This window comes from Enterobacter sp. MGH119 (assembly GCF_001037675.1).
GTDB classification, from domain to species: Bacteria; Pseudomonadota; Gammaproteobacteria; order Enterobacterales; family Enterobacteriaceae; genus Enterobacter; species Enterobacter hormaechei_C.
Window position 1 is genome coordinate 596512 of the sequence record NZ_KQ089929.1, and the last position, 461373, is coordinate 1057884.

At 54.7% G+C, this 461373-nt stretch carries 437 protein-coding genes, 3 tRNA genes, 2 other RNA genes, 11 pseudogenes and 1 other annotated feature (1 of these 454 only partly in view); of the genes and pseudogenes, 279 read left to right on the top strand and 174 right to left on the bottom strand.

Translation table 11 applies throughout. From position 1 onward, the window contains the following. The first annotated feature begins 9 nt into the window (after window positions 1-9). The 9 genes from SK53_RS02720 (at window position 10) to SK53_RS02770 (ending at window position 6001) form a co-directional block, all read left to right on the top strand. A complete protein-coding gene (locus SK53_RS02720) occupies window positions 10-588 on the top strand; it encodes a DUF1133 family protein (protein WP_048208460.1) in 579 nt (192 codons plus the stop codon). 609 nt (window positions 589-1197) lie between these two features. Further along, window positions 1198-2067: an SDH family Clp fold serine proteinase gene (locus tag SK53_RS02730; protein WP_241237777.1), complete on the top strand. Its 870-nt coding sequence runs from the start codon at window positions 1198-1200 to the stop codon at window positions 2065-2067. Window positions 2068-2314: 247 nt separating this feature from the next. Next, complete coding sequence (locus tag SK53_RS02735; protein ID WP_048208463.1) at window positions 2315-2662, top strand: hypothetical protein; 348 nt, start codon at window positions 2315-2317, stop codon at window positions 2660-2662. 331 nt (window positions 2663-2993) lie between these two features. After that, a tRNA-Arg gene (locus SK53_RS02740) sits at window positions 2994-3070 on the top strand. Between the two features lie 470 nt (window positions 3071-3540). Further along, window positions 3541-3930 carry a phage holin family protein gene (locus SK53_RS02745; RefSeq protein ID WP_017384387.1) on the top strand — a complete coding sequence of 130 codons (390 nt, stop codon included), beginning with the start codon at window positions 3541-3543 and terminating at the stop codon, window positions 3928-3930. Then, the gene (locus SK53_RS02750) at window positions 3920-4198 is read left to right on the top strand and encodes a phage holin family protein (protein ID WP_032634686.1); all 279 of its coding nucleotides are present in this window, start codon (window positions 3920-3922) and stop codon (window positions 4196-4198) included. The genes SK53_RS02745 and SK53_RS02750 overlap by 11 nt, the downstream gene beginning before the upstream one ends. Beyond that, window positions 4198-4827 (top strand): glycoside hydrolase family 19 protein, encoded by a 630-nt coding sequence (locus SK53_RS02755; RefSeq protein WP_048208465.1) that lies wholly within the window; start codon window positions 4198-4200, stop codon window positions 4825-4827. The genes SK53_RS02750 and SK53_RS02755 overlap by 1 nt, the downstream gene beginning before the upstream one ends. A 7-nt stretch (window positions 4828-4834) precedes the next feature. After that, entirely contained in the window at window positions 4835-5104 is a 270-nt protein-coding gene (locus SK53_RS02760) for a hypothetical protein (RefSeq protein ID WP_032661738.1), read from the top strand. A gap of 705 nt (window positions 5105-5809) precedes the next feature. Further along, a complete protein-coding gene (locus SK53_RS02770) occupies window positions 5810-6001 on the top strand; it encodes a hypothetical protein (protein ID WP_080339797.1) in 192 nt (63 codons plus the stop codon). 510 nt (window positions 6002-6511) lie between these two features. Here the strand turns inward: SK53_RS02770 and SK53_RS02775 are convergent. Continuing rightward, window positions 6512-7009: a hypothetical protein gene (locus tag SK53_RS02775; RefSeq protein ID WP_044703832.1), complete on the bottom strand. Its 498-nt coding sequence runs from the start codon at window positions 7007-7009 to the stop codon at window positions 6512-6514. A 34-nt stretch (window positions 7010-7043) separates the two neighbouring features. Further along, the gene (locus SK53_RS23475; RefSeq protein WP_052699622.1) at window positions 7044-7805 is read right to left on the bottom strand and encodes a hypothetical protein; all 762 of its coding nucleotides are present in this window, start codon (window positions 7803-7805) and stop codon (window positions 7044-7046) included. 72 nt (window positions 7806-7877) lie between these two features. Between SK53_RS23475 and SK53_RS02790 the strand changes: the two genes are divergently transcribed. From SK53_RS02790 to SK53_RS02895, 22 genes are all read left to right on the top strand, one after another. Further along, complete coding sequence (locus SK53_RS02790; protein ID WP_023299857.1) at window positions 7878-8381, top strand: DUF1441 family protein; 504 nt, start codon at window positions 7878-7880, stop codon at window positions 8379-8381. A gap of 3 nt (window positions 8382-8384) precedes the next feature. Then, complete coding sequence (locus SK53_RS02795; protein WP_048208468.1) at window positions 8385-10505, top strand: phage terminase large subunit family protein; 2121 nt, start codon at window positions 8385-8387, stop codon at window positions 10503-10505. After that, window positions 10502-10717 (top strand): hypothetical protein, encoded by a 216-nt coding sequence (locus SK53_RS02800; RefSeq protein ID WP_048208470.1) that lies wholly within the window; start codon window positions 10502-10504, stop codon window positions 10715-10717. Before SK53_RS02795 ends, SK53_RS02800 begins: the two co-directional genes overlap by 4 nt. An 8-nt stretch (window positions 10718-10725) precedes the next feature. After that, a complete protein-coding gene (locus SK53_RS02805) occupies window positions 10726-12246 on the top strand; it encodes a phage portal protein (RefSeq protein ID WP_048208472.1) in 1521 nt (506 codons plus the stop codon). Further along, window positions 12194-14296 (top strand): ClpP-like prohead protease/major capsid protein fusion protein, encoded by a 2103-nt coding sequence (locus SK53_RS02810; protein ID WP_369794020.1) that lies wholly within the window; start codon window positions 12194-12196, stop codon window positions 14294-14296. Before SK53_RS02805 ends, SK53_RS02810 begins: the two co-directional genes overlap by 53 nt. A 68-nt stretch (window positions 14297-14364) precedes the next feature. After that, the gene (locus SK53_RS02815) at window positions 14365-14700 is read left to right on the top strand and encodes a DUF2190 family protein (protein WP_045348835.1); all 336 of its coding nucleotides are present in this window, start codon (window positions 14365-14367) and stop codon (window positions 14698-14700) included. Continuing rightward, complete coding sequence (locus SK53_RS02820; RefSeq protein WP_048208474.1) at window positions 14700-15056, top strand: head-tail joining protein; 357 nt, start codon at window positions 14700-14702, stop codon at window positions 15054-15056. Before SK53_RS02815 ends, SK53_RS02820 begins: the two co-directional genes overlap by 1 nt. Before the next feature lies 1 nt (window position 15057). Then, entirely contained in the window at window positions 15058-15720 is a 663-nt protein-coding gene (locus tag SK53_RS02825; RefSeq protein ID WP_047353905.1) for a hypothetical protein, read from the top strand. A gap of 8 nt (window positions 15721-15728) precedes the next feature. After that, entirely contained in the window at window positions 15729-16283 is a 555-nt protein-coding gene (locus tag SK53_RS02830) for a hypothetical protein (RefSeq protein WP_047353906.1), read from the top strand. Then, a complete protein-coding gene (locus SK53_RS02835; protein ID WP_032619493.1) occupies window positions 16276-16899 on the top strand; it encodes a phage baseplate assembly protein V in 624 nt (207 codons plus the stop codon). Before SK53_RS02830 ends, SK53_RS02835 begins: the two co-directional genes overlap by 8 nt. A gap of 38 nt (window positions 16900-16937) precedes the next feature. Further along, window positions 16938-18407, top strand: a complete 1470-nt coding sequence (locus tag SK53_RS02840; protein ID WP_048208475.1) for a phage tail sheath family protein — start codon at window positions 16938-16940, stop codon at window positions 18405-18407. Next, the gene (locus tag SK53_RS02845; protein ID WP_023299868.1) at window positions 18404-18910 is read left to right on the top strand and encodes a phage major tail tube protein; all 507 of its coding nucleotides are present in this window, start codon (window positions 18404-18406) and stop codon (window positions 18908-18910) included. The genes SK53_RS02840 and SK53_RS02845 overlap by 4 nt, the downstream gene beginning before the upstream one ends. Before the next feature lie 51 nt (window positions 18911-18961). Then, window positions 18962-19249 (top strand): phage tail assembly protein, encoded by a 288-nt coding sequence (locus SK53_RS02850; RefSeq protein WP_023299869.1) that lies wholly within the window; start codon window positions 18962-18964, stop codon window positions 19247-19249. 114 nt (window positions 19250-19363) lie between these two features. Next, window positions 19364-21454, top strand: coding sequence for an AAA family ATPase (locus tag SK53_RS02855; RefSeq protein WP_048208477.1), 2091 nt, complete (start codon window positions 19364-19366; stop codon window positions 21452-21454). Window positions 21455-21459: 5 nt separating this feature from the next. Further along, a complete protein-coding gene (locus tag SK53_RS02860; protein ID WP_369794028.1) occupies window positions 21460-21921 on the top strand; it encodes a phage tail protein in 462 nt (153 codons plus the stop codon). Next, a complete protein-coding gene (locus tag SK53_RS02865) occupies window positions 21902-22111 on the top strand; it encodes a tail protein X (RefSeq protein WP_048208479.1) in 210 nt (69 codons plus the stop codon). Before SK53_RS02860 ends, SK53_RS02865 begins: the two co-directional genes overlap by 20 nt. Window positions 22112-22113: 2 nt before the next feature. Beyond that, window positions 22114-23232, top strand: a complete 1119-nt coding sequence (locus SK53_RS02870) for a contractile injection system protein, VgrG/Pvc8 family (RefSeq protein WP_048208480.1) — start codon at window positions 22114-22116, stop codon at window positions 23230-23232. A 36-nt stretch (window positions 23233-23268) separates the two neighbouring features. Further along, window positions 23269-23622, top strand: coding sequence for a GPW/gp25 family protein (locus SK53_RS02875; RefSeq protein ID WP_048208482.1), 354 nt, complete (start codon window positions 23269-23271; stop codon window positions 23620-23622). Continuing rightward, window positions 23606-24520, top strand: coding sequence for a baseplate assembly protein (locus tag SK53_RS02880; RefSeq protein WP_048208484.1), 915 nt, complete (start codon window positions 23606-23608; stop codon window positions 24518-24520). The genes SK53_RS02875 and SK53_RS02880 overlap by 17 nt, the downstream gene beginning before the upstream one ends. Next, entirely contained in the window at window positions 24513-25064 is a 552-nt protein-coding gene (locus tag SK53_RS02885) for a phage tail protein I (protein WP_048208486.1), read from the top strand. Before SK53_RS02880 ends, SK53_RS02885 begins: the two co-directional genes overlap by 8 nt. A gap of 2 nt (window positions 25065-25066) precedes the next feature. After that, the gene (locus tag SK53_RS23860; protein ID WP_053070160.1) at window positions 25067-27628 is read left to right on the top strand and encodes a phage tail-collar fiber domain-containing protein; all 2562 of its coding nucleotides are present in this window, start codon (window positions 25067-25069) and stop codon (window positions 27626-27628) included. Between the two features lies 1 nt (window position 27629). After that, window positions 27630-28052, top strand: a complete 423-nt coding sequence (locus SK53_RS02895) for a tail fiber assembly protein (RefSeq protein WP_032634116.1) — start codon at window positions 27630-27632, stop codon at window positions 28050-28052. A 3-nt stretch (window positions 28053-28055) separates the two neighbouring features. On the opposite strand, the gene SK53_RS02900 is transcribed toward SK53_RS02895, so the two are convergent. The 4 genes from SK53_RS02900 to SK53_RS24015 form a co-directional block, all read right to left on the bottom strand. Then, window positions 28056-28622, bottom strand: a complete 567-nt coding sequence (locus SK53_RS02900) for a serine acetyltransferase (RefSeq protein ID WP_045345254.1) — start codon at window positions 28620-28622, stop codon at window positions 28056-28058. An 81-nt stretch (window positions 28623-28703) separates the two neighbouring features. After that, window positions 28704-29114 carry a type II toxin-antitoxin system HicB family antitoxin gene (locus SK53_RS02905; protein ID WP_048208489.1) on the bottom strand — a complete coding sequence of 137 codons (411 nt, stop codon included), beginning with the start codon at window positions 29112-29114 and terminating at the stop codon, window positions 28704-28706. A gap of 21 nt (window positions 29115-29135) precedes the next feature. Beyond that, on the bottom strand, window positions 29136-29315 hold the full coding sequence (locus SK53_RS02910) for a type II toxin-antitoxin system HicA family toxin (protein ID WP_012906750.1): 180 nt from the start codon (window positions 29313-29315) through the stop codon (window positions 29136-29138). Between the two features lie 240 nt (window positions 29316-29555). After that, a complete protein-coding gene (locus SK53_RS24015) occupies window positions 29556-29663 on the bottom strand; it encodes a YnaM/YnfT family protein (RefSeq protein WP_350360576.1) in 108 nt (35 codons plus the stop codon). An 826-nt stretch (window positions 29664-30489) separates the two neighbouring features. On the opposite strand from SK53_RS24015, the gene SK53_RS02915 reads away from it, so the two are divergent. Next, the gene (locus SK53_RS02915; protein WP_003859653.1) at window positions 30490-30813 is read left to right on the top strand and encodes a hypothetical protein; all 324 of its coding nucleotides are present in this window, start codon (window positions 30490-30492) and stop codon (window positions 30811-30813) included. Between the two features lie 29 nt (window positions 30814-30842). After that, entirely contained in the window at window positions 30843-31769 is a 927-nt protein-coding gene (locus tag SK53_RS02920; RefSeq protein ID WP_022651459.1) for a LysR substrate-binding domain-containing protein, read from the top strand. Window positions 31770-31774: 5 nt separating this feature from the next. Here SK53_RS02920 and SK53_RS02925 read toward each other — a convergent pair whose 3' ends face one another. The 6 genes from SK53_RS02925 to SK53_RS02950 form a co-directional block, all read right to left on the bottom strand. Further along, window positions 31775-32245 carry a hypothetical protein gene (locus SK53_RS02925; protein WP_023314369.1) on the bottom strand — a complete coding sequence of 157 codons (471 nt, stop codon included), beginning with the start codon at window positions 32243-32245 and terminating at the stop codon, window positions 31775-31777. Between the two features lie 163 nt (window positions 32246-32408). Beyond that, a complete protein-coding gene (locus tag SK53_RS02930) occupies window positions 32409-33125 on the bottom strand; it encodes an ABC transporter ATP-binding protein (protein ID WP_017384431.1) in 717 nt (238 codons plus the stop codon). Continuing rightward, the gene (locus SK53_RS02935; protein WP_003859662.1) at window positions 33122-33997 is read right to left on the bottom strand and encodes an ATP-binding cassette domain-containing protein; all 876 of its coding nucleotides are present in this window, start codon (window positions 33995-33997) and stop codon (window positions 33122-33124) included. Before SK53_RS02935 ends, SK53_RS02930 begins: the two co-directional genes overlap by 4 nt. Then, entirely contained in the window at window positions 33994-35268 is a 1275-nt protein-coding gene (gene livM / locus SK53_RS02940; RefSeq protein ID WP_003859664.1) for a high-affinity branched-chain amino acid ABC transporter permease LivM, read from the bottom strand. Before livM ends, SK53_RS02935 begins: the two co-directional genes overlap by 4 nt. A gap of 11 nt (window positions 35269-35279) precedes the next feature. Continuing rightward, window positions 35280-36194, bottom strand: a complete 915-nt coding sequence (locus SK53_RS02945; protein WP_003859667.1) for an ABC transporter permease subunit — start codon at window positions 36192-36194, stop codon at window positions 35280-35282. Window positions 36195-36262: 68 nt separating this feature from the next. Beyond that, complete coding sequence (locus SK53_RS02950; protein ID WP_003859669.1) at window positions 36263-37384, bottom strand: branched-chain amino acid ABC transporter substrate-binding protein; 1122 nt, start codon at window positions 37382-37384, stop codon at window positions 36263-36265. Window positions 37385-37795: 411 nt separating this feature from the next. Here SK53_RS02950 and SK53_RS02955 point away from each other — a divergent pair, with 411 nt between their 5' ends. Next, entirely contained in the window at window positions 37796-38464 is a 669-nt protein-coding gene (locus SK53_RS02955; protein WP_003859671.1) for a YecA/YgfB family protein, read from the top strand. 316 nt (window positions 38465-38780) lie between these two features. Here SK53_RS02955 and tyrP read toward each other — a convergent pair whose 3' ends face one another. Continuing rightward, window positions 38781-39992, bottom strand: a complete 1212-nt coding sequence (gene tyrP / locus SK53_RS02960) for a tyrosine transporter TyrP (RefSeq protein WP_032645646.1) — start codon at window positions 39990-39992, stop codon at window positions 38781-38783. Between the two features lie 191 nt (window positions 39993-40183). On the opposite strand from tyrP, the gene SK53_RS02965 reads away from it, so the two are divergent. Continuing rightward, window positions 40184-40420 carry a YecH family metal-binding protein gene (locus SK53_RS02965; RefSeq protein ID WP_003859673.1) on the top strand — a complete coding sequence of 79 codons (237 nt, stop codon included), beginning with the start codon at window positions 40184-40186 and terminating at the stop codon, window positions 40418-40420. Between the two features lie 36 nt (window positions 40421-40456). On the opposite strand, the gene ftnA is transcribed toward SK53_RS02965, so the two are convergent. Next, complete coding sequence (gene ftnA, locus SK53_RS02970; RefSeq protein WP_003859676.1) at window positions 40457-40954, bottom strand: non-heme ferritin; 498 nt, start codon at window positions 40952-40954, stop codon at window positions 40457-40459. 200 nt (window positions 40955-41154) lie between these two features. Then, window positions 41155-41493 carry a YecR family lipoprotein gene (gene yecR, locus SK53_RS02975; protein WP_003859678.1) on the bottom strand — a complete coding sequence of 113 codons (339 nt, stop codon included), beginning with the start codon at window positions 41491-41493 and terminating at the stop codon, window positions 41155-41157. 245 nt (window positions 41494-41738) lie between these two features. Between yecR and SK53_RS02980 the strand changes: the two genes are divergently transcribed. Further along, entirely contained in the window at window positions 41739-42377 is a 639-nt protein-coding gene (locus SK53_RS02980; protein ID WP_003859680.1) for an RpiB/LacA/LacB family sugar-phosphate isomerase, read from the top strand. Window positions 42378-42420: 43 nt separating this feature from the next. On the opposite strand, the gene SK53_RS02985 is transcribed toward SK53_RS02980, so the two are convergent. Continuing rightward, complete coding sequence (locus SK53_RS02985; protein WP_032609552.1) at window positions 42421-43839, bottom strand: MFS transporter; 1419 nt, start codon at window positions 43837-43839, stop codon at window positions 42421-42423. Between the two features lie 214 nt (window positions 43840-44053). On the opposite strand from SK53_RS02985, the gene azuC reads away from it, so the two are divergent. Beyond that, the gene (azuC, locus tag SK53_RS23485; protein ID WP_003859682.1) at window positions 44054-44137 is read left to right on the top strand and encodes a stress response protein AzuC; all 84 of its coding nucleotides are present in this window, start codon (window positions 44054-44056) and stop codon (window positions 44135-44137) included. Window positions 44138-44243: 106 nt separating this feature from the next. Then, window positions 44244-44495: a DUF2766 family protein gene (locus SK53_RS02990; protein WP_003859683.1), complete on the top strand. Its 252-nt coding sequence runs from the start codon at window positions 44244-44246 to the stop codon at window positions 44493-44495. Between the two features lie 80 nt (window positions 44496-44575). Here SK53_RS02990 and SK53_RS02995 read toward each other — a convergent pair whose 3' ends face one another. Further along, a complete protein-coding gene (locus SK53_RS02995; protein ID WP_003859684.1) occupies window positions 44576-45919 on the bottom strand; it encodes an anaerobic C4-dicarboxylate transporter in 1344 nt (447 codons plus the stop codon). 141 nt (window positions 45920-46060) lie between these two features. Then, window positions 46061-46564, bottom strand: coding sequence for a non-heme ferritin-like protein (locus SK53_RS03000; protein ID WP_032609548.1), 504 nt, complete (start codon window positions 46562-46564; stop codon window positions 46061-46063). A 502-nt stretch (window positions 46565-47066) separates the two neighbouring features. On the opposite strand from SK53_RS03000, the gene SK53_RS03005 reads away from it, so the two are divergent. The 6 genes from SK53_RS03005 (at window position 47067) to otsA (ending at window position 53867) form a co-directional block, all read left to right on the top strand. Continuing rightward, the gene (locus tag SK53_RS03005; protein WP_045329949.1) at window positions 47067-47624 is read left to right on the top strand and encodes a DJ-1/PfpI family protein; all 558 of its coding nucleotides are present in this window, start codon (window positions 47067-47069) and stop codon (window positions 47622-47624) included. A 316-nt stretch (window positions 47625-47940) separates the two neighbouring features. Continuing rightward, a complete protein-coding gene (araF, locus tag SK53_RS03010) occupies window positions 47941-48930 on the top strand; it encodes an arabinose ABC transporter substrate-binding protein AraF (protein WP_017384422.1) in 990 nt (329 codons plus the stop codon). Between the two features lie 71 nt (window positions 48931-49001). Further along, entirely contained in the window at window positions 49002-50516 is a 1515-nt protein-coding gene (gene araG, locus SK53_RS03015) for an L-arabinose ABC transporter ATP-binding protein AraG (protein WP_032609545.1), read from the top strand. A gap of 14 nt (window positions 50517-50530) precedes the next feature. Beyond that, on the top strand, window positions 50531-51511 hold the full coding sequence (gene araH / locus SK53_RS03020; protein ID WP_003859689.1) for an arabinose ABC transporter permease AraH: 981 nt from the start codon (window positions 50531-50533) through the stop codon (window positions 51509-51511). Between the two features lie 153 nt (window positions 51512-51664). Further along, window positions 51665-52468, top strand: coding sequence for a trehalose-phosphatase (otsB, locus tag SK53_RS03025; protein WP_023314361.1), 804 nt, complete (start codon window positions 51665-51667; stop codon window positions 52466-52468). Further along, window positions 52443-53867: an alpha,alpha-trehalose-phosphate synthase gene (gene otsA, locus SK53_RS03030; protein WP_048208492.1), complete on the top strand. Its 1425-nt coding sequence runs from the start codon at window positions 52443-52445 to the stop codon at window positions 53865-53867. The genes otsB and otsA overlap by 26 nt, the downstream gene beginning before the upstream one ends. 15 nt (window positions 53868-53882) lie before the next feature. Here the strand turns inward: otsA and uspC are convergent, their stop codons facing one another. After that, window positions 53883-54311, bottom strand: a complete 429-nt coding sequence (uspC, locus tag SK53_RS03035; RefSeq protein WP_048208494.1) for a universal stress protein UspC — start codon at window positions 54309-54311, stop codon at window positions 53883-53885. A 796-nt stretch (window positions 54312-55107) separates the two neighbouring features. On the opposite strand from uspC, the gene flhD reads away from it, so the two are divergent. The 6 genes from flhD (at window position 55108) to cheW (ending at window position 60513) form a co-directional block, all read left to right on the top strand. Beyond that, window positions 55108-55458 carry a flagellar transcriptional regulator FlhD gene (gene flhD / locus SK53_RS03040; protein WP_003859693.1) on the top strand — a complete coding sequence of 117 codons (351 nt, stop codon included), beginning with the start codon at window positions 55108-55110 and terminating at the stop codon, window positions 55456-55458. 2 nt (window positions 55459-55460) lie between these two features. Then, window positions 55461-56039: a flagellar transcriptional regulator FlhC gene (gene flhC, locus SK53_RS03045; protein ID WP_003859695.1), complete on the top strand. Its 579-nt coding sequence runs from the start codon at window positions 55461-55463 to the stop codon at window positions 56037-56039. A 123-nt stretch (window positions 56040-56162) separates the two neighbouring features. Continuing rightward, window positions 56163-57050, top strand: coding sequence for a flagellar motor stator protein MotA (gene motA / locus SK53_RS03050; protein WP_003859696.1), 888 nt, complete (start codon window positions 56163-56165; stop codon window positions 57048-57050). Beyond that, window positions 57047-57976: a flagellar motor protein MotB gene (motB, locus tag SK53_RS03055; RefSeq protein WP_032609542.1), complete on the top strand. Its 930-nt coding sequence runs from the start codon at window positions 57047-57049 to the stop codon at window positions 57974-57976. Before motA ends, motB begins: the two co-directional genes overlap by 4 nt. A gap of 4 nt (window positions 57977-57980) precedes the next feature. Beyond that, window positions 57981-59990, top strand: a complete 2010-nt coding sequence (cheA, locus tag SK53_RS03060; RefSeq protein WP_048208496.1) for a chemotaxis protein CheA — start codon at window positions 57981-57983, stop codon at window positions 59988-59990. A gap of 19 nt (window positions 59991-60009) precedes the next feature. Continuing rightward, window positions 60010-60513, top strand: coding sequence for a chemotaxis protein CheW (cheW, locus tag SK53_RS03065; RefSeq protein ID WP_003859699.1), 504 nt, complete (start codon window positions 60010-60012; stop codon window positions 60511-60513). Window positions 60514-60558: 45 nt separating this feature from the next. On the opposite strand, the gene SK53_RS03070 is transcribed toward cheW, so the two are convergent. Beyond that, on the bottom strand, window positions 60559-61818 hold the full coding sequence (locus SK53_RS03070) for a dicarboxylate/amino acid:cation symporter (protein ID WP_003859700.1): 1260 nt from the start codon (window positions 61816-61818) through the stop codon (window positions 60559-60561). Window positions 61819-62243: 425 nt separating this feature from the next. On the opposite strand from SK53_RS03070, the gene SK53_RS03075 reads away from it, so the two are divergent. The 16 genes from SK53_RS03075 to SK53_RS03150 all read left to right on the top strand — a co-directional run bounded on the left by SK53_RS03075 (window position 62244) and on the right by SK53_RS03150 (window position 80613). Then, on the top strand, window positions 62244-62816 hold the full coding sequence (locus SK53_RS03075) for a Csu type fimbrial protein (protein ID WP_048208498.1): 573 nt from the start codon (window positions 62244-62246) through the stop codon (window positions 62814-62816). 7 nt (window positions 62817-62823) lie between these two features. Further along, the gene (locus SK53_RS03080; protein ID WP_032609535.1) at window positions 62824-63372 is read left to right on the top strand and encodes a Csu type fimbrial protein; all 549 of its coding nucleotides are present in this window, start codon (window positions 62824-62826) and stop codon (window positions 63370-63372) included. A 16-nt stretch (window positions 63373-63388) separates the two neighbouring features. After that, the gene (locus tag SK53_RS03085) at window positions 63389-64150 is read left to right on the top strand and encodes a fimbrial biogenesis chaperone (protein WP_022651454.1); all 762 of its coding nucleotides are present in this window, start codon (window positions 63389-63391) and stop codon (window positions 64148-64150) included. Next, window positions 64126-66510 carry a fimbria/pilus outer membrane usher protein gene (locus tag SK53_RS03090; protein ID WP_022651453.1) on the top strand — a complete coding sequence of 795 codons (2385 nt, stop codon included), beginning with the start codon at window positions 64126-64128 and terminating at the stop codon, window positions 66508-66510. The genes SK53_RS03085 and SK53_RS03090 overlap by 25 nt, the downstream gene beginning before the upstream one ends. Further along, window positions 66507-67469, top strand: a complete 963-nt coding sequence (locus tag SK53_RS03095; protein ID WP_022651452.1) for a Csu type fimbrial protein — start codon at window positions 66507-66509, stop codon at window positions 67467-67469. Before SK53_RS03090 ends, SK53_RS03095 begins: the two co-directional genes overlap by 4 nt. Window positions 67470-67554: 85 nt before the next feature. Next, on the top strand, window positions 67555-69222 hold the full coding sequence (gene tar / locus SK53_RS03100; protein ID WP_023314355.1) for a methyl-accepting chemotaxis protein II: 1668 nt from the start codon (window positions 67555-67557) through the stop codon (window positions 69220-69222). Window positions 69223-69266: 44 nt separating this feature from the next. Then, window positions 69267-70868, top strand: a complete 1602-nt coding sequence (gene tap / locus SK53_RS03105) for a methyl-accepting chemotaxis protein IV (protein ID WP_022651450.1) — start codon at window positions 69267-69269, stop codon at window positions 70866-70868. Window positions 70869-70887: 19 nt separating this feature from the next. Beyond that, complete coding sequence (gene cheR / locus SK53_RS03110) at window positions 70888-71754, top strand: protein-glutamate O-methyltransferase CheR (RefSeq protein ID WP_048208499.1); 867 nt, start codon at window positions 70888-70890, stop codon at window positions 71752-71754. After that, window positions 71751-72800 carry a protein-glutamate methylesterase/protein-glutamine glutaminase gene (locus SK53_RS03115; RefSeq protein WP_048208500.1) on the top strand — a complete coding sequence of 350 codons (1050 nt, stop codon included), beginning with the start codon at window positions 71751-71753 and terminating at the stop codon, window positions 72798-72800. The genes cheR and SK53_RS03115 overlap by 4 nt, the downstream gene beginning before the upstream one ends. 17 nt (window positions 72801-72817) lie before the next feature. Then, on the top strand, window positions 72818-73207 hold the full coding sequence (gene cheY / locus SK53_RS03120; RefSeq protein ID WP_000763862.1) for a chemotaxis response regulator CheY: 390 nt from the start codon (window positions 72818-72820) through the stop codon (window positions 73205-73207). A 10-nt stretch (window positions 73208-73217) separates the two neighbouring features. Continuing rightward, entirely contained in the window at window positions 73218-73862 is a 645-nt protein-coding gene (gene cheZ, locus SK53_RS03125) for a protein phosphatase CheZ (RefSeq protein WP_003859718.1), read from the top strand. A gap of 150 nt (window positions 73863-74012) precedes the next feature. After that, window positions 74013-75161, top strand: a complete 1149-nt coding sequence (gene flhB, locus SK53_RS03130) for a flagellar biosynthesis protein FlhB (protein WP_003859720.1) — start codon at window positions 74013-74015, stop codon at window positions 75159-75161. Continuing rightward, complete coding sequence (gene flhA, locus SK53_RS03135) at window positions 75154-77232, top strand: flagellar biosynthesis protein FlhA (protein WP_003859723.1); 2079 nt, start codon at window positions 75154-75156, stop codon at window positions 77230-77232. Before flhB ends, flhA begins: the two co-directional genes overlap by 8 nt. Next, entirely contained in the window at window positions 77232-77624 is a 393-nt protein-coding gene (locus SK53_RS03140) for a flagellar protein FlhE (RefSeq protein ID WP_003859725.1), read from the top strand. Before flhA ends, SK53_RS03140 begins: the two co-directional genes overlap by 1 nt. A 261-nt stretch (window positions 77625-77885) precedes the next feature. Further along, window positions 77886-79469 carry an MFS transporter gene (locus SK53_RS03145; RefSeq protein WP_048208501.1) on the top strand — a complete coding sequence of 528 codons (1584 nt, stop codon included), beginning with the start codon at window positions 77886-77888 and terminating at the stop codon, window positions 79467-79469. A 4-nt stretch (window positions 79470-79473) separates the two neighbouring features. Continuing rightward, window positions 79474-80613, top strand: coding sequence for a beta-galactosidase BglB (locus SK53_RS03150; RefSeq protein ID WP_048209383.1), 1140 nt, complete (start codon window positions 79474-79476; stop codon window positions 80611-80613). Between the two features lie 34 nt (window positions 80614-80647). Here the strand turns inward: SK53_RS03150 and argS are convergent, their stop codons facing one another. Continuing rightward, on the bottom strand, window positions 80648-82381 hold the full coding sequence (gene argS, locus SK53_RS03155; protein ID WP_032609527.1) for an arginine--tRNA ligase: 1734 nt from the start codon (window positions 82379-82381) through the stop codon (window positions 80648-80650). A gap of 238 nt (window positions 82382-82619) precedes the next feature. Here argS and SK53_RS03160 point away from each other — a divergent pair, with 238 nt between their 5' ends. Together SK53_RS03160 and cutC are read left to right on the top strand one after the other, a co-directional pair. Beyond that, complete coding sequence (locus tag SK53_RS03160; protein ID WP_045896070.1) at window positions 82620-83180, top strand: VOC family protein; 561 nt, start codon at window positions 82620-82622, stop codon at window positions 83178-83180. A gap of 78 nt (window positions 83181-83258) precedes the next feature. Further along, window positions 83259-84002, top strand: a complete 744-nt coding sequence (gene cutC, locus SK53_RS03165) for a copper homeostasis protein CutC (protein ID WP_047653733.1) — start codon at window positions 83259-83261, stop codon at window positions 84000-84002. 260 nt (window positions 84003-84262) lie between these two features. Here the strand turns inward: cutC and cmoB are convergent, their stop codons facing one another. The 5 genes from cmoB to SK53_RS03190 are packed head-to-tail and all read right to left on the bottom strand — an operon-like array spanning window position 84263 to window position 87843. Beyond that, a complete protein-coding gene (gene cmoB / locus SK53_RS03170) occupies window positions 84263-85234 on the bottom strand; it encodes a tRNA 5-methoxyuridine(34)/uridine 5-oxyacetic acid(34) synthase CmoB (protein ID WP_022651447.1) in 972 nt (323 codons plus the stop codon). After that, window positions 85231-85974, bottom strand: a complete 744-nt coding sequence (gene cmoA, locus SK53_RS03175) for a carboxy-S-adenosyl-L-methionine synthase CmoA (protein ID WP_048208502.1) — start codon at window positions 85972-85974, stop codon at window positions 85231-85233. The genes cmoB and cmoA overlap by 4 nt, the downstream gene beginning before the upstream one ends. 40 nt (window positions 85975-86014) lie before the next feature. Beyond that, the gene (locus tag SK53_RS03180) at window positions 86015-86410 is read right to left on the bottom strand and encodes an MAPEG family protein (protein WP_003859737.1); all 396 of its coding nucleotides are present in this window, start codon (window positions 86408-86410) and stop codon (window positions 86015-86017) included. A gap of 51 nt (window positions 86411-86461) precedes the next feature. Next, the gene (locus tag SK53_RS03185; protein WP_048208503.1) at window positions 86462-87280 is read right to left on the bottom strand and encodes a DUF72 domain-containing protein; all 819 of its coding nucleotides are present in this window, start codon (window positions 87278-87280) and stop codon (window positions 86462-86464) included. After that, the gene (locus SK53_RS03190; RefSeq protein WP_003859741.1) at window positions 87277-87843 is read right to left on the bottom strand and encodes a hydrolase; all 567 of its coding nucleotides are present in this window, start codon (window positions 87841-87843) and stop codon (window positions 87277-87279) included. The genes SK53_RS03185 and SK53_RS03190 overlap by 4 nt, the downstream gene beginning before the upstream one ends. 262 nt (window positions 87844-88105) lie before the next feature. Here SK53_RS03190 and aspS point away from each other — a divergent pair, with 262 nt between their 5' ends. The 6 genes from aspS (at window position 88106) to ruvB (ending at window position 93361) form a co-directional block, all read left to right on the top strand. After that, a complete protein-coding gene (gene aspS / locus SK53_RS03195; RefSeq protein ID WP_003859743.1) occupies window positions 88106-89878 on the top strand; it encodes an aspartate--tRNA ligase in 1773 nt (590 codons plus the stop codon). A gap of 1 nt (window position 89879) precedes the next feature. Continuing rightward, the gene (nudB, locus tag SK53_RS03200; protein ID WP_003859745.1) at window positions 89880-90323 is read left to right on the top strand and encodes a dihydroneopterin triphosphate diphosphatase; all 444 of its coding nucleotides are present in this window, start codon (window positions 89880-89882) and stop codon (window positions 90321-90323) included. 27 nt (window positions 90324-90350) lie between these two features. Continuing rightward, window positions 90351-91091 (top strand): YebC/PmpR family DNA-binding transcriptional regulator, encoded by a 741-nt coding sequence (locus tag SK53_RS03205; RefSeq protein ID WP_003859747.1) that lies wholly within the window; start codon window positions 90351-90353, stop codon window positions 91089-91091. Between the two features lie 34 nt (window positions 91092-91125). Further along, window positions 91126-91647: a crossover junction endodeoxyribonuclease RuvC gene (ruvC, locus tag SK53_RS03210; RefSeq protein ID WP_003859749.1), complete on the top strand. Its 522-nt coding sequence runs from the start codon at window positions 91126-91128 to the stop codon at window positions 91645-91647. An 80-nt stretch (window positions 91648-91727) separates the two neighbouring features. Further along, window positions 91728-92342, top strand: a complete 615-nt coding sequence (gene ruvA / locus SK53_RS03215) for a Holliday junction branch migration protein RuvA (RefSeq protein WP_003859751.1) — start codon at window positions 91728-91730, stop codon at window positions 92340-92342. A gap of 8 nt (window positions 92343-92350) precedes the next feature. Beyond that, window positions 92351-93361, top strand: coding sequence for a Holliday junction branch migration DNA helicase RuvB (gene ruvB, locus SK53_RS03220; protein ID WP_003859753.1), 1011 nt, complete (start codon window positions 92351-92353; stop codon window positions 93359-93361). Between the two features lie 52 nt (window positions 93362-93413). Here the strand turns inward: ruvB and znuB are convergent, their stop codons facing one another. Then, entirely contained in the window at window positions 93414-94199 is a 786-nt protein-coding gene (gene znuB / locus SK53_RS03225; protein WP_003859755.1) for a zinc ABC transporter permease subunit ZnuB, read from the bottom strand. After that, window positions 94196-94951 carry a zinc ABC transporter ATP-binding protein ZnuC gene (gene znuC, locus SK53_RS03230; protein ID WP_048208504.1) on the bottom strand — a complete coding sequence of 252 codons (756 nt, stop codon included), beginning with the start codon at window positions 94949-94951 and terminating at the stop codon, window positions 94196-94198. Before znuC ends, znuB begins: the two co-directional genes overlap by 4 nt. A 77-nt stretch (window positions 94952-95028) precedes the next feature. On the opposite strand from znuC, the gene znuA reads away from it, so the two are divergent. From znuA to lpxM, 3 genes are all read left to right on the top strand, one after another. Further along, the gene (gene znuA / locus SK53_RS03235; RefSeq protein WP_032610246.1) at window positions 95029-95973 is read left to right on the top strand and encodes a zinc ABC transporter substrate-binding protein ZnuA; all 945 of its coding nucleotides are present in this window, start codon (window positions 95029-95031) and stop codon (window positions 95971-95973) included. Window positions 95974-95988: 15 nt separating this feature from the next. Next, entirely contained in the window at window positions 95989-97308 is a 1320-nt protein-coding gene (gene mepM, locus SK53_RS03240; protein ID WP_003859762.1) for a murein DD-endopeptidase MepM, read from the top strand. A gap of 117 nt (window positions 97309-97425) precedes the next feature. After that, window positions 97426-98397 (top strand): lauroyl-Kdo(2)-lipid IV(A) myristoyltransferase, encoded by a 972-nt coding sequence (gene lpxM, locus SK53_RS03245; RefSeq protein WP_022651444.1) that lies wholly within the window; start codon window positions 97426-97428, stop codon window positions 98395-98397. Window positions 98398-98440: 43 nt separating this feature from the next. Here lpxM and pyk read toward each other — a convergent pair whose 3' ends face one another. Together pyk and SK53_RS03255 are read right to left on the bottom strand one after the other, a co-directional pair. Further along, window positions 98441-99883: a pyruvate kinase gene (gene pyk / locus SK53_RS03250; RefSeq protein ID WP_003859767.1), complete on the bottom strand. Its 1443-nt coding sequence runs from the start codon at window positions 99881-99883 to the stop codon at window positions 98441-98443. Window positions 99884-99997: 114 nt separating this feature from the next. Then, a complete protein-coding gene (locus SK53_RS03255; RefSeq protein WP_003859769.1) occupies window positions 99998-100867 on the bottom strand; it encodes a MurR/RpiR family transcriptional regulator in 870 nt (289 codons plus the stop codon). Window positions 100868-101223: 356 nt separating this feature from the next. Here SK53_RS03255 and zwf point away from each other — a divergent pair, with 356 nt between their 5' ends. From zwf to SK53_RS03305, 11 genes are all read left to right on the top strand, one after another. Beyond that, the gene (gene zwf / locus SK53_RS03260) at window positions 101224-102699 is read left to right on the top strand and encodes a glucose-6-phosphate dehydrogenase (RefSeq protein ID WP_003859771.1); all 1476 of its coding nucleotides are present in this window, start codon (window positions 101224-101226) and stop codon (window positions 102697-102699) included. Between the two features lie 233 nt (window positions 102700-102932). Beyond that, window positions 102933-104744, top strand: a complete 1812-nt coding sequence (gene edd / locus SK53_RS03265) for a phosphogluconate dehydratase (protein WP_032659039.1) — start codon at window positions 102933-102935, stop codon at window positions 104742-104744. A 39-nt stretch (window positions 104745-104783) separates the two neighbouring features. Next, window positions 104784-105425, top strand: a complete 642-nt coding sequence (kdgA, locus tag SK53_RS03270; RefSeq protein WP_003859774.1) for a bifunctional 4-hydroxy-2-oxoglutarate aldolase/2-dehydro-3-deoxy-phosphogluconate aldolase — start codon at window positions 104784-104786, stop codon at window positions 105423-105425. A 333-nt stretch (window positions 105426-105758) separates the two neighbouring features. Further along, window positions 105759-108272, top strand: a complete 2514-nt coding sequence (locus SK53_RS03275) for a DUF2345 domain-containing protein (RefSeq protein ID WP_048208505.1) — start codon at window positions 105759-105761, stop codon at window positions 108270-108272. Continuing rightward, a complete protein-coding gene (locus SK53_RS03280; RefSeq protein WP_045329869.1) occupies window positions 108269-110383 on the top strand; it encodes a T6SS effector phospholipase Tle3 domain-containing protein in 2115 nt (704 codons plus the stop codon). The genes SK53_RS03275 and SK53_RS03280 overlap by 4 nt, the downstream gene beginning before the upstream one ends. Window positions 110384-110392: 9 nt before the next feature. Continuing rightward, entirely contained in the window at window positions 110393-111100 is a 708-nt protein-coding gene (locus SK53_RS03285; protein WP_045329866.1) for a T6SS immunity protein Tli3 family protein, read from the top strand. A gap of 3 nt (window positions 111101-111103) precedes the next feature. Then, complete coding sequence (locus tag SK53_RS03290) at window positions 111104-111811, top strand: T6SS immunity protein Tli3 family protein (protein ID WP_048208506.1); 708 nt, start codon at window positions 111104-111106, stop codon at window positions 111809-111811. 3 nt (window positions 111812-111814) lie between these two features. Further along, the gene (locus SK53_RS03295; protein WP_047653736.1) at window positions 111815-112522 is read left to right on the top strand and encodes a T6SS immunity protein Tli3 family protein; all 708 of its coding nucleotides are present in this window, start codon (window positions 111815-111817) and stop codon (window positions 112520-112522) included. A gap of 3 nt (window positions 112523-112525) precedes the next feature. Then, window positions 112526-113233 carry a T6SS immunity protein Tli3 family protein gene (locus tag SK53_RS03300; RefSeq protein WP_032659013.1) on the top strand — a complete coding sequence of 236 codons (708 nt, stop codon included), beginning with the start codon at window positions 112526-112528 and terminating at the stop codon, window positions 113231-113233. 87 nt (window positions 113234-113320) lie between these two features. Further along, a complete protein-coding gene (locus tag SK53_RS22450) occupies window positions 113321-113503 on the top strand; it encodes a PAAR domain-containing protein (protein ID WP_369705944.1) in 183 nt (60 codons plus the stop codon). Then, window positions 113503-114897, top strand: coding sequence for a hypothetical protein (locus tag SK53_RS03305; RefSeq protein WP_045329856.1), 1395 nt, complete (start codon window positions 113503-113505; stop codon window positions 114895-114897). The genes SK53_RS22450 and SK53_RS03305 overlap by 1 nt, the downstream gene beginning before the upstream one ends. Window positions 114898-114958: 61 nt before the next feature. Here the strand turns inward: SK53_RS03305 and purT are convergent, their stop codons facing one another. After that, a complete protein-coding gene (purT, locus tag SK53_RS03310) occupies window positions 114959-116137 on the bottom strand; it encodes a formate-dependent phosphoribosylglycinamide formyltransferase (protein ID WP_023324868.1) in 1179 nt (392 codons plus the stop codon). A gap of 171 nt (window positions 116138-116308) precedes the next feature. Between purT and SK53_RS03315 the strand changes: the two genes are divergently transcribed. Together SK53_RS03315 and ptrB are read left to right on the top strand one after the other, a co-directional pair. Then, window positions 116309-116959 carry a tellurite resistance TerB family protein gene (locus tag SK53_RS03315; RefSeq protein WP_032609515.1) on the top strand — a complete coding sequence of 217 codons (651 nt, stop codon included), beginning with the start codon at window positions 116309-116311 and terminating at the stop codon, window positions 116957-116959. Between the two features lie 75 nt (window positions 116960-117034). Continuing rightward, on the top strand, window positions 117035-119110 hold the full coding sequence (gene ptrB, locus SK53_RS03320; protein WP_045343596.1) for an oligopeptidase B: 2076 nt from the start codon (window positions 117035-117037) through the stop codon (window positions 119108-119110). On the opposite strand, the gene exoX is transcribed toward ptrB, so the two are convergent. The 3 genes from exoX to SK53_RS03335 form a co-directional block, all read right to left on the bottom strand. Continuing rightward, window positions 119092-119754 (bottom strand): exodeoxyribonuclease X, encoded by a 663-nt coding sequence (gene exoX / locus SK53_RS03325; protein ID WP_015570288.1) that lies wholly within the window; start codon window positions 119752-119754, stop codon window positions 119092-119094. The genes ptrB and exoX overlap by 19 nt on opposite strands. Before the next feature lie 24 nt (window positions 119755-119778). Beyond that, entirely contained in the window at window positions 119779-120429 is a 651-nt protein-coding gene (locus SK53_RS03330; RefSeq protein ID WP_003859783.1) for a carbon-nitrogen hydrolase family protein, read from the bottom strand. Window positions 120430-120540: 111 nt separating this feature from the next. Continuing rightward, window positions 120541-120771: a DNA polymerase III subunit theta gene (locus tag SK53_RS03335; RefSeq protein ID WP_003859784.1), complete on the bottom strand. Its 231-nt coding sequence runs from the start codon at window positions 120769-120771 to the stop codon at window positions 120541-120543. A gap of 137 nt (window positions 120772-120908) precedes the next feature. On the opposite strand from SK53_RS03335, the gene yobA reads away from it, so the two are divergent. Genes yobA through SK53_RS03350 form a run of 3 tightly spaced genes read left to right on the top strand, consistent with a single transcriptional unit; the run spans window position 120909 to window position 122506 of the window. After that, the gene (yobA, locus tag SK53_RS03340; protein WP_045329847.1) at window positions 120909-121280 is read left to right on the top strand and encodes a CopC domain-containing protein YobA; all 372 of its coding nucleotides are present in this window, start codon (window positions 120909-120911) and stop codon (window positions 121278-121280) included. Window position 121281: 1 nt separating this feature from the next. Then, the gene (gene copD, locus SK53_RS03345) at window positions 121282-122151 is read left to right on the top strand and encodes a copper homeostasis membrane protein CopD (protein ID WP_048208508.1); all 870 of its coding nucleotides are present in this window, start codon (window positions 121282-121284) and stop codon (window positions 122149-122151) included. A 16-nt stretch (window positions 122152-122167) separates the two neighbouring features. Further along, window positions 122168-122506 (top strand): YebY family protein, encoded by a 339-nt coding sequence (locus tag SK53_RS03350; protein WP_045343594.1) that lies wholly within the window; start codon window positions 122168-122170, stop codon window positions 122504-122506. 125 nt (window positions 122507-122631) lie between these two features. Here SK53_RS03350 and SK53_RS03355 read toward each other — a convergent pair whose 3' ends face one another. Together SK53_RS03355 and SK53_RS03360 are read right to left on the bottom strand one after the other, a co-directional pair. After that, entirely contained in the window at window positions 122632-122829 is a 198-nt protein-coding gene (locus tag SK53_RS03355; protein ID WP_032609507.1) for a hypothetical protein, read from the bottom strand. A 45-nt stretch (window positions 122830-122874) separates the two neighbouring features. Beyond that, entirely contained in the window at window positions 122875-123855 is a 981-nt protein-coding gene (locus SK53_RS03360; RefSeq protein WP_045337549.1) for a VirK/YbjX family protein, read from the bottom strand. A 167-nt stretch (window positions 123856-124022) separates the two neighbouring features. On the opposite strand from SK53_RS03360, the gene pphA reads away from it, so the two are divergent. Continuing rightward, complete coding sequence (pphA, locus tag SK53_RS03365) at window positions 124023-124667, top strand: protein-serine/threonine phosphatase (RefSeq protein ID WP_045337547.1); 645 nt, start codon at window positions 124023-124025, stop codon at window positions 124665-124667. A 34-nt stretch (window positions 124668-124701) separates the two neighbouring features. Here pphA and SK53_RS03370 read toward each other — a convergent pair whose 3' ends face one another. From SK53_RS03370 to yebS, 4 genes are all read right to left on the bottom strand, one after another. Continuing rightward, window positions 124702-124941, bottom strand: coding sequence for a YebV family protein (locus SK53_RS03370; protein WP_003859885.1), 240 nt, complete (start codon window positions 124939-124941; stop codon window positions 124702-124704). A gap of 106 nt (window positions 124942-125047) precedes the next feature. Then, window positions 125048-126511 (bottom strand): 16S rRNA (cytosine(1407)-C(5))-methyltransferase RsmF, encoded by a 1464-nt coding sequence (rsmF, locus tag SK53_RS03375; protein WP_032609505.1) that lies wholly within the window; start codon window positions 126509-126511, stop codon window positions 125048-125050. 56 nt (window positions 126512-126567) lie between these two features. Continuing rightward, window positions 126568-129201, bottom strand: coding sequence for a PqiB family protein (locus tag SK53_RS03380; RefSeq protein ID WP_003859888.1), 2634 nt, complete (start codon window positions 129199-129201; stop codon window positions 126568-126570). Beyond that, on the bottom strand, window positions 129170-130453 hold the full coding sequence (gene yebS / locus SK53_RS03385) for a membrane integrity lipid transport subunit YebS (RefSeq protein WP_003859890.1): 1284 nt from the start codon (window positions 130451-130453) through the stop codon (window positions 129170-129172). Before yebS ends, SK53_RS03380 begins: the two co-directional genes overlap by 32 nt. Window positions 130454-130585: 132 nt before the next feature. Here yebS and SK53_RS03390 point away from each other — a divergent pair, with 132 nt between their 5' ends. The 4 genes from SK53_RS03390 (at window position 130586) to htpX (ending at window position 135009) form a co-directional block, all read left to right on the top strand. Further along, window positions 130586-131083, top strand: coding sequence for a GAF domain-containing protein (locus tag SK53_RS03390; RefSeq protein WP_006811006.1), 498 nt, complete (start codon window positions 130586-130588; stop codon window positions 131081-131083). Between the two features lie 96 nt (window positions 131084-131179). After that, window positions 131180-131866 (top strand): RNA chaperone ProQ, encoded by a 687-nt coding sequence (proQ, locus tag SK53_RS03395; protein ID WP_003859895.1) that lies wholly within the window; start codon window positions 131180-131182, stop codon window positions 131864-131866. A 19-nt stretch (window positions 131867-131885) separates the two neighbouring features. Next, the gene (gene prc / locus SK53_RS03400) at window positions 131886-133934 is read left to right on the top strand and encodes a carboxy terminal-processing peptidase (protein WP_048208511.1); all 2049 of its coding nucleotides are present in this window, start codon (window positions 131886-131888) and stop codon (window positions 133932-133934) included. A gap of 193 nt (window positions 133935-134127) precedes the next feature. Continuing rightward, complete coding sequence (htpX, locus tag SK53_RS03405; RefSeq protein WP_003859899.1) at window positions 134128-135009, top strand: protease HtpX; 882 nt, start codon at window positions 134128-134130, stop codon at window positions 135007-135009. Window positions 135010-135060: 51 nt separating this feature from the next. Here the strand turns inward: htpX and SK53_RS03410 are convergent, their stop codons facing one another. Next, window positions 135061-136434, bottom strand: a complete 1374-nt coding sequence (locus tag SK53_RS03410) for an MFS transporter (protein WP_023314330.1) — start codon at window positions 136432-136434, stop codon at window positions 135061-135063. 178 nt (window positions 136435-136612) lie between these two features. Between SK53_RS03410 and kdgR the strand changes: the two genes are divergently transcribed. Further along, on the top strand, window positions 136613-137404 hold the full coding sequence (kdgR, locus tag SK53_RS03415; RefSeq protein WP_003859903.1) for a DNA-binding transcriptional regulator KdgR: 792 nt from the start codon (window positions 136613-136615) through the stop codon (window positions 137402-137404). Window positions 137405-137467: 63 nt separating this feature from the next. On the opposite strand, the gene SK53_RS03420 is transcribed toward kdgR, so the two are convergent. Next, window positions 137468-137707: a YobH family protein gene (locus tag SK53_RS03420; protein WP_003859905.1), complete on the bottom strand. Its 240-nt coding sequence runs from the start codon at window positions 137705-137707 to the stop codon at window positions 137468-137470. A 33-nt stretch (window positions 137708-137740) separates the two neighbouring features. On the opposite strand from SK53_RS03420, the pseudogene SK53_RS03425 reads away from it, so the two are divergent. Next, a pseudogene (locus SK53_RS03425) lies at window positions 137741-138592 on the top strand (penicillin-binding transpeptidase domain-containing protein); the annotation flags it as partial. Between the two features lie 39 nt (window positions 138593-138631). After that, window positions 138632-139447 carry a 23S rRNA (guanine(745)-N(1))-methyltransferase gene (gene rlmA / locus SK53_RS03430; RefSeq protein ID WP_045329821.1) on the top strand — a complete coding sequence of 272 codons (816 nt, stop codon included), beginning with the start codon at window positions 138632-138634 and terminating at the stop codon, window positions 139445-139447. Here rlmA and mntP read toward each other — a convergent pair. The 5 genes from mntP to manX form a co-directional block, all read right to left on the bottom strand. After that, window positions 139444-140010 carry a manganese efflux pump MntP gene (mntP, locus tag SK53_RS03435; RefSeq protein ID WP_003859911.1) on the bottom strand — a complete coding sequence of 189 codons (567 nt, stop codon included), beginning with the start codon at window positions 140008-140010 and terminating at the stop codon, window positions 139444-139446. The genes rlmA and mntP overlap by 4 nt on opposite strands. Before the next feature lie 401 nt (window positions 140011-140411). Then, on the bottom strand, window positions 140412-140870 hold the full coding sequence (locus SK53_RS03440; RefSeq protein WP_003859912.1) for a DUF986 family protein: 459 nt from the start codon (window positions 140868-140870) through the stop codon (window positions 140412-140414). 54 nt (window positions 140871-140924) lie between these two features. Then, the gene (locus tag SK53_RS03445) at window positions 140925-141776 is read right to left on the bottom strand and encodes a PTS mannose transporter subunit IID (RefSeq protein WP_006810994.1); all 852 of its coding nucleotides are present in this window, start codon (window positions 141774-141776) and stop codon (window positions 140925-140927) included. Window positions 141777-141788: 12 nt separating this feature from the next. Next, window positions 141789-142589: a PTS mannose transporter subunit IIC gene (gene manY, locus SK53_RS03450; RefSeq protein ID WP_048208513.1), complete on the bottom strand. Its 801-nt coding sequence runs from the start codon at window positions 142587-142589 to the stop codon at window positions 141789-141791. A 47-nt stretch (window positions 142590-142636) separates the two neighbouring features. After that, window positions 142637-143599, bottom strand: a complete 963-nt coding sequence (gene manX, locus SK53_RS03455; protein WP_048208514.1) for a PTS mannose transporter subunit IIAB — start codon at window positions 143597-143599, stop codon at window positions 142637-142639. 463 nt (window positions 143600-144062) lie between these two features. Between manX and yoaE the strand changes: the two genes are divergently transcribed. After that, window positions 144063-145622, top strand: coding sequence for a CNNM family cation transport protein YoaE (gene yoaE / locus SK53_RS03460; protein ID WP_003859916.1), 1560 nt, complete (start codon window positions 144063-144065; stop codon window positions 145620-145622). A 6-nt stretch (window positions 145623-145628) separates the two neighbouring features. Here the strand turns inward: yoaE and SK53_RS03465 are convergent, their stop codons facing one another. The 4 genes from SK53_RS03465 to pabB all read right to left on the bottom strand — a co-directional run bounded on the left by SK53_RS03465 (window position 145629) and on the right by pabB (window position 150815). Then, entirely contained in the window at window positions 145629-147227 is a 1599-nt protein-coding gene (locus SK53_RS03465) for an EAL domain-containing protein (RefSeq protein WP_022651433.1), read from the bottom strand. Window positions 147228-147356: 129 nt separating this feature from the next. Then, window positions 147357-148721: an L-serine ammonia-lyase gene (gene sdaA / locus SK53_RS03470; protein WP_003859920.1), complete on the bottom strand. Its 1365-nt coding sequence runs from the start codon at window positions 148719-148721 to the stop codon at window positions 147357-147359. 184 nt (window positions 148722-148905) lie between these two features. Beyond that, a complete protein-coding gene (locus tag SK53_RS03475; RefSeq protein ID WP_003859921.1) occupies window positions 148906-149484 on the bottom strand; it encodes a CoA pyrophosphatase in 579 nt (192 codons plus the stop codon). Beyond that, entirely contained in the window at window positions 149481-150815 is a 1335-nt protein-coding gene (pabB, locus tag SK53_RS03480; RefSeq protein WP_048208521.1) for an aminodeoxychorismate synthase component 1, read from the bottom strand. Before pabB ends, SK53_RS03475 begins: the two co-directional genes overlap by 4 nt. 61 nt (window positions 150816-150876) lie before the next feature. Between pabB and SK53_RS03485 the strand changes: the two genes are divergently transcribed. Continuing rightward, entirely contained in the window at window positions 150877-151059 is a 183-nt protein-coding gene (locus SK53_RS03485) for a YoaH family protein (protein ID WP_003859925.1), read from the top strand. A gap of 5 nt (window positions 151060-151064) precedes the next feature. Here SK53_RS03485 and SK53_RS03490 read toward each other — a convergent pair whose 3' ends face one another. Continuing rightward, the gene (locus SK53_RS03490) at window positions 151065-151409 is read right to left on the bottom strand and encodes a RidA family protein (RefSeq protein ID WP_003859927.1); all 345 of its coding nucleotides are present in this window, start codon (window positions 151407-151409) and stop codon (window positions 151065-151067) included. Window positions 151410-151542: 133 nt separating this feature from the next. Between SK53_RS03490 and SK53_RS03495 the strand changes: the two genes are divergently transcribed. The 5 genes from SK53_RS03495 to rnd all read left to right on the top strand — a co-directional run bounded on the left by SK53_RS03495 (window position 151543) and on the right by rnd (window position 157922). After that, window positions 151543-153453: an ATP-dependent DNA helicase gene (locus tag SK53_RS03495; RefSeq protein WP_003859928.1), complete on the top strand. Its 1911-nt coding sequence runs from the start codon at window positions 151543-151545 to the stop codon at window positions 153451-153453. A 66-nt stretch (window positions 153454-153519) separates the two neighbouring features. Next, window positions 153520-154215, top strand: a complete 696-nt coding sequence (tsaB, locus tag SK53_RS03500; protein ID WP_045332149.1) for a tRNA (adenosine(37)-N6)-threonylcarbamoyltransferase complex dimerization subunit type 1 TsaB — start codon at window positions 153520-153522, stop codon at window positions 154213-154215. Between the two features lie 37 nt (window positions 154216-154252). After that, complete coding sequence (locus SK53_RS03505) at window positions 154253-154834, top strand: Slp family lipoprotein (protein ID WP_003859931.1); 582 nt, start codon at window positions 154253-154255, stop codon at window positions 154832-154834. Between the two features lie 203 nt (window positions 154835-155037). Further along, window positions 155038-156723, top strand: coding sequence for a long-chain-fatty-acid--CoA ligase FadD (gene fadD / locus SK53_RS03510; RefSeq protein ID WP_003859933.1), 1686 nt, complete (start codon window positions 155038-155040; stop codon window positions 156721-156723). A gap of 83 nt (window positions 156724-156806) precedes the next feature. Then, window positions 156807-157922: a ribonuclease D gene (gene rnd / locus SK53_RS03515; RefSeq protein WP_122959317.1), complete on the top strand. Its 1116-nt coding sequence runs from the start codon at window positions 156807-156809 to the stop codon at window positions 157920-157922. Window positions 157923-158008: 86 nt separating this feature from the next. Here the strand turns inward: rnd and minE are convergent, their stop codons facing one another. The 3 genes from minE to minC are packed head-to-tail and all read right to left on the bottom strand — an operon-like array spanning window position 158009 to window position 159821. Next, the gene (gene minE, locus SK53_RS03520) at window positions 158009-158275 is read right to left on the bottom strand and encodes a cell division topological specificity factor MinE (protein WP_003859937.1); all 267 of its coding nucleotides are present in this window, start codon (window positions 158273-158275) and stop codon (window positions 158009-158011) included. Between the two features lie 3 nt (window positions 158276-158278). Continuing rightward, window positions 158279-159091, bottom strand: a complete 813-nt coding sequence (minD, locus tag SK53_RS03525; RefSeq protein ID WP_003859938.1) for a septum site-determining protein MinD — start codon at window positions 159089-159091, stop codon at window positions 158279-158281. A 22-nt stretch (window positions 159092-159113) separates the two neighbouring features. Then, entirely contained in the window at window positions 159114-159821 is a 708-nt protein-coding gene (minC, locus tag SK53_RS03530) for a septum site-determining protein MinC (RefSeq protein ID WP_017384318.1), read from the bottom strand. Window positions 159822-159944: 123 nt separating this feature from the next. On the opposite strand from minC, the gene SK53_RS03535 reads away from it, so the two are divergent. From SK53_RS03535 to SK53_RS03545, 3 genes are all read left to right on the top strand, one after another. Further along, on the top strand, window positions 159945-160220 hold the full coding sequence (locus SK53_RS03535; protein ID WP_006810982.1) for a YcgL domain-containing protein: 276 nt from the start codon (window positions 159945-159947) through the stop codon (window positions 160218-160220). 47 nt (window positions 160221-160267) lie between these two features. Next, window positions 160268-160927, top strand: a complete 660-nt coding sequence (locus SK53_RS03540) for a fumarylacetoacetate hydrolase family protein (RefSeq protein WP_003859945.1) — start codon at window positions 160268-160270, stop codon at window positions 160925-160927. Window positions 160928-161020: 93 nt separating this feature from the next. Next, window positions 161021-161461 carry a YcgN family cysteine cluster protein gene (locus SK53_RS03545; RefSeq protein WP_015570314.1) on the top strand — a complete coding sequence of 147 codons (441 nt, stop codon included), beginning with the start codon at window positions 161021-161023 and terminating at the stop codon, window positions 161459-161461. A 99-nt stretch (window positions 161462-161560) separates the two neighbouring features. Here SK53_RS03545 and dsbB read toward each other — a convergent pair whose 3' ends face one another. Continuing rightward, window positions 161561-162091: a disulfide bond formation protein DsbB gene (gene dsbB, locus SK53_RS03550; RefSeq protein WP_017693268.1), complete on the bottom strand. Its 531-nt coding sequence runs from the start codon at window positions 162089-162091 to the stop codon at window positions 161561-161563. A gap of 46 nt (window positions 162092-162137) precedes the next feature. Continuing rightward, the gene (gene nhaB, locus SK53_RS03555) at window positions 162138-163676 is read right to left on the bottom strand and encodes a Na(+)/H(+) antiporter NhaB (RefSeq protein WP_023314322.1); all 1539 of its coding nucleotides are present in this window, start codon (window positions 163674-163676) and stop codon (window positions 162138-162140) included. A gap of 201 nt (window positions 163677-163877) precedes the next feature. On the opposite strand from nhaB, the gene fadR reads away from it, so the two are divergent. Continuing rightward, a complete protein-coding gene (gene fadR, locus SK53_RS03560) occupies window positions 163878-164597 on the top strand; it encodes a fatty acid metabolism transcriptional regulator FadR (RefSeq protein WP_003859951.1) in 720 nt (239 codons plus the stop codon). A gap of 114 nt (window positions 164598-164711) precedes the next feature. Here the strand turns inward: fadR and SK53_RS03565 are convergent, their stop codons facing one another. Next, entirely contained in the window at window positions 164712-166244 is a 1533-nt protein-coding gene (locus SK53_RS03565; protein ID WP_022651425.1) for a SpoVR family protein, read from the bottom strand. Between the two features lie 321 nt (window positions 166245-166565). Here SK53_RS03565 and SK53_RS03575 point away from each other — a divergent pair, with 321 nt between their 5' ends. The 3 genes and pseudogenes from SK53_RS03575 to SK53_RS23865 form a co-directional block, all read left to right on the top strand. Next, a complete protein-coding gene (locus SK53_RS03575; protein WP_022651424.1) occupies window positions 166566-167864 on the top strand; it encodes a D-amino acid dehydrogenase in 1299 nt (432 codons plus the stop codon). A gap of 9 nt (window positions 167865-167873) precedes the next feature. Then, on the top strand, window positions 167874-168944 hold the full coding sequence (gene dadX / locus SK53_RS03580; protein WP_003859954.1) for a catabolic alanine racemase DadX: 1071 nt from the start codon (window positions 167874-167876) through the stop codon (window positions 168942-168944). A gap of 105 nt (window positions 168945-169049) precedes the next feature. Then, window positions 169050-169154: pseudogene (locus SK53_RS23865) on the top strand (hypothetical protein); the annotation flags it as partial. Here the strand turns inward: SK53_RS23865 and SK53_RS03585 are convergent. After that, window positions 169107-170774, bottom strand: a pseudogene (locus SK53_RS03585) (potassium/proton antiporter); the annotation flags it as partial. The pseudogenes SK53_RS23865 and SK53_RS03585 overlap by 48 nt on opposite strands. A gap of 97 nt (window positions 170775-170871) precedes the next feature. Next, window positions 170872-171786 carry a muramoyltetrapeptide carboxypeptidase gene (ldcA, locus tag SK53_RS03590; protein ID WP_023324854.1) on the bottom strand — a complete coding sequence of 305 codons (915 nt, stop codon included), beginning with the start codon at window positions 171784-171786 and terminating at the stop codon, window positions 170872-170874. A 107-nt stretch (window positions 171787-171893) separates the two neighbouring features. Between ldcA and emtA the strand changes: the two genes are divergently transcribed. After that, window positions 171894-172505 carry a membrane-bound lytic murein transglycosylase EmtA gene (gene emtA, locus SK53_RS03595; protein ID WP_017384310.1) on the top strand — a complete coding sequence of 204 codons (612 nt, stop codon included), beginning with the start codon at window positions 171894-171896 and terminating at the stop codon, window positions 172503-172505. Between the two features lie 37 nt (window positions 172506-172542). On the opposite strand, the gene SK53_RS03600 is transcribed toward emtA, so the two are convergent. Continuing rightward, the gene (locus SK53_RS03600; protein WP_022651421.1) at window positions 172543-173274 is read right to left on the bottom strand and encodes a flagellar brake protein YcgR; all 732 of its coding nucleotides are present in this window, start codon (window positions 173272-173274) and stop codon (window positions 172543-172545) included. A 160-nt stretch (window positions 173275-173434) separates the two neighbouring features. Here SK53_RS03600 and SK53_RS03605 point away from each other — a divergent pair, with 160 nt between their 5' ends. Beyond that, window positions 173435-175537 carry a TonB-dependent siderophore receptor gene (locus SK53_RS03605; RefSeq protein ID WP_048208525.1) on the top strand — a complete coding sequence of 701 codons (2103 nt, stop codon included), beginning with the start codon at window positions 173435-173437 and terminating at the stop codon, window positions 175535-175537. Between the two features lie 85 nt (window positions 175538-175622). On the opposite strand, the gene SK53_RS03610 is transcribed toward SK53_RS03605, so the two are convergent. From SK53_RS03610 to SK53_RS03620, 3 genes are all read right to left on the bottom strand, one after another. Beyond that, window positions 175623-177305 carry an alpha,alpha-trehalase gene (locus tag SK53_RS03610; RefSeq protein ID WP_022651419.1) on the bottom strand — a complete coding sequence of 561 codons (1683 nt, stop codon included), beginning with the start codon at window positions 177303-177305 and terminating at the stop codon, window positions 175623-175625. 213 nt (window positions 177306-177518) lie between these two features. After that, entirely contained in the window at window positions 177519-178529 is a 1011-nt protein-coding gene (gap, locus tag SK53_RS03615; RefSeq protein ID WP_032609486.1) for a type I glyceraldehyde-3-phosphate dehydrogenase, read from the bottom strand. A gap of 78 nt (window positions 178530-178607) precedes the next feature. Then, a complete protein-coding gene (locus SK53_RS03620) occupies window positions 178608-179588 on the bottom strand; it encodes a GlxA family transcriptional regulator (protein ID WP_048208528.1) in 981 nt (326 codons plus the stop codon). 847 nt (window positions 179589-180435) lie between these two features. Between SK53_RS03620 and SK53_RS03625 the strand changes: the two genes are divergently transcribed. From SK53_RS03625 to comJ (SK53_RS03825), 41 genes are all read left to right on the top strand, one after another. Beyond that, window positions 180436-180930, top strand: a complete 495-nt coding sequence (locus SK53_RS03625) for a hypothetical protein (RefSeq protein WP_006810964.1) — start codon at window positions 180436-180438, stop codon at window positions 180928-180930. A 23-nt stretch (window positions 180931-180953) separates the two neighbouring features. Continuing rightward, the gene (tssJ, locus tag SK53_RS03630) at window positions 180954-181457 is read left to right on the top strand and encodes a type VI secretion system lipoprotein TssJ (protein ID WP_015570327.1); all 504 of its coding nucleotides are present in this window, start codon (window positions 180954-180956) and stop codon (window positions 181455-181457) included. A gap of 28 nt (window positions 181458-181485) precedes the next feature. Then, window positions 181486-182829 (top strand): type VI secretion system baseplate subunit TssK, encoded by a 1344-nt coding sequence (tssK, locus tag SK53_RS03635; protein ID WP_022651416.1) that lies wholly within the window; start codon window positions 181486-181488, stop codon window positions 182827-182829. A gap of 17 nt (window positions 182830-182846) precedes the next feature. Further along, on the top strand, window positions 182847-184085 hold the full coding sequence (locus tag SK53_RS03640; protein WP_003859963.1) for a DotU family type VI secretion system protein: 1239 nt from the start codon (window positions 182847-182849) through the stop codon (window positions 184083-184085). Between the two features lie 2 nt (window positions 184086-184087). Continuing rightward, entirely contained in the window at window positions 184088-187708 is a 3621-nt protein-coding gene (gene tssM / locus SK53_RS03645) for a type VI secretion system membrane subunit TssM (protein ID WP_048208531.1), read from the top strand. A 16-nt stretch (window positions 187709-187724) separates the two neighbouring features. Beyond that, window positions 187725-188441, top strand: coding sequence for a type VI secretion system-associated protein TagF (gene tagF / locus SK53_RS03650; protein ID WP_006810959.1), 717 nt, complete (start codon window positions 187725-187727; stop codon window positions 188439-188441). 11 nt (window positions 188442-188452) lie between these two features. Then, window positions 188453-189469, top strand: a complete 1017-nt coding sequence (tssA, locus tag SK53_RS03655) for a type VI secretion system protein TssA (protein WP_015570331.1) — start codon at window positions 188453-188455, stop codon at window positions 189467-189469. 75 nt (window positions 189470-189544) lie between these two features. Next, window positions 189545-190069: a type VI secretion system contractile sheath small subunit gene (tssB, locus tag SK53_RS03660; RefSeq protein WP_008502644.1), complete on the top strand. Its 525-nt coding sequence runs from the start codon at window positions 189545-189547 to the stop codon at window positions 190067-190069. A 3-nt stretch (window positions 190070-190072) separates the two neighbouring features. Further along, entirely contained in the window at window positions 190073-191572 is a 1500-nt protein-coding gene (gene tssC / locus SK53_RS03665) for a type VI secretion system contractile sheath large subunit (RefSeq protein ID WP_006810956.1), read from the top strand. Window positions 191573-191946: 374 nt separating this feature from the next. Continuing rightward, entirely contained in the window at window positions 191947-192429 is a 483-nt protein-coding gene (locus SK53_RS03670) for an Hcp family type VI secretion system effector (RefSeq protein ID WP_014884229.1), read from the top strand. A 58-nt stretch (window positions 192430-192487) separates the two neighbouring features. After that, window positions 192488-192970 carry a type VI secretion system amidase effector protein Tae4 gene (locus SK53_RS03675; protein WP_006810953.1) on the top strand — a complete coding sequence of 161 codons (483 nt, stop codon included), beginning with the start codon at window positions 192488-192490 and terminating at the stop codon, window positions 192968-192970. Next, a complete protein-coding gene (locus SK53_RS03680; RefSeq protein ID WP_032658941.1) occupies window positions 192967-193320 on the top strand; it encodes a T6SS amidase immunity protein Tai4 family protein in 354 nt (117 codons plus the stop codon). Before SK53_RS03675 ends, SK53_RS03680 begins: the two co-directional genes overlap by 4 nt. A 42-nt stretch (window positions 193321-193362) precedes the next feature. After that, the gene (locus tag SK53_RS03685; protein WP_006810951.1) at window positions 193363-194352 is read left to right on the top strand and encodes a hypothetical protein; all 990 of its coding nucleotides are present in this window, start codon (window positions 193363-193365) and stop codon (window positions 194350-194352) included. Between the two features lies 1 nt (window position 194353). Next, window positions 194354-194752 (top strand): hypothetical protein, encoded by a 399-nt coding sequence (locus tag SK53_RS03690; protein ID WP_045332127.1) that lies wholly within the window; start codon window positions 194354-194356, stop codon window positions 194750-194752. A gap of 112 nt (window positions 194753-194864) precedes the next feature. Continuing rightward, entirely contained in the window at window positions 194865-196640 is a 1776-nt protein-coding gene (gene tagH / locus SK53_RS03695; RefSeq protein WP_048208534.1) for a type VI secretion system-associated FHA domain protein TagH, read from the top strand. Continuing rightward, entirely contained in the window at window positions 196637-197434 is a 798-nt protein-coding gene (locus SK53_RS03700; RefSeq protein WP_048208536.1) for a PP2C family protein-serine/threonine phosphatase, read from the top strand. Before tagH ends, SK53_RS03700 begins: the two co-directional genes overlap by 4 nt. A gap of 16 nt (window positions 197435-197450) precedes the next feature. Further along, window positions 197451-198437, top strand: a complete 987-nt coding sequence (locus tag SK53_RS03705) for a hypothetical protein (protein ID WP_048208538.1) — start codon at window positions 197451-197453, stop codon at window positions 198435-198437. Window positions 198438-198446: 9 nt separating this feature from the next. Next, complete coding sequence (locus SK53_RS03710; protein ID WP_048208540.1) at window positions 198447-199259, top strand: type VI secretion system accessory protein TagJ; 813 nt, start codon at window positions 198447-198449, stop codon at window positions 199257-199259. Then, a complete protein-coding gene (gene tssE, locus SK53_RS03715; RefSeq protein ID WP_003859970.1) occupies window positions 199252-199815 on the top strand; it encodes a type VI secretion system baseplate subunit TssE in 564 nt (187 codons plus the stop codon). Before SK53_RS03710 ends, tssE (SK53_RS03715) begins: the two co-directional genes overlap by 8 nt. Window positions 199816-199817: 2 nt before the next feature. Beyond that, window positions 199818-201689 (top strand): type VI secretion system baseplate subunit TssF, encoded by a 1872-nt coding sequence (gene tssF, locus SK53_RS03720; protein ID WP_040117760.1) that lies wholly within the window; start codon window positions 199818-199820, stop codon window positions 201687-201689. Continuing rightward, window positions 201686-202729, top strand: coding sequence for a type VI secretion system baseplate subunit TssG (gene tssG / locus SK53_RS03725; RefSeq protein WP_048208542.1), 1044 nt, complete (start codon window positions 201686-201688; stop codon window positions 202727-202729). Before tssF ends, tssG begins: the two co-directional genes overlap by 4 nt. A gap of 38 nt (window positions 202730-202767) precedes the next feature. Continuing rightward, window positions 202768-205383: a type VI secretion system ATPase TssH gene (gene tssH / locus SK53_RS03730; RefSeq protein ID WP_048208544.1), complete on the top strand. Its 2616-nt coding sequence runs from the start codon at window positions 202768-202770 to the stop codon at window positions 205381-205383. 24 nt (window positions 205384-205407) lie between these two features. Further along, window positions 205408-206841, top strand: coding sequence for a serine/threonine protein kinase (locus SK53_RS03735; protein ID WP_022651404.1), 1434 nt, complete (start codon window positions 205408-205410; stop codon window positions 206839-206841). A 25-nt stretch (window positions 206842-206866) separates the two neighbouring features. After that, the gene (locus tag SK53_RS03740) at window positions 206867-208333 is read left to right on the top strand and encodes a hypothetical protein (protein WP_003859977.1); all 1467 of its coding nucleotides are present in this window, start codon (window positions 206867-206869) and stop codon (window positions 208331-208333) included. A gap of 11 nt (window positions 208334-208344) precedes the next feature. After that, a complete protein-coding gene (locus tag SK53_RS03745; RefSeq protein ID WP_048209387.1) occupies window positions 208345-209091 on the top strand; it encodes an ankyrin repeat domain-containing protein in 747 nt (248 codons plus the stop codon). 52 nt (window positions 209092-209143) lie between these two features. Then, window positions 209144-209560, top strand: a complete 417-nt coding sequence (locus SK53_RS03750; RefSeq protein ID WP_226882826.1) for a hypothetical protein — start codon at window positions 209144-209146, stop codon at window positions 209558-209560. An 83-nt stretch (window positions 209561-209643) separates the two neighbouring features. Further along, a complete protein-coding gene (locus tag SK53_RS03755) occupies window positions 209644-211602 on the top strand; it encodes a type VI secretion system Vgr family protein (RefSeq protein ID WP_048208546.1) in 1959 nt (652 codons plus the stop codon). A 21-nt stretch (window positions 211603-211623) separates the two neighbouring features. Then, window positions 211624-212694 (top strand): PAAR domain-containing protein, encoded by a 1071-nt coding sequence (locus SK53_RS03760; RefSeq protein ID WP_045337768.1) that lies wholly within the window; start codon window positions 211624-211626, stop codon window positions 212692-212694. 24 nt (window positions 212695-212718) lie between these two features. Then, a complete protein-coding gene (locus SK53_RS03765) occupies window positions 212719-213165 on the top strand; it encodes a hypothetical protein (protein WP_023314298.1) in 447 nt (148 codons plus the stop codon). A 14-nt stretch (window positions 213166-213179) separates the two neighbouring features. Further along, complete coding sequence (locus SK53_RS03770; protein WP_023314297.1) at window positions 213180-214253, top strand: hypothetical protein; 1074 nt, start codon at window positions 213180-213182, stop codon at window positions 214251-214253. A 482-nt stretch (window positions 214254-214735) separates the two neighbouring features. Then, the gene (locus SK53_RS23870) at window positions 214736-214819 is read left to right on the top strand and encodes a hypothetical protein (protein WP_230246519.1); all 84 of its coding nucleotides are present in this window, start codon (window positions 214736-214738) and stop codon (window positions 214817-214819) included. Between the two features lie 209 nt (window positions 214820-215028). Further along, a complete protein-coding gene (tri1, locus tag SK53_RS03780; protein WP_048208549.1) occupies window positions 215029-216099 on the top strand; it encodes an ADP-ribosylarginine hydrolase Tri1 in 1071 nt (356 codons plus the stop codon). Between the two features lie 80 nt (window positions 216100-216179). Next, complete coding sequence (locus SK53_RS03785; RefSeq protein ID WP_022651396.1) at window positions 216180-216560, top strand: immunity protein Tsi6 family protein; 381 nt, start codon at window positions 216180-216182, stop codon at window positions 216558-216560. Window positions 216561-216598: 38 nt separating this feature from the next. After that, window positions 216599-217699, top strand: a complete 1101-nt coding sequence (gene tri1, locus SK53_RS03790) for an ADP-ribosylarginine hydrolase Tri1 (protein WP_032634185.1) — start codon at window positions 216599-216601, stop codon at window positions 217697-217699. Window positions 217700-217858: 159 nt separating this feature from the next. Next, the gene (locus SK53_RS23295; protein ID WP_048208550.1) at window positions 217859-220441 is read left to right on the top strand and encodes a type VI secretion system Vgr family protein; all 2583 of its coding nucleotides are present in this window, start codon (window positions 217859-217861) and stop codon (window positions 220439-220441) included. A 1-nt stretch (window position 220442) separates the two neighbouring features. Next, window positions 220443-220949, top strand: coding sequence for a hypothetical protein (locus SK53_RS03800; protein ID WP_223831766.1), 507 nt, complete (start codon window positions 220443-220445; stop codon window positions 220947-220949). Window positions 220950-221157: 208 nt separating this feature from the next. Next, window positions 221158-221598: a DcrB-related protein gene (locus SK53_RS03805; RefSeq protein ID WP_023314292.1), complete on the top strand. Its 441-nt coding sequence runs from the start codon at window positions 221158-221160 to the stop codon at window positions 221596-221598. 3 nt (window positions 221599-221601) lie between these two features. After that, entirely contained in the window at window positions 221602-225969 is a 4368-nt protein-coding gene (locus SK53_RS03810) for an RHS repeat-associated core domain-containing protein (protein ID WP_242637250.1), read from the top strand. Between the two features lies 1 nt (window position 225970). Further along, window positions 225971-226447, top strand: a complete 477-nt coding sequence (locus SK53_RS03815; protein ID WP_032609451.1) for a hypothetical protein — start codon at window positions 225971-225973, stop codon at window positions 226445-226447. 71 nt (window positions 226448-226518) lie between these two features. Next, window positions 226519-227070, top strand: coding sequence for a hypothetical protein (locus SK53_RS23300; RefSeq protein WP_223307895.1), 552 nt, complete (start codon window positions 226519-226521; stop codon window positions 227068-227070). A gap of 164 nt (window positions 227071-227234) precedes the next feature. Then, the gene (comJ, locus tag SK53_RS03825) at window positions 227235-227717 is read left to right on the top strand and encodes a competence protein ComJ (protein ID WP_048208553.1); all 483 of its coding nucleotides are present in this window, start codon (window positions 227235-227237) and stop codon (window positions 227715-227717) included. 32 nt (window positions 227718-227749) lie between these two features. Here comJ (SK53_RS03825) and SK53_RS03830 read toward each other — a convergent pair. After that, window positions 227750-228157, bottom strand: a pseudogene (locus SK53_RS03830) (DUF933 domain-containing protein); the annotation flags it as partial. Between SK53_RS03830 and SK53_RS24020 the strand changes: the two are divergent. The 3 genes and pseudogenes from SK53_RS24020 to SK53_RS03840 all read left to right on the top strand — a co-directional run. Then, window positions 228144-228302 (top strand): annotated as a pseudogene (locus SK53_RS24020) (RHS repeat protein); the annotation flags it as partial. The pseudogenes SK53_RS03830 and SK53_RS24020 sit on opposite strands and share 14 nt — an antisense overlap. 153 nt (window positions 228303-228455) lie before the next feature. Next, the gene (locus SK53_RS03835; RefSeq protein ID WP_045898815.1) at window positions 228456-229244 is read left to right on the top strand and encodes a macro domain-containing protein; all 789 of its coding nucleotides are present in this window, start codon (window positions 228456-228458) and stop codon (window positions 229242-229244) included. Window positions 229245-229873: 629 nt separating this feature from the next. Continuing rightward, window positions 229874-230392 (top strand): hypothetical protein, encoded by a 519-nt coding sequence (locus tag SK53_RS03840; protein ID WP_023324823.1) that lies wholly within the window; start codon window positions 229874-229876, stop codon window positions 230390-230392. 519 nt (window positions 230393-230911) lie between these two features. On the opposite strand, the pseudogene SK53_RS03845 reads toward SK53_RS03840, so the two are convergent. Further along, window positions 230912-231309, bottom strand: a pseudogene (locus tag SK53_RS03845) (DUF933 domain-containing protein); the annotation flags it as partial. On the opposite strand from SK53_RS03845, the pseudogene SK53_RS03850 reads away from it, so the two are divergent. The 8 genes and pseudogenes from SK53_RS03850 to SK53_RS23875 all read left to right on the top strand — a co-directional run. Then, window positions 231305-232489 (top strand): annotated as a pseudogene (locus SK53_RS03850) (RHS repeat domain-containing protein); the annotation flags it as partial. The pseudogenes SK53_RS03845 and SK53_RS03850 sit on opposite strands and share 5 nt — an antisense overlap. Before the next feature lie 5 nt (window positions 232490-232494). Then, complete coding sequence (locus SK53_RS03855) at window positions 232495-232701, top strand: hypothetical protein (protein ID WP_022648388.1); 207 nt, start codon at window positions 232495-232497, stop codon at window positions 232699-232701. A 444-nt stretch (window positions 232702-233145) separates the two neighbouring features. Next, the gene (comJ, locus tag SK53_RS03865) at window positions 233146-233433 is read left to right on the top strand and encodes a competence protein ComJ (protein WP_023314282.1); all 288 of its coding nucleotides are present in this window, start codon (window positions 233146-233148) and stop codon (window positions 233431-233433) included. After that, a complete protein-coding gene (locus SK53_RS03870; protein WP_023314281.1) occupies window positions 233430-233912 on the top strand; it encodes a hypothetical protein in 483 nt (160 codons plus the stop codon). Before comJ (SK53_RS03865) ends, SK53_RS03870 begins: the two co-directional genes overlap by 4 nt. A 96-nt stretch (window positions 233913-234008) precedes the next feature. Continuing rightward, window positions 234009-234416 (top strand): hypothetical protein, encoded by a 408-nt coding sequence (locus tag SK53_RS03875; RefSeq protein ID WP_223307894.1) that lies wholly within the window; start codon window positions 234009-234011, stop codon window positions 234414-234416. Between the two features lie 79 nt (window positions 234417-234495). Further along, window positions 234496-234876 (top strand): hypothetical protein, encoded by a 381-nt coding sequence (locus SK53_RS03880; protein WP_022651375.1) that lies wholly within the window; start codon window positions 234496-234498, stop codon window positions 234874-234876. A 16-nt stretch (window positions 234877-234892) separates the two neighbouring features. Further along, window positions 234893-235258 (top strand): hypothetical protein, encoded by a 366-nt coding sequence (locus tag SK53_RS03885; protein WP_003856647.1) that lies wholly within the window; start codon window positions 234893-234895, stop codon window positions 235256-235258. 100 nt (window positions 235259-235358) lie between these two features. Then, window positions 235359-235649: pseudogene (locus SK53_RS23875) on the top strand (YciI family protein). A gap of 49 nt (window positions 235650-235698) precedes the next feature. Here the strand turns inward: SK53_RS23875 and ychF are convergent. Both ychF and pth read right to left on the bottom strand, forming a co-directional pair. Beyond that, window positions 235699-236793 (bottom strand): redox-regulated ATPase YchF, encoded by a 1095-nt coding sequence (gene ychF / locus SK53_RS03895; RefSeq protein ID WP_003856650.1) that lies wholly within the window; start codon window positions 236791-236793, stop codon window positions 235699-235701. A gap of 126 nt (window positions 236794-236919) precedes the next feature. After that, entirely contained in the window at window positions 236920-237504 is a 585-nt protein-coding gene (gene pth / locus SK53_RS03900; protein ID WP_006810922.1) for an aminoacyl-tRNA hydrolase, read from the bottom strand. Window positions 237505-237778: 274 nt separating this feature from the next. Between pth and ychH the strand changes: the two genes are divergently transcribed. Both ychH and SK53_RS03910 read left to right on the top strand, forming a co-directional pair. Next, window positions 237779-238054, top strand: a complete 276-nt coding sequence (gene ychH, locus SK53_RS03905; protein WP_003856655.1) for a stress-induced protein YchH — start codon at window positions 237779-237781, stop codon at window positions 238052-238054. A gap of 120 nt (window positions 238055-238174) precedes the next feature. After that, window positions 238175-239233 carry a MerR family transcriptional regulator gene (locus SK53_RS03910; RefSeq protein ID WP_022651374.1) on the top strand — a complete coding sequence of 353 codons (1059 nt, stop codon included), beginning with the start codon at window positions 238175-238177 and terminating at the stop codon, window positions 239231-239233. On the opposite strand, the gene dauA is transcribed toward SK53_RS03910, so the two are convergent. The 4 genes from dauA to lolB form a co-directional block, all read right to left on the bottom strand. Next, window positions 239219-240898 carry a C4-dicarboxylic acid transporter DauA gene (gene dauA / locus SK53_RS03915; RefSeq protein WP_032658872.1) on the bottom strand — a complete coding sequence of 560 codons (1680 nt, stop codon included), beginning with the start codon at window positions 240896-240898 and terminating at the stop codon, window positions 239219-239221. The two genes, SK53_RS03910 and dauA, sit on opposite strands and share 15 nt — an antisense overlap. A gap of 124 nt (window positions 240899-241022) precedes the next feature. Continuing rightward, window positions 241023-241970, bottom strand: coding sequence for a ribose-phosphate diphosphokinase (gene prs, locus SK53_RS03920; protein WP_003856663.1), 948 nt, complete (start codon window positions 241968-241970; stop codon window positions 241023-241025). Between the two features lie 125 nt (window positions 241971-242095). Further along, window positions 242096-242965 (bottom strand): 4-(cytidine 5'-diphospho)-2-C-methyl-D-erythritol kinase, encoded by an 870-nt coding sequence (gene ispE / locus SK53_RS03925; RefSeq protein ID WP_048208558.1) that lies wholly within the window; start codon window positions 242963-242965, stop codon window positions 242096-242098. After that, window positions 242962-243573 carry a lipoprotein insertase outer membrane protein LolB gene (gene lolB, locus SK53_RS03930; protein ID WP_003856665.1) on the bottom strand — a complete coding sequence of 204 codons (612 nt, stop codon included), beginning with the start codon at window positions 243571-243573 and terminating at the stop codon, window positions 242962-242964. Before lolB ends, ispE begins: the two co-directional genes overlap by 4 nt. A gap of 201 nt (window positions 243574-243774) precedes the next feature. Between lolB and hemA the strand changes: the two genes are divergently transcribed. From hemA to kdsA, 6 genes are read left to right on the top strand one after another with little or no spacing between them, the layout of a single operon-like run. After that, the gene (gene hemA / locus SK53_RS03935; RefSeq protein WP_048208560.1) at window positions 243775-245031 is read left to right on the top strand and encodes a glutamyl-tRNA reductase; all 1257 of its coding nucleotides are present in this window, start codon (window positions 243775-243777) and stop codon (window positions 245029-245031) included. A gap of 41 nt (window positions 245032-245072) precedes the next feature. After that, on the top strand, window positions 245073-246155 hold the full coding sequence (prfA, locus tag SK53_RS03940; protein WP_048208562.1) for a peptide chain release factor 1: 1083 nt from the start codon (window positions 245073-245075) through the stop codon (window positions 246153-246155). Then, entirely contained in the window at window positions 246155-246985 is an 831-nt protein-coding gene (gene prmC / locus SK53_RS03945; RefSeq protein ID WP_045895425.1) for a peptide chain release factor N(5)-glutamine methyltransferase, read from the top strand. Before prfA ends, prmC begins: the two co-directional genes overlap by 1 nt. Next, complete coding sequence (gene sirB2, locus SK53_RS03950) at window positions 246982-247374, top strand: invasion regulator SirB2 (protein ID WP_003856669.1); 393 nt, start codon at window positions 246982-246984, stop codon at window positions 247372-247374. Before prmC ends, sirB2 begins: the two co-directional genes overlap by 4 nt. 3 nt (window positions 247375-247377) lie before the next feature. Further along, complete coding sequence (gene sirB1 / locus SK53_RS03955; RefSeq protein WP_003856670.1) at window positions 247378-248187, top strand: invasion regulator SirB1; 810 nt, start codon at window positions 247378-247380, stop codon at window positions 248185-248187. A 36-nt stretch (window positions 248188-248223) separates the two neighbouring features. Next, window positions 248224-249078, top strand: a complete 855-nt coding sequence (kdsA, locus tag SK53_RS03960) for a 3-deoxy-8-phosphooctulonate synthase (protein ID WP_003856671.1) — start codon at window positions 248224-248226, stop codon at window positions 249076-249078. A 106-nt stretch (window positions 249079-249184) separates the two neighbouring features. On the opposite strand, the gene chaA is transcribed toward kdsA, so the two are convergent. Beyond that, on the bottom strand, window positions 249185-250285 hold the full coding sequence (chaA, locus tag SK53_RS03965; protein WP_003856672.1) for a sodium-potassium/proton antiporter ChaA: 1101 nt from the start codon (window positions 250283-250285) through the stop codon (window positions 249185-249187). A 268-nt stretch (window positions 250286-250553) separates the two neighbouring features. Here chaA and chaB point away from each other — a divergent pair, with 268 nt between their 5' ends. Together chaB and SK53_RS03975 are read left to right on the top strand one after the other, a co-directional pair. Next, complete coding sequence (chaB, locus tag SK53_RS03970; RefSeq protein ID WP_003856674.1) at window positions 250554-250784, top strand: putative cation transport regulator ChaB; 231 nt, start codon at window positions 250554-250556, stop codon at window positions 250782-250784. Window positions 250785-250960: 176 nt separating this feature from the next. Continuing rightward, entirely contained in the window at window positions 250961-251656 is a 696-nt protein-coding gene (locus tag SK53_RS03975) for a gamma-glutamylcyclotransferase (protein WP_017384255.1), read from the top strand. 30 nt (window positions 251657-251686) lie between these two features. On the opposite strand, the gene SK53_RS03980 is transcribed toward SK53_RS03975, so the two are convergent. The 3 genes from SK53_RS03980 to SK53_RS03990 all read right to left on the bottom strand — a co-directional run bounded on the left by SK53_RS03980 (window position 251687) and on the right by SK53_RS03990 (window position 254365). Beyond that, entirely contained in the window at window positions 251687-251926 is a 240-nt protein-coding gene (locus tag SK53_RS03980; protein WP_003856678.1) for a hypothetical protein, read from the bottom strand. A 194-nt stretch (window positions 251927-252120) separates the two neighbouring features. Further along, the gene (locus SK53_RS03985; RefSeq protein ID WP_045351013.1) at window positions 252121-253905 is read right to left on the bottom strand and encodes a methyl-accepting chemotaxis protein; all 1785 of its coding nucleotides are present in this window, start codon (window positions 253903-253905) and stop codon (window positions 252121-252123) included. A 106-nt stretch (window positions 253906-254011) separates the two neighbouring features. After that, window positions 254012-254365 carry a DsrE/DsrF/TusD sulfur relay family protein gene (locus tag SK53_RS03990; protein ID WP_015570354.1) on the bottom strand — a complete coding sequence of 118 codons (354 nt, stop codon included), beginning with the start codon at window positions 254363-254365 and terminating at the stop codon, window positions 254012-254014. A 73-nt stretch (window positions 254366-254438) separates the two neighbouring features. Here SK53_RS03990 and nasR point away from each other — a divergent pair, with 73 nt between their 5' ends. From nasR to SK53_RS04025, 7 genes are all read left to right on the top strand, one after another. Then, a complete protein-coding gene (gene nasR, locus SK53_RS03995; RefSeq protein ID WP_003856683.1) occupies window positions 254439-255611 on the top strand; it encodes a nitrate regulatory protein NasR in 1173 nt (390 codons plus the stop codon). Between the two features lie 227 nt (window positions 255612-255838). Then, entirely contained in the window at window positions 255839-257086 is a 1248-nt protein-coding gene (locus SK53_RS04000; protein WP_048208564.1) for a CmpA/NrtA family ABC transporter substrate-binding protein, read from the top strand. Window positions 257087-257088: 2 nt separating this feature from the next. Further along, the gene (ntrB, locus tag SK53_RS04005) at window positions 257089-257967 is read left to right on the top strand and encodes a nitrate ABC transporter permease (RefSeq protein WP_048208566.1); all 879 of its coding nucleotides are present in this window, start codon (window positions 257089-257091) and stop codon (window positions 257965-257967) included. A 9-nt stretch (window positions 257968-257976) separates the two neighbouring features. Then, window positions 257977-258765 (top strand): ABC transporter ATP-binding protein, encoded by a 789-nt coding sequence (locus SK53_RS04010; protein WP_045336446.1) that lies wholly within the window; start codon window positions 257977-257979, stop codon window positions 258763-258765. Window positions 258766-258777: 12 nt separating this feature from the next. Continuing rightward, window positions 258778-262764 carry a nitrite reductase large subunit NirB gene (nirB, locus tag SK53_RS04015; protein ID WP_075262509.1) on the top strand — a complete coding sequence of 1329 codons (3987 nt, stop codon included), beginning with the start codon at window positions 258778-258780 and terminating at the stop codon, window positions 262762-262764. Next, window positions 262761-265238: a nitrate reductase gene (locus tag SK53_RS04020; RefSeq protein WP_048208568.1), complete on the top strand. Its 2478-nt coding sequence runs from the start codon at window positions 262761-262763 to the stop codon at window positions 265236-265238. Before nirB ends, SK53_RS04020 begins: the two co-directional genes overlap by 4 nt. A gap of 174 nt (window positions 265239-265412) precedes the next feature. Continuing rightward, the gene (locus tag SK53_RS04025) at window positions 265413-266831 is read left to right on the top strand and encodes a YchO/YchP family invasin (RefSeq protein WP_048208570.1); all 1419 of its coding nucleotides are present in this window, start codon (window positions 265413-265415) and stop codon (window positions 266829-266831) included. Window position 266832: 1 nt separating this feature from the next. On the opposite strand, the gene narL is transcribed toward SK53_RS04025, so the two are convergent. Continuing rightward, the gene (narL, locus tag SK53_RS04030) at window positions 266833-267483 is read right to left on the bottom strand and encodes a two-component system response regulator NarL (RefSeq protein ID WP_003856701.1); all 651 of its coding nucleotides are present in this window, start codon (window positions 267481-267483) and stop codon (window positions 266833-266835) included. Continuing rightward, a complete protein-coding gene (narX, locus tag SK53_RS04035) occupies window positions 267476-269272 on the bottom strand; it encodes a nitrate/nitrite two-component system sensor histidine kinase NarX (protein WP_048208572.1) in 1797 nt (598 codons plus the stop codon). The genes narL and narX overlap by 8 nt, the downstream gene beginning before the upstream one ends. A gap of 309 nt (window positions 269273-269581) precedes the next feature. Between narX and SK53_RS04040 the strand changes: the two genes are divergently transcribed. From SK53_RS04040 to narI, 5 genes are all read left to right on the top strand, one after another. Continuing rightward, entirely contained in the window at window positions 269582-270979 is a 1398-nt protein-coding gene (locus SK53_RS04040; RefSeq protein WP_003856705.1) for a NarK family nitrate/nitrite MFS transporter, read from the top strand. Window positions 270980-271360: 381 nt separating this feature from the next. Further along, window positions 271361-275104: a nitrate reductase subunit alpha gene (locus tag SK53_RS04045; protein ID WP_003856706.1), complete on the top strand. Its 3744-nt coding sequence runs from the start codon at window positions 271361-271363 to the stop codon at window positions 275102-275104. After that, the gene (narH, locus tag SK53_RS04050) at window positions 275101-276636 is read left to right on the top strand and encodes a nitrate reductase subunit beta (RefSeq protein ID WP_017384243.1); all 1536 of its coding nucleotides are present in this window, start codon (window positions 275101-275103) and stop codon (window positions 276634-276636) included. The genes SK53_RS04045 and narH overlap by 4 nt, the downstream gene beginning before the upstream one ends. Beyond that, the gene (gene narJ, locus SK53_RS04055) at window positions 276633-277343 is read left to right on the top strand and encodes a nitrate reductase molybdenum cofactor assembly chaperone (protein WP_022651366.1); all 711 of its coding nucleotides are present in this window, start codon (window positions 276633-276635) and stop codon (window positions 277341-277343) included. Before narH ends, narJ begins: the two co-directional genes overlap by 4 nt. Next, entirely contained in the window at window positions 277343-278020 is a 678-nt protein-coding gene (narI, locus tag SK53_RS04060) for a respiratory nitrate reductase subunit gamma (RefSeq protein ID WP_003856712.1), read from the top strand. The genes narJ and narI overlap by 1 nt, the downstream gene beginning before the upstream one ends. Window positions 278021-278231: 211 nt before the next feature. Here narI and SK53_RS22485 read toward each other — a convergent pair. From SK53_RS22485 to SK53_RS04080, 6 genes are all read right to left on the bottom strand, one after another. Continuing rightward, window positions 278232-278362, bottom strand: a non-coding RNA gene (locus SK53_RS22485) — RtT sRNA. A 45-nt stretch (window positions 278363-278407) separates the two neighbouring features. Then, a non-coding RNA gene (locus SK53_RS22490) (RtT sRNA) lies at window positions 278408-278538 on the bottom strand. Window positions 278539-278583: 45 nt separating this feature from the next. Next, a tRNA-Tyr gene (locus SK53_RS04065) sits at window positions 278584-278668 on the bottom strand. Between the two features lie 34 nt (window positions 278669-278702). Beyond that, window positions 278703-278787: transfer RNA gene (locus SK53_RS04070), tRNA-Tyr, on the bottom strand. A gap of 157 nt (window positions 278788-278944) precedes the next feature. Then, the gene (gene purU, locus SK53_RS04075; protein ID WP_003856715.1) at window positions 278945-279787 is read right to left on the bottom strand and encodes a formyltetrahydrofolate deformylase; all 843 of its coding nucleotides are present in this window, start codon (window positions 279785-279787) and stop codon (window positions 278945-278947) included. 41 nt (window positions 279788-279828) lie between these two features. Further along, complete coding sequence (locus SK53_RS04080; RefSeq protein WP_045333133.1) at window positions 279829-280293, bottom strand: YchJ family protein; 465 nt, start codon at window positions 280291-280293, stop codon at window positions 279829-279831. Window positions 280294-280406: 113 nt separating this feature from the next. Here SK53_RS04080 and rssA point away from each other — a divergent pair, with 113 nt between their 5' ends. The 3 genes from rssA (at window position 280407) to galU (ending at window position 283517) form a co-directional block, all read left to right on the top strand. Continuing rightward, the gene (gene rssA / locus SK53_RS04085; protein WP_045333132.1) at window positions 280407-281309 is read left to right on the top strand and encodes a patatin-like phospholipase RssA; all 903 of its coding nucleotides are present in this window, start codon (window positions 280407-280409) and stop codon (window positions 281307-281309) included. Window positions 281310-281398: 89 nt separating this feature from the next. After that, window positions 281399-282412 carry a two-component system response regulator RssB gene (gene rssB, locus SK53_RS04090; RefSeq protein ID WP_003856721.1) on the top strand — a complete coding sequence of 338 codons (1014 nt, stop codon included), beginning with the start codon at window positions 281399-281401 and terminating at the stop codon, window positions 282410-282412. Between the two features lie 199 nt (window positions 282413-282611). Next, window positions 282612-283517 (top strand): UTP--glucose-1-phosphate uridylyltransferase GalU, encoded by a 906-nt coding sequence (galU, locus tag SK53_RS04095; protein WP_003856723.1) that lies wholly within the window; start codon window positions 282612-282614, stop codon window positions 283515-283517. 202 nt (window positions 283518-283719) lie between these two features. On the opposite strand, the gene hns is transcribed toward galU, so the two are convergent. Continuing rightward, window positions 283720-284133, bottom strand: a complete 414-nt coding sequence (gene hns, locus SK53_RS04100; RefSeq protein ID WP_003856724.1) for a histone-like nucleoid-structuring protein H-NS — start codon at window positions 284131-284133, stop codon at window positions 283720-283722. Between the two features lie 550 nt (window positions 284134-284683). Between hns and tdk the strand changes: the two genes are divergently transcribed. Next, window positions 284684-285298 (top strand): thymidine kinase, encoded by a 615-nt coding sequence (gene tdk / locus SK53_RS04105; RefSeq protein ID WP_032634550.1) that lies wholly within the window; start codon window positions 284684-284686, stop codon window positions 285296-285298. Window positions 285299-285367: 69 nt separating this feature from the next. On the opposite strand, the gene adhE is transcribed toward tdk, so the two are convergent. Further along, window positions 285368-288049, bottom strand: a complete 2682-nt coding sequence (gene adhE, locus SK53_RS04110; protein ID WP_022651362.1) for a bifunctional acetaldehyde-CoA/alcohol dehydrogenase — start codon at window positions 288047-288049, stop codon at window positions 285368-285370. 480 nt (window positions 288050-288529) lie between these two features. On the opposite strand from adhE, the gene SK53_RS04115 reads away from it, so the two are divergent. The 7 genes and pseudogenes from SK53_RS04115 to SK53_RS04150 all read left to right on the top strand — a co-directional run bounded on the left by SK53_RS04115 (window position 288530) and on the right by SK53_RS04150 (window position 296411). Further along, window positions 288530-289177, top strand: coding sequence for a YchE family NAAT transporter (locus tag SK53_RS04115; RefSeq protein WP_017384236.1), 648 nt, complete (start codon window positions 288530-288532; stop codon window positions 289175-289177). 770 nt (window positions 289178-289947) lie between these two features. Further along, window positions 289948-291579, top strand: a complete 1632-nt coding sequence (gene oppA, locus SK53_RS04125) for an oligopeptide ABC transporter substrate-binding protein OppA (RefSeq protein ID WP_003856736.1) — start codon at window positions 289948-289950, stop codon at window positions 291577-291579. 82 nt (window positions 291580-291661) lie between these two features. Then, entirely contained in the window at window positions 291662-292582 is a 921-nt protein-coding gene (oppB, locus tag SK53_RS04130; protein ID WP_003856738.1) for an oligopeptide ABC transporter permease OppB, read from the top strand. Window positions 292583-292594: 12 nt separating this feature from the next. Then, the gene (oppC, locus tag SK53_RS04135) at window positions 292595-293503 is read left to right on the top strand and encodes an oligopeptide ABC transporter permease OppC (protein WP_003856740.1); all 909 of its coding nucleotides are present in this window, start codon (window positions 292595-292597) and stop codon (window positions 293501-293503) included. Window positions 293504-293514: 11 nt separating this feature from the next. Further along, complete coding sequence (locus SK53_RS04140; RefSeq protein ID WP_003856742.1) at window positions 293515-294528, top strand: ABC transporter ATP-binding protein; 1014 nt, start codon at window positions 293515-293517, stop codon at window positions 294526-294528. Further along, window positions 294525-295529, top strand: coding sequence for a murein tripeptide/oligopeptide ABC transporter ATP-binding protein OppF (oppF, locus tag SK53_RS04145; protein ID WP_003856743.1), 1005 nt, complete (start codon window positions 294525-294527; stop codon window positions 295527-295529). Before SK53_RS04140 ends, oppF begins: the two co-directional genes overlap by 4 nt. Window positions 295530-295543: 14 nt before the next feature. Next, window positions 295544-296411: pseudogene (locus tag SK53_RS04150) on the top strand (ion transporter). Between the two features lie 31 nt (window positions 296412-296442). Here SK53_RS04150 and SK53_RS04155 read toward each other — a convergent pair. Both SK53_RS04155 and cls read right to left on the bottom strand, forming a co-directional pair. Further along, entirely contained in the window at window positions 296443-296772 is a 330-nt protein-coding gene (locus tag SK53_RS04155; RefSeq protein ID WP_003856748.1) for an HI1450 family dsDNA-mimic protein, read from the bottom strand. 33 nt (window positions 296773-296805) lie between these two features. Beyond that, entirely contained in the window at window positions 296806-298266 is a 1461-nt protein-coding gene (gene cls / locus SK53_RS04160; RefSeq protein ID WP_003856750.1) for a cardiolipin synthase, read from the bottom strand. A 143-nt stretch (window positions 298267-298409) separates the two neighbouring features. Here cls and SK53_RS23495 point away from each other — a divergent pair, with 143 nt between their 5' ends. The 4 genes from SK53_RS23495 (at window position 298410) to leuE (ending at window position 299955) form a co-directional block, all read left to right on the top strand. Further along, window positions 298410-298583 (top strand): YciY family protein, encoded by a 174-nt coding sequence (locus SK53_RS23495; protein WP_017384232.1) that lies wholly within the window; start codon window positions 298410-298412, stop codon window positions 298581-298583. A gap of 118 nt (window positions 298584-298701) precedes the next feature. After that, window positions 298702-298830, top strand: a complete 129-nt coding sequence (locus tag SK53_RS24025) for a KPN_01571 family protein (protein WP_210911827.1) — start codon at window positions 298702-298704, stop codon at window positions 298828-298830. 11 nt (window positions 298831-298841) lie between these two features. Next, on the top strand, window positions 298842-299252 hold the full coding sequence (locus SK53_RS04165) for an Exc2 family lipoprotein (protein ID WP_003856751.1): 411 nt from the start codon (window positions 298842-298844) through the stop codon (window positions 299250-299252). 67 nt (window positions 299253-299319) lie between these two features. Beyond that, a complete protein-coding gene (leuE, locus tag SK53_RS04170; protein ID WP_006810877.1) occupies window positions 299320-299955 on the top strand; it encodes a leucine efflux protein LeuE in 636 nt (211 codons plus the stop codon). A gap of 33 nt (window positions 299956-299988) precedes the next feature. Here leuE and SK53_RS04175 read toward each other — a convergent pair whose 3' ends face one another. After that, window positions 299989-300285 carry a YciI family protein gene (locus tag SK53_RS04175; RefSeq protein WP_003856755.1) on the bottom strand — a complete coding sequence of 99 codons (297 nt, stop codon included), beginning with the start codon at window positions 300283-300285 and terminating at the stop codon, window positions 299989-299991. Window positions 300286-300506: 221 nt separating this feature from the next. Between SK53_RS04175 and tonB the strand changes: the two genes are divergently transcribed. Next, window positions 300507-301235, top strand: coding sequence for a TonB system transport protein TonB (tonB, locus tag SK53_RS04180; protein ID WP_048208576.1), 729 nt, complete (start codon window positions 300507-300509; stop codon window positions 301233-301235). A 38-nt stretch (window positions 301236-301273) separates the two neighbouring features. On the opposite strand, the gene yciA is transcribed toward tonB, so the two are convergent. The 5 genes from yciA to SK53_RS04205 all read right to left on the bottom strand — a co-directional run bounded on the left by yciA (window position 301274) and on the right by SK53_RS04205 (window position 305861). After that, window positions 301274-301669 (bottom strand): acyl-CoA thioester hydrolase YciA, encoded by a 396-nt coding sequence (gene yciA / locus SK53_RS04185; RefSeq protein WP_003856759.1) that lies wholly within the window; start codon window positions 301667-301669, stop codon window positions 301274-301276. Window positions 301670-301767: 98 nt separating this feature from the next. Continuing rightward, complete coding sequence (locus tag SK53_RS04190; RefSeq protein WP_048208578.1) at window positions 301768-303954, bottom strand: TonB-dependent siderophore receptor; 2187 nt, start codon at window positions 303952-303954, stop codon at window positions 301768-301770. A 180-nt stretch (window positions 303955-304134) separates the two neighbouring features. Then, a complete protein-coding gene (locus SK53_RS04195; protein ID WP_003856762.1) occupies window positions 304135-304674 on the bottom strand; it encodes a septation protein A in 540 nt (179 codons plus the stop codon). A gap of 13 nt (window positions 304675-304687) precedes the next feature. Next, on the bottom strand, window positions 304688-305431 hold the full coding sequence (locus SK53_RS04200) for a YciC family protein (RefSeq protein ID WP_003856765.1): 744 nt from the start codon (window positions 305429-305431) through the stop codon (window positions 304688-304690). Between the two features lie 25 nt (window positions 305432-305456). Beyond that, on the bottom strand, window positions 305457-305861 hold the full coding sequence (locus SK53_RS04205) for a YkgJ family cysteine cluster protein (protein ID WP_003856766.1): 405 nt from the start codon (window positions 305859-305861) through the stop codon (window positions 305457-305459). A gap of 282 nt (window positions 305862-306143) precedes the next feature. Here SK53_RS04205 and ompW point away from each other — a divergent pair, with 282 nt between their 5' ends. Further along, complete coding sequence (gene ompW / locus SK53_RS04210; RefSeq protein ID WP_003856769.1) at window positions 306144-306776, top strand: outer membrane protein OmpW; 633 nt, start codon at window positions 306144-306146, stop codon at window positions 306774-306776. Window positions 306777-307062: 286 nt separating this feature from the next. Here the strand turns inward: ompW and yedF are convergent, their stop codons facing one another. From yedF to trpL, 8 genes are all read right to left on the bottom strand, one after another. Further along, window positions 307063-307296, bottom strand: coding sequence for a sulfurtransferase-like selenium metabolism protein YedF (gene yedF, locus SK53_RS04215; RefSeq protein WP_003856774.1), 234 nt, complete (start codon window positions 307294-307296; stop codon window positions 307063-307065). After that, entirely contained in the window at window positions 307293-308504 is a 1212-nt protein-coding gene (yedE, locus tag SK53_RS04220) for a selenium metabolism membrane protein YedE/FdhT (protein WP_045346342.1), read from the bottom strand. The genes yedF and yedE overlap by 4 nt, the downstream gene beginning before the upstream one ends. A gap of 174 nt (window positions 308505-308678) precedes the next feature. Next, window positions 308679-309488, bottom strand: a complete 810-nt coding sequence (trpA, locus tag SK53_RS04225) for a tryptophan synthase subunit alpha (RefSeq protein WP_032609356.1) — start codon at window positions 309486-309488, stop codon at window positions 308679-308681. Continuing rightward, entirely contained in the window at window positions 309488-310681 is a 1194-nt protein-coding gene (gene trpB / locus SK53_RS04230) for a tryptophan synthase subunit beta (RefSeq protein ID WP_003856780.1), read from the bottom strand. Before trpB ends, trpA begins: the two co-directional genes overlap by 1 nt. A gap of 10 nt (window positions 310682-310691) precedes the next feature. Further along, window positions 310692-312050, bottom strand: coding sequence for a bifunctional indole-3-glycerol-phosphate synthase TrpC/phosphoribosylanthranilate isomerase TrpF (trpCF, locus tag SK53_RS04235; protein WP_003856781.1), 1359 nt, complete (start codon window positions 312048-312050; stop codon window positions 310692-310694). Between the two features lie 3 nt (window positions 312051-312053). Next, window positions 312054-313649 carry a bifunctional anthranilate synthase glutamate amidotransferase component TrpG/anthranilate phosphoribosyltransferase TrpD gene (gene trpD / locus SK53_RS04240; protein WP_003856782.1) on the bottom strand — a complete coding sequence of 532 codons (1596 nt, stop codon included), beginning with the start codon at window positions 313647-313649 and terminating at the stop codon, window positions 312054-312056. Beyond that, window positions 313649-315211, bottom strand: a complete 1563-nt coding sequence (locus tag SK53_RS23305; RefSeq protein WP_048208580.1) for an anthranilate synthase component 1 — start codon at window positions 315209-315211, stop codon at window positions 313649-313651. Before SK53_RS23305 ends, trpD begins: the two co-directional genes overlap by 1 nt. 23 nt (window positions 315212-315234) lie before the next feature. Further along, window positions 315235-315329, bottom strand: a sequence feature (Trp leader region). Then, the gene (trpL, locus tag SK53_RS23500) at window positions 315306-315350 is read right to left on the bottom strand and encodes a trp operon leader peptide (protein WP_071524153.1); all 45 of its coding nucleotides are present in this window, start codon (window positions 315348-315350) and stop codon (window positions 315306-315308) included. Its footprint overlaps the feature before it by 24 nt. A 127-nt stretch (window positions 315351-315477) precedes the next feature. On the opposite strand from trpL, the gene rnm reads away from it, so the two are divergent. The 3 genes from rnm (at window position 315478) to rluB (ending at window position 317961) form a co-directional block, all read left to right on the top strand. Beyond that, complete coding sequence (gene rnm / locus SK53_RS04250; RefSeq protein WP_023314252.1) at window positions 315478-316371, top strand: RNase RNM; 894 nt, start codon at window positions 315478-315480, stop codon at window positions 316369-316371. Continuing rightward, window positions 316368-316988: an L-threonylcarbamoyladenylate synthase gene (locus SK53_RS04255; RefSeq protein WP_003856793.1), complete on the top strand. Its 621-nt coding sequence runs from the start codon at window positions 316368-316370 to the stop codon at window positions 316986-316988. The genes rnm and SK53_RS04255 overlap by 4 nt, the downstream gene beginning before the upstream one ends. 97 nt (window positions 316989-317085) lie before the next feature. Further along, complete coding sequence (gene rluB, locus SK53_RS04260) at window positions 317086-317961, top strand: 23S rRNA pseudouridine(2605) synthase RluB (RefSeq protein WP_003856794.1); 876 nt, start codon at window positions 317086-317088, stop codon at window positions 317959-317961. 36 nt (window positions 317962-317997) lie between these two features. Here rluB and cobO read toward each other — a convergent pair whose 3' ends face one another. Both cobO and SK53_RS04270 read right to left on the bottom strand, forming a co-directional pair. Continuing rightward, a complete protein-coding gene (gene cobO / locus SK53_RS04265) occupies window positions 317998-318588 on the bottom strand; it encodes a cob(I)yrinic acid a,c-diamide adenosyltransferase (RefSeq protein ID WP_023314251.1) in 591 nt (196 codons plus the stop codon). Continuing rightward, window positions 318585-319346, bottom strand: coding sequence for a YciK family oxidoreductase (locus SK53_RS04270; RefSeq protein ID WP_017384219.1), 762 nt, complete (start codon window positions 319344-319346; stop codon window positions 318585-318587). The genes cobO and SK53_RS04270 overlap by 4 nt, the downstream gene beginning before the upstream one ends. Window positions 319347-319598: 252 nt before the next feature. On the opposite strand from SK53_RS04270, the gene sohB reads away from it, so the two are divergent. After that, window positions 319599-320645 carry a protease SohB gene (gene sohB / locus SK53_RS04275; RefSeq protein WP_022651351.1) on the top strand — a complete coding sequence of 349 codons (1047 nt, stop codon included), beginning with the start codon at window positions 319599-319601 and terminating at the stop codon, window positions 320643-320645. 36 nt (window positions 320646-320681) lie between these two features. Here the strand turns inward: sohB and SK53_RS04280 are convergent, their stop codons facing one another. Continuing rightward, a complete protein-coding gene (locus SK53_RS04280) occupies window positions 320682-320933 on the bottom strand; it encodes a YciN family protein (RefSeq protein ID WP_003856804.1) in 252 nt (83 codons plus the stop codon). A 398-nt stretch (window positions 320934-321331) separates the two neighbouring features. Here SK53_RS04280 and topA point away from each other — a divergent pair, with 398 nt between their 5' ends. The 6 genes from topA (at window position 321332) to acnA (ending at window position 328817) form a co-directional block, all read left to right on the top strand. Beyond that, window positions 321332-323929, top strand: coding sequence for a type I DNA topoisomerase (topA, locus tag SK53_RS04285; protein WP_003856806.1), 2598 nt, complete (start codon window positions 321332-321334; stop codon window positions 323927-323929). A 186-nt stretch (window positions 323930-324115) separates the two neighbouring features. After that, entirely contained in the window at window positions 324116-325090 is a 975-nt protein-coding gene (gene cysB, locus SK53_RS04290) for an HTH-type transcriptional regulator CysB (RefSeq protein WP_006810844.1), read from the top strand. A 336-nt stretch (window positions 325091-325426) separates the two neighbouring features. Next, window positions 325427-325567, top strand: a complete 141-nt coding sequence (locus SK53_RS04295; protein WP_213083754.1) for a YmiA family putative membrane protein — start codon at window positions 325427-325429, stop codon at window positions 325565-325567. Window positions 325568-325575: 8 nt separating this feature from the next. Then, window positions 325576-325740, top strand: a complete 165-nt coding sequence (locus SK53_RS23730) for a hypothetical protein (protein ID WP_162183706.1) — start codon at window positions 325576-325578, stop codon at window positions 325738-325740. A gap of 137 nt (window positions 325741-325877) precedes the next feature. Then, window positions 325878-325976, top strand: coding sequence for a small membrane protein YmiC (gene ymiC, locus SK53_RS23880; RefSeq protein WP_032103392.1), 99 nt, complete (start codon window positions 325878-325880; stop codon window positions 325974-325976). A gap of 165 nt (window positions 325977-326141) precedes the next feature. After that, window positions 326142-328817 carry an aconitate hydratase AcnA gene (acnA, locus tag SK53_RS04310; RefSeq protein WP_045894816.1) on the top strand — a complete coding sequence of 892 codons (2676 nt, stop codon included), beginning with the start codon at window positions 326142-326144 and terminating at the stop codon, window positions 328815-328817. A 36-nt stretch (window positions 328818-328853) separates the two neighbouring features. On the opposite strand, the gene ribA is transcribed toward acnA, so the two are convergent. Beyond that, on the bottom strand, window positions 328854-329444 hold the full coding sequence (gene ribA, locus SK53_RS04315; protein WP_003856813.1) for a GTP cyclohydrolase II: 591 nt from the start codon (window positions 329442-329444) through the stop codon (window positions 328854-328856). 197 nt (window positions 329445-329641) lie between these two features. Between ribA and pgpB the strand changes: the two genes are divergently transcribed. The 5 genes from pgpB (at window position 329642) to yciH (ending at window position 333290) form a co-directional block, all read left to right on the top strand. Continuing rightward, on the top strand, window positions 329642-330409 hold the full coding sequence (gene pgpB / locus SK53_RS04320) for a phosphatidylglycerophosphatase B (protein WP_003856815.1): 768 nt from the start codon (window positions 329642-329644) through the stop codon (window positions 330407-330409). A 148-nt stretch (window positions 330410-330557) separates the two neighbouring features. Then, the gene (locus SK53_RS04325) at window positions 330558-330866 is read left to right on the top strand and encodes a LapA family protein (RefSeq protein WP_003856817.1); all 309 of its coding nucleotides are present in this window, start codon (window positions 330558-330560) and stop codon (window positions 330864-330866) included. Between the two features lie 6 nt (window positions 330867-330872). Beyond that, a complete protein-coding gene (gene lapB, locus SK53_RS04330; RefSeq protein ID WP_003856819.1) occupies window positions 330873-332042 on the top strand; it encodes a lipopolysaccharide assembly protein LapB in 1170 nt (389 codons plus the stop codon). A gap of 184 nt (window positions 332043-332226) precedes the next feature. Next, complete coding sequence (pyrF, locus tag SK53_RS04335) at window positions 332227-332964, top strand: orotidine-5'-phosphate decarboxylase (protein ID WP_003856820.1); 738 nt, start codon at window positions 332227-332229, stop codon at window positions 332962-332964. Then, window positions 332964-333290: a stress response translation initiation inhibitor YciH gene (gene yciH, locus SK53_RS04340; protein WP_003856822.1), complete on the top strand. Its 327-nt coding sequence runs from the start codon at window positions 332964-332966 to the stop codon at window positions 333288-333290. The genes pyrF and yciH overlap by 1 nt, the downstream gene beginning before the upstream one ends. 104 nt (window positions 333291-333394) lie before the next feature. Here yciH and osmB read toward each other — a convergent pair whose 3' ends face one another. The 3 genes from osmB to SK53_RS04355 form a co-directional block, all read right to left on the bottom strand. Then, window positions 333395-333613, bottom strand: a complete 219-nt coding sequence (gene osmB, locus SK53_RS04345; protein WP_003856823.1) for an osmotically-inducible lipoprotein OsmB — start codon at window positions 333611-333613, stop codon at window positions 333395-333397. A gap of 262 nt (window positions 333614-333875) precedes the next feature. Beyond that, window positions 333876-334628: a DNA-binding transcriptional regulator YciT gene (locus tag SK53_RS04350; protein WP_048208582.1), complete on the bottom strand. Its 753-nt coding sequence runs from the start codon at window positions 334626-334628 to the stop codon at window positions 333876-333878. A gap of 37 nt (window positions 334629-334665) precedes the next feature. Then, the gene (locus SK53_RS04355) at window positions 334666-334848 is read right to left on the bottom strand and encodes a YciZ family protein (protein WP_003856825.1); all 183 of its coding nucleotides are present in this window, start codon (window positions 334846-334848) and stop codon (window positions 334666-334668) included. A 191-nt stretch (window positions 334849-335039) separates the two neighbouring features. Here SK53_RS04355 and SK53_RS04360 point away from each other — a divergent pair, with 191 nt between their 5' ends. Continuing rightward, window positions 335040-335909 (top strand): crotonase/enoyl-CoA hydratase family protein, encoded by an 870-nt coding sequence (locus SK53_RS04360; protein ID WP_003856826.1) that lies wholly within the window; start codon window positions 335040-335042, stop codon window positions 335907-335909. On the opposite strand, the gene pdeR is transcribed toward SK53_RS04360, so the two are convergent. From pdeR to fabI, 4 genes are all read right to left on the bottom strand, one after another. After that, on the bottom strand, window positions 335906-337897 hold the full coding sequence (pdeR, locus tag SK53_RS04365) for a cyclic di-GMP phosphodiesterase (protein ID WP_003856827.1): 1992 nt from the start codon (window positions 337895-337897) through the stop codon (window positions 335906-335908). The genes SK53_RS04360 and pdeR overlap by 4 nt on opposite strands. Before the next feature lie 204 nt (window positions 337898-338101). After that, window positions 338102-340036, bottom strand: a complete 1935-nt coding sequence (locus SK53_RS04370) for an exoribonuclease II (RefSeq protein WP_022651348.1) — start codon at window positions 340034-340036, stop codon at window positions 338102-338104. A gap of 88 nt (window positions 340037-340124) precedes the next feature. After that, window positions 340125-341111 carry a CMD domain-containing protein gene (locus SK53_RS04375; protein WP_048208584.1) on the bottom strand — a complete coding sequence of 329 codons (987 nt, stop codon included), beginning with the start codon at window positions 341109-341111 and terminating at the stop codon, window positions 340125-340127. Window positions 341112-341263: 152 nt separating this feature from the next. Then, a complete protein-coding gene (gene fabI, locus SK53_RS04380; protein ID WP_003856831.1) occupies window positions 341264-342052 on the bottom strand; it encodes an enoyl-ACP reductase FabI in 789 nt (262 codons plus the stop codon). Window positions 342053-342445: 393 nt separating this feature from the next. On the opposite strand from fabI, the gene SK53_RS04385 reads away from it, so the two are divergent. Continuing rightward, a complete protein-coding gene (locus SK53_RS04385; protein ID WP_032658628.1) occupies window positions 342446-343786 on the top strand; it encodes a sensor domain-containing diguanylate cyclase in 1341 nt (446 codons plus the stop codon). An 8-nt stretch (window positions 343787-343794) separates the two neighbouring features. Here SK53_RS04385 and SK53_RS04390 read toward each other — a convergent pair whose 3' ends face one another. Both SK53_RS04390 and SK53_RS04395 read right to left on the bottom strand, forming a co-directional pair. Continuing rightward, on the bottom strand, window positions 343795-344616 hold the full coding sequence (locus SK53_RS04390) for a helix-turn-helix transcriptional regulator (protein ID WP_048208585.1): 822 nt from the start codon (window positions 344614-344616) through the stop codon (window positions 343795-343797). A 47-nt stretch (window positions 344617-344663) separates the two neighbouring features. After that, window positions 344664-345065 carry a RidA family protein gene (locus SK53_RS04395; protein WP_048208586.1) on the bottom strand — a complete coding sequence of 134 codons (402 nt, stop codon included), beginning with the start codon at window positions 345063-345065 and terminating at the stop codon, window positions 344664-344666. A 132-nt stretch (window positions 345066-345197) separates the two neighbouring features. On the opposite strand from SK53_RS04395, the gene SK53_RS04400 reads away from it, so the two are divergent. Next, window positions 345198-345788 (top strand): TetR/AcrR family transcriptional regulator, encoded by a 591-nt coding sequence (locus SK53_RS04400; protein WP_003856836.1) that lies wholly within the window; start codon window positions 345198-345200, stop codon window positions 345786-345788. Here SK53_RS04400 and sapF read toward each other — a convergent pair. The 6 genes from sapF to pspF form a co-directional block, all read right to left on the bottom strand. Continuing rightward, window positions 345785-346591 carry a putrescine export ABC transporter ATP-binding protein SapF gene (sapF, locus tag SK53_RS04405; RefSeq protein WP_003856838.1) on the bottom strand — a complete coding sequence of 269 codons (807 nt, stop codon included), beginning with the start codon at window positions 346589-346591 and terminating at the stop codon, window positions 345785-345787. The genes SK53_RS04400 and sapF overlap by 4 nt on opposite strands. 1 nt (window position 346592) lies before the next feature. Then, window positions 346593-347585, bottom strand: a complete 993-nt coding sequence (gene sapD, locus SK53_RS04410; RefSeq protein WP_003856840.1) for a putrescine export ABC transporter ATP-binding protein SapD — start codon at window positions 347583-347585, stop codon at window positions 346593-346595. Next, window positions 347585-348475: a putrescine export ABC transporter permease SapC gene (gene sapC / locus SK53_RS04415; protein WP_003856843.1), complete on the bottom strand. Its 891-nt coding sequence runs from the start codon at window positions 348473-348475 to the stop codon at window positions 347585-347587. Before sapC ends, sapD begins: the two co-directional genes overlap by 1 nt. Further along, window positions 348462-349427: a putrescine export ABC transporter permease SapB gene (gene sapB, locus SK53_RS04420; RefSeq protein ID WP_003856845.1), complete on the bottom strand. Its 966-nt coding sequence runs from the start codon at window positions 349425-349427 to the stop codon at window positions 348462-348464. Before sapB ends, sapC begins: the two co-directional genes overlap by 14 nt. Continuing rightward, window positions 349424-351064 carry an ABC transporter substrate-binding protein SapA gene (gene sapA / locus SK53_RS04425; protein ID WP_003856847.1) on the bottom strand — a complete coding sequence of 547 codons (1641 nt, stop codon included), beginning with the start codon at window positions 351062-351064 and terminating at the stop codon, window positions 349424-349426. The genes sapB and sapA overlap by 4 nt, the downstream gene beginning before the upstream one ends. 88 nt (window positions 351065-351152) lie before the next feature. After that, on the bottom strand, window positions 351153-352145 hold the full coding sequence (pspF, locus tag SK53_RS04430) for a phage shock protein operon transcriptional activator (protein WP_165469291.1): 993 nt from the start codon (window positions 352143-352145) through the stop codon (window positions 351153-351155). 151 nt (window positions 352146-352296) lie between these two features. Here pspF and pspA point away from each other — a divergent pair, with 151 nt between their 5' ends. From pspA to SK53_RS04505, 15 genes are all read left to right on the top strand, one after another. Beyond that, a complete protein-coding gene (gene pspA, locus SK53_RS04435; RefSeq protein WP_022651342.1) occupies window positions 352297-352965 on the top strand; it encodes a phage shock protein PspA in 669 nt (222 codons plus the stop codon). 49 nt (window positions 352966-353014) lie between these two features. Next, entirely contained in the window at window positions 353015-353239 is a 225-nt protein-coding gene (pspB, locus tag SK53_RS04440; protein WP_003856853.1) for an envelope stress response membrane protein PspB, read from the top strand. Continuing rightward, entirely contained in the window at window positions 353239-353598 is a 360-nt protein-coding gene (gene pspC, locus SK53_RS04445; RefSeq protein ID WP_003856855.1) for an envelope stress response membrane protein PspC, read from the top strand. Before pspB ends, pspC begins: the two co-directional genes overlap by 1 nt. Window positions 353599-353610: 12 nt before the next feature. Next, the gene (pspD, locus tag SK53_RS04450; RefSeq protein ID WP_003856857.1) at window positions 353611-353835 is read left to right on the top strand and encodes a phage shock protein PspD; all 225 of its coding nucleotides are present in this window, start codon (window positions 353611-353613) and stop codon (window positions 353833-353835) included. 195 nt (window positions 353836-354030) lie between these two features. Then, window positions 354031-355728 (top strand): sugar phosphorylase, encoded by a 1698-nt coding sequence (locus SK53_RS04455; protein WP_048208591.1) that lies wholly within the window; start codon window positions 354031-354033, stop codon window positions 355726-355728. Window positions 355729-355741: 13 nt separating this feature from the next. Then, the gene (locus SK53_RS04460; RefSeq protein WP_048208593.1) at window positions 355742-357034 is read left to right on the top strand and encodes an ABC transporter substrate-binding protein; all 1293 of its coding nucleotides are present in this window, start codon (window positions 355742-355744) and stop codon (window positions 357032-357034) included. A gap of 21 nt (window positions 357035-357055) precedes the next feature. Next, the gene (locus SK53_RS04465; protein ID WP_048208595.1) at window positions 357056-357937 is read left to right on the top strand and encodes a carbohydrate ABC transporter permease; all 882 of its coding nucleotides are present in this window, start codon (window positions 357056-357058) and stop codon (window positions 357935-357937) included. Beyond that, window positions 357924-358766, top strand: coding sequence for a carbohydrate ABC transporter permease (locus SK53_RS04470; protein WP_048208597.1), 843 nt, complete (start codon window positions 357924-357926; stop codon window positions 358764-358766). The genes SK53_RS04465 and SK53_RS04470 overlap by 14 nt, the downstream gene beginning before the upstream one ends. Window positions 358767-358794: 28 nt before the next feature. Beyond that, window positions 358795-359847, top strand: a complete 1053-nt coding sequence (locus SK53_RS04475; protein ID WP_048208599.1) for a zinc-dependent alcohol dehydrogenase — start codon at window positions 358795-358797, stop codon at window positions 359845-359847. A gap of 16 nt (window positions 359848-359863) precedes the next feature. Continuing rightward, entirely contained in the window at window positions 359864-360652 is a 789-nt protein-coding gene (locus SK53_RS04480; protein ID WP_003856868.1) for a sugar phosphate isomerase/epimerase family protein, read from the top strand. An 11-nt stretch (window positions 360653-360663) separates the two neighbouring features. Continuing rightward, entirely contained in the window at window positions 360664-361722 is a 1059-nt protein-coding gene (locus SK53_RS04485; protein WP_086598565.1) for a Gfo/Idh/MocA family protein, read from the top strand. Beyond that, window positions 361716-363995, top strand: coding sequence for a glycoside hydrolase family 65 protein (locus tag SK53_RS04490; RefSeq protein WP_048208601.1), 2280 nt, complete (start codon window positions 361716-361718; stop codon window positions 363993-363995). Before SK53_RS04485 ends, SK53_RS04490 begins: the two co-directional genes overlap by 7 nt. Continuing rightward, complete coding sequence (pgmB, locus tag SK53_RS04495) at window positions 363985-364650, top strand: beta-phosphoglucomutase (RefSeq protein ID WP_048208603.1); 666 nt, start codon at window positions 363985-363987, stop codon at window positions 364648-364650. Before SK53_RS04490 ends, pgmB begins: the two co-directional genes overlap by 11 nt. 13 nt (window positions 364651-364663) lie before the next feature. Next, the gene (locus tag SK53_RS04500) at window positions 364664-365746 is read left to right on the top strand and encodes an ABC transporter ATP-binding protein (protein ID WP_048208605.1); all 1083 of its coding nucleotides are present in this window, start codon (window positions 364664-364666) and stop codon (window positions 365744-365746) included. 65 nt (window positions 365747-365811) lie between these two features. Next, complete coding sequence (locus tag SK53_RS04505) at window positions 365812-366726, top strand: OmpG family monomeric porin (protein WP_023314240.1); 915 nt, start codon at window positions 365812-365814, stop codon at window positions 366724-366726. Between the two features lie 33 nt (window positions 366727-366759). Here SK53_RS04505 and SK53_RS04510 read toward each other — a convergent pair whose 3' ends face one another. Next, on the bottom strand, window positions 366760-367770 hold the full coding sequence (locus tag SK53_RS04510; RefSeq protein WP_048208607.1) for a LacI family DNA-binding transcriptional regulator: 1011 nt from the start codon (window positions 367768-367770) through the stop codon (window positions 366760-366762). A gap of 155 nt (window positions 367771-367925) precedes the next feature. Between SK53_RS04510 and SK53_RS04515 the strand changes: the two genes are divergently transcribed. From SK53_RS04515 to tyrR, 3 genes are all read left to right on the top strand, one after another. Further along, window positions 367926-369323 (top strand): YcjX family GTP-binding protein, encoded by a 1398-nt coding sequence (locus SK53_RS04515; protein WP_045336517.1) that lies wholly within the window; start codon window positions 367926-367928, stop codon window positions 369321-369323. Beyond that, complete coding sequence (locus tag SK53_RS04520) at window positions 369320-370372, top strand: YcjF family protein (protein WP_032609317.1); 1053 nt, start codon at window positions 369320-369322, stop codon at window positions 370370-370372. Before SK53_RS04515 ends, SK53_RS04520 begins: the two co-directional genes overlap by 4 nt. A gap of 111 nt (window positions 370373-370483) precedes the next feature. Then, complete coding sequence (tyrR, locus tag SK53_RS04525; protein ID WP_048208610.1) at window positions 370484-372025, top strand: transcriptional regulator TyrR; 1542 nt, start codon at window positions 370484-370486, stop codon at window positions 372023-372025. A gap of 34 nt (window positions 372026-372059) precedes the next feature. On the opposite strand, the gene tpx is transcribed toward tyrR, so the two are convergent. Next, window positions 372060-372566 carry a thiol peroxidase gene (gene tpx / locus SK53_RS04530; RefSeq protein WP_003856889.1) on the bottom strand — a complete coding sequence of 169 codons (507 nt, stop codon included), beginning with the start codon at window positions 372564-372566 and terminating at the stop codon, window positions 372060-372062. Between the two features lie 106 nt (window positions 372567-372672). On the opposite strand from tpx, the gene ycjG reads away from it, so the two are divergent. Next, entirely contained in the window at window positions 372673-373638 is a 966-nt protein-coding gene (gene ycjG, locus SK53_RS04535; RefSeq protein WP_048208612.1) for an L-Ala-D/L-Glu epimerase, read from the top strand. On the opposite strand, the gene mpaA is transcribed toward ycjG, so the two are convergent. Further along, window positions 373629-374342, bottom strand: coding sequence for a murein tripeptide amidase MpaA (mpaA, locus tag SK53_RS04540; RefSeq protein WP_022651338.1), 714 nt, complete (start codon window positions 374340-374342; stop codon window positions 373629-373631). The genes ycjG and mpaA overlap by 10 nt on opposite strands. A 183-nt stretch (window positions 374343-374525) precedes the next feature. On the opposite strand from mpaA, the gene SK53_RS04545 reads away from it, so the two are divergent. The 10 genes and pseudogenes from SK53_RS04545 to dbpA all read left to right on the top strand — a co-directional run bounded on the left by SK53_RS04545 (window position 374526) and on the right by dbpA (window position 385335). Continuing rightward, a complete protein-coding gene (locus tag SK53_RS04545; protein ID WP_048208614.1) occupies window positions 374526-376142 on the top strand; it encodes a peptide ABC transporter substrate-binding protein in 1617 nt (538 codons plus the stop codon). 614 nt (window positions 376143-376756) lie between these two features. Then, on the top strand, window positions 376757-377248 hold the full coding sequence (gene tssB, locus SK53_RS04550) for a type VI secretion system contractile sheath small subunit (RefSeq protein WP_003856899.1): 492 nt from the start codon (window positions 376757-376759) through the stop codon (window positions 377246-377248). Window positions 377249-377282: 34 nt separating this feature from the next. Next, a pseudogene (gene tssC, locus SK53_RS04555) lies at window positions 377283-378638 on the top strand (type VI secretion system contractile sheath large subunit); the annotation flags it as partial. A gap of 5 nt (window positions 378639-378643) precedes the next feature. Continuing rightward, window positions 378644-379099, top strand: coding sequence for a type VI secretion system baseplate subunit TssE (tssE, locus tag SK53_RS04560; protein WP_048208617.1), 456 nt, complete (start codon window positions 378644-378646; stop codon window positions 379097-379099). A gap of 23 nt (window positions 379100-379122) precedes the next feature. After that, window positions 379123-380439 carry a VasL domain-containing protein gene (locus SK53_RS04565; RefSeq protein WP_048208619.1) on the top strand — a complete coding sequence of 439 codons (1317 nt, stop codon included), beginning with the start codon at window positions 379123-379125 and terminating at the stop codon, window positions 380437-380439. Between the two features lie 28 nt (window positions 380440-380467). Then, window positions 380468-380956, top strand: coding sequence for a hypothetical protein (locus SK53_RS04570; protein ID WP_048208621.1), 489 nt, complete (start codon window positions 380468-380470; stop codon window positions 380954-380956). A 316-nt stretch (window positions 380957-381272) separates the two neighbouring features. Then, window positions 381273-382403 (top strand): methyl-accepting chemotaxis protein, encoded by a 1131-nt coding sequence (locus SK53_RS04575; protein WP_022651306.1) that lies wholly within the window; start codon window positions 381273-381275, stop codon window positions 382401-382403. A gap of 90 nt (window positions 382404-382493) precedes the next feature. Then, window positions 382494-383477 carry a zinc transporter ZntB gene (gene zntB / locus SK53_RS04580; RefSeq protein WP_023314230.1) on the top strand — a complete coding sequence of 328 codons (984 nt, stop codon included), beginning with the start codon at window positions 382494-382496 and terminating at the stop codon, window positions 383475-383477. 280 nt (window positions 383478-383757) lie between these two features. After that, window positions 383758-383904, top strand: coding sequence for a proline-rich small protein YnaL (locus SK53_RS23505; protein WP_275427718.1), 147 nt, complete (start codon window positions 383758-383760; stop codon window positions 383902-383904). A gap of 57 nt (window positions 383905-383961) precedes the next feature. After that, window positions 383962-385335, top strand: coding sequence for an ATP-dependent RNA helicase DbpA (gene dbpA, locus SK53_RS04585; RefSeq protein ID WP_048208623.1), 1374 nt, complete (start codon window positions 383962-383964; stop codon window positions 385333-385335). Window positions 385336-385378: 43 nt separating this feature from the next. On the opposite strand, the pseudogene SK53_RS04590 reads toward dbpA, so the two are convergent. The 4 genes and pseudogenes from SK53_RS04590 to SK53_RS04610 form a co-directional block, all read right to left on the bottom strand. Next, window positions 385379-385591: pseudogene (locus SK53_RS04590) on the bottom strand (tRNA 2-thiocytidine(32) synthetase TtcA); the annotation flags it as partial. A 255-nt stretch (window positions 385592-385846) separates the two neighbouring features. Then, window positions 385847-386104, bottom strand: coding sequence for a hypothetical protein (locus tag SK53_RS23510; RefSeq protein ID WP_154816365.1), 258 nt, complete (start codon window positions 386102-386104; stop codon window positions 385847-385849). Between the two features lie 594 nt (window positions 386105-386698). Beyond that, window positions 386699-387991, bottom strand: a complete 1293-nt coding sequence (locus tag SK53_RS04605) for a glycoside hydrolase family 28 protein (RefSeq protein WP_048208628.1) — start codon at window positions 387989-387991, stop codon at window positions 386699-386701. 104 nt (window positions 387992-388095) lie between these two features. Then, window positions 388096-388854, bottom strand: a complete 759-nt coding sequence (locus tag SK53_RS04610; protein ID WP_048208630.1) for a DeoR/GlpR family DNA-binding transcription regulator — start codon at window positions 388852-388854, stop codon at window positions 388096-388098. 86 nt (window positions 388855-388940) lie between these two features. On the opposite strand from SK53_RS04610, the gene SK53_RS04615 reads away from it, so the two are divergent. Then, window positions 388941-389525, top strand: a complete 585-nt coding sequence (locus SK53_RS04615) for an NUDIX hydrolase (RefSeq protein ID WP_023324657.1) — start codon at window positions 388941-388943, stop codon at window positions 389523-389525. 84 nt (window positions 389526-389609) lie between these two features. Next, complete coding sequence (gene tam, locus SK53_RS04620; RefSeq protein WP_023314159.1) at window positions 389610-390368, top strand: trans-aconitate 2-methyltransferase; 759 nt, start codon at window positions 389610-389612, stop codon at window positions 390366-390368. A gap of 6 nt (window positions 390369-390374) precedes the next feature. Here tam and SK53_RS04625 read toward each other — a convergent pair whose 3' ends face one another. The 5 genes from SK53_RS04625 to SK53_RS04645 form a co-directional block, all read right to left on the bottom strand. Further along, the gene (locus SK53_RS04625) at window positions 390375-391565 is read right to left on the bottom strand and encodes a cytochrome c biogenesis protein/redoxin (protein WP_048208632.1); all 1191 of its coding nucleotides are present in this window, start codon (window positions 391563-391565) and stop codon (window positions 390375-390377) included. Between the two features lie 135 nt (window positions 391566-391700). Beyond that, on the bottom strand, window positions 391701-392996 hold the full coding sequence (locus tag SK53_RS04630) for an ATP-binding protein (protein ID WP_023324654.1): 1296 nt from the start codon (window positions 392994-392996) through the stop codon (window positions 391701-391703). Then, on the bottom strand, window positions 392993-393733 hold the full coding sequence (locus SK53_RS04635) for a response regulator (protein ID WP_022651194.1): 741 nt from the start codon (window positions 393731-393733) through the stop codon (window positions 392993-392995). The genes SK53_RS04630 and SK53_RS04635 overlap by 4 nt, the downstream gene beginning before the upstream one ends. Before the next feature lie 44 nt (window positions 393734-393777). Beyond that, window positions 393778-394773: an alpha/beta fold hydrolase gene (locus SK53_RS04640; RefSeq protein WP_045333041.1), complete on the bottom strand. Its 996-nt coding sequence runs from the start codon at window positions 394771-394773 to the stop codon at window positions 393778-393780. A gap of 145 nt (window positions 394774-394918) precedes the next feature. After that, window positions 394919-395359 (bottom strand): GNAT family N-acetyltransferase, encoded by a 441-nt coding sequence (locus tag SK53_RS04645; RefSeq protein WP_003857152.1) that lies wholly within the window; start codon window positions 395357-395359, stop codon window positions 394919-394921. A gap of 303 nt (window positions 395360-395662) precedes the next feature. On the opposite strand from SK53_RS04645, the gene SK53_RS04650 reads away from it, so the two are divergent. After that, entirely contained in the window at window positions 395663-396211 is a 549-nt protein-coding gene (locus SK53_RS04650) for a GNAT family N-acetyltransferase (RefSeq protein ID WP_023314155.1), read from the top strand. Here SK53_RS04650 and SK53_RS04655 read toward each other — a convergent pair. The 8 genes from SK53_RS04655 to sad form a co-directional block, all read right to left on the bottom strand. Then, the gene (locus SK53_RS04655) at window positions 396199-397113 is read right to left on the bottom strand and encodes a bestrophin family protein (RefSeq protein ID WP_003857155.1); all 915 of its coding nucleotides are present in this window, start codon (window positions 397111-397113) and stop codon (window positions 396199-396201) included. The genes SK53_RS04650 and SK53_RS04655 overlap by 13 nt on opposite strands. A 201-nt stretch (window positions 397114-397314) precedes the next feature. Next, window positions 397315-398766: a tagaturonate reductase gene (locus tag SK53_RS04660; protein WP_048208636.1), complete on the bottom strand. Its 1452-nt coding sequence runs from the start codon at window positions 398764-398766 to the stop codon at window positions 397315-397317. 116 nt (window positions 398767-398882) lie between these two features. After that, window positions 398883-399410, bottom strand: coding sequence for a GNAT family N-acetyltransferase (locus tag SK53_RS04665; RefSeq protein ID WP_048208638.1), 528 nt, complete (start codon window positions 399408-399410; stop codon window positions 398883-398885). A gap of 82 nt (window positions 399411-399492) precedes the next feature. Continuing rightward, window positions 399493-400458: a sensor domain-containing diguanylate cyclase gene (locus SK53_RS04670; RefSeq protein ID WP_048208639.1), complete on the bottom strand. Its 966-nt coding sequence runs from the start codon at window positions 400456-400458 to the stop codon at window positions 399493-399495. A gap of 58 nt (window positions 400459-400516) precedes the next feature. Continuing rightward, window positions 400517-400879 (bottom strand): DUF4186 domain-containing protein, encoded by a 363-nt coding sequence (locus SK53_RS04675; protein ID WP_003857163.1) that lies wholly within the window; start codon window positions 400877-400879, stop codon window positions 400517-400519. Then, a complete protein-coding gene (glsB, locus tag SK53_RS04680; RefSeq protein ID WP_048208642.1) occupies window positions 400879-401805 on the bottom strand; it encodes a glutaminase B in 927 nt (308 codons plus the stop codon). The genes SK53_RS04675 and glsB overlap by 1 nt, the downstream gene beginning before the upstream one ends. A gap of 62 nt (window positions 401806-401867) precedes the next feature. Further along, entirely contained in the window at window positions 401868-403457 is a 1590-nt protein-coding gene (locus SK53_RS04685) for a methyl-accepting chemotaxis protein (protein WP_048208644.1), read from the bottom strand. A 126-nt stretch (window positions 403458-403583) separates the two neighbouring features. Beyond that, window positions 403584-404966: a succinate-semialdehyde dehydrogenase gene (gene sad, locus SK53_RS04690; RefSeq protein WP_048208646.1), complete on the bottom strand. Its 1383-nt coding sequence runs from the start codon at window positions 404964-404966 to the stop codon at window positions 403584-403586. Between the two features lie 99 nt (window positions 404967-405065). Here sad and SK53_RS04695 point away from each other — a divergent pair, with 99 nt between their 5' ends. After that, window positions 405066-405944, top strand: coding sequence for a putrescine utilization regulator PtrR (locus SK53_RS04695; protein ID WP_017382364.1), 879 nt, complete (start codon window positions 405066-405068; stop codon window positions 405942-405944). On the opposite strand, the gene SK53_RS04700 is transcribed toward SK53_RS04695, so the two are convergent. Beyond that, window positions 405941-406753 (bottom strand): PhzF family phenazine biosynthesis protein, encoded by an 813-nt coding sequence (locus tag SK53_RS04700; protein ID WP_032628241.1) that lies wholly within the window; start codon window positions 406751-406753, stop codon window positions 405941-405943. The two genes, SK53_RS04695 and SK53_RS04700, sit on opposite strands and share 4 nt — an antisense overlap. A gap of 22 nt (window positions 406754-406775) precedes the next feature. Further along, window positions 406776-407564, bottom strand: coding sequence for a PhzF family phenazine biosynthesis protein (locus SK53_RS04705; protein ID WP_048208649.1), 789 nt, complete (start codon window positions 407562-407564; stop codon window positions 406776-406778). A 176-nt stretch (window positions 407565-407740) separates the two neighbouring features. On the opposite strand from SK53_RS04705, the gene SK53_RS04710 reads away from it, so the two are divergent. After that, window positions 407741-408937, top strand: coding sequence for a sugar transporter (locus SK53_RS04710; protein ID WP_003857178.1), 1197 nt, complete (start codon window positions 407741-407743; stop codon window positions 408935-408937). Window positions 408938-408980: 43 nt separating this feature from the next. On the opposite strand, the gene SK53_RS04715 is transcribed toward SK53_RS04710, so the two are convergent. Further along, the gene (locus tag SK53_RS04715) at window positions 408981-409646 is read right to left on the bottom strand and encodes a MarC family NAAT transporter (protein WP_003857180.1); all 666 of its coding nucleotides are present in this window, start codon (window positions 409644-409646) and stop codon (window positions 408981-408983) included. A gap of 256 nt (window positions 409647-409902) precedes the next feature. On the opposite strand from SK53_RS04715, the gene marR reads away from it, so the two are divergent. The 3 genes from marR to marB are packed head-to-tail and all read left to right on the top strand — an operon-like array spanning window position 409903 to window position 410986. Next, on the top strand, window positions 409903-410337 hold the full coding sequence (marR, locus tag SK53_RS04720; protein ID WP_003857182.1) for a multiple antibiotic resistance transcriptional regulator MarR: 435 nt from the start codon (window positions 409903-409905) through the stop codon (window positions 410335-410337). A gap of 20 nt (window positions 410338-410357) precedes the next feature. Further along, on the top strand, window positions 410358-410738 hold the full coding sequence (gene marA, locus SK53_RS04725) for an MDR efflux pump AcrAB transcriptional activator MarA (RefSeq protein ID WP_001303241.1): 381 nt from the start codon (window positions 410358-410360) through the stop codon (window positions 410736-410738). A gap of 32 nt (window positions 410739-410770) precedes the next feature. Continuing rightward, on the top strand, window positions 410771-410986 hold the full coding sequence (gene marB / locus SK53_RS04730) for a multiple antibiotic resistance protein MarB (RefSeq protein ID WP_048208651.1): 216 nt from the start codon (window positions 410771-410773) through the stop codon (window positions 410984-410986). A gap of 38 nt (window positions 410987-411024) precedes the next feature. On the opposite strand, the gene eamA is transcribed toward marB, so the two are convergent. Continuing rightward, window positions 411025-411924: an O-acetylserine/cysteine exporter gene (eamA, locus tag SK53_RS04735; RefSeq protein WP_032658384.1), complete on the bottom strand. Its 900-nt coding sequence runs from the start codon at window positions 411922-411924 to the stop codon at window positions 411025-411027. A gap of 192 nt (window positions 411925-412116) precedes the next feature. Between eamA and ydeE the strand changes: the two genes are divergently transcribed. Beyond that, window positions 412117-413334 carry an efflux MFS transporter YdeE gene (gene ydeE, locus SK53_RS04740; RefSeq protein ID WP_048208654.1) on the top strand — a complete coding sequence of 406 codons (1218 nt, stop codon included), beginning with the start codon at window positions 412117-412119 and terminating at the stop codon, window positions 413332-413334. 46 nt (window positions 413335-413380) lie between these two features. Here ydeE and zinT read toward each other — a convergent pair whose 3' ends face one another. The 8 genes from zinT to SK53_RS04780 form a co-directional block, all read right to left on the bottom strand. Further along, the gene (gene zinT / locus SK53_RS04745; protein ID WP_048208656.1) at window positions 413381-414019 is read right to left on the bottom strand and encodes a metal-binding protein ZinT; all 639 of its coding nucleotides are present in this window, start codon (window positions 414017-414019) and stop codon (window positions 413381-413383) included. Window positions 414020-414071: 52 nt separating this feature from the next. Further along, a complete protein-coding gene (gene urtE, locus SK53_RS04750) occupies window positions 414072-414770 on the bottom strand; it encodes an urea ABC transporter ATP-binding subunit UrtE (RefSeq protein WP_023324642.1) in 699 nt (232 codons plus the stop codon). Between the two features lie 9 nt (window positions 414771-414779). Next, a complete protein-coding gene (urtD, locus tag SK53_RS04755) occupies window positions 414780-415577 on the bottom strand; it encodes an urea ABC transporter ATP-binding protein UrtD (protein WP_015570541.1) in 798 nt (265 codons plus the stop codon). After that, entirely contained in the window at window positions 415577-416650 is a 1074-nt protein-coding gene (urtC, locus tag SK53_RS04760) for an urea ABC transporter permease subunit UrtC (protein ID WP_023314142.1), read from the bottom strand. The genes urtD and urtC overlap by 1 nt, the downstream gene beginning before the upstream one ends. Then, complete coding sequence (gene urtB / locus SK53_RS04765; protein ID WP_048208658.1) at window positions 416650-418224, bottom strand: urea ABC transporter permease subunit UrtB; 1575 nt, start codon at window positions 418222-418224, stop codon at window positions 416650-416652. The genes urtC and urtB overlap by 1 nt, the downstream gene beginning before the upstream one ends. Before the next feature lie 22 nt (window positions 418225-418246). Then, on the bottom strand, window positions 418247-419518 hold the full coding sequence (urtA, locus tag SK53_RS04770; protein ID WP_032609178.1) for an urea ABC transporter substrate-binding protein: 1272 nt from the start codon (window positions 419516-419518) through the stop codon (window positions 418247-418249). Between the two features lie 200 nt (window positions 419519-419718). Next, window positions 419719-420822, bottom strand: a complete 1104-nt coding sequence (locus tag SK53_RS04775; protein WP_023314139.1) for a cobalamin-independent methionine synthase II family protein — start codon at window positions 420820-420822, stop codon at window positions 419719-419721. A 156-nt stretch (window positions 420823-420978) separates the two neighbouring features. Continuing rightward, window positions 420979-421389: a rhodanese-like domain-containing protein gene (locus SK53_RS04780; protein WP_003857206.1), complete on the bottom strand. Its 411-nt coding sequence runs from the start codon at window positions 421387-421389 to the stop codon at window positions 420979-420981. A 73-nt stretch (window positions 421390-421462) separates the two neighbouring features. Here SK53_RS04780 and ftrA point away from each other — a divergent pair, with 73 nt between their 5' ends. Then, a complete protein-coding gene (ftrA, locus tag SK53_RS04785; RefSeq protein WP_022651184.1) occupies window positions 421463-422461 on the top strand; it encodes a transcriptional regulator FtrA in 999 nt (332 codons plus the stop codon). 148 nt (window positions 422462-422609) lie between these two features. Here the strand turns inward: ftrA and SK53_RS04790 are convergent, their stop codons facing one another. Then, complete coding sequence (locus SK53_RS04790; RefSeq protein WP_003857209.1) at window positions 422610-422972, bottom strand: hypothetical protein; 363 nt, start codon at window positions 422970-422972, stop codon at window positions 422610-422612. Between the two features lie 243 nt (window positions 422973-423215). Here SK53_RS04790 and SK53_RS04795 point away from each other — a divergent pair, with 243 nt between their 5' ends. Beyond that, window positions 423216-423449, top strand: a complete 234-nt coding sequence (locus tag SK53_RS04795) for a DUF2554 family protein (protein WP_015570548.1) — start codon at window positions 423216-423218, stop codon at window positions 423447-423449. Here SK53_RS04795 and SK53_RS04800 read toward each other — a convergent pair. Then, on the bottom strand, window positions 423446-425410 hold the full coding sequence (locus SK53_RS04800; protein WP_048208662.1) for a peptidase U32 family protein: 1965 nt from the start codon (window positions 425408-425410) through the stop codon (window positions 423446-423448). The two genes, SK53_RS04795 and SK53_RS04800, sit on opposite strands and share 4 nt — an antisense overlap. A gap of 80 nt (window positions 425411-425490) precedes the next feature. Beyond that, window positions 425491-426018, bottom strand: coding sequence for a helix-turn-helix domain-containing protein (locus tag SK53_RS04805; RefSeq protein ID WP_048208663.1), 528 nt, complete (start codon window positions 426016-426018; stop codon window positions 425491-425493). 92 nt (window positions 426019-426110) lie between these two features. Here SK53_RS04805 and SK53_RS04810 point away from each other — a divergent pair, with 92 nt between their 5' ends. Next, complete coding sequence (locus SK53_RS04810; protein WP_048208665.1) at window positions 426111-427277, top strand: benzoate/H(+) symporter BenE family transporter; 1167 nt, start codon at window positions 426111-426113, stop codon at window positions 427275-427277. Here the strand turns inward: SK53_RS04810 and SK53_RS04815 are convergent. Next, window positions 427257-428129: a helix-turn-helix domain-containing protein gene (locus tag SK53_RS04815; protein WP_048208667.1), complete on the bottom strand. Its 873-nt coding sequence runs from the start codon at window positions 428127-428129 to the stop codon at window positions 427257-427259. The genes SK53_RS04810 and SK53_RS04815 overlap by 21 nt on opposite strands. Window positions 428130-428303: 174 nt before the next feature. Here SK53_RS04815 and SK53_RS04820 point away from each other — a divergent pair, with 174 nt between their 5' ends. Next, window positions 428304-429200, top strand: a complete 897-nt coding sequence (locus SK53_RS04820; RefSeq protein WP_003857219.1) for a DMT family transporter — start codon at window positions 428304-428306, stop codon at window positions 429198-429200. Window positions 429201-429234: 34 nt separating this feature from the next. Here the strand turns inward: SK53_RS04820 and SK53_RS04825 are convergent, their stop codons facing one another. Further along, window positions 429235-429909 carry a DUF3313 domain-containing protein gene (locus tag SK53_RS04825; protein WP_048208669.1) on the bottom strand — a complete coding sequence of 225 codons (675 nt, stop codon included), beginning with the start codon at window positions 429907-429909 and terminating at the stop codon, window positions 429235-429237. A gap of 133 nt (window positions 429910-430042) precedes the next feature. After that, a complete protein-coding gene (locus SK53_RS04830; RefSeq protein ID WP_003857222.1) occupies window positions 430043-431638 on the bottom strand; it encodes an ABC transporter substrate-binding protein in 1596 nt (531 codons plus the stop codon). A gap of 111 nt (window positions 431639-431749) precedes the next feature. Between SK53_RS04830 and pepT the strand changes: the two genes are divergently transcribed. After that, complete coding sequence (gene pepT / locus SK53_RS04835; RefSeq protein ID WP_048208673.1) at window positions 431750-432979, top strand: peptidase T; 1230 nt, start codon at window positions 431750-431752, stop codon at window positions 432977-432979. On the opposite strand, the gene tehB is transcribed toward pepT, so the two are convergent. Together tehB and tehA are read right to left on the bottom strand one after the other, a co-directional pair. Then, complete coding sequence (gene tehB, locus SK53_RS04840) at window positions 432976-433569, bottom strand: tellurite resistance methyltransferase TehB (RefSeq protein ID WP_032609167.1); 594 nt, start codon at window positions 433567-433569, stop codon at window positions 432976-432978. The genes pepT and tehB overlap by 4 nt on opposite strands. Beyond that, window positions 433569-434564 (bottom strand): dicarboxylate transporter/tellurite-resistance protein TehA, encoded by a 996-nt coding sequence (tehA, locus tag SK53_RS04845; RefSeq protein WP_048208675.1) that lies wholly within the window; start codon window positions 434562-434564, stop codon window positions 433569-433571. The genes tehB and tehA overlap by 1 nt, the downstream gene beginning before the upstream one ends. 121 nt (window positions 434565-434685) lie before the next feature. Between tehA and ydcK the strand changes: the two genes are divergently transcribed. Further along, window positions 434686-435666, top strand: a complete 981-nt coding sequence (gene ydcK, locus SK53_RS04850) for a YdcK family protein (RefSeq protein WP_047654545.1) — start codon at window positions 434686-434688, stop codon at window positions 435664-435666. Here the strand turns inward: ydcK and rimL are convergent. From rimL to SK53_RS04870, 4 genes are all read right to left on the bottom strand, one after another. Then, complete coding sequence (gene rimL / locus SK53_RS04855) at window positions 435661-436200, bottom strand: 50S ribosomal protein L7/L12-serine acetyltransferase (RefSeq protein WP_045346283.1); 540 nt, start codon at window positions 436198-436200, stop codon at window positions 435661-435663. The genes ydcK and rimL overlap by 6 nt on opposite strands. Window positions 436201-436305: 105 nt before the next feature. Next, on the bottom strand, window positions 436306-437961 hold the full coding sequence (locus SK53_RS04860) for a glucan biosynthesis protein D (protein ID WP_032645623.1): 1656 nt from the start codon (window positions 437959-437961) through the stop codon (window positions 436306-436308). 230 nt (window positions 437962-438191) lie between these two features. After that, complete coding sequence (locus SK53_RS04865) at window positions 438192-438965, bottom strand: ABC transporter substrate-binding protein (RefSeq protein ID WP_023314127.1); 774 nt, start codon at window positions 438963-438965, stop codon at window positions 438192-438194. Window positions 438966-438975: 10 nt separating this feature from the next. Then, complete coding sequence (locus tag SK53_RS04870; protein ID WP_023314126.1) at window positions 438976-440145, bottom strand: pyridoxal phosphate-dependent aminotransferase; 1170 nt, start codon at window positions 440143-440145, stop codon at window positions 438976-438978. Window positions 440146-440258: 113 nt separating this feature from the next. Here SK53_RS04870 and SK53_RS04875 point away from each other — a divergent pair, with 113 nt between their 5' ends. Continuing rightward, on the top strand, window positions 440259-441101 hold the full coding sequence (locus SK53_RS04875; protein ID WP_048208678.1) for a LysR family transcriptional regulator: 843 nt from the start codon (window positions 440259-440261) through the stop codon (window positions 441099-441101). Here SK53_RS04875 and SK53_RS04880 read toward each other — a convergent pair. Together SK53_RS04880 and SK53_RS04885 are read right to left on the bottom strand one after the other, a co-directional pair. Then, entirely contained in the window at window positions 441088-442593 is a 1506-nt protein-coding gene (locus tag SK53_RS04880) for a carboxylesterase/lipase family protein (protein WP_048208680.1), read from the bottom strand. The genes SK53_RS04875 and SK53_RS04880 overlap by 14 nt on opposite strands. Before the next feature lie 42 nt (window positions 442594-442635). After that, the gene (locus tag SK53_RS04885) at window positions 442636-443979 is read right to left on the bottom strand and encodes a 2-oxoadipate dioxygenase/decarboxylase HglS (RefSeq protein ID WP_003857245.1); all 1344 of its coding nucleotides are present in this window, start codon (window positions 443977-443979) and stop codon (window positions 442636-442638) included. Window positions 443980-444206: 227 nt separating this feature from the next. Here SK53_RS04885 and SK53_RS04890 point away from each other — a divergent pair, with 227 nt between their 5' ends. Further along, window positions 444207-445130 carry a LysR substrate-binding domain-containing protein gene (locus SK53_RS04890; RefSeq protein ID WP_003857247.1) on the top strand — a complete coding sequence of 308 codons (924 nt, stop codon included), beginning with the start codon at window positions 444207-444209 and terminating at the stop codon, window positions 445128-445130. A 41-nt stretch (window positions 445131-445171) separates the two neighbouring features. Here SK53_RS04890 and SK53_RS04895 read toward each other — a convergent pair whose 3' ends face one another. The 3 genes from SK53_RS04895 to SK53_RS04905 form a co-directional block, all read right to left on the bottom strand. Continuing rightward, window positions 445172-446863, bottom strand: coding sequence for a methyl-accepting chemotaxis protein (locus tag SK53_RS04895; RefSeq protein WP_023324628.1), 1692 nt, complete (start codon window positions 446861-446863; stop codon window positions 445172-445174). 159 nt (window positions 446864-447022) lie between these two features. Continuing rightward, entirely contained in the window at window positions 447023-448141 is a 1119-nt protein-coding gene (locus SK53_RS04900) for an S-(hydroxymethyl)glutathione dehydrogenase/class III alcohol dehydrogenase (RefSeq protein ID WP_003857251.1), read from the bottom strand. Between the two features lie 32 nt (window positions 448142-448173). Beyond that, entirely contained in the window at window positions 448174-448449 is a 276-nt protein-coding gene (locus tag SK53_RS04905) for a metal/formaldehyde-sensitive transcriptional repressor (RefSeq protein ID WP_003857256.1), read from the bottom strand. A gap of 340 nt (window positions 448450-448789) precedes the next feature. On the opposite strand from SK53_RS04905, the gene SK53_RS04910 reads away from it, so the two are divergent. The 6 genes from SK53_RS04910 (at window position 448790) to SK53_RS04940 (ending at window position 452031) form a co-directional block, all read left to right on the top strand. Next, a complete protein-coding gene (locus SK53_RS04910) occupies window positions 448790-449332 on the top strand; it encodes a hypothetical protein (RefSeq protein WP_156174850.1) in 543 nt (180 codons plus the stop codon). A gap of 487 nt (window positions 449333-449819) precedes the next feature. Further along, window positions 449820-450425: a hypothetical protein gene (locus SK53_RS04920; RefSeq protein ID WP_048208683.1), complete on the top strand. Its 606-nt coding sequence runs from the start codon at window positions 449820-449822 to the stop codon at window positions 450423-450425. A gap of 184 nt (window positions 450426-450609) precedes the next feature. After that, entirely contained in the window at window positions 450610-450882 is a 273-nt protein-coding gene (locus tag SK53_RS04925; RefSeq protein ID WP_003857263.1) for an ElaB/YgaM/YqjD family protein, read from the top strand. Window positions 450883-451071: 189 nt separating this feature from the next. After that, window positions 451072-451311, top strand: coding sequence for a regulatory protein YcgZ (ycgZ, locus tag SK53_RS04930; protein WP_003857265.1), 240 nt, complete (start codon window positions 451072-451074; stop codon window positions 451309-451311). A 118-nt stretch (window positions 451312-451429) separates the two neighbouring features. After that, window positions 451430-451729 (top strand): hypothetical protein, encoded by a 300-nt coding sequence (locus tag SK53_RS04935; protein ID WP_023296588.1) that lies wholly within the window; start codon window positions 451430-451432, stop codon window positions 451727-451729. Between the two features lie 23 nt (window positions 451730-451752). Next, a complete protein-coding gene (locus tag SK53_RS04940; RefSeq protein WP_044596271.1) occupies window positions 451753-452031 on the top strand; it encodes a biofilm development regulator YmgB/AriR family protein in 279 nt (92 codons plus the stop codon). Window positions 452032-452114: 83 nt separating this feature from the next. On the opposite strand, the gene SK53_RS04945 is transcribed toward SK53_RS04940, so the two are convergent. Beyond that, complete coding sequence (locus tag SK53_RS04945; RefSeq protein ID WP_032609154.1) at window positions 452115-453572, bottom strand: EAL domain-containing protein; 1458 nt, start codon at window positions 453570-453572, stop codon at window positions 452115-452117. A 285-nt stretch (window positions 453573-453857) separates the two neighbouring features. Between SK53_RS04945 and SK53_RS04950 the strand changes: the two genes are divergently transcribed. Next, window positions 453858-454742, top strand: a complete 885-nt coding sequence (locus tag SK53_RS04950; RefSeq protein WP_032634546.1) for a hypothetical protein — start codon at window positions 453858-453860, stop codon at window positions 454740-454742. Between the two features lie 33 nt (window positions 454743-454775). Here SK53_RS04950 and SK53_RS04955 read toward each other — a convergent pair whose 3' ends face one another. The 3 genes from SK53_RS04955 to SK53_RS04965 all read right to left on the bottom strand — a co-directional run. Further along, window positions 454776-455951, bottom strand: coding sequence for an HlyD family type I secretion periplasmic adaptor subunit (locus tag SK53_RS04955; protein WP_022651165.1), 1176 nt, complete (start codon window positions 455949-455951; stop codon window positions 454776-454778). Beyond that, the gene (locus tag SK53_RS04960; protein WP_048208686.1) at window positions 455948-458113 is read right to left on the bottom strand and encodes a type I secretion system permease/ATPase; all 2166 of its coding nucleotides are present in this window, start codon (window positions 458111-458113) and stop codon (window positions 455948-455950) included. The genes SK53_RS04955 and SK53_RS04960 overlap by 4 nt, the downstream gene beginning before the upstream one ends. A 70-nt stretch (window positions 458114-458183) precedes the next feature. Further along, on the bottom strand, window positions 458184-461373 hold the 3' end of the coding sequence (locus SK53_RS04965) for an Ig-like domain-containing protein (RefSeq protein ID WP_048208687.1). Its footprint extends 14864 nt past the window's final position; the window shows 3190 of its 18054 coding nt (coding positions 14865-18054); its start codon lies off the right edge, out of view — the gene reads right to left on this strand; it ends in the stop codon at window positions 458184-458186.

Below are 461373 nucleotides of genomic sequence, written 5' to 3' on the forward strand. Positions count from 1 at the left end.
GAGACGCAAATGATCAATCCTTCAGAAGTAGGCAAATCCGGCGAGTTGGTTCGCCTTCGCACTCTCGAAAGTATCTGGGTACAGGGAAAGCTCCGCATGTGGGGCCGCTGGTCTTATATCGGTGGTGGCTCGGGCGGAAACATGTTTAACCAGCTTCTGGCATCCGGGAAAATAACCAAATCCGCCATCAACGATGCGCTGCGCCGCATGAAGAAATCCGGCATCACCAAACCCGAGCTGGAAGCGTACCTGCGAGAAATTGTCGACAGTAAAAACAAAACTGGCCTGGCGTTCTGCTCGGACGAAGAGGGGCTTAAGATTGACGGCGTTATTGCGGCAGTGCTGATGAACGAAGAATACCGTGGGCTGTATAGTGTGATTGTTGATCGTCATCGTCTTCGTAAGAGCAAACTTCAGATGGCTAACGAGCTTAATGCAAAACACCCCGACTGGACCCTTATCACATGCCGCCGTCGCATTGATACATGGGTTAGTCTTGCAGAATCGATCCTTTACGCACCACTTTGTGATGCGTTCGGCACAAATGGCGACAGATTTAAGTTGCAGAGTGAGCAAGAAAGTGCTTAAATTGTGTTAGGCTCGGGACAGTAAAGCGTACTGAGCATCAAAAAATTAGAAACCCGCCCTTGAGCGGGTTTTTTGATTGAATTTTTCGTATAGATTTAACTTCTTCATGTTGTGTGAATCAGGTTTTGAGGTTCCTCATAAAAGTTGTGAGATATCTCAAAAGGACCTCATTTGTGAGGTTTTAGTGCCTTTTATGCTTGTCAAATCTGCATCTAACTCGCTATAGTCTGTTTAAATCTTTACCAAAAAGTTTCCTTTTAAAGCCTCACATTGAGGCTTTTCGTGTATTAGAAGACTGGTAGCTACTACATCTTGTATCTCTAAACGCTGATAGGGGCTAGATGTAGACATAACGAGGGATACATCATGGGCGCGACTGAATTTTACAAAACAATGGGCATAACACCCGAAGAGTTACACAAGGGCGAATCTGTAGAGCATTATGCTATGCGTGTATTTGCTCAACAAAACGATCAATCTGTGAGGACTGGAGTCCTGTATTCATATAGTACGGTGAGCGCTTTGGAGCAGACTAATCCGCAATCTCACCAACTGTATACTTACTGATAGCTTGATAACATGCCAAATTGGATAGACGTGTTGGGTGAGATGGGTACTATCGCTCAGCGTACACCAGCGGATGAGGTTCGCCATAAGTACTTACGTGAGTTATCACAGCATACAGGCCGAAATGTAATATCTTATTACTCAGGCTTCCTTCAGAAAGGTGGGCCTGGGTATCAACACCTGATTCAAATGTCGGATGATGATAAGAATGGCCTTATGTCAGCTATCAATGGGCTGGATACAAAGCTAGGGCTGGATATCTTGCTCCACACCCCTGGTGGAGATATTGCAGCCCTTGAATCGATTGGTCATTATCTTCGTTCAAAATTTGGAACGAATATTAGGGCTATTGTACCTATGATTTCGATGAGCTGCGGAACGATGTTGGCCTGTTGTGCAGAGCAAATCGTATTGGGTAAGCAATCGAATTTAGGACCTATTGATCCTCAGTTTAATGGTCTGTCATCACATGCAATTATTGAAGAATATGAAAGGGCTAAAGCAGAGATACTTGCTAACCCGGCAGCGCTTCAATGGTGGCAGTTTACCTTGCAAAAAGTTCACCCCACGCTAATTGGCGAGTGTGAAAAAGCCATCGTTTGGGCAAACGAAATCGTTCAGAAATGGCTCTGCACTGGGATGTTTGCTGGTCAGGATGATGCTGAAGAAAAAGCTAAACGAATTTGTGATGAGTTGAATAACCATCACACCACTTATGCGCATGCGAGACATATTCATCTTGATAAAGCCAAGAGTATCGGTTTGAATATCGTTGAGCTTGAGGGTGATCAGACATTGCAGGATTTGGTTCTCACTATTCATCACTGCTATATGCATTCTTTTGGCACTAGCCCAGCAGCAAAAATCATCGAAAACCATAATGGTAGTACGATGATGTGGAACATCTGTTAACCACGCTTCCAAAATTCTTCAAGGCCACCTTCGGGTGGCCTTTTTTATATCCCCTCGTTCTGAGAGGACTCACGGCAATAAGAGGGGGCTAAATGTCCGATCCTGTTTCTGGTACTACGGCAGCGGCTTGTGGTTGGTAGAAGCTAACGCTCTGGTTGTACAAGTGAAGCAATGATACCTGTCACTTGATACCTTGGCCTAATATCCTTATGTTGTAGGTTTGCCAGCACAGCATAAGGACACAAGCATGACGGATGCCTATGAGAGAAGGCGAACTCAGACCTTCACAGTTCAAGAAATAGATGACTTCGATACGGATTTTGCACACCATTTGGAGCAAAGTGAACTCGCAGAAAGGTTAGGAACAGAGCTGAAGGTGATACATGTTGATTGGGACGAATCCCGACACATCAAAGATCTGCCTCCTGGTGTAGAGCCCGAATTTTATGATACTTATGTCGTATATGCGGATAAGTTGAATCCCTTCGCTGTCATCTTCACTCAGGATGATGACTACTCAGATTATTACAGGCTACGCCGCCCCGAATCACTTGAAGATTTGAATGAGGACATATCTTACTGGGCTAATAATTAGGCCCGAGAAGTAAAAAAGTGTTCTGTTAGATAATTATAATTCACCCAAGGCTGCCTGAAGGCGGCCTTTTTTGTTTCAACCCGCGCCACGCTCGGCGCAATTCAACCACAGAGCCTTTCAGGGGTGAGCCATAGGGAACGGTCAGTGTGACTGTCTCTGTGGGCTGATCATTCCTGATGGCCTTTGACAGAGTGAATTTTTTCATCGGTACTGTAGTTAATCTGGCATTCGATAATGCTCTCGATACATAAAACACTGGGTGGGGATACACCTACATCGCAGAGAAAACTGCATGACCCATGACCAGCTGCTCATTGCTGGTCTTTTTTTTCCGCCATTAGCTCAACTGGAAAGAGCACGGAGCTTCTACCTCTGTGGTTCGGGGTTCGAATCCTCGATGGCGGACCAGTGTCCAATTCGTTAAGCGAGGAAGTTTCTCAACTCTGATTTATGCGCTATTTTTTTATTGTGGTGAATCCCCCTATGCGGAGGGGCGTTCCAGCAGTTACCTGAAAAGGAAACCTCTCAGACGCGGGAATGTTTGCTGGAGTAATTCTCACCGGGAGGCACCCGGCACCACGATAACAATAATATCGAATTGATAATTCCTTGAGAGCCTGCTTTAAACAGCAGGTTTTTTTTGCTCGTTTCCCGAAGTTACGGCTACGCTAAAGAAGAAGGGGATATATCCGCTGGCAGATGGTTCTCCTGAACAATCAGTGAATCGGCCTCGATACCCGGACGTCACTACCTGTCTTTCGGATGATCTCCTTTCTACCTTCTTGTGATAATCATCACTTTAGCCTGCTCTCGCGAGCGGGCTTTTTTTATTCCCCTCAAATTTCCTGAGAGGGATCACAGCAATAAGAGGGGGCTTAATGTCCGATCCATTAACCGGCACCGGCGCTGTTCTCGGCGGCGGCCTGCTGGGTTCAGTCCTGTACGGCGTCTTTACTCATACAGATTTTGGTGTGGTGTTCGGGGCGTTTGGTGGTGCGGTGTTCTACGTCGCGACAGCCACAAACCTGTCCCGCGCCCGACTGGCAGCATATTTCCTGACGTCGTTTATCGTTGGGGTGCTCGGGGCAGGACTTATTGGCTCACTGCTAAATGCAGCTTCGCACTATGAAAAACCGCTGGATGCACTGGGCGCAGTGATTCTGTCTGCCCTGTGTATAAAAATCCTCACTTATCTTAACAACCAGGATTTGAACAACGTGTTCAAGTTTTTCTCGCGGCTACGCGGGGGAGGGGGAAATGGCAATTGACCCGTCAGCAGTCTTTAATGCGTTTATTTGTGCGGCCATCGTCATCGTGCTGATGTTTTACCAGCGACATGGCGCCCGGCATCGGCCCATCATTTCTATTTTGGCGTATATAACCGTGCTGGTTTACGCCGCGATCCCCTTGCAGTTCATCTTCGGCCTTTATCGTGATTCCAGCTGGCTGGTGGTGGTAGCAAACATTCTTATCTTCGCCGCCGTCCTGAAGGTTCGTGGAAATATGGCGCGGCTGGTTGATCGTCTGAGGCACTAATGAACCAAACACAATTTCAGAAGGCGGCTGGTATCAGCGCCGGGTTAGCAGCGCGTTGGTTTCCGCATATCGACGCCGCTATGAAGGAATACGGCATCACCGCACCGCTTGATCAGGCCATGTTTATTGCCCAGATGGGGCATGAAAGCACCAGATTTACCCGTGTGGTGGAAAATCTTAATTATGCTGCTGAAAACTTAGTGCCGACGTTCGGCAGCCACCGCATCACTCCACAGCAGTCCGCCGCCCTTGGCAGAACGGCAGCTCACCCGGCTAACCAGAAAGCGATCGCTAATCTGGTATACGGTGGTGAGTGGGGAAAAGAACACCTTGGCAATCAGGTTGCCGGTGATGGCTGGAAATATCGCGGTCGTGGGCTGAAACAGGTTACCGGCCTGAGCAACTACCGCAGTTGTGGCCATGCTCTAAAACTTGACCTTGTCACCCATCCAGAACTGCTTGAAAAAGATGAATATGCTGCGCGTTCTGCTGCATGGTTCTATGCGACCCGCGGCTGCCTGCTTCATTCCGGCGACGTGGAGCGCGTGACACTGTTAATCAATGGCGGCCGTAACGGGCTGGATAAACGCCGCGCGCTGTTTAACCTGGCGAAATCAGTTCTGGTGTGAGGTGAATGTGGGTATCGAGACAATAATCGGGCTGTTCGCGTTGGTGATTTCAGCGATAGCTGGAGCTTTTGGCCTGGGCCATATTCGCGGCACCAGCAAAGCGGAAGCAAAAGCTGACCAGCAGCGCAACGAAGATAACGCAGCGGCAATGGTCGCAGCAGCCGAACGCAGGGTAGAAACAACGAAAGAGGCCAGCAATGTACAGCAGACTGTTAACCATATGCATGGCGACGATGTTGATCGCGAGCTGCGGGACTACTGGACCCGTAAGGGTTGATTTAGTCGATACTGCGTGCGATTGGGTTAAACCGATTTACGGTACAGCGCACGATTGGGATGTTCTGGATAAGCAGACAAAGCGCGACATCCTGGCGCACAACAAAGCGTGGCAGGCGAACTGCCAAGGAAAAAACACCCTTCCGAACTGAAATCCAACAGTTCGGAAGGGTGGCTAAAGTAGCCATCATTACAAGGAGACTTTGAATGTAGTTCATTGCTCAACAAACAGAGTCAAATATTAAAATTAATATTCAGCTTTGTGAGATTTGGATTTTAACTTATAGAACGGTCTCAATTATTGCCTTAGACCTGATGCTGACTGAAAACCACTACAAAGCCTGGCTGCTGGTGGGCTTGATAGGGTCTTTCTCCATATATCTTAGATATTTCCTTGGTGGGCTCAGATAATTCTTATTACAGTTCCGGCATCTTTTAATTTTGTGTAAGTAAAACCCACCGCTCCGTAAAATGATACGCAAAGGAATATCAAAGCAAAGAGCATTACGTAGAAACTGACGTCACCCTTAACAGAAAACTGATAAATTGCAAAAAAGCATAGTAAGACGAATGCTGACAGGGAGGATAGTGCAATAAAAGAATAAAGAAAAATCATGAGCAGGTCGTCCTGACGTTAACTTATGTCAAACCATTGTATCTACAGCCTGGCTGATTACCAACCTACTTCAATGCAACGCGCTTCTTAATGGTTACATACGCATCGTTCATCGTGAGCAGCGTGAAACGTGGAAGCGTCCCGGTGGTGGTTAAAACCGCCTGTGACTGGGTAAAACCAATCTACCTGACTGATCACGACATCGACGTTCTGGATCGGCAGACGAAGAAAAACATCTTGACGTATAATAAAGCGTGGCAGGCGAACTACCATACAACATAGAACCTCATCCATGAGGCTCTGACACAGTATCTTCTCTGGATTTTAACCGTAATAAAGTCTCACAACGCCGCACTCGATCGGCATTCATGTGTTACAGTTTGACCGTGGTGAATCCCCCTCAGCGGCGGGGCTAATTAACCTGACGACTCTTCTTCATGAGGGCATCGTGAATTTCTGAAGCAAGCGGGTCATGGTTGGTTAACCTAAAGGCTCACCGGGAGGCACCCGGCACCACAACCTGTCAGAACCAAAGCTTACCAGCTGGTGGGCTTGAGTTGAGTTCGAGCATTAAAAAAAGCCCCTGTTACGGGGCAATTATGAGTTGAATCTTTTGTTATGTTTTTGTGCTTCTTGCTCTAAGGCTGTTGGACCTTAACATCTTGCTCAAAAAATGCAAACAAAATGCATATTTAAATGTAACGACAAAAATCTTCCTCACATTGAGTCGTTACCATTACAGACGGATAAGTCAATCGTCCCTCACATAAAGGGAGGGCTTCAGAACGAAATTTAATCACAGCCTTGCCGTTGCCGGTCAAGTGTATTGAGCGCCTTCATGTAAGCGCCATAAGCTCCCTTAAAGGATTGCCCAGCTTGCTTAATTGCCGACTCTTGTAATTCTTGATTATCACCAGCGCTGTCTGCCAGATAAAAGGCCTTAAGAACGTTAGCCGCAACCATACCCAGCTCAGGAGGTGCGTAAGTCATTACTTCTGTTGCGCTTTGAACTACAGGCAACATATCCTTTCTCAGGTCGCTTCTCGTCATCGGGTTGGTTAATGCAGGTGAAAATCCAAACGAAGTTACTGAAACCATAAACTGGTTATATTTTTCTCTCAGGAGCGACTCTTGTTTATCTACCCGAATAACGCACGCTGTTTTAGAGGCATTGTGAGTTTGTAAATAGTTTCCGTACAATCCTAAAAGCGCAGTAATGCTTACACCAAGTAAGGTACAGATTACGGGAAAAATGACATTGAACTGGTTTACTCGTGGACTACGGCTCATGATCAACGCTCCTCAGTTAACAATTCAATTTTCTTTAATTAGTAAGTCCATATTTGCTGGCCATGATTTTTACGCCCAGCGCCAGAACGTGGTTGGTAATCATTTTCAGAGTCTCTTTACTTCCGGATTTAACCGCTTTTATTAATTCGTTTCCGGCTGGCGATGTGAGGCTGTCCGGCATGAGTTTCAGGCATTCAAGGCCCTTAGGGGTCAGAATGACGTCCATAAAATATTCACCATGAAAACCACCAGAAGAAAGAAAGCCTGCATTGATGAGCCATGTGATTGTCGCTTTAACAAACTCTGCCTCTGCCGTTAGCTCAGCTCCTGTAAATCCATCAGGATCAAGTGCGGAGTCACCTTCAATGTAGTTTGCTAAACCCAAGGTTTTTGTAAGAGGAAACGTATTGTACAAATCAGCAAATACCTGACCTGCAATCTCGTCAAACCTGTCAATGTTGGACATGATTATGAATAACTCCCTGTACGAAAGAGAAGAAGAGAAAGCAGCTCTGATAAAAGAACTGCAAGTTGCTATTACATCACAACTTACCGGAGAAATGGACTGGGTGAGAACAAGAGCTTTTTGGGCTGCACGATTACCAATGATACCTGCGGAGGTATTGGCTGAATCGCTAACCGCCGCGATCAGCACAGGGGCGGCAATTCTGGCATCAAAGAACAGGTGAAAATGAATCTCATCTGTGAAAGGTACTCCTGGCGGTTTGGAGCACCGAGGGGGCGAGGACACGCGGGAAACGGCTAGTTTTTTGCATTTTATGGGTTTCATCATCATCTGTTTAACCTCTTGATATTTCAGTCCTGATCATTAGCAGGATGTCGAAATGACTATTTTTTGTTCACCATCATGGATAACGAACTCAAAAATTTCCGGCTGAATATCACGCAGCTGGCAGCCATTACCGATCTGCACCGCCAGACGGTCGCGAGCAAGCTTGCAAATGTTCAGCCGGCACCGGGCAGCAATCCAAAACTTAAGCTTTATGCCATCACCGATATCCTCAGGGAGTTGCTGACGAGTACCACACCGTCGGAGCTGGTGGACGTCGACAAAATGCTTCCCCCCGATCGTAAAGCCTGGTTTCAGTCGGAGCGTGAAAGGCTCAAGTTTCAGCAGGAAACAGGGGAGCTGATCCCGGCGTCAGAAGTCACCAGAGAATTTTCCTCCATGGCAAAAGCAATGGTTCAGGTGCTGGAGACGTTACCCGACATCCTTGAACGAGACTGCGCCATGACCCCTTCCGCAGTTGTCAGGGTGCAGCAGGTTATTGACGATCTGCGTGACCAGATAGCCCTCAAAGTTGAGCAGGCCGACTCACCAGAACAGGAGGAAATGCCAGAAGAGGAGTAAATCATGCGACAGGCCACGGCAGCGGAAGTCAGGCGTAACGCTTCCGCCATTCTCAAAGCCCCGCGCCGTATGCCTGTGGCTGAGGCGGTTCAAAAATTTATGCGCGTACCTATGGGGGCCGGTAACTCGGTACCGTGGGATCCTGCTGTCGCTCCCTATGTGATAGAGCCGATGAACTGCCTCGCGATGCGTGAATACGATGCAGTGGTGTTTGTTGGACCGGCACGTACGGGGAAAACGATCGGCCTGGTGGATGGCTGGGTTGTATACAACATTGTCTGTGACCCGTCCGATATGCTCGTCGTTCAGATGACCGAAGAGAAAGCGCGTGAGCACTCTAAAAAACGTCTGGCGAGAACGTTTCGTGTCAGTCCTGAAGTGGCGAAACGCCTGAGCCCGTTGCGAAACGACAACAACGTGCATGATCGTACTTTTCTGGCGGGCAACTATCTCAAGATTGGCTGGCCTTCCATCAACATCATGTCCTCGTCAGATTTCAAATGTGTAGCGCTCACCGATTATGACCGCTTCCCTGAGGACATCGATGGCGAGGGTGACGGTTTTACCCTGGCTTCCAAGCGTACCACCACCTTTATGTCCGCCGGGATGACTCTGGTGGAGTGTTCGCCAGGCCGGGACATTCGCGACAGCAAATGGCGCCGAAAATCTCCCCATGAAGCACCACCAACTACAGGCGCGCTTTCGTTGTACAACCGTGGAGATCGCCGTCGCTGGTACTGGCCGTGCCCGCATTGTGGTGAATATTTTCAGCCTGCGATGGAGGCGATGACCGGATACCGTGATGAACCTGATCCGGTAAAAGCCAGTGAGTCGGCTCATCTGCTTTGTCCGCATTGCAGCACCATTATCACCGCAGATAAAAAGCGCGAGCTTAACGGGGTGGGTGTCTGGTTGCGTGAAGGTCAGAGTATTGACCGGGACGGCAAGATTTCCGGTGAGCCGCGACGCTCGCGCATAGCGTCGTTCTGGATGGAGGGGCCCGCAGCCGCGTACCAGACCTGGGCGCAGCTGGTGTACAAACTGCTTACGGCTGAGCAGGAGTATGAGGCTACCGGCAGCGAAGAAACCCTCAAGGCTGTTATCAACACCGACTGGGGGCTGCCATACCTGCCGCGCTCGGCCAGCGAACAGCGACGCGCCGATGTGCTGATGCAGCGTGCGGAGGATTACGGTAAACGCCTGGTTCCGCCGAAGGTGCGTTTCCTGCTGGCAGCCGTCGACGTTCAGGGCGGGAAAAAGCGCCGTTTCGTCGTGCAGATAATTGGTTATGGCGAAAACGGTGAACGCTGGCTGGTGGATCGCTACAACATCCGCCAGTCCCTGCGCTGCAATGAACATGGCGAGGCGGAGCCAGTCCACCCCGGCGCGTATCCGGAGGACTGGCAGCTGCTAGTCTCCGATGTGCTGGAAAAAACTTACGTACTTCAGTCCGATCCGACGCGGCGTATGCCGGTGCTGGCTATGGCCGTCGACAGCGGCGGTGAGGAAGGGGTGACAGATAATGCCTATAAATTCTGGCGCCAGTGTCGCCGGGATGGTCTGGGTAAACGTGTCTATCTGATCAAGGGCGACAGCACAAAACGCCAGAAAATTATTACCAAAACTCACCCGAATAATACCGAACGCAGTGACCGTCGCGCTGATGCGCGTGGCGAGGTGCCGGTGTATCTGCTGCAAACCGACCTGCTCAAGGATCAGCTCAGCAATAACCTTGATCGTGAGACTCCCGGAGCAGGCTATATCCATTTTCCCGACTGGCTGGGGGAGTGGTTCTACGAGGAACTGACCTACGAAGAGCGCGGCGTGGATGGCAAATGGCGTAAGCCAGGCAAGGGCGCCAACGAAGCCTTTGACCTGTTCTGCTATGCTCACGCCGTCGCGGTTCTGCGCGGCTACGAAAAAATTCGCGACTGGGAAAAACCTCCTGCATGGGCTGAGCCGCAGGATCTCAACCCAAATATTCATGAAGGGGAGCGCCCCAGGGAGATAACCGTGAAAAAAAACAAAACCGTTCAGCCACAAGTCAAGGCTGAACCTGAGAAAGAAAACACGCTTTCCGGCAGCTGGCTGGGTTCTTCCGGTAGGGGAGGAGGCTGGCTGTGAAGAAAGACGACATCTGGAGAACGCTGGTGATGGTGCGCCAGGCCTACCAGGACTCGCTGGACGGCAAGAGTATTTCTTTCACCGGCGTTAACGGTCGCGCCATCACTAACCACGATCCGAAAGCGCTCCGCGATGAGCTTGAATACTGGGAGCGTCGCTGGCGCGCGGTCTACAGCCGTGGTGGTTCGTACAAACTAGCTAACTTTCTGTAAGGCGTTCTATGGGCATTCTTGAAAGAACACTGAGGGCAATTTCCCCCGGGTGGGCCGCGGCACGCGAGCGGGATCGACTCCGGCTTAATGCGTATGAAGCGGCAAATCCGTCACGGTTGCACAAGGCGAAAAAGCAAAGCCAGTCGGCGGACACCTCTGTGTTTGCAGCAGGTCAGTCCCTGCGGGAACAGGCCCGGTGGCTTGATGAAAACCATGATCTGGTGATCGGCCTGTTCGACAAAATGGAAGACCGGGTGATTGGTGCCCACGGGATCCATGTTGAGCCTCAGCCCCTCGATCTGGAGGGGAATCTTCATTCCGATTTCGCCGGGAAACTTTCGGCGCTCTGGGCTGAATGGTCCGTGCGTCCTGAGGTGACTGGCATGTTCACCCGCCCGGAAGCCGAACGCCTGCTGCTGCGTTCAGCACTGCGTGACGGGGAAGTGTTCACTCAACTGGTCAGGGGGAATGTGCCGGGTCTGCAACATTCCACCTCCGTACCGTTCTCGCTGGAAATGCTGGAGGCGGATTTTGTTCCGTTCAACCTTAACAGCATCGCCGGCCAGCAGGTTCGCCAGGGCATCATCGTTAACAACTGGGGACGTCCCGTCGGCTACCGCGTTTACAAGTACCACCCGGCAAATATGACGCGGTTCAGCGCTGAACTTAAAACCGTCTCAGCTGAAAACATGCTTCACCTTGCGCAGCGCAAGCGTCTGCACCAGCTGCGCGGTATCAGCCTGATCCACGGAGTCATTACCCGTCTTTCTGACATCAAGGATTATGAAGAGAGTGAACGCGTTGCCGCCCGTATTGCCGCTGCGCTGGGGTTCTATATCAAGCGCGGAGATGCGCAGTCTCTTGGTGAAGACGGGGAGTTTTCACCTCCCGGCGGCCAGCGTCATTACGATATCGCCCCGGGCATGATTTACGACGACCTGCGCCCGGGTGAAGACCTGGGCATGGTGGAATCAAATCGCCCGAATGTTCACCTCTATGAATTCCGAAACGGACAGATGCGGGCCGTGGCCGCAGGCACGCGCGGCAGCTATTCCAGCATTGCCCGGGACTATAACGGCACCTACAGCTCCCAGCGTCAGGAGCTGGTGGAGAGCTTCGAAGGGTACAACGTCCTGCAACAGTGGTTTGTCGGCCAGCACAGCCGGCCCGTTTACCGCGCATGGCTGGCGATGGCGTTGCTGAGCGGCGTTGAAGTGCCGCCGGATGTGGATCCGAATTCTCTCTATAACGCGCTTTATCTTGGCCCGGTGATGCCTTGGATTGATCCGGGTAAAGAGGCTAATGCCTGGAAAGCCATTGTTCGTGGCGGTGCTGGTACCGAAGCGGAATGGGCACGGGCGCGGGGTAAAAACCCGCAGGAGGTTAAACGCCAGCGACTGCGTGAAACCGAGTTTAACCGTCAACACGGGCTGGTGTTTGATTCCGACGCCGCCAACGACAAAGGAGCGATGCCAGATGCAACGGCAAAACCAAAAGACGATCGGCGCGAGCCGGACGATGATGATTAACCCCCGCGCCAGCCTGGCGGGTGTCGATGCGGCAAACGGTCAGTGCTGGTACGAAATCCGCGCGCTGTCTGCCGGGCGCGTCGAAATTTTCCTCTATGACGTGATCGGCGGCTGGGGCATCACAGCCCAGCAGTTCGTCGCGGACTGTAAAGAAGCCGGGGTGTTTGACGCCAGCGCGGTGGATTTACATATCCACAGCCCCGGCGGCGATGTCATGCAGGGATTTGCCATCTACAACACCCTGTCGCGGCTGAAAGCGAAAGTGGATATCTGGGTGGACGGGGTGGCGGCCAGCATGGCCTCGATGATTGTCTGCCTGCCCGGCGCCACGGTGCACATGCCGGAAAACGCCTGGATCATGGTCCACAAACCGTGGGGCGGGATCGCCGGGGATTCTGATGACATGCGCGATTATGCCGCGTGGCTTGATCGTAACGAAGCCCTGATGCTCAGCGCCTATATGAATAAAACCGGACTGGGGCAGGAGGAACTGGAAGCGATGCTGAAAGCGGAGACCTGGCTTAACGGGGCCGAGGCAGTGGAGAAAGGTTTCGCTGACACGCTTGAACCTGAACTACAGGCTGCGGCCTGTGTGAATGAAAATAAACTGAAGGATTACCAGAACATGCCAGAACAGATTAAATCTCTTTTTGCGCCGCGCGCCGAAGCTCCGGTGAATCAGCCACAGCAGCCCGCGCCGGTACAGACGAACCTGAACCCGCCAGCGCCACAACAGCCCGCGCAGCAGATGACTAATATCGATATCACTGCGCTGGCCCAGCAGCTGCAACAGCAGATGCAGACGGCAAACGCTGAACGCGTGAACACGGTTTCCGCTGTTTTTGAGGCGTTCCCGACCTTCGCAACACTGAAGGCGGAATGTCTGGCCGACTTCTCCTGCACGGCGGAAAAAGCCCGAGACAGACTCCTCCAGGCGCTGGCGGCAGGAACTACGCCGAGTGCCGGTCCGGGTGCTATTCATCTTTATGCCGGAAACGGCAATCTGGTCGGTGACTCCATCCGTGCTGCGGTAATGAGCCGCGCGGGCTATGCGCAGGCTGAAAAAGATAACGCCTACAACGGTTATACCCTGCGTGAACTGGCGCGAGCTTCCCTTGTGGATCGCGGGATCGGTATTTCAGGTGCAGGGACAGCACAGGCGATGGTCGGCCTTGCGTTTACCCACAGCAGCAGCGATTTCGGCAATATCCTGATGGATGTGGCGCACAAGGCGGCACTGATGGGCTGGGACGAGGCCACTGAATCATTCGAACAGTGGACCCGTAAAGGCACCCTGACTGATTTCAAAACCGCGCACCGCGTCGGTCTGGAATCACTTGCATCGCTTCGCAAGGTCCGTGCCGGGGCGGAATATAAATATGTCACCATCAAAGATCGCGGCGAGCCGATTGCGCTTGCGACCTACGGCGAACTTTTCAGCATTGACCGCCAGACCATCATCAATGATGACCTGGACATGCTGACCCGTATCCCGCAGGCAATGGGCCTTGCCGCGCGTGCCACCGTGGGCGATCTGGTGTGGGCAGTTCTGACCAGCAACCCAAAAATGTCCGACGGCAAGCCGCTGTTCCACGCCGATCATGGCAACCTGGTCTCCGCCGATCTGAGTATCGAAGGCCTGGATACGGCGCGTAAGGCGATGCTGCTGCAAAAATCAGGCGACCGCCGTCTGAATATTCGCCCGGCCTACATGCTGACGCCAGTGGCCATCGAGTCCCGCGCTAACCAGCTGATCAAATCTGCAAGCGTACCGGGCGCGGACGCGAACAGCGGTATCGTTAACCCGATCCAGAACTTTGTGACGGTGTCCTCTGAAGCTCGCCTCGATGACAGCAGCCCGACGGATTACTACCTGACCGCCGCACAGGGGCGCGACACCATTGAGGTGGCGTATCTGGACGGTATTGATACGCCATACCTTGAGCAGCAGCAGGGCTTCACCGTTGACGGTGCCGCGTTCAAGGTACGCATCGATGCCGGGGTGGCACCGCTTGACTGGCGCGGCATGGTTAAAGTCACCAAAAAATAACGACCGTCATCTGACGGTTTTTTATTACGGGGCGGCGCGTGCTGCTCCTTTTTTGTCTGGAGAGAAAAATGGCGAAAAATTATCAGCAGGATGGCAAAACCCTTGATTTTCAGAATACCGGTGCGACCGATATTCATTCGGGTGACGCCGTGCTTTCAGGTGCGCTGGTGGGCGTTGCTCACGACGACATTCCGGCAGGGTTGTGGGGGGTGCTGCATACCACGGGGGTGTTCGTCCTGCCAAAGGCAGCGGAAGCGGTTACTGTCGGCCAGAAGCTCTATCTGGCAGACGGTAAACTGACTGCGGAAGCGGGTGAGGCAGCGGCTCCGAATCCTCTGGCGGGCACGGCCTGGGCTGAGGCGGCGGCGGATGCGGATTCTGTTCCGGTCCGGCTTGGTTACTGATGAACCGCTTTCGGCAACGCCTGTTAAACGCGGATGCCCGGATATCCCGGGCATTTGCCGAAGAGGTGCCTGCTGTCCTGTCTGTCGGCGCTGAGTTGCGTCCTGTTACTGTGATTTTCGAGACGCCTGATGTCCCGGTTGACGTGCCCGGCGGGGGGCAAATTCAGGATCGCTCTCCGGCCTTCAGCGCGATGACCGCTGATATCGTGGGGCTTGAGAAGCACCACGGCGTGGAGATCAACGGCACGGCTTATCGTGTGACGCACATTGGCGCTGATGAAGAAGGCCGCACCCGCGTCACGCTGGCGTATGGCGCACCGGGTAAGGTGCAGCCGGACATCAATAAGTGGAGCTGATATGGCGCGTGAGTCCAGACTGCGGCGGGATTTGCCCGTCGATATCGATGTGGATGCCATCTGGCGGATAGCGGAGCACATCGGTGCCACCCATAAACAGTTTCGGGCAGCGTATTCCCGTGCGCTGAAACGTACCGCCGCCACCTTGCGTAAAAAAGCGATGGCTGACCTGAAAGACGGGCTGGCGCCGCGCAGCCTGGATCTGGTGCGCCGGCGTCTGCTTTCCTTTCGTCTTGATCGCGCTTCTCAGTCACAGCTGGATAATTTTCGTCTCTGGTTTGGTCTCAATGCCATCAAGGTAAAAGACCTGAAAGGCAGGATTAACGGGCGGGTCAGGCCTCACCATACCCGACGGGATAAATCCACCGGGCGGTATATAAAGGCACGGCGCCAGGCAGTAAACGCCGGATTCACCCCAAAGGGCAGCCTGCTATCCCCGCGCACATTTGAAAACGGGGAAGTGGCGCGCTCCCGCCGTGAAAACCGCCGGACGGTGGTTATTCGCGATCCGGATACCCGTCGTACCCGCGAAGCGGAAGTCGATATTTATGAGCCGATGCTGAACTACATCGAAGATAACGCCTTTGCGGAGGCGATGGAGATTTTTATGCATCACTTTGAAACCGATCTGCGCGGGCGTGTGAAAGCCCGTATTTCTGTCTGAGGTTGACTATGGCCGAGCCATTACTGCTGGGGCAGTATCACGATGCTGTCACCGGCGCGCTGAGAAAAATTGCGTGGGTGCGTGACGCCGATGCCTACCCTGAAAAAAATGTCCCCCGTTTTACAGGGCTGACCACCCCGGCGGTCTATTTCTCCATAAACGGCTGGGAGCAGGGCGGCGGCAACGAGGGGCAGCTTAAAGTGAATCTGTCCTGCGATTTGTTCGTTGTGGTGGACGCGGCAGGCGCTGGCGTCAGCCGACCCGAAATTTTCCTGCGCACGGCGGCGGCGGATATCACGCAGTGGATTGACGGCCAGCAGTTCGGCCTGACCAGTCTTGAGCCAGCCGTCTTTATCGATGCGTCACGCGATGAGTTTGATCCGCGCATGGATGATTACCTGGTCTGGCGGATCTCCTTCACACAGTCAGCCGCCTTTGGTGCGGATCCGTTTGCACAGCTGAATGCCCCGCTGAAAGCGGCCTGGCTGGGCAAGGCACCGGATATCGGCCAGGCACATGTGGACGATTATCAGCTGATTTACGAGGCGAAACCCGATGAGTGATATCGAGGGCGATTTACAGCGCCGCCTGGCGAATATTGTGCGGCGCGGGGTTATTCATTCCGTTAAGCATGATGGTATACCGAAGTGCCGGGTGGATCTGGGCGACATCACCACTACCTGGCTGCCGCTCTGCCAGGGCTTTTCCGGGGCAAACCGGGCTGACTCCAATCCGTATGCGGTCGGGGATGCGGTCACGGTGCTGTCGGAGGCGGGTGAGCTGAATAATGGCCGGGTGTTTCCCGGCTGGAATACCGGCGGTCTGCCGGTACCGGAGGGCAGCGACAGCGAACATATCACCCGCTACGGTGACGGTACCGAGATCCGGTATGACCGCGCCGCGCATGCCCTGACCATCACGCTGGCGGAGGGCGGGACCTACAAAATTATCGGAAAGGGAACGCTTGATGGTCCGGTGGAAATCACCGACACCCTCACAGTTCAGGGCGTTACGCAAATCAATTCCGACACGAATGTGAAGGGAAACATCGGTGCAACACAGGAAATTTCGGACGGTACCGGGAAAATGAGCGGGATCCGCGAAACCTACAACGGCCATGACCATAAAGAAAATGGTGATGGCGGCGGAACCACGAATCCCCCCAATCAAAAAATGTGACCTGCCGCGGCAGGTTTTTTTATGCCTGGAGAAAATAAATGGCGAATTTACATGGTGTGGAAACGATCGAACTGACATCCGGTACGGTCGCGGTCACGACGATCCAGACGGCCATTATCGGCCTGGTGGGTACTGCGCCTGATGCCTCTGCCGGAACGCCGGCGAGTGCCAGCACAGGAACCCCGATTCTGGATAATGTTGTGGATTTTTCCGCGACAGTTGCTGGCAGGTCAGGAAATGTGGTGGTGGTTGAGGCTGTAGCCGGCATCCCGAATGAAGAAAATCCCGCAGCGATTGAGACTTCTGCTGCCTGGAATGCGGAGGCATTAACGCTGACTATCACGCTTGGCTGCGATGAAACGGGCAAGCTGACGGCAACCCCTTCAGCAGTGGCCACTGCCGTGGGCGCGGTGGATGATGTGGCTGTCACCGCAACGGGAAGCGGGAGTGGCGTGGTCACACCGTTCCGGTTGCAGCTGGCAGGCGGCGAAGATGAACCTTTCCCGCTGAATACCCCTGTGGCGATTGTCGGTACCTCGATGCTTTCCCGGCTCGGTGAAAAAGGCACGCTGAAGCAGGCCCTGATGGAAATCAATGATCAGCGAAATGCCCTGACGGTGCTGGTGCGCGTGGCTGAAGTTAACGATACAGCTAAACAGCGTGCGGCGGTGCTGACCGGGATCGGCGCGCTGTCATCTGCTCGCTCCGTGACAACTTACCAGCCCCGTATCGTCATCGCGCCGGGGTTCAGTGAGGATGATGCCGTGGGTAAGGCTCTGGAAACCGTTGCCGGCAAGCTGCGGGCGGTGGCGTATGTTGACTGCGAATCCGGTGCGTCACTACAGGAAGTGGTCCAGCGCAGACAGTCCTATGGTACCCGCACCGAACTGCTGCGCCCGCGCGTACAGGTCAGCAATGCCGACGGCCAGCTGGTCTATCGTCCTTACTCTGCGTTTGCGGCGGGGTTGCGTGCCCGAATCGACTTTGAGAAGGGCTGGTGGTGGAGTAAATCCAACCAGGACATCAATAACATCCTCGGAGTGGAACAGATCGACGAGTTTATACTCGGCGATGAAAACTGCGACGCAAACCTGCTCAACATGCAGAACGTCTCTACCATCATCCGCCGGGCAGGGTTTAAGCACTGGGGCAACCGTCTGTGCGGTACCGATCCACAGTGGCGCTTCGAATCGGTTCGCCGAACCGCAGACGTCATCGAGGACAGTATTCAGGAAACGATGCTGGAATACGTTGACCGTCCGCTGGACCGGGAGAATGCCGACGACATTATCGGCACCATCAACGCCTATATGCGCCAGCTGGTCGGCCTCGGAGCCATTTTCGGTGGTCGCGCCTGGCTGGATGAAGAACTTAACACCGCTGAGAGCATGGCGGCGGGCGTGCTGTACATCAACTATGACTTTGGTCCGAAATCGCCGACTGAGCTTATCAGCCTGCGCGTCCGGGTGAATAACAACTATGCGCTTGAGGAGATGCTGGCAGCATGAGCGAAAAAAACACATTACGCGTCTGGACCTTCTTCCGGCAGGGGATCCGCATACAGGGGGCGCATGAATTTACTCCGCCGGCATTGTCCATTGTCAAAACGGATTTGCGTACCGGCGCACAGGATGCGCCGTCCCCCGTTGATGACGGTATGGAAGCACTCACCTGTCAGCTGAAGTTTTACGGTGTGGACGTGGATATGCTGACCGCCTTCGGTTTTGTCAGCGGCAGCCGTCCGCGCTTTACGGCCTATCAGGGCTATCTGGCTAACGGTACCGCGCTGGGTACCATCGAGGAGATCGAAGGCTTTGTGCAGACAGTCACTCCCGACGCGCGTGGCAAGGACAGCCTGTCCGAAAATGCCGTCACGGTGGAAATCGCCGTGAGCTATTACCGTCAGACCAAAGACGGTCGCGAGCTCTTTGAGATAGATACTGAGCGCTTCTCGCGCCGGGTGAATGGCGTGGATGTTCTGTCGGGTCTGGCGGCAAAAGTACGGCTTTAACTTCAAACAATCTTACAACGGCCTGCGGGCCGTTTTTTTATGGAGATCAACATGTCTTTTCCTGGTGAAACACGCGTTATCAAACTGTATTCCCCTGTTTCCTTTGAGAACGGTGGCCTGCTCGAACAGGTGACGCTGCGCGAGCCGCTGGTCCGTGACCGCATTGCCTTTTCCAAAGACCGCGGCAGTGAAGAAGAAAAAGAGGCGCGCATGATTGCGCTGCTGTGCAACCTCAGCGAACAGGATATCTGGCAACTGACTGCGGCAGATTATGCCCAGCTGCTGGACGCGTTTAATGTTTTTATGCTCCCGCCCGAGAAGCGACCGAAAGAGGGCTGATGCGGGCGATACGTTTTCTGGGACGGCGCCTGCATTTTCCCATGACGGAATACCTGGATATGCCGTTCAGTGTGTTTTCGGATTTTCTCACCGACGAAGTGGAGGCGGTAAATCGTGGCCGGATTAAGCCAGAACCTTAAGGCCGTCATTACCTTTGGCGGCAGTATCGACAGCTCCTGGAGCCGTTCAGCGAACAGCCTGCAAAAAAGCCTGAAGGACGTCGGAAAGCAGTCAGAAAAACTGACGAAAGACCAGGCCAGGCTGGCGGCTGAGATTAAGCGCGCGAAGCTGGCCGGGCAAAATCTTGGCGATCTTAAACGGCGTTACAGCGACGTCTCCCGTGAAATCCGCAAGACGGAGGCCGAACAGCAGAAGCTGAATCAGCAGATGCAGAAGACGCAACGGCTGGCCGCCTTCAAGGGGGCAGGGAAAGGGCTGTTTCGCCGTGGGCTCGGTATGGCCGGACAGCTGGGCGGGATGGTGGCTCCCGGGCTGGCGATTGGCGGCGGTGGCGTGGTGGCTTCCGCCCTGGGTACCCTGATTGCACCGGCGGCCACCAATGCAGAAACGGCCCGACGGGCCGGCGTGGCGAAAAGCTATGGCGTCGATATCCCGACGTTTGATGCCTGGGACACGCTCGCGAAGCAGTACGACATGAACGGGGAGAACATCGGCGACCTGTTCGAGGAGTATCTTCACAAGGCAGGAGAGTACAAGCAGAACGGCAAGCAGGGTTCCCTTCAGGATGCGTTTGAAACGCTGGGATTTAAGGCGAGGGATTTTGCCGGCCTCAGCGATATGGCGCAGTTCGAAAAAATCGTCGAGCGTGCGCTCAGCATGCAGGACGAGTCGAAAGCGTCGTTTGCACTGGATTCGCTGTTTGGCGGCGAGGCCAGCAAACTGCTGATGCTGCTGAAGCAGTCCGGCAAAAGCTACCGTGACCTGATGGACGAGCAGCGGCGCTATAACCTCGTCACGAAAGAGGGGGCTGAAGGGGCGATGGAGGGCAACCGCGCCATCACCAGCCTGCGCACGGTCTTCTCCTCTGCTGTAGCGGAAATCTCAGGGCAGCTGGGAAACGAGCTGGCACCGGATATCCGCCGGCTGACGGATGATATGGCGGAGTGGTTTAAGGGGGGCGGGATCAAACGCATTGTCAGTTTCCTGCGTAATGATCTTTACCCCGGCGTGCTGACGTTCGGCCAGGGCATTGTGTTCGTCGGAAAAGTGGCCTACGCGCTGGCGAAAAAATTGTCCTGGCTTTTACCGGATGAGAGAAGCGATCAGCGGGACGTACTCAAATCGCTGGCGATGACCGGCTCGGTTGATATTGCGCGCATGACGGCGCAGCGCAACGGTCAGGGCGAATGGTTTGAGCAGCAACTGAAGGAAAAGCCGGACCTGCCTGATGATGTGAAAAAATCGTACCGGGACACCCGGGGATTTTTCCGCGACGACGATGACACCTTTAACAGTACGCTCGATAAATACGTGGCGCCGGAAAGCAACGGCGCGCCGTTCTCCTGGGATTCAGCACTGAACCAGAACCAGGAGACGGCTGTGCAACCGGGACATGAAACATCCGACAGCACTGCCGGCGCCTGGAATAATTACAGACTGCCTTCCTTTCCCTCGTTTGAAAAAAGTAGCGTCTGGCCCGCAGCGGAAAAACCGAAGGGATCCGCAGACAACATCTCCGCGGATAAGCCGGTGGTCAATGTCGACGTTTATCCTTCCCTTAACTGGACAGCAGCAGAGGAAAGATCTGATGGGAATTCAAAATACCCGGCACAGCGTATCCCGGATGTGAATGTTGATGTCGATTCGTTACCGGGGACTGACAAAGCGCAGGATTTATTCAGGGGTAACGAACGTTACAGGGATAAAAGCGCAGACGTCCTGCACTTACCGCCTGAGATTAACTCCCGACAGCCTCCTGATCCTGTTTCAGACAGACCGGCAGAACTGTCAGGTGAAGTGGAAAGTAGTTACTGGGAAACTTTACTTCAGAAGCTGGATTTTGCGGACAAAGCGCCACCTCCCCGACAACTGACCGACAACCGTCGTTTCGAATTTCATTATGAGATACATGGCACACCTGGTCAGGATGAAAAGGCGATCGGGGATGAAGTTGTCGCGGTGACTAAAACCAGTCCGGTATTTAACGGTGACAGCAGCATGCTGGACGGAGGACAAATCTGGTGAGTGAAATTATTCCTGTCTTTGAAGACTACGGGCAGTTTCAGTCCAGCGCTGTTCGGGGGGCTCAGGCCGCCCGGGTGATGATGATGCTGGGCGATTTTGCCTTTTCGATCGACACCACGGCATACAACCAGCTGACCCGCGAGGCCAGCTGGCGATGGAGCGAACAGGAGCGGATCGGGAAGCAGGATTTATTGCAGTATACCGGCAAGCCCGGGCGAACCGTCCGGCTTGAAGGGGAATCGCATGCTTTCTTTCGCAAGGGGGTGGATGCTGTTAACGATCTCTTCGACCTGGCAGACCAGAATCAGCCTCAGCAGCTGGTCAGCGGTGAAGGAGATGTCCTGGGCTGGTGGGTGGTGATCGACTTCTCAGATACGACCAGCCGATTCCTGCCGGGCGGCGGCCACCGAAACAAAAACTGGACGATGACGCTGAAACATTATGCCGATGACATATCAAACCCGTGACGGTGATGTGCTGGATGCGATCTGCTCGACGCATTACGGCACAGAGAACCTTTCTTATATTGTGACGCAGGTTCTTGAAGCGAATCCTGGACTGGCTGACCGTGGGGCCGTTTATCCTTCAGGTCTGTTTATCACTTTACCGGATCTGGCTCCGCCGGTTCAGGCTTCTGCTTACAGCCTGTGGGATTAAAAATGGCAGATCAGATTGTTAAACCGGAATATGCTCCCGCTTTCAGCGTCAGCGCTGAAGGAAAAGATATTACCCGTGCGCTGCAACAATGCCTGGCAGAGCTGACGCTGACTGATTACGGAGGTGCCACGGCAAAAGCAGATGAGCTGAAAATCACCCTGCTCTCGGAAACGCTCCCCCTTCCGACAAAAGGCGCTCGTCTTCGCGTGGCGCTGGGTTTTAATGATCATCTGGTGGATAAGGGCTGGTTCGTGGTTTCCGGCGTGGCCAGCAGCGGCCCGCCACGTCGTATCGAAATTTATGCCACCGCTGCGCCAATGAACGCGCAAAAACAACCGGGTGATGTGATCAGCCAGAAAACACGCAGCTGGGATAACCTGCGACTGGCGGATTTGGTTAAAACGGTAGCGAAAGAAAACGGACTGGTACCAAAAGTGGCCGCAGAGCTGGCCGACATTCATATCGACCACGTTGACCAGGTGGCAGAATCGGACGCCAATCTGCTGACGCGCCTGGCCCGAACATGGAATGCTGTCAGTAAACCGTCGGGCGGATACTGGCTCTTTCTGCGTCAGGGAGCCACGGCAAATGCGTCCGGCGAACAGACCGCAGCTCTGATTATCACACCAGAAGAGGTGTCAAACTGGTCTTACAGCGAAGGAGAGCGGGGCAGTTCGACAGGGAAGGCCACCGCCAGCAGTGGTAAGTCTTCAGGCAAAATCGGCGTACGTTATTACGATGAGGCTGACGGGAAGACCAAAACCACCACGGTTGATCATGATGGTCCCTCAATGGCTAACCCGTATACCCAGCCTGTAAAAGCTACTGCCGATCAGCAGGCCAAAGCGAAAAAAACGCAGGCCCGCCGCAATGAACAAAAAATGACAGTAACGGGGCCCTGCCGACCCAGACACGTTCCTCTTACGGCAGAGTCTGGCGTATCCACGTCCGGCTTTGGCGAACGGGAAGATCGCGCCTGGGTGGTTGAGTCGCTGGTGTTTTCCCTGACACCTGCGGGTTTCAGTTTCACATACAACCTGGTGGTTGATATTCGCAAGCCTGCGAAATCCCTAAAAAAATCCGGCAGCAAGGATAAGACCGGCACGGATTACTTCGGATAACTCTCAGCCATCCGACAAACAGATACGGAAAATACTATGAACGGTGTAAACAGCCGGACCGGGAAACGCCTGTCCGGTAGCGATCATCTGCGCCAGTCCGTCAGCGATATTCTCTCCACGCCCGTCGGCAGCCGTGTACTGATCCGTGATTATGGCAGTGACCTGTTTTCGCTGGTTGATAACCCTCGTGATGACCTGACCAGGCTTCGCATTATCGCCGCGACCGCCTCGGCGCTGGCACGCTGGGAACCCCGGCTTAAGGTCACGCGCGTTGTCGTTTCTTTCCCTGCTGACGAAACGGGGTGTGTGGTGGATATCGAAGGGATTAACAAACAGAACAATCTTCCTGTCAGCACCGGAGGCATACCGATTTATGGCAAGCAGCTATGACGTAATTAACCTGTCCGCCCTGGCGGTGCCGGATGCTATCGTGGTACCGGATGCCGCTGACATTTTTACCCGCTGGCTGGCGCGCCTGCGCGAACTGGATCCGGAATTTGATGCGCTGGTGGAATCTGACCCGGCGTATAAACAGGGTGAAATCAACGCCTACCAGCTCACCCTGGCGTTCCAGCGGGTTAACGACGCAGTACGCGCAGTTTTCCTTGCCAGTGCCAGAGGGGCCGATCTCGACCAGCTGGGCGCGGCCTTTAACGTTTCCCGTCTGGTGATTAATCCCGGCGATCCGGATGCGGTTCCCCCTGTCGACCCTGTTTATGAAGACGACGACGCTTTCCGGGAACGTATACAGCTTTCGTGGGCGCAGCTGAATACGGCCGGCGCGCGTAACGCTTATCGCTTTCATGCCAAATCTGCGGATAACGATGTGCTGGATGCGGACGCCTACGGGCCTGAAACCCATAACCGGCCCGGCGAGGTAGATGTGTACGTGCTCTCGCGCACAGGGAACGGTCAGGCAGGACTCATTCTTATTGAAACTGTCATGAACACACTGAGCGCGGATGAAGTCAGGCCGCTCACCGATTTTGTCAGTGTGAAGAGTGCCAGTATCGCCAGCTATACCGTTAAGGCTGAACTCGAAATACCAGACGGTCCGGATGCACAGACGGTACTGGAAAACGCGATAAGTACGCTGACGAGCTACACACAGCTTTCCCATCGTATTAATGCCATCGTTCCGCTTTCCGCGATTTACTCAGCACTTCAGCAGCCCGGCGTATCCAGAGTTAAGTTGCTCAGCCCGACGGCTGATCTGGAAGCGGCAGCAGGACAGGCCCCGTGGTGCAGCGCGATAAACGTCACCCGTAAAGGAGGAGTGAGTGGATAAATTTCGATCTCTGCTTCCACCTTCAGCTATTCACCCGGAACGGGCGCAGGAACAGGCAAGCACTGAGCTGATCACGGCGCTGGATACTGACATGGTACGTAAGGTGAAAAATCCTGATACCTGTCCCGCACATTTGCTGCCATGGCTGGCCTGGGAATTCGCGGTGGATTCATGGGAGGAGGCTTGGACCGAGCAAGAAAAAAGGCAGGTGATCAGGGATGCCGCTTATGTCCATCAGCACCGGGGCACCGCCGGGGCGGTCAGGCGGTCGCTGAGCGCCGTCAGCCTCCCGACCACCGTGATTGAGTGGTGGGAGGATACACCGCGCAAGGATCCCTACACCTTCCGCGTGGAGGTTTACAGCTTACAGGCTGTTGACGAAGCACTTTACCAGCGCATACGGCGCCAGGTCGATAAAGCCAAAAACCTCCGCAGCCTGTTGACCACTATCGATGTGATCGCCGATCTGGGTGCGAAGGGAACTTATTATGCCGGCGGTGCTGTTACCGCCTGGATTGACGTTGTTATTGAGGCCGGAGAATAACCATGGCTGAGAAGTATTACAGCATTCTGACAAACCGGGGCAAGGAGCTGGAGACGCAATCCTCTGCAACCGGGAAGCCCGTCATCATCAAAGATTTTGTTGTGGGGGACGGGAACGGGCAGGCCGTTAAACCGGATCCTGCGCAGACGAAGCTGGTGCGTGAGGTATATCGCAGCGCAATTTCTGCACTACAGGTTTCTCCGGATCAGGCGAACCAGTTTTTTGCTCAGCTGGTACTTCCGGTTGCCGTTGGTGGATTTGTAGTCAGGGAAGTTGGCCTGCTGACAGATGCAGGCGAACTGTATTCTGTTGCGAACTGTGCTGCCATTGAAAAGCCTGAAAACGGTGTCAGCGTTAATCTGCAATTCCGTCTTGCGGTATCTGATGCGGCAAACGTAGAGCTCAAAGTAGCGACCGGAGATGGTCTGTTCCTGCGCATTGATAAAAACCTTTCTGAAATAGCGGCGAGAGGGGAGGCTGCACAAAAAGGGGCTCGCGAAGCCATAGGCGTTTATGATGCGACAACCTCACGTAAAGGACTTGTGCAGCTCAGTAGCGAAACCGACAGCTCGTCAGAGACGCTGGCTGCGACACCGAAAGCTGTCAGAGAAGCCGCTAAGGAGATCAAGGACGCGCTGGGAACGTCCGCATCTAAAGACGTCGTCACATCAAAAACAGATGCAACTGCTGGCCGCGTGCCGGTTGTAGGCTGGATGGGATTAGGTGGATATGGTTCGGACATTCTGCTTTCTGCTGCTGATGCCAGAAAACCTCTGCGGAATGGCTTCTACGGCGTGCAGTCGGAGCCGACATATGGAAATGCTGCCCTGATTAGTTTTGCCTATGACTCAGGCTCTCAGGTGCACCTTATTGCAAAACAAGGCGGCCAGGCGCCGTTAATCGGGCTGGCAGGCTCTACGCCACAAGGCGTTTTTGGTGACTGGGGAAAAATTTACACAGAGTTTCAGAAGCCCACCGCAATTGAAGTCGGTGCTGTTCCATATCGAGGGACGCTTGGTAATGTCGATTTGAATACAGTCAGAGGTACGCAGTACGGGCGGTTTAATCAGGCTTTAACTGCCAATGCTACTACTGCGAGGAATTACCCCATTACTGAAGCCGGCGAACTGGATGTTCACCAGACCAGTGCAAATGGAGCGGAGGCCTGCGTACAGGAATATCGTACTTTCAGTTCTCGTCGTGTTTTCCTTCGATCTTATAACCCGGCAGATAACACGTGGACAGAATGGTGTGAGTTCTATACAACAGCCAAAAAACCAACCGCGACGGAGGTTGGAGCTCTGCCTATTACTGGTGGGACCGTCACGGGTAATGTGATTGCGAATGGGTATTTGCGTTCAGGTAATACTCGCAAGCTTGAAGTCAGTTCTTCAAATACATCCACTCTTGATGGGATAATTAATCTTTGGGGTAATGCTGACCGACCGACAGTATTAGAATTTAAAGATGCGACGGGATACCACTTTTATTCGCAACGTAATGTAAATGGTTCCATATCATTTAATTTTAATGGTGCCGCAGAAGTCCGGGGGGCAATTTCTGCTCATGGTGAAATTGTTTCAAGAGCTGCGAATGGCCTGCGTATCGCCTACGGTAATTTTGGCGCATTCTGGCGAAATGATGGCACAACGCTTTATTTGATGTTAACAAACTCTGGCGATTCGCTGGGTAATTACAACTCACTTCGCCCGCTGTATGTGAATCTAACCACGGGCGCCCTTCAGTCAGGAACGCCGCTATCGGTTTACAACACAATCACTGCAAGCGAACAAATTACCGCAGGCAAAGAAATGGTGGCAGGTTATTCCGGTCCCTACGCCTGGGCTGAACAGTACAAATCGAAAGCGCCATTTTTTAACTCGTATTCGACTACCAACCCGAGTGAGTATCATCCGGTTATTAAACAGCAGTCAACCGTTACTGGTAAGAACTCCTGGGCATTTTCAATGGGGACGTTAGTTAGCGGAGATGTTCTTTCGTGGCACCTGCATATGAAGGGAAGTGGCTCGCAGGATATTAATTTCAAATGGGACACTAACGGCAACTTTAACGCGCCGGGCCAGGTGAATCCGGGAAGTTATGCCAATTTTGATAACCGTTATTACACCAAAACACAATCAGATGCGGGGTACATGCCAAAAACAGGCGCGTACACCAAAGCTGAAAGTGACGGGCGTTTTCAGCCTAAAGGCAGCTACACCCCTGCGGGGCAGGCTTACACGAAGGCGGAAAGCGATGCACGGTACAACCTCAAAAATACCGCAACCAAATCAGCCAATGCCATGACGCATAAAGATGCTTCAACAGGTGTTATGGAAGTAGTTATGAGTAATATAAACGTTCCAAGCAAAACAAATGTTAACGTGACATTTCCAGCGGCTTTTCCAAATGCATGTGTAGGAGTTGTAATTACATATAATGGGGCAGGGCATGGGTCTGGCGATGATTCGGTAATTTATGTTCCGTCTTATTCACGTACAGGATGCACATTATATGCTCATAACGCCGATGGTAAATTTATGCTAATTGCTAAAGGATATTGAAATGAGGATTTATTTTAGCCCTAGCGAAATTGGTTTTTATCATGAATCAGATAAACAAGCTTATTTACTAGCAGGTACGTGGCCGAATGATTTACTTGAAATTTCGGAGAAGTGGTTCCTGTATCTATTGGAAGGTCAACAGAAAGGTAAGGTAATCACTGTAAATGATTACGATCAGCCTGTCCTTGTAGACCCGCCAACCGCCACTAAAGAGCAGCTCCTTGCCGAGGCTGATGCTCAGAAAGAAGCGCTCATGAACTCAGCCACTGCCGTAATTGAGCCATTGAAAGATGCCGTTGAGTTGGGCATGTCAACAGATGAAGAGGAAGATTTACTGTTGGCATGGCAGCAATATAGGGTGCTGTTGATGCGGGTTGATACATCGCATGCACCAGATATCGAGTGGCCTGTATTGCCAGCATGATAATCAGGAATGCTTAAATTTTAATATTAACTTCTTCTCATTGTAGGCAACAGTGTTGTCCGGAATGTCTTTATTAACAAAAGTCATAGCGCCTATCGTGACATTGCTGCCTATAGTGAGATTGTTACCGATAATCGAGGTCCCAACTCCCAGATCAACGTTATCACCTATTGTTATCCTTGGGCTGGAGTTTTCATTCTTTACCCCCCCACCAATGCCAATGGTACAGTTATGTCTTATTTTGAAATTTCGTCCGATAATTACACATCCGTTTATAACAACTGATGTGAAGTGAGTTATATGAAGACCAGGTGCAATTGTAGCTGGCAGCTGTATCTCAGTGTTGTACTTTTGGACAAGTTTTCTATTAATTCTTCTGGCCAATTGTTTTTTCCATTTGGCATCGGAACTATAAAGATAAGAAGCAACTCGCCACCAAAAATTAAAGCGTCTCTCAGGGCACTTTAATGCTTTATGAAAAACGCGCGTCCATGAGAATTTCTTGTCGCTTTTCATTACTTCAGCTTGTAAGCACTCACGTAAATGGCGTTTTGATAGTTGATTACTCATTTTGAAATTCTCATTTTCACTTTTTCTGACTGGATCCGCGAATACATAGAGGGCACTTTCGCTAAAAGCCTCTTTCGAGGCTTATCGTTTTTCTCGTCCAATTACTTTATCTGCCGCGACGCGCGATAAGAAGCCAGACCGACTGCCGTATTCTGGATGCGCGGCCACAAACTGATCGATACGACGGATCAGTAATGAGGGAAGCGTCACATTGATTTTTTCCGCTTTTCCCATCAGGCGAGTTATATCCACGTCAACCAGGGCCCATACCGCACCGGTGTATTCCGGATCAGATAGCCAGTTTTCGACGGTCGTTGCTTCCGGAACGTTCTCGCCATCTTCAACCAGTAATTCGATGTGTGCCTCGATCGCTTCACGTACGCTTTCGATCGCGTCCTGATAATCATCACCACCAGAGAAGCAGCCAGGAATATCAGGTACGCGAACGCCGAAGGATGAATCGCCTTTATCAATAGCAACAGGGTACAACATGTAAACCTCCAGTAGGGGGGCTTAGAGCCCCGCCTGTTTTTTGATGCTTTTCAGTGTTGGTAACGGTATGTCTTTCTGTGGATGCTTTACCGTTACCAGCCCCTTTTTCGTTGGGTGTTTGAACTGGTGATGACTGCCTTTAACTCTCACCAGATACCACCCATCGGCTTCTATCATTGCTATTGCATTCCTGCTATCCATCCTCCGGCTCTCTGTGTTGTCTTGATGGGGTTATAATAACCCCTCGCTAATCGAGTGTCAATGATTTTGGGGTTATTGGGGTTATTAAATGCAAACGGCAGAAGAGAAGTGTAAGCAGCAATTGAGGATGAAGAGATTTTACTTAGATATGTGGTGCGTAGAATGCACTGGCGATCTTGCTGTCTGCATCCTTGATAAGAATTTCTCTGTCCTAAAAGACAGTTTTGATAGATAAAAAGATTAAAAGTTATCAGGATTATTCGATGTACTAATGCCGACTTTGATGAGACTCAATATCATCAACCCAAGAACTACTGCCACGGTAGAAGTGATTATGAATGCTGTCATGATGACCCTTTAATTGGTGAGCATGTTTATTAGACTCTGCGGATTCATAAACGTTCAGATTGCCCTGCAATATAGGTAGAGTTTTATCATGCGTCACTGAAGAATAACCAATCATAAGCGGCTGGTTTTTTTGTGTGGTTTTGGTCGGAACGAAAGAATTTTTAACCTCCGCCTTCAACACTCCATTGTCGGTGAGCGGACCAAAAAAGTTTCGCCATTATGATTTTTTGTTACCCGTAAGCAGTTGATTCATTTGATCATAAAATTATGAATTAATGGTGAAAATTAAACGTATGTATCTGATTACTATAGATAACACGCGTGATTTAAAATCCCTCGGCGTTCGCGCTGTGTGGGTTCAAGTCCCACTCCGGCTACCATGGGAAAAGCAGAATAATCAAAGCAATAAGCAGTGTCGTGAAACCACCGAAAGGTGGTTTTTTTGTGCCTGCAATTCCCCCTTCCTGACAACAAATCTTATTTTTCGTGCCTGACCCATGCACAACCATAATTTTTCGATCATTATGCGTCGAGGGCGTTTCCTTATCGCGTAAATTCTTATATCTCCGTTTCATCGATTGCCCTGCGGCAGCTTCGCAGATAACTTCATTTGGATTTTCCTTAGAAAAAGTGGAAGAGCTTGCAAATGGGCTGGGCAAGGGTATCAACAAATGATCAAAACATTGTTCTCCGGCGACAAGCTCTCGAACGTACAGGATATGAACTACGGTTGACAAGAGGCATCTAAAACCGCAATGGCGCTGGATTTGACCACTGGGAGCATTACGGGATGGCAGATGTACCAGATAGCTAAAGAGAATTGATTATGTCACAAGAATTAGAATTTTCGCTTCATCCACCCGTTTGGCCTGCCATCGTCTATTTTGTTGTATCTGTTGCAATTTTTTTCTTGCTTTATCTCGGGAAACTAAAAGTTAACAGGCTGCATAAATACCCGCTATTTATCGCATATATGGTGTTTGTAATCGCTGTTGCAGCCGTTCAGATAAACATCTTTGCTAATGGCTACGAGTTTGTCCGCAGCTTTTTGCATATCGATTTTGACCCCTATCGATATGACTCGGTATATTGGGGATCATTGTTTTTCTCCATAATTTACTTGCTGGCGTTGCCCCGGAACAAGTTTTAGCATAATGAAATTTTCATTTAAGGGACGTTATGTCTTTACCGCCATTGTATGCACTGCGTGCGTTTGAAGTTGCTGCGCGGTTGAACTCCTTCAGTAAAGCCGCTGAAACGCTCAATATTACGCCGGGTGCGGTCAGCAGACATGTTCGTACCCTTGAACTGTGGTTCGACTGCGAGCTTTTCAAAAGGCAAGGTCCTCGCGTGGAGGTCACTGAAGCCGGGCGAGTGCTTGCCGGACAGCTGAACGAGAGCTTCACGAGCATTGAATGGGCCTGCCGGGCATTTCGCAGTGAAAACCACCTGCTGCGGTTAAAAGCACCCAGCACCCTGACCATGAGATGGCTTCTCGACGTGCTGCGATCTTTTCGCAACAACCATGCAAAACCACAGGTTGAGATTGCCAGCGTCTGGATGGACATTGATACCGTTGATTTCAATCTTGAGCCCTACGACTGCGCCATCCTTCTTGGTAATGGCCGTTTTGGTGACACAACGGAAAGTCAGCTGCTTTTTCATGAATGGCTTATCCCGGTTTGTACTCCATCACTTATCGAACCGGCCCGGCAACGGCTTCCGCAATGTGATTTGATCCATCCTTCACCCGACAGACGTGACTGGCGGCGCTGGCTGCGAAGAACAGGATTGTTCCCGGGGCTCGATATGAGCAGCGGTATGGTGTTCGATACCCTTGAACAGGGAAGTATTGCCGCGATGAACGGGCACGGCATCGCTATCGCCGACCTGCATCTCACGCTTGATGCCCTGAAAAGCGGCCTGCTGGGCCTGCCGTTCAGGGAAGCTATTGCGACAGGGGATGGCTACTACCTCGTCTGGCCAAAAAATTCACTCAAAAGAGAGAGCATTCAGCATCTTCTGGCCTGGCTGCAAAACCATACCCCGGTCGTTCCGGCGCTGGATATCGATTATCTGGAATACGATGACAGTCGGGTTTATTAATACCGTTATGAATAAGATATGTTTGCCATCTTTTTATAACGTTCTGGCAAAGCGCTGTTCAGGCTGAGTACCTTATCCAGAATATAAAATGCTGGCGTGTTTTTCTGTTGCTCAGCGTCAATGATTGCCGCGCGTAATAGCGTGGCGGCAGACGAAATTCTGTGAAAATATTCTTCAGTCTCGGGCGTCTGTAATTCACCCGACGTGGCGTAACGCACGTCCGGCCAGCCGGAGAAGTCGAGCAGCGGAAGGGGCTTTCCTGCTTCAGGATGACAGGCTGAAATCAGCGCAGCCGCTTGCTTAGGGTCGCGATGGGCAACGGATAGCATGTATACGCGCTGCGCAAACGGTGACAGAGCCTCAGAGTGATGTTTCGTCGCCATAAGCATGGCCATAAAATCCTGTAAATCATCGGCTGAATCGGTGTCAGGTGGTAATACAGTTTTCAATAACTGATATAACGCATCAAGTGTCATATTTGCCCCGGATCCTCTTATCATTATTATTCAGTTTGCGGCTGAACGTTTTATCGACCCGCGCAAAGGCGGGTCGTGAAGATGATATTTGAATGCGGTCGCATCAGAAAAACGATTAATAATGGCAATCACTGTGAGTTTTTCTCACTATAGCCTTTTCGTTTCACACTCCACCCAGGTACGCCTTCCTCACCTCCGGATCCTTCAGCAACGCCTCGCCGCTGCCGCTTAACCGAATCTGGCCGTTAACCATCACATAGCCGCGGTCGGACAACTTCAGCGCGTGGTGCGCATTCTGCTCGACCAGAAAAATCGTCATTCCGTTACGGGCCAGTTCGCGCAGCGTCTGGAAGATCTGTTTAACCACGATTGGCGCGAGGCCGAGGCTGGGTTCATCCAGCAGCAGAAGTTTAGGACGGCTCATCAGCGCGCGGGCGATAGCCAGCATTTGCTGTTCACCGCCTGAAAGCGTCATCGCCCGCTGGTTACGTCGCTCTTTGAGGCGAGGGAAGAGGTCGAACATGCTTTGCATATCTTCCGCTGCATGCTGATTGCCGACGGGGATTGTCCCCATCAGCAGGTTCTCTTCTACAGACATATCCGGGAAAATGCGTCGTCCCTCAGGTGCCTGCGCGATGCCGCCGGTGGCAACATAGTGGGTAGATTTGTGGCTGATATCCTCGCCGCAGAAGAGGATCTGCCCGTTGCGGATCCGGGGCTGACCAAAGACAGACATCAGTAATGTTGACTTCCCCGCGCCGTTAGCGCCAATTAGGGCCACGGTTTCCCCTTTGTTAACCTCAAGCGAAACCTGCTTCAACGCCTGGATCACCCCGTAGAAAACATCCACATCCTGAAACTGAAGCATCGGTTCGCTCACAGATTTACCTCGCTTTCGTCGGTGCCCAGATACGCGGCAATCACTTTTTCATTGTGCTGAATCTCAGCCGGTTTACCTCTGGCAATTACATCGCCGTGATCGAGCACAATGATGTCATCTGAAATGCCCATCACCATCCCCATATCATGCTCGATCAGCAAAACCGTGATGTCATGGTGGTCGCGCAGGAACCGGATGATCTCACTCAGCTTGTGCGTCTCCACCGGGTTCAGGCCGGCAGCAGGTTCATCGAGACAAATCATCTCCGGGCCGGTACACATGGCGCGGGCGATTTCGAGGCGTCGTTGCTGACCATAGGACATTTCCCCGGCCAGACGGTTCGCGCAATCCACCAGATCCACCACCTCCAGCCAGTAAAACGCCCGGTCCAGCGCATCGTTTTCTGCCCGACGATACGCAGGGGTATTCAGCACACCCGCCAGCAGATTGCGGTTGACGCGCATGTGCTGTGCCACCAGCAGGTTTTCCACAACAGACATCTCGCGGAACAGGCGGATGTTCTGAAACGTGCGCGCAAGACCCGCGCGGTTCACCAGATGCGTGCCGCCAAACATTTTATAGAACAGGCGTTGACCAAGCTGCGCCGGGTTGAGCCAGTCGCCCGGCTGGAATTTCTGGCCGAGCACCTGAATGACATTGGTGGTTTTATTTCGTGCATTGAACAGAATGTTGCCGCCGGAGGCCCGGTAGAAACCGGTCAGGCAGTTAAAGACGGTCGTTTTTCCTGCGCCGTTAGGCCCAATGAGTGCGGTAATGGAGCCGCGCTGCACCTCAAGATTGACGTCGTTTAAGGCCTTGATCCCGCCGAAGTGCATCATCAGATGTTCTACACGTAAAATCGTTGCGTTCATGGCGCCACTCCTTTACGCACGGTAAATCCGCTGCGGTTGATGCGGATCAGACCGCGAGGACGCCAGATCATCATCACCACCATCAGCATGCCAAACAGCAGCACCCGGTATTCCGCAAAGCTGCGCAGCAGTTCCGGCGTGACGGTCAGCACAAAGGCGGCCAGTACGACGCCGACGGTGGAGCCCATCCCGCCCAGGACCACAATGGCGAGGATCAGGGCCGATTCAAAAAAGGTGAAAGAGGTCGGGTTAACAAACCCCTGGTAGGTGGCAAAAAACACCCCGGCGATACCTGCCGTCGATGCGCCCAGGGTGAAGGCCGAGAGTTTGACCAGAACGTGATTCAGCCCCATGGAACGGCAGGCAATCTCATCCTCACGGAGCGCTTCCCACGCCCGTCCAATGGGCATTCGGGTCAGCCGGTGTTTAATGTAGAGCACCAGCATGACTACCAGGAAAAGTACCGCATAGATGAAAATAAACTTCATGTTGGGGTTATAGGTCAGGCCGAAGAACTCGTGGAAGGGGACGCCGCCTTCTTTGGCGCGTCGGCCAAACTCAAGGCCAAAAAAGGTTGGGGCAGGGGCTGAAACGCCGTTTGGCCCGCCGGTGAAGGTGAGCCAGTTGTTCAGCACCAGGCGGATGATCTCGCCAAACCCGAGCGTGACGATGGCGAGATAATCCCCGTGCATGCGCAACACCGGAAAGCCAAGCAGGGCGCCTGCGCCCGCGGCCATTAGCGCCGCCAGCGGCAGCATGCTCCAGAACCCAAGCCCCAGATACTGATACCCGAGCGCCAGCCCGTAAGCGCCGATGGCATAGAAGGCGACATAACCCAGATCCAGCAGCCCTGCCAGGCCAACAACAATGTTCAGCCCAAGACCGAGCAGGACGTAGATCAGTCCGAGAATGGCAACCGTCAGAAGGTATTTCGTTGCTACAAACGGGAAGCAGATCGCCAGCGTGACAATCAGCGGAATGATCCAGCGCATGCGGCTTTTATACGCCGGCGGCCGGACATACACGCCCGCATTGTCGGATTCAAACCGCGTCTGTAAACGTCTTCCGGCCGCCGTAGCTGAAAAGGCGCTCAGCAAAAAACGTCCCACCATCACCGTGCCAACAATCCACGCCAGCCGCTGGCCGTCAAAGGTAAAGCTGTAACCATCCAGTATCACACCCGCAATCGGGCCGAAAATAATCAGGGCGATCATTCCAGAAAAAATTGCGTCCAGAATGCAGCGCTTCAGGGAAAAACCGTCAGAGGTCATCGCGTTGTTCCTTACACTTTAGCCACGACAGGGCGGCCCAGCAGCCCCTGAGGACGGAAGATCAGAATTAAGACCAGCAATCCAAACGAGAACACGTCTTTATAATCCGAGTTCACCATCCCGGAGAATTGCGCTTCTGCGACGCCCAGAATCAGCCCGCCAAGCATCGCACCGGGCAAAGAGCCGATGCCGCCCAGCACCGCCGCCGTAAAGGCCTTGATGCCGATAACAAACCCGACGTAAAAATCAAAGGTGCCGTAATTCATGGTGATCAGCACGCCCGCCAGCCCGGCCATGGCTGCGCCGATAACAAACACCAGCGAAATTATTCTGTCAGTGTTGATACCCAGGATGGAGGCCATCTTACGATCCTGCTGTACCGCACGGCACATGCGTCCTAAGCGGGTACGGTTGATAATCCAGGTCAGCACCAGCATGCCCGCGAACGAGGCGATGAGGATAAAGACTTTGGTATAGGTTATCTGGACAAACCCTTCGCCAAGGTGAAAACGCAGCACGCCATCAAGCATGGTGGGCACGCCCTGCTGGCGCGGGCCCTGGCTGAGCTGGACGTAGTTTTGCAGTATCAACGACATCCCGATGGCCGAAATCAGCGGCGCCAGACGCGTCGAGTTGCGTAGCGGCTTATAGGCGATGCGCTCAATCGTCCAGCCATAAACGCCAGTGACCACGATGGTGAAAACCAGCGTTCCCAGGATCAGCAGCGGAAAGGAGTGGAGTCCAAAAAACGCCAGCAGGGCCAGGCCAATGGCCGAGAGATAGGCGGAGATCATATACACTTCGCCGTGAGCGAAATTGATCATACCGATGATGCCGTACACCATGGTGTAGCCGATGGCGATAAGACCGTAGACCGACCCCAGCGTTAAGCCATTAATTAATTGTTGCAGAAAGAATGTACTCATGGTCGCGCACCTGAATAAAGGGTTACGCCGACAGTCAGACCTGCCGGCGCTGAGCAGATTCCGTCCCGTTATGGCACTTCTTTATATTTGCCTTTGTCATCCCACTGGTAGACCACGTAGTCAGAGACTTTGAGGTCACCTTTGCTGTCCCAGGCTTTTTTACCCATCACCGTGTCGACAGGGTTGGCCTTCAGCCACTCGCTGGCTTTTGCGGAATCCGTCCCTTTCGTGGCCTTGAATGCCGCCGCGATAGCCTGCACAGACGCGTAGGCGTAGAGGGTGTACCCTTCAGGTTCAAATTTACCGGTGCGGAATTTCTCGATGACGGCTTTTCCGTCCGGGATCAGGCGCGGATCTTTACCGAAGGTCATGTAAATACCGTTGGTGTACTGTGCCCCACCGGCGGCGGTGACCATCTCTTCATTGACGATACAGTCTCCCGAGAAGAACTTCGCCTGCACGCCCTGTTCACGCATCTGGCGAACCAGCGGGCCCGCTTCCGGGTGACAGCCCCCGAAGAACACCACGTCCGGTTTTTGTGCGCCGATTTTGGTCACCAGCGCGTTAAAGTCTTTCTCCCCGCGGGACAACCCTTCGTACATCACCTCCTTAACGCCGCGTTTCGCCAGCGCCGCTTTAGTGGCATCCGCCAGCCCCTGACCGTAGGTGTCTTTATCGTGGATGATGACCACCCGTTTGGCTTTCAGCTTATCAAGAATAAAATCGCTGGCGACCTGGCCCTGCTGGTCGTCACGTCCGCACATGCGAAATATGTCGCTCATGCCACGTTCGGTAATCAGTGGGTTCGTTGAGCCGGGAGTGATGGAGAGGATCCCGGCATCGCTATAGACCTCGGAGGCGGGCATGGTCGACGAAGAGCAGAAGTGGCCGACGACCGCTTTCACCTTATCCTGATCGACTAAGCGGTTGGCAACGGCGACGGCCTGTTTGGGCTCGCAGGCGTCGTCGCCCTGAACCAGTTTGATTTTCTCACCGTTGATCCCGCCGGCGGCGTTAATGTCTTCCGCCGCCTGCGTAGCGCCATGCCAGTATTGATCGCCGTAGGTTGCGTTCGGGCCTGTGAACGGCCCGGCCACGCCGATGACGATATCGGCTTGCGCGGAAAAGGCCGTCACCAGACAACCGGCCAGCACCAGGGAGAGGGGAGTTTTGGTAAATTTCAGCGACATTATTATGTTCCTTAGCAAAGAGGTTTTTGCACCAGGTATAAACCCGAACGCCTGATGGCATCGTAAATCCAAAAACAAGAGCGAGAACAAAATGCACTTTAGAAGCAATCTCATGCTTAATACGGCGAGGATCCCACGCACCGCGAAGCGCGCAGAACATTAAGCAAAAAGGTTGCCAGAATGGTTAATCCCTTGACCGGGTCACAACACGTTGAGTATAGAGCGCCGTTTTATGCGCCTTTGCGGGATAATATGAATTTACAGCGGAGATCACATCTCCTTAACAACAAAGCCCATAAGTTGTGCAACGGTCACGATTTGCACGTTTTTGCAGCAATAAAGACCTAAACTTCAGATAGGCACGCGCGGCGATATATGTCAGGATCGTTTTTTTTATCAGGAGTATCAGCAATGGCTGAAGGCCCATTAAATGAAAGCGAGATGGCGTGGCTGGAAGAGACATTAATCTCTTACGGTCACGACGATGCATCCGTGATTGACGTGTCCGAACTGGACGGCATGCTTACCGCAGTACTTTCCGGTCCCGTTGTGGTGGAGCCCGACACCTGGCTGGTGGCGGTCTGGGGTGGTGAGAAATATATTCCTCGCTGGAAAAACGATCGTGAGATGAACCGTTTTATCGATCTCTGCTTTAAGCACATGAACGATATTGCCGAGCGTTTGAGCGAATACCCGGATCAGTTTGAACCGCTGTTTGGCTATAACGACGTTGACGGTCAGAGCTATACCGTGGTGGAAGAGTGGTGCTATGGCTACATGCGCGGCGTGGCGCTGACGGACTGGTCATCCCTGCCGGAAGCGCTGGAAGCGGACCTGGCGGTGATTGCCCTGCACGGGACGGAAGAGAACAGCGAGAAGCTGGATGCGCTGACCGAAGAGGAGTATATGGCCAGCATCGAGAGCATTCAGCCTGCGGCGCTGCGCTTGTATAACTACTGGGTGGCTAACCCGCAGCAGCCGGAAGCGAAAAAGCCGATCGTGAACGGGTCGAAGGTGGGGCGTAACGACCCGTGCCCGTGCGGGAGTGGGAAGAAGTTTAAAAGCTGCTGCCTGCATTAAATCATTAATTACTGTGGCCTGAATGGGGCACGGGTGTTGAGTCCCCGCTAAAATCGGCGAACCGGAGACCAGATGACAAGGGCTGGACGCCATGGATGGCGGCCAGAGGCGAATCGAGACAGGATGTCGAGTTGAGCCGACCGCAGGCAGATGGTCGGGAGGTGAGCGCAGTGCGAAGCACCAATTTTCCGCGGGGCCGCGGGGATTGATAAGGGGGCCGCGGCGGCCCCCTTATCCCGTTCACATGCTGTGAAAAAATTATATTCTGTTGATCTTAAGGTGAACGGAACAGTACCTCAGGACCTGTATAAATAAGTTATCCCACTTCCGGCAGCATCCCCGCTGCAATCAAAATCTGCACCAGAATAATCGCCACGCCGCACCCAAACACCACGCACAGCATTGGCGTACCGCCCGCCACGCGATACCCCTGCTGCGGATGTTGCTGGCGGCTCTTCCACGCCAGCAGGGAAGGCAGCAGCAGGGCCAGTACCGATAACGCCACGCCGGCATACCCCAGCGCCATCACAAACCCGCGCGGGTAAAAGAGCGAGAAGGCCAGCGGCGGCAGGAAGGTCATCGCCCCCGTCTGTAAGCGTCCCGCAACGGTATTGCGCCGCTGGAACAGATCCGCCATATAGTCAAACAGGCCAAGCGCCACGCCGAGGAAGGAGGTTGCCAGCGCCAGGTCTGCAAACAGATGTACCGCCAGCTCCACGTGTGAAGAGGCCACCACGTTACGCAGGGCAACCAGGAATCCATTCAGACCAGAATGCTCTGCCATCAGGCCGATAAAAGTATTGGAATCAATACTGCCCAGCGTTACCAGCTGCCAGAACAGGTAAGCAATCAACGGAATGGCGCTGCCGATAACAAAGACGCGGCGTAGCTTGCGAATATCACCGTTCATATAGCTCACGATGCTCGGTACGCTGCCGTGAAAACCGAAGGAGGTGAAAATAACCGGGATGGCCGAAAGCGCCAGACCTTTCTCCAGCGGGAGGGAGAGCAGGTTAATCTTGTGAACATGCGGTGCCAGCAGCACCAGCATCACAACAAGGAAAAGAATTTTGGCGCTGAACAAAAAACGGTTAAACAGATCGACCAGCGATGTGCCCGCGCAAACCACGCCGCCACCGATCAGCGTAAAGACAATGGCGCCTGTTTCCGGTGAAAGCGACGCACCGAAGCCGTCATTGATACTTGACGCAATCAGCTCCCCGGCGCCGCTGATGTAAGCGGCAGTCAGGGCGTACATCAGGAACATCATGCTGAAACCGGTGATCCACTGCCCGTAGCGTCCAAGATAGCGTGCAGCCAGGGAGCCTAAGCCAGTATCGGCAGGGACATGCTGATAAACCTCCAGCAATAATAGCGCGGTGTAACACATCAGGGCCCACAGACCGCCCAGCAGCACTACGGTAATCCCAAACCCGACGCCAGCGGCAGCCAACGGCATGGCCAACATTCCTGCGCCAATTGTCGTTCCGGCGACGATAAAAATACTTCCCAGAGTTCTGTTCTTCACGCTTTCCTCTACAACGCTTCCATACCGCGACTCATTCTGCGGCGCAGAGTAAGGGAAAAGCCCGGTCTCGTCAAATCACCGTTACATAGGGTGTAAAAATTAATTTACAAAAAGAAAAGGGTAACCTGAGCCAGCGCAAAGCGTGCCGTGGAGGGAGCGTTTAGTCTGCTTTTTATTTACGAGAGGTAACCATGTCAATTCACGGACACGACGTGCTGAATATGATGATTGAGTCAGGTGAGCGGTATACGGAGGAGAGTCTGGTTGAGGCGATACATGCCCGCTTTGGCGAAGCGGCGCGTTTCCATACCTGTTCAGCTTCGGAGATGACGGCCGCGGAGCTGGTGGCGTTTCTGGCGGCGCGCGGAAAATTCATTCCGGCAGCAGACGGATTTTCCACTCACGAAAGTAAAATTTGCCGTCATTAAATAAAACGGTGCTGAAAACTCAGCACCGCTTTTCTGTTAATTCTGCGTGTCGAGCGTCGACAGCTCTTTATCAATGAAGTACAGACCTTCCCCGGATTTACCTGCCAGAGATAATTTATCCAGCACGGATTTAAACAGCTTCTCTTCTTCGTGCTGTTCAGCCACATACCACTGAAGGAAATTAAAGGTTGGATAATCCTGGCTGGTCATGGCGGCATGAGCCAGTTCATTAATTTTCTGGGTGATCAGCTGTTCGTGCTCATAGGTGGCGCGGAACAGTTCATCAAGAGAGCCGTATTCGGCAAAAGGGGATGCCACGTTATCAATACGCGGCAGGCTGCCGGTGTCCGTCAGGTAATCAAACAGACGCTGCATGTGCGTCATCTCTTCCTGGGCATGACGACGCAGGAAGGCGGCCGCTCCTTCAAAGCTGTGATAGCTGCACCAGGCGCTCATCTGCTGATAAAGCAGGGAAGAAAAAAGCTCAAGATTCATTTGCGCATTGAGCTTGTCGATCATTTCAGTTTTTAACATGGTGCAGCTCCGGTTTATTAATTCTGGTTCACGATGAGCGACACTATAATTTGTTATTTAATTATTTGCAAAAAGTAAAATAAATATTTCTTTATTAAAAATACGAATGGGAATAAAACGCATTGCCGATATTTATATTTATTAATGAGAATTGTTTTAGTTCTTATTAAATAAACTGCCAGCATGACTGGCAGTAGCGGTTAATACCACGGATTCTGGCTGGAAGAGGTAACAGCATATCCCTGACATTTATACTGAATGGTCACACTTTCGTTCAGACAGAGTGAACCGCTGATCAGGGTGCAGGTTTTAATTGGCTGCCCGTAGGCTGACGCAGTGGCGTACCCCATATGTTGACAGGCTTTGGTTGCCGTACCGTTATTAACATACTCATCAGACCAGGCGTTTTGCAGCATGGCCTGGCCATAGTCGAGGCGCACAATTCCGTTTGGGGCATCCGTACTGCTGATTTCTGCCTGACGGTTGATACTGCACCCAGCGAGCAACAGGATCGTTCCGGCTATGATTATACGTTTCATGGTTCACTCTGCGTGACGGGAAATACGCCATTGTAACCAACGCGATGTGACGCAATGGCCGGAATAGCCGGAGGATCTGCCCTCTCACTGTGCAACGAGCCGGGCCACCGCGCGAAATTGTGAGCGCATCTTTGTTTTTTAAAACAAGTTTTCACTTAATTTGAAAGTGTGTTTGTTTGATAGTAAGGTTAAGTGGAAAAAGTATCCACAGCGGGATCGCCCGCCATGCATTCAGGAGAGACAAGATGAAAATTGCACTGATGATGGAAAACAGCCAGGCCGCTAAAAATCCCATCATCCTTAATGAGCTGAAAGCCGTTGCTGATGAGAAAGGTTTCCCGGTCTATAACGTCGGTATGAGTGATGAGAACGATCATCATCTCACCTATATTCACCTGGGCATCATGGCGAGCATTCTGCTTAACGCTAAAGCTGTCGATTTTGTTGTCACCGGCTGCGGTACCGGGCAGGGCGCGTTGATGTCCCTGAACATCCATCCGGGTGTGATTTGCGGTTACTGCATCGATCCTGCGGATGCCTTCCTGTTTGCGCAAATCAACAACGGTAACGCGCTTTCTCTGCCTTTTGCGAAGGGCTTCGGCTGGGGGGCAGAACTGAACGTACGCTTTATCTTTGAGAAAGCGTTTACCGGACGCAATGGCGAAGGTTATCCACCAGAGCGTAAAGAGCCGCAGGTGCGTAACGCCGGGATCCTGAACCAGGTGAAAGCGGCGGTGGTGAAAGAAAACTATCTGGATACCCTGCGAGCAATCGATCCTGAGCTGGTTAAAACCGCCGTCTCAGGCCAGCGCTTCCAGCAGTGCTTCTTCGAGAACTGCCAGGACAAAGAGATCGAAGCCTTCGTGCGCGGTATTGTTGGCTGATTCCGTTTTGCCGGGCGGTGCGTTGCCTGCCCGGCAGATAGCGTTACTTTTTCGATGAGACCGCGCTGCCTGCATCTTTGGTCAGACGCAGCGTGTCAACCATTCCCACCAGGCAGATTAGTGCGATCGCCACAAATGCCAGCCGGAAGCTCATTCCCGGCATGCCGGCAATCCCCATCGCCTCACTGACTTTTTCCCCGATACGAATACCAATCGCCCCGAGCGTGATCCCAAGCCCCACGGCAAGCTGCGTTGCGGTTGAAAACAGAGTATTGGCATAGCTCATCTGCACCGATGGCACATCCGCAAAAGCCAGCGTACTGATGGCTGTAAACTGAATCGAACGGAAAACGCCGCCCAGATAGAGGATCAGCATGACGAGCCACGCGGGCGTCTGCGGCGTCAGAAACGCGCAGGCCAGCAACGCCAGGACATTCAACGCACCGTTAATCAGCAACAGCCGCTTAAACCCCAGGCTGCGGATAAGCGGCGTCGTCGCCGGTTTAATGGTGAGATTGCCAACGAAAACCGCCAGCACCAGCAGGCCCGAATGGAACGCGTCCATGCCAAAGCCGACCTGGAACATCAGCGGTAACAGGAACGGAACCGCGCTGATGGAGGCGCGAAACAGCGATCCGCCGTACAGGGTGACGCGAAACGTCGGCACCTGCATCGCATCGAGTCTGATCATCGGCCAGGTTGCCCGCTTAAAGTGACGCAGTGCCAGACTTAACGCGACGATACCGACGATAAACAGCGTGGCGGTTAATCCTGTCCGCAGTGGCTCTGCGCCCATCAACTCCATCGCATAAACCAGGCTCACCATGGCAAGGGTGGTGACAACAAAACCCGGTAAATCAAACGGTCGGCGCGTATCTTCATGCAGGTCTGGAATGATGCGCAGTGCCAGCAAAATGGCGATTATCCCCAGCGGCACGTTAATAAAGAAGATCCAGCGCCAGTCGGCATAGCTGGTAATGAACCCACCCAGCGGCGGGCCGATGATCGGCGCGACCAGCGCAGGCCACGTCAGGGTGGCGATTGCCGTGATGAGCTGATGTTTTGGCGTGGTGCGTAGCACGGCCAGGCGACCCACGGGCACCATCAGCGCGCCACCCATGCCCTGAAGGACGCGCATCGCGACGAACTGATCGAGCGTGGTGGACAGGCCGCAAAATACCGAGGCCAGCGTGAAGATTGCCAGCGCGAGGGCAAACACTTTTCGCGCGCCGAAGCGGTCGGCGATCCAGCCGCTGGCGGGGATCAGCACGGCCAGGGTGATCAGGTAGGCGCTGATGCCGATATTCAGATCCACGGCCTGTACACCGAAGCTTTTTGCCATGTCCGGCAGCGCGGTGGCAATCACCGTCCCGTCCAGAAACTCCATAAAGAAAGCACCGGCCACCAGCAGCGCCGCAGGCGATAATCCACGGCTCTCTTTGCCGGATACGTTTTCACTCATTCTCTTCCTGCCCGCTCAAAAAATTTTATAAACATTTACTGGAATTTATAAGACTGTAACGTGCAGATTTATCATGGCTTTTTTTAACAAACCAGCAGCACTGAGGGTTTAATAACCGTGATGCAGGTCACAAAATGGTTGATTTTTGTGATGGTGGTCATATTATAAGCGTATTGACAATAACACCTGCATAACACGTTACTGGAGCAACATAATGAAACTGCGCAAAATCCTGAAAAGCATGTGGGCAAACTACTGCACAACGTTTAAAGACGTCCCACCGGGTGCGATGTTCTGATAAAAAAACCTGCTTCGGCAGGTTTTTTTATGTCTGCGGACGACGAGAGGGAGATGGAAGGGCGTCTGTTTTGCTACTATGGCGGCCTTTGAATAAGGAGAACCCCATGTCACAAAACCTGAGCGCCGATCAGGAACTGGTATCTGACGTCGTCGCCTGCCAGCTGGTTATCAAACAAATCCTTGATGTGATTGACGTTATCGCGCCGGTTGAGGTACGCGAAAAGATGTCGACCCAACTGAAAAACATCGATTTCACCAACCATCCTGCTGCGGCGGACCCGGTTACGCTCCGCGCGATCCAGAAAGCGATTGCGCTGATTGAACTCCGCTTCACACCGCAGGGTGAGTCACACTAAAATAAACCGATGTTTTAAAATTAGAAACCCTTTTCTGCTTTTACGTCGAAGGGCGACAAAGCCTGTCGCCCGCAGAAGGATCAGAAGAACGTCTGCACCAGCAGATAGCTCACCACGCAGGCACAGCTGACGCCAATCAGCCCCGGCAGAATAAAGCTGTGGTTGATGATGAATTTACCGATGCGGGTGGTACCGGAGCGATCGAATCCGATACAGGCCAGATCGCTCGGATAGGTCGGCAGCACAAAGTAGCCGTAGGATGCCGGGAAGAAGGCCACCAGCATTTTCGGATCGATGCCCAGCATCAACCCCATCGGGGCGACCGCGGTCAAGGCCGCAGCCTGGCTGTTGACCAGTTTTGATACCAGGAACAGCACGATGGCATACGTCCAGGGATGACTCTTCACCACCCCCTCCAGCGCCATTTTCAACTCGTCGAGATGCGCCTGAAAAAAGGTATCGCTCATCCACGCCACACCAAACACCGAGAAAATCGCGACCATCCCCGCCTTAAATACCGCCCCGTTTGAAATGGCCGACGCATTCACCTTGCAGGTCATCAGCATGATGGCCCCGGCGATCAGCATCATCATTTGAATGACAAGGTTCATCGACAGGGCTGTCATTTTCCCTTTGATCTCAAACGCCGGACGCAGCTCGGGCAGCGCACCCAGCAGGACCACAACGGCAATCCCGGCGAAGAAGATCCACGTTGACCAGTAGGCCTGTTTCGGGAAACGCTGATCCATCAACGTCTCCGTTCCTCCATAGATAAACTCCCGCTGTTTCGGATCTTTCAGCTTTTCCTGAAATTCAGTATCGTCTGCGAGGTTTTTCCCCCGGCGCAGGCTCCACAGTGCCGCAATGGCGACGCCAGACAGTGAGGCCGGTACGGAAACGGCGAGGATTTCGAGGATCCCCCACGCGTGACCGATGCCGTGCTGCGCACCCAGAATCGAGACCAGCGAAACGACGGCCACGGAAACGGGGGAGGCGGTGATCGCCATCTGAGAGGCCACCGAGGCCACCGCCATCGGCCGTTCCGGGCGAATGCCTTTTTTCAGGGCGATATCCGCGATAATGGGAAACATGGTATAGACGACGTGACCGGTCCCGCAGAGGAAGGTCAACATCCAGGTGGTAAACGGTGCGAGAAGGGTGATGTGCTGGGGGTGTTTACGCAGCAGGCGCTCTGCAAACTGCATCATTACATTCAGGCCACCGGCGGTCTGTAGCGTGGCCGCACAGCCGATGACGGCGAGGATTGTGAGCATCACGTCAACCGGTGGTTTACCGGGTTGCAGACCAAAGACAAAACTTAAAATAAACAGGCCGATACCGCTTATCAGCCCCAGGCCCATCCCGCCGAAGCGGGTGCCTATCAGCAGGCAGAGGATAATGACAATAAACTCAATGGTGATCATGATGCTCCCTCGTCAATGAATGTAATTAAACAAATCATTACACGATGTGTGGTTATTCATTGGGAGCAAGATCTGATTTGTTAAATGTCAGCAAAAGCAGGGAGTTGGTACCCACCCCCTGACGGGAGCGGGTGAAGGGACTTAGTGGTGTTGCACGGTAGCTATGTCGAGAAGATGGCGGTCCGTCTGCTCCAGACAAATCCCCGCACGTTTCGCGTTGCGGATTTCATCTGCGAGCGTCTTTAGCAGCATGCCATCCTGCTGCTGCTCTCTGTCCATATCGCGTAAAAACGTGAGGGTAATGATGTCCCGTTGCGCTTTGGCTTCATCAGCCAGTTTGCTCAGCTTCGCACAGCGTTGCTCATACTCTTCGAGCGTTTTCTGGAACAGTTCTTCCAGAGAAGTGTAATTATCTTCAATCGTTTCAAGCTCTTTGACGGTAGGGTTTGCCCCGACAGCTTTCAAAAAGTTAAAGACACGCATCATGTGCGTGACGTTACTTTGCGCCTGAGTACGAAAGAAGGTGGCAGTGCCGTTGAGGCTTTTTCTGGAACACCACGCGCTCAAATGCAGATGCAGATTTGAAGCATAAAACTCCAGGTTCATCTGGGCATTCAGTTTTTGCATCATCGTTTGGGTAGTCATTCTCATATCCTTATTGACTGTGGGACTTGATGTCCGCTACTTAACCTGACCCGGCAGGTATTGACGATTGAATGGCAGAAATAGATTTCTGCAAGGTAAAAACTCGAAAATTCACTTCCTGTGTTCGATTTAAATAAGCATACGCTTCTCTTCGACTTAAGAAAACTCTTAATTGGGCTGTGTTTACCATAGATTACAAATTTAAATATAGCCCAGAATAGAAAGAAGGTTACGAGATTGGTAATTATATAACATGTTGATTTAAAAGGGTGTAAAATTAATTTTGCTCATTTTTATCGTTTCAGTAAACGTTCTTTGGCGGGAAATTCTGTAAAAGTGATAAATCAGAAATAATATTTGCAAATATATCCTGTCGTATCAAATTTGAGCTAAATCAATTTTCACTCAATATACGGTTCTGTGATCGCGGCGCAAGATTGTGATCTGATAACGCGAGAAAATGAAACGATGTTTTACATTGTTTCATTATTTGAGGTTTATGATGGCTAACGTTGCGGTGCTGCTGGCACCTGGTTTTGAAGAAGCAGAAGCGATTATCACTATTGATATTCTGCGGCGTTTACAGATTGAGGTGGAGACGCTGGCCTGCGCGGAGTCCCGTGCGGTAGTGAGTTACCATAATATCCCCATGGTGGCTGACAGTACGTTAACGGAGCGCATTAATAGGCTGTATGACGCGGTCGTGTTGCCCGGTGGGCCGCAGGGGAGCGTCAATCTTGCTGCTAACCAGGAGGTGATCCGCTTTGTTTCCGCCCATGACGAGCACGGCAAACTTATCTGCCCGATCTGCTCTGCGGCCGCGCGGGTGCTGGGCGGTAACGGGCTACTGAAGGGGCGCCGCTACGTCTGTTCCGGCGATCTGTGGCAGAGCGTTGATGATGGAGTATATGTAGATGCGCCGGTCGTGGAGGATAATAACCTCATCAGCGGCAAGGGGCTGGGGCACGCTTTTGACTTTGCGCTGACGCTCTCTGCTCGTTTGTTGGGTGACGACACCCCCGTGCGCGATCATGCTGAACACATCTATTACCGCTGGTAAATTTTCTGCCGGACGCTAAGGCGTCCGGGTTACAGGGATTTCTTAGCTGACCTTATGGATAATCCTGCTTAACTCCTTTCCATTTGTAGGACAATTACGTCCTTTTTTATGTCATTTTCCGCTGAATTTATGTACGCAATTACTGTAATTCTGCGGTGTGATGTCGCTCTCTTATGGATGATTAATTTCCCGCTAAAACTATCTCCAGCAATAACGCTTATAACAAGGTAAGCGCTAATGCCTTGTTTTAAGTCCGATTAAATAAGTTGTTCGCCATTATTCCCTACAGATAAGAATGCTTAAGCTGGAGTTTACCATGCACAAATTTACTAAAGCGCTGGCGGCCATCGGCCTGGCTGCCGTTATGTCACAATCCGCTATCGCTGAAAATTTAAAGCTCGGTTTTCTGGTTAAACAGCCTGAAGAACCGTGGTTCCAGACCGAATGGAAATTTGCTGATAAAGCCGGAAAAGATTTGGGATTTGAGGTAATTAAAATCGCCGTACCTGACGGTGAGAAAACGCTGAACGCCATTGATAGCCTGGCGGCCAGCGGTGCGAAAGGTTTCGTTATCTGTACGCCGGATCCAAAACTGGGGTCAGCGATTGCCGCGAAAGCGCGCGGTTACGACATGAAAGTGATTGCGGTGGACGATCAGTTCGTGAACGCCAAAGGTAAACCGATGGATACCGTTCCGCTGGTAATGATGGCGGCCACTAAAATCGGTGAGCGTCAGGGCCAGGAGCTCTATAAAGAGATGCAAAAACGCGGCTGGGATGTCAAAGAGACCGCCGTGATGGCCATTACCGCTGACGAGCTGGACACCGCCCGTCGTCGTACCACCGGGTCCATGGACGCCCTGAAAGCGGCTGGCTTCCCGGAAAAACAGATCTACAAAGTCCCGACCAAATCCAACGATATTCCGGGCGCCTTTGATGCGGCGAACTCCATGCTCGTCCAGCATCCGGAAGTGAAGCACTGGCTGGTGGTGGGGATGAACGACAACACCGTACTGGGCGGCGTGCGTGCAACGGAAGGCCAGGGCTTTAAAGCACCGGACGTGATCGGGATCGGCATTAACGGCGTTGACGCCGTGAGCGAACTGTCTAAAGCGCAGGCGACCGGCTTCTATGGCTCACTGCTGCCAAGCCCGGATGTCCACGGCTATAAATCCAGCGAAATGCTCTACAACTGGGTGACCAAAGGGGTTGAACCGCCGAAATTCACTGAAGTGACCGATGTGGTGCTGATCACCCGCGATAACTTCAAAGAGGAGCTGGCGAAAAAAGGACTGGGCGGTAAGTAATACGCTGTGATTGCGCCCCTCCCTCACCGTGAGGGGCCAGACGTACACACTACAGGAATCACGGAGTCGTTATGCAACAGTCTGATCCGTATCTCTCCTTCCGCGGCATCGGTAAAACGTTCCCCGGTGTAAACGCGCTGACCGATATCAGCTTCGACTGCTATGCCGGCCAGGTTCACGCCCTGATGGGGGAGAATGGCGCGGGAAAATCCACGCTGCTAAAAATTCTCAGCGGCAACTACACGCCCACCACCGGCACGCTGGCTATTCGCGGCGAAGAGGTGGCCTTTGCCGACACCACGGCAGCGTTAATTGCGGGCGTCGCCATCATCTATCAGGAGCTGCATCTCATTCCTGAAATGACCGTGGCGGAGAACATCTATCTGGGCCAGCTTCCGCATAAAAGCGGCGTGGTCAACCGCTCGCTGCTCAATTATGAAGCGGGCTTGCAGCTCAAGCACCTTGGGCTGGATGTCGATCCGCAAACGCCCCTTAAGTATCTCTCCATCGGCCAGTGGCAGATGGTGGAAATTGCCAAAGCGCTGGCGCGTAACGCCAAAATTATCGCCTTCGATGAGCCAACCAGCTCGCTCTCGGCGCGTGAAATAGAAAATCTCTTTCGCGTGATCCGCGAGCTGCGCAAAGAAGGCCGCATCATTCTGTACGTTTCTCACCGTATGGAAGAGATTTTTGCCTTAAGCGATGCCATCACCGTGTTTAAAGATGGACGCTACGTGCGCACCTTCACCGATATGCAGCAGGTTAATCACGATCAGCTGGTGCAGGCGATGGTCGGACGCGATCTGGGGGACATTTACCACTGGAAACCGCGCGAGTATGGCCCGGAGCGTCTGCGTCTGGATAACGTCAAAGCCCCAGGCGTGCGCACGCCCATTTCACTCTCGGTGCGCAGCGGCGAAATCGTCGGGCTGTTTGGCCTTGTGGGGGCAGGGCGCAGCGAGCTGATGAAAGGGCTGTTTGGCGGGACGCGCATAACCCAGGGCCAGGTTTTCGTCGACGGGAAAAAGGTCGATATTCAGAAGCCTGCGCAGGCGATTAACGCGGGGATTATGCTCTGCCCGGAGGATCGAAAGGCAGAGGGCATTATTCCGGTGCACTCGGTGCGCGACAACATCAACATCTCTGCCCGGCGCAAGTTTATCCGCGCGGGATGTCTGATTAACGACGGCTGGGAGGCGAGCAACGCGGATCACCATATCCGTTCGCTGAACATTAAAACCCCCGGCGCTGAACAGCTGATCATGAACCTGTCCGGCGGTAACCAGCAAAAAGCCATTCTGGGGCGCTGGCTATCGGAAGATATGAAGGTCATTTTGCTGGATGAACCAACGCGCGGTATTGACGTGGGGGCGAAACACGAAATCTATAACGTCATCTATGAACTGGCAAAACGTGGTGTGGCGGTCCTGTTCGCCTCCAGCGATCTGCCCGAGGTGCTGGGCGTCGCCGACCGCATTGTAGTGATGCGTGAAGGCGAAATTGCCGGTGAATTGCTGCATGAACAGGCGAATGAACAACAGGCGTTGAGTCTCGCCATGCCTAAAGTTAGCCAGGCTGTCGCCTGAGTAAGGAGTCAATGATGTCCTCTGTTACTACATCCGGAGCGCCGAAGTCGGCTTTCAGTTTTGGCCGCATCTGGGACCAGTACGGCATGCTGGTGGTCTTTGCTGCCCTCTTCGTCGCCTGCGCGATTTTTGTGCCGAACTTCGCCACGTTCATCAATATGAAGGGGCTGGGGCTGGCTATCTCCATGTCCGGCATGGTGGCCTGCGGAATGCTGTTCTGCCTGGCCTCCGGTGATTTTGACCTGTCGGTCGCCTCGGTGATTGCCTGTGCAGGCGTCACCACTGCCGTGGTGATCAACATGACCGAAAGCCTGTGGATCGGCGTGCTGGCCGGGCTGCTGCTCGGCGTGTTGAGCGGCCTGGTGAACGGGTTTGTCATTGCGCGCCTGAAGATTAACGCCCTGATTACGACGCTGGCGACCATGCAAATCGTGCGCGGTCTGGCCTATATCATCTCCGACGGCAAAGCGGTCGGGATCGAAGACGAGCGTTTCTTCACGCTGGGCTATGCCAACTGGCTGGGGCTGCCTGCGCCAATCTGGCTGACGGTAGGCTGTTTGATCCTGTTCGGTTTCCTGCTCAACCGCACCACCTTTGGCCGAAACACCCTGGCGATTGGCGGCAATGAAGAGGCGGCGCGTCTGGCGGGTGTCCCGGTCGTACGGACCAAGATCATTATCTTCGTGCTTTCCGGGCTGGTATCGGCGGCGGCGGGGATTATTCTGGCGTCGCGCATGACCAGCGGCCAGCCTATGACCTCCATTGGTTATGAGCTGATCGTCATCTCAGCCTGCGTTTTGGGGGGCGTTTCCCTCAAGGGCGGCATCGGAAAAATCTCATATGTGGTGGCGGGGATCCTGATTCTGGGGACCGTAGAGAACGCCATGAACCTGCTCAATATTTCTCCGTTCTCTCAGTACGTCGTACGCGGCCTGATCCTGCTGGCAGCGGTGATCTTCGACCGTTACAAGCAAAAAGCGAAGCGTACCGTCTGATTTATTTTTAGCCACTAACCTGCTCAACTATTAACCATAGTTGACCCCCTGACCGGCCCGCCAGTTTTGTTGACGGGCCGGTTGCTAAATGGCGAGCACCGTCACACTGTCTATACTTACATGGCTGTTTTGTTCACTGTAAGGAGGATTAGGGTGGCTGACTTGTTAACCGCACCGCCTGTACTGCCCGGAAAATTTGCTTTCTTTTTTGACCTCGACGGGACGCTCGCCGGGATTGAACCGCATCCGGATGACGTTGTTGTACCGGACACGGTGTTAGAGAATTTGCAGCAGCTCTCCCGACAGAACGAGGGGGCACTGGCATTGATTTCAGGGCGCTCAATGGCCGAGCTGGACGTGCTCGCCAGTCCTTATCACTTTCCGCTGGCCGGTGTGCACGGAGCGGAGCGCCGCGATATCCATGATCAACTGCATATAGTTTCACTCCCCGACACGCTGATTCAGGCGCTGCATGCGCAACTCTCTTCGGCTCTGGAAATGCTTCCCGGTACGGAACTGGAAGCCAAAGGCATGGCTTTTGCGCTGCACTACCGTCAGGCGCCCCATCATGAGGCGGCGATATTTTCGATAGCAAGAAGCGTGGCCGAAGCCCATCCGGAGCTGGCGTTACAGCCGGGTAAATGTGTGGTCGAGATTAAACCGGCAGGAATTAACAAAGGCGCTGCCATTGCAGCGTTTATGGCGGAAGCGCCGTTCAAAGGGCGTACGCCAGTCTTTTTTGGGGATGACCTGACCGACGAGGCCGGGTTCAGGGTGGTAAACCAGGCCCAGGGCATGTCTGTCAAGGTTGGATCTGGTGAAACCATTGCCGGATGGCGGCTGGAAAATGTCGCCAGCGTCTGGCAGTGGATATCTGACGTCGCTAACCAGCAACAACAACAAATAGCGCAAAACAACGGGAGAAATCATTATGGGTCGCTTAGTCGTCGTCTCTAATCGCATCGCACCGCCGGATGATAAAAAAGCCAGTGCCGGTGGCCTGGCGGTCGGGGTATTAGGTGCCCTCAAAGCCGCGGGTGGTCTCTGGTTTGGCTGGAGCGGGGAAATCAGTAATGAAGAGAAACCGCTAAAAAAGGTGTCACGGGGCAATATCACGTGGGCCTCCTTCGCCCTTAGCGAGAAGGACTATGATGAATATTATTCCGAGTTCTCAAACGCCGTGCTGTGGCCAGCGTTTCACTATCGTCTGGATCTGGTGAAATTCCAGCGTGAATCCTATGAAGGCTACATGCGCGTCAACGCGCTGCTGGCAGATAAACTACTGCCGCTGATCGAAGAAGACGATATCTTATGGATCCACGATTATCATCTGCTGCCCTTCGCCAGGGAGTTGCGGAAACGGGGTGTGAATAACCGAATCGGTTTCTTCCTGCATATTCCGTTCCCGACCCCGGAGATCTTTACGGCGCTGCCGCAGCACGAGGAGATCCTGGAGGCGCTGTCAGATTACGACCTGCTCGGTTTCCAGACGGAAAATGACAGGCTGGCCTTCCTCGACAGCGTGTCGGGCAAAACCCGGCTGGTCACTCACGGCGGTAAATCTCATACTGCGTGGGGACGAAATTTCCATACCGAAGTCTACCCAATCGGTATTGAGCCAGACGAAATTGCCGAGCAGGCCTACGGTCCGCTGCCGCCGAAGCTTGCCCAGCTCAAGGACGAACTCAAGCACGTTAAGAATATCTTTTCGGTTGAACGACTGGATTATTCCAAAGGGTTGCCGGAGCGATTCCTCGCCTATGAAACCCTGCTGGATAAATTCCCGCAGCATCATGGCAAGATCCGCTACACCCAGATAGCGCCGACCTCGCGCGGTGAGGTTCAGGCCTACCAGGATATTCGTCACCAGCTTGAGACCGAAGCAGGGCGCATCAACGGGCGCTATGGCCAGCTCGGCTGGACTCCACTTTTCTATCTGAATCAGCATTTTGAGCGTAAAATCCTGATGAAAGTGTTCCGCTATGCGGACGTCGGGCTGGTCACGCCGCTGCGCGACGGGATGAATCTGGTGGCAAAAGAGTATGTAGCAGCACAAGATCCTGCTGACCCGGGCGTGCTGGTGCTGTCCCAATTTGCCGGTGCGGCAAACGAGTTAACCTCAGCGCTGATTGTGAACCCTTACGATCGCGATGACGTGGCAAATGCCCTGAATCGCGCGTTAACCATGCCGCTTGCGGAACGCATTTCACGTCATTCGGAAATGATGGAGACCATCGTCAAGAATGATATCAACCGCTGGCAGGCGCGTTTTATTGACGATTTACGCGCGATCCAGCCGCAAAGTCAGGAAGGTGATCTGCAAAAAAAGATCGCGACCTTCCCTAAACTCGCCTGATTTCCTTCGGGGGCATTAATTGCCCCCGAGAGGCACCAGCAGGACATCCACCTGGCTTGACGAAACGATGGATTTTGCCGAGCATGCCGCCCGGGAAAAAAAGCTCTGGTTATGATTTCCGCAAATGATCAAATCAATATTCTGTTTGCGACAAATGTCGAGAATATGTTCACTTAATTCCCCGGTGGCAATCACCGTCTGATGGACAGGATAGTTTGCCCGCTCAACCAGCTCGCGCAGAAATTGCTGCGTTTCTTCCTGAAGAACCTCACGAATATCTTCCAGCATAGGCGCTGCCAGTTGGTTATACATTTCGGGTTCAGCTGCCAGGGTGATCAGACTTATGCGGGCGTTGTTCGGGCGGGCAATGGAAACGGCACGGGCGACGAGTTGATGACTTTCTGGGGAAACCGCAACAGAAACAAGAAGATGGGAGTAACTCATCACACACTCCTTTTATGTCAGAATGACACGTTTCTCAAGCTTTACCGCGAATCTGCCGCTTCTGCAAGAGCTACATGCGACAATAGTGTGAACCTTATCATAATTATTCATTAATTATTCTTATAAGAAGAATAACGAAATGGGAGCGCAAAATGAAAGTAATTAACAACTTAACGTAAATCACACATTTAGCCTTCCGTGCTGTTAAATCGCGTTAACCGATCGTCAACGCAAGCGTGATGCTGACCCATGGAAGCTCCTGTCTCGAATTGAAAGCTTAACCTGCTGTTTTTACTTAATTAAATCTGGCTGTTCCCTGACGTTCGCGCCCGTTCAGACGCGGAAGGGCAGCGCTTCTCCGACATAGCAATTTTCATACCCGATCCACTCATCCCTCTGCATGAGTATTCGTTCCATAAGAATATAACCAAGCTTCGGTTGCTCAATAAACAGTCAAATTACAAGTCGCGCTGATGGATTTATGGGTTACATTCGCGTAAATTATGTGACGAAGATCACATTTTTTTTAAATTCCAGGGGGGGCTGCATTGTATGTGTCAAAACTGACGAGTAGAGTTTGCGTCGAATTAGGAAAAATCTTAGTTATTTGTAAGAAAAGATAAAATGTGTAACCGACATTTTGGCCATGTTAACCGGTCACGCGCTTTACGACGTACAAACCTAAATTCAACTATGCATTTGGCCTTTTCTTTTTATACCGGGTGATTTCCCGGCGACATCACGGGGTGCGGTCTTTCCGCATAAAAATAATAGTTGGTTATTCGGGATGGGAAAAATGCATACATCCGAGTTGCTAAAACATATTTATGACATCAATTTGTCGTATTTATTGCTCGCGCAGCGTTTGATTAGTCAGGACAAACCGTCAGCGATGTTTCGTCTGGGTGTTAACGAAGAGATGGCAACCATGCTGGGTGGATTAACCCTCCCGCAAATGGTCAAGCTGGCTGAAACCAATCAACTTGTCTGCCAGTTCCGTTTTGATAACCCGCAGACCATTACGCGTCTGACTCAGGAATCTCGCGTGGACGATCTGCAACAAATCCACACCGGTATTCTTCTCTCCACCCGTCTGCTCAACGAAATCAGCCAGCCTGATGACGTAGCCCGGAAGAAAAGGGCTTAACAATGAGCGAAAAAAGCATTGTTCAGGAAGCCCGTGATATCCAGCTGGCAATGGAACTCATCACGCTGGGCGCGCGTTTACAAATGCTGGAAAGCGAGACGCAGTTGAGCCGTGGTCGTCTGATCAAGCTGTACAAAGAACTGCGTGGTAGCCCGCCGCCAAAAGGCATGCTGCCGTTTTCCACTGACTGGTTCATGACCTGGGAGCAGAACATTCATGCTTCCATGTTCTGTAATGCCTGGCAGTACCTGCTTAAAACGGGGTTATGCAGCGGCGTTGATGCCGTGATCAAAGCCTACAAACTTTACCTTGAGCAATGCCCGCAGCAGGAAGAGGGACCTCTGCTGGCGCTGACCCGCGCCTGGACGCTGGTGCGTTTTGTTGAAAGCGGCATGCTTGAATTGTCGCGCTGCAACTGCTGTGACGGCAATTTTATTACCCACGCGCATCAGCCTGCGGGCAGCTTCGCCTGTAGTTTGTGCCAGCCTCCATCCCGAGCCGTAAAAAGACGTAAACTTTCCCGGGATGCTGCCGATATTATTCCACAACTGCTGGATGAACAGATCGAACACGCTGTTTAACCCGAACCTGTGGGCAAGATTCCAGCAGCGGTAAGCGATTACCGCTGCTTTTTTTTACCCTGCGTTCAGGTCTCGCGCTCGAAATGAACGTCCTGCCATAGTCACTAGCGGAAGGATGATGTCGTGCTTATCTTATTAGGTTACCTGGTAGTTCTCGGTACAGTTTTCGGCGGTTACATGATGACCGGCGGGCACCTTGGAGCACTCTATCAACCGGCTGAACTTGTCATCATCGGCGGTGCAGGGGTAGGGGCTTTTATCGTTGGTAACAACGGTAAATCGATCAAGGGCACGCTGAAGGCGATTCCGCTGCTGTTTCGTCGCTCGAAATACACCAAAAGCATGTATATGGATCTGCTGGCGCTGCTCTATCGCCTGATGGCGAAGTCACGTCAGCAGGGGATGTTCTCGCTGGAGCGGGACATCGAAAATCCGAAAGAGAGCGAAATTTTCGCCAGCTACCCGCGTATTCTGGCCGACGCGATGATGCTCGATTTTATCGTCGATTACCTGCGCCTGATCATCAGCGGCAACATGAACACCTTCGAAATTGAAGCCCTGATGGACGAAGAGATTGAAACCCATGAGAGCGAATCCGAAGTGCCGGCCAACAGCCTGGCGCTGGTGGGCGACTCGCTTCCGGCGTTCGGCATCGTGGCGGCGGTAATGGGCGTGGTACATGCTCTGGCCTCGGCGGATCGCCCGGCGGCTGAGCTGGGCGCGCTGATTGCCCACGCGATGGTGGGGACGTTCCTCGGTATTTTACTGGCCTACGGCTTTATCTCCCCGCTGGCGAGCGTGCTGCGCCAGAAGAGCGCCGAAACCACCAAAATGATGCAGTGCGTGAAAATTACGCTGCTCTCAAACCTCAACGGTTATGCCCCGCCGATCGCCGTCGAATTTGGTCGTAAGACGCTCTACTCCAGCGAACGTCCGTCGTTTATCGAACTGGAAGAGCACGTGCGCGCGGTGAAAAACCCCAACCAACAGACGACAACTGAGGACGCATGAAAAACCAGTCCCATCCGATCGTCATCGTAAAAAAGCGCAAGCATAAGGGGCACGGGCACGGTTCTCACGGCTCCTGGAAGATCGCGTACGCCGACTTTATGACCGCCATGATGGCGTTCTTCCTGGTGATGTGGCTGATCTCCATCTCCAGCCCGAAAGAGCTTATCCAGATTGCGGAATATTTCAGGACGCCGCTGGCGACGGCGGTCACCGGCGGGCCGCGCATTTCGAATAGCGACAGCCCGATCCCCGGCGGCGGTGACGATTACACCCAGCAGCAGGGCGAAGTGAAAAAACAGCCTAACATCGACGAGCTGAAAAAACGGATGGAGCAGGCGCGCCTGAAAAAACTGCGCGGTGACCTGGATCAGCTGATTGAAGCGGACCCCAAGCTGCGCGCGCTGCGTCCGCATCTGAAAATTGACCTGGTACAGGAAGGGCTGCGTATTCAGATCATCGACAGCCAGAACCGGCCGATGTTTAAAACCGGCAGCGCCGAAGTCGAGCCCTACATGCGCGATATTCTGCGTGCGATTGCACCGGTGCTGAACGGTATTCCTAACCGCATTAGCCTGTCCGGACACACGGATGATTTCCCGTACGCCACGGGAGAGAAAGGATACAGCAACTGGGAGCTTTCTGCCGATCGCGCCAACGCCTCGCGTCGCGAGCTGGTGGCGGGTGGGCTTGATGATGGCAAGGTCCTGCGCGTGGTCGGCATGGCTGCAACCATGCGCCTTACCGACCGCGGACCGGATGACGCCATCAACCGTCGTATCAGTCTTTTAGTGCTGAACCAGCAGGCGGAGCAGGCCATCCTGCATGAAAACGCCGAAAGTCAGAATGAGTCACTGGACGATTTAAAACAGCCTGGGGCCGTCCCTTCGGCTGCCGTTCCAACATCGCCACCAGCCAATTCGAGGTGATAGCGTGAGCATGGATATTACCGATTTTTACCAGACATTTTTTGATGAAGCCGACGAATTGTTGGCCGATATGGAGCAACATTTGCTGGATCTGGTGCCCGAGGCGCCGGACTCAGAACAGCTCAATGCCATCTTCCGTGCGGCGCATTCCATTAAAGGCGGAGCCGGAACGTTTGGATTTACCATTTTGCAGGAAACCACCCATTTAATGGAAAACCTGCTGGATGAAGCACGACGCGGTGAGATGCAGCTCAATACCGACATTATCAACCTGTTTTTGGAAACGAAAGATATTATGCAGGAACAGCTCGACGCCTATAAAAGTTCGGCAGAGCCTGATGCCGCCAGCTTTGAATACATCTGCAACGCGCTGCGTCAGTTAGCGCTGGAAGCCAAAGGTGAGGCGTCTGCGCCCGCTGTCCCTGCGGCAAAACTGAGCGTTGTTGACGCCGTGGCCGAACCCGCTACGGCGCCTGACGCGCCCGCAGGAAAACTGCGCGTGGTGCTGTCACGTCTGAAGGAGAACGAGGTCAACCTGCTGGAAGAGGAGCTGGGGAACCTGGCGACGCTCAGCAACGTGGTGAAGGGCAAAGACAGCCTGGCCGCGACGCTTGACGGCGGGATCGGTCAGGATGACATCGTGGCAGTGCTCTGCTTCGTCATTGAAGCGGATCAGATTGCGTTTGAAACCGAGGCGGGGGCCGTTGAAGCGCCAGCTCCGGCAGAGAATACCCCTGCGGTAGTTGCCGCTGCCCCGGCACTGAAAGCCGTGCCAAAAGAGACGGCTGCCCCGGCCCGCGGTGAAAAACCGGCGGCGCGTTCCAGCGAGTCCACGAGCATTCGCGTGGCGGTGGAGAAAGTGGATCAGCTAATCAACCTGGTGGGTGAACTGGTGATCACCCAGTCGATGCTGGCCCAGCGTTCCAACGAGCTGGACCCGGTGACTCACGGCGATCTCATCACCAGCATGGGCCAGTTACAACGTAACGCCCGCGATTTGCAGGAATCGGTGATGTCCATCCGCATGATGCCGATGGAATATGTCTTCAGCCGCTTCCCGCGCCTGGTGCGCGACCTGGCCGGCAAGCTCAACAAACAGATCGAACTCACGCTGATGGGCAGCTCCACCGAGCTGGACAAGAGCCTGATCGAACGCATTATCGACCCGTTAACGCACCTGGTGCGTAACAGCCTCGACCACGGCATCGAGCTGCCGGAAAATCGCGTGGCAGCCGGAAAATCGCCCGTGGGCAACCTGATCCTGTCAGCGGAACATCAGGGCGGCAACATCTGCATCGAAGTGACCGATGACGGCGCGGGCCTGAACCGCGAGCGCATTCTGGCGAAGGCGATCTCGCAGGGAATGGCGGTCAACGAAAACATGACGGACGAAGAAGTGGGCATGCTGATTTTTGCCCCGGGCTTCTCAACCGCAGAGCAGGTCACCGACGTTTCCGGCCGTGGCGTGGGCATGGACGTGGTGAAACGTAACATTCAGGAGATGGGCGGTCACGTTGAGATCCAGTCTAAGCAGGGTGCAGGCACCACGATTCGTATCCTGCTGCCGCTGACGCTGGCCATTCTTGACGGCATGTCCGTTAAAGTGGCGGACGAAGTCTTTATTCTGCCGCTGAACGCGGTGATGGAGTCCCTCCAGCCGCGTGAAGAAGATCTGCATCCGCTGGCGGGCGGGGAGCGCGTGCTCGAAGTACGCGGCGAGTATCTGCCGCTGGTGGAACTGTGGAAAGTGTTCGAAGTGGACGGGGCAAAAACCGAGGCCACGCAGGGTATCGTTGTGATCCTGCAAAGCGCCGGACGCCGCTACGCGCTGCTGGTTGATCAGCTGATTGGTCAGCATCAGGTGGTGGTTAAGAACCTGGAAAGTAACTACCGCAAAGTGCCGGGGATCTCTGCTGCCACCATCCTGGGTGATGGTAGCGTCGCGCTGATCGTCGATGTATCGGCACTTCAGGGATTAAATCGTGAACAACGTGTGGCGAACACAGCCGCCTGATTAAGTAAAAGGTAATAACATGACCGGTATGAGTAACGTAACGAAACTGGCGGGCGAGCCATCGGGGCAGGAATTCCTGGTTTTCACTTTAGGTGATGAAGAGTACGGTATCGACATCCTGAAAGTGCAGGAAATTCGTGGTTACGACCAGGTAACGCGCATTGCGAACACGCCAGCGTTTATCAAGGGTGTGACCAACCTGCGCGGTGTGATTGTGCCTATCGTGGACCTGCGCGTGAAGTTCAGCCAGGGCGATGTGGAGTACAACGATAACACGGTGGTGATCGTCCTGAATCTGGGGCAGCGCGTGGTGGGGATCGTGGTGGATGGCGTGTCTGATGTACTGTCGCTGACCGCAGATCAAATCCGTCCTGCGCCGGAGTTTGCGGTCACGCTGTCGACGGAATACCTGACGGGGTTGGGTGCGCTCGGCGAGCGTATGCTAATTCTGGTGAATATTGAGAAGCTGCTGAACAGTGAAGAGATGGCGCTGCTGGATATTGCGGCGAATCATGTAGCATAAAATGAAGCCGGGTAAGCGTCAGCGCCACCCGGCTCTTTTGTATCCTTACGCCTCCTGCTCCACCAGCTCTGCCTCCGCTTCCCGCGCCCCTTCATTCTGCGACAGCATCGCCGTCGCAATCCCGTTCCCCAGCACGTTAATGGCGGACCGTCCCATATCCAGGAAATGATCAATCCCCATCAGCAGCAGGATCCCGGCCACCGGAATGTTAAAGCTCGGAATGGTTGCCGCCAGCACCACCAGCGACGAGCGCGGTACACCCGCAATGCCTTTCGAGGCCAGCATCAGCGTTAACATCAGCACCGTCACCTCGGTGAAACTCAGGTGAATGTTGTACGCCTGGGCGATAAACATTGAGGCGAACGAGCAGTAAACCATGGAGCCGACCAGGTTAAACGAGTAGCCGATCGGCAGGACGAAAGAGGCGATATTCCGTGAACAGCCGAAGCGCGCTAACTGCTCCAGCGTTTTCGGGTATGCCGCTTCAGAGCTGCTGGTGGTAAACGCGACCAGCACCGGATCTTTCAGCATCGCCACCAGACGAAAAATCTCTTTTTTCAGCACCATGTAACCTACCGCCAGCAATACCAGACAGGTCAGAAGGATCGCCACATAGTAACCGCCAATAAACGAGGCATAGTTCAGCAAAATGCCCAGCCCCTGGGTGGCAATGACGGACGAAATTGCGGCAAAAATGGCCAGCGGCGCAACGTACATCACGTAGCCCGTCACCTTCAGCATAATGTGGGAGACCACATCCAGCGCCGCGACCAGCGGGGCGTTGAATTTTTGGCCCAGTGACGCGCCGCCAATGCCGAAGAACATCGAGAAGACCACAATTTGCAGGATCTCATTGTTCGCCATCGCGCCGGCAATGCTGGTTGGAATGGTGTGTGACAGGAAGGCTTTCAGCGACATCCCACTAACGGCCAGGCCGGTATCAACTGTCTCTGTGGGTATGCTCAGGTTCAGACCGCTGCCGGGTTGTTCAAGGGTAACAATAAACAGCCCCACCAGAATGGAAAGCACGGATGAGCTGATAAACCACACCATCGCTTTACCCCCGACGCGCCCAATCGTCGACGTTTCACCCAGCTTCATAATGCCCACCGTCAGGGTGCTGAACACCAGCGGGGCAATCACCATCTTAATCAGCCGCAGGAAAATATCGGTCAGTAGCGTAATGTTCTCCGACCAGGCCTGTATCGCGTCGGACGAAGCATACTCATGGATCGCCGCACCTGAAAGAATACCCGCCAGCATGAAAATCACGATGAAGAGCGTGAGTTTGTTTGCACTTGCCACAAAAAATCCTCTATGCGCTAAAAGAGTTTCCTGCGTCGATGCATACAAAATTTTTATTTAAGCGCAGGAAAATATTCGAGGCATAAATTGAAGTAAAGCTGCGTGAGTTACAACTTGTTTTTAATTTTTATGAAATTCGTTGTTTTTATCATAACGATATATTGTGATGCAGATCACATTACACGCGATATATCCTCAGATTAAGCAAGAATAATGCCCGTTTTATTTTGCTAACTCTTTGTAATGTTTGTTAATAGTCTGTTAATTGGGGGCGGGTGTCTCACCTTCGTTGAAAGTGGTTGAAGCGTGAACCATAAACTAAATTCTCAGTAACCGCGCCGGGGAATGTTTAAGCGGGGCTAACATACTGAACAGTATGAATAAAATATGGCAAGCGGACCATTATTTCTTCTGGAGGGTGGTAAATGAAAAGAAAACTTCTTTTTATCTGCGCGGGTACACTGCTGACGGCGGCGACTGTCGGTCAGGCGCTGGCAGTCACCAGTAGCGGTACTATCGGGGCGACGCTGACGTTGACGAACGGTTGTTTGATCAACGGCTCGCCAACGCAAAACGGCATTAACTTCGGGACACTCGATTTCGGGACCCATCCTGCGACATTCTCCACCCTGACAACCCAGTTAACCGGGGCCAGCGGCGGAAATACCTTTACCATTCAATGTACCACTGCCAGTTACACGGTGGCGATCACCGGCAACACCAACGCGACCGCACCCGGAACCGTTGTCGGCACCCCCGGCACACCCGCCCGATATCTGGTGAACACCGCCAATGCGGCACAGGGCGTGGCATACAGCCTCTATAGCGACAGCGGGTACAACAACGTGATTGCTAAAAACGCCGCGTTGCCCGTAGCTTCCACAGCGGGCGGGGTGAACAGCTATACCCTCTACGGGCGCATAACGGGCGGCGGCAATAGCGTAACGGTTGTACCGGGAACCTATACCGACACGATTAACGTCAGCGTCACCTACTGATTCAGCCATGAAGGCATTGTGTTTATGTCTGCGCGAAAGCGCAGAGGGCGTCGTGCACCCTTTTTTGGCCCTGATCGTCGGGCTGATGATGATCTGCGACGCCAGGGCGGTGACATCCCAGTCCTTCAGGGTGAGCGCGACGGTAGTACCAGGATGCTCGGTGAGTACCGGCACGGGCGGGCGCTTTGGGACGCTGGATTTTGGAACCCGCAATGGCGTGGACAACACGCCGGTCAGCACCAGCTTTGTCGCCGACGGCGCGTTGTCCATCGCCTGCACACCGGGTGTGGCGCTAAGTATGAGCATTAACGGCGGTCAGAATTATAGCTCTGTGAGGCGGATGACGCGTTCAGGCGGGACAGAGGTGGTCGGTTACCGGCTCTACAGCAGCAGCTCACTGGCCGCGAACAGTGAAATTGGCGTTAACCAGGCCATACCGATTACCTATACCAACAGCAATAACATCGCGTTGCCTCTTTTTGGCGTCGCGCTCCTGACGGGGTTTAGCCTGCCGGGAACATATTCAGATCAACTCACCGTGACCTTGTCATGGTAGGAAAGGGAGAACATCGATGAAGCCATTTTTCAGGCGATCAGGCCTGGTGGGTCTGTTGGGGGCAACGGCTCTGGCAGCGGGCCAGGCGCAGGCAGCGGCAACCATTCTTTTGTGGCCCATCGATCCGTGGCTTTCGGCAGAGGCCAGAGCAACTGAATTGTGGATCCAGAATCAGGGCAACAGCGCCACGACAATGCAGATACGCATTGTGCGCTGGAAACAGGAGGGCGGATATGAGCGTTACACCGCCCAGCAGGATGTGGTCGCCAGCCCGCCGATCGTGACTATCGCTAAAGGCAGTAAACAGCTTATTCGCCTGATCAAGCAGGGGACGATCCCGTCGGGGGTTGAGCAGGCCTACCGCATTATTGTGGATGAAATTCCCCAGCCGGATGCCAAAGCGGAACCGTCCATGGGCCTCAAACTGCAAATGCGCTATTCGATTCCTTTATTTGTTTATGGGCAGGGGATCCCCACCCTCAACGAAGGGGCACACCACGCGCTGGCGAATACCCAACAGCTGAGCTGGCGGGTCGTTCAGGAGGGGGGGAAACCCGCGCTTCAGGTCCGTAATCAGGGGGATGTTCACGTCCGGCTCAGCCAGGTTGCGGTTGAGCAGGGCGGGCAAAAACGCACGGTTGCCGAGGGGCTGCTGGGTTATGTGCTGCCAGGCAGCACCCGAAGCTGGCCGCTTCCGGCAGGGATTTATCAGCCGAACCGGATGAGCGCGCAAATTAATGCCAGGGATACGCAATGGCAATCGACGCCCGTCAACTGAAACCGGCGATGATGATCCTGCTTTGCGTCAGTACCAGCGCCTTTGCCGAAACCGGCGACGACAGTTTACCGCCGCCGCCGGATGCACGGACGATGAACGGCGAAGCAGTATTCCAGCTCGCCCTGGTGCTGAACCACTATGACACGGGTCTGGTGGTGCCGGTGACGCAGCGCGAGGGTGCCTGGTTTATTTCGGGCGCGGATTTGCTCCGCGCCGGGCTGCCGCCCGCGCATGTGCCTGCCGGAGAGGTGAATCTCTCGACGCTTACGTCGGTACGCGCAGAGTACGACAGCACGGCCCAGCGTCTGTTGCTGACGGTCCCCCGGGACTGGGTCGCCGCGCGGATCACGCCGTTCAGCGAACAGAACACGCATAGCAAGCCGCACTATGGCCGCGGCGCGTTGCTCAATTACGACGTTTATACCAACCATTCCGAGCACACGGGCGGCCAGGCGTCGGTCTGGCACGAGTTCCGCTATTTCAATGAGGATTATTCGTTTTCATCGACGGGTTACGCCCGGCAGAATTTCACCGGTAACAGCGGGCAGCAGGAAGGGTACGTGCGCTACGACTCAACGTTTCTGATCACCAACGAGGAAGATGCCACCACCTGGACCGTCGGGGACGTCATCAGCGATGCGCTGAGCTGGAGCACCAGCGTGCGCATGGGCGGGATCAGCTACGGGCGCGACTTCTCCCTGCGTCCTGATCTGGTGACCTGGCCGCTGCCGGCGTTTTCCGGCGAGGCGGCTGTCCCGACCTCGGTCGATCTCTTTATTAATGGCTACCGTTCCGGCTCCACCCGCCTTCAGCCGGGGCCGTTTACCCTCACCAATCTGCCGTATATCAACGGTGCCGGGGATGCGGTGCTGGTTACCACTGATGCGCTGGGTCGTCAGGTGAGTACCACGCTGCCGTTTTATGTCAGCAGCGATCTGCTTAAGCAGGGGTTAAGCGACGGCGCCGTGACGCTGGGCAGCCTGCGGCGTAACTACGGTATTGAGAATTTTGACTATGGCCCGGCGGCGGGCAGCGGATCGTATCGCTACGGGGTGACCGACTGGCTGACGCTGGAGGGGCATGCGGAAGGGGCGGAGTCGCTGGCGCTCGGCGGAGCGGGCACGGTGCTGAAGCTCGGGCGTTTTGGCGTGGTAAATACCTCGTGGACCCAAAGCCGCATGCGCGGCGATAGCGGCGGCCAGATAAACTGGGGCTATCAGTACAACACCAGCGAGTTTAGCGTAGCGACCCAGCATACCCGGCGCGACCGTGGCTTCGGCAACCTCGCCCTGTACGATCAGCCCACCGTTTATGATGAAAATGATAACCCCGTTGCCAGCCTGAGCCGCAATACCGACCAGTATTCCTTAACCTTTAACCTCGGCGGTTACGGCAATATCGGCGCGGCGTGGATCGGGGTTGAAAGTTTTGACAGCAAAAAAACTGAGCTGCTCAACCTCTCCTGGAGCCGTAATTTGTGGGGCTCAAGCAGTATTTATCTGGCTGCCAGCCGTGACCAGCAGCGGGGCGACTGGACGGTTGCGCTGTCGTTGCAGGTTCCCCTCGGCGAACGTGACAGCGCCGCCGTCACCTTTGAAAACACTCCTGACGCAGGCAGTACTCAACGCATTAACTACAACCACTCGATGCCTTCAGACGGCGGCTTTAGCTGGAACATGGCCTGGGCCAACCAGTCGCGGTCGAGTAACTATCAGCAGGCCACGCTCGGCTGGCGGAATAACAACGTGGAGCTACAGGGCGGCGGCTACGGTGAGAAGGGCATGATGACCTGGTGGGGCGAGGCGATGGGTTCTGTCGTGTTGATGGACGGTGAGCTATTTGCGGCGAACAAAATCAACGATGCGTTTGTGGTGATCAGCACCGACGGACATCCGGACGTACCCGTCAGCTACGAAAACCAGCCGGTTGGTAAAACCAATAACAAAGGTTATCTGCTGGTGAGTGGCGTTTCCGCCTATTACCCGGCAAGCTACCGCATTGATACCCTGAACTTACCTGCGGATACCCGGCTGAAAGAGACCGAGCGTCGGGTGGCGATTCGTCGGCATAACGGTTATCTGGTGGATTTCCCGATGGAGCAGGAGCGGGTTGCCAGCGTCATTCTGCACGATGCGCAGGGCAATGCGATCCCGGTGGGAAGCCAGGTCAGACGCGCATCCCGCAGCAGCGCGGTTGTCGGCTATGACGGCCTCGCCTGGCTGGAAAACCTCAACGATGTGAATCCGCTTGAGGTCATCACCCCGGAGGGTAAACGCTGTACGGCAACGCTGACCGTTGGCGCAAACCCTGAGCATAAGCTGCAAACCTACGGTCCGCTGACCTGTCGGGAGGCGCCGTGAGACGCCTGTTAATCGCGCTTCTGCTGCTGTGCTCCGGCGGCAGCTGGGCGGCCTGTACCGTCAGTACGGTGAATGCCTCGTTTGGCAGCGTCACCTCGTTCGCACTCAGCGGCACCGGGGAAGTGGAAACGACGGGCACGCTGGTGGTGACCTGCGATACCGTTCTCAACCTGTTAACCAACGACTCGGTGACGCTGAATTACACTTCGGCATCCGTCTTTGCGAATAGCCGGGCGACCATGAAGCGTACGGACAACGCGGCTATTACCGATGTCATTCCTACGCGCCTGTGCGGGGCGTCCGGCTGCGGCGGAAACAGTGAAATACAAATCAGCAAAGCCTATACCTGGAGCGGAAACACGCTGCTCGGGCTGCTGGGTTCAAGGCGCTACAACATTCCCCTTTATTTCCGGACCGTAATGGGGCAGAACGTCACCGCCGGGCCGTATCAGGTGTTGTTAACGTTCAGCATTAACTACAACGTGTGCGCCGTTGGCGCGGTCGGAGCGTGCCTGACCCCGCAAACCGGCACGGCAACCACCTCGATCCTCCTCAACATGACCGTCACCAACGATTGCAGCACCATGACCACGCCGGACGTGAATTTTAACAGCGCGCCGCTGGTGCAAAATTTTCCCACCGTTTCACAGTCGGTTGCCGTCACCTGTACCAAAGGCAGCACCTACACCATAGGCATTAATAATGGGGCAAATGCCCTGAACAACGTGCGTCGTATGGTCAGCGGCAGCAACTTCATGAGTTACGACATCTACAAAGAGGCGACCAGCAACCGCTGGGGTAGCAGCGGCAGCGAGCGCTGGGCCAGCGCCAGCTCATCGCAGGTCAGTACGGACGGGCTTTTACGTACCTACAACTACACCGCCAAAGTTCTGACCAGCCAGGCCACGCCGCCTGCCGGAACCTACACCGACACGCTGATTGTCGACGTCGCATTCTGACTCCCGCGCTTTTCCCTTTCGCAAATGTAAAGTTCCTGTGGCCTGTGCCGATAACACCGTTAATAAATCTATGAGAAGGTGTTGTATGTTGAACCGTATCCGCGTTGTCACAATGCTTATGATGGTGCTGGTCATTTTCGCACTTCTTCAGCTTACTTCTGGCGGCCTCTTTTTCTCGTCGTTAAAACAGAACCAGGACAGCTTCGCGGCCTCGAACGATTTGCGAATGCAGCAAAGCGAACTGACCACGACCTGGGATCTGATGTTGCAGACGCGTATCAACCTGAGCCGCTCGTCTGCCCGCATGATGATGGACCCAAATAACCAGCAGAGCAGCGCAAAAACGGAACTGCTGAAGAATGCGCGCGCCACGCTGGCAGACGCGGCGAAACATTACGACGCCTTCAAAAAAATCGCCCCTCAGCCGGCAATGGCGCAGGCGAGCGCGAACATAGATGAAAAATATCAGGCCTACTTCGCCGGCCTCACGGAGCTGGTGCAGTTCCTGGAGAAGGGCAATATGGACGCCTATTTCGCGCAGCCGACCCAGGGAATGCAGAACGCCCTCGGCGCGGCGCTCGGCGAGTACGCTAAAGCCAGCGGCGAGCTTTATCACTCCGCGTTCACGCAAAGCCAGAACGACTACCGTTTCGCTAAATGGCAGATGGCGGTTCTCGCCCTCGCGCTGGTCATCGTACTGGTGGCCGTGTGGTACGGCATTCGTCATATCCTTCTTAACCCGCTTGGCCGCGTCATTGCCCATATCCGTGATATTGGCCGGGGCGATCTCACGAAAACGCTGACTGTTTCTGGGCGCAATGAGATCACCGAGCTGGCAACCAGCGTCGACCATATGCAGCGTTCGCTGATTGATACCGTCGCCAACGTGCGCGAGGGGGCGGATGCCATCTATACCGGCACGAGTGAAATCGCGATGGGCAACAACGATCTTTCGTCCCGTACCGAACAGCAGGCGTCCGCTCTGGAAGAGACGGCGGCCAGCATGGAGCAGCTCACCGCGACCGTGAAGCAGAATGCCGACAACGCCCGTCAGGCGTCGCAGCTTGCAGAAAGCGCGTCCGATACCGCCCAGCGCGGGGGTCGGGTGGTCGACGGCGTGGTGAAAACCATGCATGACATTGCCGACAGCTCGAAGAAAATCGCCGACATCATCAGCGTTATCGACGGCATCGCCTTCCAGACCAACATCCTGGCGCTGAACGCGGCCGTTGAAGCGGCGCGTGCGGGCGAGCAGGGCCGCGGGTTTGCCGTAGTCGCCGGCGAAGTGCGTAACCTCGCCAGCCGCAGCGCCAATGCGGCGAAAGAGATCAAAGCTCTGATTGAAGACTCTGTTTCACGCGTGGATACCGGCTCGGTGCTGGTGGAAAGTGCGGGTGAAACCATGAATGACATCGTGAATGCCGTGACGCGCGTGACGGACATCATGGGTGAAATCGCCTCTGCATCGGATGAGCAGAGTCGTGGTATTGACCAGGTCGCCCTGGCGGTATCGGAAATGGATCGTGTGACGCAGCAAAACGCCGCCCTGGTGCAGGAGTCCGCTGCCGCGGCCGCTGCGCTGGAGGACCAGGCGAGCCGCCTGAAAATGGCCGTCTCGGCGTTCCGTCTTACTTCAAAAACAACAAATACGGTCAGCTCGCGGTCGGTGTACGGCGAAGCAGCCCCGGCGCCCGTGACAGCACGTACGCGCGCAGCGGTGACCGGACAAGATGAAAACTGGGAAACATTTTGACTGACAATTAAACCGCGGCTGCTTGCCGCTTGATGGGAGCGTGGATGTTAAATCGTATTCGTATCTCGACCACACTGTTTTTGATTCTGATCCTGTGTGGGGTTTTGCAGGTTGGCAGTAACGGGTTGTCTTTCTGGGCGTTTCGCGATGGCTATCAGAATTTGCAGGAAGTTGAGACGAGTAATCAGCAGCGCTCCGCACTGGCACAAACGCGTGCCGTGCTGTTGCAGGCAAGCACTGCGCTGAACAAAGCAGGGACGTTAACCGCGCTGAGCTATCCGCCGGAGGATATTAAGGCGCTGATGGTTGTGGCCCGCAGCAGCCTGAAGCAGGCCGACGCGCAGTTTAAGGCTTTTACGGCGCAGGAGGCGGTCAGTGAGAAAGAGAAAGCGCTCAAAGTCGCCATGAAAAAGACCTTTGATGTGTGGTACGGCGATCTCGACCATCAGGCGACGTGGCTGGAGAACAACCAGCTTTCTGACTTCCTGACCGCGCCGGTGCAGGCGTCTCAGGCGGCGTTTGACGACAGCTTTAACGCATGGCAGCAGGATATTAACCAGTTTGTGGCGCGTGCCGGTGCGGACAGCCGTACCAGTTACCGCATGTCAGGGGTGATATTCCTGACTATGGTAATCCTGGCGGCCCTGCTGACCGGCGGCTCGCTGTGGTGGTCGCGCAAAATGATCGTCCAGCCGCTGGCCATCGTCAGCAGTCACTTCGACAGTATTGCGAAGGGCGACCTGGCGCGTCCGGTGGCCGTGTATGGCAGGAATGAAATATCAGCGATTTTCGCCAGCCTGAAGGCGATGCAAAGTTCGCTGCGGGAAACGGTAAGCAACGTTCGCCAGGGCAGTTACGCCATGCATACCGGGATCTCCGAGATTGCGGCAGGCAATAACGACCTCTCTTCCCGCACTGAACAGCAGGCGGCATCGCTGGCGCAGACGGCGGCCAGCATGGAGCAGCTGACCGCGACGGTAAGCCAGAACGCCGATAACGCGCGTCAGGCGTCCGACTTGTCAAAACAGGCAGCGATGACGGCGAAACGTGGGGGCGATCAGGCTTCTCACGTTGCCAGCACGATGCAGGAGATTGCCGCCAGCTCGCAGAAAATTGGCGACATTATCAGCGTTATCGACGGTATCGCGTTCCAGACCAATATTCTGGCGCTGAACGCGGCGGTGGAAGCGGCGCGTGCCGGCGAGCAGGGGCGCGGGTTCGCGGTGGTTGCCGGTGAAGTCCGAAACCTCGCCAGCCGCAGCGCCAATGCGGCGAAAGAGATCAAAGGGCTGATAGAAGAGTCGGTCTCCCGCGTTCAGCAGGGCTCCGCGCTGGTGGATACCGCCGCGCAGACCATGCACGAGATAGTCACCTCCGTGACGCGGGTTAACGACATTATGGGCGAGATTGCCTCGGCGTCTGATGAACAACGCCGTGGTATTGAGCAGGTGGCGCAGGCCGTTACACAGATGGATCAGGTTACACAGCAGAACGCCTCACTGGTGGAAGAGGCGGCGGCTGCGACCGATCAGCTGGCAAACCAGGCGGATCACCTTACCGGGTTAGTCGCCGTATTTAATGTGAAAGAGCACGTTGAAGCAGTAACAGAAGTCGGACGGTCACAGGCCGTGCCCGTTGTATCCTGAATGTGATTGAGAAGGCGCTATGACATCACCCATGCCCTCAGGGCAAACGTCATTATTGTTGCAGATGACACAGCGCCTCGCGCTGTCCGACGCGCATTTTCGTCGGATATGTCAGTTAATCTACCAGCGTGCGGGGATCGTGCTTGCGGACCATAAGCGAGACATGGTCTACAACCGGCTGGTGCGGCGCTTGCGCACGCTGGGGCTGGACGATTTTGGCCGCTATCTGAGCATGCTCGAAGCGAACCAGAACAGCGCCGAATGGCAGGCATTTATCAACTCATTAACCACCAACCTGACCGCGTTTTTCCGCGAGGCGCATCACTTCCCGGTGCTGGCGGAACACGCCCGTCGCCGTAGCGGAGAGTATCGCGTCTGGAGCGCGGCGGCCTCTACCGGGGAAGAGCCGTACTCGCTGGCCATCACCCTGGCGGACACCCTGGGCATGGCGCCGGGTCGCTGGAAAGTGTACGCCAGCGACATCGACACGGAAGTGCTGGAAAAAGCCCGTAACGGCGTTTATCGCCAGGATGAGCTGAAAACGCTGTCTCCCCAGCAGCTACAGAGTTACTTCATGCGCGGTACCGGCCCGCATGAAGGACTGGTGCGCGTACGCCAGGAGCTGGCGAACTGCGTGGAATTTGCCCCCGTTAATTTACTGGATAAGCAGTACAACGTGCCGGGGCCATTCGACGCCATTTTTTGCCGTAACGTGATGATCTATTTTGATAAAACGACGCAACAGGACATTTTGCGTCGCTTTGTTCCGTTGCTCAAGCCTGACGGTTTACTGTTTGCCGGGCACTCGGAAAACTTCAGCAACCTCGTGCGTGAGTTTAGCCTGCGTGGGCAAACGGTATATGCGCTGAGTAAGGAAAAAGCATGAGTAAAATCAGGGTATTGTCTGTCGATGATTCGGCGCTGATGCGTCAGATCATGACCGAAATCATCAATAGCCACAGCGATATGGAGATGGTGGCGACAGCGCCCGATCCGCTGGTCGCGCGGGATTTAATCAAAAAATATAACCCCGACGTGCTGACGCTGGATGTTGAAATGCCGCGCATGGATGGCATCGATTTCCTGGAAAAATTAATGCGCCTGCGCCCGATGCCGGTGGTGATGGTGTCATCTCTGACCGGTAAGGGTTCAGAAATCACCCTGCGCGCGCTGGAGCTGGGGGCGGTGGATTTTGTCACCAAGCCGCAGCTCGGCATTCGCGAGGGGATGCTGGCGTACAGCGAGATGATCGCCGAGAAGATCCGCACCGCGTCCCGGGCGAAGCTTGCCGCGCATAAACCGACGGCAGCCCCGGCAACCCTGAAGGCGGGGCCGTTACTCAGCTCGGAAAAGTTGCTGGTGATTGGCGCGTCAACCGGAGGAACAGAGGCAATTCGCCATGTACTCCAGCCATTGCCGCTCTCAAGCCCGGGTATTCTGATTACGCAACATATGCCGCCGGGCTTTACCCGCTCGTTCGCGGAGCGCCTGAATAAGCTGTGCCAGATCAGCGTGAAAGAGGCGGAAGAGGGCGAGCGCGTGCTGCCGGGTCACGCCTATATCGCCCCGGGTGACAAGCACATGGAGCTGGCGCGCAGCGGGGCGAACTATCAAATCAAAATTCATGACGGGCCGCCGGTTAACCGGCACCGTCCGTCGGTGGATGTGCTGTTTCATTCGGTGGCGAAACATGCGGGGCGCAACGCCGTTGGGGTGATCCTGACGGGGATGGGTAACGACGGCGCCGCCGGAATGCTTGCGATGCACCAGGCTGGCGCCTGGACGATTGCGCAGAATGAAGCAAGTTGTGTGGTGTTCGGCATGCCGCGCGAGGCCATCAATATGGGTGGCGTAAGCGAAGTGGTCGATCTTAGCCAGGTAAGCCAGCAGATGCTGGCGAAAATCAGTGCCGGACAGGCAATACGTATTTGACTCAGGAGTATTATTTTATGGCGGATAAAGAGCTTAAGTTTTTGGTTGTGGATGACTTTTCCACCATGCGTCGCATTGTGCGCAACCTGCTGAAAGAGCTGGGCTTCAACAATGTTGAAGAAGCAGAAGACGGGGTGGATGCGCTGAACAAGCTCCAGGCTGGCGGGTTTGGTTTTGTGATTTCCGACTGGAACATGCCGAACATGGACGGTCTCGAACTGCTGAAAACCATCCGCGCGGATGCAGGTATGGCCTCTCTGCCGGTACTGATGGTAACCGCAGAAGCGAAGAAAGAGAACATTATTGCCGCTGCACAGGCGGGCGCAAGCGGCTACGTGGTGAAGCCATTCACCGCGGCGACTCTGGAAGAGAAGCTCGGGAAGATCTTCGAGAAACTCGGCATGTGAGGTGATGGATATGTTGCAACCTGCTATGAAACCCGTTGAAGAACATTCGCCGAGCGACATTATTGCCCGCATTGGTAGCCTGACCCGCATGCTGCGCGACAGCCTGCGTGAGCTGGGGCTGGACCAGGCGATCGCCGAAGCGGCGGAAGCCATCCCTGACGCGCGCGACCGTCTGGACTACGTCGTGCAGATGACCGCGCAGGCGGCCGAGCGTGCGCTGAACAGCGTTGAAGCCTCGCAGCCGCACCAGGATGCCATGGAGAAGGGTGCGAAAGCGCTGAGCAAACGCTGGGATGAGTGGTTTGAGAACCCTATTGAGCTGGCGGATGCCCGCGAACTGGTAACGGATACCCGTCAGTACCTGGGTGACGTGCCGGGCCACACCAGCTTCACTAACGCCCAGCTGCTGGACATCATGATGGCGCAGGATTTCCAGGACCTTACCGGCCAGGTGATCAAGCGCATGATGGATGTGATTCAGGAGATTGAACGTCAGCTGCTGATGGTGCTGCTGGAGAACATTCCGGAACCGGCTGCCCGTCCGAAACGCGAGAACGAAAGCCTGCTCAATGGTCCACAGCTTGACACCAGCAAAGCGGGCGTGGTGGCAAGCCAGGATCAGGTGGACGATCTGCTGGATAGCCTTGGTTTCTGATTGCCCGTTCTGCCTCAGGTCGTTAACGCGGCCTGAGGCAGCTCAGAACAAAAACAGCGAAAAGAGCCCGAATAAACGGGCTTTTCCCGCCATTGGATTTTCTCTGCGCTGGCATGATACCCGTGAATTAATGGGCTGCGAGCAGGCACAGTGGCAGAAGAGAACGACGACAAAACAGAAGCCCCCACACCCCACCGACTTGAAAAAGCCCGTGAGGATGGGCAGATCCCCCGATCCCGGGAGCTGACATCCCTGCTGATCCTGGTGGTGGGCGTCTGCATAATCTGGTGGGGCGGGGAGATGCTCGCCCGCAGACTGGCGGGAATGCTCTCTGCTGGCTTACGTTTTGATCACAGCATGGTCAATGACCCCAATCTGATCCTCATTCAAATCATCAACCTTGTGAAAAGCGCGATGATCGCCTTGCTGCCGCTGATCGCGGGCGTGGTCATCGTGGCCCTTGTTTCGCCGGTCATGCTCGGTGGCCTGGTGTTCAGCGGTAAATCGCTGCAACCGAAATTCTCCAAGCTCAACCCGCTACCCGGTATTGCGAAAATGTTCTCCGCGCAAACCGGGGCTGAGCTTCTTAAAGCGATCCTGAAATCGCTTCTTATGGGCAGTACAGCCGGGTTTTTTCTGTGGCACCACTGGCCGGAGATGATGCGCCTGATCAGCGAGTCCCCGATGACGGCGATGAAAAATGCCCTGAACCTGGTCGGGTTATGCTCGCTGCTGGTGGTACTCAGCATTATTCCGATGGTGGCGTTCGACGTTATCTTCCAGATCTATTCCCATATCAAAAAGCTGCGAATGTCGCGTCAGGACATCCGCGATGAATATAAACAGATGGAAGGCGACCCCCACGTGAAGGGCCGTATCCGGCAGATGCAGCGTGCCGCCGCGCGTCGGCGCATGATGGAAGATGTGCCGAAAGCCGACGTCATCGTCACCAACCCGACCCACTACTCCGTGGCGCTTCAGTACGACGAAAACAAAATGAGCGCGCCGAAAGTGGTGGCGAAAGGGGCCGGGCTGATTGCGCTGCGCATTCGTGAAATCGCGACGGAAAACCGCGTACCGATCCTGGAAGCACCGCCGCTGGCCCGTGCGCTGTATCGCCACGCGGAAATTGGACAACAGATCCCGGGCCAGCTCTACGCCGCTGTCGCAGAGGTGCTGGCCTGGGTGTGGCAACTGAAACGCTGGCGTTTAGCGGGCGGTCAACGACCTGTAAAACCTGAGAACCTTCCGGTGCCTGAAGCACTGGATTTTTTGAACGAGAAGGACACTGATGGCTAATCTGGTGGCAATGTTGCGCCTGCCCGGCAACCTGAAATCGACGCAATGGCAGATCCTTGCCGGACCGATTCTGATCCTGCTAATTCTGTCGATGATGGTGCTGCCGTTACCGGCATTTATTCTCGACCTGCTTTTCACCTTCAACATTGCGTTGTCCATCATGGTGTTGCTGGTGGCGATGTTCACCCAGCGCACGCTGGAGTTCGCCGCGTTTCCAACGATCCTGCTGTTCACCACGCTGCTGCGTCTGGCGCTGAACGTTGCCTCCACGCGTATCATCCTGATGGAAGGGCACACCGGCGCGGCGGCGGCGGGCAAGGTGGTCGAAGCCTTCGGTCACTTCCTGGTGGGCGGCAACTTCGCCATCGGTATCGTGGTGTTCGTCATTCTGGTGATTATCAACTTCATGGTTATCACTAAAGGGGCGGGGCGTATCGCAGAAGTGGGCGCGCGCTTCGTGCTCGACGGTATGCCGGGTAAGCAGATGGCCATCGACGCCGACCTGAATGCCGGGCTGATCGCGGAAGATGAAGCAAAAAAACGCCGTGCCGAAGTGACCCAGGAGGCAGATTTCTACGGCTCCATGGACGGTGCGAGTAAGTTTGTGCGCGGTGACGCCATCGCGGGCATTCTGATCATGGTGATTAACGTCGTCGGCGGCCTGCTCGTCGGCGTGCTGCAACACGGCATGGACATGGGCCACGCAGCGGAAAGCTATACGCTGCTGACCATTGGTGATGGTCTGGTGGCGCAGATCCCGGCGCTGGTGATCTCCACCGCGGCGGGTGTGATTGTGACCCGCGTCAGCACCGATCAGGATGTAGGCGAGCAGATGGTGGGGCAGTTGTTCAGCAACCCGCGCGTTATGCTGCTCTCCGCGGCGGTACTGGGCCTGCTCGGTATGGTGCCTGGCATGCCAAACCTGGTATTCCTGCTGTTTACTGCCGCGCTGCTGGGCCTTGCCTGGTGGATGCGTGGCCGTGAAACGCAGCCTAAGGCAGAGCCAGCGCCGGTCAAAATGCCTGAGAACACCCAGGCGGTGGAGGCCACCTGGAACGACGTTCAGCTCGAAGATTCGCTGGGGATGGAAGTGGGGTACCGCCTGATCCCGATGGTGGATTTCCAGCAGGATGGTGAACTGCTTGGCCGTATCCGCAGCATTCGTAAAAAATTCGCCCAGGATATGGGCTTCCTGCCGCCGGTGGTCCACATCCGGGACAACATGGATCTCCCGCCCGCGCGCTATCGCATCCTGATGAAAGGGGTAGAAATCGGCAGCGGTGATGCGTACCCCGGCCGCTGGCTGGCAATTAACCCGGGCACGGCCGCAGGCACGTTGCCGGGTGAGCAGACGACCGACCCGGCCTTTGGTCTGGCGGCAATCTGGATTGAGAGCGCTCTGAAAGAGCAGGCGCAGATCCAGGGTTACACGGTTGTTGAGGCCAGTACCGTGGTGGCGACGCACCTCAACCATCTGATTGGCCAGTTCTCTGCGGAACTGTTTGGTCGTCAGGAGGCGCAGCAGCTGCTCGACCGCGTAACGCAGGAGATGCCGAAACTGACCGAAGATTTAGTGCCGGGCGTGCTGACCTTAACCACCCTGCATAAAGTGCTGCAAAACCTGCTCGACGAGAAGGTGCCCATTCGCGATATGCGTACCATCCTTGAGACGCTGGCCGAACATGCGCCGCTGCAAAGCGATCCGCACGAACTGACGGCGGTGGTACGCGTGGCGCTCGGACGCGCCATTACCCAGCAATGGTTCCCGGGAACCGGCGAAGTGCAGGTCATTGGCCTGGATACGCCGCTGGAACGGCTGCTGCTTCAGGCGTTGCAGGGCGGTGGCGGGCTGGAGCCGGGTCTGGCGGACAGATTACTGGCGCAAACCCAGGAGGCACTGGCGCGTCAGGAGATGTTGGGCGCGCCGCCGGTGCTGCTGGTGAATCATGCGCTGCGTCCGCTGCTGTCGCGCTTCCTGCGCCGGAGCCTGAACCAGCTGGTGGTGCTGTCGAATATGGAGCTGTCCGATAACCGCAATATTCGCATGACGGCGACCATAGGAGGGAAATAATGCGGAAGTGGCTGTGGATCTTACTTTTCCCGCTGGCGGCGCAGGCCGCAGGCGAGGGGGCATGGCAGGCCAGCAGTATAGGCTTAACGCTCAACCATCGCGGGGAGTCGATCTCCTCCCGTCCGTTGTCCGCCTCTGAGCCCGTGTCCGGGCAGATGACGCTGGTGGCCTGGAATTACACCCTGACGGGACCCACACCAGCCGGGTTGCGGGTGCGTCTGTGCTCGCTGACCCGCTGCGCGGAAATCGAGGGACAAAGTGGCACCACCCAGGCCTTCAACGGGGTGTCTGCTCAGGAGCCTTTACGCTTTATCTGGGAAGTGCCAGGCGGTGGACGTCTGATCCCGGCGCTGAAAGTTCAGCGCAACGAGGTGCTCGTCAACTACCGCTAACTGCCTGCCTTTTCACCAGTCTTCAGGCATTTCTGAAGGCTGGCTCGCAAAATTGACCTTCCCTTTTGATACAAAAGAAACGCTGTTTTATAAATCAGTGACACGCGTATTGACACTCTTTGCATTTTTGCCATTCACCCCTTTGTGATGGCAGAAACAGAAAGGTATCAACAGGTCGATACTTTTACTGTAGCCGTGTAAAAACTCCCGGACGAGGTTTGCTTACAGGGAGTCTCCCAAAACTGATTAGGGTTGACGGCAATGAAAACACGTAAAATTGGACTCGCGAATTATCTTGCTTACGGGTCAGGGGACTTCCTCGGGGCGGGAACCACCGCCCTGACGGCCGCCTGGCTTTTGTATTTTTATACCACCTTCTGTGGACTCACACCGATTGAAGCAACCTTTATCTTCGCCGCCGCAAGGGTGCTGGATGCGATTGTCAGCCCGTTAATGGGCTTTTTAACCGATAACTTTGGCACCACCTGGCTGGGCAAGCGTTTTGGCCGTCGTAAGTTCTTCATCCTGCTCGGTATTCCCTGCGTTTTCAGCTACTCGCTGATGTGGGTAGGGGACATGAGTTTCTGGTACTACCTGCTGACCTATCTGATCTTTGATATCGTCTACACCATGATCCTGGTGCCATACGAAACGCTGGTGCCGGAGATGACGGACGATTTCAAACAGAAAACCAAATTCTCCGGGGCGCGTATCTCTATGGCGCAGATGTCCGCTATTCTGGCTTCCTTCCTCCCGGGGATCCTGCTCACGCATTTCGGCAAAGACAACGCGATCTCCTTCTTCTATGCAAGCCTGGTCTTCTCCGTACTCTGCGCATTGATGCTTACGTTCGTCTGGTTCTTTACCTGGGAGCGCTCGCGGGAAGAGTGGTCTGAAGCGGCCCTGCGTGCCGAAGAAGAGAAGAAAAAGCTGACCCTGGGGCAGAGCCTGAATCGCCTTTTTGTTGAATTAAGTTCGACGCTGCGTATCAAGATTTTCCGCCAGCATCTGGGGATGTACCTTGGCGGCTACATCGCACAGGACGTCTTTAATGCCGTGTTTACCTATTACGTGGTATTTGTGCTGATGCAGGAGGCGTCAATGGCGTCCAACCTGCTGGGCACGATGGCCATCTTCCAGTTCCTCGCCGTGATCGGCATGATCCCGCTGTGCATTCGCTTCGGACCTGCGCCGTCTTACCGCATGGTGGTCGTGCTGTTTGGCCTGGCTTCGCTCTCTTACGCGGTACTTTATTACGCGGGCCTGAGCGACGTTTACGCTCTGCTGCTGCTGATCTCTGCGGTTGCCGGTCTTGGTCGCGGGGGGATCAACTACGTACCGTGGAATACCTACACCTACATTGCTGACGTGGACGAAGTGATCACCGGTCAGCGTCGCGAAGGGATCTTCGCGGGCATCATGACGCTGACCCGTAAAGCGTCCCAGGCCGGTGCGGTAATGCTGGTGGGGATCGTGATGCAGATGTCTGGCTTTGTCAGCGGTCAAAAAGTGCAGCCTGCGGAAGTGAGCCACACCATTCTGATGATCCTGAGCGTCGGCACCATTCTGGTACTGTTCTGCGGCTTCCTGGTCTCCCTGCGCTTCAAACTCAATTTGCAGACCCACAGCACCCTGCGTGAAGAGACCGCGAAAATGCGCGAGTTCGGCCATGCGATGCCAGAGGCGGTGACCCCGCAGGCCCGCGCCACCGTGGAGATGCTGGCCGGTATGCCGTATGAATCCCTGTGGGGCAACAACAATATCGGTTATCTGAATCGCAATAAGCCGGCGGCCCCTTCGCTGAAGGATCGCGCGGTACTGAATTCGACATACAACAGAGGTTAAGATGATGAAAGTTTGGCCTGTCAAACATAGCCCATTACTGCGTCAGCCTGAGCGCTTTATCGCCAGGGATGAGCTGAAATCGCTGATTCAAAAGGTGACGCATAACCTGGTCAATATCCACGACAAAACGGGTGAGTTTTTGCTTCGGCTGGACGACGGGCGCGTGATCGACACCAAAGGCTGGGCCGGATGGGAATGGACCCACGGCGTCGGTTTATACGGTATCTGGCAGTATTACTGCCAGACCGGTGACGAAGGCATGCGCGAGATTATCGACAGCTGGTTTACTGACCGTTTCGCTGAAGGCGCAACCACCAAAAACGTGAATACCATGTCGCCGTTCCTGACGCTGGCGTATCGCTACGAAGAGACCAAAAACCCGGCCTGGCTGCCGTGGCTGGAAAGCTGGGCGGAATGGGCGATGAATGAGATGCCGCGCACCGAACATGGTGGCATGCAGCACATCACCCTGGCGGAAGAGAACCATCAGCAAATGTGGGATGACACGCTGATGATGACGGTGCTGCCGCTGGCGAAAATCGGCAAGCTGCTGAACAAGCCGGAGTACGTCGAGGAGGCGATCTATCAGTTCCTGCTCCACGTACAGAACCTGATGGATCGGGAGACGGGGCTGTGGTTCCACGGCTGGAATTACGACGGCAATCACAACTTTGCCCGGGCCCGCTGGGCGCGTGGCAACAGCTGGCTGACCATCGTGATCCCGGATTTCCTCGAGCTGGTGGATCTGCCGGAAAACAACGCCGTTCGTCGCTATCTGGTGCAGGTACTGAACGCGCAGATCGCCGCACTGGCAAAATGTCAGGACGAGAGTGGCTTGTGGCATACGCTGCTGGACGATCCTGAATCTTATCTGGAGGCGTCGGCCACGGCAGGGTTTGCCTACGGCATTCTGAAAGCCGTGCGCAAGCGTTATGTCGGCGCAGAGTACGCAGAGGTGGCGGAGAAAGCGATTCGCGGTATCGTGAAAAACATCTCGCCGGAAGGGGAGCTGCTGCAAACCTCGTTCGGGACCGGGATGGGCAGCGATCTGGCGTTTTACCGCCAGATACCGCTGACCTCGATGCCGTACGGGCAGGCGATGGCGATACTGTGCCTGACGGAGTATTTGCGGAAGTATTTCTGATAATAAAAAACCCGGCGCTTGCCGGGTTTATTTTTTACATACGCTCTACGGTTTCGATACCCAGAGTATCCAGACCGAGCTTCAGGGTCTTCGCCGTCAGCTGCGCGAGCTTCAGGCGGCTGTGGCGCACCGCTTCGCTCTCGGCAGAGAGGATAGGGCAGTGTTCGTAGAAGCCAGAGAACAGACCGGCCAGATCGTACAGGTAAGCACACATAACGTGCGGCGTACCGTCACGCGCGACCACGGAGAGCGTCTCTTCGAACTGAAGCAGGCGGGCAGCCAGCTGTGCTTCACGGTCTTCGGTAATAGACACCGTAGCATTCGCCAGCACGCTTTCGTCGATATTGGCTTTACGGAAGACGGAGAGTACGCGGGTATAAGCGTACTGCATGTATGGCGCCGTGTTGCCTTCAAACGCCAGCATGTTGTCCCAGTCGAAGATATAGTCGGTGGTACGGTTCTTGGAGAGATCCGCGTATTTCACCGCGCCAATTCCCACCGCGTTAGCAAGTTTCTCCAGCTCGTCAGCAGGCATGTCCGGGTTCTTCTCGGCCACCAGGCGACGCGCGCGTTCCAGCGCTTCATCCAGCAGATCGGAAAGCTTCACGGTGCCGCCCGCACGGGTTTTGAACGGCTTACCGTCTTTACCCAGCATCATGCCGAACATGTGATGTTCCAGCGGCACGGAATCCGGCACATAACCCGCTTTACGCACGATAGTCCACGCCTGCATCAGATGCTGATGCTGACGGGAGTCGATGTAATACAGCACGCGGTCCGCATGCAGGGTTTCGTAACGGTATTTCGCACAGGCGATGTCGGTGGTGGTGTAAAGATAGCCGCCATCCTTTTTCTGGACGATCACGCCCATCGGTTCGCCTTCCTTGTTTTTATACTCATCAAGGAACACCACCGTTGCGCCTTCGCTTTCCACCGCCAGATTTTTAGCTTTCAGGTCCGCCACAATGCCTGGCAGCATCGGGTTATACAGGCTTTCACCCATCACGTCGTCACGGGTCAGGGTCACGTTCAGACGATTATAGGTAAGCTGGTTCTGGGACATGGTAATGTCCACCAGCTTGCGCCACATCTCGAGGAAGTACGGGTCGCCACCTTGAAGTTTCACCACGTAGCTGCGCGCGCGCTCGGCGAAGGCTTCGTCTTCGTCATAGTGCTTTTTGGCTTCACGGTAGAAACCTTCCAGGTCTGCCAGCGCCATTTCGCCTGCGTTTTCCTGCTGCTGTTTTTCCAGATACGCGATCAGCATGCCGAACTGCGTGCCCCAGTCGCCTACGTGGTTAGCGCGGATCACCTTGTGACCAAGGAACTCCAGGGTACGCACTGCCGCGTCACCGATGATGGTGGAGCGCAGGTGACCGACGTGCATCTCTTTCGCCACGTTTGGCGCGGAGTAGTCAACCACCACAGTCTGCGCTTCTGGCTGAGCCACGCCCAGACGGTCAGATTTCAGCGCCGCGTCAACGTGGCTTGCCAGGAATGCAGGCTCAAGGAAAATGTTGATAAAGCCTGGACCGGCGATTTCGGTTTTGCTGGCGATGCCGGTGAGATCCAGATGCGTCAGTACCTGCTCAGCGAGCTGTCGCGGCGGCATGCCCAGTTTTTTAGCCACTGCCATCACGCCATTAGCCTGATAGTCGCCAAACTGTACTTTCGCTGACTGACGAACCTGTGGTTCGCAATCCGCAGGCGCACCTGCGGCAATCAGTGCCTGACTGACTTTTTCTGAGAGAAGAGCCTGAATATTCACCTGGATACCTTACGTTTTTGATGCGGGTAAAAAACACCCACGCCAGTTTAAGAATTTAGGGCGGGAGTATACTGCAAATGCCTTCGGGCGTCAGCCCTGCGGGGGGCGAAGATCGCTCAGAATCCAGGCGAAGACGGTATGCATAATCATGCAGTCGAAAAAACCGTGATTCTGCGGTTGGTCGACAGGGGGCAACAGAGTAAATTAGCGGCTTTGCTACACGAAACGAGACTGACCTATGGCGAACTGGCACACCATTGACGAACTGCATGATATTTCCGCAGATTTACCGCGCTTCACCCAGGCGTTCACAGAACTTGCCACCCGTCTCGGGCTGGATATCGCGCCGCTTGAGGCCGATCACATCTCTTTGCGCTGCCACCAGAATGCCACCGCCGAACGCTGGCGGCGTGGCTTTGAACAGTGCGGAGAACTGCTGTCGGAGAATATCATTAACGGTCGCCCGATCTGCCTGTTCAAACTTCATGCGCCGGTAACGGTGGCGCACTGGCAATTCACCGTTGTGGAACTGCCCTGGCCAGGAGAGAAGCGTTATCCGCACGAAGGCTGGGAGCATATCGAAATTGTTCTGCCTGGGGAGCCCGAGACGCTGAACGCCCGTGCGCTGACGCTGCTTTCCGACGAGGGGTTAAGCCAGCCGGGTATTTTCGTCAAAACCAGCTCGCCAAAAGGGGAGCGCGAACGCTTACCGAACCCTACGCTTGCCGTAACGGACGGCAACGTGACGGTGAAATTCCATCCCTGGACTATCGAGCAGATCATCGCCAGCGAAGCGTAAGCATTGTGAGCGTCGATCCAGACACCAATCGGGCAACGTGCCACGATGGTACGTTGAGTGAAATTTAAGGAGGATGACATGGCGCTGCTGGAAATTTGTTGTTACAGCGTGGAGTGTGCCGTCACTGCGCAACGGCACGGGGCCGATCGCATCGAGCTTTGCGCGGCACCGAAAGAAGGAGGATTAACCCCGTCCTCTGGCGTGCTGAAATCAGCCCGTCAGGCCATCACTATTCCGGTGCACCCGATTATTCGCCCGCGCGGCGGTGATTTTTGTTATACGGCGGGTGAGTTCAGTGCCATGCTTGAGGATATCGCCCTCGTCCGTGATTTAGGTTTTCCGGGGCTGGTGATCGGTGTACTGGACGAAGACGGCAACATCGATCTTCCGCGTATGCGTCAGGTCATGCGCGCCGCCCGGGGGATGGCGGTCACTTTTCATCGTGCGTTCGATATGTGTCAGGATCCGATACAAGCCTTTGATACGCTGGCAGAACTGGGCGTGGCGCGCGTTCTGACGTCGGGCCAGCAGTCCTCGGCTGAAAAAGGACTGAAATTAATTACGGAACTAAAAGCACATTCCGGTGTTCCAATAATCATGGCGGGCGCAGGAGTACGCGCCAGCAATCTGGAACTGTTTTTAAACGCAGAGGTGGAAGAGCTGCACAGCTCAGCGGGTAAATGGATACCTTCACCCATGCGTTATCGCAATACAGGGTTGTCAATGTCGACGGATGCTGAAGCGGATGAGTACTCGCGCTACGGTGTGGATGGAGAGTCGGTTGCGGTAATGAAATCGTTGATTGAACGTCATCACGTGTAGCAACGTACCGATTTTTACCGCGCATCATGTCGCCCAATATGATGCTTGCTTGTACCAGGCCCCTGCAAATTACACAGGGGCCTTTTTTTCTCCTTCATATTTCAAGCCGCAGCCGCGTTGGCCGCCTCGCTCACCCCGGTCACTTACTGATGTAAGCTCCCGGGGATTCGCTGCGTTGCCGCCTTGCTGCAACTTGAACTATTTTGGAGAAAACGTGCGACGCGTAGGCCGGGTAAGGCGCAGCCGCCACCCGGCACAAACTACGGCTTCGTCGCAATCAATACCGCACGCATCGGGGCCGGATAGCCTTCGATGGTTTTACTGTGATCGTCCGGGTCGAGGAATTGCTCCAGCGATTCGGTGATCATCCAGTCGGTGCGACGCTGTTCTTCAATCGACGTCACGCACACATCGGCGATGCGTACATCGACAAACCCACATTTCTCCAGCCAGTTCTTCAGCGCCAGCGCGGAAGGGATGAAGTAAACGTTGCGCATCTGCGCATAGCGATCGCCCGGCACCAGAACGGCATGTTCATCGCCTTCGATAACCAACGTTTCGAGCACCAGTTCGCCGCCGCTGACCAGCTGATCTTTCAATTGCCAGAGATGCTCCAGCGGGGAACGACGGTGGTACAGCACGCCCATCGAGAAAACGGTATCAAAGGCTTTCAGGGCCGGGAGTTGCTCGATACCCAGCGGCAACAGGTGCGCACGCTGGTCGTTACCCAACAGCTTACGCACCGCTTCAAACTGGCACAGGAACAGCTGCATCGGATCGATACCGATGACCAGATGCGCGCCTGCGCCGATCATGCGCCACATGTGATAGCCGCTACCGCAGCCCACGTCCAGAATGGTGCGCCCGGTCAGGTCGGATAAATGCGGCAGAACGCGATCCCACTTCCAGTCGGAGCGCCACTCGGTGTTGATGTTTACGCCGTAAAGTGAAAACGGCCCTTTGCGCCACGGCATCAGGTTGCGCATCAGCGTTTCGATGCGGTTGATCTGCCCGGCCGGGAGCGGCTCTTCGCTCTCCGCCGTCACGCTGTGCAGTAAATCCAGACGATGAGGCGTCAGTTCAGGCAGAAACTCCACGGCGTTGGACCACTGCTTCAACAGACCATGCTGCTGATCGCGCTGCCAGGTGGCAATTTGCGCAGGCAGGGTTTCCAGCCAGTGGGAAAGATGGTTTTTGGCAATCAGCTGATAGAAATTACCGAACTCGATCATGCTGCGTCTCCGGCTTTCAGCGCCACCAGAGAACCAAAGTTAAAGCACTGGAACCACAGTTCGCTGTGTTCAAATCCGGCTTTGCGCAGGCGCGCTTTGTGGGTTTCTACGGAATCCGTCAGCATGACGTTTTCAAGCATGCTGCGCTTCTGGCTGATCTCCAGCTCGCTGTAGCCATTTGCACGCTTGAAATCATGGTGCATGTTGAACAGCAGTTCGCCCACGCTGGCATCTTCAAAGCTGAATTTCTCAGATAACACCAGCGCGCCGCCCGGGTTCAGGCCTTGATAAATTTTATCCAGCAACCGCTGACGATCGTCCGGCACCAGGAACTGAAGGGTAAAGTTCAGGACCACCATCGAGGCGTTCTGGATGTCGATATCGCGGATATGGCCTTCTACCACCTCCACAGGCGTAGGGGCTTTATACGCGTCAATGTGGCGACGGCAGCGTTCGACCATGGCCGGTGAGTTATCGACAGCCACAATCTTGCAGCCTTCGTGATGAACGTTACGACGAATGGACAGCGTTGCCGCTCCCAGCGAACAGCCCAGGTCATAGACCTGCGTGCCGGGTTGAACAAAACGCTCCGCCAGCATGCCGATCATGGAGATAATATTGGAATAACCGGGAACAGAGCGCTGGATCATATCCGGGAAGACTTCGGCTACCCGTTCATCAAAGGTCCAGTCGCCCAGGCTGGCGATAGGCGCGGAAAAAAGCGTGTCGCGATCTGACATAACGTAAAAATCCGGGAAAAATAAAGGGGCATATTGTGCGCTAATGGAAGGAGAAAACCAACTCCCACGGCATATACCAAAGGTTAGCCAGCACCATCAGCAAAAGCGAGCACCAGGTCGCGCTCATGCCGGAACGACGCCAGCGGATCAGGCGATGGTGAAAACCATAATAATGCATCAAACGCCCTGCTATCAGCAGCAGCCCGCAGACGTGCACCATCCAGGTTTCAGCGCCATCCATCTCCATTAACAGCAGTAAAATTAACGCGACGGGAATGTACTCGACCGCGTTGCCGTGGATCCGGATTGCGCTTTGCAGCTCAGAAAAGCCCCCGTCACCGTACGAGACGCGGTACTGCATTCTCAGGCGCACAACATCAAATGAAAACTTAATCAGCAGTAATGCACCTAACACCGCATACAGCGCGCTGACCATACTAACTCCCTGTTTTTGGCAGATGGCACGTCTCTATGATAGGGGGTGATTTCAGAAAAGAGAAGATTGTTGTGGGATGGACGGCGCGGGGCCAACCGACGGAACCGCCTGCTGCAAGGCCTGCCAGAGAGCATCGACCAGTTCAGGCGCCTGTGCGATATCCGGCGTATGTAAAAAAAGGTACGGCGTGGTGGTGTGCTCCCATTTCGCCAGCGTTTGCAGCCAGACGGCGAACATCTCCTCATTTTGCTGCATGTTATCGCTGCCGATAAACCGGACCATCGGGTTCTGCGCCGTTACGATCGCATGGACGGGCACTTTCGGTTTTTTGCGCTGGGCATCAACAACGGCTTCGCTGTGCGGGATTGCGCTGTGCACGGGGCGGCTGTCGAGGATCACGCGGTTGACCGATCGTTGATGCAGGCCGCGATTGAGCGCTTTCTCCGCGTCGCCTTTGGCAAAGAATTCCGGATGCCTCACTTCTACGCCGTAGGTGAAATCAAGTGGCAGGGCCTCGAGAAACTGCCAGAGGGCGGGCAGGTCGCGTGGGCCAAACGTGGCGGGAAGCTGGAGCCAGTACTGGCCAATACGGTTGGCCAGAGGCGACATCCGGGTGAAAAACTCGTGGGTTAAATCATCGCAGTTGCGCAGCGCGGCGTTGTGGGAGATGGTCGCCGGGAATTTAAAGCAAAAGCGGAAGTCGTCGGTGGTTTGCTCGCGCCAGCGTTCGACGATCTCCGCGCGGGGTAGAGCGTACAGCGTGGTATTGCCCTCCACGCAGTTAAAGTGTCGGGCATACTCTTCAAGGCTGGTAATACCCAGGCGCACCCATTTCGGGTGCGACCACTGGGGCAGGCCCACGTACATCATAGCGCGCTGAGGATCTCATCCGTGCTGCGCACGCGACCGATACGCGGGAAGATATGGGTCATGCTGCCCTGGTGCTGATCCGCAGAGGCTGCGCTGCACGCATCTTCCGCGATCACCAGGTTAAAGCCCAGCTCCCAGGCGTTACGGGCGGTGGATTCCACACCAATGTTGGTGGAGATCCCGCACAGAATAATCGTGTCGATCCCGCGACGGCGCAGCTGGAGCTCCAGGTCGGTGCCGTAGAATGCGCCCCACTGGCGTTTGGTGACTTCTATATCGCCGTCGCGTTTACCGAGCGAGACAGGATATGTCCACCAGTTGTCCGGCAGCGCCTGCGCCGGGGCCTGAGCATCAACCGGCTGTTTTAACGCTTCGGCGAAATCAGCGGACCAGCCGACGCGCACCATAACAACAGGCGAGCCGCTGGCGCGACATTTTTCTGCCAGGCGCGCAGCGCGGCTGACCACATCGTCAGCGGTGTGCGGACCACCGGCAAAAGGCAGAATGCCTTCCTGTAAATCAATGACCACAAGGGCGGTTTTGGTGGCATCAAGTGTAAACATCGTCGCTCCCGTCAAATGATTGCTTTTCTACACCTTACGACGTGATGGCCTGTTATCGGTCGGATAATTTTGTTAATTTTTGTGAGAATAGGCAATAAGAGTTCAGCAAACGCGCGTCAGGCCGTGCTTCGCTCTTATCGTGCGGCAGAATTTCCAGTATAATAGCCGCCTTTTTTCATCCAGTTGTGACATACAGAAAGCTGCGACATCGTAGCCTGCGAGACAGGCGACAATCAGCCTGCGGCTAATTAAGGGATATCTCATGCGTACAGAATATTGCGGGCAGCTGCGTCAGTCCCACGTCGGGCAGCAGGTCACCCTGTGTGGTTGGGTCAATCGTCGTCGCGATCTTGGTAGCCTTATCTTTATTGATATGCGTGACCGCGAAGGTATCGTTCAGGTGTTCTTCGATCCGGATCGCGCTGATGCGTTGAAGCTGGCTTCTGAGCTGCGCAATGAGTTCTGCATTCAGGTGACGGGCACCGTGCGTGCGCGTGACGAGAAAAACGTCAACGCCGACATGGCGACCGGCGCTATCGAAGTGCTGGCGTCCGATCTGACGATCATCAACCGCGCGGAAGCGTTGCCGCTGGACTCCAACCACGTCAACACCGAAGAAGCGCGTCTGAAATACCGCTACCTGGATCTGCGTCGTCCGGAAATGGCTCAGCGCCTGAAAACCCGTGCGAAAATCACCAGCCTGGTGCGCCGTTTTATGGATGACCACGGTTTCCTTGATATCGAAACCCCGATGCTGACCAAAGCCACGCCGGAAGGCGCGCGCGATTACCTGGTGCCATCCCGCGTCCATAAAGGCAAATTCTATGCGCTGCCGCAGTCTCCACAGCTGTTCAAACAGCTGCTGATGATGTCTGGCTTCGATCGCTACTATCAGATCGTGAAATGCTTCCGCGACGAAGACCTGCGCGCTGACCGTCAGCCAGAATTTACCCAGATCGATGTGGAAACCTCCTTCATGACCGCTGAGCAGGTGCGTGAAGTGATGGAAGCCCTGGTACGTAGCCTGTGGAACGACGTGAAAGGCGTCGAACTGGGCGATTTCCCAATCATGACCTTCGCGGAAGCCGAGCGTCGCTACGGCTCCGACAAACCAGACCTGCGTAACCCGATGGAGCTGGTGGACGTGGCAGACCTGGTGAAAGCCGTTGAGTTCGCGGTCTTTGCTGGCCCGGCTAACGATCCGAAAGGCCGCGTGGCGGCACTGCGCGTGCCGGGCGGAGCGGCTCTGAGCCGTAAGCAGATCGACGACTACGGCAACTTCATCAAGATCTACGGCGCGAAAGGTCTGGCCTATATTAAAGTGACCGAGCGTGCGAAAGGTCTGGAAGGTATCACCAGCCCGGTGGCGAAATTCCTGAACGCGGACATCGTGGAAGCGATCCTGGAGCGCACCGGCGCGCAGGACGGCGACATGATCTTCTTCGGTGCAGATAACAAGAAAGTGGTTGCGGATGCGATGGGCGCGCTGCGTCTGAAGCTCGGCAAAGACCTGAACCTGACCGACGAAAGTAAATGGGCGCCGCTGTGGGTGATCGACTTCCCGATGTTTGAAGACGACGGTGAAGGCGGCCTGACCGCGATGCACCACCCGTTCACCTCGCCAAAAGACATGACGCCGGCAGAGCTGAAGGCAGCACCGGAAGACGCAGTGGCAAACGCCTACGATATGGTCATCAACGGCTACGAAGTGGGCGGTGGTTCCGTGCGTATTCACAGCGGTGAAATGCAGCAGACCGTGTTCGGCATCCTGGGCATCAACGAACAGGAGCAGCGCGAGAAGTTCGGCTTCCTGCTGGACGCGCTGAAATACGGTACGCCTCCGCACGCGGGTCTGGCTTTCGGTCTTGACCGTCTGACCATGCTGCTGACCGGCACCGATAACATCCGTGATGTGATCGCCTTCCCGAAAACCACTGCCGCCGCGTGTCTGATGACCGAAGCGCCAAGCTTTGCCAACCCGGCCGCACTGGCTGAGCTGGGCATTGAGGTGGTGAAGAAGGAAGAGAAAAACTGATATGGCATATAAGCGTCCCGTTTCGGTTCTGGTGGTCATTTATGCAGAAGACACGAAGCGGGTGCTGATGTTGCAGCGGCGCGACGATCCGGATTTCTGGCAGTCGGTTACCGGCAGCCTGGAAGAGGGGGAGACCGCACCGCAGGCCGCCGCGCGTGAAGTAAAGGAAGAGGTCGCCATTGATGTTGCTTACGAGCAACTGACCCTGAAGGACTGTCAGCGCACGGTGGAGTTTGAAATTTTTAGCCATTTACGTCATCGCTATGCACCGGGAATTGAGCGCAATACGGAATCATGGTTCTGCCTTGCGCTTCCCCATGAGCGGGAGATCGTGTTCACGGAACACCTGACCTACCGCTGGGTGGATGCGGCGGATGCCGCCGCACTGACCAAGTCGTGGAGCAACCGGCAGGCGATTGAAGAATTTGTAATTAACGCTGCCTGAGAAGGCGCGATTTTTGGAGAACTTTTTATGGCAGGTCATAGTAAGTGGGCCAACACCAAACACCGCAAAGCGGCACAGGATGCCAAACGCGGTAAAATCTTTACCAAAATCATTCGTGAGCTGGTGACAGCGGCGCGTCTGGGCGGCGGCGATCCGGCCTCTAACCCACGTCTGCGCGCAGCGGTGGATAAAGCCCTGTCCAACAACATGACGCGTGACACCCTGAACCGTGCAATCGCACGTGGCGTGGGCGGTGATGAAGACGCGAACATGGAAACCATCATTTATGAAGGTTACGGTCCTGGCGGTACGGCGGTGATGGTTGAGTGCCTGTCCGACAACCGTAACCGTACCGTTGCGGAAGTGCGCCACGCGTTCACCAAAACCGGCGGCAACCTGGGCACTGACGGTTCTGTAGCGTACCTGTTCAGCAAAAAAGGCGTCATCTCCTTCGAGAAAGGCGACGAAGATGCGATCATGGAAGCGGCGCTGGAAGCCGGTGCGGAAGACGTGGTGACCTACGACGACGGCGCTATTGATGTTTACACCGCATGGGAAGAGATGGGGGCCGTGCGTGATGCGCTGGAAGCGGCTGGCCTGAAGGCGGATAACGCTGAAGTCTCCATGATCCCGTCTACCAAAGCGGACATGGATGCGGAAACCGCACCGAAACTGCTGCGTCTGATCGACATGCTCGAAGACTGCGACGACGTACAGGAAGTGTACCACAACGGTGAAATCTCTGATGAGGTTGCAGCGACTCTCTGATGAGAGCGTGTAGATCCGTTACAGGAGACGCGTGATGTCGATTATTCTCGGGATTGACCCAGGCTCACGCGTCACCGGGTATGGCGTTATCCGTCAGGTGGGACGCCAGTTAACCTACCTCGGCAGTGGGTGTATTCGCACCAAAGTGGACGATCTGCCGTCGCGCCTGAAGCTCATCTATGCGGGCGTGTCGGAGATCATCACCCAGTTTCAGCCGGACTATTTCGCCATCGAGCAGGTCTTTATGGCGAAAAATGCTGACTCGGCGTTAAAGCTCGGTCAGGCGCGCGGCGTGGCGATTGTTGCCGCCGTGAACCAGGATCTGCCGGTGTTCGAGTATGCGGCCCGTCAGGTTAAGCAGACGGTGGTGGGCATTGGTAGCGCGGAGAAAAGCCAGGTGCAGCACATGGTGCGTACCCTGCTGAAGCTCCCTGCGAACCCGCAGGCCGACGCCGCGGATGCGCTGGCCATTGCGATTACCCACTGTCACGTCAGCCAGAATGCGATGCAAATGAGCGAGTCGCGGCTCAATCTGGCGCGAGGCAGGTTACGATAATGACAAATCAGGCTGGATGTTTATCCAGCCTTTTTTTATTATGTCGGCAGATAATTTCTTCCAGAACGCAGGAGCGTCACGTGATAGGCAGACTCAGAGGCATCATCATTGAAAAACAACCCCCGTTAGTGCTGCTGGAAGTGGGTGGCGTGGGCTATGAAGTCCATATGCCGATGACCTGCTTCTACGAGCTGCCGGAGGCGGGCAAAGAGGCGGTTGTCTTTACCCAGTTTGTGGTGCGTGAAGACGCTCAGCTGCTGTACGGATTCAATAACAAACAGGAACGCACCCTGTTCCGCGAATTGATCAAAACCAACGGCGTCGGGCCGAAGCTGGCGCTTGCGATTCTGTCCGGTATGTCAGCGCCACAGTTTGTGAACGCCGTTGAGCGTGAAGATCCGGCTGCGTTAATTAAACTTCCGGGCATCGGGAAGAAAACTGCCGAGCGTTTAATTGTCGAGATGAAGGACCGCTTTAAAGGTCTGCATGGTGATCTGTTCACGCCGGCAGCCGATCTGGTGCTGACTTCCCCGGGCGCGCCTGCATCGGATGATGATGCCGAGCAGGAAGCGGTTGCCGCGCTGGTGGCGCTGGGCTATAAACCTCAGGAGGCCAGCCGGATGGTGAGCAAAATTGCTAAACCGGATGCCAGCAGTGAAACCCTGATTCGTGAAGCGCTGCGCGCTGCATTGTGAGGTAAAGGATGATTGAAGCAGACCGCCTGGTATCGGCAGGCACCATTCAGCCAGATGACGTGGTGGATCGCGCGATCCGTCCCAAACTGCTGGATGAGTATATCGGCCAGCCGCAGGTTCGTTCTCAGATGGAGATTTTCATCCAGGCGGCAAAGCTGCGCGGCGATGCGCTCGATCACCTGCTGATTTTTGGTCCGCCGGGGTTAGGTAAAACCACCCTGGCGAATATCGTCGCCAACGAAATGGGCGTTAACCTGCGTACCACTTCCGGCCCGGTACTGGAGAAAGCAGGGGACCTGGCGGCGATGCTGACCAACCTCGAACCGCATGACGTGCTGTTTATCGACGAGATCCATCGCCTGTCGCCGGTGGTGGAGGAAGTGCTCTATCCGGCAATGGAGGATTACCAGCTGGATATCATGATCGGTGAAGGTCCGGCCGCGCGCTCGATCAAAATCGATCTGCCACCGTTTACCCTGATTGGCGCCACGACCCGCGCCGGCTCGCTGACCTCTCCACTGCGTGACCGTTTTGGTATCGTGCAGCGTCTGGAGTTTTATCAGGTGCCCGACCTTCAGCATATTGTGGGGCGCAGCGCGCGCTACATGGGGCTGGATATGAGCGAAGAGGGGGCGTTTGAAGTGGCGAAGCGCTCCCGCGGTACGCCGCGTATCGCCAACCGCCTGCTGCGCCGGGTGCGTGACTTTGCCGAGGTGAAGCACGACGGCACTATATCGGCCGAGATCGCCGCCCAGGCGCTGGATATGCTGAACGTCGATGCTGAAGGTTTTGACTATATGGACCGTAAGCTGCTGCTGGCGGTGCTGGATAAGTTCTTTGGCGGGCCAGTAGGGCTGGATAACCTGGCGGCGGCAATTGGCGAAGAGCGTGAGACTATCGAAGATGTGCTGGAGCCGTATCTGATCCAGCAAGGCTTCTTGCAGCGTACCCCGCGCGGTCGTATGGCGACGGTGCGGGCGTGGAATCATTTCGGCATTACGCCGCCCGCGATGCCGTAAGTAGCGATAAATTCTAGCCCCGGTAAGCGAAGCGCCACCGGGGACATGCTGACTACTGCGCGGTCTTTTTCATCATACTGAAAATAAACAACACCGCCGCGCACAATACCACCGACGGCCCCGCTGGCGTGTCATAAAACGCCGAGAAGGTTAACCCGCCCGTCACCGCAATCATTCCGATAATCACCGCGATACCGGCCATTTGCTCCGGCGTACGCGCAAAACGGCGCGCCGTGGCGGCAGGGATTATCAACAGCGACGTGATGATCAGCGCGCCGACAAACTTCATCGCCACGCCGATGGTTAACGCCGTCACCAGCATCAACAGCAGCTTCACGCGCTGAAGCTTCACGCCGTCGACAAAGGCCAGATCCGGGCTGACGGTCATCGCCAGTAAACTCCGCCACTGCCACAGCAGGATCCCGAGCACCACCGCCACGCCAATGGCAATGGAAATGAGATCTTCGGGCGTGACGGCCAGCAGATCGCCAAACAGGTAGGCCATCAGATCTACGCGGATGTTTGACATCAGGCTCACTACCACCAGGCCCAGCGACAGGGCGCTGTGCGCCATAATGCCGAGCAGGGTATCAATTGCCAGGTGAGGGCGTTTTTCCAGCCAGACCAGACCGGCAGCCAGCAGCAGCGTGACGACAATCACCGCATAAAACGGGTTCACGTCCAGTAATAAACCAAACGCGACACCCAGCAATGAAGCATGGGCCAGCGTATCGCCGAAATAGGACATTCTGCGCCAGACGACAAACGAGCCGAGTGGACCCGCGGCGCAGGCAAGCATAATCCCGGCCAGCCAGCCGGGCAGTAACAGTTCAATCATGAGTGTCCATTTCCCCGACGCAGGACAATTCGTCCCTGTAAATCATGGCGGTGATTGTGATTATGGCGATAGATGCCCAGCTGTTCGGCGCCACGATGGCCAAACATGGAGATAAATTCGGGATGCATTGACACCACTTCCGGCGTGCCGGAACAACAAATGTGATGGTTCAGGCACAGTACTTCGTCGGTTTTGGCCATCACCAGATGCAGATCATGGGAGACCATCAGCACCGCGCAGTTAAGCTCCCGACGGAGCTGGTCAATCAGATCGTACAGCGCAACCTGACCGTTGACGTCAACACCCTGCGTCGGCTCGTCCAGGACCAGCAGCTGAGGGCTGCTGAGCAGGGCACGGGCAAGCAATACGCGCTGGGTTTCACCGCCCGACAGCTTTTGCAAGGGCGCCTCAACAAGATGTCCCGCCTGAACGCGTTTCAGCGCCGGGAGGATATCCGCTTTACGCGTACCGGGACGGAGGCGCAGGAAGAGGCTCACCGTCAGGGGCAGGGTGGCATCAAGATGTAATTTTTGCGGCACATAGCCGATACGCAATTTGTCTTCGCGGACGATAACACCTGCGTCAGGGGCTACCAGGCCTAATACGACGCGCACCAGCGTCGATTTGCCTGCACCGTTAGGGCCGAGCAGCGTGAGTATTTTGCCGGGCTTCAGATTCAGCGACACGTCAGAAAGGACGCGGCGCTGGCCGAATGAGACCGAAACATTTTCAAGAGAAACTAAAGTCGTCATGTCAATTTAAGCTTGCAGAAGTCATCGAATGTTATAATATCACATTCCACGCATTCATTACGATGATTAGTCGCATTATGTTACAGAAAAATACGCTTCTTTTCGCAGCTTTATCCGCTGCTCTTTGGGGTACAACAGCACAAGATGTTAACGCCGCTGTTGTCGCTTCGCTTAAACCGCTTGGATTTATCGCCTCTGCCATCGCGGACGGGATCACTGAGACACAGGTTCTGCTGCCTGACGGGGCTTCCGAGCATGATTATTCTCTGCGTCCATCTGATGTAAAACGCTTACAGAACGCGGACTTAGTCGTCTGGATTGGTCCTGAGATGGAAGCGTTCATGCAGAAGTCAGCCAGACAGCTTCCCGCTGAGAAACAGGTGACGATTGCCGGGCTGTCCGGCGTGAAACCGTTACTCATGAAAGGAGCTGAGGACGAGGGTGATGAGCATGACCACGACCATGCTCATGGTGAAAAAGGTGACGACCATCACCATCACGGTGAATACAACATGCATCTCTGGCTCTCCCCAGAGATAGCGCGGCTTACAGCGGTTGCAATCCACGACAAATTAGTGGAACTTATGCCGCAAAGTCGAATCAAACTCGACGCCAACCTGAAGGATTTTGAGGCTCAATTAGCCGCAACCGACAAACAGGTGGGTAACGAGCTCGCACCGCTTAAAGGAAAAGGGTACTTCGTTTTTCATGATGCCTACGGGTATTACGAGAAACATTACGGTCTGACCCCGCTGGGGCATTTTACCGTCAACCCTGAAATTCAGCCTGGTGCGCAGCGTTTACATGAAATCAGAACACAGTTGGTTGAGCAAAAAGCGACATGCGTTTTTGCTGAGCCACAGTTCAGGCCAGCGGTCGTAGAAGCCGTGGCCAGGGGAACATCCGTGCGCATGGGAACCCTTGACCCGCTAGGTACGAACATCCAGTTGAGCAAAGCGAGCTATTCGCAGTTCCTCAGCCAACTGGCGAATCAGTATGCGAGCTGCCTGAAAGGAGATTAACGAGGAAGTGAATACGTGCAACAGATAGCCCGCTCTGTCGCCCTGGCATTTAACAATCTGCCTCGACCCCACCGCGTTATGCTGGGGTCGCTTACAGTTCTCACATTAGCGGTCGCCGTCTGGCGGCCCTATGTTTACCACCCGAGTTCCGCCCCAATCATCAAAACCATCGAACTGGAGAAGAGCGAGATCCGCTCTCTGCTGCCCGAGGCCAGCGAGCCTATCGATCAGGCCGCTCAGGAAGATGAAGCGATTCCCCAGGATGAGCTGGATGACAAGATCCAGAATGAAGCTGGCATTCATGAATATGTTGTATCCACTGGCGATACGCTGAGCAGCGTCCTGAACCAGTACGGTATCGACATGGGCAACATCAGCCAGCTCGCCGCATCCGATAAAGAGCTGCGTAACCTGAAAATTGGTCAGCAACTTTCCTGGACCTTAACGCCCGACGGCGATCTGCAACGTTTGACCTGGGAGATGTCCCGTCGCGAAACCCGCACCTACGATCGCACTGCAAACGGTTTCAAAATGACCAGTGAATTGCAGCAGGGCGACTGGGTTAACAGCGTCATGAAAGGGACCGTCGGCGGCAGCTTTGTTTCCAGCGCACGCGATGCCGGCCTGACCAGCGCTGAAATCAGCTCGGTGATCAAAGCCATGCAGTGGCAGATGGATTTCCGCAAACTGAAAAAAGGCGATCAGTTCTCTGTCCTGATGTCCCGCGAAATGCTGGACGGTAAGCGCGAGCAGAGCCAGCTGGTGGGCGTTCGTCTGCGTTCAGACGGCAAAGACTACTACGCTATTCGCGCGGAAGACGGTAAGTTCTATGACCGCAGCGGTACGGGTCTGGCAAAAGGCTTCCTGCGTTTCCCAACGGCGAAACAGTTCCGCGTCTCCTCCAACTTTAACCCGCGTCGTCTGAACCCGGTAACGGGCCGCGTAGCGCCGCACCGTGGCGTTGACTTCGCTATGCCGCAGGGCACGCCAGTGCTGGCGGTAGGAGATGGTGAAGTGGTCATGGCGAAACGCAGCGGTGCTGCTGGCTATTACGTTGCTATTCGTCACGGTCGTACGTACACCACCCGCTACATGCACCTGCGTAAACTGCTGGTCAAACCGGGCCAGAAGGTGAAACGTGGCGATCGCATCGCGCTGTCCGGTAACACCGGCCGGTCGACGGGGCCGCACCTGCACTATGAAGTGTGGATCAACCAGCAGGCGGTTAACCCGCTGACGGCGAAACTGCCGCGCACCGAAGGGCTGACCGGGAAAGATCGCAAAGATTACCTGGCGCAGGTGAAAGAGGTGATGCCGCAGCTGCGCTTCGACTAAGCTCTCCTGATTTAAAAAGCCGGCGTCAGTATGCGCCGGCTTTTTCTTTTGTGCGCGGGCGGCAGCCTCGCTACACTATCCGCATATATTTTTGCGTCACCAGACCCTGGAACCCGCATGGAAACCAAAAAAAACAATATTGAGTACATTCCTGAGTTTGAAAAATCTTTTCGCCACCCGCGTAACTGGGGCGCCTGGATTGGCGTATACGCGTTTGCTGGCATGGCGTTGCTACCTGCTTCCCTCCGCGATCCGGTGCTCGGTAAAGTGGGGCGCCTGGCAGGGCGCTTGGGTAAAAGCGCGCGCCGACGCGCGCAAATAAACCTGTTGTACTGTTTCCCGGATAAAAGCGACGCCGAACGCGAAGCAATCATTGATGACATGTATACCACTGCGCCGCAGGCGATGGCGATGATGGCGGAACTGGCGCTGAAAGGGCCGGAGAAGATCGTCGAACGCGTTGACTGGAAAGGGCTGGAGATCATCGACGAGATGCGTCGCAATGATGAAAAGGTGATTTTCCTGGTGCCGCACGGCTGGGGGGTCGACATTCCGGCGATGTTAATGGCGTCGCAGGGCCAGAAAATGGCGGCGATGTTCCATAATCAGGGAAACAAAATCTACGATTTCGTCTGGAATACCGTGCGCCGTCGCTTTGGCGGACGCTTGCACGCCCGAAACGATGGCATTAAGCCTTTCATTCAGTCGGTACGTCAGGGTTACTGGGGCTACTATCTGCCCGATCAGGACCATGGTCCTGAGCACAGCGAGTTTGTCGATTTCTTCGCAACCTATAAAGCCACGCTACCAGCGATTGGTCGCCTGATGAAAGTCTGCCGCGCCCGCGTGATCCCACTGTTCCCGGCTTATGACGGTAAAACGCATCGCCTGAGCATTGAGGTACGTCCGCCGATGGACGATCTGCTGACCGCAGACGATCACACCATCGCACGCCGCATGAATGAAGAGGTGGAAGTGCTGGTGGGGCCGCATAAGGAGCAATATACGTGGATCCTGAAGCTGCTCAAAACGCGTAAACCTGGCGAAACAGAGCCGTACAAGCGTAAAGAACTTTTCCCGAAGAAATAGGAAACCTTCACCCCTCTCCCCTTAGGGGAGAGGGGATCAGAGCTTACTCTACGGTCAGTACGCGGGTGGTATTGGTTGAGCCGATGGTGCTCATCACGTCACCCTGCGTCACGATAACGATATCACCGGATACCAGATAACCTTTGTCGCGCAGCAGGTTCACGGCATCGTGCGCGGCGGCCACGCCGTCGTTGGTGCTGTCGAAGTATACTGGCGTCACGCCGCGATACAGCGCCGTCAGGTTCAGCGTACGCTCGTGACGGGACATGGCGAAGATCGGCAGACCGGAGCTGATACGGGACGTCATTAGCGCGGTACGGCCAGATTCGGTCATGGTGATGATCGCCGTGACCCCTTTCAGGTGGTTGGCTGCGTACATCGCGGACATCGCGATCGCTTCTTCCACATTGTCGAACTGGATATCCAGGCGGTGCTTGGAGACGTTAATGCTTGGGATCTTCTCTGCACCCAGGCAGACGCGCGCCATGGCGGCCACGGTTTCCGCCGGATACTGGCCCGCCGCGGTTTCCGCTGACAGCATCACCGCGTCAGTACCATCCAGCACGGCGTTCGCCACGTCCATGACTTCTGCACGGGTCGGCATTGGGTTGGTGATCATGGATTCCATCATCTGGGTGGCGGTGATCACCGCGCGGTTCAGCTGACGCGCGCGACGGATCAGCGCTTTCTGGATACCGACCAGTTCAGGGTCGCCAATTTCCACGCCCAGGTCACCACGGGCAACCATCACCACGTCAGACGCCAGGATCACGTCGTCCATCGCGTCCTGATCGCAGACCGCTTCAGCGCGTTCCACTTTTGCAACGATTTTCGCATCGCAGCCTGCATCGCGCGCCAGGCGGCGAGCATAGTTCAGATCTTCACCGCAGCGCGGGAAGGAGACGGCCAGATAATCCACGCCGATCTGCGCTGCGGTCACGATATCCGCTTTGTCTTTATCGGTCAGCGCTTCGGCAGACAGGCCACCGCCGAGTTTGTTGATGCCTTTGTTGTTGGAGAGCGGGCCGCCGACGGTCACTTCGGTGAACACCTTCATACCCTGAACTTCCAGCACTTTCAGCTGTACGCGTCCGTCGTCCAGCAGCAGGATGTCGCCAGGCACAACGTCAGCAGGCAGACCTTTGTAGTCGATACCCACTTTTTCCTTATCGCCTTCACCTTTGCTCAGGTTGGCGTCCAGCAGGAATTTATCGCCGATGTTGAGGAAGACTTTGCCTTCTTTAAAGGTCGATACGCGGATTTTTGGACCTTGCAGGTCACCGAGGATAGCAACATGGCGGCCCAGTTTAGCTGCGATTTCACGCACTTTGTCGGCACGTAATTTATGGTCTTCTGGCGTACCGTGAGAGAAGTTCATACGCACCACGTTAGCACCCGCGGCGATAATCTTTTCGAGGTTATTATCGCGGTCGGTGGCCGGGCCTAAGGTGGTGACGATCTTGGTTCTGCGAAGCCTTCTGGACATGTAATACTCCGTTGACTGAAACAACTTTGGTGTTGCGTGAACATAGAATCGGCCTTCATCTATCGCAATGCAGTAGCGAGGGGACCGAATGCCGTAAATCGTACTTCGTCGTTATTAGGGAACATCGCTCTTTATAAGCAATTCTTTATCAAAACGCGATTCTTTCAGGGCTTCCTTGACCCGCTTCAAGTTATCCCGGAATTTTGCGCCCCGGCGTAAGGTAAAACCGGTCGCCAGCACGTCGATGACCGTCAACTGCGCCAGGCGGGAGACCATCGGCATGTACATGTCGGTATCCTCCGGTACGTCCAGGGTAATGGCGAGCGTCGCTTCCCGGGCGAGCGGCGTACCTGCCGTCGTCAGGGCGATGACCATCGCATCGTTGTCACGCGCGAGCTGCGCCAGCTCCACCTGGCTCTTGGTGCGGCCCGTATGAGAGATGAGTACCACGACATCATCTTCGCTACAATTCATACAGCTCATGCGTTGCAGCACAATGTCATCGGAGTAAATCACCGGCACGTTAAAGCGAAAGAACTTATTCATGGCGTCATGCGCCACGGCGGCGGACGAGCCAAGGCCAAAGAAGGCAATCCGTTTGGCCTGCGTGAGAAGATCGACCGCGCGATTCACTGAACTCATGTCCAGAGACTGGCGAACGTGGTCGAGCGTGGCCATTGCCGATTCAAATATTTTTGCGGTGTATGCATCAACGCTGTCGTCTTCATCGACATTGCGATTAACATACGGGGTGCCGTTTGCCAGACTTTGGGCCAGATGCAGTTTAAAATCAGGAAAGCCGCGCGTGTCCAGACTACGACAGAATCGATTGACCGTCGGTTCGCTGACGCCCGATTCCTGTGCCAGAGCGGCGATGCTTGAATGAATCGCCTGAGCGGGCGCGGCGAGAATAACTTCAGCCACTTTGCGCTCGGATTTGCTAAGGTGTTCCAGTTGAAACTGGATTTTTTCCAGCATGTTCATTGTTAACAAGACGCTCATGAGGGCATAAACGATTTCATAAAGAGATGAAACCTTGATTCGATTTAGCCGATATTACCCCCAGGACTCCCGAAAGGGTAATCGTCGACAAGAAATGTTGTTGTTTTTTTTCATTACTTGATCGACGTCGGGTTTTGCTCTGACCCCGTTGCGCAAAGAATCGACGTTTGTTGCGTCATCAGACGGGCGTAATGGCCCAGGCGACGAAAAATCACCGTATCGCACGCGACGTTAAGCGCTAATGGTTTCAGGAAACGCGTAAAAGCAGTACAGTGCATTGTAATAAAATTACAACGATACCTGGCAGAGTACCAGGCGATCTAACTGAGGAGAATGACATGGCGGTAACGCAAACAGCCCAGGCATGTGACCTGGTCATTTTCGGCGCGAAAGGCGATCTTGCACGCCGAAAATTGCTGCCTTCCCTGTATCAGCTCGAAAAAGCGGGCCAGATCCATCCCGACACCCGGATCCTTGGGGTAGGGCGCGCAGACTGGGATAAGGAGGCTTATACCAAAGTCGTGCGTGAGGCGCTCGAAACGTTCATGAAAGAGAAAATCGATGAAAGCCTTTGGGATAAGCTGAGCGGGCGTCTCGATTTCTGCAACCTGGACGTCAACGATGTAGGCGCCTTTACCCGTCTGGGTGAAATGCTTGACCAGGAAAATCGTGTCACTATTAACTATTTCGCCATGCCGCCAAGCACCTTCGGCGCCATCTGCAAAGGTCTGGGCGAGGCGAAGCTGAACGCTAAACCGGCGCGCGTAGTGATGGAGAAACCGCTGGGTACGTCGCTGGCGACCTCGCGTGAAATCAACGACCAGGTAGGCGAGTTCTTTGAGGAGTGTCAGGTTTACCGTATTGACCACTATCTGGGCAAAGAGACGGTACTGAACCTGCTGGCGCTGCGTTTTGCCAACTCCCTGTTTGTGAACAACTGGGACAACCGCACTATCGACCACGTGGAAATTACCGTGGCGGAAGAGGTGGGCATCGAAGGCCGTTGGGGCTACTTCGACCAGGCCGGCCAGATGCGTGACATGATCCAGAACCACCTGCTGCAAATTCTGTGCATGATTGCCATGTCTCCACCGTCAGATCTGACGGCCGACAGCATTCGTGACGCTAAAGTGAAAGTGCTGAAATCACTGCGCCGTATTGACCGCTCCAACGTGCGTGAGAAAACCGTGCGCGGCCAGTACACCGCAGGTTTTGCCCAGGGGAAAAAAGTTCCTGGCTATCTGGAAGAAGAGGGCGCGAACAAGTCCAGCAACACCGAGACGTTTGTGGCGATCCGCGTGGATATCGACGACTGGCGCTGGGCCGGTGTGCCGTTCTACCTGCGTACCGGGAAACGTCTGCCGGCAAAATGCTCCGAAGTGGTGGTCTACTTCAAAAATCCGGAACTGAACCTGTTCAAAGAATCCTGGCAGGAACTGCCGCAGAATAAACTGACCATCCGTCTTCAACCGGACGAGGGTGTGGATATTCAGATCCTGAACAAAGTGCCGGGTCTTGATCACAAACACAACCTGCAAACCACCAAGCTCGACCTGAGCTACTCTGAAACCTTCAACCAGACGCATCTGGCCGACGCTTACGAGCGTCTGCTGCTGGAAACCATGCGTGGTATCCAGGCGCTGTTCGTCCGCCGCGATGAAGTGGAAGAGGCGTGGAAGTGGGTCGACTCCATCACCGAAGCGTGGGCAGCCGATCAGGACGCGCCAAAACCGTATCAGGCGGGAACATGGGGACCTGTCGCCTCCGTTGCGATGATCACCCGTGATGGCCGCTCCTGGAACGAGTTTGAATAACCACCTTCTCTAGCACAAAGGTGTTATTTTACCGGTAACATGATCTAACACAGCAAGTGGCATAATTTTTATCTTTTAAGCTCCGCGTGGATTCACCCGCGGAGCTTTTTTTATTACACTCCCTTCAGACATTTTGCCCCTGTGCTCCGGATATCAGGCGTTTCAGCGTTGTTAACAACCGTCAGAAACTGTGTAAACTCCCGAGCCTGGAAAGATAAATTAGAGGAGCTTTTATGAATCCGACATTGTTACGCGTAACACAACGCATTGTTGAACGCTCGCAAGAGACCCGTGCTGCCTACCTTGCCCGCATCGAACAGGCGAAGAGTGAAACGGTCCATCGCTCACAGCTGGCCTGCGGGAATCTGGCCCACGGCTTTGCGGCCTGCCAGCCTGGTGATAAAGACGCGCTGAAAAGCATGTTGCGTAACAATATCGCCATCATTACCTCCTATAACGACATGCTTTCAGCCCACCAGCCGTATGAGGTCTACCCGTCTATCATCCGCAATGCGCTGCACAGCGTGAACGCGGTGGGCCAGGTTGCAGGCGGCGTGCCGGCCATGTGTGATGGCGTAACCCAGGGCCAGGACGGTATGGAACTGTCCCTGCTGAGCCGCGAAGTGATCGCCATGTCGGCGGCAGTGGGCCTGTCTCACAATATGTTTGATGGCGCGCTCTATCTGGGCGTGTGCGACAAAATCGTCCCGGGGCTGGTGATGGCCGCGCTGTCGTTTGGCCATCTGCCAGCGATTTTTGTGCCGTCAGGCCCGATGGCAAGCGGTCTGCCAAACAAGGAAAAAGTCCGTATCCGCCAGCTGTATGCCGAAGGAAAAGCGGACCGTCAGGCACTGCTGGAAGCGGAAGCCGCGTCTTATCACGCGCCGGGCACCTGTACGTTCTACGGTACGGCCAACACCAACCAGATGGTGGTGGAGTTTATGGGGATGCAGCTACCGGGCTCGTCGTTCATCCAGCCGGATGCGCCACTGCGTAAAGCGCTGACCGAAGCCGCAGCCCGTCAGGTGACGCGCCTGACCGGTAACGGCAACGAGTGGATGCCAATGGGCAAAATGGTGGATGAAAAAGTCATCGTCAACGGGATTGTCGCCCTGCTGGCGACCGGCGGTTCAACCAACCATACCATGCACCTTGTCGCGATGGCGCGCGCGGCGGGCATTCTGATTAACTGGGATGACTTCTCCGATATCTCCTCTGTGGTACCGCTGATGGCGCGTCTGTACCCGAACGGTCCGGCGGACATCAACCACTTCCAGGCCGCGGGCGGCGTGCCGGTGCTGATGCGCGAGCTGCTGAAAGGCGGCCTGCTGCATGAGGATGTCAACACGGTGGCGGGCTTTGGCCTGCATCGCTATACCCTTGAACCCTGGCTGAACAACGGTGAGCTGGACTGGCGCGAAGGAGCGAGCGACTCGCTCGATCCTCAGGTTATCGCAACCTTCGAACAGCCGTTCTCTCCTCACGGCGGCACCAAAGTGCTGAGCGGTAACCTTGGACGTGCCGTGATGAAAACCTCTGCCGTGCCGGAAGAGAATCAGGTGATTGAAGCCCCGGCGGTGGTGTTTGAAAGCCAGCACGACGTTTTACCTGCTTTTGACGCGGGTCTGCTTGATAAAGACTGTGTGGTCGTGGTGCGTCATCAGGGACCAAAAGCGAACGGGATGCCAGAATTACATAAACTTATGCCGCCGCTTGGTGTATTATTGGACCGCCGTTTCAAAATTGCACTGGTGACCGATGGACGCCTCTCGGGGGCATCCGGTAAAGTGCCTTCAGCGATTCATGTCACCCCGGAAGCCTACGACGGCGGCCTGCTGGCGAAAGTGCGTGATGGTGACATGATCCGCGTTAACGGTCAGACAGGCGAGTTAACCCTGCTGGTGGACGAAGCAGAGCTGGCGGCGCGTCAGCCACATATTCCTGACCTGAGCGCATCCCGCGTGGGTACCGGACGCGAAATGTTTGGTGCGTTGCGTGAGAAACTCTCCGGTGCGGAGCAGGGCGCAACCTGTATTACGTTTTAAGACGACTTGATTTTAACGATCTGGCGAGAGAAAACTCTGATGAAAAACTGGAAAACAAGTGCAGAAGCAATCCTGACTACTGGCCCTGTCGTGCCGGTTATTGTGGTAAACAAACTGGAGCACGCTGTCCCAATGGCGAAGGCGCTGGTTGCGGGTGGCGTTCGTGTTCTGGAAGTGACCCTGCGTACGGCCTGTGCGATGGATGCGATTCGCGCTATCGCCAAAGAAGTGCCGGAAGCGATCATCGGTGCAGGTACGGTTCTGAATGCGCAGCAGCTGGCGGAAGTGACCGAAGCGGGCGCACAGTTTGCCATCAGCCCGGGGCTGACCGAGCCCCTGCTGAAAGCCGCAACCGAAGGTTCTATTCCGCTGATCCCGGGTATCAGCACCGTTTCTGAACTGATGCTGGGCATGGACTACGGCCTGAAAGAGTTCAAATTCTTCCCGGCTGAAGCGAACGGCGGCACCAAAGCGTTGCAGGCGATTGCGGGCCCATTCTCCCAGGTGCGTTTCTGCCCAACGGGCGGCATCTCTCCGGCCAACTACCGTGACTACCTGGCGCTGAAAAGCGTGCTGTGCATCGGTGGCTCCTGGCTGGTTCCGGCGGATGCGCTGGAAGCAGGCGACTGGGATCGCATCACTAAACTGGCTCGCGAAGCGGTAGAAGGCGCGAAACAGTAACAAATGCCCAATGCATAAAGCAGGCCCTCTGGCCTGATGCTGGTCACTTTATGTGACCAGCATGTATAAGTTCTTCTTCTCTACACAACATTTCTAATATCCCTAACCCCAGGCGTATTATTTTTCATTATTAAATAATCCTTCACTTATATATTTGATGAATAAATCATTCTGAATTTATGTGTGATAAAATTGTCTGGTCCTTTTTTATTTATTCTGTGAATAGATTCACTTCCCGTGAATTAATTCAACCTGAAGTTGGGTATTTTAATGGGGGAGCGATGGGTGTATTGTTTTTAATGAACGGAATGTTTGTTAAAAGGATAGCTAATAATGTCAGGGGAATCTGAGGTAGCTCAAAGGCAGGACACGTTAAACAGATATTTATTGTATTTCCCGCGTAGCAAAAATGTTATTTCAGATGTTCATTCTTTTACAGGAAAAGAGATATTAAGCGAGCCTTATCGCTATACCATTCGCTTTACCAGTCCGGATCTAAACATTGCCATTAATGCTGTTCTTAATCAAAGGGCTGAGTTTATTCTGCGTGCACCCAATCTGGAAGCCTCATGGCATGGGCAAACCTCCTGGCTGCCGGTTCGCCAGATTAATGGCACGATCACCCAATTTTCGCGGCTGATGTCTTCAGGTGACGAAGCACTGTATGAATGCGTGCTGGAGCATGAGCTGGCGCTGCTGGATCAAAATTACCGTTCTGCGGTTTACATGAACATGACAGTCCCGGAGCTCGTTACAAAGCTGATGAAGGACAGTGGTCACTTTGACGGCTACAACATTGATTTTGACCAACTGAGCCACAGTTATCCACGACGGGAAATGATCGTTCAGTGGAAAGAAACCGATTTGCGGTTCATCCGTCGGCTGCTGGCAGAGATAGGAATCTGGTTCCGATTTGAGAATCACAACAAAGTGAAAACGGAAACCGTCGTTATTTTTGGGGATTCTGCGCGTCGTTACAACTTCAGCGACAAACAGATGCCTTATGTCCGACATTCAGGCATGACCAGTTATAGCGAATACATTACCGATCTGGAGGAGCAGCACGGCCTGATCCCCAAAAATGTGTTGGTTCGCACCTATAACTACCGTGACCCGCAATCGCCGCAGACGGATAAGACCGTTAAAACGAGCAATATTCCCGAAGGTGTAACGACAGGCCAACACTATCACTATGCCGATCACTATCTGACTGCGGGGGATTTTCACGGTGAAGAGGCGGAAACCGCCGCATTTTACGCTCGTCTGCGTTATGAACGCCTGTTGAACGGACAGAGTCTTCTGGGGGCGACAACCAGCGATCCCGAGCTTCAGCCAGGCATTATGTTTTATCCCTCAGGGCCTGTACCTGACGGGTTTAAGTCCGGGTTTGTGATAACTGCGATGACTATCCGCGGCAGCCGTGCTGAACACTATCGCGCCGTACTTTCTGGGATCCCCTATATCCAGGGCTATAGCTTCCGTCCTGAATACTTATCCCGGCCGGTGATAGCCGGAACGGTGCCCGCCAGAGTGAAGGCTATCGGGGGAGATAAAACCTATGCCGGACTTGATGCGGTTGGGCGCTACAGGGTTAAGTTCGATTTTGACCTTGATGAAAAACGGGTCGGATTCGAAAGCGCCCTGGTACGCCTCGGCAGGCCGTACGCCGGTGACACCTTTGGTATTCACTTTCCGCTACTGGAGGGGACTGAAGTTGCCGTTGGTTTCGAAGGCGGCGATCCGGACAGACCTTTTATCGCGCATGTCATGCACGACGGCAGCCACCCGGATTTAGTCACAAACCGTAACGATACCCGAAACGTGATCCGCACGGCCGCGTTGAACAAGATCCGTCTTGAAGATCGTCGCGGGCAGGAGCACATCAAAATCGCTACGGAGTACGGCAAAGGGCAAGTGAGTGTGGGTCACCTGGTTGATGCTGAAGGCAAAAAGCGCGGGGAAGGTGTGGAGGCTCGCACCGACGACTGGATGGCGCTGCGTGCTGCGAAAGGCGTGATGATCACCACGGAAGCCCAGCCCCGCGCGGGGGGTAAGCAACTGGATATGACAGCGGCTATTACACAACTTGAAAAGGCGTTATCGCTGGCGATGACCCTACAACAAAGTGCGCTTACGGCAGGTGCGAGTAATGTGGAAACCGATCGGCAAAATGCGCTCAGCCAGACGCTGAGTCATCTCGCGGAGCCCGGTATTTTGGCATATGGAAAAAGTGGAATTGCGCTGGTTACGCCGGACAGCCTACAACTTTCCGCCGGGAAAGACCTGATTGCCACAGCGGGCGGGAATGCCAGCGTGAATGTGGTGAAAAAATTCTCGCTGGCCGTAGGGGAAAAACTGTCGCTGTTTGCCCGCAAACTCGGCATCCAGATGATTGCCGGTGCGGGGGATATTACGACGCAGGCGCAGCGGGGCGAAATGCACATGCTGTCGCAGCAGGATTTCACGCTGACGAGCACCGCCGGGAAAATGAACGGCAGTGCCAGAAAGGGAATGCAGTTTGTCTGCGGGGGCGGCGGGATCCGTATCAGCCCGACCGGACTGGTCACCATTTTCTCGCCGACGGGCATTGAACTCAAAGCGCCGAGCCTGAAATACGACGGTCCGGAAAGTGTGTCGGTACCGACGCCATCCTTTGAGAAAGGCGCCTTTAAACTTCGCTACAAACTGCACGCCGGCGATGATCCGGAGCAAATTCTGGCAAACAAAAAATTCAGGCTGACCAGTGCATCCGGACAGGTGGTGGAAGGCGTGACGGACAGCTGCGGTCGTTCACCCCTGCTCGATGCTGACGACCTCGACAGCTATAAAATGGAGATAATGGAATGACGGAGGCGAAGACAAAACCCTACGCTCCACGGGTGGTATCAGAAGGCGATATTCCGGTACACAAAACCCTGGGCGAAGTCGCCCAGACGCGCAACGTCGGGATACCGCGTCCGATGCCCGGCATTGTGATCCTCGTCCATGGCGTGAACGACGTGGGTGAAGCCTACCAGAACCAGGAGAAAGGTATACTTGCCGGGCTGGGTAAGCGACTTAACCGGCAGGATTTTTACGCCCACGAATGGAAAGACTACAGAATTATCACTCCAGGGCGTTCCCCCATCATCCCGTTTTACTGGGGATATAAACCGGTTACGCATGCTGATTACCGGGCGGACCAGAAGCGCTACCGGGAGGAGGTCGGGAAGCTGAGTGACAAAGCGCATCTTCCCTATGATGCGTACCAGGAAGATAACGAGACGAATAAAAAGTCGCTGGGTAATGACGGAAAAGGGCCGTTTCAGTACCAGAACGATAACTTTAAGAACGCACTTGATAAGAGTTTTGCCAAGGGGGGCGGGACCTTTGCCAACGCGACGACGACGATCCCGGATATGCTGGGGCCCGGCGCCGGTGGCTTCGGCGTTGCCGCTGCGGGATTTGCCTCGCTGCACTTCAATGATGGCGATTTTACCCATCCCATTTATGAAAACCCGCACCGCATTTACCAGTTTTTTGCCGCTCAACGGCTGGCGGATTTGATTATTCAGATTCGTCAGCCGTTAGTAACTCAAAACGATGTTATCAATATCGTCGCTCACAGTCAGGGCACGATTATTACTATGCTGGCAAATATGCTGGTGAAACAGGCCGGATACGATCCGGTAAATTGTGTGATTCTTAATCACTCACCATATTCTCTTGAGTCGCGCGTGGCTGAAAATATTCAGCCGGGTTATCAACAGACCGACGACGCCAGACAGCAGACATTTAAAAATTTCTGTCGCCTGATGCATACGCAATGGAAAGGTGGCGGGAAAATGGCCGAGAGCGAATTACTTGCTCTGGAGGCCTCCTGTACCCTGCGTAAACCTTCCGATAATCCGCTGCGAACGGATGGCAGATATTGCCGAAGCAACGACGGTAAAGTGTATAACTACTTTTGCCCGAACGATGGCGTCGTGTCGCTGGAGAATGTGCAGGGGTTTGGCTGGCGAGGCATTCCTCAGAATATTGCCAGTGATATACCTAATCTGTTTCAGCGCGTGTTTTACCAGCATGGTGAAGTAGGAAACATCCCTGACGCTAACCCCTTTGAGCTACCACCGCGAAATGAGGGGGATGCAAAATATGCCTTTCTCACGAACGCCAGTTACAGCGCTCGCGATGTGGTGATAAACGGTGAGGAGTTACCGGAACCTTTTATTTTCAAACTTCAGGGGGAGGATAATCACCCGGATAACGATCCTAAAACCAGTGATAAACCGTATACCTATTATGTCGATCCGGACAGCCCGGACGCCTACATTTCCTATTCCGCCAAAGCCAGCGCCATTAAGCGCACGGTAACGACAACCTTTGCAGTGAACCGCTATCAAAATATTGGCTGGCAGCCGGGTCACGTTTTATCTGCTTCAGAGCTTAAAGAAGAGAGTTTTGAACGCAAGCATGAGGTTATTTATGGTGAGGTGTCAGGTTCGCGTGATTTTCAGTTAGTTACCCTTACCTGGAAGAAAACACCGGAAGAACTGCAAGCGGAATGGCAGAAAATCGACCCGGTGGGCTACAGCCAGCACTCCTCTATTGTGATGAGCGAATTTGCGCCATCGCACGCTATGGCGTTTGATTTGGCTATTGGGCAGTGCAAATCATTCGATTATCAGGCGGGGAAATTTTGGGAAGGGTTGTTACATCGTGCAGACTGGCGCGATCCTCAGAATGAAAATCCCTATGCAAGGGCATATTACCGGACGGGTAAGCTAGATGAACCTACAACCAAATTTTTCATGAATAAGCCATATGACGTGCTGCCGAAAGGTGAGTATGGGGTGGTAAATAAGTTCAATAATGCAACGACTGTCAAGCCGTCCAGTGATCTTGTCGCAGGGAATCAGGACGTCGCAAATCTGCAATGGGACATGCCAAAGCCCATAAGTGACAGTCAACTGGCTTAAGGATAGAGCATGAAAATATCATTTATGGGTCTGATGGCCACTGCTGTTTTACTGGCGATCGGATGCCAGGCGAAAGAACCGCCAACGCAGGTGGTGTACCGGTTCGATGATCATCGTTATCTCGAACTGAAAGGCTGGGGCTGCGAAGGCGAACTCTGGTACACGGATACTGAGCTGGGTATACATACCCAACCTGTTAGCCAATTTTACAAGATCTTCACCAAAAAATTCATACATCCATCGGAGCGTTATATAGCTATCCCTACCTGGGGCTCTCCAGGAACAATAATTTCAAAAGATTATGGTAAAACCTGGTCCCCTCAGTTTTATTCAGCGGGTTCTAACGAACCAAATGGAGATTCTTCACCGCCCTACGATGACATTATTTCCTTTACTGTTGTTAAGGACCAGGGATTTATGCTGACCAAACACCGGCTGTATATGTCGTCAAAACCGTTTGAAGACCCGCGCATTCTGCCCGGCGGGCCGGGGATTGCCTATACCGTGGATGACGGAATGGGAAATAAAGTAAGCGGGAAGCTGGACCCCCGTTCCCCTGGCTGGGCGTGGGGAATGGTCTACATGACTAAGCAGGGACTCGAGGGCAGCACGCAGCAACTTAAGGCTAACTGGCAAGATTTGCCCGACAGCGTACCCGAGGTGAAGGGCTATACCGGCTGGGATCATATGCGCTGTGATATGGATGCGGGGCGATAACTGATGAAAGGATTATGTACCGTTCTCGCAGCTACGTCCGTTGTGCTGGCGACCGGATGCCAGGCGAAAGAACCACCAACGCAGGTGGTGTACCGATTTGATGATCATCGTTATCTCGAACTGAAAGGCTGGGATTGTGAAGGCGAACTCTGGTACACGGATACTAAGCGAGGCATTCACACCGAACCCGTAAGTCAGTTTTATCGACTCTTTACCCGTAAATTTATTCATCCATCAGAGCGATATATTGCACTGACGGGATGGGGCGCGAGTGGATTCATAGTATCTAAGGACTATGGGAAAACGTGGCACTCCGTAGCGTTTTCACCAAATCATAATGAACCCAATGGCGATGACTACGCGCCTTATGAGGATATTCTTTCTTTCACCGTCGTCAACGATCAGGGTTTTTTACTGACCAAACATCGGCTGTATATGTCGTCGAACCCATTTGAAGACCCGCGCATTCTGCCCGGTGGGCCGGGGATTGCCTATACCGTGGATGACGGAATGGGAAATAAAGTCAGCGGGAAGCTGGAACCCCGTTCCCCTGGCTGGGCGTGGGGAATGGTCTACATGACTAAGCAGGGGCTCGAGGGCAGCACGCAGCAACTTAAGGCAAACTGGCAGGATTTACCCGACAGCGTACCCGACGTGAAAGGCTACACCGGCTGGGATCATATGCGCTGTGATATGGATGCGGGGCGATAACTGATGAAAGGATTATGTACCGTTCTCGCAGCTACGTCCGTTGTGCTGGCAACCGGGTGCCAGGCGAAAGAACCACCGACACAGGTTGTTTACCGGTTCGATGATCATCGTTATCTCGAACTGAAAGGGTGGGATTGCGAAGGTGAACTCTGGTATACGGATACTCGGCGGGGTATTCATACCCAACCTGTTAGCCAATTTTACAGGATCTTCACCAAAAAATTTGTTCATCCTTCTGAACGATATATTGCCATACCCACCTGGGATGACCCAGGAACAATAATTTCAAAAGATTATGGTAAAACATGGTCTCCCCAGTTTTTTTCGGTAGGGCCTAACGAGCCCGATGGTACTAACCAACCATCCTATGAGGATATTATTTCTTTCACCGTCGTCAACGATCAGGGTTTTTTACAGACCAAACACCGGCTGTATATGTCGTCAAAACCGTTTGAAGACCCGCGCATTCTGCCCGGCGGGCCGGGGATTGCCTATACCGTGGATGACGGAATGGGAAATAAAGTAAGCGATACGCTGGACCCCCGTTTCCCTGGCTGGGCCTGGGGAATGGTCTATATGACTAAGCAGGGGCTTAAGCACAGCACGCAGCAATTTAAAGCTAACTGGCAAGATTTACCCGACAGCGTACCCGAAGTGAAGGGGTACACCGGCTGGGATCATATGCGCTGTGATATGGATGCGGGGCGATAACTGATGAAAGGATTATGTACCGTTCTCGCAGCGACGTCCGTTGTGCTGGCGACCGGATGCCAGGCTAAAGAACCGCCCACACAGGTTGTTTACCGGTTCGATGATCACCGTTTTCTCGAATTGAAAGGCTGGGGCTGCGAAGGTGAACTCTGGTATACGGATACTTTTCGGGGTATTCATACCAGGCCCGTCAGTCAATTTTATCGGATTTTCACCAAAAAATTTGTTCATCCTTCTGAACGATATATTGCCATACCCACCTGGGATGACCCAGGAACAATGATTTCTAAAGATTATGGTAAAACATGGTCTCCCCAGTTTTTTTCGGTAGGGCCTAATGAGCCCGATGGTACTAACCAACCATCCTATGAGGATATTATTTCTTTCACCGTCGTCAACGACCAAGGTTTTTTACAGACCAAACACCGGCTGTATATGTCATCAAAGCCATTTGAAGACCCGCGCATTCTGCCCGGCGGGCCGGGGATTGCCTATACCGTGGATGACGGAATGGGAAATAAAGTCAGCGGGAAGCTGGACCCCCGTTCCCCTGGCTGGGCGTGGGGAATGGTCTACATGACTAAGCAGGGGCTCGAGGGCAGCACGCAGCAACTTAAGGCTAACTGGCAAGATTTACCCGACAGCGTACCCGACGTGAAAGGCTATACCGGCTGGGAGCACATGCAATGCAACATGGATGCGGGAAAATAGGGAGATAAAGCGATGAAAGGCGTCATTAGGTTAAACGATCCGCTGATAAGCGGAGGAAAAGTCACTAAGGCCTCTGGGGCAGACTTTATGGGGCAGCCCGTGGCCTTAAAAGATGATCTTGCGCAGTGTCCGCTCCATAAAGGGACGTTCGCAATCACTGAATGTCACCCAACCTGGACCATGCATGGCCGTGGGGTTGTGGTAGATGGCTGTCGCGCGGCGTGTGGATGTGAAATCAAAAGTACCTTACCTGTGGCGGGAGCTTCGTAATGCGCGCGTGGTGGTTATACAAACAACAGCCAGACCCGGATTCCACTGTGCCAGTCGTCATGATTGTTTTCCTCTATGTGATAGCCGTCGCAATGGGCCTCGCGATCCGGGCTCTCACCTGGCCTGAACAGGAACACGTTACGGCTCTCTTTTTTGTGCCTTCAGTTATTCTGCCCATCTGTGTTGTATCGTTGCTAGTTTTTACAAGTTTCATATTTCATGACGCCAACATTCATTATGCTGAAACCCGAAAATTCATAGCAAAAGAGCAGGAGATTAATTTAAAGGCGTATGCGCGAAAAAATATCGCTATCGCAGCATGGTCTGCAATCACCCCCCTGGAGGAACCCGCGCTGAATATGTTGAAACTGGAAGGCGAATTTCCGCTGGCACCGAAAACGCCGGTTAATATTCAGCTGGAAGATCGCTTCGACCAGACCAGGAATGAACAGATGTTTTACCGCTTACTGGACCCGATGGCAGAAAAATTGAAGGACTATAACTACCGTATTTTTGAAACCGTTGTCTGGGTTCACGGAGGGAGAGGATCCTGCATTGATGAACTGAGGCGCACTCTGGAGCGGTTGGGTATTGAAACGGCAAGCACGTGTAAAATTGAGTACAGCACAGAATGTCCTGACTACGCGATCGTTAGCCAATGGATGAACTTATCTGATTACAGAGTTGAAAACCGGTTGATTGTTATCGTTGATTTACATGAAGAAAGCGGCGAATCAAAGAGCATGGAAAATGCATGTGCATTCCTGCTGACCAGTCATTATGTCCGGGAGGAGGGCGAAAAACCGGTATATTTATATCAGCCTATGTCTGACGTGACCGATGTAGAGGACAAAATGGCGGTCTTCCTTGAGACGGGTTCGGTACTTACGCCGAAAAATCTCTGGTATACCGGGCTGTCCCGTATTGAAAAATATCCATTAATGCAGGCACTGGATAAAAAAGCGCTCACGGTGGAACGGCTGGATATCGATGCCTCTCTGGGCGCAAAGAGTGCCGGGTATCGGTGGCTGGCTCTGGCATTTGCGGCGGATGCGGTCAAATATGCCCAGGGGGAGCAACTGGCAGCTTATTCAGACAAAAACAAATTTTGTATTACTTCGCTTTCCTCCATGAAGACAGCTATCCCAAAAAAACTTACCTGGTGTAACTGGAGTAATCCCCTTTATCCTGCGGGGATGGCGGCTTTATTCTGCGTGTTATCCCTCATTGCCTATCGTATCAGTTTCCTGGCGCAAAACGATCCGCCAGCAATCTGGGAACTGATTGCGAGCATCATCATTCCCTTCGTTATTTTTATTGGCCTCGGTATTTTTGTTTTCATCTCGAAAACGAATGAAGCCTACGAGGATATGGAATACGAATGGAAGCGATAGAAACGGAACAATGTTAATTATGTAATGTGGCTGGTCGCTTAGTTGACCAGCCTTTAGTTATTTACCCTGTCACTTTTACCGCAGTGGCCGCTATTTTCGCTCTCGCGACGGCTTCGTCCACGTTTTCCCCGGTTGCTAATGCCACGCCCAGACGACGGCTTCCGTCGATCTCCGGTTTGCCGAACAGTCTGACCTGTAAGCCTGCACCAACCGCACCTTCGACGTTATCAAAGGTGACATTCTGGCTGGTCAGCTGCGGCAGGATCACCGCGGAGGCTGCCGGGCCGTATTGACGGATGCCGCCAACCGGCAGGCCGAGGAAAGCGCGCACGTGCAGCGCGAACTCGGAGAGATCCTGTGAAATCAGCGTAACCATCCCGGTATCGTGCGGGCGAGGGGAGACTTCGCTGAAGATCACCTCGTCGCCGCAAACAAACAATTCCACGCCGAACAGGCCGTAGCCGCCCAGCGCCAGCACCGTCTTGCGGGCGATCTCCTGCGCGCGTGCCAGCGCCAGCGCGCTCATCTGCTGCGGCTGCCAGGATTCTCGATAATCGCCGTCTTCCTGACGATGACCAATCGGGTCGCAGAAATAAACGCCGTCCACGGCACTGACGGTAAGCAGGGTAATTTCGAAATCAAACTTCACCACGCCTTCCACGATGACGCGCCCGGCACCGGCACGACCACCCTGCTGGGCATAGTCCCAGGCCTGGTCCAGCGTGCTGCTGTCGCGGATAAAGCTCTGCCCTTTGCCGGAGGAGCTCATTACCGGCTTAATGATGCACGGGTAGCCAATCTCTTCGACGGCCTGGAGAAACGCAGCTTTATCCCCGGCAAAACGGTAGCTGGAGGTCGGGAGCTGTAATTCTTCTGCCGCCAGGCGACGAATGCCTTCCCGGTTCATGGTCAGTTTTGCCGCAGTGGCGCAAGGCACTACGCGCTGGCCTTCCTGCTCAAGGGCAACCAGCATCTCAGTGGCAATGGCCTCAATTTCAGGCACCACGAAATCCGGTTTTTCCTCGGCAATTAACGCCCGCAGGGCATTGCCGTCAAGCATATCGATGACGTGCGAGCGATGCGCAACGTGCATGGCAGGGGCGTTCGCGTAACGGTCCACCGCAATCACCTCCACGCCCAAACGCTGGCATTCAATGGCCACTTCTTTACCCAGTTCACCCGATCCCAACAGCATGACGCGCGTCGCGGCAGGGCGCAGCGCGGTTCCTAAAAGAGTCATAAAAATCCCCCTGAAAAAGATGCGGGTAGTATAAACGAAAACGTTTGCGTCTGTCTTGTATGGGGATAACCGGACAGGGGGGAAATTTGCGCTTCTTTAGCACTGACAGACATTTCCTGACACCCGCTCGCTTAGGCTGTGAAGGTTACGCACTGTTACGTGAGGAAAAATATGTCAGGCTGGATGAATCAACTGCAATCCCTGTTGGGACAAAAAGGCTCGTCGTCGGGCGAGCAGGGTCTAAGCAAGCTGCTGGTGCCGGGTGCGCTTGGCGGGCTGGCCGGTTTGCTGGTTGCCAATAAATCATCGCGGAAACTGCTTACCAAATACGGTACCGGCGCGCTGCTGGCGGGCGGAGGGGCTATTGCAGGCTCCGTCTTATGGAACAAATACAAAGACAAGGTGCGCAGCGCGCATCAGGATGAACCGCAGTACGGGAAGCAGGTATCACCGTTAGATTTACGCACCGAGCGCCTGATCCTCGCCCTGGTCTTTGCAGCCAAGAGCGACGGGCATATTGATGCCAGTGAACGTGCCGCAATTGAACAGCAGATGCGGGAAGCGGGCGTTGAGGAGCAGGGCAGGGCGCTGGTGGCGCAGGCCATTGAACAGCCGCTCGATCCGCAGCGTCTGGCGCAAGGCGTGAAAAACGAAGAAGAGGCGCTGGAACTCTATTTTCTGAGCTGTGCCGCCATCGATATCGATCACTTTATGGAGCGCAGCTACCTGAACGCCCTGGGCGATGCGCTGAAGATCCCCCAGGACGTTCGCGAGGGAATTGAGCAGGATATTCAGCAGCAGAAGCAGACTCTCGCGGGCTAGAAGGCCATGTTTCGCTTGCATCATACGCGTGTTTTGCCAACCTTATAGGATGTAAAACGAAAAAGTAAGAATGCCATGCCTCCAAAAGCCCGACGTACTCCTTATGCGATCACCACGCATGGCGATACGCGTATCGATAACTACTACTGGCTGCGGGACGATTCTCGTTCCCGGCCAGAGGTGCTCGACTATCTGCACGAGGAAAACGACTATGGCCGCCAGGTCATGGCCAGCCAGCAGGCGCTTCAGGATCAGCTCCTGAACGAAATGGTGCAGCGTATCCCCCAGCGTGATGTCTCTGCCCCGTGGTGCAAAAACGGTTATCGCTATCGCCATATTTATGAGCCGGGAAACGAATATCCCATCTACCAGCGCCAGTCTGTGCTGAGCGCCGAGTGGGACGAATGGGAGATCCTGCTGGATGCCAACAAACGTGCTGCCCACAGTGAGTTTTATACGCTGGGCGGCATGTCCATTTCCCCCGATAACGCCATTATGGCGCTGGCTGAGGATTACCTCTCCCGCCGCCAGTACGGTTTGCGTTTCCGCAATCTTGAAACGGGAAACTGGTATCCCGAAATGCTGGATAATGTCTCCCCCGATTTCGTCTGGGGTAACGATTCAGAAACGGTCTACTACGTTAAAAAGCATGCCTCAACGCTGCTGCCTTATCAGGTCTGGCGTCATACGGTGGGGACCGATTCCGCCGACGATGAATTAGTCTACGAGGAAAAAGACGAGACGTTCTATGTCAGCCTGCATAAAACGTCATCTCGCCACTACGTGATCATTTTCCTCTCCAGCGCCACCACCTCAGAAGTGCTGCTGCTGGATGCAGAGCTGCCGGATGCGCAGCCGCTGTGCTTCCTGCCGCGCCGTAAAGATCATGAGTACAGCCTGGATCACTTCCAGCACAGCTTTTACCTGCGTTCGAACCGCGAGGGCAAAAACTTTGGCCTTTATAAAACCAAAGTGCGCGATGAACGCAAATGGGAAGTGTTAATTCCCGCGCGCGATCAGGTGATGCTGGAGGGGTTCACCCTGTTTACCGACTGGCTGGTGGTGGAAGAGCGTCAGCGCGGACTGACCAGTATCCGCCAAATCAACCGCAAAACCCGCGAAGTGGTGGGCATTGCGTTCGATGACCCGGCTTACGTAACGTGGATCGGCTTTAACCCGGAACCGGAATCGTCCCGCCTGCGGTACGGCTATTCGTCGATGACCACCCCGGATACGTTGTTTGAACTGGATATGGACACCGGGCAGCGTCAGGTGATTAAACAGGCTGAGGTCCGGGGTTTTGAGTCGGAAAATTATCGCAGTGAGCACCTGTGGGTGACCGCACGCGACGGCGTTGAAGTCCCTGTATCGCTCGTCTATCACAAGGCGCACTTCAACAAAGGTAAAAACCCCATCCTCGTCTATGGCTATGGCTCCTATGGATCAAGCATGGACGCCGATTTCAGCAGCAGCAGGCTGAGCCTGCTCGACCGCGGTTTTGTTTATGCGATTGCCCATATTCGCGGGGGCGGCGAACTGGGTCAACACTGGTATGAAGACGGAAAATTTCTCAAAAAGAAAAATACCTTTAACGACTACCTTGATGTCTGCGATGCGCTGATCGCGCAGGGTTATGGCGATCCGCAGCTCTGCTTTGGCATGGGGGGCAGCGCCGGGGGCATGCTAATGGGTGCCGTGATCAACCAGCGGCCTGAACTGTTTAAAGGCGTTATCGCCCAGGTGCCGTTTGTGGACGTGGTGACGACCATGCTGGATGAGTCCATTCCACTGACCACCGGGGAGTTTGAGGAGTGGGGGAATCCGCAGGATGAAACCTATTATCGCTACATGAAAGAGTACAGCCCGTACGATAACGTCGAGGCGAAAGCCTATCCGCATATGCTGGTGACCACCGGCCTGCACGATTCCCAGGTGCAGTACTGGGAGCCCGCGAAATGGGTGGCGAAGCTGCGTGAGCTGAAAACTGACGATAATCTGCTGCTGCTGTGTACCGATATGGACTCAGGGCACGGAGGGAAATCAGGGCGATTTAAATCCTATGAAGGGGTGGCGCTGGAGTACGCCTTTTTGATTGGCCTGGCGCAGGATACGCTGCCAGGCCGGGCGGGGACTCAGGCTTCGCCTAAATAATGCTTCAGCGTCAGGCGCAGTTCCGGGCTCATTCTGTCGAGGTTGTTGTACAGCCAGCGCAGATAGCCCGGATCTTTGTCCGCCACTTCCGATACTGGCTTCCCGCGATATTTACCGAACGTAAAGGTAGTCAGTAGCGCGGGGCGCCCGGTAATGGTCGCCATATCGTCTGGCGTCCAGCCGGAAGTATTCATGATATCAATCAGGAGCGCTGCGGTGATGTAGCAGTCATAGAGGGCACGGTGATGATGCAGCCCTTCCGGCGTCCGCACGCTGAGTTTGCGCGACTTATACAGCGCCATATTGCTGTATTTGATCCCTGGCCACAGACGGCGCGCCAGCTTCATGGTGCAAATCCATTCGCCGGGCATCTCCGGCAGCACGCGGCGGTCAAAGCTGGCGTTATGGGCGACATACCACTGGCTACCGTGGTAAAGAGGGATGATCTCTTCAATCCACGGCTTATCCGCCACCATCGATTCCGTAATGCGATGTATAGCCATCGCCTGCGCACTGATGGGACGATCCGGGCGCACCAGATGGCTCATTGGGTTGACTATCTTTCCGTCAATCACGTCGACAGAAGCGACTTCCACAATTCCACCCTGTAAATCACAGGTTTCGGTATCGATAACGCGCAGCATTGATCGCTCCTGATCCTAAAATGCCTAGCCTAATGGAATGATATCGCCTTGCCAACCCTGTTGGCCTAAAGAACCGGTTAGCAGCAGTTCTCCCTTATCGGCACGTACAATCAGCTGACCTTTTTCATCCCATAACGCGCTACCGCCGCGCGCGTTCGCCATTAATACCGCGATGGCGTACTTGTGCGCGAAGCGTTGTAACGAACCGATCGATTGTCGCCAGCGGTGCTCGCCCACGGCCAGGCTGCTGGTGAACAGCGTTGCCTCCGGGTCCAGTTCCGGGGCGTCAGCCTGGTTATCCACGATGGTTAACCTTTTATCGCCAGGAATAACACCCGCACCGTTGCCCTGCGGATAACGCCGGATGGTCGACAGGTTAGGGGTGAAAAGCGCGAGTCCTTTCTGGCGCTGGCCGTGTTGCTGGAGCGTAATACCAGCAATCACCGTGATGAAACGTGACTGGGCGGCGTGAAGGAGGGGGGCAAGCTGCAAATCGTCAGGAGGTGGGGGTAAGGATGTTCCGCCTGGGCCGGTAAGCGAAAGCTCCGGAAAGACGATCAAATCGCACCCATGCCAGGCAGCTTCGGCAATAAAGTGCAGGTGATGTTTTACGTGCTCATCAACACAGTTGTGCCGCGGAGCATACTGAGCCGCGGCAATATTCCATCGTGACATCGTGACTTCCTTATACACTAAGTCGCTGGGATTTTAAGATTACACCTAAATTTATCAGGGTTTTCTTATCCTGCCACATAACGCGTAAGGAAGTGTAACGAGACGTTAAGCTTATTTAACTTTAGGTTCGTACGGCAGGCGCGAGAGATTGACGGAGGCGAGGCGATGCGCAATGAGACGTTCGCGAAACCAGTCGCGCAGATGTGCGGGTTGTTCACGCTCTACCACTTCAGCTACGACGGGCATGTTGTAACGCTCTTTGAATGCGACACCCGCGGCGGCGAGATCGACATTCACTTTGTCCATCTCGTCCTGAGGAAGGGCGGCCAGGTTAACGTTCATTTCCTTCTCCTTTTTCTGCGGCGGCAACGTTACCGCGATTGTTCAACGATGACAAGGGAGCAAAGGATGTTCCTCGACTCGTTAATTATACAGAGTTATTCTTTAGCATTCAGGCATAACGAAAAGGAATGATTGTGATGCACTTTACCCCTTCCCGCGTCGCGTGCGCGCTGGCATTTCTGCTCTCTTCAGCAACCGCGACCTCAGCTCTGGCCCATGCGCATCTTAAGCAGCAATCCCCGCAGGAAAATACCGTTGCGGTGGCACCAGAGGTCATTACCCTGAACTTCTCGGAAGGCATTGAGCCTGCCTTCAGCGGCGTGGTGGTGACGGACGCGCAGCAGCACAAGATCCAGACCGGCGCGGTGAAGCGTGACGAGAAGGATAACGCAAAGCTGATTGTTCCTCTTGAGAAACCGTTGCCGACCGGCACCTACACGGTGGACTGGCACGTGGTCTCCGTGGACGGCCACAAAACCAAGGGCAGCTATCACTTTAGCGTGAAATAGTATGCTGGCCCTGAGCTACGTCGCGTTACGCTTTATCCATTTTGCTGCGCTGATGCTGCTTTTCGGCAACGCGCTTTACAGCGTCTGGTTTGCACCGTCTTCGTTGCAGCGCCTCATGACCCGGCGTTTCCAGCGGCAGCAGAAACTCGCGGCCTTAATCAGCCTGATGGCGGCTCTGCTGATGTTTGGCCTGCAAAGTGGGTTGATGGGCAACGGCTGGGGCGATGTCATTCGTCCGGCGGTCTGGCGCAGCGTGCTGGGAACGCAATTTGGCGGCGTCTGGTTGTGGCAAATGGTGCTGGCCGCTGTGACGGCGGGCGCTGCATGGCTTACCCCGCAAAAAGGCTCACGGCTGTTACTGCTCGTGATGGGGCAGCTGGTGCTGTTGGCGGGCGTGGGACATGCCGCGATGAACGGTGGCGCGCCGGGAGCATTGCATCGTCTCAACCATGCGCTTCACCTGCTCTGCGCCGCGACCTGGGTGGGTGGTTTACTGCCGCTGCTGTTTTGTATGCGTCTGGCGAAAGGCCGCTGGCAGCCAGCCGCTATCTTTACCATGATGCGCTTCTCCCGCGTGGGGCATTACGCCGTGGCAGGCGTGCTGCTGACCGGGGTAATCAATACGCTCTTTATTGTTGGCATAAACGTGCCGTGGCAGGCGCCTTATGTCCAGCTGTTGGTGTTCAAATGTGCGCTGGTCATGATGATGGTGGCAATTGCGCTGGCGAATCGGTATTTTCTTGTGCCACGCTTTCGCCCGGAGGCCGGGCGGGAACAACAGATTTTTATCAGGATGACACAGGCAGAGGTGGTGCTGGGCGCGCTGGTACTGGCGGCCGTCAGCCTGTTCGCGACCTGGGAACCCTTCTGACAAGGTTAAATAACATATGAAAAAGACACTGCTTTCTCTTTTACTTCTCACCTGTGCCAGCAGTGCGCTGGCCGCGCCGCAGGTCATCACCGTCAGCCGGTTTGAAGTGGGCAAGGACAACTGGGCATTTAATCGTGAAGAGGTCATGCTCACCTGCCGTCCCGGTAACGCGCTGTATGTCATCAATCCCAGTACGCTCGTGCAGTATCCGTTAAATGACGTAGCGGAGCAGCAGGTGGCCAGCGGGAAAAGTAACGGACAGCCTGTCAGCGTGATCCAGGTGGATGACCCGGCAACCCCCGGGCAGAAGAAAAGTCTGGCACCGTTTATTGAGCGCGCTGAAAAGCTCTGCTAGCCGTCAGGTTTCCAGTAAAAAAAAACCGCAGGTGCTTGTAAAAGCTCTGCGGTTTTTCACATTTAGTGATGTTCTGACGCTTTTTTTCAGACCACTTTTACTGTGGACTGGAAAACCTGACGTCGTCATCTATTCTTAAAGGGCAAGGCGATTGAGCCTGCATTAATGCCAACTTTTAGCGCACGGCTCTCTCCCAAGAGCCATTTCCCTGGACCGAATACAGGAATCGTATTCGGTCTCTTTTTATCCGCATGAAAATAAACGATAAAATCCGGTTTTCGTCTCAGCAGAAGGTTCACTTCCTGTGCGCCTGCCTCAAACATACCACAACCCGGCAGGCGTAAGTCCAGTCCTTTTTGGCTGTTTTGTTAAATTTTTGTTTGTATTTTGCCTGAGACGACTACGGGATCAATGCGCGCCTGTACGGAAGCCGCAATATCATCAAGTAACGCAAAGCGGCGACGGTATTCGGCGCGTTTTTTGCTGGCAATCTCCTCCAGTGCTTTACGCTCCATCTGGAGCGGCAACTGCCAGCAGAAGGGGGAGAGTTTCTTTCCGTTCAGGCCTTCCCAGAACTCGTCGTAGCTGGCGTGAAAATGACGGCCTTTGCTCAGACGGTAGCGCAGCGCGCGGAAAACATGGCCTTCATCGCTGACGGCAAAAATCGCGCTGATGTTCGAGCGTGAGGCAAGCTGGAAGATCACCTCCATCAGCACGCGTTTCGGGAAAAGACCATGGCAGGCACGGGTAGCCTGCTTAATCACCTCCCGTGAAACATGACGACGTGGACCCTGAAGGCCGCCGATCACCAGCACCGTACGGCCGTTACTGCGTGCGACACAGAACGTCAGGCTGGCAAGCAGCGTATTGTCATTGTCGTGCAGCCAAAGCGTGCTTTCGCCTTCGCGTTCGGCCTTACCTGCGGACGAGGCGTGGACGGTATAGATTTCGCCGTTTTTTGCCTCGAACCGGACAACCGGCACCTCTTGCGGGCTGGTCAGCGCGTGGGCGAGGGCGATGTTTTTCAGACTATCAATCCACTGATAGTGGCTGACGATAGCATCGGCCCGGTCGTTTGAGTTCAGGCCGCGCATCAGATACTGGCGGTGAGTTTTGCTCGGCAAGGTAATTTGAGAGGTGAGCAGCCTGTCGAAATCATCGCGCCCGGACAGGGCCTCCAGCATGCGATGGGTGGAGGACCAGAATAAAAGCGAGCGCAGAAGGAACTTTAACCGGTAATCACGTTTGTGCCAGATTGGGCCGGGAACGCGTTTTCCTCTCACCAGTTCAGAAATAATATTTGTGCGATGCGGATAAAAAACATCGTTTTGCAGGTGTATGTTTGACACGTGAAAATCCCTCTTTTTATTCCGCTCTATTTTAAAGGCCAGGGAATAAGGGATTAATAGCGCAGCGATCTTTATTTCCGGCTGGTTTATGGTTTGTTTGGATTCGCGAAATCCGACGCCAGTTCATGACATTTTCTGTGGCAGCTATACTTCTTACAGGAGGCGTTATGTATCAGAAAATAGAGGGAGAACACTGGCGTCATGTCTGGGTTGTCAGCGATATTCATGGTTGCTATCAGTGGCTTATGGATGAGCTGAAACGACGACATTTTAATCCTGATACGGATCTGCTGATCTCGGTGGGGGATATTATCGACCGCGGGCCTGACAGCGTAAAATGTTTACAGCTGATGCAGGAAAACTGGTTTTATGCGGTACGCGGTAATCACGAGCAAATGGCGTTAGATGCGCTTAAAAATAATGATTTTAGTCTCTGGTCGATAAATGGTGGTAACTGGTTTACCGGGCTTAAGGACGCTCAACAAAAACAGGTGAAGGGTTTACTCAACGCGTGTCGGGACTTACCGCACATTATTGAAATAACCTGCAAAAACGGTCTCAACGTGATTGCTCATGCGGATTATCCCTCCGCCGAATATGGCTGGCATAAGCCGGTGGATGCCCAGCGCGTGCTGTGGGATCGCGACCGGTTAATGGGCTTTATGGTGGGCAAAGGGCAGGGCATTAGCGGCGCGGATCACTTCTGGTTTGGACATACGCCTGTGGACAAACGCTACGATTTTAACAATCTGCACTACATTGATACGGGGGCAGTATTCGGGGGCTTTCTGACGCTGGCGCAGCTTCAGTAATAAATAACCCGCCTTCGGGCGGGTTCTCTTTGGGTCAGGCAAGACGCAAGACCCAGGCATCGGTTTTACTGTCGTAATGCTCACGGTACAGAACGGAATGTTCCCCATCAAGGATTGCCGGGACGCTGGTATCTGCATCCCAGGCGTCCAGCTGCATGCACAAATCCGGATCGGATTTGCAGGGAATACTTAACGTTCGTTCGCCTTGTGATTCGCCGCGCAATTCAGCGTCGTCGATTTCAAAAGCGCCAATGCGTACGCTGGTTTTCGTCATAATGCTCTCCGGTTTGTTGCCCAAAATCTGGTATGACCAGTGCAGTCACCCATTTTTGATCCTAGACAAGGAGAGCGAAATCGCCAGTAAAAAAATGCGCTTTTTTTCAGGCGCTGCGGTTGTTACCGGTAAACAGGCGGCCATCGCGTACCAGTTCGCGCGGATAGCTGTTTTTCAGCCGCGAGCCGACTTTTTTCGCCAGCCCCAGCGGATAGCCCTGATACGTCACGATGACTTCATCCTGTAACGGGCCGTCTTCCGGGTAAACGTCACGACCGCGATACCACTCTTCCGCTTCCTGATGCGTCAGGGCAAAGGTGTTCTCACTGCCGGCCAGCGCAATGACCGCTTCGTGCTGCCAGCGATAGCCTTTGTTGTGGATCTCCGCCAGGCGAATACCGAGGCGGGAGAAACGCACCTTACCAATCAGCGGTTCGATGTTGACCGGGAACAGCCACAGCTCTTTGTCACGCATCCAGAGGCGCAGGCTCTCATCCCAGTGCAGGCCGACTTTGCTCGCAGCCGCTTGCGCCTGTGCCGCCTCACGGCCTTTGACCGGCGCGAACGGGAAGTTGCCGACCTTAAACTTAGGGGCAGGCAAGGGATCGACGGCGCGGGTTTTACGCAGACGGGCAACAAAGAAGCCTTCGCAATCGTAAATCTGCGGGAAGACATGCAGGAAGCCTTCAGGCGTGGCCGCATGGCTGGCCGAGTCGAAGAGGGTGTCCAGCGGCAGAAACTCGACGGCATCCACATAGCGTTGCTTGAGCCACAGGCAGACGTCCTCGTTTTCATCGCGATTCAGCGTGCAGGTAGAGTAAACCAGCGTCCCGCCTGGGCGCAGGGCATGAAACGCGCTGTCGATCAGTTCGCGCTGCGTGGCGGCGATCTGCAGGTTGCTTTCAACGGACCAGTTTTTTAACGCATCAGGATCTTTACGCACCACGCCTTCGCCGGAGCAGGGCGCGTCGAGCAGGATGGCATCAAAGGCTTCCGGCAGGGCAGCGCCAAACACGCGACCGTCGAAGTGCGTTAACGCGACGTTGTGGATCCCGCAGCGGCTGATATTGGCGTGCAGGACTTTGACGCGGCTGGCGGAAAATTCGTTGGCGAGGATCGCGCCGCGGTTGTTCATCCGGGCGGCAATCTGCGTGGTTTTAGAGCCCGGCGCCGCCGCGACATCCATAACCCGCTCAGGCTGGTTCCCGTCGGCAAACAGCGCAGCAACCGGCAGCATGGAGCTGGCTTCCTGAATATAAAACAGCCCGCTCAGGTGCTCGGCGGTGCTGCCGAGCGGCAGGCTCTCCTCGTCATCCCGTTCGATCCAGAAACCCTCTTCACACCACGGCACTGGCGTTAATTGCCAGCCGTAGGGGGAGACGAGATCCAGAAACGCCCCGACGCTGATTTTCAGCGTATTGACGCGAATACTCCGGCGCAAAGGGCGCTGGCATGCGGCGACGAAATCGTCGAAAGAGAGATGAGCTGGAAGCGCCTCGCGCATCTGTGCGAGGAATTGTTCGGGAAGAAATACGGAGTTTTGAGCCACGGGCACACCACAGGGAAACATTCAGGTGCGCAGTGTAACATAAAGGCTCCGGCGCGTTGACACCGGAGCCTGCGAGATTAACGCGGCAGCGCCGTTCCCCATTCGCGCCACTCTTTCGGTTCACTTTCCAGCAGCAGGAAGTGTTTACCTGCCTGCGCCTTAGGCGCCAGAGGCGTGCCAGGCGGCGTCGCGAAGGCAATGCCGCCGCGAATGAACTGGTTAAAGGTCCCCGTTTTGACCACGCCACCGGTCAGGCCGAAGTCCAGCGAGTAGCCTGAAGCGAGCCAGAACACCGAGTTGTTGCGAACCAGATGCTGATAACGCTGGCTGATGCGCAGGCCGACCATCACGCGATCGGACAGATTACCCAGCGTCAGGCTTGTTACTGTCCCCACTTCAATGCCGCGGAACAGGACCGGCGTACCGATGCCCAGCGAACCGGCTTCCGGCACTTCAACCACAATGCTCAGACCGTCCAGATAACGGGAGTCGGTGATGGTTGCCTCCTGCAACTCAAATTCACGACGCGCGTTGCCGCGACCCGGTTCAACGTTTATGTACGGTTGAAGTATGGTGTCGAGATGCTCAACCCCTGCGGCAGAAATTTGCGGCGTAACCACCGAGAAGCGCGAGCCTGCCCGGGCGAACGTCTGCACATATTCCGGATAAAGCACGGCGGTCGCCTGAACTTCGTTGCGCGCGGTGATCAGCGTCAGCTTCTGGACCTGCCCGATATCAATGCCGAGATAGCGGATGGGCATGCCTTCAGCCAGTTTACCGGCATCAAAGGTGTGCAGGGTAATCTGCCCCCCGACCGCACGCGCCGCGGTTTCGGACGGGAAGAGGATCCGCTTGTCACCTTTACGCATGTTGCCGCCCGCGCCGCTCAGGTTATCGAAGCTGATCGCACCGCGCAGGGCACGGGAGAGGGGAGACGCCTGTACGGTCAGCCCGCTGCCGTTGAGCTGCACTTTCGCGCCGCCTTCAGCCCAGAACACGCTGTTTGGCGTGAGCAGCTTGCGGTACTCCGGCTTGATATGCAGTTCGATATCAAACGCGTCCGCACGAGGACGAACGGTGATCACTTCCCCGACTTCAAACTTACGATAAAGCACGACGGAGCCTGCCTGGACGTCCGGCAGCGTTTCAGCGCTTAAGGTCAGCGTGGTGGTCGGCAGGTCGCCAAGGCTGTTTTCAATGGCTTTGTCCAGATTGGCGAACAGCGGATAACTCTCGCGCAGCGCACCTTTGCTGCCCGGCAGAATGCGGATCCCGCCGTTAACCCACTCGCTGGCGCTGGCGCCGAGGAACTCAACGCCGTCCAGACCCACCTTCACGTCGACCCGGCTGTTAACCACAAATTTACTGTCGCCGTGAACCAGATTGCTGTACTGCGGATCGATGGCGGCGGAGAAGGAGACCCCTTTTTCTGTCAGCTTACGTTCGAGGACCTGGCCCACCTGCACACCGTGCAGGATCAGCGGTTGCCCGGCTTCGATACCGTAGCTTTCCGGCGCATTCAGCGTAACCGTCAACACGCCCGGTTTTTGCAGCAGGGCTTTATCCGCCGGGGCGATAACAAAGTTTTTGTTCGGCGCGCCTTCACCGGGGATCAGCTCAAAGGTGCTTCCCGTCAGCAGGGAACTGATGCTGGCGTCGCTGAGGGAGAGCTTCGGATTACGCAGTTCAATGCGCGTTTTTTCCCGCAGGAGATCCACCACGCTCGGATCCACCGTCATTTCGCCGGTAACGGAGCCGCCCGCATTGAGGGTTAATTTTGTCAGTTGCCCGACCTCTAAACCCTGGTACATCAACGGGGTCGAACCGGCTTTCAGGCCTTTGGCATCCGGCAGGGTCAGCTTGACGATGACACCGCGCTGGCTGTGCGCCAGGTCGGCGTACAGGCCAAAGGTATCTTCTGCGGCGGCAGGGCTGGAGTCAGCAGGTGAGTCGAAGGCGATAGCGCCATTCACCAGCGCCGCCAGGCTCTCAAGCTTCACTTTCGCACCGCTTAAGCTCAGGTCGGCATCGACGCCGGAGACGTTCCAGAAGCGGCTGCCTTTTTTCACCAGGTTGGTAAAACGGCGCTCGATGAGTACATCAATGGTCACGCCATCTTTGTTCGGGTTAATGGCGTAGTCGTAAACGCGACCAACCGGAATTTTGCGGAAATAGACCAGAGAACCACTGTTCAGCGAGCCCAAATCCGGCGCGCGGAGGTGGATCATCAGATCGCCGTTATTCAGCCGATATTTCGGCTGGGTATCCAGCGCAACAAAGTGATCCTGTGGCTCGCCTTTGCCGGGCATCATGCCGATATAGTTACCGCCCACAAGCGCATCCAGCCCGGAAACGCCGGCCAGGGAGGCTTTAGGCGTGACCAGCCAGAACTGCGTTTCGGCGCGCAGGGCATCCTGCATATCAGACTTAATGCTCGCCCGGACCTGAATTTTGTTCAGCCCTTTGCCGAGGGAAATATCCTGCACGGTACCCACTTCCACCCCCTGGAAGCGAACGGGGGTACGTCCGGCGACAATGCCGTCCGCAGACTGGAAATCAATCGTGATGGTACTTCCGCGATCTTCATAGCTCGTCCAGATAAGCCAGCCTGCGATCATCAGCGCGATGACAGGTAGCAACCAGAATGGCGAAATGCGGCGTTTTGTTTTAATTCTCGCTTCAGTCGGCGAAGCGGGCGTTTCCTGACTCATGTGCGTCCCAAAGTAAGCGGCTGTCCAGCCATTCCACTGCAAGAATAGTCAATATCACCGCAGAGCCGAAATAAAAAGCTGCGGGTCCCATGGTAAAAGCAAGTAACTGATCGCGATTGATGAGCGACATCATCAGCGAAATCACGAACAGATCCAACATCGACCAGCGACCAATCCAGGTCACGAATCGCAGAAGCAGGATGCGGGTGCGTAGTCCTTGTTCGCATTTAAAGTGAATGCTGATAAGCAGCGTAAACATCACCACAACTTTGGTAAAGGGCACCAGAATACTGGCGATGAAAACAATGGCGGCGACCCCCACGTTACTGTGCGCCAGAGAGATAATTCCTGAAAGGATAGTATCTTCCTGACGGGCGCCGTTCACATAAATTACGGAGATCGGCAGCATGTTGGCCGGGAACAAAAATACCAGGGAGGCGATAAGCGCCGCCCAGCATTTTTGCAGGCTGTTGTTGCGTCGCAATCTTAACGGAATGTGGCAGCGCGGACATCTCCCGCGTTTATCCGGAAAACCGGTGTAATGGCACCCCAGGCAGACGCGCAGGTTGTCATCAGGCCGGGTCGCGGGACGCTGCGGGTAAAATCGCTCCCAAAGCTGTTCAACATTGAGATGAATCAGGGTCAGAATACTCAGCAGGACCAGTGAAATAAACGCAAAAAGGCCAATGCCAGGTTGTAAAAATGCATAATCCTGCACCTTGATAGACGCCACGCCGACGCCCACCAGATAGATGTCCAGCATCACCCACTCCTTGAGCTTTTCCAGCATGAGCAGGACGGGGCGCAGGTTCATCCCCAGTATGTTGCCAAACCACAGGTAGGCAATTGCCGCGACCAGCACCAACGGCGCGCCGACGACGCAGAACAGCACCATGGCGGCCGTAAGCGGATCGCCCTGGCGCGTCATCTGCCAGATCCCCTGCAACACGTTAGCGTCAATACGCACGCCAAGCAGGTAGAGCTTTAACAGCGGCTCGGTCCAGGCGAAGGGCATCAGCAGCAGCATGGTTACCGCCATTGCCGCCAGACGCGTCAATGACCAGTCCCGGCCATCGCGAATTTTGGCATCGCAGCATGGACAAAAAGCACTTTGGTGCGATTTCATCTTCGGCAACATAAAAAGCGTATCGCACTGGGGACAACGCTGATAATGTGCACGGGGCAGAGCCTGGCTTACCGTACGGACAACGATCTTTCGTGTCGGCGTAATTTGGGGTGTTTTTAGGGCCATCAGTCGCACACAGATTAGTATTGTTGAAAGTTATAATAACTCATGAACGGATTCATCTTGAGCATGAGCGCATTTAATGCTTATTTTAATAGGCTATGCGGTAACTATGTAAGATAACTAAGTGATTGAATAATGAACAAAACAGAATTCTACGCGGATCTGAATCGCGATTTTAAGGCATTAATGGCAGGGGAAACCAGTTTCTTAGCCACTCTGGCAAATACCAGTGCGTTACTGTTCGAACGCCTTTCTGATGTGAACTGGGCGGGCTTTTATCTGCTGGAAGGCGACACGCTGGTACTGGGGCCTTTCCAGGGGAAACTCGCCTGCGTGCGTATCCCGGTAGGTCGCGGCGTGTGCGGTACCGCAGTGGCGACCCGTCAGGTTCAGCGTGTCGAAGATGTTCATGCGTTTGACGGCCACATCGCCTGCGATGCCAGCAGCAATTCTGAAATCGTACTGCCGCTGGTGGTTAAAAATCAGATTATTGGCGTTCTGGATATCGACAGCACGGTCTTCAGTCGCTTTACTGCCGAGGATGAGCAGGGGCTGCGCGCGCTGGCCGCAAACCTGGAAAATGTTCTGGCAGAGACCGATTATCATAAATTCTTTGCGAGCGTCGCAGGATAATCAACGGATAACGTAGCATTTACTGATAGCGTCATTATAATGTCGCCTGTTCATGCCTGCGCTTGTTGGCAACGTCCGTTGTAATCAGGAAATTTCATGGAAAATCAACCTAAGTTGAATAGCAGTAAAGAAGTTATCGCATTTCTGGCCGAGCGTTTCCCGCAGTGCTTCAGCGCTGAAGGTGAAGCGCGTCCTCTGAAAGTCGGTATCTTTCAGGATTTGGTCGCGCGCGTTGAGGGGGAGATGAACCTCAGCAAAACGCAGCTTCGTTCTGCCTTGCGCCTTTATACCTCGAGCTGGCGTTACCTGTACGGTATCAAGCCGGGTGCGACCCGTGTCGACCTTGACGGCAACCCGTGCGGTGAGCTGGACGAGCAGCACGTAGAACATGCGCGTAAGCAGCTTGAAGAAGCCAAAGCTCGCGTGCAGGCACAGCGTGCGGAACAGCAGGCGAAAAAACGCGAAGCCGCAGCGGCAAACGGTCAGGAAGACGCCCCTCGTCGCGAGCGTAAACCGCGCCCGGCACCGCGTCGTACTGAAAATAACGATCGCAAACCGCGTGCTGACAAACCAGCAGCTAAAGCCCCACGTGCGCCGCGCGAAGAGCCGCGCCACACCCCGGTTTCTGACATCAATGCGCTGAGCGTAGGTCAGTCTCTGAAGGTGAAAGCGGGTAACAACGCGATGGACGCCACCGTACTGGAAATCACCAAAGATGGCGTTCGTGTACAGCTGACTTCTGGTATGTCAATGATTGTACGCGCAGAACACTTGTTGTTCTGAAACGGAGGCCGAGCCTGGCATGAACACTTTTTTTAAGCTCACCGCGCTGGCTGGCCTGTTTGCTATAACAGGCCACGCTTTCGCTGTGGACGATATTACGCGTGTTGATCAAATTCCGGTTCTCAAGGAAGAGACTCAGCACGCGACGGTGAGTGAGCGCGTGACGTCGCGCTTTACTCGTTCGCACTATCGTCAGTTCGATCTCGATCAGGCCTTCTCGGCCAAAATCTTTGACCGTTATCTGAACTTGCTGGATTACAGCCATAACGTACTGCTGGCCAGCGATGTCGAACAGTTCGCTAAACGCAAATCCGAAGTGGGTGATGAGCTGCGCTCCGGAAAACTCGATCTGTTCTACGATCTGTACAACTTATCGCAAAAGCGCCGTTTTGAGCGTTATCAATACGCGCTGAAAGTGCTGGAACGTCCTATGGACTTCACCGGCAACGACACCTTTAATCTGGACCGCAGCAAAGCGCCATGGCCGAAAGACGAGGCTGAACTGAATGCGCTGTGGGATGGAAAAGTCAAATATGACGAACTGAGCCTCAAGCTCACAGGCAAAGACGAGAAAGAGATCCGTGAGACGTTAAACCGACGCTACAAGTTCGCTATTCGCCGTCTGGCGCAGACCAACAGTGAAGATGTTTTCTCGCTGGCGATGACCGCGTTTGCGCACGAAATTGATCCGCACACTAATTATCTCTCTCCACGTAACACCGAACAGTTCAATACCGAAATGAGCCTGTCTCTGGAAGGTATCGGTGCTGTGCTTCAGATGGACGATGACTACACCGTAATCAACTCCATGGTGGCCGGTGGCCCTGCATCGAAAAGCAAAGCGATCAGCGTAGGCGACCGTATTGTCGGTGTGGGCCAAACCGGAAAGAGCATGGTGGACGTGATTGGCTGGCGTCTTGATGACGTAGTTGCGCTGATCAAAGGGCCGAAGGGCAGCAAAGTTCGCCTGGAGATCCTGCCAGCCGGTAAGGGCACCAAAACCCGTATCGTTACTCTGACCCGTGAGCGTATCCGTCTGGAAGATCGCGCGGTGAAAATGTCGGTGAAAACCGTGGGTAAAGAGAAGGTTGGCGTTCTGGATATCCCTGGTTTCTACGTCGGCCTGACCGATGATGTGAAAGTGCAGCTTCAGAAGCTTGAAAAGCAGAATGTCAGCAGCGTGATCATTGACCTGCGCAGCAACGGCGGCGGGGCATTGACCGAGGCCGTCTCGCTTTCCGGGCTGTTTATCCCGTCTGGCCCGGTGGTACAGGTGCGCGATAACAACGGTAAAGTGCGTGAAGATGCGGATACCGATGGTGTGGTTTACTATAAGGGGCCGCTGGTGGTGCTTGTCGATCGCTTCAGCGCCTCTGCATCGGAAATCTTCGCTGCTGCCATGCAGGATTACGGCCGGGCGTTAATCGTCGGCGAACCGACGTTTGGCAAGGGCACCGTTCAGCAGTACCGCTCTCTGAACCGTATTTACGACCAGATGCTGCGCCCTGAATGGCCGGCGCTGGGCTCAGTACAGTACACCATTCAGAAGTTTTACCGCGTCAACGGCGGCAGCACGCAGCGCAAAGGCGTGACGCCGGATATTATGATGCCGACAGGTACCGAAGAGACGGAAACGGGCGAGAAGTTTGAAGATAACGCGCTGCCGTGGGATAGCATTGATGCCGCGACATTCGTGAAATCGGGTGATATGAAACAGTTCGGACCGGAACTGCTGAAAAATCACAACGATCGCATCGGGAATGATCCGGAATTCCAGTACATCATGAAGGACATCGCGCGTTTCAACGCCCTTAAAGCAAAACGGAACATTGTGTCTCTGAACTACGCTCAGCGTGAGAAAGAGAACAATGAAGATGACGCGACACGTCTGGCGCGTATCAACGATCGCTTCAAACGTGAAGGCAAGCCTCTGCTCAAAAAACTGGACGATCTGCCTAAGGATTACCAGGAGCCCGATCCGTATCTGGACGAGACGGTGCATATCGCGCTTGATCTCGCGAAGCTGGAAAAAGAGAAACCTGCTGTGCAACCTGCTCCGACAAAATAATCCCCCAACAGGCACAAGAAATTGTGCCTGTTTCTTTTTGTTCCTCATCCTTCCGTCAGGCAGATTTCCAATTGTGTAAAGTTGTGTCTTTCTGGTGACTTACGCCGTCTGGATGCTTGAAAATAGCCGTAATACCCATACGATGTGGGTAATCGCATAGTGCGTTTTGTTAAACTGAGGTTAAAAGAATATTATGATGCGAATCGCGCTCTTCCTGCTCACCAACCTGGCGGTGATGGTGGTATTCGGGCTGGTGCTAAGCCTGACGGGAATTCAGTCGAGCAGCGTTCAGGGTCTGTTGATTATGGCGCTGCTGTTTGGTTTCGGTGGCTCTTTCATTTCACTGCTAATGTCGAAGTGGATGGCACTGAAATCCGTGGGCGGTGAAGTTATTGAGCAACCGCGTAACGATATGGAGCAGTGGCTGATGAGCACGGTTGCTCAGCAGTCAAAGCAGGCAGGCATTGCCATGCCGCAGGTAGCCATCTACCACGCGCCGGATATCAACGCGTTTGCTACCGGTGCGCGTCGTGACGCGTCCCTGGTGGCCGTCAGCACCGGTCTGCTGCAAAACATGAGCCGTGACGAAGCGGAAGCGGTTATTGCTCACGAGATCAGCCACATCGCTAATGGCGATATGGTCACCATGACCCTGATCCAGGGCGTGGTGAACACCTTCGTTATCTTTATTTCCCGTATTCTGGCGCAGATTGCTGCCGGGTTTATGGGTGGCAACCGTGATGAGGGTGAAGAGAGCAACGGCAACCCGCTGATCTATTTTGCTGTTTCAATGGTGCTGGAGCTGGTGTTCGGTATCCTGGCAAGCATTATTACCATGTGGTTCTCCCGTCATCGTGAGTTCCATGCGGATGCCGGTTCCGCGAAACTGGTGGGTCGTGAAAAGATGATTGCTGCGCTGCAACGTCTTAAAACCAGCTACGAGCCGCAGGAAGCAAACAGCATGATGGCCTTCTGCATCAACGGCAAGTCAAAGTCGCTGAGCGAGCTGTTTATGTCTCACCCGCCGCTGGATAAACGTATTGAAGCGCTGCGTAGCGGCGAATATCTGAAGTAACGTAATCGGGTTGAAAACAACCGGGCAGGAGTCCTTCTCCGCCCGGTTTTTTTATGCCTGCGCCTTTGGCTGGGTGACACGAAGACCGCTAATGACAGCCGCGAGGGTCGCCAGTGTCCCTGCGGTAATCAGCGCAACGTGTGTCGCATTCTGCCCGGCCAGGTTAAACATCAAGGCTACCAGTGCGGCCCCGGTGCTTTGCCCTAACAGTCTTGCCGTGCCCAGCATCCCGCTGGCGCCACCGCTGCGATGACGTGGGGCAGAGGTGATAATCGTGTGGTTATTAGGGGACTGGAACAGACCAAAACCGGCCCCGCACAGGATCATGCGCCAGATAATATCCAGATCCCCTGGCGAGGCGGGCAGGAGCGCCAGTGCAAACAGTCCCACCGCCATGACAACCAGCCCAATCGCCCCCAGAAGCCCGGCATGAACGCGCTCAATAAGGTAACCGGCCAGCGGGGCCATCACCATGGTTGCCAGAGGCCAGGGCGTGAGCAGCAAGCCTGTTTCCACTTCCGAACGGCCAATCACGCTCTGCAAAAAGAACGGCAGCGCAACCAGCGCCAGCATCTGGGCGCAGAACGAGCAAATGGAGGTACAAATGGATAGCGAAAACAGCGGAATACGCAGCAAATCCACCGGCAGTAACGGCACGGGCAGCGCCAGCTGACGTCGTACGAAGAAAAATCCGATGATAAGCATGGCAACGATTTCTGCGGCAATGAGCGACAGAGACTGCCCCTGCGCAAATCCGCTCAGCGCGGTAATCAGCAGGCCAAAGGTCAGCGCGTTCATCACGGCGCTGGGCAGGTCAAAACGCGGCATGGTGTTTTTCGGACCATTTTCCGGAAGATAGCGCAGGGCGAAGAAGATCGCCACAATACCCAGCGGCACATTAATGGCAAACAGCCACTGCCACGAGGCAACGGACAGAATGGCGGCGGCAATCGTCGGCCCGGCAGCGGACGACACGGCCACAATAAAGGAATTAATGCCCATGCCGCGCCCCAGGTGGCGGTGAGGATAGATAAGCCGTATGAGGGCCGTGTTCACGCTCATTAGCGCCGCGCCGCCAAAGCCCTGCGCGATACGCGCCAGGGTGAGGGTGTGCAGTGAATCGGAAAGGGCACAGAAGAGCGAGGTGAGGGTAAAGACCACCAGCCCGCACTGGTAAACCCGGCGATAGCCAAACATATCGCCCAGGAAAGAGAGTGACAGGAGGGAAATCACAATTGCTATCTGGTACGCGTTCACAATCCAGATGGAGCTTGCGGGAGAAGCATTAAGGTCTTTTGCAATGGTAGGAAGAGCAACGTTGGCAATCGCACCGTCAAGGACAGCCATCGAAATACCGATGACAATAGTGGCAATTGCCCCGTACCTCTGCGGTAAGGGCAGGCCATCAGAAACGTTTTTTTGCATGGGAAAAGAATGACTCAGCGTGAAATTATTTTCAGAGTAACTATTTTAGCATCGTTATTTCGGTTTTATGTCGCAGATTTGTAACGAAGTAAACCCAGATAGATTGCAGCACGCATCACACGAATTTATAATAAAAACCGGTTCTGATTTTTATAAAACACTCTCCATGAGGTGATAAATGGCAATCGCAGATTTGGATAAGCAGCCAGATTCTGTTTCTTCCGTGCTGAAGGTGTTTGGCATCTTGCAGGCGCTCGGAGAAGAGCGTGAAATTGGTATTACAGAGTTGTCGCAGCGTGTGATGATGTCGAAAAGCACCGTTTATCGCTTTTTGCAGACGATGAAATCATTGGGTTATGTCGCGCAGGAAGGAGAATCAGAAAAATATTCTCTGACGCTGAAACTGTTTGAACTGGGCGCCCGCGCTTTGCAAAACGTGGATCTGATCCGCAGCGCTGACATTCAGATGCGTGAACTTTCACGATTGACGAAAGAGACAATTCACCTCGGTGCGCTGGATGAAGACAGCATTGTTTACATCCACAAAATTGACTCCATGTACAACCTGCGCATGTATTCACGCATCGGTCGTCGTAACCCGCTCTACAGCACCGCAATTGGTAAAGTACTGCTGGCCTGGCGCGATCGCGAAGAGGTGAAGCAGATCCTTGACGGGGTGGAGTACAAACGCAGCACCGACCGCACCATTACCAGTACGGATGAACTGCTGAGCGTGCTGGATAATGTGCGTGAGCAGGGTTACGGGGAAGATAACGAAGAGCAGGAAGAGGGGCTGCGTTGTATCGGTGTGCCGGTATTTGACCGTTTCGGCGTTGTCATTGCGGGCCTGAGCATTTCGTTCCCAACGCTGCGTTTCTCTGAAGAGCGTCTTCATGAATATGTGGCGATCCTGCATACCGCAGCGCGCAAAATTTCAGAGCAGATGGGCTATAACGATTATCCGTTCTGATCGACGCTTTCAATAAAAACGCCGCAACAGTGCGGCGTTCTTGTAAGCGAAATTCAACGCTGATTAACCGTTATCAATCACATCAGATGATTTACGCAGCACAGGACAGTTGGTTAACCCGATGATCCCGCTGTCGGAATGGATGTACTGCGCCGTGCTTACCCCCCGGGCGGTAAGATATTTACACTGGATACCCAGACCCGCGGCATTTTCTTTGCTTCCCATTAATACGCCGTACCCACTTAATAACAGGCCGATCCACACAATGGCCAGTACAATTACTGTACGAATAAGTAAACGCATCGTTGCCTCTTTTTTCTTTGTTGTCATGGAGTTGGCTCGACCGTTAAGCCTCTGGTGCTGATGACGGCGCTACAGCAGGGGCTGGTACAGCCTGACAGCGTCATAGACACGCATCCCTACACCATTGATGGCCATCGTATCCGCGACGTGGGCTACTACCCCGAGCTGACGATGACCGGCATCCTGCAAAAATCCAGTGACACGGGCGTGTCCCGTCTTTCGCTGGCGATGCCTGTGCAACGGTTACTGGATACCTATAAACACTTTGGCTTTGGCGAGAGTACCGGGCTTGGCTTAACGGGAGAAAGCGCAGGTTTACTGCCGCAGCGGAAATTCTGGAGCCAGTTAGACCGGGCGACCTTTGCCTTTGGATATGGCCTGATGGTAACCCCCCTCCAGCTGGCGCATGTGTATGCCACCATCGGCAGCTATGGCATTGAACGGCCTCTGTCCATCACCCGAATCGATCCGCCGGTGATTGGCAAGCGGGTGATGCCCGAGGAAATTGTTCACGAGGTGGAGCACATGATGGAGAGCGTCGCGTTACCCGGCGGTGGTGGAATCAAAGCGGCGGTGCGTAACTATCGCGTGGCGATAAAAACCGGGACGGCCAAAAAAATCGATGAACACGGTAAGTATGTGGATAAATACGTCGCCTATACCGCAGGCGTTGCGCCTGCCAGCGATCCCCGTTTTGCGCTGGTGGTGGTGATTAACGATCCGCAAAACGGTGCCTATTACGGCGGGGCCGTTTCCGCGCCCGTTTTCAGCGAAATCATGGGGAACGTTCTGCGTCTGGAAAACGTAAAGCCTGACGGGCTGCCGGCAGATTCTGACCATCTGATCGTGATGCATCACCCAGCCGTTTATAACCCTGGCGAATAGCGGTACACTTCGCCTTTTGGTTTACGCCCTGGAGCTGTCATGTCTTTCAGTTGTCCCCTTTGCCACGCGCCGCTGACGCGCGCGGAGAAAACGTTTATCTGTCCACAGGGACATCAGTTTGACCGGGCGAAAGAGGGCTATGTAAATCTTCTGCCGGTACAGCACAAGCGCTCCCGGGACCCGGGTGACAGCGCGGAGATGATGCAGGCGCGCCGGGCGTTTCTCGATGCCGGGCATTATCAACCGCTCAGGGATGCCGTTGTCGCCTTACTCCGTGAATATCTGACAGAAGGCGCATCCGCCATGCTGGATATCGGCTGCGGCGAAGGTTACTACACCGCCACGTTTGCTGACGTGGCGGCTGAGAAGGGCGCCGAAACGTACGGGCTGGACGTATCTAAAGTGGCTATCCGTGCGGCAGCCAAACGCTACTCAGCGGTAACGTTCTGCGTGGCCTCCAGCCACCGCCTGCCGTTTGAGGAAGCGAGTATGGACGCCGTGGTGCGTATCTATGCGCCGTGCAAGGCTGAGGAGCTGGCGCGCGTCGTTAAGCCCGGTGGCTGGGTTATCACCGTCACGCCAGGGCCGCGTCATCTGCTGGAGCTAAAAGGGCTGATCTATGATGAAGTTCACCTGCATGCGCCTCACTCTGAACAGCTGGCAGGCTTTGCGTTAAAGCAGGCGCAGTCGGTAGCGTATGAAATGATGTTGCAGGGAAGTGAAGCGGTGGCGTTACTGCAAATGACGCCGTTTGCGTGGCGGGCAAAACCAGAGGTGTGGGAAACGCTGGCAGCGCAGACAGAATTTCGCTGCCAGACGGATTTCAGCATCCATTGCTGGCAGCGCGAAGGTTAACCCGCGAAGTGTGCCCAAAGGATTTGGGCACCAATCCCGATCAACACGATACCGCCCAGAATTTCGGCGCGTTTGCCTAACAGCGGGCCAATGAACCGACCCACCATCATCCCCAGCGTTGACATGATCAGCGTGGCGCAGCCAATCGCCAGCGCGGTGGCGATAATATTGACCTGCAAAAACGCCAGACCGACACCCACGGCCATTGCATCCAGGCTGGTTGCGATGGCGGTTGTCACCAGAAGCCAGAAGCCGTGGCGTTGCAGCGGCGCATCATCTTCATCGCCGTTGCCACGAAAACCTTCAATCACCATACGTCCGCCGAGGAACACCAGCAGCACGAAAGCAATCCAGTGATTCCACTCCAGCACAAACTGGCTGGCGAGCATCCCCAGTCCCCAGCCGATAAGCGGCGTCAGCGTTTCGATAGCGCCAAAGATGAGACCGGTACGCAGGGCTTCGGAAAATTTAGGTTTATGGAGAGTGGCACCTTTGCCGATAGAGGCGGCAAATGCGTCCATGGACATGCCAAAAGCCAGAAGGATCGTAGCGGAGATATTCATAAGAGCGTCCAGACCGGGGATATCCATATGACACATCACTGCCCCCAGTAAACAGCAGTTGATGTATCTATGGTCTCGCCTGATCGCTTCTGGCACAGTAATTGTGCTTAAAAACGATCCGTACGCGCCACGTTTTTCAACGAGTATGTTGACACGTACATTTCCCGCAGGCAGGAAATCGGCTACTCCCCAACGACGGGCGCAACCTTAACATATTTTGAGAATATAAAACAACAACGAAGATGGCTTTATATAGCCACTATGTTGATAACGATTTTCATTTAGATTTATGCGTGAAAATATCGTTAATAAATATAAGTCAATTAACAGAGGAGATATAGCACCGGCTATATTGCTGGTTCAAGAATAATGCAATATATAGCAGATGCTATAATTATAAATCATTGAGTTTTAACAAGTAATTTGTATATCTTTTCCAGGTCATCAATATTTCTGACCCGGATGAGCAGGCGGCGTTGTTCTAATTGCATCACCAGAACCCCGTCTTCGGATAAATTCATCTCTTTAATACGGTTATATTCTATCCAGACATTGGCGAAGAAGAATCCGTGTTTTTTAAAAATGAGTTTTGGCGAGCGGATCCAGAACAGGTAAATCGCCATTAATGCCAGCGCACATAATAACCATGTGGTTAATATTGCGCCGTGGCTGGTCACATTATTGTAAATGAGGATGACTACCAGACCGGCGAAGATAAACGCATCAATGCGTCCACGGCGTAAGAGGGGAAGGGTCAGCAGCGTCTCGCCGTGGCGGCGAGGCATAATAAACTCGTCATAGATCGCGTAAGCCAGAAGGGCAACAATAAATAAAACCAGTACGGTGTCCGTGACAGTCATTCATCCTCCAGATAAAAAGACCGGGGGCAAGCCCCCGATCAGTAACGCATTTTATTACAGACCCAGCAGGCCGACAGCGTAGCCCGCGATACCGATGACGAAGAAGCCAACGATGATCCAAAGCGGGTTCACTTTCTTACGCAGCAGCCACATACAGGCGAAGGTTAACAGCAGCGGTACCAGGCCCGGCATCAGCTGGTCCAGAATGGTCTGCACGGTGGTAACGCGCGTCTGACCATCCTGACCGGTGATCGTTGATACCACCAGCGGGATGTTTACGTGCGTCCACTTGTTAACCAGCGCCCCCATTACAAACAGGCCGAGAATTGACGCCCCCTCAGTCAGTTTTTGCAGGAAGCCGCCGCCCATATCCTTAACGATATCCACACCTTTACGATAGCCGTACGCCACGCCGTAGTAACGGGTCAGCAGACGCACCGCGTTGAACAGGATGAAGAACAGCAGAGGACCGAGCAGGCTGCCGCTCATGGCGATCCCGGCGCCCAGCGCCGCAAAGACCGGACGCACGGTACCCCAGAAAATCGGGTCGCCCACGCCTGCCAGCGGCCCCATCAGACCAACTTTGATACCGTTGATGGCACCATCGTCGATTTCAGCCCCGTTCGCACGCTGCTCTTCCATCGCCAGCGTCACGCCCAGAACCGGCGCCGCAACATAAGGATGGGTGTTGAAGAATTCCAGATGACGCTTAATTGCCTGACGGCGTGCTTCGTTGTTTTCCGGATACAGGCGTTTGATGGCCGGCACCATGGAGAAGCAGAAGCCGAGCGCCTGCATACGTTCGAAGTTCCATGAACCCTGAAACAGGTTAGAACGGATGAACACGCCACGAATATCACCCGGAGTGAGTTTTTTCTCAGTGGTAGTTTTTGTCATATCAACCATTTCGCTCACCTGTTAGTCCAGTTCGTTATCGAGATCGTTGTTACCAGCAGCCTGCGCAGGGGCACCCGCGACACGGTTGTATTTCGGGTTGAGCTGGATATAAAGAATCGCCATCACCGCACCAATCACACCCAGCGCAACCAGGTTGAAGTTGGTGAACGCAGCGGTAACGAAGCCGAGGTAGAAGAATGGCATCAGGTAGCCCGCGCGCATCATGTTGATGACCATCGCATAACCGACCACCACGATCATACCCCCGGCGATATTCAGACCGCTGGTGACCACTTCAGGGATCGCATTCAGCATGCCCTGAACTTCGCTGGTACCGACAGAAATCGCCACGATAACTGCAGGGATCGCGATACGCATCGCTTGCAGGAACAGGGAAGAAACGTGGATCCAGGAGAGCGCGGTGAGGTTGCCGTTTTCGGCCGCCTTATCCGCCGCGTGCTGGAAGGCCACGGTAATAGTACGGACAATAATGGTCAGCACCTGACCCGCTGCGGCCAGCGGGATGGCCAGCGCGATACCGGCACCAATACTCTGATGACCGGCGATAACCAGAACGGTCGAAATAATGGACGCCAGCGCGGCATCTGGCGCAACTGCCGCACCGATGTTCATCCAGCCGAGGGCGATCATTTCCAGGGTACCACCGATGATGATACCGGTTTTCATGTCACCGAGAACGGCGCCAATCAACGTACAGGCCACCAGAGGGCGGTGGAACTGAAATTCATCAAGTACGGACTCCATACCCGCAATACACGCGACGATGAACACCAGCACAATCTGAAGAGTAGTAATCTCCATTGCACTTCTCCTATTACATAAGCTCTATATGAAAAACCGGCCCGGGCTTATTTCCCCACTTTGCCGATCAAATCCATCATTTTCAGTTTCTGATCCGTGGAAACCTTACGGGCTTCCAGCTCGATACCGCGTGCATTCAGCTTGTTGAAGGCCTCGATATCTTTCGCATCCACTGAAATCGCGTTGTTGACCTGCGTTTTGCCCTGACGGAAAGCCATACCGCCAATGTTAACGGAGGTGATTTTCACGCCGCCTTCAACAATGCGTTCAACGTCTGTCGGGTTGGTGAACAGAAGCATCACGCGTTCGCCCGCGTATTTCGGGTTGTTGTAAACGCGGATCATTTTGGCGACATCCACGACGTGCGCGGTGACGCCCGGCGGTGCAACCTGGGTAAGAAGGGTTTTACGGACAGTGTCGGCGGCCACTTCGTCACTGACCACGATGATGCGTTGTACGTTGGTCTCTTTGGTCCAGCGCGTCGCCACCTGGCCGTGGATCAGACGGTCATCAATACGCGCAAGGCCGATAACCATGTAATCGTTCGGACCCATTGGCTTCGCCGGTGCAGCGGCTTTTGGTGCAGCAGGGGCAGGGGCAGGTTTTTCAACCGGCTGCGCTTTCAGCGCCTTCACGCCTTCGCGACCGGTTTCCACCGCCAGCGCCACCAGCTCGTCAAAGCCTGGGTTGTCGTCACGCGCCATGAAGGTTTCCACCAACATCGGGATATTCACCCCGGCGACGACTTCATAATGCTCTTTATCGACGACAATGCGGCTGGCAGCGTTGAACGGGCTGCCGCCCCATGTATCCACGAGAAACAGCACGCCTTTGCTGGTATCCAGCTTCTCAAGCTGAGCAGTGTATTTTTCAATCAGCGTCTCGGCATTTTCACCGGGAACGAAATCGATCCAGCCGACGTTATCCTGCTCGCCCAACAGCATTTCTACCGTTTTGAGTAACTGCTCCGCAGCCCAACCATGTGTGCCTATGACAATAGCAATGGTCACTTGCTACCTCCTTTTATTATCATTTATACGTCTGCCAGGCAGGCGTACTGAGAATCGTATTGGCGAACCGAATCGATTCAGATAAGGGTTAGAGTTCAAAAAAACTAAGACTTCCGCGAATTATTTTAGATAGTGAAAAAATAATTTATGTGATGAAGATCCGTAATTTAGCTACGCCTTACAGATTTTTCTCTAAGATAATCCGCGTGTGTTACAGAAGTTTGCAAAGGAACGTAAATCTTTGCTAAAAACCAATTGTCTCTGATATGTTTAGCGTCCGTTTAATTATTCAGGAGTATAGGGCTACAGCCCACTATATGGACCGTCACCGACGTCAGTCATCTTCCAGGCCATTCCGCGCCTTAATCACCGGCGATCTTCGCCACGCATCGACTCTCATTCCCTTTGAAATGCCCGACATTAGCGGGGCACCGTTTTGTCATTCCTTTAGCAGGAGCGTGTCATGGAATTCTTAATGGACCCGTCAATCTGGGTAGGCTTGCTTACGCTGGTCGTGCTGGAGATCGTTCTCGGTATTGATAACCTGGTGTTTATCGCCATCCTCGCAGATAAACTGCCGCCGAAACAGCGTGATAAAGCCCGTCTGATCGGCCTCTCGCTGGCGCTGATCATGCGTCTGGGCTTACTGTCTGTTATCTCGTGGATGGTCACCCTGACGAAGCCCCTGTTCACCGTCATGGATTTCACCTTCTCCGGCCGCGATTTAATTATGCTGGTAGGGGGACTGTTCCTGCTGTTCAAAGCCACAACAGAGCTGCATGAACGGCTGGAGAACCGGCAGCACGATGATGGCCACGGTAAGGGTTATGCCAGCTTCTGGGTGGTTGTTCTACAGATTGTGGTGCTTGATGCGGTCTTCTCACTGGATGCGGTGATTACGGCGGTCGGCATGGTGAACCATCTGCCGGTGATGATGGCGGCGGTGGTGATTGCGATGGCGGTAATGCTGCTGGCGTCGAAACCGCTGACGCGTTTCGTCAACCAGCATCCGACGGTCGTTGTGCTGTGTCTGAGCTTCCTGCTGATGATTGGTCTGAGCCTGGTGGCAGAAGGGTTTGGCTTCCATATTCCGAAAGGCTACCTGTACGCTGCGATTGGCTTCTCGATTCTGATCGAGCTGTTTAACCAGATTGCGCGCCGTAACTTTATTAAGCAGCAGTCGAATCAGCCGCTGCGAGCCCGTACCGCAGATGCGATTCTGCGACTGATGGGCGGGCGTCGTCAGGTGAACGTGCAGGCTGATAACGAGAACCGCAACCCGGTTCCGGTGCCGGAAGGCGCGTTTGTGGAAGAAGAACGCTACATGATCAATGGCGTGCTTTCGCTGGCTTCCCGCTCCCTGCGCGGTATTATGACGCCGCGCGGCGAAATCAGCTGGGTGGACGCCAACCTGAGCGTCGACGAAATTCGTCAGCAGCTGCTCTCCTCGCCGCACAGCCTGTTCCCGGTCTGCCGGGGTGAGCTGGATGAGATCATCGGTGTGGTACGCGCGAAAGAGATGCTGGTGGCGCTGGAAGAGGGCGTTAACGTCGAGGCCGTAGCGGCCGCGTCGCCCGCTATCGTGGTGCCTGAAACGCTGGATCCGATCAACCTGCTGGGCGTATTGCGCCGTGCTCGCGGGAGCTTTGTTATCGTCACCAACGAATTTGGTGTGGTACAGGGCCTGGTGACGCCGCTGGACGTGCTGGAAGCCATTGCCGGTGAATTCCCTGATGCGGATGAAACCCCGGAAATCGTTGCCGACGGTGACGGCTGGCTGGTGAAAGGCACCACCGACCTGCACGCACTCTCGCACACGCTGGGCGTCGAAAACGTGGTCAATGATGATGAAGATATTGCCACCGTGGCGGGGCTGGTGATCTCCGTTAACGGGCAGATCCCGCGTATCGGTGATGTGCTGGAGCTGCCGCCGCTGCAAATTACCATCGTCGAAGCCAACGACTATCGCGTTGATATGGTGCGTATTGTTAAAGAGCACTCTGCGCACGATGAAGAAGAGTAACGTTATCTAGCGTAACGGCAGTAAGGGCACGATGTGTCCGTTGTGACGGGCTGGCGGAGAGTGACTTTCCGCCAGCCATTTCGGAAACTCGCGCAGCGGCATTGGCCGCGCATACAAGTACCCCTGCAAAATATGTACGCTGTGACGGCGCAGGTAGCGTGACTGCTCCTCGGTTTCCACCCCTTCCGCAACCAGTTCAATATTCAGCCGCTGGCCAAGCGCAATAATAATATCTGTTACCGTTGAGTTCACGGCGTCGGTGCCGATCGCGGTGGTGAAGGATTTATCAATTTTCAGCACATCCGGATGCAGTTTTTCTAGCCATGAAAGTGAGCTGTTGCCGGTACCAAAATCATCAATCGCAAGTTTCACCCCTTTGCGGTGCAGCTCCCGCACGATGCGGTAATCCACATCCAGCAACGCATCGCGTTCGGTTAACTCCACGATCAACTGTTGAACAGGGCTGGCGTTAAACCAGATGCGGTTGAGATCCTGGATAAGCGCAGCGCGGCGAAAATGGCTGGCGGCCACGTTAATGCCGATATGGAAATCGCGCGAGGCAGGGAAATAGCCTATCTGCCGCACCGTTTCGCTGATGACGTAGCGGGTAAGCGGAACAATCAGGTTATGTTCTTCGGCCAGAGGGATAAAGACATCGGGCGAAATCCATCCCTGACGCGGGTTGTTCCAGCGCAGGAGGATCTCGACGCCGACGCATTCCCGGGTGCGGGCATTCACCAGCGGCTGGCAGAAGAGCTCAAACTCCCTGGCCGCAATTCCCATGTTGATTTCCCAGGTGAAACTGATTCGCCGCGCCGTGGCGAGCCAGGCGATATAGCCCATCAGTAAGCTGAGCATCAACGCCAGCGGCAGCTGGGTGGGCAGATTTTTTAACGCCATTTCGCCAGGCCCGGGGCCGCTCACCGTGACGCTGAAAGGGTAATGTTGTGACGACTGTTCCAGCAGGGAGGCGTTTTCATCGAAGGTCGGCGTAGTCGTCACCTGTTGCCCGTCGCGGAGGAAGTTATCTCCTACTCTCAGGACAACGTCGGTGATCTGCGGCCGCTGCGGCTCGAGAATCATTTTAGTGATGAGATCGATATTCACCACCTCCATCACCCCGTCGTTGCCGTCGCCCGCAACGGGAGACCACTGAATCAGTACCGGGCTGCCTTTTACCAGCCACCGGTCAGTCGACAGCAGCAGCCTGGATTCACTGACTGGAAGCTCCGGCACAAACTCACTGACGGGCACATTACGGCTGCCAAAGACGCTTGAGCAATACAGTATTCCGTCTTGAATGAGGGCGATGGAGCGTACGGTCTGGAGGATCGCCGCCTGTTTTCGCAGGATCAGATTTGCTTCGGAACAGGGTATGCCAACCAGTGAAAGTAGCGTTTCACGCTGGACCTCTAACGAGAGAAGCACCTTATCAAGCGCACGCACGGTGTGGTGGGTAAAGTCGTGGATCCGATCCTGATTTATGTTGCGCTGTGAAATAAAGCGAATGCCCAGCGTCAGGACGAGCGTAACGAGCGCAACCGTGACACAGACGATAACGCGTTTTCGGCGATAGTCTTTTATGATCGTTTGTGCAGTTTGCATGAACGGTCGCCTGTTAAGCACCGGCCAGAAAAGCCAGACGCAACAGTGACAGTGTAGTGGGGAATACGTGAAGCGACGAGACGAGAGGGGAAAATTCGCCCATCTGTTGCAGATGGGCGAAAGGAAGGCTTAGTCGCACTGCACCTTAATGGCCAGACCGCCGCGCGAGGTCTCACGGTACTTCGCGTTCATGTCCTTGCCGGTTTCGTACATGGTTTCAATAACCTTATCCAGCGACACGCGTGGCTCGCTGGTACGGCGCATCGCCATACGCGAGGCGTTGATCGCTTTGACGGAGGCGATGGCGTTACGCTCAATGCACGGCACCTGCACCTGACCGGCAACCGGGTCACAGGTCAGACCGAGGTTGTGCTCCATACCGATTTCCGCCGCCACGCACACCTGCTCAGGGCTGGCGCCCAACAGTTCCGCCAGACCCGCTGCCGCCATAGAGCAGGCCACGCCCACTTCACCCTGACAGCCTACTTCGGCACCAGAGATGGACGCATTCATTTTGTACAGCGCGCCGATAGCGCCTGCCGCGAGGAAATAACGGATATAGATATCCGGTGTCACGGGCTCAATAAAGTGATCGTAATAGGCCAGCACCGCCGGAACGATACCGCACGCGCCGTTGGTCGGCGCCGTCACCACGCGACCACCCGCTGCGTTCTCTTCGTTAACCGCGAGGGCAAACATGTTCACCCAGTCGACCACGTTCATTGGGTCATTGGAGAACTTGTCGGTGGTGACCAGCATGCGGCGCAGCGCAGAGGCACGACGCGGTACGCGCAGAGGCCCAGGCAGAACACCCTCGGTGTTCATCCCGCGGTCAATACAGGCGCGCATGGTTTGCCACACGTTAGCAAAATAGTCTTCGATCTCTTTCTTGCTGTGCAGCGCCAGTTCATTCTGCATCACCATGCCGGACAGGGACAGACCGGTCTCTTTGCAGTAGCCCAGCATCTCGGTGGCCGATTTAAACGGATAGGGCACATTGACGTCGCCCGCGCTCTCTTTACCAAAGTGTTCTTCGTCAACGATAAAGCCGCCGCCGATGGAGTAGTAGGTTTTACTGTAGATCTCTTTTTCGCCGCTCCAGGCGTGGATGGTCATGCCGTTTTCATGCAGCGGCAGGTTGTCGCTACGAAAACGCATCCCGTCATCCTGCGGGAAGTCCACTTCGTGCTGACCGTTAGCCAGCAGTAAGCGTCCGCGCGTTTCCACGTCGCGGATAAATGCCGGAATGGCATCAATATCAACAGTGTCCGGCATATTGCCTGCCAGACCCATAATAATGGCGATATCGGTGTGGTGGCCTTTACCCGTTAATGACAGTGAACCGTAAACGTCTACGGCGACACGGGTAACGCTTTCCAGTAATCCTTTTTCGACCAGATCATCGACGAACTGTTTACCGGCCTTCATCGGCCCTACAGTGTGGGAAGAGGAAGGACCAATCCCCACTTTGAACATGTCGAATATACTAATCACTTTCACACTCCTGACAGGGTTACTGGGGTTCCAGTAACGATGTTATAACTGCGCATAGTGTAAGAGGGAACACCAACCTCGGCTTAACTATTCACATGAATTAAACTAATGGTTAACGATGGTTTTGCTAATAGCGCGACGCCGATCGCAAACCTGCCAGAAAAGGGTGGAATGTAAAGTATAGTCAAGGCTTCAGGCCGATTTGCAGGGCCAGCTCACGAATGATGCCTGCCGTCATGCCCCAGACAAAATAATGCTGATACCACGACAGCCAGACCCGATGATCGTGTCCGCGGCGGTGAATATCCAGTGGGTGATAGCGGCCCAGACGAAGGGCCTCTTCCAGCGGCATTTCGAACACCGCTGAAACTTCATCGACGCTGGCGTGATACTGAAGATCGGGCGGAATAATGCCAACGACCGGCGTGACCTGAAAACCGGTTACGCTGTCCACTGGCGGCAGCACGCCGATCACCTCGACTGTCTCCGGGGGGATTGCCACTTCCTCATGCGCTTCACGCAGTGCGGCGGCAATCAGGGATGCATCGGTGCTGTCCACCGCGCCGCCCGGGAACGCAACCTGACCGGCGTGTTTTCGCATATGCGGTGAGCGCTGGGTAAGCAACAGACCCGGCTGCTCACGGCGCACGACCGGGATCAGCACCGCCGCCTGACGTTGATTCAGCGTGGCGCGGCTAACCTGGGGCCGCAGAAGCTGAAAGCGTGACAGAAAATCATCCAGCGTCAGGTTGTCTTTCTTCACCGTGAGTTCTCCAGTTGTTTCAGGATACGATTCACTTTATCAAAGGTTTCCTGATATTCCGCCTCGACCTGGCTATCGGCCACAATGCCACCGCCTGCGGAACAGTACAGGTTACCGTCGCACGCCGTCAGGGTGCGAATAGTGATGCTGGTATCCATGGTGCCGCACAGACTCACATAGCCGATGCTGCCGCACCAGGCGTTGCGGCGATGTGGTTCCAGTTCGTCGATGATCTCCATCGCCCGGACCTTCGGCGCGCCGGTGATGGAGCCGCCCGGAAACGCGGCGCGGAGCAGATCGCAGGCGGTTCGCGAGGCCGGCAGGCGTGCGGTGATGGTGCTGACCAGATGATGCACCGCCGGGAAAGGCTCCACGACGAACAGCTCCGGCACGCGCACGCTGCCCGGCTCGGCGACGCGACCAATATCATTGCGCATCAGATCGACAATCATCAGGTTTTCGGCACGATCTTTGGGAGAGGCCGCCAGCGTCTCCGCCTGCTGGCGGTCGGCGTCGGCGTTGGCAAGGCGCGGCAGTGTGCCCTTTATTGGGCGGGTCTGAATCATACCGTCAGCCAGGTGGATAAAACGCTCAGGCGAAAGGCTGAGTATGGCGCCGTGTTCAAAGCGTAAAAATGCACTGAACGGGGCCTTATTGCTGGCATTGAGGCGGGTAAACGCCTGCCATTCGTCTCCCTTGTACGCCGCCTGGAAACGCTGGGCAAGGTTGACCTGATAACAGTCGCCACTGTGAAGATACGCCTGCACACGGGAGAATTTTTCCGCGTATTCCTCCGCGCTCATGTTCGAGCGCCAGCCGGAGGTCAGCATAAAGTGTTCCGGGGCGGCGGGCCGTTGCGCCTCAAGCCAGGCCAGACGCGCCTGTACGTCCCGGTGGCTCAGCAGAGAAACCGTCTGCTTACGGTGATCCACGATCAGCGCCCAGTCATACAGCCCCACCGCCATATCCGGCAGGGAAATATCCGCCTGCGCATGCTCAGGCAGCGTTTCGAAACGGCGACCCAGATCGTAACCAAACAGGCCCAGCGCGCCCCCCTGGAAAGGCAGATCCGGATCAGGTCTGGCAGTTAAGCCCAGAGCATCGATCTCGTTCTGAAGCCGCATCAGCGGATCGTCCGTTGGCGACAGCGCATCGGTCGTCAGCGTTTTAACCGGGTCGGCCACCAGAATATCAAAGCGGCTGTAGGGGTGATCCGCATGGCCGGAGTGCAGCAGCATGGCAAAAGGAAGGTGGCTCAGACGGGCAAACCAGAACTCCGCGGCGTCAGCACGCCAGGGCAAGGTCATAACAGTGGGGAAGCGCATGTTCATGTATGGCATACTACCGGGCAGCGTGAAATAATTAGCGCGAATAATTTAGCAGGAGTTAACGATGTTTGCAGGTTTACCTTCTCTCAGCCATGACCAACAGCAGAAAGCCGTTGAACGTATTCAGGAGCTGATGTCCCAGGGGATGAGCAGCGGACAGGCAATTTCCCAGGTCGCGGAAGAACTTCGCGCCACCCATACCGGCGAGCGGATCGTGGCGCGCTTTGAGGATGAAGATGAAGAATAACCGGCTTACACTGCCGCGATAATCTTGATCTCAACCTTATATTCCGGTTTCATCAGCGTGGCCTGTACGGTGCAGCGTACAGGCGCGTGACCCGCCACCACCCACGCATCCCATGCTTTATTCATCGCCGCGAAATCGTCTTTATTCGCCAGAAAAATCGTCGCATCCAGAATGCGGGATTTGTCGCTGCCCTGTTTTTCCAGTACGGCGTCGATCTGCGCCAGGGTGTTGGCGGTCTGCTCGAAGGCGTCGGCGTCCAGATTGGCAGGGACGCCGGTGTAGTACAGCGTCTGGTTGTGGATCACCACATCAGACCAGCGGGCTTCGGCATCAATGCGCGTAATTGTCATAAACGTATCCTCGTTATCTTTCGTCGTCAGGCGGCAAGACTGCCATAATGTTCCGCCGTCGTCACTATTTGGGGTGGCACCGGAGAGAAGGGGCTGACATAATCCCTGTGCAAAAATACAGTGAGAGAACACCGTGGCAGACGATTTTTCCCCAGAAGGTCAGTTAGCACAGGCTATTCCCGGCTTTAAACCGCGCGAACCCCAACGTCAGATGGCGCATGCCGTTGCGCACGCTATCGACAAGGCGCAGCCGCTGGTCGTGGAGGCCGGTACCGGTACGGGGAAAACGTATGCTTACCTCGCTCCTGCGCTGCGGGCGAAAAAGAAGGTGATCATCTCTACGGGATCAAAAGCGCTCCAGGATCAGCTCTACAGCCGCGATTTACCCACGGTGGCGAAAGCGCTGAAATACAAAGGGCGTCTGGCCTTGCTGAAAGGGCGTTCTAACTACCTGTGTCTGGAGCGTCTTGAACAGCAGGCGCTGGCGGGCGGCGACCTGCCGGTACAAACCCTGAGCGATGTGATCGTCCTGCGCGCCTGGGCCAACCAGACGGAGGAGGGGGACATCAGCACCTGCGCGAGCGTGCCGGAAGACTCCCCGGCCTGGCCGCTGGTGACCAGCACCAATGACAACTGCCTCGGCAGCGACTGCCCGCTGTATAAAGACTGTTTTGTGGTGAAAGCGCGTAAAACCGCGATGGACGCCGACGTGGTGGTGGTGAACCATCACCTGTTTCTTGCGGATATGGTGGTCAAGGACAGTGGTTTCGGCGAGCTGATCCCGGAGGCGGAGGTGATGATCTTCGATGAAGCCCATCAGCTACCGGACATCGCCAGCCAGTATTTTGGTCAGTCGCTCTCCAGCCGTCAGCTTCAGGATCTGGCGAAAGATATTACCATTGCCTATCGCACCGAACTCAAAGATACCCAGCAGTTGCAGAAGTGCGCGGACCGCCTGGCGCAATGCGCACAGGATTTCCGCTTACAGCTTGGCGAGCCGGGCTATCGCGGCAACCTGCGCGAACTGCTCGCAGACAAAAATATCCAGCGCGCGCTGCTGCTGCTCGATGATGCCCTTGAACTCTGTTACGACGTGGCGAAGCTGTCCCTCGGACGTTCAGCGCTGCTGGACGCCGCCTTCGAGCGCGCCACGCTTTACCGTGGGCGGCTGAAGCGGCTGAAAGAGATCAACCAGCCGGGCTACAGCTACTGGTACGAATGTACCTCGCGCCACTTCACCCTGGCGCTCACGCCGCTGACCGTTGCCGACAAATTCAAAGAGGTGATGGCGCAAAAGCCCGGCACCTGGGTCTTTACCTCGGCCACGCTGTCGGTCAATGACGATCTGCACCACTTTACCGAGCGCCTCGGCATTGAGCAGGCGGAATCCTTGCTTCTGCCGAGCCCGTTCGACTATGAGAGACAGGCGCTGCTGTGCGTGCCGCGCAATCTGCCGCTGCCTAACCAGCCGGGCGCGGCGCGCCATCTGGCGGCCATGCTGAAGCCGATGATCGAGGCCAACAACGGGCGCTGCTTTATGCTCTGCACCTCACACGCCATGATGCGCGATCTGGCCGAGCAGTTCCGCGCCACCATGACGCTACCGGTGCTGTTGCAGGGAGAAACCAGTAAAGGCCAGCTGCTCCAGCAGTTTGTCAGCGCCGGTAATGCCCTGCTGGTGGCGACCAGCAGCTTCTGGGAAGGGGTGGACGTGCGCGGCGACACGCTCTCGCTGGTGATTATCGATAAGCTGCCGTTCACATCGCCGGACGATCCGCTTCTGAAAGCGCGCATGGAGGACTGCCGTCTGCGCGGGGGCGATCCGTTCGACGACGTCCAGCTGCCGGACGCGGTCATCACGCTTAAACAGGGGGTAGGGCGACTGATCCGCGACGTCACCGATCGCGGGGTGCTGGTGATCTGCGACAACCGCCTGGTGATGCGTCCCTACGGCGCGACCTTCCTCGCCAGCCTGCCGCCCGCGCCGCGCACGCGGGATATTAAACGCGCGGTCCGCTTCCTGGCGAACCCGACGGCGGAGTAATTCTTCCCGGAGTGTGTTAAGATGCGCGCCATTTTGTGACTGACCATTGCGAGAGCGCGACGACTGATGCGAATTCTGGCTATTGATACCGCGACAGAGGCCTGTTCCGTTGCCCTGTGGAACGACGGTACGATTTTTGCTCATTTCGAAGAGTGCCCACGGGAACATACCCAACGTATTCTGCCCCTGGTAAAAACCATTTTAACCGAGGGCAACACCGCCCTGACTGACCTCGACGCGCTGGCCTACGGCCGTGGTCCGGGCAGCTTTACGGGCGTACGTATCGGGATTGGCATTGCGCAGGGTCTGGCGCTGGGCGCTGACCTGCCGATGATCGGCGTCTCCACGCTTGCGACCATGGCCCAGGGAGCATGGCGCATGACCGGCGCCACCCGCGTGCTGGCTGCGATTGATGCCCGCATGGGGGAAGTCTACTGGGCGGAGTACACCCGTGACGAAAACGGCGTCTGGCACGGCGAAGAGACGGAAGCGGTGCTTAAACCTGAAGCCGTCACCGGGCGCCTGAAACAGCTCTCCGGTGAGTGGGCGACGGTCGGAACCGGCTGGGCGGCGTGGCCGGAGATGGCGAAGGACACCGGCCTTACGCTGGTGGACGGTAACATGCTCCTGCCCGCCGCCGAAGATATGCTGCCGATTGCCTGTCAGCTGCTTGCCGCAGGAAAAACCGTGGCGGTTGAACACGCTGAACCGGTTTATTTACGAAACACCGTCGCGTGGAAGAAACTTCCTGGCCGCGAGTGAATCTCAGTAACAGGAACTGAGAAAAAGGAGTCGCATCATGGCGGTTCAGACTAAAGTTGTACGCTTTTTTATGGCAGGCGCGGTTGCCATAGCACTGAGCGGGTGCGTCACCGTTCCTGATGCGATCAAGGGCACCAGCCCGACGCCACAGCAGGATCTGGTACGCGTGATGAATGCCCCGGAGCTGTATGTCGGGCAGGAAGCGCGGTTTGGCGGCAAGGTGGTTGAAGTGCTAAACCAGCAGGGGAAAACCCGGCTGGAGATTGCCACCGTTCCACTGGACGACGGCGCGCGGCCTGTTCTGGGTGAAGCCTCGCGCGGGCGGATCTACGCTGACGTCAGCGGCTTCCTCGATCCGGTAGATTTCCGCGGGCAGCTGGTGACCGTCGTTGGGCCGATTACCGGTTCGGTGGCGGGGAAAATCGGCAATACGCCATACAAATTTATGACCATGCAGGTGAACGGCTACAAACGCTGGCGTATCGCCCAGCAGGTGGTGATGCCGCCACAGCCAATCGATCCGTGGATGTGGGGACCGCATCCGTATCGTTACGGCTACGGTGGCTGGGGGTGGTACAATCCAGGCCCTGCACAGGTTCAAACAATAGTAACTGAGTAAGTTACTGTTATTGCTAGGAAAGAGACAGCGGCTCAGCCGCTGTCTCTGTTTTTTTACGGATAAAACGAAAAAAAAGAGTGACGCGCTTCGCAACCTGCAATCTGAACAATTAATAAACTGGTACGCTGAGTTAATATAATGTTAACAAACTGTTTATTATCGGGGCTGTGATGACGACGAACACTCATTTCAGAGGTGATGCATTGAAAAAGGTTTGGCTTAACCGTTATCCCGCGGATGTCCCTGCGGAGATCAATCCTGACCGTTATCAATCCCTGATTGAATTATTTGAACACTCGGTACGGCGCTACGCTGACCAGCCCGCGTTCGTGAATATGGGCGAAGTGATGACCTTCCGTAAGCTGGAAGAGCGCAGCCGGGCGTTTGCGGCCTATTTACAGGAAGGGTTGGGCTTGCAGAAAGGGGATCGCGTCGCGCTGATGATGCCAAACCTGCTGCAATACCCGGTGGCGCTGTTCGGCATCCTCAGGGCAGGGATGATCGTGGTTAACGTTAACCCGCTCTATACCCCGCGCGAGCTGGAACATCAGTTGAATGACAGCGGCGCGGCGGCGATTGTGATTGTCTCCAACTTTGCCCACACGCTGGAAAAAGTCGTTGAAAAAACTCAGGTTAAGCACGTCATCCTGACGCGCATGGGTGACCAGCTCTCTACCGCGAAAGGTACGCTGGTCAACTTTGTCGTTAAATACGTTAAGCGGCTGGTGCCGAAATACCACCTGCCGGATGCCATCTCCTTCCGCCGCGCCCTGCATGCGGGCTACCGGATGCAATACGTAAAGCCGGAGATCGTGTCCGAGGATCTGGCCTTCCTGCAATACACGGGCGGCACCACCGGCGTGGCAAAAGGGGCGATGCTGACCCACCGTAACATGCTGGCGAACCTTGAGCAGGTTAACGCCACCTACGGGCCGCTGCTGCACCCGGGCAAGGAGCTGGTGATCACCGCGCTTCCGCTGTATCACATTTTTGCGCTGACCATGAACTGCCTGCTGTTTATCGAGCTTGGCGGTCAAAACGTATTGATCACCAACCCGCGCGATATCCCGGGGCTGGTCAAAGAGCTGGCGAAATACCCGTTCACCGCCATGACCGGCGTGAACACCCTGTTTAACGCGCTGCTTAACAATAAAGAGTTCCAGCAGCTCGATTTCTCCACGCTGCACCTCTCCGCGGGTGGCGGGATGCCGGTTCAGCAGGCTGTTGCCGAGCGCTGGGTGAAACTCACCGGGCAGTATCTGCTGGAAGGCTATGGCCTGACGGAGTGCGCCCCGCTGGTCAGCGTTAACCCGCATGACATCGACTACCACAGCGGCAGTATCGGTCTGCCGGTCCCGTCGACGGAAGCAAAACTGGTGGATGATGAGGATAACGAAGTGCCTCACGGTGAGCCAGGGGAGCTGTGTGTCAGAGGGCCGCAGGTGATGCTGGGCTACTGGCAACGTCCGGATGCCACGGATGAGATCATCAAAGACGGCTGGCTGCACACGGGCGACATCGCGGTGATGGATGACGAAGGCTTCCTGCGCATCGTCGATCGCAAGAAAGACATGATCCTTGTGTCAGGGTTTAACGTCTATCCGAACGAAATCGAAGACGTGGTGATGCAGCACAGCGGCGTGCTGGAAGTGGCGGCGGTGGGCGTTCCTTCCGGCAGCAGCGGTGAAGCGGTGAAGATATTTGTGGTCAAGAAAGATCCTTCTCTGACCGAGGATGCGCTGATAACGTTCTGTCGCCGTCAGCTGACGGGCTATAAAGTGCCGAAGCTGGTGGAATTCCGGGATGAGCTGCCGAAATCCAACGTCGGGAAGATATTACGACGAGAATTACGTGACGAAGCCCGTGCCAAAGTGGACAATAAGGCCTGAGCTTCACGTTAATCGCCCAGACGCCGGTTAAGCCGGCGTTTTTTATGGGCGCAAACAAAAGAGAGTCCGATTTGAATTACCAGATGATCACTACCAACGACGAGCTGGCTTCGCTGTGCGAGGTGACGCGTGAATTTCCTGCTATCGCCCTGGATACGGAATTTGTCCGCACCCGAACGTACTATCCGCAGCTGGGTCTGATTCAGATGTATGACGGCAAACACGTGTCATTGATTGACCCCCTCGGCATTACCGACTGGGCGCCAATGCGCGAGCTGTTGCTGGATACCGCCGTGACCAAATATCTGCACGCGGGCAGTGAAGATCTGGAAGTCTTTCTCAACACTTTTGGCATCATGCCGCAGCCGCTGATTGATACCCAGATCCTCGCGGCGTTCAGCGGTCGTCCGCTCTCCTGGGGCTTCGCCGCGATGGTGGAAGAGTACACCGGTCTGACGCTGGATAAGAGCGAATCGCGTACCGACTGGCTCGCGCGTCCCCTAACGGCGCGTCAGCTTGAATACGCCGCGGCAGACGTCTTTTACCTTCTTCCAATTGCCGGCCAGCTTATGAAAGAGGCTGAGGCGTCCGGTTGGCTGTCTGCCGCACTGGACGAGTGCCGCATGACGCAGCAGCGTCGTCAGGAAGTGGTTGATCCGAAAGAGGCCTGGCGTGACATCACCAACGCCTGGCAGCTGCGCACCCGCCAGCTGGCCTGTCTGCAACTGCTGGCTGACTGGCGTCTGCGTAAAGCACGTGAGCGCGATCTGGCGGTTAACTTCGTGGTGCGTGAAGAACACCTGTGGGCGGTGGCGCGCTATATGCCGGGTAGCCTTGGCGAACTGGACAGCATTGGCCTTTCCGGGAGTGAGATCCGTTTCCACGGTAAAACGCTGCTCGCGCTGGTAGAGAAAGCTCAGCAGCTGCCGGAGGACGCACTGCCAGAACCACTGCTTAACCTGATGGATATGCCGGGCTACCGCAAGGCATTCAAAGATATCAAAGCGCTGGTGCAGACGGTGGCGGGGGAAAGCAAACTGAGTGCCGAACTGCTGGCTTCACGTCGTCAGATTAACCAGCTGCTGAACTGGCACTGGAAGTTGAAACCGCAAAATGGTTTACCGGAGCTGGTCGCCGGATGGCGGGGGGAACTGATGGCCGAACGCCTGAATACCCTGCTGGAAGGGTATCCGCGCTAAAGAATTGTAGCCCCGGTAAGCGCAGCGCCACCGGGGAAATTGCCGGGTGGCGCGATGCTTGCCCGGCCTACAAAACCACAACCGGATTAACGCGACTCTTCCGCTTCCGGAAGCGTCACGTTCAGCTCCAGAATCGAAATATCCCCGTCTTTTTGCTCCAGCTGAACGGTGACCATTTCTGGGTCAATCTGCACGTATTTGCAGATCACTTCCAGAATGTCTTTGCGCAGCTGCGGCAGGTAGTGCGGTTCGGCGTCGCTACGACGACGTTCCGCAACAATGATTTGCAGACGTTCTTTTGCGATGTTGGCGGTGCTTTTTTTCCGCGAGAGAAAAAAGTCCAGTAATGCCATAACTTATCCTCCGAACAGGCGTTTGAGGAAACCTTTCTTCTCTTCTTCAATGAAGCGGAAAGGACGTTCTTCTCCCAGCAGACGGTCAACGGTATCCGCATACGCTTTACCCGCGTCTGCCTGTGTATCCAGGATCACGGGCTCGCCCTGGTTAGAGGCGCGCAACACGGACTGATCTTCCGGGATCACGCCAACCAGTTTGATGCGCAGGATCTCCAGCACGTCTTCCATGCTCAGCATGTCACCTTTGTTCACCCGGCCCGGGTTGTAGCGGGTCAGCAGCAGGTGCTCTTTGATTGGCTCCTGGCCATTTTCCGCGCGACGGGATTTCGAGGCCAGAATGCCGAGAATACGGTCGGAATCACGTACTGACGAGACCTCCGGGTTGGTGGTGATGATGGCTTCATCCGCGAAGTAGAGCGCCATCAGCGCGCCGGTTTCGATACCGGCCGGGGAGTCGCAGACCACAAAGTCGAACTCCATCTTTTTCAGATCGTCGAGCACCTTTTCCACGCCTTCGCGGGTCAGGGCGTCTTTATCACGGGTCTGGGACGCCGGAAGAATGTAGAGGTTCTCGGTACGCTTATCTTTAATCAGCGCCTGGTTAAGGGTGGCATCGCCCTGAATGACGTTCACGAAGTCATACACCACGCGACGCTCGCAACCCATGATCAGGTCCAGGTTACGCAGACCGATATCGAAGTCGATTACGACGGTTTTCTTTCCCTTCTGGGCCAAACCAGTAGCGATGGCCGCGCTGGAGGTGGTCTTGCCAACGCCTCCTTTACCCGAAGTCACAACAATAATGCGTGCCATAGAAATTCCTTGTTAAAAGGGATCAATTTAACGGTTGAACGGTCAAAGCGTTATCTGCCAGTTGCAGACGGGCCGCTTTGCCATAAAATTCGGCTGGGATTTTATCGCTCAGCCAATATTCACCTGCGATAGACACCAGTTCTGCCGTCAGGTGAGTACAAAAAATTTGTGCTTCTCGATCGCCGCTGGCGCCCGCAAGCGCACGTCCACGCATCATACCGTAAACGTGAATATTGCCATCTGCAATCAGTTCAGCGCCCGCACTGACGTGGCTTGTAACAATCAGATCACAGTTTGGCGCATAAATGCGCTGACCGGAACGAACCGGCAGATCAATCAATCGCGTTTTTGTGACTGGGGCTACATTTTGCGCCGGAGGCGGGGGAGCGGGAACGGTTGCAGGCGTTGCACGTGGGGCTTTTTCTTTGCCCTCGTTTAACAAGGGCAAACCCGCGCGTTCAATTTCGGCTTTTAACTCTGCGTCTTTGCAGCCGCTAATGCCCACGATGCGCAACCCCGTGGAGGCGACGGCCTGCTGGAGCCGCTTCCAGTTAACCGGCCCCTCAAGGTCGCTTACATTGACGACGACAGGAGCATGCTTAAGAAAAGCGGGAGCCTGCGCGATTTTGTCTTCTAACGCCTGACGAATAACCTCGGGTTTTGCATCATGCAAATGAACCACTGATAAGGTGAAGCTACTGCCTTTAAGCTCGATGGGCGTATTTGACATCCTGGCCTTACTCAATTTGCTATTAACCGCAACACATCGCCGCGATATTCCGAAGAGTATCAGGCATGTTATAGTCAGGAGTATATTGAGGCAAGCAACCACCCGTTAATTCAGAGTAAAAACATGTTTTGTGTGATCTACAGAAGTACCAGCCGCGACCAGACCTACCTTTATGTCGAAAAGAAAGACGATTTTTCCCGCGTGCCTGAAGAATTAATGAAAAGCTTTGGCCGACCGCAGCTGGCGATGCTGCTGCCGCTGGACGGCCGTAAGAAGCTGGTGAACGCCGATCTGGAGAAAGTCAAAAAGGCGTTAACCGAGCAGGGCTATTATTTACAGCTTCCGCCGCCACCGGAGAATTTATTAAAACAGCATCTTGAGGTGAGCGGAAAGAAATAAGCCCGGGTCCTTCCGGGAACAACTCATCAACCGATTAGGGGTCGACCATGTATCAACATCATAACTGGCAAGGTGCATTACTGGATTATCCCGTCAGCAAAGTGGTCTGCGTGGGCAGCAACTATGCAAAACATATTCAGGAGATGGGCAGCGCCGTGCCGGAAGAGCCGGTTCTGTTTATTAAGCCAGAAACCGCACTGTGCGATATTCGCCAGCCGCTGGTTCTGCCGCAGGGACTGGGCTCGGTGCATCATGAAGTGGAGCTGGCGGTGCTGATCGGCGCGACGCTGCGCCAGGCGACCGAAGAGCATGTAGAGAAAGCGATTGCGGGTTACGGTGTCGCGCTTGACCTGACGCTGCGTGATGTTCAGGGCAAAATGAAGAAAGCGGGGCAGCCGTGGGAAAAAGCGAAGGGTTTTGATAATTCATGCCCGATTTCCGGTTTCATTCCGGTGAGTGAATTTACCGACGATCCGCAGAACACGCCGCTCAGCCTGAAGGTCAACGGCGAGATCCGCCAGCAGGGAACGACCGCTGACATGATCCATAAGATCGTTCCGCTGATTGCCTACATGAGCCGCTTCTTCACCCTGAAACCTGGCGACGTGATCCTCACCGGCACTCCGGAAGGTGTGGGGCCGCTGCTTAGCGGCGACGAACTGGATGTCAGTTTTAACGGCCTGTCGCTGAAAACCCGCGTGCTGTAAAAGCACCTTGCCGCCTGAAAAGGGCGGCAAAACTTGCATCAACGTGCCAGACTCGTTATAAGGTGCGCTCTATTTTGACGTGTGGACATCCCGATGAACGACATTCCTTTCTGGCAAAGCAAAACTCTCGACGACATGACCGACGCGGAGTGGGAATCGTTGTGTGACGGCTGCGGGCAGTGCTGCCTGCATAAGCTGATGGATGAAGATTCGGACGAGATCTATTTCACCAACGTAGCCTGCAAGCAGTTAAACATCAAAACCTGCCAGTGCCGCAACTATGAGCGCCGTTTCGAATATGAGCCGGACTGCATCAAGTTAACCCGTGAAAATCTACCGACCTTTGAGTGGCTGCCGCATACCTGCGCGTATCGCCTGCTGGCGGAAGGGAAAGATCTGCCCACATGGCATCCGCTGTTGACGGGGTCGAAAGCGGCGATGCACGGCGAACGTATTTCCGTGCGCCACATTGCGGTGAAAGAGTCCGAGGTGCGGGACTGGGAAGACCACATTATGAATCACCCTAATCGGTGATAATAAAAAACCCGCCGAGGCGGGTTTTTTATTGTTCACAATTGTGTCGAGTGGCGCTGCGCTTACCCGACCTGCAAAACTGACGTTGCCGTTCTGCTTTTACCTTCCAAAAAGATCGCGTTTCTTTGGTTTGAACGGCTGGGCAATCAGCACCAGCAGCGCCACCACAAAGTAGGCGACAAAAATGCCCACCAGCCACTGCGGCATCTCCAGCGTCAGGAATTCCCACTGGCGTACAGAGCAGTCACCGGAGGCCACAAACACCTGCGGCAGCCATTTATCCAGCGGCAGCCAGCTCGGGAAGCGGGCGGCAAAATCGCAGGTCATAAACGGCGACGGGTGAAGCTGCATTTGGGTGTGCTCCCAGGCAAGCGCAATGCCTTTCCCGGCGCTGTACAGCCAGATGGCAATTGCCGCATAGCGTAACGGTGATTTGGGTGCAATCGCACCTACCAGACCCGCGCCCATAATGCCGAACAGCGCACAACGCTCATAAATACACAGTACGCAAGGTTTCAGCCCCATCACATGCTGAAACCACAGCGCGACCATTTCCAGCGCAAAGGCGGTCAGGGCCATCAACAACCACGCTCCGCGACCGCGTGAGCACTGGTTCAAAAATCGCAACATAATCATTTCCCTGGAACATGCTTAGACAGCGCAGTGTAAACGAATTTTAATGCGCCGCAAGTATACCTGCTTGCAATAACCATTGCGTACAGGGAACGAGAGTAATTTTGATGCACAGTAAACCAACCAGGGTAAGCACCAGCGTATACGGCAGCGCCATCCAGACCATTCTTCCATAAGAAAGTCGTATGAGTGGCGCCAGCGCCGAGGTCAGCAGGAAGAGGAATGCCGCCTGACCGTTCGGGGTTGCCACGGAGGGGAGGTTGGTTCCGGTGTTGATCGCCACCGCCAGCAGCTCGAACTGTTCACTGCTGACAATCCCTTGCTCCATCGCGGCTTTGGCCTCATTGATGTATACCGTCCCGACAAAGACGTTATCGGATATAGAGGACAACAGACCGTTAAACAAATAGAACAGCGTTAGCTGCGAATCTGGCGTGGCTTGAAGCACAAACGCGATGATCGGCGCGAACAGATGTTGGTCAATAATCACCGCCACGACGGCAAAAAACACCGCCAGCAGGGCGGTAAACGGCAGCGCTTCGGTAAAGGCTTTTCCGATAGCATGTTCGTCCGTAACGCCGCCCAGGCTGGTTGCAAGGATAATTACCGACAGGCCAATCAGCCCCACCTCGGCAAGGTGGAAGGCCAGCGCAGCGATAAGCCACACGCCGATGAAGCCCTGTGCAATCAGGCGCAGCGTCTCCTGGCGCGTGCGTTGTTTGCGGCTCTGCTCGTCAAACTTATGCAGCTCCTGGCGGACCTGATCGGGCAACGTCGCGCCATACCCAAAGAGGTTGAATTTTTCGACCAGCACACAGGTGGCTAACCCGCAGACCAGCACGGGTACGCTGACCGGCGCCATGCGCAGGAAAAATTCGCCAAAATGCCACTCAGCTGCTTTGGCGATAATCAGGTTTTGCGGCTCCCCGACCATGGTCATCACGCCGCCCAGCGCCGTCCCCACGCCTGCATGCATCATCAGGCTGCGCAGAAATGCGCGGAACTGTTCCAGCACATCGCGGTTGTGCGCCTCAACGTGGCTGTCGTCCTGCAAGTTATCGCCAGGACGAGACGAGGCCACCCGGTGGTAAATCCCGTAAAAGCCGACGGCGACGCTGATCACTACCGCCACGACCGTCAGCGCATCCAGGAAGGCAGAGAGGAAGGCTGCGGCGAGGCAAAACGCCAGCGAGAGCAGCGTTTTCGACGGAATGCTCAGCAGCAAACGGGTGAAGATAAACAGCAGAAGCTGCTTCATAAAGTAGATCCCCGCCACCATGAAGATCAGCAGCAGCAGGACTTCAAGATTCGACGCTATCTCGTTTTTAACATGCTCCGCGCTGGTCATTCCAATGACCACGGCTTCCAGCGCCAGCAGCCCGCCGGGCAACAGCGGATAGCACTTCAGCGCCATCGCCAGGGTAAAGATAAACTCGGCGACCAACATCCACCCGGCAACGAAGGGATCCAGCAAAAAGATAACGGGATTAACGACCAGGAATACCAGTAAAGTGAGTTTGTACCAGTCAGGTGACTGACCTAAAAAGTTGCGCCACAGCGCGCGCCCAAATGAAATTTCCACGACAGACGTCCTTTCCCCGTCAAATAAGACAAGACATCAGTATACGCAAAAATGGCGGCAGAGCGGGGGATTAAGCCATTTGTAAATTTCATAAAAATGAAACGGCGATCCCTCTTTTCTGTCTCTGCTGCGCTATCTGCCTCTGCACGCCTCTGGTATGATGAGTGTAATTTGCTAAAGCTGTGTAATGGAAATCTCACTATGGTCATTAAGGCGCAGAGCCCGGCGGGTTTCGCGGAAGAGTACATCATTGAAAGCATCTGGAATAATCGTTTCCCTGCGGGATCAATTCTACCTGCTGAACGCGAACTCTCTGAACTGATTGGCGTCACCCGTACCACGCTGCGAGAAGTGCTCCAGCGTCTGGCGCGCGATGGCTGGTTGACGATACAGCATGGCAAACCCACTAAAGTGAATAACTTCTGGGAAACGTCCGGGCTGAACATTCTGGAAACGCTGGCGCGTCTCGATCACGAAAGCGTACCGCAGCTGATTGATAATCTGCTTTCCGTGCGCACCAACATCGCCACCATTTTCATCCGCACCGCGTTTCGCCAGCACCCTGAAGATGCGCTGAAGGTACTTGCTACCGCCAATGAGGTGGAAGACCACGCGGATGCCTTTGCGACCCTGGATTACAACGTGTTCCGTGGTCTGGCGTTTGCTTCCGGCAATCCGGTTTACGGTTTGATCCTGAATGGAATGAAAGGGTTATATACGCGCATTGGTCGTCACTACTTTGCTAACCCTGAAGCCCGCAGTCTGGCGCTCGGCTTCTATCATAAACTGAGCAAACTCTGCACCGAAGGGCTGCACGATCAGGTCTATGAAACCGTGCGTCGTTACGGCCACGACTCCGGTGAAATCTGGCACCGGATGCAGAAAACGCTGCCGGGTGATTTAGCGATTCAGGGCCGGTAAAAGAAAAAACCTCTCGATTGAGAGGTTTTTTTTCGCCGGGTGGCGGCTTCGCCTGACCCGGCCTACAGGTCCCGTAGGCCCGGTAAGCGTAGCGCCACCGGGCAAAAAATCCCACTACAGCGTATTCAACCGCGCCGGACACCGCTCCAGCAGCTCCACGCTGCCATCTTCGTTCTGCTGCTCCAGCAAGACGTCAAATCCCCACAGGCGATGCACATGCTTCAGCACTTCCTTACGCCCCTTATCCAGCGGTGCGCGGTTGTGCGGAATATAGCGCAACGTCAGAGAGCGATCGCCGCGCAGATCCACGTTCCACACCTGAATGTTCGGTTCAAGATTACTCAGGTTGTACTGGGACGACAGGCGCGAGCGGATCTCGCGATAGCCCTCTTCGTTGTGGATCGCGGAGATCTCCAGGAAGTTGTTGCGGTCATCATCCAGTACGGTGAAGAAGCGGAAATCACGCATGATCTTCGGCGACATGAACTGGCTGATAAAGCTCTCATCCTTAAAATCACGCATCGCGAAGTGCAGCGTTTCCAGCCAGTCGGAACCGGCAATATCCGGGAACCAGTATTTGTCCTCTTCGGTGGGCGACTGACAAATACGCTTGATATCCTGGAACATGGCAAAGCCGAGCGCGTACGGGTTAATACCGCTGTACCACGGGCTGTTATATGCCGGCTGGAACACCACGTTGGTGTGGCTGTGCAGGAACTCCATCATAAACCGTTCGGAGACTTTTCCCTCGTCATACAGGTGGTTCAGAATGGTGTAGTGCCAGAAGGTCGCCCAGCCTTCGTTCATGACCTGGGTCTGCTTCTGCGGATAGAAATACTGGCTCACCTTGCGCACGATGCGCAGGATCTCACGCTGCCAGGGCTCCAGCAGTGGGGCGTTTTTCTCCATAAAGTAGAGCAGGTTTTCCTGCGGCTCGGAAGGGTAGCGACGCGCCTCGGCGACGGTTTTCTCCTCTTCACGTTTTGGCAGGGTGCGCCACAGCATATTCACCTGGCTTTGCAGATACTCCTCGCGGCTTTTCTGCCGGGCTTTCTCCTCCTGCAAGGAGATCTTCTGCGGACGCTTATAGCGGTCAACGCCGTAGTTCATCAGCGCGTGGCAGGAGTCCAGCAGTTTCTCAACCTCGTCCACGCCGTAGCGCTCTTCGCAGTCGGTAATGTAGTTACGGGCGAAGATGAGGTAATCAACGATTGAGCTGGCGTCCGTCCAGCTGCGGAACAGATAGTTATTTTTGAAGAACGAGTTATGTCCATAGCAGGCGTGCGCCATCACCAGCGCCTGCATGGTAATGGTGTTCTCCTCCATCAGATAGGCAATACATGGGTTAGAGTTAATGACGATTTCATACGCCAATCCCTGCTGCCCGTGCTTATACAGCCGCTCTGTCTCAATGAATTTTTTACCAAACGACCAGTGCGGATAGTTAATCGGCATCCCGACGCTGGAGTAAGCGTCCATCATCTGTTCCGAGGTGATGACTTCAATCTGATGGGGGTAGGTATCCAGACGATAGAGTTTGGCCACCCGGTCGATCTCCGCCAGGTAGACATCCAGCAACTCGAAGGTCCAGTCGGGTCCATCGCTCAGACGGGTGCTGTCCCTGGACATGGAATCTAGTGTAGCCATTAGCGCGCCCTCGTTGTTGGTCGCTCTCTCTGACTGGAGAGCCTCCTTTCAAGCATAGATCACCCCATTCAAATACGCGGGGCGCAGAAATTTTTTCTTTGCGATTTCACGTTTTCGATACGGCAAAAAAAGCGGTTCTCACAGAATTTTCTACTGGTTAAAAATAACGCGCAGCAGGAGATCCCAAATAAGCGCTATCCCCTGATACAGCGGGATATGTGAGTTGAGTCACCATAAAAAAGTCATATGTTGAATAATATTTTCAACTAGGTTATCAATCTGTAATTAGATGATTGTTCTTTTGCTCATAATGGAGTGGCTATGCGTGTTGTCATACTGGGAAGTGGTGTCGTTGGCGTAACCAGCGCCTGGTATTTAAGTCAGGCGGGACATGAGGTTACCGTTGTCGATCGCGAATCCGGTCCGGCGCTGGAAACCAGTGCGGCGAATGCGGGGCAAATCTCCCCGGGCTACGCTGCGCCGTGGGCGGCCCCGGGCGTTCCGCTGAAGGCGATCAAATGGATGTTTCAGCGACATGCGCCGCTGGCGATCAGCCTCGACGGCACGCAGTTCCAGCTTAAGTGGATGTGGCAGATGCTGCGCAACTGCGACACCCGCCACTATATGGAAAACAAAGGGCGCATGGTGCGTCTGGCGGAATACAGCCGCGACTGCCTGAAGGCGCTGCGTGCCTCAACGGGCATTGAATATGAAGGACGCCAGGGCGGCACGCTTCAGCTGTTCCGTACCGCGCAACAGTACGAAAACGCGACCCGCGATATCGCCGTGCTTGAAGATGCGGGCGTACCGTATCAGCTGCTGGAAGCCAGCCAGCTGGCGCAGGTGGAGCCAGCGCTTGCCGAGGTCGCGCACAAGCTGACGGGCGGTCTGCGTTTACCGAACGATGAAACCGGCGACTGCCAGCTTTTCACCCAGCGTCTGGCGCGCATGTGTGAGCAGGCCGGGGTGAAATTCCGCTTCAATACTTCTGTCGACAAACTGCTGTCGGAAGGGGAGAAGATTTACGGCGTGAAGTGTGGGGAAGAGGTAATCAAAGCCGATGCCTACGTGATGGCGTTTGGCTCCTACTCAACCGCGATGCTGAAAGGGATCCTGGATATCCCGGTCTATCCGCTGAAAGGCTACTCCCTGACCATTCCTGTGAAAGAGGACAGCGGTGCGCCGGTCTCGACCATTCTTGATGAAACCTACAAAATCGCCATCACCCGCTTCGATAACCGGATCCGCGTCGGCGGCATGGCGGAAATCGTGGGCTTTAATACTGAGCTGCTTAAACCGCGTCGTGAAACGCTGGAGATGGTCGTGGGCGATCTCTTCCCGCGCGGCGGCTTCATTGAGCAGGCGACGTTCTGGACCGGCCTGCGCCCGATGACCCCGGACGGCACGCCGATTGTGGGCCGTACGCCATACAAAAATCTGTGGACCAACACCGGCCACGGTACGCTTGGCTGGACCATGGCCTGCGGTTCGGGCCAGCTGCTGAGCGACCTGATCTCCGGGCGGACGCCGGCAATTCCGTTTGACGATTTGAGCGCCGCACGCTATCAATCAGGGTTTACCCCATCGCGTCCACAACACCTGCACGGCGCGCATAATTAAGGAGTCGCAATGTCCCGTCCTATTCTGGCCCAGCTGGATTTGCAGGCGCTGAAGGATAACCTGCAAATTGTTCGCCGTGCTGCGCCGGGTTCTCGTGTCTGGTCGGTGGTGAAAGCCAACGCCTACGGTCATGGTATCGACCGTATCTGGAGTGCGCTCGGCGCCACCGATGGTTTTGCCCTGCTGAATCTGGAAGAGGCCATCCTGCTGCGCGAGCGCGGCTGGAAAGGACCGATCCTGCTGCTGGAAGGATTCTTCCATGCGCAGGATCTGCCTCTGCTGGATAAGTACCGCCTGACGACCAGCGTTCATAGTAACTGGCAGATCAAGGCGATTCAGGACGCGAAGCTGCATGCCCCGCTGGATATCTATCTCAAAGTGAACAGCGGGATGAACCGTCTGGGCTTTCAGCCTGAACGGGTGCACACGGTCTGGCAGCAGCTTCGTGCGCTGAAAAACGTCGGTGAGATGACGCTGATGGCGCATTTCGCCGATGCGGAAAAGCCGGACGGAATTGCCGATGCCATGGTCCGCATTGAGCAGGCGGCAGAAGGGCTGGACTGTCCACGTTCGCTGTCGAACTCAGCGGCAACGCTCTGGCATCCTGAAGCGCACTACAACTGGGTGCGTCCGGGGATCGTTCTGTACGGCGCGTCACCCTCAGGTCAGTGGCAGGATATCGCCAACAGCGGCCTGAAGCCGGTGATGACGTTACGAAGCGAGATTATCGGCGTGCAGACGTTAAAAGCGGGCGATACGGTGGGCTATGGCAGCCGTTATCGGGCAGCGGGCGAACAGCGTATCGGTATCGTGGCGGGGGGCTATGCAGATGGTTATCCGCGCATCGCCCCGAGCGGCACGCCGGTGTGGGTCGATGGCGTGCGCACCGGCACGGTAGGCACCGTCTCAATGGACATGCTGGCCATTGATTTAACGCCGTGTCCCCAGGCGGGGATCGGGTCACCGGTTGAGCTGTGGGGCAACGAAGTTAAAATTGATGATGTGGCCGCTGCGGCGGGCACCGTTGGGTATGAGCTGATGTGCGCGCTGGCACCCAGAGTGCCTGTTGTGACGGTGTAACTTGTGTATGTGCCGGGTGGCGGCTTCGCCTTACCCGGCCTACAAAAGCCCGAAAGAAGGTCGGGTAAGCGTTATCGCCACCCGGCAAAAAAGCAGCTACTCCGCCTCTTCCTCCATCGGCCTTACGCCGACTTTGCGCACCGCATTATCTTCTTTCTCGGCTACCGTCCAGATCATCCCGGCAAACTCCACCTGGTCACCGACGACCGGCGCAGCCCCTAATAATTGCTGAATAATTTCACCCAGTGTTTGCTGGTTATCGCGATTCTCCAGTCCACCTTCCAGGCCATAAATCAGCGCCACATCCGCAAAGCGGGCGCTGGCTTCGAGGATAAAATCGCCGAAGAAACGCTGATCCAGCGCCACCGGGGGCGACTGGCTGAACAGCTTGCCGAGGGCAGGCAGGTCGCGCTCGCGGCCAATCACGCAGAGAATATCGTTCTCACGCAGCCGCGTGCTGCCGGTCGGGTGAAGCAGGGCGTTATCCCGGAACAGGGCGGCAATGCGCGTTTCAGCGGGCATATGCAGATCGCGCAGGGACGCGCCCACGCACCACTTATCGGAGCTTAGCTGGTAGACAAACTGTTCCCAGGGATTCTCAGGGTGAATATCCAGCCCCACGCGGGAGACCGGCCAGCCAATGGGCGGTACCACCACTTTGGCTTTTTTCGCCGCCCAGCCCAGCGACGTCCCCTGGAACAGCAGCGACACCAGCACCACGAAGAAGGCGACGTTAAAGAACAGGCGGGCGTTGTCCAGCCCGGCCATCATCGGGAACACTGCCAGAATAATCGGCACCGCGCCGCGCAGACCCACCCAACTGATAAATATCCGCTCACGCAGGTTAAATCCGCGGAACGGTAGCAGCCCGGCAAACACCGACAGCGGACGGGCGAAGAAGATCATCCAGGCCGACAAAAGCAGCGCCGGTACGGCGATAGGCAGCAGGTCCGACGGCGTCACCAGCAGGCCCAGCACCAGGAACATGGCAATCTGCGCCAGCCAGGCCAGACCGTCGAAGTTCTGCAAAATGGCGTGACGGTTGCGAATCGGTCGGTTGCCCAACAGGAAACCGCAAAGGTAAACCGCCAGAATACCGCTGCCGTCCAGCGCGGTGGTGACGGCAAAGATCAGGATCCCGCCGCTCAGGGCCAGCAGCGGGTAAAGGCCGGAAGGCAGCGTAATACGGTTGATCGTCTGCTGTAACAGGTAACCGCCGCCGAGACCAATGATAATCCCCAGGCCAAACTGCTGGAGGATGTGCCAGGCGAACATCCAGCTCAGGCCGGTTTCATGCTGCTGGATCATCTCAATCAGAGTGATGGTCAGGAACACCGCCATCGGATCGTTACTGCCGGATTCAATCTCCAGCGTGGAGCCAACGCGTTCGTTCAGCCCCTTGCCGCCGAGCAGCGAGAAAACCGCTGCCGCATCGGTCGAGCCGACAATCGCGCCAATCAGCAGGCCTTCCATAATATCGAGGTTAAACAGCCAGGCCGCCATCATACCGGTCAGGCCAGAGGTGATCAGCACCCCGACGGTCGCCAGAGACAGCGCCGGGCCTAAGGCCACGCGGAACGAACTTGCCTGGGTGCGCATACCGCCGTCCAGCAGGATGACCGCCAGCGCGAGGTTACTCACCATATAGGCGAAAGGGTAATTATCGAAGGGGATACCGCCGATTCCGTCGACTCCCGCCAGCATGCCGATAGCCAGGAAAATGACAAGAATAGGTATGCCAAGGCGCGATGAAAATGAACTTAATAAAATGCTGAAGGTTACCAGGATGGAACCCAGAATGAAAAGACTGATTATCGCTGTGGCACCCAATGTCGTCTTACTCCCACCTCAATGTGAACGCTGTTATTAAAACCCTAACATATTAACAACGGTAACAGCGTTTTATTGAGGGGGAATAACGGCTTTTTTATGCCTTTAAGACCGGATGACCGCTGATTGTTAACCGACTGCCTGAATTATCGTGTACAAGGTGCGCCCGGGCACCCAGCGGCAGCGTAACGGTTTGCTGCTCATGGCCGAAATCCAGGCCGGCGATCACCGGGATATCCAGGCGGGAACGAATGAAATCAATCATCGTTTCCAGGGAATAGCCTGCATCGTAATCGTTGGGGGCTGAACCGCTAAAACTGCCCAGCACAATGGCCGACTGCCGATCCAGGATCCCGGCGTGATACAGCTGCAACAGCATGCGTTCGACACGGAACGGGTGTTCATTGATATCTTCCAGCACCAGTATGCCATCCGTGATCTGCGGCAGCCACGGCGTACCAATTAGCGACACCAGCATCGCGAGGTTGCCGCCCCACAGCTGTCCTTCACATTCCCAGTGCGGTCCATTGCCTTGCCACTCGATGGTGAACGTCGGGTTTTGCAGGGCGCGCCAGAAATGGTCCTGCGTAAACGCATCCAGCTCCGGCGCGCCAAAGTTACCGGCCAGCATCGGGCCGCTAAAGGTAATGACGTTATGCAACGCCAGCAGGCCGAGCTGGATCGCCGTGAAATCGCTGTGTCCGCAGATTAACAGCGGATCCTGCTGCTGGCGCGCGGCCAGCCCGGCCCAGTCGATGCTCTCCAGCAGCCGGCTTGCGCCATAGCCGCCGCGCACGGCCAGCACAATGGTGTTTTCACCTTCCAGCGTCGCCAGGCTGTTGATATCGCTCAGTCTCTGCGCCTCCGTACCGGCAAAACGCTGCATGCGGCGGGGGATAATTGTCTGATTTTCTACCTGATGGCCCATTTCCAGCAGGCGTTGAACGCCCCGCTGTGCCGCCTCCTGATTGATGCAGTAGCCTGACGGTGCGATGAGATGAAACTGAGGCATGGCAATTCCTTGCTGAATGAGAATCTAATTGTCTATATCATGCCGCTTATACGCCGCCTGCTTCAAGGGGCGACGTACCGCGATGACCGGCTATAAGGATAGATGACGTGAAATTGAGATGGTTTGCTTTTTTGATTGTGCTGCTCGCTGGCTGTAGTTCAAAACATGATTATCAAAATCCCCCCTGGAACCCTGAAGTGCCGGTAAAGCGGGCCATGCAGTGGATGCCGATCAGCGAACAAGCCGGAAAGGCCTGGGGCGTGAGCCCGCGTCTGATCACGGCGATCATTGCCGTGGAGTCCGGCGGCAACCCGACGCTGGTGAGTAAATCGAATGCGGTGGGGCTGATGCAGTTAAAAGCCTCGACGGCGGGAAGAGAGGTCTATCGCTACATGGGCTGGAAGGGACAGCCATCCACCAGCGAGCTGAAAAACCCGGAGCGTAATATCTCTATGGGAACCGCTTACCTGAGCATTCTCGAGCATGGCATTCTGAAGGGGATTGACGATCCGGAAGTGATGCAATATGCACTGGTGGTGTCGTACGTTAACGGAGCCGGCGCGCTGCTCCGAACCTTCTCATCCGATCGCAAAGAGGCGATAGAAGAGATTAACGATATGGATAAAGATGAATTCTTCGAGCACGTTGTGAAGAATCATCCGTCAGCACAGGCTCCACGTTATATCTGGAAAGTCCAGAAAGCGATGGACGCCATGTAACGCCTTTGTCGGGCGGCAGCACGCTGCCCGACGCCTATCAGCGCACTTTATTCGCGCGTTCCCGCGCTTCACGCTCCAGTGAGAAGATGATGCGCTGTAGTTCGCGTTCGGCGCCTGGCCCGACATTCAGAAAGCGAAAGCTCAGTCGCGGCGTGGTAATGGTTTCGTTTTTGCTGTCCACCACCTTGCGCTCGCTGATGGCAATCAGCTGGGCGTCAAACCAGAAGCGTCCCCATCCGCCCATATCCAGCTCAATCTGACTAAAACGCATACCTTCCACCAGCCCTTCCGGCTTCGGCGTATCCATTAACGCGCCCATCCCGCCCAGTGACAGGTCGAAGAGACGAAAGCGGATCTCTTTTTTGTCCGGCATTTTTGCCTTACAGAAATAGGCCGGGTGAAGCGGAGCGCTGATGCGAAAAAACTCCCGGCGTTGCACGAACCAGAGGTTAGCGGGCAGGGGAGCGATAAACGCAGGCAAACCCTGGTACGCGATCGTGGTCAGACGAGGCAGCACAAACTCGACTTTCGCCCCCTGCGTTTCGGCCATCACCGAGAGATTCTCTGCCTGTAGCGCGGCACGGTTTTCATCGCTCTGGCTACCCAGATCGACGATCAGGTGCTCTGCCGTCACGTCCAGGATCTTGCTGATAAACTGGCTGGTTGACCAGTTGATGCGCAGCGGCACCTCGCCTTTTTTCAGGTCGCGTAACACCCCTAATACAGCCAGCGGATTTTGTTTCAGGAACTGCTCACTGTAGCTACTCACGCCAGATGGCTCCTCGATAGATGACAGACTGTCTCTGGGTTATCGGCACGCGGGCATGAAACTTAATACAAACGATCTGTTTTTCTCCGCCGATATTGATTTGCTAATGGAAATGATAATAATTGCCGTTCCCAATACCATCTAATAACAAGACGACACTATGAGCACTTCACGTTTTGCGTTATGCGCGTTGGCAGGCGCCGTCACGCTGGCATTGCAAACACAGGCTTTCGCAGAAGAATCCACCATCGTGGTGACAGGCACAGAGCAGGGCAGCGCGCTTCCTGCCTGGACCAACAGCGCCACGAAATCAGCCGTCGCGGAAAGTAAAACGCCGCAGGTGATCAACACCATTGCCGCTAAAGAGATTGAGCAGCGGCACGCCAGTTCGGTAAACGAGATCCTGCGCTATGCGCCGGGCGTTTCCACGGAGGTGCGCGGGAGCACCTCTTACATGAGCGAGTACAAAATCCGCGGGTTCAACGTCGATCAGGAGTTCTACAACGGCCTGCAACTTCCCTATAACGTCACCGGGAACACCAAAGCGCGAATCGATCCGCTGCTGATTGAGAGCGTCGATATCCTGAAGGGGCCGTCATCCGTGCTGTATGGCGGCGGCTCACCGGGCGGGCTGGTCAATATTCAGAGTAAAAAGCCGCAGAAAGAGGCGAAAACGGAACTGGGCTTTAATACCGGAAACCGCAATCTGAAAGAGGGATACCTGGACTCTACGGGGCAGATCGCGAACAGCGACTGGAACTATCGCCTGCTGGGCAAAGCGACGGAAAGTGACGAACAGGAGCACACCACGCGCTATGAAAACTATCTGGTGGCCCCCTCCGTGACCTGGCAGCCTGATGACAAAACGCGCCTGACCATTGACGCGCTGGCGCAAAATACGCCGAGCCTGACGCCGTCTGATCCGATGCCGCTAAGCTATCTGCGGTCTAAATACGCCGATCGTCGTGACTATGCCGGGGATGAGTGGAGCGGCTTTAAGCAGCGCCAGTGGATGCTGGGATACAGCTTTGAGCATGAGTTTGACAGTGGCTGGGGCTTTAACCAGAAAGCGCGCTACTTTGACGTGGACACCCACCAGCGCAGCGCCTATTCCACCGGGACGGGCAGCGAGGTCTACCAGCTTAACCGCTTCGCCTATACCACGGATGAAGATTTGCAGAGCTTCAATATTGATAACCAGGTCACCCGAACCGTCGCGCTGGGGGACTGGAAACATCATCTGCTGGCGGGCTTTGACTACCAGAAGCTGAACTCTCATTTCCATTATCGTTACGCCTCATCCACCCCGGGTATCGATATGCGTCATCCGGATCACTCGCAGATCGATAACGATGCGCTGGGGCTTGAAACCGCGCAGAAAAACCGACTCAGCTATCAGCAGAATGGCTATTACCTCCAGGATCAGATTGCGTTTGGCGGGCTGAACGTGCTGGCCAGCCTGCGCTATGACGACTACCGTTCCGTCACCACTAACTATCTGCAAAACGGTGACAAAGCCTGGGTATCGCAGGATCGCCTCACCAAACGACTGGGCGCGCTTTATGCCTTCGACAATGGACTCTCGCCGTTTATCAGCTATTCAGAAGGGTTCGCCCCAGTATCGCCGCAGGGCACGCTGACCGCGAAAGACGTTAAGCCCACCACCAGCAAGCAGGTGGAGGGTGGGGTGAAATACCTGCTGGCGGAATACGCAACCACCTTCACCGCCTCGGTGTTTAACATTCGTCAGAAAAATGTGGTGACCAGCGATCCGGGCTACTTCAACTATCGCCAGACCGGGGAAGTGGAATCGAAAGGCGCGGAGCTTTCCGCTATGAGTCGTCCAACGGATAACCTGACGCTGATTGCCAACTATGCCTACACCCACGCCATCAATACCGAAGATGACAAGTACCAGGGCAAACGACCGACGCAGGTCCCTGAGAACGCCTTTAATCTGTGGGGGGATTACACCTTCGACAGCACGCCGCTGAGAGGGGTAACGCTGGGGGGAGGCGCACGCTACACCGGGCCGATGGAGATCTCGCCAGCCAACGACGCAGGCAAGCTGGGCGGTACGACGCAGTACGATCTGGCGGCATCTTACCGCATGGGTGAACTGGCGCCATCGCTGGAGGGGCTGACGCTGAAAGCGAGCGCGCAGAACGTCACCAACAAAGAGACGCTCACCTGCTATGACGCGACCAACTGCTGGATAGGCCGCGACCGCACCTTCCAGGTCGGGGCGAGTTACAGCTTCTGAAAAAAGCCCGGTGGCGCTACCGGGTCACTTTATTGCACGGAACCTGACCCTCGCCCCTTTGGGGAGAGGGTCAGGGTGAGGGGCGCTACTGCGCCGCCTGTTTCGCAGGTGCAACATCATCGTTTGCCGCAGGCTGATTCTCCGGTACGGTGTCGCATGGCTTCTCTTTCGGGCAGACCATGTCCAGCATCCTGAGCGTCACGCCGTTACTCCAGCCAAAACCGTCCTGCAACGGATACTCACCGCCGCCACCGCCGGTACCGGTCGAAGAGACATCGTACTTCTCAACCAGTTTCTTCTCGCGATCGTAGGTATGCTGAACGTTTTTCAGGAAACGCCAGGTCACGTCCATCGCCACTTTCTGCTGACCATAGTTCTGCAACCCTTCCACCGCTACCCACTGCAACGGCGCCCAGCCGTTCGGCGCATCCCACTGCTGCCCGCTGTTGATGGTGGTGGTAGAAATACCGCCCGGTTTCAGCAGGCGCGACGATGCGGCTGCGGCCACTTTATCGGCGCGATCCTGTGATGCGGCCTTCACATACAGCGGGAAGAGGGCCGCGGCAGTCAGCTGATTACGCACCTTCCTGGTTTTCAGATCGTAATCCGCATACCAGCCCTCTTTATCGTTCCACAGGTGGCTCTCCATGGCTTTCTGACGTGCGGAGGCCAGCGCGTCATATTTACTTGCGCTGGCGGTATCCCCGTCTTCCTGGCTGGCACGGGCCAGCAGTTTTTCCATCTTAAACATCAGCGCATTCAGATCCACCGGCACGATGCTGGTGGTGCGGATGGTATCCAGCTTCTGAGGATCGTCCATCCAGCGGGAGCTGAAATCCCAGCCCGAGGCCGCGGCAGAGCGCAGATCGCGATAGATCTCGGTGGCCGGACGGTTAGGGTTATTTTTGGCGGTGGTGACGTCATCCAGCCACGACTCAGGGCGCGGCGTGTCCCGATCGTCCCAGTAGCGGTTGAGGATCGCGCCATCATCCAGCTTCACCACGCGTTTGTTCGCCTGACCAGGCTGGAGCCCATCAGCCCCCTCCATCCAGTAGGCATACTCTTTTTCCATCTGCGGACGGTATTTCTTTAACGCGTCGCTGTCATGCGTGGCTAGCAATTCCACCATCAGCGAGAAGAACGGCGGCTGAGAGCGGCTCAGGTAGTAGGTGCGGTTACCGTTAGGGATATGGCCCCAGGTATCAAGCTCGTAAGCGAAGTTGTCCACCATGTCGCCGATCTTATCCCAGTGGCCGCTCTCGGCCAGCCCCAGCATGGTGAAATAGCTGTCCCAGTAATAGACTTCGCGGAAGCGTCCTCCCGGCACGACATAGGGTTTTGGCAGAGGCAGGAGGGAGTCCCATTTGTTCGCTTTGTCGGTGGTGCGGGTCAGAACAGGCCACAGATCGTCTATGTGTTCGCGCAGGCTCTGGCCCTCAGGGGGAACATATTTCTCACCCTCCTTCGGCAGGATAAAGTTCATCTCCACGAAGTGGCGCAGGTCAAAACCGGACTGGGTATGCTGCATCCGGTAATCCGCCAGGATCATTAGCGGGTCGCTTTTGGGAACGGCATCCGCGAAGGTTTTCTGATCCGGGAACAGTTTGGCGCTCTGTACGTCATTAAAGAGGGGGCCAAGAAGAATATCAGGTGAGCTTTGCTGGCTCGTTGGCTGGTCTTCAGCATAACCAAATGCGGTAACACCGAGTAGTGCGCCTGCCAACGCAAGGGGTAAAAAAGCGGGGCGTCGTGCGCGAGGTCTTATCATCGGTTCGTCTCCTGTCTTCACTGAGCAGCGTGACCGCTGTTGTCAATTACCTGAAAACCTTAGACGAATATCGTTAACTTCGCGTGTTGAATATCCCATTTTTCACATAACCAGATAATTCGGGTGCGCTTTCACAACACCGGGGGTGGTTTACTTAATTTTTAACCACATCACAGAAAGGCCGGGTAAGCTTCAAGCCACCCGGCTTAAGCCCTACAACCCTTTTTTATCCATAAGCACCGCCAGATCCACCAGACGGTTCGAGAAGCCCCATTCGTTGTCATACCACGACAGGATCTTCACCATATTCCCGCCAATCACCAGCGTTGAAAGCCCGTCGATGATGGATGAGCGCGGGTCGCCCTGATAATCACGGGAGACCAGCGGTTCATCGCTGTAGCCCAGGATGCCTTTCAGCGGCCCGCTGACGGCGGCCTGACGGAACGCGTCATTCACCTCTTCGGCGGTCACGTTGCGGCTCAGCGTCACCGTCAGATCGACAATCGACACCACCGGAACCGGTACGCGCAGGGAATATCCGGTGAGTTTACCGTCAAGTTCGGGGATCACTTTCCCGAGCGCTTTTGCCGCGCCGCTGGAATAAGGCACAATCGATAATGCTGCCGCGCGCGCGCCGCGCAGATCTTTTTCCGGCTGGTCATGCAGCGCCTGGCTGTTGGTGTAGGCATGCGTGGTGTTCATCAGCCCGTGTTCAATGCCAAACTGCTGGTGCAGCACCTGCGCCGCTGGCGCCAGACCATTAGTGGTGCAACTCCCGTTGCTGACCACAAAATGCTGGGCCGGATCGTACAGCGTGTGGTTCACGCCCATTACCACCGTCAGATCATCATTTTTAGCCGGGGCGGAAATAATGACGCGTTTTGCGCCGCCGCTCGTGATATGCACCGCTGCTTTTTCACGTTCGGTGAAGAAGCCGGTGGCTTCGATTACCACCTCAACGCCAGCGTCTTTCCACGCAATGTTTGCCGGGTCGCGTTCACTGAATACGATGATGCGTTGCCCGTCAACCTGTAGCGCGCCGTCCGCCGCTTCAACGGGCACCGGCAGCGTGCCGAGCAGAGAGTCATATTTCAGCAGATGGGCGAGGGTTCTACTGTCCGTCAGATCGTTAATGGCCACAATCTGGAGATCCGGGTTGCCCAGCGCCGCGCGAAGAACATTACGTCCGATACGGCCGAAACCGTTAATACCGACCTTAACCATGATGCACTCCTTATCTGTGTTGTCTGGAGTGACTTTAGGCGTCAGGTCGGATGGCGTAAATGACAAAAAAGGATCAGATTACGCCATTCTGCGGCAGTGGAAGCGCTGGCGATATTCGCCCGGCGTGAGATGAAGCTGCTTTTCAAAAACGCGGCGCAGGTTGATGCTGGTCCCAAACCCGCTTTTTTCGGCAATGACCTCAAGCGGATACGGGGTCTGCTCCAGAAGCTGTCGTGCGGCGGCCAGGCGCGCTTCGGTGACATAACGGGCCGGAGGTACACCGACGTCACGCGTGAACACGCGGGTGAAATTGCGCGGACTCATGGCGACCCGTTCGGCCAGCCTTTCGACGCACAAATCTGCGGTGAGGTTTTGCAGGATCCAGCTTTGCAGTTCGCTAACCGGTCCGGTCGCGCCGGACTGCTCCAGTTTATAGCGGCTGAACTGTAGCTGGCCGCCAGGCCGACGCAGGTACATCACCATATCCTGCGCCACGTTGCGGGCGAGGGTGAAGCCGTAATCATCCTCCACCAGCGCCAGCGTCAGATCAAACCCGGAACTGACGCCGCCGGACGTCCAGACGGGGCCATCCTGAATATAGAGCGGGCCGCCCTCAACGTTGACCGCAGGATAGCGGGTTTTCAGGGTTTCCAGCAGCCGCCAGTGGGTCGTCGCCCGGCGCCCATCGAGCAGTCCGGCCTGTGCCAGCAGCAGGGCCCCGCCGCAGACAGAGGCGACGCGGCGCGCATGCGGCGCGGCCAGGTGCAGCCAGTCCACCACCGCGGTGCTTTCCTGTTCATTCATGCCACGACCGGTAATGATGATCGTATCCAGCGGCTCGCGCGGATCCAGCTCCGGCAGGCGATAGTCCGCCAGCAGGTTTAAGCCGGACTGGCCGTGGATCACCAGGTGAGGCTGGGTGGTGGCGATAATGATGCAGTAGCGGGGCTGCGCCAGGCCGTCCGGGTGCAGCCGGTTGGCCTGCATCAGAATGTCGGCGATACCGGCAGCCTCAAACAACATGCCACCGTCAGGTACGATAATCAGGATCTTCTTCATGTCCTGAAAAGTACCTTTATCACAAAATAAGTCAAGCGGCAGACAAACACCGTCGCAGAGACAAATGAGGCGTGCCGGGTGAAAGCGTGGAACGGCAGATGTTGGAAAGAAGTAAAAGAAATATGTAGTAACGGTAAAACTTTTTGCGTTAGGTTTACTGTTACTGCCGCTGAAACCCCCAGTTTATGGGCTGCAATGAAGTGTTCTGAACAATAAGAGAACAAAAAGATGTAGCCATGCTTAATTATTAAGGCTCAAAAAATAACCTCGGAGGATAATTTCGAGTAGGTTATTTCGGATCGCAAAATTAAATCCCTGCCATTTTCTTCACCGTCATTTGTTAATGCGGGACGCACGCACCCAATAAAAGTTATCTTCCAGATGCAACAATGAAAATATCCCAGATATATCCCACAGCGCACAGAAAAAATGAAATTCTACTAATTATGGTAGTGGCGATAATAAGGGGTTACGTTAATGATAGTGGTTCTCTTTTGCCTTTTTAGCCATTAATTTTCATACAGTTACGCTAGAAATTCGTCTAAGAAAAAGACGATTTCAGCTAAGTGCGCATTTTTTATGAGATTAATCCTATAATGCATTGGGCGTATCATTAAACGCCATTAAGCAGGCAAGAAATATTGAATTGATGACAAGCTCATGTAAACTTGTCTACCGTTTGTCAAAATATGTCAGGAGCATGCTGGGCCCATTTCTGTTGGGTTCGTGCGGTAGCTATGCCATAAAATAGTTACCTGCTGAAAATATCCCGACTATTTTAACAATAGCACCTAAGTCAAATTTTATCCCCTCTCTTCATCCTCTAAATATCGCTACGGAAAAGCATATGAAACTGCGTGTATTGTTATCACTTCTGTTTGTTATGGCGGTGGCGGGCTGTAAGGCGCCGCAAAAACCAGCGATCACCGATGATACGATTGTGACCAGCCAGGTGAATGGCATCACGCTGACGCACCGTCACGCTGTTACCCCTCCGGCGGAGTTCACTCAAGTGAATGAACCGTATCGTGCCATGTACCCGGCATCCCTGATGAGCCGTCCTGACTACGGTGGAAAAGTGATCCGTACGCTTGAGACCGGCAAAACTTACGTCGTGCTGGGGCAGGTTGAACATTTCTGGATGGCGCTGGCCGATGAAGGGAGTGAACAGCTGATTGGTTATGTGCCGATGCGTGCCGTGATCAAGGCTGACCAGTACGAAGCCACCGTGCGTAAACAGGCACTGCGCCCGAAAGCGCGTAAGAAAACCACCTGTGTTGATGTCGATGGCAACAGCAAAGCCTGCAAAGACAGCGCGAACGGTACCTGGATCCTGAACTAAACGGGTTTCACGAGCATATTTTTATGAATAATAAAAATTTTCATCGGATGTGGTTCCCTTTTTTTGCGTTGATTTTCGCGCTGATCGGTGGTTGTACGTCGTCTTCACACAGCGACCCCTCCCGCTACAATCTTCAGTTTCAGGCTCATCCTCAAATCAATGATTCTGCGCCGCTTAAGGTCAGAGTGTTGCTGCTGAAATCCGATGCGGATTTCATGTCCAGTGACTTCTACTCCTTACAGAACAACGCGTCAGCCACGCTTGGCGCGAATCTGCTGAACAGCGATGTGTTCTTCCTGATGCCGGGCCAGCTTTCGAAAACCCTGAGCGGGCAAAGCTCACCGGAAGCGCGTTATATCGGCGTGATGGCGGAATACCAGGCGCTGGACGGCAAAAAATGGCGCGTCTCACTTCCTTTGCCTGTTCCCGGCGAAAACGCGATTTACCAGTTCTGGAAATGGTCCGCAGATGAACTCCAGGCCAGCGTCTTCCTTGACGTAAATGGTATCCGGGTCATCAGCCAGTAACGCCCTTCATAACAGGAAAGAGATCATCATGACGAAAGCAGAAAAGGTCGTCTGGACCGAGGGCATGTTCCTGCGTCCCCACCATTTTCAGCGGACAGAAAGTTACCTCCTCAACCACGTTCGTGAGTGGGGGGCCTTGCAGCGTTCGTATCTCTGGGGCTTTCTCGACCTTGAGCTGGATGAAGCGATGCTTCGCCAGGGCTGTATTGCCCTCAGCTACTGTAGCGGTTTGCTGCCTGACGGCACCTTTTTCCAGGTGCGCAGCGACCGCAACGGTCCGGCTCCGCTAAAAATCCCCGATAATCTCACCAATGAAAAGGTGGTGCTTGCGCTGCCGGTTCGTCGCGGTGGCCGTGAAGAGGTGATTTTCAGCGAGGAGCAGTCTTCTCTGGCGCGTTTTATTACCTTTGAACAAGAGGTGGAAGACGACAACGCGATGTCGGTCGGGGAGGCGACGGTTCAGTTTGGCCGCCTGCGTCTGACCCTGATGCTGGAGAAAGATCTGACGGCAGAATGGACCGCCATCGGCGTGGCGTACGTCGCTGAAAAGCGCAACGACAACCACGTGCGGCTGGATAACAGCTACATCCCGCCAATGCTGAACGCCAATAACAGCCCGCAGCTGTACGGCATGATCAATGACCTGCACGGCTTGCTGGTGCAGCGTAGCCAGCAGATCGGCGGCCGCCTGCGTCAGCCGGGGCGTTTCAATACGTCTGAGATGGTTGAGTTCACGCTTCTCTCGCTGATCAACCGCCACCTTGGCGATGTCTCACATTTAAAAACGCTGCCGCTGCTTCATCCGGAAGCGCTCTGGCGCAGCTGGCTGCCGTTTGCCACGGAGCTCGCCACCTGGACGCCGCAGCGTACCGCAGAGAGCATACTGCCGGTATACGACCATGACGATCTCGCCGTTTGCTTCAGCAAACTGATGCTGATGCTGCGTCAGGGACTGTCGCTGGTGATGGAAGATCATGCCATCCAGCTGCCGCTGCACGAACGCTCCCACGGTCTGAACATCGCCACCGTGCCGGAGACCAGCATGGTCCGCGAATTTGGCTTCGTGCTGGCGGTAAAAGCCAATGTCCCCGGCGAACACCTGCAAACCCATTTTCCTGCCCAGATGAAGGTTGCGCCAGTCTCGAAAATCCGCGATCTGGTTCAGCTTCAGCTGCCGGGCATCATGCTTCGGGCAATGCCCGTCGCGCCGCCGCAGATCCCGTGGCATGCAGGCTACAGCTATTTCGAACTCGAAAGGGGCAGCGAACTGTGGCACGAGATGGACAAGTCCGGGGCATTCGCGCTGCATCTCGCAGGGGAATTCCCGGGTCTCGATATGGAGTTCTGGGCCATCCGTAGCCCGACAGAATAATAAAGCGAGCGCTTAATATGCAGGAACGACAGGATACCGGCAGTGATGCCGTGTTTACCGGAGCCAGTGGGAACAATCAGCTGGTGGCGGCCGCCAATCCGCTGCTCAATGCGATTCCGCAAATCCGTCATTCGGTTTCCCACGACGATCAGGTCGGGCTGCGCCAGCGCCTGATTGACGAAATTCGCCGTTTCGAGGTGCGATGCCAGCAGGCGGGCTTACCGTATGAAGTGATTGTCGGCGCGCGCTACTGCCTCTGCACGGCGCTGGACGAAGCCGCCGCGCTGACTCCCTGGGGAAGCAGCGGCGTCTGGTCAAGCAATGGTCTGCTGGTGACGTTTCATAACGAAACCTGGGGCGGCGAGAAGTTTTTCCAGCTGCTGGCGCGTCTGTCGCAGAATCCGCGCGAACACATTCTGCTGCTGGAGATGATCAACTACTGTCTGCTGCTCGGCTTTGAAGGCCGCTACCGCGTGCTGGACAATGGCCGGACCCAGCTTGAAACCATCAAACAGCGCCTGTGGCAGATGATCCGTGGCGTGCGCGGCAGCTACCCGCCGCCGCTCTCGCCGCACCCGGAAGATCGCCCCGTTCTGCGCAAGCTCTGGCGGCCGATGATCCCACTCTGGGCGTGCGTGGCGCTGGTCGGCTTTATCGCCTGCCTGTTCTATATCGTGCTGAACTGGCGTCTGGGTGATAACACCAGCCCGGTGCTGGCGAAAATTTACCAGTCCCAACTGCCGGAAACCACGATCCAGCAGCCTGCGCGTCAGCTGCCGGCGGTGCTGAACCTGCGCGGCTTCCTGAAACCGGAAATTGATGCCGGTCTGGTGGCCGTTAAGGATGAGGCGGATCGCAGCGTGGTGATCCTGAAAGGGGACGGACTCTTTGCCTCGGCCTCAACGGTGGTGCGCGATCGCTATGAGCCGGTCATCGACCGCATCGCCCAGGCGATGAATAACGTCAGCGGCAAAATTCTGGTGGTGGGGTACAGCGACAACGTGCCGATCCGCAGCGCACGCTTCGCCTCCAACTATGAACTCTCGCTTGAGCGCGCCCGTTCGGTGCAAAAACAGCTCCAGGGTAGCCTCTCGCAGCCTGAGCGCGTCAAAGCCGAAGGGCGGGGCGAGATTAACCCGGTAGCGCCTAACACCACGCCTGAAAATCGCGCCCGTAACCGCCGCGTGGAAATTACGCTGCTGGTATCGCCTGACAATACCCAGGCCGAGCTGAACGGATTGCCGCAAGGAAACTAAGGATGCTGACTACTCTACTTTCTATACTGACCAATCGCATTCTGTGGAGCTTCCTGGGCGTAACGGCGCTCGCGGCGGTCATCTGGATGATTGGCCCGCTGTTGTCCATCGTAGATACCCGCCCGCTTGAATCAGAGCAGAACCGCGTCATCAGCATTGCGGTGGTCTACCTGATTTGGGCCCAGAGCCACATTCTGCCGCGGCTGTATAACGCCTGGCTGAACCGTAAGCTGATGGACAAGCTCAACGAAAATACCACCAGCCCGGAGGCGGCCGATCCGCAGAAACGTCTGAACAGCGAGGAGCAGATCCTTGCCGGGCGTTTCGATGAAGCCGCCCAGATGCTGAAAAAAGCCCACTTCAGCAAAGCGGGACATGGCGCACAGTGGACGCAGCGCTTCAGCACGCAATACCTCTATCAGCTGCCGTGGTACGTCATTATTGGCGCGCCGGGTTCCGGTAAAACCACCGCGCTGGCCAACTCCGGGCTGCAATTCCCGCTGGCGGATCGCTTCGGTAAAACCGCGCTGCGCGGCATTGGCGGCACGCGCAACTGTGACTGGTGGTTTACCAACGAGGCGGTTCTGCTGGATACCGCTGGGCGCTACACCACTCAGGAGAGCGAGCAGGTTCAGGACGCCGGGGAGTGGCTGGAATTTATCAACCTGCTGCGTAAATACCGTCGTCGCCAGCCCATCAACGGCGTGATTATCACCATCAGTATTTCCGACCTGCTGTCGCAGTCCGCTGAGGCCTCCCGGCAGCAGGCGGTCAACCTGCGCCAGCGTCTCTCCGAGCTGCATGAACAGCTGGGTATTCGCTTCCCGGTTTATGTGATGGTGACCAAAGCGGACCTGCTTAAAGGCTTCCGCGCCTGGTTTGCGGATTACGACAAAGCCCAGCGCGACCAGATCTGGGGCTTTACGCTGCCGTGGGAGCAGACCAAACACGCCGATTACGATCTTATGGGCAACTTCCAGCAGGAATTTTCCCTGCTGCAACAGCGTCTGGATGCGGGCCTTCCGGAAACCATGCTCAAAGAGCATGACGCCAAAACCCGTGCGGAAGCCTATCTCTTCCCGCAGGAGTTCGCCGCGCTGCGTCCGCTGCTGGCAGACTACCTGAGCACGGTCTTTGCCCGCTCAAACTTCGAAACCGAATTTTCGCCGCGCGGCATCTACTTCGCCAGCGGCACCCAGGAAGGGATGCCGTTTGACCGCGTGATGGGCGAGCTGAACCGCGCGCTCTCCTTGCCTGAAGGGGAGGAAAGCACGCGCTGGGATTCGGTGAGCAAAGAGGCGCCGATACCGGGCGCGAAGGGTCAAAGCTTCTTCATTAAGAACCTGCTGCAAAACGTGATTTTCCAGGAAGCGGGCATCGCCGGGGAAAACCGCTGGTGGGAGCTTCGCAACAGCGCCGTGATGTGGTCCGGCTACGCGGCGCTGCTGGCTCTGCTGGTGATCCTGGGTGGCCTGTGGCTGACCAGCTACGCTAAAAATAAAGCCTATCTGGAAGAAGTGGACGCAAAAGTGCCGATGCTGGAGCAGCAGAGCAAGGCGCTGCAAAACCAGCCCCAGCGCGATCTGTTTGCGCTTCTGCCGCTGCTTAACAGCCTGGTGGATCTGCCGAAAAGCGATGCCTTCGACGTTAACGACCCGCCGGTTTCCCGCCGCATGGGGCTTTATCGCGGGGATGACGTCAGCGATGCCTCGCAGTCTCTGTATCAGAAGGCGCTGGATCAGATGCTGCTGCCTGCCGTGGCGATGCACATTACCACCTGGCTGCGCAACGACAACGGCAGCGACGTGGAATACAGCTATGAGGCGCTGAAAGCCTATCAGATGCTCTACCAGCCGAAGCACTATGACGGTAAATTCCTGCACTCGTGGGTAATGCTCAACCTGCAACGCAACCTGCCGCAGAACGTGACGCAGGCGCAGCTTCAGGAGCTGGAATGGCACCTGACCCAGCTGCTGGAGCCAAAAATTCAGGCTTCACCGTATGCGCAGGATGAGGATCTGGTGGCCCGTGAAAGGGCGCTCATCAACCAGCAGCCGCTCTCCACCCGCGTGTACGGACGCTTGAAACGTTTGCTGGAGCATGATGAGAACCTGAAGCCGGTTTCGCTTTCAGATCTCGGCGGCCCGCAGAGCGAGCTGGTGTTTTCCCGTAAGAGCGGCAAGCCGGTGAGTGAGGGCGTGCCGGGGCTCTATACGCCTGACGGCTACTGGAAGAGTTTTAACGACCAGATCGACAGCGTGTCCACCGCCCTGCACGAAGATGATGCCTGGGTGCTGGGAGCAGCCACCGCCCAGGAAGATAAACAGCAGATCGATAACGCCGTGCGCCAGCTCTACATGCGCGACTTTATCGTCAACTGGGATCGCTTTCTCGCGGACATACAGCTCAACAACAGCGCCGATCTTTCCCAGCGCATCAACACCGCGCGCCTGCTTTCAGGCACCAACTCGCCGCTGCGCCGTCTGGTACTTAACCTGAGCAAGGTGCTGACCCTGTCGCGCACTGCGTCTGCCCCGGAAGATGCGCAGAAAGCGGAAGACCAAAGCAACCGCGCCACCCGTACGCTGGAAGCGCTGTTCAGCAACGGTGACAATGCCCCGACGCAGGGCGCGGTTGTGACGCAGGCGCCTGAGCAACTGGTGACCGACCACTATGCGCCGATGATTGAGCTGGCGCAGCCGCTGGAGAAGGGCGGTAAGACCATCGTCTTTGATGATTTTCTCAAGCAGGTTGACGAGCTTTATCGCTACCTGACAGCCGTTCAGGATGCAGCAAACAGCGGTATGCCCGCGCCGGGCGGCGATGCCATCAGCCGCCTGCAAGCCAGCGCGGGCCGTCTGCCGGGCGGGCTGCAAACCATGTTCAGTAATATGGCCGTGGGCGCCAGCAGCGATACCCAGCGTCGCGATCTGGAGAACGTGCGTAAGCGCATCAACGTGGAAGTGGGAGGGTTCTGCCGTCAGGCGATTGCCGGGCGTTACCCGCTGGTGCGTAGCGCCAGCACCGAGGTGACGCCGGACGATCTCGCCCGCATGTTCGCGCCGGGCACCGGACTGATGGACACCTTTTTCCGCGACAACCTGACCAACAAGGTGGACACCACCCAGGCGAACTGGCGCTTTATGCCGGGCATCGACGGTAAAACGCTGCCGGGCAGTGAAGGGCTGCTGCGTCCGTTCCAGCAGGCGCAGTCTGTCCGCGATGCCTTTTTCGCCAATGGCGCGACCACGCCATCCTTTAAGGTGACGGTGCGCACCGTGCGGATGGACAACACCATTCTGAACCTGACGCTGGACGTGGACGGCCAGCTGCTGCGCTACAGCCACGGTCCGCAGGCGGTGCAGATCATGACCTGGCCGGGGCCGGGCGGGACGAACCAGGTGCGTATGCAGCTCGGTCTGGCCAATGGCAGCACCGCAACGCTGGTGACCAACGGTTCCTGGGCGCTCAACCGCTTTTTCGACAAGGCGCGCACCAGCCCTGGCGCGGGTAGCCTGAGCCGTCAGGCCACGTTCAACGTCGACGGACATCAGGTCACGCTGGAGTTTGCCCCGAACAGCATCCGCAATCCGTTCCAGCTTCCCCGTTTCTCATGCCCATAACCGCAAGGACAGCCGTATGACGAATACCCCTGCGATGAACCGATATAGCTGGTATGGCAAATTACCCAGCGCCGGAGATTTTTTGCAGCGTCGCTTTCCGGATACCCTGCAACGCCAGTGGTCGCACTGGTTCCAGGTCGGCCTGCTGGCCTGGCAACAGGAAGAGCAGCGCAGCGGCGAGCGCCCGTTTTCTAAAGCCCCGGTGTGGAACTTTGTCGTCCCGCCGATGCTCGGTAGCCAGATGATTCAGATGGGCTGCCTGCTGCCGGGCCGTGACAGCGTAGGCCGCCACTATCCGGTATGCCTGCAACTGAGTTTCACTCCCGCCGAGTGGTCATCCCGCCTGCTCGGGCAGGCTGAGAGCTGGTACCAGCAGCTTGGTCGTCTGGGGCTGCACGCGGTGCGTAACAGCTATTCTGCCTCCCAGCTGGATGAAATGCTGATGACCATCCCGGCGCCCCAGCCGGTTGAGCCGCAAAAGCGCTCCGACATTCTCGACGTGATTGGCTATGACGACGAGGGTCAGAGCACGCTGGGCTGGCCGCAGGCGGCGGAGTGTTTTGATCCGCTGCGCCAGACCAGCTACTGGTGGACAAACCGCTGCGACGGCTATCCGCTGTACACCCACGTCCACAGCGGAAACTTCACCGGGCAGCTCTTTACGCTGCTGTTCGATCCGGCAGGCGGCGCCCGTCCGGGCCGCCACGGTCTTTACCCGCCTATGTTTGAATAAGCAGGGATCTTATGAATATCGATGAATTTCTCGCGCCGATAAGCCCCGACAACCCCTGCGGTGAAAACCTGGAGTACGACGCTGATTTCCAGGCCATGGGGCAGGCCAGTCAGGGCAAAGCCGAGCAGCAGTTTGGCGACACCATCATTCCGGCAGAGCCTGCCGACTGGAACACGGTGGAAAAACTCGCCACTAGCCTACTGGGACGCACCAAAGATCTTCGCGTCATGCTGGCGTTAACCCATGCCTGGACACGTCGTCGCGGGCTGGCAGGTTACGCCGACGGGCTACTGCTGGTGCAGGAAGCCCTGTCCCGTTACTGGGAGCAGCTTTACCCGCTGCTGGAAGAGTATGGCGAAACCGATCCGTTCTACCGCATCAACGCCCTCGCCGGGCTGAGTGATAAGTCTGACCTGACGGTCGCGGTACGCAACGCCTCACTGCTCCGCTCAAACGGCGATGAGATTTCGCTCCGTGACGCCCAGGCGCTGCTTGACGGCAGTAAAACCGAGTGTCCGGATTATCCGGGCGGGCGTCCACGACTGATCGATGAGCTGGCCCGGGGCGATCAGCCCGGCACCGAAGCGGTAATCGTGATCAACGAACGCCTGCTGGCCATCCGCGAACTGCTTACCGGCTATCTCGGGGAAAGTGGCGTCCCGGAGATGGAACAGCTGCTGAAAACCGTCGGACTGGTTTCCAGCGCCTGTCAGGTGACCGACATCAGTAAGCTGCTGCCGAACCGTGACGCGCAGGCTGAACAGCACGCCGAGCCGCAGCCGGTGGCCGCGTCGCCCGTTCAGCAGGTGACGGACTGGCGCAGCGTGCAGGTGACCAGCCGCGCCGACGCCCAGCTGATGCTGGAAAAAGCGAAACAGTATTTTGCGCAGTACGAACCCAGCCATCCCGCACCGCTGATGATTGAACGGGTGCAGCGGCTGTCTGAACTCAACTTTATGGACATTATTCGCGACCTGGCGCCAGACGGCGTTAACCAACTGGAAAACATCTTTGGACGCCGCGAATGACGCGTCCTGGCATTATGACGACAGGCATGGAGTCTGCCGTTTTACCTTCACCGCGCATCTTTGATGGAGAACATCATGGCAATGAGTAACAGTGGACAGAAATTCATCGCACGCAACCGTGCTCCCCGCGTGCAGATCGAATACGACGTAGAGATCTACGGTGCAGAACGCAAAATTCAGCTGCCGTTTGTGATGGGCGTTATGGCCGATCTGGTTGGCAAGCCGGTGGAAAACCTGCCAGCCGTCGATGAGCGTAAGTTCCTGGAAATCGACATCGACAACTTCGACGAACGCATGAAGGCGCTGAAGCCGCGCGTGGCGTTCCAGGTGGATAACACCCTGACCGGCGAAGGTAAGCTCAACGTCGATCTGACCTTTGACAGCATGGACGACTTCCTGCCGGACGCGGTGGCCCGTAAAGTAGAGCCGCTGAACAAGCTGCTGGAAGCCCGCACCCAGCTCTCTAACCTGCTGACCTACATGGACGGCAAAAACGGCGCGGAAGAGCTTATTGCAAAAATCCTTCAGGATCCGACGCTGCTCAAATCCCTGAGCCAGTTGCCGAAAAATGACGAAAGTGCGAAAGGTAGCGAGGAATAATCGATGAGCAACCAGACTCAACAACACGATCAGCAGGCGGGCCAGGCATTCAGCCAGGACGAGTTCAGCGCGCTGCTGAATAAAGAGTTCCGCCCGAAAACCGATCAGGCGCGCTCTGCCGTAGAAAGCGCGGTTAAAACCCTGGCGCAGCAGGCGCTGGAAAACACCGTGACCTTCTCAAACGATACCTACCGCACCATTCAGAACCTGATTGCCGGTATTGACGAGCAGCTTTCGCAGCAGGTGAACCAGATCATTCACCACGAGGAGTTCCAGAAGCTGGAAAGCGCCTGGCGCGGCCTGAGCTACCTGGTGAACAATACCGAAACCGACGAGATGCTGAAGATCCGCTTTATGAGCATCTCCAAGCAGGAGCTGGGCCGCACCCTGAAGCGCTACAAGGGCGTGGGCTGGGACCAGAGCCCGATCTTCAAAAAAATCTACGAGCAGGAGTACGGCCAGTTCGGTGGCGAGCCGTTTGGCTGCATCGTAGGCGACTACTACTTCGACCACAGCCCGCAGGACGTTGAGCTGCTGGGCGAGATGGCGCGCATTGGCTCCGCGGCCCACTGTCCGTTCATCACCGGTACCGCACCGGGCGTGATGCAGATGGAGTCCTGGCAGGAACTGGCTAACCCGCGCGATCTGACCAAAATCTTCCAGAACACCGAATACGCCGCCTGGCGTTCACTGCGTGAATCGGAAGATGCCCGCTATCTGGGCCTGGTGATGCCGCGCTTCCTGTCGCGCCTGCCGTACGGCATTCGCACCAACCCGGTCGACAGCTTTGATTTTGAAGAGCAGACCGACGGCGCGAACCACAACAGCTACTCCTGGGCGAACGCGGCCTATGCGATGGCGGCCAACATCAACCGCTCCTTTAAAGAGTACGGCTGGTGCACCTCGATTCGCGGCGTCGAATCCGGCGGGGCGGTGGAAAACCTGCCGTGCCACACCTTCCCGAGCGATGACGGCGGCGTGGACATGAAGTGCCCGACCGAGATCGCCATCAGCGATCGCCGTGAAGCGGAACTGGCGAAAAACGGCTTTATGCCGCTGGTTCACCGCAAAAACTCCGACTTCGCCGCCTTCATCGGCGCGCAGTCCCTGCAAAAACCGGCCGAGTACCACGACCCGGATGCCACCGCTAACGCGCGCCTGGCCTCCCGTCTGCCTTACCTGTTCGCCTGCTGTCGTTTTGCTCACTACCTGAAGTGCATCGTGCGCGACAAAATCGGCTCCTTCCGCGAGCGCGAAGAGATGGAACGCTGGCTGAACGACTGGGTGATGAACTACGTCGACGGTGACCCGGCGAACTCCTCCCAGGAAACCAAGTCCCGTAAACCGCTGGCGGCGGCGGAAGTGCAGGTGCAGGAAATTGAAGACAACCCTGGCTACTACGCCGCGAAGTTCTTCCTGCGTCCACACTACCAGCTGGAAGGTCTGACCGTTTCCCTGCGTCTGGTATCTAAACTGCCGTCGCTGAAGACGAAGGACGCGTAAGAGCGTCAGACTGCTGACTACGTGCGTTTTGTGAGTTTCGCCCGGCGGCGCTACGCTTGCACGGGCCTACAATCAAACGTGCAATCAATTGATATCGTTGCTCAATGTAGGCCGGGTAAGCACAGCGCCACCCGGCAAGAAAGACGGCTAAATTGCTAATGCTGTCCTTAACTGGTTCCACAATAAAGCACAGTAATAAAGACTTCACATTCATTCCGTTATTTCGGGGGAATGTAAGACTGTCAAATGACACGGGTCGTTTGATATGAGGCAGAGGTAAAATATGGACGGTTTTATTCAGCCCCATGCTTTCCTGTTTGCCATATAAGGGCTTTTTCGAAAGCAATATTGTTCATCCACGAAGAGTAGATATTATGGCTATTGATATGTTTCTGAAGGTCGAGGGTGTTACGGGCGAATCTAAAGATTCTAACCACACCGGCTGGACTGATATTACCTCCTTCTCCTGGGGCGCGTCCCAGCCAGGTAATATGAGCGTTGGCGGTGGCGGCGGTGCCGGTAAAGTTAACTTTAACGACCTGCACGTTAACGCTCTGATCGACAAATCCACTACAGCAATCCTGAAACACTGCGCAAGCGGTAAACACCTGACCAAAGTTGAACTGTCCGTCTGCAAAGCGGGTGGTCAGCAGGTTGAATACACCCGCATCACCCTGGAAGACGTTCTCGTGACTTCCGTTCAGTACACGGGTGCAGACAACGGCGATACCGTTGGCGTGACCTATGCATTCCAGGCTGCGAAAGTGAAACAGCAGTACTGGGAGCAGACCACTGCCGGTGGTAAAGGTGCTGAAAGCAGCGCTGGCTGGAACATCAAAGAAAACAAAGAAGCGTAACAGGAGTGGGCCCGAAAGGGCTCACTTTATCCTGTACTTTCTAAAAGGGAAAATATTTATGCGTCCTGCTTTTGGTGCCGCCTGGAACAGATTTAGAGAAGTTAATGTCAATGTCGAAACGGTAGGCAAATTATTGGGTGGAAAAGTCCAGCACAATATTGAAGCCGGAATTTTCCAAAATGCATGCCCCATTCGTATGAGCTACGTTTTAAATTATTGTGGCGTTCCAATTCCCTCCAACAGCAGATATGCGACGGTTACGGGGAGTGATAAAAAACGTTACATGTATCGCGTAAAGGATATGATTGCTTTTCTGCCAACTGTACTGGGTAATGCAGATATGACGGTGACGTCTCCAACACCAAGCCAATTTGCAGGTAAACAAGGTATTATTATCTTTAGCGGTCACGGCTGGAGCGATGCCACTGGACATGTCACGCTCTGGAATGGGAATATTTGCTCCGATGATTGCCATTTCTTGGGTTCTCCCGGTAATGGTTCGTTTATTCCTGGCAGCGCTACGCTCTGGAGCCTGAAATGAGACGTTTACTCGCTTTCGTACTCGCGTTAAATACCTCATATACCATCGCCCATACTCTCCCGGACGTTAACACCTTTTCTCAACAACAGATTTTTGAAAACTGGGTGCAGAATCGCTGTATCGGCAAGATTGCGGACAGTGCGACGCTGAAAAATGATGCAAAGGCAAGCGCCGCAGCATGGCTGGAAGTCAGTAACCTGCCTGCCGAGAATTTCGAAAAAGCCGACGAGGTTATTAACTCCTTACTGAAACAAAAGCTAGGTGGTACGGCACCGGCAAACTATGAGGTATTAAAGTGCAGCTTAATATCCCATAGCGATGCGATTCGCCAACTCAATGTCCAAAAATAAACTTTCTGCAAAAGCTACACATTAAAAATACAAGGAGTTTACATGGCAAGTCCGTCAAACGTTGCTCCAGGTTACTGTGTCGTTCAGCAACCCGGCACTCTGGATTTTCAGGCAAGACAGCTATTTGGCACTGCGCGCAATGAAAAATCCGAGTATTTTATGCAATTGAATAAAGACACTGCGTGGCTCAAACCCGGACAAATATTAATTGTTGCTGACCCGCTTGGCGATAATCAAACTCAACAGATCAATAGCTTAGCCATTGCAAAAAAGAAGGTGACCAACGCGCTTGCGACTTTGGATGGAGCCACCGCTGAGTTTTTGAAAAATAATTATGATAATATAAAAGCCATAACAGGCTGGGGCGATACAATCGTCGGGGGCGTGAGCGGTACAGGTGAGTCATATTTTAAGCAAATTGAAAATATTTTAATTAAAATTGAAGCCACCTATCAAAATCAGTACAGGACACAAGGTGCGCTTTTTGGCCAACAATTTTATGCTGAGCGCAATGCGCTTTTCGCGCAATTGAAACCCTTGTTAAATAAAATAACTAAAAAACAGCTTAAGTTTAAAGATTATGCGGATCTTAAGAGAGCATTAGGACTGTCCACGAAATCAATAGTCCATGAATGGAGTACAGTTGGTATTGGTGCAATCCCTGGCTACTCAACATATATTGACAGAGCAGCCAGAATATCCTCTTACCTGAAAGCAGGTGGATGGGTTGCTTTAGGTTTTTCTTTTATGAATACGTCTAACGAAGTTTATCATGCCTGCACTACTGGAAGAGAACATGAGTGCAGCAGAGTTGCAGTGACAGAATATAGCAAATTTGGAGGCGGTGTCGCTGGTGCTGCATTAGGCTCCTCCCTTGCGGCTCCTGTTTGTCTTGCATTAGGTGTGCCCACAGCGGGGACAGGTACACTCATCTGTGGTTTAGTGGTTGGTGCAGTCGGGGCAGCGGGCGGAACACAAATCGGTGGGTTTGCAGGAGAACAGCTAAACAATTTAATTTTTAGCGGAGAATAAAGTGATTTTTAATAATATTTACTCTGCTGTTATTATCTGTCTCTTTATTGCTTTTATAGGCATAGTTATTTCATTTTATATAGACTATCGGAAAAATTATCGCCAGGTTAATCAAATATATGCGATATTAACAAATCAACAGTTGCTCAAAAAAGAAGATTATCAAACCTGGCAAAATCTTGGGTTCTGGGGATTTGGTTTCCTCACCACAATTTTATCACGGGTCTTACAGGGTAAGCGTGTGAGATTAACTGAGTGTCGTTGGCTTGAGCCACAGTCGTGCAATAAAATTTTTTCTGATTTTGATTTGTCATGGGTTAAGTCGTATAGAAGAAAAATATTTATTGCCACTGTTATATTTTTACTGCTGTTAATTCTTTCGAGCATTAATAGTGTCTAATTTTATGTTGAAAATTTTAACGATGCCTTTCTGAATTAACCCCCAAACCCCGCCGTTTTCACCCCCGAGAGCGGCAGCGTTTGAGCGCTAATCATACCAGCAGGAATACGCCATGCGATTCACGATTATTTCTACGAAACCCGGTCATCAGCCGCCGCAAAGCAGCTGTGATTTTTATGCCCCGGGCGGCACCATTGGGCGCGGTACGGATAACAATCTGGTGCTGCCGGACAATGACCGCACTATCTCGCGTTTGCAGGCCATCGTTCACGTCGACGCCAGTGGCGAATGCCGCGTCACGAACCGCGGCAGCGTTACCCGCGTGGTACTGAATGATATCCCGCTGGAGCGTGGGCGTCAGGTTGAGCTTCAGGACGGGGATATTCTCGGTATTGATGATTATCGCATTGAAGTCAGCGAACTCATTCATGACACCCAGCCCGTAAGCCGCATGGCGGCCAGCATGCAGCAGGCGCGCCCAGCGGCGACACCTGCTCCGGCGCCACAACCGAAACCGGCCAGCGCCGCGCCTCGCGGAAAAGCTGAACCTACGGCCGTGCCGTCGGAAATCTGGGACAGCCTGATGCAGGAGTTTTCCATCTCCGACAGCATCTCCAGCAACCGGGCAAAACCACAGCCCGCGGCATCCCACGATCCGTTCTCTCAGCCTGCAGCCCCGGAGCGGAATGCCGAAGATCCGCTGTCAATGTTTAACGATGCCGAACCGTCGCTTGAACGTAAAAACGTTGACCCGGACACGCTGTTCAGCGATGAAGCGTTGTTTAAAAAAGAGAGCATCTTTGACGATGTCACCCCTTCAACGCTGGTACAGCCGGACGAAAGCAAACCTGCCCAGCCAAAGGAAGAGGCGTCGGACGAACTTGATCCGTTAGCCCTGTTTGGCGGGTCGGCGAGCGCACCTGCCGCGCGTCACGATGACCCCCTCGGCCTGATGGGTGGCGCGCCGTTAACCCATCCGGATGAAATCGTGGCCGATAAGCCGGAGCCAAAGCCTGAACCGCAAGCCGCACAGGAAGAGGATGCGCTGGCCAGCTCACCGCTGTTCGATCCGGAACCGACTGAACCACAGGATGCGCCGCGCGCGGAAGAAGAGCCCGCGCGTCCCGATTACGCTGGCTTCACCATGCCAACGCCGCAGGCCGTGGCGCGCAGTAACACGCAGGCGCCTAAAGGCCGCCTGCGTATCGACCCGGTTAAAAACGCTGCTTCGCCTGCTGCCTCCGCGCAGACCGGCGAGCGGGGCGAGGTGCTTCAGGGCGAACTGCTGGAGGCGCTGCTGGAGGGCATGGGCCTGAGCGAAATGCAGCCGGTACCGCAGTTTGACCGGGAAAATATGCGTCAGCTGGGGCAGATCCTGGGCATGTTCTCGCAGGGGACCGTGGCGCTGCTCTCCTCGCGCTCCATCCTCAAGCGTGGGGTGAAAGCCGATATGACCATGGTGCTCGACGATGCGAACAACCCGTTCAAACTGTTGCCGACCGGGAAAACGGTGCTGATCCAGATGTTCGGCACGCCGATGCCGGGCTTTATGCCGCCGACCAAATCGGTGCGTGATGCGCTAATCGATCTCCAGGCGCACCAGCTGGGGATGATCTCCGGTATCCGCGCCATTATCGCCGCCATGCTGCAATCCTTTAATCCGGAACAGCTGGAAGAGCAGGCGAAGCAGAACGGGATGACGTCACGCCTGGCGCTGCCGGGCAGCCGTAAAGCCGCGCTGTGGGATTATTTCGTTCGCAGCTATGGCGAGACGGCGGGCGAGATCGAGGACGACTTCCATACCCTGTTTGGCGAAGCCTTCCTCCATGCCTATGACATGGAGGTCAATCAGTACAAAGACTCACAAAGCGGATCGGAAGAAAAATGAATATCGCAACGGCTTCTCTCTCCCGCCAGGGGACGCGCGCCAGCAACCAGGATCAGACGGGAGAAACCATCGGGGAACGTTCAGCCTGCTTTGTCGTCTGTGACGGCATCGCGGGCCTGCCGGGCGGCGAGGTGGCCGCTGAGCTGGCCCGCAACAGCATTATTTCCCGCTTTGACGGCGACAAGCACCTTAATGCGCAGCATATTCGTGACTACGTCCAAACGGCGAACCGCACCATCCTCAGCGAACAACAGGCCGTGCAGGACTATCGCCGGATGGGCACCACGCTGGTCAGCCTGTTTATCGACAGGGATTACCGTCTGGCTTACTGGGCGCACGCCGGAGACAGCCGCCTGTACCTGTTTCGCCGCGGCTGGCTGTGGCATGTCACCACCGATCACAGCCTCGTCCAGCAGATGAAAGATGCCGGGCATCAGACCGACGATCTCAACAGCAACCTGCTGTATCTGGCGCTGGGTATTGAGAATGGCGGACCGGAAGCGAGCTACAGCGATGTCGTGCAGGTCGAGGACGGTGATGCCTTCCTGCTCTGCACCGACGGTTTCTGGCACGGCGTTAGCGAAGAGCAGATGAAGCAGTCGCTGCACATGGTCAATACGCCACAGGAGTGGCTGACCTTAATGAACCAAATCATTCAAAAGAATGCCGAACAGGAGGGCAATGCTCAGGATAACTATTCCGCCGTGGCGGTGTGGATGGGCAACCCTCAGGACACCACTTTGCTGCATACGCTCTCTGACGCAGCACAATTTCTTCCCTGCGGAACTGATTAGACACACAAGGATTGATATGAAACTTTGGCTATCGGGTTTGGCTCTTCTGACGGTGGCGACCATCGCACAGGCTGAAAACTTCCGCATCGTGCAGTCTCCTGCGCAGAAGCTGGATATCTGGATCGACAACATTAAAGACAATACGCCGCAAAGCTGGTGTAAGGCGGACGTGGCGCTGCGTATCGTGGCGAACGGCAAGAAAGAGGTTTCGGTGCTGGAAAACTTCGTGCCGCGCCTTGGCTCGCTGCTGGAGCACCAGTGCAGCAAGCTGAATACCCTGAACTGGACGCTTAACGATCCGGAAGGCACGACGCTTGCCCGGGGCACAGCGGCTAAAGCACAGGACTGGGCGCTGGTGGTGAAACAGCAGGAAACGACGGCGGCAACGACCACCACCTCAGGCGCGCTGCTGCCGCCTGACCAGAATCCGGAGACGCACACCGTGGCGGCAGATCGTACGCCATGGCAGGAGTTCACCCTTCAGGACGGTTGCCACCTGCGCACCTTCTGGGAGGGCGGTTCCTCCGCGCCGGCGCTGTTTATTCCGGATTCCGACACCACCCGCTGCGGCAACGGTAGCTGGCTCAGCGGCCACACCGTGGTGACGCAAAATCGTAATGGGGCGCAGAAAGCGATTCCGGTCACCTACATTCACGGCTTCCCGGTGATGGGACTGAACAACGCGGTCGATCCTGAAAAGGCGCTGATCACCTCCGTCAACAAAGAGCGCATGGTCTTCAGCACCCCGAACAGCGACCAGAGCTGGATGATCCTGCCGTACGACAGCACTCTGAACGGCTGGAAGAGCAACGGCACGGTGGCGGTGGAAATCACCCGTGAGATCGCCAGCGACGACGCCAGACTCCAGGCGCGTATCGCAGAGGTGAAGAAGATCTGGAGCGCATGGGTTGCACCGGGCGCGGAGCTGAACGTTGTTCTGATTGACACGCTGCGTCCGCAGCTTCGCGATCCGGCAGTGGGCGCCTGGCGCGCGGCGAATTAAGGAGAGGCTATGAATACGCTTTATCAACGTCTGGCGGGTGAGTCGATTAGCGACGCGCTGCTTCGCCTGGAAGCCGAAATCAAAGCTCGTCCGGCGGATGCCGATCTGCGCGCCGCGTTTGTGCAGTTTCTGAGCCTCAGCGGCAACTGGGCGCGCGCCCTGACCCAGCTGAAGAGCTGGCTGGCGCTGAAGCCGCAGGCAAAACCAACCGTAACGCTGCTGGAGCAGGCCATTCAGGGTGAACAGCAGCGGGCGCGCGTGTTCGCGGGAGAGGCGCGACCGGCAATGCCCGAGGCGCAGTGGCCGTGGCTGTCGACGTTAGCCCAGGCGCTGACCGAACGCGCCGGGCAAGCGCAAACGTTGCGCCTGGCGGCACTCGAACAGGCCCCGGCAAGCCGCGGGCAGGTCACGCTGGAGAATGAAGAGAGCCACACCTTTGAATGGCTGATGGACGGCGATGCCCGTCTGGGGCCGGTGTGTGAGACCCTGGTCAATGGCCGCTATTTCTGGGTGCCGTTCTGCGCCATCGATGCGATCCGTTTTCAGGCTCCGGCCAGCGTGACCGATCTGGTGTGGCGTCATGCGCTGGTCCGCCTCACGGACGGCACCGAGCAGGTATGTCAGATCCCGGCGCGTTATCCGTTTGCTGACGGCGCTTCCGATAGCGTTAGACTGGGGCGCACCACCGAGTGGCTCCCGCTCGACGACGACGGTGTCCTGTATGAAGGCATGGGGCAGAAAGCCTGGCTGAGCGAGCAAAGCGAAAGCCCGCTGCTCACCCTGAGCCTGGTGACATTTACCTCGGATGGTGCGAATGAGTAATACCGCTGGCGAAGGCGATCTGCTGCGCAGCGGCTGGCAGGCCCGCAGCAGGCAGGAGAAAGTGGGGGCGCGGGACAAAATGCAGCCCTCACTGCTGGATCGCCTGACGGATAACGATCCGGAAAAAAAACGCGAGTCCGCCAACAGCAATCTGATTACCCACGCCGCGCTGCGTCGTAACGTCCTGCGGGATTTACAGTGGTTGTTTAATACCATCAACCACGATGCCTCCAGCGATCTGAGCGGGCTGACGCAGGTGAGCCGTTCCGTCGTTAACTTCGGCGTCGCGCCGCTGGCGGGGAAAAGAATGTCTGATATCGAATGGCACGACATTCAGCGCAAGCTCACCGAAGCGATTATTAACTTTGAACCGCGGATCCTGCCCCAGGGGCTTCAGGTTCGCTGCGTGTCCGATACCTCCTCGTTAGATCTGCACAACGTTCTGTCTATCGAAATCAAAGGCCGCCTGTGGTGCGTGCCGTATCCGCTGGAGTTTCTCTTTCGCACCGACGTCGATCTGGAAAACGGCCATTTTGAACTGAAAGATGCGGGGTAATGATGGAAAGCAAACTGCTCGAATATTACAACCGTGAACTGGCCTATCTGCGCGAGATGGGCGCGGAGTTTGCCGAACGCTACCCGAAAGTGGCGGGGCGGCTCGGCATGCGCGGCATCGAAGTGGCGGACCCGTACATTGAGCGCCTGATGGAAGGTTTCGCCTTCCTGACCTCCCGCGTGCAGATGAAAATGGACGCCGAATTCCCGCGCTTTTCACAGCGTATGCTGGAGATGATTGCGCCAAATTATCTGGCGCCTACGCCGTCGATGGCGATCGCTGAAATTCAGCCCGACAGCAGCCGGGGCGACCTGAGCAAAGGCTTTATTGTGCCGCGCGGCACCATGATGGACAGCCTGGCGCTGAAAAAAACCGGCGTTACGTGCAGCTATACCACGGCGCACGAGGTGAACCTGCTGCCGTTAAAAATTGAGCGGATCGAGCTGGGCGGCGTTCCCGCCGATCTGCCGCTGGCCCAGCTCGGCCTGAGTCAGCGGGGGATCAGCAGCGCCTTACGGATCCGCATTGCCTGCGATGGCCCGCAGCATCTCGGGCACCTGGATTTTGACCGCCTGGAGTTCTTCTTAAGCGGCCCGGACATCGAGGCGCTGAAGCTGCTGGAGCTGGTGATGGAGCACCACGCGGGCATCGTCTGCCAGACGGTCAGCAAGCAGCCCCAGCGCCAGCTGCTGTCGTCTGACGCCCTGCGTCAGGAAGGCTTTGATGCGGACCAGGCCCTGCTCCCGGACGATCTGCGTAACTTTGACGGCTATCGCCTGTTGCAGGAGTACTTCGCGTTCCCGGCGCGTTTTCGTTTCATCAGCCTGAGCGGGCTGGGCAAGTTGATCCAGCGCTGCGAAGACGAAAAAGCGTTTGATATCTTCATTCTGCTCGACAAGAGCGACGATCAGCTGGAGCGCGTGGTGGATGCCAGCCACCTGGCGCTGCACTGCACGCCGGTGATCAACCTGTTCCCGAAAGTGGCGGCCCGGCAGAAGCTGAGCGAAAGCCAGCATGAATACCACCTGGTGGTGGATAACATCCGCCCGCTGGATTATGAAATTTATGCCGTGAAAAAAATCTATGCCAGCGCGGATGGTCAGCGGGACGACCAGACGTTTCGTCCGTTCTGGAGTACCTGGAGCGGAGACGCGGGCAACTACGGCGCCTATTTTTCCCTGCGCCGTGAGCAGCGCGTTCTCTCCGAACACGCGCTGCGCTATGGCACCCGCACGGGCTATATCGGCTCGGAGGTCTTCGTCTCGCTGGTGGATGCGCAGCACGCACCGTGGCAGGAAAACCTGCGCTATATCTCCGCCGAGGTGCTGTGCACCAGCCGTGACCTGCCGCTGATGCTCCAGCAGGAGCTTGGGCAGTTTATTATGGCCGACTCCATGCCGGTGAAGGCGTTAACCCTGCGTAAAGGCCCGACGCCGCCGCGTCCGGCACTGGCCGAAGGGTTCAGCACCTGGCGGCTCATCAGCCAGCTGCAAATGAACTACCTTAGCCTGATGGACAGCGAAAACGAAGAGGGCGCTGCCGCGCTGCGTCAGCTGTTAGGGCTGTACGCCAACCTCGCCGAGACGCCGGTTGCCCGTCAGGTGGATGGCGTTCGTCACTGCGTGCTGGAGCCGGTGCACCGCCGCGTGCCGGAACCCGGCCCGGTGGTGTTCGCCCGCGGGATCGGCATCACCCTGACGGTGGACGAACGCGCCTTTTCCGGCGCCAGCCCGTGGCTTTTCGGCAGCGTGCTGGAGCGCCTTTTTGCCCGCCTGGTCTCCATCAACAGCTTTACGGAGTTCACGCTCAAGAGCCAGCAGCGCGGCGAAATCGGCTACTGGGCGCCTCGTATGGGTAAAAGGGCGCTGGTATGAGTGAAGTTGCCCCTGCAACGCTGCGCGTGCATCGCCTGACGCCGCTGCCCGATGCGTTCTGGCGCGGGGTGCGCGAGACGCCGTGGCGCTACGATCTGTTCCAGCTGTTAAGACGCATTGATGCCCAGGGCGGCGAGCGTTACCCGCTGGGGCGCGCACCGCTGCCTAAATTTGAGCCGCTGCGTATTGGTCAGCAGCCTTCAATGGGCTTTGCGCCGTCAACGGTTGCTGAGGTCCGGCAGCGGGAAGAGAACGGACTGCATGAGGTTTCCATTCTGAGCTTCGGCATGTTTGGTCCTAACGGCCCACTGCCGGTGCACATGACTGAGTATGCCCGCGAGCGTATTCATCATCATCAGGATCACAGCCTCAGCGCGTTTGCCGACCTCTTTCACCACCGCCTGACGCTGCTGTTCTACCGCGCCTGGGCGGACGCGCAGCCTGCCGTTTCACTGGATCGCGACGACAACAGGCGCTTCGAAGGGTATCTGGCATCGCTGATTGGCATGGGGCAGCCTGCCCAGATGTCGAAAGGCAGCCTGAGCGCGCATGCCCGCTTTACTCACGCCGGGCACCTGACCCGTCACGGGCGGGACCCGGAAGGGCTGGAGAAAATCCTGCGCAACTATTTCAACGTGCCGGTCAGGCTGGTGGCCAACGTCCCGCAGTGGATGCCGCTCTCAACGCGGGAGCAGGCACAGCTGGGTGAGGGGCGTCGCCTGCCGCGCATGGGAGAGTCCGCTTTTCTCGGCATTGCGGTACGCGACGTGCAGCATAAATTCCGGCTCGAGATTGGCCCGTTGAGCGCAGACGACTACAACCGTTTTCTGCCGGGCGAAGGATGGGTCACCGAGCTGCGCGACTGGGTGCGACAGTACGCCGGGGTGGAATTTGAATGGGAAACACGGGTGATCCTGCGCGCCGATGCGGTGCAGGGCGCCACGCTCGGCAGCGCCGGGCGATTAGGGTACAACACCTGGCTCGGCCTTCAGCCTCAGCCTGTTCCGCGTGGCGATCTGGTGTATCGCGCAGAGCGATAATCCTTCCGTATACCGAATCATTGTTAATGGAAACTAACATGTCAGAAATTAGCCGTGCCGTGCTTTTCGGCAAACTGGATACGCTGTTATTTACCTCTCTGGAAAGCGCGACTGCCTTCTGTAAGCTGCGCGGCAACCCGTACGTTGAGCTGGTGCACTGGCTGCATCAGCTGATGCAGCAGCAGGATGGCGATCTGCAACAGGTCATCCGTCACTTCGCCCTTGATGAACAGCAGCTGACGCGCGATATCGTGGCGGCGCTGGATGCCCTGCCGCGTGGCGCGAGTTCCGTGTCTGATCTTTCCGAGCATATCGACAGCGCCGTCGAGCGCGCCTGGGTCTACGGCTCGCTGAAATTTGGCGTCAGCCGCATCCGCGGCGGCCATTTGCTGATCGGCATATTGAAAACGTGGAATCTGGCTAACGTGCTGAAAAGTATTTCGGCGCAGTTCACCCGTCTTAACGTTGAGGTGCTGGTCGAGCAGTTCGACGCCATTTGCGCCAGCAGCAAAGAGAGCCAGCAGGCCGCCGCCGCTGCGGACGCGCCTGCCGGGGCAGTACCGGCTGCGCAGGGCACGCTGGCGCAGTATGGTCAGGATCTGACGGCGCGCGCCCGGGAAGGCAAGATTGACCCGGTGGTGGGGCGCGATGAAGAGATCCGCCAGATGGTCGATATCCTGATGCGTCGTCGCCAGAACAACCCCTTGCTGACCGGGGAAGCCGGCGTCGGGAAAACCGCAGTGGTGGAAGGGCTGGCGCTGCGTATCGCCGACGGCGACGTGCCGGAGCCGCTGCAAAACGTTCAGCTGTGGCTGCTGGATATCGGCATGCTTCAGGCCGGAGCGGGCATGAAAGGGGAATTTGAGGCGCGCCTCCAGGCGCTGATTAACGAGGTGCAGTCCAGCGCCACGCCAATTATTCTGTTTATCGATGAGATCCACACCCTGATTGGCGCAGGCGGACAGCAGGGCACCGGCGATGCCGCTAACCTGCTCAAGCCAGCCCTGGCGCGCGGGCAACTGCGCACCATCGGCGCGACCACCTGGGCGGAATACAAAAAATACATTGAGAAAGATCCTGCGCTGACCCGCCGCTTCCAGACGGTGCAGGTTCACGAGCCGGATGAAGCGAAAGCCGTACTGATGCTGCGTAGCACCGTGTCGCCGCTGGAAACCCATCATCAGGTTTTACTCCTCGACGAAGCGGTCAGCGCGGCGGTGAAACTGTCGCATCGCTATATCCCTGCGCGTCAGCTACCGGATAAAGCGGTGGCGCTGCTGGATACCGCCTGCGCGCGCGTGGCCGTCAGCCAGAGCGCGCCGCCTGCTCAGCTGGAAGACTGTCTGCGTCACCTGGCGGCCCTGGACGTGGAGCTGGAGATTGCTGAACGCGAAGCGCGCGTGGGGGCGGGCGATCCGGCGCGTGTGGCGACCTTAACCGCCGAACGTGACGCATTCGAAACCCAACGCGAAGCTCTGGCCCGTCGCTGGGAAGAAGAGCGCACGCGGGTGCAGGAGATTATCCGTCTGCGTGCCGCGCTGTTTGCGGCGGGAGATGAGGATACGGCTGAACTGCGCGGCCAGCTGGCAGAACAGCAGCAGGCGCTTAAGATCTTACAGGGTGACGAACCGCTGCTGTTTGCCGCGGTGGATGAAAACGTGGTTGCCGCGGTGGTCTCTGACTGGACCGGGATCCCGCTGGGCCGGATGGTGAAAAACGAGATCGACGCGGTTCTGAACCTTGCCGACACGCTGAACCAGCGTGTTATTGGCCAGCGTCACGGTCTGGATCTGATTGCCCGCCGCGTGAAAACCTCGCGGGCGAAGCTTGATGATCCGAACAAGCCGGTGGGCGTCTTTATGCTGTGCGGTCCGTCCGGCGTCGGTAAAACCGAAACCGCGCTGGCGCTCGCCGAATCCCTGTACGGCGGCGAGCAGAACGTCATCACCATCAACATGAGCGAGTTCCAGGAAGCGCACACCGTCTCCACCTTAAAAGGTGCGCCTCCGGGGTACGTAGGGTATGGTGAAGGCGGGGTATTAACCGAGGCCGTCCGCCGCCGTCCATACAGCGTCGTGCTGCTGGACGAAATTGAGAAAGCGCACCCGGACGTCCACGAGATCTTCTTCCAGGTCTTCGACAAAGGCTGGATGGAAGACGGCGAGGGGCGCCATATTGATTTCCGCAACACCATTATTATTCTGACCTCCAACGTCGGCACCGAGCTGATTAGCGCCATGTGCGCCGATCCGGACCTCATGCCGGAGCCTGAGGCCTTAAGCGGCGCGCTGCGCCAGCCGCTGCTGGAGGTGTTCCCACCGGCGCTGCTGGGCCGTCTGCTGGTGGTGCCGTACTACCCGCTCAGCGACGAGATGCTGGGGCAGATTGTGCGTCTTCAGCTCAGGCGCATTCAGCGTCGTCTGGAAGAGAATCACAACATTATTTCTGAATTTGACGACAGCGTGGTCGAACAGATTGTTCAGCGCTGTACCGAGGTTGAGTCGGGCGGGCGTATGGTGGATGCGATTCTGACCAATACGTTGCTGCCTCAGATGAGCCAGATTTTACTTACCGCCAGCCGCAGCGACCAGCAGTACCGACGTCTGCATGTCACCTGCGAGCAGGGCGAGTTCCACTGTCAGTTTGCCGCGTAATAATCATCAAGAGAACTGTAAAAGATGACGGATAATGATAACAATCGGACTGTCCCAAACGCGCTCCCGGTCGGGTACCGTTTCAATGAGTTTGAGATAAAAGAGGTGATTGGCGGCGGCGGATTCGGCATCGTCTATCGCGCCTGGGATCACCAGCTCGAACGCACTATCGCTATCAAAGAATTTATGCCTTCCTCCCTCGCCGTGCGCGGCGAGGATATGACGCTGGTGCTGCGCAGCGAGCGCTTCGGCAAAGCGTTTTCTGCCGGTCTGAACAGCTTCATCCAGGAAGCCCGCCTGCTGGCGCGCTTTAACCACCCGAACCTGCTGCACGTACTGCGTTTCTGGGTGCAAAACGACACGGCCTATATGGGGACGCTGTTTTACAGCGGTACCACGCTGTCGCGTCTGCGCGAAGAGAAACCGGAGCTGATTAACGAGGCGTGGATCCGCCGCATGCTGCCAATGCTCTTCGGCGCCATCAAAACGATCCACGACGAGGGTTATCTACACCGCGACATCTCGCTGGATAACATTCAGATTCAGGATAACGGCCTGCCGGTGCTGCTCGATTTCGGATCGGCACGCCGCACCATCGGTAATCTCTCGGATGAGACGGAAACCATGCTGCGTCCGGGCTTCGCGCCTATCGAGCAGTATACCGACGACAATGAAAGCGAGCAGGGGCCGTGGACGGATATCTACGCGCTCGGCGCCGTATTGCGCACCCTCATCGTCGGCTCTCCGCCGCCGGTCAGCGTGGTGCGTTCGATTCAGGACACCTGCAAACCACTGGTGGAGCTGATGCCGCAGGGTTATTCCATTCCGCTGCTTCAGGCCATCGACAAGGCGCTGGCGCTGCATATGGAAGACCGTCCGCAATCCATTGAGGAGTTTGCGGCGCTGATCGAGATGCCCGTCGCCGGTATCGACGAGGTGCTGACTGCGAAGAAGACCGGCACGATGCTGGTGCCGGTGGAAGAGGAGGCATCTGCTTCCGCGCTGGACTGGCGACGTTACAAGCTTCCGGGGCTGGTGGCCGCGGGCGTGCTGGTTGGGGTGGTTGCCGGTGCGATGCTGTTCGGCGGCGGCAGTCAGGAAACGCCAGAGCAGACGGCGCAAACCCCTGCCGTGAGCCCTCCGGCTGAGACCTCATCCCAATCGGAAACCAGACCGGCAACGGCAGACGTGAGCGAGCCGGTAGCGCCACCTGCTACGGCGCAGCAGAGTGCGCCGCCTGTCGACGCCAGCCCGGTCGCGCTGGTCTACATCCGCATGCTTGATGGCGAGACGCTGAAGGTGAACGGCGAGTCTAAAGCGCTGCGTCCGGGGAATAACGGTTACGCATCGCTGAAATTGCCTGCGGGCGAGACCCGCATTGAACTGGAAGGCAATGGAAGAACGCGTACCCAGACGCTGGATATTGCGAAGCCAGGCACCTGGCTGGTGAATCCGTAAGCCTGCGGGTAACAGGACGGAGCGAATGTATAACATCAAGTTTGTCTATCTGTTCCACGAGAACGTCTCGCCAGCGCTGTTTGCGAAAATAATCCGCCCGTCCGTTGCCGGACAGTGGATTATGTCGGTTCCCGACCATTCGCTGCGCTCACTCTTCACGCGCTACGATCTGCTGCGCACGATCACCGGTGCGAATCCTTATCAGTCCGGGCGCGATACCCGTACGCTGATCGCGCAGGATTTAGAGATGGGCAGAGTGGTTGCCATTGACGAAAGTTTTCGTGACTGGTCATCAGTAACGGAAATTTTTTATATCAACGCCAAAGGGCAACTCCAGGCTGCCTCGCTGGTCGGCCTGGGCTGGTATCCGGTGAGTACAATTGTTGACCGCTACGAAACTATGGTGAGAACGTACGGATCTCGCCCTGCGCCAACGGTACTGCCAAAACAGGTGGTGAAATCTAAAACGGCACAGGTGCCGGATGAACCTACTCCGGGCAAGGACGGTAAAACCTATGCCGGGCAGCTTCAGAAGATGACCAAAGCAGAACGCTGGCAGGCGCGTAAAGATCTGATCGCGAAGGGGAGCAATAGCCTTTATCCGGATGCCCAGATCGCCGCGAAACGTCTGGCGGCGAATAATATCGCGGTGGAAAAAGCGAAGCTTGCGGAAAATATTTATAAGACCGTGAACCCGCTGGAAACCACACCGGGCGTGCCGGAGGGATGGACGGATATCAGTAATGACGATGCGCTGTTAGGAAAGTTCGGGCTGAACAAATCCATGCTCTTTGACGATGATACGTCCCCCAATTTTCTGGCGCGCGTCTATCAACCGAAGCCGGAAGTGTTTGGTGCAGATATGAACCCCACGCTGGTATTCAGGGGATCGCGCGAGCCTGGCTTCGCCTCTCTGTCTGAGAATGTCTCCTCTCTACTGACCAAAGGGGAACTGGCGCCGGTGGTAAACGGGGCTGACTGGTCGAATAACTTCTCACAGGGCATGGGTATGGCTTCAGATTATTATAAAAAGGCCGTGAGTATCGGTAAGGAGCTGGCAAGGTCAGGCCAGAATATTGATATTGCCGGTCATTCCCTTGGCGGTGGTCTCGCCTCTGCAACCTCTATGGGCAGCGGGAAAGCGGGGTGGACGTTTAACGCCGCCGGCCTCAATGCCGGAACCGTAGAAAAATACGGCGGTAAGATATTAGGCAGTACGGATAATATCCAGGCGTATCGGGTTGAAGGTGAACTGCTGACGAAGATTCAGGAAGTTAACCCCTGGGAAGATCTGAAAACGATGAAAGGGCATGTCCCTTCGTGGATCCTCAAAGAGGAAATCTCTGCGCTGAGCCCTAATGCTGCCGGAATACCCCATGACCTTCCCGGTGGAACCGGAAGTGCGCTGGACCGCCACGGGATTAATCAGGCGATTGATTGCATAGAGCAACAGAAGGATGAGGATATTTCGATAATCGGGAGTCGATTGTGAAAAAAGGGTTGATGGCTTTTGTCGCGTTATGTTTTTTATTCATGATTCAGGGGTGTAAGCAGGATATGGACCTTAATCCACAGGACTACTTCAGCGGTCAGCAGCTTGAACTGGCGAAAGCGATTGAAGAAGGCGATGTCGACGCGGTGAAGACGCTTGCACCAGACAGCGATCTTAATAAACCGGGAAAGCAGGATATGACCCTGCTTTTTTGGGCCATCGGCAACGCGATTAATGATAAAAAGACATCGCCCCATTTAAAGGTGATTACGTTGCTTGTTAAGGCTGGCGCAGATCCGCTCCAGCCTCGACCGCAGGGAAAAAGCAGTCCTGCCGAATTTGCCCTAAAGGGAGACAGTGCGGACTGGATCGACGCGATGCTGGACGGTGGCCTCTCACCCAACGTGAAAGATAAGGTTTTCCACGAACCGATCGTCTTCCAGTCGCTTAAAGCGAAAAATACAGAGACGCTGGAAGCCATGCTCAATCGCGGTGCTGACGTCAACTCAACCAACTCACTGGGTAAAACGCTGGTGTTTGATGCGCTGGATAACCAGGCTTACGATCATGTCTTGTTGCTGCTCGATCGAGGAGCGGATCCGTCAATTAAGGCCAAAAATGGCTGGTCGATGAGCAATGCGCTCGCGGACGCGCTTAATGGACTTGAGCGAGGCAGTGAGCAATACGAGAAATTAAACGAAATAAAAGAGAAGCTCATCCAGAAGGTGGGCGAATGGCCACCCGCGCCGGTTAAGTGATTGCTCAACTGTCATGAGCGCCAGAGATAAGGTTTTCGTTTTCTGGGGATGCATGGATGCCCTGGCCGTTGTCTTATATTGTGCCCAGTCCATGCGGCATGACAAGATCCCTTTTATTTCCGATATACACGCCTTCAGTACGGTTGTGAACGCGCTGTCTGCTGGTGGGTATAGCGCTCTGGTTATTCTTTTCTTTATTCTCGATTTTTTGTTGTTGCTCTCTTTTATTGCCTCAGCATGGTGCTTCTTCGCCCGGAATTTATACGCGAGCAGACTGGCACTCTACCAGGAAATACTGCGTCTGGTTGGGTTTCGCTACTCAGTTTCCCTTTTTCCCCTGGTGTTAAGTTTCACGGGCGTGATGAATGTATGGCTAAATGGATTTTTATTCATTTTGTCAGAGTTTCTGAAAATCTATTCCCTGTGGATTTATAAATATGAAGGGGAAAGGCCCCCGGTTAAAGAGTAAGACGGCCAATAACCAGAACATTCACGTTTAAAAAGCCTTGCGTTAAAAATATTCTCAGCATAAACCATTACGGAATAAAGATTATGCTCAACCGAATTACCGTTCAGCTCCCGGTTGAGGGGCTGCTTTTCTGGAAACTCTCCGGCCGCGAGGCGATGTCCGAGTCGTTCGCGCTGACGCTGACCCTGCTCGGCACGGATGCGCGCATTGACCGCACTAAGCTGCTGGGCCAGCCGGTCACGGTGACCATCCCGACGCAAAGCCTGCTGACGCCCCGCTATATAAACGGCAAGATTACCCGGGTGGCGGTCAGCGCCGTTGAGCTGACGGGCACCCGCTATGCGGTGTACCAGCTGACGGTGGAGCCGGACCTGTGGCCGATGAAGCGCGACCGCAACCTGCGTATCTTCCAGGGCCAGACGGTACCGCAGATTGTCAAAACCCTGCTGGGTGAGCATCAGGTCAACGTTGAGGACAAACTCACCGGCAGCTACCGGGTGTGGGACTACTGCGTGCAGTATCAGGAATCGAGCCTGGACTTCATCAGCCGCCTGATGGAGCTGGAGGGAATTGCGTACTACTTCAGCCACGAGGCCGACAAACACACCCTGGTGCTCACCGACGCCGCCACCCAGCACCAGCCTTTCAGCGGCTATGAGGTCATTCCTTACCACCAGACGCCGTCCGGCGGCAGTACGGACGAAGAGGGCATCAGCCAGTGGGCGCTGGAGGACAGCGTGACGCCGGGGATTTACAGCCTCGACGACTATGACTTCCGCAAGCCGAACGCGTGGCTGTTCCAGGCCCAGCAGAACCCGGCGTCACCGAAACCGGGCAGTATCGACGTGTACGACTGGCCGGGGCGCTTTGTGGAGACGGGCCATGCGGAATTCTACGCCCGCATCCGTCAGGAACGCTGGCAGGTGGAGCATCAGCAGATTCAGGCGACGGCCACGGCGGCGGGCATTGCGCCGGGCCACATCTTTACCCTCACCAACGCGCCGTTCTTCAGCGATAACGGGGAGTATCTGGTCACGGCGGCGGGCTACCATTTCGAGGAGAACCGCTACGCGAGCGGTGAGGGGGAGACCATTCACCGCACCGATTTCAGCGTCATTCCGGCGTCGGTGTCCTACCGTCCGGCGCAGAGCACGGCGTGGCCGCGCACCTACGGCCCGCAGACGGCGAAAGTGGTGGGGCCGCAGGGGGAGAGTATCTGGACGGACAAATATGGCCGCGTGAAGGTGAAGTTCCACTGGGACCGCCTGGCGAAGGGCGATGACACCAGCTCCTGCTGGGTGCGCGTGTCGAGCGCCTGGGCGGGCCAGGGCTACGGCGGGGTGCAGATCCCGCGCGTGGGCGATGAGGTGGTGGTGGACTTTATCAACGGCGACCCGGACCGTCCGATCATTACTGGTCGCGTGTACAACGACGCGAGCATGCCGCCGTGGGCGCTGCCGGCTGCTGCGACGCAGATGGGTTTTATGAGCCGCAGTAAGGATGGCCACAAAGATAATGCCAATGCCCTACGATTCGAGGATAAGGCTGGGCAAGAGCAGATCTGGATTCATGCTGAAAAAAACATGGACACCGAGATCGAGAACTGCGAGACACATGACGTAGGGGTAGACCGTAAAAAAATTATCGGCCGGGATGAGCACGTAACGGTTAAGCGTAACCGGGACGTGAACGTGGGGGCGAATTCAACCAGCAACACGGGTAATCAGCACAAATTCAATGTAGGTAAAAACCAAACCGTATTGACTATGGATAAAGAGGGAAATGCTCTGCTGGAAGCGACAACCTCGATTAAGTTAAAGGTGAATGATAACTACATTCTTATCACGCCATCGACAATTGAAATTATCGTTTCCGAAGGGACACTCAAGGCTGAGAGTATTACTGTGGCATCCTTCAAAGGGACGGAGTTGACGAAGTTAGGCGGCGGAATAAATGCCGAGATGAAAGCTAATGATACTCTTCATCTCAATGGTACAAACCTGACAGATATTAAAGGCGCTGTTGTTAAAATTAACAGCTAATATGTAGAAGGATTTTTGAACATGGGACAGCCTGCCGCCAGAGCGACCATAGATGTCAGCGCACATTCGGGGCCAATTCAGTCGGGAAGCCCGGACGTCATCATCGGTGGTTTTCCCGCCGCTCGAAAGGGTGATACGTTATCCTGCTCGACGCACGGCAGCGGTATTATTGTGGGGGGCTCCGGTACTGTCTTCGTTAACGGTATGCCACTTGCACGTCAAGGAGACAAGACGAAGTGTGATGTTAGCGGCTCACCGGCACCTGCCATACCGAAAGCAGCAGCACCTCAATATTGGGGGGGCACGCTGGCGAAAAATGCCGGCGAAGATGGGATGATGCACGGCGAACATTTTGATGCTCGTGTTCTGGGTGCGTACGCCAGCCTCGAAGATAAAAACCTCAACGGTGATTTTGATACCGCTTCAGCTGGTTTTGCGTTGGCGGATATTACAATTGGGAATATGAAAAGTAAGGATCTGCTACGGGCAGAAATGCGTAATAAACTCGCCGTCGCCAATGCGACGGGGTCTCTGTATGGTGGCGGCAACGATATTTATGGCTTGAATGCGAATGCCGCTGCGACAGGTGAGCAATACGGTGGTTCGGTTGCTGCGGGTAAAGAAGGAACGTTGTATGGTGGAGTATCAGGGGATGTAACTATTGGTACAGCAGAAGCTAAAGCCGTATTAGAAGTTTATACCGGCAATGATGGGAAGTATGGTTTGACTGCTGACGCCGGTGCGGAAGCGAAAGGAGTGAAAGGCGAAGTTTCGGGTAACCTTGATATTCTGGGCATCGTTTCCGGAGAAGCAAAAATCGACGGTAGCTTTGGGTCTGCTGGTCTCGCGGGAGGTGGAAGCGCTTTCTGGGACACTAAAGATTATTCCGTTAACGTCAGGGTGACTGGTGGGGCTGCAGGGCTTGTAGGGCTTAAGGGTGATGCAAGTCTGAAAGTGGCATTTAAGCCTATACTGGATTTCTTTGACTATTTGTATGGCGAAGAGGATGAGCCAGCCGTCACCTCTGTTCCGACAGAAAGCGGGGATGGGACAATTATTACCGGGTGTGTTACTGTTTTGATAGGCGATTAAGGGATGTGAGAGGACAATGAAATAATGAAATGGGCTGGCTTAACGATTTTTATTTTAATCACTTTGATCTATATCTGGAATGGAAAAGATCTGTATACAAAAGAAGAATGGCGTGGCTTTGGAATAAAATTCATTTCAGTACTGATTGGTGCATTTGTATTGGTCATTGTTTTGGTTGGCTTTTCTAAGTTCATCCCGTTGCTTACCAGAGAAACTGCACGGTCATTATCAGTAATAATACCAGCTTCCTTTATGGCAGTGCTTCTGTCGAAGTTTTTTGTCGTGATGTTGAATAATATTTTCGATATTATTATGCGATTCCACAAGCGCTATAACACTGCAGCAAACTATACAAAATTATTATCACTATCTGGTAAGTATGGGGCAAAATTACGCCTGGTAGTAAAGTGTCTAGCCTCGTTAGGCTGTATCTTAATGTTCTATGGTATCTGGTTTGGCAGCACTGTCTGAGTTGAAGAGGTTTTATGAACACTGGTAATAATTATGCTTTTCCCATCGTCTCAACCGCAAGCAATGAAGAGATTAAGGCGAACTACTGGAAATGCCTGTATACCTCTGCTGATAAAAAAATGCTTCAGTACTGGGTGATTTTGCCAAATCGTGTTAAGCCAGCTGAACTGACCCCGCAGCACCTTCCTGAGGTCGGCTTGACTAACTTGGGTCGCTATGCCACCGATGATGCGCAACCCTATATGGAAGTTTGGGCCGCTTATGAACGCTGTCAGTGGGAGATGAATCCCTCTGATTGGCTGTTTAATAAACTGGAACTGATGGGCGAAAAAGTGTTGAATCAGCGCTTGATTGCGCATCCTTCCGGTAGTGGCCTTTTTGCAGATGTGCTAACTCTCAAAACGCACTCGTCCGGCGACGAGGTCATTTCACGTTATACCGTACAGAAAGATTACAATCCGCAAGAAGGAGGCGGAAATTATTTCCTGATTAAAGCGGCCTGTGCCGCTCGCGACTACCCTGCGCTGGCGAATGATATTTACTTTACTGTAGTGAACTGGGATTTACTGCATCGTAGTAACTTGGTTCTGGCTGAACTGCTTAAGACCGTGAACCTCAGTGCTAAAAACAGCAGTGGATTTAAAGTACCGGAATCCTGGCAGGTGAATCCCCTTACAGAAACGCGCCTGGTGGTCGAGCACTCGTTTGATGGCATTAACTACGGTGTCATTAATCTTTGCTTTTTTTCGCAGGAGATGTTGTTTACCGCGCAGGATGTTTTTAGCGTTTCGATTAAACGGTTTCACGATCGAGAACCTGCCGTTACGCTTAAGACTGAAGCACTTGCTACTATTCCAAATGAGTTTAATCCATCCCTCGGAAAAACACTGTGGACATGCCGGGGGGAAATGTTCAGCGCAGAGGAAGAAATGCGCGCTGTTTACCAGTGCTATATTTTTAGCGTGGGCAAAGTCTGGTGCTATGCAGAACTGATTGGCAGACACCGTAACTATCATGATTACCACTTCGAGGCGAATAAACGCTGCCTCGAAATCATCCTGTCAACATTCCATATAGAAAATGTCTAATCTTTGACTCGATATTCAGGACAAATTCATGCGTACGCGTAGCTTTTCTTTTTTTAGATGATCGGTGACTTTGTCGGTTTCCCTGCCCTGTCAATATCATCTCCACCATAAACCGTCACTATCAGGAATCGAGCCTGGACTTCATCAGCCGTCTGATGGCGCTGGAGGCATTGCTATGCCGATATCCGTCAGGAGCGCAGGCAAGTAAGTCGGGCATCAGAAAATTCACACCACCACGGCGGCAGTGGTTACGCCAGAGCACGCTTTCAAAGATTCTTTCAAGTGAAAAGGATATATTTAAGTTGGATCATGAATAAAGAAAATTATACCGCGCTGGATTATATCAATGATGCTATTGATGCAATTAATAGTCGATTAGAGCAATATCCTACATTTCTTTATATGTTATGGAGAAGAATCAGTAAGATTATATTAAATCTATTCTTATTGGTGTTGAAAAATATAAAAGTAAATTACACACATTGAATCTCGGAGTGCTTGCGTCCAAAGAGTTTGATACTACTGATGACGAAATTTCTCAGCATTGTCCAATGCTAGGTATATAGCTTCGCAAATGGGACAAGGATTTAAGATTATTCTTCCTCATGAGCAAGGCGTAGAATACTTAAAAAGGCAAAAAAGATATCGCAAGTGATGCGCAGTCTTTGATTACAATCTCCCTTCTTCAAATTAATCAAAGATTTTTTGGTAAGAGAAAAGATGAATAATGGTCTGTCATATGACCCCCCCTGTTGCTCTATTTAAAGGGTGTGTGATGCAAGATCTTCACAGTAAAGACTCAGTAATCAATCATTATGCTGATCGTTATCAATGTTATATGCCAATTGATGTCCGTAATGGATTAAGAAGCAATAGTATAGATGCGTCGAATTCATCTCTCCCATGGGATGTAACATTACCTTTAGTCACGACTGAAGATGTTTCACGTGATAAAGCGCTTGGGGCGTTTGTGGGATTGGCTGTTGGGGACGCCGTCGGCACCACTCTTGAGTTTAAGAAAAGAGACAGTGAACATGTAGCAGATATGATTGGTGGGGGACCTTTTCAATTAAAACCTGGTGAATGGACAGATGATACGTCCATGGCATTATGTCTGGCAGAGACTTATCTTTCAGAAAACAGAATGCACACCGATGTGCTTAGAAAATATCTCCTGAAATGGTATCTTGACGGAGAGAATAGCAGTAATGGTCGGTGCTTCGATATCGGCAATACGACGCGGTTCGCGCTTGAACAGTATATGCGTGTCGGACCTTCCTGGTATGGTAATACAGAGAAACACACTGCTGGTAATGCTGGGGTTATTCGTCAAGCACCGGTATCTATCTTTCGTCGAAAATCACTGCGTGCGATTTACTTCGAATCACAGGCTCAGAGTCGAGCAACGCATGGCGCGGTAGAATCAATTAACGCATGCCAATTTCTCGGATTGGTATTGCACTATTTAATCAACGGTTATCAAAAAGAAGAAGCTTTTTCGCCTCATGTTTTCCCACTGTGCGCGCGTGTAATGATCATAAACGCGGGTGAGTATAAGCAAAAAACTCGCGACCAGATTCGTTCAAGTGGTTATGTTATCGATACGCTTGAGGCTGCGATGTGGTCCGTATGGAGTACGGATAATTTCCGTGATGCCATTCTGCTGGCAGCCAACCTTGCCGATGATGCTGACAGCGTTGCGGCGACGGCGGGACAAATAGCGGGGGCGTTGTATGGTTATTCCGCTATCCCGCAGGACTGGAAAGATAAACTCGTACAACACGAACGTATTGCCACAATGGCGGGTAAACTATTCGATAGAGCACCTGAGGATAATTTTTTATAGTTAGGATTACCAAGGGTAAGCGAGGGCATATGATGACTTGCGATCAGGTATGGAATTTTTAGTTAACTGAATCTACTGCAATGAATGAAATGACAATGTTTGGTTACGTTGATAGAGCATTAACTTTAGCACAGAAAAGATATGCAGACGTCAAGAATCGTGATCCCCAATCCCCGCTTTTGCAAATGTACGACTCTATTGTACAACAATTATTATTTCTACGGGATTTAATCGAAGGCAAGGAAAAGGATAGAGCGAAATTATGGGATATGACGTTCGGTATGTATGCAGGGAAGGAGTTTGATCATTCTGATGAGTTGTTTTTTGAAAGGTTGTCAGATGCCTGGTTTATTGTGGATCAAATCCGCCGAGGGTTAAAGGTTAGGCTGCCGCATGAGGTCGATACCAACTATAATAAAAAGAAACAAAACCTCATGAAGAAATTCCCTGATGAATTTTAGTATTTCATATGAATAATATTTTTTATTATGGGTGAAAGGTGATTGACTTACATGCTGATTTAAATGCCTTGTTAAAATATGTTGATAGATATCGTAAATACTTACCCATTAGCAGACCTTCAGTCCAGCGAAGGATGCAGTATACGTATGATAATAAGCCATTAGAGTCATCCTCAAATAGTGATGTACAAAAACAATGGGATTTACCACCACCATGTAATATCTCACTAGCGCAATCACGGGATCGTGCGGTAGGTACGCTTATTGGTCTTGCTGTTGGAGATGCTGTAGGTACGACGCTCGAATTTTTGCCTCGTGACAGAGCATACGTCAAAGATATGACAGGAGGTGGGCCATTTCAACTTCGTGCAGGCGAATGGACGGATGATACATCCATGGCATTATGTCTTGCGGAAACGCTTCTTGAGAAAGGCGATGCTGATACTATATGTTTCAGGAATAAGCTTCTGGAATGGTATCAGCATGGTTATAACAGTTCAAATGGCGTCTGTTTTGATATAGGTAATACAACGCGATTTGCTTTAGAGCAATATTTAACAATTGGCCCAGGATGGAGCGGCAATACTGCTCCAGAAACTGCGGGTAATGCTTCCATTATCAGACAAGCCCCTGTCTCTATTTTTTTTAGAAAGTCATTAAGCAAAGCGTTTTATGAAGCTAAAAAACAATGTATCGCAACACACGGTGCCGCGGAAGCAATCAATAGCACGCAGTATTTAAGTTATTTGCTTGTGCATATGATTAACGGTAGCAATAAAGATTTTGTTTTTTCTCCGCACGTTATGCCGCTTCAGCCACGCGTAATGATTATCAACGCGGGTGAATATAAGCAAAAAACTCGCGATCAGATTCGTTCAAGTGGTTATGTTATCGATACGCTTGAAGCCGCGATGTGGTCCGTATGGAATACGGATAATTTCCGTGATGCCATTCTGCTGGCAGCCAACCTTGCCGATGATGCTGACAGCGTTGCGGCGACGGCGGGACAAATAGCTGGAGCATTATATGGTTATTCCGGTATTCCGCAGGAGTGGAAAAACAATCTTGTACAACATGAACGTATCGCCAAAATGGCTGGTGAATTGTTCGATAGAGCCCCCGAAGACACTTTCTTATAACTGTTTATCTCAATGAAACTACAGGAAAAGTAGTTTTATTTTGTGGCAAGCGAAGTCAATCTTACAGCTACTCATTATCACATCAACGGCGTTTCCGCTTTGCATACTGAGATGAGTTAACTTCTGGCACTGAGATTAGTCCATAGTGGAATAAAGATTATGCTCAACCGAATTACCGTCCAGCTCCCGGTTGAGGGGCTGCTCTTCTGGAAACTCTCCGGCCGCGAGGCGATGTCCGAGTCGTTCGCGCTGACGCTGACTCTGCTCGGCACGGATGCGCGCATTGACCGCAGCAGGCTGCTGGGCCAGCCGGTCACGGTGACCATCCCGACGCAGAATCTGCTGACCTCCCGCTATATAAACGGCAAGATTACCCGGGTAGCGGTGAGCGCCGTTGAGCTGACGGGCACCCGCTATGCGGTGTACCAGCTGACGGTGGAGCCGGACCTGTGGCCGATGAAGCGCGACCGCAACCTGCGTATCTTCCAGGGCCAGACGGTGCCGCAGATTGTCAAAACCCTGCTGGGTGAGCATCAGGTTAACCTCGAAGACAAACTCACCGGCAGCTACCGGGTGTGGGACTACTGCGTGCAGTATCAGGAGTCGAGCCTGGACTTCATCAGCCGCCTGATGGAGCTGGAGGGGATTGCGTACTACTTCAGCCACGAGGCCGACAAACACACCCTGGTGCTCACCGACGCCGCTACCCAGCACCAGCCTTTCAGCGGCTATGAGGTCATTCCTTACCACCAGACGCCGTCCGGCGGCAGTACGGATGAAGAGGGCATCAGTCAGTGGGCGCTGGAGGACAGCGTGACGCCGGGGATTTACAGCCTCGACGACTACGACTTCCGCAAGCCGAATGCGTGGCTGTTCCAGGCCCAGCAGAACCCGGCGTCACCGAAACCGGGCAGCATCGACGTGTACGACTGGCCGGGGCGCTTTGTGGAGACGGGCCATGCGGAATTCTACGCCCGCATCCGTCAGGAGCGCTGGCAGGTGGAGCATCAGCAGATTCAGGCGACGGCCACGGCGGCGGGCATTGCGCCGGGCCACATCTTTACCCTCACCAACGCGCCGTTCTTCAGCGATAACGGGGAGTATCTGGTCACGGCGGCGGGCTACCATTTCGAGGAGAACCGCTACGCGAGCGGTGAGGGGGAGACCATTCACCGCACCGATTTCACCGTTATCCCGGCGTCGGTGTCCTACCGTCCGGCGCAGAGCACGGCGTGGCCGCGGACCTACGGCCCGCAGACGGCGAAAGTGGTGGGGCCGCAGGGGGAGAGTATCTGGACGGACAAATACGGTCGCGTGAAGGTGAAGTTCCACTGGGACCGTCTGGCGAAGGGCGATGACACCAGCTCCTGCTGGGTGCGTGTGTCGAGCGCGTGGGCGGGCCAGGGCTACGGCGGGGTGCAAATCCCGCGCGTCGGCGATGAGGTGGTGGTGGACTTTATCAACGGCGACCCGGACCGTCCGATCATTACTGGTCGCGTGTACAACGACGCGAGCATGCCGCCGTGGGCGCTGCCGGCTGCGGCGACGCAGATGGGCTTTATGAGCCGGACAAAAGACGGTTCCGTGGACAACGCCAACGCCCTGCGCTTTGAGGACAAGGCGGGCGCAGAGCAGGTGTGGATCCAGGCCGAGCGCAACATGGACACCAGCGTTAAAAATGATGAAACGCACACCGTTGGCGGCGCGCGCAGCCATTACGTGAAGAAAAATGAGCTGCATCGCGTGGAGGCTAATCAGATCCAGGCCGTGAAAGGCGGAACCGAGATCCTGACGGGTAAAGGCAAGCTGGATGCAGCGGTGGAGCAGTACGTCATTGCTTCCGGGACGAAGCTGCGGCTGGTCTCGGGCGAGAGTGCTATTGAGCTTAACGCTAACGGCAAAATTAACCTGATCGGCAAAGAGTTTAACTTCTTTGTGGAAGGGGATGGGTATATCACCACAGGCGGTAAGCTGCATCTGAATACGTCGGGCACCAAGCCGGGCACAACGGCGCCGGGATCGGGGCATAAAGGGGATATTGATGCGGCGGTGCAGGAGAAGTTTTCTCCGAATAAAAGTGCTAAGAATCCGGCTCCCGCAGCTTCAGCGCCAGCAGCAACCAGACCAAAACCAACAACAAAATTTGCATCAGCGCCACCATTAAAAGGGAGTTACGTCTATCAAAATAATTCCTACAACTCTGATGTGATGCCCTTCAGTGAAGATGTAGTTAAGGAAATCAATAAGTCACCAACGCTTCAGACACAATTAAAAGATCTAAAAGATAAAGGGTGGGCTATTCAGCCGGGAGCAGCAGGAGGGGGGAGTTACGCTGATACGAATAACAAATTGATTGTCATGGACCCTGAACACATGGAAGATACAGCCACAACGGTGCAAACTCTGGCACATGAGGCAGGGCATGCAACTTATCCTGTTGCGGTAGATTCTTCGAGTAAGGAAAGCTTCATCAACAGCCAGCTTATGGATGAAGGTGGAGCAACGCTGAATAACATTAAAATACAACGCGAGATCCTTGCAAACGGCGGTATTGATATTGATATAGCGGGAAGTGCCGAAAACCTAAAAGCATATAATTCTGCCTATGATAAAATGGTAAGTGGTGAGTTATCTCGCATTGATGCAGCCAAAGCAATAGGAAAAGTGTATGGTAAAGGCGAAATAGCCTCAGGGACTAATCTAAATTATAATGATTACTATGGAGGATTCTATGGAAAGTAGGATGATTAAAGCTACATTCCTCATTGTTCTTCCACTATTTTCAATATTTACCTATGCAGGGCATAATAAAATGAATCAAGATTCGTTGTGGCAAATGATTAAAGAAATGAAATCAGTGTGGGGTAAACAAGTTGAGGATGTCAGTAAACTGTTTAACCAACCGCTGATTAATAATACACAGGAGAAAGAAGACCGTTATACTTCAGCTCCCTTTACGTTAACTGATGGCACACGGATCAGTAATGTGGATGTTCGTTTATGGGGAAATGGTGATAACAGCGTATCTTTGGTTTCTTTCGTAGTTAATCAACCATGTATTACTCTTGATCAAGTCAAATCTCATTTTCCGGATCTGAAATTGTCTAATATCCCTCGCGGAAACACGCCGGGACAATCAGTTGGATATCGCACCCCTACCGATGAACGCGGGCTGGCATGGGCATTTAGCTTTCCAGTTCTGAATCAGGAATGCCTGGGCAGGGTAGTTATGTCACGCTACGAACAATAAGTTGCGAGGCAATTTTACGGGCTGTGAAAGAAGATAATTATCAAACGGCTAATAATATCGCTGCCCCTAAAGTTTTTGCGGAAAAAAAGAAAGTGCTAACGTTCTAATGATCATATTTCTCTGAGTCGCTAAGCAGTAATTAATATTGGCGGTATAAATTTTAGCGCTTTTAATTTTATTTTTCTAATAAATCATCCCGAGTTCACTTATGAAATACACCCTCCAGGAAGGTTCCTTTACCCTTTTTCCTGCCGCCTGGCAGGACAACAGCATGAACATCATTCGCGATGACGAAAGCGGGCTGTCCGTGGTAGTCAGCCGCGGCGTCATCCCGGATGGTAGCGATTACGAACAAGAGTTCCACCGTCAGTGGGAAGTCCTGCGCCCTCAGATGGGGGAGATCGCCCAGAGCGAATTTCAGCACGTAAAAGCCGGGCCAGACGGAAACATTAGCGGACTGGAAGTTGAGACCACCTTTGACCGTAACGGCCAGCGCCTGTGGCAAAAACAGCTGGCCGTGCAGACGCCGGGCAAACCGGTACTGATGATTTTTACCCTCTCGGCCTTAAAAGCCTTTACGGAAGAGGACGAGGCGCGCTGGAGCGCACTGAAGCAGAGTCTGACGCTAAACGACAACCGGAATGTGTAAGGCATGAGCGATAACAACGCGGCCCGTAAGGGCGACGAGATTATTCACTCCAGCATTTTTGCTGATATTACCAGCATTGTGGCGGAAGGCGCTGCCTATGCGGTGATTGGCGCGGCGGTGGGCGCGGCAGCGACCGTCGCGGCCCCACTGCTGGGAGCCGGGGCCGCAGCGGCAGGCGTGGCGGCAATTGGATCCAGCTGTCTGTTGAGCGGCATTATTGGTGGGGTTCTGGCGAACGTCGCGGGGATCACCGACGATATCAGCAATGCTGCTGAAGGGCTGGGCAACGCGCTTTTTCCGCCGTCGCCTGCGGGTAAGATCACCACCGGTTCGAGCAATGTTCTGACAAATAAACTTCCCGCTGCACGCGCAGCCGGGACGTTAACGCCTGCCGATACCCCGTCTCCTGAGCCGCAGTCGCCGGGCAGCTTTGCCGATTACGCGGGCATGCTGCTTTCCGCCGCCGGACAGTTTGGCAGCGAAATGTGGCAGCCGAGCGTTGCCTCAGCCGCCGCGGGAACCTCGCCGCTGGAAGAAGATAAGGTGGCGTGTGAAAAGCACTCCGGGCCACAGTATCTGGCGGAAGGCTCCAAAAGCGTCTTCATCAACGGACAGCCTGCGGTGCGCGCAAAAGATCGCACCACCTGCGAAGGCACCGTTTCCGACGACGTCTCCCCGAACGTGATCATCGGCGGCGACACCCTCACGGTCCGCGATATCAAAAGTGGTAAAACGCCGGGTCTGGCGTTGGGGATGATTGCGCTCTCCCTGCTGCGCGGGCGTCCGGGCAAGATCCTGAAAAACATGCCCTGCGCGCTGGCTGCTGCCGGTGGCGGGATGCTGGCTGATATGGCCGTCAACGCCGTGTTCGGCTCCTCGCACCCGGTTCACGCCGCTACCGGCGTGAAGGTGCTGAACGACGACGATGAACTCGATTTCTCGCTGCCGGGGCGCTTTCCGCTGCGCTGGCAGCGCAGCTACAACAGCCTGACCATCCGCGAAGGGCTGTTTGGTCTGGGCTGGGCTACCACCTTTGACAGCTATCTGACGCTGGAAGAAAACAATGCCACCTGGTTCGATGAAACCGGGCGCGAGCTGAGCTTTGAACTGCCGCCGGTCGACCGCGCGTTTTACAGCATCAGCGAAGGCATTATCATCCGCCGCAATGAGAGCGGCGACGTGGCGATTGCCGACGATGACGGCGCGGTGTGGCGTCTGTATAAACCGACCCGCGCTAACCCCTCCATCCTGCGCCTGGCCTCCCTCAGCGACGAGTACGGCAATGCGCTGCTGACGGCGTGGGACGAGCACGGCAGGCTGGTTGGTATCCATGATGAGCCGCGGGCGATCGACGTCACCCTGCGCTATGACGATGAACGTTTCCCGCAGCGTGTTACCGCAGCCAGCCATCTCGACGGCAACAAAACCTGGCCGCTGATGCAGTGGGGGTACGATGCGCGCGGCCAGCTGGCGAGCGCGACGGATGCCTCCGGCGTGGTGACGCGTGAATACCGTTACAACGACCACGGCCTGATGGCCTGGCACCGCTTGCCGGGGGGGCTGGAGAGCGAATACCGCTGGCAAAAATTCGACCACTGGCGCGTGGTGGAAAACCGCACCAGCACCGGCGACGGCTGTCGCTTTACCTATGATCTAGCCGCCGGGCTGACGACCGTCGAACACTACGACGGTCAGACGCGAAAGCATTACTGGAACGCGCAAAACCTCATTGTTCGCTACGTTGACGAGAGCGGTGAGAACTGGCGCTACGAGTGGGATGACAACGAACTCCTAACGCGTCGCATCGATCCGCTGGGTAATGCCGTTACCTTCGTCTATGACGACATGGGCAACCGGGTGCAGGAGATCGACGCCGACGGCAACACCCGCACCACCACCTGGCTGGAGCACCGCGCGCTTCCCGCGGCCATTATCGAAGCTGACGGCAGCGCCACCCGGTTCTGGTACGACGAACATCACGGGCTGAAGCGCGTGGTGGACCCGATGGGGCAGACCACGCTGCTGCGTCGGGACGAGTTTGGTCAGGTTGTGGAAGAAGTCGATGCCGCCGGGAACAGCCGCTACCAGGAGTACAACGAGGCCGGGCAGATGGTGCGTGCGACGGACTGTTCGGGCCGTGTGACACAATACCGTTATCATCCGCTGGGCTGGCTGGTGGCTGAGACAGCCGCCGACGGTGAAGAGACTCGCTACCGCTACGACGCCGCAGGGCGTCCGGTGCAGCTCGATCGCCCGGAAGGCTGGACGGAATCGCTCAAATGGAACGAACGTGGCCTGCCGGTGAAGCATGCGGGCGCCGACGGGAAAGAGAGCGAGTTCAGATACGACGAAGCGGGGCGCTTAACCGCCACCCGAAATACGCAGGGTGAAGAGGTGCGCCGCCGCTGGGACAGCCGCGGGCGTCTGATTGCCCTGGAAAACGAGAACGGCGAAGCGTATCAGTTCCGCTGGGGGCCAGACTCGCTGCTGCTGGAAGAGGTGGGGCTTGATGGCGTGGCCTCGCAGTATCGCTATGACGCCTGCGGGCGCACGATTGCGCGCACCTTTGCCGCCGGTCATCCGGAGGCCATCACCCATGCCTTTGCCTGGAGCGCGAGCGGCCAGCTGGTCGCCCGCACCACGCCGGAAGGGCAGACCCGCTACCATTACACGCCGTCCGGCCTTCTGAGCCGGATTGGGCTTCATCCTGCGCTTTCAGCCGACGTGTGGACCACCGAGGCAGAGCAGGAGCTTGTGTTTGAGTATGACGCGCTCGGGCGCGTCACGCGCGAAGCTGGCGAGCACGGTGAGCTGGCGTGGGAGTATGACGCGCTGGGCAACCGCACCTCCGTCACGCTGCCCGATGGCCGCGAGCTGAAGCAGTTCTACTACGGCAGCGGGCATCTGCTCAGCATTGCGCTCGATAAGCTGTCGGTCTCCGACTTTACCCGCGACGAACTCCACCGGGAGACCAGCCGCACCCAGGGGCTGCTGACCATCCGCAGCGAATACGACCGCCTTGGTCGCCTGCATCGGCGGGACGTCTTTACCGGCAACGCCCAGCGCCCGTCGCCGCGCCGCTGGTCCCGCCGCTGGGATTACGACTATCGCAATAACCTGGTCCGCGAAGAGCGGGACGATAATCCGTTCAGCTGGTACCGCTGGCAGTACGACAGCGCAGGCCGGCTGATGGTTCAGGACGGCACGCTGCCCGGTCAGGAGCAGTGGCGCTGGGATGCAGCCGGTAACCCGCTCGAAGGATCTGTTGAGAAGGTCACGCACAACCGGCTGACGCAGCTGAACGGCATTCGCTGGCGCTATGACGTCCACGGCCGCACCGTGGAGAAAGATAACGGACAGACCCGCTGGCACTACCGCTACGACGGCGAGCACCGCCTGACGGAGGTCATCAGCCAGCCGCGGGACCGCAACAGGCCGCAGACGCAGGTCAGCTTCCGCTACGATCCGCTCGGGCGACGCATCAGCAAAACGCGCCGCCAGATGCTGGGCGGACAGCCAGCCGGCAAGCCGGTCACCACGCGGTTTGTCTGGGAAGGGTTCCGGCTGTTGCAGGAAGTGCACGGGGAAGTGCCTCTGACCTACGTCTACAGCGATCAGGACAGCTACGATCCGCTGGCGCGTATCGACGGCGTTGATGCCCCGGAAATCTTCTGGTTCCACTGTCAGCCGAACGGCACGCCGGAACGGATGACGGATAGCGAAGGACAGGTGCGCTGGGAAGGGGTAAACAGCGCCTGGGGCAAGCTGCTGCGGGAAAGCGAGACGCAGGTATCAGGATATTCCCAGAACCTGCGCATGCAGGGGCAATACCTGGACCGCGAGACAGGGCTGCACTACAATCTGTTCCGGTATTATGACCCGGACTGCGGACTATTTACGCAGCAGGACCCGATAGGGCTGGCGGGAGGGATTAACCTTTACCAGTATGCGCCGAATGCGCTGGGGTGGGTGGATCCGTGGGGGTTAAAATGTGGTTTTTCTCAAAAAGATCGTATAACACAAAGATGGGTGGATAGATTAACAGGGAAAAAACCCGCTGATGTTCATAATATTTTGACATCCAAAGGTTGGACGAGAACATATCCACAAGCCAATAAACCAGGAGCTATCCAACATATTCAATATGTCAAAACAACAAAATCAGGTACTACGTACAAATTAGATTATCATCCCGGAGGGACTCCAACTCAACCTAATATTCATGGTAATGATTACTGGAAAGTTTATCGCGAAGTTGATGGTGCTGATGTAGTATATGGGAGAATTGGTCATGGAGAGTTTAAAAATTATGATTTAATAACCGATTCACCTGTTTATGTTGACGGAGTTTTACTTAATGGGGGGGTATAAAATGATTGATTTTAATGCTGATATTTTATCAGGAAGAGCACTAGGTAACGTTTTTTTGGGGGATAATATCAGTAAGTACATAAGCGAGTTATATGCTGGCTATAAGGTAACTTACTTTGATTATTTCTTGCCTGATGATAATAAAAGGCTTGCATATATTGTAGATGACACAATGACAATCGCTACCCTTGAAGATGGAACGATCATTTCTATTGGTTGTAACGTAAACTATAAGGGGAGGTATAATAAAATATTACAAACAGGTCAAACGATGGGGGAAATAATAGGGTTGACTTACAAACAGCGTATATTTAATGGCTGTATTATTATAAATGACGACTTTGGTTTTTCATTCGAGTTGCCAGCGCCATATGATGAAATTGCAGATAGCATTGCACATGTTCCACTAGATCTTGTTCTTAATGAAATCCGTGTTGCTGATTACTCTGATTGGAACCCACAAAAAATAAAACGCTGAAGTGTGGGTTAGGGTTGATCCCTCGGATTATTTACTTTACCTAAAACCCTAGGTAAGCATTTTCTGGAGTCATGACATCCACTGTCGTAAGTAAAATACCCAGCGCCCGTCGCAGCGCCGCTGGGATTACTACTACCGCAATAACTTGGTGCGCGAAGAGCGGGACGATAACCCGTTCAAATGGTACCGCTGGCAGTACGACAGACAGTGCCGAGCGTCTCCTGGTTCAGGACGGCACGCTGGCCGGAGAGGAGCAGGGGGTCTGGGATGCAGCCGCTAACCCGCTCGAAGGTTCTGTTGAGAACATTACGCACAACCGCCTGGCGCAGCTGAATGATATTCGCTGGCGTTATAATACCCATGCTTGCACTGTAGAGAAGGATAACGGCCAAACCCGAGGAACCGCAAAAAACCGCAGACGCAGGTCAGCTTCCGCTACGATCCGCTCGGTCGCCGCATCAGTAAAACGCGACGCCAGAAGCTGGGCGGACAGCCAACCGGCAAGCCATCACCACCCGGTGTGTCTGGGAATGACTGCCTACTGGGGGAAGCGCACGGGGATGTGCTGTTCACCTACGTCGACGAAAGTGGTCAGGACAACTACGATTTGCTGGCGCGTGTAGATAGTGTTGATGCTTCATATATCTTCTGGGTCCATTGCCAATCCAACGGCACGGCACAACTTATAACTGATATCTAAAAGCAGTAATTTTGGTGCAGGTTCGAGTATTGGTAATGTTTTTCCATAACAATCATATGGAACAAGAATAAAAGTCTAGGGAATATAATGAGTGATAAGATCATGCAAACAGTAGATCTGCTAATTTCACATAGTCAAATATTGTTACGATCCAGAGACTATGACGAAAAGCTGAGTCAGTGGGGAAAAGGTAATGCTTCTCAAGGCGCTGTTTTACACAAGGATTATGTTGTATTCGATCCATTACCAGAGGACGCATTTGGAGCAAACGTCAATATCAAAATAGATAATGCTTTTAAATTAGATCAAAATGCACAACGCTGCATTGTTGTTCCATTTTTTATTACGGATAAAAATAAGATCCAGATCGCATCTGCGACAGAGAAATTTGATGTAAGCATTAACGTAACCGGCAAGATTTATTCGCTCTTTTATGAGGTTTGTGAGGGGGACGAGATTTATTATAATTTTACTCTTGTGCCTGAAAAAGAAGCAATCCCTACTAAGTTTTTATTAGACGACCCTTGGGGAGGGAAAAAATACAATCCTCTAAAAGAGGGTTTTTTTTAAAGTTAATAATAACTAAATCGAATGAAAAAAAATCATACGTTAAACAAGAAGTTCACCACATGAACCTCGTTAACGAAGTAATCTTTCCCTTCCGTACGCATCTTGCCTGCTTCTTTCGCGCCTTGCTCACCCTTGCAGGTGATAAAGTCTTAAAACGCGATAGTCTGCGCACGAATGAAGCCCTTCTCAAAGTCGGTGTGGATCTTACCGGCCGCGTGAGGCGCAGTCGCACCGACAGGGATGATTCACGCGTTCACTTCTTTCACGCCCGCGGTGAAGTAGGTTTGCAGGCTGAGCAGCTCATAGCCCGCGCGGATCACGCGGTTCAGCCCCCGCTCGGCCATGAACTCTTTATGGTCGCCGTCGATGATTTCAGCGATATCGGATTCAACCGCGGCGTAAACCGCTACCTCTACAGAACCTTTACCGCTTGAAGACTCTGCTGAGAAGGTCACGCACAACCGTCTGACGCAGCTGAACGTCATTCGCTGGCACTACTGTTATGACGGTGAACATCACCTGACGGAGGTCATCAGCCAGCTGCGGGACCGTAACAGGCCGCGGACGCAGGTCAGCTTCCGTTACCCTCATACATTGTGACATTCCCAACAGTCAATCAATATAGAGGTGATCCTTTGGGTTATCATCAAGCGTTACAGGTAAAATTAGATGTAACTGGCTTAGATGTAATTGAACCCCGGAAAAATACATTTTTGATCTTAAACACAAAAGATCTCGTTGTCTCTAAAAGAATTGTTAAAAGTGGGAGGAGTTGTGGTTGAGGTGAAAATATATTATAAAGGAAGTGTTGATTTTATTGCAGGTGAAGGGACTATTCTCAATGAGTTCATAGGAGAAGTAGCCACGCGACAAATAAATATTATAGATGGAAATTATTATGCTTCTTCCTCTTTGCTAGATAAAAAAGAAAAAGTTGGCTTCCTGCTGTATGATGGTAAGAAAAGCGACCTGAACTTAAGTGACGCCGAAGAAATTTCAAATGAGGAATTTGAAGTTTTCTGGCAAACATCAACGGGTTCATTGCAAGAAAAAAAGCGAATAAAATACTTGTCTGGAGATGCTGTGGAACCTTTGAAAAAATCCACAGTTATTGCTCATATTGTGAATAATAAAGGGAAGTGGGGTAAAGGTTTTGTTCTGTCCCTTTCAAATAAATATCCTGCGGCAAAAAAAAGCTATCTTAGTTGCTTCAAAGAAAATAACTTCCCAGAATTAGGGGTGGTTGATTTTGTTATGGTTGATGCTCAGGAGAAGATATTTATTGCGAATATGTATGCGCAGGATGGTATAAAGAAAAATATCAACGACAAAAAACAATACGTATGTTATGACTCTCTGAAAGTTTGTCTTGAAAAATTATCTGACTTTGCTTTAGTTAATCGCCTTTCTATACAAATGCCAAGGATAGGAGCTGGCCTCGGTGGTGGTGATTGGAATGTTATAGAGTCCTTAATACTAAAAAATATTTGCTATAAAATGATTGATTGCAATGTAATAACTTTATAATTTTAAATAAAATTTAACCATAGATTATGGTGTTTTTGGCGGTTTCTTAGGCAAAGTTTTTTATTTAAAAGGACAAGATCTTAAGTATTATAATATCTATAACAATATACTATTGATCAAGGGAACGAGTTTCACGACAACCAAAAATACGCCGAGGCTTTAGAGCAAAACCAAAAAGCCTGGCAAGCGCTTCCTGAGCCATAGCTCGAATGGGAACTCGCCAACTGGATCGCTGCCTGCATGTACAGCGCATGTTTTGATCTTGCGGATTATGCTGAGGAAAACAAATGGGGAAAAACGACATTACGGACACGTGGATCGGATATAGACACTGCACCCTTAATCGATCTCGGCATGGTCTGTTATGAGTGAAATCAATTCGAGGAAGCGTATAAATATTTTAACGATGCTTATAACTACAGCAAAGAGCGTGCGTTTCAGGATAGACCTAAAAAATATCTAGAGTTCTATCTGCGCAAAAGGGATAAGTTCGTTACTCTATAAAAAAATCAAACATTACGCGTGGATCCGACAACGCCAGGTAGGTCGTGTGAATTACCATCGATATGGGCAGAATGGCTTGAAGAAGTAGCGATTCCAGGCTCCGGGAATGTAAGATAGGTTACTATATGAATATCAATAAAGATGACGAACTCCTTGTGATAGTTAAGTATGAAGGAAGATTTTATTGGTTCGTTGCGTTCAAGGAAATGTGGGTCTTAGACAGAGTAAAATGGGTAGAGGATTTTGTGAAAAGTGGGGTGGAAATAAACCTACAGAATACCCATAAGGAAAGATATGACATACCAGTTGTAAATGAAGAAAACGCGCAGATATTCATTGATGGTTTAATTAACGATGGTTATTCATACGATAAGGATGACATTGCTGAGGAGTTTTATAAAAGGCTTTCGCAAAAAACAATTTGGTGGGATATATATGAACTTATGCCGGATTTATTTATAGACTTTGATAATAAAAGATTATATTCGGAATATGTTGAGAGTATGCATTATCAAGAATATGTTCCTGATGGTTGGCAAGGTGAACTTGTTGATTTTTGCAGTAATGGATCGTTACCTCAAGATGAAATGTTCTGGATAAAAAATGAAACTGATCATAGAAGCGTTTTGATCGCTAAAGGATAAAATATATTTTCGGCAAACCATTTTTAGACATTGCAATGGTCGATTCAACACGCCAATTTGTGTTTGTGTTAAGCGAGACAAAGCCGTTACCAATCGTTTTGACCATCTTCAACGCTCAGGGTGAAAAACTATTTTGGTCTGCATCTCCTGAAAGTGCTATTTTCTATTACTTAACATTAAACCAGTCAAAGGAAGTGGTTGTTGTATGTAATTTTACAGTAATACAAAATGGCTGGCATAATTGGTTTTATTCTTGGGATATGAAGCGTAACGCGTTGTCTAGATCAGGACCTTCGTACTAAATTCACATTTAACATTAAAATTACAGCGACAAGAGTGCCTGAAACTGGCGTACGCAAAGGGGGTATACCTGCTAAAGGTGAGAGACTTGCCTGACCAGCAGAGCGTTTACACCAGCACCCTTTTCAGACGTTAAAATTTGCGACTGCCGACATCATTCTCTTTACCATGTAAAAAAAAATCCACGCCCAAGCGGGGATTTTTCCCATTAAAAACAACTCAAAGGTTAAACAAGAAGTTCATCACATCGCCATCTTTAATGATGTAATCTTTGCCTTCCGCACGCATCTTGCCTGTTTCTTTCGCGCCTTGCTCTCCCTTGTAGGTGATAAAGTCTTCAAACACGATAGTCTGTGTACGAATAAAGCCTTTCACGAAATCGGTGTGGATTTTATCGGCCGCCTGAGGCGCAGTCGCACCCTCAGGGATGGTCCACGCACTTCTTTTACGCCCGCGGTGAAGTAGGTTTGCAGGCTGAGCATCTCATGGCCCGCGCGGATCACGCGGTTCAGACCCTGCTCGGCCATGAAATCTTCACGATCGGCGTCGTTCATTTCAGCGATATCGGATTCAACCGCGTTCCAAAACGCTACCACTACAGAACCTTTATCGCTTGAAGAGTCTGCTGAGAAGGTCACGCACAACCGCCTGACGCAGCTGAACGGCATTCGCTGGCGCTATGACATCCACGGCCGCACCGTGGAGAAGGATAACGGCCAGACCCGCTGGCACTACCGCTACGACAGCGAGCATCGCCTGACGGAGGTCATCAGCCAGCCGCGGAATCGCAACAGGCCGCAGACGCAGGCCAGCTTACGCTATGACCCGCTCGGGCGACGCATCAGCAAAACGCGTCGCCAGATGGTGGGCGGACAGCCAACCGGTAACCCAGTCACCACCTGGTTTGTATGGGAAGGGTTCCGGCTGTTGCAGGAAGTGCACGGGGATGTGCCACTGACCTACGTCTACAGCGATCAGGACAGCTACGATCCGCTGGCGCGTATCGACGGCGTTGATGCCCCGGAAATCTTCTGGTTCCACTGTCAGCCGAACGGCACGCCGGAACGGATGACGGATAGCGAAGGACAGGTGCGCTGGGAAGGGGTAAACAGCGCCTGGGGCAAGCTGTTGCGGGAAAGCGAGACGCAGGTATCAGGATATTCTCAGAACCTGCGGATGCAGGGGCAATACCTGGATCGTGAGACAGGGCTGCACTACAATCTGTTCCGGTATTATGACCCGGACTGCGGAAGGTTTACGCAGCAGGACCCGATAGGGCTGGCGGGGGGGATAAACCTTTACCAGTATGCGCCGAATGCGCTGGGGTGGGTGGATCCGTGGGGGTTGAGCCGCGAGTGTAGCGGTAAAACAAAACCTGATTTCTATGTTGGTCCAAATGGCCCTAGTTCGACTATGCCTTCTACAGCATATCGTTATGTGGATAGCAAATATGCTCCACAGACAATAGAAAATAAATCAGCCCCGTTAAGTTATTTTGGGTATACGAAATATAAACCTGCACATGAAGCCAGGGACGCCTATCAAATTTTTTATGAGAAAGGTAATCCTGATTCATGGAGTGATGCACGTTTATTAGGTGAGTTTGATACATTACAACTGTATAAAAATGGAGTGCCTCAGGTGCAAGTACCTCTTGCCAATGGTGGTCGAGGGCCTGGATATGAGCTTTTCACCAGTGCATATCCTGAGTATGGTAAAGGTGGGGCATTACAGTTGCTACCAATCGAACGTAATTACCCTGTTATTTTTGAACGTGTTACTATAATTCCGGAGTAAAAGCGATGACAGATGAAGAGTTACGAAAGAATCTTGTTTTTTTAATAAAAAAATATGTTCCGGAAAGTCAACAAAAAGCATTTTATGATGATATATCAAAGTCTACTGTGCCAGTGAAAGGTATTTTAGCTGACTTTAATAAAATCAAAACCAGAACTGTTGATGAAGTTGATGGAGATTTAATACGGGATATTTACTTTTATTTTTGTTGACAGATAATTACGTGGGGGATTTATTTTTCCGTTCGTTTTTTATATTTTTTTGGTTGGGAATGGCTCGGTAAAGAGATGAAAATTATCTTTACCGGCAATCAAAATATCAGCAATGGCGTTTAGGAAATTATTAGTTACGCTGATCTCACAGAAAAAAATAATTGAAAATATTTAATTATGCTGGTGATTTGTATAATGGAGAGGACTAAATCAGGCGGTTAGTTGTTGCCGAATATCCTAATTAAACTATAATGGGGGTTTCAGGGTTTGCGCTTGTTACTAACATGCTGCTCAAAGTTTGAGCAGCAGGGGAAGGGTGCTTCCCCTATCAGTTTTCATATTACAGCTAATCATTAACCCCTTAAAGAATTTCACAAGCATTTTATTTTTAATGGACTGACCCCACATTATCGGTAGAACGATAATAAAAATCGAGGTAATGTAATGAATGATAAAAAAATACAAATAGTTGAGCTACTGATTTCACATAGTCAAATGTTGTTACGATCCAGAGACTATGACGAAAAGCTGAATTACTGGGGAAAAGGCAATGTTTCTCAAGGTGCTGTTCTTCACAAAGATTATGTTATATTCGACCCATTACCAGAGGACGCATTTGGAGCCAACGTCAATATCAAAATAGATAATTCTTTTATATTAGATGAAACTGCTCAACGCTGCATTGTAGTGCCATTTTTTATTACAAATAAAAATAAGCTTCAGGTCGCATGATTGAATTTAAATTCAACCCGATTACCGGTGAGCTAAACCTTGATGGTCTTCCTTTAAAAATAGATACTGAAGAAGGCTTTTGTAAGTGTGATTTATACCACGAATTAGTAAAACGCAAAGCTGTAAATAAAAATATGTCGAATCACTACCTTGTTGACTCAGTAATGTTTTTCGATAAAGAATTTCAAGTTACTATACGCCCGGTGTGCTATGGTTTTCATTTTATGCTTCATCTTGTTGATAAAAATAGTCAATACTATAAATCATTAAATGATTGGAATGCACGAACTAATGTTCACATGCTAAATGAATCAGTGAAAAGCCTGTCTGATTGGCTGAAAGAATCACTGAACCTGGACACGCCTGATACCACGGAAACAGACATCATTAGGTGGAACTTTGAGTGGGGGCGGGTTTCAGTCTCATATGAGACAAAGTCATTTAATCATGGGGTATATATAGTTTGGAATATAAAGTAGTCACTTCCAAAAAAGGTGGTTTAGATATGTTAGAAATGAAACTTGATGTTCATACTGGATTTGTAGAAATTAACAACTACCCCATCGAATTAAAAGATGTTGATACTTTTAAAAATTCCGCATTTTACAAGTTTTTTCTCGCCATTGACTACAGTAGGTCCTTTTTATTTCGCTATCGATAATGTTAAATGGAAAGATCAAGTTTTCATTTTGGAACTGAGGCCTTCAGCATTTTCTTTTTCTCCATCATTATTCCTTACTAGTAAGGATGGAAGTTTTTATAAAACGTTAGAGGATTGGGATAAAAGGGCTAGTCTGAGTAATTTATCGGATGAGCAGCAGCGTTTGACAGTATGGGTTGAGAATGAAATAACATCAAAGCCTAATCTTAAAATTAACAATCCCCCATATGGATTTCAATGGAGGCATGAATGGGGAAATATTGTTGTACAGTCTAATGAAAAAAGCTTCGATTGTGGTGTTTATATAGAATGGAATGTTTGACTAAATGATGTTAATGATTAATAAAATCCTCCATTTCTTATAGCCTTACTTTTTTATTGATAAACTTAAAATTTAAATAATGAAACTTACTAATCGACTGAAAAAGAAGTTATTAGTCCTTGATGGCATTGACAATGATTTCATAGAGTATGGAAAGGAAATAACATGCCCTGAATGCGAGGGGGTAATAGTCTACTCTATCGTAAACTCATATGAGTTTGACACGCTCACAGAAGAGGTAAAATGCTTTTTGGTTAAGAAAATGAGAGGTGTGAAGCTTGATAGTGAACATAAGAAATATAGCTATGATGAAAGCCAATTAGATGTTTCGAAAAACACATGTTCAAAGTGTTTAAAAGAGTTTTCCGCTATATTAACGTATAAAGAAGTGCAGCCAGCCCGATACCGGGTATATCTTGTGGGGCTTTTTGAAGGTGATTTGAAGCAGATCAAACTTTAAACGTTGAGGTTTACCAATGATTGAAAATCTCATTTGTATTAAAGAAAAAGACCTGCTTCAATGGGCATGTGGTGAAAGTAACATACTGGTTAGTGTGCCATTTTTAAGCTATGCATTGGTCGACTTAACACGCCAGTTAGTCTTTGTGTTAAGCGAGCCTAAGCCATTACCAACCGTTTTGACCATCTTCAATGTGCAGGGCGAAAAACTATTTTGGTCTGCCCCTCCTGAAGGTGCGACTTTCTATTACTTAACATTCAACCTGTCAAAGGAAGTGATCGTTGTCTGTAGCTATCCAGCAAAAAAAAATGGCTGGCATGATTGGTTTTATTCCTGGGATATGAAGCGTAACGTGTTGTCTCAATCGGGCCCTGCGTATTAAGTTCAAAAGCGCCAAAAAAATGATAACTATAACCGGTGGCAAAAAAGGAACTGTATCAGCAGTTATATCAAGCAGTTTAAAAAAGGCTACGAGGAAAAAGATGACTACGGTTTACATTGTCATATTGACGTATATAAACCCCTTGAGGAGGTTGACCCAACGATACCTTCTCATGTTGAGTGACTAAAAAAGGGTATTCAGAGGGGATATTTCTGACTTCCGGAAGACGGATCCCAAGAACTGGTGGGGTCATTCTCGCTAAATCTGAGAGTCCTGCATCTCTTAAAGAGCGCTAGCGCGAGGGCTCTTTTCAGGCGTTAGGCTTGTGTCTGCCGAAATCATTCCCTTAGATTCCAGCATGAAAACTGATCTCTTAGACAATGTGTTTTAACCTCACAATAAAAAAATCCACGCCAAAGCGTGGATTTTTTTCATTCAAATCAAACGTTAAACAAGAAGTTCATCACGTCGCCATCTTTAACGATGTAATCTTTCCCTTCCGCACGCATCTTGCCTGCTTCTTTCGCGCCTTGCTCACCCTTGTAGGTGATGAAGTCTTCAAACGCGATAGTCTGCGCACGAATGAAGCCTTTCTCGAAGTCGGTGTGGATCTTACCAGCCGCCTGAGGCGCGGTCGCACCCACAGGGATGGTCCACGCACGCACTTCTTTTACGCCAGCGGTGAAGTAGGTTTGCAGGTTCAGCAGCTCATAGCCCGCGCGGATCACGCGGTTCAGGCCCGGCTCTTCCAGACCCAGCTCGGCCATGAACTCTTCACGATCGGCGTCGTCCAGCTCTGCAATATCAGATTCAACGGCAGCGCAAACCGCAACCACTACAGAACCTTCAGCCGCAGCGATTTCACGCACTTTGTCCAGATACGGGTTGTTCTCGAAACCGTCTTCGTTAACGTTGGCGATGTACATGGTTGGCTTCAGGGTCAGGAAGCTCAGGTATTTGATCGCCGCTTTGTCTTCGTCAGTCAGGTTTTTCAGCGCGCGCAGCATGCCCGCGTTTTCCAGCTGTGGCAGACATTTTTCCAGCGCAGCCAGTTCCGCTTTCGCGTCTTTGTCGCCGCCTTTGGCTTTCTTCTGCACGCGGTGAATTGCGCGCTCGCAGGTGTCGAGGTCAGAGAGCGCCAGCTCGGTGTTGATGACGTCGATGTCGTCAGCCGGATCCACTTTGTTGTTAACGTGGATAATGTTGTCGTTCTCGAAGCAGCGCACAACGTGGCCGATCGCTTCGGTTTCACGGATGTTGGTAAGGAACTGGTTGCCCAGGCCTTCACCTTTGGATGCGCCTTTTACCAGGCCCGCGATGTCCACGAACTCCATGGTGGTTGGCAGAATGCGCTGCGGCTTCACGATTTCCGCGAGCTGGTCCAGACGCGGATCGGGCATAGGAACAACACCGGTGTTCGGCTCGATGGTACAGAACGGGAAGTTCGCCGCTTCAATACCTGCTTTGGTGAGCGCGTTGAACAGGGTGGATTTGCCCACGTTTGGCAGACCGACGATACCGCATTTGAATCCCATTTCTAAATCACCTTAATATCTTGATAATCAATCCGTTAACGATAACCGATTGAAGAAAAGTAAATAACTACGCCTATTATACACGTAACCCGCGCGACGCGCGGTAAAAAAGCCCCAGGACGCCGATTATTGCGCTTTGAAAGCGTGCAGTCGATTGGTGGCTTTCGTCAGGCCGTCCTGAAGCCAAATCTCGGTGCAGCGGGCCGCTTCGTCCACCGCTTCGTCAATCAACTTCTGCTCAGAAACCGGGGGCTTACCCAGTACGAAACCAACAACTTTGTTTTTATCGCCCGGATGGCCTATTCCCACGCGCAAACGGTGGAAATTAGGGTTATTACCCAGTTTGCTGATGATGTCTTTCAGACCATTGTGGCCGCCATGACCGCCGCCCAGTTTGAACTTCGCCACGCCTGGCGGCAGGTCCAGTTCGTCGTGGGCCACCAGGATCTCATCCGGATTGATGCGATAAAACGTTGCCATGGCCGCCACGGCTTTGCCGCTCAGGTTCATAAAGGTGGTTGGCACCAGCAACCGCACGTCAGCACCCGCAAGATTGATGCGTGAGGTATACCCGTAAAACTTGGGTTCTTCACGCAGGGGAGCGCGCAAACGCTCCGCCAGCAGATCAACATACCAGGCTCCGGCGTTATGGCGGGTAGCAGCATACTCTGCGCCCGGATTGGCGAGGCCGACAATCAGTTTAATCGTCACGATTTACTTCCTAATGGGTTCCAGATCTGGCGCGTAGTTTACTGTCTGGCGCGCCGCTTGACAAAGTTCTGCCTGCTGTACACCGAAATGCGAATAATTTCCTCTTTGAATAATTAGAATTTCAAGCTGTTCAATGTCTTATTTGTAAATTTTTGTCCGGCAGTTATCAGTAAATGTGATCATTCACGCAACTCATATAAGAGGCGTTGTCTATACTTTACACACAAGGAGAAGGGGCTTTTCCCCTGACAACCCAAAGTTCCGGAGGTGACATATGAAACGCAAAAACGCTTCAATGCTCGGTAACGTGCTAATGGGGTTGGGACTGTTCGTGATGGTCGCCGGTGTCGGTTATTCAATCTTAAACCAATTACCGCAGCTTGACCTCCCACAATACTTTGCGCATGGCGCGGTGCTGAGTATCTTCCTCGGTGCGGTACTGTGGCTCGCCGGGGCGCGCGTGAGCGGACATGAGGAAGTCTGCGATAAATACTGGTGGGTGCGTCATTACGATAAACGATGCCGCCGCGACCAGCGCAAGCATAGCTAGTGCCCCATAAAGAACACCGAAACGACTTCATCTGAAGTCGTTTTTTTTTGCATGACGCATTGACCCTCACGTAACGTAAGGCTTCAGAGTAACGACACTGGCAGAACAAAAGGAGCCGTTATGTTGATACAGGTGGGAGAACTGGCGAAACGTGCCGGGATCACCGTGCGGACTTTGCATCACTACGAGCAAACAGGGCTGTTGTTACCTTCTGCCAGAAGCGCGGCAGGCTACCGGCTTTATAACCTGGCGGATGTGCAGCGTCTGCATATGATCCAGACGCTGGCAAAAGCCGGGCTGGAGCTTGCCGAAATCAGGGATTTTCTGAAACAGCGTTCGCTGTCATTAGCCGAATTACTCGACGGGCAAATCACTCTGCTGGACAAGCAACTGCGTAGTATCCATACGCTGCGCAACCGGCTGGTGGAATTGCGTACCGGGCTGACCGACGATGCGACGCCGGATCTGGAATCCTGGCTACAGACTCTGGAGTTAATGAATATGTACGATCGCTGGTTTAGCAAAGAAGAGTTGCAGCAACTGCCGTTTGCGGTAGAGAAAGAGGCGCTGGCGGATATCTGGTCGGGGCTGGTGAGGGAGGTTAAACACTTGCTGGAACAGAACGTCAGCGTCACGGACGCGCGGGCGACCGATTTGGCTTCACGGTGGATGGAACGCCTGGAGCAGGATACCGCAGGCAAACCGGAATTTTTGACCCGCCTGAACGAGATGCACAGCGTGGAGCCGCAGATGCAGGAGCAAACCGGCATTACGCCGGAGATAACTGATTACATCACGCGGGCGTTTGCCGAATCAAAGCTCAGCATCTGGGAGAAATATCTCACTGCCGAAGAGATGGCCTTTACCCGGGCGCACTACTTTGACCGGATGATGGAGTGGCCGCCGCTGGTGGCGAAGCTGCATCAGGCGCAGCGAGATAATCTCAGTCCCGCTTCTGACGATGCGCAAAAGCTGGCAGAAAAGTGGCTGGTTTTATTCCAGTCCTATGCGGGAACAAACCCGCAGACCCAGCAAAAATTTCGCCTCGCCATGCAGCAGGAGCCGCATCTGATGAAAGGCACGTGGATGACGCCTGCCGTGCTTGAATGGCTCCAGCAGGCGATCGGGGTGATGATGCAAAGACGCGTCTCTGCATCAGATGACTCACAGATCCGCTAATGCAGCTTCACGGTTAGGGTAGAAGGACAATCGGCCAGGGATCGGCTGCACGCCTGCGCGCGCCATGGTGCGCAGGGGCTGGAATTCGAGGTTACTTATCCGCAGCTCGCAGCCTTCCGGCAGGCGGGCAACAAAGCGCTGGAAGGCATCCAGACCGCCGGCATCCAGCACCGGGACGGCATCCCACTTCAGCACCACAATCCGTTTGCCCGCGATGCGGGATTCCAGATCGCTGAACAAACCTTCCGCTGCGGCGAAGAACAGCGGACCAATCACGCGCAGCACCAGCACATCGTCAGGCACCTCAACGTTAACCGGGGAGAGACGCGTCATCTGCGCGATGCGGCGCATAAACAGCAGCGAGGCCAGCACTATGCCGACGCTGATAGCGATAACCATATCGAACAGCACGGTCAGCGACATGCAGATCAGCATCACGATAATGTCGTCTTTCGGCGCGCGGCGCAGCAGGTTAACCACCTTATGCGCCTCACTCATGTTCCAGGCCACCATCAGCAGCAACGCAGCCATGGCAGAGAGCGGAAGCCATGAAAGCAGCGGGGCAAGGATCAGCAGCGCCATGATCACCAGCAGGGAGTGAATGACCGCCGAAACCGGTGATGTCGCGCCCGCACGTACGTTCGCGGCGGAACGGGCAATCGCAGCCGTAGCCGTAATACCGCCGAAGAACGGTGCAACGATGTTCCCTAAGCCCTGGCCGACCAGCTCGCTATTGGCTTTATGCTTAGTGCCGGTCATGCCGTCGAGCACAACGGCGCACAGTAGAGATTCAATCGCGCCCAGCATTGCCATGGAGAATGCAGCGGGCAGCAGAGCGCGAAGGGAATCCCAGCTCAGGGTGAAGCTGGAGCCCGGCATGTCCCACGGCAGAACCAGCTGCGGCAGCAGCTGCGGAATGCCGCTGCCCTGTGAGCCGTCCGCCAGAACATAGTGGAACTGGGAGCCAATGGTGGCGACCTGTCCACCGAGCAGGTTGACGGCGCCCATCACCGCGCAGCCCAGCAGCAGAGCGGGCAGATGGCCCGGGAGACGAATGCCTAAGCGAGGCCAGACGATGAGTGTGCCGAGGGTAACGATGCCAATGGCCGCATCGCCCAGGTTGGCCGTCGGCAACGCCATAAACAGCGCGCCCACTTTCTGTAAATAGTGCTCCGGAACATGGGCCATTTGCAGGCCGAGGAAATCCTTAATCTGCATGGTCCCGATGGTAATCCCAATCCCCGAGGTGAACCCCAGCGTTACGGAAAGGGGAATATATTCAATCAGGCGACCAAAGCGGGCCAGACCAAACAGAATTAAAAAGATGCCGGACATCAGGGTGGCAACCAGCAGGCCTGCCAGACCAAACTGTTGGGAAACCGGGTAGAGGATCACCACAAAGGCGGCCGTCGGGCCGGAGACGCTGAAGCGGGACCCGCCCGTCAGCGCAATCACAATCCCCGCAACGGCCGAGGTGTACAGCCCGTACTGCGGCGCGACGCCGCTACCAATCGCCAGCGCCATCGCCAGCGGGATGGCAATAATCCCGACGGTGATCCCGGCTATCAGGTCACGAACAAAGCGTGACGACGTGTATTTCTCTTTCCAGCAGGCGTCGATGAGGGCGCGAAAGGGCAGAACATGTGAGGAGGTTACTTTTTTCACAATTATCTATCATCCGTGTGCGCATCATCTGTCATATGAATGGCAGGTGAAGGAGGCATAAGTCATACAAATAAATACTATAAACAAAAAAACCCGCCGTAGCGGGTTTTTTGGCCGTGTTCGATCAGTGTTCGAACATTGCAGAGATCGATTCTTCGTTGCTGATACGACGAATCGCTTCGGCCAGCATCCCGGACAGAGTCAACGTACGCACGTTTGGCAGCGCTTTGATCTCGTCGCTCAGTGGAATGGTATCGCACACCACAACTTCGTCAATGACGGAGTTACGGAGGTTGTTTACCGCATTGCCGGAGAAGATCGGGTGAGTGGCGTAAGCGAATACGCGTTTCGCACCACGCTCTTTCAGCGCTTCAGCGGCTTTACACAGCGTACCACCGGTATCGATCATGTCGTCCACCAACACGCAGTCACGGCCAGCCACGTCACCGATGATGTGCATCACCTGAGAAACGTTAGCGCGCGGACGGCGTTTGTCGATGATCGCCATGTCGGTATCGTTCAGCAGCTTCGCGATAGCACGCGCACGTACCACGCCGCCGATGTCCGGAGAAACCACAATCGGGTTGTCCAGATTCAGTTGCAGCATGTCTTCCAGCAGGATTGGGCTGCCGAATACGTTATCAACCGGCACGTCGAAGAAGCCCTGAATCTGCTCTGCGTGCAGGTCGACCGTCAGTACGCGGTCAACGCCGACGCTGGACAGGAAGTCAGCGACTACTTTAGCGGTGATTGGCACACGCGCGGAACGGACGCGACGGTCCTGACGTGCATAGCCAAAGTAAGGAATAACAGCAGTGATACGGCCAGCAGAAGCACGACGCAGCGCGTCGACCATAACAACCAATTCCATCAGGTTGTCATTCGTTGGAGCACAGGTGGACTGGATGATGAAAATATCACCACCGCGTACATTTTCATTAATTTGTACGCTGACTTCGCCGTCGCTAAAGCGACCTACAGCGGCGTCGCCGAGGGAAGTGTACAGGCGGTTGGCAATACGTTGTGCTAGTTCCGGGGTGGCGTTACCAGCAAAAAGCTTCATATCAGGCACGAGAAGAACCTCAGGCATGCGTCCAGTGGTGGATAGCGTTCGCCGCAAACTGCGGGGCCTAAGCAAACGCTATCCAGGCGGTGTATTAAAGAGCGCGATGCAACGTCTGGAACAGGGTGACGTTGTCACCGAAACTCAGTCTGCGCCAGAATGGCCTGCTGTAGGGGGGAGATGTTCATCCCGCGTGCTACAAAACCATGCAGCCAAACCGGCGCTTGCTCAAGCACCTGACGGGCGGCGGTTTCGGTGTCAAATTCAGCAAAGACACAGGCCCCTGTACCGGTCAGGCGCGACGGCGCGTATTCTAACAGCCAGGAAAGCACCGCATCAACCTCGCGAAAACGTTTTCTTGCGATATCCTCGCAATCGTTGCTGAATTCACAATTTAATAACGTTTTTATTGACCGTACCGGGGTATTTCTTTTCAGGTCAGGATCTTTAAAGATGACCGGGGTAGGAATGCTCACGCCAGGGTGAACGATCAGATACCATTTTTCCGGCGGATCGACCGGCGTGAGGATTTCACCGACACCTTCAGCGAACGCCGCGTGGCCGCGCACAAACACCGGTACATCGGCGCCCAGCGTCAATCCTAACGCTGCCAGTTCGTCCGTCGTCAGACCGCAGTCCCAGAGGTGGTTAAGCGCCACCAGTACGGTCGCGGCGTTCGATGAACCGCCACCAAGACCGCCGCCCATTGGCAGGCGTTTGTCGATACGGATATCCGCACCGCTTCCCGCCGGCAGACGACCCGACGTCGACGCCGTTTTCATCAGAAGGCGAGCAGCGCGCACGATCAGGTTATCCTCATGCGCCACGCCGTCGACCGGCGTCAGCAGGTGAATCTGCCCGTCCTGACGCGGTTCGATGGAGATCGTGTCGCCGTAATCGACAAACTGAAACAGCGTTTGCAGGGTGTGATAGCCGTCAGCGCGCTGCCCGGTAATGTAGAGAAACAGGTTCAGTTTTGCGGGAGAGGGCCAGTGGGTCATCATTTAACGATCCAGTTGTCCATTTTCAGCTTGATACGCTGGCTACCCTGCGTCAGCTCCATATTGGACGGCAGCGACGGTTGAGTCTTGCTGTCATACGCGCTGTACACCACTTTCCAGGTTTTACCGCCCTGGGTGTAGTTTACCTGGCTCAGACGGTATTGATCGTCGAGCGTGTAGTCGGTTGCGTCACCCGGCAGGCCAAGGATCCACTGGCGCAGACTATTGAGCGGAATCGGCATCCCGGTCAGCTTGCCAATCATCTCTTCGGCGTCGGTTGCCGTGTAGTGCTGGCCTTTGTTATCGGTAATCTGCGCTTCGCCAGGCTTCGCGTTCAGCTCCAGTTCGGTGCTGCCCAGCGGGTTCAGCAGCAGCAGGCGATAGTTGTCCTGACCCGTTTGCTGCCAGAAGAAGCGAGCGTAAACTTTTTGCTCGTCAGAGAGATAAGCAAATGCACCGCGGGTCTGATACTGGCTTAATTTCAGCACGTCCTGCTGGTGCTGGCGCCACTGCGGTGAGTCAGGGCTTTTGCCCGGGCCTTTCGGCTGATGAACGGAACAGGCGGTCAGAACCAGGGCCGCCAGAGGCAGCAGGCGAATCATTCGGGTCATAATGATGACAAATCCTTGAGATACGTTGCAGTTATAACTGTTAATGCTAGCGTTGAAGGGTGCCACCGTCTACGTTCAAATTATCTCAAAGCGTGGCGTAAGCTATTACTCCGAAAGGGGGCAGTCTCTTTTATTGATCTCGCGCATCCTGTATGATGCGTCCTGCTAACCTTATTAACGCTGGTACTACTCCCGCTCAACATGACCCTATTAGCACTCGGTATTAACCACAAAACGGCCCCGGTTTCACTGCGAGAACGCGTTACGTTTTCGCCGGATACGCTCGACCTGGCGCTGGACAGCCTGCTTGCACAGCCGATGGTGCAGGGTGGCGTGGTGCTGTCGACGTGCAACCGTACCGAGCTCTATTTAAGCGTGGAGGAGCAGGACAACCTTCACGAGGCGCTGATCCGCTGGCTATGTGACTACCACAACCTTAACGAAGAAGAGCTGCGCAACAGCCTGTACTGGCATCAGGATAACGATGCGGTCAGCCATCTGATGCGCGTGGCCAGCGGGCTGGATTCGCTGGTGCTGGGCGAGCCGCAGATCCTCGGCCAGGTGAAAAAAGCCTTCGCGGATTCCCAGAAAGGGCATCTGAAAGCCAGCGAACTGGAACGAATGTTCCAGAAGTCATTCTCCGTGGCGAAGCGTGTGCGAACCGAAACCGACATTGGTGCCAGTGCGGTTTCTGTTGCTTTCGCGGCCTGCACCCTTGCACGCCAAATCTTTGAATCCCTCTCCACCGTCACCGTGATGCTGGTGGGCGCGGGCGAAACCATCGAACTTGTGGCGCGCCATCTGCGCGAGCATAAAGTGAAAAAGATGATTATCGCTAACCGCACCCGCGAACGCGCGCAGGTGCTGGCGGATGAAGTGGGGGCAGAAGTGGTTGCCCTGAGCGACATCGATGAACGCCTGAAAGAGGCGGACATTATTATCAGTTCGACCGCCAGCCCGCTGCCGATTATCGGCAAAGGGATGGTGGAGCGCGCGCTGAAGTCCCGCCGTAATCAGCCGATGCTGCTGGTGGATATCGCCGTCCCGCGCGATGTGGAGCCAGAAGTCGGCAAGCTGGCTAACGCCTATCTTTACAGCGTAGATGACCTGCAAAGCATCATTTCGCACAACCTCGCGCAGCGTAAAGCGGCGGCGGTGCAGGCGGAAACCATTGTCGAGCAGGAAACCAGTGAGTTTATGGCCTGGCTGCGCGCGCAAAGCGTCAGCGAGACCATCCGCGAGTACCGCGGGCAGGCGGAGCAGGTGCGTGATGACCTGACTGCCAAAGCGTTAGCGGCCCTGGAGCAGGGCGGCGATGCGCAGGCGATTATGCAGGATCTGGCGTGGAAACTGACTAACCGCCTGATTCATGCCCCAACCAAATCTCTTCAGCAGGCTGCCCGTGACGGGGATGATGAACGCCTGACTATTCTGCGCAACAGCCTCGGGCTGGAATAGCGCCCTATACCCATTTTCTAAGACAAGGTGCACTTACGCCTATGAAGCCTTCTATCGTCGCTAAACTGGAAGCTCTGCACGAGCGCCATGAAGAAGTCCAGGCGCTGCTCGGCGATGCCGGGACCATTGCGGACCAGGAACGTTTTCGCGCACTTTCACGTGAATACGCGCAGTTAAGTGATGTTTCTAAATGCTTTACCGACTGGCGACAGGTTCAGGACGATATCGAAACCGCGCAGATGATGCTCGACGATCCTGAAATGCGCGAGATGGCGCAGGACGAGTTGCAGGATGCGAAAGCGCGTTCTGAGGAGATGGAGCAGCAGCTTCAGGTGCTGTTGCTGCCAAAAGATCCGGACGACGAACGCAACGCGTTCGTGGAAGTCCGCGCCGGGACCGGCGGGGACGAAGCGGCGCTGTTTGCCGGGGATCTGTTCCGTATGTACAGCCGTTATGCCGAATCCCGTCGCTGGCGCGTGGAGATCATGAGCGCCAACGAAGGCGAGCATGGCGGCTACAAAGAGGTTATCGCCAAGATCAGCGGTGACGGCGTGTACGGTCGACTGAAATTTGAATCCGGCGGCCACCGCGTGCAGCGCGTGCCTGCGACGGAATCGCAGGGGCGCATTCATACCTCGGCCTGTACGGTGGCGGTGATGCCGGAGCTGCCGGAAGCGGAACTGCCGGATATCAACCCGGCGGATCTGCGCATCGACACCTTCCGCTCTTCAGGGGCAGGTGGTCAGCACGTTAACACCACCGACTCCGCTATCCGTATTACTCACCTGCCCACCGGGATTGTGGTTGAGTGTCAGGATGAACGTTCCCAGCACAAGAACAAAGCTAAAGCGTTATCCGTGCTGGGCGCCCGTATCCACGCGGCGGAAATGGCGAAACGCCAGCAGGCGGAAGCCTCTACCCGCCGTAACCTGCTGGGCAGCGGCGATCGTAGCGATCGTAACCGCACCTATAACTTCCCGCAGGGGCGCGTAACCGACCATCGCATCAACCTGACGCTCTACCGTCTGGATGAGGCAATGGAAGGCAAGCTCGATATGCTGATTGAGCCTATCGTGCAGGAATACCAGGCTGACCAGCTGGCGGCACTGTCCGAGCAGGATTAATGGATTTTCAGCGCTGGTTACGCCATGCCGCCAGTGAGCTTTCCACAAGTGAAAGCCCGAAGCGCGACGCCGAAATTCTGCTTGAGCATGTGACGGGTAAAGCCCGCACGTATCTGCTGGCTTTCGGCGAAACCGCGCTGACCGCTGAACAGCAATCGCAGCTGGAGACGCTGCTTGCCCGCCGTAAAACCGGCGAGCCGGTGGCGCATCTGGTTGGCGAGCGCGAGTTCTGGTCCCTTCCACTGTACGTCTCAGCGGCCACGCTGATCCCGCGCCCGGACACCGAGTGTCTGGTGGAGCAGGCGCTGGCGCGGTTACCAGCGCAGCCGTGTCAGATCCTCGATCTCGGCACCGGCACCGGGGCGATTGCGCTGGCGCTTGCCAGCGAGCGGCCAGACTGCACCGTGACGGCGGTAGACGTGATGCCTGATGCGGTCGCCCTCGCGCGGCGCAACGTTGAACGGCTGGGGCTGAACAATGTTTCCGTTCTGCAAAGCAGCTGGTTTGCCGCGCTTGAAAGCCGCATGTTTGAAATGGTTGTCAGCAATCCGCCCTACATCGACGAAGACGATCCGCATCTCGCGCAGGGCGACGTGCGTTTTGAACCGTTGACCGCGCTGGTCGCTGCGAATCAGGGACTTGCGGATCTCGATCACATTGTGACAACGTCACGGCAACATTTGCTTCCCGGTGGCTGGCTGCTGGTGGAACATGGCTGGACGCAGGGAGAGGCGGTGCGAGCGCTGTTTACGCATGCCGGATACGCTGCCGTGGAAACCTGCCGGGATTACGGCGGCAATGAACGTCTGACGCTGGGGCAGCGGTCATGAGCCTGTTTACGCTGCTGATCTCCGTTCACCTGGTTTCCGTTGCCCTGACCATTGGCTTTTTTATTGCCCGCTACTGGTGGCGCTACAACAACAATCCGCTGATTAACGCCCGCTGGGTACGCATCGCCCCGCACTGTATCGACACGGTGCTGTTCCTTTCCGGAGCCGGGTTAATGTGGAAGACCGGCTATCTGCCATTTACTGATAAAGGCGCATGGCTGACTGAAAAGCTGTTTGGCGTTATCATCTACATCGTTTTGGGTTTTATCGCGCTTGGGCGTCATCGTCCGCGCAGCCAGCAGACAGGGTTTATCGCCTTTTTGCTGGGTCTGGTGGTGCTGTACATCATCATTAAACTCGCCACCACAAGAATACCGTTACTGGGGTAAGTCATGAGGTCCTTAGCCGATTTCGAATTTAACAAAGTGCCGCTCTGCGATGGTATGATCCTGATTTCAGAGATGATCCGCGACGATTTTACGTCACAGTACGTTTACGCTGAACTGGAGAATCTGGTCAGCCTGGCGCGCGAAGAGATCAATCAGGCACGTCCGCAGGACTGGCAATTAGAGAAGCTGATTGAGCTTTTCTACGGCGAATGGGGTTTCTGCGACACGCGAGGCGTGTACCGCCTGTCTGACGCACTGTGGCTGGACCAGGTGTTGAAAAATCGTCAGGGCAGCGCCGTCGCGTTGGGCGCCATTTTACTGTGGGTTGCGCACGAGCTGGAGATTCCACTGGTGCCGGTCATTTTCCCGACGCAGATGATTTTGCGGGCGGAGTGGCTGGACGGTGAGATGTGGTTAATCAATCCGTTTAACGGCGACACGCTGGATGAGCATACGCTGGATGTCTGGCTGAAAGGCAACATCAGCCCGATAGCTGAGCTGTTCAATGAAGATCTCGATGAAGCCGATAACGCCGAAGTGATCCGCAAGCTCCTGGATACGCTGAAGTCTGCGCTGATGGAAGAGCGTCAGATGGAGCTGGCCCTGCGCGCAAGCGAAGTGCTGTTGCAGTTCAATCCGGAAGATCCGTACGAAATCCGCGACCGCGGCCTGATTTATGCGCAGCTCGACTGCGAGCACGTGGCGCTGAATGATTTAAATTATTTCGTCGAACAATGTCCGGAAGACCCGATCAGCGAGATGATCCGCGCGCAGATCAACGCGATCGCGCATAAACACATTACACTGCATTAATCTTAATTCCGATTCACACCTGAATAAGGCGATCCTATGAAACAAAAAGTGGTTAGCATTGGTGATATCAACGTGGCAAACGACCTGCCGTTCGTGCTGTTTGGCGGTATGAACGTGCTGGAATCCCGCGATCTCGCTATGCGCATCTGCGAACACTACGTGACCGTGACCCAAAAACTGGGCATCCCGTACGTGTTTAAAGCCTCTTTTGACAAAGCCAACCGCTCCTCCATTCACTCATACCGTGGCCCGGGCCTGGAAGAGGGGATGAAGATTTTCCAGGAGCTGAAACAGACGTTTGGCGTGAAAGTGATCACCGACGTGCACGAGGCGTCTCAGGCACAGCCGGTGGCTGATGTGGTAGACGTGATTCAGCTTCCGGCGTTCCTCGCTCGCCAGACTGACCTGGTAGAAGCGATGGCGAAAACCGGTGCCGTGATTAACGTGAAAAAACCGCAGTTCGTGAGCCCAGGCCAGATGGGTAACATCGTCGACAAGTTTATCGAAGGCGGTAACGACCAGGTTATCCTGTGCGACCGTGGTTCAAACTTCGGTTATGACAACCTGGTTGTGGATATGCTGGGCTTCAGCGTGATGAAGAACGTCTCTAACCAGTCTCCGGTGATTTTCGACGTGACCCACTCCCTGCAATGCCGCGACCCGTTTGGCGCCGCGTCTGGCGGGCGTCGTGCGCAGGTGACCGAACTGGCGCGCGCCGGTATGGCAACCGGCCTGGCGGGTCTGTTCATTGAAGCGCACCCGGATCCGGCTAACGCGAAATGCGACGGTCCATCCGCGCTGCCGCTGGATAAGCTGGAGCCGTTCCTGAAACAGATCAAAGCGATTGACGATCTGGTGAAGAGCTTCGACGAGCTGGATACCAGCAACTAATAAAAAAACCCGCTTCGGCGGGTTTTTCTTTGCCCGGCGGCGCTACGCTTGCGCGGGCCTACGGGTTTTGTAGGCCGGGTAAGCGCAGCACCACCCCGCAAAAAAATTACGCAAATATCGTCATCAGATACGCAATAAACAGCGCCATATGCGCCGCGCCGTTCAGCACATTGGTGCGGCCGGTGGAGAAGGAAATCTGGCACAGCAGCAAGGATGCCACCATCACAATCATCTCTGGCGCACCCAGCGCAAACTGCAATTCATTTCCCGTCATAAAGGCAATCAACGTCACCACCGGAACGGTAAGGGAGATGGTCGCCAGAACAGAGCCAAAGAACAGATTCATCGCCCGCTGCACCTGATTATTGAGCACCGCTTTCAGCGCTCCCAGGCCTTCTGGCGACAGGATCAACAGGGCCACCAGGAAACCGGTAAAGGCGACCGGCGCGTTCAGTTCAGTTAACAGCGCCTCCAGCGGGTTCGCATTCATCTTGGTGACCGCAATAACGGCAATCAGATGCACGATCAGCCAAACCGTGTGCCACGCGCTGCTGTGAGCCGACGGCTTACCGTGATGCGGGTCATCGTCGTCACCGTCGTCTTCATGCTCGTAAACAAACAGGCTCTGGTGCGTTTTGGTCTGGATCAGCAGGAACACGCCGTACATCGCCGCGGAAATCAGCGCCACCAGCAGCGCCTGGCCGGTGGTGAAATTTGCACCCGGCAGCGCCATCGGGAATACCAGCACAATAATCGCCAGCGGGAACAGGGCAATCAGGTACTGTTTAATGCCAAAAAGGTTCATGTACTGGGTGGCAAATTTGCGACCACCTAATAAAAGTGAAAAACCGACCAGGCCGCCGGTAACAATCATAATGATGGAATAGAGTGTATCGCGCATTAGCGTTGGCGCGGCGTCGCCGGTGGCCATTAATGCGGAAATGAGACTGACCTCAAGAATCACAACCGAAAGGCTTAAAATTAATGACCCATACGGCTCTCCAAGACGGTGGGCTAAAACATCCGCATGGCGTACCACGCTAAATGCGCTGGTTAAAATACCCACCAGAGCCAGAATATTGATCCCCACAACCACTGGCAATGACTGACTGCTTCCCCAGAAGAGCAGCACAGCCAGTGCCAGAACCGGGAAAATGAGAGAGGTCTCCTTGTGGCGGGTTTTCACCGCCTCGTGTGTTGCTGTCATGTGTTTCTCCAACAATGCAGGTGCTTGTAATTATAGATAGATTTTAAAAGTATTAAATTAACAGAAATCTGTTAAATACCCTGTATTTTTTACTTATTTTTACCCTTTATTATAATTTTTATGCCTGAGGCTTATAATGTCCTATCTACATTAAATAATGGTTTAATAACAATAAGTTGTATTTTTAAGTTGTTCGTTTCTTTCTGTCGGCTGGCACCCTCGCGTATCGTCGTCCACACTTATCTTTTAGCCAAAAGAGAGGTTAACGATGCCATACAAATCGAAAAGCGAATTACCAGATAACGTGCAAAACGTATTGCCTGCCCACGCCCAGGATATCTACAAAGAAGCCTTTAACAGCGCCTGGGATCAGTACAAAGATAAAGAAGATCGCCGGGACGATGCCAGCCGCGAAGAGACGGCCCATAAGGTGGCCTGGGCCGCCGTAAAAAATGACTATGAGAAAGGGGACGATGATAAATGGCACAAAAAGAAATAGCCGCGAATAATACGCTGCCTCCCTTTTGACATTTCAGGCGGTTGACCTGCCGCTGTATTGCATCTGGCCCGCGAATTGCTTATCGTTGCTCAACTGCTGTTAAAATGAACAGCACAGAATGCCGGGAAGGCGAATTACAGATGTCGCAAGGAAGCATGCAGTGGCGGAGGTGGAATGTGTTAACGCGTGATTTCTTGATGAAGGCAGATTGTAAGACGGCATTTGGTGCTATTGAGGAATCGCTTCTGTGGTCGGCTGAACAACGTGCGGCGTCGCTTGCGGCAACGCTGGCCTGCCGCCCGGATGATGGCCCGGTCTGGATCTTTGGTTACGGCTCGCTGATGTGGAACCCGGCGCTCGAATTTGTTGAATCGGCAACCGGAACGCTGCCTGGCTGGCACCGCGCCTTCTGTTTGCGCCTGACCGCCGGACGCGGCAGCGCGTGTCAGCCAGGACGCATGCTTGCACTAAAAGAGGGCGGGCGCACCACGGGCGTGGCATACCGGCTGCCGGATACCACGCTGGAAGATGAGCTGACGCTGCTGTGGAAGCGCGAGATGATCACCGGCTGCTATATGCCCAGCTGGTGCAAGCTGGAACTGGATGACGGCCGCACCGTCAACGCGCTGGTGTTCATTATGGATCCGCGCCACCCGCTGTATGAAGCCGACACCCGAACCCAGGTGATTGCCCCGCTGATTGCCGCCGCCAGTGGACCGCTGGGTACTAACGCCCAGTACCTTTTCTCGCTCGATCAGGAGCTGACGCGTCTCGGTATGCAGGACGACTGTCTGAGTGAGCTGGTGGTGAAGGTGAAAGCGCTGCTGGAAGGGAACCCGCTCAGCAATACGCTGCGGCCAGGTTTTGCCTGATAATACGCCCGGCTGGCCGGGCGTTTATGGTTATGCCGCCACGTAACTTACGGAATGTTCGAGCGACTGGCTGTGGCTGTCGATCAGCACATCCCAGGTGCCGGTGTAAGGCACCGTCAGCCAGGCCTTATCGTCCTGGACGGTAAGGATATCTGCCTGCGATTGTTTCTGTCCTTTCGAACTTATCAGATGGATGCGGCAACGCTCTGAGCAACGTACCACTACCGTATCCCCGCCAAACAGTTTCAGACTCGTTTTAACTCGTGCCATTTTATACCCCGTCGTTTTTGCCCATCCCGAGCGTGATGTTGTTTACAATTTACTCATTGCATAACACCAAAGGGGCAGGGGGGGGATGCTGATTTCGATCAAAAAATGGCGCAACGATTAAACAAAAATGACAAAATCCCTGAAACCTTTCAGCGGACGCGCGTTTACCCTACTTAACGCGCGCCCGGGAAAAATTATATGCGGAAATGGCCAGCGGTCTCAGCAAGGTCGCCCGCCTGGCTTTGCAGCGCGCTGGCCGCCGCAGCAGACTGTACAACAAGCTCGGCGTTCTGCTGCACCATGCGATCCAGGTGAGTCACCGCGTGGTTAATCTCATGGATCCCTTTCATCTGCTCGCGGGTGGCAATAGATATTTCACGCATTATGCCTGACACGCTCCCGACGCTGGCGCGGATCTCATCCATGCTGTCGCCCGCAAGGTGCACAAACCGGGAGCCGGTTGCAACGCTTTCGGTGGTGGAATCAATAAGGGATTTGATCTCTTTCGCCGCCTGAGCGCTGCGGCTGGCCAGGTTACGTACTTCCCCCGCAACGACCGCGAACCCACGGCCTTGTTCCCCGGCACGCGCCGCTTCCACCGAGGCGTTAAGCGCCAGAATATTGGTCTGGAAGGCAATGCCGTCAATGACGCTGGTGATATCGCCGATTTTCGCGGAAGCCAGTTCGATGGACTGCATGGTGCTGATGGCCTGAGCGACGACGTCGCCGCCGCGGGATGCGGCGGCAGAGGCCTTGCTCGCCTGTTCGTTCGCTTCTGCTGCCGACTCGTTTGACTGCGTAACGGAGGCCGTGATCTCTTCCACGGCGCTGGCGGTTTCGCGAAGGCTTGATGCCGCCTGCTCGGTACGCCCGGAAAGATCCTGATTACCCGCCGCAATCTCATGCGCGGCGTTTTTCACTGAGGCGCTCGCATCACGCAGCTGGACCATCACCACAGAAAGCTTATCGCTGAAGGCGTTAAACGCCTGCGCGATTTGCGCCACTTCATCGCCCCCCTTATCCGGCAGACGCTGCGACAGATCGTTAGTACCGTTGGCAATGTTGTTCATCGCGTCACGGATACCAAACAGCCGCTTAAGCAGGCGGGCAATCAGGAGGTGCATGAGGGCTCCGCTCAGCAGGGCGAGGATTGCCAGCGACAGTGCGGATGCTTTAAGCAATGAGCGCATCCCGGCGGTGGCATCGCCGTTATCAAGCGCCACAACCAGCAGCCAGTGCGTCCCCGGCACGGCGGTGGCCAGGAACGTTTTTTCGCGTCCGTTTGACGTTCCGTCAACCAGGTTGCCGCTTTTCAGAGTGGCAAAATCGGTCCCTTTGATCGTTTCAGTAAACGGCTTAAGCGTCAGCGCAGGATCGCTGCCGGCAATTACGGTGCCGTTGCTGTCCAAAAGCAGTCCACTGCTGGCCGGAGTCGGGTGAATACCGCGCACGTTAGCCACCACGCTGTCCATTGCCACATCGCCCGCCACCACCGCTTTCAGGGCGCCTTGCTCTTTAACGGGTACCGCGAACGTCACCACCAGTTTCCCGGTGCCCGCATCCACATAGGGTGCAGTCACTACCGGGCCATCAGCGCTGACGACCTGCTGATACCACGGGCGAAGGGTGGGATCGTAATCAGCGGGCACCCCGGTTGGGTCAGAAAATTTAGCCGTTTTGCTGGCATAACCCACGTAGACGTTGGTAAATCCACCCGCCAGTGCAAGCTGTTTAAACACCGGAACCGGATCGTCGCTGAGCGCGACCGACTGCGCCGAAGTGATGACGGTTATTTTGCTGTTCACCCAGTCGGCAATCGCCATGTTGTGGCTGGCGCTGGTGCTGGTCAGAATATCGCGCTGCGACTGCTGATTATCCTGGCGCGTGACCTGAAAGTTAATAATGGTATTAAGAAGAAGGGCGACGACCAGACAGCCTGTCGTCGCGGCAATGATGCGGGCGCGAATGGATCTGAACATAAGTGTAATACCTGCTGTGTTGTTTCCATGCCTATCGGCAACGGTGCAGGTAAACTTGATGCTGAAACCGCGTCCATAAGAAAATAATATTTTTAGCGGGTTATTATTAAAAAGTTAATACTTTATCGGCGGAAAGCGTCCATTCAGCCAGCTCCACCAGCGTACCAATTTCCACGCCATCAATCAGCGGCAGCCCGGTAATGCCGCGCCCGTCGGTACAGGTTTTGCACAGTTTGACCGGAACGTTTTGCGCGGTCAGGATCTCCAGCATTTGTTGAATGTTGTAGCCCTCTGCGGGTTTTTGCCCCTTCAGCCCGGCCGTGACGGCGTCGGACATCAAAAAGAGGCGCAGCTCCAGCTCACTCTCCTTATCGCGCAGCGCGATTGCCAGGCGCAGGCTGTTAAAAAGGGATTCACTGCCGTAGGCCGCACCGTTGGCGACGATCACAATCTTCTGCATGTTGACTCCTGTTCTTTGAAAAGGCACGAATATTGCTTCTCGTACCGAAGAATACGTATCGGGGAGAGAAACGATGACGATAGTGGCTGGCAGTTCCCCTGGCGCAACCGAATGGTTCCAGCGTGCGAGAATGTTGCGCGAGGAACAGCTCGGCAGACTGGCGCAGCTGGGCGCACTGGTGAACGGCATCAGTCGACTGGTGCATATGCTACAGTGCGAGCGCGGTGCGTCAAATGTCTGGCTCTGCTCGCAGGGCAAATTGTACGCGCCTGAATGCAAGGCCAGCAGGGCCCTGGTGGATGAAAACCTCGCCGCATTGCACCTTCAGTTTAACGAACCGCTGCCGGGCAGCGCCCTGTGCGAACGTATTGCCAGCGCACTGCACGGCCTTGAGACGCTAACGGCGCTGCGTGATGGCGTTACAGGTCAATGCGTCACCGCGCCGCAGGCGATGGAACATTACAGCCGCATACTGCGTCATTTGCTCAGTATCGTACCCCAACTCAGCGACAGCATTGACGATCCGCACATCGCGGGCCGATTTGTGGCCCTTTACAGCCTGATGCAGGGCAAAGAACTTGTGGGACAAGAGCGGGCGCTGGGGGCTATTGGTTTCACCCAGGGATTCTTTGACGATGAAACCCGCCAGCGGCTGGTGGATCGCATTGATGGCCAGCAGGCCTGCTTTGAGGTTTTTATCTCCCATTGCACTCCAGACGTGCAGGAGTCATTTACCCTCAACTGCCTGCCGGGTCTGGAGACTGAAAAACTCAGGCGTGAAGCGTGCACCCGCCAGCCTCCGGCAGATAACGGTGATACCGCCCTCAAATGGTTTGCCCTGCAAACCGCGCGCCTTGAGCACCTGCGCACGCTGGAGGAGGTGGCAATTGCCGATCTGATGACGGCAGTTGAGGAGCGCCGCTATAGCGAAAACCTGCACGCAGACGATGAACACGACGATATCCTGGCGCGATTTCCGGATAAACCGCTGCTGCCGCTGGTGCGCCAGCAGGCGCGTGAAATTGAGCAACTCTCCCGTCAGCTTGCTTCCCTGCGCGACACGCTGGAGGAGCGTAAGACCATCGACAAAGCCAAAAGCGTGCTGATGACGCACCAGAACATGAGCGAGGAGCAGGCGTGGACCGCCCTGCGCAAAATGGCGATGGATAAAAACCAACGCATGGTAGATATCGCCCGTGCGCTGCTTACGGTGAAAAATCTGTGGAAGATACCCCCTGGGGAGTAGTTGCACAGTCAGTGGGCAATTTATGCCTGATTGAGGTGCGTAATACAGCGCTCTTCTTGCAGAAACCCCGTAACGCCGGGGATGAAAAGCTGGCATTACCTTTGCATTAACAGATTAACCATTTTCGACGATGCGCCAACGGCGGTGCATGCGTCTTCAGGATAAAGGCGTCCAGCGGTGCTTCAGCACCGTCGGGCGCTTTTTTTTGCCTTTTTTCAGGAGCAATTATGGCGGATTTGTCGAGACGGCGGTTATTGCAGGCCAGCATGCTGGCGAGTGGTGCGATGCTGTTGCCGGGTGTCATGCAGGCCGCATGGGCGGCGGGGTCAGATAAGCCGGAGCAGGATACCGTGCGTATCGGGTTTATACCTCTGACCGACTGCGCGCCCGTGGTTATCGCGGCCCTGAAGGGGTTCGATAAAAAACACGGCATTACTATTGTGCCGACCAAAGAGGCGAGCTGGGCGGCGGTGCGCGACAAGCTGGTGGCGGGCGAACTGGACGCCGCGCACATTCTTTACGGCCTGCTGTACGGTCTGGAGCTGGGTATCGCGGGCAAGCCGCAGCAGATGGCGAACCTGATGACCCTCAACCAGAACGGTCAGGCCATTACGCTCTCCAGCGATCTGGCGGAGAAGGGCGTTCGTGACCTCGACGGGCTGAAAAAGCTGATTGCGCAGCAGGCGCCGGGAACTTACACCTTCGCGCATACCTTCCCGACGGGAACGCACGCCATGTGGCTCTACTACTGGCTGGCCAGCGCGGGGATTAACCCGTTTGACGACGTGCGCACCGTGGTGGTGCCGCCGCCGCAGATGGTGATGAACATGCGCATTGGCAACATGGTCGGGTTTTGCGTTGGCGAGCCGTGGAACGCGCGGGCGATTAACGACCGCATCGGATTTACCGCCGCTACGTCGCAGTCCATCTGGGCCGATCACCCGGAAAAGATCCTCGGCACCCGACGCGACTGGGTGGCGAAAAATCCGCACACCGCACGGGCGCTGGTGAGCGCCGTGATGGAAGCCGCGCGCTGGATCGAGGCGTCAGCGGAAAACAAACGCGAAACCGCGCAGATCCTCTCGCGCCGCGCCTGGCTCAACTGCAAGGAACAGTATCTCACCGGACGCATGCTCGGCGAGTACGACAACGGGGTCGGTCAGCGCTGGCAGGATGCGCACCCGATCCGTTTCTTCAACGAGGGTGCCGTGAGCTACCCGTATCTCTCCGATGGCATGTGGTTCTTAACCCAGTTCCGCCGCTGGGGCTCGCTCAACGCCGCGCCGGATTACGCGGGCATTGCACAGCGCATTAACCAGACCGCGGTCTGGCAGGATGCCGCGACCGCCGTGGGCGGCATGTCCACACCGTCATCACCGTATCGCAGCAGCACCCTGATGGACGGCACCGTCTGGAACGGCACCGATCCGGAAGGGTACGCCAACCGCTTCGCCATTCACCGTAAAGGGGCCTGAGTATGCAGCATCTGCAAAATACAAAACCACAAGAGACGTCAGAGAGCGGGGAAGTGATAGTCCTGCCTCCGTTACAGGTTCGCCGTCGTGCGCCCGCGTTTACGCGTCGGATGAATGATTTTTTACAGCGCGTCATCCCGGCGCTGCTCGGTCTCGGCCTGCTGGTGGTGCTCTGGCAGCTGACGGCGATAAACAGTAAAGGCTTTCCGACGCCGCTCAGCACGCTCGATTCGGCCATGACCCTGTTTGCCGATCCGTTTTATCGCGACGGGCCAAACGATATGGGCATTGGCTGGAACGTGCTGGCGTCGTTGCAGCGCGTCGCCATCGGCTTCGGTCTGGCGGCGCTGGCGGGCATTCCGCTGGGCTTTTTGATTGGCCGCTTCACCTTTTTCTCCCGCATGTTCAACCCGCTGATCGCGCTACTGCGTCCGGTCAGCCCGCTGGCCTGGCTGCCTATCGGCCTGCTGCTGTTCCAGAAAGCGGAGCCTGCATCGAGCTGGACTATTTTTATCTGCTCCATCTGGCCGATGGTCATTAACACCGCCGAAGGGGTGCGCTGTATTCCGCAGGACTACCTCAACGTGGCCCGGGTGCTGCAACTCTCAGAGTGGACCATCATGCGCCGCATTCTTTTCCCGGCCGTGCTGCCTGCGGTGCTGACCGGGGTACGTCTTTCCATTGGCATTGCCTGGCTGGTGATTGTCGCCGCCGAGATGCTCACCGGAGGTTTAGGCATTGGCTTCTGGATCTGGAATGAGTGGAACAACCTCAACGTCGAAAACATTCTCATCGCCATCGTCATCATTGGCGTGGTCGGGTTGCTGCTGGAGCAGGGGCTGATGCTGATCGCCCGTCGCTTTAGCTGGCAGGAAAAATAAGGAGTGAAGATGAAACCGTTAATTCAGGTCCAGGCCGTGAGCCAGCGTTTTTCCACCGCCAGCGGCGAGTTTCTGGCGCTGCAAAACGTCTCTTTTGATATCCACGAGGGCGAAACCGTCAGTCTGATTGGTCACTCCGGCTGCGGCAAGTCGACGCTGTTAAACCTGATCGCCGGGATCACGCTGCCGACGGAAGGCGGGCTGATTTGCGACAACCGCGAAATCGCCGGGCCGGGGCCAGAGCGCGCGGTGGTGTTTCAGAATCATTCGCTGCTGCCGTGGCTGACCTGCTTCGACAACGTGGCGCTGGCGGTGGATCAGGTCTTCCGTCACACCATGAGTAAGGCCGAGCGCAAAGCGTGGATTGAGCACAATCTCGACCGGGTGCAGATGGGCCACGCGCTGCACAAGCATCCCGGGGAGATCTCCGGCGGCATGAAGCAGCGCGTCGGGATTGCCCGCGCGCTGGCGATGAAGCCGAAAGTGCTGCTGATGGATGAGCCGTTTGGCGCGCTCGATGCGCTGACGCGTGCCCATCTTCAGGATTCGGTGATGCAGATCCAGCAGGCGCTGAATACCACCATCGTGCTCATCACCCACGACGTGGACGAGGCGGTACTGCTCTCTGACCGCGTACTGATGATGACCAACGGCCCGGCGGCCACCGTGGGTGAGATCCTGCGCGTCGATCTGCCGCGCCCGCGCAACCGGGTGCAGCTGGCGGACGACAGCCGCTATCACCACATGCGCCAGCAGATCCTCCATTTCCTCTACGAAAAACAGCCGAAAGCGGCGTAATGAGGGGGCACGATGCGACTGGTCATTATCGGTAATGGTATGGCGGCAACCCGGCTGATTGCGTCGCTCACCGGGCGTGTTCCCGGTCGTTTCGCTGTCACCGTCATCGGTGACGAGCCGGAGCAGGCATACAACCGCATCCAGCTTTCGCCAGTGCTGGGTGGCGAAAAGCAGGCGGAGCACATCTGTCTGCACGATGAAGACTGGTACACGGCACGAGGCGTGACGGTGCTGCGAGGAGAAACGGCGCTCGCAGTAGACGTCAACGCGCGTGAAGTGCATACCTCTGCTCGCACGCTGGGCTGGGATGCGCTGGTGTTTGCCACCGGTTCTACCCCTGTTGTGCCGCCGATCCCCGGCGGCGATGCGCCGCATGTGTTCACCTTTCGCACCCTGGCAGAAACCCGCGCCATCCAGAATATCTCCGGGCCGGCGGTAGTGCTGGGCGGCGGCGTACTCGGCGTGGAGGCAGCGGCAGCGCTGGCGCGCAAGGGTGACAACGTCACGCTCGTGCATCGCGGTCCGTGGCTGATGGAACAGCAGCTGGATCAGCAGGCGGGACTGTTGCTGGAAGAGGCGCTGGCGGCGCGGGGCGTTAGCTGTGAACTCGCCTCCGGCATCACCGCCATCGCTGACGATGCCGTGACGTCGCTCGACGGACGCCGCATTGCCGCCACGCGCGTGGTGCTGGCAACCGGCGTGCAGCCCAACGTTGCGCTGGCGAATGCCAGCGGCATTCGCTGCGCGCGCGGCATCGTGGTGGATCAGGAGATGCAAACCTCCGTGCCGGGTATCTACGCCATCGGCGAGTGCTGCGAAATTGACGGCCAGACGTTTGGCCTGGTGGCCCCCTGTCTGGCGCAGGCGGATATTCTTGCCGCGCGGCTGGCCGGGGAGGTCACCGCGCCGTTTACCCTGACCGACAACGGCGTGCGCCTTAAGGTGACCGGCGTGGATCTGTTCAGCCTCGGGCGCGCGACGGCGCAGGCGGACGATGTGGTCTGGAGTTCATGGGATCCGCTGACCCGTCACTATCGACGTTTACTGATCCATCAGGGGGCGTTGGCTGGCGTGCTGCTGCTGGGTGACTGCCGCAGCGCGGCAACCTTTACCGATTTACTGGCAACGGCTGCGCCCGCCCACGCGGACTGGCTGTTCGATCGTTTCACAACGCAACCGCAGGTTGCAGGACAGAACGCTATGACAAAACCTACTCTGGTGGTGGTTGGGCACGGTATGGTCGGCCATCATTTCCTCGAAGACTGCGTTAACCGCAATTTGCATCAGCAGTATCAGATTATTGTTTTTGGCGAAGAGCGCTATGCCGCCTATGACCGCGTGCATCTGTCGGAATATTTTGGCGGACGCAGCGCGGACTCGCTCTCGCTGGTGGCGGGGGAGTTCTTTGCCGATAACGGCATTGAGCTGCGCCTCTCCCAGCAGATCGTTGCTATCGATCGTGATGCACACGTAGTGCGTACCGCCAGTGGCCATGAGACTCACTGGGACAAGCTGGTGCTGGCGACCGGCTCGTACCCGTTCGTACCACCCGTTCCGGGCAACGATCTGCCGGGTTGTTTTGTCTACCGCACCCTCGACGATCTGGACAACATTGCGGCCCATGCGGCAGGCTCTCGCCGCGGTGTGGTGATTGGCGGCGGCCTGCTGGGGCTGGAGGCGGCGAATGCGCTTAAGCAGCTCGGGCTGGAAACCCACGTGGTGGAGTTTGCGCCTAACCTGATGGCGGTGCAGCTCGACAGCGACGGCGCGGCAATGCTGCGTAAGAAAATTGAGGCGCTGGGCGTAGGGGTACACACCAGTAAATCGACGACGGAGATTGCCACCGCAGACGACGGGCTGGTGCTGCGCTTTGCCGATGGTGAACAGCTGGAAACGGACATGGTGGTCTTCTCTGCTGGTATTCGGCCGCAGGACGCGCTGGCGCGCAGCAGCGGGCTGGCTGTCGGCGAGCGCGGCGGGATCTGCATTGACGACGGCTGCCGGACCTCCGATCCGGATGTGCTTGCCATCGGGGAATGCGCGCTGTGGGAGGGGAAAATCTTTGGCCTGGTGGCACCGGGCTACCAGATGGCGCGCGTGGCCGCCGCTGTGCTGGCGGGTGAGGCGAAGCGCTTCACCGGCGCGGATATGAGTACCAAACTCAAGTTGCTGGGCGTGGATGTGGCGTCGTTTGGCGATGCTCACGGGCGCACGCCGGGCGCGCTGAGCTACCAGTGGACGCACGGGCCGCAGCAAATCTACAAAAAGATTGTGGTCAGCCACGACAGCAAAACCCTGCTGGGTGGCGTGCTGGTGGGCGATGCCAGCGAATACGCCACGCTGGTGCAGATGATGCTCAACGGCATCAGCCTGCCAAAAGAACCGGAAACGCTGATCTTACCCGTATCGTCAGGCAGCGCGCCGAAAGCGCTGGGCGTGGCGGCGCTGCCGGAAAGCGCGCAGATCTGTTCGTGTCATAACGTCAGCAAAGGGGATATCTGCCAGGCGGTAAGCGCGGGTGCGACGGATATCGGCGCCATTAAGCAGTGCACCAAAGCGGCGACCGGCTGCGGAGGCTGTAGCGCGCTGGTGAAGCAGGTGATGGAGTTCCAGCTTGCAGAGCAGGGCGTGGAGGTGAAAAAGGATATCTGCGAACACTTCCCGTACTCGCGTCAGGAGATTTACCACCTGGTGCGCGTCAACCATATCCGCACCTTCGACCAGCTTATCAGCCGCTACGGTCAGGGGCACGGGTGCGAGATCTGTAAGCCGCTGGTGGGATCGGTATTGGCTTCCTGCTGGAACGAGTATCTGCTGAAACCGGCGCATCTGCCGTTGCAGGACACTAACGATCGCTATTTCGCCAATATTCAGAAGGACGGAACCTACTCCATCGTCCCGCGGATGCCTGCGGGTGAAGTGACCGCCGACGGGCTGATCGCCATCGGCCAGATCGCGAAACGCTATAGCCTTTACAGCAAAATTACCGGCGGGCAGCGTATTGACCTGTTTGGCGCCACGCTCGAACAGTTGCCGGAAATCTGGCAGGCGCTGGTAGAGGCCGGGTTTGAGACCGGACATGCTTACGGGAAATCCCTGCGCACGGTGAAATCCTGCGTCGGGTCGACCTGGTGCCGCTACGGCGTGCAGGATTCCACCGGCCTCGCGGTCAGGCTGGAGCACCGCTACAAGGGGCTGCGCGCGCCGCACAAAATCAAAATGGCGGTCTCCGGCTGTACCCGTGAGTGCGCAGAGGCGCAGAGCAAAGACGTAGGGGTGATTGCCACGGACAAAGGCTGGAACCTCTATCTGTGCGGCAACGGCGGGATGAAGCCGCGCCACGCGGATCTCTTCGCCAGCGATCTGGACGACGAAACGCTGATCCGCACCGTTGACCGTTTCCTGATGTTCTACATTCGCACGGCAGATCGTCTGCAACGCACCAGTACCTGGATGGATAACCTGGAAGGCGGCCTCGACTATCTGCGCGAGGTGATCCTCAACGACAGCCTGGGGATCGCCCTTGAGCTGGAGCAGGAGATGGCCCGGGTGGTGGAGACCTACCAGTGCGAATGGCAAACCACCCTTAACGATCCTGACCGCCTGGCGCTGTTCCGCACCGCGGTGAACGTCCCCGCCGCGGAGCAGAACAAGCGCTGGCAGGAAATTTGTAATATCGATGAGATCCCGGAGCAGGCGGGCATCGGTGCGCATCTTGGGCGCAAACCGATTGCGCTGTTCCGCTTTGGCAAAAACGTTTATGCCCTCGACGATCGGGAGCCGGGTAGCCGCGCGAACGTGCTTTCACGCGGCATCCTCGGCGATGCGGCGGGGGAACCGGTGGTGATCTCGCCGCTCTACAAGCAACGTATTCGTCTGCGCGACGGCTGTCAGGTGGAGAATGGCGAACCCGTGGTGCGCGCCTGGCCGGTAAAAATTGAAAACGGCAAGGTATGGGTTGGAAATGAAGAGCTGGTGATGCGTGCGGAGGCCTCATGACCGAAACCCGGACAACGTGCCCTTACTGCGGGGTGGGCTGCGGCGTGGTCGCCAGCGCAGACGGTGAAAAGGTGAGCATTCGGGGGGATGAAACTCATCCGGCGAATTTCGGTCGTCTGTGTGTAAAAGGATCTGCCCTCGGGGAAACCACGGGGTTGCAGGGACGCCTGCTGCGCCCGGTGGTCGATGGCCGGGAGGTGGAATGGCCGCAGGCGCTGGGCGAAGCGGGCGAGCGGTTACGGAACATCATCAACGAATGGGGGCCGCAGGCGGTGGCGTTTTATGCCTCCGGCCAGCTGTTGACCGAGGATTACTATGCCGCCAACAAGCTGATGAAAGGCTTTATCGGGGCGGCGAACATGGATACCAACTCGCGGCTGTGCATGTCATCGGCGGTGGTGGGCTACAAACGCGCCTTCGGTGAAGACGTGGTGCCGTGCAGCTACGAGGACGTGGAAAACAGCGATCTGGTGGTACTCGTTGGCTCAAACGCGGCCTGGACGCATCCGGTGCTGTATCAGCGGCTGGTGCAGGCAAAGCACAACAATCCGCAGATGAAAGTGGTCGTGATCGATCCGCGTAAAACCGCCACCTGCGATATAGCCGATCTCCACCTCGCGCTCAGACCCGGCAGCGACGCCGGGCTGTTTGTGGGGTTGCTCAATCTGATTCAGGGGCGGGGCGAGTGGCCGATCCCTCGCGTGGCGGCGTTTTGCGATCTGCCTTCAGACGAGATTGGCACCTTCTACGACTGGTTTATCACCGCGCCACGCGCGATCACGCTCTACACCATGGGGATCAACCAGTCCTCCACCGGCAGCGACAAGTGTAACGCCATCATTAACGTGCATCTTGCCAGCGGGAAGTTCAACCGTCCTGGCTGCGGCCCGTTTTCGCTGACCGGACAGCCAAATGCCATGGGCGGGCGGGAAGTGGGCGGGCTGGCGAACCAGCTGGCGGCGCACATGAACTTCGAGCCGGACGATCTCTCGCGCGTGGCGCGTTTCTGGGGAACGGAACGGCTGGCGCACACCCCGGGCCTGATGGCGGTGGAACTGTTTGACGCTATTGCCCGCGGCGAGGTGAAGGCGGTGTGGATCATGGGCACCAACCCTGCCGTGTCGCTTCCCGACAGCCACGCGGTGTGCCAGGCGCTGGCGGCCTGCCCGCTGGTCATGGTATCTGAGGTGATGCAGGAGACGGACACCAGCCGGTTTGCCCATATCCGTTTTCCCGCCCTGGGCTGGGGCGAGAAAAATGGCACGGTGACCAATTCTGAACGCCGTATCTCCCGCCAGCGCGCGTTTCTGCCTGCGCCGGGCGAGGCCAGACCGGACTGGTGGATCATCGCCCGGATCGCAGAGCAGCTCGGTTATGGCGATGCCTTCGCCTGGGAACACCCTCAGGAGATATTTTGTGAACATGCGGCGCTGACGGCGTTTGAAAATAACGGCGAACGGGCGCTAAACCTGCGCGAACTGGCGTCGCTGTCGCGAGAGGCGTGGGACGCGCTGGCGCCTTATCAGTGGCATGCCGGTGATTTCCCGCAAAGAAATCTTGTACCGGTTGATCCTTCCTCGCATGGGGCAGGCGTCGACGAATTGTACCCCTTGATACTGAATACCGGGCGGATCCGCGATCAGTGGCACACCATGACGCGCACGGGGTATGTTCCGCGCCTGATGCAGCATATTGATGAGCCTTTTGTTGAGATGAACGCAACCGATGCGGCGCGCGCTGGGCTGACTGACGGCCAGCTGGCGCGGATAAGCTCCCCGCGCGGGGTGATGGTTGCCAGAGTACGTATCTCCACCGCGCAGCGTGCGGGCGAGCTGTTTGCGCCGATGCACTGGAACGCGCAATTTGCACGGCAGGGGAAGGTCAATGCGCTGGTGGAAGGGCGGATTGATGCCGGTTCCGGCCAGCCGGAGAGTAAACAAACCGCGGTGAGGATCATGCCCTGGCTACCGGCCTGGCAGGGTGAACTGTATGCCCGCGAGCTGCCAGCGCTGCCGCCGTCGGTCTGCTGGTGGCGTAAAGCCTCACGTCTGACGGTGGCGGGGGAGCAGCCGTTGCTGTCGTGGGTCAGGGCGTACGCCAGCGGTCGGGGCTGGCAGTTACAGGTGGCACAGACGGGAGAACGCAGCAGCGTGCTCGCCTGGCATCACGGCGAGCTGATGCTGGGCTACTGGGAGGGCCATACGCTGCCGGCGCTGGCGCATGCGTTTATTGAAGAAGCCTTTGCTGCTGCACCCGTACAACTCGCTGAACGCCATGCGCTGCTGCACGGACAACGGCCGGGCGAAGATGCCGATCCCGGGCGAATTATCTGTAGCTGCTTCAGCGTGGGTGAAAATACGATACGTAAGGCGATAGCCGGAGGCTGTGATTCTGCCGCAGCGCTGGGCGTGAAGCTGCGCTGCGGCACGAACTGCGGCTCCTGCGTGCCGGAGCTGAAAGCGCTGTTGGGATAATAGTGCAAGGGCGTCGGTTGGCGGCTTCGCACCGGTACGAATTTGTAGGTCGGGTAAGGCGAAGCCGCCACCCGACAAATCTTTTCAGGATATTCCTGAAATTTCTGTTAAGACTGGTTTTCAGGGCTTATGGCGTTAACATAATAAGTGTTTGTTCATAAACACAGGTTCTGATTGACGACGTTGAAGGCTGTATCGTCCCGCATCCGTTTTTTGCTGTTACTCCCCCTTTTTACGGCTGGAGCCCTTCACGGTGCGCCGAAATCCTTCGTGCAGCAGGCGCAGAATCCGTTTGATAATAACGGCGATAGCCTGCCGGATCTCGGTATGGCGCAACCGACCACCGAAGGCGAAAAGCATCTGGCTGAAATGGCAAAGGCCTTCGGTGAAGCCAGTATGACCGATAACGGCCTGACGGCCGGGCAGCAGGCGCGACAGTTCGCGTTTGGCAAAGTGCGGGATGCCGTCAGCGGTGAAGTCAACGAGCAGATTGAATCCTGGCTTTCACCCTGGGGAAACGCCAACGTCAATGTACTGGTGGATGACGACGGCAACTTTAACGGCAGCAGCGGTAGCTGGTTTATCCCCTGGAACGACAACACCCGTTATCTGAGCTGGAGCCAGCTTGGCCTGACGCAGCAGACAGATGGGCTGGTGAGCAATGTCGGGATCGGGCAGCGCTGGGTTGCCGGAAACTGGCTGCTGGGCTACAACACCTTTTACGACAACCTGCTGGAAGACAACCTGCAACGTGCCGGGCTGGGCGCAGAGGCGTGGGGTGAAAACCTGCGCCTGTCGGCCAATTACTACCAGCCGTTCGCTGGCTGGCAGCCGCGTTCCGACATCCGCGAGCAGCGCATGGCGCGCGGGTACGACGTAACGGCCAAAGCCTGGCTTCCCTGGTTTCATCAACTGAACACCAGCGTCAGCTTTGAACAGTATTTTGGCGATAACGTCGATCTGTTTAACAGCGGTACGGGGTATCACAACCCGGTTGCGGTCAACCTGGGGCTGAACTATACCCCCGTACCGCTGGTCACCCTGACGGCTGCCCATAAGCAGGGGGAGAGCGGCGTTAGCCAGAATAACCTCGGGCTGAAGCTCAACTATCGTTTTGGCGTGCCGCTGGCGAAACAGCTTTCCGCCGGGGAAGTGGCGGCGACGCGCTCGCTGCGGGGCAGCCGCTATGATTCACCCGATCGCGATAATCTGCCCGTGATGGAATTCCGTCAGCGCAAAACCCTCTCGGTATATCTGGCCACGCCGCCGTGGGATCTTAAGCCAGGCGAAACCGTGATGCTGAAGCTGCAAATTCGCAGCAAGCACGGTATCCGGCAGATCCACTGGCTGGGTGATACCCAGGCGCTCAGCCTGACCTCACCGGCAAACGGCAACAGCAGCGATGGCTGGAGTGTGATCATGCCTGCATGGGATGATTCAGAAGGGGCGAAAAACGCATGGCGGCTAACGGCCGTGGTGGAAGATAAGGATGGGCAGCGTGTCTCCTCCAATGAGATCACGCTTTCCGTGGTGCAACCGCTCGTCGCAATGCCTGCCGACGATCCACGGTGGAAGTTGCTGCCGGATGAGTAAGTTAAAAAATGCGCTCCTGATGCACCCAGACGGCGGCTTCGACGCGGGATTTTAACTTCATTTTTTTCAGCATGTGTTTGACATGCACTTTGACCGTGCTCTCGGTGATGTCCAGACGGCGGGCGATCATTTTATTCGGCAGCCCCTGGGCAATCAGCTTCAGAATGTCACGCTCGCGCGGGGTCAACTGGCTGACGTCGCGGTCAGACGTGGCGCGGTTCGCACGCAGGCTGGCGGCCAGTACCGGCGTTAACGCTTCACTCAGCACCATCTCGCCTGCGGCAGCCTGTTGCAGCGCCTTGAGCAGATCTTCCGGCTCCATATCTTTCAGCAGATAGCCGTCTGCCCCTCGCTTGAGGGCGGTGACCACGTCTTCTTCATGGTTTGAGACGCTGAAGACTACCACCCGGCCAGAGAGGGATTTCTCCCGCAGCTTGTCGAGGGTTTCCAGGCCATTCATGCCCGGCATGTTGAGATCGAGCAAGATCAAATCAGGATCGAGCGATTCGGCAAGTTCAATACCCTGTTCGCCGTTGCTGGCTTCCCCGACGACGGTGATATCTGGCGCCATGCTGACAAGCTGTTTAACGCCAGTGCGCAGCATCGGATGATCGTCAATCAACAGGATAGATGCCGGTTCCTGATTAGTCATGGTTTTCTCCTTGAGCAGTTATGAGGGGCTTTTCGGGTATAAAGGTGACCACTACTTCGGTGCCACCTGACTCTCCCCGGCGAACCTGGCAATCACCGCGCAGGCTTTGCGCGCGGTCTCGCATGATAATTAAACCATAATGGTTCGTTCGTTCGGCATTTTCCGGCACGCCGCGGCCGTTATCCTGAACCCTGAGCTTCACCTGATTATCCTGGCAGCTGACGGTGACCGTAACGGCCGTCGCCTCGGCATGCTTGAGCACGTTGCTCAGGGCTTCACGGGCAATTTGCAGCAAATGGATCGCCTGGTGAGAGGGGACAAAACGCGGTGGCAGCTGGTAATCCAGCTTCACCGGGAAGCCCAGCCGGGCACTAAACTCCTGACAGCTGGACTCCAGCGCAGGGCGCAGCCCCGGCTCGGTGAGCTGCAAACGGAAGGTGGTCAGCAGCTCGCGAAGCTGAACCCACGAGGTGTTAAGCTCGTTGCGGATCTGGCTGAGCAGCTGTTTGCTGCTCTCGGGCATGCCTTCGTCCTGCATTTGCAGGCAGCTCACCTGCATCTTCATGCAGGAGAGGGACTGGGCGATGGAGTCGTGCAGCTCGCGGGCGATGGTGGCACGCTCCTCCATCACGATCAGCTGCTGCTGTTTCTCCTGGTGGCGGTCGAGCGCCAGCGTGGTCGTGAGCTGCTCAACAAGCGTATCGACCAGCTGCTGCTGGTCGTGGCTCAGGTGACGTCCGGCGGGCAGGGTGGCCAGCAAAATACCGTACTGGGTATGGCTGTCCATCAGCCGCCACTTGAGGGTCGTGCCGCTGGTGGTAAGCGGCGGCAAGCCGCGCGGGCACAGATGACACCCTTTATCGTCGCAGGAGATGTCCGACTGACAGGTAAATTCCTGATGGTTTTCCTCATCTTCAACGTCGTAAACCCGAAGCTCAAGATCGCGGAGCAGAGTCAGGTTTTGCAGGCCGTTCAGTACTGGCGAGAGACGTTCGCAAAGCGGTACCTGCATATGCAGGCGACGGTTCGCCTGCCAGAGGAAAGAGAGGATCTCGTTTTTTTGCTCAAGCCCGGCGGTTTTCTCCTGGACGCGTTGTTCCAGTACCGCGTAGCTCTCTGATAGCTCTGCCGACATGGTATTGAGCGCCTCGCCAAGCATCGCCATTTCGTTGCGCCCGCTGATGTGCGTGCGCTGGGTAAAATCGCGCTGTGTGACGGCGCGGGCCATCGCCAGGAGCTGTTTCCAGGGGTTAAGCAACCGCGCGCGCAGCCAGATAACCGTGAAAATCAGCAGCAAACCCATAAACAGCGCCATTGCGCGGTGAACCATCACCACACGGTCAATGCGTAACTCTGTGGTGCGATCGAATGAGGAGACAAGATGATCGATGCGTGACACAAACCCGGCGACATCCTGGGCGACCGTTTCCCGGTCTTCCGCCCGCTTCAAGCCGGGCTCCAGCTGGGTATGCCAGTAGCCCTGAAGCGCCTTAAGCTGAGATTGCTGACCGTCACGGATGGCGGCTCTTTCCAGTTCAGGGCTGAATGCGGTACGCTCCATTTCGTCGATAAGCGGTTGGTCAGCCTGCGTCAGCGGCACCGACGCCAGTAGCCGGTAACTCTGCATACGTAGCGAGCCTGCCTCGTTGATGGCATGCGCGTTACCCTGTACACCCTGTACCAGCCAGCCAGAAATAGCCATGCCAGTCACACCGATAGCGGTGGACAGCAGAACAATAAGCGCCAGCTGGTTAACCAGCGTCAGCGGAGATAAACATCTTTTTAACATAGAGTTGCCGGGCTCCTGACGTGACCTGATTGCAGGAATGGCGCTATTCTGGTGCATACCCTGGAGTATACCCATACCAATAAAGGATTACCTCTAAATTGCCAGAGGGGTAACGGTTAGTGGGTGGACGAAGCAGGGATGCCTCAGCACCGTGAAAAACCACACCTTTTTTACGTTTTGCATCTACTCATTAAGAGTGATGGCTTTTTTTTTGCCGCAAAACCTCCCACTTTTCCTTTGATTTATATCAACTTACCGCCGTCCTAAAGCCCTAATGTTTGCAGCATCATTCGAGAATCAGAGGTGTCTATGAGTCACTCTTCCGCTCCCGAAAGGGAAACTGGTGCCGTTATTACAGACTGGCGTCCAGAGGATCCGGCGTTCTGGCAACAGCGCGGCCACCGTGTAGCAAGTCGTAATCTGTGGATTTCCGTTCCATGTCTGTTACTGGCGTTTTGCGTCTGGATGTTGTTCAGTGCGGTTGCGGTTAACCTGCCAAAAGTGGGCTTTACCTTTACCACCGATCAGCTGTTTATGTTGACCGCGTTGCCGTCGCTTTCAGGCGCACTGCTGCGCGTTCCTTATGCGTTTATGGTGCCGGTCTTTGGTGGTCGTCGCTGGACGGCTTTCAGTACCGGGATCATGATCATACCGTGCGTGTGGCTCGGTTTTGCGGTGCAGGATACCTCCACACCGTTTAGCGTGTTCGTGATTATCTCTCTGCTGTGCGGTTTTGCGGGGGCGAACTTTGCGTCCAGTATGGCAAACATCAGCTTCTTCTTCCCGAAAGCGAAGCAGGGTGGCGCGCTGGGCATTAACGGCGGCCTGGGTAACATGGGCGTGAGCGTGATGCAGCTGATTGCCCCGCTGGCGATCTCTGTCTCCATCTTTGCGGCCTTTGGCGGCGGCGGTGTGACGCAGCCCGACGGTTCCGTGCTGTTCCTGCAAAACGCCTCCTGGATTTGGGTACCGTTCCTGGTGGTCTTTACCCTGGCGGCGTGGTTCTTCATGAACGATCTGTCCGCGTCCAAAGCGTCACTGAGCGAGCAGCTGCCGGTTCTGAAGCGTGGCCACCTGTGGGTGATGGCGCTGCTGTATCTGGCGACCTTCGGCTCGTTCATCGGTTTCTCCGCAGGCTTTGCCATGCTGTCTAAAACCCAGTTCCCGGACGTGCAGATCCTTCAGTTTGCCTTCTTCGGTCCGTTTATCGGCGCGCTGGCACGTTCGCTGGGCGGGATGATCTCCGACCGTCTGGGCGGGACGCGCGTTACGCTGGTGAACTTTGTTGTAATGGCCATCTTCTGTGCGCTGCTGTTCCTGACGCTGCCTGCGGGTGGTGAGGGGGGTAACTTCTTTGCCTTCTTCGGCGTCTTCATGGTGCTGTTCCTGACCGCCGGGCTGGGCAGTGCGTCTACTTTCCAGATGATCTCTGTCATCTTCCGCAAGCTGACCATGGACCGCGTGAAAGCGCAGGGTGGGAGCGACGAGCAGGCAATGCGTGAAGCCGCCACCGATACCGCTGCGGCGCTTGGGTTTATCTCTGCGATAGGCGCGATTGGCGGCTTCTTTATTCCAAAAGCGTTCGGTATCTCACTGGATCTGACCGGCTCTCCGGCGGGTGCGATGAAAGTATTCCTCGTCTTCTATATCGCCTGCGTGGTCATCACCTGGCTGGTATATGGCCGTAATACCAAGAAAAACAAGTAAGCTTGATTATCCGTTTGCGCGGCCTGAGTGCCGCGCTTTTTTTAATCGCTGAATAGTTACAACATACTAATGGCGTTACCCGTGCTCACCCGCAGGTCACGCTGTGATCGCCATCGCTTTACAGGTGTCTCTACCCCTTAATACCTAAGATGTTAAATTTTGCCTCACATATTGTACGATAAATAAAATATATCTATATAAATCATAAGGTTAAAAAAGATTAACAGCTACCGCTTTGGTGGTATTTGATCTAATACCCCCCCTCAGAGTCCCCCTTCGTCTTGATCGTTATCAATTCTCACCATCTTTCATAGCGTTACCTTCGCTGCAAATCAGCAATGTCGATTTAGAGAGCCACAGGCTCCACACAGGAGATACCCGATGAGCAAATTTTTGGACCGGTTTCGCTACTTCAAACAGAAGGGTGAAACTTTTGCCGATGGGCACGGCCAGGTTCTGGATACCAACCGGGACTGGGAAGACGGTTACCGTCAACGCTGGCAGCATGACAAAGTTGTCCGTTCTACCCACGGCGTAAACTGCACTGGCTCATGTAGCTGGAAGATTTTCGTTAAAAACGGTCTGGTGACCTGGGAAATGCAGCAGACCGATTATCCGCGTACCCGTCCGGATATGCCGAACCACGAGCCGCGTGGCTGCCCGCGTGGGGCCAGCTACTCCTGGTATCTCTACAGCGCAAACCGACTGAAATACCCGCTGATGCGTAAACGCCTGATGAAAATGTGGCGTGAAGCGAAAGTGCAGCACAGCGATCCGGTTGATGCCTGGGCCTCCATCATTGAAGATGCCGACAAAGCGAAAAGCTTCAAGCAGGCGCGTGGTCGCGGTGGTTTCGTTCGCTCTTCCTGGAAAGAGGTGAACGAGCTGATTGCGGCTTCCAACGTCTACACCGTGAAAACTTTCGGTCCTGACCGTGTGGCAGGCTTCTCGCCAATCCCGGCGATGTCGATGGTCTCTTACGCCTCCGGCGCGCGCTACCTGTCACTCATCGGCGGAACCTGCCTGAGCTTCTACGACTGGTACTGCGACCTGCCGCCAGCGTCGCCACAGACCTGGGGCGAGCAGACCGACGTGCCGGAGTCCGCTGACTGGTACAACTCCAGCTACATCATCGCCTGGGGCTCTAACGTTCCGCAGACCCGTACCCCGGATGCGCACTTCTTTACCGAAGTACGTTACAAAGGGACCAAAACCGTTGCCGTGACCCCGGACTACGCCGAAATCGCCAAGCTGTGCGACCTGTGGCTGGCGCCGAAACAGGGTACCGATGCCGCCATGGCGCTGGCGATGGGCCACGTAATGTTGCGTGAATTCCACCTCGACAAGCCAAGCCAGTATTTCACCGATTACGTGCGTCGCTACACCGACATGCCAATGCTGGTGATGCTCGAAGAGCGTGACGGCTATTACGCCGCAGGCCGTATGCTGCGTGCCGCGGATCTGGTGGACGCGCTGGGTCAGGAAAACAACCCGGAGTGGAAAACGGTCGCCTGCAACAGCAACGGCGAGCTGGTGGCGCCAAACGGCTCTATCGGCTTCCGCTGGGGCGAAAAAGGCAAATGGAACCTGGAGCAGCGTAACGGCACCACGGGTGAAGAGACGGAACTTCGTCTCAGCATGCTGGGCAGCCAGGATGAGATCGCCGATGTCGGCTTCCCGTACTTTGGTGGTGAAGGTTCCGAGCACTTCAACAAGGTTGAGCTGCAAAACGTTCTGATGCACAAACTGCCGGTTAAGCGCCTGCAACTGGCGGACGGTTCTACTGCTCTGGTCACTACCGTCTACGATCTGACCATGGCGAACTACGGCCTGGAGCGCGGCCTGAACGATGAAAACTGCGCGACCAGCTATGATGACGTGAAGGCTTATACCCCGGCCTGGGCGGAGCAGATCACCGGCGTGCCACGCGCGCAGATCACCCGTATCGCGCGTGAATTTGCGGAAAACGCCGACAAAACCCACGGTCGCTCCATGATCATCGTCGGTGCCGGTCTGAACCACTGGTATCACCTCGATATGAACTATCGCGGCCTGATCAACATGCTGATCTTCTGCGGCTGCGTCGGGCAGAGCGGCGGCGGCTGGGCGCACTACGTGGGCCAGGAAAAACTGCGTCCGCAGACCGGCTGGCAGCCGCTGGCGTTTGCCCTTGACTGGCAGCGTCCGGCCCGTCACATGAACAGCACCTCCTACTTCTATAACCACTCCAGCCAGTGGCGCTACGAGACGGTTACCGCCCAGGAACTGCTGTCGCCGATGGCGGATAAATCCCGCTACAGCGGCCACCTGATTGACTTCAACGTGCGCGCTGAGCGTATGGGCTGGCTGCCGTCTGCGCCGCAGCTGGGCACGAACCCGCTGCGCATTGCGGAAGCGGCGAAGAAAGCGGGCATGTCACCGGTTGACTACACCGTTAAATCCCTCAAAGACGGCTCAATCCGATTCGCGGCAGAACAGCCGGAGAACGGTAAAAACCATCCGCGTAACCTGTTCATCTGGCGCTCTAACCTGCTGGGTTCGTCCGGTAAAGGCCATGAATACATGCTGAAATACCTGCTCGGTACCGAAAACGGTATTCAGGGTAAAGATCTCGGCAAGCAGGGCGGCGTGAAGCCAGAAGAAGTTGAATGGAAAGACAACGGTCTGGACGGCAAGCTGGATCTGGTGGTAACGCTGGACTTCCGTCTGTCCAGTACCTGCCTGTACTCCGATATCGTGCTGCCTACCGCCACCTGGTACGAAAAAGACGACATGAATACGTCGGATATGCATCCGTTTATTCATCCGCTGTCTGCGGCCGTTGACCCGGCATGGGAATCAAAAAGCGACTGGGAAATCTACAAAGACATCGCGAAGAAATTCTCCGAAGTCTGTGTAGGGCACCTGGGCAAAGAGACCGACGTGGTGACGCTGCCAATCCAGCACGACTCCGCTGCCGAACTGGCGCAACCGCTGGACGTGAAGGACTGGAAAAAAGGCGAGTGCGACCTGATCCCAGGCGTAACCGCGCCGCACATTATTCCGGTTGAACGTGATTACCCGGCAACGTACGAGCGCTTTACCTCTATCGGCCCGCTGATGGAAAAAATCGGTAACGGCGGGAAAGGGATCGCCTGGAACACCCAGAGTGAAATGGACCTGCTGCGCAAGCTCAATTACACCAAAGCGGACGGCCCGGCGAAAGGCCAGCCGATGCTGAACACGGCGATTGATGCGGCGGAAATGATCCTGACCCTGGCCCCGGAAACCAACGGCCACGTGGCGGTGAAAGCCTGGGCGGCCCTGAGCGAGTTTACCGGTCGTGACCATACGCACCTGGCGAAGAATAAAGAGGAAGAGAAAATCCGCTTCCGCGATATTCAGGCCCAGCCGCGCAAGATTATCTCCAGCCCGACCTGGTCTGGCCTCGAAGATGAACATGTGTCCTATAACGCCGGATACACCAACGTTCACGAGTTGATCCCATGGCGCACGCTGTCTGGCCGTCAGTCTCTGTATCAGGATCACCAGTGGATGCGTGACTTCGGTGAAAGCCTGCTGGTTTACCGTCCGCCAATCGACACCCGCTCCGTGAAAGCGGTGATGGGTGCGAAATCGAACGGTAACCCTGAGAAGGCGCTGAACTTCCTGACGCCGCACCAGAAGTGGGGTATCCACTCCACCTATAGCGACAACCTGCTGATGCTGACCCTGTCGCGCGGGGGGCCAATCGTCTGGATGAGCGAAGCGGACGCCAAAGATCTGGGTATCGAAGATAACGACTGGATTGAAGTGTTCAACAGCAACGGTGCCCTGACGGCACGTGCGGTGGTGAGCCAGCGCGTACCGGCCGGGATGACCATGATGTACCACGCGCAGGAACGTATCGTTAACCTGCCGGGGTCTGAGATCACCGAACAGCGCGGCGGTATTCACAACTCCGTGACCCGTATTACGCCGAAGCCGACCCACATGATCGGTGGCTATGCCCAGCTGGCCTACGGCTTTAACTACTACGGCACCGTAGGATCGAACCGCGATGAGTTCGTGGTGGTACGTAAGATGAAGAATATTAACTGGTTAGATGGCGAAGGTAATGACCAGGTACAGGAGAGCGTAAAATGAAAATTCGTTCACAAGTCGGCATGGTGCTGAATCTGGATAAATGCATCGGCTGTCATACCTGCTCAGTCACCTGTAAAAACGTCTGGACCAGCCGTGAAGGTATGGAGTACGCCTGGTTCAACAACGTGGAAAGTAAGCCGGGCACCGGCTTCCCGACCGACTGGGAAAACCAGGAGAAGTGGAAGGGCGGCTGGATCCGTAAAATCAACGGCAAACTGCAACCGCGCATGGGTAACCGTGCCATGCTGCTGGGTAAAATCTTCGCTAACCCGCATCTGCCGGGCATCGATGATTACTACGAGCCGTTTGATTACGACTACCAGAACCTGCACAACGCGCCGGAAAGCAAACACCAGCCGATCGCCCGTCCTCGCTCGCTGATCACCGGCCAGCGCATGGACAAAATTACCAGCGGTCCAAACTGGGAAGAGATTCTGGGCGGCGAGTTCGAAAAACGCGCCAAAGACCAGAACTTCGAGAACATGCAGAAGGCGATGTACGGCCAGTTCGAAAACACCTTCATGATGTACCTGCCGCGCCTGTGCGAACACTGCCTTAACCCGGCGTGCGTGGCGACCTGCCCAAGCGGCGCCATCTACAAGCGTGAAGAAGATGGCATTGTGCTGATCGACCAGGACAAGTGCCGCGGCTGGCGTATGTGCATCACCGGCTGCCCGTACAAAAAAATCTACTTCAACTGGAAGAGCGGTAAGTCTGAGAAGTGCATCTTCTGCTACCCGCGTATCGAAGCCGGTATGCCGACCGTCTGCTCAGAGAGCTGCGTAGGTCGTATCCGCTACCTCGGCGTGCTGCTGTACGACGCGGACGCGATTGAAAATGCCGCAAGCACCGAGAACGAGAAAGATCTGTATCAGCGTCAACTGGACGTCTTCCTCGATCCAAACGATCCGAAGGTTATTGAGCAGGCGCTGAAAGACGGTATTCCGCAGAGCGTGATTGACGCCGCACAGCAGTCTCCGGTGTACAAAATGGCGATGGACTGGAAGCTGGCCCTGCCGCTGCACCCGGAATACCGCACGCTGCCGATGGTCTGGTACGTGCCGCCGCTGTCTCCGATTCAGTCTGCGGCGGATGCGGGTGAACTGGGCAGCAACGGCATTCTGCCGGACGTGGAAAGCCTGCGTATCCCGGTTCAGTATCTGGCCAACCTGCTCACCGCCGGGGATACCCAGCCGGTACTGCTGGCGCTGAAACGTATGCTGGCGATGCGTCACTTCAAACGTGCGGAAACTGTTGACGGCGTGAACGATACCCGCGCGCTGGAAGAGGTTGGTCTGACCGAAGCGCAGGCGCAGGAGATGTACCGCTATCTGGCAATCGCTAACTACGAAGATCGTTTCGTGGTGCCGAGCAGCCACCGTGAACTGGCTCGCGAGGCCTTCCCGGAGAAAAGTGGGTGTGGCTTTACCTTTGGCGACGGTTGCCACGGGTCAGACAGCAAATTCAACCTGTTCAACAGCCGCCGCATCGACGCGATGGATGTGACCAGCAAAACGGAGCCGCACCAATGATTGAACTCGTCATTGTTTCGCGTCTGCTCGAGTACCCTGATGCTGCGCTTGTGCAGCATCAACAGGAACTCTTTGATGCACTCGCGTCATCTGAAAACCTGGATAAAGAGGATGCCCAGAAGCTGGGCGTTTTCCTCCGCGATCTGCTGGCGCGCGATCTTCTTGATGCGCAGGCGGACTACAGCCAGCTGTTTGACCGGGGTCGTGCCACGTCTCTGCTGTTGTTCGAACACGTTCACGGTGAATCCCGCGACCGTGGTCAGGCGATGGTGGATCTGATGGCCCAGTACGAGCAGCACGGTTTGCAACTCGACAGCCGCGAGCTGCCGGATCACCTGCCGCTGTATCTGGAATATCTGGCGCAGTTGCCGAAAGAGGAAGCGCTGGGCGGGTTGCAGGACATTGCTCCCATTCTGGCGTTGCTCGGCGCGCGTCTCCAGCAACGTGAGAGCAGCTATGCAGTCCTGTTTGATCTGCTGGTGAAACTGGCTAACGCCTCGGTTGACAGTCAAAAAGTGGCGGAAAAAATCGCGGATGAAGCCCGGGACGATACCCCACAAGCACTGGATGCCGTCTGGGAAGAAGAGCAGGTGAAATTCTTTGCTGACCAGAGCTGTGGCGAATCTGAAATCTCCGCGCATCAGCGTCGTTTTGCCGGAGCGGTGGCTCCGCAATATTTGAATATCTCTAACGGAGGACAGCACTAATGCACTTCCTGAATATGTTCTTCTTTGACATTTACCCGTATATCGCGGGCACCGTGTTCCTGGTGGGAAGCTGGCTGCGTTATGACTATGGCCAGTACACCTGGCGTGCTGCCTCCAGCCAGATGCTGGATCGTAAAGGGATGAACCTGGCGTCAAACCTGTTCCACATCGGGATTTTGGGGATTTTCGCCGGTCACTTCCTGGGGATGCTGACCCCGCACTGGATGTACGAAGCGTGGCTGCCGATTGACGTGAAGCAGAAGATGGCGATGCTCGCCGGTGGCGCCTGCGGCGTGATGACCCTGGTGGGTGGTCTGTTGCTGCTGAAACGCCGTCTGTTCAGCCCACGCGTGCGGGCTACCACGACCGGAGCGGACATCCTGATCCTCTCCCTGCTGATGGTGCAGTGTGCGCTTGGTCTGCTGACCATTCCATTCTCTGCGCAGCATATGGACGGCAGCGAGATGATGAAGCTGGTGGGATGGGCGCAGTCTGTCGTGACCTTCCGCGGGGGCGCCTCTGAGCATCTGGACGGCGTGGCGTTCATCTTCCGCGTTCACCTGGTGCTGGGTATGACCCTGTTTGTGCTGTTCCCGTTCTCTCGCCTGGTGCACATCTGGAGTGCGCCGGTGGAGTACCTGACGCGCAAATATCAGGTTGTGCGTGCTCGTCGCTGATTCGCTGTATTAATACAACCCCGCATATGCGGGGTTTTTTTTGTCCCCGATCCAGGGTTTCGTGCGGATGCCGGGTGGCGGTTGCGCCTTACCCGGCCTACAGAATTCACTATGCTCGAATCGAACCTTGGTCGAAGCTTCTTATCCTTCCCCGCATGGGAGAACCATGGGGCATTGTGCTTTTGGATAGTGCTAAAGAATCTGGAAGTGATGGTGGTGGGGGAAGGATTACTCAGCGCTTCGCGCTTCGCCCTTCGGGTCGTTGCCTGCGGCAACGCTTTCTCGCTACGCTCGAATCGAACCTTGGTCGAAGCTTCTCATCCTTCCCCGCACTGAAGAACCATGGGGCATTGTGCTTTGAGAGAGTGCTGTAGCATCTGGAAGTGATGGTGGTGGGGGAAGGATTACTCAGCGCTTCGCGCTTCGCCCTTCGGGTCGTTGCCTGCGGCAACGCTTTCTCGCTACGCTCGAATCGAACCTTGGTCGAAGCTTCTCATCCTTCCCCGCACTGAAGAACCATGGGGCATTGTGCTTTGAGAGAGTGCTGTAGCATCTGGAAGTGATGGTGGTGGGGGAAGGATTCGAACCTTCGAAGTCGATGACGGCAGATTTACAGTCTGCTCCCTTTGGCCGCTCGGGAACCCCACCAGGGGTAATTCATATTTTGAGGTAAAGCTGGAGATGGTGGTGGGGGAAGGATTCGAACCTTCGAAGTCGATGACGGCAGATTTACAGTCTGCTCCCTTTGGCCGCTCGGGAACCCCACCACGGGGTAATGCTTTTAACTGGCCTGCTTCGTGTTGGAAGCGGGGCGCATCATATCAAATGAGACGCCCCTGTAAAGCATTCCTTTAGGAAAATGAAGCTGTTTGCCTGCTTTTTATCCGCAAAGGCGTAAAGCTAATCAATTCATTTTCCGAGGGATTAAAGAATAATCGTTCTGTTGCCGTACACAAAGACGCGCTGGGCAAGTACCTGATACAGCGCACGGCTTAGTACGTTCTTCTCAACGTCACGGCCGGCACGCATCATATCTTCTGCCGTGTAGGTGTGATCCACGTGAATCACGTCCTGCATGATGATTGGGCCTTCATCCAGATTATCATTCACGTAGTGCGCGGTTGCGCCAATGATTTTCACCCCACGCTCGTATGCCTGGTGATACGGACGCGCGCCAATAAAGGCTGGCAGGAAGGAGTGGTGGATGTTGATAATCTTGTTCGGGAAGCGCGCCACGAAGGATGGCGTCAGCACGCGCATATATTTCGCCAGCACCACGTAGTCCGGGTTATGCGCTTCAATCGCAGCAGCCATCAGGTTGTCGTGCTCTTCACGGGTATGGCCTTCGTGACTGACCAGCTCAAACGGAATGTCGAAACGTTCTACCAGCGTACGCAGCGTCTCGTGGTTGCCAATGACGGCGGCAATTTCGACGTCCAGGCCACCGTAGTTGGCTTTCATCAGCAGATCGCCCAGGCAGTGCGCCTCTTTGGTGACCAGAATGACAATACGGCGACGGCCCGCCGGGTTCAGCTCGCGCACCGAGCCTTCCGGCAGGGCGCTGTCCAGATCGGCAAGCAGGGTTGTGTCGTTGAAAATGCCTTCCAGTTCGGTACGCATAAAGAAGCGACCGGTACGGTGGTCAACGAACTCGTTGTTCTGCACGATATTCAGTTCATGCTTGTAGCAAATGTTGGTAATTCGTGCGATCAGCCCTTTTTGATCGGGACAGATAGTGCGCAGAACTTTACGTTGTAATGATTGCATCGCCGGGAAATCCTGTTTATGTATTTGCGAAGTCTGAGTTGTCAGGCATTACTGCCGCAACACTTTTTAAATTTTTTTCCTGAACCACAGGGGCAGGGATCGTTACGACCGAATTGCGGACGTGTGCCGTCAATATAATACCATTGCCCGCTGTCCTTTAAGAACCGTGAGCGTTCAATGATGGCGCCGGGTTTGTTTTGTTCGCTAAAGCGGGCGACAAAACTGACATAGCCCTCGTTGGCATCGCGGCCGGGAGCGGCTTCAAAGACGGTGAGGCCCTGCCAGACGGTGTTGGCAAATCCGGCTTCAATCTCTTGGCGAAAATCGGCAGCATGGCAGGACGGATGCCAGGTTTTAATCAGGTAGTCTGCGTTTTTGATCACAAAAGCAGTATACCGCGAGCGCATAAGGTGTGACGGGTCTGGTGCAACCTGCTTGCCAGAAAGATATCGCTGGCAACATAGGCTATACTCCAGAGCGCTACCACAGGGGCAGAGTTGAGACACGATTCTCTTCCTGGAACAAAAAATAAGGCGTTAAACGCTTAAGGTAGCAATATGTTAACTGAGCAGGTGCGTTGACGCTATGTCGGGAATCCAGGGGAAGTAAAACAGGGCTAATGAGAAAGGTAAAAATTGGACTGGCGTTGGGCTCAGGTGCAGCCCGGGGTTGGTCACATATTGGCGTTATCAATACCTTAAACCAGATGGGGATTGACGTTGATATTGTCGCAGGATGTTCTATCGGGTCGCTGGTCGGATCCGCGTACGCCTGCGGTAAGCTCCCGGAGCTTGAAAGCTGGGTGCGCTCCTTCAGTTACTGGGATGTGCTGCGCCTGATGGATCTCTCCTGGCAGCGTGGCGGCCTGTTGCGCGGCGAACGCGTTTTCAATCAGTTTCGCAAGATAATGCCCCTCGCTGACTTCAGCCACTGCCAAATGCCTTTCGGGGCCGTTGCAACCAACCTCAGTACGGGCAGGGAGTTATGGCTCACCGAAGGGGATATTCATCTCGCCGTTCGTGCATCCTGTAGTATGCCTGGATTAATGGCGCCTGTGCCTCACAATGGCTACTGGCTCGTTGACGGTGGCGTAGTGAATCCTGTCCCTGTCTCTCTGACGCGCGCCATGGGGGCGGATATCGTCATTGCCGTGGATTTACAGCACGACGCTCACCTTATGCAGCAGGATTTGATGCCGGTTAATCTTCAGAGCGATGACACGGAAGAGGAGAAACTTGCCTGGCATGCTCGATTACGCGGCAGAATAGGGCGCCTGGCTGCCCGTCGCGCGGTGACCGCACCGAACGCCATTGAAATCATGACGACCTCTATTCAAATTCTTGAGAATCGCCTGAAGCGAAACCGTATGGCTGGCGATCCTCCGGATATTCTTATTCAACCCTATTGTCCACAAATCTCTACCCTTGATTTCCACCGGGCTGAGGCCGCCATAGCAGCGGGCTCGTTAGCCGTCGAAAAGAAAATAGATGAACTGTTGCCTTTTGTGCGTACAGCACGTTGAGCACTTTTTTGATTACTTCAGCAAAATCTGACAGGCGATAGTACCAATAGCATGCCACTATTGAGTAACTGTCAGCCAGGGGAGGAACCATGACACAGCCATTGGCCGGAAAACATATTTTGATAGTAGAAGACGAGCCCGTTTTCCGATCGCTACTGGATTCGTGGTTATCCTCACTGGGTGCAACCACGTCCCTTGCCGAAGATGGCGTCGAGGCACTGGAAAAAATGGCCAGCATGGCGCCGGATCTGATGATCTGCGATCTCGAGATGCCGCGCATGGACGGATTAATGCTGGTAGAAAACCTGCGTAATGAAGGTTATCAGACACCGATACTGGTGATCTCGGCCACCGAAAATATGGCGGATATTGCTAAGGCGTTGCGTTTAGGAGTGCAGGATATCCTGCTCAAACCGGTTAAAGATTTAAACCGTCTGCGCGAAACGGTGTTGGCCTGCCTGTATCCCAATATGTTTAATTCCCGGGTGGAAGAAGAAGAACGTCTTTTCCAGGACTGGGATGCTTTAGTCAGTAATCCTCTCGCGGCCGCGAAGTTGCTTCAGGAACTTCAGCCGCCGGTGCAGCAAAATATCTCTCATTGCAGAGTAAATTATCGCCAGCTGGTAGCGGCTGACCAGCCTGGACTGGTGCTGGATATTGCGCCGCTCTCGGATTCCGACCTCGCTTTTTATTGCCTGGATGTTACCCGAGCGGGAGATAACGGCGTTCTGGCGGCCTTATTACTCCGGGCGCTGTTTAATGGATTGCTACAGGAACAATTATCCCATCAGGGGCAACGACTTCCTGAGCTAGGCAGTTTACTAAAACAGGTCAACCAACTTTTTCGCCAGGCCAATTTACCGGGGCAGTTCCCGCTTCTGGTTGGCTATTATCACAGCGGGTTGAATAACCTTATTCTGGTGTCTGCGGGATTAAATGCCACACTGAATACTGGCGAACACCATATTCAGGTGAGTAACGGCGTGCCGTTGGGTACGCTGGGAAATACTTACCTTAATCAAATTAGCCATCGCTGCACCTCCTGGCAGTGCCAAATTTGGGGTGCCGGAGGGCGGTTACGCTTAATGTTGTCCACGGAGTAAGCAGTCAGATTTTATTTTTCAGATTGCTTTACCTGTGTTTTTGCTGGCAGTGCTACTATCGCTGCAAGTTTCATGCGTATTTGTCTTAATTGATCGGCAACGCGTTCTTTTCAGACCCGTATTAGTGGCTGAGACTGTATACTCAACGCGTTATTCAATGCATAAAAGTTCAAAACTTGAACAGTTCAGGAGAATTTCAATGGCTGCCCTTAATTCGAAAGTCAGAAAGGCCGTTATCCCGGTGGCGGGATTGGGTACCAGGATGTTGCCAGCGACGAAGGCAATCCCAAAAGAGATGCTGCCTCTGGTTGATAAGCCATTAATCCAGTATGTCGTGAATGAATGTATTGCAGCAGGTATCACCGAAATTGTGCTGGTGACGCATTCATCTAAAAACTCTATCGAAAACCATTTCGATACCAGTTTCGAACTCGAAGCAATGCTGGAAAAACGCGTTAAGCGCCAGCTGCTGGAGGAAGTGCAGTCTATTTGTCCTCCACACGTTACCATTATGCAGGTTCGTCAGGGCCTGGCGAAGGGCCTGGGGCATGCAGTATTGTGCGCACATCCTGTAGTGGGTGATGAGCCGGTCGCGGTTATTCTGCCTGATGTGATCCTTGATGAGTACGAGTCCGATCTTTCCCAGGAAAACCTGGCGGAAATGATTAAACGCTTCGACGAAACCGGCAGCAGCCAGATTATGGTTGAGCCAGTCGACGACGTGACCGCTTACGGCGTGGTTGACTGCAAAGGCGTTGACCTGCAACCTGGCGAAAGCGTACCGATGGTTGGCGTTGTTGAAAAACCTAAAGCGGACGTCGCGCCGTCTAACCTTGCTGTTGTTGGTCGTTACGTACTGAGCGCTGAAATTTGGGCGCTGCTGGCGAAAACGCCTCCTGGTGCGGGCGATGAAATCCAGCTGACGGATGCTATCGATATGCTGATCGAGAAAGAGACCGTGGAAGCCTACCATATGAAAGGTAAGAGCCATGACTGCGGGAATAAGCTCGGTTATATGCAGGCATTCGTCGAATATGGTATTCGCCATAACAGCCTGGGTGAAGAATTTAAAGCCTGGCTCAAAGGTAGCGTGGGTATAAAGTAATAAACTCACCAGCCTGTGAACAAGACCGGTGTGGCGTCGCCCACCGGTTTTTTTATGCCTGTCACTCTGTAATTGGCGGGGGATTGTCAAGGACGTTAAATACGGAGCCTCACAATATGACAGAATGTAAGGAGATGTTCGGGCGAATATTACAGGCATAAAAAATCCCGCATTAAGCGGGATTTTTCAGAATCTTTCCAGATTAATCCTTGATCAGGAAGTCATCCAGTTGTTTACCTTGTTCGTCCATTGCTTTCTTGATTACAGCAGGAGTACGGCCCTGGCCGGTCCAGGTTTTCTCTTCGCCGTTCTCATCGATGTAGCTATATTTAGCAGGACGTGCCGCGCGTTTTGCTTTGGTACCGGTTTTAGCCGCAGCCATGCTGTTCAGCAATTCGTTTGGATCGATACCATCGGCAATCAGCATTTCGCGATACTGTTGCAGTTTACGTGTACGTTCTTCGATTTCAGCCGCAGCTGCGCTTTCTTCTTCACGACGTTCGTTAACTACAACTTCTAATTTTTCGAGCATTTCTTCAAGCGTCTCAAGGGTACATTCTCTTGCCTGCGCACGAAGAGTACGGATGTTGTTCAGAATTTTAAGTGCTTCGCTCATTGTAGTAATCTCAAACTTATAATGGGGGTGGGTTTGTTGTCCTAATAATAGAGCCTTAATTTCACTTGTGCAATAGGTGGGAATGTAAGGAATTCAAAAAATACAAAATAAACGACGCTATTATTAATTACGCTAACTTAAATTTCATTGTTTGTTGGGGCTGCGAGATATCGTTTCAAACGGCAAAAGCGCGTCATTTGCATGTTTGTTTTGTGACTTTTACCTCAGGAATTATAGTTGCGGTTGATAAATATCAGCCTTTTGTATTACCACGTGTAAACGCAGCGAAGCCAGGAATAGTTAATAAATAGTGAATTTTAATGAACGAAGAAGACACTATAAAAAGAAGTGTTATCTCTGGTTGCGGTCTCACCTTATTGTCAGTGTTTAATGCCTTTACTGCCTGTTTTAACGCATTATTTTGCGCTACTCGCGAAGGATTTACGGGTGCATGGCAGGCTGGAGTGTGCTGCTCGCCGCTGATGACGGTACAAAATATGGTACAATGATCCATCGGGAATATTTCACATTGATTAGGGTTCTTCGGCCAATGGCACAACTTTATTTCTACTATTCGGCAATGAATGCAGGGAAATCGACGGCGTTACTGCAATCCTCATACAATTATCAGGAGCGGGGGATGCGTACCGTTGTTTATACCGCCGAAATCGACGATCGCTTTGGGGCAGGGAAGGTAAGCTCAAGAATAGGGCTTTCATCGCCTGCAAGGCTGTTTAACCCTGAAACGGACCTGCTGGAGGACATTCGTGTCGAGCATGCCTCTAAGCCTGTCCATTGCGTGCTGGTAGATGAAAGCCAGTTCCTGACCCGTGAGCAGGTCCATGCGCTTTCAGAGGTCGTTGATGAGCTGGATATTCCCGTTCTTTGCTATGGATTACGTACCGATTTTCGTGGGGAGTTATTTGCCGGCAGCCAGTATCTGCTCGCCTGGTCGGATAAGCTGGTTGAGCTGAAAACAATCTGCTTTTGTGGCCGCAAGGCAAGTATGGTTCTTCGCCTGGACCAGTCGGGTAAACCCTATGCTGATGGCGAGCAGGTGGTGATAGGAGGCAATGAACGTTATGTCTCGGTCTGCCGCAAGCATTATAAAGAGGCGCTGGCTGTAGGCTCGCTGACGGCGTTACAGGGCGACAATCGAAAATAACATGAATGTTTTACCGATCCTCAGATATAAAAAAACCCGCCGCTGGCGGGTTTTTTATCACACTGTCAACTAAGCGTTTTTCTTCGCTTTCTTTTCAGCCTTTACAACTGCGGGGATTTCAACTTTTACGGCTGCGACATCGCTTTCAGTGAAGTTACGACCGTAATAAGTATCCAGCAGGATCTGTTTCAGTTCGGAAATCAGTGGGTAGCGCGGGTTAGCACCAGTACACTGGTCATCGAATGCATCTTCAGACAGCTTATCTACGTGAGCGAGGAAGTCAGCTTCCTGAACGCCTGCTTCGCGGATAGATTTAGGAATACCCAGTTCCGCCTTCAGACTTTCCAGCCATGCCAGCAGTTTTTCGATCTTCGCGGCAGTACGGTCGCCCGGTGCGCTCAGACCCAGGTGATCTGCGATTTCAGCATAACGACGGCGCGCCTGTGGACGGTCATACTGGCTGAATGCAGTTTGCTTGGTAGGGTTATCGTTGGCGTTATAGCGGATAACGTTGCTGATCAACAGGGCGTTCGCCAGACCGTGAGGAATGTGGAACTGTGAACCCAGCTTGTGCGCCATAGAGTGACAGACACCCAGGAAGGCGTTAGCAAACGCGATGCCCGCGATTGTTGCCGCACTGTGTACACGTTCACGCGCAACAGGGTTTTTCGAACCTTCGTTGTAAGAAGCTGGCAGGTTTTCTTTCAGAAGTTTCAGCGCCTGCAAAGCCTGACCGTCAGAGAACTCAGAAGCCAGTACGGAAACGTAAGCTTCCAGAGCGTGAGTTACCGCATCCAGACCACCGAACGCACACAGTGATTTCGGCATTTCCATGACCAGGTTGGCGTCAACGATAGCCATATCTGGCGTCAGTGCGTAGTCAGCCAGCGGGTATTTCTGACCGGTTGCGTCATCAGTCACAACGGCAAATGGAGTCACTTCTGAACCAGTACCGGAAGTAGTGGTGACGGCGATCATTTTCGCTTTCACGCCCATTTTCGGGAACTTGTAGATACGTTTACGGATATCCATAAAGCGCAGCGCCAGTTCTTCGAAGTGAGTTTCCGGATGCTCGTACATCACCCACATAATTTTCGCGGCGTCCATTGGGGAACCGCCACCCAGTGCGATGATCACATCAGGTTTGAAGGAGTTCGCCAGTTCAGCACCTTTACGGACAACGCTCAGGGTTGGGTCAGCTTCAACTTCAAAGAAGACTTCAGTTTCGACGCCAGCCGCTTTCAGAACAGAGGTGATCTGGTCTGCATAGCCATTGTTGAACAGGAAACGGTCAGTCACGATGAGCGCACGTTTGTGGCCATCAGTAATCACTTCATCCAGCGCGATTGGCAGAGAGCCGCGGCGGAAGTAGATAGATTTCGGAAGTTTGTGCCACAACATGTTTTCAGCTCGCTTAGCAACGGTTTTCTTGTTGATCAGGTGTTTTGGACCAACGTTTTCAGAGATGGAGTTACCACCCCAGGAACCACAACCCAGAGTCAGGGAAGGTGCGAGTTTGAAGTTGTACAGATCACCGATACCACCCTGAGAAGCAGGGGTGTTGATCAGGATACGTGCCGTCTTCATCTTCTGACCGAAGTAAGCAACACGCTCAGGCTGGTTATCCTGATCGGTGTACAGGCAAGAGGTGTGGCCGATACCGCCCATTGCCACCAGTTTCTCTGCTTTTTCTACCGCGTCATCAAAATCTTTCGCACGGTACATTGCCAGCGTTGGGGAGAGTTTCTCGTGAGCAAACGGCTCACTTTCATCAACGACTTTCACTTCACCAATCAGAATTTTGGTGGTAGCAGGGACGCTAAAGCCAGCGAGTTCAGCAATTTTATACGCTGGCTGACCTACGATAGCTGCGTTCAGCGCGCCATTTTTCAGGATCACGTCCTGAACGGCTTTCAGTTCTTTACCTTGCAACAGGTAGCCGCCGTGGCTGGCGAAACGTTCACGAACGGCGTCGTATACCGAATCAACCACGACAACAGACTGTTCAGATGCGCAGATAACGCCGTTATCGAAGGTTTTAGACATCAGCACAGAAGCAACTGCACGCTTGATATCTGCCGTTTCGTCGATCACAACAGGGGTATTACCTGCGCCTACGCCGATGGCGGGTTTACCGGAGCTGTATGCTGCTTTAACCATACCAGGACCACCGGTCGCCAGAATCAGGTTAATGTCCGGGTGATGCATCAGAGCGTTGGACAGTTCAACAGAAGGTTGGTCGATCCAGCCGATCAGATCTTTTGGCGCACCCGCAGCAATGGCTGCCTGAAGCACGATATCTGCTGCTTTGTTGGTGGCGTCCTTCGCACGTGGATGCGGAGAGAAAATGATTGCGTTACGAGTCTTCAGACTGATGAGAGATTTGAAGATGGCGGTAGAGGTTGGGTTAGTGGTTGGAACGATACCGCAAATGATGCCGATCGGTTCTGCGATGGTGATGGTGCCGAAAGTATCGTCTTCTGACAGCACACCGCAGGTTTTCTCATCTTTATAGGCGTTGTAGATATACTCTGAAGCAAAGTGGTTTTTGATCACTTTATCTTCAACGATACCCATGCCGGATTCGGCAACGGCCATTTTAGCGAGAGGGATTCGAGCATCAGCAGCAGCCAGAGCGGCCGCGCGGAAGATTTTATCAACCTGTTCTTGGGTGAAATTGGCATATTCACGCTGGGCTTTTTTTACGCGCTCGACGAGGGCGTTCAGTTCAGCGATATTGGTAACAGCCATAATGCTCTCCTGATAATGTTTAAACTCTTTTAGTAAACCAGCGCTCGATACGTCTGACAGTATAGTCAGAGCCGATCCCACTTGCGTAACACACAGTAAAACAAAGGATTACTCACTGCTCCAGCTCACTAATTTACTAAAAGAGCCTTACCTTAGCATCATACCTTTTTGATAGGTGATCTCCCTGGCGGCGTAACCAAGATTACTCACTTCTGAGTACGAAAATTATGATCGAGATCAATTTTGTCCTAAGCTGATACCTTTCAGCAGGGTTATTTTGTGCTAATTATTCTACTGTTAAATAATTAAGTAACTATTGGAAGCGGCGATATCATTGATTACACAAATGTTTAACATCATGAATTGATAACGTTTAAGAACAGATTTCTGGTGAAGTGTGCGGCTAAAAAGCGTATCTTCAGCGCGGATTTATCATGACATGCAGTTTCTCCCTGGACATGCTCAATTGCGGAGCTTAATGTGATTCAAACGCTCTTTGATTTCCCTACATATTTCAAGTTTTTTATCGGCTTGTTTGCTCTGGTTAACCCGGTAGGGATCATCCCTGTCTTCATCAGTATGACCAGCTATCAGACGGCTGCGGCACGAAATAAAACCAACCTGACGGCAAACCTGTCGGTGGCGATCATCCTACTTACGTCTCTTTATCTCGGGGACGCCATTCTTCAGGTCTTCGGCATCTCGATTGATTCGTTCCGTATAGCAGGCGGGATCCTGGTGGTGACGATTGCCATGTCGATGATCAGCGGCAAGCTGGGGGAGGATAAACAGAACAAACAGGAAAAATCAGAGACAGCTATCCGCGAGAGCATTGGGGTTGTGCCACTGGCACTGCCGCTGATGGCGGGCCCGGGGGCGATCAGTTCCACCATTGTCTGGGGAACGCGCTACCACAGCCTGATGCACCTGATTGGCTTTTCCGTCGCCATTGCGCTGTTCGCGCTGTGCTGCTGGGGCGTATTTCGTATGGCGCCATGGCTGGTTCGCTTGCTGGGACAAACGGGCATCAACGTGATTACCCGTATCATGGGTCTGTTGTTAATGGCGTTGGGCATCGAATTTATCGTTACCGGTATAAAAAGTATTTTCCCCGGGTTAGTACACTGACTTTCATTTGAAAGAGCGGAGCCAGCGGCTCCGTTTTTTTTACGTGATTATCTGCAAATCATATAAATAAAGTTGAAATAGGCGCCAGTCATAATAAGTTCTACTAATAACCCTCTTTTGTTGTTTTTCAAGAGGTTGTTTATTTTCATTTCCCCTTGCCGCGCATAAATCCCTCAAACCCTCTGTTATTTTACTCACATGATACTCTGGGGCTTGCTGACAGATAACCGAAATGATATTAGTAATTTCGATGCTGACTCAGACGAATGTGCTAAATAATAATCAATTGTTAAATTATCGTGAAAATTCGTTCAACTAAGCCATGTCGTCGCGTTTGGAGCAACAAAATTTCTTATCTGTATGAATTACATCTCTTTTTGTTGATTTCGGCGTAAGCCAGGGTTAGCGCCTTAGTTATGCCAGCCATCGTAAAAGAGAAATGCTTAACAAATTTGCAAAATGTATTGGCGAGAGTTGGCACCATTTGGTACTTTCCGGCCTTATATTTTGCAGCATTAAACAAGTTAATGAGAACTATTTTCATATAGCCCTCACGTAAGATATCCAACGCATCTCTCTGACAGGGGAAAGGTGTAAAGAATCGACGCAAGACCGCCGTACGAGCGGTCAGTAATAATGAAGTCGGTGATAGCAAGAAGTAAAAAAGAACCTGACAGTAGCAAAAAAAAACTCCTGCGCTGTACAGGCCCCAACAGGGGATTACACAACTGGCGAAGGCCAGTCATTATAATGAGTGGAGTATCAACACAATGTCCATCATCACAAAAAAAAGTCTGGTAGCGGCGGGGATTTTAACTGCGCTAATCGCGGGCAACGCTGCAATGGCTGCGGACGTTCCTGCTGGTGTTCAGCTGGCTGAGAAGCAAACGCTGGTACGTAATAACGGTGCGGAAGTGCAGTCTCTTGATCCGCACAAAATTGAAGGTGTTCCAGAGTCTAACGTTAACCGCGATCTGTTTGAAGGTCTGCTGGTGACTGACGTAGACGGCCACCCGGCTCCGGGCGTGGCGGAAAAATGGGACAACAAAGATTTTAAAGTCTGGACCTTCCATCTGCGTAAAGATGCCAAATGGTCCGACGGTACGCCGGTTACCGCCGAAGATTTCGTCTATAGCTGGCAGCGTCTGGCGGATCCAAATACCGCCTCCCCGTATGCGAGTTACCTCCAGTATGGCCATATTGCCAATATCGATGACATCATCACGGGTAAAAAGCCAGTAACCGACCTGGGCGTAAAAGCCATCGATGCCAATACCTTTGAAGTGACGTTGAGCGAACCTGTTCCGTACTTCTATAAGCTGCTGGTTCACCCGTCCGTCTCCCCGGTACCAAAATCCGCGGTGGAAAAATTTGGTGAAAAATGGACGCAGCCTGCGAATATCGTGACCAACGGTGCATATAAGCTGAAGGACTGGGTCGTTAACGAACGTATGGTGCTGGAGCGCAACCCGCAGTATTGGGATAATGCGAAGACCGTTATCAATCAGGTCACCTACCTGCCAATCTCTTCTGAAGTGACGGACGTAAACCGCTACCGCAGTGGTGAAATCGACATGACCTATAACAACATGCCGATTGAACTGTTCCAGAAGCTGAAAAAAGAGATCCCGAAAGAAGTTCACGTCGATCCGTATCTGTGCACCTACTATTACGAAATTAACAACCAGAAAGCACCGTTCACCGACGTACGTGTTCGTACCGCACTGAAGCTGGCTCTGGATCGCGACATTATCGTGAATAAAGTGAAGAATCAGGGCGACCTGCCAGCTTACAGCTACACCCCGCCTTACACCGACGGTATGAAGCTGGTTGAACCTGAATGGTTCAAATGGTCCCAGGAAAAACGTAACGAAGAAGCGAAAAAACTGCTGGCTGAAGCTGGCTATACCGCCGACAAGCCGCTGACCTTTAGCCTGCTGTACAACACCTCTGATCTGCATAAAAAACTGGCTATTGCCGTCGCGTCTATCTGGAAGAAAAACCTCGGCGTGAACGTGAAGCTGGAAAACCAGGAATGGAAGACCTTCCTCGATACGCGCCACCAGGGAACCTTTGACGTGGCACGTGCAGGATGGTGTGCGGACTATAACGAACCGACCTCATTCCTGAACACCATGCTGAGCGACAGTTCGAACAACACCGCACACTATAAGAGCCCGGCGTTTGATAAGCTGATTGGCGAAACCCTGAAGGTGGCAGATGACGCCCAGCGCGCCGATCTGTACGCGAAATCAGAACAACAGCTCGATAAAGACTCTGCGATCGTTCCGGTTTACTACTACGTTAACGCCCGCCTGGTGAAACCATGGGTAGGGGGTTATACCGGTAAAGACCCGTTGGATAATATTTCCGTTAAGAATCTTTATATTATCAAGCATTAATGGCAATACGTGGGGCGAGCGAGCTTGCCCCACTGTGTCTATTTTGTAACATTCATCAGGCACACGCCAGAAGGTACGGGCAATGTTGAAATTTATCCTGCGTCGCTGTCTTGAAGCGATTCCAACGTTATTTATTCTAATTACAATTTCCTTCTTCATGATGCGTCTTGCACCGGGCAGTCCTTTTACCGGTGAACGCACGCTTCCGCCAGAAGTTATGGCCAACATCGAAGCGAAATACCATTTAAACGATCCTATCACCACGCAGTACTTCAACTATCTGAAGCAGCTTGCACACGGTGATTTTGGTCCGTCATTTAAATATAAAGACTATTCCGTTAACGACCTGGTGGCGTCCAGCTTCCCGGTATCGGCTAAATTAGGAGCTGCTGCATTTATCCTGGCCGTTGTTCTCGGTGTCACTGCGGGCGTTATCGCCGCGCTTAAACAAAATACCCGATGGGATTACGCCGTAATGGGGGTCGCAATGACCGGGGTGGTTATCCCCAGCTTCGTTGTTGCGCCGTTGCTGGTCATGATATTCGCCATAACCCTGAAATGGCTTCCCGGAGGCGGCTGGAACGGCGGGGCGCTGAAGTTCATGATATTGCCGATGGTGGCATTATCTCTGGCCTACATCGCCAGTATCGCCCGTATTACCCGCGGTTCAATGATTGAAGTCCTGCATTCGAACTTCATCCGTACCGCCCGTGCGAAAGGGCTGCCGATGCGCCGGATTATTTTCCGTCATGCCCTCAAGCCTGCACTGTTACCGGTACTCTCCTATATGGGGCCTGCTTTCGTCGGCATTATCACCGGTTCAATGGTGATTGAAACCATTTATGGCCTGCCGGGCATCGGGCAGCTGTTTGTTAACGGGGCGCTTAACCGTGACTATTCGCTGGTGCTGAGCCTGACGATCCTCGTGGGCGCGCTGACCATTCTGTTTAATGCCGTTGTCGATGTGCTGTATGCCGTTATCGACCCTAAAATCCGTTACTAACTGGAGCACGCCATGATGTTGAGTAAGAAAAACAGCGAGGCGCTGGAAAACTTCAGTGAAAAGCTGGAGGTTGAAGGTCGTAGCCTTTGGCAGGACGCCCGCCGTCGTTTTATGCATAACCGCGCCGCCGTTGCCAGCCTGGTCGTGCTGGTGCTTATTGCGCTGTTTGTCACCCTGGCGCCAATGCTCTCTCAGTTCACCTATTTCGATACGGACTGGGGCATGATGTCCAGCGCGCCGGATATGGAATCCGGGCACTATTTCGGTACCGACTCTTCCGGGCGTGATTTGCTGGTGCGTGTGGCGATTGGCGGCCGTATCTCCCTGATGGTTGGCATCGCGGCGGCGCTGGTGGCGGTGATCGTCGGCACGCTTTACGGTTCGCTTTCCGGATACCTCGGCGGGAAAGTGGACTCCGTGATGATGCGTCTGCTAGAAATCCTGAACTCCTTCCCGTTCATGTTCTTCGTCATTCTGCTGGTGACCTTCTTTGGTCAAAATATCCTGCTGATCTTCGTGGCGATCGGGATGGTGTCCTGGCTGGATATGGCGCGTATTGTGCGCGGCCAGACGCTGAGCCTCAAACGTAAGGAGTTTATCGAAGCCGCACAGGTTGGTGGTGTTTCTACCGCCAATATTGTGGTGCGTCATATCGTTCCTAACGTGCTGGGCGTGGTGGTGGTATACGCCTCCCTGTTGGTGCCAAGTATGATCCTGTTTGAATCTTTCCTGAGCTTCCTGGGATTAGGTACGCAAGAGCCGCTGAGTAGCTGGGGCGCTCTGTTAAGTGATGGCGCAAACTCCATGGAAGTGTCACCGTGGTTACTCCTGTATCCGGCGGGCTTCCTGGTCGTCACCCTGTTCTGTTTCAACTTTATCGGCGATGGCCTGCGTGATGCCCTCGACCCGAAAGACCGTTAAGGAGCGCCGTCATGACTATTATTGAAACGGCAACCGCGCCACAGGCGCAACAGCGGACCAGCGCACTGCTGGACGTTAAAGACCTCCGCGTGACGTTTAAAACCCCCGACGGTGATGTTACTGCCGTTAACGATCTCAACTTCGACCTGCGTGCCGGTGAAACGCTGGGCATTGTGGGCGAATCCGGTTCCGGTAAATCCCAGACCGCATTCGCGCTGATGGGCCTGCTGGCATCAAACGGCGTGATCGGTGGTTCGGCGACGTTTAACGGAAAAGAGATCCTGAATTTGCCGGAACATGAGCTGAATAAGCTGCGCGCCGAGCAGATTTCAATGATTTTCCAGGACCCGATGACGTCCCTGAACCCCTATATGCGTGTGGGCGAACAGCTGATGGAAGTGCTGATGCTCCACAAAGGGCTGGGTAAAGCCGAAGCGTTTGAAGAGTCCGTCAAAATGCTGGATGCGGTGAAAATGCCTGAGGCACGTAAGCGCATGCGCATGTATCCGCACGAATTCTCCGGCGGTATGCGCCAGCGCGTCATGATCGCGATGGCATTGCTTTGTCGGCCAAAACTGCTGATCGCTGATGAACCGACCACCGCTCTGGACGTAACCGTCCAGGCGCAGATCATGACGTTGCTGAACGAGCTGAAGCGCGAGTTCAACACCGCCATCATCATGATCACCCACGATTTAGGCGTCGTTGCCGGGATCTGCGACAAAGTGTTAGTCATGTATGCAGGCCGCACGATGGAATACGGTAATGCCCGCGATGTGTTCTACCAGCCAGCCCATCCGTACTCTATCGGGTTGCTGAATGCCGTACCGCGCCTTGATGCGGAAGGGGAGTCGCTGCTGACTATCCCGGGTAACCCGCCAAACCTGCTGCGTCTGCCAAAAGGCTGTCCGTTCCAGCCGCGTTGTCCGCATGCGATGGAAATCTGTAACAGCGCACCGCCGCTGGAAGCGTTTGTCCCAGGCCGTCTGCGCGCCTGCTTTAAGCCGCTGGAGGAGCTGGTATGAACGCAATTGACGAAAAAAGAAATGTGCTGCTCGAAATCGCTGACCTGAAGGTCCATTTCGATATCAAAGACGGTAAACAGTGGTTCTGGCAGCCTGCCAAAACCCTGAAAGCGGTGGATGGCGTCACGCTACGCCTGTACGAAGGGGAGACCCTGGGCGTGGTGGGTGAATCTGGCTGCGGCAAATCGACATTTGCGCGTGCGATCATCGGCCTGGTGAAAGCCACCGACGGGAAAGTGGCCTGGCTTGGCAAAGATCTGCTGGGGATGAAGCCGGATGAATGGCGCGACGTGCGCAGCGACATCCAGATGATTTTCCAGGATCCGCTGGCATCCCTGAACCCGCGTATGACCATTGGCGAAATCATTGCCGAGCCGCTGCGCACCTATCATCCGAAGATGCCGCGCCAGGAAGTTCGCGATCGGGTGAAAGCGATGATGCTCAAGGTGGGTCTGTTGCCTAACCTCATCAACCGCTACCCACATGAGTTTTCCGGCGGTCAGTGCCAGCGTATCGGTATCGCACGCGCGTTGATCCTTGAACCAAAACTGATTATCTGTGACGAGCCGGTTTCGGCGCTGGACGTCTCCATCCAGGCCCAGGTGGTTAACCTGCTACAGAAACTGCAACGGGAAATGGGGCTGTCGCTGATCTTCATCGCCCACGATCTGGCGGTGGTAAAACACATTTCGGACCGTGTGCTGGTCATGTATCTGGGCCACGCCGTGGAGCTGGGTACGTATGATGAGGTGTACCACAATCCGCTGCACCCTTATACCAAAGCGCTGATGTCTGCGGTTCCCGTTCCGGATCCCGATCTGGAAAAAAATAAAACCATTCAGCTTCTGGAAGGTGAACTGCCTTCGCCAATCAACCCACCTTCAGGCTGCGTATTCCGTACGCGATGCCCAATAGCCGGGCCGGAATGTGCAAAAACACGACCGGTTCTGGAGGGCAGTTTCCGACATGCGGTTTCCTGCCTGAAAGTAGACCCGTTATAATCGCAAGGGCTGACATGATGTCAGCCCTTATTTTTCGAGGTTAATGTGTCGCGATTATTCACGTCGGCCCGTCAGCGGCTGTATCACCTTTTATTTGATCCTGAGACGGTTTCCGGTCGCCGTTTCGAAGGCCTGTGTGGTTTATTTGCCCTGATTAGCGTCATTATTATCTTTATCGAATCCGGCGCCGGAACGCAGTACCATATGACGTATGAGGAGTGGCACGTTTTCGTCTGGCTGGAATTGATTGTCACGCTGGTGTTTACCGCGGAATATGTGCTGAGGGTCATTAGCTGGCCAAATCCGGCGAAATACGTTTTCAGCTTCTGGGGATTTATTGATTTAGCCACCATCCTGCCGCTGTATGTCATGTGGCTGTGGCCTGAGATCAGTCTGAATTATGTGTTTGCCTGGCGCGCAATGCGGGCGATTCGCGTGTTACGAATTCTCAAACTGCTGCGCTTTATGCCGTCGCTGCGGGTTTTTTGGGTCGCCATTGTTAGCGCCCGCCACCAGCTGATTCTCTTCTATTCGTTTATTGCTATCGTGATGATCGTTTTTGGCTCCCTGATGTATTTAATCGAAGGGCCAAAATACGGGTTTACCACGCTTAATGCGTCTGTTTACTGGGCTATCGTCACGGTGACCACCGTGGGCTATGGCGATATTACCCCGCATACGCCGCTCGGACGTATTGTGGCATCGGTTCTTATCCTGATCGGCTATTCAGTTATAGCGATACCAACGGGGCTAATTACCACCCATATGAGCAGCGCCTTCCAGAACAGCAAGCAGCAACGCAAATGTCCGAATTGTCAGCAGGGGAATCATGAACCCGGCGCGCGGTTTTGTCACCGCTGTGGAAATGCCTTACCGGATTAAATAAAAAAGGCTGCGCGGGCAGCCTTTTTTATTATTCGCGCCAGAGAATATGGCACAGTTTGTGATCTTTCTCGCGGCACAGCAGGACGCGGGCAAAGATGTCGTTAATTTCTCCGCCGTCTTCATCTGCCAGGCCAATCACCACCTCTGCGAAGAAGTCCGGGTTGAGGTCAAAATCGACGTGTTCGGCCCAGTCTTCAGCCGGATCGAACAGCTCAGCACCGCCACGCTCTTCAAATTGCAGGTTGAAAAGAATGACGTCAGCAGGGTCGAGATTATCGACCGCCAGCTCGAGAAAAATATCGTAGGCCTGTTCGAGCGTTTCGTCTTCGGTCAGGCGATTGTTCAGATCCATTTCCATGATGACTACCTGTTAAACATCGTTGGGCACGTTTTACAGCAATGGGCTAAAGAAGTAAAACAGTCGTTCGGCAATTCGCTGCCACAGCGGACGTTTCGCCCACAGTCTGGCGTCCAGCAGGCGTGAGCGGGAGATATAATCGTCCTGAACCGCTGCCAGATCGCCACCGAACCCGGCGTCATCAATGACCAGCGTAATTTCAAAATTCAGCCATAGACTGCGCATATCGAGGTTAACGGTGCCCACCAGGCTCAGCTCTCCGTCCACCAGCACGCTCTTGGTATGTAACAGCCCGCCTTCGAACTGATAAATTTTAACGCCTGCGGCCAGCAGCTCACTAAAGAACGCGCGGCTTGCCCATCCCACCAGCAGCGAATCGTTCTTGCGCGGCATAATAATGCTCACATCCACTCCGCGCTGTGCCGCTGTACAGATGGCATGCAGAAGGTCGTCGCTGGGAACGAAATAGGGCGTGGTCATGATCAGATATTCCCGCGCGGAGTAGGCGGCGGTCAGCAGTGCCTGATGGATCAGATCTTCCGGGAAGCCAGGACCGGATGCGATAGTGTGGATAGTGTGCCCGCTGGCTTCCTCAAACGGCATGATATTGCCATCCGGGGGCGGGGGAAGAATGCGTTTACCGGTTTCAATTTCCCAGTCGCAGGAGTAGACGATACCCATTGAGGTCGCGATCGGTCCCTCCATCCGCGCCATCAGATCGATCCATTGCCCCACGCCGGAATCCTGCTTGAAGAAGCGGGGGTCAACCATGTTCATGCTGCCGGTGTAGGCGATATAGTTATCGATCAGAACCATTTTCCGGTGCTGGCGGAGATCCATGCGGCGCAGAAAGACGCGGAAAAGATTCACTTTCAGCGCCTCGACCACCTCGATACCGGCGTTGCGCATCATGCCTGCCCACGGGCTACGGAAAAAGGCCACGCTGCCGGCGGAGTCCAGCATCAGGCGGCAGTGGATACCGCGACGTGCAGCGGCCATTAGTGATTCGGCGACCTGGTCCGCCATGCCGCCCGGCTGCCAGATATAAAACACCATCTCGATATTATGCCGTGCGAGCTGGATATCACGGATCAGCGCCTGCATCACATCATCGGAAGAGGTCATCAGTTGCAGTTGATTACCTTTTACCCCAGCAATCCCCTGGCGGCGTTCGCACAGCTTGAACAGAGATGCGGCCACGCTGCTGTTCTCTTCAGCGAAGATATGCTTGCAGGCTTTAAGGTCGGCAAGCCATTTCGCCGTGGAGGGCCACATGGCGCGGGCGCGTTCGGCGCGGCGTTTACCCAGATGAAGTTCACCGAAAGAGAGATAGGCGATGATGCCCACCAGCGGCAGAATATAGATAATCAGAAGCCAGGCCATGGCGGAAGGTACCGCTCTGCGTTTCATCAGAATGCGCAACGTCACCCCGGCAATTAACAGCCAGTATCCTAAAATGACCAGCCAACTCACCACGGTGTAGAAGGTTGTCATAAATAAAAAATCCTTTTGAAAGCGTATTGTTATGAGTTTACGCATCAGGATTCATCTGGCAAATAAAAACACCAGATAAAAGCGCTGGTTTGCCGCCTGCTTAGGCATATAATGGCATCTCTGTTAGAGAAAGAGTTGTAGACATGAAGCGCAGTAGAACTGAAGTTGGGCGCTGGCGCATGTTGCGACAGGTGAGTCGTCGTAAGGCTCGTTGGCTGGAAGCACAATCCCGCCGCAATATGCGTATCCACGCCATCAGAAAATGTGGCCTGAACAGACACCGTAACGCGCTGTTGTTCGCGGTCCAGGACATCTGAAAAGCATGAAGGGCACCGTAAAGGTGCCCATTAAACATCCAGGCTATCAATTTTTGCAGTCTCTTCCCATCTGCTTTCCGCGATATACTGAGTCCCCTTAACGTCATGATATTAAAAGATGAATCCTTATCTCTGGATTTTTATTGTACTTTTGGCGCTGGATGCGCTCAGGGAAGATTTAGGACTTTCGTCATTTTCCTCATTGGCAGATTATGTTTTCGCATGCGGAATACATTGGCTTTATTAAAGGAACAAAGGATGAACGGAAAAGTAATGGCAGCACTCTTTGGGATTGCGATATTAAGCGGTTGTGCCAGCAGCAAAACCTCACCCGAACGGCACGCGTTTTATTTCGTGTCGCATCAGTCCAGCTTTACTGGCGGCAATTACACCTCCAGCGTGCAGAAAAATTATCAGCTGAACGTGGCGCAGTTCCGCGAGCTTTATGCCCGGGGCAAAGCTGACCGCGCGGAAGGGCGGACTCAGGCTGAAGCCAGTGAATACGCACAAAGCATTCGCGATCAGCTAAAAGAAAATGCGACGTCTCAGGAATTGTTCGCAGGCAACACGAAGGATAAATGGTCATCGGACATGGACAGTAAAGACGCCATATTATTTGGCAACGAACTGGCCGCGACTTATCTTGATGGCTATAACGGCGTACAATAGCGCAACTGATTAAGGGGATACCGTAATTACCGGTATCCCCGCTGTTTTTGAGCGAAAGGAGTGAGACGTGTTTGCGGAGTTTGGTGTACTGAATTTCTGGACCTATGTTGTCGGCGCATTTTTTATCGTGCTGGTTCCAGGACCGAACACCTTGTTTGTGCTGAAAACAGGGATTGGCCACGGCGTTAAGAAAGGCTATCTGGCAGCCACCGGTGTGTTTATTGGTGATGCCGTGCTGATGTTTCTGGCCTGGGCGGGCGTCGCCGCGTTGATCCAGACCACTCCGGTATTATTTAATATTGTCCGCTATCTGGGCGCGTTTTATCTGCTGTGGCTGGGCGGGAAAATGCTCTGGTCCGTTATGACGCGTCAAAAAAATGCGCACGAAAGTAGCGCCGAACCGGCAAGCGCAATCCTTAAGCGTTCGCTGGTGCTGAGCCTGACGAACCCGAAAGCGATTCTCTTTTACGTGTCGTTCTTCGTACAGTTCATTGATGTCAATGCGAAGAATACCGGCACGTCGTTCCTGATCCTCGCCACAACGCTTGAGCTGATCAGCTTCATGTACATGAGCTTCCTGATTTTCTCAGGCGCGTTTGTCACGCGTTACCTCAAAACCAAAAAGAAACTGGCGAAGCTGGGGAACGGGCTGATAGGTCTGCTGTTTGTCGGATTTGCGGCGAGGCTGGCGTCGCTGCACTGAATGAAGAAAAGGCTCCTGAGGGAGCCTTTCGTTTCAGAATACTTTTTTATACGGACGAACCGTGACTTTCTCGTACACGCCGGCTGCGACGTACGGGTCTGCTTCTGCCCAGGCCTGCGCGGCTTCAAGAGATTCAAACTCGGCAATCACCGTGGAGCCGGTAAAACCCGCCGCGCCCGGATCGTTGCTGTCAACGGCAGGCATCGGGCCTGCGGTCAGCAACCGACCTTCATCCTGTAGCAACTGTAAACGCGCCAGATGGGCAGGGCGAACGGAAAGACGTTTTTCCAGAGAATCAGGTACATCTTCAGCGTAAATCACGTAAAGCACGGCAAAGCTCCTTAACCGGTAAAAGTGACAATTACGTTATGTGAAAGCACAAATGACTGCAATGTAAAGATAATAACAATGTTAAAACCCTGATCTGGATGCCCCTTTTTTGCCCTCATGTACGCTTAAATTGCGCCAGGACAAAGTGTCTTATTGAATATGATTGCTATTTGCATTTAAAATCGAGGTTCGGTTTTTTAACGTTGATGATTATGACTTCGATGACCCTTGATTTACCTCGCCGCTTTCCATGGCCGACGCTGCTTTCTGTCGTTATTCACGGTGCTGTCGTGGCGGGACTGCTCTATACCTCGGTTCATCAGGTTATTGAAATGCCGGCGCCAGCACAGCCAATTTCTGTGACCATGGTATCGCCTGCGGATCTTGAGCCGCCGCAGGTTGCGCCGCCGCCGCCACAGCCCGTTGTTGAACCCGAGCCGGAGCCAGAGCCAGAGCCGGTTCCTGAACCGCCGGAAGAAGCGCCGGTGGTGATCCATAAGCCGGAGCCGAAACCTAAGCCGAAGCCAAAACCCAAGCCGGTCAAAAAGGTGGAAGAGCGGCCGAAACGCGAAGTGCGTCCGGTTGAGCCACGCGCCACGCAGCCGGTTGAAAATGTCGCCCCGTCACGTCCGCTGATGAATAACACCACGACCGCGACAAAACCGACGGTAACGGCGCCAGCAGGCCCGCGCGCGCTGAGCCGTAACCAGCCGCAGTACCCGGCACGTGCTCAGGCGTTACGTATTGAAGGGCGTGTACGGGTGAAATTCGACGTTACGGCCGATGGACGTGTCGATAACGTGGAAATCCTGTCCGCACAGCCGGCGAATATGTTTGAACGTGAAGTTAAATCGGCCATGCGCAGGTGGCGCTATGAAGCCGGTAAACCCGGCAATGGGTTGATTGTGAACATTGTCTTCCGCCTGAACGGCGGGGCACAGATGGAATAAAAGAAGCCTCCGCAAGGAGGCTTTTTTTTACCTGAGGATCAGCTCCGTGGGAGCTGGCGGGGCTTACCGTCGCTATCCACCGCCACATAGATGAATAATGCTTCCGTCGCCTTATAGCGCTGACCAATCGGTTCAGAAGAGACTTTTTTTACCCATACTTCAATGTTGATGGAGACAGACGTATTGCCGCGTTTTACGCAGCGTGCATAACAGCACACCACGTCCCCCACCGCGACAGGGCGCAGGAAGGTCATGCCATCGACCCGGACTGTCACCACGCGCCCGTGTGCAATCTCTTTTGCCAGGATTGCACCGCCCATATCCATCTGCGACATCAACCAGCCGCCAAAAATATCGCCATTGGCATTCGTATCCGCAGGCATTGCCAGTGTGCGTAAAACCAGTTCGCCCTGTGGGGCGTCATTTGTTGTCATTGTTTTTAAACTCGTAACTGAAGACTTCAGGCGGGATGCTACTATGATTTCTGGCTGGAGAGAATAGGGTTAGCGCCCGCAGAGCAGGCGCCTTAGGGTCAGAAGGACAGGGTCACGCCTGCGTAATACGCACGGCCTGGTTCGTTATAGGTCGATGCACCGTCATTTTCTCGGTAAATCTGCTTATCAAAGAGGTTGCTGATCCCGGCATTCAGGCGGAGATCTTTTGTCAGCTGATAATTGCTGCCGATCCCAACGATGGAATAGGCGCCAATCTGTTTATCTGACATCGCATTCTGCTCTTTGCGGATTTCAGCATTTTCTCTTGGCTTCTGGCGGCCATACATCGTCCAGCTAAGGTTCGCTGAAAGTTTGCTGCTAACCTGCCAGTCGAGCATCGTGTTGACGGTATATTTTGGAATAATCGACAGAGGGTTGCCGGTGTCCTTACTTTCAGACTGAATCATATACGTCGCATTGGTACGCCAGGTTAGCGTGTCGCGGATAACCGGGACGGTGAGGTTGCCTTCCAGCCCCTCAACGACGGCCTTTCCTCCGTTCTGCCACTGAAGGATATTTGCGCCGCTGCTTGTCTGGCCCAGCACATCCGTTCCTGAAACGATCTTGTTTTTGTAATCGTTGCGGAACCAGGTTATGCCCGCCTCGTAGCCTTCCAGCGCAAAGGCCAGGCCAATCTCTTTGTTCACGCTGATTTCAGGATCCAGATCCGGGTTACCTAACAGGTAACAGCTTCCTTCGGAAACGTTGTTCGGGCAGCCATTGCCGCGGGTGGAAAGCAGATAGCCTTCGCTGGATTGATACAGGTTTGGCGCTTTAAATACCCGAGCGATACCCGCTTTAACCTTGAACATGTCACCCAAATCCTGAGAGACGTTCAGGCTCGGGCTCCAGTTGCTGCCAAACTGATTGTGATAATCAAAGCGGAGCCCCGGGATCAGGTTGGTGCCCTGACGCGCTTCAATATTGTCCTCAAGATAGATGCCGGTGAGGTCAGCGCTGTTTTTGCTGTTGCGCTCAGAAGCCGTGCCGGGAACGCCGTTAATCACTTCTCCCGACACATTTGTCGCCTGCATTGAGGCCGGATCGTTCAGTTCATCACGGTTCCATTCTGCACCCACGGTTAGCGTCTGTTCGACCAGCCAGAAGAAAGGAATGTTCAGTTCACCCGTTGAACGGTATGACTCCAGCCGGCTGGTATCGTATTTATCGCTATTGATCATCCCCTCAACTTTGCCCGTAGAGCCTTCTTCCAGGCGGGTGTTGTTGGTCTTTTCATAATAGACACCGAACTTTGACTGACCCCAGTCCCAGATGCCGTTGTGCGTAATGCCATAAGACTGGCGGTACATTCGGTTGGTTTCGTGTCCATACAGGGACGACACCAGACCGTCAGGGCTGACGTTGCTGTTGCTGTATTGAGTATCACCCGCGTAGATATTGCCCTGGCGGCTGTAGCTGTAGTCGAAATCGATAATCTGCTGTGGCGTGAGTTTCCAGGAGAGCAGGGCATTGATGTCCTTGTTGCGCACGCCTTCACGTCCGGCGGCGTAAGAGCCGTTTTGCGCGGTGTTGATGTCCTGAGCATCTGCGTCGGTTTTGTTGATATTCCCGTACAGGCGCATCGTTAACGCATCGCCCGCAAGAGGGCCGCTCAGATCAAAATTAGCGCGTTTTGTCGCCCCCTCTTTATCATTTTCAGGCTGGTTAGTGTACAGGGAGAGTGAGCCGTGCCAGTCGTTGGTCGGGCGTTTGGTAATGATGTTGACGACGCCGCCGGCCGCCCCCGAACCATAGCGGGCGGCAGCAGGTCCCCGGAGCACTTCAATGCGCTCAACCATCTCTGGCGGAACCCAGTTAGTATCCCCGCGGGTATCGCGCTCCCCGCGCCAGCTGTAGCGCACCGAGTTACGTGACGTCACCGGCACACCGTCAATCAGAATCAGCGTGTTCTCCGGCCCCATACCGCGGATGTCGATCTGGCGGTTGTTACCGCGGCTGCCTGTCGCGCTGTTTCCGGTGAGGTTAACCCCGGGCATTTTGCGAATAATTTCTGAAAGATCGTTAACCGGTGGATCCTTTTCTATGTCCTTTGCCGTGATGATGGAAACCCCCGGCTGTTGCTTCAGCGCCTCTTCAGCGGTGGCCTGAACAACCATTGTTTCACCATCGGCGAGAGTCTCTTCCGCTGCGTGTGCGCTCTGGTATAGCGTTGAAAAAATGGCGAGCGTAAGTGTAGCCGGGGCAAATCTTATTATGTTATTCATCAACTCATTTCCATTTGTTAAAAATGCGATGACGAATATTAATGATAGTCATTCTCATTACAATAAAGTGACAGCAATCTCCATAAAATCTTCATGATTCAGACATTTTCGCAGGAAGGATGTAGAGAAAAGAGAAGGCGGGAAAAGAGGCCAGACCGCGTGGCGATCTGGCCAGAAGGATCAGTGCTTGTCATCCTGCGGCATGTGGCGATAAATATAAACGCCGCTGAGCAGGGTGAAGATAAGAGTCAGCGCCGTCAGGCCAAACACCTTGAAGTTGACCCAGATATTCTGCGGGAGCCAGAATGCGATATAGATATTCGCCAGACCACACAGAATAAAAAATAGCGCCCAGGCGATATTCAGACGCCCCCACACAGCCTGCGGCAGGGTCAGTTCTTTCCCCAGCATGCGCTGGATCAGTGGCTTCTTCATCACCCACTGGCTGATGAGGAGTGCGCCCGCAAACAGGCCGTAAATCACCGTGACCTTCCATTTGATAAATTCATCATTGTGGAAGAACAATGTCAGACCACCAAACACCGCCACCATCAGGAAGGTGATGAGCGCCATCTTTTCAACTTTGCGATAGCGAACCCAGCTGTAAATCAGCACCACAGCCGTTGCCACAATCAGCGCCAGCGTGCCGGCATAAATGTCGTACAGCTTATAAAAAGCGAAAAATACGATCAGCGGTAAAAAATCAAGAAACTGCTTCATTCTGCGATCCCAGTTACTGACGAATTAACATGTACAGGCGGAACAAATAGACCAGCAGCACGGCTGAAATCAGATTGCTCAGCGTATTGGCGACAACCGCTCCGACGTTTGGCGTTAACACCGCAAAATTCGGCGCAAACAGCAACAGCAGAGTCTTGGCCAGCAGCCAGCTGATAACGGCCGGGGCGACCAGTCGCATATTGGCCCATGCGAGCCTGATGCTGCTGCGCATGGCGGTGAAAATGCCCAGTTTGTCCTGCACAACCATTACTGGCGCGAATGAAAGCACGATAGCCAGCAGCACGCCCGGAACGACCACCAACATGATCCCCATCTGGACCAGCAGCGTGGTCAGGAAGATGAGGATAAACAGCTTTGGCAGCACCGGAGCACTGGCCCCGATTGCACGTAACGCGCTGACGCGTTGGCCGGCAGATACCAGTTGGATCATCAGCAACACGCCACCCGCCAGAATGGCGTTGCCAATCAGACCCGAGAAGGTAGATGCCGCAGATGCGCGCAGCAAGATTTGCTGTTGCTCAGGCGTCATATTCTGCACAAGGTCAAACAACCCTGCGCTGCCTGCAAGATGATCCCCCTGGCTCAGCGTGGCAATCTGTTCATCACTGGGTGAGAACGCATGACCCAGCACCACCGTAATAAAGGCGCACAACAACGCGATCAGTAAAAAGGTAATGAACTGATTGCGGAAAAAATTTCCCGTGTCACGGTAGACAGACTTCGCCGTGATAGACATGCACTCTCCTTGAGTATTGCAGGTGTTAATTAGCCGGCAATTGTACACCGGATAACACGCTGGTGGCAGCATCAAGGCTTGTATGGAAAAGCATATCTTTGTAAAGCGGCGGTAATCCATAGCGGGCGCGGGCGCGATTGCATGCCTCATTGACCTGCCCATCCTCTCCCGACATCGCGAAAGTGCGACACGGGCTGGGGCGATCCGCGTAAATGGAGCAGCGGGTGGATACCCCAGGTTCACCTTCCAGTGCCACACAGCGGCTCTGTTTTTGATTGGTGCCGCGCATACAGCGCAGAAAAGGGGTTAAGGGTTCAGTGAGATCGACCGGAACGGTGCCGCCGCCATCGCTGGCTTCAGCCCAATAGAAAGAGACTCGAAAATACGCACAACAGGCTCCGCACGTCATGCACGGGTTATGATCACTCATGGCACACCTGCAAAAGTAGAACGCATCAAATCACATTGTGAGAGCGATAAATTATCCAGCCGCTACAGGAAGCGCAAGAGAGGGAAAACAGAAAATTTTGTAACCATGAAATGCCAAAAATTGACGCGGTAACAACTTATTGCTTTATGAGGTGTCACCAAAAATTAACCTAGATCAATGAATGTTAACTTACTGGTTTTAATGTGATCTGTGTTAGATCACTTATTACTCATTTGTGAGTATATTCTCCTCCGCAATTAAAACCACAACGATGGAGCGGATATGAAAAAATTAGCGGTGGCAGCCCTTATCTTAAGCAGTCTCTCTGGCGGCGCTTACGCGCATGAAGCAGGTGAATTCTTTATTCGTGCCGGTTCGGCAACGGTACGTCCAACGGAAGGGTCCGACAATGTGCTGGGTATGGGCGGGTTTAACGTCAGCAATAACACCCAGTTAGGCCTGACGTTTACGTATATGGCAACGGATAACATTGGCGTCGAGCTTTTAGCCGCCACGCCATTCCGTCACCGCGTCGGTTTAGGACCGACCGGGGACATTGCCACGGTGCACCATTTGCCACCAACGCTGATGGCGCAGTGGTACTTCGGAGATTCCAGCAGCAAGGTGCGCCCTTATATTGGTGCAGGCGTTAACTACACCACCTTCTTTGATGAGAAATTTAACGATACCGGTAAAGAGGCCGGGCTCTCCGATCTCAGCCTGAAAGACTCGTGGGGCATGGCGGGACAGGTTGGTCTGGATTATCTGATTAATCGTGACTGGCTGATCAACGCCTCTGTCTGGTATATGGACATTGATACGGACGTGCGCTTTAAAGCTGGCGGGCAGCAGCAAAGTATCAATACCCGTCTGGATCCGTGGGTATTTATGTTCTCAGCAGGCTATCGTTTCTGACAGAAGATATATCCCCTGTCAGCCGGTGATTGCTGTATGGTGGTTGTTCCACACACCTGTCTGGAGGGGATATCCCCAACATCAAATTTGAGTGTCCGGTTTGTGCAGGTAAACAGTTTCAGTTCACGACGTTCAGCCCAGCACATAGCCTACCTCACGGTGCTATCTGTTCCGTTTGCGGAACACGTCTCACCATTCATTCATGCCTGCCGAAGCTCAGACGACGACGGTGGCCAAAGCCAGTAAACTAGAAAAGGCCTCTGAGAGGCCTTTTTCGATCGTGAAATCACTTCTGAATTAAATAACGAATGGTTGGTCCGTCCTGCTGGATATCCAGCACGGTATAGCCGTGATTTTTGGCATCAAGCGGAATGTTATTGATCGACTGGGGGCAATCGCTCACCACTTCCAGAATTTCACCTTTCTTTAGCTGCGGTAGCGCTTCAAGCGTGGCGACGGCCGGGTAAGGGCAAGGTTCACCCACCATATCGAGACGATAATCAGGCACGATCTCTTTCATGCGGCATTCTCCTGAGTTTCAGTTTTGGCGGTGGCGCGTCGGAAGAAGCGCTTCTCTTGTGCAACAACCAGTAAGAAGGCGATGAGCAGCAGGGCATAGGTCACCAGGAGCCCCCCGAGTGGACCAAAGGTTTTCAGCAGGTTGACCTTGTCCCAGTTTGTTACCAGCACCGGAGAGACGTCATCCCAGTAGCAGGCCAGAAGGGTAGAGCCAATCACGTTACCCAGACCCACCCACCAGTAATGCACCTGGCCTTCCACAGCGCGATACATCCAGCCGGTTTCACACCCGCCCGCCAGCACGATGCCAAAGCCAAACAGCAGCCCGCCAATCACGGCATTTGGGCCCGCCCACATAATTTTTGGCTCCACGCCGAGCTGAACATAGCTGAAGATGCCAATTGCGCTCACGGCCATGCCGGCAATGATCGCCTTCGCCATCATGGTGCGTCCGGTGATCCACATATCGCGAAACGCGGAGGTAAAGCAGATCTGCGCGCGTTCAATCAGCAGACCAAAGCCGACGCCGAACAGCATGGCCAGACCGAGTTTGGGCTGATTCATTGCCGTGCAAATCGCCCAGGCAACCATAGCAAAAAAGACCAGCATACCGAGGCGGAAACGACGACGCGCCTGATCGGGTTTTTGCGTTAACGGAGAGGCAGCGCTAACTTTCGTCATTTTCACCGGAATGCGGAACAGCGGCAGCAGGGTGAATTTAGCACCGAAGTAGGAGCCGATGGCGGTGGCGACGGCAAAGAACCAGGCATGCAGCGAGAACTGCGGAATGCCGGTAAAGAACGCGGCCAGATTACAGCCCATCGCCAGACGAGCGCCAAACCCGGCAATGATGCCGCCGACCACGGCCTGCATAATGCGGATGCGGCTTTTCGGCATGCGCAACTTAACGTTGTTGGCCCACAGCGCGGCCGCAAAACAGCCGCCGAACATGCCAATGATCATCATTCCGTCGATGCGGGTCAGCGGTGTGCCCTCAAGATGGATCAGTTTGAAGTAGCCCCACTCTTCGGCATGGACGCCTGCCAGCTGTAATAGCTGCCCACCCCAGCGGGTAAACTCGCCCGTAACAGCCCAGAAGGTGCCGGTAATACCGAAATAATAGGTAGAGAGAATGCCTGCCGCGATAACGGCCGGAACAGGTGACCAGAACTTAACCAGGTAAGTCTGTTTGAAGGAATACCATGACATGAATAACCTCTGAACTCAGAAGGGTAACGCTAAAAAGAGCCCAGATCATACGCTTACGCGAAAGTTTGGAAAGTCATTCACACCGAAAATATCGACAGGATCAATTTTGACCTGCTTCTTTCAGGAAGAGAGGAGGGAAAACCGCCTGACGCCGGGGCCAGACGGTGTTAACGGTTACGCCTTGCGCGTGGCCGCTTTCATGGATGTGACGAATGCGTGTAATTCAGCCAGCATCTGCTGTGGCTTATCCACGTTCTTCTCGATAATTTTCACGATAGCCGAACCCGAAATGGCCCCGGCGGCTTTCGCGTCAATCGCCGCAGTAACCTGATCCGGTGAGGAAATGCCAAAGCCCTGAAGCGGCGGTGCAGCATGGTATTCTGCAAGCTTCTCCACCAGATGATGCAGCGGCAGCGCGGCTTTGTTTTCCGCACCGGTGACGCCCGCACGGGAGAGCAGGTAGGTGTAACCTCGTCCGTAAGAGGCAATCTGGCGCAACAGATCGTCATCGGCATTCGGTGGACAGATGAAAATCGGCGCGACGTTGTGGCGCATTGCCGCCTGACGGAATGGCGCAGACTCTTCAACGGGCACGTCAGCCACCAGCACGGAGTCAACGCCCACGCGGGCGCACTCTGCGTAAAACGCATCAATGCCGCGGCTGAACACCAGGTTGGCGTACATCAGCAGGCCGATCGGAATGGTCGGGTGCTTCTGACGGATCGCCGCCAGCATTTCAAAGCACTGGCTCGGCGTCACGCCCGCGGCAAACGCGCGTAGCGTTGCGTTCTGAATGGTCGGGCCATCCGCCAGCGGATCGGAGAACGGAATACCGAGCTCCAGCGCGTCGGCACCGGCATCAATCAGGGTGTCGATAATCTTCAGCGACTGCTCCGGGCCGGGGTCGCCCAGCGTCACGAAGGGAACGAACGCGCCTTCCTGGCGGGCTTTCAGTTGTGCAAATGCGTTGTCGTAGCGTTCCATCAGATTTCCCCTCGTGCTTTCAGAATATCGTGAACGGTGAAGATATCTTTGTCACCGCGACCGGAAAGGTTTACCACCAGCAGCTGCTCTTTTTCCGGGTTTTCCTTCATCATTTTCAGCGCGTGCGCCAGCGCGTGGGAAGACTCCAGCGCCGGGATGATCCCTTCATTGCGGCACAGCGTTTTGAAGGCCTCCAGCGCTTCGTCATCGGTGATGGAGACATAATCCGCGCGGCCGGTGCTGTTCAGGAACGCGTGCTGCGGCCCTACGGACGGGAAATCCAGCCCGGCAGAGATCGAGTAAGACTCCTCAATCTGCCCTTCATCGGTCTGCATCATCGGGGCCTTCATGCCGAAGTAGATCCCCACGCGGCCATGCTTCAGCGGCGCACCATGCTCGCCCGTTTCAATGCCGTGGCCGGCAGGCTCAACGCCAATCAGCCCAACGCTGGTTTCGTCGATAAAATCGGCAAACATGCCGATGGCGTTAGATCCGCCGCCAACGCAGGCGATCACCGCATCCGGCAGGCGACCCTCTTTTTCGAGGATCTGCGCTTTAGTCTCTTCGCCGATCATGCGCTGGAATTCACGCACGATGGTCGGGAACGGGTGCGGGCCCGCGGCGGTACCGAGCATGTAGTGGGCGGTTTCGTAGCTGCCAGACCAGTCGCGCAGCGCTTCATTACAGGCATCTTTCAGCGTGGCAGAACCGCTGTGCACCGGGATCACTTCCGCCCCCATCAGACGCATACGGAACACGTTTGGCGACTGGCGCTCAACGTCCTTCGCCCCCATGTAAATGCGGCATTTCAGGCCGAGCAGGGCGCTGGCGAGCGCTGAGGCCACACCGTGCTGCCCCGCGCCGGTTTCGGCGATGATTTCGGTTTTACCCATCCGCTTCGCGAGCAGCGCCTGGCCCAGCACCTGGTTAGTTTTATGCGCGCCACCGTGCAGCAAATCTTCACGCTTAAGATACAGCGTAGTTTTAGTGCCTTCGGTCAGGTTGCGGCACTTTGTCAGCGCCGTCGGACGACCGGCGTAGTTTTTCAGCAGGTCAGTAAACTCCGCCTGAAACGCCGGATCTTTCTGTGCGCTCACGAACGCTTCTTCCAGCTGGCGCAGCGCGGGCATCAGGATTTGTGGGACATACATCCCACCGAACTCACCAAAATACGGGTTAAGTAATGTCGTCATCTTCTCTTCCTTAATATGCACGCAGAGTTTTAAATACCGATGCCAGCTTGCTGGCGTCTTTAATGCCCGGTTGGGACTCTACGCCTGAATTGAAATCGAGGCCGGCGCAGCCGGTTTTGGCCGCTTCCACACAGTTATCGGGGCTTAATCCCCCCGCCAGCAGGACATTGTCCAGCACTTCGCCACGCAGCAGTGACCAGTCGAAACGCTGCCCCGTGCCGCCCTGGCCGTTGTCGAGCACGTATTTATCAACATGCTTCAGGTTACGCGCGGGCAGGGTGGCGCCAACGCTTTGCGCTTTCCAGATCTGAACCTGAGGCGCCAGAGCATGTCGCAGAGCATCAATGTACGCCTGATCTTCATCGCCATGCAGCTGAACCGCGCTCAGGGATAACGCGTCCGCTTTAGCCGCAACGTCGTTAATATCCGCATCGCGGAACACGCCCACGTAGTTCAGTGGCGCAGCCGCCATCACCTTGCGCGCCTGTTCCTCATTAACGGCGCGAGGAGAGGACTCAACAAAGATCAGACCACCATAGATTGCGCCCGCTTCATATGCGGCCTGCGCATCCTGTTCACGGGTCAGGCCGCAGACTTTGTTCTCACCCAACAGCACGCGGCGCACGGCCGCATTAAGATCGTCGTGTTCCATCATCGCGGAGCCGATCAGGAAACCGTTGGCAAAGTGGCTGAGTTCGCGCACCTGAGCGTAGCTGTTTATCCCGGATTCGCTGATCACCGTGACGCCCGCGCCCAGACGCGGCGCAAGCTGGCGCGTACGGTTGAGGTCAATCGACAGGTCGCGCAGGTCGCGGTTGTTAATGCCGACCACTTTGGCTTCCAGCGCGATGGCGCGCTCCAGCTCCTCTTCGTTGCTCACTTCGGTCAGTACGCCCATATTCAGGCTGTGCGCGACGGCGGAGAGCTGGCGATACTGCTCGTCATCCAGCACGGAGAGCATCAGCAGGCAGGCATCGGCCTGGTAAAAGCGCGCCAGCCAGATCTGATACGGGTCGATAATAAAGTCTTTGCACAGAATCGGCTGCGGCGCGATGCCGCTGACTACGGGCAGAAAATCGAAGCTGCCCTGAAAATATTTCTCATCCGTCAGCACAGAAATGGCAGACGCATGATGCTTGTAGATACCGGCAATACGCGCCGGGTCGAAATCGTCACGGATCACGCCTTTGGACGGAGACGCTTTTTTACACTCCAGAATAAACGCGGTACGCGCGCCCTGAAGCGCATCATAAAAACGACGGCTGCTCGGAACGACGTCATTCTGAAAACTGGCGAGCGGCTGCTGTTGCTTGCGGGCTTCCACCCAGATGGCCTTATCGGCGACGATTTTCGCTAAAACGGTCTGCATTATTTACCCTCTTGCCGCAAGTGCGGTAACGCGATCGTAAGCTGCACCGGAGCGCAGTACGGCCAGAACTTTTTGGGCGTTGGCTTTCAGATCTTCCTCGCCATGTAAACGCATCAGCATGGCTACGTTGGCCGCCACGGCGGCCTCATGGGCGGCCTCACCTTTACCTTGTAATAAGCGCGTGAGAATGTCACGGTTTTCTTCCGGCGTGCCGCCCGCCAGGGCGTCCTGATGGTACGGGGTCAACCCGAAGTCAGCGGCCTCAAGCTGATAGTTCAGCACTTCGCCGTGATTCAGTTCCGCCACCAGCGTGGGCGCATGCAGGGAAACTTCATCCATCCCGCCGCTGTGTACCACGGCGGCGCGTTGGTAACCGAGGACGCGCAGCGTCTCCGCAATCGGCAGGACCAGCTCCGGGCTGTAAACGCCAATCAGCGCCAGCGGCGGGTGCGCCGGGTTAATGAGTGGACCGAGCACGTTAAACAGCGTGCGGGTTTTAAGCTGCTGGCGAACCGGCATCGCGTGGCGGAAACCGGTGTGATACTTCGGCGCAAACAGGAAACAGACGCCCAGGTCATCCAGCGCTTCACGGGAACGCTCGGCGTTCATGTCCAGGTTGATACCGAAAGCTGCCAGCAGGTCGGACGATCCTGAACGGCTGGACACGCTGCGGTTGCCGTGTTTCGCCACTTTCAGACCGCATGCCGCGGCCACAAAGGCGCTGGCGGTGGAAATATTGATACTGTTACTGCCGTCGCCACCGGTCCCGACAATATCGGCAAACGGGTAGTCCGGGCGCGGGAACGGGGCGGCATTTTCCAGCAGCGCGGTTGCGGCACCGGCGATCTCCTGCGGGCTTTCGCCGCGCACTTTCATGCTCACCAGCGCAGCGGCCAGCTGCTCAGGCTTCAGCTCGCCGCGCACGACGGCGGAGAACAGCTGGTGGCTCTCCTGCTGGCTCAGGGTCTGAGCCTGATACAGTTTTTCCAGAATCGGTTGCAGGGTGTTGGTCTGCTCCAGCTTTTGCAGCGCCCAGTCGAGCGTTTGCTCCAGCAGGCGCGCGCCGTTGGACGTCAGGATAGATTCCGGGTGGAACTGCATCCCGCAGACGCGATCCGCATCATGACGCACCGCCATCACCATCCCTTCAAACGAGGCGTTAATGGTCAGCCCGGCCGGAATGTTGCTGCCAACCAGCGAGTGGTAACGCGCTACCGGAAGCGGGTTCGGCAGCCCGGCAAACATCGCCTGACCGTCATGTTCAATACTTGACGCTTTGCCATGCAGGATCTCCCCCGCCTGACCCACGTAACCGCCGTAGGCTTCGACAATCGCCTGATGGCCAAGGCAGATGCCGATAATCGGCAGCTTGCCGCGCATACGGGTCAACAGCTCAGGCATACAGCCTGCTTCGCTCGGTGCGCCTGGGCCCGGGGAGAGCATCAGCACCGGGTTTTGCATGGTCGCCAGACGGTCAATCAGCGTCTGGGCCGGAACGTGGTTGCGATAGATAACGACATTGTGACCATTCGCACGCAGCTGATCTGCCAGGTTGTAGGTAAAGGAGTCGATATTATCGAGCAGCAGAATGTCAGCCATCAGAAAATCTCCTGTGCATGGTGTGCGGTAGCAATGGCGCGCAGTACCGCGCGCGCTTTACTGCGGGTTTCGTCGGCTTCCGACTGCGGAACAGAATCCAGCACAATTCCGGCCCCGGCCTGGACGGTGGCAATGCCGTCCTCAACGTAGGCGGAGCGGATCACGATGCAGGTATCGAGGTCACCGTGAGCGGTGAAATAGCCCACGGCACCACCGTAGCTGCCGCGACGGCGTCCTTCCGCTTCGGCGATCAGCTGCATAGCGCGGACTTTCGGCGCGCCGCTCAACGTGCCCATGTTCATGCAGGCGCGGTAGGCGTGCAGGACGTCGAGGTCGTGGCGCAGCTCACCCACCACGCGGGAGACCAGGTGCATGACGAAGGAGTAGCGGTCGACTTTGGTCAGGTCCGCCACGTAGCGGCTGCCAGGCGTGCAAATGCGTGCCAGATCGTTACGCGCCAGGTCAACCAGCATCAGGTGTTCGGAGAGCTCCTTATGGTCGGTACGCATTTCCAGTTCAATGCGGCTGTCGAGATCGCGGTCCAGGGAGCCATCGGCACGACGGCCGCGTGGGCGGGTTCCCGCTATCGGGTAGATCTCAATCTGGCGGCTGGTGGCGTCGTACTTGAGGGAGCTTTCCGGCGACGCGCCAAACAGGGTGAAATCATTGTCCTGCATAAAGAACATGTAAGGGCTTGGGTTGCTCTTTTTAAGCACATCGTAAGCCGCCAGCGGCGACGGGCAGGGCAGTGAGAAGCGACGGGACGGCACCACCTGGAATATCTCCCCGGCACGAATCGCTTTTTGCATCTGACGCACCACCGCGCCGTACTGATCGTCGGTCTGACTCACCTCGCAGGTCATCTTTTCAACACGCTGCACCGGGAGTGCGGGCGGTGCTTCCGACATCTGCTGTTGCAGTTGGGCGATGCGCTGCGCGAGGCGATTTTTCTCAGACGCAGACGGCGTGTACAGGCTGGCCTGGATGCGGGTGTATTTTTTCTGATGGTCGATCACCAGCAGGGTTTCGGCCAGGTAGAAGCAGTAGTCCGGGCAGCGGTTACCCTGCTCGGTTTGGGGTAAATCTTCAAAGCCAGCAACCAGGTCGTAAGCAAACAGCCCGCCAAAGAACATTGCTTCGCGCTCATCTTCCGGTACGGCCACCAAATTTTGCAGCAGACGGAAGGCGTCAAAAACGGAGAGCGAGCAGAGGCGGGCATCCTCATCCAGCAGCTGGCTTACCGGTGGGAAATGCAGAATTCTCAGGTCCGGATGACGCTCATTTTCAATACCTGAAGGCAGAGCCGCATCCAGCAGCGGCAGCAGCGACGCGCCATTCTCAGATAACGCCTTAATAGTGACAGTATCACCCGCTGCGGTAATGCGCAGCGCGCTGTCAACCAGCAGCAGGCTTTTGAGATCGTCCTTGCTGTCGATATCAGCAGATTCCAGCAGCAGCGTCGCAGGACGTGCACCGCACACCTGATGAAACAGCGCGGTAGGGTTATGGCGATAGGCCGCCTCGCAGGTCAGCAGTTCGAGGTGGGGTTTGGCTGTTTGCATGTTGTTGTTCTCATATTCTGTTCAAAAAAAAGCCCGCTGGGTAGCGGGCCGGGTATCTGTTTGCTTATCGCAGACGCGTGACACTGCCCGAAGATCAGGAAGTACGCCACCAACCGTGCAGAGCGAAATGTGCTGTCATTTTCAGATACCTTTCTCGTGTGAACTTGCGTACTAGTTAACTAGTTCGATGGCGTGTTGTCAACCCCTGATTTCAGTATTTCACGGTTAGTCGGTATCATAGGGGCTTCGGATGTCTCCAACCTGTTATGGGAAGTGCTTTGAGCGATACCACCTACGCCGTAATTTATGATTTACACAGCCATACACAGGCTTCAGATGGCCTGCTGACACCCGAAGCTCTGGTCCATCGCGCCGTTGAAATGCGTGTCGGCACGCTGGCAATAACCGATCACGATACCACTGACGGCATTCCCGCCGCGCGCGCCGAGATTGTCCGCAGCGGACTGGCGCTGGATCTGGTGGCCGGGGTTGAGATCTCGACGGTCTGGGAAAACCACGAAATTCATATCGTTGGCCTGAACATCGATACAGAACATCCGGCCATGCGTGCTTTTTTGCAAGAACAAAAAACACGCCGCAATCAACGCGCGGAGATGATTGGCGAACGTCTGGAAAAAGCGCATATTCCCGGTGCGCTGGAAGGCGCGCGAAAGCTGGCGAACGGTGGGGCGGTGACGCGCGGCCATTTCGCCCGTTTTCTGGTGGACGCTGGTAAGGCGACGACCATGGCGAATGTCTTTAAAAAGTATCTGGCGCGCGGGAAAACCGGATACGTTCCCCCACAGTGGTGTACAATAAAACAAGCTATTGATGTGATTCATCATTCTGGCGGTAAGGCCGTGCTGGCCCATCCGGGGCGGTATAATCTTTCTGCTAAATGGCTGAAAAGACTGCTGGCACACTTTGCCGAATGCGGCGGTGAGGCGATGGAAGTTGCCCAGTGTCAGCAGGCACCCAATGAACGTTCGCAGCTCGCGACCTACGCCCGTCAGTTTGGCCTGCTTGGCTCACAGGGTTCAGATTTCCATCAGCCCTGCGCGTGGATTGAACTGGGGCGCAAGCTCTGGTTACCCGCGGGCGTTGAGCCTGTCTGGCAGCTCTGGGAACAGCCACAGCAAATTGAAGAGAGGGAAGTATGAGTCAGTTTTTCTATATCCATCCGGATAACCCCCAGCCACGTCTGATTAATCAGGCCGTGGAGATCGTCCGCAAAGGCGGCGTTATTGTCTACCCAACCGATTCTGGCTACGCGCTGGGCTGTAAAATTGAGGACAAAGGGGCGATGGAGCGCATCTGTCGCATCCGCCAGCTGCCGGACGGCCACAACTTCACCCTGATGTGTCGCGATCTCTCTGAACTGTCGACCTACGCTTATGTTGATAACGTGGCCTTTCGCCTGATTAAGAACAACACGCCCGGTAACTACACCTTCATTCTGAAAGGGACAAAAGAGGTGCCGCGTCGTCTGTTGCAGGAAAAACGTAAAACCATCGGCATGCGCGTGCCGTCGAACCCGATTGCCCAGGCGCTGCTGGAAACCCTCGGCGAGCCGATGCTCTCCACATCGCTGATGCTGCCGGGCAGTGAGTTTACCGAGTCCGACCCGGAAGAGATCAAAGATCGTCTGGAGAAGGTGGTGGAGCTGATTATCCATGGCGGCTATCTTGGCCAGCAGCCGACCACCGTGGTGGATCTCACCGAAGACGCGCCAGAAGTCATTCGTGAAGGCGTGGGCGATGTTAAGCCTTTCTTGTAAGGGTGTAAGCAGATATACTACGCGGCCATCAAAGCAGGGCGCCGCCCTGTTTTTGACCTGATTCGACGCCTGTGAAGGCGACACCTGAGGAAGCTCAATGAGCGAGAAGTTACAGAAAGTGCTGGCGCGTGCCGGCCACGGTTCGCGCCGTGAAATCGAAGCCATTATTGAAGCAGGCCGCGTGAGTGTGGACGGTAAAATCGCCACGCTCGGTGACCGCGTTGAAATCGTACCGGGGCTGAAGATCCGCATTGACGGCCATCTTATCTCCGTGAAAGAGTCTGCTGAACAGATCTGCCGCGTGCTGGCTTACTACAAGCCGGAAGGCGAACTGTGTACCCGCAACGATCCGGAAGGCCGCCCGACGGTGTTTGACCGTCTGCCAAAACTGCGTGGCGCCCGCTGGATTGCCGTAGGACGTCTGGACGTGAACACCTGCGGCCTGCTGCTGTTCACCACCGATGGTGAACTGGCAAACCGTCTGATGCACCCGAGTCGTGAAGTGGAACGTGAATACGCCGTTCGTGTTTTCGGCCAGGTTGATGAAAACAAACTGCGCGACCTGTCGCGTGGCGTTCAACTGGAGGACGGCCCAGCGGCGTTCAAAACCATCAAGTTTACCGGTGGTGAAGGCATTAACCAGTGGTACAACGTTACCCTGACAGAGGGACGTAACCGCGAGGTGCGTCGTCTGTGGGAAGCGGTCGGTGTCCAGGTGAGCCGTTTGATTCGCGTCCGCTATGGCGACATTCTGCTGCCGAAAGGCCTGCCACGTGGCGGCTATACCGAACTGGATCTGACGCAAACCAACTACCTGCGCGATCTGGTTGGCCTGACGCCAGAAACCACGTCGAAAGTAGCGGTAGAGAAAGATCGTCGTCGCATGAAGGCGAATCAGATCCGCCGTGCGGTGAAGCGTCACAGCCAGGTTAGCAGCAATCGCCGCTCTGGCAGCCGTAATAACAACGGTTAATCGAAAAGCCCGGTGAATATACCGGGCTTTTTTTCTTCAGTAATCTATCCCCATTTGCGCTTTGATACCCGCATCGAACGCATGCTTAACCGGACGCAGCTCGCTGACGGTATCGGCCAGCTCCAGAATATCCCGATGACACCCGCGCCCCGTGACGATAACCGTCTGATGCGCTGGGCGGTTTTTCAGGGCAGCCAGCACGGCCTCCAGAGGCAGGTAGTCATAAGCCACCATATAGGTGATCTCATCCAGCAACACCATGTTCAGCGACGGGTCTGAAAGCATTCTTTTGGCATGCTCCCAGACGGCGAGGCAGGCTGCGGTATCGGTTTCCCGGTTCTGGGTATCCCAGGTAAAACCGGTCGCCATCACCTGAAACTCAACGCCATGCGGCTCGAGCAGATTACGCTCGCCGTTGGGCCATTCACCCTTGATAAACTGGATCACGCCCACTTTCTGCCCATGTCCGACTGCGCGGGTGGCGGTACCAAATGCGGCGGTGGTTTTTCCTTTACCGTTGCCGGTGAACACGATGAGGATCCCGCGCTCGTCCTGAGCGGCTGCCACGCGTGCATCAACCTGTTCTTTCAGACGCTGCTGGCGCTGCTGATGACGATCTTCACTCATTGCGATATCCCCGGTTTGCGGCCTGGCTGGGCATCGAAGGTCATTCCGGTTTTACGACGGCTGTCGTCACCCATCAGCCACAGGTAAAGAGGCATAATATCGGCCGGGGTTTTAAGCTTTTGCGGATCTTCTGTCGGGAAGGCGCTGGCACGCATTTTGGTGCGTGTACCGCCCGGGTTAATACAGTTAACCCGCAGGTGGCGGCTTTGGTACTCTTCGGCCAGCACCTGCATCATTCCTTCGGTGGCAAATTTTGAGACGGCGTAAGCCCCCCAGTTCGCACGCCCCTGACGCCCCACGCTGGAGGAGGTAAAGACCAGCGAGCCGGAATCGGAGTTGAGTAATAAAGGAAGCAAGGCCTGGGTCAGGAAGAACGTCCCGTTGACGTTAACCTGCATCACCTGCTGCCAAATCTCCGGATCCTGTTCATCCATCGGGCGCACTTCGCCCAGTAACCCCGCGTTGTGCAGTACGCCATCCAGACGCGGATAATGCGTGCTGATACGCTGGGCAAGGGCCTGACATGACGCTGGCGTACAGGTCAGCAGATCGAGCGTATACCAGGGCGTGGGGGTACCGCCGGCGTTTTCGATTTCACGGGCGACGGCCTTGAGCTTTTCTTCATTACGTCCCAGCAGAATAAGGCTCGCACCGTATTCAGAATAGGTCAGCGCCGCTTCGCGACCAATCCCGTCGCTGGCACCGGTAACCAGAATGATGCGGTTCTGTAGAAGGTTTTTTTGTGGCTGATAATGCACGGTGGCTCCTCAGGCGCATTGGGCGTGACTTGCACCTTTATTTATGACTTTTCGGCTTTATGCCCGAAACAGCGTCAGAATTCAATCAGTCTACAGGACAGATCGCTGGGAAATTAACAATTTGCAAAGATTTAAACCAGAAACGGGGGATTCCTGAAGCCGCCTCGCAGAGGTAATGTCCAGAGCGAGACGCCTGCGCAGGGCTGTTGTACACTGGCGTGAAAGATTCGTGGTTAAATCAAGGTGGAACGCGTGGAATTACTTTCTCAGTATGGGTTGTTTTTGGCCAAAATCGCGACGGTGGTTATAGCTGTCGCGGTGATTGCCGTCCTGATAGTCAACCTGACGCAGCGTAAGCGTCAGCGTGGTGAGTTACGCATTACCCGCCTGAGCGAACAGTATAAAGAGATGCAGGAGGAGATGTCTCTGGCGCTGCTTGACGATCATCAACAGAAGCTGTGGCTAAAAGCCCAGAAGAAAAAACATAAGCAGGACGCCAAAGCTGCGAAGGCGAAAGCTAAACTCGCCACGCCACAGGCTGACGCAAAACCGCGCGTCTATGTGCTCGATTTTAAAGGTAGCATGGATGCGCATGAAGTCTCCTCACTGCGTGAAGAAGTGACGGCGGTGCTGGCCGTGGCGACAGCCCAGGATCAGGTGGTGGTACGCCTTGAAAGCCCGGGTGGCGTAGTGCATGGGTATGGACTGGCGGCTTCGCAGTTACAACGTCTGCGGGATAAACAGATACCGCTCACCGTGGCGGTAGATAAGGTCGCGGCGAGTGGCGGCTATATGATGGCGTGCGTGGCGGATAAAATCGTCGCGGCACCGTTCTCTATTATCGGCTCGATTGGGGTAGTCGCGCAGATCCCTAACTTCAATCGTTTCCTGAAAAATAAAGAGATCGACATTGAACTGCATACGGCGGGCCAGTACAAACGTACGCTGACGCTGCTCGGCGAAAATACCGAAGAGGGACGGCAGAAGTTCCGGGAAGATCTGAACGAAACCCACCATCTGTTCAAAGATTTCGTGCACCGCATGCGCCCAACGCTGGACATTGAGCAGGTGGCTACGGGCGAACACTGGTACGGCACGCAGGCGCAGGAGAAAGGGCTGGTGGATGAAGTGGGTACCAGCGACGACCTCCTGCTCAACCTGATGGACGGCCGTGAGCTGGTGGGGGTGCGCTTCACCCGACGTAAGCGCCTGCTCGACCGTTTTACCAATAGCGCGGCAGAAAGCGCGGATCGCCTGCTGCTACGCTGGTTGCAGCGCGGACAAAAGCCGCTGCTGTAAAGAAAAACGCGAGGCAGATGCCTCGCGTTTTTAGTTTTAATCGACCAGGTGGTACTTCTCTGAGAGGGTATGCGCCAGGTATTTAAACATGTTAAATACGGCGGTGCTTTTTGGGGTGGGTAATCCTTGTTCATCAAGGAAGTATTCACCGCTGAACACCAGCACGCCATTACGTTGTTCCACGCCAGTCGCTTCAATCCCCGCCAGGGTGTCTTCATGGTCGCGAATGAGTTTGTTTGCTTCGATAAGCAGTGAAGCTCGGTCAATGGGTTGGGTCGTATTCTGCATATTCCACTCCTTAAACAGTGACAATAGTCTACGCCTGGGTCGCTTCGGGGGCAAATTTTCCCTGTTATCCGAGGGGATAAGGAACAGGGGCTGGCTGGCGGGATTTGCTTTTGCATGCTAATAAAGTTGCGTAACGAATTTTATCAGGTACAGTGTGCGCTTTCGTCATTCTGGCAACAGAATTGCTTGACATTCGACCGGGAATTCGTCACGAATGAACTTTGATGTGAGAAAAATACCCGAAAACTCAATGACCTGGATGTCGCCATTCTGACGTTCGGTAACACATAGGGGTTGATATCCCCTGACGACGTCGCAATATCAATGGCTCGTCGTCAGCGGAAGGGAAATCAACGTGCGGCGTATTCCTGGAAGAATTAAATTAGGTAAAGGTGAATATGGGTAAAGCTCTCGTCATCGTTGAGTCCCCGGCAAAAGCCAAAACGATCAATAAATATCTGGGCAATGACTACGTGGTTAAGTCCAGCGTTGGTCACATTCGCGACTTGCCGACCAGTGGCTCAGCCAGCAAAAAGAGCGCAGACTCTACCTCCACCAAAGGGGCTAAAAAGCCTAAAAAGGATGAACGTAGCGCGCTTGTCAACCGCATGGGTGTTAACCCATGGCACAACTGGGATGCACATTACGAAGTGCTGCCAGGCAAAGAAAAAGTCGTTAACGAGCTGAAACAGCTTGCTGAAAAAGCAGACCACATTTATCTCGCAACCGACCTTGACCGCGAAGGGGAGGCCATCGCATGGCACCTGCGGGAAGTGATCGGGGGTGATGACAAACGCTACAGCCGTGTAGTGTTCAACGAAATTACAAAGAATGCGATTCGTCAGGCGTTTGAAAAGCCGGGTGAACTGAATATCGACCGTGTTAACGCTCAGCAGGCGCGTCGCTTTATGGACCGCGTTGTTGGCTACATGGTCTCGCCGTTGCTGTGGAAAAAGGTCGCTCGCGGCCTGTCTGCGGGGCGTGTGCAGTCTGTTGCTGTTCGTCTTGTTGTTGAGCGTGAACGCGAGATCAAAGCGTTCGTCCCGGAAGAGTTCTGGGAAGTGGATGCGAATGTCACCACGCCGGGCGGCGATGCGCTGCCGTTGCAGGTGAGCCACCACAACGACAAACCGTTCCGACCTGAAAATCGCGATCAGACCATGGCCGCCGTGGCGCTGCTGGAAAAAGCGCGTTATCAGGTTCTGGATCGTGAAGACAAACCGACCAGCAGCAAGCCTGGCGCACCGTTTATCACGTCAACGCTTCAGCAGGCGGCGAGTACGCGTCTGGGTTACGGCGTGAAGAAAACCATGATGATGGCCCAGCGTTTGTATGAAGCGGGTTACATCACCTACATGCGTACTGACTCCACCAACCTGAGCCAGGACGCTGTCAACATGGTGCGCGGCTATATCGAGGACAACTTCGGTAAGAAATATCTGCCGGACAGTCCTAATCAGTACGCCAGCAAAGAGAATTCTCAGGAAGCGCACGAAGCGATTCGACCTTCTGACGTTTCGGTTCTGGCAGAATCGCTGAAAGATATGGAAGCGGACGCCCAGAAGCTGTATCAGCTGATCTGGCGCCAGTTCGTAGCCTGCCAGATGACGCCAGCGAAATACGACTCCACCACGCTGACCGTCGGCGCGGGTGATTTCCGCCTGAAAGCGCGCGGCCGTATTCTGCGCTTCGACGGCTGGACAAAAGTGATGCCTGCGCTGCGTAAAGGTGATGAAGACAGAACGCTGCCTTCAGTCAACAAAGGTGACGAGCTGTCGCTGGTTGATCTGGTCCCGGCTCAGCACTTCACCAAGCCACCTGCGCGCTTTAGCGAAGCATCGCTGGTGAAAGAGCTGGAAAAACGCGGCATCGGTCGCCCGTCCACCTATGCGTCAATCATTTCGACCATTCAGGATCGTGGATACGTTCGCGTTGAGAACCGTCGTTTCTATGCTGAAAAAATGGGGGAGATTGTCACCGACCGTCTGGAAGCGAACTTCCGCGAGTTGATGAACTATGACTTCACCGCGCAGATGGAAGACAGCCTTGATGAGGTTGCCAGCCATAAGGCAGAGTGGAAGAAAGTTCTCGACAGCTTCTTCAGCGATTTTACCAATCAGCTTGAGAAAGCCGAGAAAGATCCTGAAGAGGGCGGCATGCTGCCGAACCAGATGGTACTGACGAGCATCGACTGCCCAACCTGTGGCCGTAAAATGGGGATCCGTACCGCGACCACGGGCGTGTTCCTCGGTTGCTCTGGTTATGCGCTGTCACCGAAAGAGCGTTGCAAAACCACCATCAACCTCGTGCCGGAGAACGAAGTTCTCAACGTGCTGGAAGGGGACGATGCGGAGACTAACGCACTGCGCGCCAAACGCCGCTGTAAGAAATGCGGCACGGCGATGGACAGCTACCTGATCGATCCAAAACGCAAACTGCACGTTTGTGGCAATAACCCGACCTGCGATGGTTATGAGATCGAAGAAGGTGAGTTCCGCATTAAGGGCTATGACGGTCCGATCGTTGAGTGTGAGAAATGTGGTTCCGAAATGCACCTGAAAATGGGACGCTTCGGTAAGTACATGGCATGCACCAACGACGACTGTAAAAACACGCGTAAGATCCTGCGTAACGGTGAAGTTGCGCCGCCGAAGGAAGATCCGGTTCCGCTTCCTGAGCTGCCGTGTGAGAAGTCAGACGCGTATTTCGTGCTACGTGACGGCGCTGCCGGGGTATTCCTGGCGGCCAACACCTTCCCGAAATCGCGCGAAACCCGTGCGCCGCTGGTAGAAGAGTTGTACCGCTTCCGTGACCGTCTGCCGGAAAAACTGCGTTACCTGGCCGATGCGCCACAGCAGGATCCGGAAGGCAACAAAACCGTGGTGCGCTTCAGCCGTAAAACGAAGCAGCAGTACGTGGCGGCAGAGAAAGAGGGCAAAGCGACCGGATGGTCAGCCTTCTTCGTCGACGGGAAATGGGTTGAAGGCAAGAAATAATCTTCCCTTACCGTAATTTACCTGTGAAAGGGCCGGACTTCCGGCCCTTTTTTATTACGTAGTTATTATTTTTTGTTCCGTACTATACAGCCTGGCTATAAATGATATAGTGGTTATAGTTAACCCGTTTCTTATTATTAAATCGTCTTAAGCGATTGACTCATGCGCTAAATCGGATGGTCTGGCATGAAATTACAGCAGCTTCGCTATATCGTTGAGGTCGTCAATCATAACCTCAATGTCTCTTCCACCGCAGAGGGTCTTTATACCTCGCAGCCCGGCATCAGCAAGCAGGTGCGTATGCTGGAGGATGAGTTAGGTATTCAGATCTTTGCCCGCAGCGGTAAGCACCTGACGCAGGTCACGCCGGCTGGACAGGAAATCATACGCATCGCACGGGAAGTGCTCTCCAAAGTCGACGCCATTAAATCCGTCGCCGGGGAACATACCTGGCCCGATAAAGGTTCTCTGTATATTGCCACCACGCATACACAGGCGCGTTATGCGCTTCCCGGGGTGATCAAAGGTTTTATCGAACGCTATCCCCGCGTTTCCCTGCATATGCATCAGGGCTCACCGACGCAAATCGCAGAGGCCGTGTCTAAAGGCAATGCAGACTTCGCTATCGCGACGGAAGCCCTCCATCTGTACGATGATCTGGTCATGCTCCCGTGCTACCACTGGAACCGCTCTATTGTCGTGACCCCGGATCACCCGCTGGCGGGGAAGGGCGAAGTGACAATCGAAGAACTGGCGCAATACCCGCTGGTGACCTATACGTTCGGCTTTACGGGCCGTTCTGAACTGGACACCGCGTTTAACCGCGCCGGATTAACGCCACGGATTGTCTTTACGGCGACGGATGCGGACGTCATAAAAACATATGTGCGTCTGGGCCTGGGCGTTGGGGTTATTGCCAGCATGGCGGTAGATCCTGTCTCAGACCCGGATCTGGTGCGTCTGGATGCGCATGATATTTTCAGCCACAGCACCACCAAGATAGGTTTTCGTCGCAGCACGTTCCTGCGCAGCTATATGTATGATTTTATTCAACGCTTCGCGCCACATTTAACGCGCGACGTGGTGGATACAGCTGTAGCGTTACGCTCCAATGAAGACATCGAAGAGATGTTTAAAGACATAAAACTTCCCGCCAAATAATCACACCCGGTATCTTTCTGGTACGGAAAGATACCGTCATTCCCCTTTAAACCTGAATTAGAATTATCATCATCTACGTCCACTGTCATATATCGTCATAACCCATTAAATGACTATGGTTTTACTGTCGCAAATTTGCGACAAAAGTAGAAACTAATTTACAGGTGTGCAAATTATTCTTTTCAATTATTTATTTCGGGTCAAAAGATTGAATTTTCCCAGGCCCAGATACGTAAATTCACTGGCTTTTCGGCTAAAGTTTCTTTAGGATTTATCTCATCAGATGATTACTTGTGCCAATTGTTTGGTCTCTAAATGATAAGCGATGTCGATTGTATGAGGTTAGCAATGCCGTCAGGAAGTGAAGAACCGCAAAGGGATCCCGCGCTTAAGCGTAAAGCCTGGCTGGCGGTATTTCTTGGCTCTGCCCTGTTCTGGGTGGTGGTTGCTCTTCTTGTCTGGAATTACTGGGGTTGATTATGGTCATGACGGTGCGTACAGAAGCGAGAAAAGAGATGTGTCAGCTTCGTGACAATGCTCACAAAGCCCGTAAGGCGCCAGCAACCAGCGTGCCAGCTTCCTGGAAACTGACGCCACAGCAGCAGGCCTTTATTGATGTGTTCGCGGAAGACGAACCCAAAAAACAATAATTTTGAATTTTGCGTAATGATGCAAATAGTCTGAATAAAGACTGTGCGCTTTTGTACTCCTTAATAAATACACATCAGCAATATAGAACGAGGGCAGACCTCGCAACCTTAAATAATTAAAGTCTGGTGTCCCTATGATGAATAACATGACAACCGTAAAATACTGGTCATGGCTCGGCGTATTCTCAGCGTCGATCCTCTTCTGGTGTCAGCTCCTCTGGCTGGCCTTGCACTAAATCGTAAAACCTCGCCACGGCGGGGTTTTTTGTTTTATCCCTCGTGTTGGACCATTCCTAAATTTATCAATTTGGGTTGTTATCAAAACGTTACGACATCTTTGTGTTATCTTTAATTACAGCCCTGATGATTGTCAGGACATCCCTGTTTTTAAGGAGGAGCTTATGTCGTTAACCCTACGCGAAGCCAGTAAGGACACATTACAGGCGGAAAATAAAACCTGGCGCTACTATAGCTTATCGCTGGCTGCCAGAACGCTTGGGGACATTTCGCGGTTACCCAAGTCGTTGAAAGTCTTACTGGAAAACCTCTTGCGCTGGCAGGATGGCGACTCGGTTACCGAGGAGGATATCCAGGCTCTGGCAGGGTGGCTGAAGAATGCACATGCAGACAGAGAAATTGCCTATCGCCCGGCCAGGGTGCTTATGCAGGATTTCACCGGCGTACCAGCGGTTGTGGATTTGGCTGCCATGCGTGAAGCCGTTAAGCGTCTCGGGGGCGATACTGCTAAGGTTAACCCCCTGTCCCCGGTAGACCTCGTCATTGACCACTCCGTCACCGTCGATCACTTTGGTGACGACGATGCTTTCGGCGAAAACGTCCGTCTGGAGATGGAACGTAACCATGAACGCTACGTATTTCTGAAATGGGGTCAGCAGGCGTTCAGCCGCTTCAGCGTTGTTCCACCGGGCACCGGCATTTGTCACCAGGTCAACCTGGAATATCTCGGCAAAGCCGTCTGGAGTGAATTGCAGGATAAAGAGTGGGTGGCTTACCCGGATACGCTGGTGGGCACCGATTCACACACAACCATGATTAACGGCCTTGGCGTTCTGGGTTGGGGCGTCGGTGGTATTGAAGCGGAAGCGGCCATGCTCGGCCAGCCGGTATCAATGCTCATTCCCGATGTGGTGGGCTTTAAGCTGACCGGTAAATTGTCCGAAGGCATCACCGCCACGGATCTGGTTCTGACGGTCACCCAGATGCTGCGTAAGCATGGTGTGGTGGGTAAATTCGTTGAATTTTATGGCGATGGTCTGGATTCCTTGCCGCTGGCGGACCGGGCCACCATCGCCAACATGGCGCCGGAATATGGCGCGACCTGCGGCTTTTTCCCGATTGATAGCGTTACGCTGGAGTATATGCGCCTCAGTGGTCGCAGCGAGGAGCAGGTGGCTCTCGTTGAGGCCTACACCAAAGCGCAGGGCATGTGGCGTAACCCGGGTGACGAGCCGGTATTTACCAGTACGCTGGAACTGGATATGGGCACCGTTGAGGCAAGCCTCGCAGGGCCAAAACGTCCGCAGGACCGCGTCGCCCTGAGCAACGTTCCCAAAGCCTTTGCCGCCAGCAATGAGCTGGAGGTTAACGCCGCGCAAAAAGATCACCGTCCGGTGGACTATGTTCTGAACGGGCATCAGTATCAGCTTCCTGACGGCGCCGTGGTGATCGCCGCTATCACTTCCTGTACCAACACGTCCAACCCGAGTGTGTTAATGGCTGCCGGGCTGCTGGCAAAAAAAGCGGTAGAACTGGGGCTCAAGCCACAGCCATGGGTTAAAGCCTCTCTGGCGCCTGGTTCGAAAGTGGTTTCCGATTATCTGGCGCAGGCCAGACTCACGCCTTACCTCGACGAGCTGGGCTTCAACCTGGTGGGCTACGGCTGTACGACCTGTATCGGTAACTCTGGTCCACTGCCTGAGCCTATTGAAGTGGCGATCAGGCAGGGTGATTTGACCGTTGGCGCGGTACTTTCTGGTAACCGAAACTTTGAAGGGCGTATTCATCCGCTGGTGAAAACCAACTGGCTGGCCTCGCCGCCGCTGGTTGTAGCCTATGCGCTGGCCGGAAACATGAACATTAACCTGGCGACCGATCCGATTGGTCACGATCGCAAAAATGAACCGGTCTATCTGAAAGACATCTGGCCATCATCGCGTGAAATTGCGCGCGCGGTAGAGAAAGTTTCCACCGAGATGTTCCGCAAAGAGTATGCGGAAGTGTTCGAAGGCACAGCGGAATGGAAAGCGATCGACGTGGTGGGTTCCGATACCTATGACTGGCAGGATGATTCCACCTATATTCGCCTGTCGCCATTCTTCGACGAAATGCTGGCGGAGCCTGCACCGCTGAAAGATATTCACGGCGCGCGGATCCTGGCGATGCTGGGCGATTCCGTCACCACCGACCATATCTCTCCGGCGGGGAGCATCAAGGCGGACAGTCCGGCAGGTCGGTATCTGCAAAGCCGTGGCGTGGAACGTCGCGATTTCAACTCCTACGGTTCGCGCCGTGGTAACCACGAAGTGATGATGCGCGGGACCTTTGCCAACATCCGCATTCGCAATGAAATGGTTCCGGGCGTGGAAGGGGGCATGACGCGCCACCTGCCGGATACAGAGGTCATTTCAATTTATGACGCAGCCATGAAGTATCAGCAGGAGGGGACGCCGCTGGCCGTTATTGCCGGTAAAGAGTACGGCTCCGGTTCCAGTCGCGACTGGGCGGCAAAAGGTCCGCGTCTGCTCGGGGTTCGCGTGGTGATTGCCGAATCCTTTGAACGTATCCACCGCTCAAACCTGATCGGCATGGGGATCTTGCCGCTGGAGTTCCCGCAGGGCGTGACGCGTAAAACGCTGGGTCTGACCGGGGAAGAGCAGATTGATATCAGCGGTCTGCAAAATCTGCAACCGGGTAAAACCGTTCCGGTGAAATTAACGCGCGCAGATGGTACGACAGAAGTGCTGGATTGCCGGTGTCGTATTGATACGGCAACAGAGCTGACCTATTACCAGAACGACGGCATTTTACATTATGTAATTCGTAAGATGCTGGACTGATAAAAACGCCCGGCACATGTGCCGGGCGTTTTGCGTTTACTCGCTCAGCAGATGCCCCATTTTGGCGGCTTTAGTATCGAGGTAGTGCGCGTTTTTCGGGTTGCGGCCGACAATCAGCGGCACGCGTTCCACGATATTGATGCCCGCTTCAGTGAGTATTTCCACTTTTTTCGGGTTATTGGTCAACAGACGCACTTCGTCCACACCCAGCAGCTTGAACATATCTGCGCACAGGGTGAAATCGCGCTCGTCAGCAGCAAAGCCGAGCTGATGGTTCGCTTCGACGGTATCGTAGCCCTGATCCTGCAACGCGTAGGCGCGGATTTTATTCAGCAGGCCAATATTGCGTCCTTCCTGACGGTGATACAGCAGAACGCCACGTCCTTCCTCTGCGATATGAGAAAGGGCGGCTTCAAGCTGGAAACCGCAGTCGCACCGCAGGCTGAACAGCGCGTCACCGGTCAGACACTCTGAATGAACGCGGGACAGCACCGGCGTTTGCCCCGAAATGTCGCCGAATACCAGGGCGACGTGATCTTGCCCGGTTGCCAGTTCTTCAAAACCCACCATCAGGAAATCGCCCCATGGGGTTGGCAGTTTGGCTTCTGCCACACGTTTAAGCTGCATGTGATTCTCCAGACCAGGCTGACACGTTTCGTGCCTTTGCCCCATTATGCTTTCTGTATTGGACTATTTTGCCACAAGCCCGGCAACTTCACCTAATCACCACCACGCTTTACAAACGTTAAACGCACAATCCGACATATCCACCAGAATGAAGAAATTCAGTTATGATTGTGGTGCTTAGTGAAAAAGGAGAGGACATGCTTTCGATTGCCAGACGAACGGCCGCAGGTGCCGCCGTATTGCTCGTTATACCCCTGGTCGTTTGGTTCTCCGGCTGGATGTGGCAGCCCGGACAAAACGAGACGTGGCTGAAAGCCCTATACTGGATAACCGAGACGGTCACCCAGCCGTGGGGGATTATTACACACGTGCTGCTCTGTGGCTGGTTCCTGTGGTGCCTGCGCTTTCGCCTTCGTGCGGCGCTGGTACTGTTTGCCATTCTCGGCGGGGCCATACTCATCGGGCAGGGGGTGAAGTCGTGGGTGAAAGATCGCGTGCAGGAACCCCGTCCTTTCGTCGTCTGGCTGGAAAAAACGCACCATGTTCCGGTGGATGAGTTCTACAATTTAAAGCGTAAAGATCGCGGTGCGCTGGTAAAGGAGCAACTTGCGGAACAGCAGGATATCCCGACCTTTTTACGCAAACACTGGCAAAAAGAGACCGGCTTTGCGTTTCCTTCCGGGCATACGATGTTTGCTGCCAGCTGGGCGCTACTTGGCGTAGGACTGCTGTGGCCGCGTCGGCGTACCCTCACGATTGCGATTTTGCTGGTCTGGGCGACAGGCGTAATGGGCAGCCGGATGCTGCTGGGGATGCACTGGCCGCGTGATTTGGTGGTGGCAACGCTGATCTCGTGGGTACTGGTGACGCTGGCGACCTGGCTTGCACAACGTTTTTGTGGACCCCTGACGCCGCCGCCGGAAGAGAAGGAAGAAATAGCCGAAAGGGAGTCTGGCGGAACCTGAAGGTTGATATTCCGCATTTTGACCATAAATCCATGTAGGGCGCATTACTTTTTCCATTTCGCGCCCGCCACTAAAATGGTAGCTTATAAGGCTGATTGCAGTGAGTTGAACACGCTTTATACGCTCGAACCACATAACGGGAAGTCATGTGAAATATTTACTCATTTTCTTACTGGTGTTGGCGATTTTTGTCATTTCAGTCACATTGGGCGCGCAAAACGATCAACAGGTAAGTTTCAACTATCTGCTGGCGCAGGGCGAGTACCGGGTGTCGAGCCTGCTGGCTGTGTTATTCGCGGCGGGGTTTGTCATCGGCTGGCTTGTATGCGGCCTGTTCTGGCTTAAGGTTCGTGTTTCTCTTGTTCGCGCTGAACGTAAAATTAAACGACTTGAACATCAACTTACGCCTGCGTCTGACATTCCGGCGAGCTCTGGTGTGCCGGTAGTCAAGGAATAATCGAATATGCTGGAGTTGTTGTTTCTGCTTTTGCCTGTCGCCGCAGCCTATGGCTGGTATATGGGCCGCAGAAGCGCGCAACAAACAAAACAGGATGAAGCAAACCGACTCTCCCGTGACTACGTAGCGGGGGTGAACTTCCTGCTGAGCAATCAGCAGGATAAAGCGGTGGATCTGTTCCTCGATATGCTTAAAGAGGATACCGGCACCGTTGAGGCGCATCTCACCCTGGGAAACCTGTTCCGCTCGCGCGGAGAGGTTGACCGTGCCATTCGTATCCACCAGACCTTGATGGAAAGCGCTTCGTTGACCTATGAGCAACGGTTGCTGGCCGTGCAGCAGCTTGGGCGGGATTACATGGCCGCGGGGCTTTACGATCGCGCCGAGGATATGTTCTCTCAGCTGGTGGATGAGACGGACTTCCGTATCGGTGCGCTTCAGCAGCTTCTGCAAATCTATCAGGCCACCAGCGACTGGCAAAAAGCGATTGATACCGCTGAACGGCTGGTCAAACTCGGCAAAGACAAACAGCGCGTCGAAATTGCCCACTTCTATTGCGAGCTGGCTCTCCAGCAGATGGGTAGCGATGACATGGATAAAGCCATGGCACTGTTAAAGAAAGGCGCAGCGGCCGATCGCAACAGCGCGCGCATCTCGATCATGATGGGGCGGGTCTTTATGGCTAACGGTGATTACGCCAAAGCCGTGGAGAGCCTGCTTCGCGTTATCGATCAGGACAAAGAGCTGGTCAGCGAAACGTTGGAAATGCTGCAAACCTGCTATCAGCAGCTCGGTAAGCAGGACGAGTGGGTTGCGTTTCTGCGTCGCTGTGTTGAAGAGAATACAGGTGCCACAGCCGAGCTGATGCTGTCAGATGTCGTCGAAGAGCATGAAGGAAGCGATACCGCCCAGGTATACATTACCCGTCAGTTGCAGCGTCATCCTACCATGCGTGTCTTCCATAAGCTGATGGATTACCACCTTAATGACGCAGAAGAAGGGCGCGCTAAAGAGAGCCTGATGGTGCTGCGAGACATGGTGGGTGAACAGGTGCGCAGCAAACCGCGCTATCGCTGCCAGAAATGCGGCTTCACCGCCTATTCGCTCTACTGGCATTGCCCTTCCTGCCGGGCGTGGTCCACCATTAAGCCAATCCGAGGTCTAGACGGACAGTAATTTTTTAAAACGCTGCACTTTAGTTACAACATACTAATGGTTACAGTAATTCCATCAGCACCGTGCGGTCTGGGGTTCAGCAGGAAAAGCATTCGATTCTGTTCATTTACCCCGAGGGCAGGTAGAATGCACGCCGTTTATCTGTTCCGCGCCGCTGCGCGCCCATAGACGAAAAGGGCTGGTCATGACGTCTGTTACATCCTCCACTTCCCGCGTAGTTACCGATTCTCCCGTAGTTGTTGCTCTGGATTACAATAACCGTGACGCCGCACTGGCCTTTGTTGATGGCATTGATCCCCGCGATTGCCGTCTGAAAGTAGGCAAAGAGATGTTTACGCTGTTCGGCCCACAAATCGTCCGCGATCTGCATCAACGTGGTTTCGACGTTTTCCTCGACCTGAAATTCCACGACATTCCAAATACCACTGCGCACGCCGTTGCTGCGGCAGCTGAACTCGGCGTGTGGATGGTTAACGTACATGCATCGGGCGGGGCACGCATGATGACGGCTGCGCGCGAAGCGCTGGTGCCGTTTGGTAATGACGCTCCGCTTCTGATCGCCGTCACCGTGCTGACCAGTATGGATGAATCCGACCTGCGCGACCTGGGTGTGACGTTGTCACCTGCCGAACATGCAGAGCGTCTGGCGCGCCTCACGCAACAGTGTGGTCTCGATGGCGTGGTCTGTTCGGCTCAGGAGGCGGTTCGCTTCAAATCTGAGTTAGGCCGCGATTTTAAACTGGTGACGCCAGGTATTCGTCCAGCAGGCAGCGAGTCAGGGGATCAGCGACGTATCATGACGCCAGAGCAGGCGCTGAGCGCGGGTGTAGACTATATGGTGATTGGTCGCCCGGTGACGCAATCCGCTCATCCGGCAGAGACCCTGAAAGCGATTAATGCATCACTGAAAAAGGGGGCATAATGCGTGACGCCAACAGTCGTCTGGTCTATTCAACGGATACCGGGCGCATTGAAGAGCCAAAAGAGAAAGCTGAACGTCCAAAAGGCGATGGTATCGTGCGAATTCAGCGCCAGACCAGCGGCAGAAAAGGGAAAGGCGTTTGCCTTGTCACCGGCATTGACCTGGATGATGCAGACCTGGTAAAGCTCGCCGCTGAGCTTAAAAAGAAGTGCGGATGCGGTGGGGCAGTAAAAGACGGCATTATTGAGATTCAGGGCGATAAACGAGATTTAATTAAAACGCTGCTGGAAGCCAAAGGAATGAAAGTCAAACTGGCGGGCGGCTAAAATAAATGAGCCACGGACATTGCCGTGGCTCTTTTTTTTACGTGCGTAAGTCAGACCTGAAAATACTTAATATATTATTATGCCGGTGAGAGCCGTTATGGTGATTATTTGCCCACCTGGTGACCGATAATACCACCTACGGCAGCACCACCTAATGTACCCAGCGTACTACCATCCGTTAATACTGCACCACCAAGCGCACCAGCACCGGCACCAATCGCGGTGTTACGGTCACGTTTAGACCAGTTAGAGCAAGCGCTCAGGGACATTGCTACAGTGATTGCCAGAACAGCGGCGGCTAATTTTTTGCTGGTAAAGGTCATAATACTTTCTCCTGAATTATCGATTCACGGAAAGGAATGCACTTTAAGTATAGACAATATCCATACTTAAATTCTGTTCCCGTGAAAGCTGGTCGCGCAGGCGTTTCATCATCACGCAGGTGATAGTCACTTCCTGTTATATCGCTAATACTAATTTTACGTGTTTAGAACGGTTTCAACAGGTAAAAACTCTTAAAGGAAGGGTCGGAATACTCTCAGAGAAAGGTTTAAGTGCGCCCATTATTCGGGCGCAGCAGGATAATCAGGCCGTTTTTTTTACAATATCGACAGTCAGACCGTCTTGTTCTAATTGCTGGCGATATTCATCACTCAAACGCTCATCCGTGATCACACGGCTGATGCGCGAGGCCGGCCCCATCGTATAAGGGTGTACGGCGCCAAACTTAGAGCTGTCGGTCAGCACAATCGCTTCACACTCTTTGGCGAGTACGGCGTTAACCACGTCTAAACGCATCATGTCGCGGCCGGTAAAGCCGGTGTCGGGCTGCCAGCCATCAATACCTATGAATGCCTTACTGAAGTGAACCTGCTGAACATATTGGCGCGTTAATGGCCCCACCATGCTTTCGCTTTTCTTCTGGTAAATGCCGCCCAGCAGAATCACCTCGCAGCGAGTTTCCTTCAACAGATGGGCAATATAGCTGCTTACGGTGATGATGGTAACGTCTTTTTGATCGGCAAGCGTGCGCGCCAGAAGGGCGTTACTGCTACCATTTTCAATAAAGACGGTCTCACCGTTATTCACCAGGGATGCAGCAAACTCCGCCAGCTCCCGCTTGAGCGCATAATTGTTCATCATGCGGGTTTCAACGTCGTCGCTGTCCAGTGGAACGGCATATCCGTGCGCACGCCGCAGGTAGCTCTGTTTTTCCAGAAGATTCAGATCCTGACGAATGGTGACTTCAGAAACGCCGGTGGCTTTAGCGAGATCGACCACGCTTACGCGCCCCTGATCGATCACCATCTGCAAAATGATTTGTTGTCGGGAGTTCATAGCATCCATTTAAAAGGCAAGGTCGGAAACGACGTGGTTACACTTCCCACGGGGCTTTAGGTTGAGTGGATTCTGGAGCGTTATCAGCGCCGTTCTCAGCCAGCAGTTCAGACTTGAGGATCTCAAGATTACGGATAGCAGAGTGATAATCGCCTGCGACAAGAATATCCAGCACAGTATCAATACGCTGCGCCACGGCTGTTGCATCAATGTTAGACATAAGCTCACCCTGAAGCGAAAAGTTAATATTATCAATGATGCAGAAAATTGATTCAAAAGAGAAGGTAAAAAATGCAATAACCAAAGTCCATAAATGAAAGTGATAAATTTAACCCCCGTCTGCTGCGGGTTGTAGGGGTGGATTAGTCTAAAACTGCGCGCAACGCGCTTTTTTATAAGAGGAATTCGACTATGACAGTTATCAACCAGACAACCTGCACATTGTTTACTGATGCTGAACGATTCACTCAACTGGCGGCTTATTATGAGGCCGAACGGCGTACGGTGTGGATGATGTTACGCGCCACGCCACGGCCTTGCTTCAACCATGCGCTGATCGAGGAGATCATGAATCTCTCCTGGCTGGTTCGACAGTCCGGATTTGTCGTTGATTTTTGGGTCACCGGATCGCTGGTCCCCGACATCTACAATACCGGCGGTGATTTACAGTTCTTCGTTGAGTGCATCAAAAACAACCGACGCGAAGCGTTACGCGCCTATGCCCGGGCCTGTGTGGACTGCGTTCATGCCGCCTCGCGAGGGTTTGATACCGGCGCTGTCACGCTGGCTATGGTGGAAGGAAGCGCTTTAGGGGGCGGGTTTGAAGCCGCGCTGGCGCATCATTTCATTCTGGCCCAGCGCGATGCCCGATTAGGCTTTCCGGAAATCGCGTTCAATCTGTTCCCGGGCATGGGCGGCTATTCACTGGTGGCGCGTCGTGCCGGCATGAAAATGGCGGAGGCGCTGATCTACAAAGGTGAGACGCATACGGCGGAATGGTATGAGCAGCATGGTCTTGTGGATCTCTTATTTGAGCCGTTACAGAGCTATGTTTCGGTGCGGACGTTTATCGACACGCTACAGCCGAAGCTGAACGGCGTAAGGGCCATGCTGCGTGCACGTACGCGCGTGCTGCCACTTCCGCGAAGCGAGTTGATGGACATTACTGAGGATTGGGTTGATGCCGCCTTCTGCCTTGAACCGAAGGATATCGCCTACATGGAGCGGCTGGTTATGCTGCAAAATCGCCATCAGGCGACGGGCTTACGCAAAGCCAGCTAACGGACATTCCTGGCCTGATAACGTTTTAGCCATCGCTCGAATGCGGCAGCGGGCATGGGCTTAGCAAAAAGATAACCCTGCCGTTCGTTGACGCCATTCTTCGTCAGAAAGGCGTCTTCTTTTGCACTTTCCACCCCTTCAGCAATGACCTGCAAATTTAACGCTTGCGCCACGGCGACTATCGCACGCACCAGCGACTGTGAAATGGACTGCTTATGGATATCCCGCACGAAAGACTGGTCAAGCTTAATGGCATCGATAGGGAAGCGCGCCAGTTGCGACAGGGAAGAGTACCCCGTACCAAAGTCATCCAGATGAATTTGCGCTCCCAGGCGGCTAAATTGCTGGATCACTGACAGGGCCAGTTCTTCATTTTCAATGAGACAGCTTTCGGTTAATTCCACGTCAATCGGGCAGTATTCAAAATTCAGGTCTTTCAGCGCCTGCTTCAGGTCACTGAAGATGGTCTGGTCCGCCAGCTGACGGGCGGAGACGTTGACCGCGACGCGCATGTTGATCCCCTTGTCGCGCCATTTTGCTACCTGGCGCACCACATCAAGCATAACCCAGCGGCCCAGAGGCACAATCAGCCCTGATTCCTCTGCATAGGAGATAAACTCCATCGGCGGGATCAGGCCACGCTCTGGCGACTGCCAGCGCACCAGCGCCTCCAGACTTCTGACTTCGCCGCGCCAGGTCATTTTGGGCTGGTAGTGGATTAACAGCTGATCGTTATCCAGCGCTTTACGCAGGTTAGTATCCAGCCACAGGTATTCAAATACGCGCTGGTTCATCTCTGGCGAGAAGACGCAGAATTTGCCCCGGCCATTTTCTTTGGCGGTGTACATGGCGGTGTCGGCATTGCGAATGACGCTTTCGCGATCGTTACCGTGCTGGGGCGCAAGCGCAATGCCCAGCGAGCAGCCGGTGTAAACCTCAATCAGTCCGATGCGGAAAGGTTGACGCAGTCGGGTCAGTATTCGCGACGCCATCGCTTCCAGCGCGCCCTGCGAGGTATCGGTGGCCATCACGATAAACTCATCCCCACCCAGGCGCGCCAGGGTTTGTCCTTCGTCCAGGCAGCTCAGGATCGCCAGCGCAACGGCCTGTAGCAGCTGGTCGCCAAACATATGCCCATAGGCATCGTTCACTTTTTTAAAATTATCCAGATCGAGATAAACTACGCCAACCTGCGTGTCACCCCGAGCGGTGATGGCATCAGAGATCAGCTCATGGATGGCATTTCGGTTAGGCAAACCGGTAATCGTATCCGTATTGGCGAGAACGCGCAGGCGCTCCTGGGCCCGACGCTCCTCGGTTATGTCGGTACCTGAACAGATGAGGAAAATTTCATTTTTTCCGCTGCCGCTGTGAACAAATTTATTTCTGAAGAGAAACAGGCGCTGCCCCTTGCGGGTCTTGATCCAGCGTTCAACTTCGTAGGAGCTGCCGTTACGAAAAAAACCGGTGATGTTGCGTTTGGAGGCCGCGGCTTCGCTGCGGCTCATAAACAGTTTGAACACGTTTTGCCCGATAACTTCCTGTTCCTTCAGGCCCGTATATTCTTCACTTAAACGGTTGAAGCGCTGAATATTCCCGTTCTGGTCGAGGATCACAATCACGGAGTTAGCCTCGGAAACTACCTGTTCGGCGAAGGAGAGCCCCTGCGCCAGGTCGCGCGCAACGGAAGGGGTATCGTTCCAGGCTGATGCCGTTCCTGCCCACTCATTTTTGTTAATTTTACGGCCGACAAGATGAACGGGAACGTCCACACCGTACAAAGGCAGGGTCATGGCAATGCTGGAGGTGATTACGGTGAGCTGGCGGATCAGCGCGGCCTGTTCATCATCCAGCGCAACCACCTGAATGATGTCAGCGCTTTCACTGGCAGCAAGATGCAGAGCATTGCTGTCTGCTGTCAGTCGCCACCAGGGGCTATGCGTACCCATGTAACGAAACAGCAAATTCTGCTCCAGATCGTCCATCACGTTTTCTCCCGCGGCTGCTGAGTAGCGCACAAATTATTCATTTGCAGTCGACAATGACGGCTCTCTTTTACTGTAGATAATTCTGGAGAAATGTGGCGTTGGGAAACAGAAAAGTGTGAGAAAAAACGATGATTTTGCGGGAGATAATTCAGGAGAGAACTCCCGGCCACCCCTTAACGGAACGGCCGGAAGTTTACGCGGTTATCAGGCGACAGGGCGCGCGATAATACTGCGGGTTTCCATGCGCACTTCAGCGATGGTGACATCAATCACGTCAGTGACCTTGTAAACCGTTTCGCCTTTAATTTGCACGGTCCCGTTTTCCTGGCTACAAACCAGTTCGTCGCGGACGGCATGCAGGAACGGGGCAGGAATAAAGGCAACGGCGCCATTATCCACCAGGCGAACGCGCATACCGCCGCGGCTGATGTCAATGATTTCAGCCGGGAAACGGGTATCAGTCCCTGCCTTATCATTCAGGAAGCGCGCGTACAACCAGTCGCCGACATCACGCTCCGCCATACGGTTAAGACGGCGACGTTCTGCCATCTGCAATGTCGTATCATCCTGTGGGCGGGCAACAGATTCCCCTTTGATGATCGCTTTCAGCAGACGATGGTTAACCATGTCGCCGTACTTACGGATCGGGGAGGTCCAGGTCGCGTAAGCCTCAAGGCCAAGGCCGAAGTGTGGGCCAGGCTCGGTGCTGATTTCCGCAAAGGACTGGAAGCGGCGAATACGGCTGTCGAGGAACCCTGACGGCTGTGCGTCCAGCTCGCGGCGCAGTTTGCAGAAACCTTGCAGGGTCAGCACTTCCTCAGGATCGACGTGTACGTCATGGGTTTTCAGCAGGGCAGCCAGCGCTTCGGTGTTCGCCGGATCAAACCCGGTGTGCACGTTGTAAATGCCAAAGCCTAATTTGTCGCGCAGCACGCGTGCAGCACAAATGTTGGCGGAAATCATCGCTTCTTCAACGATGCGGTTGGCAATACGGCGCGGCTCAGCGACGATATTCAGCACTTCACCTTTTTCACCCAGCACAAAACGGTAGTCCGGACGATCTTTGAAGACCAGCGCGTGAGTTTGACGCCATTCGCTGCGGCTCAGGCAGACGCGGTGCAACAGACGAATTTGTGCGGCAATGTTGTCCGACTCGGGTTTCCAGTTGCCCGTGTTCTCCAGCCAGTCGGACACGTCGTCATAGGCCAGCTTGGCTTTGGATTCGATGGTGGCGGCGAAGAATTCAATATCTTCTTCAATGGTACCGTCAGCCGCAATGGTCATCCGACAGGCCAGCACCGGACGCACTTCATGCGCACGCAGCGAGCAAAGATCGTCGGAGAGTTCACGCGGCAGCATCGGAATGTTAAAGCCCGGCAGGTAGTTGGTGAACGAACGCACTTTGGCCATCTCGTCCAGCTTGCTGCCTTCGACAATCCATGCGGTAGGGTCGGCAATGGCGACGGTCAGATGCAGTTTGCCATCGGCTGTCTCTTCGGCATACAGCGCATCGTCCATATCCTCGGTGCTGGCGCTGTCAATGGTGACAAAGTCCAGCGCCGTCAGATCGCGACGTTCCAGACCTTCGTCCTGCATTTCAGTCGCCACGCCATCAGGCGCTTCTTTTTCGAGATTGTGGCGCGCCAGCGTTACCCACCATGGGACGAAATGGTCGTCGCCGAAGGTAATGTATTGGGTAAGCTCGGCGTAGAAACCGCGATCGCCTTTTAAAGGATGACGGCGCATCTCAGCAACCGCCCAGTCACCCTCAACAAAATCATGCTCAACGCCACGCGCGGCGCGGCACGGAATAGCATCTTTCAGGAGAGGATGGTCCGGCACGACAGAAAGACGATCGTCTTTTTTATGCACTTTCCCGACAAAGCGGGTCAGGAAAGGTTCGATCAGTGCTTCCGGCTCGGCAGACTCTCGTTCCTTTTCGGTATGAATAACGGCCGAAATGCGGTCGCCATGCATCACTTTCTTCATCTGAGGAGGCGGAATGAAGTAGCTCTTCTGCCCGTCAACTTCAAGAAAGCCAAAGCCCTTTTCCGTGGCTTTTACGACCCCTTCTGCACGCGGCGTCTGGGAATGCAGTTGCTGTTTAAGCTGCGCTAGCAGCGGGTTGTCCTGAAACATAATGTTCTATTTTCGTAGCCATTGAGCGGCTGACAGTTTTACGCGAATCTCACTGCTACAGCAAGCGCTCTTTAGGTAAAGAGTATGGTTATTCCTCTTTGCCGAGCGCCACGCGCAGACGGTCCAGCCAGCCAAAAAATGCATCTCGGGTTAGCAGGTTGATGGCCTTCTCTGGCGAGAGACCTGACCCGGTCAGGGGCGTTAACTGGGCGGCGCTAAAGCGATCCGGAGAGGCGACGAGCAGCGCACGAGCGGCTGAGATCATCGAAGACGCGGGGCCTTCACTTAGCGGATGGTTAAGCAGAATTTCGCCCGTCAGATTAAGCAGCATCGGCTCATGACACAGCACAGGGGTGAGCGCTTCAAGCGCCGGTTCCGCCTGCCAGCGTGAGAGCGCCTCAAGCTGAAGCGCACTGGCATATTTTAGCTCTACCGCAGGTAGCGTGGCGGTCCATCTGCTGAAGCTAACCGGCAGCGTATGGGGCTGAATGTGGTGCCCGGGCAACCAGCGTACCGGATGGCCAAGCAATGCCTGAAATACCGCGACCACTCGCGCCTGAAAACCGACAAAGCCGATGATCTGGTTGATAAGCACAATGTCATACGTTGTGAGTCCAACCTCATCAAGCTGGTTTTGGGCTTTGTCATCGATCACATCGGGTGAGCTTGCTAACTGGCGGGCATACTGGGTAATTTCTGCAAGGCGTCGATTGCTTTCCCGGGAGGAGTCCGGCCCCGGAAGAGGGGCGAGCAGGGCAGCGTAGTGGTTACAGAGCCGCTGAACACCACACGCCTGGGCAACCGTTAATGCCGTGCTCAGCCTGTCGTAGGCGCTGAGCGTATGCAGACGGCTCACGGGAGTATCAAGCGGGAACAAAAGATGACACAGGGTTCGGGCAGGCGCAAGCCAACCAGCACAGCTTGCGAGAATGTCATCGGGCAGGGCTAAATCGAGCAAAAAACGGTCGTCGACGTTAGCGGCTTCGGGCACCAGCGGCAGAACGTCCGTCTGCGAATGATTCGACTGGGTTTCATGATACCAGTGGCCTTTGCCGGAAAAACGGCGTTGTTCCATGGGCGTTCCTTGATCTCAAAATGGCGATCAATATCCTGGCGTAAGGCGGATGAGGGGAAAAATATTGTTAGGTGATAACAAATAGCAGAACGGAATAACGAGGAGCGGGGCGGTGAGAAACTCTCTTCCCTGGCGGGAAGAGAGTGACAAGCTTATTTGATTTCCAGCTCGTTCATTGCAGCGATGTTGAAGCCGCCGTCAACGTGAACCACTTCGCCGGAGATACCTGCGGAAAGGTCAGAGCACAGGAATGCCGCAGAGTTACCCACATCTTCGATGGTAACGGTACGACGAATCGGGGTAACCGCTTCGCAGTGTGCCAGCATTTTACGGAAATCTTTGATACCGGAAGCGGCCAGGGTACGGATTGGACCCGCAGAAATAGCGTTAACACGCACGCCTTCAGGACCCATTGCGTTCGCCATGTAGCGCACGTTGGCTTCCAGAGACGCTTTCGCCAGACCCATAACGTTGTAGTTAGGGATAGCACGTTCTGCGCCGAGGTAGGACAGGGTCAGCAGGGCTGCGCCCGGGTTCAGCATCGCGCGGCAGGATTTTGCCATTGCAACGAAGCTGTAGGAGCTGATGTCGTGGGCGATTTTGAAGCCATCACGGGTAACCGCGTTCACATAGTCGCCGTCCAGCTGGTCGCCAGGAGCGAAGCCGATGGAGTGAACAAAACCGTCGAATTTCGGCCATGCTTTTGCCAGTTCAGCAAACATGCCATCAATGCTTTCGTCTTGTGCAACGTCACATTCCAGAACAATGCTGGAACCCAGCTGCGCGGCAAATTCTTCAACACGGCCTTTCAGCTTGTCGTTCTGGTAGGTGAACGCCAGCTCAGCGCCTTCGCGATGCATTGCCTGTGCGATGCCGTATGCGATGGACAGTTTGCTGGCAACGCCAGTCACCAGAATGCGCTTACCGGAAAGAAAACCCATAGCTTTAATCCTTATATTCATTGCTTATTTTGCCTTGTAATTCATAGCGTTACAGGCAGTATTTCAAAATCATTCGAAATTAGCTCGAAATTATAGCCCACTCACAGCCCCATGTGTCACGATATTTCTCGCTCCTGCGCCGTGAATGGGCTCACGGAAGAGGTTGAACTGACTCTTCATCAGGCCGTTTCGTGTGTATCCCAGCAGTATATCACCGCACGCGGGGTTCGCCTCATCCAACCAGCGGGCACCGTGACGCCGCCCTCATGCTGATGTGTCCAGCGCCTTTTGCGCAAAATGATCCGTTTAGCCCTTTAAACGCTTTAAAATTGCGCGAGGGTCGATAACGGCTATGCCATTTTGAGTCTTTATCTGTGTGCGGTAAGAAGGAAGATGAAAAATATAACGTTGGCCGAAAAACTGATCATGCTGTCAGGTGCGGCGCTTTTTGCGCTTATGATCGCGGTGAACTCCTTTTGCGTGAATGATAATCCTGGTTTCAGGGTGCCTATGACCACCTATTTGATCGTCATGATTGCGCTGTTCTTTCTGGATACCATTATCTTTATTTTTATCCAGATGCTGTATGCCTCCGACCGATCGCGTTTTTCCTTATTCATTCTGAGCCTGGCATTTCTTAGTGGGCTGGTTTATTTCATTGAGACGATCATTGTCATTCAGCTTCCGGAGCATGCTGGTTTTACCCAGGCGGCAAAAACCAACGATACGGCGGTATTCTATTTTTTTCGGCAGCTGAGCTTTATCGTATTACTGGCGCTGGCGGTCCGTGTGGAAAAAATCACGATACGATCCACGCTCAGATTCCGAAATAAGATCAGCATGACGTTAGCATTAATGATGACACTGGTTATGTTTCCGATGCTGGCCCATTATCTAAGCAGCTACCATCCGGCCTGGACATTAACGATTGCAGCATACGAAGATGAACATCATTATCCTGTCTGGGATATCAGGTACGTAAACGTTCTGATCCTGCTCTGGTCGGCTTTACTTTGTTATATGATCTCTGTGACACGCCTGGCGTCCGGGATCTGGAACAGTATTATTGTGGTTTGCCTTTCCGCCATCGTTTACAATTTTTTCCTCTTACTGCTTGATACCTACAATCTGTCGCTCTGGTATATCAGCCGGGCAGTAGAGGTCCTCAGCAAATTATTTGTGATTTGTACCTTAATATTCCATGTCTTTAACCTGTTGAAAATTTTCGGCGATCGGGTTGATCGCGATCCGCTTACTCAGATCTACAACCGTAAATATTTTTATGAGGCACTTCCGCGGGTCCGCTCGCTCAGGACAGAAAAGGGGACCAGCATTATGATGCTGGACATCGACAACTTTAAGTCGATTAACGATAACTGGGGGCATCTTGTGGGGGATCGCGTGATTCTGGCGGTCGTGGATATTATCAAAGACAGCATTCGCGATAACGACATCTTTGCCCGACTGGGAGGCGAGGAATTTGGTCTGCTGCTGCCGGATACCGACGGTAAGCAGGCTATGGCCGTCGCGGAGCGTATTCGCCAGAACGTTCAACAGCGCACCGGGCCGGGCTATCATTATGCTCTCCCTGTAAAGGTCACATTAAGTATCGGCGTGTGCTCAGCCATTCAGAATAACGTCAACGGCAATGATATTATGCGTGACGTGGACGAGGCGTTGTATGAGGCTAAGCACAACGGTAAAAACAGAATTGTTACCAGACAGGCTGAATGAAGCTGAGGTTACAGGATGGGGATGAAAACATCAAAATCGACACACTCATCGCTGTACGCATTAATTTTCATCAGGTAAATACCGTCACGCAACGTCAGGCGTTGATTTACCATCGCCTTAACGAAGGCAATCTTGTTAAACGCGCTGTAGATTTCCCAGCTACCGCTAAAGGGCATTCTTGCGTATCTCCCACGCACAATGCAGGATTTTTTATTTGTCACCGTGTCGCTTTGTAACGCGTACGATATTAATACCTCGACCAGATACGATCGGCTTTTGCCTAACTCGGGGCGGCGGGGCATCAGAATAATTTTATCGATATCATGGCGGTTTTCTGTCAGGAGCTTTTTGATTTTTTTAGTAATATCATGCACTGAGGTATCAAAAAGATGATCGTGTTCGATAATTTCATGCGTAAAGATAAACGTTTCATCCAGATAGCAGACCTCGAGCTCAGGCGTTTCATGTTCGCTTAATAAAAAAGAGGGCTGTAAGATGTCAAAATTCCACCCTCTGGCACATCTGTACTCAGAGGGTGTCAGCCCCATCATTTTTTTAAAGGCTCTGGAAAATCCCTGACTGCTCTGGTAATGGAATAAATACGCAATATCCGTCACCGGAATCGATGTCATTCTCAGCATAATGGCGGCACGGCTTAACCTCCGTCGGAGAATATATTCACCTAAAGAGAGCCGATACTTCTCTTTAAACCATGTTTCGATGGTTCTTCTGCTGTATCCAATATCTGCAACCAAATCACCAATGTGTAAAATAGTAAAGTTATTTTCTTCTACCCAGGAGAGAATATACTTGCTGATGCTGTCTTTCATTTGTGCGTCAGTGATAGCTTAACGGTAAATCAGTTTGCTGCCAGATGTTAATTCGCGGGCGTAGGGATCCTGGCGATAACCTTAATTTCGAAATCAAAACCCGCAAGCCAGTTAACGCCTATTGCTGTCCAGTTTGGGTAAGGGGGGTGCGGAAACGCCAGTTTTTTCGCCTCCATGATGGCGGGGAACTGGTTTTCAGGATCGGTATGAAATGTCGTGACATCAATCAGATCGTCAAAAGTACACCCTGCGGCTGCCAGAGTCGCCCGTAAATTATCGAACGCCAGCTGCACCTGAGCGGGGAAGTCGGGTTCAGGTGTGCCATCGCTGCGGCTGCCAACCTGACCGGAAACAAATAACAGATCGCCAGAGCGGATTGCTGCTGAATAGCCATGCTCTTCATAGAGGGCATGTCGATTAGCCGGTAAGACGGGGTCACGTGGATGCATGGCTTTTCCTTTTCTGTCAGAGGTATTGTTGTGCTTACGCAGTAGAAGTAACATACGCGATGTATGTCAAAAATGTAATCCACATACGCCGCGTATGTCAAATTATAATTACCGCTTAATGAAGGAAGTCCCATGGCTACAAAACGTCGTGCTGAAACGGCCCAGGAAAATCGCGAGAAAATGATTCAGGCGGCGCGGAAGGCATTTGCTGAAAAAGGCTATGCCGCAGCGTCAATGGATGAACTCACGGCAAGCGTGGGGTTAACACGCGGCGCGCTATATCATAATTTCAACGACAAGAAGGGATTACTGGCGGCGGTGGTCGCGCAGATAGACAGCGAAATGGCAGCAAACGCGAAAGCGATTGCCGCCGCCGCCGATGATGACTGGGAGCGACTGCTGGCGGAGGGCATCGCCTATATCAAAATGGCGCTCGTTCCGGAAGTTCAGCGTATCGTCCTTCTTGACGGCCCGGCTGTTCTGGGTGACCCGGCGCAATGGCCCAGCCAGAACAACTGCCTTGAGTCGACCCGTCAGACCATCGAAAAAATGATGGAGTGCAACGTAATCAAAAAGATGGATGCCAGAGTCGCAGCCCATCTGCTGAACGGCGCTGCGCTGAATGCGGCTCTGCTGATTGCTGCGAGTGATGAACCGCAGAAGACCCTTCCGCATGCCATAGAGGTGTTTACTCTGCTGGCAAGCGGGTTACGCAACGGCTAACGATCTTTACGCCACGCGTCCGCCGTCAATGCTTCACCAAAGTGTCCGGCAATCAGGCGTTTTGTCAGGTCATGGAGCGGGGAGGCCAGTACGTCAGCGGTACTGCCGCGCTCGACCACTTCTCCCTGGTGCATCACCAGCACCTGGTCGCTGATGTGTTTCATCATGCCCAGGTGCTGAGTCACGTAAATATACGAGATCCCCTGCTTTTCCTGTAACTCCAGCATCAGGTTAATGAGCTGCGAACGCATCGACATATCCAGCGACGCCAGCGCTTCGTCGGCGATAATAACTTTCGGGCGCAGGATCAGCGCGCGGGCCAGACCGAGACGCTGTTTTTGGCCCGGGGCCAGCATGTGCGGGTAATAGCTGACATGGTCGGGCAGGAGGCCTACCAGACGCAGGGTTTCGACAATCCGTTTGCGACGCGCTTCAGGCTCCAGGTCGGTATTCAACCGCAGCGGGAAATCCAGGATCTGGGAAATACGCTGGCGCGGGTTCAGGGACGTCGACGGATCCTGAAAAATCATCCGGATGCGCTGACTGCGAAAAGAATAGTCCCCAAATTCCAGAGGATGATCGTCAATCAGTATTTCACCGCCGCTTGGCTCGACCATGCCCGCGAGCATTTTTGCCAGGGTCGATTTGCCCGAGCCGTTTTCACCGATAATCGCCAGCGTCTGCTTTTCGCGCAGCGTAAAGCTCAGCGGTTTAACCGCCTCGACGGTCTGACGGTGAAACAGGCCGGTGCGATAGCGAAAGGTCTTACTCAGGTTACGTACTTCCAGTAAGGTTTCGACCATTTCACTCTCTCTCCATGTTCAGCGGGAAATGACAGGCAAACAGATGGTTTTTCGGCCCTGTCAGGCGCGGTGTTTCAATGCATTTACGCTGAGCATACGGGCAACGTGGTCCCAGACGGCAGCCAATGGGCAGCGATTCCAGCAGCGGTATCGCGCCAGGCAGCGTATTCAGACGGCTTTTGTGCGGCATCGCGCTGCCAAAGTCCGGGATCGCCCTGATCAGCGCCTGCGTGTAGGGATGATGTGGCGTCGTCACCAGGTCTTCACTTGGCGCGGTTTCTACCGTCTGGCCGCAATACATTACATCAATTTTATCCGCCCACTTGCTCAGCATTTGCAGGTCGTGGCTGATCAGCAAAATGGTGGTGTTGTTATTCTGGTTCAGACGCGTGAGCAGGCGGAAAATCTGGGCCTGGGTGGTTGGCTCCATCGCGTTCGTTGGTTCGTCCGCAATCAGCAGACGCGGCTGATTCGCCAGGGCGATGGCAATCATCACTTTCTGGCATTCACCGTCGGTCAGTTCGTAGGGGAAACTGCGCATCGCGTCTTTATGGTCTTTGATCCCGACACGGTGCAACAGCTCAATGGCACGACGTTTACGCCAGCCGAAACGCTGCCACCAGCGGCCTTTATAGGTCCAGCCGGGGATGTTCTGCATCAGCTGTTTCCCGACGCGCTCGGACGGATCGAGACAGGATTGCGGCTCCTGGAAAATCATCGAGACGTTATGGCCCACCAGTTTGCGGCGTTCGCGCGGGGAGAGACGCAACAGATCGATGTCGTCGAAGCGCATACGATCGGCGGTCACCCGCCAGTTGTCTTTCGCCACGCCGCAAATGGCCTTGGCGATCAGACTTTTCCCCGAACCCGATTCGCCCACCAGCCCGCGGATTTCGCCCTCTGCGAGCGTAATACTGATGCGATCCACGGCCTTGACCCAGCCTTCGCCCGTTTTAATTTCTATTGTGAGGTTGCGGATATCGAGTAACGGCATTATTGCACCCCCGCATTGATTGCGCGGCGGATCCCGTCGCCCAGCAGGTTAACGAGCAGCACGCTCACCATGATGGCCGCGCCCGGCAGCATGACCGTCCACGGCGCAACGTAAATCAGCTCCAGCGCATCGCCGAGCATGGCGCCCCATTCCGGGGAGGGAAGCTGCGCGCCAAGGTCCAGGAAGCCCAGCGCTGCGATATCCAGAATCGCCATCGACAGGGCGCGGGTGATCTCCGTCACCAGCCCGGCGGCAATGTTAGGCAGCACGGCAAACCACAAAATATTAAACGTGGTGGCGCCATCCAGACGGGCGGCGACGACATACTCTTTTTCCAGCTCGTCGTGAACCAGGCTGTAAACCGAACGCACCATGCGCGGCAGAATGGCCAGCCAGACGGCGAACATCGCATGGGTGAGGTGCGGCCCCGCGAAGGCCACGACGATAATCGCCAGCAGCAGTGAAGGAATAGAGAGCAGGGTATCAAGAATATGGTTAAGCACGGCCGACCGCAGCCCGTGGGTTGAGCCGGCAAAAATGCCCAGCGCCAGGCCGCAGATCGCGGCAGCCAGGGTGACCACGAACGCGCCGCCTACCGTAGGTGCGGCGCCGCTCAGTAAACGACTTAGCACGTCACGTCCGAGATCGTCAGTCCCCAGGAAGAACGAAACCTCCCCGTAACGCGACCACGACGGCGGTAAAAGCTGATAACCAAGGAACTGCTGATCGATGCCATACGGTGCAAACCACGAACCCAAAACGCACAGCAACACGAGGCCAATGCAGCCGTAAAAGCCGATCATCGCCGTGGTGTCGCCGTAAAAATTACGCCACACGGTACGTAGCGCACCGGGCGTGCGCTTTTCGCTGTAGACGTTATCGTAAGGCATACCATTCCTTATGCTTCAATGGGTTGGCCATGGCACCCAAAATATCGGAAACAACGTTAACAATAATGACCAGGGAGCCAATCACCATCACGCCGGCAGAGATCGCCGCGTAATCCTGCTGGCGAATGGCGTTGATCATCCAGCGTCCAAGGCCCGGCCAGCTGAAAACCATCTCGGTGATCATCGCCAGCGTCAGCATGGTTGAAAATTGCAGCCCAAGACGTGGGATTACGGGTGGCAACGCATTGTGCAGCACATGGCGACGGAGAATCGTCAGGCGAGACAGTCCGCGCGTGGCGGCGGCCTTCACATAGTTTTGATCGAAGACGTCGATAGTGCTGATACGCATCAGGCGAATTACTTCGGTCGTCGGCGCGACGGCCAGCGTGAGCACCGGCAGCACCATGTGGCGCAGCGCGCTCACGATCATTTCGTCGCGCCAGACTGAATCAGAAAGCCAGGCGTCAACGATGGCGAAGCCGCTCACCGTTTGCACGTTATACAGCAGATCAAAACGGCCAGATACCGGCAGCCAGCCTAACGTCAGTGAGAAGAAGAGGGTAAGCAGTAGCGCCAGCCAGAAAACAGGGATGGAAAAGCCAATTAAGGCAAGCGCGCTGATGAATTTATCCTGCCACTTATTACGATAAATGCCCGCCAGCATCCCCACCGGGATCCCCACCATGAGGGCAAAGCCAAAGGCGAGTACACACAGCTCCATGGTGGCCGGGAAAACCACTTTCAGCTGCTCGGAGATGAGCTGTCCGTTAATGCTGGACACGCCAAAATCCCAGTGTAGCAGGCCATTAAACCAGAACAGCCAGGCGTCCCAGAGGGATGAGCCCTGAAGCGGGGCGTGCGGCGTAAAGTAGCTCAGGCTAAAGCCGACAAAGGTCAGGAAGAACAGGGTGACCAGCAGTAACAGCAGCCGACGCAAGGTAAATATAATCATGGTTTCTTCACCTCTTGTTCTTTCTCACGGGTGACGCCCGCGAAGGAGGCGTTACCAAACGGGCTGAGTACCAGCCCTTTAATATCGTAACGGTAGGCCTGGAGGCGCAGGGAAGAGGCAAGCGGCAACACGGGAAGTTCTCTGGCCAGAATATTTTGCGCTTCATCATAGGCCTCAATGCGTGAGGCAAGCTGTTGAGACGCCAACGCTTTTTGCAGCACGGCATCAAATTCCCGGTTACACCAGTGGGCGTAGTTGGTCTGGGAGTTGATTGCCGCACAGCTCAGCAGAGGACGGAAGAAGCTGTCCGGGTCGTTACTGTCGGTGGACCAGCCAGCCAGCGTTAAGTCGTGATTCATGTCCATCAGACGCGCCTCCTGGAAACGGCCTTCGACAGGCACGATGATCACCTTAACGCCCACCTGCGCCATATCAGCCTGCAACAGCTCAGCCGTTTTAAGCGGACTGGGGTTCCACGCCTGAGAGCTGGTGGGCACCCACAGCTGTAGCGTCAGGTTTTCTGCCCCCAGCGCTTTAAGCTGTTCGCGCGCTTTCGCCGGATTATATTCGGTAATCTTCGCCTCGCCGTCATAGGCCCAGGAGGCGCGCGGAAGAATAGAGGCGGCGGTTTCCGCGGTCCCGTAGTAAATCGACTGCATCAGACGCTGATTGTTGATTGCTAACGCCAGCGCATGGCGCACGGCCGGATTATTCAGCGGCGGCTTATCGGTGTTAAACGCCAGATAAGCGATGTTCATTCCCGGGCGCAGTGTCAGGCGCAGGCGTGGGTCGTCGCGCAAAATGGTCAACTGGCTGGCCGCAGGCCAGGCAAGCACGTCGCACTCGCCGGTCAGCAGTTTGGAGAGTCGGCCTGTTCCACCTGAACCCAGATCGACAATGACCTGCGGCATCAGCGGTTTGCCGCGCCAGAAACGATCGTGGCGTTGCAGGCGAATGTATTGTCCGGCGCGGTACTCTGCTAACTGGAACGGACCTGTGCCCACAGGCTCACGATCGAGACGTTCCTGACGATCCTTTTTCGTCAGCTGATCTGCGTATTCGGCTGACATGACCGAGGCGTAGTGCGTCGCCAGATGCCAGAGGAAGGAGGCGTCCGGGCGCGTCAGGCGAAACTCAACCGTACGGTTATCCAGTTTGCGAACGCTTTTGACCGAGTCCGCGAATTGCAGACTGTCGAAATAGGGGAAGTTCCCGCCATTAACGTTATGCCACGGATGATTGCGGTTGAATATGCGCTGGAAGGTGAAAACCACGTCATCCGCGTTGAGTTTACGGGTTGGCGTAAACCACGGAGTGTGCTGAAAGGCGACATCATCGCGTAGACGAAAGCGGTATGTGGCGCCGTTATCAAGCACTTCCCAACTTTCAGCAAGCTCCGGAACCAGCCGATAGGTATAAGGATCGACGTCGAGCAGGCGATCGTAGAGCTGTGCGGCCAGCGTATCAACAATCAGGCCGCTCCCCGCTTTTTGTGGGTTAAAGGTATCAACTTGCCCGCTGACGCAATAGACGAAACCACTCTCTCGGATATCAGGGGGCACAGCGCGATCGGGCGCAGCAAAGGCCAGATTGCTGAACAGACCGAGTGCAAACAGGGACGATAAAACCAGGCGCATAGTTTTTAAGGTTTTTAGATTCGATCTGCAAAGTGTATCGCACTTACGCCTGCTTCGTAAAAATGTCTGGGGGTAAGTGCTGATAATGTCAGCGCATTTGATGTTTTTTGAGCAATGCCCTTAACTGATGGTAGGTCAGGCTCAGCAGTTCAGCCGCCCGTTTCTGATTATATTTCGCCTCTTTCAGGCTCTGCTCGAGCAAGTTTTGTTCCTGCTGATGCTGGAACTGGCGTAAATCGAGCGGCAACGCCGGATCCTGCTGGCGCGTCGCCGGAACCGGGGGCTGTTTATCCTCGCGACGAAACGGATCGAGAATAATGTTGTCCAGTTCGGTTTCGCTGCTGCCATGCCGGTAAACGGACCGTTCCACCACGTTTTTCAGTTCACGAATATTGCCCGGCCAGTGGTAACCGAGCAGGGTCTCAGTGGCCTGTTCGCTAAAGCCCGGAAAGAGCGGCAGGCCCAGTTCCCGACACATCTGAATGGCAAACTGATCGGCCAGCAGCATGATATCGCTACGTCGCTCCCGCAGCGGCGGCAGCTGAACGACATCGAAAGCCAGCCTGTCCAGCAGGTCGGCGCGGAATTTGTCTTCTGCCACCATCGCGGGCAGGTCGGCGTTAGTAGCGCACACCAGGCGAACGTTAACCTGGAGCGGCTGACTGCCGCCAACGCGTTCCAGTTCGCCATACTCAATGACGCGCAGCAGCTTTTCCTGCACCAGCATCGGCGCGGTCGCCAGCTCGTCGAGAAAGAGCGTTCCGCCATCGGCGCGCTCAAAGCGTCCGGGATGGCGTTTTTGTGCGCCGGTAAAGGCGCCAGCTTCATGACCAAACAGCTCGGTGTCGAGCAGATTTTCATTCAACGCCGCGCAGTTAAGGGAAATAAAAGGGCCGTCCCAGCGGCCAGACAGAAAGTGCAGGCGGTTAGCGATAAGTTCTTTACCCGTTCCGCGCTCACCGATAATCAGCACCGGTTTATTCAGCGGCGCGAGGCGCGAAACCTGTTCAAGCACTTCCAGGAAGCTGTTGGCTTCGCCAAGCAAATTATCCTTATAGTCAGCCATGATGAAATTAACCACTCCTTAGTGATATTCACCAGGTGAGAATAGCCGCTGGATGGATAAATATCAATCACATTGAGTAAAATCAATAAGATAAAAAGTTGGCATGGGATTTGTATTATCTGTTCAGCAGGGCATCGCCCGATAACAGAACTATGAGGATTGAATTATGGGTATTTTTTCTCGTTTTGCCGACATCGTGAACGCCAACATCAACTCGCTGCTGGAGAAAGCGGAAGATCCGCAGAAGCTGGTGCGCCTGATGATTCAGGAGATGGAAGACACGCTGGTTGAAGTACGCTCCACCTCCGCCCGCGCGCTGGCAGAGAAAAAGCAGTTAACACGTCGTATCGAGCAGGCGACTGCCCAGCTTAACGAGTGGCAGGAAAAAGCGGAACTGGCGCTGCGTAAAGATAAAGAAGATCTGGCCCGCGCTGCGCTGATTGAGAAGCAGAAGCTGACCGACATGGTTGCCACGCTGGAACATGAAGTGACGCTGGTGGATGATACTCTGACGCGTATGAAGAAAGAGATTGGTGAGCTTGAAAACAAACTCAGCGAAACCCGTGCACGTCAACAGGCGCTGGCGCTGCGCCACCAGGCTGCAAGCTCGTCCCGCGACGTGCGTCGCCAGCTGGACAGCGGCAAACTGGATGAAGCAATGGCGCGTTTCGAATCGTTTGAACGTCGTATCGACCACATGGAAGCGGAAGCCGAAAGCCACAGCATCGGTAAGCAGAAAACCCTGGATCAGCAGTTTGCTGACCTGAAGGCCGATGATGAAATTAGCGAGCAACTGGCTGCGCTGAAAGCCAAAATGAAACAAGACAACCAATAATAATTCCTGCGGCACCTGAGCGTGCCGCATCGTTAGACAAGGAGTACACATGAGCGCGCTTTTTCTGGCTATACCCCTGACCATTTTCGTGCTGTTTGTTCTGCCCATATGGTTATGGCTGCACTACAGCAACCGCTCTTCACGCGGTGAGCTGTCGCAGAGTGAACAACAGCGGCTGGCGCAGCTCTCTGCCGAGGCAAATAAAATGCGCGAACGTATTCAGGCGCTGGAAGCCATCCTGGACGCGGAACACCCAAACTGGAGGGAACGGTAATGGCTGGACTGAATCTGAATAAAAAACTGTGGCGGATCCCACAGCAGGGCATGGTTCGGGGCGTTTGCGCCGGGCTGGCGCACTATCTGGATGTCCCGGTAAAACTGGTGCGTGTGGTCACCGTATTGTCGATTTTCTTCGGTCTGGCCTTTATTACACTGGTGGCATACATCATTCTGTCGTTTGTACTCGATCCTATGCCGGAAGGTGAGCTGAATGCTGAGAACACGCCAACCAGCAGCGATCTCCTGAACGCGGTGGATGAACAGCTGAGCGCAGGGGAGAAGCGATTGCGCGAGATGGAACGTTATGTCACCTCCGATACCTTTACGCTGAGAAGTCGTTTTCGTCAGCTTTAAGAGAGAACTTACATGAAACAAAACTGGCAACAGGCCGGTCAGAAGGTAAAACCCGGCCTGAAAATCGCAGGTAAACTGGTTCTGATGACGGCGTTACGTTATGGCCCGGCCGGTGTGGCGGGTTGGGCGATCAAGTCTGTTGCCCGCAAGCCGGTCAGAATGATGCTGGCGGTCGCTCTGGAGCCGCTGTTACAGAAACTGGCAAAACGCGTTTCCCGGCGCTACTTGTCACGCTAGATCCTCCCGCATAAGCCCTTTCTCCCCCAGAGAAGGGGCATGACTTTCCTTTCTGCGTTTCTTCTGCTTTTCTGCTTTCTTTGCGGCAGCTCACAATAATGCGTTGCGCTGCGCTGAGAATGCTGCTTTCTGCCCCCGGGTCCGTTGACAGATATTTTTCATGGGAGTAGATTGCCACTCCGTGGGACCGCTACCATGGAAAATAATGTGAACGCAAAAATTAAAAAACTCATCAATCATATCTACGGTGAATCATTTTCAGATGCACACCTTAACGTGTTATTAACTAAGCTTGAAAAAGCGGCGGCTAATATTACGGAAAAGCGTAAGTCAGGCTGGGATGAAAAAGACGTTGTGCTGATTACCTATGCCGATCAGTTCTCCACAAAAGGGGAGCAAGCGTTGCCGGTATTTACCCGGTTCTATAATGAATGGCTTTCTCGTACGTTTTCCCATGTCCATCTGTTACCTTTTTATCCGTGGTCTTCGGATGATGGATTTTCCGTTATTGATTATCACGAGGTTGCTCCTGAAACAGGAACCTGGCGAGATGTCGCGGAATTAAAACATTCAGCCAGCTTAATGTTTGACTTCGTTTGCAATCATATGTCAGCGAAAAGCGAATGGTTTGCTAATTATCTTGCGCAGAAGCCGGGCTACGAAGATTTCTTTATTTCTGTCGACCCCGAAACCGATTTATCCGCGGTGACGCGTCCACGCGCATTACCGCTGCTGACGCCGTTCACGCTTCATGATGGCAGCGTTCGTCATCTGTGGACCACATTCAGCGATGACCAGATCGATCTCAATTTCGCCTCGCCGCAGGTGCTGATTGCCATGGTTGACGTTCTGCTCCATTACCTCATGGAAGGGGCGCGTTATATCCGTCTGGATGCGGTCGGGTTTATGTGGAAGATCCCGGGAACCACCTGTATCCATCTGGAACAAACCCATTGCCTTATCCAGCTGTTCCGCGCCATTACGGACGCTGTGGCGCCTGGAACGGTGATCATCACTGAGACAAATGTTCCCCACAAAGACAATGTCTCTTACTTCGGTGATGGTGAAAATGAAGCCCAGATGGTCTATCAGTTTTCCTTACCTCCGCTGGTGCTGCATGCTGTTCATCGTCAGGATGTTAAAGCCCTATGCCAGTGGGCGGGGTCACTGGCGCTGCCTTCAACTCATACCACCTGGTTTAATTTCCTGGCCTCGCATGATGGTATCGGTTTGAACCCGTTACGCGGCATCCTTCCGGAATCAGAGATCCTCTCGCTGGTTGAAAAGCTTCAGCAGGAAGGCGCGCTGGTCAACTGGAAAAATAATCCTGACGGTACGCGAAGCCCCTATGAAATTAATGTCACCTATCTTGATGCGTTGAGTTTGCGAGACAGCTCAGATGATGAGCGCATTGCACGGTTCATCCTGGCGCATGCTGTGTTGTTAAGTTTTCCTGGCGTACCGGCTGTATATATTCAAAGCATTCTCGGTTCGCGTAACGATTATGAAGGTGTCGAACGTCTTGGATATAACCGCGCAATAAACAGGAAGAAATACACCGCAGGTCAGGTTGATCTGGAACTCAATAATAAGAAGAGTATTCGTTATCAAATTTATTCTCGTTTGAGTGAGCTTATTGCTATTCGTCGCGGCGAGAGTGCGTTCCATCCGGATAGCCAGGCTATTTTTGACGCAATCGGCGAACATATTCTTAAAATTGTTCGTGTTGCTGAAAATGGCGAGCGAATGACAGCATTATTTAATTTTAGCAATAAAATGCAGACCATTTATGGACAAACGCTCTTTGGTAGGGAATTACTATCAGGACACGATATTAGCGGTACGGAACTGAACCTCAATCCATGGCAGGTAATGTGGATTAAAGAAAACTAAAAAGGACCCTAAAATGAAAATGCCCAAAATTGTGCTGTTATCAGCACTGGTTTCGTGCGCCCTGTTATCAGGCTGTAAGGACGATAAAGCATCTCAGGTCACCATTGAGTTTATGCACTCGTCGGTAGAACAGGAGCGTCAGGCAGTTATTACGAAACTGATCGAAAAATTCGAGAAAGAGAACCCGACTATTACGGTGAAACAGGTACCCGTTGAGGAAGATGCCTATAACACCAAGGTCATTACGTTGGCCCGTACCGGCGCGCTGCCGGAAGTGATTGAAGTCAGCCATGACTACGCCAAAGTCATGGATAAAGAGCAACTGCTGGACCGTGACGCGATCGGCAACGCGATTAAAGCCGTCGGTGAAGATACCTTTTATGACGGCATTTTACGCGTTGTTCGCACTGAAGACGGCAAGGCATGGACGGGGGTGCCGGTTAGCGCCTGGCTGTCCGGCGTCTGGTATCACAAAGATGCGCTCGCGGCAGCAGGAATCGAAGAACCGCACAACTGGGAGCAACTGCTGAAGGCCAGTCAGGCGCTCAACGATCCGGCGAAAAAACATTTCGGTATCGCGCTGCCAACCGCAGAAAGCGTTATGACCGAGCAGGCTTTCTCGCAGTTTGCGTTGTCAGGCGGAGCCAACGTCTTTGATGCAAACGGCAACGTGAAAATCGATACCCCTGAAATGTCGAAAGCGCTGGCGTTTTATCGGGCACTGGCCGCGAACACCATGCCGGGCTCGAATGATGTTATGGAGATCAAAGACGCCTTCATGAACGGCTCTGCGCCGATGGCCGTTTATTCCACCTATATCCTGCCCGCGGTCTACAAAGATGGCAATCCGGCCAACCTGGGGTTCGTGGTCCCGACGGAAAAATCATCAGCCGTGTACGGCATGATCACCTCGTTGACTATCACGACCGGCCAGACCGAAGAGGAAACGCAGGCGGCAGAAAAATTTGTGACCTGGATGGAGCAGGCTCAAAACGCGTCTGACTGGGTGATGATGTCCCCTGGTGCGGCGCTGCCGGTGAACAAACTCGTGGTGGGCACTGAGAGCTGGAAAAACAACGACGTGATCAAAGCCTTTGGTCAACTGCCTTACGAGCTGATTGCGCAGTTCCCGAACGTCCAGGTATTTGGCGCCGTAGGCGACAAAAACTTTACCCGCATGGGAGATGTTACCGGGTCCGGCATTATCAGTTCCATGGTGCATAACGTAACGGTGGGACAAAAAGATCTCAATGCGACGTTAAGCAACAGCCAGAAGAAACTGACTGACCTGATCTCACAACGATAGGAGCGCTTTGCGAAGGGAATTATGAAGACGTTGTTTTCTGGTCGTTCAGATATGCCTTTCGCCATGCTGCTGTTGGCCCCCAGCCTGATTTTGCTGGGGGGCCTGGTGGCCTGGCCAATGATTTCCAACATTGAAATCAGTTTTTTACGTTTACCGCTGAACCCGCGTATTGATGCGGTGTTCGTCGGCATGGATAACTACATTCGCATTCTGGGCGATGCTGCGTTCTGGCACTCCCTGTGGATGACGTTCTGGTATACGGCCCTGGTCGTGCTCGGCAGCACCGGGTTGGGACTGGCCGTAGCGATCTTCTTTAACCGTGAATTCCGCATGCGGAAAACGGCACGTTCACTGGTGATTCTGTCCTACGTGACGCCGTCTATTTCACTGGTATTTGCCTGGAAATACATGTTCAACAACGGCTACGGGATTGTGAACTACCTGGGCGTTGATCTGCTGCATCTCTACGATCAGGCGCCGCTGTGGTTCGATAATCCTGGCAGCAGTTTTGTCCTGGTTGTGCTGTTCGCCATCTGGCGTTACTTCCCGTACGCCTTTATCTCGTTCCTCGCAATTTTGCAGACCATTGATAAATCATTGTACGAAGCGGCAGAGATGGACGGAGCGAATGCCTGGCAGCGTTTTCGTATCGTGACGTTGCCCGCCATCATGCCGGTGCTGGCCACGGTGGTCACGCTGCGAACCATCTGGATGTTCTACATGTTTGCGGATGTGTATCTGCTCACCACCAAGGTCGACATTCTGGGCGTATATCTCTACAAAACCGCCTTTGCGTTCAATGACCTGGGTAAAGCAGCCGCCATTTCTGTTGTGCTGTTTGTGATCATCTTCGCGGTCATTCTGCTGACCAGAAAAAGGGTAAACCTCAATGGCAACAAATAAACGCGTTCTGGGCCGTATCGGTTTTTATCTGGGACTGGCGATATTTCTGATTATCACGCTGTTTCCGTTTTTTGTGATGTTGATGACGTCATTCAAAAGCGCGAAAGAGGCGATCTCGCTGCACCCGACCATTCTGCCGCAGGAGTGGACGCTACAGCACTACATCGACATCTTTAACCCGCTGATTTTCCCGTTTGTGGATTACTTCCGTAACAGCATGGTGGTGTCGCTGACCTCCTCGGTCATTGCGGTGTTTCTCGGCACGCTGGGCGCGTATGCGTTATCCAAACTGCGCTTTAAAGGGCGTACGACGATCAATGCGAGCTTCTACACCGTCTATATGTTCTCCGGGATCCTGCTGGTGGTGCCGCTGTTCAAAATCATCACCGCGCTCGGCATTTATGACACCGAACTGGCGCTGATCATCACCATGGTGACGCAGACGTTGCCTACCGCGGTCTTTATGCTGCGCAGCTATTTCGACACCATCCCGGACGAAATCGAAGAAGCCGCGATGATGGACGGCCTGAACCGCCTGCAAATCATCTTCCGCATCACCGTGCCGCTGGCGATCTCGGGTCTGGTGTCGGTCTTTGTCTACTGCTTCATGGTGGCGTGGAATGACTATCTGTTCGCCTCCATTTTCCTGTCCAGCGCCAGCAACTTCACGTTGCCGGTGGGGCTGAACACGCTCTTCAGTACGCCAGATTACATCTGGGGTCGCATGATGGCGGCATCGCTGGTAACGGCACTTCCGGTCGTCATTATGTATGCCCTGTCTGAACGTTTCATTAAAAGTGGTTTGACCGCCGGCGGCGTGAAGGGCTGAGGCGGCCGATATTAACAAGGAGTCAGTCATGAAAAAATTAGTTGCGACAGCGCCTCGTGTAGCGGCGCTGGTGGAATACGAAGATCGTCCTGTTGCAGCACATGAGGTGAAGATTCGTGCCCGTTATGGTGCCCCGAAACACGGCACCGAAGTCGTGGATTTCCGCGCGGCAAGCCCGTTCATCGATGAAGAGTTCAACGCTGAGTGGCAGATGTTTACCCCGCGTGAAAAAGGTGCAGCGCGCGGCATCGAATTTGGTAAATTCCAGCTGGGGAACATGATCGTCGGCGACATTATCGAATGTGGTGCGGACGTGACGGAATACCAGATCGGCGACAGCGTCTGCTGCTACGGCCCGTTGCAGGAAACGGTCATCGTAAACGCGGTGAACAACTATAAGCTGCGCAAAATGCCGCAGGGCGCATCCTGGAAAAACGCCGTTTGCTACGATCCGGCGCAGTTCGCCATGAGCGGCGTGCGTGATGCTAACGTCCGCGTAGGGGATTTCGTCGTGGTTGTGGGGCTGGGCGCGATTGGCCAGATTGCGATTCAGCTGGCGAAAAAAGCCGGCGCGTCAGTGGTTATTGGTGTCGATCCTATCGAACATCGCTGTGAGATCGCCCGCCGTCACGGTGCAGACCACTGCCTGAACCCAATCGGTACCGATGTCGGTCTGGAAATTAAGAAACTGACCGGCAAGCAGGGCGCCGATGTGATCATCGAAACCAGCGGATTTGCAGATGCGCTGCAATCTGCGCTGCGCGGTCTCGCCTACGGTGGAACGATCTCCTACGTGGCTTTCGCCAAGCCGTTTGCGGCAGGCTTCAACCTTGGTCGCGAAGCACACTTCAATAACGCCAAAATTGTCTTCTCCCGCGCATGCAGTGAACCCAACCCGGATTATCCGCGCTGGAGCCGCAAGCGTATTGAAGAGACCTGCTGGGAATTGCTGATGAACGGTTATCTCAATTGCGAAGATCTGATCGACCCGGTCGTCACCTTCACCACCAGCCCGGAAAGCTATATGAAGTATGTCGATCAGCACCCGGAACTCAGTATCAAAATGGGCGTCATTTTTTAAGCTAAGGACAGCAATCATGAAAATCGCAACACAAAACCAGGCCTTTTTCCCGACCGCTATCATGGAAAAATTCGAATACATCAAAGCGATGGGATTTGATGGCTACGAAATTGATGGCCGACTGCTGGTGGAAAACCTCGACGAAGTAAAAGCGGCTATCAAAGCCACCGGCCTGCCGGTCACGACGGCCTGTGGCGGATACGATGGCTGGATCGGGGATTTCATTGAAGAACGCCGCCTGAACGGTCTACAGCAGATTGAACGCATTCTGGAAGCGCTGGCAGAAGTGGGCGGAAAGGGGATTATCGTTCCGGCTGCCTGGGGGATGTTTACCTTCCGTCTGCCGCCAATGACTTCGCCACGTAGTCTGGACGGCGATCGCAAAGCGGTCAGCGCTTCCCTGCGCTGGCTGGATGAGGTGGCAGCGCGCACCGGTACTACCGTCTACCTGGAGCCGCTGAACCGCTATCAGGATCATATGATCAACACTCTGGCCGACGCGCGTCGTTATATCGAAGAGAACGGCCTGAAGCACGTGCAGATCATCGGTGATTTCTACCACATGAATATTGAAGAAGACTCCCTGACGGAAGCGCTGCATCAGAACCGCGACCTGCTGGGTCATGTGCACATTGCTGATAACCACCGCTATCAGCCGGGCAGCGGCAGCCTCGATTTCGCCAGCCTGTTCGATCAGCTGCGTGCCGATAATTATCAGGGTTACGTCGTGTACGAGTGCCGGGTGCGTGCCGACGATCCGGCTCAGGCCTATAAGGACTCTCTCACTTACTTGCGTGAATGCTAAGGATGACGAGCGTGATGAGTGCTTCTACACCTTTGCCTCTGCGCGTCGCCATCATTGGCGCCGGGCAGGTTGCAGACAAAGTGCATGCCTCGTATTACGCCACGCGCAGTGATGTTCAAATGGTGGCTGTCATGGACAGCCGCCTTGAGCAGGCACAGGCGTTCGCGGAACGTTATGCTATTCCATCGGCATGGCAGGACGCTCACGAGATGTTGCAGGAAGTAAAACCGGATGTGGTGAGCGTCTGTTCGCCTAACCGGTTCCATTTTGAACATGTGATGGCGGCTCTCGAAGCAGGTTGTCATGTGATGTGTGAAAAGCCGCCGGCGATGACGCCGCACCAAGCGGATGAGATGCGTCTCGCGGCGCGCAAGGCCGGAAAAGTCCTCGCGTACGATTTTCACCATCGCTTTGCGCTGGATACCCAGCTCCTGCGCGATGCGGTAATGAACGGAACGCTCGGTGAAATTTACTTCACCTCCGCGCAGGCGCTGCGTCGTTGCGGTGTGCCGGGGTGGGGCGTTTTCACCAATAAATCGCTCCAGGGCGGCGGGCCGCTGATCGATATCGGCATTCACATGCTGGATGCCGCGATGTATGTGCTGGGTTTCCCGCCCGTGAAGCGGGTAACCGCGCACAGCTTCCAGAGACTGGGGAACCGTAAACACACCGGCCAGTTTGGCGAATGGGATCCTGCGCAGTTTACCGTAGAGGATGCCCTGTTTGGCACGATTGAGTTTTGCAACGGTGGCATTCTGCGTCTGGACACCTCTTTTGCGCTTAATATCCGCGAGCAGTCGATCATGAACGTCTCTTTCTGCGGTGAGAAGGCGGGTGCAACGCTGTTCCCGGCACACATTTATAACGACGAAGCCGGAGTTTTACAGACGCTGACCCAGCGGGAAGAGGCTGACGGTCGCCGACATCTGCGCAGTATGGATGCGTTTGTTCGCCACGTAATGGGCGAGCCGGTCATGATTGCCGATGCGGAGCAGGGGCTGGTGATCCAGCAATTAGTCGCGGCGTTATATGAAGCCGCGGAAACAGGGGAAAGCGTGACGTTATGCTGAACCAGTCTGTATTAACCGATCCGAGCTTTTGCCCGCATAGCCTGAATAAGTACGCGTCCATTATGGCCTGCGGCAATGGCTACATGGGCATTCGCGCCACGCATGAAGAAGATTACACCCAGCAGACCAGAGGCATGTATCTCGCGGGGCTGTATCATCGCGCGGGACGCAACGAAACCACAGAGCTGATCAATCTGCCGGATGTCACCGGGGTTGAAGTTGAGCTGGACGGCGTCAATTTCACGCTCCTGTCAGGCGAAATTCTTGAGTGGCAACGCGAGCTGGCCTTTGCTAACGGCGAACTGCATCGTAACGTTGTCTGGCGTTCGCCGGACGGAAAACGCTATCGCCTCGAGAGCCGTCGTTTTGTTTCGCTGGACCAGTTGCCCTTAGTGGCAATGCGGCTCTCGATTACACCGCTTGATGGCGCCGCTCAGGCCGTGCTGAAAACCGGCATAGATGCGACACAGACGAACAGCGGCAGGCAGCATCTGGATGAAATCTCGGTCAGGGTTTTTGACCAGCACTACATGCAGGGTGTGTATGAAACGCAGGACCGGGCGTCTGAAGTTGTTGTTTCGGCGTTTTGTCAGCTCTCCGCTCAGAGCGACAGCTGTTTCACCGCCAAAAATCGTCGCCTCAGCGTTCATCATTCTCTGACTATCTCGCAAGGTGACACCGTCACGCTTGAGAAGATCGTCTGGCTGACCCATCGCAGCGATAAAGCGCTCTCACAGGAGTCTTTCGCCCGCAACGCGCTGGCCGATCTCAAAGTCTGCGCGGCAAGAGGCTACGATGCGTTGCTTGAAAGCTCAGCGTACGCCTGGGAAGCGGTCTGGCGTGACGCTCGGGTGGAAGTGACTTGTGCAGAACAGCAGGATCAGCTTGCACTGGATTATGCCGTCTGGCACCTGACGACAATGACGCCAGCCCATAGCGAAAGAAGCAGCATTGCCGCGAAAGGGCTGACGGGGGAAGGGTACAAAGGGCACGTCTTCTGGGATACCGAAATTTTCCTGTTGCCGTTCCATCTGTTTACCCGTCCACAGATTGCCCGCAGCCTGCTGCGCTATCGCTGGCTGAATCTTTCTGGCGCGCGTGAAAAAGCACGCCGTAACGGTTGGCCGGGCGCGTTGTTCCCGTGGGAAAGCGCCGCCAGCGGAGAGGAAGAGACGCCAGAATTCGCAGCCATTAACATCCGCACCGGGGTTCGCCAGAAGGTCGCCTCCGCACTCGCTGAACACCACATCGTGGCTGATATTGCCTGGGCCGTTGTCGCTTACTGGCAGGCAACACACGACGATGCCTTTATGCGCAATGAGGGTCTGACGCTGCTGATGGAAACCGCTTCGTTCTGGATGGGACGCGCGACGGAAATTAATGGTCGTCTTGAGATCCATGACGTGATCGGACCGGATGAATACACCGAGCATGTCAACAACAACGCTTACACCAACTATCTGGCCTGGCACAACGTGGCCTGCGCGCGTCAGTTTATGGCGAAATTTGGGCGTGAAGATGCGCGTTTAACGGAGAATGCCGGTAAGTTCCTGGCGCGCCTGTGGCTGCCAGAGGCCGACGCAGAGGGTGTGATCCCGCAGGATGATACCTTCATGGCAAAACCTGCCATCGATCTGAGCCGCTATAAAGCCAAAGCGGGTAAGCAAACCATTCTGCTTGATTACTCTCGCGCGGAAGTGAACGAGATGCAGATCCTGAAGCAGGCCGACGTGGTGATGCTTAACTACCTGCTGCCGGAACGGTTTACGCCGCAGCAATGTGCCGCCAATCTGGCGTTCTACGAGCCACGCACGATCCATGATTCATCCCTGAGTAAAGCCATTCACGGCATTGTGCTCGCACGTTGCGGTGACACCGAGGGGGCGTATGCCTTCTGGCGCGATGGGATTGCCATCGACCTGGGGGACGACCCGCACAGCAGTGATGACGGTATTCATGCTGCCGCCACCGGTGCGATCTGGTTGGGCGCCATTCAGGGATTTGCTGGCCTGCACATTAGCGAAGGGGAGCTGCATCTTGCGCCGAAGCTGCCTGCTCACTGGCAGAAACTCGCCTTCCCGCTGCGGTGGCGGGGCGCAACAATGCACATTACCTGTGAAGGTGACCTGTTAACCATTGAAACCACCGCACCTGTCACGTTGACGCTGTGGGGTAAAACGCTGCATGTATCAGGGCGGAAGGTCTGTGAACGTAAGGACTTTCTTGTACCTGTTAATGGGACCGCTACCACGAAGGGGCGCCATGACGCTTAACGCTGTTGTATTCGATCTGGACGGGGTGATCACCGATACCGCGCATCTTCACTTTCTGGCCTGGCGCGTCGTGGCGGAGGAGATTGGTATCACCTTCGACGAAGTATTTAACGAACAGCTGAAGGGAATAAGCCGTATGGACTCCCTCCAGCGCATTCTGAAACATGGCGGGAAAGAGGGGATGTTCAGTGACGAGCAGCGCCTGGCGCTGGCGACGAAAAAAAACGCGCTTTACGTCCAGTCGCTGGCATCACTGACGCAGGATTCGCTGCTGCCGGGTATTCGCGACGTGCTGGCGGATATTCGCGCCGCGAAGGTCAAAATTGGCCTGGCATCCGTATCGCTTAATGCTCCTGGGATTTTGCACGCGTTGGGTATTCATCAGGCTTTCGATTTTTGCGCCGATGCTTCGCGTATTAGCCGCTCAAAGCCGGACCCGGAAATCTTCCTTGCGGCCTGTAAAGGACTGAACGTGCGTCCTGAAGAGGCCATTGGTATCGAAGATGCCGCCGCAGGGGTAGATGCGATCAACGCCGCAGGAATGCTGTCGGTCGGGATTGGGCCTGGCCTGAACCATGCGGGATTACAACTTCATTCAACGCAGGAACTGACCTGGGAACGCCTGACGGCGTTCTGGGCATCCCGGGCGTATTGATAAGGAATTAATAATGGCTCAACTGTCTCTGAAACACATTCAGAAAATTTATGATAACCAGGTCCACGTGGTGAAGGATTTCAACCTCGAAATTGAAGACAAAGAATTTATCGTCTTCGTCGGTCCATCGGGCTGTGGGAAATCCACGACGCTGCGAATGATTGCCGGCCTCGAGGAGATCAGCGCGGGTGAACTGATTATTGACGGGGTTTGCATGAATGATGTTCCCGCAAAGTCCCGTGATATCGCGATGGTCTTCCAGAACTATGCGCTCTATCCGCATATGACGGTCTACGACAACATGGCGTTTGGCCTGAAAATGCAAAAAATTGCGTTCTCCGTCATTGAAGAACGCGTTACCTGGGCGGCACAGATCCTGGGCTTGCGCGATTACCTCCAGCGTAAACCTGGCGCGTTGTCCGGCGGTCAGCGTCAGCGCGTGGCGTTAGGCAGGGCGATAGTGCGCGAAGCGGGGGTGTTCCTGATGGATGAGCCCTTATCCAACCTCGATGCCAAACTTCGTGTGCAGATGCGCGCTGAAATTAGCAAGCTGCATCAGAAGCTTAATACCACCATGATTTACGTGACGCACGATCAGACGGAAGCCATGACGATGGCGACCCGCATCGTGATTTTAAAGGACGGCATCATTCAGCAGGTGGGCGCGCCGAAGCAGGTCTACAACGAGCCGGCGAATATGTTCGTTGCAGGATTTATTGGCTCACCGGCGATGAACTTCATTCGTGGCGCAATCGACGACCGCTATTTTGTGACGGAAACGCTGCGTCTGGAGATCCCGGAGGACAAGCTGGCCGTACTGAATGCGCAAGGTTACCAGCGTAAAGCGGTTGTCTTTGGGATCCGTCCGGAAGATATTCTCACCGTACAGCGAAGCGGCGAAAACATCACGGCGAAGATCAGCGTTGCTGAGCTGACCGGGGCTGAATTTATGCTTTATGCCACCGTGGGTGGGCATGAACTGGTTGTCCGTGCGGGAGCGGCGGATGATTACGTTGCCGGAGATAATATCGGCATCCAGTTCGACATGAATAAGTGCCATTTCTTCGATGCTGATACTGAAACAGCTATTAGATAAGAAAGGTGTTCGCCGGAAATGAAAGTTTCCGGTTTTTTGTATGTTAATTATAAAGGAATATTTTAATGAGTACTCTACTAAGAAGTGCTGCGCTCGTCCTGTGCGCAGGGGTGAGCTGCGCGCAAGCAACTGAATCAGCCAAACAGTGGGAATTTAATATTGGTGCCATGTATGAAATTGAAAACGTCGAAGGTCAGGCCGACGATAAAGATGGATTATATGAACCCTCCGTGTGGTTTAATGCCACTTGGGATGCATGGACCATTTCGCTGGCTATGTATCAGGAAGGGCCGGTTGATTACAGTAGCATGACGCGCGGCACCTATTTCGATCGCCCCGAAGTAGAATTACGCTATCGTATTATTGGTACCGATGATTTCACGCTGGGACTGACGGGTGGTTTCCGTAATTACAGCTATCATTTCAAAGATGAGGATGGCGCGAAAGCGGGCAGCGCAAATATGCAGCGCTATAAAATTCAACCGGACTGGGATGTAAAATTAACCGATGACTGGCGTTTTGGCGGATGGTTTGCCATGTACCAGTTTGCGAATGACCTGGCAAAAACCGGTTATTCTGACAGCCGTGTTGAAACGGAAACCGGTTTTACCTGGACAATTAACGAAACCGTCTCTGCAAAAGTTAATTACTATTTAGAGCGGGGTTTCAATATGGACAGTTCACGTAATAACGGTGAATTCTCCACTCAGGAAATTCGCGCCTATCTGCCGATTTCATTGGGTCAGACGACGCTAACGCCTTATACCCGTCTGGGACTCGATCGCTGGTCAAACTGGGACTGGCAAGACGATCCTGAGCGTGAAGGACATGATTTCAACCGTTTGGGTATGCTGTACGCCTATGATTTTAACAATGGTTTATCCATGACGCTGGAATATGCCTACGAATGGGAAAACCATGACGAAGGGGAAAGTGACCGCTTCCACTATGCCGGTATCGGCGTGAATTACGCGTTTTGATAACACTTCACCAGGGGCGTTTGCCCCTGGTTTTTAGCGTAATGAAGCCGCATCTGAAAAATGCGTTTCAACCAATACCTTATGCGGGGCAGGTTTACCCGCAATGCACCTGAACAACAAATCGCAGCTCTCTTCGCCCAGCTTTCTCGTGGGGATATCAAAACCGCCTGGTGCAGGGGTTAAAATGAGAGATAGTATCGGGTCGCTGTATCCTGCCATTGCGACCTGTTCCGGGATCGTCAGATTTAGCTCATCCGCGGCACGATAAAGACTTAGCAATTTCATGCTGTCCGTCGCAAAAACTGCATCAGGCGGGTTGTCTGATGAGAGTAGCTGACAGGCCGCCTGAAGCGCGCTTTCATGGGTATATCCGCCATCAATAACCCAGTCCGGATTAATCGCAATACCGTGCTTCTCAAGGCTCGATTTATAGCCCGCCAGGCGATCGATAGAAACGTGATAATCGAGCGGGGCATGCAGGCAGGCAATTTTAGTGCGACCATGTTTGATAAATGAGTCGGTTAATATGGCGCTGTCGTGGAAATTATCCGTGTCGACAGAATAGATATTCTGGTAATTGCCTTCCACTTTACCAATAACGACCACGGGCACACCGTATTCGTCCAGCGTCGCGAAAAAAGACTCGTTCGCCGGCGAGCTTAGCATGATGATCCCTTTGATCATCTTCTGCTTTATTTTACCCACGCATTTTTGCAGATCATCTTCGCTGCTTTTGGACGTTTGTAAAATAACATCAAAACCTTCTTCTTCTGCTTTTGCCGTTATGGCATGCAGTACATCAGAGAAAAACGGATTCCCTGCGGTGGTTTTGGTTGAACGGGTCGAAATAACCATAATGGCGTCGAAGCCAGAAGAGGTGAGTGCGCGGGCAAGTTTATTCGGTTGATAATTTAATTCTTCTATCGCCTTCAACACCTTTTCGCGCGCTTCAGGAGAAATATTCGTTTGTTTATTCAGAACGCGCGACACGGTTGATTTCGAAACGCCAGCAACGCGGGCAATATCATAGATGGTGGGTGACATACACCTTACTCACTCCAGACGGACAGCAATTGCGCCCATCTTACTGGAGAGAAAACGGCAATAGCAATAATTAAGAATTGATAATCAACGATCTGCCCCAATTTACTGTATTCTGAAGTGACTTTTTTCAGGGTTCCAGGCAATGAAGGACGGCGATGAAGCGACTTAAAAACGAATTCAATTCTCTGGTGAACCGTGGCGTTGATCGCCATTTGCGTCTTGCCGTGACGGGGCTGAGCCGCAGCGGTAAGACAGCATTCATTACGGCGATGGTCAATCAGCTGTTGAACCTGCATGCAGGGGCGCGCCTGCCACTGCTTAGCGCAGTGCGCGAGGAGCGGTTGCTGGGGGTGAAACGCGTACCGCAACGTGATTTTGGCATCCCCCGTTTCACCTATGATGAAGGTCTGGCGCAGTTATACGGGGAACCTCCCGCCTGGCCCACCCCGACGCGTGGCGTGAGCGAAATCCGTCTTGCGCTGCGTTTCCGCTCGAATGAATCCCTGATGCGTCACTTCAAAGAAACGTCCACGCTCTATCTCGAAATTGTGGATTATCCGGGAGAATGGCTGCTCGATTTACCGATGCTGGCGCAGGATTACCTGAACTGGTCCCGACAGATGACCGGTTTGTTGCAGGGGCAGCGGGCAGAGTGGTCGACCAAATGGCGCCAGCTTTGCGAAGGGCTGGACCCGCTGGCGCCGGCGGATGAAAACCGTCTGGCCGTCATAGCCGAAGCCTGGACGGATTACCTGCATCAGTGCAAGCAGGAGGGGTTGCATTTCATTCAGCCGGGCCGCTTCGTTCTGCCGGGTGATTTAGCCGGTGCTCCCGCGCTACAGTTTTTCCCGTGGCCGGACGTTGACAGCATCGGCGAATCGAAACTGGCGCAGGCGGACAAGACCACTAACGCCGGTATGCTCCGCGAGCGATACAATTATTACTGTGAGAAGGTGGTTAAGGGCTTTTATAAAAATCACTTTTTACGCTTTGACCGCCAGATCGTGCTGGTGGACTGCCTGCAACCGCTCAACAGCGGGCCGCAAGCGTTCAATGATATGCGGCTGGCGCTGACGCAGCTGATGCAAAGCTTTCATTATGGCCAGCGTACGCTGTTTCGCCGTTTGTTCTCGCCGGTCATCGACAAGCTGCTGTTTGCCGCCACAAAAGCTGACCATGTGACGGTCGATCAGCACGCCAACATGGTATCCCTGCTGCAACAGCTGGTGCAGGATGCCTGGCAGAATGCGGCCTTCGAAGGGATCAGCATGGACTGTCTGGGGCTGGCGTCCGTACAGGCAACGCAGAGTGGGTTGATTGACCTGAATGGCGAGAAAATTCCGGCCCTGCGGGGCAACCGTCTCAGCGACGGTGAGCCGCTCACGGTCTATCCGGGGGAAGTTCCGGCGCGTCTGCCGGGCCAGGCTTTCTGGCAAAGCCAGGGTTTTCAGTTCGAAGCCTTCCGTCCGCAGAGCATGAACGTTGATCAGCCATTGCCGCACATCCGTCTGGATGCTGCGCTGGAGTTTTTAATCGGAGATAAATTGCGATGACGGAACCGTTAAAACCTCGCATTGATTTTACCGGCCAGCTTGAGCAGACGCCCCATGAGGCGTTCAAAACGGCGCAAACCTTCAGCGGCCCGCAGGCTGACAACTTTGCTCCCGTGCTGGCAGACGAGCCGATGGTTGAAGAGGGGCAGGCGGAAGCGGTGGTTGATGCGGCACTGCGCCCGAAACGCAGCCTGTGGCGTAAGATGGTGACCGCCGGGTTAGCCCTTTTTGGTGTGAGCGTAATCGGCCAGGGCGTGCAGTGGGGCGTCAATGCCTGGCAAACGCAGGACTGGGTGGCGCTGGGGGGATGCGCCGCCGGGGCGTTGATTGTTGGTGCGGGCGTTGGCTCAGTCGTCAGCGAGTGGCGTCGCCTCTGGCGTTTGCGTCAGCGTGCCCACGAACGCGATGAAGCGCGGGATCTGCTGCACAGTCACGGCACAGGAAAAGGGCGTGCTTTTTGTGAAAAGCTTGCGGCTCAGGCCGGGATAGATCACTCTCACCCGGCGCTTCAGCGCTGGTATGCGGCGATCCACGAAACCCAGAATGACCAGGAAGTGGTCACGCTCTATGCGCACATTGTTCAGCCGGTACTGGATGCGCAGGCTCGTCGTGAGATCAGCCGTTCGGCGGCGGAATCTACCCTGATGATCGCCGTCAGTCCGCTGGCAATGGTGGACATGGCCTTTATCGCCTGGCGCAACCTGCGTCTGATCAACCGCATCGCCAGGCTGTACGGCATTGAGCTTGGCTATTACAGCCGACTGCGCCTGTTCAAACTGGTGTTGCTGAATATCGCCTTCGCCGGGGCAAGCGAACTGGTACGGGAGGTCGGGATGGACTGGATGTCGCAGGATCTTGCGGCGCGTCTCTCTGCCCGGGCGGCGCAGGGGATTGGTGCCGGTCTGCTGACGGCACGCCTGGGTATCAAAGCGATGGAGGTTTGTCGTCCACTCCCCTGGATCGATGGCGATAAGCCGCGGCTGGGGGATTTCCGTCGCGAATTGATTGGCCAGCTTAAAGAGACGCTCAATAAAAAACCTGCTCAGTGAGGTTTTGTTTACTAATCGTGCGGGCTGTCAATATTTGTTGACAGCCACCTTCCCGAACACCGTGATCTGACATATCATTTTACTGTTATTGGCTTAAACGGTGAATTTCCCATGCGTCTGGAAGTCTTTTGTGAGGACCGTCTCGGTCTGACCCGCGAGTTACTCGATCTTCTTGTTTTACGTAGCATTGATTTACGTGGCATAGAGATCGACCCTGTCGGGCGAATTTACCTCAATTTTGCCGAAATTGAATTTAATACCTTCAGTAGCCTGATGGCGGAAATCCGCCGTATCGCTGGCGTTACGGATGTACGCACCATCCCCTGGATGCCGTCCGAGCGGGAACATCTTGCGCTGAGCGCGCTGCTGGAAGCAATGCCGGAGCCGTTTCTCTCTCTCGATCTGAAAAATAAAGTCCAGCGCGTTAACCAGGCCAGCTGCCAGCTGTTTGCGCAGACTCAGGAAAAACTTATCGGGCACCACGCCACGCAACTGATCACCGGTTTTAATTTCCAGCGCTGGCTGGACAGCAACCCGCAAAATACCCATAGCGAGCATGTCGTCATCAACGGACAGAATTTCCTGATGGAGATCACGCCGGTCTACCTGAAAGGGGAAAATGCCGCGCGGGTGCTGACCGGCGCAGTGATCATGCTGCGCTCCACAGTGCGAATGGGGCGTCAGTTACAGAACCTTTCCAGCCAGGACGTCGGCGCATTCAGCCAGATTATTGCGGTGAGCCCGAAGATGCGTCATGTGATCGACCAGGCGCGCAAGCTGGCAAATCTTACGGCGCCGCTGCTGATTACCGGGGATACCGGTACGGGGAAAGATCTGCTGGCGCATGCTGTGCACATGGCCAGCCCGCGTGCGGCAAAACCGTATCTGGCGCTGAACTGCGCCTCTATTCCTGAAGATGCCGTTGAAAGTGAGCTGTTCGGGCATGCGCCGGAAGGTAAAAAAGGCTTCTTTGAACAGGCGAATGGCGGCTCGGTGCTGCTGGACGAGATTGGCGAAATGTCGCCACGCATGCAGGCGAAACTGCTGCGTTTCCTCAATGACGGCACGTTCCGCCGCGTGGGGGAAGATCATGAAGTTCACGTGGACGTGCGCGTCATCTGCGCCACCCAGAAAAATCTGGTGGAGCTGGTGCAGAAAGGGGTATTCCGCGAAGATCTCTACTATCGTCTCAACGTTCTGACGCTCAATATTCCGCCGCTGCGCGATTGCCCACAGGACATCATGCCGTTGACAGAACTGTTCGTGGCCCGTTTTGCCGATGAGCAGGGCGTGCCGCGTCCGAAGCTCTCTGCCGACCTGGGCACCGTGCTGACGCGTTACGGCTGGCCGGGCAATATTCGTCAGCTTAAAAATGCGGTCTATCGCGCATTAACTCAGCTTGAAGGGTATGAACTGCGCCCTCAGGATATTCTGTTGCCGGATTACGATGCCGGGACGGTCTCGGTAGGCGAAGAGGCAATGGAAGGCTCGCTGGATGACATCACCAGCCGTTTCGAGCGTTCGGTGTTAACGCAGCTATATCGCAGCTATCCGAGCACGCGCAAGCTGGCTAAACGTCTTGGGGTGTCACATACCGCGATTGCGAATAAGTTGCGCGAGTATGGGTTAAATCAGAAGAAGGGTGACGAATAAATAAAAAAGCCTCTTTGCAGAGGCTTTTTTACGTTTAGGCTTTAAGCGCCTCAAGTGCAGCGGTGTAATCCGGTTCGGTAGTGATTTCGTTCACCAGCTCACTGAAAACAACGTTGTCGTTTTCGTCGATCACCAGCACCGCACGAGCAGCCAGACCTTTCAGCGCGCCTTCGGAAATGGCAACACCGTATTTTTCCAGGAAATCCGGGCTGCGCAGAGTGGATAGGGTGATGACGTTGCTCAGGCCTTCAGCGCCGCAGAAGCGGGACTGGGCAAACGGCAGATCAGCAGAAATGCACAGCACTACGGTGTTGTCCATTTCGGTCGCCAGCTGGTTGAATTTACGCACTGATGCAGCGCAAACGCCAGTATCGATGCTTGGGAAAATGTTCAGGACTTTACGTTTGCCAGCAAACTGGCTCAGCGTGACGTCAGACAGATCTTTAGCCACCAGAGTAAAAGGCTGTGCTTTGCTGCCAGACTGTGGGATGGAACCTGCAACAGCAACCGGGTTGCCCTGGAAATGAACGAGTTGTGACATAGATATCTTCCTGTTTACAAATAGTTAACGTCGTGGCTAGTGTATGTCATCCGCAGTTAGCACGGCAAACCAATTTTCTGCCTTTCCGGCCTGCAAGGAGTCAGTGATGAGAAGCGTTAAGGTCTATGAAGAAGCCTGGCCATTGCACACCCCGTTTGTGATCTCGCGCGGCAGCCGTAATGAGGCCTGCGTGGTCGTGGTTGAATGTGAAGAGAACGGCGTAAAAGGCGTCGGAGAATGCACCCCTTATCCACGTTACGGAGAAAGCCTGGCGTCAGTCATGGCGCAAATTATGACGGTAGTGCCCGAGTTGCAGGCGGGTCTGACGCGTGAGGCTCTTCAGCTTCGGTTGCCGGCCGGCGCGGCACGCAACGCGATTGACTGCGCACTCTGGAGTCTGGAAGCGGCGAAACAACAAAAACCGCTGCCTGCGCTGCTGGACGTTGCGCTGCCGCAATCGATCGTCACCGCGCAAACGGTGGTCATCGGTGAACCAGAGCAAATGGCCGCCAGCGCTCAGGCCTTGTATGCCACCGGTGCAACATTATTAAAGGTGAAGCTCGACGATCGTCTGATTAGCGAACGCATGGTCGCCATTCGTGCGGCGGTACCTGATGCCACTCTTATCGTCGATGCGAACGAATCATGGCACAGCGAAGGGCTGGCAGCCCGTTGTCAGCTGCTTGCCGATCTGGGCGTTGCCATGCTGGAGCAACCCCTCCCGGCAGAAGACGATGCCGCGCTGGCGAATTTTATTCATCCGCTTCCCGTCTGTGCAGACGAAAGCTGTCATACCCGTGAGAGCCTGTCAGCCCTCAAGGGACGTTACGAAATGGTGAACATTAAGCTGGATAAAACAGGTGGATTAACCGAGGCTCTGGCTCTGGCACAAGATGCGCAGGCGCAAGGCTTTGCTCTGATGCTGGGCTGTATGTTGTGTACGTCCAGAGCGATCGGCGCTGCACTCCCGCTGGTGAACAGCGTGCGCTTTGCCGATCTGGACGGCCCAACCTGGCTGGCGGTTGACGTCTCACCCGCGCTGAATTTTACCTCCGGCGTACTTCATCTTTGAGGCTGCCAGCGCAGGAGATCTGTCATCGCCCGCAGGTATTTTTCGCTCGCTTCATCCGAGGAGATGGGCGGAAACTCTGCGGTGATACAGTGAAGGCTGAGGTCTGCGCACCAGCTGCCAAACGACCCGGGTGTTTCATAGCCAACGCTGCTCACCAGAGGTAGAGCAAACGCATCCGCCAGCCACTGCCCGAGCGCCGTATGACGAGGATCTTCAATACAGGCGAGGGGATCGTGGAAAGAGACAACCCAGGCCGGGTGGATCTTATGAATAAGCTGGCACAGCGCCTGAGTCTCCGGTTCGGAACCGGGTTTGTCTCCCGTGAGCAGGACCACATCTCGCTCCTGCGCCGAACTGTTCCAGCGATACACCGTTTCACCGGCGCGCCAGTTTGCCGCCGGGAAGTTCCTGTTCAGGTCAACGCCGCGTGCATTCGCCCGTAATCCAAGCTGACAACCGTCCGGGTTGACGGACAAAATCACATGATGACGTCGTAAATCGGGGGCCAGCGTACGTAGCGCGCACGAGAGCGTCACGACAGACGAGTTTTCATCGCCATGCGTGCCTGCAATGATTAAGCCGCTATTGCGATCGGCCTTGGGGGCCGGAAACCAGATCAGCGGCGCGCCTAAAAATGAGCGTCCATAATGTTCAGTTCCTGGCGGGAAGGCACCGCGTTCCGTTCTTGGTCGGGTAGTTGCCATAGTAAACCCTGATGATAAAGTCACTTCTGGCAGTGTTGTGCAAAAGCCGCGCTTAATCAAATAGTTTCCGTGTGTGTGGAAAATTGCCTGACATCAACTTTCCGGAGGAAGCATTTGCATTTCTCCGTTTCGAAACAAATAATTACGCATCTGCCTGTTACCTGACATCATTAAGGGGATCGTATGAAGCATCCTGTTTCGCTTCTTTGTACTGCGCTGTGGCTGTGCGGGCTTTCTTCACTTTCATATGCCGCGGAGGTTCCCGAAGGAACGGTTCTGGCGCAAAAGCAGGAGCTGGTTCGACATATCAAAGATGAGCCCGCTTCGCTCGATCCGGCAAAAGCGGTGGGGTTGCCCGAGATACAGGTGATCCGCGACCTCTATGAAGGGCTGGTGAATCAGAACGAAAAAGGGGAGTTAGTTCCCGGCGTGGCGACGCGCTGGCAGAGCAATGACAATCGCATCTGGACGTTCACGTTGCGGGATAACGCTAAGTGGTCTGACGGTACCCCGGTGACGGCACACGATTTTGTCTATAGCTGGCGTCGTCTGGTTGATCCTAAAACAACGTCACCTTTCGCCTGGTTTGCGGCGCTGGCGGGCATTAACAATGCCCAGGCCATTATCGACGGCAAAGCTGCTCCGGATACGCTCGGCGTGACGGCGGTGGATGCTAAAACGCTGCGCGTGCAGCTTGACAAACCGCTGCCCTGGTTCAGCAATCTGACGGCTAACTTCGCGTTTTATCCTGTTCAAAAGGCCAATGTGGAAAGCGGTAAGGAATGGACGCGCCCTGGCGCGCTCATTGGCAACGGTGCGTATGTGCTGAAAGATCGCGTGGTGAATGAAAAACTGGTGGTTGAGCCAAATTCTCATTACTGGGATAACGGCAGGACGGTGCTTAAAAAAGTCACCTTTGTGCCGATCAACCAGGAGTCCTCAGCGACCAAACGCTATCTTGCGGGCGATATCGATATTACAGAATCGTTTCCGAAAAACATGTACCAGAAGCTGCTTAAAGATATTCCGGGACAGGTATATACACCGCCACAGCTTGGGACCTATTACTACGCGTTTAACACGCAAAAAGGCCCAACCGCGGATGCCCGCGTACGTCTCGCGCTCAGCATGACTATAGACAGACGTATTATGGCGGAAAAAGTCCTGGGGACCGGTGAGAAACCGGCCTGGCATTTTACTCCCGATGTCACTGCGGGTTTTACGCCGGAAACCTCGCCATTTGAGCAGATGTCGCAGCAAGAGCTGAATGCGCAGGCGAAAACGTTGTTGCAGGCGGCAGGCTATGGCCCTCAGCGTCCGCTAAAATTAACGCTGCTGTATAACACGTCTGAAAACCACCAGAAAATCGCGATTGCCGTTGCATCCATGTGGAAGAAAAATCTGGGTGTTGACGTTAAGTTGCAGAATCAGGAGTGGAAAACCTACATCGACAGCCGCAATACCGGGAATTTTGACGTCATCCGTGCATCGTGGGTAGGGGACTACAACGAGCCGTCGACATTCCTGTCGCTGCTGACCTCCTCCCATAGCGGGAATATCTCACGATTCAACGACCCTGCTTACGATAAGATTATTCATCAGGCGACGCTCGAAACCACTGAAAAAGCGCGTAATGCCGACTACAACATGGCCGAGAAGATCCTCACCGAGAAAGCACCGATTGCCCCTATTTATCAGTACACCAATGGACGTCTCATCAAGCCATGGGTTAAAGGTTATCCGATAAATAACCCAGAGGATGTTGCGTACAGCCGTACAATGTATATTGAAAAGCATTAAAAAGAGGTCAGGGCGCTACGTGATTATGGTAAATATCCATTAACCGCATAAGCGCCCGCTCTCAGGGTTGATAGTTTTACAGCCTGATTATTACCAAATATCCCCTTCATATCAGCCCATCACTTATTGTCATGATGAATATCTTCAGAGAGATTCTTTCTACCGTTTATCGAAAAACGCGTAGTCATTTATTCGCCATTCCTGTAGCAGTATAGTCATTACTGTTTTAAAGGTTGAATTTGTCCGATACAGGATTTTTTCATATTCAGGCCATTTATTGAATTAAAGCCTTATTTCTCTGCGCTGTTACGGGGTGTGTTAATAAATGCATTGATGTAAATCAATTATTCAACCTCATGGAACAATAAGTTCAATATTTCCAATTAAAGCAGTCATTTCTGCCAAATTAATGTGAATAAATAGTTAATTTTTACTGTGTGTCATGTATCTATGGCATTTATGAGTACACTAATTTAGTGGAATATTCTTAAGAAAAGTCTAATGGTAGATCTTTGATCTGGAAAGTTGATTTCAAATGGACATTTGCTCTAATATGGCTTTGTAAACAAACGTCACTCACTTAACATTTATTTCTTTTAAAGAAAGGGACTGCTATGGCCGATTCATTCCAGAATGAGGTGCCCAAGGCACGCATAAACTTAAAGCTGGCTCTGCATACAGGTGGCGCGCAAAAGAAAATCGAACTGCCACTTAAACTCCTCACCGTCGGTGATTTCAGTAATGGAAAAGAGAATCGCCCATTATCGGAAAGGGAGAAAATCAACGTCAATAAAAATAACTTCAACAGCGTACTTTCGGAATTTAACCCGGAAGTGAATCTGACGGTTCCTAACACAATGGCCGGGGATGGCTCGGAAGAAAGCATAAAACTGAATTTCTCCGATATTAAGGATTTCGAACCTGAACAGGTTGCCCGCCAGATCCCCCAGCTCCGCGCCATGCTGGCCATGCGTAATTTATTACGCGACCTCAAATCCAATCTCCTTGATAACGCTACTTTCAGAAAAGAACTCGAGAAAATTCTCAAAGACCCGGCGCTGTCTCAGGAATTACGCGACGAAATGAGTGCACTGGCCCCGAAATAAGCGGCATGTGTAATTTAATGGATTAACCGGGAATATGCTGATGTCTGTGAATACTGAAACCGCCTCCGCGCAGGGGCAGACCACCGTACTGGAAAAAGAGGGCGTTTACGCCTCCCTGTTTGAAAAAATCAACCTGACCCCGGCCTCCAGCCTGGGGGATATCAATGCGTTTCTGGATGACGCCGCGCTTTCTGACGCTCCGGCGGGTGAACGCCTGACGGCGGCAATGCAGGTGTTTATGGACTGCATCCGCAAATCCGGTCAGCCGGTGGAGAAGCTCGACAAAACGCTGATTGACCACCATATCGCTGAGCTGGATTTCCAGATCAGCCGTCAGCTGGATGCCGTAATGCATCACCAGGAGTTCCAGAAGGTGGAGTCCCTGTGGCGCGGCCTGAAGCAGCTGGTGGACAGCACCGACTACCGCCAGAATGTGAAAACCGAAATTCTGGATGTGTCGAAAGAAGATCTGCGTCAGGACTTTGAAGACGCGCCGGAACTTATTCAGAGCGGCCTCTACTGGCACACCTATACCGCCGAATACGACACCCCGGGCGGCGAGCCGATTGGTTCCGTGATTTCATCCTATGAATTTGACGCCAGCCCGCAGGATGTGGCGCTGCTACGCAACATCTCTAAAGTATCAGCTGCCGCACATATGCCGTTTATTGGCTCTGTCGGTCCGAAATTCTTCCTGAAAGACTCGATGGAAGAGGTCGCTGCAATTAAGGATATCGGCAACTACTTCGACCGCGCGGAATACATCAAGTGGAAATCCTTCCGCGACACCGACGACGCCCGCTACATCGGCCTCGTGATGCCGCGCGTGCTGGGGCGTCTGCCGTATGGCCCGGACACCGTACCGGTACGCAGCTTTAACTACGTTGAGCAGGTGAAAGGCCCGGATCACGAGAAATACCTGTGGACCAGCGCGTCGTTCTCCTTCGCGTCAAACATGGTGAAGAGCTTCATCAATAACGGCTGGTGCGTGCAGATCCGTGGCCCGCAGGCGGGCGGGGCGGTGAAAGATCTGCCTATTCATCTGTACGATCTGGGCACCGGCAACCAGGTGAAAATTCCGTCTGAGGTGATGATCCCGGAGACCCGCGAGTTTGAGTTTGCCAGCCTCGGCTTTATCCCGCTCTCGTATTACAAAAACCGCGACTATGCCTGCTTCTTCTCGGCGAACTCCGCGCAGAAACCGGCGTTGTACGACACCGCAGATGCCACGGCCAACAGCCGCATCAACGCCCGTCTGCCGTACATCTTCCTGCTGTCGCGTATTGCGCACTACCTGAAGCTCATCCAGCGCGAGAACATCGGCACCACCAAGGACCGCCGTCTGCTGGAACTGGAGCTGAATACCTGGGTGCGTAGTCTGGTGAAGGATGACTGATGCCAAAGGGACACAACACGCCATCGCTTTATGAAATGCTGAGCGGTAATTTCTCAGGTGGCCTGAACCTCAACCAGGTCAGCGAACAAAATCAGGTGATTTTATCAGTACTCGATAACATGCAGCGCATCCTCAACTGCCGCGCCGGTACGCTGGCTCACTTGCCGGACTACGGCCTGCCGGATATGACAAAAATCCTCCAGGGAATGCCCGGGACCGCCCACCAGTTGATTACCATACTGTCGGCCGTGTTGCTGAAATATGAGCCGCGCCTGAGCCGGGTTAACGTGGTGATGCAGGAACAGATGCAGCCCGGTGAACTCCGCTACGCCATTGATGCGGAGCTGAAGGGGGTGGGGCTGGTGCGCTACGGCACGGAATTTATGCCCGAGGGCAGGGTATTAATCCGTCATCTGAAACAACAGCAATACCTCGATGCACGAGCCGCCATCTAGTTATTACTCAGGTTAAAACAGTTATGACAATAAATTCTGAACGCCAACTTAAAACCGGCGGGGATCCGCGCACGCTTGCGGATTACGCTGCCTTGCGCGACGAAATGAACAAGCTCACCCATCCGGCACGCCCGGATGTTAACTGGCAACACGCGGAAACGCTCTGTCTGTCACTGTTCGAGCATAACGGTGTGGAGCTACAAACGGCCGCCTGGTATACGCTCGCCCGCACGCATCTTGCCGGCCTCTATGGTATGAATGAAGGGCTGGCGCTACTGGCTGCACTGGTCGTCCGTCAGTGGGGTAGCCTCTGGCCACAGCCTGTCCATGCGCGAGTTGAAATCCTCAGCGCACTGAGCAAACGCCTGCAACAGGTGGTGAGAACGCTGACGTTGACGTATGCCGATTTAGGACAGCTTTATCAGGCTGAGGAGAATCTGAACGCTCTGAGTGACATGTTGCAACGCCTCGAACTTAAGCATGCTGCTCAGCTTGATGCCCTGCGCTCGATGATGCAGAACGCAGCAGTGCGTCTGGAAAACAGCGAAAATACGGGCGTAAGTCTGCCGGGGAACGCGGTGGGGGCCGCGGAACTCCACCTCACAGAACCGACAGAGCGTTGTAAAAGGGTTTATGTGGTTCAGCCCGAGCCGTTGCTGAATAAAGAGCCTCCTGTATCCGTGAAGCAGTGGAAGCCATTTGCTGCGGGTATGTTGTCCATGCTGGTGGCTGCCAGTGTTGTCGCAGTGGCATGGCAGATGATGCATGCGCCAGATTCGGCGCAAATGCAGCTGGCCGCGTCCCTGGCTCCTATACCTGAAGGACTCTCTACAGCACAGTTGCAGGCGCTGCAACAAACGTCACCGCCACCTGAACCGGGGATCAGTAAGACACAGCAGATGTTAGCGCAGCTTTTACATCTGAAACCAGACTGGGCAGTAAGCTACGGCGACCGTCTGGTGCAGCAGGCGGTGACGCTGTGGCCTGAAGAGGCCAAATCCCTGGCGCAACAGTGGCACACGCAGATTAGCGTTGCCGGGCTTGCAGAGTCAGATCTGAATGGCTGGCATCAGGGGATGACGCAGTTACAGCAGTTGACGAACAGGCTGAACGCGCTGGATGAACAGAAGGGGAAGTACATGACGGTGAGTGAACTGAAATCAGCCGTGTTTGCCATGTCGCAGTCCTTCAGCCATACCGTTCCGCTTGAGGAGCAGCTTCGTCTGCTTTCTATTTTACCTGCCGGGCAACCCCTGTCAGCAGCGCAGCTAAACCAGACCGAACAGCATCTTCAGCAGTTGATTGCCAGCTATGCTCTGCTGAAGCACCAAAAAGAATAATGAGACTGGCGAAAAACACGGAGTTGACATGTCAGCAAGAGAGCGTTTTTTTAAGAAAGTGCAACAGAGTATCGGGGACAAACCGATCTATGTTAATACGGCTGAGGCCGAAGTCAGGGCGTTTTGTGAGCGGATGGAGGATCTTGCGCAACAAATCATTACATGGTTTGAAGGTTCTGGTATTGAAATATTTTTATCTAAAAAACATATCACCGATTTAAGTACGGTTGGCTACAGCCTTAGTAGCGGTATATGTCGTTATGCTATTACGACGATCATTTTGCAAAATGGGGATCGCAGCGTCACCATTATGCCAGAACAGGTGATCAGGGGGGCGGAGAAGGGGTGTGTGACGATGAGTATTACTGTCCCCGATAGTCTGTCGGGGGCGAGGATATTCCATTTAAGCATGGCGCCTGATGCAGGCTGGTATATTCGTCGCGGGCATCAAAGTGCAAAAGAGAATATCCTCATGACTGAGGACTGTTTTTTCCAGTCTATCGACTGTCTGGCCTGAACGTCAGCCACCCTAACGGGAGGGGCGTGCAATAACGTAGTTAATATATATTAACTACGTTAACTTATTAAGTACCACTAAACATCGGCACCCTACAGTATCTCTCCTTAAATATATAATAACCGTTATTGAAGGAGTATCAGTAACCAAACTACAAGCCAGATATTTACCGTAACACATGCTTTTTATCCGCCTTAAGTAAAACTGCACATATCAAACTGCAAAACAACAAACCAGCGACGTACGTGAGGACAAATTCGTATGGCAATGCTATAACCCTTAATGCCAACCAAAATATAATGCCCCAGGAAAACGTATGCTAAGAAATATTAGTGTCAGAACGTTCATTGTCTATTTCCTTTTATGTGTATTTTTGGTAAGTGATGGAGTTATAGCGCTATTTTCACGAAATTCTTCGCTTTTTATTGCAGTCATAATTGTACAATTCATCGCCTTATTTTTACTCTGGGCGTACATGACCAAATATCTTGTGACGCCGATCAATACTGTGAAAAAAAGTATTGAAGAAGTGACGTCAGGCAAACTTGGCGTGTCGATACCTGAATTTGGCAACAACTGTGCGGGACGTCTGATCCCGGGGATTAATAGTCTCTCCAGCAACATTGCAACGCTGGTCCGTGAGATCCGCGCCTCCTCGCAAACCGCGATGACCCTGTCAGATCAACTCTCTTCACGCAGCGCGCAGCTTTCCGTCAAAACAGAACAGCAGTCAGCTTCGCTGGTGCAAACGGCAGCCAGCATGGAAGAGATGGCTGCAAGTACAAAAAATAATGCCGACAATACCCGTTTAGCCAGCGAACAGGCGAATCTCGCGACGTTGCAGGCGCGTAAAGGCGGAGAGTTAATGGGGCAGGTCGCGAACAATATGCAGTCGATTACCGACTGCGCCCAGCAAATGACAGAGATTATCTCGCTGATTGACGGTATCGCTTTTCAGACCAATATTCTGGCGCTTAACGCCGCCGTTGAAGCGGCAAGAGCGGGCGACCATGGTAAAGGGTTTTCTGTGGTCGCGGGCGAAGTGAGAAGCCTTGCGCATCGTAGCGCCGAAGCGGCAAAAAATATTAAGTCATTGATTGAAGTTACCAGCCATAACGTGACACAGGGCGTTAACGTGGTCTCTGAAGCCGAAAAAAATATGCATGATATTGTTACCGGTTCGGGCAATGTGAGCAGACTGATGGATGAAATATCCGCCTCAACATCAGAACAGGAAAAAGGTATTTCACAAATTACGCAGGCATTGTCTGAGCTTGAACGCGTAACGCAGAGCAACGTGTCGATGGTTGAAGAACTCAATGGATCGTCAGATGTGCTGCGCAATCAGGTGATTGAGCTCCAGACACGAACACGTAATTTCCGTCTGGAAAATGAGCTCCAGGCTGACAATGCGTTAAGAAGCCGCGAATGGGCGGTGAATTCCTGAGCGTATTCAGGACGATGCCTCACATAATTATTGCTTAACCCTCGGCGAAAGCTAGACTGACACCGAAAGAGATAAAACGGTGGAGGCGCTGTGGAGAGCATCAAAGGGTCTGAGGTTAACGTACCTGACGCAGTTTTTGCATGGGTGTTTGATGGACGTGGCGGCGCAAGGCCGCTTGAAGATCAGGATCATATCGACAACGAACATCCATGCTGGCTGCACCTCAACTACACGCACCCGGACAGCGCCGAGTGGCTCGCGTCCACGCCGCTATTGCCCAACAACGTTCGGGATGCGCTGGCGGGAGAAAGTCTCAGACCCCGCGTCAGCCGGATGGGTGAGGGGACGTTAATTACGCTGCGTTGTATAAACGGCAGTACGGATGAGCGTCCGGATCAGCTGGTGGCCATGCGTGTTTATATGGATGAACGGCTGATTGTTTCCACCCGCCAGCGAAAAGTGCTGGCGCTGGATGACGTCATTAACGATCTGAAAGAGGGCACGGGACCAACGGATTGCGGCAGCTGGCTGGTGGATGTGTGTGATGCGTTGACCGATCATGCCAGCGAGTTTATAGAAGAACTTCACGATAAAATCATCGATCTGGAAGATAACCTGCTCGATCAGCAAATTCCCCCACGTGGTTTTCTGGCGTTGCTGCGTAAGCAGCTCATCGTGATGCGCCGCTATATGACTCCCCAGCGCGACGTTTATGCGCGGCTGGCCAGCGAACGCATGAGCTGGATGAACGACGATCAGCGCCGCAGAATGCAGGATATCGCTGACCGGCTCGGACGTGGTCTGGACGAGATTGACTCATGTATTGCCAGAACGGCAGTCATGGCGGATGAGATAGCCCAGGTGATGCAGGAGTCGTTAGCCAGAAGAACGTACACCATGTCGCTGATGGCGATGGTCTTTTTACCGAGTACCTTCCTGACGGGGTTGTTTGGCGTAAACCTCGGAGGGATCCCCGGCGGTGAATATCACTATGGCTTCACCACGTTTTGCGTCATGTTAGTGGTTTTGATTGGGGGTGTTGCATGGTGGTTGCATCGTAGTAAATGGCTGTAAATTTACGCTTTTCTGAGGCAGAGTCGGCTTCAAAACGACATTTTAATTGAGCGAAGTCAATAAACTCCGACCATGTTAGGTGCAATATTACTCCCGCAGGTGAATGCAACGTCAAGCGATGGGCGTTGCGCTCCATATTGTCTTACTTCCTTTTTTTGAATTACTGCATAGCACAATTGATTCGTACGACGCCGACTTCATAGTCGGCTTTTTTTTGCCTCCTGATTATCTGCGTCTACCCTTTAGGGGTCAGCACCCTAATCTGGAGGAAAAGATGAGTATGCTACTTGCCCTGCAACGCCTGAACACCTGGCAGTCCGATCCGGTGCCCACCGATCCGACGCCGATACCCGATCCTGTCCCACGTCCGCAGCCGATGCCGGATCCGCCGCCCGATGAAGAACCGATTAAATTGTCGCATCGTTAGCGCAGATCTGCGAGGATACGCGCCATCTGACTGCAATCATTACCACGAGAGTATATTGTGACCGCTTTTTCCACGCTGAACGTTCTGCCTGAAGCCCAACTGGCTAACCTGAATGAGTTGGGCTACCTCACTATGACCCCTGTCCAGGCCGCCGCGCTGCCGGCTATCCTTGAAGGCCGTGACGTGCGCGTGCAGGCGAAAACCGGCAGTGGAAAAACGGCTGCATTCGGGCTAGGCCTGTTACAACACATTGATGCAACCCTGTTTCAGACTCAGTCCCTGATACTCTGCCCGACGCGCGAGCTGGCCGACCAGGTCGCGGGTGAGCTGCGTCGTCTGGCGCGTTTTTTGCCTAACACTAAAATTTTAACGCTCTGCGGCGGGCAACCGTTTGGTGCGCAGCGCGATTCCCTTCAGCACGCGCCGCATATCATTGTGGCAACGCCGGGCCGTCTGCTCGATCACCTGCAAAAAGGCACCGTTTCACTCGATGCACTGCAAACGCTGGTGATGGATGAAGCTGACCGCATGCTGGATATGGGCTTCAGCGATGCGATTGACGAAGTGATCCGCTTTGCGCCAGCCACGCGTCAGACGCTGCTCTTTTCTGCCACCTGGCCTGAGGCGATTGCGGCGATCAGCGGGCGCGTGCAGAAGAACCCGCTGACCATTGAAATCGATACTGTCGATGCGTTGCCGGCGATTGAGCAGCAGTTCTTCGAGACATCGCAGCAGGGCAAAATTCCACTGCTACAAAAATTGCTGAGCCAACACCAGCCAGCGTCCTGCGTGGTGTTCTGTAATACCAAAAAAGACTGTCAGGCGGTGTGCGATGCCCTGAATGATGCCGGGCAGAGCGCATTATCGCTGCATGGCGATCTGGAACAGCGCGATCGCGATCAGACGCTGGTGCGTTTCGCTAACGGCAGCGCTCGCGTGCTGGTTGCAACGGATGTGGCGGCCCGTGGCCTGGATATTAAATCGCTTGAGCTGGTGGTGAATTTCGAACTGGCATGGGATCCGGAAGTGCATGTCCACCGCATCGGGCGTACTGCGCGTGCGGGTAACAGTGGTCTCGCCATCAGCTTCTGCGCACCTGAAGAGGCGCAGCGCGCTAATATTCTTGCGGAAATGCTGCAACTGAAACTCAACTGGGTGAATGCCCCAGGTAATATCAGCATCGCTCCGCTGGCGGCGGAAATGACCACCCTGTGCATCGACGGCGGTAAAAAGGCCAAAATGCGTCCCGGTGACGTTCTGGGGGCGTTAACAGGGGATATCGGTCTCGATGGGGCAGATATTGGCAAGATCACGGTCCATCCTGCGCATGTCTACGTAGCGGTTCGCCAGTCGGTTGCGCATAAGGCCTGGAAACAATTGCAGGGCGGGAAGATTAAAGGGAAGACCTGCCGCGTTCGACTGCTGAAGTAAGCTTAAAACGCGTCTCAGAAACGATATCTGAGACGCTGCCAGGTTACTTGACTTCTACCACGTTCAGGCGCAGTTCATCGAATTGCGCATCCTCTTCCTCTGGCTGCCAGCCAGCAGGCTGCATCGGGATCTCTTCGCGATCAAACGCCAGATCCCCGCCATTCACCACCTCTGAACCGTGGTTAATCCCTTTGAAATCGAACAGTTCAACGTCGGCGAGGTGCGAAGGCACCACGTTCTGCATGGCGCTAATCATCTTCTGCAGATGTGGACCTGGCGCCTGGTTGGCGACGATAATGAAAGAAGGGCTTCCCTGGCGGCGCCCATCAGTGTGCTCGTTACGCAGCTCCGCAAACCGCGCGAGAGCGCCAAACACATCGCTGGGAATGATGGGTTTCAGGCGGGTTTTAACCTGAACATATATGCGCTCCTGCCTGGAGTTGAGCTCAATATCCTCATCTAGCTCAACGTTGACCTTCGCCAGGTGCCTGCTGAGGTAGCCTGGGTACCGTTACAGGCAGAAACTGCTGTTCAGCAGCGTCTTACTGCCGCCCAGACCCGAGCGGTCACCGCGAACGGGCAGGTACTGGTGATTGGAAACAGCTACGACACTCGCGGGCGCCAGCAGATGGCCAGCCAGACCCCGGGTGCGACGACCGTCGAAGCTGTCGATTTGGTTGACCTTACCGACTTTGGTGCAGGGTTTAACCTGGAGGCTTCGGATGCGTTGACGCGCCTGGTGCAGTTTGCCGCAGGCGTCATGACCCAAGTTGGCCCCGCAGCGTTGCTGCCCCGGCTGGAAACGCTACGAAGAGGAAGAGCCCGCAATCCGCCGACGGTCGCAGAAGCAGCGTTAGTGGCATTTGCAGAGAGACCAGGTTTTACGCTGGCCGCAGAGGCGCTGCGCCTTCTGACTCGTCAGGACAATGCGCGAGTCTATCGGCCAGAGATTTTGCGCTGTTGTTTGCGCGCCCTGCAGTCGGCTGCTGCCGGAGGCTGCACTTTTGCAGACGCCACGGTAAACGAGCGCGAACGCAATCGCCACGAGAGTCGACCGTTGACCCGGCGTGTAATCGGCAGCACATTGTTGCTAAAGGGACTGGAAGGGGAGGTGGCAGTCATCACATCCCCGGAAGAGATGGATGCACGACACCTCTATGTCGCTATGACGCGGGGATCTTCGCGGCTGGTTGTGTGCTCGCTAACTCCCATATTGGCGGCCCGCTAACACCTAAGAACAAACCCACCACATTTAACATAATATACATTATGCGCACTAATATTAATTAAGAACAAATCCAGCCGTTTTGGGCCCATCCTTGTTCTGCTCATTCAGCGAATTATGCCCATAGATTCTATGCCATCAACGTTCATAACTGTCGTTACAGTCTTGCGTGTTCTCTACGGCAGTCACCTGCACATCCTGAAAGCGCAACCCATCCACACCGGAAATTTTCCCAAACTCTGTCGCGTCAATAAAAATCCCCTCCAGCGTTAACCCGGCCACAGGACGCTCCGGATACCCCGCAATGAAAAATGCCCGCGAGAAATATTTGTTGTCTGAGCGACGCGCCGTCATATTTTTAATCGTCAGTCCGCTGACCTCAGTTAGACCGGCTTCGCCCTCAACACCTTCAGCCAGCTTGCGCCAGTGTTCTGGTTTATCAGATAAATTGCTCTGGTCGCCATAGCTGTACTGCGGAAACCAGTTCAGCTGGATCAGCACCGGAAAACGTACGTCCGTAAGACGTAAATTTTGGACGGTGATATCACGGATAAACCCGCCACGGTTGCGGGCCGACTTAATGCGAAACCCGACGCCCGTTCCGTTAAACGCGTTATCTTCTATCAGGACGCGTTCAATGCCACCTGAAGTTTCACTCCCCAGCGTGATCCCGGATCCCTTATTCAGCGTACATCCTCGAATCACTATATCCCGCGCGGTACGTGCTTTTTGCGCCGCTTCGCGTCCTCGTCCAGATTTGATGCAAATATTGTCGTCATTGCAGGACACAATGCAGCGTTCAATCCGCGCCTGTTCGCAGGAGTCGACGTCAATCCCGTCGGTGCTCGGCCCCGCAGAATTGCTGATTTGCACACCCTCAACCGCGATACGGCGCGAATAACAGAGGTGTATGTTCCAGAATCCGGACTCCCGACTGGTAAAATCACGCAGCAGAATGTTCTGGCTTTCAAAGACCAGGATATTGCGCGGGCGCTGACAGTCGTAATCAACCACCCAGCGCAATCCTCTGGCGCTGTAATCGCCAACCATGCCGCCGCGTTCGTCATCGCCCCAGAAGCGTTGCCACCAGATGACACCCTGCCCGTCTATCGTACCTGTACCGGTAATGCTGACGTTTTCACAATCGATGATATTAATAATCCCTGCCGGCCAGCGCATATCAATGCCGGCCACCCGGGTGTTTATCAGGGGATAATCAGCCAGATCCTGGCTTCCAACGAGCTGTGCGCCAGCATCCAGGCGAAGCGAAACACCGCTTTTCAGAAACAGTGCGCCGGTCAGAAAACGGCCTTGCGGAATAACAATGACATCGTTCTCTTGAGCACTGTTTATGGCCTGCTGAATGGCAGACGTTGACAGGCGTTGCGCGGTTGGGTCCGCGCCACACGCCAGAATGGAGATCGCTTTCATGGCTTGTCCTTAAACAGATGAAAGCCTTAGTCTAGAAATCCGCGTGAAGGATAACCTTTGTCTGTTTGACAGCATGGCGGTCAGGCTGGCAAAAAAGCGGATATTTACTGGCTTGCGATCACCGTAACGCCCTTTTCTTTCATGGCGCTCACCCAGCGTTCATCCGTTGTGTTTTCAACAACCAGCGTATTCACCAGCGACAGGTCGCCAATCACGAACGCCGAGGCCGTGTTGATCTTTTCCGGTGACGCCAGTACCACCGTTTCCGCCGCTCTGCCGGAAAATGCACGTTTGATGCACGCTTCTTCATAATCTCCGGTGGTCAGCCCGGCCTCAGGATGCACGCCGGTGACACCCATAAAAAACAGATCCGCATGAATATTATTGATGCCTTCAATTGCGGCCGCGCCGACCGTGACGATGGAGTGTTTATACAAACGACCACCGATCAGGATCACCTCTATGCTCGGATGGCCGACCAGACCCAATGCGATACCCGGGCTGTGCGTCACCACGGTTATCCGTAAATCGGGTGGCAAGAATGTAATAAGTTCGGTGGTGGTCGTCCCGCCATCAATGATCACCACCTGCCCCGGTGAAATGAGCTGCGCGCCTCGCCGTGCCACGCGTTTTTTTGCATCCATTTTGACGGACTGACGCTCGGCAAAAGGCGCAATCGCTGAAGATGCTGGCAGTGCACCGCCGTGAACACGCTGCAAACGCCCTTCTGCCGCCAGTTCACGTAAATCCCGGCGGATAGTGTCCTCAGACACCGAGAAAAAGAGGCTGAGCGCAGTTGACTGGACCTGGCCTTCCGCCTCCAGTTTTTCCAGAATCAACTGTTTACGCTGGCTTGTAAGCATGATTTATTCCTGATGTTGCACGATATATCTTGTATTTGCGCGATAGTGCTGTTTATGATGCTTACTCTACGAGAGGAGAGCCAAACGTGCAATCAAAACGTGCAGATATACGCATCATCAACAGCGAAACGTTGTCCGACAACTGGTATAACCTGAAAAAATACACTTTTGACTTCCAGCGCAGCGATGGCGACTGGCAGCGGCAAGAGCGTGAAGTGTATGACCGGGGGAATGGCGCGACGATCCTGCTCTATAATCGCGACAGCAAAACCGTCATTCTGACGCGTCAGTTCCGTTTCCCGGTGTTTATCAATGGTCACGAAGAGGATCTCATTGAGGCGGCCGCCGGGTTGCTCGATAACCTTGACCCGGAAAGCCGGATTAAGGCCGAAGCGGAAGAAGAAACCGGGTTTAAGGTGACGCGCGTAGAGAAAATTTTTGAGGCCTATATGAGCCCGGGCTCGGTTACCGAGAAACTCTACTTCTATCTGGCGGAATATCATCCGCAGGATCGGACCAGCGCGGGCGGCGGCGTTAAAGCTGAGGGGGAAGATATCGACGTGCTGGAAATGACGCTGGACGACGCGCTTCGGGGCATTGAAAATGGGCAGATCGTCGACGGAAAAACCATCATGCTGCTCTATCACCTGGCCCTCAAAGGCATTTTATAATCTCACCATTAGCCAGATACCTGCCCCGGCGCAGGTATTTGCCTGTGCTATTCTTGCTGAACACCTCAACATGGAGATGCGAAAATGGCCGACTGGGATCCCTCTCTTTATCTACAGTACAGCGCAGAACGCACACGTCCCGCCGCTGAGTTACTGGCCCGGGTGCCGCTTGCTGACATAACCTCAGCCGTGGATTTGGGCTGCGGGCCAGGCAACAGCACCGCGCTGCTGAAACAGCGCTGGCCTTCTGCGCAGATCGCCGGCGTGGATAACTCCCCGGCCATGCTGGAGGAAGCCCGACAGGCCCTGCCAGACTGCCACTTTGTTGAGGCGGATATCCGGCACTACAAACCTGACCAGCCGCTCAGCCTGATCTACGCCAACGCCTCATTGCAATGGATCCCGGACCATTACCACCTTCTGCCACACCTGGTTTCACTGCTCCAGTTAAACGGCGTGCTGGCGGTGCAAATGCCTGACAACTGGCTTGAGCCGACGCACGCCCTGATGCGTGAAGTTGCCTGGGAACAGGGCTACCCCGATCGTGGCCGCGAGCCATTGCCGGGTATCCATGCCTACTACGATATTCTGACGGAAGCGGGATGTGACGTGGATATCTGGCGCACCACCTACTTCCATCAGATGAGCTCTCATCAGGCGATTATTGACTGGGTCAGCGCGACGGGGTTACGGCCGTGGTTACAGGAACTCAACGAAAGCGAGCAGAAAAACTATCTGAAACGCTACCTTGAGCTGCTGGAAGAGCAGTATCCACTCCAGGAGAACGGGCAGATACTGCTGGCTTTTCCGCGCCTGTTTATGGTGGCTCAGCGGGTTCCGTAAGCCGGATCAGGAACGCGCTTCCTTGAGCAACTGCTGAATCACGGCCTCCTGCTTGTCGTAGTTACCTTCGCCAAACGCGGTGTAACGCAGTAGCCCTTTCGCATCGAAATAGTAATGCGCTGGCCAGTACTGATTTCCGAACGCGCTCCAGATTTTGTAGTTATTATCCGTCACTACGCGGTACGGCAGCTGCCATTTATTGACCGCGTTTTTCACCGATGATAACGGCTTTTCCCAGGGGTATTCCGGGGTATGGACGCCAATCACCACCAGACCTTGTGACTCATATTTCTTCGCCCAGTCTCGAACATGCGGAAGGGTATGCTGGCAGTTGATACAGTCCCAGGTCCAGAAATCGATAAGCACAACTTTCCCCCGCAAGGCCTCAGACGTGACAGGGTCACCGTTTATCCAGCCCGTACCGCCGCTTAATGATGGTAGCTGGCTGCTCGGCGTTGCGTCAGCGACTGGTTGCAGTTTCACCTGCGTGGAGGATGGTTGCGCAAGGCTCAACAGAGCGTTTTCCAGCTGGTCGGCAATACCGTTGGCACCTTTCAGGGCAGAGGTCATCCCGCTGGCGTTGAACGCAACGGCAGCTAACATCATCACTCCCGCTCCCTGACGCAAACGCGCCATCAATGCGGATTTGGCTCTCAGAGGGGCTATCAGCTTACGGCCCCCCGCGACAAGCAGCCCCAGCATCAACGCGCATCCACTGCCGTAAGCGGCTAACAGCGCTCCGGTTGCGATGGCCGAGTGGCCCGCAATATTAATGCTGAAGATCGCCCCGAGAATCGGTCCGGCACAGGGGGACCACATAAGTCCAACGGCCAGCCCTGCCAGAAAAGCCGAAACCAGGCCGTGTCGCTGAACGCTGTGGGTGTTGAGAACGTTTCCCGCACTGACCGCCGGACGGGCAATGCGCTGAGCAAACTGCGGGAAGATCAGAGCCAGGGCAGCAATGCTCAGTATCAGCAGCGCAATCCAGCGACCGATAACGGTGGCGTCAGCGATCCACTCGCTGGCAACCGTTACTACCATCGCCACCAACGTGAACATCACAATCATTCCCGCCAGAAGCGCCAGAATGTGTTTGCGCTGCCCCTGAAAGCTAGCGAACAGCAGAGGAATGACGGGAAGCGTGCACGGACTGAGCAGGCTAATCATGCCGCCCAAAAAAGCGATTATCAGAAACATAACGACCTCACGATACGGTTGCTGCGAAGGTGCAGTGAGGTTATTTGACCGTACGAATGTGTTCAGGCCGTGTGCGAAAAGCTGAATTTTGTCTGCCTGCGTATCGGCATGGGGTGCAGATACACAGGCGTACAATTAACCGCGCGGAAGAGTCACGCTTACGGCCAACCCGCCCTCTGCCCGGTTTGCAATATGCAATTTCCCGTCAAGCTGGGCGGTGAGCTGCGCGGCAATGGCGAGGCCTAACCCGGTGCCGCCCGTTTCGCGGTTGCGCGACGTTTCAACCCGGTAGAACGGCTGTAACACCGCCTCCAGTTCTGCCTCCGGGATGCCGGGGCCGTTATCCATAATACGGATCGCTACCTGCCTTTCATCTTCATCAATCTCTATAACCGCGCTATCGCCAAACTTGAGCGCATTATCCAGCAGATTGGTCATTACCCTGCGCAATGCCTGTGGACGAGTAACGATCGGCAGACGCGCATTGCGTGCATGAAACTGCACGTTTTTACCAATGTCCTGATAATCACTGGCGATGCTGTTAACCCACGCGTTCAGCTCCAGCTTCAGCGTGGTCTCTTCCAGTGATTCTGATGACCGGGCATAGGCAATCCCCTCCCGTACCAGGCGCGACATATTATCCAGGTCGCTCAGCAGCTTATCGCGGAGTTCGGGCTGATCTGCCATTTCGATCCGCAGCTTCATGCGCGTGATGGGCGTCTGGAGATCGTGAGAAATGGACGCCAGAATCTGCGCGCGTTCACGCAGATACGTTTGTATCCGCGACTGCATCTCATTAAAAGCGTGTGCAGCCTGGCGCACTTCAACCGGTCCTTTTTCAGTCATCGGTGAATGGGCCGCAGGATCGAGGGAATCAACCGCACGCGTGAATTGCAGGAAAGGCCGGACAACCTGGCGTACGGCAATCCAGGAGCAGAGCGCGACAAGTAACAGCTGAAGAACTAGCACCACGGGTAACCAGCTGGCGACAGGCGGCATGCGCGGGATCAGATCGATAGTGAGCGGTGCGCCGTCGCGGAGCGTCAGATGGGCCTGAATATGGGAGATCGGCCCTGGCACCGCCGTAAACTGGAGCGGATATTGGGCTGAAAGCGTCTCTTTCAGGGTGCGAATTGCATCCCGCGAGCGCTTGTCCGTTGGTGCGGCGCCTGCCTCGCCGGGGCCAAGGATATAACGATAATTACCGCGACTGAGCCGTTCCAGCCACTCTGGCCGCTCTTTGGCCGGAAGCCGGTCGAGAATGGCCACGCTGGTCGCCACGTCATTCTCAAGATTGCCCAGCATAACCGTGCGCGCGCTGTGCATTCGCTCAACCATGACCAGCGTCAGGCTGAGCGCGTTAGCCAGTAAGAGTCCAAGCAGCACAATGATCAGCAGCCGGGCCAGTAAGGTGCGGGGCCATAGTGTCATTCATTGGCCTCGACGATGGTCACCGGCATGGTAAAAACGTAGCCTTCGCTGCGAACGGTTTTAATGTAGGCCGGCGTGCGGGCATCTTCATTCAGGCGCTGTCGCACGCGGCTCACCAGGAGATCAATCGAACGCTCAAACAGCTCGGCATCACGTCCCTGCGTCAGGTTCAGCAGCTGATCGCGGGTCAGCACCCGTTGAGGATGATCGAGGAATACGCGCAAAAGGCGATATTCCGCCCCGCTGAGCGCCACAACCATCCCCTCGTTATCAATCAGATGACGCGCCACGGTATCCAGTTGCCATTCACCGAACACCACCAGGCGCCCTGCCTCGGTCACCTGAAGATTAGGCGGCATAGTACGAAAACGACGCAGGATAGCTTTGATACGCGCCAGCAGTTCGCGGGCCACAAACGGTTTCACCACATAATCGTCGGCGCCCATCTCCAGTCCCAGGATCCGGTCCGTGTCCTCGTTGCGCGCGGTGAGCATCAGGATCGGCAGATCCTTATGCCTGCTGCTGCGCAGCTGTCGACACAGCGTCAGGCCATCATCGCCGGGCATCATCACGTCCAGCACCACCAGGTCGATATGCTGTTTGTCGAGCACTACGCGCATCTCTTTCCCGTTCGCCGCGCCAGAGGCGTGGTAACCGGATTTCACGAGGTAATCGACAATCAGTTCACGAATATCCCTGTCGTCATCGACGACAAGGATGTGATCAATATGCTCCACCGCAGGCTCCTGATTAAGAGGTAACGGATTGAAAATAGCACATATCAGAGCTTATCCGCGTCGACAACGGCTTTAACAAAGTCCTGCGGATCTTCCTGCGGCGGGTTGTGGCCAACCGTTGCGCCGAAAGTACGGTGCTCATATTTTCCGGTGAATTTCCCTGCATAGGCTGCGGGTACAGGATGTGGTGCTCCGTTGTTACCGCCCTCGATGGTGATGGTCGGCACCGTAATATTCGGCAGCGTAGCCAGCTTTTGTTCGTAGGCGTCATATTTCTGCTCACCCTTCTCCAGCCCCAGACGCCAGCGGTAATTACTGAGCGTGACGGCAACGTGGTCCGGGTTATCGAGGGATTTGGCGCTGGCATTGAAGGTGGCATCGCTGAATTTCCAGTCAGGCGAAGCCTGGGACCAAATCAACCGGGCAAAATCGTGCGTATTTTTAGCATAGCCCTCCGCCCCGCGCGGCGTGGCGAAATAGAACTGATACCACCACTGAACCTCTGCCTTCGGCGGTAAAGGCTGTTTGCCAATCGCCTGGCTGCTGATCAGGTAGCCACTTACCGAGACCAGCGATTTCACCCGTTCCGGCCAGAGCGCTGCAACGATATCTGCCGTACGCGCCCCCCAGTCATAACCGGCAAACACCGCCTGTTTGATATTCAGGGCGTCCATCAGGTTGACGATGTCTTTTGCCATTGCCGAAGGCTGGCCGTTTCGCGGCGTTTTATCAGAAATAAAGCGTGTGGTGCCGTACCCGCGCAGGGACGGCACAATGACACGATACCCCTTCGCGGCCAGCGCGGGGGCCACTTCTTCATAACTGTGAATGTCGTACGGCCAGCCATGTAGCAGGATCACCGGTTGCCCCTCTTTTGGCCCGATATCGATGTAACCGACGTTCAAATCGCCAGCGTTAATCTGTTTAACCTGGTTAAAGGCCGACGCGTAATCCTTACCCGTCGCTTCTGCCTGACAGGACATCACGGTGCCAAGTGATACGGTCAGGGCGACGGCTGAGTATGCGAGTTTATTAAACATGATGTTATCTCCGGGTAAGTTCAGTTGACGGAGATATAACACCATGCGTTTGTATAGGAGATGTGTGCGGATGCGGTTTTATTGCATACCTGTGTATGTATCACAGAGGCAGATACAGTGTGATACAAACCCAGGTATTAAACGACTAAAGCGAGATTCGGTACCGGACGTAATCGTCGGCTTCACCATAGTGATCATACAGCTTACGCGCAGGATTATTCATGCGGGTTACCCAGTAGAGTTTTGACCACCCTTCCCGCTTGCCTTCATCGATCAGGGCGTCGATAAGCGCTTTACCCGCCCCTGCGCCACGTTCGGCAGCGTCAACAAACAGATCTTCCAGATAGCAAACGGGCGCGGTTGACCAGGTCCCTTCATGCAGGACGCACATGGCGAAGCCGATGACGCGGCCGTCCTTCTCCACGACACGGCAAAACAGAGATGATGAATCTGCGAGCGCCCTGTCCCAGGTGGCCGCGGTAACGGACTCGTCAAGGTAGCACTCATAAAAATGGGTATAGCCATCCCACAGCGGTCGCCATTGTGGGTAATCATCTGTGCATAAAGGACGTACGGTTAGCGTCATCTGTTCTGACCTTACAAATCAATTGCCATTTCAATACAGCGTAAATGCGCGTCGGCCATACGCGAGTAATGCGTATTTTCACCCAGCATGGCAAAACCCACTAGATTTTGCAGCCATGGCGAATCGCTTCGTTACGGACGTGCCAGAGTGTTTCGGCTTCTTCGGGCCTGGCTTTTCTCAGCATCATATAACCCCTTTTATGGATAAACCTGAATAACAAAAGCACGACCAAATAGAATGTGATATTGATGAAAATACCAGAACCCAAACAAAAGCATAACGCTTAATTATGGAGATCAGCGGATGACCATACCCACGCTTACCACCGAGCGCCTGATATTACGCCCCCTGATTGCAGAAGATGCCGTCCAGATCCAGCAACACTATCCGCGCTGGGAGATTGTCCGCTATATGGTGGCTTCAGTCCCCTGGCCCTACCCGGAAAACGGTGCAGAAAATTATGTCAACAACGTTGCACTGCCCGATATGGCCAAAGGGATTGCGTGGTTCTGGACGATTCGCCGTCGCGAAGCGCCTGACGAACTGATGGGGTTGATTTGCCTGTATGACGTGGAGGACAACAATCGGGGCTTCTGGCTCGCGCCGGAATTTCAGGGCCAGGGATATATGCGCGAGGCGAGTATTGCGGCCACGGATTACTGGTTCAATACGCTCAATAAACCGGTGTTGCGCGCGCCGAAAGCGGCTGCAAACAGCCGCTCCCGATGTATTTCAGACAGCAGCGGCATGCGGCTCATCAGGACGGAGAAGAAAGCCTATGTCAGCGGCCTGCTGGATTCGGAGCTGTGGGAAATCACCCGCGACGAGTGGAATGCCCGTCAGGTCAGCTGATAATGCTTATCCGGCATCAGTCTTTCAGGTATGTTCTCTTCATCGTTCATCTGCAACAGATCGCGCTCCATCATGTTGCAGATGGCGTCCAGCGGCAGATCGTTATCTTCCGTTCCAAACGGATCTTCCAGCTCTTCCGCCAGCGTGTCCAGCGAGATAAAGGTGTAGGAAATCAGTGCAGAGACAAAGGGCGTCATGTAATGCAGGTCAACGACCAGCGCAAACGGCAGCATGATGCAGAACAGATACACCGTCCGGTGCAGGATCAGCGTATAGGCAAACGGGACTGGCGTATTGGCGATACGCTCACAGCCAGCCAGCACGATGGACATATCATTCAGGCGGTTGTTGAGGCTGTGAAACAGAATGTCTGAAAGGTGCCCGCTACGCCGCCGCACGGCCAGCCACTCCCCCATGATCAGCAGGATACGGTTCGCCGGCGAGTTGGCGTCCATCACTTTGCGTAAATCGTCTGGAGCCAGATAGCGGGACAGCTGATCGGCATTGGTTTCTCTGCGTAGAGTCATTCGCAGACAGTTAGCAAACGCGATTTGCAGGCGGACAAACTCTCCAAGATGTTTATCATCCGGCAAGGTGTTTTTTACCTCGCGAAACAGCGAGCGCGCCGCTATCATCAACTGCCCCCAAAGCAGACGCGCCTCAACGTAGCGCGAATAACAGGCGTTATTGCGAAACCCCAGGAAGATGGCGATAGCCACACCCAGAATGCTGAACGGCGCGACGGTAAACCGGATACCCAGCGAGGTGTACCACGGCAGCATGACAATCACGGCGATGGAAAGCAGGAAGTTAAGCAGCAGTCGGGTATAAATTTTGGGAAGTACCGAACCATGCCAGACAAAAATCAGTTGCAGCCAGTGCTGTTGAGGACGAACAATCATAATCAGCTTCAGAAAAGTAAAGAGCGCGGCTATTAAACGTGATCCCCCTCACGGTTGCAAGCATGTTAATAGTTCATTGCATTTTCTGACCTGTTAAGCTTGAACCGCACGGTGCCGCAAGTGCGTTCTAAAAAAAGAATGGATAGTATGTTGTAACTAAATAGGGTCTTTAAAAAACCCGGCAAACGCCGGGCATTATGATTAGCAGAGCGGTTTCACCGCATCGCGCATGCCTTTGCTTAAAATCGCATCCAGATCCAGCGCAACCTGGTCTACCAGTCCGTTAACCAGAGTGAGATCCTGTTCCCAGTGTTCGCTCACGCTTAACACCGATGATACCAGTTCACGGGTAGTGACCTGTTTGTCGTGATGTTGCGTCCACAGCTGCTGGTAACGTTCAAGCCAGTGCGCATCGTCCTGCACCGGATAGCGCTCACCGTTGCGCTCGGCACGGTAAAATGCAATCAGCGCCGCCAGAGCAAAGGTCAGACGTGCTGGCAATTTGCCGGTCGCCTTCTGCCCTGCCAGCAGTTGCGGCAGAATACGGGTGCGGTACTTGGTCATCCCGTTCAGTGCAATCGACAGCAACTGATGCTTAATATACGGATTACGGAAACGCCCCGTTACGGCACTGGCGAAGGAGTGCAGCTCGTCGCGCGGCAGATCCAGGACGGGAATAATTTCCTCATAAATAGCCTTCTCTACGAACGCGCAAATTTCCGCGTCGTTCATGGCTTCCCCTACCGTATCCAGGCCGGCCTGAAAAGCGACCGGAACCAGCGCCGTGTGCGCACCGTTGAGGATCGCCACCTTACGCTCTTTATACGGTTTAATATCGTCAACAATCAGGACGTTAAGCGAGTATTTATCCAGGCGCAGTTCAGCTGCAAGTGATTTCGGCCCCTGAATAACAAACAGATAGAAATGTTCCGCCGTGTCGAGGAAGCTGTCGTGATAGTCCAGCCCGGCTTCCAGCTCTGCCACCTCATCACGCGGATAGCCGGTAACAATGCGGTCAACCAGCGTCGAACAGAAAGTGTTAGCATCATTCAGCCACGCAATGAATGCCGCCGGCAGCGCCCACTCCTGTGCATAGCGCAGCACCAGTTCACGCAGGGCATCGCCGTTGTAGTCGATGAGTTCGCAAGGAATGATAATCCAGCCTTTATCCGCTGCCCCGTTAAAGTGGGTAAAGCGCTCGAACAGCAGACGCGTCAGTTTGGCCGGATAGCTGACAGCTGGCGCATCGTCAAACTTATCCCCCGCGTGATAGCTGATGCCCGCCTCCGTGGTATTGGAGAAGACAAACCGTATGTCCGGGTTATGGGCGAGCGCCAGAAATTCATCGTACTGGCTGTAGACGCTGATTTCACGATTTACGGAACGAATAAGACGCGCATCGCTTACCGCTTCTCCCTGCTCATTCAGACCACGAATAATTGTGGTATACAGACCATCCTGGGTACTCAGCGACGGCGGAAAATCGCTCTGGATCGGCCGCACAATCACCACACCGGCATTGAGATCGGTATGCTCGTTTAAGAGGTCGATTTGCCAGTCAACGAACGCGCGCAGGAAGTTACCTTCGCCAAACTGGATGATACGTTCAGGGTAGCACGCACCGGGGAAATCACGACGGTTGAGAGTGTTCACAATGGAGATCCTTTATGATTAGTCATACAGCCTGATAAGATTGGTGTGATAACTTATCAAAACTTCAGGACCAGAACCCCTGTCTGGATCAACTCAGGACGCGATGGTGAAAAATATCAAAGAAATTTATAGAACATCGAGGTCGCCGTCATGTCCCCGTTCGGCATCAGGGCGTAGCGTGGGATCTCCCCCGCCTTTTGCCAGCCCGCTCTCTGATAAAACGTCTCCGCGCCGCTGCCGGTTGAGGTATCAAGCACCAGCACCGTAAGCGCTTTTTCACGCGCAACCGCCTCCAGGGATTCCATCAGCGCCATTGCCGCCCCTTTACGGCGCGCCTTCCCATGAACCAGCAGTTTCGCGACATCTGCACGGTGCGGCTGGTTTTCAGGCTGATCGGTGATCAGCTGGACCGTGCCAACCAGCCCCTGCTCCGCATCAAAACAGCCCAGGACGGTACGCTCGTCGCGCCCGATGCTGTCTGCGACGCCGAGCCAAAAGGTTCGGGCTTTCCCGGCAGAAAAAGGCAGCATAAAGCTGACGGAGGCGCCGCCGTTGACACAGTTGACGAGAATATCGTTCAGGGCATCAATGTGGGTGAGGATGTCCTGTCGGGAGAGAGGTTTAATCAGCATGGGAGAGTTCATTGCGCGTCCTTAGGTTGAATCTCTCCACTTTGCTATTAACATTTTTGTAACGCAATAAGCGATGACATAGGATTTCGTTATGTCATTTTTCGCCGTGGTGTTGCCGCTTCATGGCGTACATTTGCGCATCCGCGTGTTTTAACCATGCCTGAATATCGTTGCGGTGATGATCGAACTCGCTCAGCCCCCAGGAGAACTGTAACGACCAGGGATGCAGCTGACGCGCGTTATACTTTTCCGTTTGTTCGACGAGATACTGCATGGCGATCCAGGCGCCAGGCTCATCGGTATCCGCAAACAGCACCGCGAACTCATCTCCCCCGAAACGTACCAGCAGATCGGCCTCGCGGAACGAGGAACGCATCAGGGCGGCCATCGCTTTCAGAGCTTTGTCACCCTCCTGATGTCCGAAGCGATCGTTAATGGTTTTGAAATGGTCCAGATCCAGCCAGCCAAGGGTTAACGGTTCTGCCCGACGCTGCGAAACCGACAGTGCAAACTGCGCAAACTGGTTAAACCCGCTACGGTTAAACAATCCCGTGAGTTCATCGGTCGTGGCGGCGCTAACGGCTGCAAATTCATCCTCCGCCAGCGCGCTGAGATCGGCCAGTACGGCGGCATCCGCAGCGGTAAACTCACGCGGTGCGTAATCAATGAGACACAACGATCCTACGCACGCCCCGTCGCGTAAACGCAGCGGGAAACCGGCATAAAAGCGCACGCCCGGATCTCCCGCCACCTGCGGATTATCCGCGAAGCGTTCGTCCAGGAGCGTGTCACTCACCACCAGCGGCGCGTCACCCAGGATCGTATGACCGCAAAACGAGAGGTCGCGAGGCTGGCTGGCGAGTGACCGGCCGTCAGCAGATTTCACGATCGCGGCGTGGTCATCCACCAGCGTAATCATCGCCAGCGGCACCCTGAAAAAGCGTGTTGCCAGCCGCGTAAGACGATCAAACGCGGGATAATTGTCGATCTCAAGCAGACCGGATTCGCGCAGCGCATTCATGCGCTCCGCTTCATTAACGGGAATTTGAGGTGCCTTCATAACGTCTCCTGACGCTGAGCATTAGTAAAAGCGTAGCTTAAACAGAGACATTGTCAGTTCAGGAGGCACGATTTACCTCTATGACCAGCCAATGATGGATTACGTTGACGATATACTGTTGTTGCTGCGCACTCAGCGGCACGCCCTGCGGAATAGCGTGCCACTTAGCCAGACAGCCCCGACAGCAGGTTGCCGTGGCATGCTGGGCGATAAAAACCGGATGGCCGCGCATCGGCGTCTGCTTACCGTCATTCACCGGGTGTGCAGGTGCCAGCCGCGCGGCGACAAAATCGGCGGCATGCTTATCGATAGTCTCCGCGCCCTTATCCCAGCAGTATTGCCGCTCTTTCGTCCCTAAATGAAATCGTGAACGAAACGTGGAGCGAGCCAGGCGTGCGAATAGAGGATCTAACGTGGACATCAGTATACGGACCGTCCAAGGCGTTTAGTCAGCTGTTCCAGCGCCGCCACGCCCGCCAGTGAGTTGCCGGTCTCATCCAGTTCCGGGCTCCAGACGGCAATCGCCATCTCGTGAGGGACAATCGCCACGACCCCACCGCCAACGCCGGATTTAGCCGGCAGCCCCACGCGCCAGGCAAACTCCCCGGCATTCTGATACATTCCGCTGGTTGCCATTAAGGCGTTGATCTGCCGGGCCTGCATTGGGGAGACAACGTCCTCGACCAGATGAGGGGCATGGCCCTGATGCGCCAGAAACAGAAAAGTCTGCGCCAGTTCAACGCAGTTCATCTTCAGCGCGCAGTAATGAAAATAGTTTTGCAGCACCGTGGCAACGTCATTATGAAAGTTGCCGAAGGACTTCATCAACCAGGCGATGGCGGCGTTACGTGCAGAGTGTTCAAACTCAGAGCGCGCTACCACCGGATCGTAGGCGATGTCCTGCACGCCGGAAAGCTGCCGCACAATCTGGAGCATCCGCTGGCGCGGCGCGCTCAGCCGGCTTTGCAGCATATCGCACACCACCAGCGCCCCGGCGTTAATAAATGGGTTACGCGGCTTACCCTGTTCGATTTCCAGCTGAAGAAGGGAGTTAAACGGCTGACCGGACGGATCTTTGCCCACCCGCTGCCAGATCTCCTGCTCGTCATACTGGCGCATGGCGGCAACGAGGCTAAGCACTTTTGAGATCGACTGAATCGAAAAGCGCTCCAGCGCGTCTCCCGCCTGAAAACGCTGCCCGTCAATAGTACAAATGGCGATACCGAGCTTATTACCGCTGATCGAGGCCAGCGCGGGAATGTAATCGGCAACCTTACCCTGCCCCAGTAACGGACGAACCTGCGCCAGAATCTCGTCCAGCATCTCATTATGGATGACCGCAGCCACACTTTGCTCCTTGCCCTCAGGCTAAAACGGGCTGCGAGTATAACAGAGGCTTATACGTCACGTCAGGCAGGGAGACGAAAACGCGAGACGGCCTGCAACAAAAGATCGGACTGTTGATGCAGGCGCTCAGAGGCATTTGACGCTTCGCTAACCAGCACATCAGTCTGACGCGATACCTGATTCAGCGCCTGAAGTTGGCGCGTCATCTGATGAATGCTATCCCCCTGATTCAGGGTGGCCAAGGAAATATCATTTAGCAAGCTGCTCAGATTCGCCACCAGCCCGGTGACCTGTTGCAAATTCTCTTCCAGACGGTTTACCACCTGAGATCCTTCCTCAATGCCCTGAAGCGAGTGGTTAATCAGCGCCTGGATGGTTTGCGTAGAGTGACTGCTTTTTCTGGCCAGCAACCCCACTTCCCGGGCGACCACCGCAAATCCGCGCCCCTGCTCTCCTGCATGGGCGGCTTCAATGGCAGCATTGAGGGCGAGAATGTTGGTCTGAAACGCCACGCTGTCGATCATCGCGACGATCCCGCGCATCTCTGAGGATCGGTCGACGATCGTCTGCATCGAGCCATTCACCGCCGTCATCATTTGCTCCCCGCCTACGGCAGCCTGTCGGGCTTCATCCGCGCGCGAGCGGGCGAGTTTTGCATAACCTGTGTTCCCCTCAACGTGGGTTTCGAGATCGGCGATATGCGCGGTCACCTCCTCCAGCTCTTTGGCTTGTCGCGTAGACTGCTGATAAAGCTTCTGATTCCCCTGCGCAAGTGACCCAATATTTTCAACCATGGCGGTAGTGGCCTCGCTGACCTGAGTCACCAGCTGCTGTAGCCCAAGCTGCATGGCGGTAATACTGCCGCAGAGCTGGCTGATTTCACGGTTAAAGCGCACAACGTCAGGCGGCGTGCCTGACAAATCCCCTGCCGCAAGCTGGTTAATATGGATAATCAGACGGCGTAGCGGGGATATCACCCACTTCGCCATTCCAAACCAGACGGCTATGGCAATGGCCAGCAGCACCAGCGGCGCAAACAGGAACAGCCGTTGCAGGCCTGAGAGTTGTTCCATGAGCGACTGACGCCCCTGTATCGCCTGCTTCTCACTCCGTTGCTGATAGCGTGCAAAGTTGTCATTAAAATCGGTCTGAAAGGCCTGGGCGGGTACGGCAAAAAAGAGGTCGATGCTGTTGGTTTTCACCAGCCCTTCCGCCTGCTCGCTAATGGCACCGAAGAACAGCTGATAGCTGTTAACAAGCCCCTCGTCCTGCGGAGGATTAAGTGCGAGCCATGCTTGCCATGCCTGTTTAGACGCCGCCAGGGATTTTTGCGCCTCGTCCATCAGGCTATGCCAGCTCCCTTCCGAACCGGTCTCTTTATCCTGCATAAAGTACACTCCGGAGCGGTTGAGCAGATCGCTCGCCGCAAGCAGCGAAATACGGGCCTGATCCAGCCTGCTCTGTTGCTGCCAGGCCAGCTGATTGCGCTGTTCGTTACGCTGGGCTTGATTCAGGGAGGCGGTCAGCAGGAAGGAGGAAGAGAGTTGCAGGGCGGAGAAAAGGCCAATAATACAAAAGATGCCGGTCAGCAGGCCAAACTGACGAGGAATAAAGCGCGGCGCAAGACGGCGAAAAATTTGCGTTAGGTTCATAATTTTCTTCTGTAACAATACGTTAGACGCGGCGAGTCTACGAAACGAAAATGACAGAACCATTACGCAAAAATGACAGGAAACGTGAATTGCCGGGTAGCGGCCTGGCCTTACCCGGCAACAATATTAGATGCGGTCCTTCCACACCGTCTGCACATTACAGAACTCATGCAGACCGAAATGAGATAGCTCTCGCCCGAAGCCGCTCTTCTTCACTCCGCCAAAGGCAACGCGCGCATCGCTTGCGCTATAGCCGTTGATAAAGACTCCGCCGCACTCCAGCTCGCGAGAGAAGGTTTCAGCCAGCGCATCGTTCGCGGTAAAGACCGTCGCCGATAAGCCAAAATCGCTGTCGTTAGCCAGCTGCAACGCGTGCGCCGCATCATTGGCGACGGTAATCGCGGCCACCGGGCCAAACAGCTCCTGACGGAAGGCCGTCATCTGTGGGGTGACGCCGCCGAGTACGGTTGGCGCATAATAGTTACCGCTCCCGGCAAGCTTCTCTCCGCCGAGCAGCAGGGTCGCCCCTTCCGCCAGCGTAGCCTGCACCTGCTGATGTAGTTCATCGCGAAGATCAAATCGCGCCATCGGGCCAATATAGTTATCTTCCTCATCCGGTGCGCCCATCTTCAGCGCCTTGACCGCGTCAACAAAGCGTTGGGTAAAGGCGTCCGCTACGCCCGCTTCCACAATAAAGCGTTTTGCCGCCGCACAAACCTGTCCGGTATTCTGATAACGTCCGGCCACCGCCGCGTTGACGGCCAGATCAAGATCCGCATCGTTCAGAACGATAAACGGATCGGAACCGCCCAGCTCCAGCACGCATTTCTTCAGCGCCGCGCCCGCCTGCGCGCCAATTGCCGCACCAGCCCGAACGCTGCCGGTTACGGTCACCGCCGCGATACGCCGATCGTTAATCGCCTGGCTGACGCCGTCATTCGTCGCGTTCACCCAGCCAAAGACCCCCTCCGGGAAACCGGCATCCGCGAATACCTTCCCGATCAGCTCAGCCGAGCCGAGCACATTTGGCGCATGTTTAAGCAGATAGCTGTTCCCTGCCAGCAGGATCGGCACCGCACCGCGCAGCACCTGCCAGAGCGGGAAATTCCACGGCATCACCGCAAGAATAGGTCCCAGCGGACGGTACTCAATCACCGCATTTTCGACCTGGGTTGATTCCGGGTGCAGCATCGACGGGCCGTGTTCAGCGTACCAGTCGCAAAGGCTGGCGGACTTAGCCACCTCCGCACGCGCCTGCACAATGGGCTTGCCCATCTCCCGGGAGATAGTCTGCGCCATCTCTTCCGCACGGCTACGCAGTGCCGCACCCAGATCGCGAAGTTTTTGCGCCCGGTGCGCCACGCTTTCGCGTCGCCATTGATGAAAACCGGTATCCGCCTGTGCAATGGCACGCTCAACGTCACGGGACGTTGCCCACGGGTAAGCAGCCAGCGTTTCGCTGGTAGCCGGGTTGACAGAGTGGGCATGGGTAGCAGATGAATACGTCATGATGTCCTCCACGTAATAACAGTTGATTGATTGTGGCCTACTCTGCTATTTCTTAAAAATGAATAATACTCACCACCTTATTCACGAATCGAGAACAGCATGGACTTAACACAGCTTGAGATGTTTAACGCCGTCGCACTGACCGGCAGCATTACCCAGGCGGCGCAGAAGGTACACCGGGTGCCCTCAAACCTCACCACCCGCATCCGACAGCTAGAAGCGGATCTCGGCGTGGAGCTGTTTATTCGCGAGAATCAGCGCCTGCGGCTTTCCCCCGCCGGGCACAATTTTTTGCGCTACAGCAAACAGATCCTGGCGCTGGTCGACGAAGCGCGAATGGTCGTCGCCGGGGATGAACCGCAGGGATTATTCTCGCTCGGCGCGCTGGAAAGTACCGCCGCCGTACGCATTCCGGAAAGTCTGGCGCGGTTTAACCAGCGCTATCCGCGCATTCAGTTTGCGTTATCCACCGGGCCTTCCGGTACGATGATTGACGGCGTGCTTGAAGGGACGCTTAGCGCCGCCTTTGTCGACGGGCCGCTCTCGCACCCGGAACTGGAAGGAATGCCGGTTTACCGGGAAGAGATGATGCTGGTCACCCCTGCGGGCCACGCGGAAGTGTCAAAAGCCACGCAGGTGAGCGGCAGCGACGTGTATGCCTTTCGCGCCAACTGTTCTTACCGGCGTCATCTGGAGAGCTGGTTCCATGCCGACCGCGTAACGCCGGGAAGGATCCATGAGATGGAGTCCTACCACGGGATGCTCGCCTGTGTGATTGCCGGGGCAGGCATTGCGCTGATGCCCCGCTCCATGCTGGAGAGCATGCCGGGGCATCATCAGGTGGCAGCGTGGCCGCTGGCGGAAAACTGGCGCTGGCTCACCACCTGGCTGGTGTGGCGACGCGGGGCGATGACTCGCCAGCTGGAGGCATTTATCGCGCTGCTGAACGAGCGTCAGCCACCTGCGCCCAGTTGTTAAAGTTGAACGTAGTCCTGGAGTCGAAGGAAAATTTTTCCCTTCATATACAGCGTGGCCTGCCCTCCAATCAGCACGCGGTCGCCTTTCAGCTCGCAGCGCAGATCCCCGCCGCGCAAGGAGACCTGGCGGGCCGACATCTGCGTTTTTCCGAGCTTTTCACTCCAGTACGGGATCAGCATGCTGTGCGCTGATCCCGTCACCGGATCCTCCGGCACCCCTTCCCCCGGACAGAAGAAGCGGCTGACGAAATCATACTCATCTCCCGGCGCTGTAACGCAGACCATTTTCCCCAGCGGGAGCATGGCAGTGATATCCGGCGTCAGCGCCTCCACCTGCCGCTGGCTGTCGAGCACCACCATGTAGTCACGCCCCACACGCACCTCGTTTGCCGCGTTAATGCCCAGCGCGCTGAACAGCACTGGGGGTGGAGTATCGACAACCTCGGTTGACCACGCCGGGAAATTAAGCGTCAGCCAGTCGCCGCTGCGTTGTACCGTCAGTTCGCCGACAAAGCGCGTGGTGAAGGTGATTTCCGTATGCGGATAATCCAGGTATTCAAAAATAACGTGAGAAGCCGCGAGGGTTGCGTGGCCGCAGAGGTTAATTTCATCCTGCGTGGTAAACCAGCGCAGCTCAAACCCGTTATCCGTTCGGACAAAAAACGCCGTCTCTGACTGATTATGCTGCTTCGCCATCTTCAGCAGCGTCTCATCCGATAGCCACGCTTCCAGCGGACACACCGCCGCCGCATTGCCGCCGAACGCCCTGTCGCTGAAGGCATCTACCAGATAAAAATCAATTTCCTGCATCATTTGTTCCTCTTAGATTTATTCAGCGCAGAAATACTGTGCCCTTCAGATACAGCGCCGCCTGCCCGCCCATCCGCACGCGGTCGCCCTTGAGTTCGCAGCGTACGTCTCCTCCACGGGCGGAAACCTGGCGGGCAAACATCTGTGTTTTGCCAAGCCGTTCACTCCAGTAAGGGATCAGCATGGTGTGCGCGGAGCCGGTGACAGGATCTTCCGGCACGGCCACGCCCGGCGAGAAGAAACGACTGATAAAGTCGTATTCTCCTTCGTCCCGGGCGGTGACGGCCACTTTATGCTCCCCCGGCGTCATGGCGGAGAAATCCGGATTAATGGCTTCCACCTGCTCGCGGCTCTCCAGTACCAGCACCCAGGCGCGGCCTTTTCGCGCCTCGACGTAGTGGCTGATACCGAGTGCGGTGAGCAACTCCGGTGGCGGCGTCTGCGCCTGCGTCGGGCAGGCCGGGAAGTCCAGCGTCATCCAGTCACCTTCACGGCTGACGGTCAGGCGACCAGAGGCAGTGTCAAAATGAAGGCGTGAGTCCGGATAATCCAGTTCGTTAAACAGAACATACGCCGCGGCAAGCGTCGCGTGACCACACAGATTAACCTCGGTTAGCGTGGTGAACCAGCGCAACTCGATCCCCCCTTTGGTACACACAAAAAAGGCGGTTTCCGACTGGTTATGCTGTTGTGCCATCCGCAGTAACGTCTCATCCGGTAGCCACGCGTCGAGGGGGCACACCGCCGCCGGGTTGCCGCCAAAAGAGGACGCGCTGAACGCATCTACCAGATAAAAATCAATCTCCTGCATTGTGTTACCGCCTGTTTTTGTTGTGTTGTTCTTTATCTTCAATGAAAACAACCGCGTTCGCTACCGCTGCATGAAGGTAAATTTTGTGATTCATATCACATAACGGTTGAGTTTTCGCCGTTTAAGGCTTTAAGATCGTCTCCTCATCTTTCAGGCAACGAATCCCAGATATCCCTATGACAACACACACGGTTTCCCGCAGGGTCGCGTGGCTACGCGTGGTCACGCTCGCCATCGCAGCGTTTATTTTCAACACCACGGAATTTGTTCCGGTTGGGCTGCTGTCCGACATTGCGGCCAGCTTCCATATGGAAACGGCACAGGTTGGCATTATGCTGACCATCTATGCATGGGTGGTAGCGCTGATGTCGCTGCCGTTTATGCTGCTGACCAGCCAGATGGAACGTCGTAAGCTGCTGATTGGGCTGTTTGTGGTGTTCATTGCCAGCCATGTGCTGTCATTTATGGCATGGAACTTCACCGTGCTGGTCATCAGCCGCGTCGGCATCGCGTTTGCCCATGCCGTTTTCTGGTCGATCACCGCATCGCTCGCCATTCGTCTGGCCCCGGCGGGGAAACGCGCCCAGGCGCTGAGCCTGATTGCCACCGGAACGGCGCTGGCGATGGTGTTAGGCCTGCCGATCGGGCGCATTGTGGGCCAATACTTCGGCTGGCGCACCACCTTCTTTGCCATCGGCATGGGGGCGCTGATCACCCTGGTGTGTCTGATCAAACTGCTGCCAAAACTGCCCAGCGAACACTCCGGCTCGCTGAAAAGTCTTCCGCTGCTGATGCGTCGACCGGCGCTGATGAGCATCTATTTGCTGACCGTGATTGTGGTGACCGCCCATTACACGGCCTACAGCTATATTGAGCCGTTTGTTCAGGTTGTGGCGGGCTTTAGCGCTAACTTTGCCACCGTTCTGCTGCTGATCCTGGGCGGCGCGGGGATTATCGGCAGCATCCTGTTCGGGAAGCTGGGCAATCAGCATGCGTCTGCGCTTGTAAGCAGTGCGATTGGCCTGCTGCTGGCATGTCTGCTGTTACTGATGCCTGCGGCAGGCAGCGAGAGTCATCTGGCGATCCTCAGTCTGTTCTGGGGCGTGGCGATCATGATTATTGGTCTGGGAATGCAGGTCAAAGTGCTGGCGCTGGCCCCGGACGCCACGGACGTAGCGATGTCGCTCTTCTCCGGGATTTTTAATCTGGGGATTGGCGCCGGTGCGCTGGTGGGCAATCAGATCAGCCTGCATGTATCGATGTCGGCCATTGGCTATCTCGGGGCGATTCCGGCGCTGATCGCGCTGATCTGGTCGGTGCTTATCTTCCGTAAATGGCCGGTCGCGATGGAAGAACAGACCAGCCACGGTTGACGTTTGTTGTGCCGGGTGGCTCTGCGCTTACCCGGCAACGTTCTCAATGATACGTCTTAACAATCTCCAGCACGCCGTTAATAATAAACTGCACGCCCATACAGACCAGCAGGAAGCCCATCAGACGGGAGATAGCTTCAATCCCCCCCTTGCCCACCCAGCGCATAATCGCCCCGGAACTGCGCAATGACCCCCAGACAATAATGGCAATAAGCGCAAAAATGATCGGCGGCGCAACGGTGATAACCCAGTGCGGAAATGTCGACCCATCACGCACCGTTGAGGCGGAACTGATGATCATCGCAATCGTTCCCGGCCCTGCCGTGCTCGGCATGGCTAACGGCACAAACGCGATGTTGGCGCTCGGTTCGCTTTCAAGCTCCTCCGATTTGCTTTTGGCTTCCGGGGATTCGTGCGCTTTGTGCGCCGGGAACAGCATCCGGAAACCAATAAAGGCCACGATCAGCCCGCCAGCGATACGCAGACCGGGAATCGAAATACCAAAGGTATTCATCACCAGTTGCCCGGCGTAATAAGCCACCATCATTATGGCAAAGACGTACACAGAGGCCATCATCGACTGCTGATTGCGCTCCGCGCTGTTCATGTTCCCCGCCAGCCCCAGAAAAAGCGCCACCGTCGTTAACGGGTTCGCCAGCGGCAGCAACACCACCAGCCCAAGCCCCACTGCTTTAATCAAATCCAACATAATGCACCGCAGTCCTTATCCTTATTCAACATCGCAATTATAGGGGCAAATCCTCGTCCGTAGCCATCCGCGCAGCGTAACCATAATTGTCTCTCGTAATTCATAACCCCAGATTATCTGTATGATTTAAAAGCGTACAGAATGAGTTCCTGAAGCGTTTTAGCATTTCGTGGCATCGGCCGATTCATTCAGTTGACTTATACTTGCCTGAGCAATAATATCTGCCGTGACTAAACTACTTGCCAGGGCAACCATTGTGAAAAGCACCAGTGACCTCTTTAACGACATAATCCCACTGGGTCGTCTTATTCATATGGTTAATCAGAAAAAAGATCGCCTGCTCAATGACTATCTGTCACCGCTGGATATCACCGCAACACAGTTTAAAGTGCTGTGTTCCATTCGCTGCGAAGTGTGTATCACGCCGGTTGAGCTGAAAAAGGTGCTCTCTGTCGATCTGGGTGCGTTAACCCGCATGCTGGATCGTCTCGTCTGTAAAGGATGGGTAGAACGAAGCCCTAACCCAAATGACAAACGTGGCGTACTGGTGAAACTGACCAGCGATGGCGCGGCCATGTGTGAGCAATGTCATCAATTAGTAGGACAAACACTGCACCAGGAACTGACAAAAAACTTAACGGCGGATGAAGTGGCAACGCTTGAGCTTTTACTCAAGAAAATCCTGCCGTAAACAGAAAAAGAGGTATGACGATGTCCAGACGCAATACTGACGCTATCACCATTCATAGCATTTTGGACTGGATCGAAGATAACCTGGAATCTCCGCTCTCCCTTGAGAAAGTGTCTGAGCGTTCAGGTTACTCAAAATGGCACCTGCAACGGATGTTTAAAAAAGAGACCGGCCATTCATTAGGACAATATATTCGCAGCCGCAAGCTGACGGAGATTGCCCAAAAACTGAAAGAAAGCAATGAGCCGATCCTCTATCTGGCGGAACGTTACGGATTTGAATCGCAACAAACCCTGACGCGTACGTTCAAGAACTACTTTGACGTGCCGCCTCATAAGTACCGTATTACCAGTATGCCGGGTGAATCCCGTTATCTGTATCCGCTTAAACATTGCAGTTAATCATCGCCTGTTAAGACGTAACCGAGGAAATCATGAAATTTATCGCCTCCGCCGCCCTCACCTTGCTGGTGCTGGTTTCCGGCCAGAGCTTCGCGGAGCAAAACCCCAGTGCGGGGCAGCAAAATAATCGTGACACCATGATTATGCCGTCCACGCAAAACCAGTCGCCCTGGGACTTCAATCACATGGGCGCTGGCAGCGACAAATCCGACGAATTAGGCGTGCCGTATTACAACCACGACCTGTAATTCGTTTTTGCCCCGCTAATGCGGGGCTTTTTTCTGCCTTAACTCTGCACCCGCGTCGCCCGACGCACCCGCAAGCCAAAGACGTTGATATACAGCCCGGCCATAATCAGCCCTGCGCCACACAGTTGCAGCGCGCTGAGCGTTTCATCCAGCAACAGTGCGGCGCTGGCAAGCCCGACCACCGGTACCAGCAGCGATAACGGCGCCACGCGCCAGGTTTCATAGCGTCCGAGCAGCGATCCCCAGATACCATAGCCAATGATTGAGGCAACGAACGCCAGGTAGATCAGCGACAAAATAGTCGTCAGGTCGATCTCCACCAGGCTTTTCAGCATCGCCTGCGGCCCCTCCAGAATAAATGACGCGGCCATAAACGGCACGATGGGGATCAACGCGCTCCAGACCACCAGCGATAAGACCGCCGGACGCGCCTCGTGCTGCATTATCAGCTTGTTAAAGATATTGCCGCACGCCCAGCTCAGCCCCGCCGCCAGGGTGAGCATAAAGCCCAGCAGCGCGACATGCTGACCGTTGAGGCTGCCTTCAATCAGCACCAGCACGCCAAAGACCGCAAGGCTAATGCCCGCCAGCTGCTTGCCCTGCAAGCGTTCGCCAAAGACAAACGCGCCGAGAATGATGGTAAAGAACGCCTGCACCTGAAGCACCAGCGAAGCCAGGCCCGCAGGCATACCGAATTTAATAGCGCAAAAAAGAAACGCAAACTGACCAAAGCTGATGGTGAGGCCGTAGCCCAGCAGCAGCTTGAGGGGAATTTTCGGGCGGGCGACGAACAGCAGCGCCGGAAACGCCACCAGCAGGAAGCGCAGACCCGCCAGCATCAATGGAGGCATGTTGTGCAACCCCATTTTGATGACCACAAAATTGAGTCCCCACGCCACGACAACCAGCAACGCTAACAGCCCGTCTTTCCGCGTCATTTTCCGCCCCTGAAATATTAAAATTTTGTAAACACTTCAAGGTAACAGAAAAAATTGCCCCGCGAGAAGATCATTAATTCTGGTACTGAAGAGAAGCACTTGCGGATAAATTGGGTGCTATACAAGCTGCCGATCCCATGATAATCCTGTAATAACACAACAAAAAAGCATAAGCATTTGTCGGGCAGGAAAATGAAACCATCAATCAGGCGCTCAACCGCAGCGCTGCTGGCATCGTCATTGTTATTAACAATTGGCCGCGGGGCAACGCTGCCCTTTATGACCATATATCTTACACGCGTGTACGATATGAGCGTGGAGAATATTGGCTATGCCCTTACCGTGGCGTTGACCATTGGCGTGGTGTTTAGCCTGGGGTTTGGCATCCTGGCGGATAAATTCGACAAAAAACGCTATATGCTGATCGCCATCGTCGCCTTTATCGCCGGGTTTGTGGCCATTCCGCTGGTGAATAACGTGACGCTGGTAGTGCTGTTCTTTGCCCTGATTAACTGCGCCTATTCCGTCTTCTCAACGGTGCTGAAAGCATGGTTTGCCGACGTGCTGACCTCCAGCGAAAAGGCGCACGTTTTCTCACTCAACTACAGTTTCCTGAACATCGGCTGGACGATTGGGCCGCCGATCGGCACCCTGCTTGTGATGTACAGCCTGCAACTGCCGTTCTTGCTGGCGGCCTTCTGCGCCGCACTGCCGCTCGGGTTTATCCATTTCTTTGTGCAGAAAAGCATAGCCTCGGACAGCCCTGAGGAGAAAATGCCATGGCAACCCTCGGTGCTGCTGAAAGACCGGGCGCTGTTCTGGTACACGCTTTCCGGGCTGCTGGCGTCGTATGTGGGTGGATCGTTTGCCACCTGCATTTCCCAGTATGTCCTCGCTGCACATGCGGACAGTGATTTCGCAGAAAAGGTGGTGGCCGTTGTGCTGCCCGTCAACGCGGCGGTGGTCGTCACCCTGCAATATGCGCTTGGACGGAAGATCACCGCCAGCAATATCCGTCCGCTAATGACCGCCGCGACGCTTTTTTTCATCCTCGGGCTGGGGGGGGTTATGCTTTCCGGCGAGAACCTGATTTACTGGGGGATCGCGGCAGCGATTTTCACCCTGGGTGAGGTTATTTATGCACCGGGTGAATACATGCTGATCGACAATATCGCCCCGCCGGGCATGAAGGCGAGCTACTTCTCCGCACAAGCGCTGGGCTGGCTGGGCGCGGCGGCGAACCCGATGATCACCGGGCTCATCCTGACCCATCTGCCGCACTGGTCATTATTTATCATTATGATGGCCGCCATCATTGCGGCCTGGCTGATGATATTGCGCGGGATGCGCGTGAAAAGTGAAGATAGCGTGTCGAGTAGCGCTGCGCTTACCCGACCTGGAAAACCCTAATCCCAGGCCGGGTAAGGCGAAGCCGCCCCCCGGCAAAACCAACACCTTAGTGGTGCAACATCTCCTCCACCACCTGCTCTTTGTACATCTCATTCGGGTAGTAGGTCGGCCAGTTATCCATCTCTTTCAGCAGCGCCTCGTGGGAGGTGTTGCCCATAAAGATATGGAAGTGTGAAGAGGCTTTCGGCCCGATGATATGGTCGCTGAACTGCACAAACTTAGGCGCCTCGCTCGCGTTATCCTTGCATTCAAACAGGTAGCGCACACCTTTTTTCCCCGACGCATAGGTCAGAATTTTGTAGCCGCTGTAGTCGTAGCGGCAGCTGCTCACCGTTTTGCCTCGGTGGAATTCCATCACGTTGTTTTCAATGCCGATGGCGTCCACGTGCGTCGCGTAACCCTTGCGGTAGTAGGCCTTCACCTCGGCAGCAGATTTTTCTCCCTTCTGCGCTTTCTTTTCGAAAACCGGATCCAGCGAACCATCAAGCAGGAACGGGTAAACAGACTGCCAGGTTCCGTCCCAGTCAGACAGCTTCCTGTCCCTGACGTCTTTATCCTCAAAGACGCCGTTTGCCGCCTTCTGTTCCGCCTCCGTCATCTGATGACCGTGCGAATGGGCAAAAAGCGAGCCGCTTACCAGCAGCGTTCCCAAAGTCAGCGCAATTTTTCCAGGTTGTGCAGCCACAGCAAAATCCTCATTCCGTTTTATAAGAACAGGGATGTTATATTATAACATTTCAGATCGCAACCAGCCCGCGAACGCCCTCCTGCTCCATATTCTCCCCGCGCCCCTGCTGGACGATGCTGCCGCGCGACATCACCAGATAGCTGTCGGCCAGCTCTGCCGCAAAATCATAAAATTGCTCCACCAGCAGGATCGCCATATCCCCCCGGTTCGCCAGGCTGCGGATCACCTGCCCAATCTCTTTAATCACCGACGGCTGAATACCTTCCGTGGGTTCATCCAGAATCAGTAACTGTGGACGGCTCGCCAGCGCGCGACCAATCGCCAGCTGCTGTTGCTGACCACCGGAAAGATCGCCTCCGCGTCGGTGCTTCATCTCCTTCAGCACCGGGAAAAGCTGCCAAATCTCCTCCGGTACGCTCCTTGCGTTTCCCGCTGAGAAGCGCGTCAGCCCCATCAGCAGGTTTTCTTCTACGGTCAGACGCGGAAAAATCTCCCGCCCCTGCGGAACATACGCCACGCCGGACTGCACTCGCTGGTGCGGTTTACTGTGAGTGATGGTCTTTCCCTGCCAGACGACCTCCCCGGCTTTCACCGGGATCAGCCCCATCAGGCACCTCAGCAGCGTGGTTTTGCCCACCCCGTTGCGCCCCAGCAGGCAGGTAACTTCCCCGACGACCGCCTCAAAGCTCACCCCGCGCAGAATATGACTTCCGCCGTAGTACTGATTCAGTTCGCAAACCTGTAACATCCCCTCTCCTTAACGTCCCAGATAGACGTCAATTACCTGTTCATTGGCCTGTACCTCGCGAAGCGAACCTTCCGCCAGTACCCGCCCCTGATGCAGCACCGTGACGTGGTCGGCGATGGTCTCGACGAAGCCCATATCGTGCTCAACCACCATCAGCGAATGCTTGCCTGCCAGGGTTCGGAACAGCTCGGCAGTGTATTCCGTCTCGGCGTCGGTCATACCGGCGGCGGGTTCGTCCAGCAGTAACAGGTGCGGGTCCTGCACCAGCAGCATGCCGATCTCCAGAAACTGCTTCTGTCCGTGGGAAAGCAGTCCGGCACGGCGATCGCGCTCGCTGCCAAGCCGCAGCAAAACCAGCATCTCGTCAATGCGGTCGCGCTGCTCGCCGCTGAGCGTGGCCCGCAGGCTCGCCCAGACGGACCTGTCGGCTTTCATGGCGATTTCGAGGTTTTCCCCTACGGTCAGCGCTTCAAACACGGTCGGCTTCTGGAACTTACGGCCAATGCCCTGACGGGCGATGGCCGCCGGTTCCAGGGCTGTCAGATCGATGGACTGATCGTAAATAGCTTTCCCGCTTTTTGGCCGGGTTTTGCCGGTGATCACGTCCATCAGCGTGGTTTTACCGGCGCCGTTAGGGCCAATGATGCAGCGCAATTCTCCGACGCCGATATTCAGCGAAAGATCGGTCAACGCCTGAAAACCGTCGAAACTGACGTTAATGGCCTCGAGCTGCAACACCGGATCGGTCTGCTCACGGTAACGATCGCCCGGTAGCTGGCGGGTAAAGAGTCCTTCAGAGGGCTGCATTAATTCTCTCCCTTACGAAACAGACCGAACACGCCGCGTGGTAAAAACAGCGTCACGGCGATGAAAATCAGCCCCAGAAACAGCTGCCAGTACTCCGGCATCGCCACGGTGAAAAAGCTCTTCGCACCGTTGACGAGCGCCGCGCCCATCACCGGGCCCACCAGCGTGCCGCGGCCGCCCAGCGCCACCCAGATGGCCGCTTCAATCGAGTTGGTCGGCGACATTTCACCCGGGTTGATAATACCCACCTGCGGAACGTACAGCGCCCCCGCCAGGCCACACAGCACGGCGGAAAGCGTCCAGACCAGCAGCTTGAAACCGCGCGGATCATAGCCGCAGAACGTCAGACGGTTTTCCGCATCGCGCACCGCCGTTAAAATGCGGCCAAATTTACTCTTCGCCAGCGCGTAGCCTGTGCCCAGGGCCAGCAGCAGCAGCATGACCGTTGCGAGAAACAGCGCGATCCGCGTGGTAGTCGCCGTGACGGAAAACCCGAGCAGCGTGGTAAAGCCGGTAAAGCCGTTATTGCCGCCAAAGCCGGTTTCGTTGCGAAAGAACAGCAGCATGCCCGCATAGGTCAGCGCCTGGGTCATGATGGAGAAATAGACCCCTTTGATCTTCGAGCGGAAAGCAAACCAGCCGAAGACCAGCGCCAGCAGGCCGGGGATCGTCACAATTAACACCAGAGCCCAGGCAAAATGCTGCGTTCCCCACCAGAACCAGGGCAGTTCGCTCCACGAGAGAAACGACATAAACGCGGGCAGCCCGTCCCCGGCCGCCTGGCGCATCAGGTACATGCCCATCGCATAGCCGCCCAGGGCGAAGAATATGCCGTGCCCCAGCGAGAGCATACCGGCATAGCCCCAGACCAGATCGAGGGCCACGGCGACAACTGCGTAGCAGAGGATCTTGCCGATGAGCGTCAACATCCACGTAGAAACGGCCAGCGGATGCGTTGCGGGTAACAGCGCGAGAAAAGGCAGCACCAGCAGCGCCGCAACCAGCAGACTGCCGAAGATTTGCGTGGTGCGCGGTGCCCTGCGCGCCAGTGTTAAGGTCAATGGCTGGCTCATCAGTCTGTCACCCTCCCTTTAAGTGCGAATAACCCCTGCGGACGTTTCTGGATAAACAGAATGATCGCCACCAGAATCAGTATCTTGCCCAGCACGGCGCCCATCTGCGGTTCAAGAATTTTATTGAAGATCCCCAGACCAAAGGCCGCCGCGACGCTACCGGCCAGCTGGCCGACGCCGCCGAGCACCACCACCAGGAATGAATCGATGATGTATCCCTGGCCCAGCTCCGGTCCCACGTTCCCCAACTGGGATAACGCCACGCCGCCCAGCCCGGCAATGCCGGACCCGAGGCCAAACGCCAGCATATCTACCCGTCCGGTGGGAACGCCGCAGCAGGCCGCCATGCTGCGGTTTTGCGTCACCGCCCGCACGTTCAGACCCAGACGCGTTTTATTCAGAATGAGCCAGGTGAAGAACAGCACCAGCAGCACAAACCCGAGCACCACAATACGGTTCCACGGCAGCGTCAGGTTGGCGAAAACCTGCACCCCGCCGGACAGCCAGGCCGGGTTAGCGACCTCAAGGTTCTGGGCGCCAAAGGTCATGCGGACCAGCTGGATAAGCATCAGGCTGATCCCCCAGGTGGCGAGCAGGGTTTCCAGCGGGCGGCCATACAGATGGCGGATCACCGTGCGCTCCAGCACCATCCCGATACCTGCCGTCAGGCAAAACGCCACCGGCAGCGCCACCACCGGATAAAGCGCCAGCCACTGAGGCATCCACTGCGCCATCACCTGCTGCACCATCCAGGTGGCATACGCCCCGAGCATCAGCATTTCGCCGTGGGCCATGTTAATCACCCCCAGCAGACCATAGGTGATAGCCAGCCCGAGCGCGGCCAGCAAGAGTACCGACCCCAACGACAGGCCCATGAAGGCCTGTCCCAGCAGTTCACCCCACATCAGCCGGTGCTGAATACGGTCCAGGCTCTCAGCGGCGGCGGCACGTACCCGTGCGTCCGGCTCGGTTTGCGCCCGGGTGAACGGCGTCAGCGTGGCCTGAACGTCCGGATCGTCAGACTGTCCCAACAGTTCAACCGCGTTGAGGCGCGTTTCCGCCTGCGGACTCGCCAGCTGAAGATTTGCCAGCGCCAGCCTCAGCGACTGTCGGGTGATGTCGTCCGTTTCGCGATTAGCCCGCTGTTGCAGAAACCCGAGCATATCCGGCTGGGCGTCACGCTGAAGTTGCCGCGCGGCATGACGTCTTTCGGTGACACTGTCACTGACAAGCTGATGCGTCGCCAGCGCCGTGACGGTTAACACGCGCAGCCGGTTGGTCAGCCGCACGGCTTTGGTCGTTCCTTCGGCGCTCTTTGCCGCGCCCAGGGCAACCATTTCGCCGTCGATGCGGGTAAATGCCTTCTTCTGGCTGTCGGTATAAAGGTTCTCCTGTTGCAGCGCCTTAAGCAGCGGCAAACGTGCAGGTTCCGGCGTCGCTGCCCAGCGGGTCAGCATGGCGGTTTGCTGGCTGCGGCTAGCGGCAACAAAATCATCGGCATCCGATGCCTGCGCCATCCCTGGCAGCAGTCCGGTAAGCCACACAATCGCAATCATCATGCGTATGGCGTTCATGACGTCTCTCCCTGGTGGTGGCTTAGTTGCTGGCGGTTTTCATCGGCTGGTCAGGTTTTTTGTCATTCCCGGCGATAAACGGGCTCCACGGCTGAGCGCGTACCGGCTGTTCGGTTTGCCAGACGACGTTGAACTGGCCGTTGCCTTCGATTTCACCAATCATGACGGGCTTATGCAGGTGGTGGTTGGTGGCATCCATGGTCAGCGTAAAGCCGGACGGCGCGTTGAACGACTGGCCCGCCATTGCCGCGCGCACTTTGTCCACGTTGGTTGTCCCCGCTTTTTCAACCGCCTGCGCCCACATATGCAGGCCGACGTAGGTCGCTTCCATCGGATCGTTGGTGACGACGGTATCGGCATTCGGCAGCTTATGGGCTTTCGCGTAGGCTTTGTAGGCCGCGACAAAGGTCTGGTTGGTCGGGTTATCGACGGATTCAAAGTAGTTCCACGCCGCCAGGTTACCCACCAGCGGCTTGGTATCAATGCCGCGCAGTTCCTCCTCGCCCACCGAGAACGCCACCACCGGCACGTCCGTGGCTTTCAGCCCCTGGTTCGCCAGCTCTTTATAGAAAGGCACGTTGGAATCACCGTTGATGGTGGAGACCACCGCCGTTTTACCGCCCGCAGAGAATTTCTTGATACTGGCGACGATGGTCTGGTAATCGCTATGACCAAATGGGGTGTAGACCTCTTCAATATCTTTATCTTCCACGCCTTTCGAGTGCAGGAAGGCGCGCAGGATCTTGTTCGTGGTGCGCGGGTAAACGTAGTCCGTTCCCAGCAGGAAGAAGCGTTTCGCGCTGCCGCCGTCCTCGCTCATCAGGTACTCCACCGCCGGGATCGCCTGCTGGTTAGGCGCCGCGCCGGTATAGAAGACGTTAGGTGACATCTCTTCACCTTCGTACTGCACCGGATAGAACAGCAAACCGTTCAGCTCCTCAAAAACCGGCAGAACCGATTTACGCGATACGGAGGTCCAGCAGCCAAACACCACGGCGACCTTATCCTGGCTCAGAAGCTGGCGGGCCTTTTCGGCAAACAGCGGCCAGTTGGAGGCCGGGTCAACCACCACCGGCTCCAGCTTTTTCCCGAGCACGCCGCCTTTGGCGTTAATTTCATCGATGGTCATCAGGGCGACATCTTTCAGGGGCGTTTCTGAAATGGCCATCGTGCCGGAGAGTGAGTGCATGATCCCGACTTTAATGGTCTCTGCGGCCTGGACGCCAAAACTGACCCCCATGGCGACCACGGAGGCGGACAAGGCGAACGCTTTTATAAAGGTACGACGGTGCATATTTTCACTCCTGAAAAAGAAAGCTGTGCGAAGACGTCCGTTACCGCCCGGACGCAGAAAAAGTAACGTCAGTTTCAGGAGAGCAAAAAGGGTGCCAGGTTGCAGAGGCAGGATTTAAACGGGTTCGAAGAGAGGATTTACGGTAAACGACTCAGAATGGTACAGCGCTGCACTGTAATAATGCAGCGCTGTGAACGGCGTTACCAGACGTCGCTGGCGATTTGCGTCACCAGGCGAATTTTATCCCACTGCTGGGCTTCGCTCAGGCTGTTACCCTCTTCCGTGGAGGCAAATCCGCACTGCGGGCTGAGGCAAATCTGCTCTTTCGCCACGTAGCGCGCAGCCTCTTCCAGACGCGCTTTCACCCCTTCCGGGTTCTCCAGTTCACCGTGCTTGGTGGTGATCAGCCCCAGCACCACCTGCTGTTTACCCGGGCGCACAAAACGCAGTGGCGCAAAGTCGCCGCTACGGTCGTTGTCGTACTCCAGGAAGAACGCGTCGACGTTCACCGTGCCGAACAGCACCTCCGCCACCGGCTCATAGCCGCCTTCGGAAATCCAGGTTGAGCGGAAGTTGCCGCGGCAGACGTGCAGCCCGATGGTCAGGTCGTCCGGTTTGCCCTCCAGCGCCTTATTCAGCACCCGGGCATAGGTTCGGGCAAGTTCGTCTGCATCGTCACCGCGCTCGCGGATCTGGCGGCGCTGGTCTTCTGAACAAAGGTAGGCCCAGACGGTATCATCCAGTTGCAGATAGCGGCAGCCTGCATCGTAAAAGGCCCGAATGGCATCGCGCCAGGTTGTCGCCAGATCGTCAAAGTAATCCTTCAGATCCGGGTAGACCGTGGCATCAATATCCTTGCGGCCACCGCGGAAGTGCAGCACGCTCGGGCTCGGAATGGTCATCTTCGGCTGTGCGTTACCGCTGATGCTTTTGAGGTAGCGAAAATCTTCCAGCATAGGATGATCGCCGAAGCCCAGTTTGCCCGTTACGCGCACGCCGTGGGCTTTGGTCTGCACCCCGTTGAACTGAATGCCCTGCTGCGAATCATAACGCTCTACGCCCTGTAGCCCGTCAAAGAAGTCAAAGTGCCACCAGGCGCGGCGGAATTCACCGTCCGTTACCACATGCAGACCGCAGGCGCACTGCTGCTCGACAACATGGCGAATGGCCTCGTCCTCAACCGCGCGAAGCTGCCCGGCATCGATCTCACCGCTGGCAAATTGCAGACGGGCCTGTTTAACAGAGTCCGGGCGTAAAAAACTGCCGACTACATCGGCGCGGTACGGGGCGTGGTGTCGCTGCATGGAAATCTCCTCTGTCTGTCGGCGTTAATTGCCCACAGTGATAATTCATCTCTTGAATATTTAGACTTCTGGATGTCTAAACGTCCTAAAAAGATGTCATACCGGCTCGCCGCCGACAAACGAGAAAATTTCATCTGTGTTGAAATAAATTCATGTTCACAGGGCGGGTGATGAAGATCCTGCAAACGCGAACCGCTCATCTTCCCAGCCGGTCATGCCCCCGAGCATAATCTTAACCGGCAGACCCAGACGCGCCAGCTTCAGCGCCGCCCTGTCCGCCCCGTTGCAGTGCGGGCCTGCACAATAGACGACAAACAGCGTGCCCTCTGGCCACGCTGTCATCCGCTCGGCGGTGATCTGGCTCCAGGGTAAATGCAGCGCGCCGGGCAGATGCCGCCGGGCAAAATGTTCAGGCTTCCCGACAACGTGCAGCAGAACAAAGTCCTGCTCACCGCTGGATACCGCGTGATGGACATCGGCGCAGTCCGTCTCGACGCTCAGACGACGCAGAAAATGCCCCACGGCTTCCTGCGGCTCAGCAGCCGGAAATTCAGTAACATAGCTCATGAATCTTCCTCATTTGTGGTGTTTGTGTTAACACTACTCTATCCCTTAATTCAGAACATGAATGCGTCCGCCTATGCCAGAAAACAGCAAAAAGATGACAAACTTAAGACATCCCTCGCCGCGCGCGGTCGTGCTGGCATATGACGGTTTATGTACCTTTGAGTTTGGCGTGGCGGTAGAAATCTTTGGCTTGCCGCGCCCGGAGATGGGCGATGACTGGTATCAGTTCGCCGTGGCGAGCGTGGATGGCGGCGAGCTCCGGGCAACGGGCGGGATCCGTATTCTGGCCGACGGCGATCTGCGTCTGCTTGAAACGGCGGATCTGGTTGTTGTACCCGGCTGGCGAGGGCTGGATGAACCCGTACCCGAAGCGCTCTGCCAGGCGCTCCGCGCGGCGCATGCCCGCGGCTGCCAGCTACTCTCGATCTGTTCTGGCGTTTTCGTTCTGGCAGCCTCAGGCCTGCTTGACGGGCGGAAGGCAACCACCCACTGGCGCTACACGCAAGCTCTGAAAACACGCTTTCCTGCCATCACCGTGGTCGAAGATGTGCTCTACCAGGACGAAGGCGATATTCTCACTTCCGCCGGCAGCGCCGCGGGGATTGATCTGTGTCTGCACGTGGTGCGCCGGAATTACGGTATGGAGGCAGCAAACCGCGTGGCGCGTCGACTGGTGATCCCGCCCCATCGGGACGGCTCGCAAACCCAGCAACTTAGCCGACCGGTGGCTCAGTTGCGGGAGAGCCAGCGCCTGGGCCAGCTGTTCGATTATCTTCACCAGCATCTGGCCGTTTCCCATACCGTCGAATCGCTGGCCCTGCGGGTGGGTATGAGTCAACGCACCTTTCTGCGCCGTTTCCAGGACGCGACCGGGACAACGCCCGCGCGCTGGTTATTGACTGCGCGATTGCAGCGGGCAAAAGATTATCTCGAAAACAGTCGGCTCAGCATTGATAATATTGCGGAACAAACCGGATTTGGACAAAGCGCCACGCTGCGCCACCATTTCCGGCAGCAATTTGCGCTTTCGCCCGCGCAATATCGCAAACAATTTTTACAGCCGGTACGATAAACGGGCAAAAAAAAACCGCCATAATCTGGCGGTAAATGCTTGCATGGATAGATTTGTATTTTGGTATCTACGCTCCGGTATTCCCTACCGGGATGTGGATCACCAGCAATCTACCACTGTGAGCCTCAACGAAGCATAAACGAATCGATTAACCCGCTTTGGTATTAATTTGCAGATAACGCATCAGCCCCTGATCTGCACTCTGGCGGGCATCATCATTAATCGCTTCGAGATAAAACGCACGTGAGACCCCATACGGTGCCTGCTCGGGTGGGTAAACGGCGAACTGGAAGGTTTTGCCTCTCGCCTTATTGGTACAGCCCAGCTCCCAGCGATCTTCACTTACCTGGGTGCTATTACATTCGACACGTCCGTAATCGCTGGTTAAATACGATCCGACACGGCTTTTTGCTGACTGAATATATTCTGGTTCTTCATTTGAATAGATGCTGGCCGCAGCACCCACCGCAACCACTACGCCCAGAAGTGATAGCACGATTATTTTTTTCATTTATTCGATCCAATCCTTAGCCAGAAAAATCTTATTGTAAATGATTTCCCAATAAATCTAGCTTCTCTTTGCATACCAGAAATGGGAGTTTACAACGGCGATATTGCTTTTAAGAATAGTCTTAAGTGAGTTTTATTGCGACCACAATTTTTGACAGTCTATTTTCTCAAATTTAAAGAGTCGAATAATTACTCTATGAAATTATCCCTACGATGACCGTAGCGTATTTTCAGGAGATAAAGGATGTTCAGAAAAGAATTTTCGCTACTGCTGGTGATTAGCGCCCTGTTCTCAGGGCAGATTATGGCGGAGCACAAAGGGCATGAATTTGTGTATGTGAAAAACGCCGACCATCAGCTACGTCATGAAGCTGACAGCGACGAGTTACGCAGCGCGGCTGAGGAGTCTGCGGAGGGGTTGCGCGAGCACCATGCCTGGCAGAAATCGCGCAAACCGGATACCCACTCTGCGGGTTAGCTGCCTTTACGATTCGGCAGGGTCTTCATCAAATCGTCAGGGCTGACGGAGGCCACAATGCTTCCCGGCGGCGGCATTTTGAAGATGTGATTCTTCATCTTGCCGATAACGTGCATTTCACACGGACGGCAGTCAAACTTCAGCGTCAGCACTTCATCGCCATTCACCAGCTGCATCGGCGTCGCTTTCCAGCTTTTAATATTGCCTTTCGCCTGTTTCGGACAAAGGTTAAAAGCAAACCGCAGGCAGTGTTTGGTGATCATCACCGGCACATCGCCCTTCTCTTCATGCGCTTCATACGCGACGTCAATCAGCTGCACGCCGTGACGATGATAAAACGCACGCGCTTTGTGGTTGTATACGTTCGCGAGGAAAGAAAGATGCGTGTCCGGGTAGACCGGCGCAGGCACCGCTTCGGCCTTACGGCTGCCGCGCGAATAGTTTGCCAGGCGTACTTCATCCAGCATCTCGGCCGTTTCACGGCGGAACTGGTTCAGCAGGCTGTTCGGCACGAACAGCGCGTCCGGCAGATTCACCTCAATATTGCGCGCGTAATAAATGGTCTGCCCCAGCTTCGCCACGCCATCCTTGAGGTTACTAAGCGCTTTCTCCGCATTGTTCGCCACCTCGAACAGGCCGTCGAGCGTATGCGTGACGCTGATGCCGTCTTCGCAGGTCATGGTCAGGATCAGCTGCTCTTCCCAGCCCCCCAGCGCGATATCCACCGCAATGCGGCGCTCGCTGGAGGTCTTGAGCAAGGCCTGCTGCCAGTTGTGATCCAGGTTACGGTTAAGCGCCGCATTAGGACGGGCTTTGTAGAGATCGGCAGGCATTTCGTTCGGCCAGACGCGATAGCGATTTTCGCCGGTTTTCTCCACCGTATTGGCACGGAAACCCACCACTTCACGTTTGATCATCACGTTGAGACCATCGCCATTCGCCAGCGGCTCTGTCACCTGAACGTCAAGATGATCTTTCGCCACTTTCAGCACTTCACCCACCGGCAGGCCGATAAACTTCGGTGAGTCGAACGCGCCAATATCCCCTTTACGGGCATTCACGAAATAGTCCGTGCTGCCGCGGTGGAAGGTTTTGTCCGTAGACGGAATAAAAAAATGCTCTGTACGCCCGGCGGAGGCGCGCGCCAGATCACCGCGATCGTCGATGATGGCATCCAGCATCTGACGATAATGGGCGGTGATATTTTTCACGTAGCTCATGTCCTTGTAGCGCCCTTCAATTTTGAAGGAGCGTACGCCAGCATCGATCAGCGCACCGAGGTTCGCCGTCTGATCGTTATCTTTCATCGACAGCAGGTGTTTTTCGAATGCCACCACGCGGCCCTGATCGTCTTTCAGGGTATACGGCAGACGGCAGGCCTGAGAGCAGTCGCCCCGGTTAGCGCTGCGCCCCGTCTGGGCGTGAGAGATATTACACTGCCCGGAATAGGCCACACACAGCGCACCGTGGATAAAGAATTCAATGGTCGCGTCGGTCGCCTGATGGATATCGCGGATCTGGTTCAGGTTCAGCTCGCGCGCCAGCACAATCTGCGTAAACCCGACGTCCGAAAGAAACTTCGCCTTCTCGACGGTGCGGATATCGCACTGAGTGCTGGCGTGCAGCTCAATCGGCGGGATATCCAGTTCCAGAACACCCATATCCTGAACGATCAGGGCGTCAACACCGGTCTGGTAGAGATCGGTGATCAGACGCTGCGCGGGCTCCAGCTCATCATCATGAAGAATGGTGTTCAGGGTCACAAACACCTTCGCCCCGAAACGGTGAGCGAACGGTACCAGCTCGGCAATGTCGCGCAGGCTGTTGCTGGCGTTATGCCGGGCACCGAAGCCAGGGCCGCCAATGTAGACGGCATCCGCACCGTGAAGAATGGCTTCACGGGCAATGGCGGCGTCGCGGGCCGGGCTTAGCAGTTCAAGATGATGGGAGTGCAGGCGCATACTTCGTCGTTATCCGTTATGGTCAAAATGGCGGCTATTGTAGTCAGAAGTCTGTGTCAGTGAAACCGTTTTGCGACGCTTTAGCGGGGATAATGGATCAGGGAGTGAAAATGCACCGTACGGGCGCTGCTGTTGCGGTACGCGTGCGGTTTATCGCCGGCAAAACGCACGCCGGAATCAGCGTATATTGTGCGCCAGACACCGTCGATCTGCATATCCAGCTCACCGCTTATCACCACCACATGTTCGATCACCCCGGCTTCGTGCGGCGTGGACTCGCTCAGCGCGCCGGGCGACAGGGTGATGGAGAAATGGTCGAACTTAAGCTGTTCATCCCAGGGGAAAAGCGGTTTCACCACCATCGCCTGCTGCTGCGGATCGAATACCGCCTGCGGTTCGCTTTCTGGAGTGATAAACGCCGAAAAAGGTACGTTCAGCCCGGTGGCGATTTTCCACAAGGTAGAGACCGTCGGGCTGGACTCATTGCGTTCGATTTGCCCAAGCATCGCTTTCGACACGCCCGTCTCTTCCGCCAGTTTTGACAGGCTCCAGCCCCGCGCCAGACGCAGCGCTTTCAGTGCGGTTGCCAGGTGTTGAGTGATATCCATAGTTCCTCCCGTTGCGGCAAAGCATACCACTTGTACGCTATAGCGCACAGTGATACCTTATCCCGGACGTTATAACGCACAACGGAGTTTCCATGCAATCGACTGCCTCTCTCTTTCCTGCCGTGCTGGCCGGTTTTGTTGCCGTTCTGGTGGGCTATGCCAGCTCTGCCGCCATTATCTGGCAGGCGGCTGCGGCGGCTGGCGCCAGTACACAGCAAATCGCCGGATGGATGACCGCGCTAGGGCTCGGGATGGGGATCAGCACGCTGGTATTGTCGTGGTGGTATAAAGCCCCCGTGCTGACCGCCTGGTCGACTCCGGGCGCGGCGTTGCTCGCCACCAGCCTGCATGGCGTGACGCTGGCGGAAACCATCGGGGTATTTATATTCGCGAATACGCTGATTCTGCTGTGCGGCGTCACCGGCCTGTTTGCCCGGTTGATGAAACTGATCCCGCACTCGCTTGCCGCCGCTATGCTGGCGGGCGTGCTGTTACAGTTTGGCCTGAAGGCATTCAGCAATCTTGAGGGACACATTTTTCTTTGCGGCAGTATGGTGGCCGCCTGGCTGGTGGCCAAAGCTGTAGCGCCCCGGTACGCCATTGTCGCCACGCTGCTGGTGGGCGTGTTCGTTGCCTGGGCTGGAGGTGACGTTGTCACGAACAGGATGACGTTATCGGTCATCATGCCGGAATTCATTGCCCCTGCGTTCACCTTCACCAGCCTGATCAGCATCGGCTTACCCTTCTTCCTGGTGACCATGGCGTCGCAGAATGCGCCCGGCTTCGCCACCATGCAGGCATCGGGCTATCCGCTGGCGGTCTCACCGCTGATCGTTGCCACAGGCGGGCTGGCGCTGCTGTTGTCCCCCTTCGGCGTCTATTCTATATGCATCGCCGCCATCACCGCCGCCATCTGCCAGAGCCCGGACGCCCACCCGGATGCCAGTAAACGCTGGCTGGCTGCGGCGGCCGCAGGTGGGTTTTATCTGCTGGCGGGGGTGTTCGGCGGGTCGATTTCGGGGCTGATGGCCGCCCTGCCGCTGAGCGGCATCCAGACGCTGGCCGGGCTGGCCCTGCTCGGCACTATCAGCGGGAGTTTGTATCAGGCACTGAATCATGAAGCAGAGCGCGACGCGGCGATCGTCACCTTCCTGATGACCGCCAGCGGCGTCACGCTCCTGGGGATTGGCTCCGCCTTCTGGGGGCTGGTGTTGGGAGGGATCTGTTACGCCGTCTTCTCACGCCTTCGCCGCGCGTAGCTGTGACGGCGTAATGCCGGTCATGCTGCGAAAACGGTTACTGAAATGGCTGGCGGAGTTAAATCCGCAGGCCAGCGCGATGTCGGTGAGCGGCGTGGTCGTGTGCTGCACCATCGCTTTGGCCTTCTCCATGCGGCGCTGCATGACGTACTGATGCGGCGCCAGGCCCATCGACTGGCGGAACATCCGCGCAAAGTGATACTCACTGAGTGCGGCCTGGCCCGCCAGTTCCGCCAGCGTTAAGGGTTGCGCCAGGTTTTCCTCGATAAAGGCCAGCACGTTGCGCAGCACAAACGGCGATAACCCGCCGGTCACTACCGGCAGCTTCCACTGTACGCTGGAATAGTGCTGGACTAAATGCGTCAGCAATAAGGTCGACGCGGTGCTCAGGGTGAGCTGATTGGCGTTTTGCTGCCAGTCGCAGCCGAGCAAAAACTGGCGATAAAGGGCGGTGATTTTCGGATCGCTGCCGAATATTTTTTCCTCCAGCGTCAGCGATAGCGGTCGTTTATCCCAGATTTTCTCCCCCACGTCCCGCAGGTGTTCATCGGTGCAGTAGAGGTGCACGAACGACAGGTCGTCACGAATATCCCACGTGGATTCGCTCTCTTCCGGCATCAGACAAAAACGATCCGGCCCACCGCCATTTTTCCAGCCACCCGGCGTTTTTTGATAGCTTTCATAGCCATCTGCCACGTACAGGCTAAGGGTGTGATGGTTGCTTTTCACGGTGATCGTGTCGTGCTTGTTGTACCACGCCGCCAGTTGAATGCCAGTATTGAGCGCAACGGTTTCCCGCAGCACCGCATTTTGTTGGCGTAACGTTTCAAAGGTGTCGTAAACGGGAGACATGGCCGTAAACAGGTGATTAATCAGACTGTCAGTCTAAGAAGTGTTGCAGCCCGTTACCAGCCATTGTGCGAGAAAAAAGCGCAAGAATTTGCAAGTCCGGCGCAAGGCGATGAAAGCCGGGCCCCTCTTCTTTCGCCACACTGTTGTTTTTCGCGGTATGAGAAGAGAGAAGCCATGAACGCATTACTCTATGGGCTGGTTGTTGTTATCTGGGGCACGACCTGGATCGCCATTTTTTTGCAACAGGGGCCGGTTGCAGCGCCGGTCTCCATTTTCTGGCGCTTCGCCGTGGCCAGCGCCACGATGATGATCGTCCTGGTCGCCCTTCGCCGTCTGCGCAGGCTGGCGCTGCGGGATCATCTCTACTGCATGCTTCAGGGCTGCTGCGTTTTCTGTTTCAACTTCTGGTGCTTTTACACCGCCGCCGCCCATATCAATACCGGCCTTGAGTCGGTGATTTTCTCGATGGCCGTGCTGTATAACGCCATCAACAGCTTTATCTTCTTCGGCCAGCGTCCACCCGCACGCTTCTGGACGGCGGCAGCGCTGGGGCTTATCGGGATCATTACCCTGTTCTGGAACGATCTGCTCGCCAGCGGCTGGAGCGCGTCGTTGCTTACGGGCATCGGGCTTTCCGCCCTCGGCACCTACGGCTTCTCGCTGGGGAATATGATCAGCATGCGTCATCAGCGAAACGGGCTGGAAACCATGACCACCAACGCCTGGGCGATGCTGTATGGCACCGTCGTGATGGGACTTATCGCCCTCTTCAGAGGCGATAACTTTATGCCGGAATGGACGGTGAGCTATATGGGGGCGCTGCTCTATCTTGCGCTGTTTGGCTCGGTGATTGCCTTCGGCGCCTACTTTACGCTGGTAGGCCGCATTGGTCCCGGTAAAGCCGCTTACAGCACCCTGCTGTTCCCGCTGGTGGCGCTGTCGATTTCAACGGTGTACGAGGGTTACGTGTGGCATCTCAACGGGATCGTCGGCCTGTTGTTGATACTGGGGGGGAATATGGTGATGTTTACGAAGCCGGAAACCTGGTTCCGCCGCCTGCGGACGGCATAAAAAAACGGCCTGCGAAAATGCAGGCCTTTTTTTATTAATTTGCTTTCTGATGAACATCAAACATAGTGGCATCCGTTGCCATGTCATCCACAACCTGCTTCAGGGTGCCGAAGCCCATTGGCGTATTCTCGTTCGCCAGCTCTTTCCCTTCCCCCTTACGAACAACCTTAATCACCGGTTTGTTCGTAGCCGCGTCGATTAACTCACCTTCGAAGAACAGGTGCGTATCCATGGTACGATGGCCCGTGGCCATTTGCGTACCCGCAACCAGCAGCGCGACAGGCACCACTTCATAGAACTGCAAACCTTCTTTGTCTGAGCTCACACCCGTGATGGCGCCGCGGAAGATCAGGCTATGTTTGCCCGGCGTCGTCACAATCGGCTTACGCTGGCCAATCGCGGTTTTCAGTTTGGTATTGGTATAATTCAACAGCTCATCAAGCGTTTTTTGCCCAAGCTGAGTGGTCGGTTTTGGCGTCGGATAATAGGTTATCGGCGTCCAGATAATGCTGTCATAATTCGCCTCATTATAAGAAGGATCAACCCAACGCAGGGTTGGCTTCCCGGTTGCAGATTTCATCTCCTGCAAGCCTGAGTAATCTTTTAAAAAGCCTGAATATTGATCGGGGGCTGCGACTTTTGACGCACAGCCTGAGAGGGCCAACAGACCAGAAAGCACTGCAACTTTAAAAAAAGTGTGAGTACGCATGATGGTATTCCATGTTATCTGCAAGTATGCACTTGAAGTTATAACAAAAAATGGGGCGATGTGTTGTGGCAAAAAATGACGAAGACAGCACAAATAGCGAAAAAACTGCCCGACCGAAACCGGGCAGTGAAAATTACTCTTTCAGGTCCACTTGCCAGAACAGGTGTTTGCCGAAGGGATCAATTTCATAGCCCGTGACCTCTTTACGGACTGGCTCAAAAATCGTTGAATGAGCAATCATTACCGCCGGCATTTGATCGTGCATCATCTGCTGCGCCTGCTTGTACAGCGCCACGCGTTTTTCGCGATCGGTTATCGATTTTGCTTCGGCAATCAGGTTATCAAACGGCTTATAACACCATTTCGCCGAATTCGACCCGCCGTTGGCGGACGTACAGGTAAACAGCGGGCCGAAGAAGTTATCTGGATCCCCCGTCGCCGTTGTCCAGCCCATCAGCGCAGCCTGATGCTCCCCGCCCTTCACGCGCTTCAGGTATTCGCCCCATTCGTAGGTCACGATTTTGGTCTGCACGCCAACTTTCGCCCAGTCCGCCTGGATCATCTCCGCCATACGCTTCGCGTTCGGGTTATACGGCCGTTGCACGGGCATGGCCCACAGATCGATGCTTACGCCGTTGGCAAACCCCGCCTCCTTTAACAGCGCTTTCGCTTTTTCTGGATCGTAATCGTAGTCTTTCAGCTCGCTGTCGGCACTCCAGACGCCAGGCGGCAGCAGGTTTTTTGCCGCCGTGCCGGTGCCGTGGAAGACCGCCTCAATGATGGCCGGTTTGTTAATCGCCATCGCCAGCGCCTGGCGCACTTTTACGTTATCCAGCGGCGGCTTTTGCGTGTTAAACGCCAGGAAACCGGTATTCAGACCGGCCTTGCTCATCAGGTTGATGTCTTTGTTAGCCTTCATACGCGGCAGGTCCGCCGGGTTCGGGAACGGCATCACCTGACACTCATTCTTCTCGACTTTGGCAAAACGTACCGAGGCGTCCGGCGTGATGGTGAACACCAGACGATCCAGCTTCGATTTTCCCTGCCAGTAGTCAGGGAAAGCGGTAAAGAGGATGCGGGAATCCTTCTGATATTGCGACAGCTTAAACGGCCCGGTGCCAATCGGCTGCATATCGACCTTTTCTGGCGTGCCCGCTTTCAGCATGGCATCGGCGTACTCCGCCGACAGAATGGAGGCAAAGTACCACGCCAGGTCAGCGACAAACGGCGCTTCCGGATGCGCCAGGGTGAAGCGCACGGTGCGATCGTCAACTTTATCAATGGCGGTAATCAGGCTGCCGAACTCCAGACTTTCGAAGTTGGAATAACTGCCGTTGGAGACGTTATGGTAAGGATGATTCACATCCTTCTGGCGCATAAACGAGAAAATCACGTCGTCCGCGTTGAAATCGCGCGTCGGCGTGAACAGCTTATTACTGTGGAATTTCACCCCTTTGCGCAGGTGGAAGGTGTAGACCTTGCCATCCTCGCTTACCTCCCAGCTTTCCGCCAGGCTCGGCACCAGTTCGGTAGTGCCCGGTTTGAAATCGACCAGACGGTTATAAACCGGTACGGCGCTGGCGTCCACGCTGGTCCCCGACGTATAGAGCTGAGGATTGAAATTTTCCGGCGATCCTTCGGAGCAATACACCAGCGTTTTTGCCGCGACGGTGGAACTGACCGTCAGTGCAGCAAGCGCCAGCGTTATCATTGTGAATGTGCTTTTCATCATTTATTCCTGTCTTTTTAATTCGACGGCTAATTACTTCTTTTGCCATTTCATAAATAACATTAAAGTGATGGCGCAAACACATGAAAAATAAATACAGAAGGAAACACTATGGGCTCGGAACTCTCCAGACAATTAACCCAACGCTTTTTCCGCTATCTCGCCATCACCAGCCAGAGCGACCCGAAAGTCAAAACCCTGCCCTCCACTCCGGGCCAGCACGACATGGCGCGGGAGCTGGCGAAGGAGCTGGAAACGCTGGGGTTAGACGATATTGTGATTGATGAGTTCGCCACCGTTACCGCCGTGAAAAAAGGCAATATTCCCGGCGCGCCGCGTATTGGTTTTATTACCCATATCGACACCGTCGACGTCGGTTTATCCCCGGATATTCATCCACAAATATTAACCTTTACGGGGGATGATCTCTGTCTGAATAAAGAGAAAGATATTTGGCTGCGCGTAAAAGAGCACCCGGAAATTCTGGCTTATCCTGATGAGGAGATTATTTTCAGCGACGGAACCAGCGTATTAGGCGCAGATAATAAAGCGGCCGTCACCGTGGTCATGACGGTGCTGGAAAACCTCACCGCTGAGCACAAGCATGGCGATATTGTGGTGGCGTTTGTGCCCGATGAAGAGATTGGCCTGTGCGGCGCGAAAGCGCTGGATTTAAAGCGCTTCGACGTCGATTTTGCCTGGACTATCGACTGCTGCGAGCTGGGCGAAATTGTTTACGAGAACTTTAACGCGGCGGCGGCTGAAATTCGCTTTACCGGCGTCACGGCGCACCCGATGTCCGCCAAAGGGGTGCTGGTCAATCCGCTGCTGATGGCAACGGATTTCATCAGCCATTTCGATCGCCGGCAAACCCCGGAATGCACCGAGGGGCGCGAAGGTTATATCTGGTTTAACGGCATCCAGGCCGGGCAAAACGAAGCGGTGCTGAAAGCCAACATTCGTGATTTTGACAAAGACGGTTTTGCCGCCCGCAAGCAGCAAATTGCCGATGTGGCGGCGCAAATAGCCGCGCAGCATCCCACGGCAAACGTGGAGTATCGCATTGAAGATACCTACAGCAATATCAGCAATGCGATTGGCGAAGACCGCCGCGCGATCGACCTGATGTTCGAGGCGATGGAGTCGCTCGGCATCACCCCAAAACCGATCCCCATGCGCGGTGGCACGGATGGGGCGGCCCTGTCAGCTAAAGGCCTGCTCACCCCGAACTTCTTCACCGGCGCCCATAACTTCCACTCGAAGTTTGAGTTTTTACCGCTGTCGTCGTTCGAGGCCTCCTGTCGCACTGCACTGCAACTCTGTCTGCTGGCCGCGCGTTAAGCGGGCTTGCGTGCGAGCATGGTGGCGAAGCGCAGCTTGATACGGTTCCCGTTGGCATCGGTACGGTGGAGTTCCCCCACCTCTTCGTTGTACTTGATCAGCTCCCAACCTTCGTAGTAGTTACTCAGTTCACCGGGTTTGAAGGCAAACGGGAAGCCGACGGTGCACGGATAATCCTCCGTATCCATGGCGGCAACGATCAGGTTATAGCCGCCTGGTTTAGTGCAACGCTGCATATTGGCGATAAGACCAGGGATGGTATTCGCTTCGAGGAACATCAACACGACGGTGGAAAGAATAAAGTCGTATTCGCCGTCAAAGGTCAGGTTGTTCAGATCCTTAATCGCCGTTTGCAGATTCGCGATCCCTTCCGCCGCCTTAATGCGCTCAATGTTATCGATGCTCATCGGGTTTTTATCCCACGCCGTCACGTCATAGCCATTGGCTGCGAGGTAGAGGCTGTTACGGCCATTTCCGCAACCCAGATCGAGCGTTTTTCCCGGCTTAACAATGTCCGCGCTGAGCAGCACCTCAGAGTGCGTGCGGGTCAGCCCATATTTCTCAGTAAAGTAGTTTTCATCGACAGTCATTATTTTTCCTCAGATTGCATAAGCAGTGCCTTATCAGCGCGCACCAGAAGTTTGCCCTGCATCAGCAAGATAAAAGTACGGACCAGCAGCATCGCGATGATGACGTTGGTGAAAATAAACAGGGGAACAGCGAGGGCATGAAAGAACCCTGACGGACTGCTCTGCCCAAGATGTAAACCGGTGGTCGCCAGCGCCGACACCCCGAACGAGAAGCTCCAGAACGACGCGTTGAACGGCTGCGACAGATACCACGGCATCAGACGCAGCATAAACAGGAGTTGCAACAGGCCATAGCCGAAAAGCATTTTGGCGAAGGTGTCCGCTTCGCCGCCGTTGACGCTAAACCAGGCGCTACAGGCCACCAGGGCAGGCGCAAGCTGGATCCCGAGCGAGGTACGAAGGGCAGCGGGCAGCTCGCCCGCGCTGCGCAGGCGTTGTAAAATGACCGGCTCCAGGCTCAGCCAGGAAAAGACCCCGGCACCAAGGAACACCAGCCCCGCGTCGTGGAAACCCAGCGCACCGCAGGCCATCGCGCTGATAAAATTGTTCGCCACCGTCGGCAGATAGAGTCCCGGCGTCGTGGCTTTTTCCGGATGCTTGCCGCGCCACAGCCCGGCGCTTTGCCAGGCGGCATACGCAAGCTGGATCACCACGCCCACGCTAAACAACCCCAGCGCCACCGGGCGATACCACGGCACAAAGCCGATGGCCACCAGCAGCGTTGTGGCAGGAAACAGGCTGACAAAACTGCTCATTACCGGATGCCGCATCTCGGCCAACACGCTATGTGGAAACCGTACCGCACGGGTAAGAAACGCCACGCTCAGAAGGAACCAGATCGCCACCGCCAGCGCCACCAGGATCTCGCCCGGCCAGCGCGTCACCGGCCAGATGGTGCTGGCATAACGCCAGGCGAACCCCATACCTATGGTCCCGAGGACCATACCGAAATACCCGGCGGGCAAGTTAAGAACGCGTTGGTTTAGGCTATGCATTTTTTTTAAAGTTTAAAATGTATTTTAAATGCCATTTTAAGGGGTTTCCTGAGCGGACGCCAGCACTTCGAAAAACCAAAACTTTGCTACGTTTATTGAAAGGCTTTTCAGGGATAACACGATGACAAAATATCGGCTCAGCAATGAAACGCGTCTCTGGCGCTGGCAGGACGGATCAACACCGTGCACAACGCCTCTCAGACAAATTATTGCCGTGAAGGATTTTAACGATGTGACCAGCGGGACTAAAGGCGGTTGGGTTGAGGATGAACACGCGCTCGCCCAGGACGGGGATTGCTGGGTTTACGATGAAAACAGCGTGGTGTTTGCCGGGGCCAGGATATCCGGTAATGCCCGCCTCACCCAACCCTGCATCGTAAGCCACCGCGCACACGTTGGCGGCAACGGCTGGCTTGACGCGGCAGAGGTGAGTCACGGCGCGGTAATATGTGACAACGTCACCATTCAGCACTCTACCGTACGCGGGGAATGTCGTATCGCGGGTGACGCGCGGGTGCTGCATAACAGCCTGGTGATTGCAGCCAAAGGGCTGACACCCGACCGTGAGCAGATCCTGCAAATTTATGACCGAGCCACGGTCAGCCAGTCGCGTATTGTGCATCAGGCGCAAATCTACGGCGATGCCATGGTGACCTGGGCCTTTGTTGAGCACCGTGCCGAGGTGTTCGATCGCGCCATTCTTGAGGGCAACGCGCTGAATAACGTCTGGGTGTGCGACTGCGCCAAAGTGTACGGCAACGCCCGTCTGCTGGCCGGTCTGGAGGATGATGCCATCCCGACCGTGCGGTACAGTTCACAGGTCGCGGAAAACGCCCTCGTTGAAGGCAACTGCGTCATTAAACACCACGTATTAATAGGCGGCGAGGCGTGGTTACGCGGCGGGCCGATCCTGATTGATGACAAAGTGGTTATTCAGGGGCGGGCGCGTATCAGCGGCGATGTCCTGATCGAGCATCAGGTGGAAATAACGGACGATGCGGTTATCGAGGCGCTGGAGGGTGAAAGCATTCACGTCCGGGGAGCCAAAGTGATCAACGGCGACACGCGGATCACCCGGACGCCGCTGCTGGGGGCGCTATAGCGGGAAGATTCTGGCGTACAGGTTCACGTCATCGTAACGCCCGTTGAGCATTTCCGCTTTCCGCAAACAACCTTCCAGCGTGAAACCGTTGCGCTGCGCCACCCGGTTACTGCTCTGGTTATCCACGCGACACTTGATCACAAAGCGGCGGATCTCGCCGCGCTCAACGTAATAGCGCATAAACGCCTGGAGCGCCTGAGAAAGAATACCCTGCCCCTGATGCGCCTCGTCAAGCCAGTAGCCAATGTACCCGGTCTTATTCGCAGGCTCGATCGCGTTGAAGGACAGCACGCCCACCAGCTCGTCCTTCATGAAAATCAGGAACATTTTGGCGTAACCGCGCTGGTGCAACATCTGATTGCTCTGCACGTTGCGGCGCGTGTCCTCTTCGCTGCCGACATGCTGCGCCCAGTCGAAGGCGGTTTGCAGCCAGGTTTTGTTTTTGATTACGAGGTTGTGCAGATCGGTGGTATAGCGCTCTTCGACGGCGCGAAGCTCGATTTCCTGGTTAACGGGGATGATTTCTGAAGACATAGTGCCTCTTAATTGCCGGGTGGCGCTAACGCTTACCCGGCCTACAAATGCGTCCAGAGCAGGCCGGCTAAGGCGAAGCCGCCACCCGGCACAAACCCATAAGGACTAGCGCATGATCCGGTCGTCAACGTAGTTACGTTTGTCCGGCGCGGGCGGGAAGTACTGGTACAGCCAGGTCTCGCTGATGGCATCGCCCTGACAGCGCAGGAACAGGCGCATATCCACCGGCTCGGTGGAGTCAGAGGTTGGATACCAGTCAAACAGAATGCGATACCCGTCGAATGGCTCGACATAGAGGATCTCTACCTGCTTCGCTTCACCGCTGGACAGGGTGATCACCGGCTCAATGCCCTTCGGTGCGGCGGCCTTCAGATCGCCCCCGACGAAGTCAATGGCAAAGCGACGGGCCCACACTTTCGGGTAATTTTCACCCGGCGCCCAGCCCTCCGGGAAGCCGCCCATACCGGTACGGGTGGCGTAGACGTTTGCCAGCGGGGAACGCACCGGCGGCTGCGCGCTCCAGTAGAGACGGTATTTGAAGTCCAGCTCATCACCCGCCTGCACCGGTTTCTCCGGCTGCCAGAAGCAGACCACGTTATCGAGCGTCTCGCCGGTTGTCGGGATCTCCATCAGGGCGATGGATCCTTTCCCCCAGTTGTTGCGCGGCTCGACCCACAGGCTTGGTCGCTTGTTATACCAGCCCATGACGTCCTGGTAATGGGAGAAGTCACGGTCAAGCTGTAACAAACCAAAGCCTTTCGGGTTTTTATCCAGGTAGGCGTTGAATTGCAGCTTTTGCGGGTTGTTCAGCGGTCGGCAGATCCACTCCCCGTTACCGCGCCACATCGCCAGGCGGTCTGAATCATGGATCTGCGGATGTATGGTGTCGCACATGCGGCGTTCGTTGTTGCCGCAGCTGAACATGCTGGTCATTGGTGCGATGCCGAGCTGCTTGATGTCTTTGCGCGCATAGAGATGGTTTTCGACGTCCATGATCACCTGACTCTTCTCACAGTGGATCACAAACTTATAGGCACCGGTAATGCTCGGGCTGTCCAGCAGCGCATAGACGGTAAAGGTGGTATCACCCGGCTTAACGGTTTCAAACCAGAAGGAGGTGAAATCCGGGAACTCTTCCGGGGTGTCGGTAAAGGTATCCACCGCCAGCCCGCGCGCGGAAAGGCCGTACTGGTAGGTATCATCCACTGCGCGGAAGTAGCTCGCGCCCAGGAACGAAACGATATCGCGTCGCGCCAGTTCCGGCGCTTTAAAGACGCGGAATCCGGCGAAGCCGAGGTCACTCTGCCCTTCAAGCTGTTTGGTATCCACGCCCGTATCGCCATAGCTGAACAGCTCAGGCCGGAAGTGGATCTCACGCGCCTGAGAGGTGGTTTGATCCAGCGAGAACATGCGCACGCGGCGGCGGAATCCCATCCCCATATGGAAGAACTGGGCGTCCAGCTGACGGCCTTCAATGTTATTCCACAGCGACTGCTTCTCATCGTAACGGATGGCGTTGTACGCCTGCGGCGTCATGGTGGCCAGCGTTTCCGGCAGCGGACGCGGCGCACCGCCCCACGCGGTTTTCGCCAGATCGTGCGCCATGGATTGCAGAACAGAGAAGTCAAAGCGACGGCTCTGACCGTCGGCAATGTCGGAGTCAGCAGCATACGCCGCCTGGGAAAACAGAGAAGCAAGGCCAGAAGTGCCGCTCAGGGCAGCCATTGCCAGGGAACCTTTGAGAAAACGTCTGCGATTCATGCCTGAGAAAACGTCCTTATGGTCGTGTGAATGAGTTTCGCGCGCAGCGAAATGACGGCAAGAAAGAACGCACAGCCTAAACAAAAACGGTTAAGAATCCAATTGTTGGCGGGTGATTATCTGAACAAACCGAGAAATATTTTCTGTCGACCAGAACGGCCTGAAAAAGGGGTAAAGTTATGTATAAAAATGCCCCGGCTGGACATCGACAGCCGGGACCAACGAGGCGGTTATTTTACGCTGACATCGATACCCGGGAAGTACTTATCAGCCAGTTTAGCGATCGTGCCGTCGGCACGTACTTTATCAATTGCGGCATCAAGCTGCTTTTTGGTGGCCTCATCCCCTTTACGCAGCCCAAAGCCGATCCCACTGCCGAGGATGGTGTCGTCCGACACCGGTTTGCCGATAAAGCCAAACCCTTTACCCTGCGGCTTACTGAGGAAACCTGCCTGCCCGGCCGCTGACATGACCAGCGAGGCATCGATGCGGCCATTCAGCAGATCTCCCCAGGCCATATTCTGATCTTTATAAGACACCACGGTGACACCGTGCTTTTCCCAGTGCTCTTTGGCGTAAGTTTCCTGAATTGAACCCTGGAGAACGCCGATGGTTTTGCCCTTCAGCCCTTCGGGGGTAGCCTCTACCGCAGAACCGGCTTTGCCCACCAGCTGGGAGGGAATGCGATAGATGGGCTGGGTGAAATCAATGCTTTTGCGACGCTGCTCGGTGATGTTCATCGCCGAGTTTATGGCGTCGAACTTTTTCGCCACCAGACCGGGGATCAGCGCATCAAACGAGGTTTCAACCCAGCTGCACTTCAGCGCGGCGGCTTTACAGATGGCATTTCCCAGCTCTACGTCAAACCCTTCCAGCTCCCCTGACGCATTGCGGCTTTCAAACGGTGGATATTCCGCTTCCAGCCCGTATCGCAACTCGGTGGCGGCAAACGACGAGAATGAACACAACAGTCCCATGCCGACAACTAACGCGTGTAATTTCATCTCAAATTCCTTAACGTGGTGTAACCCGACAAAGGGCCTGGGCACCTGCCCGTAACGTCGCCTCATCTTTCGCAAAAGAGAGACGGATTAACTTATTGTCCGTGCCATCGGCATAAAACGCCGACAGCGGAATGGTGGCAACCCCGTACTCGACAATCAGCCTTTTCACCATCTCGCTGTCGCGCTCGTCGCTAAAGCCGCTGTAATCCGCCAGCAGGAAGAACGAACCGGCACTTGGTAGCAGCCTGAACGGTGAGTCGGCGAGCAAACTTTGCAGCAGATCGCGCTTGCGCTGATAAAACGCCGCCAGCGACAGCCAGGTTTGCGGATCGGTCATGTGTTCGGCAAACGCGTACTGCATCGGCGTATCGGCCGAGAACATTAAAAATTGATGGACTTTACATATCTCATCCATCAGTTCCGCGGGTGCCACACAATAACCCACGCGCCAGCCGGTGACGTGATAGGTTTTTCCGAAAGAAGAAATAATCACGCTGCGCTCCGCCAGCTGCGGGTGCGTCGCCATTCCGTGGTGCGGTTCGCCATCAAAAACGACGTGCTCATACACTTCGTCAGACAAAATGATGATGTCGGTGTGGCGCGTCAGCGCTGCCAGCTGGTGCAGATCGGCGGCTGAAAACACCTGTCCGCTCGGGTTGTGCGGCGTATTGACGATGATCATCCGCGTGCGTGGGGTTATAGCCGCCCGTACTTCATCCCAGTTCACGGCAAAATCCGGTACCGTCAGTTTAATGGCAATCGGCGTCGCTCCTTGCAGACGGACAATCGGCGCATAGCTGTCAAAGGAGGGCTCGAAATAGATCACCTCGTCTCCAGGATGAACCAGCCCGCTGATGGCTGAGTAAAGCCCTTCGCTGGCGCTGGCGGTCACCAGCACCTCACTCGCCGGGTCATAGTGTGTGCCATAGAGCGTGGCAATTTTGTCCGCGATGCGCTCTCTGAGCGGTTGCAGACCGGTCATGGAGGCGTACTGGTTATACCCTGCCTCCATGGCGCGGGTCACGCCGGAGATAAGTTTTGGGTCGCAGGAAAAATTCGGCGCACCCTGAGAAAGGTTGATGGCGTTATGCCGGGCTGAAAGCTGGCCGATAACGGTAAAAATGGTGGTTCCCACATCGGGCAATTTGGATCGTGTCTGCACCGGCGTTTTCAAAGTCATCCTCTGTCCCTTCTCGTGGTGAATGCATAACTATTCAAACAACAACTTCATTGTCGGGACAATCGAATTGTTGTCATAATAGCCATGACAAAAATGCATAGCTAAGGTGAGATATGTCGCGTCGTTCATTTCCGCTTAATGCCGTAGAGACGTTTATCGTGACCGCGCGTCACCTGAATCTTACCCATGCCGCGAAGGAGCTTTGTCTGACGCAGGGGGCGGTAAGCCGTAAAATCGCCTCGCTGGAAAGCTGGTTCGGCTTCCCGCTGTTCGAGCGCCATGCCCGCGGCCTGCGTCTCTCCTCACAGGGAAGCGCCCTGCTGCCGGAGCTGCAATCTGCCTTTGAGCACCTGCTGAACGTTGCTGAACAGGCGCGAACGCACCAGACCGTAATCCGTCTGAAAGCGCCTACCTGCGCGATGCGCTGGCTGGTGCCGCGTCTGCTACAGGTGGAGCGCGAACAGCCGGAACTCCAGATTGCGCTGACCACCACCACCGATCACAACGTCAATTTCAAAACCGAATCCTGTGACGCGGCGATTGTGTTTGGGACGCACATGAGCGCCGGCGATCTGCTGTTCGAAGAGGCCTTAACCCCGGTGATGAGCCCGCTACGGGCCGGCTCTGCGCTGGAAGCACTCACCTTCCTTCACCCCACGCGGGACAAAACGGACTGGACGCTGTGGCTGGCGAAACAGCCGGGTCCGCCGCCAGCTATGCTCAAAAATCAACACTTCGAAACCATGGATCTCGCCATTACCGCCGCCATTCAGGGACTGGGCATCGCCATCGCGGATGAAACGCTGGTGGAGGAGGACGTGCGCGCCGGACGGCTGATGCGCCCTTTTGACACGAGCATAAAAACGGGGGCGAGCTACCGGCTGGTATTACGCGACGCACCCGGCCCTGAAAACGGGCTGGATGCGCTTCGCGCCTGTCTGCTCAGTCGAGGCTGACGTGGTGTTTCATCACCCGTTTGAAGAGGCTCATACGGGCACGCATGAAGCGGTTTTCAAGCCGAAAACCTGCATGTTTATTCACACCAACACGTAACAGCACGTCCCGCCCTTTCCGGCAGGCGGGCCAGCGCGTGGGCCCTGCCAGGCTATCGCGTGCCCCCGCATCCCGGGCGAAGCTCACCCAGTAGTCCGCCACCTGAGCGGCGAAGGCCAGATCGCGTTCATTCACATACTGCCGCGAAGGTTCCACCTGTCCAAGGGTATCGAAGACGTAGGGCACTTCGTTGCCGTGCCAGGCGCCGTTGATGTACGTCGCGTGCTCCGCTTCGGCCACATAATCAAACCAGTATCGCCAGCACAGGCCGCCCGCCCGCTGCTGGGCCTGCATTACCACGTATCCCATGGTGGTGAAGGCCATGTCGCGGCATACCTGCCTGCCGAGTTCCTCATCGCCCTTCACGCCAGGATAAAGCAGCTTTATCAGCCCCAGGCCAAAGCGCCGCTCACGGCGGAGCTTCTGGATCTGCCCGGCCAGATCGACCCCGAATACCGACATCACGCTGGCTTCGTCGCTGTTCGACCCAATCATCACCGGTACAGGATGCTGGCGGGCCGCGAAGAAAACGTCGAGCATGGCCTCAGGCAAAACGCAATCCCCCACGATGGGCGCAGGGGCGATATTCAACGGCGAGGTCAGTGGCCAGAACGCCTCAGGCGGGATCGCGCGAAGCTGTTCCGCGGTAGCATTGTGCAGGCCGAAATGGGCGGCAATCGCTTCGCCTTTATGCATGGCCTGCTCGCGCGGGGTGTCGGGCAGCGTGTACCCGCTTTGCACAATGGCTTTATGGAACAGTCCTCCCGCAAGCGGGGAAGCCATCAGCGACAGCACGCTGCGCGCACCGGCCGACTCGCCAAATACGGTGATGTTCTCAGGATCGCCGCCGAACGCGGCAATGTTATCGCGCACCCATTCCAGGGCCTGGATCTGATCGAGCAGTGCGAAGTTATGCACCACGCGCTCTTCCTCCCCCTCCAGCGCCGGATGAGCAAAAAAGCCGAGGTGGCCGAGACGGTAATTGATCGTCACCACCACCGTGCCACGCTTCGCCAGCGCCCTGCCGTTATACGGAGGCAGCCCGCCAGCGCCGAGGGTAAATCCTCCGCCGTGCAGCCAGACCATCACCGGAAGCGGATCGGCGCGTGCCACTGGCGACCAGACGTTAAGGTACAGGCAGTCTTCAGAGAACTGGCCGGGATCGCCGCCGCCCAGCTCCTGGCAGCTTTCGCTGCTCTGCCAGCTGGAGGCGGAGAACGCCGTCGCCGGACGCACGCCATCCCAGCGTGCAGGGGGACGCGGGGAGCGCCAGCGCCACGGGCCAACAGGGGGTGCCGCATAGGGAATGCCACACCACACATGGGTATCGCCTTCAGTAAAACCAATCAGTGCGCCCTGGCGCGTTTCAACCACAGGGGCAGAGGGATTTTCCATACCAACCTTCTTTTTCCATCACACCCTTGCAGAGTAACGGTTTCAGAGCAAACCGCAACGCTGTTTGCTGCGCGCTTCCGCCTCCTCGTAAAGCGAAAACTCGTCGTACACCGCACAGCCGAGCGCGGCTTCGAAGGCATTGCGGCTGGCATTGCCGTGGCTGCGCGCCTGCGTTTCATTGCCAAGATTCGACTGGAAGATCCCCGCCGCGCTGACGGGCAGAAAATCCTCGTAGGTGATGGGCTGTGCCACAACCCAGCCGCGTTCGATCAGCGGCTGCGGATCGTCGCCGGGACGAAACGCGTGACGATGCGCCTCACCTGTCGGGGTCAGACGGTAGCGGAAATAAGCCAGCCCCTGACGGCGCAGGAACATTTCACTGTCCGGGAAGGCGCTGAAGATCTCGCGCAGGTGAAGCTGGTGGGTCAGGTTGTCTTTGCCGGTCCCGGCCTGGTTTAACAGGCTGTCGTACAGCTCGCGCCCTTTCGGCGTAAGCGCCACGCCGCGCTGCTCAATCTCACCGAAACGCGCGGTATGGGTGCCCTTGTGTTCCCCCGCGAACAGCACCGGCTCCTCCAGTGCCTTAAAGCTGGTCTGACGCAGGAGGATCGGCACCTCGCGGCGCGGCGGGCCTTCAATCAGGATTTTCGGCTCGATGCCGTACTTCGGCATTAGCTCCTGCACCCGGTCGATATCCAGCGTGCGCGGCGTGAGATGGTTGATGTGGCACCCCGGGAAACAGACCACGTCGGCAATCAGGCGATGTTCGTTGCTCAGCGCCAGATAGGTTTCCTGATCGACCGTCGCATGGCGATGCCAGCGGAAGGTTTCTAAGGCTTCCTGCACAAATTCGCGCGCCTGTGCCTCGGTAAAGTGTCCCTGCGCATCATGCAGGTCGATCAGTTCCAGACAGCGCGGCGTAAAGATGTTGCGCCGGGAGAGGATCTCCGCCGCCCTTTCGCGCAGCGCAACGTTTTCAATCAGCTCCAGGCGCAGCAGCGAGGTAAAAATGCGAAACGGATTACGGCAGAGCGCCGCATCGTCTGTCGGACGAAACGCCGTCGAGTGGACGGGCACGCCCGCCTGGGAGAGATCGTAGTAGCTGACCGGGTACATGCCCATAATGGCGAAGATCCGGCGCAGGGTGGAAAGCTCCTGCGCGGTGCCAACGCGGATCGCACCGTGACGTTCAACATTCAGGCGCGCCAGTTCGTCTGCGTTCGCCAGTTGTTCATGTAAAAGTGGGTTATTTTCCAGAACCGCCAGGTTAACGTCCGCCACCAGTTCCAGCAAGGTGCCGTACTGCGGAACTTCCTGCTGGTACATCGCCGACATAGCCTGCGAAAAGTGTTCCCGAATATCATCAGCCGTGATGGTGTTCGCCATGATGTCATGCCTCCAGTGAATACTACCTGGAGTGTAGAGAAGCCCGTTCCTTTCGTTGGGAAGAATTTACGAATTGTGATCCAGGCAGACGAGTGGTCAAAGCGTGGGCATTTTCGAAAAACGGTTGTAACTCAAACAGATCAAATGTTAAAAATATTTTGCTATCAGGTTATCAAATTCAAACATCTTAACTTGTCACCCGCGTCGCTCTGTTTTTAACATCGCCTATGGAAAAAAATGGTCTGTTCAGTCAGCGCATACGCTTGCGCCATTTGCATACTTTTGTGGCCGTCGCTCAACAGGGAACGCTGGGGCGAGCGGCTGAAACCCTTAACCTCAGTCAGCCTGCACTCTCCAAAACGCTGAACGAACTGGAACAGCTTACCGGAACCCGCCTGTTCGATCGCGGCCGTCTGGGGGCTCAGCTTACGCTCGTGGGCGAACAGTTCCTGACGCATGCCGTTAAAGTTCTCGATGCCCTCAATACCGCCGGTCAGGCGTTAAACCGTAAAGAGGAGCCGGCCAGCGACATCGTGCGCGTGGGCGCGCTGCCAACGGCGGCGCTGGGCATACTGCCTGCGGCGATCGGCCAGTTCCACCGTCAGCAAAAGCACGCCACGCTTCAGGTCGCGACCATGAATAACACCATGCTGCTGGCGGGCCTGAAGTCAGGCGAGCTGGATCTGGGCATTGGGCGGATGTCCGATCCGGAACTGATGAGCGGCCTGAACTACGAGCTGCTGTTCCTGGAATCGCTGAAGCTGGTCGTGCGTCCGAATCATCCTCTGTTGCAGGACACCGTGACCCTGAGCCGTGTGATGGAGTGGCCGGTGGTGGTCTCACCAAAAGGAACCGTTCCGCGTCAGAATGCGGAAGCGTTGCTGCAAATGCAGGGCTGCACGCTGCCTTCCGGGTGTATTGAAACGCTCTCGGCGTCGCTGTCGCGCCAGCTTACGGTGGATTATGACTACGTATGGTTTGTGCCGTCCGGCGCGGTGAAGGACGATCTGCGACGCGGCGTGCTTACGGCGCTGCCGGTAACATCGCCCGGCGCGGGAGAACCGATTGGGATCCTGACGCGGGTAGATGCCCCGCTCTCTGAAGGTGCCCAAACGCTGTTAAGCGCCATTCGTAAATCAATGCCTCTCTGACCATAAACGCAGAACCCGCCGCGAGGGCGGGTCTGTCTTACTCAGAACGTTTCCCAGTTATCACCTGAGACGACCGCCGCCGGGGTTAAAGGCGCGGGTTTCGCTGCGTTTGCAGCGGCTGTAGTCCGTCCTGCGTGCGCCCCGTTGAGACGAAACGCGCCAACGGCTTCCGTCAGACGTGCGCCCTGCTCCTCCAGCGAAGCCGCTGCCGCAGAAGCTTCTTCCACCAGCGAGGCATTCTGCTGCGTCACCTTATCCATCTCGGAAATCGCCTGGCTCACCTGAACGATGCCGCGGCTCTGCTCATCGGACGCCGCTGCAATCTCCAGCATGATATCGGTGACGCGTTTAACCGCCTCGACGATTTCATTCATGGTATTGCCCGCTGCAACCACCTCCCCGGAACCCTGATCGATAAGCGACACCGATTCATTAATCAGGCTTTCAATCTCTTTCGCCGCGTTTGCGCTGCGGCTTGCCAGGGTGCGAACTTCACTCGCCACGACCGCAAAGCCGCGTCCCTGTTCACCCGCACGCGCCGCCTCGACCGCCGCGTTGAGCGCCAGAATATTGGTCTGGAACGCGATGCTGTTAATCACGGCGGTAATTTCAGAGATCTTCTTCGAGCTGGTGGAAATATTACCCATTGTTTTCACCACGCCGGAGACCATCTGCCCCCCGCGGCTGGCCTTCCCGGAGGCATCTTCTGCCAGTTTACTTGCATGATGCGCGTTATCGGCGTTCTGTTTCACCGTCGCGGTGAGCTGCTCCATGCTGGCCGCCGTCTGTTCAATCGCCGCCGCCTGCTGCTCAGTACGGGAAGAGAGATCGGTGTTACCCGCGGAGATCTCGCTCGTTCCCCGGTAGATCTCCTCCGCCCCTTGCCGCACGGTGCCTACGGTGGTCACCAGCGCGTGCTGCATCGTTTGCAGATCGCGCGTAAGGCGGCCAATTTCACTGCGCCCGGTCGGTTCGTCCGGCATGGTCAAATCGCCTTTCGCGATATTTTCGATACGCGTAGCGGCTCGCTGGAGCGGGTTTATCACCGTACGGCGCAGCACCACAAAAGTGATCACCGCCAGCGCCAGCGCCAGGCCAAACGCGCCGAACATAAACATCAGCCCCAGCCGGGTGCGGGTGTGAGCCTGCGCCGTCAGCGCGTTGGCGCGTTCGGTGCGGATTTTTATCGCCTTCAACAGCACCGCGTTATAGGCATCGTCCAGCGGACGCGCGGTCTCATTTTCGTGGTTGATAATGGCTTCAAACATGCCGTTTTTGGCATATTTCAGCATCGGCTGCATACCGGCGATGTAGGCGTCATAGCGGGCTTTCAGATCGCCGTCCAGCGCTTCATCAGCCGGTGTGCGAATAGTGCGCTTCATATAGGCGGCAAATCCATCCTGCGACTGCCTGATGCGGGTCTCAGCCTCAGCGATGTTTTGTTTCATCGCCTCCATCTCCGCGATACGGCTCGCCGCCCCCGCGTGGATCATGTTGATACGGGCGGTGCGTAAATGGTTGGAACTGTTTGACAGCCCGGTGCGCACCTGGATTTCTGCCGTAACATCCTGCTGATCGTTATCGGCCTGGAGCAGGAAATAGCCTGCCAGACCCGAGCTCAATGCAAACAGGAGAATAATGCCACCGAGAATGGAGGAAAACAGCGGAACCAGCCGGATGTGATGCAAGAAACTCAGCTTATGCTGCGCCTGCATCGATGTTGTGTTGTCCATGACCGTCGACTCTCTTATAGGTAAGATGCGTAAAAACACGCCTGTAAAAGAGTCATCGGCACGGCGTAGAATTAGATTACGGTTAAAAGCGCCAGACAGGTCACACTTTAGAAAAGATCAGGGAAGAAATGCCAGCGGAAAAAACCGCTGGCAGAATAATCAGTTGTCGCCGAAATGGATAACGGTACGAATAGATTTTCCTTCGTGCATCAGATCGAAGGCTTCGTTGATCTGCTCCAGCGGCAGGCGGTGCGTAATGAACGGGTCGAGCTGAATTTTACCGACCATCGCATCTTCAACCATGCCCGGCAGCTGGGTACGGCCTTTCACGCCGCCAAATGCCGACCCGCGCCATACGCGCCCTGTCACCAGCTGGAAGGGACGGGTTTTGATCTCCTGACCCGCGCCGGCCACACCGATAATGATGCTCTCGCCCCAGCCTTTGTGGCAGCACTCAAGCGCTGAGCGCATCACATCGACGTTGCCGATACATTCGAAGCTGAAGTCCACGCCGCCGTCGGTCAGCTCAACGATCACCTCCTGAACCGGTTTGTCGTAGTCTTTCGGGTTGATGAAATCGGTCGCGCCCATCTCACCTGCGAGCTTAAATTTTTCCGGGTTGGTATCCACAGCAATGATGCGGCCAGCTTTCGCCTGTACCGCGCCCTGGATGACTGCCAGACCGATCCCGCCGAGGCCGAACACCGCCACGGTGTCACCCTCTTTCACTTTCGCCGTGTTATGCACCGCGCCGATACCGGTGGTGACACCGCAGCCGAGCAGACAGACTTTATCCAGCGGGGCCTGCGGATTCACTTTCGCCAGTGAGATCTCGGCGCACACCGTGTATTCGCTGAAGGTGCTGGTCCCCATGTAGTGATAAATGGGCTCGCCGTTATAGGAGAAACGGGTGGTGCCGTCCGGCATAAGACCTTTACCCTGCGTGGCGCGCACGGCCTGGCAGAGGTTAGTTTTGCCGGATTTGCAGAACTTACACTCGCCGCACTCTGCGGTGTAGAGCGGGATCACATGGTCGCCGGGCTTCAGGCTGGTGACGCCTTCACCCACTTCCACCACCACACCGCCCCCTTCGTGGCCGAGCACCGCCGGGAATACGCCTTCCGGATCGTCACCGGACAGGGTAAACGCATCGGTATGGCAAACGCCGGTGTGGGTAATTTTGATCAGCACTTCGCCTTTCTTCGGCGGAGCAACATCAATTTCAACGATTTTCAGCGGCTGGCCTGGGCCGAACGCGACAGCTGCGCGAGATTTCATGATGTCTTTCCCTTGTTGTGAGGTGTGTGGATTTATTTTAGATAAGAGCGCAGTAAATGGCCGACTTCCGCCATCCGCACAGCCCGCTGATCCGGGGTGGTCTCCCCCGTCACCAGCTCATCTTTGAGGTGAATTTCAACCATTTCCCCCATCAGGCCATTGGCAGCGCCGCGCACGGCGGCGATTTGCTGCAAAATGGCGAGACAGGGATCGCCCGATTCCAGGGCGCGTTCAAGGGCATCAACCTGGCCCCGAATGCGGCGGACGCGGGTCAGAATACGTTTTTTATCTTCGGGTGAATGCGGCATACGCCCTCCTGATACTATAGGGGGGTATTGTATCCTTCATGGGAAGTTAATGTAAACATTAAGTTTTATGAGGGTATCAGGTATCATGTAATTTATAGTGTGTTTCTTTTCTTAACTCGAACATCTGAACTAAGCTATGACACATTCTGTAAAAACATAGTTGTAATAAATACCGTCGTATCCGCATTTTTGAAGGTTTCTGCATTCACGCAAATTCCCGTCCCCACCAAAGACTGTAGGTTTCTTAAGAATACAATGAGGAATAGACTAATAGGCGATAGTTAACATTTTTAAATGTCAAATGCTTTTTATGAATGAAAACTTTTATTAAGGGCTTTTAATGAGCATTTTCTTAAGACGAAGTATAAATGCATTATGCAAAGATAGTTTATTTTTCTTTCTTCTTAGTCTGGTTGTATTGATACCTTTCAATTTCCTTAGTGATAAATCTACTCAGGAGATAGAAACTATCATTGAAGAACATATGGCCCCTCATTCTCTTGCAGCAATGCTTGTAATAGCAACGTCTATTACGTCTCTGACACTTCGATTTGTCGGCAGCATAAATGTCAAGAAAAAATATAATAAACTCATATATACACTCATTATTTTCCCTGTTATCAAAGTAGGGAAAGCATATGCTTCTACGATGGTCGGCATGATGACAGGGTTAACCTTAATATTATCCTTCTCTGAAGGTATATCAAAAACAATAATGCCTTTATTTTTCATTGTTTGTATTTCTATGTACTGGTTTCTTTTTGAAGCGATATTGTATGTTAGTAAAAATGGCCTGCCATCAAACGTCAGTAAAAAAACAACAAATATTTTATTGCTAATAATAGTAATTATAATACCCGCAGTGTATTTCTACATTGTATGAAGTAGCTATCAATGAATTCAAAACCAGATGGCCATACCTAAAAATTGCGGCCAGTTTTAAACTCAAGTTAAGATCCGTATTGAGCAGGCAAAGGAGATCACTATAGCCTGTCTGTACAACTGCGGCCGCGGTGTTATTGGCCTTGCGGCATTTAGCACTTATACACGTGCTGGTCACCAGCTGCTGACTTAGCCACTCTTTCTTCGCCTGCCAGCTCGGGTGTGGAGAAGCGGAAATGCTGTATCTGGTATATTCGACCTGCTTCAACGAGTTCTATGTTGAGCAGCTACAGCTGTTTAACGAGCGGTTGGGGTTTACCCTTAACGTCTCTCTCAGAGATGGTGCAACCATATTTAGGGTTTACCCCCACCTCGACCAACCCTATTTAGCTCAAAATGTTAAAAATCCGCACTTATATGGCACATTGTGAACAGAAATAACATTCTCGTCACCTAACATACCCGCTACAAACAAAATGGTGGTGTTAATGATTGTACTAAAGAGCTTTTTATTCTTCGTTGGCGCGGCGGCCGCTTGCGCAGTTATTGTACTGTGTCTTTGGGTTGATATGCGGTTTGTCGGCCATGATATTCCGGAATTATCACTGACCGAAATTATGCAGGAAACGGTATTAGCGAGTATTGTCTTTCTCCATTTTCGTCTGGCGAAAATGTACGAATCCATGCGTTACTGTAATATTCTGGTGGGCGGATTTTTCCTGACAATGCTAATTCGTGAGCTGGACGCGCTTTTTGATCTCATTTCTCATGGGAGTTGGGTGTGGTTCGCGCTGATTACCGCTGTGCTGGCGTTAATTCGCCCCGTTATGCATTTTCGTGCTACCCTGGAACAGCTGGCAAAATATACCCAATCCCCCTGGTACGGTATTCTGTTGAGCGGCCTGCTGGCTGTACTGGTCTTCTCCCGCCTCTTTGGAATGCAGGTGCTGTGGCACGCCATCCTGGAGCATGGCTATATGCGTGTCGTGAAAAACGCCGTGGAGGAAGGTTCGGAATCGTTCGGTTATATGCTGTGCCTGGCCGCATCCCTTGGTTATTACGTTACCTTTCCCGCTCACGCACGACAAAAATAATCTCTTCGCACTGCGTAGAGAGACGGCGAGGGAAATAGTGATCAACAACATCCTAAGGACGTTAGGGTTGTCATGTAAGAAAGACATATCCTAAAAAGGGGCAATCAGGCGTCGATTTCAGCGAATTCTCGCTCACGCCTGAAATCAGCGTCTATCCTTAGACTATCAACAAAAGGAGGCTGGAATGTCTGATTTCGACACTGATAAAAATGCACAATACGCTGGCGATAAAGCCAAAAACAAACTTGATGAATTATCCGGCTCTGCGCAGCAGCAGTTTGGTGAATTCGTTGACTCCCCTAAACACCAGGTGAAAGGTGCAGCGAAAAAATATGCTGCCCAGGCCAGTGATGCCGTCTCGGATGTTACTGAAGCCGTCAGAAATAACCCGTTAACGGGCTTAATCGCTGCGGGTGCGGTAGGTATCGTTCTGGGACTTCTGTTGGGACGTAAATAATTTCAGGCCCTCCGGGGCCTTTTCTTTTCCCCCTCTTTCCTTCTCTTCCCCCCCCTAATCTTGATAGTTCTCCTGATAAAAGCTCAATCCATACGAAAAAGTTGTACAATTTTGATGTACAGATTTGACCATATAGTATAAATTCGATGCCAGTGATGTTACAAAATTGTTTGTTAACGGTGGAAAATTATGCGTCGCAACCATGCTCCCTCTACAGCAGAAAGCGCTATAACCTTGTATTTTAACAAGGATAACGTCCCAACACAGCAGGAAACCCTTGGTGCCATCGTCAGTGAGATCATCAAAGAAAATGTACAACTGAGCAGAATGACAATTTGTACAAAGCTGTTGCGCAGAATTGAAGAATCAACGTCTGACGTTGAGAAAGCGCACTACAACGGTTTGATAGCCCTCTTCTTCGAGCGTTAACCTGAACACTGTTTTTTAACTTACTAAGTTAGTCATGCTGAGTGAGAATAGAGCTTCTGAATGCGATGACTAACCCCATGCTACAGCCTGCCGCGTGTAGCAGAGTGAGATTGAAGGTATGCATAGAACTAAATTTGAACGACTTAAGGATGACCTTATCGGTGAGGCCGTATTATCCATACTGAAAGAGAACGGACCTATTACCTTTGTGTCTCTTGCTAATCGCCTGCGGGCGATGGCTAACGTTGAATCAAATGATGAACGTAAAAATGCATTGATTGCCGCTGAAGATGAAGTGCGCCAGCGTGTAACCGGCGTCTCGCACGACCGGGGAAGAGTGATGGGCGATTATGACATTGGTCGCATGCGATCTCTCTTTACTCACAACACGCTTTTGACCCCAGACAAGAAACACTAATTTTAACCGAAACGGTGACCACCATGAGTAAAGCGATTATGCAGCAGACGTATAATTTTGAAGCCTTGCACGATAAAGGACTGGCGGAACATTTTCTTAATGCAGGAAAACATCTCAGTGGTGAGGTTGAAGTGTTGGGCTCGGCAATACGCTGTATTATGCTGACCGGTGACAATCTCTCTAATAAAGAGATTATCCTGCAACTGATTCACGCCCTCGAAATTACCGAGGAGCCCGAAGCCTGCGATGTCATTCGAAATACGCTTGAAATTGTTGTCGGTTTTACGCGCGATGATATCTGATAACAGATTATTGCGCTGGTGAGTGACTGTTTTTGCTTGTGGTAGAAAAGTTTCTCTGTCGTACCACCAGCATAGTGAACCCATTAACTAAATAGCCGTACCATTCGATCAAGCTCTTCTTCTTTAACCGCCCGGGAAAGATAATATCCCTGAAAGCGTTTAACACCTAACGCGACAAGTTTTTCAAATTTTTCTTCGCTATCGACGCCTTCCGCAACGCATTCCCTTCCCGTCATGTCGCTGTATATCTGTATCGCTTTAATAATGCTATAGTCATTGTCGTTAGCAACAAAGTGCTCAACTATATCGCGGTCAAGCTTCAATCCGTCAACATTAATCTGTCGGATGGGTAACATAGCGTAATCTCTGGAAAAGCAATCATCCAGAAACAGCCGACACCCCTCGGCGCGTAAACGCTGAAGAGTGACAGGAATATTTGGATCCTTTGTCACATCAATCGCTTCAGCTAATTCAAAGACAAGTTTCCCGGCCCACTGCGGCTTCAGTAACATCTCAACGGCTTTTTTCGCCATTCCCGGCAGCGCGTTCCCGGTAGCCAGTGGAGGCGGAATATTAACCGAAAAATAATATTTCCCATTGTATCTGTTGATACCTGACACGGCCGCGTGGATGACTAACGCCGTCAGCTTGAGCCATATTTCGCCATTTTTCACCCCACCCAGAAATTGGGCAGCCTTCAGAACCTGACCGTTTTTATGCCAGCGCAGCAGAATTTCAAAGCCTACTCCTTTTTTATCGCCATCGGTAATAATTTGATAAGCCGCAAAGATTTCCCGCTTATGTAACGCCTGCAAAATATCAATTTCCGCATCCGAAAACCCCTGCGGATTATTTTTTACTGCACAGACTTCATCTCTGAAAACACGTGCATCGCTAAACCACACCCTGATAAGATATAATTTATCCAACCCCACTTTTCTATGGGTATAAATGGTTTTATCTGACAACCCTAACCTCGCAGACTGCTCTTTTATCGAAATACCCCGATAAAAATTCAGCAATACGGTTAATTCGCGCTTTGTTAAACCATTCAGACTTTCTTTACCTTCTTTCTCGGGTCCATCACGCAATATGCGTGACGAATCGGTATGCACGTCATAAATGTTGTCTGCACAGTCCATTACGTCTGAAATATTCGCTATCCTGATCATCGATAACGATTTGGTATTATTAACGAGACTACACAACGTGGCATAAAGCCATCTCTCTGGTATTGCGCCATACAGCGTCACGCTACAAATAACCGGCAGCGCATTCAGCACCGATACCAACTGCTTCAGGCTTTCAAGAAAGGCAGCGACGTCGCGACCAAGAAAAACAGCAACTTCAGGTGGTTGATTTTGCATCATTTTATGAACATCACCTGAGCAAACTTCATCCTCTTCAAAATGGAGCCGCGTGGCGTTTACGCCACGTGACTTCAGAAGCAGGCTATACCCCTCGAAGGTGAAACCGCAGGCTGAAATAACAAACCGTTGCTTGTAGCACGTACCTTGTATAAAAGGTAAATTTTGAGACATAACCTGCTCCTGAGAATGCAAATAGTATTCCCATCTGTAATTAAAGCCAATACTCTTTGTCGCATTGAATAATTTTACCGCACCCTGTTTGGTTAATAAACCGTTATCAATGTTATGCACAGGAACATTTTTGCGTTAATCAACCGACTCATCCATATGCAGCATAAATATTACTTTCTTTTCATATAACGACAGTAAATATGCATTTCTCGAGGTATAATGAAAATTCCGAAAAAGAAGACCGGACACTTCATCTTATCGGCCCAGACAAAAAGAGAAAATGCTATGGATAATCACATCTCATCCAGGGCTTTGCTACATCGAAGGGATGTCATTAAAAACAACCCGCGATTTGGTGAAGCTATAACAGAACACTACAGAATTAATGATGCCATTTATAAAAAACAACCCTTGTTCTACAAAACGATGCTTCAGGAATCACGCTTCAACATAATACTGTCCATGTGTTGTTTTGTTTTTGGCAATCAGGCTGAGTCAGTTTCAGAGATTAAGGCGCTATGCACCCGTTATAATATCGCCAGCCCTAACAGTGTTATCGCCATCATTACCATACTTAAAACTACCGGGCGAATTAAGACCTGGCGCTGTAGTGAAGATCGCCGAAAAACAAAAATTGCGCCGACGGAAAAAGGACTCGATGAGCTTAAACGCTATATGTCCGGGGCGTTTACGCCTGTCAGCATTCTTTATCCGGCATTCAACATTAATGTTAACCTTCTGGACAATGACATTCTGAGGCACAACTTTTTCCGGCGCGCCGCAGAGTACCTTTTCCGCGGATTAACATTCAGGAAAGTGCTTCCGGAGGTGGGTTTATTTATTGATAAGGATGGTGGACGAATGATTATGCTCTATCTCTATTTGCAGGCCATTAAAAACAAAACAGCACACGGTGCCATAATAGCGTATTCAGCCAGCACGCTGGCAAAAGAATTTTTCGTCTCGCGTATTCACGTCAACCGCATTATCAAATCGGCGCAGGAGGCAGGTTATCTTAAAGATCGCGGCGATGGCCGGATGTCAATTTATCCGGCCTTTATCGAGCTTGTCGAAAATTATGCCGGATTATATTTTGCGTATGTCACACATTACATCAATGTGGTACCAAAAGAACGACGCCATGCTGTCAACATGACGCCTACACTCTGATCTGACGGGCGTTCGGTTTGCTGAACGCCTTTCTTACCGCTCGCGCAGCGCCTCTTTTGCCTTATTCAACGGTTTCAGCAGATAATCAATGACGGATTTACTGCCGGTTTTGATATCAACTGTGGCTATCATGCCCGGGAACACCGGGAACGCCTTGCCCTGCCTGTTGGTCAGATGGTTACTGTCTGTACGAATATAAACGCGATAATAATAAACATCCCGTTTCACCTCGTCCTGAAGGGTATCCGGGGAAATCATCGTCACCTCCCCTTCCAGCCCGCCGTAGATCGAGTAATCATAGGCGGTGATTTTCACCAGCGCTTTTTGCCCGGGATGGATAAACGCGACATCGCGCGGCGAGATTTTCGCTTCTATCACCATCTGGTCATCAAGCGGTACCAGGCTCATCAGTTTGCCGTTCGGCGGGATCACCCCGCCCACCGTCGTCACGTCAATATCCTTCACGATGCCACGCACCGGCGCATTAAACGTTAAGCGGGTGAGTGAATCTTCGCGTCCTTTCATGACCGAACGCTGCGCCTCTATTTCTGCGTTCGCTTTCGCCAGTTCTTCGCGGGCGCGAACGTAGTACTGGTTTTTCATCTCGGTGATTTTGCTCTCCAGCTCATTTTTTTGGCGTTCAAGGCGTAAGACTTCGACCTTACTGGCCGCCCCCTGCGTCACCAGCGGGCGCGTTAATGCCAGTTCACGCTGCACGAGATCCGCTCCCTGGCGTAAACCCGCCAGCCCTTTTTCAAGGCTTTCGCGACGTGACTGATAAAGCGCCGTTTCCTGTTTGACCAGCTCAACGTCGTCATCCAGCTCTGCCGGGAATGTCAGCCCGGTGTCGTTCACCTCAGCATTCAGACGCGCGGCCGTCGCCATTGCAGCGTTTAATCGAGACTCGCTCTCCAGCACGCTGGACTCGGTTTTCGTCCGGTCCAGTTGGGCAAGCTGTTGACCACGCTCGACGATGTCGCCTTCGCGCACCATCAGACTGTGAATAATCCCCCCTTCCAGGGACTGGATCACCTGCTCGTGGGAGGACGGGATCACCTTGCCACTGCCCGTCGTGACCTCATCCAGCTGGAACAGGCTGGCCCAGGTAATAAACACCACCAGCAGGGCAAACAGCGACCATGCCACCAGCGACGAACGCGGCAGGCGGGGCTCCTTCAGTCGGCTATTAAAGCGGGAGAAATCATTCATGCCACGCCCTCCGTTTTCAGTTTAACCGTACGCTGCGGCGCCTGATGCGGGGCCATTCCGTGCTGGCGTAAAATGGCATCACGAGGGCCATCCATCACCACTTTGCCGTTTTCCAGGACGATGATGCGGTCAACCAGGTCCAGAATCGGCAGGCGATGCGTCGCCACCACCAGCGTCCGGCGCTTACCGAGCCACTGGTGCAGATGCTGGATAAACTGCTTCTCGCTGACCTCATCCAGCCAGGCGGTGGGTTCATCCAGCAGCAGAATATTCGGCGAGGTGATCAGCGCGCGCGCCAGCAGCAGCGCCTGACGTTGCCCGCCGGAAAGCCCCGTTCCGCCCTCGTTGATGATGGTGTTTAGCCCCATTTTCTGCTTGCGCACATACTCCAGCGCGCCGCTGTTGACCAGCGCCTGATGGATTTCCTCGTCTGTCGCCAGCGGATTACCCATCAGGATGTTGTCGCGTACGGAGCCGAAGAACAGCCGCGCCTGCTGGCTGAGCAACTGCATATCGCGGCGCACGTCGGCCGGGTCAAGATGATTGAGAGCAATATCGTCCAGCAAAATGCTGCCCTGCTGCGGCTCCTGCATTCCCGCGAGGAGGTGCAGCAAGGTGCTTTTCCCCGAACCATTCCGCCCGAGCACCGCCACGCGCTCCCCGGCGCGAATGCGTAGTTTGCTGATATTCAGCACGGTGAGCTTCTCTTCTTCGTCGTAATAAAACCCCACGTCGTCCAGCAGATAATCACCGCGCAGGTGGGCTTTATGCACCTTCTTTCCGTGCTGGGGATCGTCAATCGGGCGCTGCATCAGGTCATCCAGTCCCTTGCGGGCCACCTTTGCTGACTGCCAGCGGGAAAGCACGCCAGAAATTTGCGACAGCGGCGCAATGGTCCGGGACGCCAGAATCGAGGTGCCCACCAGCGCACCGGTGGTCATGTCGCCGCTGATGACCAGATAGCAGCCCACCAGCAGCACCACCGCGTAAACAATGGACTGCACCTCCTGCGTCCAGGTGAGCAGCAGACCCGTCAACCAGCGCTGCTTCATGCCGACGCTGGCGGCGACGTCGTTGGTGTTATTCCACTGGTTCTGGAAACGCTGCTCGGCGCGCATCAGCTTGATGTCTTCAATGCCCTGCACCGCTTCCACCAGCGTGGCGTTACGAATGGCGGATTCACGCATCCCTTCGCTGGAGAGTTTCCCCAGCGGGCGCTGCACCAGCAGGCCCGGAATAAGCAAAAGCGGCACGGCGAGCAGGACCACCAGCACCAGCGGACCGCCAATCATCCACAGAATGAAGACGAACAGCAGGAAGAACGGCAGATCGGAGAGGGCCGCAATGGTCGTCGAGGTGATCAGCTCGCGCACCGACTCCAGCTCGCGGATCTGCGCGATAAACGATCCGGTTGATTTCGAGCGTGCGCCGTTTTTAATCCGCAGCGCGTGGGCAAAGACGCGTTCAGAGATGCGCAGATCGGCACGCTTCCCCACCACGTCGGAAATGTGCACGCGCAGCATGCGCATGATGAATTCGAACACGATGGCAATCATCACGCCGCCGAACAGCACCCACAGCGTGGCTTCTGACTGCGACGGTACCACCCTGTCGTAGACCTGCATGGAGAAGACCATGCCGGAAAGCGCCAGCACGTTGGCGACCAGCGCCACCAGCATAATGTCGCCGTAGCGTCGCCAGTCCTTCAGCGCCAGTTGCCAGAACCAGTTTTTTTCATACGGTTTGATGTAGTCATCCACGCGGGCATCCGGCGTGGACTCCAGGGGACGCAGCACCATCAGCCCCTTTAACCGCGAACCGAGCTCGTCCCGCGTCAGCGTTGTCTCCAGCCCCCCGTCGCCGCTAAACTGCACGCTGACGTTCCCTTCGTTGTCCATACGGTTGATGACCGCAATTTGCCCGCCGGTGAACTCCGCCAGCAGCGGTAAACGCCACGGATCGAGCGCTACGGCTCCCGCCGCCACCCAACGCATCCCCAGCCCAAGCTGGCGCGCCATCTCCTCCAGCACCAGCTGGCGTGGCGACTGGCTTTCATGGTTAATCGTGACCCGAACATGCTCCGCCGAAAAATCCAGCCGATAATATTTCGCGATGATGAGCATGCCCTGCAACCAAGGTTCGTACTGTGGATGTGTCTTCATAATCTCCGGGTTAATGCAATTCGTTAAAGAAACGCAAAAAGCCGCGAGAATCGCTCCCCGCGGCAGTGTTTTACGCAATTAACAGCTGGTGGTTCGCCAGCAGCGTCGCCAGATCTGTCTGCACCCCGTTCAGCGTCACCAGCGTGGTGGGCGAGAACTGACCGCCGGTGCCGTCCAGGTCAACCTGGATCTCGGTGTTGCTGCCGTTCTGCACCACGCGGATGTAGTCGGCGATGTTGCCCGCGCTGCTGTCCAGCGTCGCCACGCCGTTGACGTAGCTCGCCGAGCCGGTGCCGGTATAACCGCTGTCAGAAAGCAGGTCGCGCAGGTCGATACGGTCCGTATCCGCCGTCCCTTCCCAGGTGCCGACGGTAAAGCCGTTCACCACATCGCTGCCGTTGCCGCCCGTCGCGTCAGACGCGTTGATCAGCTTATAGAGCAACGTATCGTGACCGCCGCTGCCGATGTTGAAGGTGTCGTTCCCGCCCCGGCCTTCGAACTGGTTATCACCGCTGTTGCCGGTGATCACGTCGTCATAGTCGGAGCCGTTGATGCCTTCAATATTCACCAGTGTCGCGGTATCGAATCCGGTACTCTGCGCCGTAGAGCGTCCTAAATCGACGGTGACGCCGGAAGTGGCGTTGCGATAATCCACGACATCCATGCCGCCCGTACTGCTCCACGTGTCGTGTTCAGAGGTCGTCGTCCAGCCACCGGAACCGTTGTAGGTATACGTCCCTGCTTCAGCGATAAAGGTATCGTTGTAGCCGGTACCTGTCAGGGTGCCCTGGTGACCGCCCGTAGCAGCTTCAGCCGTCAGGGCGTAACTTTCTTTACCGTCTCCTGCCGTCAGCCCGTCCCAGGTTACGTTACTCGAAACACCGTTAACGGCACGAACCAGCACCGCGTGATACGTCTCGCTGGGATCCAGGCCGTAAAAACTGATGAGCGACGAGGAATCGTTAATGCCAATCCCGGACTGGGCATTGATGATTTCACTGGCGACCAGCTGGCCTGCCGCGTTGTACAGCTGGACAGTGTTGCCAAAGAAGGCGTTAATCCCTTCGCTGTCGACAATCTTCAGATGCAAGGCCGTACCTGGTGCGACCGTATTGGTATTCCGCTCCAGTAAAACCGTACCGTTTTGACGGAAAATGAGCAGATCCTGTGCGCCATCCCAGTCGTAATCAAGCAGAGCCGCGCCGGATACCTGAGTTGACGTAGCGGTACTGAATTTCGAAGCAGTAAAGCTTGCAGTACCTGCCAGTCCATCATTGGTGTAAAGATAAGACTGCCCGCTATTCGCCAGCTTGATGATGTCCATGTGACCGTCGAGGTTCCAGTCCACCGCCACGCTGACGTTACCCACAAACTTATCCGTGGTCGCCGTTCCAACCGCGGTTCCGGCCAGAAGGTTGCCGCTACCGTCGTTCAGCATTAACACCCCGCCCTGGCTGGTTCCGCTGGAGGTACGGGACATGCTCATATACAGGTCCATGTAGCCATCACCGTTAAAGTCGGCCCAGGTCATACTCACGGCATTGGACGCTGCGGCGGAACCATAGCCGCTGTACATGGTATTGGTGAAGTTTTGCCCCCACGTAAATGAGCCATTGCCCTGGTTAAACATGGTCGACAGGGCATAGTTGTTGCCCCCGTTGGTCGTATGCTGGGCAATATCCACTTTCCCGTCGTTGTTCAAATCCACACCGGACGTTTCAATCAGACTGTTGTAGTTACCTACCGTTGATCCCGATACGAAACTGGAGTACGTACCGGACTTCGAACTGCCCGTCAGCGTGCCGTTGTTATTGAGCATAACGGTGCTGGAATCAGGCCCGCCAGCATCGCCGATGACAAAGTCAGTGTAACCATCGCCCTTGATGTCAATGGCGACCACCGCGCCATACCACACCGCAGCCCCCATATTGGTCAGCGTACTGGAGGTGTATGTACCGTCTCCATTGTTAATCAGCTGCACCATGTACGAGTAACTTGTCCCTTCCGCCAGCACGTCAGCCAGCCCGTCGCGGTTGATATCCGCGTAAGTACCGGTTGTGTAATTTCCCGTCATTGAGAAATTGCCTGAAACGGTGTAAGCGTTACGGCTACTGGTATTGGCGGATGCGAATTGCTGGTTGGCCATAATCGTCCACAGCCCATCCGAATCCAGCATATAGCTGGCAGAATAGGAGTAGTTCGCGGCGGTAAATGACCAGGCCGGCGTCAATGATTCTTCACTCCCTACAATCAGGCTACCGGTGGTCAACCCAGCGGTATTACCGTTGCCGGCGCTGCTTTTCACCTGTGCCGTAACATCATAATTCTTCACGCTCAGCGCATCGCCGTCAGGGAGCTGCAAATACCATGTGTTGTTATCCGGATCGACCACGACCGCACCGCCAGTCTCTGAGGTGTAGGTTTTATCGTTCACGGTGATAACCACGTACTCGCCGTTGGTCAGTCCCGCCGATACCAGTCCACTCAGAATCGGGGTGCTATCTGTCGTCGTCTGAGGGTTAATGGTCACGGTGGTTGTCGGGATACTCGTATCTACTTTCAGCACGAAATCATCTGAGTCGGTGAAGTTACCTGCCAGATCGGTCACACGCAGCATATAGACGTGATTACCGTCATTCAGACCACTGTCCTGGAAATACCAGCTGGCGGCGCCGTTCATCGTCACCTGTCCCAGCAGCACACCGTCACGATACAGTTGCACGATCTCGCCACTGTCCGGCGCACGGTTAAGCGTCCCGTTAATCACTGGAGAGTTGTCATCTGTTGCCACCGAAGCGCCGAAGCTGCCCTGACGTTCGCCTTCCCCGTCGGTATAGCTGACCACCGTTCCCACCGTATCAGGCGGCGTGGTATCAACCGTTACCACCTGCGAAGAGGTTGAGCCGACGTTGCCCGCCTGGTCGATGATCCGCACCTGGTAGTTGTAATCCCCGTCCGTCAGATCGCGGATGTCCGTATAGCTCCAGCGCTGGTTAGTGACGGTAGCGTCAATCCAGGTATTGCCGCCGTCGAGGCTAATCTGTACGCGCTCGTCGTTGGCCAGCGCGCTGCCCAACGAACCGTTGATCGTCAGCGAGGTGTCCATGGTGATGAAATCACTTCCGGACTGCCCGGTATCTTCGCTGATGCTGTCAATGGTGATGCCGTACTGCGGCGCCTGGGTATCCACCGTCACGTCCTGCGTGGTGGTGGCCCCGACGTTGCCCGCCTGATCGACAACCCGCACCTGATAGCGGTAG

What these genes read in the sequence shown, in the direction of transcription:
- adhE (WP_022651362.1), bottom strand. Translation starts at nt 288,049, where the DNA reads ATGGCTGTTACCAATATCGCTGAACTGAACGCCCTCGTCGAGCGCGTA.
- SK53_RS03610 (WP_022651419.1), bottom strand. Translation starts at nt 177,305, where the DNA reads ATGATAAGACCTCGCGCACGACGCCCCGCTTTTTTACCCCTTGCGTTG.
- SK53_RS02825 (WP_047353905.1), top strand. Translation starts at nt 15,058, where the DNA reads ATGGCGCGTGAGTCCAGACTGCGGCGGGATTTGCCCGTCGATATCGAT.
- SK53_RS03350 (WP_045343594.1), top strand. Translation starts at nt 122,168, where the DNA reads ATGAAAAAGACACTGCTTTCTCTTTTACTTCTCACCTGTGCCAGCAGT.
- edd (WP_032659039.1), top strand. Translation starts at nt 102,933, where the DNA reads ATGAATCCGACATTGTTACGCGTAACACAACGCATTGTTGAACGCTCG.
- chaA (WP_003856672.1), bottom strand. Translation starts at nt 250,285, where the DNA reads ATGACAGCAACACACGAGGCGGTGAAAACCCGCCACAAGGAGACCTCT.
- ribA (WP_003856813.1), bottom strand. Translation starts at nt 329,444, where the DNA reads ATGCAGCTTAAACGTGTGGCAGAAGCCAAACTGCCAACCCCATGGGGC.
- urtC (WP_023314142.1), bottom strand. Translation starts at nt 416,650, where the DNA reads ATGAGCCAGCCATTGACCTTAACACTGGCGCGCAGGGCACCGCGCACC.
- SK53_RS02990 (WP_003859683.1), top strand. Translation starts at nt 44,244, where the DNA reads ATGTCACAAAACCTGAGCGCCGATCAGGAACTGGTATCTGACGTCGTC.
- SK53_RS02995 (WP_003859684.1), bottom strand. Translation starts at nt 45,919, where the DNA reads ATGATCACCATTGAGTTTATTGTCATTATCCTCTGCCTGCTGATAGGC.
- SK53_RS04940 (WP_044596271.1), top strand. Translation starts at nt 451,753, where the DNA reads ATGAGTAAAGCGATTATGCAGCAGACGTATAATTTTGAAGCCTTGCAC.
- SK53_RS03085 (WP_022651454.1), top strand. Translation starts at nt 63,389, where the DNA reads ATGAAGCCATTTTTCAGGCGATCAGGCCTGGTGGGTCTGTTGGGGGCA.
- SK53_RS04500 (WP_048208605.1), top strand. Translation starts at nt 364,664, where the DNA reads ATGGCTCAACTGTCTCTGAAACACATTCAGAAAATTTATGATAACCAG.
- SK53_RS04605 (WP_048208628.1), bottom strand. Translation starts at nt 387,991, where the DNA reads ATGAAAGCGATCTCCATTCTGGCGTGTGGCGCGGACCCAACCGCGCAA.
- trpCF (WP_003856781.1), bottom strand. Translation starts at nt 312,050, where the DNA reads ATGCAGACCGTTTTAGCGAAAATCGTCGCCGATAAGGCCATCTGGGTG.
- kdgA (WP_003859774.1), top strand. Translation starts at nt 104,784, where the DNA reads ATGAAAAACTGGAAAACAAGTGCAGAAGCAATCCTGACTACTGGCCCT.
- SK53_RS03315 (WP_032609515.1), top strand. Translation starts at nt 116,309, where the DNA reads ATGTCAGGCTGGATGAATCAACTGCAATCCCTGTTGGGACAAAAAGGC.
- SK53_RS03750 (WP_226882826.1), top strand. Translation starts at nt 209,144, where the DNA reads ATGGATGCCCTGGCCGTTGTCTTATATTGTGCCCAGTCCATGCGGCAT.
- SK53_RS04190 (WP_048208578.1), bottom strand. Translation starts at nt 303,954, where the DNA reads ATGAATAACATAATAAGATTTGCCCCGGCTACACTTACGCTCGCCATT.
- trpD (WP_003856782.1), bottom strand. Translation starts at nt 313,649, where the DNA reads ATGGCTGACATTCTGCTGCTCGATAATATCGACTCCTTTACCTACAAC.
- tssM (WP_048208531.1), top strand. Translation starts at nt 184,088, where the DNA reads ATGCTGACTACTCTACTTTCTATACTGACCAATCGCATTCTGTGGAGC.
- SK53_RS03710 (WP_048208540.1), top strand. Translation starts at nt 198,447, where the DNA reads ATGAATACGCTTTATCAACGTCTGGCGGGTGAGTCGATTAGCGACGCG.
- pspA (WP_022651342.1), top strand. Translation starts at nt 352,297, where the DNA reads ATGGGTATTTTTTCTCGTTTTGCCGACATCGTGAACGCCAACATCAAC.
- motB (WP_032609542.1), top strand. Translation starts at nt 57,047, where the DNA reads ATGAAAAACCAGTCCCATCCGATCGTCATCGTAAAAAAGCGCAAGCAT.
- SK53_RS03565 (WP_022651425.1), bottom strand. Translation starts at nt 166,244, where the DNA reads ATGGCTACACTAGATTCCATGTCCAGGGACAGCACCCGTCTGAGCGAT.
- SK53_RS04925 (WP_003857263.1), top strand. Translation starts at nt 450,610, where the DNA reads ATGTCTGATTTCGACACTGATAAAAATGCACAATACGCTGGCGATAAA.
- SK53_RS03440 (WP_003859912.1), bottom strand. Translation starts at nt 140,870, where the DNA reads ATGACTGTCACGGACACCGTACTGGTTTTATTTATTGTTGCCCTTCTG.
- SK53_RS03005 (WP_045329949.1), top strand. Translation starts at nt 47,067, where the DNA reads ATGGCTAACGTTGCGGTGCTGCTGGCACCTGGTTTTGAAGAAGCAGAA.
- yobA (WP_045329847.1), top strand. Translation starts at nt 120,909, where the DNA reads ATGCACTTTACCCCTTCCCGCGTCGCGTGCGCGCTGGCATTTCTGCTC.
- tagF (WP_006810959.1), top strand. Translation starts at nt 187,725, where the DNA reads ATGACGAATACCCCTGCGATGAACCGATATAGCTGGTATGGCAAATTA.
- SK53_RS03000 (WP_032609548.1), bottom strand. Translation starts at nt 46,564, where the DNA reads ATGACTACCCAAACGATGATGCAAAAACTGAATGCCCAGATGAACCTG.
- rimL (WP_045346283.1), bottom strand. Translation starts at nt 436,200, where the DNA reads ATGTCTTCAGAAATCATCCCCGTTAACCAGGAAATCGAGCTTCGCGCC.
- tssK (WP_022651416.1), top strand. Translation starts at nt 181,486, where the DNA reads ATGACGAAAGCAGAAAAGGTCGTCTGGACCGAGGGCATGTTCCTGCGT.
- SK53_RS02925 (WP_023314369.1), bottom strand. Translation starts at nt 32,245, where the DNA reads ATGACACTTGATGCGTTATATCAGTTATTGAAAACTGTATTACCACCT.
- SK53_RS04465 (WP_048208595.1), top strand. Translation starts at nt 357,056, where the DNA reads ATGAAGACGTTGTTTTCTGGTCGTTCAGATATGCCTTTCGCCATGCTG.
- tap (WP_022651450.1), top strand. Translation starts at nt 69,267, where the DNA reads ATGTTAAATCGTATTCGTATCTCGACCACACTGTTTTTGATTCTGATC.
- SK53_RS03330 (WP_003859783.1), bottom strand. Translation starts at nt 120,429, where the DNA reads ATGTCACGATGGAATATTGCCGCGGCTCAGTATGCTCCGCGGCACAAC.
- rsmF (WP_032609505.1), bottom strand. Translation starts at nt 126,511, where the DNA reads ATGTTTCCCTGTGGTGTGCCCGTGGCTCAAAACTCCGTATTTCTTCCC.
- SK53_RS04810 (WP_048208665.1), top strand. Translation starts at nt 426,111, where the DNA reads ATGCAATCGACTGCCTCTCTCTTTCCTGCCGTGCTGGCCGGTTTTGTT.
- SK53_RS24015 (WP_350360576.1), bottom strand. Translation starts at nt 29,663, where the DNA reads ATGACAGCATTCATAATCACTTCTACCGTGGCAGTAGTTCTTGGGTTG.
- flhA (WP_003859723.1), top strand. Translation starts at nt 75,154, where the DNA reads ATGGCTAATCTGGTGGCAATGTTGCGCCTGCCCGGCAACCTGAAATCG.
- sirB2 (WP_003856669.1), top strand. Translation starts at nt 246,982, where the DNA reads ATGAGCCTGTTTACGCTGCTGATCTCCGTTCACCTGGTTTCCGTTGCC.
- SK53_RS04515 (WP_045336517.1), top strand. Translation starts at nt 367,926, where the DNA reads ATGAAGCGACTTAAAAACGAATTCAATTCTCTGGTGAACCGTGGCGTT.
- rluB (WP_003856794.1), top strand. Translation starts at nt 317,086, where the DNA reads ATGAGCGAGAAGTTACAGAAAGTGCTGGCGCGTGCCGGCCACGGTTCG.
- SK53_RS02895 (WP_032634116.1), top strand. Translation starts at nt 27,630, where the DNA reads ATGAGGATTTATTTTAGCCCTAGCGAAATTGGTTTTTATCATGAATCA.
- ychH (WP_003856655.1), top strand. Translation starts at nt 237,779, where the DNA reads ATGAAACGCAAAAACGCTTCAATGCTCGGTAACGTGCTAATGGGGTTG.
- SK53_RS02845 (WP_023299868.1), top strand. Translation starts at nt 18,404, where the DNA reads ATGAGCGAAAAAAACACATTACGCGTCTGGACCTTCTTCCGGCAGGGG.
- SK53_RS04900 (WP_003857251.1), bottom strand. Translation starts at nt 448,141, where the DNA reads ATGAAATCTCGCGCAGCTGTCGCGTTCGGCCCAGGCCAGCCGCTGAAA.
- tssB (WP_008502644.1), top strand. Translation starts at nt 189,545, where the DNA reads ATGGCAATGAGTAACAGTGGACAGAAATTCATCGCACGCAACCGTGCT.
- sapB (WP_003856845.1), bottom strand. Translation starts at nt 349,427, where the DNA reads ATGATTATATTTACCTTGCGTCGGCTGCTGTTACTGCTGGTCACCCTG.
- SK53_RS04200 (WP_003856765.1), bottom strand. Translation starts at nt 305,431, where the DNA reads ATGTCTATCACGGCGAAGTCTGTCTACCGTGACACGGGAAATTTTTTC.
- ruvB (WP_003859753.1), top strand. Translation starts at nt 92,351, where the DNA reads ATGATTGAAGCAGACCGCCTGGTATCGGCAGGCACCATTCAGCCAGAT.
- SK53_RS03740 (WP_003859977.1), top strand. Translation starts at nt 206,867, where the DNA reads ATGTATAACATCAAGTTTGTCTATCTGTTCCACGAGAACGTCTCGCCA.
- SK53_RS03855 (WP_022648388.1), top strand. Translation starts at nt 232,495, where the DNA reads ATGACAGATGAAGAGTTACGAAAGAATCTTGTTTTTTTAATAAAAAAA.
- SK53_RS03370 (WP_003859885.1), bottom strand. Translation starts at nt 124,941, where the DNA reads ATGACGAAAACCAGCGTACGCATTGGCGCTTTTGAAATCGACGACGCT.
- araF (WP_017384422.1), top strand. Translation starts at nt 47,941, where the DNA reads ATGCACAAATTTACTAAAGCGCTGGCGGCCATCGGCCTGGCTGCCGTT.
- ruvC (WP_003859749.1), top strand. Translation starts at nt 91,126, where the DNA reads ATGTCGATTATTCTCGGGATTGACCCAGGCTCACGCGTCACCGGGTAT.
- SK53_RS03870 (WP_023314281.1), top strand. Translation starts at nt 233,430, where the DNA reads ATGATTGAATTTAAATTCAACCCGATTACCGGTGAGCTAAACCTTGAT.
- ydeE (WP_048208654.1), top strand. Translation starts at nt 412,117, where the DNA reads ATGAAACCATCAATCAGGCGCTCAACCGCAGCGCTGCTGGCATCGTCA.
- SK53_RS04505 (WP_023314240.1), top strand. Translation starts at nt 365,812, where the DNA reads ATGAGTACTCTACTAAGAAGTGCTGCGCTCGTCCTGTGCGCAGGGGTG.
- znuC (WP_048208504.1), bottom strand. Translation starts at nt 94,951, where the DNA reads ATGACGACTTTAGTTTCTCTTGAAAATGTTTCGGTCTCATTCGGCCAG.
- SK53_RS03075 (WP_048208498.1), top strand. Translation starts at nt 62,244, where the DNA reads ATGAAAAGAAAACTTCTTTTTATCTGCGCGGGTACACTGCTGACGGCG.
- sad (WP_048208646.1), bottom strand. Translation starts at nt 404,966, where the DNA reads ATGACGTATTCATCTGCTACCCATGCCCACTCTGTCAACCCGGCTACC.
- SK53_RS23475 (WP_052699622.1), bottom strand. Translation starts at nt 7,805, where the DNA reads ATGATGATGAAACCCATAAAATGCAAAAAACTAGCCGTTTCCCGCGTG.
- SK53_RS22450 (WP_369705944.1), top strand. Translation starts at nt 113,321, where the DNA reads ATGGGGCAGCCCGTGGCCTTAAAAGATGATCTTGCGCAGTGTCCGCTC.
- nirB (WP_075262509.1), top strand. Translation starts at nt 258,778, where the DNA reads ATGCGACTGGTCATTATCGGTAATGGTATGGCGGCAACCCGGCTGATT.
- SK53_RS03885 (WP_003856647.1), top strand. Translation starts at nt 234,893, where the DNA reads ATGATTGAAAATCTCATTTGTATTAAAGAAAAAGACCTGCTTCAATGG.
- oppC (WP_003856740.1), top strand. Translation starts at nt 292,595, where the DNA reads ATGATGTTGAGTAAGAAAAACAGCGAGGCGCTGGAAAACTTCAGTGAA.
- narJ (WP_022651366.1), top strand. Translation starts at nt 276,633, where the DNA reads ATGATTGAACTCGTCATTGTTTCGCGTCTGCTCGAGTACCCTGATGCT.
- SK53_RS02745 (WP_017384387.1), top strand. Translation starts at nt 3,541, where the DNA reads ATGTCCGATCCATTAACCGGCACCGGCGCTGTTCTCGGCGGCGGCCTG.
- yciH (WP_003856822.1), top strand. Translation starts at nt 332,964, where the DNA reads ATGCGTGACGCCAACAGTCGTCTGGTCTATTCAACGGATACCGGGCGC.
- SK53_RS02820 (WP_048208474.1), top strand. Translation starts at nt 14,700, where the DNA reads ATGAACCGCTTTCGGCAACGCCTGTTAAACGCGGATGCCCGGATATCC.
- minC (WP_017384318.1), bottom strand. Translation starts at nt 159,821, where the DNA reads ATGTCAAATACGCCCATCGAGCTTAAAGGCAGTAGCTTCACCTTATCA.
- rlmA (WP_045329821.1), top strand. Translation starts at nt 138,632, where the DNA reads ATGTCTTTCAGTTGTCCCCTTTGCCACGCGCCGCTGACGCGCGCGGAG.
- urtD (WP_015570541.1), bottom strand. Translation starts at nt 415,577, where the DNA reads ATGCAGCCCTCTGAAGGACTCTTTACCCGCCAGCTACCGGGCGATCGT.
- SK53_RS04490 (WP_048208601.1), top strand. Translation starts at nt 361,716, where the DNA reads ATGCTGAACCAGTCTGTATTAACCGATCCGAGCTTTTGCCCGCATAGC.
- eamA (WP_032658384.1), bottom strand. Translation starts at nt 411,924, where the DNA reads ATGACGCGGAAAGACGGGCTGTTAGCGTTGCTGGTTGTCGTGGCGTGG.
- SK53_RS04650 (WP_023314155.1), top strand. Translation starts at nt 395,663, where the DNA reads ATGACCATACCCACGCTTACCACCGAGCGCCTGATATTACGCCCCCTG.
- proQ (WP_003859895.1), top strand. Translation starts at nt 131,180, where the DNA reads ATGGAAAATCAACCTAAGTTGAATAGCAGTAAAGAAGTTATCGCATTT.
- SK53_RS02920 (WP_022651459.1), top strand. Translation starts at nt 30,843, where the DNA reads ATGTCTTTACCGCCATTGTATGCACTGCGTGCGTTTGAAGTTGCTGCG.
- SK53_RS04920 (WP_048208683.1), top strand. Translation starts at nt 449,820, where the DNA reads ATGATTGTACTAAAGAGCTTTTTATTCTTCGTTGGCGCGGCGGCCGCT.
- SK53_RS02835 (WP_032619493.1), top strand. Translation starts at nt 16,276, where the DNA reads ATGAGTGATATCGAGGGCGATTTACAGCGCCGCCTGGCGAATATTGTG.
- SK53_RS23860 (WP_053070160.1), top strand. Translation starts at nt 25,067, where the DNA reads ATGGCTGAGAAGTATTACAGCATTCTGACAAACCGGGGCAAGGAGCTG.
- tssC (WP_006810956.1), top strand. Translation starts at nt 190,073, where the DNA reads ATGAGCAACCAGACTCAACAACACGATCAGCAGGCGGGCCAGGCATTC.
- SK53_RS04645 (WP_003857152.1), bottom strand. Translation starts at nt 395,359, where the DNA reads ATGACGCTAACCGTACGTCCTTTATGCACAGATGATTACCCACAATGG.
- SK53_RS04895 (WP_023324628.1), bottom strand. Translation starts at nt 446,863, where the DNA reads ATGGACAACACAACATCGATGCAGGCGCAGCATAAGCTGAGTTTCTTG.
- pgpB (WP_003856815.1), top strand. Translation starts at nt 329,642, where the DNA reads ATGCTTTCGATTGCCAGACGAACGGCCGCAGGTGCCGCCGTATTGCTC.
- pyk (WP_003859767.1), bottom strand. Translation starts at nt 99,883, where the DNA reads ATGTCCAGAAGGCTTCGCAGAACCAAGATCGTCACCACCTTAGGCCCG.
- SK53_RS02950 (WP_003859669.1), bottom strand. Translation starts at nt 37,384, where the DNA reads ATGTCGCTGAAATTTACCAAAACTCCCCTCTCCCTGGTGCTGGCCGGT.
- lolB (WP_003856665.1), bottom strand. Translation starts at nt 243,573, where the DNA reads ATGACCCGAATGATTCGCCTGCTGCCTCTGGCGGCCCTGGTTCTGACC.
- ycjG (WP_048208612.1), top strand. Translation starts at nt 372,673, where the DNA reads ATGAGAAGCGTTAAGGTCTATGAAGAAGCCTGGCCATTGCACACCCCG.
- SK53_RS03145 (WP_048208501.1), top strand. Translation starts at nt 77,886, where the DNA reads ATGAAAACACGTAAAATTGGACTCGCGAATTATCTTGCTTACGGGTCA.
- tssE (WP_003859970.1), top strand. Translation starts at nt 199,252, where the DNA reads ATGAGTAATACCGCTGGCGAAGGCGATCTGCTGCGCAGCGGCTGGCAG.
- cutC (WP_047653733.1), top strand. Translation starts at nt 83,259, where the DNA reads ATGGCGCTGCTGGAAATTTGTTGTTACAGCGTGGAGTGTGCCGTCACT.
- hemA (WP_048208560.1), top strand. Translation starts at nt 243,775, where the DNA reads ATGACCCTATTAGCACTCGGTATTAACCACAAAACGGCCCCGGTTTCA.
- SK53_RS02810 (WP_369794020.1), top strand. Translation starts at nt 12,194, where the DNA reads ATGCAACGGCAAAACCAAAAGACGATCGGCGCGAGCCGGACGATGATG.
- rnm (WP_023314252.1), top strand. Translation starts at nt 315,478, where the DNA reads ATGGGAAGTGCTTTGAGCGATACCACCTACGCCGTAATTTATGATTTA.
- SK53_RS03465 (WP_022651433.1), bottom strand. Translation starts at nt 147,227, where the DNA reads ATGCAAACTGCACAAACGATCATAAAAGACTATCGCCGAAAACGCGTT.
- SK53_RS04780 (WP_003857206.1), bottom strand. Translation starts at nt 421,389, where the DNA reads ATGAGCTATGTTACTGAATTTCCGGCTGCTGAGCCGCAGGAAGCCGTG.
- zwf (WP_003859771.1), top strand. Translation starts at nt 101,224, where the DNA reads ATGGCGGTAACGCAAACAGCCCAGGCATGTGACCTGGTCATTTTCGGC.
- aspS (WP_003859743.1), top strand. Translation starts at nt 88,106, where the DNA reads ATGCGTACAGAATATTGCGGGCAGCTGCGTCAGTCCCACGTCGGGCAG.
- SK53_RS02840 (WP_048208475.1), top strand. Translation starts at nt 16,938, where the DNA reads ATGGCGAATTTACATGGTGTGGAAACGATCGAACTGACATCCGGTACG.
- SK53_RS03190 (WP_003859741.1), bottom strand. Translation starts at nt 87,843, where the DNA reads ATGTTTACACTTGATGCCACCAAAACCGCCCTTGTGGTCATTGATTTA.
- SK53_RS04640 (WP_045333041.1), bottom strand. Translation starts at nt 394,773, where the DNA reads ATGTTTAATAAACTCGCATACTCAGCCGTCGCCCTGACCGTATCACTT.
- urtE (WP_023324642.1), bottom strand. Translation starts at nt 414,770, where the DNA reads ATGTTACAGGTTTGCGAACTGAATCAGTACTACGGCGGAAGTCATATT.
- sapA (WP_003856847.1), bottom strand. Translation starts at nt 351,064, where the DNA reads ATGCGCCTGGTTTTATCGTCCCTGTTTGCACTCGGTCTGTTCAGCAAT.
- narI (WP_003856712.1), top strand. Translation starts at nt 277,343, where the DNA reads ATGCACTTCCTGAATATGTTCTTCTTTGACATTTACCCGTATATCGCG.
- pphA (WP_045337547.1), top strand. Translation starts at nt 124,023, where the DNA reads ATGTATCAGAAAATAGAGGGAGAACACTGGCGTCATGTCTGGGTTGTC.
- SK53_RS03735 (WP_022651404.1), top strand. Translation starts at nt 205,408, where the DNA reads ATGACGGATAATGATAACAATCGGACTGTCCCAAACGCGCTCCCGGTC.
- purU (WP_003856715.1), bottom strand. Translation starts at nt 279,787, where the DNA reads ATGCAATCATTACAACGTAAAGTTCTGCGCACTATCTGTCCCGATCAA.
- yciA (WP_003856759.1), bottom strand. Translation starts at nt 301,669, where the DNA reads ATGACAACAAATGACGCCCCACAGGGCGAACTGGTTTTACGCACACTG.
- cmoB (WP_022651447.1), bottom strand. Translation starts at nt 85,234, where the DNA reads ATGATCGAGTTCGGTAATTTCTATCAGCTGATTGCCAAAAACCATCTT.
- pepT (WP_048208673.1), top strand. Translation starts at nt 431,750, where the DNA reads ATGGGCTCGGAACTCTCCAGACAATTAACCCAACGCTTTTTCCGCTAT.
- SK53_RS02965 (WP_003859673.1), top strand. Translation starts at nt 40,184, where the DNA reads ATGTCAATTCACGGACACGACGTGCTGAATATGATGATTGAGTCAGGT.
- marB (WP_048208651.1), top strand. Translation starts at nt 410,771, where the DNA reads ATGAAATTTATCGCCTCCGCCGCCCTCACCTTGCTGGTGCTGGTTTCC.
- purT (WP_023324868.1), bottom strand. Translation starts at nt 116,137, where the DNA reads ATGACTCTTTTAGGAACCGCGCTGCGCCCTGCCGCGACGCGCGTCATG.
- SK53_RS04665 (WP_048208638.1), bottom strand. Translation starts at nt 399,410, where the DNA reads ATGAACTCTCCCATGCTGATTAAACCTCTCTCCCGACAGGACATCCTC.
- SK53_RS24025 (WP_210911827.1), top strand. Translation starts at nt 298,702, where the DNA reads ATGAATCCTTATCTCTGGATTTTTATTGTACTTTTGGCGCTGGATGCG.
- SK53_RS03675 (WP_006810953.1), top strand. Translation starts at nt 192,488, where the DNA reads ATGCGTCCTGCTTTTGGTGCCGCCTGGAACAGATTTAGAGAAGTTAAT.
- SK53_RS04480 (WP_003856868.1), top strand. Translation starts at nt 359,864, where the DNA reads ATGAAAATCGCAACACAAAACCAGGCCTTTTTCCCGACCGCTATCATG.
- SK53_RS04610 (WP_048208630.1), bottom strand. Translation starts at nt 388,854, where the DNA reads ATGCTTACAAGCCAGCGTAAACAGTTGATTCTGGAAAAACTGGAGGCG.
- SK53_RS04390 (WP_048208585.1), bottom strand. Translation starts at nt 344,616, where the DNA reads ATGAAAGACAGCATCAGCAAGTATATTCTCTCCTGGGTAGAAGAAAAT.
- SK53_RS04910 (WP_156174850.1), top strand. Translation starts at nt 448,790, where the DNA reads ATGAGCATTTTCTTAAGACGAAGTATAAATGCATTATGCAAAGATAGT.
- SK53_RS04960 (WP_048208686.1), bottom strand. Translation starts at nt 458,113, where the DNA reads ATGAAGACACATCCACAGTACGAACCTTGGTTGCAGGGCATGCTCATC.
- SK53_RS04385 (WP_032658628.1), top strand. Translation starts at nt 342,446, where the DNA reads ATGAAAAATATAACGTTGGCCGAAAAACTGATCATGCTGTCAGGTGCG.
- trpB (WP_003856780.1), bottom strand. Translation starts at nt 310,681, where the DNA reads ATGACGACATTACTTAACCCGTATTTTGGTGAGTTCGGTGGGATGTAT.
- SK53_RS03540 (WP_003859945.1), top strand. Translation starts at nt 160,268, where the DNA reads ATGTATCAACATCATAACTGGCAAGGTGCATTACTGGATTATCCCGTC.
- SK53_RS02945 (WP_003859667.1), bottom strand. Translation starts at nt 36,194, where the DNA reads ATGAGTACATTCTTTCTGCAACAATTAATTAATGGCTTAACGCTGGGG.
- SK53_RS03575 (WP_022651424.1), top strand. Translation starts at nt 166,566, where the DNA reads ATGCGTGTTGTCATACTGGGAAGTGGTGTCGTTGGCGTAACCAGCGCC.
- uspC (WP_048208494.1), bottom strand. Translation starts at nt 54,311, where the DNA reads ATGAGTTACTCCCATCTTCTTGTTTCTGTTGCGGTTTCCCCAGAAAGT.
- sapF (WP_003856838.1), bottom strand. Translation starts at nt 346,591, where the DNA reads ATGGTCGAAACCTTACTGGAAGTACGTAACCTGAGTAAGACCTTTCGC.
- araH (WP_003859689.1), top strand. Translation starts at nt 50,531, where the DNA reads ATGTCCTCTGTTACTACATCCGGAGCGCCGAAGTCGGCTTTCAGTTTT.
- SK53_RS03160 (WP_045896070.1), top strand. Translation starts at nt 82,620, where the DNA reads ATGGCGAACTGGCACACCATTGACGAACTGCATGATATTTCCGCAGAT.
- SK53_RS03255 (WP_003859769.1), bottom strand. Translation starts at nt 100,867, where the DNA reads ATGAACATGCTGGAAAAAATCCAGTTTCAACTGGAACACCTTAGCAAA.
- SK53_RS04800 (WP_048208662.1), bottom strand. Translation starts at nt 425,410, where the DNA reads ATGCGCCTGCACTCCCATCATCTTGAACTGCTAAGCCCGGCCCGCGAC.
- chaB (WP_003856674.1), top strand. Translation starts at nt 250,554, where the DNA reads ATGCCATACAAATCGAAAAGCGAATTACCAGATAACGTGCAAAACGTA.
- SK53_RS23505 (WP_275427718.1), top strand. Translation starts at nt 383,758, where the DNA reads ATGCTACTTGCCCTGCAACGCCTGAACACCTGGCAGTCCGATCCGGTG.
- SK53_RS04565 (WP_048208619.1), top strand. Translation starts at nt 379,123, where the DNA reads ATGACAATAAATTCTGAACGCCAACTTAAAACCGGCGGGGATCCGCGC.
- ydcK (WP_047654545.1), top strand. Translation starts at nt 434,686, where the DNA reads ATGACAAAATATCGGCTCAGCAATGAAACGCGTCTCTGGCGCTGGCAG.
- copD (WP_048208508.1), top strand. Translation starts at nt 121,282, where the DNA reads ATGCTGGCCCTGAGCTACGTCGCGTTACGCTTTATCCATTTTGCTGCG.
- comJ (WP_048208553.1), top strand. Translation starts at nt 227,235, where the DNA reads ATGAGTGATAAGATCATGCAAACAGTAGATCTGCTAATTTCACATAGT.
- SK53_RS02790 (WP_023299857.1), top strand. Translation starts at nt 7,878, where the DNA reads ATGGATAACGAACTCAAAAATTTCCGGCTGAATATCACGCAGCTGGCA.
- SK53_RS04905 (WP_003857256.1), bottom strand. Translation starts at nt 448,449, where the DNA reads ATGCCGCATTCACCCGAAGATAAAAAACGTATTCTGACCCGCGTCCGC.
- SK53_RS04795 (WP_015570548.1), top strand. Translation starts at nt 423,216, where the DNA reads ATGTTCAGAAAAGAATTTTCGCTACTGCTGGTGATTAGCGCCCTGTTC.
- yecR (WP_003859678.1), bottom strand. Translation starts at nt 41,493, where the DNA reads ATGAAACGTATAATCATAGCCGGAACGATCCTGTTGCTCGCTGGGTGC.
- SK53_RS03380 (WP_003859888.1), bottom strand. Translation starts at nt 129,201, where the DNA reads ATGAGTCAGGAAACGCCCGCTTCGCCGACTGAAGCGAGAATTAAAACA.
- SK53_RS03670 (WP_014884229.1), top strand. Translation starts at nt 191,947, where the DNA reads ATGGCTATTGATATGTTTCTGAAGGTCGAGGGTGTTACGGGCGAATCT.
- rssB (WP_003856721.1), top strand. Translation starts at nt 281,399, where the DNA reads ATGACACAGCCATTGGCCGGAAAACATATTTTGATAGTAGAAGACGAG.
- SK53_RS04700 (WP_032628241.1), bottom strand. Translation starts at nt 406,753, where the DNA reads ATGCAGGAAATTGATTTTTATCTGGTAGATGCCTTCAGCGACAGGGCG.
- cheZ (WP_003859718.1), top strand. Translation starts at nt 73,218, where the DNA reads ATGTTGCAACCTGCTATGAAACCCGTTGAAGAACATTCGCCGAGCGAC.
- SK53_RS04705 (WP_048208649.1), bottom strand. Translation starts at nt 407,564, where the DNA reads ATGCAGGAGATTGATTTTTATCTGGTAGATGCGTTCAGCGCGTCCTCT.
- SK53_RS02955 (WP_003859671.1), top strand. Translation starts at nt 37,796, where the DNA reads ATGGCTGAAGGCCCATTAAATGAAAGCGAGATGGCGTGGCTGGAAGAG.
- SK53_RS03880 (WP_022651375.1), top strand. Translation starts at nt 234,496, where the DNA reads ATGAAACTTACTAATCGACTGAAAAAGAAGTTATTAGTCCTTGATGGC.
- SK53_RS04880 (WP_048208680.1), bottom strand. Translation starts at nt 442,593, where the DNA reads ATGGAAAATCCCTCTGCCCCTGTGGTTGAAACGCGCCAGGGCGCACTG.
- pspC (WP_003856855.1), top strand. Translation starts at nt 353,239, where the DNA reads ATGGCTGGACTGAATCTGAATAAAAAACTGTGGCGGATCCCACAGCAG.
- oppA (WP_003856736.1), top strand. Translation starts at nt 289,948, where the DNA reads ATGTCCATCATCACAAAAAAAAGTCTGGTAGCGGCGGGGATTTTAACT.
- SK53_RS04875 (WP_048208678.1), top strand. Translation starts at nt 440,259, where the DNA reads ATGTCGCGTCGTTCATTTCCGCTTAATGCCGTAGAGACGTTTATCGTG.
- pabB (WP_048208521.1), bottom strand. Translation starts at nt 150,815, where the DNA reads ATGAACATGCGCTTCCCCACTGTTATGACCTTGCCCTGGCGTGCTGAC.
- narL (WP_003856701.1), bottom strand. Translation starts at nt 267,483, where the DNA reads ATGACTAATCAGGAACCGGCATCTATCCTGTTGATTGACGATCATCCG.
- ftrA (WP_022651184.1), top strand. Translation starts at nt 421,463, where the DNA reads ATGCCAGAAAACAGCAAAAAGATGACAAACTTAAGACATCCCTCGCCG.
- SK53_RS03305 (WP_045329856.1), top strand. Translation starts at nt 113,503, where the DNA reads ATGCGCGCGTGGTGGTTATACAAACAACAGCCAGACCCGGATTCCACT.
- SK53_RS04155 (WP_003856748.1), bottom strand. Translation starts at nt 296,772, where the DNA reads ATGGAAATGGATCTGAACAATCGCCTGACCGAAGACGAAACGCTCGAA.
- SK53_RS04870 (WP_023314126.1), bottom strand. Translation starts at nt 440,145, where the DNA reads ATGACTTTGAAAACGCCGGTGCAGACACGATCCAAATTGCCCGATGTG.
- SK53_RS04890 (WP_003857247.1), top strand. Translation starts at nt 444,207, where the DNA reads ATGGAAAAAAATGGTCTGTTCAGTCAGCGCATACGCTTGCGCCATTTG.
- cobO (WP_023314251.1), bottom strand. Translation starts at nt 318,588, where the DNA reads ATGAGTGAAGATCGTCATCAGCAGCGCCAGCAGCGTCTGAAAGAACAG.
- SK53_RS04040 (WP_003856705.1), top strand. Translation starts at nt 269,582, where the DNA reads ATGAGTCACTCTTCCGCTCCCGAAAGGGAAACTGGTGCCGTTATTACA.
- SK53_RS03090 (WP_022651453.1), top strand. Translation starts at nt 64,126, where the DNA reads ATGGCAATCGACGCCCGTCAACTGAAACCGGCGATGATGATCCTGCTT.
- yoaE (WP_003859916.1), top strand. Translation starts at nt 144,063, where the DNA reads ATGGAATTCTTAATGGACCCGTCAATCTGGGTAGGCTTGCTTACGCTG.
- SK53_RS02755 (WP_048208465.1), top strand. Translation starts at nt 4,198, where the DNA reads ATGAACCAAACACAATTTCAGAAGGCGGCTGGTATCAGCGCCGGGTTA.
- SK53_RS04830 (WP_003857222.1), bottom strand. Translation starts at nt 431,638, where the DNA reads ATGAAAAGCACATTCACAATGATAACGCTGGCGCTTGCTGCACTGACG.
- pgmB (WP_048208603.1), top strand. Translation starts at nt 363,985, where the DNA reads ATGACGCTTAACGCTGTTGTATTCGATCTGGACGGGGTGATCACCGAT.
- SK53_RS04575 (WP_022651306.1), top strand. Translation starts at nt 381,273, where the DNA reads ATGCTAAGAAATATTAGTGTCAGAACGTTCATTGTCTATTTCCTTTTA.
- SK53_RS02880 (WP_048208484.1), top strand. Translation starts at nt 23,606, where the DNA reads ATGGCAAGCAGCTATGACGTAATTAACCTGTCCGCCCTGGCGGTGCCG.
- SK53_RS04675 (WP_003857163.1), bottom strand. Translation starts at nt 400,879, where the DNA reads ATGTCCACGTTAGATCCTCTATTCGCACGCCTGGCTCGCTCCACGTTT.
- SK53_RS02900 (WP_045345254.1), bottom strand. Translation starts at nt 28,622, where the DNA reads ATGAGTAATCAACTATCAAAACGCCATTTACGTGAGTGCTTACAAGCT.
- SK53_RS02935 (WP_003859662.1), bottom strand. Translation starts at nt 33,997, where the DNA reads ATGAACGCAACGATTTTACGTGTAGAACATCTGATGATGCACTTCGGC.
- trpA (WP_032609356.1), bottom strand. Translation starts at nt 309,488, where the DNA reads ATGGAACGCTACGACAACGCATTTGCACAACTGAAAGCCCGCCAGGAA.
- SK53_RS04815 (WP_048208667.1), bottom strand. Translation starts at nt 428,129, where the DNA reads ATGTCTCCCGTTTACGACACCTTTGAAACGTTACGCCAACAAAATGCG.
- ptrB (WP_045343596.1), top strand. Translation starts at nt 117,035, where the DNA reads ATGCCTCCAAAAGCCCGACGTACTCCTTATGCGATCACCACGCATGGC.
- SK53_RS23305 (WP_048208580.1), bottom strand. Translation starts at nt 315,211, where the DNA reads ATGCAAACAGCCAAACCCCACCTCGAACTGCTGACCTGCGAGGCGGCC.
- htpX (WP_003859899.1), top strand. Translation starts at nt 134,128, where the DNA reads ATGATGCGAATCGCGCTCTTCCTGCTCACCAACCTGGCGGTGATGGTG.
- sapC (WP_003856843.1), bottom strand. Translation starts at nt 348,475, where the DNA reads ATGCCTTACGATAACGTCTACAGCGAAAAGCGCACGCCCGGTGCGCTA.
- SK53_RS03535 (WP_006810982.1), top strand. Translation starts at nt 159,945, where the DNA reads ATGTTTTGTGTGATCTACAGAAGTACCAGCCGCGACCAGACCTACCTT.
- SK53_RS02915 (WP_003859653.1), top strand. Translation starts at nt 30,490, where the DNA reads ATGTCACAAGAATTAGAATTTTCGCTTCATCCACCCGTTTGGCCTGCC.
- cheW (WP_003859699.1), top strand. Translation starts at nt 60,010, where the DNA reads ATGACCGGTATGAGTAACGTAACGAAACTGGCGGGCGAGCCATCGGGG.
- SK53_RS03505 (WP_003859931.1), top strand. Translation starts at nt 154,253, where the DNA reads ATGGCGGTTCAGACTAAAGTTGTACGCTTTTTTATGGCAGGCGCGGTT.
- SK53_RS02775 (WP_044703832.1), bottom strand. Translation starts at nt 7,009, where the DNA reads ATGAGCCGTAGTCCACGAGTAAACCAGTTCAATGTCATTTTTCCCGTA.
- pyrF (WP_003856820.1), top strand. Translation starts at nt 332,227, where the DNA reads ATGACGTCTGTTACATCCTCCACTTCCCGCGTAGTTACCGATTCTCCC.
- SK53_RS03810 (WP_242637250.1), top strand. Translation starts at nt 221,602, where the DNA reads ATGAGCGATAACAACGCGGCCCGTAAGGGCGACGAGATTATTCACTCC.
- SK53_RS04630 (WP_023324654.1), bottom strand. Translation starts at nt 392,996, where the DNA reads ATGACACTATGGCCCCGCACCTTACTGGCCCGGCTGCTGATCATTGTG.
- SK53_RS03115 (WP_048208500.1), top strand. Translation starts at nt 71,751, where the DNA reads ATGAGTAAAATCAGGGTATTGTCTGTCGATGATTCGGCGCTGATGCGT.
- tam (WP_023314159.1), top strand. Translation starts at nt 389,610, where the DNA reads ATGGCCGACTGGGATCCCTCTCTTTATCTACAGTACAGCGCAGAACGC.
- SK53_RS03150 (WP_048209383.1), top strand. Translation starts at nt 79,474, where the DNA reads ATGAAAGTTTGGCCTGTCAAACATAGCCCATTACTGCGTCAGCCTGAG.
- SK53_RS04945 (WP_032609154.1), bottom strand. Translation starts at nt 453,572, where the DNA reads ATGTCTCAAAATTTACCTTTTATACAAGGTACGTGCTACAAGCAACGG.
- SK53_RS04255 (WP_003856793.1), top strand. Translation starts at nt 316,368, where the DNA reads ATGAGTCAGTTTTTCTATATCCATCCGGATAACCCCCAGCCACGTCTG.
- SK53_RS04455 (WP_048208591.1), top strand. Translation starts at nt 354,031, where the DNA reads ATGGAAAATAATGTGAACGCAAAAATTAAAAAACTCATCAATCATATC.
- SK53_RS04950 (WP_032634546.1), top strand. Translation starts at nt 453,858, where the DNA reads ATGGATAATCACATCTCATCCAGGGCTTTGCTACATCGAAGGGATGTC.
- SK53_RS04775 (WP_023314139.1), bottom strand. Translation starts at nt 420,822, where the DNA reads ATGCAGCGACACCACGCCCCGTACCGCGCCGATGTAGTCGGCAGTTTT.
- SK53_RS04020 (WP_048208568.1), top strand. Translation starts at nt 262,761, where the DNA reads ATGACCGAAACCCGGACAACGTGCCCTTACTGCGGGGTGGGCTGCGGC.
- SK53_RS04355 (WP_003856825.1), bottom strand. Translation starts at nt 334,848, where the DNA reads ATGTCTAACATTGATGCAACAGCCGTGGCGCAGCGTATTGATACTGTG.
- sirB1 (WP_003856670.1), top strand. Translation starts at nt 247,378, where the DNA reads ATGAGGTCCTTAGCCGATTTCGAATTTAACAAAGTGCCGCTCTGCGAT.
- SK53_RS04685 (WP_048208644.1), bottom strand. Translation starts at nt 403,457, where the DNA reads ATGAACCTAACGCAAATTTTTCGCCGTCTTGCGCCGCGCTTTATTCCT.
- SK53_RS04570 (WP_048208621.1), top strand. Translation starts at nt 380,468, where the DNA reads ATGTCAGCAAGAGAGCGTTTTTTTAAGAAAGTGCAACAGAGTATCGGG.
- tri1 (WP_048208549.1), top strand. Translation starts at nt 215,029, where the DNA reads ATGCAAGATCTTCACAGTAAAGACTCAGTAATCAATCATTATGCTGAT.
- tssE (WP_048208617.1), top strand. Translation starts at nt 378,644, where the DNA reads ATGCCAAAGGGACACAACACGCCATCGCTTTATGAAATGCTGAGCGGT.
- SK53_RS03985 (WP_045351013.1), bottom strand. Translation starts at nt 253,905, where the DNA reads ATGTTCAGATCCATTCGCGCCCGCATCATTGCCGCGACGACAGGCTGT.
- oppB (WP_003856738.1), top strand. Translation starts at nt 291,662, where the DNA reads ATGTTGAAATTTATCCTGCGTCGCTGTCTTGAAGCGATTCCAACGTTA.
- ftnA (WP_003859676.1), bottom strand. Translation starts at nt 40,954, where the DNA reads ATGTTAAAAACTGAAATGATCGACAAGCTCAATGCGCAAATGAATCTT.
- kdgR (WP_003859903.1), top strand. Translation starts at nt 136,613, where the DNA reads ATGGCAATCGCAGATTTGGATAAGCAGCCAGATTCTGTTTCTTCCGTG.
- SK53_RS04955 (WP_022651165.1), bottom strand. Translation starts at nt 455,951, where the DNA reads ATGAATGATTTCTCCCGCTTTAATAGCCGACTGAAGGAGCCCCGCCTG.
- mpaA (WP_022651338.1), bottom strand. Translation starts at nt 374,342, where the DNA reads ATGGCAACTACCCGACCAAGAACGGAACGCGGTGCCTTCCCGCCAGGA.
- manY (WP_048208513.1), bottom strand. Translation starts at nt 142,589, where the DNA reads ATGGAGATTACTACTCTTCAGATTGTGCTGGTGTTCATCGTCGCGTGT.
- tssF (WP_040117760.1), top strand. Translation starts at nt 199,818, where the DNA reads ATGGAAAGCAAACTGCTCGAATATTACAACCGTGAACTGGCCTATCTG.
- yebS (WP_003859890.1), bottom strand. Translation starts at nt 130,453, where the DNA reads ATGGCCCTAAAAACACCCCAAATTACGCCGACACGAAAGATCGTTGTC.
- SK53_RS03295 (WP_047653736.1), top strand. Translation starts at nt 111,815, where the DNA reads ATGAAAGGATTATGTACCGTTCTCGCAGCTACGTCCGTTGTGCTGGCA.
- SK53_RS03185 (WP_048208503.1), bottom strand. Translation starts at nt 87,280, where the DNA reads ATGATGTACGTGGGCCTGCCCCAGTGGTCGCACCCGAAATGGGTGCGC.
- tsaB (WP_045332149.1), top strand. Translation starts at nt 153,520, where the DNA reads ATGCGAATTCTGGCTATTGATACCGCGACAGAGGCCTGTTCCGTTGCC.
- SK53_RS03815 (WP_032609451.1), top strand. Translation starts at nt 225,971, where the DNA reads ATGATTGATTTTAATGCTGATATTTTATCAGGAAGAGCACTAGGTAAC.
- pspB (WP_003856853.1), top strand. Translation starts at nt 353,015, where the DNA reads ATGAGCGCGCTTTTTCTGGCTATACCCCTGACCATTTTCGTGCTGTTT.
- tssA (WP_015570331.1), top strand. Translation starts at nt 188,453, where the DNA reads ATGAATATCGATGAATTTCTCGCGCCGATAAGCCCCGACAACCCCTGC.
- tssH (WP_048208544.1), top strand. Translation starts at nt 202,768, where the DNA reads ATGTCAGAAATTAGCCGTGCCGTGCTTTTCGGCAAACTGGATACGCTG.
- yedF (WP_003856774.1), bottom strand. Translation starts at nt 307,296, where the DNA reads ATGAAAGAGATCGTGCCTGATTATCGTCTCGATATGGTGGGTGAACCT.
- SK53_RS03490 (WP_003859927.1), bottom strand. Translation starts at nt 151,409, where the DNA reads ATGACAATTACGCGCATTGATGCCGAAGCCCGCTGGTCTGATGTGGTG.
- fabI (WP_003856831.1), bottom strand. Translation starts at nt 342,052, where the DNA reads ATGGGTTTTCTTTCCGGTAAGCGCATTCTGGTGACTGGCGTTGCCAGC.
- SK53_RS02815 (WP_045348835.1), top strand. Translation starts at nt 14,365, where the DNA reads ATGGCGAAAAATTATCAGCAGGATGGCAAAACCCTTGATTTTCAGAAT.
- comJ (WP_023314282.1), top strand. Translation starts at nt 233,146, where the DNA reads ATGAATGATAAAAAAATACAAATAGTTGAGCTACTGATTTCACATAGT.
- SK53_RS04520 (WP_032609317.1), top strand. Translation starts at nt 369,320, where the DNA reads ATGACGGAACCGTTAAAACCTCGCATTGATTTTACCGGCCAGCTTGAG.
- exoX (WP_015570288.1), bottom strand. Translation starts at nt 119,754, where the DNA reads ATGCTGCGCGTTATCGATACCGAAACCTGTGATTTACAGGGTGGAATT.
- SK53_RS03080 (WP_032609535.1), top strand. Translation starts at nt 62,824, where the DNA reads ATGAAGGCATTGTGTTTATGTCTGCGCGAAAGCGCAGAGGGCGTCGTG.
- SK53_RS03485 (WP_003859925.1), top strand. Translation starts at nt 150,877, where the DNA reads ATGTTTGCAGGTTTACCTTCTCTCAGCCATGACCAACAGCAGAAAGCC.
- SK53_RS03625 (WP_006810964.1), top strand. Translation starts at nt 180,436, where the DNA reads ATGAAACTGCGTGTATTGTTATCACTTCTGTTTGTTATGGCGGTGGCG.
- SK53_RS03390 (WP_006811006.1), top strand. Translation starts at nt 130,586, where the DNA reads ATGAACAAAACAGAATTCTACGCGGATCTGAATCGCGATTTTAAGGCA.
- narH (WP_017384243.1), top strand. Translation starts at nt 275,101, where the DNA reads ATGAAAATTCGTTCACAAGTCGGCATGGTGCTGAATCTGGATAAATGC.
- rssA (WP_045333132.1), top strand. Translation starts at nt 280,407, where the DNA reads ATGAGAAAGGTAAAAATTGGACTGGCGTTGGGCTCAGGTGCAGCCCGG.
- SK53_RS02735 (WP_048208463.1), top strand. Translation starts at nt 2,315, where the DNA reads ATGACGGATGCCTATGAGAGAAGGCGAACTCAGACCTTCACAGTTCAA.
- minD (WP_003859938.1), bottom strand. Translation starts at nt 159,091, where the DNA reads ATGGCACGCATTATTGTTGTGACTTCGGGTAAAGGAGGCGTTGGCAAG.
- narX (WP_048208572.1), bottom strand. Translation starts at nt 269,272, where the DNA reads ATGTTAAAAAGATGTTTATCTCCGCTGACGCTGGTTAACCAGCTGGCG.
- SK53_RS03640 (WP_003859963.1), top strand. Translation starts at nt 182,847, where the DNA reads ATGCAGGAACGACAGGATACCGGCAGTGATGCCGTGTTTACCGGAGCC.
- SK53_RS02770 (WP_080339797.1), top strand. Translation starts at nt 5,810, where the DNA reads ATGGTTACATACGCATCGTTCATCGTGAGCAGCGTGAAACGTGGAAGC.
- ispE (WP_048208558.1), bottom strand. Translation starts at nt 242,965, where the DNA reads ATGATGACCCACTGGCCCTCTCCCGCAAAACTGAACCTGTTTCTCTAC.
- fadR (WP_003859951.1), top strand. Translation starts at nt 163,878, where the DNA reads ATGGTCATTAAGGCGCAGAGCCCGGCGGGTTTCGCGGAAGAGTACATC.
- SK53_RS02980 (WP_003859680.1), top strand. Translation starts at nt 41,739, where the DNA reads ATGAAAATTGCACTGATGATGGAAAACAGCCAGGCCGCTAAAAATCCC.
- SK53_RS03800 (WP_223831766.1), top strand. Translation starts at nt 220,443, where the DNA reads ATGATTAAAGCTACATTCCTCATTGTTCTTCCACTATTTTCAATATTT.
- urtA (WP_032609178.1), bottom strand. Translation starts at nt 419,518, where the DNA reads ATGCACCGTCGTACCTTTATAAAAGCGTTCGCCTTGTCCGCCTCCGTG.
- SK53_RS03700 (WP_048208536.1), top strand. Translation starts at nt 196,637, where the DNA reads ATGAATATCGCAACGGCTTCTCTCTCCCGCCAGGGGACGCGCGCCAGC.
- minE (WP_003859937.1), bottom strand. Translation starts at nt 158,275, where the DNA reads ATGGCATTACTGGACTTTTTTCTCTCGCGGAAAAAAAGCACCGCCAAC.
- SK53_RS04350 (WP_048208582.1), bottom strand. Translation starts at nt 334,628, where the DNA reads ATGAACTCCCGACAACAAATCATTTTGCAGATGGTGATCGATCAGGGG.
- SK53_RS04820 (WP_003857219.1), top strand. Translation starts at nt 428,304, where the DNA reads ATGAACGCATTACTCTATGGGCTGGTTGTTGTTATCTGGGGCACGACC.
- SK53_RS04710 (WP_003857178.1), top strand. Translation starts at nt 407,741, where the DNA reads ATGACAACACACACGGTTTCCCGCAGGGTCGCGTGGCTACGCGTGGTC.
- livM (WP_003859664.1), bottom strand. Translation starts at nt 35,268, where the DNA reads ATGACCTCTGACGGTTTTTCCCTGAAGCGCTGCATTCTGGACGCAATT.
- dadX (WP_003859954.1), top strand. Translation starts at nt 167,874, where the DNA reads ATGTCCCGTCCTATTCTGGCCCAGCTGGATTTGCAGGCGCTGAAGGAT.
- SK53_RS02910 (WP_012906750.1), bottom strand. Translation starts at nt 29,315, where the DNA reads ATGGATAGCAGGAATGCAATAGCAATGATAGAAGCCGATGGGTGGTAT.
- SK53_RS02795 (WP_048208468.1), top strand. Translation starts at nt 8,385, where the DNA reads ATGCGACAGGCCACGGCAGCGGAAGTCAGGCGTAACGCTTCCGCCATT.
- SK53_RS03180 (WP_003859737.1), bottom strand. Translation starts at nt 86,410, where the DNA reads ATGGTCAGCGCGCTGTATGCGGTGTTAGGTGCATTACTGCTGATTAAG.
- SK53_RS02720 (WP_048208460.1), top strand. Translation starts at nt 10, where the DNA reads ATGATCAATCCTTCAGAAGTAGGCAAATCCGGCGAGTTGGTTCGCCTT.
- ychF (WP_003856650.1), bottom strand. Translation starts at nt 236,793, where the DNA reads ATGGGATTCAAATGCGGTATCGTCGGTCTGCCAAACGTGGGCAAATCC.
- SK53_RS03290 (WP_048208506.1), top strand. Translation starts at nt 111,104, where the DNA reads ATGAAAGGATTATGTACCGTTCTCGCAGCTACGTCCGTTGTGCTGGCG.
- SK53_RS03990 (WP_015570354.1), bottom strand. Translation starts at nt 254,365, where the DNA reads ATGCAGAAGATTGTGATCGTCGCCAACGGTGCGGCCTACGGCAGTGAA.
- SK53_RS03805 (WP_023314292.1), top strand. Translation starts at nt 221,158, where the DNA reads ATGAAATACACCCTCCAGGAAGGTTCCTTTACCCTTTTTCCTGCCGCC.
- SK53_RS03875 (WP_223307894.1), top strand. Translation starts at nt 234,009, where the DNA reads ATGTTGATACTTTTAAAAATTCCGCATTTTACAAGTTTTTTCTCGCCA.
- cmoA (WP_048208502.1), bottom strand. Translation starts at nt 85,974, where the DNA reads ATGTCAGATCGCGACACGCTTTTTTCCGCGCCTATCGCCAGCCTGGGC.
- marA (WP_001303241.1), top strand. Translation starts at nt 410,358, where the DNA reads ATGTCCAGACGCAATACTGACGCTATCACCATTCATAGCATTTTGGAC.
- SK53_RS04935 (WP_023296588.1), top strand. Translation starts at nt 451,430, where the DNA reads ATGCATAGAACTAAATTTGAACGACTTAAGGATGACCTTATCGGTGAG.
- SK53_RS03420 (WP_003859905.1), bottom strand. Translation starts at nt 137,707, where the DNA reads ATGCGTTTACTTATTCGTACAGTAATTGTACTGGCCATTGTGTGGATC.
- pspD (WP_003856857.1), top strand. Translation starts at nt 353,611, where the DNA reads ATGAAACAAAACTGGCAACAGGCCGGTCAGAAGGTAAAACCCGGCCTG.
- nudB (WP_003859745.1), top strand. Translation starts at nt 89,880, where the DNA reads ATGGCATATAAGCGTCCCGTTTCGGTTCTGGTGGTCATTTATGCAGAA.
- SK53_RS04805 (WP_048208663.1), bottom strand. Translation starts at nt 426,018, where the DNA reads ATGGATATCACTCAACACCTGGCAACCGCACTGAAAGCGCTGCGTCTG.
- SK53_RS03300 (WP_032659013.1), top strand. Translation starts at nt 112,526, where the DNA reads ATGAAAGGATTATGTACCGTTCTCGCAGCGACGTCCGTTGTGCTGGCG.
- dsbB (WP_017693268.1), bottom strand. Translation starts at nt 162,091, where the DNA reads ATGTTGCGATTTTTGAACCAGTGCTCACGCGGTCGCGGAGCGTGGTTG.
- galU (WP_003856723.1), top strand. Translation starts at nt 282,612, where the DNA reads ATGGCTGCCCTTAATTCGAAAGTCAGAAAGGCCGTTATCCCGGTGGCG.
- SK53_RS03685 (WP_006810951.1), top strand. Translation starts at nt 193,363, where the DNA reads ATGGCAAGTCCGTCAAACGTTGCTCCAGGTTACTGTGTCGTTCAGCAA.
- tssG (WP_048208542.1), top strand. Translation starts at nt 201,686, where the DNA reads ATGAGTGAAGTTGCCCCTGCAACGCTGCGCGTGCATCGCCTGACGCCG.
- SK53_RS03335 (WP_003859784.1), bottom strand. Translation starts at nt 120,771, where the DNA reads ATGAACGTTAACCTGGCCGCCCTTCCTCAGGACGAGATGGACAAAGTG.
- znuA (WP_032610246.1), top strand. Translation starts at nt 95,029, where the DNA reads ATGTTACAGAAAAATACGCTTCTTTTCGCAGCTTTATCCGCTGCTCTT.
- znuB (WP_003859755.1), bottom strand. Translation starts at nt 94,199, where the DNA reads ATGATTGAACTGTTACTGCCCGGCTGGCTGGCCGGGATTATGCTTGCC.
- SK53_RS03280 (WP_045329869.1), top strand. Translation starts at nt 108,269, where the DNA reads ATGACGGAGGCGAAGACAAAACCCTACGCTCCACGGGTGGTATCAGAA.
- SK53_RS02865 (WP_048208479.1), top strand. Translation starts at nt 21,902, where the DNA reads ATGACATATCAAACCCGTGACGGTGATGTGCTGGATGCGATCTGCTCG.
- SK53_RS04460 (WP_048208593.1), top strand. Translation starts at nt 355,742, where the DNA reads ATGAAAATGCCCAAAATTGTGCTGTTATCAGCACTGGTTTCGTGCGCC.
- sapD (WP_003856840.1), bottom strand. Translation starts at nt 347,585, where the DNA reads ATGCCGTTACTCGATATCCGCAACCTCACAATAGAAATTAAAACGGGC.
- prmC (WP_045895425.1), top strand. Translation starts at nt 246,155, where the DNA reads ATGGATTTTCAGCGCTGGTTACGCCATGCCGCCAGTGAGCTTTCCACA.
- yedE (WP_045346342.1), bottom strand. Translation starts at nt 308,504, where the DNA reads ATGTCATGGTATTCCTTCAAACAGACTTACCTGGTTAAGTTCTGGTCA.
- tdk (WP_032634550.1), top strand. Translation starts at nt 284,684, where the DNA reads ATGGCACAACTTTATTTCTACTATTCGGCAATGAATGCAGGGAAATCG.
- SK53_RS23295 (WP_048208550.1), top strand. Translation starts at nt 217,859, where the DNA reads ATGCTCAACCGAATTACCGTCCAGCTCCCGGTTGAGGGGCTGCTCTTC.
- SK53_RS04370 (WP_022651348.1), bottom strand. Translation starts at nt 340,036, where the DNA reads ATGTTTCAGGACAACCCGCTGCTAGCGCAGCTTAAACAGCAACTGCAT.
- SK53_RS04395 (WP_048208586.1), bottom strand. Translation starts at nt 345,065, where the DNA reads ATGCATCCACGTGACCCCGTCTTACCGGCTAATCGACATGCCCTCTAT.
- SK53_RS03410 (WP_023314330.1), bottom strand. Translation starts at nt 136,434, where the DNA reads ATGCAAAAAAACGTTTCTGATGGCCTGCCCTTACCGCAGAGGTACGGG.
- SK53_RS03355 (WP_032609507.1), bottom strand. Translation starts at nt 122,829, where the DNA reads ATGTTTGAGGCAGGCGCACAGGAAGTGAACCTTCTGCTGAGACGAAAA.
- lapB (WP_003856819.1), top strand. Translation starts at nt 330,873, where the DNA reads ATGCTGGAGTTGTTGTTTCTGCTTTTGCCTGTCGCCGCAGCCTATGGC.
- mntP (WP_003859911.1), bottom strand. Translation starts at nt 140,010, where the DNA reads ATGAATATCTCCGCTACGATCCTTCTGGCTTTTGGCATGTCCATGGAC.
- SK53_RS04195 (WP_003856762.1), bottom strand. Translation starts at nt 304,674, where the DNA reads ATGAAGCAGTTTCTTGATTTTTTACCGCTGATCGTATTTTTCGCTTTT.
- tagH (WP_048208534.1), top strand. Translation starts at nt 194,865, where the DNA reads ATGCGATTCACGATTATTTCTACGAAACCCGGTCATCAGCCGCCGCAA.
- SK53_RS04205 (WP_003856766.1), bottom strand. Translation starts at nt 305,861, where the DNA reads ATGAGTGATCATAACCCGTGCATGACGTGCGGAGCCTGTTGTGCGTAT.
- SK53_RS02830 (WP_047353906.1), top strand. Translation starts at nt 15,729, where the DNA reads ATGGCCGAGCCATTACTGCTGGGGCAGTATCACGATGCTGTCACCGGC.
- SK53_RS03785 (WP_022651396.1), top strand. Translation starts at nt 216,180, where the DNA reads ATGAATGAAATGACAATGTTTGGTTACGTTGATAGAGCATTAACTTTA.
- hns (WP_003856724.1), bottom strand. Translation starts at nt 284,133, where the DNA reads ATGAGCGAAGCACTTAAAATTCTGAACAACATCCGTACTCTTCGTGCG.
- SK53_RS02850 (WP_023299869.1), top strand. Translation starts at nt 18,962, where the DNA reads ATGTCTTTTCCTGGTGAAACACGCGTTATCAAACTGTATTCCCCTGTT.
- ymiC (WP_032103392.1), top strand. Translation starts at nt 325,878, where the DNA reads ATGAATAACATGACAACCGTAAAATACTGGTCATGGCTCGGCGTATTC.
- SK53_RS04165 (WP_003856751.1), top strand. Translation starts at nt 298,842, where the DNA reads ATGAACGGAAAAGTAATGGCAGCACTCTTTGGGATTGCGATATTAAGC.
- araG (WP_032609545.1), top strand. Translation starts at nt 49,002, where the DNA reads ATGCAACAGTCTGATCCGTATCTCTCCTTCCGCGGCATCGGTAAAACG.
- SK53_RS03605 (WP_048208525.1), top strand. Translation starts at nt 173,435, where the DNA reads ATGAGCACTTCACGTTTTGCGTTATGCGCGTTGGCAGGCGCCGTCACG.
- ycgZ (WP_003857265.1), top strand. Translation starts at nt 451,072, where the DNA reads ATGCGTCGCAACCATGCTCCCTCTACAGCAGAAAGCGCTATAACCTTG.
- SK53_RS02730 (WP_241237777.1), top strand. Translation starts at nt 1,198, where the DNA reads ATGGGTACTATCGCTCAGCGTACACCAGCGGATGAGGTTCGCCATAAG.
- SK53_RS04000 (WP_048208564.1), top strand. Translation starts at nt 255,839, where the DNA reads ATGGCGGATTTGTCGAGACGGCGGTTATTGCAGGCCAGCATGCTGGCG.
- SK53_RS03770 (WP_023314297.1), top strand. Translation starts at nt 213,180, where the DNA reads ATGAACACTGGTAATAATTATGCTTTTCCCATCGTCTCAACCGCAAGC.
- SK53_RS03910 (WP_022651374.1), top strand. Translation starts at nt 238,175, where the DNA reads ATGTTGATACAGGTGGGAGAACTGGCGAAACGTGCCGGGATCACCGTG.
- SK53_RS04280 (WP_003856804.1), bottom strand. Translation starts at nt 320,933, where the DNA reads ATGCAGAATACGACCCAACCCATTGACCGAGCTTCACTGCTTATCGAA.
- SK53_RS02875 (WP_048208482.1), top strand. Translation starts at nt 23,269, where the DNA reads ATGAACGGTGTAAACAGCCGGACCGGGAAACGCCTGTCCGGTAGCGAT.
- tehB (WP_032609167.1), bottom strand. Translation starts at nt 433,569, where the DNA reads ATGACTGTCGATGAAAACTACTTTACTGAGAAATATGGGCTGACCCGC.
- SK53_RS03275 (WP_048208505.1), top strand. Translation starts at nt 105,759, where the DNA reads ATGTCAGGGGAATCTGAGGTAGCTCAAAGGCAGGACACGTTAAACAGA.
- SK53_RS02805 (WP_048208472.1), top strand. Translation starts at nt 10,726, where the DNA reads ATGGGCATTCTTGAAAGAACACTGAGGGCAATTTCCCCCGGGTGGGCC.
- ompW (WP_003856769.1), top strand. Translation starts at nt 306,144, where the DNA reads ATGAAAAAATTAGCGGTGGCAGCCCTTATCTTAAGCAGTCTCTCTGGC.
- SK53_RS03140 (WP_003859725.1), top strand. Translation starts at nt 77,232, where the DNA reads ATGCGGAAGTGGCTGTGGATCTTACTTTTCCCGCTGGCGGCGCAGGCC.
- tssB (WP_003856899.1), top strand. Translation starts at nt 376,757, where the DNA reads ATGGCCGATTCATTCCAGAATGAGGTGCCCAAGGCACGCATAAACTTA.
- SK53_RS04655 (WP_003857155.1), bottom strand. Translation starts at nt 397,113, where the DNA reads ATGATTGTTCGTCCTCAACAGCACTGGCTGCAACTGATTTTTGTCTGG.
- SK53_RS04400 (WP_003856836.1), top strand. Translation starts at nt 345,198, where the DNA reads ATGGCTACAAAACGTCGTGCTGAAACGGCCCAGGAAAATCGCGAGAAA.
- azuC (WP_003859682.1), top strand. Translation starts at nt 44,054, where the DNA reads ATGAAACTGCGCAAAATCCTGAAAAGCATGTGGGCAAACTACTGCACA.
- SK53_RS23495 (WP_017384232.1), top strand. Translation starts at nt 298,410, where the DNA reads ATGAAGCGCAGTAGAACTGAAGTTGGGCGCTGGCGCATGTTGCGACAG.
- SK53_RS04045 (WP_003856706.1), top strand. Translation starts at nt 271,361, where the DNA reads ATGAGCAAATTTTTGGACCGGTTTCGCTACTTCAAACAGAAGGGTGAA.
- tssJ (WP_015570327.1), top strand. Translation starts at nt 180,954, where the DNA reads ATGAATAATAAAAATTTTCATCGGATGTGGTTCCCTTTTTTTGCGTTG.
- osmB (WP_003856823.1), bottom strand. Translation starts at nt 333,613, where the DNA reads ATGACCTTTACCAGCAAAAAATTAGCCGCCGCTGTTCTGGCAATCACT.
- SK53_RS04375 (WP_048208584.1), bottom strand. Translation starts at nt 341,111, where the DNA reads ATGGAACAACGCCGTTTTTCCGGCAAAGGCCACTGGTATCATGAAACC.
- SK53_RS03545 (WP_015570314.1), top strand. Translation starts at nt 161,021, where the DNA reads ATGAACGACATTCCTTTCTGGCAAAGCAAAACTCTCGACGACATGACC.
- SK53_RS04625 (WP_048208632.1), bottom strand. Translation starts at nt 391,565, where the DNA reads ATGTTTCTGATAATCGCTTTTTTGGGCGGCATGATTAGCCTGCTCAGT.
- SK53_RS03980 (WP_003856678.1), bottom strand. Translation starts at nt 251,926, where the DNA reads ATGGCACGAGTTAAAACGAGTCTGAAACTGTTTGGCGGGGATACGGTA.
- topA (WP_003856806.1), top strand. Translation starts at nt 321,332, where the DNA reads ATGGGTAAAGCTCTCGTCATCGTTGAGTCCCCGGCAAAAGCCAAAACG.
- tonB (WP_048208576.1), top strand. Translation starts at nt 300,507, where the DNA reads ATGACCCTTGATTTACCTCGCCGCTTTCCATGGCCGACGCTGCTTTCT.
- SK53_RS04825 (WP_048208669.1), bottom strand. Translation starts at nt 429,909, where the DNA reads ATGCGTACTCACACTTTTTTTAAAGTTGCAGTGCTTTCTGGTCTGTTG.
- nasR (WP_003856683.1), top strand. Translation starts at nt 254,439, where the DNA reads ATGACGATAGTGGCTGGCAGTTCCCCTGGCGCAACCGAATGGTTCCAG.
- tehA (WP_048208675.1), bottom strand. Translation starts at nt 434,564, where the DNA reads ATGCATAGCCTAAACCAACGCGTTCTTAACTTGCCCGCCGGGTATTTC.
- SK53_RS03620 (WP_048208528.1), bottom strand. Translation starts at nt 179,588, where the DNA reads ATGAAGAAGATCCTGATTATCGTACCTGACGGTGGCATGTTGTTTGAG.
- SK53_RS03755 (WP_048208546.1), top strand. Translation starts at nt 209,644, where the DNA reads ATGCTCAACCGAATTACCGTTCAGCTCCCGGTTGAGGGGCTGCTTTTC.
- SK53_RS03765 (WP_023314298.1), top strand. Translation starts at nt 212,719, where the DNA reads ATGAAATGGGCTGGCTTAACGATTTTTATTTTAATCACTTTGATCTAT.
- SK53_RS03705 (WP_048208538.1), top strand. Translation starts at nt 197,451, where the DNA reads ATGAAACTTTGGCTATCGGGTTTGGCTCTTCTGACGGTGGCGACCATC.
- SK53_RS02985 (WP_032609552.1), bottom strand. Translation starts at nt 43,839, where the DNA reads ATGAGTGAAAACGTATCCGGCAAAGAGAGCCGTGGATTATCGCCTGCG.
- lpxM (WP_022651444.1), top strand. Translation starts at nt 97,426, where the DNA reads ATGGAAACCAAAAAAAACAATATTGAGTACATTCCTGAGTTTGAAAAA.
- SK53_RS04885 (WP_003857245.1), bottom strand. Translation starts at nt 443,979, where the DNA reads ATGGCGAACACCATCACGGCTGATGATATTCGGGAACACTTTTCGCAG.
- SK53_RS04860 (WP_032645623.1), bottom strand. Translation starts at nt 437,961, where the DNA reads ATGAATCGCAGACGTTTTCTCAAAGGTTCCCTGGCAATGGCTGCCCTG.
- prfA (WP_048208562.1), top strand. Translation starts at nt 245,073, where the DNA reads ATGAAGCCTTCTATCGTCGCTAAACTGGAAGCTCTGCACGAGCGCCAT.
- SK53_RS03840 (WP_023324823.1), top strand. Translation starts at nt 229,874, where the DNA reads ATGAATATCAATAAAGATGACGAACTCCTTGTGATAGTTAAGTATGAA.
- oppF (WP_003856743.1), top strand. Translation starts at nt 294,525, where the DNA reads ATGAACGCAATTGACGAAAAAAGAAATGTGCTGCTCGAAATCGCTGAC.
- SK53_RS03760 (WP_045337768.1), top strand. Translation starts at nt 211,624, where the DNA reads ATGGGACAGCCTGCCGCCAGAGCGACCATAGATGTCAGCGCACATTCG.
- SK53_RS04295 (WP_213083754.1), top strand. Translation starts at nt 325,427, where the DNA reads ATGAGGTTAGCAATGCCGTCAGGAAGTGAAGAACCGCAAAGGGATCCC.
- SK53_RS04010 (WP_045336446.1), top strand. Translation starts at nt 257,977, where the DNA reads ATGAAACCGTTAATTCAGGTCCAGGCCGTGAGCCAGCGTTTTTCCACC.
- SK53_RS04510 (WP_048208607.1), bottom strand. Translation starts at nt 367,770, where the DNA reads ATGTCACCCACCATCTATGATATTGCCCGCGTTGCTGGCGTTTCGAAA.
- otsA (WP_048208492.1), top strand. Translation starts at nt 52,443, where the DNA reads ATGGGTCGCTTAGTCGTCGTCTCTAATCGCATCGCACCGCCGGATGAT.
- cheR (WP_048208499.1), top strand. Translation starts at nt 70,888, where the DNA reads ATGACATCACCCATGCCCTCAGGGCAAACGTCATTATTGTTGCAGATG.
- kdsA (WP_003856671.1), top strand. Translation starts at nt 248,224, where the DNA reads ATGAAACAAAAAGTGGTTAGCATTGGTGATATCAACGTGGCAAACGAC.
- SK53_RS03205 (WP_003859747.1), top strand. Translation starts at nt 90,351, where the DNA reads ATGGCAGGTCATAGTAAGTGGGCCAACACCAAACACCGCAAAGCGGCA.
- SK53_RS02870 (WP_048208480.1), top strand. Translation starts at nt 22,114, where the DNA reads ATGGCAGATCAGATTGTTAAACCGGAATATGCTCCCGCTTTCAGCGTC.
- tar (WP_023314355.1), top strand. Translation starts at nt 67,555, where the DNA reads ATGTTGAACCGTATCCGCGTTGTCACAATGCTTATGATGGTGCTGGTC.
- SK53_RS04715 (WP_003857180.1), bottom strand. Translation starts at nt 409,646, where the DNA reads ATGTTGGATTTGATTAAAGCAGTGGGGCTTGGGCTGGTGGTGTTGCTG.
- tyrR (WP_048208610.1), top strand. Translation starts at nt 370,484, where the DNA reads ATGCGTCTGGAAGTCTTTTGTGAGGACCGTCTCGGTCTGACCCGCGAG.
- SK53_RS04790 (WP_003857209.1), bottom strand. Translation starts at nt 422,972, where the DNA reads ATGAAAAAAATAATCGTGCTATCACTTCTGGGCGTAGTGGTTGCGGTG.
- gap (WP_032609486.1), bottom strand. Translation starts at nt 178,529, where the DNA reads ATGGTTAAGGTCGGTATTAACGGTTTCGGCCGTATCGGACGTAATGTT.
- urtB (WP_048208658.1), bottom strand. Translation starts at nt 418,224, where the DNA reads ATGAACGCCATACGCATGATGATTGCGATTGTGTGGCTTACCGGACTG.
- tpx (WP_003856889.1), bottom strand. Translation starts at nt 372,566, where the DNA reads ATGTCACAACTCGTTCATTTCCAGGGCAACCCGGTTGCTGTTGCAGGT.
- SK53_RS03445 (WP_006810994.1), bottom strand. Translation starts at nt 141,776, where the DNA reads ATGGTTGATATGACAAAAACTACCACTGAGAAAAAACTCACTCCGGGT.
- SK53_RS03680 (WP_032658941.1), top strand. Translation starts at nt 192,967, where the DNA reads ATGAGACGTTTACTCGCTTTCGTACTCGCGTTAAATACCTCATATACC.
- ldcA (WP_023324854.1), bottom strand. Translation starts at nt 171,786, where the DNA reads ATGCCTCAGTTTCATCTCATCGCACCGTCAGGCTACTGCATCAATCAG.
- cls (WP_003856750.1), bottom strand. Translation starts at nt 298,266, where the DNA reads ATGACAACCTTCTACACCGTGGTGAGTTGGCTGGTCATTTTAGGATAC.
- SK53_RS23730 (WP_162183706.1), top strand. Translation starts at nt 325,576, where the DNA reads ATGACGGTGCGTACAGAAGCGAGAAAAGAGATGTGTCAGCTTCGTGAC.
- flhC (WP_003859695.1), top strand. Translation starts at nt 55,461, where the DNA reads ATGAGCGAAAAAAGCATTGTTCAGGAAGCCCGTGATATCCAGCTGGCA.
- SK53_RS02905 (WP_048208489.1), bottom strand. Translation starts at nt 29,114, where the DNA reads ATGTTGTACCCTGTTGCTATTGATAAAGGCGATTCATCCTTCGGCGTT.
- SK53_RS04360 (WP_003856826.1), top strand. Translation starts at nt 335,040, where the DNA reads ATGACAGTTATCAACCAGACAACCTGCACATTGTTTACTGATGCTGAA.
- SK53_RS04695 (WP_017382364.1), top strand. Translation starts at nt 405,066, where the DNA reads ATGGACTTAACACAGCTTGAGATGTTTAACGCCGTCGCACTGACCGGC.
- SK53_RS23300 (WP_223307895.1), top strand. Translation starts at nt 226,519, where the DNA reads ATGACATCCACTGTCGTAAGTAAAATACCCAGCGCCCGTCGCAGCGCC.
- cysB (WP_006810844.1), top strand. Translation starts at nt 324,116, where the DNA reads ATGAAATTACAGCAGCTTCGCTATATCGTTGAGGTCGTCAATCATAAC.
- ntrB (WP_048208566.1), top strand. Translation starts at nt 257,089, where the DNA reads ATGCAGCATCTGCAAAATACAAAACCACAAGAGACGTCAGAGAGCGGG.
- SK53_RS04475 (WP_048208599.1), top strand. Translation starts at nt 358,795, where the DNA reads ATGAAAAAATTAGTTGCGACAGCGCCTCGTGTAGCGGCGCTGGTGGAA.
- SK53_RS02750 (WP_032634686.1), top strand. Translation starts at nt 3,920, where the DNA reads ATGGCAATTGACCCGTCAGCAGTCTTTAATGCGTTTATTTGTGCGGCC.
- SK53_RS03285 (WP_045329866.1), top strand. Translation starts at nt 110,393, where the DNA reads ATGAAAATATCATTTATGGGTCTGATGGCCACTGCTGTTTTACTGGCG.
- prc (WP_048208511.1), top strand. Translation starts at nt 131,886, where the DNA reads ATGAACACTTTTTTTAAGCTCACCGCGCTGGCTGGCCTGTTTGCTATA.
- SK53_RS04470 (WP_048208597.1), top strand. Translation starts at nt 357,924, where the DNA reads ATGGCAACAAATAAACGCGTTCTGGGCCGTATCGGTTTTTATCTGGGA.
- cheY (WP_000763862.1), top strand. Translation starts at nt 72,818, where the DNA reads ATGGCGGATAAAGAGCTTAAGTTTTTGGTTGTGGATGACTTTTCCACC.
- SK53_RS04140 (WP_003856742.1), top strand. Translation starts at nt 293,515, where the DNA reads ATGACTATTATTGAAACGGCAACCGCGCCACAGGCGCAACAGCGGACC.
- SK53_RS04670 (WP_048208639.1), bottom strand. Translation starts at nt 400,458, where the DNA reads ATGAAGGCACCTCAAATTCCCGTTAATGAAGCGGAGCGCATGAATGCG.
- SK53_RS04545 (WP_048208614.1), top strand. Translation starts at nt 374,526, where the DNA reads ATGAAGCATCCTGTTTCGCTTCTTTGTACTGCGCTGTGGCTGTGCGGG.
- acnA (WP_045894816.1), top strand. Translation starts at nt 326,142, where the DNA reads ATGTCGTTAACCCTACGCGAAGCCAGTAAGGACACATTACAGGCGGAA.
- flhD (WP_003859693.1), top strand. Translation starts at nt 55,108, where the DNA reads ATGCATACATCCGAGTTGCTAAAACATATTTATGACATCAATTTGTCG.
- rnd (WP_122959317.1), top strand. Translation starts at nt 156,807, where the DNA reads ATGATCACTACCAACGACGAGCTGGCTTCGCTGTGCGAGGTGACGCGT.
- SK53_RS04865 (WP_023314127.1), bottom strand. Translation starts at nt 438,965, where the DNA reads ATGAAATTACACGCGTTAGTTGTCGGCATGGGACTGTTGTGTTCATTC.
- SK53_RS03745 (WP_048209387.1), top strand. Translation starts at nt 208,345, where the DNA reads ATGGCTTTTGTCGCGTTATGTTTTTTATTCATGATTCAGGGGTGTAAG.